Origin of the sequence: Saccharicrinis sp. GN24d3 (genome assembly GCF_052400645.1) — a bacterium.
Lineage (GTDB): Bacteria > Bacteroidota > Bacteroidia > Bacteroidales > Marinilabiliaceae > Saccharicrinis.
This window is the reverse complement of the sequence record NZ_JBQTGI010000003.1, coordinates 57,672-429,119: the sequence shown is the minus strand read 5'-3', so window position 1 is coordinate 429,119 and position 371,448 is coordinate 57,672. Positions and strand designations below refer to the sequence as shown.

General features: G+C 39.0%; 210 protein-coding genes and 1 pseudogene (1 of these 211 cut by a window edge). 39 read left to right on the top strand and 172 right to left on the bottom strand.

The genetic code is table 11. The annotated features are described in order from the left end of the window. Positions 1 to 627 precede the first annotated feature (627 nt). The 5 genes from ACT29I_RS06005 to ACT29I_RS05985 form a co-directional block, all read right to left on the bottom strand. Positions 628 to 3,579, bottom strand: coding sequence for a chemotaxis protein CheB (locus ACT29I_RS06005; protein ID WP_430931313.1), 2,952 nt, complete (start codon positions 3,577 to 3,579; stop codon positions 628 to 630). A gap of 217 nt (positions 3,580 to 3,796) precedes the next feature. Beyond that, entirely contained in the window at positions 3,797 to 4,495 is a 699-nt protein-coding gene (locus ACT29I_RS06000) for an aromatic aminobenezylarsenical efflux permease ArsG family transporter (RefSeq protein ID WP_430931312.1), read from the bottom strand. A 100-nt stretch (positions 4,496 to 4,595) separates the two neighbouring features. Further along, positions 4,596 to 5,114, bottom strand: coding sequence for a nitrophenyl compound nitroreductase subunit ArsF family protein (locus ACT29I_RS05995; protein WP_430931311.1), 519 nt, complete (start codon positions 5,112 to 5,114; stop codon positions 4,596 to 4,598). A gap of 109 nt (positions 5,115 to 5,223) precedes the next feature. Continuing rightward, entirely contained in the window at positions 5,224 to 5,454 is a 231-nt protein-coding gene (locus tag ACT29I_RS05990; protein ID WP_430931310.1) for a thioredoxin family protein, read from the bottom strand. A 102-nt stretch (positions 5,455 to 5,556) separates the two neighbouring features. Next, positions 5,557 to 5,859, bottom strand: coding sequence for an ArsR/SmtB family transcription factor (locus ACT29I_RS05985; protein ID WP_430931309.1), 303 nt, complete (start codon positions 5,857 to 5,859; stop codon positions 5,557 to 5,559). Positions 5,860 to 6,166: 307 nt separating this feature from the next. On the opposite strand from ACT29I_RS05985, the gene ACT29I_RS05980 reads away from it, so the two are divergent. The 4 genes from ACT29I_RS05980 (at position 6,167) to ACT29I_RS05965 (ending at position 10,784) form a co-directional block, all read left to right on the top strand. Then, positions 6,167 to 8,026 carry an amino acid permease gene (locus ACT29I_RS05980; protein ID WP_430931308.1) on the top strand — a complete coding sequence of 620 codons (1,860 nt, stop codon included), beginning with the start codon at positions 6,167 to 6,169 and terminating at the stop codon, positions 8,024 to 8,026. Between the two features lie 120 nt (positions 8,027 to 8,146). Continuing rightward, on the top strand, positions 8,147 to 9,946 hold the full coding sequence (locus ACT29I_RS05975) for an ATP-binding protein (RefSeq protein ID WP_444792930.1): 1,800 nt from the start codon (positions 8,147 to 8,149) through the stop codon (positions 9,944 to 9,946). 82 nt (positions 9,947 to 10,028) lie between these two features. Next, positions 10,029 to 10,655, top strand: a complete 627-nt coding sequence (locus tag ACT29I_RS05970) for a response regulator (protein WP_444792929.1) — start codon at positions 10,029 to 10,031, stop codon at positions 10,653 to 10,655. Positions 10,656 to 10,658: 3 nt separating this feature from the next. Further along, positions 10,659 to 10,784 (top strand): hypothetical protein, encoded by a 126-nt coding sequence (locus ACT29I_RS05965; protein WP_430931305.1) that lies wholly within the window; start codon positions 10,659 to 10,661, stop codon positions 10,782 to 10,784. 27 nt (positions 10,785 to 10,811) lie between these two features. On the opposite strand, the gene ACT29I_RS05960 is transcribed toward ACT29I_RS05965, so the two are convergent. The 8 genes from ACT29I_RS05960 to ACT29I_RS05925 all read right to left on the bottom strand — a co-directional run bounded on the left by ACT29I_RS05960 (position 10,812) and on the right by ACT29I_RS05925 (position 17,973). Beyond that, positions 10,812 to 11,219: an acyl-CoA thioesterase gene (locus ACT29I_RS05960; RefSeq protein ID WP_430931304.1), complete on the bottom strand. Its 408-nt coding sequence runs from the start codon at positions 11,217 to 11,219 to the stop codon at positions 10,812 to 10,814. A gap of 9 nt (positions 11,220 to 11,228) precedes the next feature. Then, a complete protein-coding gene (locus ACT29I_RS05955) occupies positions 11,229 to 12,266 on the bottom strand; it encodes a threonine aldolase family protein (protein WP_444792928.1) in 1,038 nt (345 codons plus the stop codon). A gap of 121 nt (positions 12,267 to 12,387) precedes the next feature. Beyond that, positions 12,388 to 12,942 carry a glutathione peroxidase gene (locus ACT29I_RS05950; RefSeq protein ID WP_444792927.1) on the bottom strand — a complete coding sequence of 185 codons (555 nt, stop codon included), beginning with the start codon at positions 12,940 to 12,942 and terminating at the stop codon, positions 12,388 to 12,390. A 113-nt stretch (positions 12,943 to 13,055) separates the two neighbouring features. Further along, a complete protein-coding gene (gene trpB, locus ACT29I_RS05945) occupies positions 13,056 to 14,285 on the bottom strand; it encodes a tryptophan synthase subunit beta (RefSeq protein WP_444792926.1) in 1,230 nt (409 codons plus the stop codon). 192 nt (positions 14,286 to 14,477) lie between these two features. Further along, entirely contained in the window at positions 14,478 to 15,050 is a 573-nt protein-coding gene (locus tag ACT29I_RS05940) for a hypothetical protein (RefSeq protein WP_444792925.1), read from the bottom strand. Positions 15,051 to 15,249: 199 nt separating this feature from the next. After that, entirely contained in the window at positions 15,250 to 16,224 is a 975-nt protein-coding gene (locus ACT29I_RS05935; RefSeq protein ID WP_444792924.1) for a M23 family metallopeptidase, read from the bottom strand. Positions 16,225 to 16,639: 415 nt separating this feature from the next. Continuing rightward, positions 16,640 to 17,122, bottom strand: a complete 483-nt coding sequence (locus ACT29I_RS05930) for a GNAT family N-acetyltransferase (protein ID WP_430931298.1) — start codon at positions 17,120 to 17,122, stop codon at positions 16,640 to 16,642. Then, positions 17,116 to 17,973: a histidinol-phosphatase gene (locus tag ACT29I_RS05925; protein WP_444792923.1), complete on the bottom strand. Its 858-nt coding sequence runs from the start codon at positions 17,971 to 17,973 to the stop codon at positions 17,116 to 17,118. Before ACT29I_RS05925 ends, ACT29I_RS05930 begins: the two co-directional genes overlap by 7 nt. A gap of 280 nt (positions 17,974 to 18,253) precedes the next feature. Here ACT29I_RS05925 and ACT29I_RS05920 point away from each other — a divergent pair, with 280 nt between their 5' ends. Continuing rightward, positions 18,254 to 19,831, top strand: a complete 1,578-nt coding sequence (locus ACT29I_RS05920) for a peptide chain release factor 3 (RefSeq protein ID WP_430931296.1) — start codon at positions 18,254 to 18,256, stop codon at positions 19,829 to 19,831. A gap of 389 nt (positions 19,832 to 20,220) precedes the next feature. After that, the gene (locus ACT29I_RS05915) at positions 20,221 to 20,592 is read left to right on the top strand and encodes a thioesterase family protein (RefSeq protein ID WP_444792922.1); all 372 of its coding nucleotides are present in this window, start codon (positions 20,221 to 20,223) and stop codon (positions 20,590 to 20,592) included. 8 nt (positions 20,593 to 20,600) lie between these two features. Here the strand turns inward: ACT29I_RS05915 and ACT29I_RS05910 are convergent, their stop codons facing one another. From ACT29I_RS05910 to ACT29I_RS05820, 19 genes are all read right to left on the bottom strand, one after another. Next, positions 20,601 to 21,968, bottom strand: a complete 1,368-nt coding sequence (locus ACT29I_RS05910; RefSeq protein WP_430931294.1) for an exonuclease domain-containing protein — start codon at positions 21,966 to 21,968, stop codon at positions 20,601 to 20,603. A 966-nt stretch (positions 21,969 to 22,934) separates the two neighbouring features. Further along, a complete protein-coding gene (locus ACT29I_RS05905) occupies positions 22,935 to 23,141 on the bottom strand; it encodes an alpha-L-fucosidase (RefSeq protein ID WP_444792921.1) in 207 nt (68 codons plus the stop codon). 389 nt (positions 23,142 to 23,530) lie between these two features. After that, a complete protein-coding gene (locus ACT29I_RS05900) occupies positions 23,531 to 26,206 on the bottom strand; it encodes a hypothetical protein (RefSeq protein ID WP_444792920.1) in 2,676 nt (891 codons plus the stop codon). A 265-nt stretch (positions 26,207 to 26,471) separates the two neighbouring features. After that, entirely contained in the window at positions 26,472 to 28,097 is a 1,626-nt protein-coding gene (locus ACT29I_RS05895) for a sulfatase family protein (RefSeq protein WP_430931290.1), read from the bottom strand. A 361-nt stretch (positions 28,098 to 28,458) separates the two neighbouring features. Continuing rightward, positions 28,459 to 30,393, bottom strand: coding sequence for a hypothetical protein (locus ACT29I_RS05890; protein WP_430931289.1), 1,935 nt, complete (start codon positions 30,391 to 30,393; stop codon positions 28,459 to 28,461). Positions 30,394 to 30,613: 220 nt separating this feature from the next. Further along, a complete protein-coding gene (locus ACT29I_RS05885; RefSeq protein ID WP_444792919.1) occupies positions 30,614 to 32,398 on the bottom strand; it encodes an arylsulfatase in 1,785 nt (594 codons plus the stop codon). A 390-nt stretch (positions 32,399 to 32,788) separates the two neighbouring features. Next, positions 32,789 to 35,266, bottom strand: coding sequence for a glycosyl hydrolase family 95 catalytic domain-containing protein (locus ACT29I_RS05880; RefSeq protein ID WP_444792918.1), 2,478 nt, complete (start codon positions 35,264 to 35,266; stop codon positions 32,789 to 32,791). Between the two features lie 185 nt (positions 35,267 to 35,451). Next, entirely contained in the window at positions 35,452 to 37,182 is a 1,731-nt protein-coding gene (locus tag ACT29I_RS05875) for an alpha-L-fucosidase (RefSeq protein ID WP_430931286.1), read from the bottom strand. A gap of 29 nt (positions 37,183 to 37,211) precedes the next feature. Further along, positions 37,212 to 39,590, bottom strand: coding sequence for a glycoside hydrolase family 3 N-terminal domain-containing protein (locus ACT29I_RS05870; RefSeq protein ID WP_430931285.1), 2,379 nt, complete (start codon positions 39,588 to 39,590; stop codon positions 37,212 to 37,214). 211 nt (positions 39,591 to 39,801) lie between these two features. Beyond that, positions 39,802 to 41,409, bottom strand: a complete 1,608-nt coding sequence (locus ACT29I_RS05865; RefSeq protein ID WP_444792917.1) for an alpha-L-fucosidase — start codon at positions 41,407 to 41,409, stop codon at positions 39,802 to 39,804. Between the two features lie 444 nt (positions 41,410 to 41,853). Then, entirely contained in the window at positions 41,854 to 43,365 is a 1,512-nt protein-coding gene (locus ACT29I_RS05860) for a glycosyl hydrolase family 28 protein (protein WP_430931283.1), read from the bottom strand. An 86-nt stretch (positions 43,366 to 43,451) separates the two neighbouring features. Further along, positions 43,452 to 45,092: a GH39 family glycosyl hydrolase gene (locus tag ACT29I_RS05855; protein ID WP_444792916.1), complete on the bottom strand. Its 1,641-nt coding sequence runs from the start codon at positions 45,090 to 45,092 to the stop codon at positions 43,452 to 43,454. Between the two features lie 104 nt (positions 45,093 to 45,196). Then, positions 45,197 to 47,800: a hypothetical protein gene (locus tag ACT29I_RS05850; protein WP_444792915.1), complete on the bottom strand. Its 2,604-nt coding sequence runs from the start codon at positions 47,798 to 47,800 to the stop codon at positions 45,197 to 45,199. A 139-nt stretch (positions 47,801 to 47,939) separates the two neighbouring features. After that, a complete protein-coding gene (locus tag ACT29I_RS05845; RefSeq protein WP_430931280.1) occupies positions 47,940 to 48,836 on the bottom strand; it encodes a hypothetical protein in 897 nt (298 codons plus the stop codon). Between the two features lie 338 nt (positions 48,837 to 49,174). Next, complete coding sequence (locus ACT29I_RS05840; RefSeq protein WP_444792914.1) at positions 49,175 to 53,173, bottom strand: hybrid sensor histidine kinase/response regulator transcription factor; 3,999 nt, start codon at positions 53,171 to 53,173, stop codon at positions 49,175 to 49,177. Positions 53,174 to 53,338: 165 nt separating this feature from the next. After that, complete coding sequence (locus ACT29I_RS05835; protein ID WP_444792913.1) at positions 53,339 to 55,180, bottom strand: metallophosphoesterase; 1,842 nt, start codon at positions 55,178 to 55,180, stop codon at positions 53,339 to 53,341. A gap of 409 nt (positions 55,181 to 55,589) precedes the next feature. Beyond that, positions 55,590 to 58,556: a glycosyl hydrolase 115 family protein gene (locus ACT29I_RS05830; protein WP_444792912.1), complete on the bottom strand. Its 2,967-nt coding sequence runs from the start codon at positions 58,554 to 58,556 to the stop codon at positions 55,590 to 55,592. A 6-nt stretch (positions 58,557 to 58,562) separates the two neighbouring features. Further along, positions 58,563 to 59,624, bottom strand: a complete 1,062-nt coding sequence (locus ACT29I_RS05825; protein WP_444792911.1) for a phosphatidylinositol-specific phospholipase C1-like protein — start codon at positions 59,622 to 59,624, stop codon at positions 58,563 to 58,565. A 161-nt stretch (positions 59,625 to 59,785) separates the two neighbouring features. After that, complete coding sequence (locus ACT29I_RS05820) at positions 59,786 to 60,679, bottom strand: helix-turn-helix domain-containing protein (protein WP_444792910.1); 894 nt, start codon at positions 60,677 to 60,679, stop codon at positions 59,786 to 59,788. A gap of 166 nt (positions 60,680 to 60,845) precedes the next feature. On the opposite strand from ACT29I_RS05820, the gene ACT29I_RS05815 reads away from it, so the two are divergent. The 6 genes from ACT29I_RS05815 to ACT29I_RS05790 all read left to right on the top strand — a co-directional run bounded on the left by ACT29I_RS05815 (position 60,846) and on the right by ACT29I_RS05790 (position 69,840). Next, positions 60,846 to 61,976 (top strand): efflux RND transporter periplasmic adaptor subunit, encoded by a 1,131-nt coding sequence (locus ACT29I_RS05815; protein WP_444792909.1) that lies wholly within the window; start codon positions 60,846 to 60,848, stop codon positions 61,974 to 61,976. A 3-nt stretch (positions 61,977 to 61,979) separates the two neighbouring features. Beyond that, a complete protein-coding gene (locus ACT29I_RS05810; protein WP_444792908.1) occupies positions 61,980 to 65,138 on the top strand; it encodes an efflux RND transporter permease subunit in 3,159 nt (1,052 codons plus the stop codon). A gap of 194 nt (positions 65,139 to 65,332) precedes the next feature. Continuing rightward, a complete protein-coding gene (locus ACT29I_RS05805) occupies positions 65,333 to 66,709 on the top strand; it encodes an efflux transporter outer membrane subunit (protein ID WP_430931272.1) in 1,377 nt (458 codons plus the stop codon). A gap of 26 nt (positions 66,710 to 66,735) precedes the next feature. Continuing rightward, positions 66,736 to 66,960, top strand: a complete 225-nt coding sequence (locus ACT29I_RS05800) for a hypothetical protein (protein ID WP_430931271.1) — start codon at positions 66,736 to 66,738, stop codon at positions 66,958 to 66,960. A gap of 105 nt (positions 66,961 to 67,065) precedes the next feature. Continuing rightward, a complete protein-coding gene (locus ACT29I_RS05795; protein ID WP_444792907.1) occupies positions 67,066 to 68,385 on the top strand; it encodes an MATE family efflux transporter in 1,320 nt (439 codons plus the stop codon). 459 nt (positions 68,386 to 68,844) lie between these two features. Continuing rightward, positions 68,845 to 69,840, top strand: coding sequence for an aldo/keto reductase (locus ACT29I_RS05790; protein WP_430931269.1), 996 nt, complete (start codon positions 68,845 to 68,847; stop codon positions 69,838 to 69,840). Positions 69,841 to 70,008: 168 nt separating this feature from the next. On the opposite strand, the gene ACT29I_RS05785 is transcribed toward ACT29I_RS05790, so the two are convergent. The 51 genes from ACT29I_RS05785 to ACT29I_RS05535 all read right to left on the bottom strand — a co-directional run bounded on the left by ACT29I_RS05785 (position 70,009) and on the right by ACT29I_RS05535 (position 170,193). Further along, a complete protein-coding gene (locus ACT29I_RS05785; protein WP_430931268.1) occupies positions 70,009 to 71,628 on the bottom strand; it encodes a sialate O-acetylesterase in 1,620 nt (539 codons plus the stop codon). A 393-nt stretch (positions 71,629 to 72,021) separates the two neighbouring features. Further along, positions 72,022 to 73,884, bottom strand: a complete 1,863-nt coding sequence (locus tag ACT29I_RS05780; protein WP_444792906.1) for an alpha-L-rhamnosidase-related protein — start codon at positions 73,882 to 73,884, stop codon at positions 72,022 to 72,024. A 25-nt stretch (positions 73,885 to 73,909) separates the two neighbouring features. Further along, positions 73,910 to 76,498 carry a glycoside hydrolase family 3 C-terminal domain-containing protein gene (locus ACT29I_RS05775; RefSeq protein WP_444792905.1) on the bottom strand — a complete coding sequence of 863 codons (2,589 nt, stop codon included), beginning with the start codon at positions 76,496 to 76,498 and terminating at the stop codon, positions 73,910 to 73,912. Between the two features lie 46 nt (positions 76,499 to 76,544). Continuing rightward, positions 76,545 to 77,852 (bottom strand): alpha-L-fucosidase, encoded by a 1,308-nt coding sequence (locus ACT29I_RS05770; RefSeq protein WP_444792904.1) that lies wholly within the window; start codon positions 77,850 to 77,852, stop codon positions 76,545 to 76,547. A gap of 239 nt (positions 77,853 to 78,091) precedes the next feature. After that, on the bottom strand, positions 78,092 to 80,428 hold the full coding sequence (locus ACT29I_RS05765; protein WP_444792903.1) for a GH92 family glycosyl hydrolase: 2,337 nt from the start codon (positions 80,426 to 80,428) through the stop codon (positions 78,092 to 78,094). A gap of 37 nt (positions 80,429 to 80,465) precedes the next feature. Further along, positions 80,466 to 82,466 carry a glycosyl hydrolase 115 family protein gene (locus ACT29I_RS05760; protein WP_444792902.1) on the bottom strand — a complete coding sequence of 667 codons (2,001 nt, stop codon included), beginning with the start codon at positions 82,464 to 82,466 and terminating at the stop codon, positions 80,466 to 80,468. Positions 82,467 to 82,727: 261 nt separating this feature from the next. Beyond that, a complete protein-coding gene (locus ACT29I_RS05755; RefSeq protein ID WP_444792901.1) occupies positions 82,728 to 85,166 on the bottom strand; it encodes a glycoside hydrolase family 3 N-terminal domain-containing protein in 2,439 nt (812 codons plus the stop codon). A gap of 46 nt (positions 85,167 to 85,212) precedes the next feature. After that, the gene (locus tag ACT29I_RS05750) at positions 85,213 to 86,787 is read right to left on the bottom strand and encodes a glycoside hydrolase family 28 protein (protein WP_444792900.1); all 1,575 of its coding nucleotides are present in this window, start codon (positions 86,785 to 86,787) and stop codon (positions 85,213 to 85,215) included. A gap of 281 nt (positions 86,788 to 87,068) precedes the next feature. Further along, positions 87,069 to 88,892, bottom strand: a complete 1,824-nt coding sequence (locus ACT29I_RS05745) for a RagB/SusD family nutrient uptake outer membrane protein (protein ID WP_430931260.1) — start codon at positions 88,890 to 88,892, stop codon at positions 87,069 to 87,071. A gap of 25 nt (positions 88,893 to 88,917) precedes the next feature. After that, positions 88,918 to 91,917 (bottom strand): SusC/RagA family TonB-linked outer membrane protein, encoded by a 3,000-nt coding sequence (locus ACT29I_RS05740; RefSeq protein WP_430931259.1) that lies wholly within the window; start codon positions 91,915 to 91,917, stop codon positions 88,918 to 88,920. Positions 91,918 to 92,540: 623 nt separating this feature from the next. Continuing rightward, positions 92,541 to 95,351, bottom strand: coding sequence for a heparinase II/III domain-containing protein (locus tag ACT29I_RS05735; RefSeq protein WP_430931258.1), 2,811 nt, complete (start codon positions 95,349 to 95,351; stop codon positions 92,541 to 92,543). Between the two features lie 953 nt (positions 95,352 to 96,304). Further along, complete coding sequence (locus ACT29I_RS05730; RefSeq protein WP_430931257.1) at positions 96,305 to 98,737, bottom strand: glycoside hydrolase family 3 N-terminal domain-containing protein; 2,433 nt, start codon at positions 98,735 to 98,737, stop codon at positions 96,305 to 96,307. Between the two features lie 1,200 nt (positions 98,738 to 99,937). Beyond that, entirely contained in the window at positions 99,938 to 102,442 is a 2,505-nt protein-coding gene (locus tag ACT29I_RS05725; RefSeq protein WP_444792899.1) for a hypothetical protein, read from the bottom strand. Positions 102,443 to 103,820: 1,378 nt separating this feature from the next. Then, positions 103,821 to 104,699, bottom strand: coding sequence for an alpha/beta hydrolase (locus ACT29I_RS05720; protein WP_444792898.1), 879 nt, complete (start codon positions 104,697 to 104,699; stop codon positions 103,821 to 103,823). Between the two features lie 20 nt (positions 104,700 to 104,719). Further along, a complete protein-coding gene (locus ACT29I_RS05715; RefSeq protein ID WP_444792897.1) occupies positions 104,720 to 106,000 on the bottom strand; it encodes a bile acid:sodium symporter family protein in 1,281 nt (426 codons plus the stop codon). 16 nt (positions 106,001 to 106,016) lie between these two features. Beyond that, on the bottom strand, positions 106,017 to 107,621 hold the full coding sequence (locus ACT29I_RS05710; RefSeq protein WP_444792896.1) for a sulfatase family protein: 1,605 nt from the start codon (positions 107,619 to 107,621) through the stop codon (positions 106,017 to 106,019). Between the two features lie 105 nt (positions 107,622 to 107,726). After that, positions 107,727 to 109,268 carry a sulfatase-like hydrolase/transferase gene (locus ACT29I_RS05705; protein ID WP_444792895.1) on the bottom strand — a complete coding sequence of 514 codons (1,542 nt, stop codon included), beginning with the start codon at positions 109,266 to 109,268 and terminating at the stop codon, positions 107,727 to 107,729. A gap of 3 nt (positions 109,269 to 109,271) precedes the next feature. Continuing rightward, complete coding sequence (locus tag ACT29I_RS05700; RefSeq protein WP_430933428.1) at positions 109,272 to 110,072, bottom strand: SGNH/GDSL hydrolase family protein; 801 nt, start codon at positions 110,070 to 110,072, stop codon at positions 109,272 to 109,274. A 74-nt stretch (positions 110,073 to 110,146) separates the two neighbouring features. Next, positions 110,147 to 110,641, bottom strand: a complete 495-nt coding sequence (locus tag ACT29I_RS05695; RefSeq protein WP_444792894.1) for a hypothetical protein — start codon at positions 110,639 to 110,641, stop codon at positions 110,147 to 110,149. A 57-nt stretch (positions 110,642 to 110,698) separates the two neighbouring features. Next, positions 110,699 to 112,696: a NosD domain-containing protein gene (locus tag ACT29I_RS05690; protein WP_444792893.1), complete on the bottom strand. Its 1,998-nt coding sequence runs from the start codon at positions 112,694 to 112,696 to the stop codon at positions 110,699 to 110,701. Between the two features lies 1 nt (position 112,697). Next, positions 112,698 to 114,506 carry an arylsulfatase gene (locus ACT29I_RS05685; RefSeq protein WP_430933431.1) on the bottom strand — a complete coding sequence of 603 codons (1,809 nt, stop codon included), beginning with the start codon at positions 114,504 to 114,506 and terminating at the stop codon, positions 112,698 to 112,700. 12 nt (positions 114,507 to 114,518) lie between these two features. Then, positions 114,519 to 115,649 (bottom strand): glycoside hydrolase family protein, encoded by a 1,131-nt coding sequence (locus ACT29I_RS05680; protein WP_430933432.1) that lies wholly within the window; start codon positions 115,647 to 115,649, stop codon positions 114,519 to 114,521. Between the two features lie 46 nt (positions 115,650 to 115,695). Beyond that, positions 115,696 to 117,138, bottom strand: coding sequence for a sulfatase-like hydrolase/transferase (locus ACT29I_RS05675; RefSeq protein ID WP_444792892.1), 1,443 nt, complete (start codon positions 117,136 to 117,138; stop codon positions 115,696 to 115,698). Positions 117,139 to 117,329: 191 nt separating this feature from the next. Then, positions 117,330 to 117,995, bottom strand: a complete 666-nt coding sequence (locus ACT29I_RS05670) for a DUF6250 domain-containing protein (RefSeq protein ID WP_444792891.1) — start codon at positions 117,993 to 117,995, stop codon at positions 117,330 to 117,332. Positions 117,996 to 118,043: 48 nt separating this feature from the next. Further along, positions 118,044 to 119,642, bottom strand: coding sequence for a sialate O-acetylesterase (locus tag ACT29I_RS05665; protein WP_444792890.1), 1,599 nt, complete (start codon positions 119,640 to 119,642; stop codon positions 118,044 to 118,046). Positions 119,643 to 119,695: 53 nt separating this feature from the next. Next, on the bottom strand, positions 119,696 to 121,156 hold the full coding sequence (locus ACT29I_RS05660) for a sulfatase-like hydrolase/transferase (RefSeq protein WP_430933436.1): 1,461 nt from the start codon (positions 121,154 to 121,156) through the stop codon (positions 119,696 to 119,698). A 74-nt stretch (positions 121,157 to 121,230) separates the two neighbouring features. Continuing rightward, positions 121,231 to 123,981 carry a hypothetical protein gene (locus ACT29I_RS05655; protein WP_444792889.1) on the bottom strand — a complete coding sequence of 917 codons (2,751 nt, stop codon included), beginning with the start codon at positions 123,979 to 123,981 and terminating at the stop codon, positions 121,231 to 121,233. A gap of 30 nt (positions 123,982 to 124,011) precedes the next feature. Further along, positions 124,012 to 125,364: a right-handed parallel beta-helix repeat-containing protein gene (locus ACT29I_RS05650; RefSeq protein WP_430933438.1), complete on the bottom strand. Its 1,353-nt coding sequence runs from the start codon at positions 125,362 to 125,364 to the stop codon at positions 124,012 to 124,014. A gap of 26 nt (positions 125,365 to 125,390) precedes the next feature. Beyond that, positions 125,391 to 127,379: a glycoside hydrolase family 97 N-terminal domain-containing protein gene (locus ACT29I_RS05645; RefSeq protein ID WP_444792888.1), complete on the bottom strand. Its 1,989-nt coding sequence runs from the start codon at positions 127,377 to 127,379 to the stop codon at positions 125,391 to 125,393. 258 nt (positions 127,380 to 127,637) lie between these two features. Then, positions 127,638 to 130,274, bottom strand: coding sequence for a TIM-barrel domain-containing protein (locus tag ACT29I_RS05640; protein WP_444792887.1), 2,637 nt, complete (start codon positions 130,272 to 130,274; stop codon positions 127,638 to 127,640). A 37-nt stretch (positions 130,275 to 130,311) separates the two neighbouring features. After that, a complete protein-coding gene (locus ACT29I_RS05635) occupies positions 130,312 to 131,409 on the bottom strand; it encodes a glycoside hydrolase family protein (RefSeq protein WP_444792886.1) in 1,098 nt (365 codons plus the stop codon). 10 nt (positions 131,410 to 131,419) lie between these two features. Further along, positions 131,420 to 132,844: a glycoside hydrolase family 30 protein gene (locus tag ACT29I_RS05630; protein ID WP_430933443.1), complete on the bottom strand. Its 1,425-nt coding sequence runs from the start codon at positions 132,842 to 132,844 to the stop codon at positions 131,420 to 131,422. A gap of 238 nt (positions 132,845 to 133,082) precedes the next feature. Continuing rightward, positions 133,083 to 135,794 (bottom strand): glycoside hydrolase family 3 C-terminal domain-containing protein, encoded by a 2,712-nt coding sequence (locus tag ACT29I_RS05625; RefSeq protein WP_444792885.1) that lies wholly within the window; start codon positions 135,792 to 135,794, stop codon positions 133,083 to 133,085. 263 nt (positions 135,795 to 136,057) lie between these two features. Continuing rightward, positions 136,058 to 136,189: a hypothetical protein gene (locus ACT29I_RS05620; protein ID WP_444792884.1), complete on the bottom strand. Its 132-nt coding sequence runs from the start codon at positions 136,187 to 136,189 to the stop codon at positions 136,058 to 136,060. Positions 136,190 to 136,291: 102 nt separating this feature from the next. Then, the gene (locus tag ACT29I_RS05615; RefSeq protein WP_444792883.1) at positions 136,292 to 139,771 is read right to left on the bottom strand and encodes a COG1470 family protein; all 3,480 of its coding nucleotides are present in this window, start codon (positions 139,769 to 139,771) and stop codon (positions 136,292 to 136,294) included. A 19-nt stretch (positions 139,772 to 139,790) separates the two neighbouring features. Further along, the gene (locus tag ACT29I_RS05610) at positions 139,791 to 140,744 is read right to left on the bottom strand and encodes a family 43 glycosylhydrolase (protein WP_444792882.1); all 954 of its coding nucleotides are present in this window, start codon (positions 140,742 to 140,744) and stop codon (positions 139,791 to 139,793) included. Between the two features lie 116 nt (positions 140,745 to 140,860). Next, the gene (locus ACT29I_RS05605; protein WP_444792881.1) at positions 140,861 to 142,435 is read right to left on the bottom strand and encodes a glycoside hydrolase family 43 protein; all 1,575 of its coding nucleotides are present in this window, start codon (positions 142,433 to 142,435) and stop codon (positions 140,861 to 140,863) included. A gap of 4 nt (positions 142,436 to 142,439) precedes the next feature. Continuing rightward, positions 142,440 to 143,192 carry an SGNH/GDSL hydrolase family protein gene (locus tag ACT29I_RS05600; RefSeq protein ID WP_444792880.1) on the bottom strand — a complete coding sequence of 251 codons (753 nt, stop codon included), beginning with the start codon at positions 143,190 to 143,192 and terminating at the stop codon, positions 142,440 to 142,442. A gap of 3 nt (positions 143,193 to 143,195) precedes the next feature. Beyond that, the gene (locus ACT29I_RS05595) at positions 143,196 to 144,848 is read right to left on the bottom strand and encodes an FAD-dependent oxidoreductase (protein WP_430933451.1); all 1,653 of its coding nucleotides are present in this window, start codon (positions 144,846 to 144,848) and stop codon (positions 143,196 to 143,198) included. Positions 144,849 to 144,851: 3 nt separating this feature from the next. Continuing rightward, on the bottom strand, positions 144,852 to 148,334 hold the full coding sequence (locus tag ACT29I_RS05590) for an alginate lyase family protein (RefSeq protein WP_430933452.1): 3,483 nt from the start codon (positions 148,332 to 148,334) through the stop codon (positions 144,852 to 144,854). Between the two features lie 226 nt (positions 148,335 to 148,560). Next, entirely contained in the window at positions 148,561 to 149,946 is a 1,386-nt protein-coding gene (locus tag ACT29I_RS05585) for an alpha-L-fucosidase (RefSeq protein WP_430933453.1), read from the bottom strand. Between the two features lie 192 nt (positions 149,947 to 150,138). After that, a complete protein-coding gene (locus tag ACT29I_RS05580) occupies positions 150,139 to 150,954 on the bottom strand; it encodes a DUF1961 family protein (protein ID WP_430933454.1) in 816 nt (271 codons plus the stop codon). Positions 150,955 to 150,971: 17 nt separating this feature from the next. Then, entirely contained in the window at positions 150,972 to 152,642 is a 1,671-nt protein-coding gene (locus ACT29I_RS05575; protein WP_430933455.1) for a GH39 family glycosyl hydrolase, read from the bottom strand. A gap of 36 nt (positions 152,643 to 152,678) precedes the next feature. Continuing rightward, positions 152,679 to 155,045 carry a right-handed parallel beta-helix repeat-containing protein gene (locus ACT29I_RS05570; protein ID WP_430933456.1) on the bottom strand — a complete coding sequence of 789 codons (2,367 nt, stop codon included), beginning with the start codon at positions 155,043 to 155,045 and terminating at the stop codon, positions 152,679 to 152,681. A gap of 95 nt (positions 155,046 to 155,140) precedes the next feature. Continuing rightward, positions 155,141 to 157,417: a T9SS type A sorting domain-containing protein gene (locus ACT29I_RS05565; RefSeq protein WP_430933457.1), complete on the bottom strand. Its 2,277-nt coding sequence runs from the start codon at positions 157,415 to 157,417 to the stop codon at positions 155,141 to 155,143. Between the two features lie 9 nt (positions 157,418 to 157,426). Next, entirely contained in the window at positions 157,427 to 159,700 is a 2,274-nt protein-coding gene (locus tag ACT29I_RS05560) for a T9SS type A sorting domain-containing protein (RefSeq protein ID WP_430933458.1), read from the bottom strand. A 10-nt stretch (positions 159,701 to 159,710) separates the two neighbouring features. Next, positions 159,711 to 161,993 carry a T9SS type A sorting domain-containing protein gene (locus ACT29I_RS05555; protein WP_430933459.1) on the bottom strand — a complete coding sequence of 761 codons (2,283 nt, stop codon included), beginning with the start codon at positions 161,991 to 161,993 and terminating at the stop codon, positions 159,711 to 159,713. Positions 161,994 to 162,200: 207 nt separating this feature from the next. Then, positions 162,201 to 163,880: a DUF4979 domain-containing protein gene (locus ACT29I_RS05550; protein WP_430933460.1), complete on the bottom strand. Its 1,680-nt coding sequence runs from the start codon at positions 163,878 to 163,880 to the stop codon at positions 162,201 to 162,203. A gap of 76 nt (positions 163,881 to 163,956) precedes the next feature. Continuing rightward, positions 163,957 to 165,765, bottom strand: coding sequence for a RagB/SusD family nutrient uptake outer membrane protein (locus ACT29I_RS05545; protein WP_430933461.1), 1,809 nt, complete (start codon positions 165,763 to 165,765; stop codon positions 163,957 to 163,959). A 13-nt stretch (positions 165,766 to 165,778) separates the two neighbouring features. Beyond that, positions 165,779 to 168,934, bottom strand: a complete 3,156-nt coding sequence (locus tag ACT29I_RS05540; RefSeq protein WP_430933462.1) for a SusC/RagA family TonB-linked outer membrane protein — start codon at positions 168,932 to 168,934, stop codon at positions 165,779 to 165,781. Positions 168,935 to 169,008: 74 nt separating this feature from the next. After that, positions 169,009 to 170,193: a glycoside hydrolase family 88 protein gene (locus ACT29I_RS05535; protein WP_444792879.1), complete on the bottom strand. Its 1,185-nt coding sequence runs from the start codon at positions 170,191 to 170,193 to the stop codon at positions 169,009 to 169,011. 274 nt (positions 170,194 to 170,467) lie between these two features. Here ACT29I_RS05535 and ACT29I_RS05530 point away from each other — a divergent pair, with 274 nt between their 5' ends. Next, the gene (locus ACT29I_RS05530; protein ID WP_444792878.1) at positions 170,468 to 174,508 is read left to right on the top strand and encodes a two-component regulator propeller domain-containing protein; all 4,041 of its coding nucleotides are present in this window, start codon (positions 170,468 to 170,470) and stop codon (positions 174,506 to 174,508) included. A 164-nt stretch (positions 174,509 to 174,672) separates the two neighbouring features. On the opposite strand, the gene ACT29I_RS05525 is transcribed toward ACT29I_RS05530, so the two are convergent. The 49 genes from ACT29I_RS05525 to ACT29I_RS05285 all read right to left on the bottom strand — a co-directional run bounded on the left by ACT29I_RS05525 (position 174,673) and on the right by ACT29I_RS05285 (position 258,850). Further along, on the bottom strand, positions 174,673 to 176,241 hold the full coding sequence (locus tag ACT29I_RS05525; RefSeq protein ID WP_444792877.1) for a sulfatase family protein: 1,569 nt from the start codon (positions 176,239 to 176,241) through the stop codon (positions 174,673 to 174,675). 164 nt (positions 176,242 to 176,405) lie between these two features. Further along, positions 176,406 to 178,226, bottom strand: a complete 1,821-nt coding sequence (locus ACT29I_RS05520) for an arylsulfatase (protein ID WP_430933466.1) — start codon at positions 178,224 to 178,226, stop codon at positions 176,406 to 176,408. Positions 178,227 to 178,362: 136 nt separating this feature from the next. After that, on the bottom strand, positions 178,363 to 180,993 hold the full coding sequence (locus ACT29I_RS05515; protein ID WP_430933467.1) for a transglutaminase-like domain-containing protein: 2,631 nt from the start codon (positions 180,991 to 180,993) through the stop codon (positions 178,363 to 178,365). 18 nt (positions 180,994 to 181,011) lie between these two features. After that, the gene (locus tag ACT29I_RS05510) at positions 181,012 to 183,309 is read right to left on the bottom strand and encodes a family 20 glycosylhydrolase (RefSeq protein WP_444792876.1); all 2,298 of its coding nucleotides are present in this window, start codon (positions 183,307 to 183,309) and stop codon (positions 181,012 to 181,014) included. Between the two features lie 212 nt (positions 183,310 to 183,521). After that, on the bottom strand, positions 183,522 to 184,958 hold the full coding sequence (locus ACT29I_RS05505; RefSeq protein ID WP_444792875.1) for a sulfatase-like hydrolase/transferase: 1,437 nt from the start codon (positions 184,956 to 184,958) through the stop codon (positions 183,522 to 183,524). A gap of 97 nt (positions 184,959 to 185,055) precedes the next feature. After that, the gene (locus ACT29I_RS05500; protein WP_444792874.1) at positions 185,056 to 186,558 is read right to left on the bottom strand and encodes a sulfatase-like hydrolase/transferase; all 1,503 of its coding nucleotides are present in this window, start codon (positions 186,556 to 186,558) and stop codon (positions 185,056 to 185,058) included. 12 nt (positions 186,559 to 186,570) lie between these two features. Further along, on the bottom strand, positions 186,571 to 189,033 hold the full coding sequence (locus tag ACT29I_RS05495) for an alpha/beta hydrolase-fold protein (protein WP_444792873.1): 2,463 nt from the start codon (positions 189,031 to 189,033) through the stop codon (positions 186,571 to 186,573). 258 nt (positions 189,034 to 189,291) lie between these two features. After that, positions 189,292 to 190,602 carry an alpha-L-fucosidase gene (locus tag ACT29I_RS05490; protein WP_444792872.1) on the bottom strand — a complete coding sequence of 437 codons (1,311 nt, stop codon included), beginning with the start codon at positions 190,600 to 190,602 and terminating at the stop codon, positions 189,292 to 189,294. A gap of 284 nt (positions 190,603 to 190,886) precedes the next feature. Further along, positions 190,887 to 193,187, bottom strand: coding sequence for a GH92 family glycosyl hydrolase (locus tag ACT29I_RS05485; RefSeq protein ID WP_444792871.1), 2,301 nt, complete (start codon positions 193,185 to 193,187; stop codon positions 190,887 to 190,889). Between the two features lie 12 nt (positions 193,188 to 193,199). Next, entirely contained in the window at positions 193,200 to 194,699 is a 1,500-nt protein-coding gene (locus tag ACT29I_RS05480) for a sulfatase-like hydrolase/transferase (RefSeq protein WP_444792870.1), read from the bottom strand. 229 nt (positions 194,700 to 194,928) lie between these two features. Beyond that, positions 194,929 to 196,770 carry a beta-N-acetylhexosaminidase gene (locus ACT29I_RS05475; RefSeq protein WP_444792869.1) on the bottom strand — a complete coding sequence of 614 codons (1,842 nt, stop codon included), beginning with the start codon at positions 196,768 to 196,770 and terminating at the stop codon, positions 194,929 to 194,931. Between the two features lie 151 nt (positions 196,771 to 196,921). Then, entirely contained in the window at positions 196,922 to 197,719 is a 798-nt protein-coding gene (locus ACT29I_RS05470) for an SGNH/GDSL hydrolase family protein (protein ID WP_444792868.1), read from the bottom strand. 13 nt (positions 197,720 to 197,732) lie between these two features. Further along, positions 197,733 to 199,160, bottom strand: a complete 1,428-nt coding sequence (locus ACT29I_RS05465; RefSeq protein ID WP_430933478.1) for a glycoside hydrolase family 30 protein — start codon at positions 199,158 to 199,160, stop codon at positions 197,733 to 197,735. Between the two features lie 372 nt (positions 199,161 to 199,532). Then, positions 199,533 to 200,438, bottom strand: a complete 906-nt coding sequence (locus ACT29I_RS05460) for a family 43 glycosylhydrolase (protein WP_444792867.1) — start codon at positions 200,436 to 200,438, stop codon at positions 199,533 to 199,535. A gap of 10 nt (positions 200,439 to 200,448) precedes the next feature. Continuing rightward, positions 200,449 to 203,133, bottom strand: coding sequence for a glycoside hydrolase family 3 N-terminal domain-containing protein (locus ACT29I_RS05455; protein WP_444792866.1), 2,685 nt, complete (start codon positions 203,131 to 203,133; stop codon positions 200,449 to 200,451). A gap of 225 nt (positions 203,134 to 203,358) precedes the next feature. Then, positions 203,359 to 204,927 carry a sulfatase family protein gene (locus ACT29I_RS05450; RefSeq protein WP_430933481.1) on the bottom strand — a complete coding sequence of 523 codons (1,569 nt, stop codon included), beginning with the start codon at positions 204,925 to 204,927 and terminating at the stop codon, positions 203,359 to 203,361. Positions 204,928 to 204,979: 52 nt separating this feature from the next. After that, complete coding sequence (locus ACT29I_RS05445) at positions 204,980 to 206,350, bottom strand: sulfatase family protein (RefSeq protein ID WP_430933482.1); 1,371 nt, start codon at positions 206,348 to 206,350, stop codon at positions 204,980 to 204,982. A 135-nt stretch (positions 206,351 to 206,485) separates the two neighbouring features. Continuing rightward, positions 206,486 to 208,795, bottom strand: a complete 2,310-nt coding sequence (locus ACT29I_RS05440; protein WP_444792865.1) for a glycoside hydrolase family 95 protein — start codon at positions 208,793 to 208,795, stop codon at positions 206,486 to 206,488. A 262-nt stretch (positions 208,796 to 209,057) separates the two neighbouring features. Continuing rightward, positions 209,058 to 210,839, bottom strand: coding sequence for an arylsulfatase (locus ACT29I_RS05435; RefSeq protein ID WP_430933484.1), 1,782 nt, complete (start codon positions 210,837 to 210,839; stop codon positions 209,058 to 209,060). 10 nt (positions 210,840 to 210,849) lie between these two features. Next, entirely contained in the window at positions 210,850 to 212,172 is a 1,323-nt protein-coding gene (locus ACT29I_RS05430) for a sulfatase (protein WP_444792864.1), read from the bottom strand. 170 nt (positions 212,173 to 212,342) lie between these two features. Continuing rightward, positions 212,343 to 213,932 carry a sulfatase family protein gene (locus ACT29I_RS05425; protein ID WP_444792863.1) on the bottom strand — a complete coding sequence of 530 codons (1,590 nt, stop codon included), beginning with the start codon at positions 213,930 to 213,932 and terminating at the stop codon, positions 212,343 to 212,345. Between the two features lie 211 nt (positions 213,933 to 214,143). Beyond that, on the bottom strand, positions 214,144 to 216,756 hold the full coding sequence (locus ACT29I_RS05420; RefSeq protein WP_444792862.1) for a glycoside hydrolase family 3 C-terminal domain-containing protein: 2,613 nt from the start codon (positions 216,754 to 216,756) through the stop codon (positions 214,144 to 214,146). 44 nt (positions 216,757 to 216,800) lie between these two features. Next, positions 216,801 to 218,195, bottom strand: a complete 1,395-nt coding sequence (locus tag ACT29I_RS05415) for a glycoside hydrolase family 30 protein (protein ID WP_444792861.1) — start codon at positions 218,193 to 218,195, stop codon at positions 216,801 to 216,803. 16 nt (positions 218,196 to 218,211) lie between these two features. Then, a complete protein-coding gene (locus tag ACT29I_RS05410) occupies positions 218,212 to 219,810 on the bottom strand; it encodes an alpha-L-fucosidase (protein ID WP_444792860.1) in 1,599 nt (532 codons plus the stop codon). A 7-nt stretch (positions 219,811 to 219,817) separates the two neighbouring features. Then, entirely contained in the window at positions 219,818 to 221,338 is a 1,521-nt protein-coding gene (locus tag ACT29I_RS05405) for a sulfatase-like hydrolase/transferase (protein WP_444792859.1), read from the bottom strand. Between the two features lie 153 nt (positions 221,339 to 221,491). After that, positions 221,492 to 223,156 carry a hypothetical protein gene (locus tag ACT29I_RS05400; protein ID WP_444792858.1) on the bottom strand — a complete coding sequence of 555 codons (1,665 nt, stop codon included), beginning with the start codon at positions 223,154 to 223,156 and terminating at the stop codon, positions 221,492 to 221,494. Between the two features lie 5 nt (positions 223,157 to 223,161). After that, positions 223,162 to 225,024 carry a family 78 glycoside hydrolase catalytic domain gene (locus ACT29I_RS05395; protein WP_444792857.1) on the bottom strand — a complete coding sequence of 621 codons (1,863 nt, stop codon included), beginning with the start codon at positions 225,022 to 225,024 and terminating at the stop codon, positions 223,162 to 223,164. A 288-nt stretch (positions 225,025 to 225,312) separates the two neighbouring features. Next, complete coding sequence (locus ACT29I_RS05390; protein WP_430933494.1) at positions 225,313 to 226,344, bottom strand: FecR family protein; 1,032 nt, start codon at positions 226,342 to 226,344, stop codon at positions 225,313 to 225,315. 971 nt (positions 226,345 to 227,315) lie between these two features. After that, positions 227,316 to 229,028: a RagB/SusD family nutrient uptake outer membrane protein gene (locus ACT29I_RS05385; protein WP_430933495.1), complete on the bottom strand. Its 1,713-nt coding sequence runs from the start codon at positions 229,026 to 229,028 to the stop codon at positions 227,316 to 227,318. A 20-nt stretch (positions 229,029 to 229,048) separates the two neighbouring features. Beyond that, complete coding sequence (locus ACT29I_RS05380) at positions 229,049 to 232,579, bottom strand: TonB-dependent receptor (RefSeq protein WP_430933496.1); 3,531 nt, start codon at positions 232,577 to 232,579, stop codon at positions 229,049 to 229,051. A 304-nt stretch (positions 232,580 to 232,883) separates the two neighbouring features. Further along, positions 232,884 to 233,300 carry a hypothetical protein gene (locus ACT29I_RS05375; RefSeq protein ID WP_444792856.1) on the bottom strand — a complete coding sequence of 139 codons (417 nt, stop codon included), beginning with the start codon at positions 233,298 to 233,300 and terminating at the stop codon, positions 232,884 to 232,886. Positions 233,301 to 233,642: 342 nt separating this feature from the next. Continuing rightward, positions 233,643 to 234,224: an RNA polymerase sigma-70 factor gene (locus ACT29I_RS05370; RefSeq protein WP_430933498.1), complete on the bottom strand. Its 582-nt coding sequence runs from the start codon at positions 234,222 to 234,224 to the stop codon at positions 233,643 to 233,645. Between the two features lie 198 nt (positions 234,225 to 234,422). Next, positions 234,423 to 236,741, bottom strand: a complete 2,319-nt coding sequence (locus ACT29I_RS05365; RefSeq protein ID WP_444792855.1) for a glucosamine-6-phosphate isomerase — start codon at positions 236,739 to 236,741, stop codon at positions 234,423 to 234,425. A 28-nt stretch (positions 236,742 to 236,769) separates the two neighbouring features. Further along, positions 236,770 to 237,396: a carbohydrate-binding family 9-like protein gene (locus ACT29I_RS05360; RefSeq protein ID WP_430933500.1), complete on the bottom strand. Its 627-nt coding sequence runs from the start codon at positions 237,394 to 237,396 to the stop codon at positions 236,770 to 236,772. Positions 237,397 to 237,803: 407 nt separating this feature from the next. Further along, a complete protein-coding gene (locus ACT29I_RS05355; protein WP_430933501.1) occupies positions 237,804 to 238,859 on the bottom strand; it encodes a LacI family DNA-binding transcriptional regulator in 1,056 nt (351 codons plus the stop codon). Between the two features lie 528 nt (positions 238,860 to 239,387). Then, positions 239,388 to 240,368 (bottom strand): mechanosensitive ion channel family protein, encoded by a 981-nt coding sequence (locus tag ACT29I_RS05350; RefSeq protein WP_444792854.1) that lies wholly within the window; start codon positions 240,366 to 240,368, stop codon positions 239,388 to 239,390. A 115-nt stretch (positions 240,369 to 240,483) separates the two neighbouring features. After that, positions 240,484 to 243,477 carry a hypothetical protein gene (locus ACT29I_RS05345; protein WP_430931087.1) on the bottom strand — a complete coding sequence of 998 codons (2,994 nt, stop codon included), beginning with the start codon at positions 243,475 to 243,477 and terminating at the stop codon, positions 240,484 to 240,486. A gap of 125 nt (positions 243,478 to 243,602) precedes the next feature. Continuing rightward, positions 243,603 to 244,610 (bottom strand): DUF21 domain-containing protein, encoded by a 1,008-nt coding sequence (locus ACT29I_RS05340; protein WP_430931088.1) that lies wholly within the window; start codon positions 244,608 to 244,610, stop codon positions 243,603 to 243,605. Position 244,611: 1 nt separating this feature from the next. Continuing rightward, the gene (gene corA, locus ACT29I_RS05335; RefSeq protein WP_444792853.1) at positions 244,612 to 245,673 is read right to left on the bottom strand and encodes a magnesium/cobalt transporter CorA; all 1,062 of its coding nucleotides are present in this window, start codon (positions 245,671 to 245,673) and stop codon (positions 244,612 to 244,614) included. Between the two features lie 12 nt (positions 245,674 to 245,685). Next, positions 245,686 to 246,615 carry a mechanosensitive ion channel family protein gene (locus tag ACT29I_RS05330; RefSeq protein ID WP_430931090.1) on the bottom strand — a complete coding sequence of 310 codons (930 nt, stop codon included), beginning with the start codon at positions 246,613 to 246,615 and terminating at the stop codon, positions 245,686 to 245,688. Between the two features lie 39 nt (positions 246,616 to 246,654). Continuing rightward, positions 246,655 to 247,503, bottom strand: a complete 849-nt coding sequence (locus tag ACT29I_RS05325; RefSeq protein ID WP_430931091.1) for a mechanosensitive ion channel family protein — start codon at positions 247,501 to 247,503, stop codon at positions 246,655 to 246,657. Positions 247,504 to 247,515: 12 nt separating this feature from the next. Further along, positions 247,516 to 249,075 carry a glycerol-3-phosphate dehydrogenase/oxidase gene (locus ACT29I_RS05320; protein ID WP_430931092.1) on the bottom strand — a complete coding sequence of 520 codons (1,560 nt, stop codon included), beginning with the start codon at positions 249,073 to 249,075 and terminating at the stop codon, positions 247,516 to 247,518. Continuing rightward, a complete protein-coding gene (locus ACT29I_RS05315) occupies positions 249,062 to 250,099 on the bottom strand; it encodes a PGAP1-like alpha/beta domain-containing protein (RefSeq protein WP_430931093.1) in 1,038 nt (345 codons plus the stop codon). The genes ACT29I_RS05320 and ACT29I_RS05315 overlap by 14 nt, the downstream gene beginning before the upstream one ends. Positions 250,100 to 250,200: 101 nt before the next feature. Further along, the gene (locus tag ACT29I_RS05310) at positions 250,201 to 250,956 is read right to left on the bottom strand and encodes a glycerophosphodiester phosphodiesterase family protein (protein WP_444792852.1); all 756 of its coding nucleotides are present in this window, start codon (positions 250,954 to 250,956) and stop codon (positions 250,201 to 250,203) included. A 119-nt stretch (positions 250,957 to 251,075) separates the two neighbouring features. Further along, positions 251,076 to 254,906, bottom strand: coding sequence for a translocation/assembly module TamB domain-containing protein (locus ACT29I_RS05305; protein WP_444792851.1), 3,831 nt, complete (start codon positions 254,904 to 254,906; stop codon positions 251,076 to 251,078). A gap of 10 nt (positions 254,907 to 254,916) precedes the next feature. After that, positions 254,917 to 256,722 carry an outer membrane protein assembly factor BamA gene (gene bamA / locus ACT29I_RS05300; protein WP_430931096.1) on the bottom strand — a complete coding sequence of 602 codons (1,806 nt, stop codon included), beginning with the start codon at positions 256,720 to 256,722 and terminating at the stop codon, positions 254,917 to 254,919. 278 nt (positions 256,723 to 257,000) lie between these two features. Then, the gene (locus ACT29I_RS05295; RefSeq protein ID WP_430931097.1) at positions 257,001 to 257,765 is read right to left on the bottom strand and encodes a peroxiredoxin-like family protein; all 765 of its coding nucleotides are present in this window, start codon (positions 257,763 to 257,765) and stop codon (positions 257,001 to 257,003) included. A 12-nt stretch (positions 257,766 to 257,777) separates the two neighbouring features. Next, positions 257,778 to 258,233, bottom strand: coding sequence for a hypothetical protein (locus ACT29I_RS05290; protein ID WP_430931098.1), 456 nt, complete (start codon positions 258,231 to 258,233; stop codon positions 257,778 to 257,780). A 53-nt stretch (positions 258,234 to 258,286) separates the two neighbouring features. Then, on the bottom strand, positions 258,287 to 258,850 hold the full coding sequence (locus tag ACT29I_RS05285) for a TetR/AcrR family transcriptional regulator (protein WP_444792850.1): 564 nt from the start codon (positions 258,848 to 258,850) through the stop codon (positions 258,287 to 258,289). Between the two features lie 203 nt (positions 258,851 to 259,053). On the opposite strand from ACT29I_RS05285, the gene ACT29I_RS05280 reads away from it, so the two are divergent. From ACT29I_RS05280 to corA (ACT29I_RS05250), 7 genes are read left to right on the top strand one after another with little or no spacing between them, the layout of a single operon-like run. Beyond that, positions 259,054 to 260,586, top strand: coding sequence for a carbon-nitrogen hydrolase family protein (locus tag ACT29I_RS05280; protein WP_430931100.1), 1,533 nt, complete (start codon positions 259,054 to 259,056; stop codon positions 260,584 to 260,586). Between the two features lie 15 nt (positions 260,587 to 260,601). Further along, positions 260,602 to 262,077 carry an arginine decarboxylase gene (locus ACT29I_RS05275; RefSeq protein WP_444792849.1) on the top strand — a complete coding sequence of 492 codons (1,476 nt, stop codon included), beginning with the start codon at positions 260,602 to 260,604 and terminating at the stop codon, positions 262,075 to 262,077. Continuing rightward, complete coding sequence (gene speB / locus ACT29I_RS05270; RefSeq protein WP_444792848.1) at positions 262,077 to 262,931, top strand: agmatinase; 855 nt, start codon at positions 262,077 to 262,079, stop codon at positions 262,929 to 262,931. Before ACT29I_RS05275 ends, speB begins: the two co-directional genes overlap by 1 nt. Beyond that, entirely contained in the window at positions 262,921 to 263,898 is a 978-nt protein-coding gene (locus ACT29I_RS05265; RefSeq protein WP_430931103.1) for a deoxyhypusine synthase family protein, read from the top strand. Before speB ends, ACT29I_RS05265 begins: the two co-directional genes overlap by 11 nt. Before the next feature lie 3 nt (positions 263,899 to 263,901). Further along, on the top strand, positions 263,902 to 264,243 hold the full coding sequence (locus ACT29I_RS05260; protein ID WP_430931104.1) for a hypothetical protein: 342 nt from the start codon (positions 263,902 to 263,904) through the stop codon (positions 264,241 to 264,243). Between the two features lie 15 nt (positions 264,244 to 264,258). Then, positions 264,259 to 264,840 (top strand): glutamine amidotransferase-related protein, encoded by a 582-nt coding sequence (locus ACT29I_RS05255; protein WP_444792847.1) that lies wholly within the window; start codon positions 264,259 to 264,261, stop codon positions 264,838 to 264,840. Positions 264,841 to 264,858: 18 nt separating this feature from the next. After that, complete coding sequence (gene corA / locus ACT29I_RS05250) at positions 264,859 to 265,926, top strand: magnesium/cobalt transporter CorA (RefSeq protein ID WP_430931106.1); 1,068 nt, start codon at positions 264,859 to 264,861, stop codon at positions 265,924 to 265,926. Here the strand turns inward: corA (ACT29I_RS05250) and ACT29I_RS05245 are convergent. After that, the gene (locus tag ACT29I_RS05245; protein WP_444792846.1) at positions 265,923 to 266,621 is read right to left on the bottom strand and encodes a hypothetical protein; all 699 of its coding nucleotides are present in this window, start codon (positions 266,619 to 266,621) and stop codon (positions 265,923 to 265,925) included. The genes corA (ACT29I_RS05250) and ACT29I_RS05245 overlap by 4 nt on opposite strands. Before the next feature lie 10 nt (positions 266,622 to 266,631). Beyond that, the gene (locus ACT29I_RS05240; protein ID WP_430931108.1) at positions 266,632 to 271,638 is read right to left on the bottom strand and encodes a hypothetical protein; all 5,007 of its coding nucleotides are present in this window, start codon (positions 271,636 to 271,638) and stop codon (positions 266,632 to 266,634) included. A gap of 569 nt (positions 271,639 to 272,207) precedes the next feature. On the opposite strand from ACT29I_RS05240, the gene ACT29I_RS05235 reads away from it, so the two are divergent. The 5 genes from ACT29I_RS05235 to ACT29I_RS05215 all read left to right on the top strand — a co-directional run bounded on the left by ACT29I_RS05235 (position 272,208) and on the right by ACT29I_RS05215 (position 276,056). Further along, a complete protein-coding gene (locus ACT29I_RS05235) occupies positions 272,208 to 273,083 on the top strand; it encodes a hypothetical protein (RefSeq protein WP_430931109.1) in 876 nt (291 codons plus the stop codon). 3 nt (positions 273,084 to 273,086) lie between these two features. Continuing rightward, a complete protein-coding gene (gene ppk2, locus ACT29I_RS05230) occupies positions 273,087 to 273,824 on the top strand; it encodes a polyphosphate kinase 2 (protein WP_430931110.1) in 738 nt (245 codons plus the stop codon). A gap of 521 nt (positions 273,825 to 274,345) precedes the next feature. Further along, positions 274,346 to 274,915, top strand: coding sequence for an RNA polymerase sigma factor (locus ACT29I_RS05225; RefSeq protein WP_444792845.1), 570 nt, complete (start codon positions 274,346 to 274,348; stop codon positions 274,913 to 274,915). A gap of 41 nt (positions 274,916 to 274,956) precedes the next feature. After that, on the top strand, positions 274,957 to 275,499 hold the full coding sequence (locus ACT29I_RS05220; RefSeq protein ID WP_430931112.1) for a hypothetical protein: 543 nt from the start codon (positions 274,957 to 274,959) through the stop codon (positions 275,497 to 275,499). Positions 275,500 to 275,627: 128 nt separating this feature from the next. Then, positions 275,628 to 276,056 carry an Hsp20/alpha crystallin family protein gene (locus ACT29I_RS05215; protein WP_430931113.1) on the top strand — a complete coding sequence of 143 codons (429 nt, stop codon included), beginning with the start codon at positions 275,628 to 275,630 and terminating at the stop codon, positions 276,054 to 276,056. 115 nt (positions 276,057 to 276,171) lie between these two features. Here ACT29I_RS05215 and ACT29I_RS05210 read toward each other — a convergent pair whose 3' ends face one another. The 5 genes from ACT29I_RS05210 to ACT29I_RS05190 all read right to left on the bottom strand — a co-directional run bounded on the left by ACT29I_RS05210 (position 276,172) and on the right by ACT29I_RS05190 (position 280,437). Then, a complete protein-coding gene (locus tag ACT29I_RS05210; RefSeq protein ID WP_430931114.1) occupies positions 276,172 to 276,819 on the bottom strand; it encodes a response regulator in 648 nt (215 codons plus the stop codon). Then, a complete protein-coding gene (locus tag ACT29I_RS05205; protein WP_444792844.1) occupies positions 276,819 to 277,544 on the bottom strand; it encodes a sensor histidine kinase in 726 nt (241 codons plus the stop codon). The genes ACT29I_RS05210 and ACT29I_RS05205 overlap by 1 nt, the downstream gene beginning before the upstream one ends. A 629-nt stretch (positions 277,545 to 278,173) precedes the next feature. Continuing rightward, positions 278,174 to 278,599: a phosphate-starvation-inducible PsiE family protein gene (locus tag ACT29I_RS05200; protein ID WP_444792956.1), complete on the bottom strand. Its 426-nt coding sequence runs from the start codon at positions 278,597 to 278,599 to the stop codon at positions 278,174 to 278,176. Between the two features lie 19 nt (positions 278,600 to 278,618). Next, positions 278,619 to 279,758, bottom strand: coding sequence for a universal stress protein (locus ACT29I_RS05195; RefSeq protein WP_444792843.1), 1,140 nt, complete (start codon positions 279,756 to 279,758; stop codon positions 278,619 to 278,621). Positions 279,759 to 280,032: 274 nt separating this feature from the next. Beyond that, on the bottom strand, positions 280,033 to 280,437 hold the full coding sequence (locus ACT29I_RS05190; RefSeq protein ID WP_430931118.1) for a hypothetical protein: 405 nt from the start codon (positions 280,435 to 280,437) through the stop codon (positions 280,033 to 280,035). 126 nt (positions 280,438 to 280,563) lie between these two features. Between ACT29I_RS05190 and ACT29I_RS05185 the strand changes: the two genes are divergently transcribed. Continuing rightward, entirely contained in the window at positions 280,564 to 280,989 is a 426-nt protein-coding gene (locus tag ACT29I_RS05185) for a PepSY-like domain-containing protein (RefSeq protein ID WP_430931119.1), read from the top strand. A gap of 268 nt (positions 280,990 to 281,257) precedes the next feature. Here ACT29I_RS05185 and ACT29I_RS05180 read toward each other — a convergent pair whose 3' ends face one another. Both ACT29I_RS05180 and ACT29I_RS05175 read right to left on the bottom strand, forming a co-directional pair. Continuing rightward, the gene (locus ACT29I_RS05180) at positions 281,258 to 284,971 is read right to left on the bottom strand and encodes a DEAD/DEAH box helicase (RefSeq protein WP_444792842.1); all 3,714 of its coding nucleotides are present in this window, start codon (positions 284,969 to 284,971) and stop codon (positions 281,258 to 281,260) included. 176 nt (positions 284,972 to 285,147) lie between these two features. Next, positions 285,148 to 286,242, bottom strand: coding sequence for a T9SS type A sorting domain-containing protein (locus tag ACT29I_RS05175; protein ID WP_444792841.1), 1,095 nt, complete (start codon positions 286,240 to 286,242; stop codon positions 285,148 to 285,150). Positions 286,243 to 286,508: 266 nt separating this feature from the next. Between ACT29I_RS05175 and ACT29I_RS05170 the strand changes: the two genes are divergently transcribed. Both ACT29I_RS05170 and ACT29I_RS05165 read left to right on the top strand, forming a co-directional pair. Next, entirely contained in the window at positions 286,509 to 287,723 is a 1,215-nt protein-coding gene (locus tag ACT29I_RS05170) for a 6-phosphofructokinase (protein WP_430931122.1), read from the top strand. A 177-nt stretch (positions 287,724 to 287,900) separates the two neighbouring features. Further along, positions 287,901 to 288,887, top strand: a complete 987-nt coding sequence (locus ACT29I_RS05165; protein WP_430931123.1) for a glycosyltransferase — start codon at positions 287,901 to 287,903, stop codon at positions 288,885 to 288,887. Here ACT29I_RS05165 and ACT29I_RS05160 read toward each other — a convergent pair. Next, on the bottom strand, positions 288,884 to 289,093 hold the full coding sequence (locus ACT29I_RS05160; protein WP_444792840.1) for a hypothetical protein: 210 nt from the start codon (positions 289,091 to 289,093) through the stop codon (positions 288,884 to 288,886). The genes ACT29I_RS05165 and ACT29I_RS05160 overlap by 4 nt on opposite strands. A 172-nt stretch (positions 289,094 to 289,265) precedes the next feature. Further along, positions 289,266 to 289,856 (bottom strand): RNA polymerase sigma factor, encoded by a 591-nt coding sequence (locus ACT29I_RS05155; protein ID WP_430931125.1) that lies wholly within the window; start codon positions 289,854 to 289,856, stop codon positions 289,266 to 289,268. 512 nt (positions 289,857 to 290,368) lie between these two features. Here ACT29I_RS05155 and asnB point away from each other — a divergent pair. Next, positions 290,369 to 291,955 (top strand): asparagine synthase B, encoded by a 1,587-nt coding sequence (gene asnB, locus ACT29I_RS05150; protein WP_430931126.1) that lies wholly within the window; start codon positions 290,369 to 290,371, stop codon positions 291,953 to 291,955. A gap of 216 nt (positions 291,956 to 292,171) precedes the next feature. Beyond that, positions 292,172 to 292,633 (top strand): hypothetical protein, encoded by a 462-nt coding sequence (locus tag ACT29I_RS05145; protein WP_444792839.1) that lies wholly within the window; start codon positions 292,172 to 292,174, stop codon positions 292,631 to 292,633. A gap of 381 nt (positions 292,634 to 293,014) precedes the next feature. Here the strand turns inward: ACT29I_RS05145 and ACT29I_RS05140 are convergent, their stop codons facing one another. The 12 genes from ACT29I_RS05140 to ACT29I_RS05085 all read right to left on the bottom strand — a co-directional run bounded on the left by ACT29I_RS05140 (position 293,015) and on the right by ACT29I_RS05085 (position 320,249). After that, positions 293,015 to 294,982: a sulfatase-like hydrolase/transferase gene (locus ACT29I_RS05140; RefSeq protein ID WP_444792838.1), complete on the bottom strand. Its 1,968-nt coding sequence runs from the start codon at positions 294,980 to 294,982 to the stop codon at positions 293,015 to 293,017. A 181-nt stretch (positions 294,983 to 295,163) separates the two neighbouring features. Then, positions 295,164 to 296,483 carry a sulfatase-like hydrolase/transferase gene (locus ACT29I_RS05135; protein WP_444792837.1) on the bottom strand — a complete coding sequence of 440 codons (1,320 nt, stop codon included), beginning with the start codon at positions 296,481 to 296,483 and terminating at the stop codon, positions 295,164 to 295,166. A gap of 219 nt (positions 296,484 to 296,702) precedes the next feature. Further along, positions 296,703 to 300,062 (bottom strand): glycoside hydrolase family 2 TIM barrel-domain containing protein, encoded by a 3,360-nt coding sequence (locus tag ACT29I_RS05130; protein WP_444792836.1) that lies wholly within the window; start codon positions 300,060 to 300,062, stop codon positions 296,703 to 296,705. After that, positions 300,016 to 301,452 (bottom strand): sulfatase, encoded by a 1,437-nt coding sequence (locus ACT29I_RS05125; RefSeq protein ID WP_430931131.1) that lies wholly within the window; start codon positions 301,450 to 301,452, stop codon positions 300,016 to 300,018. Before ACT29I_RS05125 ends, ACT29I_RS05130 begins: the two co-directional genes overlap by 47 nt. 121 nt (positions 301,453 to 301,573) lie before the next feature. Next, positions 301,574 to 303,055 carry an arylsulfatase gene (locus ACT29I_RS05120; RefSeq protein ID WP_444792835.1) on the bottom strand — a complete coding sequence of 494 codons (1,482 nt, stop codon included), beginning with the start codon at positions 303,053 to 303,055 and terminating at the stop codon, positions 301,574 to 301,576. Between the two features lie 56 nt (positions 303,056 to 303,111). After that, positions 303,112 to 304,020 carry a DUF1735 domain-containing protein gene (locus tag ACT29I_RS05115; protein ID WP_444792834.1) on the bottom strand — a complete coding sequence of 303 codons (909 nt, stop codon included), beginning with the start codon at positions 304,018 to 304,020 and terminating at the stop codon, positions 303,112 to 303,114. Positions 304,021 to 304,063: 43 nt separating this feature from the next. Further along, positions 304,064 to 305,956 (bottom strand): RagB/SusD family nutrient uptake outer membrane protein, encoded by a 1,893-nt coding sequence (locus tag ACT29I_RS05110; RefSeq protein ID WP_444792833.1) that lies wholly within the window; start codon positions 305,954 to 305,956, stop codon positions 304,064 to 304,066. 10 nt (positions 305,957 to 305,966) lie between these two features. Continuing rightward, a complete protein-coding gene (locus tag ACT29I_RS05105) occupies positions 305,967 to 309,029 on the bottom strand; it encodes a SusC/RagA family TonB-linked outer membrane protein (protein WP_444792832.1) in 3,063 nt (1,020 codons plus the stop codon). A gap of 49 nt (positions 309,030 to 309,078) precedes the next feature. Continuing rightward, positions 309,079 to 311,025, bottom strand: coding sequence for a RagB/SusD family nutrient uptake outer membrane protein (locus tag ACT29I_RS05100; RefSeq protein ID WP_430931136.1), 1,947 nt, complete (start codon positions 311,023 to 311,025; stop codon positions 309,079 to 309,081). A 35-nt stretch (positions 311,026 to 311,060) separates the two neighbouring features. Continuing rightward, complete coding sequence (locus tag ACT29I_RS05095) at positions 311,061 to 314,222, bottom strand: SusC/RagA family TonB-linked outer membrane protein (protein WP_430931137.1); 3,162 nt, start codon at positions 314,220 to 314,222, stop codon at positions 311,061 to 311,063. Between the two features lie 775 nt (positions 314,223 to 314,997). Next, the gene (locus ACT29I_RS05090) at positions 314,998 to 315,999 is read right to left on the bottom strand and encodes a LamG-like jellyroll fold domain-containing protein (RefSeq protein WP_444792831.1); all 1,002 of its coding nucleotides are present in this window, start codon (positions 315,997 to 315,999) and stop codon (positions 314,998 to 315,000) included. A gap of 164 nt (positions 316,000 to 316,163) precedes the next feature. Continuing rightward, entirely contained in the window at positions 316,164 to 320,249 is a 4,086-nt protein-coding gene (locus tag ACT29I_RS05085) for a two-component regulator propeller domain-containing protein (RefSeq protein WP_444792830.1), read from the bottom strand. Positions 320,250 to 320,738: 489 nt separating this feature from the next. Between ACT29I_RS05085 and ACT29I_RS05080 the strand changes: the two genes are divergently transcribed. The 7 genes from ACT29I_RS05080 to ACT29I_RS05050 all read left to right on the top strand — a co-directional run bounded on the left by ACT29I_RS05080 (position 320,739) and on the right by ACT29I_RS05050 (position 335,693). Then, on the top strand, positions 320,739 to 323,798 hold the full coding sequence (locus ACT29I_RS05080; protein ID WP_444792829.1) for a glycoside hydrolase family 2 TIM barrel-domain containing protein: 3,060 nt from the start codon (positions 320,739 to 320,741) through the stop codon (positions 323,796 to 323,798). Between the two features lie 49 nt (positions 323,799 to 323,847). Then, positions 323,848 to 326,913, top strand: a complete 3,066-nt coding sequence (locus ACT29I_RS05075; RefSeq protein WP_430931140.1) for a glycoside hydrolase family 2 TIM barrel-domain containing protein — start codon at positions 323,848 to 323,850, stop codon at positions 326,911 to 326,913. 4 nt (positions 326,914 to 326,917) lie between these two features. Next, the gene (locus ACT29I_RS05070; RefSeq protein ID WP_444792828.1) at positions 326,918 to 329,080 is read left to right on the top strand and encodes a glycosyl hydrolase; all 2,163 of its coding nucleotides are present in this window, start codon (positions 326,918 to 326,920) and stop codon (positions 329,078 to 329,080) included. A 54-nt stretch (positions 329,081 to 329,134) separates the two neighbouring features. Beyond that, positions 329,135 to 331,300, top strand: a complete 2,166-nt coding sequence (locus ACT29I_RS05065; RefSeq protein WP_430931142.1) for a glycosyl hydrolase — start codon at positions 329,135 to 329,137, stop codon at positions 331,298 to 331,300. A gap of 92 nt (positions 331,301 to 331,392) precedes the next feature. Then, positions 331,393 to 332,937 (top strand): sulfatase-like hydrolase/transferase, encoded by a 1,545-nt coding sequence (locus tag ACT29I_RS05060; protein WP_444792827.1) that lies wholly within the window; start codon positions 331,393 to 331,395, stop codon positions 332,935 to 332,937. An 18-nt stretch (positions 332,938 to 332,955) separates the two neighbouring features. Next, a complete protein-coding gene (locus tag ACT29I_RS05055) occupies positions 332,956 to 334,077 on the top strand; it encodes an alpha-L-fucosidase (protein WP_430931144.1) in 1,122 nt (373 codons plus the stop codon). A 104-nt stretch (positions 334,078 to 334,181) separates the two neighbouring features. Next, a complete protein-coding gene (locus tag ACT29I_RS05050; protein WP_444792826.1) occupies positions 334,182 to 335,693 on the top strand; it encodes a sialate O-acetylesterase in 1,512 nt (503 codons plus the stop codon). A 205-nt stretch (positions 335,694 to 335,898) separates the two neighbouring features. Here the strand turns inward: ACT29I_RS05050 and ACT29I_RS05045 are convergent, their stop codons facing one another. Then, positions 335,899 to 339,249: an NPCBM/NEW2 domain-containing protein gene (locus ACT29I_RS05045; protein ID WP_430931146.1), complete on the bottom strand. Its 3,351-nt coding sequence runs from the start codon at positions 339,247 to 339,249 to the stop codon at positions 335,899 to 335,901. 520 nt (positions 339,250 to 339,769) lie between these two features. On the opposite strand from ACT29I_RS05045, the gene ACT29I_RS05040 reads away from it, so the two are divergent. Both ACT29I_RS05040 and ACT29I_RS05035 read left to right on the top strand, forming a co-directional pair. Next, positions 339,770 to 342,478 carry a hypothetical protein gene (locus ACT29I_RS05040; RefSeq protein ID WP_444792825.1) on the top strand — a complete coding sequence of 903 codons (2,709 nt, stop codon included), beginning with the start codon at positions 339,770 to 339,772 and terminating at the stop codon, positions 342,476 to 342,478. A gap of 78 nt (positions 342,479 to 342,556) precedes the next feature. After that, positions 342,557 to 344,113: a hypothetical protein gene (locus ACT29I_RS05035; RefSeq protein ID WP_430931148.1), complete on the top strand. Its 1,557-nt coding sequence runs from the start codon at positions 342,557 to 342,559 to the stop codon at positions 344,111 to 344,113. Between the two features lie 101 nt (positions 344,114 to 344,214). Here ACT29I_RS05035 and ACT29I_RS05030 read toward each other — a convergent pair whose 3' ends face one another. From ACT29I_RS05030 to ACT29I_RS04955, 16 genes and pseudogenes are all read right to left on the bottom strand, one after another. Beyond that, on the bottom strand, positions 344,215 to 345,792 hold the full coding sequence (locus ACT29I_RS05030; RefSeq protein WP_430931149.1) for a hypothetical protein: 1,578 nt from the start codon (positions 345,790 to 345,792) through the stop codon (positions 344,215 to 344,217). 55 nt (positions 345,793 to 345,847) lie between these two features. Further along, positions 345,848 to 347,401 carry an arylsulfatase gene (locus ACT29I_RS05025; RefSeq protein ID WP_444792824.1) on the bottom strand — a complete coding sequence of 518 codons (1,554 nt, stop codon included), beginning with the start codon at positions 347,399 to 347,401 and terminating at the stop codon, positions 345,848 to 345,850. A gap of 21 nt (positions 347,402 to 347,422) precedes the next feature. Next, on the bottom strand, positions 347,423 to 349,819 hold the full coding sequence (locus ACT29I_RS05020) for a right-handed parallel beta-helix repeat-containing protein (RefSeq protein WP_430931151.1): 2,397 nt from the start codon (positions 349,817 to 349,819) through the stop codon (positions 347,423 to 347,425). A gap of 328 nt (positions 349,820 to 350,147) precedes the next feature. Continuing rightward, a complete protein-coding gene (locus ACT29I_RS05015) occupies positions 350,148 to 351,740 on the bottom strand; it encodes an alpha-L-fucosidase (protein ID WP_430931152.1) in 1,593 nt (530 codons plus the stop codon). A gap of 113 nt (positions 351,741 to 351,853) precedes the next feature. Next, a complete protein-coding gene (locus ACT29I_RS05010) occupies positions 351,854 to 354,409 on the bottom strand; it encodes a right-handed parallel beta-helix repeat-containing protein (protein WP_430931153.1) in 2,556 nt (851 codons plus the stop codon). Positions 354,410 to 354,412: 3 nt separating this feature from the next. Then, complete coding sequence (locus ACT29I_RS05005) at positions 354,413 to 355,918, bottom strand: sulfatase-like hydrolase/transferase (RefSeq protein WP_444792823.1); 1,506 nt, start codon at positions 355,916 to 355,918, stop codon at positions 354,413 to 354,415. 308 nt (positions 355,919 to 356,226) lie between these two features. After that, positions 356,227 to 357,729 carry a sulfatase family protein gene (locus ACT29I_RS05000; protein ID WP_444792822.1) on the bottom strand — a complete coding sequence of 501 codons (1,503 nt, stop codon included), beginning with the start codon at positions 357,727 to 357,729 and terminating at the stop codon, positions 356,227 to 356,229. Between the two features lie 28 nt (positions 357,730 to 357,757). After that, on the bottom strand, positions 357,758 to 359,245 hold the full coding sequence (locus tag ACT29I_RS04995) for a sulfatase-like hydrolase/transferase (RefSeq protein WP_444792821.1): 1,488 nt from the start codon (positions 359,243 to 359,245) through the stop codon (positions 357,758 to 357,760). Positions 359,246 to 359,249: 4 nt separating this feature from the next. Then, positions 359,250 to 362,042, bottom strand: a complete 2,793-nt coding sequence (locus ACT29I_RS04990; RefSeq protein WP_444792820.1) for a chitobiase/beta-hexosaminidase C-terminal domain-containing protein — start codon at positions 362,040 to 362,042, stop codon at positions 359,250 to 359,252. A gap of 151 nt (positions 362,043 to 362,193) precedes the next feature. Continuing rightward, positions 362,194 to 363,651: an alpha-L-fucosidase gene (locus ACT29I_RS04985; protein ID WP_444792819.1), complete on the bottom strand. Its 1,458-nt coding sequence runs from the start codon at positions 363,649 to 363,651 to the stop codon at positions 362,194 to 362,196. A gap of 155 nt (positions 363,652 to 363,806) precedes the next feature. Next, entirely contained in the window at positions 363,807 to 365,222 is a 1,416-nt protein-coding gene (locus ACT29I_RS04980; protein WP_444792818.1) for a sulfatase-like hydrolase/transferase, read from the bottom strand. 196 nt (positions 365,223 to 365,418) lie between these two features. Continuing rightward, complete coding sequence (locus ACT29I_RS04975) at positions 365,419 to 368,130, bottom strand: two-component regulator propeller domain-containing protein (RefSeq protein ID WP_444792817.1); 2,712 nt, start codon at positions 368,128 to 368,130, stop codon at positions 365,419 to 365,421. A 663-nt stretch (positions 368,131 to 368,793) separates the two neighbouring features. Next, positions 368,794 to 369,080, bottom strand: a pseudogene (locus ACT29I_RS04970) (alpha-L-fucosidase). Positions 369,081 to 369,137: 57 nt separating this feature from the next. Further along, a complete protein-coding gene (locus tag ACT29I_RS04965) occupies positions 369,138 to 369,482 on the bottom strand; it encodes an alpha-L-fucosidase (protein WP_444792816.1) in 345 nt (114 codons plus the stop codon). Positions 369,483 to 369,818: 336 nt separating this feature from the next. After that, positions 369,819 to 371,372, bottom strand: a complete 1,554-nt coding sequence (locus ACT29I_RS04960) for a galactose-binding domain-containing protein (RefSeq protein WP_444792815.1) — start codon at positions 371,370 to 371,372, stop codon at positions 369,819 to 369,821. 33 nt (positions 371,373 to 371,405) lie between these two features. Beyond that, positions 371,406 to 371,448, bottom strand: partial view of an alpha-L-fucosidase gene (locus ACT29I_RS04955; protein WP_430931163.1) — the end only. 1,334 nt of this gene lie beyond the right edge of the window; only the last 43 of its 1,377 coding nucleotides appear in the window; the start codon falls outside the window, past its right edge; its stop codon occupies positions 371,406 to 371,408.

The following is a 371,448-nucleotide window of genomic DNA, read 5'->3' as shown; positions in this document are numbered from 1 at the left end:
CGTAACCGCCACGCGGTATCGTTTTAAAACGTAACATTTTTCTACAATGCCATAACCGCCACGCGGTATGGTTTCAAAACATGAACATTTTTTTTACAAATCCGTAACCCTACAATGCCGTAACCGCCACGCGGTATCGTTTTAAAACGTAACATTTTTCTACAATGCCATAACCGCCACGCGGTATGGTTTCAAAACGTAACATTGTTCTACAATGCCGTAACCGCTACGCGGTATGGTTTCAAAACGTAACATTGTTCTATAATGCCATAACCGCCACGCGGTATGGTTTCAAAACATGAACATTTTTTTACAAATCCGTAACCCTACAATGCCGTAACCGCCACGCGGTATGGTTTCAAAACGTAACATTGTTCTACAATGCCATAACCGCCACGCGGTATGGTTTTAACACATGAACGTTTTTTTACAAATCCGTAACCCTACAATGCCTTAACCGCTACGCGGTATCGTTTCAAAACGTAACATTGTTCTACAATGCCGTAACCTACAATGCCATAACCGCTACGCGGTATGGTTTTAACATATGAACACCTTGGGTTTTCCGGCATTGTAGGTTACGGTGTGTTCAGGATTATTGGTTTTGTTCCGGTTTTTTTATGATCGTTATTCTTGCCGTATAAATCGCAATAGGATTCGATAAGGGAAATCAGGTTCCACATTTATTGTACTGGCCTCAAGGATGTAATGTTGTTTTTCTTTTTGATTGGCGAACACGAAATCTCCGATTGAAAATCCCTCTGCTTTCTTGAGTGCATTATCCAGTTTTGATTTCAATTCAGAATCACCTGTTTTGATACCCAAGGCGGAAAAAATATTCGTTCCGGTAACGGTTTTTTGAATCACTTCAATTGCGGACGACATGGCGGTATTGGCAATAACCATATTGCCATCTTTATCAAGAACGGCCATGGGCTCATTGTTCATATCGAAAATTAAACGCGTTAAATCCATCGCATGGGTAATAATCACTTCCTGGGCTTTTTTCTGAAGATCGATGGATGAAAAAGTTAAAACCAGGCCATCAATCCGGTCATCAATAGTGCGAAAGGGCAATATGCGCATTTTATACCATTCCCCATTATTGGTTTGTACCTCAACATCTTTAGGGATTAAGCTTTTTAAAACATCCTCGCAGTCTGTTATTAGTTTATCGTAAACCAGGTTGCTTACAACATGATTTAAAGGCCGCCCATTATCTGTCGGGATTAGGTTGATAATGGATCTGGCCTCCGAAGTAAATCGCCGCAGGTTCAATTGGTTGTCTACAAAAATGGTAGCAATTTTAGTACTGTTTAACAGGTTGTGCATATCATCGTGCGCTGCCGATAGTTCCTCTAATTTGCCTTGAAGTTCGCTGTTGACCGTCTGCAATTCTTCATTTAAGGATTGAAGCTCTTCCTTGGACGATTCCAGTTCCTCATTGGTGGATTGCAGTTCCTCATTGGTCGACTGCAGCTCTTCGTTGGTGGATTTTAATTCTTCGTTGGAAGACTCTAACTCTTCAATGGTGGCTTGGTGGTTTTCACGGGTATTTAGCAGTTCTGCCTCTAGTTCCGCGATCCTTGATGAATCTTTTGAAGAAAATTCCTTTGAATCTTTTTTTGAATCAACAGGAGTTGACTTGATTTCGATATCATTTAAAACCACCAGGAAATATCCGGTTAATTCATTGGGTGCCTTCATCGGACATATATGCAAATCAATGATCTGCACGCCGCCGTCGGTTTTAACCGGAATCCGTTTTCTGGTTTCCTGTTTCCCCGAGGTTTTAGAAGCGCGCAGGGCGGTGAAAAGCTCAATTTTCAACCCTTCCCTTGCTAAATTCAGGATATTATGAGTAGGTGGCCCGCCGGGTGTTTCAAGATATTTACCTGTCCGACCCTGAACATGTATTATTTCACCTTTATCATCAATAAGAATTGCGGTGGGGGAAAATTGGTCCAAAAGAAGTTTTTTGGTCAACTGGCTATAGTTTATGTTGGGTTTCACCCGGGTCGAAGAGACTTTCCTTTGAATAGCCCCATCTGAAATGCCTCCACTCGGAAAATCTATAATCTGACGTTGTGCGCTTGATATTTCCTTTCTTTTGAATATCTTCCATTTTTTATCCATTACCTTAAATAGATAACCAAACCCCCCAATAGTTTCTGACGACCCCAGCATCAAAATCCCATTTGGATTAAGCGTGTGGTGGAATAAAGGCATCAGCTTTTTTTGCGTCTCGGTGTTCAGGTAGATAAGCAGGTTACGGCAGCAAAGCATATTCAAGTGTGAGAATGGCGGATCCTTGATGATATTCTGGACCGAGAAAATAGTGCACTCTCTGATCACCTTACCGATGCGATAATATTCCCCTTCCTTAATAAAATATTGGTCCAGGCGTTCCTTACTCATTTCCGTGGCGATGCTTAGCGGGTATGTGCCTTCCCTGGCTTTTTTGATGGCAAATTCATCGATATCGGTACCAAACAATTGCAATTCTATATTTTTGGGGATATTCTCCAGGAATTCGTGCAAAATAATGGCCAGCGAATAGACTTCTTCGCCGGTGGAGCATCCGGGAATCCATACCCTGAAAGTTGCATCATTTCCAATCCCGCCAATAATATCGGGCAATACTTTGTCCTTAAGGGCATCATAACTCCCGGCATCACGGAAAAAGCTGGTTACCCCAATTAACAGTTCACGGAACAGGGCATCTATTTCGGTTGAATTCTCGCGCAGGAAGCGAACATAGTTTTCGTGCGACCTTATTTGGTTTAAGCTCATACGCCGGTTAATGCGCCTGATTAAAGTGTTTTGTTTGTAGGTTGAAAAATCCATTCCAACCCGGGTCCGTAAAATAGAGAAGATCTTGTCCAGCCATTTTTGATGGACCTTATCCATTGGTTCTATTGATCCAGTGCTTTCTTGAGGTTTTGAAAAATATTCGACGAGTTTGCCCGGCATTTCTTCAGGCTTCAGCACCATGTCGGTTATACCGGTGTCGAAGGCACTCACGGGCATCCCATCGTGTTCGGCCGATTCCCTGTTCTGCACCAATACCAGTCCTTCATTGGCTTTTATTTCTTTCAGTCCGAGTGTTCCGTCTGTGCCTGTGCCCGATAAAACAACGGCAGCCGAATAACACCCCTTGTCCAGGGCAAGGGATTTGAAAAAATGGTCAATAGGGTGAATAATATGTTTACTCACGATATCGAGCAAGTGAATCTTATTGTTAAATAATGAGATATCCTTGCCGGGTGAGATCACATAAATATGGTTTGGTTCAACTAATAGCCCGTCCCGGGCTTCTTGTACCGGAACCGGGGTTACATATTGCAACAGACCGGACAGCATGCTGGGTTTCGTCGGGGACATGTGCACCACAACGATATATGCCATACCGCTTTTTTCGGAAACATTGGAGAAAAAGGATTTTAAAGCGTTAAGCCCACCTGCCGATGCCCCTAACCCAACTACGGGAAAGGGTTTCTCGTCTACGGTTTTTGATTTGGAGCCAGCTTTTTTATTTGCCTGCCCTTTTTGCTGTTGATTTGTTGTTTTCTTAGTCATGTTAATCACCTTAGTTCCAGGTGGTCTATACAAACGATACACCACTGTTTATAACTGTTCAATATGCATACTTTGCGATGCAGGTACACTTCCTGCTCCATTAAGCATGTATGAATGGAACGAGCATTAACAAATTTAAGAAAAAAGTGACGGGGTGAATATTTTCAATGCCTAAATAGTTCACCCCGTCCTTAAAATATCCTTACTTCAACACCTATTACAGAAAATACAAAACGGAGTAATACGCTCCCACTCCAATAAACACAACAGAAACCACTCTGCGGAACCAGACTTCGAAGTTTTTCATTCCGTTATAGAGTCTGCCCACCGAACCCACGCTAAAGGCCAATATCCAGGCAAATAGGATCACGGGGATACCGGTGGCCAGAGCAAACACCACCGGCAAATAGAGGCCGCTTACACTGCTTATGGTCATAGGAATGAGCATCCCAAAAAACAGCACTCCGCTGTATGGGCAAAAAGCCAATGCAAAAACGATTCCCAACAGTAAGACACTCCAAAAACCGTTATTGGAATTCTCTTCCATTTTATTGGTTAAGCCTGTGATACCCGGGATTTTTATTTTGATAAGCCCCAACATAAACAACCCGATGATAATTAATAACGGTCCCAGAATTTTTTCGCCCCATTCCTGCAGCAAGCCTGTTAGGTTAAATTGTCCGGCACCCAGAAAAAACAATAGTCCCAGCAAGGTATATGTGATTCCGCGACCCAGCGTATAAATCACCCCGTTAAAGAATACTCTTCTTTTATCCTCGATGTCTTTGCCGATAAAACCAATAGCCGTAATATTTGTAGCCATAGGACAAGGGCTAATGGCTGTCATTAACCCGAGTATAAAAGCGGATACCATCGGAATTTGGGCGTTCTCTAGTATGTTGTTTAATATCTCCATTTAAATGTCTTTGTAATATTAAACATAACTTACTCCTTTACGCCTTGTCTTTGACGCTTTCTTGTCAAAAACATTACCGTAATCGAGTATTATGTTGGTATCAATTCAGCAATCTTTCTATGGTAGAAACCAATTTGGCTTGCAATTTTTCAGGGTTTGTACGGGCATTCATAAATGCCTCGTTGGTAAGATTTACCACCTCATCCCCTTTAACCAAAATCAAGGTTTGTCCATTCACTTTGTATTTGGCCAGTAAAGGGTTATCTTTTTCCTCTTCCCTGTTGATGGACGCAAAAGAAACTTTACCTTCGTATTTTGCCTTCAGTGTTTCGGCAGTTACTTTTTCCACCGCTTGGCAAGTGGCACAGCGACGTGTGGCATGAAAATAGTAGGCCTGAACATCAGCTTTTGCAACCTGTGTGGAAGATGAACAACAGCTTTTAGTCTGAGTATTTTCAGCGCTGCAACAAGATGCCTGGTCAGCTTTTGCTGTTTGCTCACAACATGATTTAGTCTCTGTTTGTGCAGTTTGCTTTGCAGAACTTGAAGTACAGCTTTGAATACCGAAAGTTAAAACTGCCATCGATAATAGTTGTAATAAATTTTTTGTTGTCATCATTTTGTTAAAATATTATTAAATTATAAACTAAGACTGTCCAAAATATTTTTAAAAGAAACCTTTTTATTTTATCAGTTTATCAGATCCTTGTTTTCGAACTATTCCAATTCTATTGCAAAAGTTCTTTCAGCTTATCAACCTTTGGAACACTGCCTTTTAAAACAACCTTACCATCCACCACTAAAGCAGGGGTGGTCATCACGCCAAACTCCATGATTTTAACGATGTCCTCCACTTTCGTCACGGTTGCATCAATCCCTAATTGTTCAACGGCTTCTCTTGTTACCTTTTCCAGACTTTTACACTTTGCACATCCTGTGCCCAATACTTGAATATCCATAATTACTGTTTATTTGTTGAGTTATTTATTTGTTGAGTTGTTGAGTTGGTTCATTTTAATTTTATTATTCGTAAAACAACGAACATGTGTTTCAAATTTTTTTTAAATCCTTAAAAATTCCTTGAATAATAGCTGTGCTTCCGCCCAGTTTTCCTTGTTGATACAATATTTAATTCTGGGCGTTTCTATCTCCCCCTGTATCAAACCTGCATCCTTCAGCTCTTTTAGATGCTGCGAAAGAGTTGACTTGGCAATAGTCAATTCCTCGCTTAAATCGCCACTGTAACAACAAGCCTGTTTCGATAACAATTCCAGCACGTACACCCTTACCGGATGTCCCAGTGCTTTGGCATATCTGGCAATTTTCTGCTGTTTTACCGTTTCTATCTCTAATTTAAAACTCATTTCTTAATTTACGTTCGTATTTTAACGAACAAAATTAAGTACATTTTATTAATGTGCAAGAATTAAATGAAAAAAAAACAGAATTTGATTTTTTTTACTACGAGTTAGGGGCTACGTATAAATCAGTTTTTTTTTGCAAGCGTATTGAATTATGGCTGCGCAGATTGCACCTACTAATTTGTATACGACACCGCCGTAACCAACAACATACCGGAGCGCATCGCCATTCAATAAAATTAGCTTATTATCACATGTTTTAGTATCTTATAAAAGTGCGGAAAATGACAGCTCGATTAAGGAATACATCATGGCAGAGAAAAAGCTAAAAAAGGAACTGGGTCTGTTAGATTTGATCTGCATCTCCTCCGGGGTTATGATCAGTTCGGGACTCTTTGTGCTGCCTGCACTCGCCTATGCCAAGACAGGGGCTTCCATAATATTATCATACGCCATTGGCAGTTTAATTTTAATTCCAACCATATTGTCTAAATCAGAACTTGTTTCGGCCATGCCCAAAACAGGTGGCATATTCTTTTTTGTAGATAGAAGCATGGGTCCGGCAGTGGGTACCCTGGCCGGAATTATTGCCTGGTTATCATTGGCCTTCAAATCGGCTTTTTCACTAATTGCCATTGGCATATTTGTAATTCTGTTTAAACCCGATATCAGCTTAACAGAAATTAAGACCATCGGTGTGGCCTGTTGCTTATTTTTTATGGTCATTAATCTGAATGGCGTTAAAATGGCCGGTAAATTTCAGCGAATTATTGTTTTATTCTTGATTGGGCTACTTATTGCTTATGTCACCATAGGAGCCTTTTCAGTTGATCTTACCCGGTTTATACCTTTTACACCCATGGGTATTGTTCCTGTTTTCACAACGGCAGGCTTTATCGTTATATCCTTTTCGGGCACATCAAAAATTGCAGCCATTGCCGGTGAGGTGAAGAATCCCAGTAAAAACATCCCGCTAGGTATGTTTTATTCCTGGGCTATTGTTTCTGCTCTTTATATATTGGTTGTTTTTGTGACCGTCGGCATACTCGATCCGGATGAACTAAAAACTTCCCTTATGCCCATATCTCTGGGCGGAGACTATATAATGGGTACACTGGGACTGGTAATTATGAGTATCGCAGCTATTTTGGCATTTGTTTCCACAGGTAATGCAGGTTTAATGTCAGCTTCCCGAAACCCTTTGGCAATGGGAAAGGACAACCTTTTGCCTAAAACATTCAGTATAATTTCTAAAAATGGCGCCCCTTGGGTCTCTATTGTAGTTACCACAATATTTATGATTACGGTCATCCTGTTTTTGGACCTGGACAGTTTTGTAAAAACAGCTTCAGCTTTAGAGCTCTTTTTGTTTATCCTATCCAATATGGCCGTTATTTTTATGCGCGAAGGCAACATTAGTCATTACCGTCCAAAGTATATCGCCCCTTTGTATCCATGGATACAGATATTCGGGATTATATGTTATAGCCTGTTATTTATTAAGATGGGAACAACGCCTATCTTATTTGTGAGTATCCTTGTTGCTTTGTCCCTTATTTGGTACTTTTTTTTCACCCGAGGAAAAATTAAACGCGAATATGCGATATTACACATCGTTGAACGCTTAACCGGTATTCAACAAACCGACCGGTATTTGGACGAAGAATTACGCAAGATACTTATTGAGAGAGACGACATTACACATAACCGGTTTATCCGGATGATAAGGGACTGCCCTTTGATAGATATCGAAAAATCAACCTCATTAAAGAAAGTAACCGAGACCGTTGCCGAATTGCTATCGGAAAAACTGAAAATTAGTCCGGTAAAATTACTGGCACAGTTAAAAAAACACGAAAAAGTACCCGAAACTATTATCCGCTCAGGTATTGCCTGCGTTACATTGAATATTAAAGGAAGGAACAATATACTGATATTATTGGTAAGAGACAGGGAAGGAATCACGTTTCAAAAATCCGACGCTCCCATACATACGGGTTTTGTTATTGTCAAAACCAAAGATGAATGGCATTATCATTTGCACGTAGTTTCGTGGATTGTTGAAATAGCCACCAGTAAAAATTTTGAACGGAATTGGTTAAATGCTAAATCCGACGATGAGTTGAGAAAGGTTTTAATCAATGCTTTGAAAAACCCGGCATCCAAATGATGGTATTATTTCTTTCATTACAACATTATTATACATCTAACATATAAAAAATACTTGAATCGTAATTAAAAATAACTTATCTTTAGTTTTGATGTATGATAACGGTTTAATTTCATCTCCATGACTTTCGTAAAAAAGCCTTTCAAATCCAATAATTCTTCGATTTATTTATCGTGGCTATTGCTATTTTTGGGGTTCGCTTTTCTTATAAATACACACCTGCCGGCGCAAAATATAACCAATGACACGAAACAAGACTCTATCCGTTACATTCAACATGCAACGTTGGCTCAATCTTATTTAAACCGGCATCAATACGACAGCACTTTTAAACATGGCCAATTGGCATTGGAATTATCGGAAAATATATGGCCTGCTGAAAAGGTTCATCTTTATGGTATCTTGGGGCAAGCCCATTATTTCACGGGCGATCATCAAAAAGCCATCGACGGGCATCTCAAGGCGCTTAAACTATGCGATGATTTTAGTTTAGATAGCCTAAAACCAAAGATCTTTATCGACTTAAGTAATGTACATATCCGTTTGGGCAATTGGGGCACAGTGCAGAAATATCTTCATCAAGCCATCCACCAATCAAAAGAGTTTGGTCAAACGGAGTTTTTTACAAAAGCCTCTTCAAACCTGGGAATGGTTTATGGAATGCAAAACAAAACAGACAGTGCCCTCATTATGTTTGAAAGCGCTTTGGATGCCTATGGAAAAGATTCATCCATATTGTCAGTCTCAAAAATATATAATAACCTTGGCGTGGTATATGAGAGAAAGCTGGACAACACCAATGCCTATATCCATTATAAAAAAGCATTGGAGATTGCTCAAGCTGTCAACGACAAAGCATCTGTGGCCATAGGCTATCAAAATGTCGGTCATGCCTTATCAAAACTGGAAAGGTACCATGATGCCATGGAATATTTTCAAAAAGGTCTACAACTATCCAGGGAGTTAAATTACCGCGATATAGAAAGAGATGGATTATACAACTTATCTGTACTCTATGAGAACATGGGCAACTATAAAAAAGCGTTGGAAGTACGAACCCAATTTATCAACCTACACGATAGTTTGGTGAACGATAAAAATTTAAAAGCCGTCTCAGAACTGGAAATCAAATACCGTTCGGAGAAAAAAGGAAACGAGATACTGGCCCTCAAAAACGCCAACCTCGAACACGAAGCCAAAATTCAAGCACAAAAGAAATTAATTCGTATTGTAATGGGAATTGTTTTGTTGTTGGTTGTACTTTCCATTTTCGTTTTTGTTATCTACAGACAACATCAACAGAATAAACTGCAACAAGATGCCATACGCTTAATTACCGAAACGCAGGAGGAGGAACGACAACGCATCGCATCCGATCTTCATGATAGTGTGGGGAGCTTAATCGCATCCTTAAAAATTAACCTGACCAATACAACGGCAATAACCGAAGAACGTGATTTACATCTTTTGGATGAACTAAGCCGGGAAGTAAGAAGCATAGCACATAACATTATGCCTGGTACGCTTAAAAAGATGGGACTGGTTGCCGCCATCAAAAGCGAGCTAAAAAGAGTGGAAGAAGTATATTCGCACCATACTATATTTACCGAGTTTGGGTATGAAAACAGACAAAACTTAATGCGCGAGATACAGATATTCAGAATTTTTCAGGAGGTGCTGCAAAACGCAATTAAACATGCCAATGCGCAAAACATCAATATTCAGCTGACCAACAATAAAAAGAACATCAATCTGATAGTGGAAGATGACGGAATAGGTTTTGATTCGAAAAATATGGAATTAAAAAATGGACTGAGTAGCATTTCGTACCGGATAAAAATATTAAACGGCAAATTTAATATCGATTCCTTTCTGGGAAGAGGTACATTGGTGAACATCTCAATTCCAATTCAGGGGTAGATTGCACAAGATGGATGAGGGATAGATCAAAGATTGATTCAGCTTTATGGCGTTCATACATGTGTGACAACTAACATAAAACATGAAAAACAGGACTGTAATATTCGCCGACGACCACCATATACTTTTGGAAGGATTGGTATCCATGGCCGAATCCAATGGCATGGAAGTGCTGGGAACTGCGCCCAACGGCGAGGAGGTATTAAAACTGATCCATAGTAAAGGGGCACCTGATTATCTGGTTCTGGACATTGAAATGCCGGGTGGAAAAGATGGCATCACGACTGCGGCGATATTGAAAAAAAAATATCCCCATTTAAAAATTGTGATATTATCGATGCACAAAGAAAAAGAGTTTATCAGAAAAACTTTACAAACAGGTGTCAATGCCTATGTATTAAAAGATTCGGGCAGTCACGAAATTTTACAGGCCTTTGAAGCACTGGAGGCAGGTAAATCATATATAGATGCAAAGATGTCGGCCAGTCTTTTACAGGAAGATAATGACGCTGCTCACCCTCTCCTATCACCAAGAGAAATTGAAATTATTAGGCTGATCGCTGAACAGCAAACCACCTCCCAAATAGCAACCCAACTGCACCTGAGCAAGCACACCGTTGAAACTCACCGTAAAAATATCCTTTTTAAACTGGAACTGAAAAACAGTGCCGGTTTGGTAAAATATGCCATCAAAAACGGGATTATATAACCTATGGCCGAAAGCGGGCCACTATGCAAGTCGCCCAGAGAGATTCATGGCCCTTATGCGGAAGGTGAAGTTATCGTGTTAGAAATGTCGTATCCCGGACAAGCGATTGATTTGCATTACATACGATAGGTCAGGATAGTCGTCTTTGCCATTGATCTATTTACAACTGTTTGTTGCCAATGCTTCTACAACCTCATTGCAAATTCCCAATTTACCGTCGATTAACGTAGTGGTCGTTATGGTTCCTTTCAAACACAGTTTATTATCGGGTAACCTACATATATTTTGGTAGAACATAATCCTTACCCCTTTTTGCTCACATTTTAATTTGACCACAAACCTGTCGTTACTTTTCAACGGATATTTATATTGAAGATCGGCCCTGGCCACCACTGCCTTGATTCCACGGTCGTTCAAATCCGTAAAATTTAAACCTACAGTCTCCAGGAACTCATGTCGCGTATGTTCAAGATAGTTCTGATAAACCGAATTGTTTACTATCCCCTGCAGGTCACACTCATAATCCCTTACCTTGAATTCCAGTTCGAAGTCGTATTTATCCATGGCGATATTTTAGGCCAAGACAGCCAGTTTTTCTTTAATCAAATCAACAAAATCATCAATATCCTCCTCCTGCGTGTCAAAAGAGGTCATCCACCTGACCTCCGACCTTTCGGCATCCCACACGTAAAAGAAAAACTCTTGCTGTAACGGTTCAATTATTTCATCAGGCACAATGGCAAAAACACCGTTACTTTGAACTTTTTGGGTAATCTTTATTTGCGGAATATCTCGCAGTTTACTGGCTAATTTCGAGGCCATTTTATTGGCATGACTTGCATTTTTATACCACAAATCATTTTCGAGTAACGCTTCAAACTGCGCCGCAGTATATCGCATTTTTGAATGTAGCTGTGCGGTTTGTTTGCGAATATACTTAACGGCTCCTGTGTTTTGATTAAAAAACAGCACCGCTTCGCCAAACATCAATCCGTTTTTGGTTCCACCAAGGGACAAAACGTCCACCCCGGCATCCACCGTCATTTCCTTAAACGTACATCCTAAAGAAGCCGCTGCATTCGAAATTCTGGCTCCATCCATATGCAGATACATATTGTTTTGGTGAACATAACCGGAAATTTCCTTTATCTCTTCAATAGTATATAGGGTGCCCAGCTCCGTTGCCTGCGTGATGCTTACTATTTTAGGTTGAGAATGATGCTCAAAACCAATTCCATGCATGTACGACTTTATACCTTCCACCGTTAGCTTTCCCGTATCCGTTTTTATGGATAAGAGCTTACATCCTGAATGCTTTTCCGGCGCCCCGCACTCATCCACATTAACATGTGCCGTTTCGGGACAGATAACTGCATGATACGGGCTAGCCAAGGCCTGGATAGCAATAACATTGGCCCCCGTTCCATTGTAAACAAAAAAAACTTCGGTTTCCTGCCCAAATATATCCTTAAATTTAACAATGGTTCTCCGGGTAACTTCATCATCACCATAACCAACCGAGTGGCCGCTGTTTACTTTTTCTATCGCTTGCAGTATATCCGGATGAACCCCCGAATTATTATCGCTGGCAAAACCTCTTAATCTTGACATAAACTAATTTTTAATGCCCGAATTTGCGAATAATTATCGAAATCGAATATACTTTTGCACAAAAAAAGCCGGTAGCCATGCGCACCGACCTTCTCACTCAATAGTAGAACCAGTAAATAACTTAACTTCTCCCTTCAATCCAATTTAAAATCTCTTCATCATCGGGCTTCGTCCTGGGTGATATTACTTTTACCAAATTCCCTTCTTCGTCAATTAAATACTTTTGAAAGTTCCATTTTACACTGCTGTCTTCTAGGCCATTTTTTTCTTTTTGCGTTAACCACTGATAAACGGGAGCCATATCGTCGCCTTTAACAGATATTTTTGCCATCATAGGAAAAGTAACCCCGTAATTTTTTGTACAAAAAGCTCTGATTTCTTCCGCAGTTCCGGGTTCTTGTTTCATAAAATTATTGGCGGGGAATCCAATAATCACAAAATCATCCCCCCCGTATTTTTTATAAACAGCTTCCAGTTGCTCATATTGTCCAGTCAACCCACATTTAGAAGCGGTATTCACCACCAACACTTTTTTACCTTTCAATTGAGACAATGAAAATTCTTCCCCTTCCAGGGTTTTGACTTTGAAGTCATAAAAGGAAGTCTGGGCATTAACCCCTAGCGTTAATACGGCAATTACAATAGCAGATAGTAATGTTCTATAGGTGTTGTTCATGGTGTTCAATTTAATAGTTACTTACAAGTAACCTTTAGTCCATAACTTTTGTTTCAACAGCAATAAAAAATCCGATACAAAAAGCATCGGATTTTTTAGGGGACACACGACTTTTACAAGCCATATTCCTTTCCAAATTTTTCAACCACATAATCAATATCCTTATCCCCTCTTCCGGACAGGTTTACCAATATGGTTTTTTCTTTTGACAGTTGTGGTGCTAATTTCATGGCTTGCGCCACGGCATGTGAGCTTTCCAATGCCGGAATTATTCCTTCCAGGCGGGATAACGCAAAAAAGGCATCAATAGCCTCTTTGTCTGTTATGCTTTCGTACTTAACACGGTTGATATCTTTCAAATAACTATGCTGAGGTCCGACACCGGGATAATCCAGTCCACTGGCCACGGTATTTACCGGGGCAGGTTCTCCCTTATCGTCCTGCAACAAATAACATTTAAACCCATGGATCATTCCCGGCTTACCTAGTGTTAAAGTAGCCGCATGATCGCCTGTTTTAAAGCTAGTCCCTGCCGGTTCCACCCCATAAATATTAACTTCCTGATCCTCAAGAAAAGCAGAAAAAAGACCTATCGCATTGGAGCCACCGCCCACACAAGCAATTAAGTTATCTGGCAGTTTCCCTGCTTCTTCCATCATTTGTTCTTTGGCCTCAACGCCAACTATCGACTGGAAATCGCGAACCATCATGGGGAATGGATGCGGGCCTACGACCGAACCGATAGCATACAACTGGTTAACAGGATCTTTTAAATAAGCTTCGAAAGCAGCATCAACAGCCTCTTTTAATGTTTTTAACCCATGTGTCGCGGGAATAACTTTAGCCCCTAATATGCCCATTCGTACCACATTAGGATGCTCCTTTTCTATATCCACCTCTCCCATGTAAATATCACACTCTAAACCAACGAGGGCCGCTGCCGTTGCCAGGGCAACACCATGCTGTCCAGCACCAGTTTCGGCAATGATCTTTTTTTTGCCCATTCTTTTGGCCAAAAGTGCTTCTCCTAAACAATGGTTAATTTTATGCGCCCCTGTGTGGTTTAGGTCTTCCCTTTTAAGATAGATTTGTGCCCCCCCTAACTTATCGGAAAGGTTTTTGGCGTGAAATAACGGGGACGGACGACCTGTGTAATGTTTTTGTAAATATCGAAGTTCTTCAATAAAAATGGTGTCATCTTTAATTTTTTCGTAAGCTTCGGTTATTTCCTGCATAATCGGCTCCAGCATAGGTGGCACAAAACGGCCTCCGAACTCACCAAAAAAGCCATTTTTATCAGGCATTACCGAAGCTGTCAGTAAGGAGTTGTCAACTTTTTCCATAAACTCATGAATGATTTAAACGAGATATAATAAGATAAACACAATAATAAATTAATTATTTGACAACTCAAAAGATGATGCAAGCCAAAATAGATTTAATTATCCAAGCTGCCTCTCCATTGTTTTGATAGCAAAAGCTAAAATTGAGGACATTGGTTTTTCCGTGTTTTGACTGAATTTGATTGTGTTTATCTAATAGCCTATTTCCGTAAAAACGCCATCAGTTATTTGAAAAGAAACAGTGTTATCTGAAATATCGATTGATTTAAAGGAGAATGTCCCAGAGATTAATCTATTATCAAAGTCTATTTTCGTAACGGTTGCCATAGAAGCGGGCCCCTGTTCCGAATCACTGATAATGTCGGTATCATCGCCCTCGGTTCTGCTTATTCGGAAAAAATCGCCATCGAAGCGTTTAAGCCCCATATTTAAATCAGCGCCGCCCACAAACACGTCCCCAGCTTTTATGGAGCTGAAATCGGTTCCGAACAAAGAAATAATGATCCGTTCTTCAAATCCGTTCAATTCTCTTTCTCCTTCAATCTGAAGATCATATTGGTTATAATCCTCATCGATATGCAAATCAACCGTGATGGGGAATACACCGGCCGACTTAAAATTTTCGCCATCAATTTTTGCGGTTATTGTGCCGGGTTCGTTGGTCATAAATTCCTCCAATGAACCTTCTTCTTCATCACATGAGCCCAACATAAAAAGGAGCGATAAAAATATTATACCAATATGATATTTCCTTAACTTCTTCATAAACCTATATTTATAAGTACTGATCAATTAAAAAGTATTATAGTATTTATTTGCGTTAATTTAAGCAAAGTTTATCGCCAAGTCAATACCGTTTCTATTTTAGCCTTTTGTATAGCTTGATACGTGCCTAACTCAAAAAAAAGAAGGAACCCGATACGGGTTCCTTCCTTCTAATTGTAACTAAAGCTAAGTATCTAATTTACTCCATTGTATTCTCCACGCTTTGTGCCTGAGCCACTACAGCCTTATATTCATCCGGTGTAAGGTCGCTGAAAAAATATTTAACGGGATCCACTTCTTTTCCTTTAAGGTGCACCTCGTAATGCAGATGCGGGCCTCCTGAAAGGCCGGTACTTCCCACTTTACCGATTACCTCTCCCCTTTTAACCTTTTGGCCTCTCTTCACCTTCTGTTTGCTCATATGCGCATACAAGGTCTCCAGGCCATACCCATGATCAATTACGACCATCTTTCCGAAACTATCCGAAAAACGAACTGTTTTGACTTTGCCATCGGCTGACGCATAAATATCAGTGCCACTATTGGCAATCAGGTCGATTCCCTCGTGAGGACGCCATCTTTTTAAAATAGGATGATATCTATGCGGCGAGAACCCTGAACCTATCCTTTTTAAATCCCAGTTGGCAACCGGTATGATGGCAGGCAGGCGTTGCAACCTATCCATATTCACCAGGCTCTTTTTGAACAGGTCTTTATACGATCCTTCCTGGACATTCATCTTTGCCACTATATCATCTAATTTTTTAAACGACGCGATCACCTCTTCAGGTGTGCTGGTATTCTCTAGATCCGCATATTTGTTTGTACCTCCAGTACCGGCTTGCCTCACCTGGCTATCCAAAGCGTGTTCGCCAAGCATCGTCCTGTACAAACTGTCGTCCAAGGCAGCCAAACGCTGCAAAGTTTCGTTGGCTTCGTCTATTCTTCCATACAACAGTTCATATTTGTTCTGCATACTCTCTATTTGCCGAGCCTGCAACTTTTCAACAGGTGTTGCATAACCCCCAAAAGCCATGACCCCAAAAACTATGATACCAATCAAGGCACCTGACAAAACATAGGGTAAATATTTCTTCATTTTAGCCCTTAACGAAACATCTACTGCGATGTAGGTCAAGGACTCCGGATCAAATATGTACTTTTTGTTAGCCATATTTCTATTTTTTGTTATAACTCAATGCTTTTCGAGCTAATTATTGATAATAGGTATTGATTAACCAGTTAGATCCATATTATGCAATTCTTTCAAAACCGAATGACATGCGCATAACACTTTGTCAAAACTTGTTTTTATTACGAAGGCTAACATAAATTGTTACAACAACAATTAGCAAACCATAAGATTTGCCTTGCTGCAATTGACTTTCAGAACCTAACTCATTAAATATAGAATATGGAATTACCTGCCCACCTAAGAAAAAGTGACGTAACATTTTTGGCTATTAACCTCAAACAATGAGGGTTTTATCAAATAGACCCGTTATAAATTAATAAGAATTGAAACTTTTTTATTGATCGTAATTTCGATGATATGGTCGTTTGAAAAAAAAATATAATTTTATTTACCATCACAGGTCTTTTTGCCAAAAATACATGGGTGGAAGGCATTCCTCAAAGCCCTTTTTTTTGTACAATCGTTGTGCTTTGGGATTATCGTGACGGACTTCAAGGGTTATTTTACAGTAATTATGTTCAATTCCGAAGTTACTGATCAGGTCCAAAAATGCATTTCCTGCACCTATATTTCTGCATTCAGGAGCAACCACAAAATCGTGTATGTTAATTAATTGTTTGGCTTTAAACGTAGAAAAGCCGACAAAGCAATTGGCCAATGCGATATACTTACCCTGATATTTCAGCATGAAACCAAGATAGTTGTTTTGCGACATTAAGCCCTCAATAATTCTATGCCCTAATTCTAAAGGCAACGGGGAATTCAATCCCATATCATCCAACATATAATCATTCATCAGTTTCAATAATGCATGCTGATGATCTTTCTGTTTTATATCGATAATTACTAATACAAAAGGGTTAACTTTTTCTACCATAGTAAACCATACTTATTAAATTCTACATCGGTCCAATTTCCATTGACGAATTCTTTAAGCGTTTTAAATCCCGCCTTACGTAATTCTCCGGCTACATATTCATAACCTATTTCTAATTTATCAGGATAATGGGCGTCGCTATTAATAGTGACCGAAATCTCTTTTTCCAATAGTTTTGGAAAAAGTTCTACCCCCGGAAACAACAAACCGTTTCGTTCGTACGATTTGGTATTGATTTCAACAATAATATTTCTTGATGCAATACAGTCTAACGTATCATTTACTTCCCTTAAATACCAATCGGCATTTTCATCAAACAACGGTTTTGTAACATTGTGCATTTTAATTTTGTCGAAATGCCCTATAATATCAAAACTTTGTGTATTAATCATTTCCCTGTTAAGCTGGAAGAAGCGCTGCACGACAGTTTTAATATCTCCATTATATATTTCATCCAACCCTTTTGTAAACTCATCGAAACTGCCATCTATAGGCCATGGGGTTCCATTCTTAAATTTGTCGACAAAATGAATCGAACCTATTTTATAATCCAGGTTAATATCGCTCAGAATTGGATGGTCGGGGCCGGTTATACCAGGTATATAATCTATTTCCAAAGAAGTATAAACATGTATATTGGATTGATATTTTAGCTTTAATTCCTGTATCTGCTGCAGATAGTCATCCACATCATCTGGCTTCATTGTCCAAAAACAATCAAAAGGTACGGGGGCATGGCATGATATGCCAATCGCCTTCATATTGTTTTTAATAGCTTGCTGTATATACTCTTCTATTTGCCCGTGACCGTCGCAGAATTTGCAATGACCGTGATAATTCGTCCAACTCATTATTCAAAGCATTTATTATTTGCAATAAAAATCAAATATTTTTTACGGAATTCAAACTTTAATCTCAATATTTATTGAAAAATAACATAAATCATCCTTTCCCAATAACAAACGCAATATCCGCAAAGGATTTCTAATGCATATGGCGGGAATAAGGCAGGAAAATGTACCATGCTCGAGAAATTGAGGACAAATTTGTCTTTGTAAAAAAGATCGGTCGAATGAATCGATATTAACTATACATTGATTAACTTTGCGCTCGTTTTTACAAAAGGAAATTATGGGCTTTATTGAAGAGATACAACGAAGAAGAACATTTGCTATTATCAGTCACCCCGATGCGGGTAAAACCACTTTAACCGAGAAGTTACTTCTTTTTGGTGGTGCCATTCATGTGGCTGGTGCGGTAAAATCCAATAAAATCAAGAAAACAGCGACTTCCGATTTTATGGAGATTGAAAAGCAACGAGGTATCTCCGTAGCAACTTCGGTAATGGGTTTTGAATATAAAGACCATAAGGTAAACATTCTGGATACGCCAGGCCACCAAGACTTTGCAGAAGACACCTTTAGAACGTTAACTGCGGTTGACAGTGTTATTATTGTTGTTGATGCAGCAAAAGGGGTCGAGAACCAAACCCGCAAGTTGATGGAGGTTTGTAGGATGAGAAATACTCCTGTTATGGTTTTCATCAATAAAATGGACCGCCCCAGTAAAGACCCTTTTGATTTGCTGGATGAAGTAGAAGAGGAACTAAAGATAAAAGTACGTCCATTAAGTTGGCCTATTGGAAACGGGCCCTCTTTTCAAGGTGTATATAACCTTTTTGAACATAACCTAAACCTTTTTGAAGCCAGTAAACAAAGGGTTGAAGATAGCATTGCCTTTGACGATATCAATAATCCTGAGCTGGAAAATATCATTGGAGACCAACCTGCTGAGGTATTGCGTGAAGAACTGGAATTGATAGAAGGAGTTTATCCGGAATTTGAGGTTAATGATTACCTGAATGGCGAGCTGGCCCCTGTGTTTTTTGGTAGTGCGCTCAACAATTTTGGTGTAAATGAGCTATTAAACTGTTTTATACAAATAGCACCCAAACCGCAACCTTCAACCACCGATTCCAGAACAGTTGAACCGGACGAAAAAAGGTTTACCGGCTTTGTATTTAAAATCCATGCCAACATGGACCCCAACCACCGTAACAGAATCGCATTTGTAAAAATTTGCTCCGGTACTTTTGAAAGAAACAAGAACTACCTGCATGTTCGTCAAGGCAAAAACTTTAAATTTTCGAGCCCTACCGCTTTTATGGCTGAAAAAAAATCTATTATTGACAAAGCCTATCCCGGGGACATCGTGGGATTGCCCGATTCAGGAAACTTTATTATTGGCGACACAATTACGGAAGGCGAAAAGGTAAACTTTAAAGGACTGCCAAGTTTCTCTCCTGAATTATTCCGTTATATTGAGAACGATGACCCGATGAAATCGAAGCAGCTTGCCAAAGGAATTGACCAGTTGATGGACGAAGGTGTGGCCCAGCTGTTTACCAGCCAGTTTAACGGTCGTAAAATTATTGGCACCGTTGGAGCTCTTCAGTTTGAAGTGATTGAACACCGTTTGAACCACGAGTACAACGCCAAATGCCGATACGAGCCTATCAGTCTTTTCAAGGCTTGCTGGATACGTTCCGAAAATGATGCACAGTTAGCTGATTTTAAGAAAAGGAAAAACCAGTATATGGCCAAGGATAAACAAGGCAGAGACGTGTTTTTGGCCGATTCCTCGTATATGCTGCAACTCGCCCAGCAGAATTTCAAAGACATCGAATTCCATTTTACCAGCGAATTTTAGATGGGTCATTCGAAAATCAGGCATTGGGTTTTCGTGAACGGATCATTGGTTATTGGAAATACAGAAATTAAATTTTCAGATAAGAAACAACATATTTACATATAGATATTCAACTTAATTGACAATCCTAATACCAATGTAAAAACAAACCAACTATCATTTTTGTAGGATAATAAGAATTGGTTGTCCGTATATTTCTTAAGTCTGTTTTATGTAAGTACTTAAACCATTGAATCTATAAAAATATAAGCAGGCGATTTACCGTGATTACCGCCAACCATGGTGCTATCGCCAAATTATATATGAAGAAATTGTAAAATCGTGTGTTAATTGCTAACTTTTTTGTCAAATTGAAGTACAAGAAATAAGTGAACTGAAAACACACGGCCATGAAGATTGATTTAAAGCCCGGACTACATCACTCCAAAAACTTCCATATATCTGAGCACGACTTGGCTTCCACGCTGCAAACAGGTGATGTGCCATACGCGGCTACCCCTTCCTTGATCATTTTGATGGAGCGGGTAATCTGCGAAATGATTGCTGGTCGAATTCCGGAAAATTACACTTGTGTAAGTGCCGAAATAAATGTTAAACATTTAATGCCGGTGTCTGCGGGTGATGAGATATTGTGTTCTGTACATCTTAAATTTTCGGAAGAATCCAAGCTTTTTTTTGATTTTGCCATCTTTAATTTAAATGACGATATCATAGCCATTGGAGCGCATGAAAGAGTATTGGTGAAAAAAGATGAATACTGATTCACTAACTAAAACTGATGAATTTTTGCAGTCTTATTTTCCTTTAGAAACCGATTAATTATTATTCTTGCATCCTGATTATCATCACACAATGTAATTGAAGAAATCGCTTCGTCCAACGAACTGAAACCGGCATTTTTCTCCACCCATCCAAATCCCATGAACCTGCCACCTTTAACTACCACAACGGAGTGCTCGTCCAAATCACGTCCTTTATCTACCACCAGAAAATTTTCGAATTTGTAGGCCAATTTTTCAATCAACTCTTCTGCCCTTTTGTTGTATTCTTCCGCAGCTTCCCTTTCGACACATGCTCCGTTACAAATTTTTATTTGATATTGAAAACACGCCCCCATTGAGTCGGATAAACCGCTCAGTTTCTGACAAAGATTATATTCTTCCACTTTTTGAAAAAGAAAATTCTTTGCTGCTTTAGCAGATTCAAATGACGCAATTGGGGTAATTCTACCTTCGTTCGGTGCAATATTAAACCGCACATATCCTTTCCTATCTTTAAAGCTAAATAGCCCAAAATAAAATCGGTTTCTACGCTGGGCTTTATTATAAATGGGCTTGTTCTGTTTTATTTCGGACGATTCCTTCAATAAAGCAACCAATTCGCTTCCCGTCAACTCGAAATCCACGTCGGCTACTTCCTGTTTCATCCGTACGGCTTTTTGCGCTTTAGGGTTTCCCAAGTGGGTTAACACCCTATTTTTTATATCCTTACTCTTTCCAACATAAATTAAATCTGCCTTATCGTTATAAAAATAATACACACCGGCTTTGTTTGGCAATTGCTTTACTTTATCCATATTAAGCTGAGGGTGAAGACCTTTTACGGAAAAAAAATTATTTCCTTCCATGGGTAAAATAACGCCCCCATTCCTTTCCAGTAAAATCTCAAACAACTCTACGGTCGCCAAAGCATCACCGGCAGCCCTATGCCTGGCATCATTTGATATTCCAAACTCATGGCAAATGTTTCCCAAACTATAGGATTTATAACCTGGCAACAATTTCCGGCTTAGCTTAACGGTACAAAGTGTTTCCCTATTAAACGAATAGCCCAGCGCTTCAAATTCAGCCTTTATAAAACCATAGTCGAATGCAGCATTGTGCGCAACAAAAACATTTCCTTCGGTAATATCAACAATTTGCCGGGCAACTTCGTAAAACTTGGGCGCATTCTCCACCATTTGGTTGGTAATACCCGTAAGCTGGGTTATGTACGGCGGGATAAACTGTTCGGGATTAACCAATGAAACAAACTCCCCCACTACTTTATTTCCGTCATGCAGATAAATGGCTACTTCCGTAATTTTACCTTCTCTAAAATTTCCTCCCGTCGTTTCAATATCAATGATGGTATACATATATTGTTCGTATATTTCTGATAATCTGTAAAGAAAGGAATTGATCATTTGTACTGCAAAAATATATCCAAAAATATTTTCATTTTTTCAGCTTTAAAAATGCTAAAACCCTTGTTAATTCTTGGATAGAAGAAAAAAAAAAATTACATTTGTATTAAGGTTATTACAAAGGTAAACCGCATCAGTTTTATTTAGATTGTTAAACTCAACACTACATTAAAACCGAGTTAAGTTGTTTGTTCTAAAGGCGGGCCTCACCTTCGGGTTATCGTTTACGATACGGAGGATTACTGCGGATCATATACACTCAAATCCTGTATACAGGAGTTTACATAGTCCATTAATTGATGCGGCCGGCATACAAAAAGGTTGTCTTACATAATTGTTAAGACAGCCTTTTTTTTATTCCATCGCAAATTTATATATCGTAGTCAGATCGTTTAAATCCTGTCCTGGCATTGTCAGATAAAACTCACCAGAAGTCAATTCCCATTAAACATGGACATCGGAACCCAACATGGTTACAATTTTTATGGGTGATGGAGGAATATTCCGGTGATAACCACCATCGCTCTCATAGAAATACGTTTGCCGGCTACAGGCCTACCCTAAAAGATAGCATACATCGCCTTTTTATCTTGGCAACGATAAACCGAACATCCTTTTTTGTGTAGTTGACAGTTGCGGACTGCCTGCCATGCGGTCCGTATCCCGTACTGGCATTGCCCTATCCGAAAATAGTATATGGTCGGGTACCATACTCCGCCTCACCGTGAACTTTTAGCCAAGCTTTTATTTGCTTTAACCCGGATTATGTATTGGAGGTCCGTCATCAGCATTGCAAGTAAAATAAAACAAGGCATTACTGAAACGAGGCATCACTTGTCTTGATTACTTTCGGGAGCATCGTTCTGGTGAGTTGAAGTGATGCAACGAAGTGTCTTGTTTTAAAGTAATTTCAATGTGTCATAGAATTTCTAATGCATATTGCGGGTTAAATATATCACGCTGTTCCTGGTTGATTACCCCATTGGCACGAGGAAAAACGTTGAGTAAAACGATACCATTTTTTCTCCAGACATCAATCATATTGCAAACCACTAAAGCCGCATCCTTGTATTGATGTCCTTTCACATACATACAACGGCTTTCTCCCGTTGTAATATCAGTCAACCATGGCAACTTTGGAATATTTTACCAACCATGATGCTCTAAAAAACATTCTCAAAAAGACACCAGAACGATTTACCTTATTTTACAGCTATCTTTAAGGCAAAAGGTAAAGAAAGGATCAACCTTACTTTAGAAACTATTATGGTAGTGCCTTTTTGATCAGTTTTTAACTTTCACCAATAATCCACAAATAATTTGCCACCGCGAATTATACTAATTTCGCCAATTAAATTGCTTGCGTAGATTGTAAATTATTGTTGTTTTGGATATCTGAAAACTGCTCGGTGACAACGCGTTTGTTGTCAAAACTCTTTATTCAAATCAAACTTAGCAATATGAGAAAGATACACCATACCGACCGTGTAATTCTTGTGGTATTTGTAATACCTTTATTCAACAACCATATTATACCCCGCAGGATAGACTTTCGTTTTTCCTTTTGGAAAGCCAATTTTCACCTGTTTATCCGCCGTATAAAATAATTTTCCATCCACCAATCGTAACTCCGCCGACACTTCACCCTCTAACGATTGGATGCTGTATTTACCTTTTTTAATCATTTTTCCTTTGCCCAGATACAAGTAATCAAAAACTCCGTTCTTTTCGGATACAATTCCGAACACACCTTGAAAGCTTGTTTTCTTTTCAGGTTCATAAACCTGATTATCAATAGAATTTACTATGAGCTGTTGTGTATTTTTATTAGATGTCACGGAAAGAGCGATAAAGCCGTCTGATTCTGCCACTTTGTAAATTTGATTGACAGATTTTTCCCCTTTGTTATACGACTCAAAAACGGCTACAAAAGGATGCAGTTTTGCGTTGTTTCCGGTCTGACGAATTATGGTGGCCGGCGTTAATTGCGGGCTTCTGTTTACCATGCCAGGCGTCACGTCCATCCGCAACGTCGTTGGCGGTGCATCCATCAAATAAATTTCACGGTTATCCTGCCCCATCATCCACATATCCACAATTAAGGCCGGTGAAACTTTGTCAACTGTCCAGGTGATGTTAAAATCCTGACCGTAGCTTGTTTTTCGAACATTCTTAAAGAATTGATATCCCTGCTGATAATGATTGCTGATACTGTCGACTCTATCTGTTTTAACTGCTTCTCCATTGGTACTTTTAAGCCACATCTTATCTCCTAAATTATGATGCAGATAATCATTGTCTTCTTGATCCGAGCGAAAAACATCTACATAATAACCCGTTGTTTCAGAGGTACGCACCATGGCAACCAATCGTCGCTTTTCTTCTGCCGACACATCCGCAAATGAACAGTATGGCGATGTAGCGGTTCTGCTATTCAATTCCTTTGATCCATCAACATAAGGATCCATCGCATTAATGGTGATATCACCCATTGTATAACCCGGGAGTATTGTATTTGAACCCGTAATGCTCCGGTGGTATTTTGCGTCAGAAGACCAATAAGACTCGTAAGCCGAAGCATCAGGTGCTAAAGCCCATCCATTACCATAAAACTGCATGGCCAAACCGTTATCAGTTAGATGCCCGCCTTTTTTTCCACCATATAGGGTAAACATCATCCCATTTTCTTCACTATTGCCATTTTTCATAATCAGGTGCCGGTGAAACCTGGAATAGGCAGCACGGTGAAATGGCAGCTCGCTTCCCGACTCCGGCAAAGGCTGGTACAAGCAAAGGCCTTTCCAATCGGTATTGCTGCGGTTATATTGTCCCGACTTCAAACCTTTACGAATTACCGTGGCCATTTTTCTGGCATTTTCAGGATCATTCTCCCAGGTATAATACGTTAACATACGGTCAAACACGGAGAATTCGGTAGGGCCACCGCGCATATCTCCGAACACCACTAAATTGCCCCGTGCATCTAACCAGGATAAATTGGCCATTGCAGCTTTTTGTAGAATCGGATTATCCCCGATAGTATTAATCCCCGCGTTGTACAATGGCATTCCAATATCCAACACGGCAGAGATCATTCCCGATGCATAACCCGGCGACTCCGGCCATAACCCAGTTACCTCACTAAAGTTCTTTAAAAAATCAGGCAATGCTTCATGGTAATCGGTTGTTATCCGAGTGTAATACGGTACATAATGCTCCTTGCCTTTTCCGTCCTGGTAATATTCATCAGACTCGAGCACCAGCATCGAAGGCACAATGTTTTTAAATCCATTCACATTCCAGTTACCGCGCTTTCCGCCTCGCACAAGTCCCAATTCAATAAAACGTTTAAACACAACACCGGCTACTTCCGTCACATCCTTATCCGTGACTGATAAATGTTCGGCTTGATTTGTTTTCAGATAATCAAAAATAAAATCGTAGGTTATAGCTGCGTGTATTTGAAGGAAATCATGAATCTGTTCATAGTCGTAATATCCCATGATCCCCCCGGGCTTATAACCACCCTGGCCTCCCGTAGATTCTTCGGGGTCGAGTGGTGGCTGCATGTAGTAGGTCCCTAACAGCCAGGCGTTGAATATATCAGCTGAGAATTTCGCATATTTCTCGTCCTGAGTCAGCCAATAGGCAAATGCCGATTTCTCTGCTAGCTGCAATATCTCCCTGTTGTTCTTGGTTATCATGTGCCCCGATTTTTTATATGGGACTTTAACCGGCGTTTTGTCATCGCTGGAACGGTCTATACCCAGCATATCACCTGATTCATTATAGGGGATACGGTCTTCAAGCGGTACATTGACGTAATTGTTCCAGGTTCTCATTCCCGGGAGGCGCATCGTTGGCACAGGTGCATTTCCCTCACCATAATCCCAGTTTTGTTTTTTGATATAACATTGCGTATATCGTTCTCCATCTTTCCAATACATGGCCAGACGAGACACGATCCACTCCGGATCGGTTTGATGTCGATCGACATATCCATCGATACTTTTCTTTAAATTTTGCCAGGACATTTTGGCCCATTCTTCATTCTCTATTTTAGCCAGAACCGTTTCTCTATCCTGATTTTTAACAAATAAAGATGGGTGATCCTGCGCTTTTATGAAGTGCCCATGCAGCAACAAGACAGCAACTAACATTAGGCTTTTAATTACAATATTTGATCTCATTTTTGTAATATATTTTTTGAAAGTTCTTTTTCTTCCATCATCCATGATGCCATATTTAAGGATAGCATCCTGAAATTAATAGGTTGTTAGAATTTAGACAATTGTCATGAGACAGTTTAACAGTACGCTAAATATCTGCACATTACAACATAAACCTAGCTATTTAACAACTTGGTGATATGGAACGTAAAAAATATTCACGAACCATTGTGTTTAAATTAAGCGAATTAGGGATAGCATCCCTTTTCGCCATTACTTTCTGCGATTAATGACTTGGTGTATCACGATTTAAGAAATCATGAATGTAAGTGCTGTCCAGCTCAGCTGAATCTTTATACTTAATGCGTAAATCCTTCAGTTGCTGTGTAAGTTCGATTACCACATCGGCATAAGCAGGATCGTCGTATACATTGGTCAGTTCGTTTATGTCCTTCTTTCTATCATATAATTCCCATTCGTCCACATCGTAATAAAAGTGGACCAATTTGTATTCCTCGGTTACTATTCCATAGTGTCTTTTTACCATGTGTACCGATGGGTATTCGTAATAGTGATAATACGCTGCTTTTCTAAAATTATCTGTATCTCCTTTAAATAGGGGAACCAGACTTTCACCCTGCATGTCGGATGGAGCCTTAACGCCTGCTGCCTCTAAAAAAGTTTGAGCAAAGTCAAGATTCTGAACCATTTGTGTATTCACCGTCTTCGGTTCAATTACTTCTGGCCAACGAACTAGCAGAGGCGTCTTAAACGATTCGTTATAAATAAATCGTTTATCAAACCAACCGTGCTCACCCAGATAAAATCCCTGATCTGACGTATAGACCACAATCGTATTTTCCGCCAAACCTTTTTCATCCAGATAGTCCAAAACAGTTCCTACACCTTCGTCAACAGCGGCAATGGTGCCCAGATAATCCTGCATATACCGTTGATATCTCCATTTCATCAACTCCTTTTTCGACATGTTTTTATAGTTTTTCCTAAATGCCTCGTTGATTGGTCCATAAACGGCATCCCATTTGGCTCGTTGTTCCGGATTTTGACGTCCCACTTCCCTGGCAAAGGCAGATTTATCCCAGTCGCAAGTTTCCGGAATTCCCAATTCGTCCATTAAAGCAGGTTCAATCTTAGAATCTCCGGCCCAATTCATATGTGTAAGCAGGTTCATCTCTGCTGTTTTTGCGGCCGTGCCCCTGCCTTCGTAATTATCAAATAGAGTTTCCGGTTCGGGAAAGGTTTTCCGGGTAAAGGTTTTATAATGCCTCTCGGCCGGCAGCCACTCGCGGTGCGGTGCTTTGTGCAAATAAAATAACATAAACGGTTTTTCTTCATCCCGTTCGTTATCCAGCCAGTTTAGGGTCATATCGGTAATAATATCGGTTACGTATCCATCTACCCTGACCGTACCTTCATTTTTTGTAATAAAATCAGGATTATAATATGCGCCCTGCCCAGGTAATATTTTAAATTCATCAAATCCTTTGGGGCTATTCCCAAAATGCAGTTTACCAAACATAGCGGTTTGATATCCTGCACCCTGCAATAACTGAGGGAAGGTTACCTGTGTGGTATCGAATGGAAAATAATTATCCGTTTTTCCATTGAGGTGACTGTGTTTACCAGTTAAAATTACCGCCCGTGACGGAGCACATATTGAGTTGGTAACACAGGCATTCTTAAAAATCATCCCTTCATTAGCTATCCGGTCGATGTTGGGTGTTTGCGTAAGCTTTTTCGAATAAGCGCTAATGGCCTGATAAGCATGATCATCCGACATCATAAAAATGATATTAGGTCGCTTACCTTTACTTTGCTTGCTCTTTTGTTTGGTTTGCTGACAACTTGCCAGTGCAATAAACAGAACTATTCCTACTACTAGATTTCTCAAAACGTTTATTTTAAAATTTTTCACAATTTTCTCACTATTCATCGTATCTTATTTATATTTTTAGGTTTTTATGGCACATACATCATCGTTATAAAACCGGGATGATGCATCGGCAGACTCGATCTTATAACCATCCATTTATTATGTGCTTCAAGTCATAACTACCACACCGTTGTATGGAATAATTTCTCACCATGACCACCAAACCTATGGTTTAATATCCCTTTGATAACGTTAACTGTATTCCATCCCTCCAAGTGGAATCCAGCTTCTTTACGATTCACTCTTTTAATAAAGTATGTAATTCTATCATAAAGCATATCAAGTGTTGAACACACTAAAGCCTATCTAAATTAACTCTTTATTCCCTTTTTACAGGAAGATACTTAACGGTAATAGAACCCGCACTAAGTTTATTATCAAAGTCGATTCCTATTCTGTATGAAGTTTTTCCGCTCCGGAGATGTTTTACGGGAACCACTTCATCTTTGATTTTAACGGCACCTCCTACCGAAGAAACTTCTACTTTTACTTTTTGGTGTTCTGATGTCATGACGACCGTATTGTTGTTGACCACCTCGTAAGCAACATTCACCATAATAGCCGTACCAAAAGTAACCGGAGCTGATGCTGAAAACTCGTCGGTAACCGTGATTGTACCTTTTCCGGTTTTATCGTTAACCATTGTCCTGATTAGGGTTTCCAACACTGGAATTTCATAAGCGGCCTTTAGGTCCAGGGTGATCTTGTCCTTGTTGTCTTCGAAACTAACTTGGGTTATTTTTCCGTTAAACTCGATACCCTTGGATTGCAAGGTATTGTTGATTCTAGGTACCGGATGCCCCCATGAGCTGCGTGCCGGGTTATTATCCGAAAAAGCACCTGCAATATAAGATGGTGCACCAATATCTCCCGAAATGTAATCCTCTCCCAATACCAATACATAACTTCCCACATCCATATGATTATGGTTTTCGGCGTTGTGCCCTGCTTTCATCGAAATAGAAAAAGGAACCTCCTGTTGTCCGCGGGAAATGACGATTCCCATATCGTCAAAATAGGTATAATCAGGCAGTGTTGCCTTGGTGTAGGGTGCGGTGTAGTCTTCTCCATCTTTCCAGATAATTAAATTTTGGACGCTTTCGTCCGGATAAAATTTAACCGGCTTTTTAGCACCATAATGTTTTGCAGCCATCACATAGGCAAAGTTGTCGTTATCCGCTTTTACCCTGGTTACCCCATCGGAAAATGGAGAATACATACCTTCATGTATTTGGAATCTCTCAGGAAAATTGGCCACGTTATTTAATTTTTCAGGTTCGTTGAAATGAATAAGGTCCACTTTTCCATCTGTATAGTCATCCAATATCTCTGCCAGATACAGGTAATGGCCAAAACCATAATTCCAGTAACCCGTTCCTTCCGAGCAATAACCATCCGCACCAAAACCAGAAAGATAGTAAACCATACTGTTTAAAGCACATCCAATAGCAGCAATGCGCTCTTTGTTACTTTTGGAAGCCACCATTGTTGTAAAAATCGTTCCGCTAGTACAAACCGAATTCCAGTTACTGGTGCTTCTTATCCAGCTATTGCTTTTGGTATCTTCTCCTCTACAGCTTCTTAAATAAGAATCAGTAATGCGCCATTGTAAATGCTCTGCGATTTTTGCATTTAACTCAGTAGGTAGTTTATCTTCCAATAAAGCATTGGCCATAGCTAAAACCAAGCCAAATTTTCGTGCTCCCAGGTCAATGGAAACGCGCTTGCCTTCCAACACACTGTTGTCGCGGTCGTCATGATTTGGGTGCATCCATGATTTCATGGCCAAGATGGAATCGGCATATACGCCAATCTGAGATAGAAAGCGTCCCCGGTTCTCTATACACTCGGCAATAATGTACCTCTCCAGCCTATCCATCGTTCTATAATATCTCGGCTTATAAATACCTCGGTTTCCTTCTTTATTGGCCCGACGGTAAATCTCGTCCGTTATAGGTACTTCAGGGGCTTTATCCAACTGCGACAGTGCTTCTTTCAGGTACTCCTTACCTTGTTCTCCCGCAGCCACCTTGTCCCAGTGGGCACGGTTGGAAATGGGAGGAGCTGGTTGGAATGCCCTATTGGGGATAACTTTTTCAAGCATTTCAATTTGTGCTGCTGTTGGATAAATAAGATCCGGGTTGGCAGCTTCCAGATAGGCATTGATGTCCAGTTTATCTGTCGGCGACTTTGGCGTGGTGCATCCGAATAATATACCGAACAGTACCATATATGTTAATAATTTGAATTTCATGCGTTTATATTTATTCACTTGTAGCATTGAACTCTCAAGATAATTTATTAATCACCAAATCTTTTGTATCCTAAAATGTTCATGCATACTTCGTATTTCATTCTCCAGTATGGAACATTAAATATTTCAATATTATATGGTCGTTTCATATATTAAAATGTTTCTCGCAAATCCGCAAAAAAACAAATTAATCCATGCGTGATATACACCTTATCACTGATTATAGTTTCTCAATATAAACGTAATACGCAGGATGAACACGTTTAGCTGAATCGATGAGCTGAGCTTCCATATCATATTTACCGGCTGGCACATTCACTTTAAATGTCACTTCGCTTTGCTCTTCTTCTATCTCAGCATTCTTGCTAATTCCAGCCACATAAAAACGTGCCTGGGTATAATCGTTTTTTACACTAGCCGGAGCCGTCCTATCCAGTTCAATCCTTTCAACCTGTGCGGGGAAGGTTGCGTTAATGGCATGGCTGCTCTCCCGCGGAAAACGGCGAAGCGTAATGTTGTATTCACCTCCCGTCACAAATTCTATTTTCCAGCTACCACCGGCTTGCTCTCCTTGAATAGCTCCGTTTTGATGCCACACGCCTTTGTAAGCCCCGATGATTAAATCGTGAGCGCTTATTTTTGTTGGATTTTCATGTGGTGTACCTACTTTGATGTAAGCATATTTTTCGTCAGCCCCCTCGTCAATAAACGATTGCCACCAGCGTTCATAACCCTCGGCCAAACGCCCGGCCACTTCGGGGTATTGCTCGATAACGTTGTTATCCTGACCTAAGTCATCTGTTATATAATAAAGTTCGTTCCCATCCACCAAACGCCAGTTGTCGTCCATAACCGTATACTTTTTATACTTAATCAGGTTTTGCTCGCGTTGGGTATCGATGTATAAAATCCGATTAGGCCATTCCGGATTTTCCCGGGTCATTAAGGGAGCCAGACTTTTACCATCCAAAGGTTTTACCGGATTGAAATCCAGGTCAAGCAGATCCACAAAGGTAGGAAGCAAATCGTAGCTGGCAGCCAGTTTTTCAATATCCTTTCCTCCCGTAAGCTCACCGTTTGGCCAACGGATAAAAAGCGGTACGCGATGGCCGCCATCGTACTGACTGCCTTTTCCTCCTTTTAGTCCGGCGTTGTAGGTTGAGCGGCCGGCAGATGTTCCATTATCTGTGGTGAAAATTAAGATGGTGTTATCAGTTAATTCCAGCTCGTCCAGTTTTTTCTCCAATCTTTTAAAGTTATCATCAACATTTGTAATCATACCATAAAAGCGAAGCAAACGCGAGTTTAATCCTTCGAACTTTTTGCCCCGATACATATCGTAATATTCTTTGGGCAGGTTATAAGGCCCATGAGGCGCATTGGTTGCAATGTAACAGAAAAACGGATTATCCTTATTCTTTTCGATAAAATTCAGTGCTTCATCAAAAAACACATCGGTACAGTAGCCTTCATATTTTTGCTCCTCGCCATTGTGCCAGTAGGTATCGTCAAAATAGTCATTCATCCAATAGTCAGGTCCCTGACCGATACCTCCGGCTCCATGGCGCACTACCTCATGAAAACCGCGGTCTTCGGGACGGTATGGATAGTTATCACCCAAATGCCATTTCCCGTACATGGCGTTGGTGTAGCCGTTACGTGCCAGCACCTGTGGGAGAATCACTTCGTCTTCCAGCAAAATGGATCGCCCCATAATGGTGTGGTAAACATTCACACGGTTGCAGTGGCGTCCTGACATAATTCCCGAACGGGTAGGAGCACAAGTAGTGCCAACGTGGTAGTTGGTAAACCGAATGGCATCATCGTAAAACTTATCAATGTTTGGGGTTTTAACGTAAGGGTTGCCCGTACAGGCTAAATCGCCCATGCCCTGATCGTCCGTCATGACAAAGATGATGTTTGGCTTTTGTTTGTCTTGTGCATCTAACATCAGTGGGGTTATCATGCATAAAACGAGAAGTAAAAATTGTATAGTCTTATTCATTGTCCGTATGTATTTGATTTCTTGTAAACTTAATTGCTATTAACCTGACCTTAACCGGGAAGTATTTGTCCATAAAACATATCCGTTTTTGTACGGTTATATAGTTTTGTTAAAATTATTAATATATCCCGCCCAATGTTAATTCAAATGTTGTGATTTTTAGTTAGAATGGTGCATAACAACACATTTGTTGCATGGATGCAACATTTATCCTAAAATTGACAATGGATCTTGCAAAATGTCAATTCGACGATGGATCCTGCTTGTTGCAGGAACCTCTGACACCTGTTAACAATGGGGATTTTTTTAAAATTTCTATTGCCGGATCTCTGCTTTTTATATTCTTAGAATATCTTTTTTACAGTGCCAATAATATTTTATCCGCCAGTATCACTTCCCTCCAAATGTCAACACGTACGTTTTCCCTTTTTCACTCAAAAAGGAAAGGGAGTCGGCCGCACTGCTTTGAAACTTTACAGCCTTACCCAATATGCTTTTCAAAGCAGCATCCGCAATGCCCTTATACTTGAGCCTGCATATTCCGCCACTTTTTGAAAAAACCTCAATGGATGTGGCCTTTCCATCCTTCCATATAACGGATGTCTCAAAATTACCCCTGGCCACTAAGCCCCTGTATTCACCACTGCTCCATGCTTTTGGAAGAGCTGCCAACGGTTCAATATATCCCTCGTGACTTTGGAGCAACATTTCTGCCACACCAGCCATGCATCCGAAATTGCCATCAATCTGAAAAGGTGGGTGTGTCGTCCAGAGGTTGGGCAAGGTTCTTTCCTTTATAAACTTTGAATAAACTTCGTGTGCTTTTTCTCCATGCCCAGTTCTGGCCCGTGCATTCATTCTGTGTGCCATTGCCCAGCCGGTTGTATTATTTCCTCTTAAATCCAGCGTCAGGATGGAAGCATCCATCCATTCCTTTGTGGAGGAGTTGATGAGTGTACCCGGATATAGTGCACAAAGATGAGAGATGTGCCGGTGTTGTTTCTGGCCAATTTCACCATAATACTGTTCTTCTCTAAATTCTTTTATCTGTCCGGATTGGCCAATGATGATCGGATCAAGTTTTGTAATTTGATCTTGTACAAGATCAGTGAATTCATCCTCGATATTTAGAATTTCAGCGACTTTCAACAAATCATTGTGGTTCTCCCAAACCAGTGCCTGGTCAAAGGTTGTGCCTGCTGTAATGTAATTATTTCCCTCCTGTTTTTGTTCCGGAGATGCAGATGGATACACCAGTAGCAGACTATCTCCATAGGGAATCAGCGTCTTAGATAAAAATCTGCTCATTCCCTTAATTGCCGGATAGGCCGTTTTTAACAGAAAAGCGGTATCCATTGTAAATTCATAATAATCCCAAAACATTTTAGTGGTCAGAGCGCCCGTTCCCGGACCGGAGTGACCACCTGGCCCTACAATTTTATGAGGTGTTGTTCCTGTACCAATTGTCCAGCCATTATCCAGGCTGTCTGTTATCAAAGCCTGGGGATTATTTTTCCTCAGGTATTCGGTAGCCAAACTTTTGGCTTTAGGAAGATAAGCTTCAAAAAATTCCACGTATGGTGTAAATGTTTCAGCCAGATTGGTATTAAAGGCACCCCAATAATTCATCTGTACATTGATATTGTGCCAAAAACCGCCCGTAAAAGGGGTCACCTCATATTGGCTCCATACGCCTTGCAAGCCACATGGCAGGGCTCCCTTGCGGGAAGTAGAGATCAATAAATACCTTCCATAATGAAACATCAGCTCTTCCAAATAAGGATGGTTTGTCCCTGATTGATAGTTTTGCAACAATTTTCGGGTCGTTACTTTGGGCGTTTCTGTATAAAATGACAGTTGCACCCTTGAAAACAAAGATTTGTAATCCTTCAAGTGTGTAGCTTTCAGTTGCTCAAATCCCTTTTCCGCTGCAAACTTGATCCGATTAGATACCTTGTTATGAGGCAGATTTTCCGGATTCAGTTTTTTATGGTGTACATCTTCTAAAAAAAGTGTCTCACTCAATTCATAATTCGTAGCAGCTGCTACTAACAATACCACACTATTGGCCTTGGAAACAGATATTTCTGATTTATCTCCATTCTGAGAAGCTGTCAGTGTCCCTCCTTGGTTAATGACTTTGATCTGTCCCTCATAGTTCTCGCTGAAATGATCAATAAAACCCGACAGGGTGATAAGATTGTTATTAACATCCATCTGACCGGTCCTTGAATTTTTCTGCGTGGAATCTCTCAGGTACGGTATTTCCGGTTTGAGGGTAAATGAAATTTTGCCTTTTTTGCTGGCACTCAACCTGATGACCAATATATTATCCGGATAACTTATAAAATGTTCCCTTTTATATGCAACCCCATCATGGGTATAGTGCACATAAGCAATAGCTTCGTTGATATTGACGGACCGACTGTATTTTGAAGGGTTTTCATGATTGAATTCAAGGTTAATTTCGGCGAAACTGGTTAATCCTCCAATACCATAGAGCCCCTCATTGGCCAGGGTTTTCTCCGTAAGCTGTATTCTTTCCATATCTGTTCGCCCAAATATATTGGCGCCCATAAAGCCATTACCTATGGGGTATGAATGAAGTTCCCAATCCTCGTCGTAAGGATATCCCCGGGCTTTCTTAATATTAAAATCGGCGCCCCTGTTTGGCGCAGGCCGGTCATCCCATATTTTATAAATTCTTGCAGATGGAATATTCCTTTGCAGTATTTCTCCAGATTCATTCACCACATCAACGGAACTACTGTTAGAGTTGCTTTGCTCTTGCCCCTTAACGGGTTGTGTAGTATTTAGTGCAATACTGACAAATAAACCGACAATGTAAATGGATTTGAGTAGACTCATCTTTATTTATACCTTTATTTTTCTATTAAATATACCGCTGCAACGGATTTACCCATATGAGCATTATATATGTTTTCCCGATGAAATTCAACTAAGTAAGTTTGTGTATTTTTCATTTATTTACAGCTATATTTTCTTCGTTTACACGAAACGCAAGAAAAACACACATGTATTCTAAATCATTTCTATTTAATTGGTGTCATTACAACATCCTTTAAATTAATGGCATGCCAGTTTCCAAGCACAGGCTTAAAGCTTATTTTATACGACCCGGGTTCTTTAATTTTAAAGTTTCCAATGTCCAGTGTTTTAAAAGTATCGTAGGCACCAGTTGCTGGTATCTTAACGGTTCGGGTTTGTCCATTAATATCAATAGTGAATTCAGAATCCTCTAAACCGGCAGTTTTTACCGTTACTTGGAAAGTTGCCGGGTTGATAATATCAAAAGTCCAATACACCCTTTCGTGTTCGTTATTCCAACTTCCAATACAATCTTTCGAGCTATTGTATTTAATACCCATCCCTTGCATATTCTCAAACTCCGCACTTTCGGTCATAAAAGCAACGATGCCGTCTTTATCTTGTCCAAAAGGTTTTGGAGGGATAGCATTAGGTGCCTCCGCCAACTCCAATACTACAACGGAATTAATATCATCGGGTGCATTTCCCGTAAGTGTAACACTTAATCCATCTTCGACCGATTTTATTTCAAATTTCTTTGAGCTGTCGGTTAACAAATAGGCTTTTGCTCCTATATTTCTTACCGGCACTATTATTTTTCCGGCTTCCCAATCGAAAACGTGCAAATACAATTTTGTTTTAGCCTTTTCACTTTTCATGGTAATATACCCCCATTCCACTTTACTGCAGGGGCTAGCCTGGGTTTGGTAAATGGCTTCGCTGTTCTTGTCCATCCAGGCCCCCATTCCTTTCAATCGCTCAACAGCTTTGGGAGACAAGGTACCCAAACAAGTTGGACTTACATTTAACAAGTAGTTACCTCCCATACTAGCAGCATTTGCCAGGTGACCTATTAGCGTTTCCAGCGATTTAAAGTTCTGGTCGTCGCTACGATAACCCCAACTCCCGCTAACCGGCTGACAAAGCTCCCAGTATTTATCTTCTGGTTTTTTCTTTGGCATGTGTCGCTCAAAGGTTTTATGGTCGCCAGGGTATTCATCACCTAAACGGTCGTTGGTGATAATGGCTGGCTGCAAATCAGTAGTTACCCGATACAGACTATCCACCACCTCTTTGCTCATTTTACGTGGGGTATCCCACCAAAAAATGGCAATGTCACCATATTGGGTTAAAAGCTGGTTTACTTCCGGAAGTGCTTTTTCAAGCACATAAGTCTCACTACTTACCCGTTGCATGGTTTTATCCCAATGATTGCCCATGCCACCCGGATGACTCCAGTCTTGCGCCTGCGAATAATAAAAACCAAATTTAATACCCTGTTTGGCACATTCATCGGCCAGTTCTTTCATCACATCGCGCCCAAAAGGGGTTGCATCAACCACATTAAATGGGTTACACTCAGAATCGAACATGGCAAAACCATCGTGGTGTTTGGCGGTAATTACCATGTACTTCATTCCGGCTTCTTTCGCCAGGCCGACAAAGGCTTTTGCATCGAACAAAGTTGGGTTAAACAATTCGGCAAATTTCGCATATTCAGCCACTGGAATTTCCCCACGGTTCATTATCCACTCTGCAGAGTTTTTTTGTGGTTCCCCTTTGTAAAACCCAGCCGGAACCGAATAAATTCCCCAATGGATAAACATTCCAAAACGGGCATCAGTCCACCACTCCATTCGTGCTTCATCGGTAATTTGTTGGGCTTTCACTTGGTTTATATGTCCAGTATTCAGAAGTAAAACCAGAATTGTTAGTGTTGTAATTGTTTGTTTCATTTTCAAAATATTATTTTGTGTTTCTATTGTTAATTTATGATACTACACTTCGAAAAGAAAATGTTCCTTTCTTTCAACATCATATCTTCTCCTTGCAACGTGATGGTTCCACTTAATGGAATATCCACGCAGGATTTACCTATCTTAAACGTGTAATTCCCAGCAACGACTTTCCAGCTATCGCCCACATATTGTACCAATTGTTCCGGTGATATCTTAAAAACAACCGTTTTCTTCTCACCAGCCTTCAAGTCGACTCGTTTAAATCCCTTTAATTGAATGGGATCCATGGTAGATAATTCATCCACAGGAGATACATAAAGCTGAACAATCTCAGCGCCATCCGCCGAACCCGTATTTTCAACGTTACATGAGATGCTGAAATATGGATCCTTTATACTGGCCTTTGATGGCATTTTGAAATCAGAATACGCATATGTTGTGAACGATAAACCAAATCCAAAGGGGTATTGTGGCTGTACCCCCTTATATCCATGCTGATAATTGAGTTCCTTTTCGTCCTCATCCTTTGGGTAACTCACACACAATTTGGCCGTCGGGTTAACATTACCAATCAGGATATCGGCCAGTGCATTGCCGGCTTCCTCTCCCGGGAACCAAGCCTGAACAATGGCAGCACATTTATCTTTAAACTTGTCGACCAGCTGCTGTCTTCCACCTGTAATGACTAAAATGACCGGCTTTCCGGTTTCAAGAAGTTTTTCCACAAAAAGTTCCTGTTCACCTGGTAATCGAATGCCTTCACGTTCTCGGTTTTCTCCACACAGGTAGGTGTTCTCGCCCATGGCAGCTATGATCACATCGCTGTTGCTGGCGAAAGAAAGTGCTCTTTCCAGATCGGGCTGTGCCACCCTGCTCAAGATATTCTTTTTTGCTGTTCCCAGCTCACCGTCTCCATAACTATCGGGGTCAATTTTGGTTCCCAAAGGTTCCGTCCAGTCACAGCCCCGTTCATTATGGATATTCACTTTATCTCCCAGCTTATTTTCCAAACCTTCAATAATGCTAACAATTTTAGGTGAAGTCGGATCAAAGGTTTGCCCCCAAAAATAGGTAATCATTGACTGGTAGGTGTAATCTCCCAACAAACAAAACACATTATCCGAATTTGGTCCAAGCAATGCGATATCGTCTATTTCATCCACTTTTAGCGGCAGGATGCCATTGTTTTTCAATAATACGATGGATTGGCAAGCAGCTTCGTAAGCCAGTTTCCTATTGACCGGCGGATCAAAATCAAGATCACCATCCACACCAAATACAGGGTTCTTATCCAGTAAACCCAGTTTTATTTTCATGATCAAAGAACGCTTCACGGCAGCATCAATCACTTCCATATTAATCATTCCTTCCTCCAGGGCTTCCGGTAAAAACTCATACGTTTTGGGGAGGGGAAACTCCATGTCGTTACCAGCTTTTAAAGCCATTGCGCCAGCTTCTTTAAATGAGCTTGTCTGCCCATATTTACCATACACGTAATCAATGGAATGGTAATCGCTTACCACTAACCCATCAAAACCTAATTTGCCTCTCAAAATTCCGTTCAGCAGCTCAGGATTGGCTACATCAGCTACCCCTCTATAGGCAGCATATGAAGGCATTACACTTTTTACATTGGCTGCTTTAATGAGGGCTTCATGTGGCATCAGGTAATCCTCAAAAAAATCTTTTTCGTTGGTCGTTTTGGCCCCATAACCTGCAAAGTGCTTGGTTGTGGCGACTATTCCGGTTTTAAAATCATCGCCCTGTAATCCCTTTACAAAGGCCACGCCCATGGTAGAGGTAAGGTATGAATCCTCACCATAGCTTTCTTCTATTCTTGGCCAATGGGCTGTACGAATGACGTCCATCATAGGAGATAAAGCATAATGGGCGCCGGCTGCTTTCATGTTTTTACGGGTTGATAAAGCATTACGGGTCACCAACGCAGGATTCCAGGAACAGGCCACTCCAATTTGCTGGGGAAAGGTGGTTGCTCCCTTGGTAGAAAATCCGGTGATTGCTTCTTCGTGGAAAACAGCCGGGATTTTCAAGCGCGTATTGTTCATCAAAAAATACTGAACCTCGCGCACAAAATCGCGCAATTCTTCCGGTTCCATGGTAAAAGATGAAGAGAACTGGCACATATGTCCAATGCCATTGGGAATTTTTTTGCGGCAACTATCCAACGAGAGTTTGCCATCTTCCAAAAGCTCGGTAGGCCGGATGCCCTGTATTTGAGCAATTTTTTCTTCGAGTGTCATGCCAGCCATCATCACCTCAATTCTCGCATTGATCTGCGGATTAGAGAAAGCTTCGGGTGCAACCTTAAAGGTCTCATTATTTTGATGTGGGCTACACGAAAAGAACAATACAGCAAAGCTGGCCATTAATAATATCTTCATCATTCCTAATTATTTTAACAATACGATTACTTAGTCAATATCCCCATCTTTATTCACATCAATTGGTAGACAATCACTATCCATATCACCCTCAAAACTACTGTATATAAAATCATCATCATAATTCAAAGGACTGTCGTATTGAGAATGGTTACAGAGCGGATAATGTCAGGATCTCCATCATTCGTTTGATATAATCATCAACGATTGAAGATCAAAGCGCTCCTTGTACTTCAAATACAGTCGCATATTGGTTGGGCCTGTGCACAGGTACATTTAATAAGAGATTATCAGTGGTTTGATTAAACTCGATATCCTCATCACTTCCAATCATTTTGATAGATTGAATCTCCTTTGGTTGGTGTTTCGATGCTATTCCCAACGAAGGTAGTTCAATTTTTCCTTCGGCAGGATTCATCACCACCACATATAGTACATCACCCTTGGTTGTGAACCGAACCTCATTGTGCCCATAAGGCTGGCTGTCTTTTGTTCGGTTGTTGAACTGTTTGCTTTTCCTTTTCTTAAGTGCATCCAGGTCGGCATTAGCTAAATTAGATTCATTCGAGCGCTCATCAATAAGCCCTGTGTAAAAATTATCGCCATGCACTTTCCACGGTTTACTGGCGTATATGGCCTCACCATTTAACTTTAACCAGGACCCAAAATCATCTAAAATAACTTTATGCTCCGGAGGAATAGATCCATCCGGTAAAAGTTCAACATTCAACATAAAATTGCCGTTTTTACTCACCACATCAACTAATAATTCAATGGTACTTCTTGCATCATGCCGGGAGGGATCATCTTTTTTGTAAAACCAGTGGGTGAATGAGCAGATACTTTGCCAGGGTTCGGGGTAGATCTCCAGCTCTACGCCTTGCTCAATGTCATTCACGACTCCCGGGTCACCTCCCGGTATTTTTCCTGCGATAACTGCATTTATTTCACCATTTTTTTTCAGGTTATGATTATAAAATGTTCGAAAGGCTTCCTTTCCATAGTCTCCGTAGGGATATCCCCTTCCATCGAACCACATAAAATCCACATCATATTTTGTAAGCAAGTCCTTCATCCTAAGCAGCCAGTTTTGCTTCCAAGCTTTTTCCCATTCGGAAGTTCTCTTTTCCGGAGGCAGGCCATATAAGATCGAAGGATCCATACCTTCCCACCACGTACCTTTGCCGTCTTCTTTTGTCAGATACCCATCGTAAGGAACGCCTTTATATTTGCCTGTTGAATCTGCGCCAAAAGCAGACAGGCCCCACTCAAAAAAGCGTTCGTTGTGTGTGCTTACCCCAAAGGGAACATTGTATTTTTTAGCCGACTTGCAAAACTCACCAACAATATCTCGTTTGGGACCAACATTTACCGAATTCCATTCATGATATGTTGAATTCCAATTGTCGAAATTATCGTGATGATGAGCCAGGGCCATGAAATATTTAGCGCCCAATTCTTCCGTAAAATATTGCAAAAGGCTATCTGTTTCCAGCTTTCCGGCTTTCCAGGCATTGGCCACCTCTTTATAACCTGCTTCTGATGGGTGACCGAATCTTTTCAGGTGATACGAATAGGCATTTTTCCCAAAGGTTTCCCGGCCCACATCCTGCATGTACATGTGCCGTGCATACCAGCCACCTCCATATTCAGGAACAGCTTGAGGCCCCCAATGCACCCATACTCCAAACCGGGCTTTGGCAAACCATTCCGGTATTTGGTACTGCTTACCCAACGCTTCCCATGTAAGTTCTTTCTCTTGCGAGAAACAGGTTACACTTAGCATTATTATAACAAACAAAAACGGAATAGATTTCATCATCAAATTTTAAGCTTAAACTCATTTTACAGTTCCAAACAGATACTGGTTTCGCCCTTTTTAAAGTTATTGTTACACCCGGTTTGCTCTGCGTTGCAATTCGGAAGGTCGCATTTCGGTATGCACAGTTTCCGGCTTCCACAGTCTTTCCATCATTCCATCCTATCAACCTCAAATACGTCAAGCACACGCAATACTTTTACCGATCCGCTAGTCCATACATTTGGGAATGCCGGTCACCAATGAATATTCTTGTAGTTGCTTTGTAGCAATATTTCAGCCACTCCGGCCGCAGTACCATAATTGGCATCAATTCGAAATACCATTCTGACCTTAAACCCGATTGCCGCAAGCCTGTGCAATACAATTATTCTGTATTGAAAATAAACAAAGCCCCCATAACACATCTAATATTTTCCTGTTTTCATATATGTACGTTTTTAAATTTTATTTAAAACTTACATTCTTCACAAACTCGTTCATTGTAACCTGTCCCTTTGTTACTTTTTTTCCGTCAAGAACAACATTATCGAACACAACACCATCTACAATATGTTTTTCGTCGTAACCAATTAGTTCCATACTCGCATGGTCTTTTATAATATAGGGCTTCCAGTCTGAGCCATCCTGAAAACCTTTTAAAGTGGTATCAATTGGGGCAGAAGTAGCGATAATATCTTTAAACAGTACGTTTTTGATATGTCCCCGCTCTTTGGTTTTAGTCCATCGGGTTGACCCAATCCAACAGGAAATCAATCTGCGTGCTTCCTCAACTCTAATGTTTTGAAAGGTAACATCGCTAACCGTAGCAGAGTCGCAATGGTAAATACGCATTGCGGTTTCACGACCTACATCATGAATCACATCCATATCTTCGAAAAGTACATTACTGACGTTTTGGCGCAGTTCAGCCCCGATACTAACGGCATGCGCCAGTTCGTTCCATAACACGCAATTCCGTGCATGGATATTTTTGGCTTCTCCCTGACCGGTTCTCGATTTAACAACAATCAGGTCGTCAAGCGTGCGCAAAAAACAGTTTTCTACCAACACATCCCGGCTGCTGGAAATATCCACACCATCGGCATTTCCTCTCCAGCCAATTATCTTGATATTATCCACGTGAACATTTTTTGATCTCTTGATCGGAATGGTCCAGCGGCTGGGATCAAGAAATGTGACGCCTTCTATCGTTACATCGTCGCATTCTTCGGCTAAAAGCGTGTATCTTCTTTTTGCTCTGGGAATGGTTTCCTGTTCCACAATACCCCTTCCGCGAAATGATATATTATTTCCATTTAGCCTAAACGTTGGCAAATACCTCTGTTGGTTGGTGGACATGACCTGCTTCTCGTTTGGATCCATGCTACACCGCACATAAGCCCCTCCGGCGAGGTATACCGTTTGCTTATCGCCAACACTCAGATGAACGATTTCATGAATACCCGGTCCAAAATAAATCACGTTTGGATCGTTAGGATCAGGGATATTCTCTTCCATTGGATTCGCAAAGATGTGAAGTGATTCCTGCCAGTCGCCATTCACCTCAACGGTAACATGCTTGGGATTGTCGATCGAGAATGATATTTTATTTCCCTTAACTTTGGGGATAACACCATAAGATGTTGGCAGTATCTTTACAGAAGTAACTTTTTCTGGATACGTAACAGTAATACCAACTTCCGAATTCATATCAAAGGAAGCCAAAGAGGCATAACCAAACTCCGAACGTGAATGGTTCAAACGGGGAATTGGTTCTTTGGGAGGTACCTTGGTTTTATATACGGGTACGCCTTTCCCTTCAACAGTTACATTGAAAGCACTTGAAAGCTCAATGCCTTCAGGAGCAGGATAGATTTTTACCCGTTGTGTACAAGATGAGGTAAAAAAAATAGCAATAGTAGTGAAGACTACAATTGAAACCCTCTGAAACAATAAGCTGGCTTTACATTTATACATTAAATACATATTCACGAAATTGTACCTGCAGGTAATTAAATAACCGCTATCAAACCGCATATTTTAACCTACAATCAATGAAACTTTTAATTAATCTGTTTTATTAATACCACATTCCAGGGAAACAGTTCCCGTTTAACACTTACAACTCCATTTTCATCTGCGGTAATCAGTTCTGTTTTTAGGTTTTCAGCCATTCCTTTTAATACTTTCACTTGCTCACGTGTTGGAGGTTCTGGCTTACCCATTTTTTCCCAGGAATGACACACGTTACCATGATCTTTATCTAAAACCTCAATCTTAAACATCGCACCCGGTTTTAAATCGGTCAAAGTCAGATCGAGTTGCTTGGGTGAACCCTTACTTAGGTATTCGTAGCTTTTGTATCCGGCAGGAACTGATCCTTCGTTCTCTTTGGGATAGTTGTACGCCAAAGCAACTACTTTACCATTACCCGAATTGCGACTAACAAACAGGTAATCATCCTTATATAATTTTTCTTCGCCCAATTGATGCAACATGCGATAAGCATGATACGAAGGCTTCACTAAACCCTGAAAGTTGATCATCCCAAAACCGCCATGAAAAATACTAGCAGCCCCACCTTTTTCTTCAAAAATATCGGTGAAAGTCCAAAAAGCCAATGAGTTGGTTAAGCCAATACAATCCAGGTTCGATTTAACGATATAAGCTGCTCCCGGCAATAAATCGTGCATACGGTCTCTGCTGCTCGGGCTAGTATTCCACTCTGTTAAATGAATTTCCGCATCAGGATAGGCACTGTTTTCAACCGTGGACTTCAACCACTTTAAATCTTCAATTACCGATTGGGCATAACGAGTCAACCCTCGTCCTTTCCCGGTTTCAGGATTAAAGGCGTAGTCTGTTGGGTATGGGTGCGTGGTAATAAAATCAACAGGTAGTTTTTCCTTTTCACAGTACTTTAAAAAGTCCTCAATCCACACACCATGCCACTCCAACACGTTGATATCTTCAACCTCAAAAATTGCTTCAGATACATTGTTATCAATAATTTCAGCATCAAAACGAGCATCCGGCACAAAGTTACTGGTTGATGGGCCTCCAATTTTCAATCGTTCATCCACCGATTTAACAGCCAATGCCGATTGCTTATACAATTCGAAATACTGTGATTTTTTTCCATGGAAAAAGAAGGGATAAAGATTAGGTTCGTTCCATACCTCGAAATACCAGGTTAGTACTTCGTCCATTCCGTAGCGGTCAACCACATGTTGCGTAAAAGCCTTTATCAGGTCGTGCCATTGTTGTGCATAATCCGGCCCTGGAGTTACCTTTGCTTTCCACCAGAATACCGTTTTAGAATCTTCGGCAGCAAACTGTTTTGGAAAAAAGGCCAGTTCCACAAATGGACGGACATTCATATCCAACAAACGATCGAACACATCATCGATGTATTGCCAATTATAAACAAGTATGTCGTTTTGCGTTAATACCGGAAACATATCTTCATGAAACAGCGCGTGAAAACGGACATATTCAAACCCACAATTCAGATGTACTTTTTCCATTTGCTCGAGCCATCCTGCCCGTAAGGCTTCGTTGGCACGTCCTGCACCAACACATTTACTCCAAAGGTGATCGAATTTTTCGCCCTGGGATGTGGCATTTACGGATACTGTATTTTGTGCACTTACCCATTGGGCAAACACTATAACTGCCAGTATAAAGCTATTCTTCAGTTGCATATGTTATTTTTTAAATGTTTTTTTACTAAAGCTAAGATAGGCACATTGAAGAACTTAAAATAAGGCATCAATCTCAAAGAATAGTATATGGGTTGCATAAACTCTTACCGTAACGTAATAACAGCTTCTTTAAAAATTAGACCATCTTTCTTTGATATACCCTGAATATTTACCAAATAATTTCCTTTCACATCACCATTGTAAAATTCAATGGTAGCTCTACCTAATGAGTCTGTCTTTACAGTATTATCCCATAGTACAGTTATTCTATTGTCAGGCACCGGGCTATATTTTTGTTTATTATTAGAATACTTGGGGCTATAGTATTTGCATACCCTACCGTAACGGCCCGAAGTAAACTTGTTCCTCTTTTCCTTGTCTGCCACTTTTACGTTTTTCCCTTTTAGCGTCCATAACATTAAGGCACCATCCTGCCCGCCACTATCTAATTCGGCTGATACCACGCTACCTTTAACGAAGGCTATCCCTTCAATCATATCACTTGATAGGTAGGCAATCTCAGTAAAAGTGGCATCTCTCAGTTGGACCCCGTTCAAGACGATCGGAATAGAAGCTAACTGCCCCCCGGAAGTATTCACCACCTGATCATTTTCGACCATGAGGCCGGCTCCCAATTGATAAATCATACTTTCCATGTCAAGGATTTCGTCTCCGAAATCTTCTTCTGTAAGCAAATGTGTACTTCCAGCACTGTATCTTTTAAGTGTTTCGGTAATCCTATTTCCAGTTTGAGAACCTACTACAAAAATTTCAGCTATGTATTTGGTATCCCAGAGCTTAAATAATGTATCAATCTCTCCCGGTTTTTTATACAAATCCACATTGCGGTGGTGCACATGCGGCAAGAGCTCATCATAGAATAATTGTACCACGCTATCCCGTATTTCCAGTTCCCGGTCTTCCATGGTAAGCTTCACTCTTGAGAATTCGTTTTTCCTTGCCGCAGAGATTATTAAAGTGGGACTCACTTTCTCAGAAAATTGCGGATTAACATAAAATCTACCATTCTCATCTGCTTTAGACTCAGACATGGTTATTCCTTTTCCAAAGCTAAGCACTTCAACCGGTGCATGTGGCACCACAGATTTGCCTTTGGTTACCACACCCCGGTAAAAATCATAATTATAATACTCATACTGAGGTTCAAGCTTGTGACACAATTCGTAGTACCAATTGTATTTTCTCCACCCATGGGTCAGCATCACCAAATCTGCTCTATATTCAATAAGTTTAGCATCAGTTTCCTTATCAAAGTATTGTGCTGGCCGATACACCTGACCGGACAACTCTGACTTAAACAAGGTGTAATCCCTAATATCAGGAATCGGGGTCAAAGGATTAATCCCCTTGTCAATATGAGTGACTAAAACAGATAAGTTCGCATCTACTGGAAGGCTATCAGCTGTTAAGGTTTCCAATTTTATAACACCTTTGCTTCGGGTATGATAATTTTTATGATTCAGCTTAATATCAACAATTGGTTTTTGAGATGCTTCTATAAAAATTAACCGCTCTGCAAAAGGCGCTCCCCCTTTGTCAAACAAGGTAATCTTGGCAATGCCGTTCGGCAAATCTTTTTTCGCAAAAGAAAATGTATTCTCGTTTTCCAAATAAATAGATTTAGTACCTAATACAAATCCGTCCATCTGCCACACGGCCGTTACTTCCTCACTTCCTTTAAAATTTTTTGCCACTTTAAAAAAGGCATGCCCCCCTCTAGATCCCATATACGATAAGGCAAAACCTTTTCCCATAACTTCAGGAAACTCTATTTCGTGAGCATAATCAAGGGGCGACTTAATGATAAACTTGTATTTCTCACCTTTTTGCGGAATCATCATAAATTTGCCCATTCCCTGATGGGATGTGCTGAATTCAGTTACAGATTTACCTTTAGCATCTGTTATCTCACCCGAAATTTCAATAGGCCTGCCACGATCGTCAACACTTCTAAATGCCACTATTTGCATTAATCCGTCCACCAAATTACCTCCTTCGGGCAACAACTGTACATCAATAGCCTGGTGAACCGATAAAACATATGTATTTTCTCTAAATGGCGATTCAATGCTTCCTGTCTCGAAATTAATCTTTAAAGGCAAATTTTCGCTATTGGCCGATTCATACGGGAAGTTAAGATAAGCGATCCCTTCATTATTTGATTTTACCTTTCCTCTATCTATCTTTTTATCTCCGTCCAGGATATTATAGCTTAATTCCTGATTAGCGCAGGGCTTATAATACTTATCATAAGTTAGCACCTGCATTTCAACTTTTTCGTTAGGTCTATAGAACGTACGGTTAAAACCAAAAGAATAATTATAACTATTTTTTTTGTTGGGGATTATTTCTATTGTTGTACGAAAAATACAATCCAGATTCTGATTAAGCATATTGGAACTATAGGCAACTATTTCGAAGTTGCCCACCCCAATTGATTTAGTTATTGGAATTTGTCCCTCGGCAGTACCATCAAATATTAAAAACTGGGCAGACTCAACCACTTCTTTCTGGCTATTTAACAAAGCAACAATCATTGTCTGAGAAATATTACTTGCCTGTTGCAATGGCCCTTGAACGCTATACCCCTTAAACCAAATAGTATCCAAATCGCTATAAATGGTTTTATTAATATGCAGAAACAAACGCTGGCTTACAGGAAACGAATTAAGTTTTTTACTATGCAAATTACTAAACACTTTGTTTTCTTGAGCCTGCAGAAGAATACTAAAAAAGACAAAAAATAAAATTGATATGGTTATTGGGCGCATTGCTGTTTTGGGGTTGGTCAAATTGTAGAGTTGCTGAACTGCACTGGCAATAAAATCATTTTGAACCTTTGGGATCGGTGACGTAACCTACTCCTTCTTCATCTATCGGATCGAGGTATAGTACTTTCTTTTTAAAATCGAATGTGCTACGAAAATGCTTTAAAAAACTATTACCGATCATGGATTGGAGCCCACTGGAAATATACAGTACAGGGTTGTAAATAGGGATATCGTGATTGATATATACCTGATCCTCTTCCACAGCCAGAATTTCAATAATATCTTTCCCATCAAGCGATATCTTTTGGGGCTTAATCCCTTTCTCTCTTCTATACCTCAGGTGTCTGGCATCGGAATAATTAGCCTCGTATCGGGAAATAAAAACCGGTGAAGATATTTCAATAACGGTTTCATTTACTCCTCCAAAATCATCTTTCACATCAACGCTTGGTATCTTATTCATGAAACTTTGAGTAAAATGGACAGAAGGCGTATTCTCCGGTATTTTAAATTCATGAAGATCATCCGCTACTTTGATGACCTTTTCATCATAATTAATCTGTACAATCTTATTTTTAAATATTTGGGGTCCCAATGTGCCCAATACAGGTTCAGGAAAAGCGTGTTCACCACGTTTCCCTATACTTTTATTCACCACAATTTTTTTCTTGTTGTGAATTAAAAAATCCCCTATTTTCAACATATTAAAATTATGAAACTTTTTTGCGGTGTCCATTCCCAGATCGTTTAACCGATACATCATATCTCCCCTTAAACAGTGACAACCGGATGTTTCAATAATAAAGAGCTGTTCATTTTCAATTCCACTCAATTCCACTTTAACCACCAGCTGTCCGGTAGGTAACTGAACAAAAGGTATTTCCAACACTTTTGAGAACAAACTGGATGAACCCACCCATAAGAAAATAAAAAATAATACTATTTGCTTCATCTTTGCCAAAATTGTTATCCCGACGAAAAGTATCTTTCCTAAATATCATATCGTATACTGCTGATAGTTTTAAGATTTAGATATCACTTTTTTACATCGATTTTTTTATACTAACTAAGATAAATAAAACTGAAGCGCTATAGTATAAAGACAATCTCAAAGAATAGTATAAATGTTGCAAGCCTTGAAAGATGACCGCTTATCTTTTAATATAAACTTCACGATAAAAAAACTCACGGACAAATTTGATTCCCGCATTTGGGTTTAACCATATAGGGATAACCGCATTTACATTCACCTTCATGAACTATTGTGGATAAAGGGGGGGGGAGTAAGTGCTAGTGAGTCTTATTATTTTCATCTAAGACTTTGCTGGGAGGATAACCAAACTGTTTTCTGAAACATCTACTAAAATAAAATGGGTCGCTAAAACCAACTTCATATGCCACCTCTGAAACATTATTATCCTTATTTTTTAACAAAATAAAAGCTTTCTTTAATCGTACCGTTCTAATCATTTCATTCGGTGACAGGTCAGTGAGTTCCTTTATTTTTCGATAAAGTTTTGAAGAACTAATGCCAAACTCTGAACAGAGAAGTTCTTTATTCAATTTCGAACTCATTATATTTTCTTCAATAAATGAGTTAATTTTTTGTATAAACTCATCATCGGCCTGGGAGTAAGAGAGCTGATCAAGATTCAAATCAGGCTCTGTTAAGTACCGTTCTTTTAACTTCCTTCTATTTTCCAATATATTTAATATACGAATCTTTAATAAGGAAGGATCAAACGGTTTAGAAATATAAGCATCTGCTCCTATTTTAAATCCTTTCTTCTGGTTTTCAATTTCAGCTAAAGCAGTCAGTAGAATTACCGGTATATGACTTATTTCATCATCATTCTTTAACTGATTGCAAAACCCAAAACCATCCATTCGCTCCATCATAACATCAGAAACAACGATAGCCGGTTTTATTTTCTTTGCAACAACCAAGCCCTCTACCCCATCACAAGCTTCAAAAGTATGGTACTCATCCGCCAATATATCTACAATATATTTACGCAATTCCTCATTATCTTCAATAATCAAAACTTGCACTTTATTTTCTAGAGGCAGTTCATCATTTTTCTTTAGTTCTTCACTTGATATTTTTGGAATTGAAGCATTCACCTTATATTCAAATATCTCATCACTTTGATAAAACTTTTTATTTATTGGCAGTTGAATATGAAATACAGAACCTTTATCAGCTTCACTTTCGAACCATATTTTTCCATGATGAATAGTGACCAAAGATTTTACGAATGAAAGACCAATTCCGGAACCCGTATTGTATTTTAATTGCTCCTCAACCTGGTAAAAACGATTAAATATTTTTTCATGTCTATCTTTAGGTATACCTACTCCAGTATCTGAGATAGATATATTTAGATAATGCGTTTCATTATCTTCATTTATATCTAAATACACCGTCACCTCGCCCTGTTGTGTATACTTAAAAGCATTCGAAAGCAAATTAAATATCATTCTTTCGTACTGATTGGCATCGATCCAGGCATTCATCCTTTCATGTTTACATTCAAAGGAATACTTGAGTTGTTTATTACTAGCCATTAACTGAAAAGACTCAAATAACTCATACGTATAATGTACTATCTCAATCTCTGAGACTTTTAGTTTAATCTTACCCTGTTCTGCTTTTCTAAAATCAATAATCTGATTTACAAGTTCTAATAAACGTGAGGCATTAGCATAAATAAGGTTATATTTCTTCAAAATTCCTATTTCAACATTTTTAAGCTCCCTTAACTGTTGTGCAGGCCCCAATATAAGGGTAAGTGGTGTTTTGAGTTCATGTGATATATTGGTGAAAAACCTGAGTTTTTCTTCATTTAACTTCTCATCCTTTTCTCGCTTAACTTTCTCAAAAAGCAAGTCCTGCTTCATCTTCACCCTGAAAATGATGATTCTCCTAATTTGGTAGAATAGAACGAAAAATAGCAAAAAGTAGATGATAAAAGCTTTGTACGTGTACCAAAAAGGTGGCAAAATTTTTATTTTATACTCTGACTCTTTACTCCAGTATCCATTATTATTTCTGGCTTTTATACTAAACTCATAATTTCCGGGCCTAAGGTTGGCATATTGTACACTACGCTGGCCTCCACCTGCACTAACCCACTCTTTATCACAGCCCTTAAGCTTGTATTGATATTGATTAAGTTTTTCGTTTACATAGGAAGGAGATGAAAAGAAAATTGAAAAATCGCGATTTTCATATTCTAGCTCAACCTGCTTTGAATAGTTGAAATTTTTATTCAGAATTACTTGTCCATTTATTTTTTCTCCTATAATTACTTCTTTATTATGAACTATAAATTTATCGATGATGGGTTCAGGCGCATAGGTATTTTCATAGATACCCGCAGGCGAAAAATAGACAATCCCGTTTTCGCCACCTAGATAAATCCTGGAATGATTAAAATACAAGAAACCTCTTTTATTATATATCGTGGATCTCATACCCGTTTTCACCAAAAAGAACTTCAGCTCTTTGTTCCATGGATTGAAACTAGCAATTTGGTTATAATTAATATTTAACCATATTTTACCCAACGAATCAACAGCCATATCTGTAATCCAAATATCCTTTAATTCTGCAGGTTGATCCATTTTTACAAAATCATCTATCTCCGGATCGTAATAATTAAGTCCTCGACGTGTAGCAGCCCATAATTTTCCTTCGTCATCAATGATCACATCTTTTATTTCACTATTCGACAATCCGATATTACTACCCTCAATGTATGCATAGTTTTTAAGTTCATTACTATCTCTTTTATATCTAAAAGCGCCAAAAGGAGTCGCAAACCATATGATACCTGAATCATCCTGAATAATTTTATTAATTCCTTGCAGATTTATAACATCAGGTTTTATTGTCACATGTTTTTTAGATAATAAATCATATTCCACCACACCTTTAAAATGTGATCCAATAATTAACTTCGAAGAAGAAATCTTCAACATTGAAAATACGGGCGAATCGTCAATTCCAACATCAATAATTTCCTTACCTGAAGTTAAATAATCGTATTTTAAAACTTTACCATCCCACAAACCACAATAAAACTCAATTCCATCCGGCGAATAAATACTGGCAACCCGTTTTTCTTTTGATGATACTTGAATTAACGCTTTGTTTTTAAGTAGCCACAAGCCATTGGAGTGTGTTCCAATTAGCAAATGGTTGTCGCAGGTTTTTCCATAACTACTTACATCAAGTGACAAATCCTTTGCAAAATTCTGGCTTCTGATGCTCTTAAATTGGTTCCTAAAGGGATCGTATTTATCCAAACCATTCTCTGTTCCTATCCAAAGCACTCCAGATTTATCGAAAAACAAGGAGGTGACATAATTATTAACCAAGGATACTGGGTTTGACAGATCGTTAAGATGCCTCTCAAATTTATTTATTGAAATATCTTCTAACAAGTCACATACCAACAAACCATTTAATGTCCCCAACCAATATCTCCCATTAGGTCCTTGGGTGATACATCGAAAAAAATCAGGAGATGTATTCTTTTGCACCAGTGGTTCAAACTCATCTTTAAATTTGTTCTTTTTGAATAGCCCTTCACGTGTACCAGCAAATACATCAAACTTATGATCTTCATAGATAAAAAACACATCAGGATCTATGCTACCTCGATTAAGCGTAACGTTAAGATTATAATGCTTCAGGTTTTTGACATCATCATTTTCATCTAACTGAAAGGCATATACTCCCTGTTTAAAAGTTCCTACCCAAATAGTTTTATCCTGGGTTTGAATGATAGATCTCACATATTGTACACCTTCAATTTTAACAGGTACAAATATATCTTTACGTTGATTATAATAGCAGATACCATTTTCCTTGGTTCCAATCCAAATCCGGTTCTGATCATCAATACATAAGGATCTGATTTTATTACCAACAAGCTGATCGTTGCTTGAACCTGGATGAAAGGTTGTAAATGTTGAGGTAGGGATATGATATTTTGTTAATCCGTTACTTGTGCCTATCCATAAATCATGATCGTCATCAATTACCAATTGTGTAATGTCATCATCTTGCAAATAATTGGGATTATCAATTTCACCTGAAAATCCTTCGAAATCATAACCATTAAAGCGATTTACACCTCCAAAGGTACCAAGCCAAATATAACCCGTGCTATCCTGCAGAATGGCACGTATGGAATTATGAAAAAGTCCCTGCTCGTCATTATAATGCTCAAAACGAAGCTCTTCTGATTTTGTCGTCCATGAACAAAATAAAAATATCATTATTAGAAAAATTCTCCCCATAAATTTAAACAGTAAACTTCTTACAAGATAGGTAAAATCATATATTTAAAACTTCTTACCCATTTTAATATGCCTCAATTAATCCATCCACTTTGTGAAACCTTGATATTTCTTAATGGTTTTTGTTGTTCGAGGATAATTCAACTAATCTATAAGATCTGTAATCTCTCCTTTTTCCAAATCAACTAAAAAATGATCAGCAGGTGCGCCATTTAAAAAGTGATGCAATACGGTCGCAAAATTTTGAAAATCAACAAACATGGGACTTCGCTCGTTTATTTGTTTAAGAATAGCACTGTTTATAAGTTGATACTGCTGAATTCTATTCCAGCCAATATCTTTTATCGCCAGTTTATCGGCACTGCGGAGTCTATAAAAATCATAAATCATATCAAAACCCGTCCAGCTATCATATTCTTTTAATATTTTCTCTGATTCATTTAAGGTAGCTTTTGAATACATTAATAGATCTCTTCCCGATGACTTCAATAGGAAATCCTTAAAATCTTCAGGCCAATCACTTTTCAGAAAACGCAAGCGTACTAATTCACGTAAGTGCCAGCTGGTAAACTCATGATAAGTAGAGACTGTCAGAATATCTTTGTTCCAAATGTTGCCTGCTTTTATGCTATTTAAGTAGTCATGTTCTTTTTCGTACAACGGAAACAGCTCTTTAAAGCGAGGCACGGAATCTAACACAATAGTCTCGACCTCCATTAAATCTTTACTTTTAACCGTAAGCAATTTGTACGCAGGAACATACGCCGCCAAAGATGGAACTTGCACATTAATTAAACAATTCCCTTTCTCTGATTTACGAATGCCAGTGTCATTAATATGCATATGCCCTCCAAAATGAAGTTTTATACCTGCATTGGCAAAAATACGGGCTACATTTTCTTCGGGAACTCTGTGCATTTGCATTTTTCCTTCACCCATCAACTTTTTAATATGGGAGGTCGCATCATCGTTAAAATCAACCATGGGGTAATGACTAAATACAATTAGGGTTTTACCATATTTTTCGGCTCGTTGCGTTACTTCTTTTACCCATTCTATTAAATGCTTTTTATGGGTAAGGACGTTTTTATAACCAATGCTGGCACTTTTATAATTAGCCGGCACTTCCGGATTACCTTTTACTTTTTCGCTAGGCACGTACACATTGGCATCAATGGCCAAAAACCACACATCTTTCTCAGGTTCTACCAGATAGCTCACATCAGGGATAGGTGTATAATAAGGAGAAATTAAATACTTACGATGTTCAAACACGGCTTGCCGCTGTGCTTCCAGAAAATCATAATCATCATAAGCGTATTTAGTAAAAGGCGTTTCCCAATAGAGGTCTGTTTTTTTTGGAAAAAACCCAAAATCGTGTAAGCTTGCTATTATTTCCTTATACCCCATCTTACGAATATCCTGCGTAATGACCACTGGATGCTCATCCTTATTTTTTGAGATATACAGGCCTTCTTTACTCATTACAGTTTGTGATTTGCCTCCTTCTCCCATAAAATTTGTTTTCCCTGCATCAGTAGCATACGGACGAACAGGATCATGATTTCCTGTGGTTGCTAAAAAATGAATCCCATGTTTTTGAGTATACGTATCCAGAATACGCTGCAAACCACGAACGTTTATTGGCTGTCCATCGTCACTAAAATCACCGGGAAGCACCACGTACTTGACACCACGTTGCGCCACATCATCCAATGCTGCCAAAAAAGCGAAGTAATTTTCGTTGAAAATTCGGGTAGAATGCAACTGTGCCTGCATAGTACGCGCCATCACGTATTTTCCATTTCCGGGATTTAAAACACCTTTATAATCCGTATCATTAAAAGTTCCATAAACATCTTGCAGATGAACATCTGCCATAAAAGCAATTTGTAGTTGAGCACTTTGCTTTTCGTCATTGTTGTGACATCCTAAAACGACACAAAAGAGAAGACTTATTAATATATATTTTACGATATGGATCATATAGCTTATATTTTCAATTACTATTGTCTGGTAAGTATTTCTAAAGGATTAATCAAGCTCCTTTAGTCTCTAGCCGACGGGCTTTTACTTTTTTTAGTTCACGATAGGTTTAATTTTTATTGGCGTTCATGATTTCCGTTTCTCTCCAATTCTCCAGGAAAAAAAAGTAAACAAAAAATCCCGCCGCTGACATGAAAAAGCTAAAAACCAGCGCTCTTCACTAAAAGAAAAGAACTCACTACGTTCAAACAGCTTTTCTTTCTTAACGTTACGTTTGCTGATTTTTTTAACGCTTTTACATGAAGGCGGATTAGTTACCCCTACACGCTGCTCAATACAATTACTACCTACATTAATGTACATTATAAATTATCTTGAGATTTTTTTATCAGACACCAATGATTTTCAATCAACAATTTGATTCTGGAGGAAAGGCATAGCTCTTTTTCCAACCACCTAAATCAATTAATATCTGATCAATCATCACACCTGGATCAACCATCCATATTTTAAGGGTGTGTTTACCTGCTTTGTTCACAATTTGAGACACCGATTTCACCGAAGCATTTTTTAATACATTTTGCATCCACTCTTCGCTTCTTCCAAAGGTTTGAAAATCCACCACCACTGGATCAGCATCGTCAATTGAGACGGCACAACGCACCCCACTTTCGTGGTTGAATGCATGGGTAGGAATAGCTTGTAAGTGAACAGTAGCTTTACCAAAATTAAAGGTATAAAAGTCGTATTCCAATGCCGGACTGTTATTCTTGATAGATTGAATACTTGTTTGTGAATCGGCTGAATAAGGTAAGGCACTTACTACTTTGCCAGTATACCCCACTCCGTCATAAGTTTTCCATGTTGCCTGTTTACCAGCTATTTTAGCTGAATAATTTTCGGCATAAATGGAAACAAAACCTTTATCCTCAACCTTACCTTTATAATTCTCTAGGGCCTTAAGCTTTGGATTAAAAACGGAAACCCCAATGCTAATAGTGGTATCACCAGCAGCAAAAACGATGGCAGAATTCACCTTGTAACTTGGAGGAATCAACTGGTAATCGTGTCCTAAAGGCGCTTCTTTTTTATTTACTCCTACAGGAACCTTATCCCAATCGATGCTTACCCAAACACGTTGTTCCTGATTCTCATTATTTAAACTTCCTTCGTCTTTCGAAATATGTATCCAATCGGCTTTTGCAGATGCCTTCCAGGTGAGTTCTCCTTTTCCCTTTAAAAACACATCTACAAAATATTTACTTTGGGTATAAGCATTAAAAACGGGCAAAACATCGGCATAGGAGTTAATGATTTCCGTATTCACTTCCATCTCATAACTCTCTAAAGCCAAACCCAGTTGAGGTTTATTGCCTCGTACACAAATAGTAGTTGTTGGCTTAGAAAACACAGGCAGATGACGAGGTGACATACTCATGATATGATTCCACTTCCCGTTTTGTAGAATATTATTGAAGTAATCGGTTTCTTCTTGTATCTGATGGTATGCGTCTGTCGCTTTTTGTCCAAAATATGATGCGCTACTACGCCCTTGTTGAGCGGCAAATTTATTTTTATAAGCATATAGCCATTTATGATTTAAGTGAGCAGCTCCCATTACCGGATAATATACCAACTCATAGAATGCATCTTTTCTGTTATCTGCAATTTTTGGTTTCAACTTTTGGGTAGCATCCATTAATTTCTGATAAGCATTTATTCTTAAGCTCACTTCATCATTATAATGAATCTGGTTTAATTCAGTTTCGCCTGCTTTCGTTACAGGCTCAACCCTGCCCCAATCCATAAATTCAGGACGACGTTGAAAGGCCAATCGATAATATTCATACATCAAATCAGTAACTGGATTTGCATTATATTTACCAAACTCACGAGCCGCCCATTTTTCCATATGATTTCTCACGCCTTGGCTTTGTGAGAACGAACGCATGTTCCATGCCATATCTAAAAATAGCTCTATATTATATTCATGCGGTTTAATATCGCCACAATTCAGAATCCATAAATCACGCGATTGAAATTCATATGCTTTTTGCATCTCCTCCCACATTAACACTGGATTGGTAGAGTTAAGCCACAAATAATCGTGCGGACGTCCCCAATACGAAGTATGGTAATAAACCCCAGCTCCCCCCGAACGCTTTTGTTCTTCAGCATTGCTTAACTGACGGATATATCCATAATTATCATCGGTCCAAACCAACGTGATATCCTCAGGCAGTTCCATGTCGTTTTGATAATAGTTTAACACTTCTTTGTAAGGAATAAAGATCTGAGGCAAATGATGAGCGGCCTTGCCTGTTTTCTTTTGCAGAATCTCTCGTTGATCAGTGACTACATCCTCCAATAATTGAACCTGAGCCTCTGTATCATCCTCACCTACAATCATAGGCGAATCGTGCTCTCCGCGCATTCCCATGGTATAGATACTTTCAAAATCGGAACTTTCTTTAGTCCTCGTTTCAAACATTTTTTTTATGGTTTCTGCATTCTTATCGTAACGCCACTCGCCCATGGTTTTACTATCCCATTCAGCATTGATATTACAAAGCATAGGTTCACAATGTGAAGTTCCCACAACAATGGCATAATCATCAGCTACTTGTTTATTTTCAGGATAAGAATAAAACGGTTTGGTACATGAATGCATAGCCGGCCAAATTGTATTTGCCCGTAAACGCAACAATAGTTCAAACACTTTAGCATAGGTTTTGGGGCCAATATCTCCTGTTTCAGGTTCGTAATTTAACGCTGCCCATCGCTGCAATCCCCAATCTTCATCATTCAAAAAAATTCCTCGAAATTTAACCGATGGAGAACCGTATATCCTATTCTCCATAGAAATATTCAATTCACTTTTTTTATTGGGAGTTACATCTGCCCACCATTCCCAGGGAGAAACACCGATCATTCTGGAAATTTCCAACAAACCAAAAGCAGTTGCCCGTCGATCACTTCCTATAACTACCAGCGCTTTTTCAATTCCTTTAACTGGATTTTTAACAATCTCAATAAAGTAGGTCTCCCAATGAGATTTCACTTTGCTAACATCAATTTTCATTTCGGAGATTAATTGATCGACAAGTCTACTTTCACCAATGGTCCCTGCAATAATTCCTGCTTTATCTATGTTCGAAGTAACTCCTACTCGCTTTCCGCTCACTTTAAATATATCACTGGCTAAAAGATCAGCCGCTATCTGAACCACCTTGGCATCTTTTTTATCAACCACGATATCTATAACCTGATTTCCATTCACCAATGGAAAGATATCACTCTTCTGTCCTTGCACACCTGTAGCAACAATGCTAAACAATACCACTATTGCTAAAATCTTACATTTATATCTATACATGATGTATTACTTTTTAATTCTTTCGTATGTATTGTCCTCAAACACTACTTTAAAAGATGAATTATATAATGTTGAGGGGATATAATAATCCGTTGAAATTACCTGAGCTCCCGATTCTTTTGCTTTTTCAAACCTGGTATAATCCAACGTCCTGGATTCCTTTGTGGCTGCATCGGCGCGCGTTCTGACCAGATAACCTTTTTCAACCAAACTTTTTATATAATCGAAATCTCTAATCGGGTTATTAATGATTCTAAAAGCAGCTTCCGGATTTCCTTCAGGACTGTTCACAAAAAGCACTCTTCCTTTTAAACCAGCATGTCCTTTCAGGTAACGGTCTATTTTTTCTTCATTCTCGTCCAGCACAAACAAAAACCTACCTTTAACCTCTTCTAAATCAGGCCAACCTAGGGTTAATACAGCTTCTTCCAAGCTTTCATAATCTCCCCGAACAAAGTCTGGTGTAATCAAGTCCTCATCCGCAAAAACAGATCGAATTTCCTGATCTAAACTGTCAAAAGCTTCCTTAGTAAAAAGAAGCGGATCGCGAGTCCCCTCAACTTTTTGATCTTTGGTATTCATCAATACAAAAACCGGGGTATGGTTTCGATTTTTATCCGACCACCTTTTCATCACCTTGAGACAGTCCTTAAATAAAAGGTGATGACTTCTGAAATCGACATCCTGAATATGAAACATCTTTAAACCTGGTTCTGACAACTTATTTTCCTCATCATATGCTAGAGGCGTGTCTCCATTCGCGCGAATCACATCCAAACCTTTGGGATTTGAAAAATGACCACCATTAGGATCAAAAAAAACATCCAACTCTACGTTTCTCAATCCCAAATTCAATTGTTCCAAAATTGGAATATGTGCGTATTGTAAAGATATTGCCTTGGCAGAATCCATTTGAAACAAATAATCCCAAACTGGTTTTTCAATGGCAATTTTGTATGAATTATGGCTACCGATGACTTGCACATCGTTCAAACCAGTTTTCGGTTTGCAACATGAAAGCATGGATAGTGTAATTATAAAAGTTATTAACAGAACTTGCTTCTTCATTTTAATCCTTTTAGAACTTCACAGCATTTGCGTTAGTAATGCTTTAACCCTTTTCTTAGGTTGTGAAATTACATTTGCATGGCAATAATGGCATGAATAAAACGATCACAGGTATGGACAAATCGTTCAAGGTGATTAAATACCTGGAAATAGATACATTTTTACTTCTTTCTAAACTGACTTGCTGTGATTCCGGTATTGCGTTTAAAAAATTGATTGAAGTTAGCCGCTTCATTAAACCCTAAAATATCAGCTACTTCTGTTATCGATCTATTTTTCTGGTGTAACAATGATTTGGCCGACATTATTTTATATTCAATAATTACTTTTTGCGCACTTTTGCCCGACGCTTTCTTGACACATTCACTCAAATAAATAGGACTAATATTCATCATTGACGCATATTCTTTGACTGCCATAAATGTGTTGTTACTAGCATGAATGAGCTGTTCGAATTTAGCCATAATTGCATCATAGCGGTTCATACTGATGATGCCATCATCATTTTGCGTGATTCGTTTTATTTTATACAATAGAATCTGTAGTAGAGATCGAACGATTTCAAGATGATGCATTTTATCAGCTCTTGATTCTTGGTAAATCTCTTTGACAATACTTAAAATTTCAGTAAAATCATCATCTGCCAATTGGTATAAGGGCAAAGTATGAATCTTAAAGAAAGGGAATTCATTTTGTACATCGAAGGAGTTATTTAGTGTTTCAAATAGCGTAGCTTTAAAGTGAATTATATATCCTTCGTCATCATCTTTTTGAGGTTTCTTTCCGTAGTTAATGGTTTGATAAGGAGAGACAATAGCCAAACTATTGTCTCTTTTTTGCAAGGTTTGTTCCCCAATTTTTATCTCCACAGTATTATGAAGTAAAACGCCTATTTCAAAAAAATCTCTTTTATGAGGTTCTAAATAGATTTCATCAGGTTCTATGTCTTTACTACTATCTTCTTTTATGGATCGAATATAAAAGCGATTCGAATAATCGTTACATCTTTTCTCCTTATTTAAAAAGTAGTCCTTTATGTTGTTGTATATCTTCATTCTCTTTCCAATTTATTTTCAAAGGTAATGTAAAAACCTAAATAGTAATCTATTTTACCCAAATTACAATTCATAATTAACTATTAAAACACACTACTTTTGCTTCCAACAAATAAAAAAGTCAAGCTATATCAAGCTTGGTTATATGACGAATAAAATAATAGCTATGAATTCACAAATTAGAAAATTAAGAGGTATCATCTCATTGTGTTTAGGCATAATTATACTCGCTTCGTGCAATCAAAAGCAAGATGATAGAAAGACGCAGACTCCTGAGCTATCGGTAATGGAAGTAAAGCCAAGTACAGAGGAGTTCTACGAATCATATTCGGCTACCATAAAAGGGAAACAAGACATTGATATTCGCCCGCAAATAACGGGGTTTATCACTAAAGTAAATGTGGATGAAGGATCAATCGTAAAAAAAGGTCAGGTGTTGTTTCAAATCGATGAAGTGCAATATGAAGAGGCTGTAAACGTAGCGAAAGCCAATGTTGCAGTTGCTGAAGCTAATGTTGCTACAGCTAAACTAACAGCTCAAAACAAAAAATCTTTAGCAGAACGAAATATTATAAGCGCTTATGAACTTGAACTTGCACAAAACGAATTGGGTAGTTGTAATGCTCAACTTGCCGTGGTAAAAGCGGAATTAGTGAGTGCTCAAAAAGATTTATCCTACACACGCATAACGAGCCCTACTGATGGTGTTATCGGGAAGATATCATATCGTGTTGGAGCTTTGGTAAGTCCTACAATGTCTGATGCTATCACTACGGTTTCAGAATTCACAACAATGTATGCCAACTTTTCACTTACAGAGAAAAAACTTCTTACCCTGGCTAAGGATAATAATTTAACAGTAGACATCATCAAAAGTCTTCCTAAGGTACAATTGAAGATGAGCGATGGAGTTATTTACAGATATTTAGGAACGATTGAAACCATTAGTGGAACCATTGATGAGACGACAGGTGCTGCCAGTATTCGGGCAGCCTTTCCCAACGAAGATGGAATTTTACGTAGCGGTGGTACAGCTTCTGTTATTCTGCCTTATGCTCTCGATAGCTGCTTGTTAATTCCACAAAATGCCACTTATGAGATTCAGGACAAAATATTCGTGTACACCGTAGATGAGAACTCAACAGTATTAAGTACCGAAATTGAAATCTATCCACTTAACAACGGTAGTCAGTATGCTGTAACAAAAGGATTATCAGCAGGAGATAAAATCGTAATTGAAGGTATCAATTCCTTAAGCAGTGGTTCAACTATTCAAGTAAAATCTGATACATTATAAATCATGAAATTTGATAAATTTATAACTCGGCCTGTTTTATCCTCAGCAATATCTGTTTTTATTGTCATTTTAGGGGTACTGGGATTATTCTCCCTACCTATTACCCAATATCCCAGTATTGCACCACCAACTATACAGGTATCGGCCACTTATACAGGAGCCAATGCGCAAACCGTGCTCAATAGCGTGGTTGCTCCTTTAGAGGAGGAAATCAATGGTGTTGAGAATATGTCCTATATGACTTCTACGGCAACCAATAGCGGAACTGCCTCAATATTGGTCTATTTTGAGCTGGGCACCGATCCGGATATGGCCGCTATAAATGTGCAAAATAAGGTAAGCCAGGCTGAAGGATCATTACCTTCTGAAGTCACCAAAATTGGGGTGACTACCAGCAAACGTCAATCGAGTATGTTGATGGGTTTTGGTCTTTATAGCGAAAATGATCAATATGATTATTCGTTTTTAGAGAACTATGCCGATATCAATTTAATTCCACAAATCAAACGGATTAGTGGCGTTAGTGATGTTTTCATTACAGGATCAAACTACGCCATGCGTATCTGGTTGAAGCCCGATGTAATGGCACAATATCACCTTATGCCCAGCGACATAACAACAGCACTCGACGAGCAAAACATCGAAGCAGCTCCCGGACAATTGGGCGAACAGGGGAATCAAACATTTCAGTATGTGTTAAAGTACAAAGGTCGTTTGCAAAGTGAAGAAGATTTCGAAAATATTGTTATTTCGGCTACCAAAGATGGGGAGGTACTACATCTAAAAGATGTTGCCAACATAGAACTGGGACGTTTATCAAGTAGTGTTACGTCAAATATAAACGGACATCCTGGCGTCACTGGTATGGTTTTCCAAACATCGGGTTCCAATGCGATGGATATTAACAATAGTATTGCAAGTTTCTTAGAAGAAGCAGAAGCAGATTTTCCCGATGGTGTAAAATCGGCTATCATGCTGAATACCAACGACTTTTTATACGCTTCGATTTGGGAAGTAGTAAAAACACTGCTCGAAGCTTTTCTATTGGTTATCCTGGTCACGTATGTCTTCCTGCAAAATACCCGTTCCACACTTATTCCTACCATTGCCATACCTGTTGCCTTAGTGGGTTCGTTTTTTCTGATGTGGGTATTCGGCTTTAGTGTTAACTTGCTTACCTTATGTGCCATGGTACTTGCCATTGGTACGGTGGTTGATGATGCCATTATTGTGGTGGAAGCGGTTCAGGCGAAAATAGATGCCGGCTACACCTCGGCGCGTCAGGCTTCTATAGATGCAATGGGTGAGATATCCGGTGCTGTTGTTACATCCACTTTGGTGATGATGGCTATTTTTATCCCCGTTAGCTTTACGGGTGGAACAACAGGTATTTTCTTTAAGCAGATGGGATTAACCATGGCATTTGCTATTGGTATTTCGGGGATCAATGCACTTACCTTAAGTCCTGCGTTGTGTGCCCTATTGCTAAAACCTTCGGGTAAACATGGCGAAAAGAAGACTTCTTTTGCACAACGCTTTCACACCGCTTTTAACGATAACTTTAAACGTTTAACGAATAAATATAAAAAAGGAGTAGGCTTCTTTACCGCTCACAAACTGATGAGTGGCTCGCTTGTTGGCATCGTAATTATTGCTTTTGTGGTTTTATTGCGTATCACTCCCACTGGCTTAATTCCCAACGAAGATCAGGGAACTATTTTTGGTGCTCTTGCTATGCCCGTGGGAACGTCATTGGAAGAGACTACAAAAGAAATGGCCAAGATATCGGAGATAGTACAAGGCATTCCTGCCATCGAATCGTATTCCATAAGTAATGGTTATAGTCTTCTTGATGGTTCCGGTAATACCTATGGAAATCTAATGTGTAAACTAAAAGACTGGGACTTGCGAGGCGATGGAGAAAGTGTAGATGAGATTATTGCTCAGCTAAACAGAGAAACAGCCAAAGTCGTTAAAAATGGGAACATGATGTATTTAGCGCCTCCTATGGTCGCAGGATATAGCGTAACCAATGGCTTTGAATTGAAGTTACAGGATAAAACAGGTGGTGATCTAAATGATTTCGAAACGGTCGCTAAGGATTTTATACAGCAACTTAATGAGCGACCCGAAATAGAGAGTGCACGTACTTCTTTTAGTGCATCGACACCGCAGTATATGGTCGATGTGGATGTGGAAAAATGTAAAATCGCCGGAATCAGTCCTGATGTCATTTTATCTACATTGGAAGGTTATTATGGTGGTATTTATGCTTCTAATTTCAACCGATTTGGTAAACTATACCGTGTGATGATTCAGGCAAGTCCGGATTATCGTACCAATACCGAAAGTTTGAATAACATTATGGTGCGTAACGGAACGGAAATGGCACCCATATCGCAATTTGTAACGCTTCGAAAAGCGTATGGTCCTGACAACATTAACCGCTTTAATATGTACACCTCAATTGGTATAACAGGTTCGCCTGACGGTGACTACAGCTCTGGAGAAGCCATTAATGCGATCAAAGAACTGGCAAAAGAGCTACCCACTGGTTACAGCTATGAATTTTCAGGAATGACACGTGAAGAAAGTAGTACCGGTGCAAATTCTACTGCCTATGTTTTGGCTATTGTATTTGTGTTTATCTACTTATTGTTGAGTATGCAATACGAAAGTTACATACTCCCCATCACTATCGTGCTTTCAATTCCAATGGGATTAGCAGGTAGTTTATTGTTTGCCAATATTATGGGAGTTGACAATAACATTTATCTGCAAGTAGCGCTCATCATGTTGATTGGATTAATTGCTAAAAACTCCATCTTAATTGTGGAATATGCCATAGAACGCCGTCAACAGGGTTTATCGATTATGCAAGCCGCTATTGAAGCAGCAGCAGCACGTCTTCGTCCTATTATGATGACTTCGCTTACGCTGATTGTTGGGTTAATGCCCATGATGTTTGCAAGTGGAGTAGGCGCCAACGGGAATAGTTCTTTAGGTACAGGTGTTATTGGAGGAATGCTTATTGGAATGATTTGCCAGATATTTATTACACCTGCTTTGTTTGTCATCTTCCAAAAATTTCAGGAAAAATTTAAACCCTTGAATGAGGATTTTAGCCAAACTACTACAGGTAACGCAAGTATCACACAATAAAAAAATCAAACAACCATGACTTGAGAGTTAAAACACAAAGGGGAATGATTAAAGTTCTTTGTCTTGTGTCTTGATTCTTGTGTCTTGGTTCTAATTATAATAAGATGAAACGAGCATCACAAAATTTGCCACACAGGAGGATGATTAAAAGCGAGTTCCATGAGTTACCACTGAAAACAAACAATTTTAAACGAATGAAAAAGATAATCATATATTTTATCGGCATAGTACTGCTAAGCAGTTGTTCGGTATATAAAACCTTCGAAACACCAGAAGTCACAACAGAAAATCTCTATCGCGACACAAGTTCGGTTGATGCTGTAATGCCTGAGGATAGTGTGAATTTAGGAAATCTTCCCTGGAGAGAACTATTCACTGACCCACAATTACAGGCGCTTATTGAACAGGGACTGGAAGCCAATGTAGATTTACAAACGGCATTGCTTCGTATAGAGCAAGCAGAGGCATCACTTTCATCGGCGCGTTTAGCTTACACACCCGATTTGTCCTTTTCGTCAACGGGTACACTATCCGACTACGATGGGTCAACTACAAAATCATATGAATCAGGGCTTTCATCAAGCTGGCAGATTCCCTTGTTTGGCGGTTTACGCAATACAAAAAAAGGAGCTGAAACGACATTGGAACAAAGCCAGGCGTACAAACAAGCCGTCCAAACTCAGTTGATTGCCACCATCGCAGATAATTACTATTATTTATTGATGCTCGACAAGCAACTGGACATTACCGTTAAAACAATCTTAAGCTGGGAAGACCGAATCGAAAGCATGCGGGCTTTAAAAGGAGTAGGTATGACCAATGAAGCTTCCATTACGCAAAGTGAAGCAAGTTATTATGCGCTAAAGACCTCCTATTCCGACTTACAACAGTCGATACGTGAAACGGAGAATGCGCTTTCGATCACCTTAGGGCAAGCACCTCAGGCCATAAAACGGGGCGAGTGGCAAACAATTAAGCTTCCAGAGCAGATATCGGTTGGTGTCCCTTTACAAATGTTAGCGAATCGCCCGGATATAAAACAGTACGAAATGGCCTTGGCCACAGCTTTCTATAACACCAACGTAGCGCGATCTGCCTTTTACCCCAATGTTACGATAAGTGCTTCTGCAGGGTGGACCAATAGCAATGGCGGAATCATTGCCAATCCCGGGGAACTTTTATCCAGTGCCATCGGTTCGTTAACGGCTCCAATTCTTAATCAAGGGGTAAATAAGGCAAATTTAAAAATAGCAAAGTCTCTTCAGGAGGAAGCTTTACTTGATTTTAAACAGAGCCTGTTGAATGCCGGCAGCGAAGTGAGCAACGCTCTGTTTCAATATTCTACAGCCATACAGAAACAAGAGGATCGTAGCAAACAACTGGAGGCTCTAGAACGTTCGGTGCTCTATACACGTGAGTTATTTCAATTGGCATCATCAACTTATTTGGAAGTTCTGACAGCTCAGGAGGATTTACTGGATGCACAACTATCTGAAACGAACGATTGGTACGATCAGGTGCAATCGGTCATCAATTTGTATCAGGCCTTAGGTGGAGGACGAGAAAAATAATATTTGCCTCATAATTTTGTTTTAAGATGAACGATGCAGGTTTTAAAATAAACATTGATGAAATAGAGTTTGTTTCCTTGCATTTCTCCAATGGCGAGTCAATAAGCTATCGTACTAAAGAGTTCAAAAGAATATCTTTAGATCTTGCATTAGATTTAACGTTTTGCTTTGCTGTTATTAATGTTGCAAACATATCACGACATTTAATAATTAAGGATATTGAAAAGCTGATTAAACTTTTAGATGTGTAAAATATTATACCATGAAGTCAATTATATCTTTTTGTATACCAATTAGCATGTCGCACCTATTAACCTACCTATCAATTACATAGTTATTATTTGAATTAATCAATTATGAGTACCAAACAATATTCACTAAAAGAGAGCCCAATATTTAAGCTACTCTTGGTTTATGCAGGTCCTGCTGTTTTAGGTCTTTTAATAAATGCGCTTTATAATATTGTTGACCGTATTTTTGTGGGGCAGTTTGTGGGGGCTGAGGGTCTGGCGGCAGTGACTTTAGCCTTCCCGGTCTCTCTTTTTCAATTTGATTTTGTCCTTTTGTTCGGCAGCGGAACGGGAGTTTTAATCTCAAAATATTTAGGTGAATCACGTCCCAAAAAAGCAGAAAAAGCACTTGGAACGATGATGGCTGGTCTGTTAATCACCATTATTTTGTTTACTTCTGCCGGATTATTATTTTACAAACCTTTGCTACAGGCCTTTGGTGCTCAGGGACAGCTTTCCGAATTAGCGGGCGAATATCTGCAGATAATCATCTTTGGGTTTCCCTTTGCCTTTTTTATTGCGCTGGAGTTCACTTGCCGTGCCGAAGGAAACCCACGCTTACCCGCTTTCTTAATTTTAATTTCATCGCTTATAAACGTTTCCCTGGATCTTGTATTTATGAAATATCTCCATATGGGGATTCGTGGAGCCGCTCTGGCAACAGTTATTGCACAGAGTGTAAATGCCATCCTTTTGCTCCGATACTACGTTGGTGGTAAAAGCCTGATTAAAATAGAATGGAAAAATATTAGGTTGCAAAAAAACATGATTCTTTCTATTTTTTCCCTGGGTTTAGCTCCCTTTATTATGGATGTTTCCGGAAGCATCCAAAATATATTCGCCAACAATTTGCTGCTTCAGTCGGGTGGAACTTTTGCCGTTACAGCCATGGGAATTATTTTTAGTGTAAATGTTGTTTTTATGATGATTGCTCTGGGAACCGGCGATGGTATGCAGCCCATTGTAAGCTTTAACTTTGGTGCGAAACGCCCCGAACGCAGTCGTAAAACCTTATTTTATTCCATGGGCTTAGTCGGTCTAACCGGAATTATAGGATTGATTGTACTGGAACTGTTTCCCAATTTAATCATCGGGATTTTTATCGATGGTAATGAGAATGTTATTAATGTTGCCCGAATAGCTTTACGCATTTTCGCTCTATCCATTCCTTTTTACATGGTTCAAATAGTGGCTACGCGTTATTTTCAAGCGCTACACAAAAAAAAGATTGCTGTCTTCTTCGCCATTCTAAGACCTGTTCTTCTGTTTATTCCCATCCTGTATAGCTTAAACTGGCTTTGGGGCTTAAACGGTATTTGGATTTCTTTTGTGATAAGCGATAGTTTGGCTTCTTTAATTTCCTTGCAATTTATCCGGAAATATTGAAATCTATTCGAATAATCAATAACCTCTTTGTTCTTTATACTCACATTTTTTCATACAATCAAGAATTACAATAAAACACCTGTTTCTCAATCACTAAATTTTCATATAGCTTTTTTTGTTCTTAAAAGCTGATAATGGTTCGTTTACAACCGATAAATTATTCATATTTACTTCCAAATTATATGCCGCCTAACATATTTTATACGTAAATTTGCCCAGTGAAAAATTTAAAACAAATCCATTTGCCGATTGACAAATAGATAAACACCACAAAATCGGGTTCGTAGCAGACATTCTTCTGCCTATGCATAAGTATCTAATAATGTATGAACAGAGTATGGATTAAGAAACACAGAATAAAAACTGTGATTTTTTCAATCTTCTTCTGCGACCACAAGTCAACACGTAAAATAGTGATAATACAAATTTGCTCGTAAAAATTTATAAATAATTATACATATGAAATACAGAAAATTAGGGAATACTGATCTTACTCTTTCAGCCATCACATTTGGTTCTTTTGCTGCTGGTGGCTGGTTGTGGGGAGGCACGGAACAAAATGAATCCGTAAAAGCGATAAAATCCTCTTTTGATTTAGGAGTAACCTCTATTGATACAGCTCCGGTATATGGACAAGGATTCAGTGAACAAATTGTTGGTCAGGCAATAAAAGACATTCCCCGAGATAAAGTACAAATTCTCACTAAATTTGGAATGCGTTGGGACTTAGCAAAAGGCACACACGTTTTCAAAACAGAAGATAACAATGGCAAAGCTATCGATATTTACAAATATGCCGGTAGAGAAAGTATCATACAAGAGTGCGAAGCTAGTTTAAAGCGCTTAGGTACCGATTATATTGACCTTTACCAACTACACTGGCCCGATGTTACCACTCCTATTGAGGAAACAATGGATGCACTTAACCAACTGATCAAAGAAGGAAAGATTCGTTATGCTGGTGTTTGTAACTACAATACAGAACAGTTTGCCGAAGCAGAAAGATACATCAATCTGGCTTCGAACCAAGTTCCTTACAGTATGGTATTGCGCGATATCGAGAAAGAAATCGTTCCCTATTCTCTTGAAAACGGGAAAGGAATTATTGCTTACAGTCCGCTTGAAAGAGGATTACTAACCGGAAAAATGAAACCAGGTTATAAATTTGGAGAAGGCGATCAACGTGCAACAAGAGCTTTTTATAAAGATGAGAACCTTCGACGCACCAATGAATTTCTAGACAAAATCAAACCCATTGCCAATGATAAAGGATTGAGTCTGGGTCAGCTGGTTATTTTATGGACGCTGGAACAACCTGCCATTTCGATTGCTTTGGTTGGAGCCAGAAATGCGGAACAAGCTATTCAGAATGCAAAAGCTGCTCAATCAAGTTTAACAAAAGAAGAAGTTGAAATTATCAACGGACATTTGAATCAATTGGTTTTGGTCCCATAATTACAAAAATGAAAAGACTTTTGTTGTGTGAGCGGATCCGCTCATTCATCGTGCTAAAGTTTTGTATTTTTTACAACTAAAAAAAAGGATGTATTCAAGCAATACATCCTTTTTTGGTTACAACTTAACTTCCTAATTCAATACCAATGGTAAAAATTGAGGGTTGGGTTATTTACAACTTTTCAGATATTCCTCCGCAAATCGTTTACCCAATATTCTCTGGCTTTCAGCATTAAAATGAGTATTATCTCCCCTGTGTTTTAAATCAGAGCTATGAATGATAAAAGCATGACGATCTCTGGCAACGTATTTTTTAATCTGTTTATTAACCTGCATCCTTCCTTCATGCTTCTTTAAATATATTCCAAGCTCACCAATAAATATAGGTAAAGACTTATTATCGGCATATCTTCTGAACTGCTGAAATAATTGAGTCATACGCTTTTTGTGAAGCGGAATGCGATCTTCTTTTGCATCACTCTCTCCCTGATGCCATAAAATTCCTTTTAGTGTTCCATACTGCTTTGCGAACTCCACTTTATTCCGAAAATTGGTAAGTAATTGTACATCCCGATGTATTGAATCTCCTAACCACTGACCAATAGAACTGCCTCCAACAGCTGTGTGAATAAGTAATATCGAAACACTATCAGGTACACTTTTTAGTAACTCTTTTCCAAACGACAAACCACAATCTAATCCTTTCATAGTAGGCTCATGCATGTTTAAAGGTTCTTTAGCCAGTATTAATTTATTGTTTTTGTTAATGGTAAAAACTCTATCCGAAGCAATGGTATCTTGTGGTTCAACCTGACCACGACCAGCCATATTAGATTGACCAGCCATCATAAACACCCATACATTTTCTTTTTTAGGTACGTTTTCTACAAACTCTGTGGTACGCGGAAAGTTTCGCACTCTGGCATAATTTTTCAACTCATTAGAATTAACCATCCGCTTCATCCAATCTTCTGCCAAGCCTGGCCACCTTTCCGCAGCTTCGTTGCCCGGACGCAATCCATAACCATGTCCTCCTTTATATTGATAATGCAACTCAACTGGCACATGATAATCTCGAAGTGCTCCAGCCATTACCAAAGAACTGTTTCCATATTTATCATCTGCTGTTCCGAAGATAAAACAAGGAGGAGTATCACTGCTTACTTTCAATTCAGGAGTAATACTTCTTTTTTCCCCTTTATCTAGATAAGCAGGATAAATCAACAAAGAAAAATCAGGTCGACTCGACAACTGATCAATAGAATCTACTTTGGAATATGTATCTTGATTAAATAATGTAGATGCTCGAGCACACAAACTTCCTCCTGCTGAAAACCCCATCACACCAATCTTATTCTGATTCAGATTGTAGATATCAGCCTTGCTGCGCACGTACCTAATCGCTCTTTGAATATCGTTTAATGCGCCTAGCTGTTTTTGGGGTACGCGATATTGCAAAACAAAAGCCGTATACCCAAGTGTGTTTAACCATTCTGCCACTTCGTACCCTTCTTTATCAACCGCTAGGATATTATAGCCCCCACCTGGGCATACAATAATACTCGCACCTGTCTTGTTTGGTTTTTCCGGCTTATAAACTATTATTGCAGGATTGGTTACCTCGGCCAGGCGAATTACATTGCCACTCGAATTATTCGACACAACTGCAGCTTGTTTTTCTTTCAGTTCACCAGGTACTTTGTTTGGCCATAGGTAGAGTGTGTCTCTTGTTTGAGCCTGGGTGAATGATATATAGAAAACTGCAAGTACTAAAAAAGTTAATCTCATTTTTAAAAATTATAATCTTTGATTAATGATTCGTTCGGCCGCAAGTTACGGAAACCTTGAATTTATATTTCGGTTAAAACCGATTCCCAATACGTAAATCTGCATGGCATAAATCCCATGCCTGGTTATAAAAACATTCATTCAAACATCCATAACCAGCCTAACCATGTACTCAATATCCTAATATAGGATAACGGACAACAGAAAAACATCAGGGCAAACGCATTTAAAGATTCTTCTTAAATTTTTGTCTCCCCACACCCTTTTATTCCCTGAAGGGACCCGAGCGCAAGGACTCCTTTAGGAGATTAAGAGGTGTGCGATGGGAATATTTGTTTAAATGTAATCACCCTCAGAAAAACATACCAAAGTTACTTTAATTCAAAACCGATATTAACGCTTAGTTATTACCATATTTACACCTTCTTTAAGCCTTACAATTTTACTATTCTTACGAACTTTGCGATCGTTAAGCAAAACTTTCATCTTACTGTCTGGTAGTATAAATTCCCCGCTCATACCTTTGGGTAACTTAATTTCGTAGATCTGCTCATTCCTATCCGATTTAATGTACTTAGCCTCAATACTTCCTTTTATGGTAGGAACTTTTATTTCTGAAAATTGTAGGTTCGTCAATTGAGGCTTAATTTGCATACTGGCAAAACCTGGTGTTTTGGGAGTTATTCCCCATAATTGTCGTGTAATAACATTTAAAGGAGCAGTTCCCCATGCATGATTCCAATCCGAATTGGGTTTGTATTTCATATCCCAGGCTTCCAGCGCCATGGTAGAACCAATTTCAATCATGTTCCACCAGGTACGGTCATGTGTCGTATCGGTGATTAATTTCAAAGCATACGCTGGTTCATTGGCATTAAACAAGCCATCCAACAAATACTGAGCACCATAAACACTGCAGGCCATTCCTCTGGTTTTGATAAAATCAATAACAGATTCCTTATACTCTTCGGGTACAAGATTAAATGCTAATGGAAACATATTGGCATGTAATGATGCATGCTTAGAACCTTCCCCATCAATATAAACCCCTCGCGATTTATCGAATAGTTTCGTATTGATGACCTTCTTAATTTTTTCTGATTTTTGCTCAAAAAAAGCAGCATCCTCAGTCTTCCCAAGACGGTCCGCTATCTCTGACATCAAAACCAGATTGTAATAGTAAAATGAATTGACTACCGTATTGATGGCCACCATTTCATAACCATCCCGTTCCCCTTCTTTGGTCGCCAACTTCCATCCGGTATCCTTTTGTCCTGCAGGCCAATCAACAATATCCCTTACCCTCGTTTTAGGATTCTTAAACCCTAATTTTGTTTTGAATTCGCTATTTAGCTTATCTGATTTAGAACTAATTAATCCATCCTTCCGTTCCAAATCCATTAAAGTTCTTATTTTGAGCACATCATAATATTTCTCCAGCATCTCTGTTTCTCCAGTGTACATATAATCCTGATAGTACAGTAATACAGTATGCAAAAGCCATTCTGTAGGCCAGGTAGGGTGCTCTATAAAATATTCGTTGGTTCTGCGCGCTATTGAATAAACACTGTCCACCACATAATGACTCAACTGATTGATATAGGCATCGGCTTCGTAAGGAATGCGTTCCCGGTCACCATCTACGTAGTAACCTGCAAAACTGGTTGCTTTAATAGTGTGTTTACACAAATCCCAAATGGCATTCAATGTTGTATCCGATGAAGTAAAAGTTCCTGCCTCATCATTAAAATGATAATAAAATGCATTTTGACTGATTTCAATTTCTTCAATCGGGACCTGAAGATTCTCCAGTTCGCAATACCTGAACGGCATGATTACACCAAATGATTCCGGAAGATGAATTGCACCAGGTTTCGTATTTCTTTTATCCGCCTGCAAACTAACCACCACATCTTGATTGGCTTTAAGTTGATCGAGCTTCACTTGTTGATAACGAATGGTACCTCCTGGATTTCTATCAATCTGATTTGCATCAGCTAATTTTTCACCTAATCGAACAATCAAACTATCCTTCTGTAACTGTTTAGAATGCAGAACAACTGTTCCAAAATAGGCTTTCCCAAAATCAATAAAATAGTGACCTTCGCCTAGTTTTACAACTCGCTCTGCTTTATTATATTTTATTTCAAAATCATTTTCGGTTGGCACATCTGTTATTTGAGCCTGTCCCAAAGTACAAAAAGCCAAAAACAGACATAACAACAGGTACATTTTTCTATTCGATAATATCTTCATACTTCCTAACTATTAATCATTTAATTTATTTCACCTTACAGGTTTTCTTTAGTCGGATATCGCTTGATGATGCACCGACCATAAACTCAAATGCTCCTTTTTCAAAATGCCAATCCTCACATTTATCGTCCCAGTATTTCAGTTTCTCCACTGGCACTTTAAATGTAATTGTTTTTGTTTCACCAATAGCTAAAGAAGTCCTTTCAAAGCCAAGCAATTGTTTTAATGGTCTTTGTACGGATGATTTCACATCCTTCACATACAGCTGAACAACTTCATCTCCTTTATAGTCTCCTGAGTTTTTTACCTTTACTGCAATCGTTACGCTTTCCTTATTTTTTACAATTGTCATATCACTGTAATCAAAAGAAGTATAGCTTAAGCCATATCCAAAAGAATAAAGAGGCTCACCCTCAAAATATTGGTAGGTTCTGCCCTTGTTTACTTCGTAATCATTCATCGGAGGAAGGTCTTCGGCCGATTTATAGAAAGTAAATGGTAAACGGCCAGCCGGATTGTAATCACCAAAGAGTACATCGGCAATGGCGGCACCTCCACTTTCGCCCGGATACCATGCATCCACAATTGCTGGAACTGTTTCATCCATCCAATTAATAGCTAAGGAACTACCCGCTACCAGGACAACGATCATATTATTATTTTCCTGATAGATATCTTTTAAATAGTTAATTTGGTCATCAGGAAGCCCTAATTCAACTCTATCTCTACCTTCTTTTTCTATGGATTTATTGATTCCCATTACTGCAATCACATAATCACTCGATCTGGCAACTTGTTTGTCTTCTGCGTATAAATCATCACCCATAGTATTAGGCACTTCCCAAAGCAATTGACAAATTGCATCGCCACCATTATCAAAATATTCCAACTTAATGGCATATTTTTTACCTGCTTCCATTTTAAGGGCCACCTGATCAGTAGTTGTGCCACGATTGTGCCATTCATCAACAACTAGTTCATCATTTAACCATAAACGAATGCCATCATCAGAATTTACACCTATTTTATACTCGCCCGAAATATTAGGAGCAATATAACCTGTCCATCTTACTGATTTATGTTTGTAATTGGTATAAGGATCCGGCGGTTGATTTACCGGGTCAAAATTCACTACTTTATCGGTGCGTGTTTGTGGTGTTCCTTCCAAAAACTTATCGTCGTAATATTCAGCGAACAAACCTTTTTCGTTGTTTTTATCATTACGTAAATATTCTGATTCAAGCAGGTTAAGGTTTCTGGCTGCCGTTTTCCATTTCACATGCCTTACTTCTATTTTATCGCCCACTTTATTTTGAATACCTTGAAGGGGAGATATTGGAGAAATAGCTGGCAATCCGCTATAATCCCCAAAAACGACTTGATCGGCATTAAAACCTACTACCGCAATTTTCTTAATCTTACCGGCTTTTAAGGGCAATATTCTATCCTGATTCTTAAGCAATACAATAGATTGTCTGGAGGTTTCCAGCGCCAGGTCTTGATGTTTTTGCGAACTAATCACATCAGGTGAAATCTTTGTATAAGGGTTACCTTCTGCCGGATCGAATATACCAAGTTTAAATCGAGCTTCTAATACACGACGAGCTGCTTTATCAATCGTTGCTTCATCCACTAAACCATCCTGATAAGCAGGATATAGATGATTGGTATATATATTGTGACCACATTCTAAATCCAATCCTGCTTCAATAGCCACTTTAGCTGCTTTTTTCTTCGTATCTACAAAATGATGCGACTTCTCCAAATAAGTAGGTGCCCCACAGTCGCTTACCACATAACCGGTAAAACCCCATTCATCTCGTAAGACAGTGTTCAACAACCAATTGTTTGCGGTACACGGTATACCGTTAATAGCGTTATAAGCACTCATTATCGCTTGTGCTTTTCCTTCCTGAATACAGGCTTTAAAAGCAGGCAAATAATATTCGCGCAAGGCTCTTTCTGATATTTCAGCATTGCATGCGAATCGATTTTCCTCTTCGTTATTGGCTACAAAATGTTTGGGTGTAGCTACTACTTTCAAATATTTATCGTCGTCCCCCTGTAATCCTTTTACAAACGAAACACCTATTTTACTGGTTAAAAACGGATCTTCACCATACGTTTCAGGCGTACGGCCCCAGCGTGGATCTCTTGCCATATTTATTGTTGGCGACCACATGGTTAGCATATCACTATATCCTGATGTTTGGTCTTTTCCTTGATTCAGAAAATTCCATTTGGCACGGGCTTCGTCTGAAATAGCCGTAGCTACATTGTAAATCAAATTTGGATTCCAGGTTGCAGAAAGGGCAATGGCCTGAGGAAACACGGTAAAACGTCCTCCTTTAACCACTCCATGTAAACCTTCGTTTCCATGATAGTATTTATCCACACCCAGGCGAGAAATCTCTTTGGCCGAGGCTTGTAATAAAAACACCTTCTCCTCCACCGTTAAGCGGCTCATTAAATCATCCACTCGCTCATCGATAGATAGACTACAATCTTTAAAAGGATAATTTGTTTGCGCGTTTAAAAACATAGGTAGAATACACAAACCTAACACCAACAACAACTTCGCTTTCATATGTTTATATTTTTCAATTTTCTTCAATACTTCTCTATTTATAATAGAAACTCGCAGATAACTACTAGATCGTTTATTTTATAATCTCAACGTTGGTTAATTTCACCACGACCGGATTAGGCCATATTTTATCGTTATAAAGGCGTTGCGCTTTTGAAACTGATATCTCTAATAGATCTTTATGCTGAATAAATCTGGATTCAGGAATATTTTCGGGCCAATATTCCACCACTAAATCATTCTGCCCCAAAACCGAAATTTCAGTTTTATCGGTAGCTTTTAAGTTTTTCATTAAAAAGTTTCTTCGTCGCCCTTTAAACCATTCTTTTTGTCCGGTGATAAAGGCATATACGGCATTCTCCTTTTCGTTTTGTGTAAACCACACATATCCATCCTTAACAATACCCGGTAATGGACGAATATTTTTAATGGCCTCATCATTCACAAACATCCAAAGACCAAGCTCACGCAGACGTTCCTCTTGCTCAATGGCAATTTCACCATTGGGTTTAGGACCAACATTCATTAAAAAGTTACCACCTTTGGCTCTAATTTCTATCAATTTATTAATAATATCCGTTCCGCTTTTATAGGTTTCGTTAGTAGGCTTATATTGCCACTGGGTACCCATAGTCATACAAGTTTCCCAAGGACCAGGCATAGAACCACCAGGAATCTTCTGCTCAGGCGTCTTCATCTCACCACGAGTAACCACCACATCGGGATATTTTGAATGAACATATTGTACAAGAGGACCTGTATGAAAAGCATCAAAGAAAACCATATCAATATTTCCATAATTCGTCATGAGCTCATCCACTTGCTTTTTATCATATTCGAATAGCTCTTTATTCTCGGTAATCTGGCTCATTGCACGATTACGAGAGATCAAAGTTCCTTGTTCGTGAAGAAAATGAAAATCCTCAGGTGAGAAATACACCCCCACTTTTAAGCCTTGTTTGCTCAAAGCTGTAAAAAGCAAAGCTGTAATATCCTTGCCATAAGGAGTATTCATAATGTTAAAATTGGTTGTTTTAGTATCCCACATACAGAATCCATTGTGATGCTTTGTAGTAAACACTACATACTCTGCCCCAGCTACTTTAAACAAACGTGCCCATTCATTAGCATTAAACTTATCAGGATAAAAAGTCTTTGGAAGTTCATTAAAATATTTATTTACATAATTTTCTGAAGCCCCTACCAAAGAATGGCTAATTACACTTCCTAATTGAGAATCCATGCTCCAATGAATAAATATACCTAACCCCATATCCATAAATTCTTCTTCGAGGGCAGATTTGTTTTTAAGTTGAGCGATAGCAGGAATGCAAAATATACTTAGTACAAGTATTAAGCAATTCGTTTTTAAAATCGTCATATAATAAATTTATTTTTTTCTATTCTAAAGCAATGTTACTCTGTATACTTAATCTGTTCGTGATGCGTCGATTTTTATTTATATTGGAATCCCGGGGTTACCCGCCTGTCGGCAGACAGGAACCCCCGGGCTAATAATACCTCACCCCTCTGGGGTATAACTGAAAGCGTATATATTTTAGCTAGATCAATGTGTATTCTCAAAAATAATACTCAGCTAATTCATCGGTACAAAAACAACTATTGACTCACCTCATCAGTAAGTTCAAGAACTAAGGTGCCACCTTGTACTAAATCCTTATGCGTAATACTAAAACCATCAACCGGTTGGTTATTTATCTTTATACTTTTCAAATAAGGATGATTCAAACTATTATTATTCGCTTCTATCACAAATGTTTTACCGGAATAGTAGTCCGGATTTAGCTGAATAGTTACCTTATCAAAGATGGGACTTCCAATCTGATATTCAGGATTTTCTTCGGTTCCGCCATTCATCTGAAACAGACCCATTTTTAGCAAAACGGATAAACTACCCATTAATCCCTGATCTTCATCTCCGTTAAAACCGGTAGCGGGACTTAAACCAGAAAACACACTTTTTACTACTTTCCGAGTCCAGAATTGAGATAAGTCGGGGCGATTCAATTGATTAAATATTTGTGCTGTTTGAATTGAGGGTTGATTACCATAGTTAATTGGCACACGTCTGTATTCCGGATGTAATTCCCTGTCATGAGAATCACCTGAAGTAAACCCTATTTTCTCAGCTGTTTCAAACTGTTGATTCAATTTTTCAACCGCCTTTGCATTTCCACCCATTAACTCAGCCAGGCCTGTAATATCATGAGGAACAAACCAAGTGGACTGCGCACCATTGGATTCATTAAATCCCGTTTCGTATAAATAAGGATCTAATTCGCCATGCCATTGACCATTCACCTCTCTAGGTCGCATCCAGCCACTTTCCTTATCAAAAGTATTTTTGTAATTGTTAGATCGATTTAAAAAATAATGATAATCTTCCTCGTACCCAAGCTTTTTTGCCAATTGCGCCAAAGTCCAATCCTGATAAGCATATTCCATGGTCAGGCTTGCTCCATCCTGATGAAAACCAAATTTACCTTCAGGGATAGGATATGGAACATATCCTTTATCTAAATAATATTTAAAACCTCCTCCAATAGAAGTATGATGCTCATATCCGGCTTTTTCCATTATTCCACCAGACATATGTGTCAGTTTTAAAGCCTGATAAATTTCTTCTAGTTTAACTTTAACAATACCTTTTTGAATGGCACTAACTATAAATGGCGTTGAAGAAGCCCCGGACATTACGTAGGTATAATTCCCTCCTGATGGACCACGAGGAACGATGCCTCCATCTTTGTAATATTGCATTAATGAATGGGTGAAATCATCCATAACTTCCGGGTAAACTAATCCCCAAAGGGTATTGATAGTCCATTGTGCACCCCAAAAAGCATCTGAATTATAATGATTAAAAGCAGGCTTACCCTCATCATTTAACGGCAATTGCCCTACTCTAAATGTATCGCCCGTATTATCCGGGTAAGCCCCATTAACATCACTTATCGTTCTGCGACCTTGTAATGCATGCCATAAGTCGGTATAAAATCTTCTTTGAGCCTTTTCAGTATTTCCTTCAACCTTAATTCTACTTAAAAGCCCATTCCATTCTTCTTTAGATTCAGTGACCACCTGATCAAAATTCCAATGTGCTAACTCTGATTTTATATTAACATCGGCATTTTCAACTGAAGTATAAGAAATTCCGATTTTCATCAATACATCTTGACTGTTATTAGAAAGATACACCAGGTAATTTCCAGTTTCATCATCCCTAATAACCGACTCTACGTCTGCATCCAACTCTACTTTAAAAAATACTTTGGTAGGTTTTGGACGCCGTATGGTTGGTGCGTTAACTAACTCACCCGTTAATTCTTTACGTCCTGTCTTTATCAGGTTTCCATCTACAATATCACAAGGGCCTAGTTTCCCGTTTAAATTAAATAAGATACCTGCTTGTTGTTGGTTAGGGAAACTATAATGGTGAAATCCCACCCGTTTGGTACTGGTTAACTCAACATTTGTCTGATACCTTTCTAATTCCAGGTAATGATAACCAGGTGTTACCTTTTCGGTTTCATGACTGAACTTTGAATAAAAATCCTTAAAGACCGTATTTTCCTTGCCCTTAGATAGGGTAATTGGCATAACAGAAAGGCCAGATAACTGCCAGGCATGAATATGGCTAAATCCTTTTACGGTATCTGTTTTATATCTATAACCACTTCCCCAGGCTCCACCGACCTGGGTATCGGGACTTAGGTTAACCATACCAAAAGGGCGACAAGCTGATGAGAAAAAGAACCAGCGGGAATTTTCGGTATCGAGCAAGGGATAAACCATATCTACAGGATCTTGCTGAACCACTTTAACATCTTTACCCAAAGAGTTACAACTCCCCAATAAGGTCAAACCTATGACACCTAAAGCAAGTAACATCCTTCTTAAGTGCCTTGAATACTTTACTATAATTTCATTCATCATATCTCTAATTTTATGTGGTAGGTAGCAACAAGTGTTTTTACCAAGTTTCTATAGAATTCATTATTAGCGTCATCTCTTCCATTTGAGGAAAACCATTGTTTGGTCTCCTAATAGCTGGATCATAGAAGTTCGCCCATTTAGGGTTCTTATCTCCCTCTATAGTGGTCTTATGAACAGTCTCAAGCTGATCCATAGCCTTTTGAACTAGCACTCTTGCCTGAACAAGCAGATCCATATTACGTGTCTCTTCAAACTCTTTTTTCAGTAATGCTATCTGATGCAATGAACGTTCAAACACGATCAATTCACCGTAAAGCTTTACAGGCAAAAGCACATAAGAATAATAAAAGGCCTCATTCTTTGTATTCAGCTCAGCTCCTTTCTCGGCTGCATCGACAGCTCCTTGGAAATTATCAAGCTCACGCTTCAGGTTATCAATATCTTTATAAACCCTATCATACCTGTGAGGTATTGGTGTTTTCCCTGGGCGCTGAAGTAAGGAATTAGAATTGTACGAAATAGCTTTTCGAATCTCCCATAAGTGCTCTACATAACCATTTCTACCGGTTTGTACATCATGCAATATTTTCATTGATTCAACAGCTAGCTTAGCGGCTTCAGGAGAAAAATAACGTTCGGTCCATGTGCGATAGAAATCTTCACCATCGAAGCTTTCAGGCCGATTACATACATCGCTATAAGCCTCGAGATTCAACAAAAAAGGTCTAAAATTCTGCCCATTGACCTGACAATACTTACTAGCATCATACTCACGAAACATTTTTTTCATAATTGTATCCACAACCATTGGGTAGGGATTATGAACGGTATGATTCTTCCAGAAACCGGCGTGCATATAGGTTCCAAACTCGTATCCCTTATTACTATCTGGCATATGAAGAAACTCGCCAAAGCCATTGTCACACCAAACAGCGATCCAATCTTTAGGAGGATTAAAGCCTTTATTGAACATTTCCATACCATCGTGATAACAGAATGCAATTTTTGTTGCTTCAGGCTTATAATAATCAATCAATTTTCCTAATTCCGCATACACTTCATTAAAGACTTCCGTTTTATCCTCACCACAATCGCTCACATATTCCCAATCCCACACCTGATGACGGGGACGTAATGAAAAGATATCCGCTTTAGCGATAGGCGTATTCTCAAAATAATATTTCCAGCCTTTTATCCATTTATCCTTATAGGTAGACCAACAATACGATTCTTCAACAGGTAGAGGATGTAATTGATAACCTAAGGACAAATCAACTTGAACTTCCATTCCTTTAAGATGAGCATAATCAATCATCTTATCAAGATACTCCTCATCAATCTGATAATCGGGTTTTAGTTTTTTATATTCCGGACGAATAAAAAATTCTGGTCGCCCTAACATATCAAAAAACTGAATGGCATTGTAACGAATTCGCACCAATGAATTGATCATTTCGGTATAACTTTCCCAATCGTATTCTAACAATTTACCACGATAGTTTGCCAACTCATCCACATCGTTTTCAAAATAGCATAAAATAGGTACTTCAGGAGGCGCAATTTGACGGTTTTGAAAAGCATATAAATCCATATCCGGATTTTTCGCAGGCATCTTTCCTGTCCAATATTCAAAAGGATCTATGCCTAAAACCTCATGGGTATAATCGTAAACAGCATATTGAAATCCCTGAACATCTGATCCGGCTAAGACAATGGCTTTTTGGTCATTTTTAAGCGACACATGTGCCCAAACACCACCTCGAGGGCCCGGTTTTTGGGCAGATAAAGTTATATCGTTACTTTGAACAAGTTCTGCAATTTCATTATTGGTCTCTATCGTTCCTAATAAAAAGACAGTACCACCTTTTACTTGTTCATCGATCTGGCTAACAATGGCTATTTCACCATCGATGACTTTTTGTAAATCATCTTTAAAATCTTGAACAGTACTTTTTTCAACTTCACTTGCATGCTCACCAATTACCACATAAACCTTATCTACAGAAGGTGCACAAGAGTATAAAATAACTATTCCCATTAGAAAGAATAATAATTTTAATGCTATATTTTTTAGTTTACAAACCATTTTTCGTTTAGATTAATTAATTACACCACCTCATCTATTCCTCAGGTAATTTTTTATCAATAAGTCGGGAATTATTTATTTTATCCTTGCTTATTACTCAAATATATGTTTTTATTAAAATTTAGCTATGGATAATAAGACCCCAATCATGGACAAATAGTTATTGCTTAATTTTCAAACACTTGAAGCTGTATTCTTCATAAAAAACTCTTATTATTTGGCACCACTTACCTCAAAACTTTCATTCAATTGTATATCAACTGAGGAACTACCAATCATAACTTTGAAAGTACCCGGCTCAACCTTCCAATTCATATCTTTATCGAGCAATGCTAAATCGTCGGGATGTAAGGTGAAATTTATTGTTTTACTTTCTCCGGGTAGTAGATGTACCCGCTCAAATCCTCGTAGTTGAGATTCGTAAGTGGTTACACTACTCACTTCGTCTTTCAGGTAAAGTTGTACTACCTCATCCCCTTCTCGCTTACCTGTATTTTTTATTTTAAAAGACACCTGAATATCCCCTTGTACCTGGGCAAGCTTAGGGCTAATCTGCAAATCGCTATATTCAAAAGTGGTATAACTTAAGCCATAGCCAAAAGGATATAGCGGTCCCAGCACGCGCGTATTGCCATAGCCATTAGGCCCTTCGCCCGGCTGACTAGCCTGTGATCCCGGTTTACATGGAAAATTAAGGGGTATCTGACCTTCAGCTTTTGGGAATGTTACCGATAACTTCCCGCCAGGATTATAGGCGCCAAAGAGTGTTTCTGCAATTACATCTCCCGCAGACGGTCCTGGGAACCATGCTTCTATAATGGCTGGGATAAATTTATTTTCCCAATTGATAGTTAGGGGGTGACCATTAACAAGCACCAATACAACAGGTTTCCCGGTAGCATATAAGGCTTGAATCAGTTGAAATTGTCTACCTGGCAAACCAAGTGCTGTGCGTGAGCGTGATTCTCCCACACGTTTCTCATCTTCTCCGAGTACCGCAATAATAACATCCGACTCTTGAGCTTTTTTCACTGCTGCATCAATCCCTGATTGTTCTTTTGGGGTCAGTGGTGTTGGAATAATTTCGCTTCCAGGCCAGTCGGCATCAATCACATCACAACCTTTTTCATAATCCACATTTACCTTGTCTCCACCATAGTTCTTGATCCCCTGGTAAACAGATACTGCAGGATTATTTGCAGGACCATAGCGACTGTATGTGTAACGAACTTCATCGGCTAAAGGGCCCGTTACAAGTATGTTTTTAACTTTATTTACGTTAAGGGGCAGAAGGTTATTTTTCTGCCCTGGCAGACAAGTATTTTTTAACAGCACCAATGACTCCCTACTTATTTGTTTGGCGAATTCTTCGTCTTTTTCTGTGTGAACTAATTTATCAGAAGTCTTTGGGTTCTCAACATAGGGTTGATCAAACAATCCTACTTTAAATTTCACCGATAAAACATCAGCTACACGAGCGTCGATTGTTTTCATAGAAAGTTTACCTTCCTGAATTAATTCTCGAAGAGGTTCAAGGTAAGATTCAGGCGTCTTAAAATTGGTGCGTACATTTAATCCCGCTTCCACCACCTGCCTTACTGCTTCTTTATAATCCTCGGCAACATGATGTTTTGTAGAAAGAAATTTAACCGCATCACTATCAGATACGACATAACCTTTAAATCCAAATTGCTGTCTTAATAGCTCTGTTAAGAAATAATAACTACCAGTTATGGGTTCACCATCATAATCGTTATAACTACTCATAATACCTAGTGGCGAAGCATTTTCAATCACTTTACGGAATGGGTACAAGTGAAGTTGATGCATTTCGCGGGGCGCCACATGCGGATCAGTACGTGCATTTCCTTCTCGGGCTCCCTTAGGAATGCTGTAAACTGCATAATGTTTTAAGGTAGATGACACGCCCTGAGACTGTATTCCTAATGTCATTTGCGTGCCCAACTCTGCAATAAGAAATGGATCTTCACTAAAGCATTCTAATATTCTTCCCCAACGCTGATCTCTGGCAACATCAAGTATAGGAGCATAAACATTGGTATATCCCAATGCTTTGGCTTCACGACCAATTATATCTCCGGCTTGATGAACCAATTCCTTATTCCAGGTACATCCTATACCGATGGGAGCTGGCAGCGGGGTTGCTCTATCATGGCACAATCCATGTGTACCTTCATTGGTAAAATCCGCAGGTATTCCCATGCGGGTTTCCTCAATAAACCATTTTTGAATGGTATTGATAGCCTCGGCATGTTTACTATAAGGAAACGAATATTGCGTTTCTGTTTTGGGTCTGAAAGCAATGCTATTAAGATGCTCGTCGATATTGGCAATGCCATCTTTCCAGGCACTATTTTTCCATTCAGGAGTAGGCAATTCATCTTTCAAAATTCGGGAATAACCATATAGGGTTACCATTTGACAAGTCTTCTCTTCCATCGTCATCTGCGATAAAAGATCTGCTACACGAGCATCAATGGTTTGCATAGGATCTTCAAATATATCCTTTACCCCATTTTTATTAAAATCAATCCACCCTTTGTGATAGATGTTTTGCTTATTGGCTTTCTTTCCTGCTGATGTTAAGAAGAAAAAACAGGAAACGAAAAAAAACAACTTATATAATCTCATGATAATCGAAATTTCAAATTCAATAACCCTTTAACTGGTACTATTCTTACAATTCCCGCTTCGTACACTCTAGTTGTGAACTTAGCTTTACTGATTTTGTATCTTTTAGGATAAGCTGCTTGTGTTGGCTATCAGGAAGTTCTACTTGATCCATCCTAATACCTTCAACTTGATCGAAAACAAAAGCAGGACGATAATCTTCCTTTTCCAAAACCATTTTTACATTCCTAAGTGTAATTCCCTTTGCATGACGCACATATAATCCCCAGGCTGGTAATTCTCCAAACATGGTAAATTCAGGATAACTTTTTATTCCCTCAGGAATCATATTTAAACGACTAAGAGGAACATAAGCCATGCCTTTCGAGGCTCTTCCGGGACATGTAATTTCCACATTTTCAATCACAATATCTTCCACATTATGTCCTGGTATTCCAGTAATAGATGATGGTAATGGATTGTGAAAAAAGCTAACAGCCGGTCCGCGCATATCGTAATCTACATCAGGCCTGCCAAAAGGTACTTGTACCTTAATGTCGTGAATGTGTACATTTTTAACAACCCCTGGCTTCTCACCTCCACGATGACCTAAGCGGATGAAAATCGCATTTCCTGTATTTTCTGCTACAATATTAGAGACTTCTATATTCTCAATGATACCTCCATCAACCGATTCGATGGCAATTGCCGAACGAAAAGTATCGTAAACCTGAATGTTTTTGATGTTTACATTTTTAAAACCACCAAAGGATGCTGTTCCAAATTTAATGGCACTTGCGCTGGAGCGAATCACACAATTTTCAATTAAAATCGTATCATTACAAAAACCTGGATAATATGATTTAAGACAAATACCATCGTCAGCAGAATTTACATCGCAATTACTTATTTTTACATTCGTACAATCCGTAATATCCATCCCATCGTTGTTCCAATAGGCTCTATTTACTACTTTAAGATGATCGAGATTTAAGTTTTCACAAAGTTCAAATGAAAGTCCCCAACAAGCCCCATTGTATAAGTTTAAATCAGTAATGAAGACATTTTTACATTGCGAGAAACGGAATAATTTAGGTCGAGCCGTTTCGTGCGGTCGGTTTCTGCGTGTACTGTACTTAGGATCAATAATAACCCCGGCATGATGCAAACTATCAATCGTTAAAGCCAAGGCTCTGCCTTGTCCGTCGATTTTCCCCTCGCCCGAAATCGTAAAATCATTTGCTTTATGAGCGACCAATAATGCCATCTGAGAGTTATCATCTCTATTAGCCAATTTCGGTCTTCCCGGCATTTCTATCTGTGGATAATCCAATGGGTTTGTACTTCCTAAAAGAACAGCATGACTTTGCAGATGCAAGTTCACATTCGATTTCATCTGCAAACTTCCCGACAAGTACTTTCCGGCTGGAAATACAATGGTTCCTCCTCCTTTTCTGTTTACTTTATCAATTAAGGATTGGATAGCTACTGTATTCAGGGTTTCCCCATCATTAATAGCTCCAAAATCAGTCATTGTATATTTTTTAGGTTTGGCCGAAGCATCAAATCCTGCAATAACTCCAAAAATGATTATTAGCGTAAAAATGCCTCTCCACATCTTATATACTGATCTATTTCCCATAGTCTATTGCTTTACCTCATTCTTATTGAAATCCATCCACCCTTTGTGACAGATAATTTACTTATTCTTTAATCCTGCTGAACCTAGAAAAAACAAACATAAAACGGGAACTAATTTATAGATTCTCATGCTTACTATCTTTTTCATAGATTTTGATATCGCGACTTATGATGCGATTTTTATTGAGTACATGTGAAAATCAAAAAAAGGCAGGCAACAAATGGCCTGCCTTTTTTTAATCATTAATTGTTTAAGCTATATTATTAATAACCTCAACACCTTTAGTATCCATCATTTTGAGAAATAGTTGGTATGGCTCTATCTATCTCGGCTTGTGGTATAGGACGCAGATAATGGTGTTCTTGGATTTCTCCAATTGCCGATGTCCATGGATTCATTGCACTGGCTCTTTCAATCCATTTACCTGTACGTTTCAAATCGTACCAACGGCAAAACTCACCCATTAATTCCCTTGCTCTTTCATCCAAAATCATGTCAATATCCAGATTACCATTCGCACGGTACGAAACTATTTCGAAAGAACTTAAGTTACCTGGTTCCGCAGCACATTGAGGATCTGAACCAATATTAGCTCCAAGCGCCCTGTCTACTATTGTGTTATAATATGATTCTGCGTCACCTAAATTCCCATTGGATGCTCCTTTCAATATGGCTTCTGCTGCAATTAAATAAGCTTCCGATGAGCGAAACAGGACGTAATCTAATGTACCCATTGCATCATCATATTCAATTCCAGGTTGCCAGAATTTCCACATCAATGGTGTTTTATAGTTTTCTTGATGAAAAGGTGTTCCATCCATTATTCCAATCTCATCAATATTAAGCACTCCGTAATGCTTCGTACCACCTACGTCCATGCCTTTTTCTAAATCACTGGCCGGTTTGTTCCAATCAGGAAAAAACAGGACAGTATCCCCAACGGCTATATCTATAGTTGTAGTTGGATCATCAAGATTAGGTACAAAACCATTAACATCAGCTAAGGCATACATTGCTTCTACAAAGTTGTGCTTATAACGAACATCTAATTCTGGGTCAAATAAACGATACATAGCTGGTGTAGTAATGTAATTTCCAACAGCATGTCGATTATAATCGCTTGTTCTACCTAAGGAACCAGGAATATCTTCAGCACTGCCTCCAAAAATAGAGTGGTAGTCATTACCGCCACCATATGACAATACATCATCACTATATTGAACAGCAAATATAATCTCATCATTTCTATCATTTTGCACAGGAAATGTTTCTAACAGTGGATTTTCAGCGTGCAAAGGAAATAGGTTTTTATATTCCGCCTCCAAAGGATAAGCACTAATTACCTTATCGGCATACTCAACAGCTTTATCAAAATCCGAAGCACTTCCTCCGATGCTTTCACCTACCGTATTGGTATAATTCCATCCCCGGGTTAAATACACTCGTGCCAATAAAAATTGTGCAGCACCCTTGGTAGCTCTACCATAATCTGTATTTCCACTCGTTGGAAGCACAGCTTCAGCTTCGGTTAAGTCCTTAATAATTTGCGTATAAACTTCTGCTGCTGTAAATTTAATAACCTCACGTGAACCTGTCGTAGTTTCCTCAAGCGGCATAGGTATATCGCCAAATTGTTGAACTAAATAAAAATAACAGAAAGCCCTAAGGAATTTTGCTTCACCTGCCCGTGCGGCCAGCAAATTTTCATCCATACCAACAATATCGCTTTGACGTGTAATAGCAGTATTGGTTCTTCCTATTTCTTTGTATAATAAATTCCACAAAGTGGATACGGAACCGTTTGATGAATTAAAACGAACATCATATACATTCAATACACCACCATCATTACCACCACCTGCTTCATTCCATCCTTTACTGGTAAAAACATCAGTTCCAAAAAACACCAATTCACGCTCTTGATGAATATCTCTCAATAAGGAATAAGTTGATTCAATCAAATCATTATAACCTGTTTCATCCACATAATAACTCTCTGTAGTTTGAATTGATATTGAATTCTCTTCCAGATACTCTTCGCAACTTGTACTTGCTAAAAATATTAGTACAATCATTACGAAATATCTTATATCATATTTTTTCATTTTTATAATTTTTAAGTATTACAGATTAAAATGATACATTAACACCAAACAAGTAAGTTGCTGACGATACGTCGTCATTATAAAGACCTGTATTGTATTCAGGATCGATTCCATCAAAATCGTGAAACACAAAAGGATTGGTTACCTGAGCATACATTCTAAGTGAATTGAATCCTAGTCGTTTTAAAATTGGCGAAGGCACATTGTATCCAACGGTTATATCTGAGATACGAATAAAACTTGCATCTTGATATTGAATTGCTGATCGGTAAGGATTAGATACGCCCGGTGCATAATATTCGTTAGATGGATTATCTACAGTCCAGTAATTCAAATTAAGCACATTATATCTTCCCCCATTAACATCACCCATCGTGCCCGACAACATTGAGTTTCGGTAAATTGCTCCCTGACTAGTATAGATTAAAAAGGATAAGTCAAAATTATCGAATGTAAATTTATTGGTCATACCACCAATCCATTTAGCTTGCTCCGAACCTATAATTTTCCTATCATCCTCGCCTGTTCCTGTTGAAATTTTATCATCGTTATTTTGATCTACTACTCTAACAGCACCAGGGACCTGACCGTAAACTGCTGCTTCGTCAGCTTCATCCAATTGCCAAATACCATCAAATTCATATGTATAATGAGAATCAAGTGCTTCTCCTACAAAAAGTCCAGAACTTATATCTTGTTGAATTCCATCACTACCAATAGATACTACCTCGTTTTTATTAGTAGAAAAGTTCAGGTTTGTAGACCATGAAAACCTATCGGTTTTAACATTAACGGTATTCAATGATATTTCGATACCTTTATTGGCTACTTCTCCTATATTTGTTGTAACAGAACTAAACCCTGTTGAGTTTGGTATTTGTTCGGCATAAATTAAGTCAACTGTGTTTCTATCGTATAATTCAATTGAAGTTGTAATCCGGTTATTAAATAAACCAACATCAATACCTAAGTTTATTTCCTTACTCTTTTCCCAACTTAATTCTTTATCCGCTAAATTTGAAGGAGCAAACCCATATGCTGCAGAACCATCAAAATCGTATGCGGTATTTGTTAAACGTGATTGCGTGCTATAAGGACTGACCGAACTGTTTCCAACCAGTCCATAACTCACTCTCATTTTCATAGAAGAAATAGCTTCAATGCCCTGCATAAATTCTTCCTCACTGACTCTCCACGCAACAGCCGCCGATGGAAAGAAATCCCATTTATTTTCAGCACCTAATTGAGATGCACCATCCCATCTATTGGTTAAAGTAACCATATACTTATCTTTATACCCATAAATGAAACGGCCCATAAATGAAAGCAATGATTTTTCGCTTAAGTTCGTTTCTAATTTCGAAATCGTTTCAGCAGTTCCAAACGCATACCAAAGTGAATTGTATGGAAGATCTTGTACTTGACTTTCTAATGTTTCGGTTCTGGTTTGAAAAGCACTCTGCACACCAGTAAACGTAAAATCATGTACCCCAGTTGATTTCTTGTATGTAATAATATTATCCAAAGTATAATTGGAAACATTCTCTGTATTGTAATAAGCTTTTGGTGCCCTCGTCGTTTTCTGAGATTTTGTATACGTTCCTCTATATTGTCCAAACCTTTCTTTATAAACATTTGCCGACAATTGTGACTTAATAGTAAGTCCTTTCAACGGCGTTAACTCAACGTAAGCGTTACCAAAAAAAGTACTTGATAATGTTTCATCCTGAAAGTTCTCGGGATCCGCCTCAACCAATGGATTTAATACTTGCTTGTCATTAATTCCCATCCATGATGCATAACCATTCCAATTGTCATCTTGATTTTCGTCAGGGTTAAGAATGTCATCATACATAATAACGCCTGTCGGCCTGGCTCTAAAAGCACTACGGATTGCTTCATTTGATCCAAGATTTAGTTTGCCATAACTGTAATTTGCGTTAAAACCTACTTTAACAATATCATTCAGCTTACTATCCAAACTACCTTTAATATTGTAACGTTCATATTTTGTTTCTAATAAACTACCCCCTTCATTCAAATATCCGGTTGAGAAATGATAGTTACTATTGTCATTTCCTCCCGCTACAGAAATAGAATGATTGGTTTGCAAACTAGGGTTAGTAACTTCATCAATCCAGTCGGTACTGTTTCCTGAATCCACCATATCAATTTCAGTTGACGTAAAAGACCTGGCCGTTCCACCATTTAGCTCTTTGTCAATTTTAGCCATTTGATAATATTCCTGAGCATTCATCATATCTGGCAGGTGTGCAGGAGTCTTAACACCAACGTAACCATTATAAGTAACTTGCGGAGCACCTTTAGATCCTCTTTTGGTAGTAACAATGACTACTCCATTAGCACCACGAGAACCATAAATTGCAGTTGCAGATGCATCTTTTAGTATATCCATCGATTCAATATCGGTAGGGTTTAATACATTAATATCACCTCCCATCACTCCGTCAATAACAACCAATGGCGCATTGCTATAATCAATTGAGTTTAGCCCTCTAATGTTTAGGTCATATCCAGCACCTGGTCTACTACTTGTTTTTTTAACCGACACCCCAGCCACTTGACCTTGAATGGCCTTTGCAGCCTTAACCGGAGTTACACGAGTGATGTCTTTCGAATCCACTGAACCAACTGCTCCTGTTAAATCACTTTTTTTCATAGAACCATATCCAATGGCAACTACTTCATCAAGGCCAATAGCATCAGCAATCAATTGCACATTTATAGCCGTTTGGTTGCCAACCGTTATTTCCTGATTTGTAAATCCTACAAAAGAAAAAACAAGTGTTGCGGTCGATGAATCCGCTATCTTCAGCGAATATCTACCATCAATATCAGTAATAGTACCTATTGTTGTTCCTTTAACCAATATACTTACACCTGGCAATGTTTCATTGCCTTCATCTGTAACAGTACCGGTTATTGTTCTTTGTTGAGCCCAACCAAATGAAGTCATCAAGCAAGCAATAGCCAGTAACAAGAATCTAGATTTAATTTTTTTCATATACTTTTAATTTTAATTAACATCTCAAATGTATGCTTTCGCCTTTATTCTCGCCTGTATTATTAGATCATTGGCATGGACAAATTATCACCCCTTGATTATGTGCACCTTACAACCCTTTATTCTACATTTGTTAAATTTTATTTAATAATGAATCCAAACCATAATTGAGTTTATGCAACACATATGAACGTTTTTTAAATTAATCTAGATATTTAATTCACGCATATGGACATTCTATTCAAGCATACTATGTTCAATTGAGTTTATTACAACTTTTTGCATTTTATGCGAATCAAGGGCAGAGCCACTTATTTTTTCATTGAGGAAACTCTATATATTGCAAGCTGTAAATCAGCTCTCCTTCTTGTTAAGGAGAGCTGGTTCACGTAATGCACAATGATTTACAGATTAAAACCTTAACCGAACAGCTATATTCCCAAAGGGTTGAACTCATGTTTTAACTCTTGATTGGCATGTTTTATTAAAGTTGATGGAATTCAAGACTTGATGAAAATAAAAAAGCCCGGTTCTTTTCAGAGCCGAGCTTATGTATAGCATATATTAAAATGTTTCGGGATTATACAGAACTTAATTAATCCCATTAAAAAGTTTAGTTCACATTATTTATCCAATACAACAACAACCTTTTGATACGCTTTTTCCAAACGAAAGTCTACTTGGTTAGGATTGTTACGATTTACAAATATATCTTTTTGTGCCATGATTTTTCCGTTTTCATACAATAGCAATTGACTTGGCTTATGTCCTTCGTAAGAAGGTATTTTAACCGCCACAGGGTTATCGTTCTGTATCACATAACCTTCTTCAGTTCGTTCAATACTTATGCAAACAGCTTCGGCATAGGATAGTATACCCCAGTCCTTATAATCAAACTTATACATCCCGGATAAGAATAAAAACGTGGGCATTTTTTCTGAGTCCAATTGTCGAATGACCGAAAGTAGTCCTTTCTGATAAAATCCCTCATCCAATGCAATATCATTTTGCGAAGCATTGGCCACAATCATATCCTTCGTTTTCCCATCCTTATGCGTAATCCTTATTTTTTCCGCATCCGGGCTTTCCTTTAGTTCTAGATAATTAACGGCTAAAACGGAATTAAATTCTCCATGCATATGCGGGTTGAATACAACCGCAAAAGGATTTCTCCACGCTTCTGTTTCTCTCCTTAATATAAGCGTTGGAATTTTCTGCCCTAACATTTCTACAGGAGCTGTGCCTTTTGTTAATGCATTCGATTTTGGGGAAAGAGCGGTAAAAACAGTCTGTTCTTTAGCGCCCTTTATCCACATCTTCATTAAGTTATCCGCCTGACCTTTACTTTTTAACGTAAACAGCGCATTGATATTTTCAGGAGTAACCACTTCCTTTTTATCGGTTAAATAATCGTAAGCTATCATATCACCATGAGATGTCCCTAATTCATCAGTTGCATGTAATGTTAAAGGTTGATCATTGCCGTCGAATAACACAAGTGACTGCCCCAGGTTATGATAAAAATATTCATGTTTTTGATTGGAATTATCCTTTTTCCGCGACCTGAAGACATCTACGATATATCCTTTGCCTGCAGGTGATTTTATCATGGCAGTTAATCGCTGTTGATCGGATAGTGTTTGCGGTTCCATAAAGGATACATTCGAAAAAGATACTTTATCAAAGTCAACCTTACTTTCTCCTGCAATTGGAAAATGATTATCCAATGTAAAAGGATGATAACCACGCATTCTTCCATAGCTAGAAACGCCATCAACAACTACCGTATTATGAGCAGGAAATTGTGAATAATATTCACGATGATCGGTATGCCAATAGCTTGGTCCTTTTGACATGTCGGGCCCCAAAACATAGTTATTGGCATATAACTCCATAGATATACCATTTACATGGGAGTGATTACCAAAAGTTCCAACCGTGGAAACCATCATAGCCTGATCATCTTCTCCCATTCGTTGGATAAACATACTCACATTGGGTGCATAAAAGGTGGGTGTGATTAATTTCTTACTTAATTCCTTTGTTTTTGCAGCATCGGTTTCAAGTAATTGATCGGTATAGAAGAATAAATCAAAAAGGTCTTTGCCCTTTCGTATATATTCACCCTTTTCTATCAATTGTTTCAACAAGCCTGTTATGACTAACTCTTTATCTTTATTATTATATTTTCTATAGTTGGAGATTAATAGTTCGAAATTTTCAGGAGGAATGACTCCATGATGCGCATCCCCGAAAGCCACTGTGTATCCACTGGGAAAAAGATACTGAAAGGCAGCTAATGCAGCTTTTTCGAGGATAGGAAAATTAGCCAGCTCATTTTTATTGGTCGAGTTATCAAGCAAAGTTAATATATGAAGTAAAGAAGAAGTTACATGCAATGAATACGAAGAAGATTCCGGCCATATACCTGTTTTCTGATCATATCCATTAACCGCTTCCTTAATAGACCATTGCCGCTCTGTTGATTGATCAAAAGTATATTTCAGATAATATTCTTGTCCTTTACCGTTGGCATAATTTTTATTTTCGTCAAGTGCTAAAGCAATATGAGTCAAGATATTTGCCTGAAACAAATTCCAATTATTATCCGGGATGCCATTTTTTATGATTTGATCGCCCCATTTCTGAAAAACAGCATAAGTATGGTCAAGGTCTCTGTTATTCTTTAATAAATAGGGATGCAGAAAATCGTATACAAGACTAAGAGATACAACTATTTTATCATGAATCACCTCAAAAGTAGACAAGCCGGATATCCTTTGTTGATTGGAATTATCCAAATCAACAGGGGCATCTCTGTAATACATTCCTTCTATATATTTTAAAAAGACGGGTTCGGCAAATTGGGCGTATTTTTTTTCTCCTGTCAACCAATATAAAAAGGCAGCATCCTCCACCAAAGCCATTATTTTCCGGTTCACACCTTCAATTGCAAACCCAACTTTAGAAGGGTGAACCCACTCTTTTTTATCTGTTTTCTTATGCTTCAGGTACATTCCCCTTTCGTCGTCGAAATAAGGCTCAACCTCTTCAATAGAAGGCGTTCTATAATCAGTTGCCCAATCCCGTGTTCCTGAAAATCGAACAGTTGGTACTGGCGCTTTACCTGATGAGTGAGAAAATTTACCTCCATGTAAAAATACCTTACTATGTTTTGTTTTCCAATTCATCTGTAATCGGGAAACCAACCACTCAGGTTCGTCTTTACATTTCTCGATGTATTTCTCTAAATTTTCTTTTTTCCTCTGTATTAACTGTTTCTTCCACTCTACATTATTGGCAGCCTTTAAAAAGTCAACATTACTTGTGTTCCCTGAATAAATGCGAGGATGATTTTCATTTTTTGCATAGCAATTAGCATTTGTAAAAAACAATATGAGTAATGCTATGAAAATAATCGATTTGATATTCATTGATTTTAATTTATAAATTTGAAATGACGAAGCCAATGTCGTGCATAAAATAAATATTGTTTGAGTTAAAAAATAAAACCCAAGGTAACACGAAGTTATGCCATGGGCTAAATCATAGCAGGCCCAGCATAATGAAATTAATTTTTCAACATATAGCTATCTATGTTTATCTCCATACAAAAATACCTCTGCAAGTCTGCGGAGCATGTTTTTCGCACAAAGCCTATGTCGTACAAGTTAACAATCTTCAACATGAAACATTTTCACTCAGTTGAAACATCTATGCTCTCCTCTAGCCAGAGCACTGTCATTATAATTAGGAAATTCACAAAGTTAATTTCTTAATATCGTGACGTCGTCCCAAACCTACTTACTTTTTTTCATTGCCAAAAAAAGTAAGCTAAAAAGTCTAGACCAATAGAATCCTTCCTCCCGCACCGGCCTTCAATTCCTGCCGTCACACATCCATTCCGAATCAAGTTCGGAACAGGCTCTCAAGTGCATCCTCGAAGACCTCTCGCTAACTCGGGCTCGGTCTATTGCTCTGGTCAACCCTGCTCTTATTTACAGCTCCAAAATCATTCTTAAATCTTAACTTAATGACATTGTATAGCCGGAGGTGCTTTTACTTTTTTTCTGCAGGCAAAAAAAGCCTGCCTGTTGGCAGCAGACAGGTAAACAAAAAAGCCCGCCGACTGCACCACTTACTTACCCAATAATGCAACGCTCCGGGAAAAATTCAAAGATTTACAACTTTGGTTCTAAATTTATCTTTCCTACACCCTTGCAGTGGGTCCCAAGCTTTGTACTGAGGTCGGAGCCTAACTTGAAACTTCGCATAGTTGAAGTCGACAAAAATTATCTTTGATAACCTGTCCCTAACTTATATTTGGGAGCCTATCCCGTTTCTTTTTATGGCTTTATCAATAGTTGCCCTAAAAACCTAACACAAGCTAATAGCTCAATATTTCAAAACTTCCGTTTAGTTTTATATCAGTAGATGAACTACCTACCTTTATGTTAAACATACCTGATTCAACGGTCCAGTTCATATTCTTATCCAACAATTGCAAATCCTCAGGGTGTAATGTAATTTCAACAGTCTTTGTTTCGCCTGGCAATAAATGTACACGTTCAAATCCTCTGAGTTGAGTTTCGTATGTTGTTACACTACTAACCACATCTTCAAGATACAATTGTACAACTTCATCCCCTTCACGTTCTCCTGTATTCGTTACTTTGAAGGAAACATGAATATCGGACTGGAAAAGTGAGCTTGTTGGATCAATCTTTAAATCGGCATACTCAAAGGTTGTATAACTTAATCCGTATCCAAAAGGATATAAAGGTTCCGTAACACGTGTTGTTCCATAACCGTTTCCAACATTTTCAATCTGACCACCATGAGAGCCTCTTTTAAATGGGAAATTTAAAGGTATTTGTCCTGTTGATTTTGGAAATGTAACGGACAATTTACCTCCCGGATTATTATCTCCAAACAAGGTTTCTGCAATAATATCTCCTGAAGAAGTACCAGGAAACCAAGCTTCTAATATGGCAGGAATGTATTTATTCTCCCAATTAATGGTAAGCGGCTGCCCGTTAATTAACACCAATACTACAGGTTTTCCGGTGGCATAAAGTGCTTTCACCAGTTGCAATTGTCTGCCTGGCAGTTGCAAACTAGTACGAGACTTGCTTTCACCTACTCTTTTTTCATCTTCTCCAACAACTGCAATGATAATATCTGATTTTTTAGCCTGTTCAACAGCTTCGTCAATACCAGCTTGCTCCTCGCTTGTTAGCGCAACATCCATCAATTCACTTTCGGGCCAGCTGGCATCTATCACCTCACAGCCCTTTACGTAGTTGACATTAAGCTTTTCTGCTCCGTATTTTTTAATACCCTGATATACCGAGACTGAAGCATTTGCTGCAGGACCATATCGACTAAAGGTATAGCTTGTTTCATCCGCCAACGGCCCCGTTACTAATACATTTTGCAATTGATTAATATCCAATGGGAGCAGATTATTCTCATTCTTCAACAAGACCATCGACTCACGTGTAATCTGCCTTGAGATTTCTTCGTTTTCATCGGTATGAACCACTTTATTGGCAAGTTCTGTATCTTTAATAATAGGACTGTCGAATAATCCCAGTCGCATTTTCACTTTTAGCACGTCAGCAACACGCGCATCAATCGTCTGCATCGAAACTTTTCCCTCTTTAATAATCTCTCTTAAAGGTTCAATAAAGGTTTCGGGAGTTCTAAAAGTTGTTCGCACATTTAAGCCCGCTTCCACCACTTGTCGAACTGCTTCTTTATAATCTTCGGCTACATTGTGCTTATCAGAAAGATACTCTACCGCCTCGCTATCCGAGACCACATAACCATCAAAGCCCATTTGTTGACGTAATAACTCAGTTAAAAAATAATAACTTCCCGTTACAGGTTCTCCATCATAATCGTTATAACTACTCATTACACCCATTGGCTTAGCCTCTTGTATCACCTTTTTAAAAGGATAAAGATATAGTTGGTGCATTTCGCGTGGTGCCACATGTGGATCAGTTCTAGCCTCTCCATCACGAGCTCCTTTAGGTACACTATAAACAGCAAAATGCTTTATCGTAGCAGCTACACCAGCTGATTGAACCCCTTGTGTCATCTGAACCCCCAACTCTGCAATATGAAAAGGATCTTCTCCATAGCATTCTATTACTCTCCCCCATCGAGGATCGCGAGCAACATCCAGTATGGGTGCATAAATATTGGTATACCCTAAAACCTTAGCTTCACGGCCAACCATCTGTCCTGCTTTATAAACCAAATCTTTATTCCACGTTGAACCTATACCAATTGGAGCAGGAAGAGGAGTGGCTTTTTTATGACACAAACCATGCACGCCTTCGTTGGTAAAATCAACTGGAATACCCATTCTGGTTTCTTCAATAAACCATTTTTGTATAATATTTATAGCCTCTGCATGATTGCTAAAAGGATAAGCATGCTCGGTATGGGTATAAGCCCGATTTTGAATGGTATTCAAATGTTCATCAATATTAGCAATACCATCTTTCCACACGCGGCTTTTCCATTTTTCGTTGGGCAATTCATCTTCCAACACTCTTGAAAAACCATAAAGCGTAGCCATCTGGCAGGTTTTCTCCTCCATGGTCATCTGCGATAAAAGATCCGTTACCCTGTCGTCGATATTTTGCGTAGGATCTTCAAAAATATCTTTTACCCCATTTTTATTAAAGTCAATCCACCCTTTATGATAGATTTTCTGTTTATCTTTTTTTACGCCAGCGGATGTCAATAGTACTAGACATAAAGTAGGTAAAAACAACTTGTAAAATTTTATTCCAGATAGATTCATAGTATTTTGTTTAATAATAATCAAAGCCTTACTCTTCGCGTGTATATACATTACAATAATAAAAATCAAAGTTATAAGCTATGCGGTACTTAGGCATGGATTTTATACCCGCAGGCATGGACATATGATTCAATACATTAATTTTAGCCATTTCTATTAAAAAAATCACCTACAAAATTTTGATAAAGCTCAGCGCTCCATGAACATTTTCAACTACAGCCAATGCTCTATCTATTTCTTTTTTTGTCCCTCTTAACAAAAGAGAAACCGCGCCTTCGGCACCTTCCATCCTCCAGAACCATAACGAATGACTTCTTGGTTCGCAAATTGCTTAATGGCTTCTCCTTCTGTGAACAATTCTCACTTAACACATCAGAGCCATGGTGTTTTCCAATCCATATTTTCACTTTCAATTTAGCTATACTCTCCAATAAAATCCAGATTCTGAAAAAATTCTTTTTCTACACCTACAAGCATAATCAAGCGTAGTTTTTTTTCTGAATAACGAGATATAAATTCGCGACTATTCCTGTAATTAATACCCCATCCACATTGTCCTCATCCACGCATGGTAAAAAATTCTGCCAGAGAATTAACTTTAACCAAGAGAACGCTGAATGGACAAAAAACAGGGCAATTCAAAGTAGGAAAAGTTTATTGGAATGCAGTATAGCACTTGACATTGATCTTTTAATAAAATTATCATGGCTTTTATTTATAACTTTATTGCTAAAGACTAAAGTAATGTAATATATGGACCATAAATATAATACACATCCCAAAGAATATTAAACTTGTTGCACATCTTAGTACCTTTCAATATAAACGATATATGAAGCTTCTCAAATAGAGAACCTCCAAGGCACCGAGCACAGTAGGTTCACGAATATTTTTTATTATATAGTTAGGTTCTGGCATATAGTTTAAAGTAAATTAGTGACCTTTGTGCCTTTGTGCCTTTGTGCCTTTGTGGTAAAAAACAAATGGATTTGTTGCACTCCTGGTTAATCCCCATCTCCAAACCTTTAGCGTGGAACTTCCTCCTGAATACGAGTTTGTTACAGGCTCTTGCGTTCAGGAGCAGACGGAAGAGCCATTTGCACTTTACTTACGATTTTCTAATTGGCATTGAAAAATTTCAACTTTTGGAACAACCCCAAATTCGTTTTAATATATAAATATACCATCAGACACTCATGCCTAATTTGTTTTCTCTATGATAACAGAACTACCAAAAGCTTCACCCAGCTTAACTTTAATATCACTTCCGTTTCCTTTCAGGTTTGATATGATCAAGGTTTGCTTCCTACCGTCTTTTAAATAAACAGTAAGTTCTTCTGAAGATTTTGATTCTATTTTTTCGATAGCTGATTCTCCTTTATATGGCTCCAGAACAGTTAGGTAAACGGCTTCTTTTTGATTTACCCTAATAGCTATGGCTTTGCGATTAGGGTTGTTTTTCACCCACTTTTGTTTGCCTCCGTTAGGATATTTAGCGATTAGCAACTCCGCTTTTCGCGGCCATATGTGATGAACATCCAGCTTTGCTCCTCCATCATCAAATTCAACCTTGCTGCCCTTGTTGGTCAAATACCACTGTCCTTGCGTAAAATATTTGTATGGGGATTCATAGTCTGTGTTTACCGTATCCAACACTTCACCATGCTTTTTAGCCCCTTCTATATTTTTAAACCCAACTGGATGGAGCATCCAATCGTAAGTGTGTTTTTGGGGTGCTTTCATATAATCGGCCAAAACCACATAATCGTCGGTAACAACAGCTAACCGACGTTGAAGGACTGGCTTAAATTCCGGGTCAAATTCTTTATCATCCCATGGCGGAAACTTCTCAATGTTAAATGTCGGAATCTTTCGCCAACGGGCGATAGTTTGCGTAACGCTCACTTGCATCTTATCTCCGGCATAAAACAGGAGTTGCTCTGACGGAAGGGCTTCCTGCTGCAATTCATCGACCACCACCATATTATGAGTTAAGGATGTTTGCACACATTCTTTATATCCTGGTTTACCATATCCAAACCAGGCCATTTCGGTACCAAAGTATTTGTATCCATAACGATCTAAGGCCAGCATTCCTGTTCTATCGAACTGTCCGTGCCAGCCTCCATGCGTACCATATTTAAAATAAGCCTGAATCTGCTCCTCTCCATTTTGCCCTTCTTTTTGCGATCGAAGAGCTGAAATACCTACATTCGGCGCGAAAGCTGATTCTGTACGTGGATCTTTTACATCAGGCAATTCGGTAACTCCATACATTAAAGAAACCCATGAACTACGATTTGTTTTACCCAACACCCATGCCAATTCTTCCATACCATATTCACGATAAGACAGTTCATAGAATGGGTCGGGGTATGTTGCCTGCGAATCGTTGCTTGAAACCACGGCTGCATTTTCATCCATAAACGGGACGTAAGGACTTACCATATCTTCTAAACCTCTCGTACTTTTCCCGGCAGGTCCCCAATTATCGAATTTCATGCCCGTGAAACCTTCCTTGGCATTTTCAAAATCCTTGCTTTTATATTTCGCCGGAAAGCGTTTGTGATACAAGTCCCAGCCGTAATTTTCAAAAGCCTGGGCAACCAAACAATAACGTTGTGCTACCAGGTAACAGTAATTTACCGTACTTTCGAACCACCAACCATCAGCCATTACTCCTTTGCCTATTTGATCGGCCATACCACCATCAGCATAGGTCAGGTGCTCCACCTCGGCCAAATCCTGCAAGTAGATAGCCACCAAAATAGCCCCTGCATTGGCACTGGCCTGATGGTTCATAATACCAATGGAAGTCATATGATGGCGATTTTGTTTCAGGTAATGACGGAAGATATCTACAATGTTTTTATGTTCCGTTTCCGAAAGTTCACTGTAGATAATGTCGCACGCTGCTGCCAGATGCAGAAAGAAATTGCCTTCATGAACCATAACACCTGTTGTGGCCGCGCCAACCGAAAGATAACCATTTTTCGGATCGGTAAGTTCTTGAATAAAAGCTATGAGCTTATTGTAATATCGTTTCTCTCCGGTCAATCGATATGCAATGGCCAGTTTAAAAGCTTTTTCACCATCACTTGCCACATAATTAAGGCTACTCCAAACTTGGGTTGGCCGAGGTTTTGTAATCACCGTTTGGGCCGGGAATTCAAAACTATCCAGCTCCTTTAGCATGTTATTGAAGTTATCTTTAGCCCAATCGTATTTTTTAACTTTATTAGCTACTTCTTTAAACAATTTATTGGTTGTCAGTAAAAATGGATGAGCTTTAGCATGAGTCGTACTGAACTTTAAACAAGCCAGTTCTTCTCCTTTTTCGTTTTTTGCGATCAACATGGCGTTTTCGTATCCGCCCACCGGAATAAGGTCATTCATGATCACGGATATACCGGCGGTCTGTTCAGTTCCCGGCTTTAGGATAAACTTCTCTTCTGAAAGAATAGTTTCGCAAGCCAATTCCCTGGGTTTGCGTATATTTAAATGAATGGTTTGTGTTTTATCTGAGATATTTTTTACCTGGAATATATACGAAATAGTATCCCCGTTAAAGCCTGGTTTAGATTGGGCGTTGGTGCTCAGATAAGTATTTGGTTTATGGTTCGGTTTCTCATTTAGTGAAGCGTTACATACAAGGTTGCAACATAACCAGAACCCTATTAAGGTTAATCCTCGGCTTAATTTCATTATTGATGGCATTTAAATGAGCAGAATTTTATTGTTAATTTTTTAGATTAGATATAAGAGATAAAAGTCTTACTTACAAGATACTTAATTTCAACCCATTACCAAAATGGGTGTTGATTCCCCAAACAAATGTTCCACAGGGCGAATAGTAATAATTACATAACAAAAATAAGCTATAGCTAATTCAGTCAATAGTATCATGATCCTAATAAATGCAATAAATGATGCACAGAAGGTTTATGGAAACCTAAAGTTGGTAATATTACTGTTATCTCAATAAATAAAGTAATACCAGGTAAAGTTTATAATGCGCTTAAATATTAATGTCTTTGATGCATGGCAAGACAATCTGGACTAAAGGTTTTAGAAAGTATAGAATACTTAAAAAAATACATTTCAAAGAGAAAAATCACCGTATACGTGCAAGACTTATGAGCTTAATTCTAATAAAAGAATCAAAGTTTAAGGGTCAATTAGAGGTAGCTATGCATCTTTGGGTAGACCATGCGACAATTAAACGATAGCTTAAGCAATATAAGGACGAAGGGCTTAATGCATTACTAAAGTTAAAAAGTGGAGGTAGGCGCAAAAGTGTTATTCCTTCTGATATTCATCAGAGTATGAAGAAAAATTAAACGACTCAAAAGAACCTCTATTAGGCTACTGGGACGCTGTTCTGTGGATTAAGGAAAAACATAGTTTAGACATAAATTACCACACTTTAAGAGATTACTTAATAAGGCACTTTAAAACAAAAAATTAAATCCCCACGAAAATCTCATTATAAAAAAGACGAACAGGCTATTGAAGCCTTTTTAAAAACTCATTAATGAAGTGAGACAATTAGAATAGGTCTAAATAAAAGTATGTACAAGTCATTGAATTTATACTTTCAAGATGAAAGTAGATTTGGCTTAACGACTCATATAGGAAGGTGCCTAACAACAAAGGGAGTTAAGCCTAATGTAACGTATCAACATGCATTCAAGAATACCTATTTGTATGGAGCATTTTCACCCATAGACGGAGATTCTTTCATATACGAAATAGAAGGGAGTACCAGTAAAATATTCTTTATAATCTGGGGTAATAATAATTAAATAACTCTTACAGCGAAGCTTCATTATCAAGGGCAAGCTCATTAATTATTATTTCCAGATTTATTTTATTGTTCATTTTAAATTGAGGTTTAAACAAACATACAAAATAAACGATAGCCTTTAAGTGATTTATACCGCCAAAACACCGAAACACCTAAATATGATAAACTTATTTATGGTGTCTCCAAGTGTTATTGATGACCTAACGGATTAGTATTTATGAATAATTACTACTTCCGGCAGCTATTGATTATTTTCTCACGAAATTTACGAACTTGTTAAAGTTCAGGAGCCCCTTTAATGTATTTGAGAGACTTTAAAAACTGATCAGCTTCCCGAACTGTTAATGTATAAAACTTCCCATCGTACTTGTAGTTGTTAAAAAAACCATGACCGGCACCATCGTACAAATGCAGGTCGCACCTTCTGTTAAAAGCCTCCATTTTTGCTTTATAGTTTTCAGCAGATGAAACCGGTATCAAGTGGTCTTCTTTACCTAGAAACACGATAGTAGGTGGTGCTTTTTCAGTAATATTGTGAGCAGGTGATATTTGCTGCCAGCGTTCTCCCATTCTTTTATGCTCAAAACCTTCGGGGCCGTTGTCGAAAACAGGATTAAAGAGTATTAGGGCATTGGGCTTTGAACTGATGTTTAAGTCTTCGTCGGGTTCGTCCAAACCGGGCAAGGTGCCACAAGCGGCAGCCAAATGTCCACCTGCAGAGCCTCCCGAAGCCACAATTTTTTTAGGATGAATATTTAACTCCTTTGCATGTTTGCGTAAAAACCGCACGGCCGACTTAGCATCTGCAACGGATGCATAGGGCGTGGTTTTATGCCTGCTTCTCACACGGTAGTCGGCCAACACAGTGATCATACCTCTGGAAGCAAAATACTCGGCCTGAGGTTCAAACTGCTTTACTGTTCCTCCATTCCAACCTCCTCCAAAAAAGAAAACAATGGTAGGATATTTCTTCGATTTTTTAAATTCAGGTGGATACCTAAAAGTTAAGTCAAGTTTTACGGTGTCAATAGTTTTATAGGTCAGGGTAATAGGTTGGTTTTTATCTGCATCTTTAATTTCGGCGATACTATTTTGCCCGATAATATTTACGGAAATAACAAATAATAATAATAATAAGTAATTGAATTGTTTCATTGTCATATATTTATGTGTTTTTATTTACTCTGTTTTAAAGATCTCCCTCGCCACCAAGTGGCCAGTGATGATCCGGTTATATTCATTAGCGGCCCAAAGATGGCAGGTGCCAGACCCACTGTTGCCACTTTACCCATTTGAAGTGCCAGGCCGGAAGCCAGGCCTCCATTTTGCATGCCTACCTCAAGCGCAATTGTTCTACAATCCTGCTCCTTTAATTTGAGCAGCTTACTTACGCCATACCCCAAGGAGTATCCAAAAATATTATGCAGAAAGCAGGCTGCAATGAGCAATAGGCCCACTTCCAAAAGACTGTCTCTTCCTGCGGCGGTGATTATAGTGATAATTAAACCAATGCCCGTCATCGAAACAAATGACAATATATTATCCAGAAGTTCTTTGTTTCCTTTTGCTAGAATTTTAAAAACAAAAGCCATCATTACCGGAGCAACCGCGAACAATAGAATATCCCATAAATAGTTGTTTAGTAATACGGAGATAACATGTGCAGCCGTAAAATAATTGATAACACTTTTCAGGAATATTACACCTAAAAAACTAGCCAGCTGAATTACCTGAGTCTTTTTATAGCTAAATCCCTGAGAAAACAAGTTAAAAATTAATCCAGCACATATTGGAAGAATCACCATATTAAAGATTCCCGTCATCATATTCCAGAAATCAATCTCGATAAGTTGACCGGCAAAAACTTTCATTAAGAAAGGCGTCATAAGGGGTGACAATAAAGTAGCAAATGCTGTTAGTGTGACGGATAATGCGAGATTTGCTTTGGCGATAAACGACATCACATTTGATGCCATCCCGCTTGGTGAGGAGCCCACCAGCACAATTCCGGCCGCTATTTCTGGAGCAAACTTAAATAAAGTAGCCACTGAAATACCAATTATCGGCATAATACTAAACTGGCAAATGACACCGGCGATTACTCCTTTGGGCATTTTAATAATCCCTACGAAATCGCTTAAACTCATCTGCGAGCCCATTCCAAACATAATGATTTGCAGTAAGGGCACGATAAGCAGTTTAAACTGAAAACCACCTATGCCAATAAAATACTGAGGATAATACAATGAAATAGTAACGGCCGATAGAATCATTATGGAATAAGAAAAGCCTTTAAACCTATGGTAACCTCTCACTGCTATAGCCAAACCAACCAATGCACTTATTAAAAAAGGGCCTGTAAATTGATTTTGCTCCATTAAATAAGCACCAGCAAAAAGACAAAAAGAGATTGCCGCAAATAGCAAAAGGATTTTATAGACTTTCATATTCTGCATAACATATTAATTTAAATTAGAGTTTCATCCATGTTACCTGCTCCCAGTTTTCCTTGACAAATTCTTGAGGTTCACCGGTTGTGGATCTACCTTCTATTATGATTTTAGATATCTTATTTTTTAATCTCTCCACTACATCAGGATGTTCGAAAAATAAATTGGTTGTTTCTCCCGGATCATTTTCTATATTGTACAACTCATATGAGGCCTCACCTTCGCCAGGTTCAACAAAAGTAGGCTGAAAGGAACCTCCTGAACCACGTAACATATTTAGTTTCCATTTTCCCTGACGGATAGCAAAATGACCTGAGGCAGCATGATGTATTACTGCCCGTTCCGATTTGTATTTAGATGCTTCGTTTGTGATAAACGGGTACAAACTATAACTGTCTTCTCCTGCATTATCAGGAACAGAAGCACCTACAATATCGGCTATTGTTGCCAAAAAATCAACCTGACACACCGGTTCGTTCACTTTGGAACCCGCCTTTATACCTTTAGGCCAACGCATTATAAAAGGCACACGGTGTCCTCCTTCGTAGATATCCCTTTTACCTCCTTTAAAATGTAAATTGCTATAATGTCCGTAAGTGTCGCGATGATAAGTATAATTGGTTTCCGCACCGTTATCAGAAGAAAATATTACCAACGTATTTTCCGTAAGCCCATTTGCCTCTAAAGCATCTAACACCTGCCCTACCCTGTAATCGGTCTCTTCCATAAAATCGCCATAATTACCACATTCTGTTCTACCCTGAAAGTCGGGATGTGTACAATGTGGCAAATGTGGGCTGGTTAAGGGCACATACAAGAAGAATGGGGTTCCTTTTTTCGCATCCTGCGCCAACCTATTTATACGTTCAACCGCTTTATTCGCAAAAGTTTCCAACACCAGTTCGTCATTAAACGAAGACGCCACCTCGACACCACCTCTCATTTTTTCGTCCTGATAAGGCGGAGTCATTCTATAATCTGCAGGGCTGGCATCTTTATAGGTTCGCGGGTTTGTATTCTTTTTCTTTTTGGTCCAAAGTACAGGAGGATCCAGCACCCTATCATTTTCCAGGAAAGTCAGCACCCCAAAGTTCATCGAGGCAGGGAGACCGAAAAAGTAGTCAAAGCCTTTCTCAATAGGCCCATCCGTAAAAGGTTGCGACCAATCACGGTCTTTTCCCGGTTGGCCGGCAAAATCCATTTGCAAATGCCATTTACCCACCATGGCGGTATTGTAACCTTTCGTTTTTAACATGGATGCGATGGTCATACGTCCTTTTTCAATCAAACAGGGTCCATCAGCTCTTAAAACACCTTTCTTTAAAGAAGTTCTCCAACTGTAACGTCCCGTCAAAAGCGAATACCGGGAAGGCGTACAGACCGCATCGCTGCTGTGTCCATCCGTGAAAACTACCCCTTCGTTAGCCAGTTTATCCATATTTGGGGTTTTAAACTTGGCCTCAGGGTTTAGCGCACTTACGTCACCATAGCCCTGGTCATCAGTGTAAATAATTAGTATATTTGGTTTTTGAGTAATTTTAGATTCCTTTTTATCCTTAGGTTGATTGCAACCAACGAAAGTTATTATAAAAAGGCTTAATACTGTAAGCAGACCGTATTTTCTCATTTGTATTAAATTTTTATTTTTATAGCGCGATATAGGAAAGTCTAAGTCAACTTTGGATACTTTTCTAATCGTAACCACACTGTTAATAACTATATTTTACTAATATTATTTTTGCTTCGTAACCTCCCTGTACATTTCCCCGGTTTGTTTTCGCAACTTCTTTAAAAGTTCGGCATGTTCCGGACTATACGCCAGGTTGTTTTGTTCCAATGGATCATTATCCAGATCATACAATTCCTCTATTTTTGGTGTATGTTCGTAATAAACAAAATACTTGTAACGATCTGTCCGAATGCCATGGCTGCGATACGATTTATTGGCCTTTATCAGGTTCTCGTTAATCTCGTCCACATTTTCCTTAGTCCGGGCGCCGAACATAGCAGCAAGAAATAAGTCTTCCATAAATACGGCATCCCGCCATTTTTTCATGTTCTGTGTTTTGTTCAGGATTCCACTAAAATCCTTTCCCTGCATACTTTTGGGTGCTTTGAGTCCCGCGAGCGAAAGAATAGTAGGCGCCATATCCACCGATGAAATCAGTGCATCCACCCGAAACCCTCGTTTGGCTTCGGATGCCCTTCCATCAAATACAATTAACGGTGCTTTCACTGATTCTTCGTAAAGCAGACATTTGTCATAAAGTCCGTGCGAACCCTGAAAACGCCCGTTATCGCTGGTGTAAATGATGATGGTATTATCAAGTATTCCTTTCTCTTTCAACTTCTCCACCAAAAGCCCCACCTGCTGATCGACGCTATAACCCTGTGTAGCGAAACGACGCACCAGTTTCTGATACAGCTCGGGCGTTGATGATCGTTGACGATGCAGGCGTACGCCGCGTGCATGTTCGGTTACAACCTTTGGTAGTTGATCGTTTTCTTTCACCCAGTTCCCCGGTACGGACAGATCGTAATCCTTAAACTGCTCAAAATGGGGTGCATACATATCCCTGTTTTGATCGTGCTTTACTGCGTAGAAGCTGACCGATAAGCAGAACGGCTTACCTGTAGGCTGGGTTTCAATAAAACGTAACATCGCTTCCCCAGTTCTCAGGGTTCTCCCTGAATTTTGTCGGCCGGCCTTATAGATCTCCTGTAGTTTAGGATCGTCTTCAGGCCACATGACAATACCATTTCTGTCATGCGTTTCGCTACCGGCAAAAAAATCAAAGATATCGCCCATATGTTTTTTATAGTAATGCTCCTTAGGTGTACTAGGCCTTGTCGCTTCCTCGGTAACCGTAAATCCGACTTTGCCAATAAAGCCGGTACGATATCCTGCATTCTTAAGTATAGCAGGGTAACCTTTGGCAAAATCAGCGCGCGATAAGGTATAATCATCCGGGGCAACAAAACCCACCCGGTGGTTGGAATTGTACCGGCCTGTCATCATGGTTACCCGGCTGGGCATGCAAATGGCAACCGCATAATAGGCTTTATCAAAAGTAACACCCTGCTCCGAAAGTTTGTCGATATTCGGGGTGTTAAACTCAGGTCTTCCATAACATCCTAAATTATCCCAACGTTGGTCATCGATCATAAGAAAGATGATATTGGGTTGTTTATGATCTTTAGCCTTGGCGTAACCACTGCAACAAAAATTAGCAGCTACAATCGCTATGCATAAATGCTTAAACAATATGCTCATATCTTATAAATATTTACGAATCACCCGGGCAACCTCTATCCCCTGGTTGGTGAATCCCAATTCGTTATAATGTACATTACCGGGTTCTTGTGCCCATTCTTCCATATGTGGAAATGTATATGCATAAAGATCGTTAATAACAATCTCAGGATGGTTTCTCAAGACCTCCAGGGCAGCCATATTAAATTTTATACTGTCTCCTTTGAAGCGTCCTTTTGCGTTAGCAGGAACAGGGGTTGTTGTTGCAAAAATCAATTTCGCTTTCGGATAATTTGATTTCAGGTACCTACAAATTCCATCCAGGTTCTTTTGATAAATATCGATGGTAGAAACTTGTGTTCCAGCTTTATTCAGGTGTTTGCCTTTGAGGTATTTTAGGTCATGTAAACCCACATTAAAATGAATTAAATCCCAATTGAACTTCCATCCTTTTTTTAAATGAGGTTGAAACATGGTTTCATTCATTTTATTCATATTAGGAATAAAATCATGGCTCGACCCACCATTTTTAAACAAACGAATTACGTTTGCCTTTCCATCGAGCTCTTCCCTTACTTTATAACCATATTTAATAGAAATAGAATCGCCATAGATAAGAACATTAGTTGTTTTGCTGAAGGGATGAACGTAAGTAAAACAATCCGTTTTATAGGTCTTACCAATATTGCCGCACAAACTATCCCATGCTTCCTTGCACGTTTTATAATCGCTTCTTTTTTTGAAACCTCGTGCATAGGCCGCTGGGGCTACAGTCATACCTAGAACACCAATTCCAACAACTTTTATAAATTCTTTTCTTTCCATTTATTACAATAAATTTATCAAATCAGAGTATATCTTTCGAACATTTCACAGCGCAATACTTTCTTTTAATCCACTTATTTATAACCGATTTTTGTGCAGGCAATAAAACTGTTCCATCTTCTTTTTGCTTGATTTATTCCATCTTGTGCAATGGTTTCCGCGCGGGATAGTCCAGCATACATTGTTCCTATTGCATCAGCACCAATGGCTAAAATGGTAAGGTGATTGTTGGTTTGAGTCAATCCAATGGCATAGCCTTCTATCACAAGCTCTCCCGAATTTTTACCTCCAGCAACCTGCAACTGCTTCAATAAGGTTTCGTCGGTTTGAAGGCCGATCACAATTTGAACTTTATCTTGCTTTGCACTTAACTTTGAGATCGGAGCTATTTTACTTTTTAACCCTTTACCTTTTAAGGACTGCTGGAGATCGACCGCTGTAATATGAACAGCAGGAATATCTGATGAACAATATATTAAAACCTTTTGTCCCAAAGTATTACTGGAGCATGTCAAGGACGCAAAAATCAGTATTAATATATAAATGCCGTGTTTAATCCTGCTCATCATTATCTTGAAATTCGATTTGAATACTTCAGCAAGTTATGATCACGCTCACAACTCTTATTACTTGCCCCAGACCTTAATCTTATTTTTTCCAACTTTCAGGTTTTGAAGTGGACCTACCAGAGGTGAATCTGTATTTCTTGCGTTTCCAAAATAATCAGTATCAATGGTCACGGGAGATCCATCAGGATTCTCGAAAGGTGTTTCCGACTGAAATGCGTAACCAAGCAATTCAGTATTTACAACTTTCGTTTCTACGCTTTCTAAACTTTCATCAATGGTAATATTCAAATAATAAGCATCATCCTCCTGAGAAATACTGATCTCTGGTTTTAATGTTCTATTCTCAACAAAATTGGTTTCAATGGTTGATGGCAGGGCTTTATTTAAATACAGATTGGCATCGATAAACATTGGAAATTTCTGCGCATTATAGGCATTTAAATTACCAGGAGATTTCCATTTGTATTCGGCAGGTGGAAAATCGTTATACCCATCTAAACCGTAAAATTGACTTTTATCTAGCGTTTCGTTATTGGCAGCAAAAATATTATTATAAAATCGGTCATCACCAAGAATGACGGTCATCATCCCCAGAACCTTCGTAGAGTGTGGGAAATGGTAATGTGTAAATCGATTACTTGCCGCACGGGTTTGCACATATCCCGCAACTAAGTTATTCACAAAAGCTGTTCCTTGCGAAGCATTCAGAATTCCTTTTTCAGAGAGCAAAATATTATTATCAATAATCATTGGCCCATGATTTACCTCAACAAATACGTCCTCGTTGTCTGTATGATTGAAAAATAGATTCCCGGTTACACGTGCGCCTTGCGCCTGCCAATCGAGCCATAGCCCACGATGGTTATCATGTATGCAGTTGTCTTTAATTAAAACATCGATGGCAGCATGTAGTTTAATGCCACTTACCTCCCATCCACCAAACTGGCTTTTTACATTTATATTATAAATATGATTATTGCTTATCTCGCTAAATACACATCCTAAGTGCCCAATAACACCTCCCTGTTCGCAATCTTTAATGGTGTTGTTACGTATGATATGAGATCCGATGGTTTCTTTAGACCAACCCAATTGTAAGGCTTTAAAAACAACCTCACGCTCATACTGAGTTCCCTGCTTCCGCTTATCACGTTTCCACTGGTTCTGCCCCGAAGACCTTTCTTTACCGATCACAATGCCTGAACATTTTGAATCACTAATAAGGTTATCTTCAATGATCCATCCTTTACTCCAGTTTGGGCCAATTAAACCAATCTGTTCTGCTGTTGGAGGTGCCCATTGCGTAGCCGCATGACACATCTTAAATCCGCGTACCGTAATAAAATTAATGCCTGTTTTTTTGGGCCAAAACACGGTTGGACGAACATTTATTTCAACCAGTTCTTTATTGGGGTTTAAGCCCTTAAAATTGGCATAAATAGTTGTTGTCTCCTGGTTACTTTCGCAATACCACTTGTACTTAGAACCTTCGGTATCCGTCGCATTTTTCAGTGGAGTCTCCGTTAGCACATCAGACAACTTATTGATTTCGTAGAGTGCTTTTCCATTTAAGTAGACTTCGCCCAAATGATGATCTCTTCCTGATGTACTTGTTAACCAATCGCCATATATAACTTCTTGGTAAGGATTAAAATCACCAAACAATGCGTTTTCTATTTCTACTTTCCAAACATGACCTTTATGTTTCTTCCAGGAATTTATTTCTTCCGATCCCTTAATCCAGACCTCTTCATTTGCTGCAGCCTGATATATAATTCTGTCCCGATTGTTCCTTCCTTCGTAATAGGGATTGACCCATTCTCTGTAAGTTCCTTCATGAACCGTAATTACATCTCCCGGCTGCGCTATTCTTGCTGCTTTTGAGATTGAATTGAATGGGGCATCTTTGCTACCATTATTAAAATCGTTTCCATCTTTAGCAACGTGATATTCTGTTGCATTTGTGGCGATGGCTATAAAAACGAATAATACAATTAAAATTTGCGCTTTAATTCTCATCCAATACAATCCATTAATGCGTATCGTTGAGCTCATGTTATAACTTTTCTATTTTCACATAATAAGCCCCAAATTCAGTGCCGTCATCCAATGTAAACCAAGTTTGCAGGTGATTTTCTCCCTTGTTTAGCTCTAGGGTAAATTCCACATATTCAGCGTCCAAGTCTACATTCTCCGACAAGTCATGGTTCTGCACCTTTACACGTGCTGTTTTTATATTTAAAGCCTTCCCTTTTTTGCTTGCCGTAACACTTGTTCCTTCCAGAGCCGGACGAGCAGGAGCCTCTGCGCCTAAGGCCAAATGCGATTCTTCAGGCCAACGGCGAAGTTTTAAACTGTATGTCCCTGCTTGAGCAACCTTAACTCTAAAAAAGCCATTATTAACCATTCCCATCCGAATATGGTTCTGCTGCCAAGGTGTAAATTTCTCAGAATGCCAGTCGTGGCAAAATAATGTTGTTGGATTTTCTGCTTCATCACCAATAATAAAGAATGGTTTTTCAACAAAAGTTGGTGAAATCTCGTTCCACCAAGCATCATATTTAGCAAGCAAGTTCTTCATTAATTCGGGATGTTTCTCTGCAATATTCGTCCGTTGTTCAGGATCGGTATTTAAATCATAGAGTTCGGTTCCTTCAACCAAGCGCCAGTTTTTGTGCAGTAACGCAGTTCTAAGCCATGGAACCGGGTCGGTAGAAAATTGTGTATTTACAAAAACTGTTCTGTCTTCAAACTTAGATTTGTCACCATTTATCAAAGGCACAAGACTCTGACCATCAAATTTTAAATCGGCACTCAATTCAAGCTTGCACAAATCTATCAGGGTTGGTAATATATCGTAATGAGCGGTTAGCTGGTCAATATCTTTCCCTACTTTTATGCCACCATCTTTCCAATGAATAAAGAAGGGAACACGATGACCTCCTTCATACATACTGGCCTTTATTCCGCGCATTCCGGCATTATTTCCTTTTATCACAAAACCATCTAAACGGTCACCTTTGGGATCAACTTTTGCACCCGCAGCCGATCCATTGTCAGCTGTGAAAATTAAGATGGTATTATCCATCAAATCGATGGACTTTAAGTATTCAACCAACTTCCCAACGTTTTCATCAATATTGGCAATCATGCCATAAAACGACGCATTTGGGATATTTTCATTGTCGTTATAAGGATCGGAATATTTATCGGCAACCCAATACGGCGAGTGTGCAGCGTTGGTAGACAGGTAACAAAAGAATGGCTCATCTTTCTTTTGATCAATGTATTTTTTAGCTTTCTCGAACCAGATGTCTGTGCAATAACCTTCGAACTGTTCAGGTTTGCCATTGTGCATATATATATCGTCGAAATAGTCATTGTTCCAATGATCCATGGTTTGCCCAACACCTCCACCATTATTCATCAAAACCTCATCAAAGCCTTTGTCCTGGGGGCGGAACGGGTAATTGTCGCCCAAATGCCATTTACCGAACATAGCTGTATTATACCCGTTATCTTTAAAGATTTGAGCCATGGTAGTTTCTCTTTCCAGAATTAGAGATCGGCCTTTAATGGTAAAAAACACCCCGGTTCTGTAGTTATGGTGCCCTGTCATAATTGCGGCACGCGTAGGTGCACAGGTTGGGCTCACATGATAATCGGTTAACCGTGTGCTTTTTGCATGCAGCGCGTCAATATTGGGCGTTTGAATATATTGATTTCCATGGCACGCCAAATCTCCATATCCCACATCATCCACCATAATAAGGATTACATTGGGCTTTTTACTTTCTGGTTGATTACACGATAACATTATTAAAGCAGAAACAATGATCGTATATATGTATTTTGATCTTATCATTATACTAAAAATTTACAAATCTGTTTTTAAAGGTATGACCATATTCCAGGTCTTATCAAAACTCCAAGCTTTTTCGCCATTTCCTGTGGCGGCAAAAAAATGTGTAGGCACCCCGTCCTCAATCAACAGAAAAGGTCGTTCGAAGTGATTCTGATACGAAGTGGTGCCATCATCCCATTTAATACTTCTGCTATAGGCTTTAGGATTTTCAAACAATTGCCATTTCACCCCATCATCAGACCAGGCATGGACGCCCCCCCCTTCTTCTCCGCACAATACCCCGGTTCGGTCTTTTATGATAGCTTCGTATTTATCGCCATTCCACCAAACATAAGGATCTTCCAGATCGATTCTTTCGTTATCTTTTGATTTGAATCTCAATATAGGTTCTTCGCTCAACCTTTCGTAAGGTCCTTGAGGATTACTGGCTTTGGCGACCCCCAACAACAAAGGTGGTTTATTGGCATCGGCCGATGATTTATACATGAGTAATATTTCACCTGTTTTTTCATTTACCACCGGAGCAGGATTGGAAGTGATGGAGGCATCCCAATGTCCTTTTTCCCTTGGTTCAATAACAGGTTTATCCAGTCTTTTCCATGGTCCATAAACACTATTGCTAATGGCTACTCCAATCCTTTTATTCTGCCATGCTCTGCTCCAGTTATCCCGCTCTACTTTTGGGTTCTCCGGAGTAGGGCGCTCAAAATCGTAGGTGGTTCCAAAATAATATAACAAATACTGATCTTTATATTTCACTATTCTTGGATTATGTGTGCACATTCCATCCCAATATTCTTTACCTCGCGGAGGCAGCACAGCACCGACTGTTTCGTACGGACCTATTGGCGTATCTGCTACGGCATGAACCACTTCAGAGTTTGTCACCCAATTTCCGAAGTTTACATTTCGTGGCCAACGACTGGCAAACATATGGTACCGTCCGTCTTCACCTTTAATTACGGAAGAACCCCAAATCCAGTATGCCGAATCCTGATAGCCTCCATTCTTTGGTGCAGGTAAGATGCGGTCGACAAACGCAATGTCCTTCACTTTTTCCTTACATGAAATACATAAAGTCGACAACAAAGTAAAAACAACACTTACACCAACTGACTTTATCACAAAATCCCTTCTCTTCATTTTTATCCTCTTTTTTTTATGAATGATACAAATCTACAACTAACTATTACTCCTCTCTTTTCCAGACAAAACTTTCATCCAATAAGTCGGCATACTCCTTTTCCAATTGCTTTTTCATGCGATTGAATACTTCGGGATATTCCATAGCTTTGTTTTCGGATTCCCCAATATCATCTTTCATATTATACAACTCAAAATCTGTCATGATTGCATTTTTCACTGACGTTGCATTGCCTTCATAAATATTATTGAGTTGTGGCATATAAGAAGTATCGTTTTTAAGCCGGCATAAGATTTTCCAGTCACCTGAACGCATGGCCACCCTGTGTTCGTTCAGCGCATTATAAAATGCCCAAATCAAAGGTTTTGCCCTTTCCTGTTTACCTGTTTTAATAAGGGTTGCAATTGACTCTCCATCCAGTTTTCTATCAGGAAGCGTTGCCCCGGCCAGTTCAGCGAATGTCGGCATCAAATCCAGTGATGAAACCACTGCATCTGTAGTTCCTTTAAACGTATTTTGCCCCATCCAATGTAAAATTCCCGGTACACGAAATCCGGCTTCACTTGTCCACAGTTTCATCCCTTTTAGATCTCCCGGTGAACCATAAGATCTGGTGGCACGGTAGTATCTATTCAATGTCTCAGGTCCATTGTCGGAGGTGAAGAAGATGAGTGTATTATCATCATTGCCACTATATTTTAGATATTGAACCAGGCGACCTACAGCTTGATCCATATTGGCTACGTTGGCAAAATACTGCGCCTGGTTTTCATTTTCAGAATCAGGAAGATATTTATCTACTAAGTTTTGCGGTGATGCAATTGGTTCATGTGGTTCGTGAAAACATACCTGCAGATAAAACGGTTTATCTTTTTCTTTCTTCTTCAGCCATTGAATTGCCTCTTCCACCACAATCTGACAACTGAAACCTGCTATTTCCCCAACCTCTTCACCGTTTCTTATAAAATTTTTAGGGTTTTGATGGGTAGGCGCTGCATTATTATGGGTGGCAAACCAATGGTCGAAACCAAAATAATCAGGTTTGGGTTGCACATTGCTGTTAAACCTTGAGCTACAATGCCACTTTCCTGACAAGCAAGTTGTATATCCCGCATTTTTCAACATGGCCGGAATGGTTTGTTCGTGCTTTTGCAGATGAACCAAGTCCCTGCAATCCTTACTTTTTCTGGTGCCGGGGATAAAATCATATATCCCTGCCTTATTGGGACTGCGACCAGTGAGCAACCCTGCTCTGGAAGGAGAACAAACAGGAGCAGCAGAATAGCAATTGGTCAATTTTATACCATCTTCCGCTAGTTGATCCAGGTTCGGTGTTTGAATAATCGGGTGCCCAAAGGATGACAAATCGCCATAACCTAAATCGTCGCACAAAACAACCACAATATTGGGTTGTGAGATTTCTTGATTACAAGCTGTAAAGTGTAGGGCCAGCGCCCATACGGATAGTAAAAAAATGTAATTCTTCATGATTTAAAATTAAAGGAAGCTAAAATTGGCCAATTACAGGAATTTATGAAATGTTCAGTTTCATTATTTTTATATCTATTTTAAACATTATATCATTTTTTCTTGAACCAACACAGGAATAAATCCGCATTACAACACACTGACAATCATCACAATCATATCTATTCCTATAACATTTCTTCCAGATTCAACTATTCGCGAACAACCTCCACATTCCGAATCAGACAAGCCGCATACTCGCCAGCAGTTCCTCTAATTCTGAATGCAAAATGACCGCCACCATAAGCTTTTTTATCGGTTGTCTCCAGTATTTTTTCGCCATCTACCTTTAGCCAGATGACATCTTTTTTTCGGCCTATCTCAATAGAATAGAAAACACCGGGATGCATAATGTTTTTTTCGTACGAAACCAGGGCAGGATCTTGTCCTTTAGGTGCCGGATATTTTCTGATAAACGGGGTGTAATTATGTGGGCCATTTCTAAAGGCATAGAAATAGCTTTCCACATCTTCGATCCATAATTTCATGGAACCATCATAATTTTCCGGAATAGATAGGCTGGCATCCTTACCCGGATTTGAAGCTGACAATATAGCTACTAAAACAGATGCCGGTGTCAAGGTCATTATATCGTACTTTACCACCACATCTGCCCCATAACTTTCAGGACTAACAATCATCACGCCATTGCTTTCTTTGGCCTCCTTCATAAAAAACATATTATGACTCTCCACCAACTTTGTTCCTTGCCCGTAAAACGGCCAGCTGTTTAGTTCTTCGGGCGTTATGACCTGCCCATTCAAACATGTTGGCAGTATGGTTACAACGAGTGTAAGTATTGTTTTTATTGCCTTCATTTTTATCATATTTTTAGTTATTACAATAATAATATCTGTATCCTTTTATCATTGATCACTTGTAAAAATAGCAGCCGGTAACCCGTTCTTATTGTATAAATTAGCACCTTCGGGGTTGGATGACCATGCATAACGTACTTTAATCGGTTTTAGAACATCCGGATGGGAAACCTCCACCATATTTTTGGAAATAATTTGAGCATTCGCTGTCTTCCATACTCCATCCTGGCCAGCTACCTCGAACCATTTTAAAGATTCACTTACCGGGACTGCATCATCCATAAGCTGTTTATGTCCAACCATTAGTCCGGAACCCACATGAATGAATTTAACTATTATTTTATTGTTGCTTTTTTTAATACGCTTAAAAAGCGGACCGCTAACTGCCTGCACTTTTTTATTGTAATCCTTTTTCAAGGCCCATTTAGACAATCGCTTACCGACATCCTTTTTATTGTGGGGATGTACATCTATGGCCTCACCTATATCATGTAACACCGCCATTCCTGTTTTAGGCAAAGTGGTACATACCGTTCTAATTTGGTCCGAGACAGCGGCCCATCCTACATTAGAACGCTCATCGGTTACTTTAAATGCCGCTAATTGTGTACAGTAAAACGGAAAATTACCTTGCCCCCACTCTTCGCGCCAGCTGGTTACCAACTCCTTCAGATAAAATCCATAACTTTCCTCCATATAATGGGAGTTAGATTCACCTTGATACCAAATCACACCCTTTATGGCATAGGGCTTAATCGCTGAAATCATTCCATTATGCAGCGTTGCAGGAATTTGCTTACTTTTTTCGGGGTGAACTGTTGGCCATGGCCTTGGAATTGTTTTACCACTTTGAATCCACTCATTATACTTATTTTGAAACACGGTATCTTCATAACCTTCCTGAGCCATTTCAACGATTTTTCCCTTCGCGTTCTTCATCTCATGTTCGTAATAGGCTTTCATGGTTTCATGCTTCATGTATGTATCAACAGAAATCCAAGGCTGGATGCGCGTGCCTCCCCATGAGCATTCGATAATACCGATAGGGACATTCAGGTTTTTTCGCAATTCTTTAGCAAAAAAATAGCCTGTGGCCGTAATATTTCCGGTATTATCGGGTGTGGCACTTCCCCAATTAGCTTTAAAATTATGCTTCTTATTGTATAGTGATGGTGTTTGAGGTATTTCAATGTGCCGTAATAAAGAATCATCAGCTGTCGCTATTTCATTTCGGATAAATTCTACCAATGGCTGATATTCTTTTTCTCTGGCATCATTCACAAACTTGTTTAACGCAAAATCCATATTTGACTGCCCTGAACATAACCATACTTCGCCGGAAAGAACATCACTGATTTTAAGCGTATCTTTACCATAAATACTTATATTGAATGGTCCTCCTGCCTTAGGCGTTTTAATTTCCACTTTCCAGGTGCCATCCGAAGAGGTAACAACTTCAGCCTTTTGCCCCCAACCTGCTACCACAGTTATCTTTTCCATTGGATCTGCCCATCCCCACACAGGAATTTTGGTTTTTTGCTGTACCACCATGTGATTAGAAAAAAGAGCATTTACAGAAACATTTGCATTCATTATCTGTGCACAAAACACGAGGAAGGCAATTAGTATTTTATATGGGTACATCATATATTTATTTTTTACTAATATTGTTATTTACCGAGCGTATCTACTAATTTTATTCATTGTTGCTTTTGATCCCAAAAACGATATGGATCGTCATGTTGAACCATTTGTTCCAATAACAGCGTTTCCATCTCTTTTCGTTTATCTGCGTACATTGGGTTCTCTGCTAAATCGGTTAAGAACACTCCTTCTTTACCATGTTCTGGCAGATATTCGTGTGGATTTCTGGCCAGATTAAAAAGCTGTGTTTCTCTGACTGCCCCATCCATCATATCATATTTAATCAGTTTCCAGTCACCTTTCGTAACACTACGCATGCCCGGTTTGGTCCCTCCGCAATACACACCGTACATCACATCACGGGCTGTTGTTTGTTCACCAGTTAAGATTGGTTTGAGACTTTTTCCTTCAACCGTTTCAGGTATTTCTATTTCGGCCAGATCGCATAGGGTTGGCAAAACATCCAACAGATATGCATTCCCTTCAACCCGTGTACCGGCTTTAACTCCTGGTCCATTAACAATAAAAGGAACCCGCCAGCTATGTTCGTATAAATTTTGTTTACCTTGCAACCCATGGCGTCCAATTGCTATTCCATGGTCCGCAGTATAAATAACATACGTATTGTCCAATTCGCCCATTTCCTCCAGTTTCTTCAATACTTTTCCTATCTGAATATCAATATTCTCGGAACAAGCAAATTCGCGTCCCAGCTCGTTGCGGATAGTTCGTTCGTCGCGATTTTTCCACACGCCACTAACACGCTCTTCGTCCCTCAAACCCGGGTGGCCATGAAAAAACGGGTGAGCAGACAGATAATTTTCGGGTAATTGGGGTTGTTTAGGATTTTCGGGAGGCAAACTGTTTTCATCTTTATGGTTTACCGCTCCATACTTTTCAAGCAGTTCCGGCGTACCATTGCGGACATCGTGCGGGTGCGAGAAACCGAAATAAATAAAAAATGGGTCGGTCTCCTTGTCACTTTCTCTCCCAGCTAAATATTCCAACACTTGCTTGGCGTGCCAGGCACTGCCTGTTTCCTCAGTACCTCCCCGTTTCGTTTTATCTTTTACTATTGAAAATTGTTTGTTTGCGCCGGGATACGAGTTTCCCTTCTTACAGGTACGCATGGTTTTATAACCGGCCCGGTTAAAAACAGCACCGATAGTCATCGTATCAATGGGGTTCGGATCGGTTTGTTTTTGAAATTCCGCACTTGGAGGCAAGTGCCAGACGGTGCGGCCACTCATAATCATATGGCGCGAAGGGGTGCACACTGCACCGTTCATGGAACCCATATGACGGGCATTTTCGAAAATCATCCCGCCCTTTGCCAGTTTATCAATATTAGGGGTTTCTAAAATGGAATTGGGGTTGTACAATTTTATATCAAATGCTGATTGGTCATCTACCAGAACAAAAAGGAAGTTGGGCTTATTTTTGGTTTCTTTAGCACAAGATCCCAGAAAGACAGAGGCACTTAATACAATAACCGAAATTTTAAAAAATAACTTCATATACTAATTTTTAAATTATTATTTGCGCTTTCCGCAAACACACATACCAACAGATCGAACTATTTAACGCAAGATTACTTTAATTTTATAACTCTTAAGTTGCCTGCTGCAAAAGTTCCTTTTTGGGTACCTTTTTGAATGATAACCGGCACTTCGTTATGCAACCATAAACTACCTTCTTTATTCTCCAGTACCACATTTCCTTTTTCGGCAGTGGTAATTATCGTGCCAATGGCTTCAAGCTTGGTTCCGTTACCCATATACAACACAAAATCCCCATTCTTCTCATTTCCTACCAGCGCATAGCCGGCATTGGTATTCATATCCTCATAAATGGCCATTCTCATTTCATAGGATGACAAAACAAAATCTTCGCGACCCGATTTATGTGTGATGTGTAAACCTGCAAAATCTTTATTGCCATTCTCATCCTCAAAACTTTGTATGGACGATATGCTTCTTCCTTCCTTTGAAGTGTAGGGTTCATAGACCGATACAAACGGATGTTCCCATGCTTCTCCGTGCTGACGGGCCACCATGGTCAGATATGGAGCATGGTCTATATCGTAAGGTATACCTGTTTTATCTTTGAATGATTTGCAAGGAGGTGATTTAACGGTAAATACCTCGCGCCCTTCGGTTCCTTTCATCCAAAGGTTCATCAATACATCCTCCTCTCCCTCGGGTCTGTCAATCTTCCATTCTGCCATATAATCATCAGAGGTTCGTACAGATTTTTTATCCCACATATAATCCAGTGCATAAAGATGTCCGCCTGCAAAGCCCATTTCATCGCTTGGCTTTACTTCCAAAGGCGTGCCATCCGTTCCTGACAAGCGCATACTTTGTCCCAGGTTATGGTAGTAATAATCGTGGAACTTATCGCCTTTGCGTTGTTTCTTCGAACGGAAAACGTCGACATAATATCCGGTGGTTTCGCCAGTTTTCACAATGCTAACCGTCCGGTTTTGGTCGCTTTGGGTTTCGGGTTCCAGAAAATAAACATCGGAATAGGTAACATCTGGATAATAGCCTTCTTTTTGTTCCGATTTCGGGTATTCGCCCATTAAATCAAAAGCATGATAACTTAACATTTCGGTGTAGGAAGAAACGCCATCTACCATTACCGTATTGTGTGCCGGGAACTGCGAATAATACTCCAAATAAATGGGTTGAAGATAACCGGCACCTTTACCCGGATCTGCTCCCTGCACGAGTCCTTTTCCGTACAGTTCCATGTTAATTCCGTTGGCGTGCATATGGTTACCTAATGATGCATTCAAAGAAACCATCATTCCGTTGGTCCCCCAGCCCATGCGCTGCACGTGCCAGCTTACGTTGGGTGCGTAAAAAGTTTGGGTCACATAATCGTTCAATTTACCTTTTTTGTATTCAGCATTCAGCTCCAAAGGCTTGCTGGTAAAAAAAGATGAAATATACGCTCGTGGCTTACGGTTTTTATCCGAAACTTTCGAATCATTTTCAAACAATCGGTACATGGCCGTAAATTCTTCTTCCAGTCTTTTATCGCCGCTTTTTTGTGCGATGCGTACCATGTCGCTCATGGGTTCCGTATACAGAGGTCCGTAATAGGTATCGCCAAAAGCCACTATCCGGTCATTCGGTAAAAGATATTGCGGCAACATTTTTACGGCTTTTTCCATTACCGGGGTGTAGGGCAAAATATTGTGATCAAAGGCATTGTAGAAATCCCGAATAAAGTTGGTGAGGTCTTTGGTAACGCCTTGCGAGTAACCCGGGCATTCAGCCCAAACGCCATTGTTTTTGTCGTACCCATAATCCATAAATTTGGTTAGCGACCACTGGCGCGCTGAGGTTACGTTTAGAATATAATCGATGTAATACCCGCGTCCTTTTTTGTCGTTATAGTCGGCATTATTTTGCAAAACCATGGCGGCTTTTAATATCGTTTTTGCCTGGTGCAGGTTCCAGTTGTTTTGCGGCACCCCGTTTTTAATTATCACGTCGATCCATTTCTTTATGGTGGCATCGTAAATATCAATTTTATCCCTGTTGTTAACTTCAATATATTGATGCAGAAAATCGTATAGTTCGGCCGCCTCGATTAAAGTACTTTCATGTATCACCTGAAAACAGGACAAGCCCACCAAAGTTTGTATATGACCGTTTAACAAATCGATGGGTTCGTTACGATAATACATTCCCATCATGTAAGTGTCGAAAATATCGAAAGCAAACTTGGCAAAGCTTTCATCTCCCTGGAGCCAATACACGAATGCTGCATCACGGGCAAATCCAATAATTTTTTGATTGTGTCGGTGAATGACTCCCCCGGTTTTCGACTGTTCAACCCACTCCAAAGGTCTCCCCTCCTTGTTTTTGTTGCGAAGATACAGCCCCCGCTCGTCGTCCATGTATGGTATAATATCTTCCAGATCGGGCATGGCATAATTGGTGGTATAGTCGCGCGAACCGGTAAAACGAACGGTTGGCACCGGAGCTTCCCCATCGGCATGCGAGTAATAAATACCGTTCACATATACGTTTGTCGCTTTGGTTTTCCAATACATTTGCAGGCGCGACGGCATCCATTCAGGATCCTTTACATGACGCTCTACATATGAATCGATTCGTTCATGAATGCCACTTAATACATCCTTGGCCCACGCTTCATTTTCAATGGTAGATTCTAACACAGCCTTCTCTTCCTGCGTTATATAAATACGAGGAAACCCCTGTTCCAATGAATTCGGAACAGGGATAACATTATTCACCTGTGAATCTGCCCTATTCAGCAGGCAAGCAATAAGAATCACAATCGTTAATAATCTATGTATCATCATATTTTTTAAATTTATCTTGCACAACCAAGGTTATTTATAATTGTGAAATACAGGACCTTTGCTTTCCACATCAGCATTCTCAGTTCCCGGCAGAAGCAATACGCTTGTTTCTGTTTGGTTTTCCAGCTTAATATCGGTGGCCACTATACCAGAACGTTGATAGTATGCATACCCATTACTGGTTGACAGTTCTATCTTAAAAGATTTTGGAATAAAAGAAAGATTGGAAGTTTTAATAATCACATTATGGCCTGTTCCGTTTATAGCCGCCAACAAATTGTTTGCAACACCGTTTCTGGAATCCAGAATTTCCATTTCAATAAATGCGTTTTTTGCTTTTGCATATGGTAAACAAAAAGCTTCGGCATATTTGGCATCGGCACTGCAATTCATTAGGGTATCGTTGTTACCTACGTTAAATCCAGCTGCTACACAATTTTTCACCTGGCAATTAATTACTTTATCGCCCGAAGTACTGAGACCAGTGCAAATTCCCCGACGCATTTGAAAAACCGTACAGTTTTTCACAGTCGTGTTTTTTGTTTTGTGCCCTTTATATTCAGGGTACATGCGTATTCCATCTTCGCTTAAGGAGATGATTTCTCCGGGCAATATTTTTCCGTCATCAGCCACAGTCGTTCCTTCGATATAGCCGCCTTTACCGGCATAAAAATTTTTATCAAAACAATAGCCCGAAGTTTCTGCAAGAATGGCATCGGTGGTTCGCAGCAATCCATCCACATGGCAATCTTCGATTAAGGTGTTATCGGCCCCTTGCAAAAATATGGCATGTCCCATGGCGCGCATATGAACCTTACATCCGATTAGTTTTACATTCTTTGCAGGATACCCCACACGAATCCCATTCATTTTTCGCACATCGCCACCCCCCAAACCATAAAGGTAGCCATAACCCCACGGACTTGAGCCGGCAGTTCGTACCTCTACGTTTTTAACCGTAACGTCTTGTCCAACAATATTGAACATTTTGTTTTTGCTTTGGCGGCCCGGTTGATCGCCGTAGGTTTCCATGTATAAACCTTCCAGCACTACATTGGTCCCCGATATTTCGATGGCACAATACATGCTGTTTCCGTCGTCGCTCTTTTTTAGGTCGGTTCTGTTAAACAACCGGGTATCAACCATAAAACGACAGCCCGTTAAATCGAAGTGGGAATTGTTTCCGGTAAATTGTATGAAACGAATACTTTCGGCATCGTTTATTTGGTAGTTGCCCGGTAAGAGTTTGACTTTTATGTTGTCTCTTTTTGAAAATGATTGAAGCTCGGCAAGGTTATCGATTTCGAAAACATTCTTATCCCTGGCCTGACACATAGTTACCAAACTAATTAGAACAATGAGTATTTTGAATTTTACTATCATGTTGAATCCTTTCTGTACTAATTAAGCTATAATTGAATGTGCATGGTAAAACCATTATTGGCTTTCAAATCAAATGTCAATGAAGAATCAGCATTTAATTCCTTTTCCTCAATTCGAACGTGAGTTCTTGTTTTTACCGTTTCATCGTCGGTGTAGATTTTAGCTTTGTAGTTTGCTCCTTGTTTCAGGAAAGAAAAGTCAACATCAACCTTACGAGCAGTTTCACCATTTATTCCGCCAATCCACCAATCGTTTCCTTTGCGACGGGCAATTACCCCAATTTCACCAATTTCTGCTGTAAGCACTTTTGTTTCGTCCCAAACGGTTGGCACATTGTTAAAGAATTCCAATTCAGGTTCGTTTCCAATGGTATTGGTGTTGCCCCAAAGTGCATCGTCTTTTACCGGAGCTGCCGGTGCTTTATCGTACCAATATAAAAACTGCAGAGGACTGAAAATACAGACTGTTTTTGCCAGTTGCGAGGCATGCGAGCCCATTATTTCAACACGTTTGTTATAGTAGCAAACCGTGTTATCAGAAGCTCCGGCAAGCGTACGGGTAAACATCGAAATTAAGGTGTGACTATTGGGTACCGTTTCCTCATCGCCACGAATTCCTTCCTGGGTAAGCAAGTTTTGATAAGTTCTTGAAAAACCTGTTGGGCGGTATTCGTCATGAACGTCAATAACCATTTTGTATTCGGCAGTTTTCTTCACCGCTTCGTGCATCCAGGCAGTTGCATGTTGGTCGCCCACCCGCACAAAGCCGTACTTAATACCGGCAATGCCCCATTCCTGGAACAAAGGCAAAATATCATCTAACTGCTTTTCGAGGGCACGGCGATTGACATACAACATAACCTTTACCCCTTTTTCTTTGGCATAGGCTGTAATTGCTTCTATATCAAAAGGACCTTTAGAGCGTTTGGGGTCCAGGGTAACGGTGGTTGCATCAGACTCGTTATCCATTTCGTTGCCATACCAACCTGCGTCGAAGTGCACGTACTGCATGTTATGACTGGCTACAAAATCGATGGCTGCCATACCGCCTTTTGTGGTTAATGTGCCTTCGCGCAACACCTTTCCGGGTGTAATCCACGATTCGTCCTCAATGACACTTGGGTCGTTCAAGTTTTGAATGATGTAGTTGTTTTCCAGCAGTTCGCCATAGCTTTTGGCCATCATAACCACGCGCCATGGCGACTGAAAAGGCAATTTTATTTCCACCTTTGCTACCTCACTTCGCACATTTTCAACAGCACCGCTTACCAGGTCTTGTTTGGTGTCTTCAATTTTTCCATCGAGGCTGGAAACGATGCTGTTTTTTACCTGATCGTTTGCGTCGAAACTTAAACGGGCATAATCTACCAATCGGGCCTCAGCCAAAGCTATTTTTATATCGTCCGCTACTTCCACCAGCAATGGACGTTCGCAGCCTTCCTTTAATTCCGACAAAGGAATCTTACGGATTTCGCCCTGGGCAGTTAATCTTCTGGGTTTTCGCTCAGGAGTTGACCAAACAGGATAGTCTTCGGCAAACCGATAACTTATTAGTTCATCGTCGATTTTTATTTCTGAAAGGTTGTTTTGAGCCGGTATTTCGTAGGCAAAAGCTACACCTTCGTTGTAAGCACGGCAAATCAGATTGAGTTTTGCCGTTGAACTCTCCAGGTAAATTTTTACTTCCTTATAGTGGTCGGGAACAATGCTGCGCTCACCTAAATTTGTTGTCCACTCGTTTTGAACCGATTTCTCTTCCACATTTTTTACGGCAAAGGCTTGGCTAAAGTCGATATCGTGAGATTTAATTTCGAGCACGGAAGGCAGGATAATTTCACGATCATTGTATTTTATATAAAATGAGACTTGCCCAGTTTCGGTTGGTTCGGATATTGGAAAAACAGTTAACGTCTTTTGTCCGTCGGGAGATTGTATTAGAATTTCTGCTTGCTTATTGCAAGCAGAAAATAATACCAATAAAATACTCAAGTAGATTATCTTTTCTTTTAAAATCATCTGTTAATTATATTAAGTTGTTTTATATTATTTGTTTTCATCTCATTATAATATTAACTTTCAAATTTATCGATCTCATTCTATTATTAGTTTGATTTGCATTCGATAGAATTCGCAAGTCCATTTCAATGGTATTCCCCAACAATGCTTCTTTTCCCGATTCATCGGGACTACTTGTCCCGAACTCAATTTGGAAAGTGGTGAGAGAAACTTATCTCATGGGTCTTTTCATCGATCTTCCGGTTTAAATTTCAGCAACTACAATTTAACCACCTTATCAACACCGCTATACGTCAGTTTATTTTCTTTTTCGTAACCAATCACTTCAACGATTAAATCTATTGGCGTTTCTTTAAAATTGATGAAATCCCCTTCTCCATTTTTGATGCTTAGTTCTTTGCTTTCTTCTGAATAAGAGAGAACAAGCTCTGAATACTCCCCTTTTTCATAATCGTAGCTTTCACTGTCGTCCATATAAAGTGTGTACGCTGCATCATTTCCGGGATACACCTTAATTCGGATAGGCTCATTGGTAGGCTGTGTTGCATACTGCACCTTGGGCCCCATTGGGATAATCGATCCCGCCTTCACAAACACCGGTGTTTCATGGAGTGGCGCATCAACCGTTACGGTTTGGCCTCCTTGCAATTGCTCCCCCGTCCAGAAGTTGAACCAATCACCTTGGGGAAGGTAAATGTCTTTTTCACGTTGCTTATACTCCGTCACCAACCCAACCATGATCGATTCGCCAAAAAACAACTGATCTTTGATTTCCCAGGTATTTTTATCTTTCGGGTAGTGATAAACAAGCGGGCTCATTAATTGTCGGCTGTTACGGGTAATTTGCCAGGCCTGGGAATAGATGTAAGGCATGAGCTGATAACGCAGGTCAATGAATTTTCGGGCCGTGTTTTCAAAAGCCTCATCATAACGCCAGATCTCAGTCTGCGAAACATAGCCGTGGATTCGAAAAACAGGGCAGAAAGCACCGAACTGAAACCAGCGGGTCAACAACTCAATAAATTCTGGATTGGTATATTGACTGTCAAACTGCGGGTTTATTGATTTTGAATCTCTAAAGAAGCCTCCGATATCATGTGTCCAGTAAGGTACGCCTGCCATCGTAAAATTGAGGCCTGCAACAATTTGTTCCGAAAATTGTTCCCAGCTAGCTTCTGTATCTCCGGACCACGAGGTGGCTCCGTATCGCTGTTGTCCGGAATATGCCGAACGGGTAAGGTTGAAAACCCGCTCGTCGGGGAATTCTTTGCGCCGGCCCTCGTACATGGCCCTGGTAACCTCCAGCGAATAGGTGTTATGCACTACCTCGAAGGGGCCAACAGCTGTTTTGGCTTTTGTGTTTTTGACGCCTTCAGGTTCCGTTCCGTCCAGCCAAATAGAACTTACGCCCAGGTGATACATGGAATCGCTCAACATGCGATAAAAGCGTTTGCTAACTCCCGAATCGTATATATCCACGTAATTGCTGGTAGGGATTATTGCAAGGTCATATTTATCTACCAAAGGATCGTTTTTTATCTCGGGCCATACAGAAACCATCAGCTTCATATTCAAATCACTTAACTCATCTACCATCGCTTTAGCATCCGGAAACTTATTCCGGTCCCATTCGGGCCCCTTTGTTCCCTTAGGCCAATAAAACCAATCCTGCACGATATAATCTACTGGAATTTTTCTTTCCCTCATTTCCCTGGCATTCTCCAATAACTCTGCCTGGTTGTGATACCTTTCGCGGCACTGCCAGAATCCGTAGGCGGCTTTGGAGAACATTGGCGCCATTCCGGTGAGCTTTTGGTTTTGGGCAATCACTTCTCCCGGGTTTTCGCCATGGACAAAATAGTAATCAATGTTATTTCCTATTTGGCTGCTAAAAACTGTCAGGTTGAAATCGGGCTCATTGTAGAACAATCGCCCCGGAATTCGTGCTCCGGTGTTCTGGAAGGTCACCTTGTAGGTCTTGCCGGCTTGCAAATACTTTTTACCCGAATACCTTCTGGGCATCCATATCGTGGAGTAGTTGATGATATCATCCCCATCTATGGTTACCTTAATCTCCCCGCGCATGCGTCCTGTATGGTCACTTAGTGCCATAAAAGTGTATTCCCCGGATTTGCCCGGCGTGAAGGTGGTTTCACGAATATTTTTTTCTATCGCCTCTTTGGAAGCATAGGCAGCCACGTTTTCTTTTTCGCCATCGCTTGGCACCAACTGCTTTTCTACCTTGTTTTCAACAGCCACTTCCATAGCAAACTGTATTTCATTTTGTGGCTCGTTAAAATCAGTAAGACTATAATTGTGCCAGTAAATACCGTAGCCTTTTGTAGAGACCAAAAATGGGATGGCAATTTCCTGGTTGTACTGCTGTAGGCGAATGGGGACATTTTTCCAGTTCATCACGCCACTTTGGAACTGTCCCAGACCGTACAGCGCCTCCTCACCTGCCACAAAGGCTTGCGAAACCATGTTTCCGTCTTCAGAGGCTGGAAGTATATAAGTTAGCTGCTTGCTTTCAGATAGTAACTGCTTCCCATCGGCATCCTGGTACTCTATAGTACCATCGCTGTTTACCAGAACCTTTACTGCATCTGTACTAATGGCCACCTGATCATTGGTTTCCGTCAATTCCCAGTCAACATTTTGAGGTTCAAGAACGGTCACATAATCCGGGAGTTCCTGAACTTCAACTCCGGACAAGCTTTTTTGAACATGAATGATGGACTCATCTATCATTTGGATATGAATGTGCAGGCTATCCATCTGAATGCTAACTGTATGATCCTTGGTTTCTAAGGCATATTTAAATTTACCACACGAGGAAGACACAAGCAGCAAACCAAAAAGAAAATATGTTGATAATTTATATGGTCGAGACATAACGATATATTTTTTATATAAATTGTCTTTGACGAATCTATTGGTTCTTATTTAACGGAATTACGATATTCCACGTTTTGGTTCCGTTACCAAATCCTCCCGGGCCATCCATGGCAGCAAAAAATATGTGGGTGGGCTTACCATCCTCAACAAACACAAATGGACGTTCAAGCTGCCCTTGCTTAATTGTTTTACCATTGCTCCAGGTCACTTCGCGCGTGTAGGCTAAAGGACTTTTATCCAAGACCCAATCAATACCATCTTTTGAGTGAGCCAAAATCCCTCCATGATGGCTACCTCCAATTTTACCAGACATATCCTTGGCAATCATATGATACCCCTCGTCATCGCTCCATAAGTGCGGATCTTCAACCACACCAAATTTTTCTTCAGAGAACAACGGTTCAGCTCCCTTAACTGCATATGGTCCTTTATAGGAAGGTGCTGTAGCAACCCCAATAAACATATTGCTATGCCTTATTTCATCCTCCTGGTAGCTGCGACCTTTAAAAAGTAACACCACCGATCCATCTTCTTTAATCAGAGGTGATGGATTGGAGGTCAGATAACTGTAGAAAGAATTGGGTTTTACATCCAGGATGGGCGCATCCAAACGTTTCCATGGTCCATACGGACTTTTGGATGTTGCCACACCCACACGTTTACCCCAACGACCTATAATACACCATTTGCTGGATAAGGTGAGTTCATTTGCATTTTCCCGGGTAACTTCTTCAAATGGATGTGTTGAGCCCATATAATAGAGAATATACTCATCTTTATGCTTTACGATTTTAGGATTATGACATGAGCGACCATCCCAAAACTGAGCTCCGCGATCACCAAGTGCAACATCACTAAATTTGTAAGGCCCCTCTGGTGTATTTGAAACAGCATGTGCAATTTCGGAAGCTATCATCCATCCCGGATGAAATCTCAAATATTTTGGCCAACGTGAAGCATACATATGGTACTTGCCGTCTTCTCCTTTAATTACCGAACTACCCCAAACCCAGTAGTCTTCCATTTGAAGCCCGCCATCAACGGGGGCTTCACCCAAATTGTTGTAAATTTTATTTTGAGCACCTGCTGTTACAGCAAGAACAAACAAAAGTATACTGACTTTAATTTTCATAAACTTAGTTTTACTGTACAATTACCGAATTTATCGAAGTAGATTGTAATTCAACCGAGATATCTATTTCTCCAACTTTAACCTTAACTGTTTTTGTTGTTTCTTCAGGATTGTAAATCATCAGCACAATTCTTCCATCACCCAAGTCAAAGGCCAGGTGATTCTCACCTTCCGACTTCAGCATATAATCACCTGGCTGCACAAAATGAGACAGGTGCTTAAATAAGTAAAACTCGTCGGTATAGATAACTTCCTGTGCATCCTGGTCTACAACCACCATTGAGTTTTGCGGCCAGCCCCAGGCACTTTTCCCTGATTCATCGAGAACCATATTCCAATACATATATGAGCCTGCCCCATTGCGGAAATAATGCATCATATCTTTCCACGACCGTTCCACAGAAGTCCAATCATTTTCGTGCTCACCACACTTATTTTCGGTTTGCATAAGTTTAAGGTTCTTGAATTCTTTATTGATGGTAGGTATTGATCGAGCACCCCCCCATTGAAAACCAACACCTGCAATATACTTTGGAGCCGTCTTGTGTTCAAGAATCGTGCGCACATACTGTGGATCCCCGGCATTGATGGTACCCAGCCAAATCTCAGCATTCAAATTATCTTTTTCAAATTGTGGCCCTAAAAATTCGCCAATAAAATAGGCCATATCTTCTGGTCTCCAGGTACAGCTTGGCCAGTTGGGTTGAAAAGCCACTTCATTTTGAGGTTGAATGGCAAACAGCGATACGCCTTCGTTTTCGCACGCCTGAACAAATTTCGAGAAATAAAGAGCATAAGCTTTTAAATATCTCTCCTGCATTTTAAAAGCCGTAGCATTGTTGAAAATTTGAGCTCCCTCCACCATTTTATTTCCTGCAATAGCATTTCCAAATTCCCCGCTAGTCATGGCATAATGTTCATTCACTTTCATCCAGGCCGGAGGCGACCACGGAGAAGCCCAAACCAATAGATCGGGACGAACTTTTAAGGCTTCTTTGATGTATGGAATCAGGATAAATTTGTCGCGATCGATATTAAAATCCCGCATTTCAAAATCTTCCGGGACATCGTTGCTGGAATAATAACTCAGGGCATAATCGCTGGCTCCTAACGGCATACGGCACATCGAAAAGTTACAACCCCTTTCAGAAAACAAGGCATTGAATATTTCTTTTTGGTTATCTTTTGGAAGTGCCTGAATAGCCGTCCATCCCAACTCGTTAAAAGCGCCCCCGATACCATCCATCACCTGAAGTTTTTCATTGGTAAAAACAGTGATATCTGCTTCTTCAACAGCTTTGTTAATTTTGACTGCTTTTTTTGCTTCCACCCAGCGCTCACCCGGCGTGGTGTAGATTAGGGTTGCTTTTTGTGCGTAAACAAAATTTGCAGCCATCAGTATGGTGCTCAACAGAATGATTTGTACTTTTTTCATTTTAGTATTTATAGTTGGCATATTTCTTTTCGTATTATTTTTTCCTCCCCACCAGGTTCGTTGGTATCCTTTTCCTCAAAAAGGAGGGGAAAGGCTCATGCTCCAAATTTCAATTCGTCCTAACCTTAAAATTCTTATAGCGTGCAGAACGGTGTACATATGCAGCAAACCAATTCTCCCTTCAGTTGATAATTGACCTCTATTTAACGGGAGTATCAGATTATTGCAATCAAGATTTTTACTCCTCAACAGTAATAATTTCTTTCAATCGGATATCTTCGCTGGATGCACCCACCTGAATTTCAAACTCTCCGGGTTCCACCATATATTCGCGACACATGGAATCGTAATACCGAAAATCTTCGTTCACATTTAATTCAAAATTAACTGTTTTTGTTTCTCCTTTTTTAAGAGATATCCGTTCAAATTTTCGCATTTGTTTTACCGGCATCCATGTATCCGATTTTACATCTTTTATATAAAGCTGCACCACTTCTTCCCCATCCAAGTTTCCTGTATTTTTAACCTTTATCGATACCGACAGCATATCGGAACTGCTTAGGGTCGTTTTATCTACACTTAGATCGGAATATTGATAACTGGTATAACTCAGACCATGCCCAAATGGATATAATGCTTCTCCAGTGTAATACCTATAAGTAAAACCTTTACCGGCACGCATGTTATAATCCTTAAAATCTGCCAATTCATCGGTTGAGGAGTAAAAGGTAATGGGCAAGCGACCTGCTGGATTGTAATCACCAAATAACACATCTGCCACAGCATCCCCGCCTCGTTGACCGGGATACCAGGCCATTAGGATCGCATTTAATTCTTCTTCCAATCCATCGAAAGACATAGCGCTGCCTGACATTAAGACGAAAATGACAGGAGTTCCGGTTTCCTTCATCGCTTTTAAAGCTTTCATCTGGGTTTGTGGCAGTTCAATTTTAGTACGATCACCCCGATTAAAACCATCAATATTGTCTCGTCCTCTCATCTCTTCACCCTCCCATGTAGCATCTAATCCTCCAACAAATATGGCAACATCTGCATTTTTAACTTCCGCTAAAGTTTCTTTAGATAAGACGGTAGGATCAATCGTAGTTTTAGCAAGATGTTCTGGTGTTTCCCAAATAAGGTTCACCTCACCACCACCTGTATTTTCGTAATAGTCTACCTTAATATCATAAGAGCGTCCTTTTTCCAAATGAATCTCTCCTACAAATGGCTCCATAGCATGATTAGACCAACCATCAGCCATCTTTTTACCATCAATCCAAAGACGACATCCATCATCTGAGGCTACCCCCAGTTTATACATACCTGTCATTGGCGCTTGCAATTTACCCGTCCAGCTAACAGAAAAGGCATCATCCGCTATCGCTTTATCCGGACTGATAATCCCCTGAGCGACTTCCGTACTTGTTGGTGATACTTCACCGGTCCATTTAAATTTTATTTGAGGATCTACTCGCATAAAATCGGCTTCTCCTTCCAGGTTCATGTTATTAAAATAATACCCGGTCAAGCCTTCTACCATTTCCCCGTTCTCATCAACTGTAGATAGGTACTTAGCATCAATTACCGGAAACTTTTTATTAGAGATATCATATATTACCAGTGGAACTCCTTCTGCATAACTCACTTTTACATCTGCGCCAACAGCTTTCTTTATACCATCAATCACGGTAACCGGGTTAGATGCTGTTCCAAAATAGTTGCCCCGTAACGCCCTAATATTATCTGCATTTGGACCTACTACTGCCATTCTTTTTAACTTACGCTTATTCAAAGGAAGGATTCCATCATTCTTCAATAAAGTCATCGATTTATGCGCCATGGCTAAGGCCATTTCATCATGGGGTTTACTGTCATTAACCGCCATAGGGATTTTGGCATACGGCACACTTTCTGCCGGATCAAACATACCCAATTTCATTTTTGCCAATACCAAACGATAAACAGACAAATCGATCTCACCTTCATCGATCAAACCCAATTCAACCGCATTTTTCAGATACTTTTGATACACTGATCCACAGTTTAAATCGCAGCCTTTGCGTACGCCAATTGCAGCGGCTTCTTCGGGCGTATTTACAATTTTATGGAAGGCATGAATATCTCTAATCGCCCCACAATCGGAAACCACATAGCCTTCGAAGCCCCATTTATTACGCAAAATATCTTCGAGAAGCAACCAGCTTGCACAAGACGATTCCCCATCCACACGATTGTAAGCCCCCATAATAGAATATGCTTTGGCATCTACAATCAGATCCTCGAATGCAGGTAAATACGTTTCCCATAAATCGCGCGAATTGGGTGTAGCGTTAAAAACATGTCTCTCCGGTTCCGGCCCATTGTGTACCGCAAAGTGTTTAGGCGTAGCAACGAGTTTCATATATTTTGAATCATTGCCCTGTAAACCTTTCACAAACTGTATGCCCATTTGTCCGGTAAGGTAAGGGTCTTCACCATAAGTTTCATGACCCCGCCCCCAGCGAGGATCTCTGAATATATTAATATTAGGCGACCAATAGGTTAAGCCATAATATCTATTGAAATTCCCTTTACGAACAGCGTCGTGATGTTTTGCACGTGCTTCATCGCTAATCACATCGGCTACTTTCTTCATCATGTCGGTATCGAAAGTAGCAGCCATACCAATGGCCTGGGGAAACATGGTGGCTATTCCTGAACGTGCCACCCCATGTAAACATTCATTCCACCAGTTATATTCCGGCACACCTAATCGAGGAATGGCTGGAGCATGGTCTCCTAATTGAGCAATCTTTTCATCCAGAGTCATTAGGCTAACCAAATCTTTTGCCCTTGTTTCAAAATCAATGGTAACATCTTGATATTTAAATTTTCCATTCGATTCTGTCTGAGCACTGACTGAAAGTGCCATTAAAATAATTATTACAGGAGTTAAGTTGTGTATCATATTAATATTGTATTTTATCACCAATGTTTTCTATGTTGTATGTTAATGCATCACATATTCAAACATATTGTTGTGTGCAAGTAATTTTATTTTCATCTGCATTCAAATTCCTTAATCTTTTTACTTGTGTCTACTGAAATATTTGTTATATACAATATAAACAATGCGTAAGCAGGTATACATGTTGCAATCATGTTCGTATTAAACCCACTTTGCCAAAGGCACTAATTATTTTGATATGCTTCGCTTTCATTACTTATCTCTCAATCCTTTTTTTCAAAAGGAATAGGCTCTAACTTTATTTTATCCGCACCAACAATAATGTTGATAATGGAGTACCCATTTTCTTCCAAATCGGGAAATTCTTTGTTTTTGTCAATTACCAGATTATTCAAAAACAACTGAACTTAGCATGCACAAAAGGTTTGATTACACTCAATAAAAACATTCTGAATAATAACATACTTTTTCATTTTATCATTAGTCACCCCAGATGATTAATTAGATTCTTCTTCTCTTATTACTTCACCATTCAACAATTCTTTTGTGGAAATTTTTATATTTTTCCCATCACCTTCAAGACCCCAAATGGTAATTTCCTGAACTCGTCCATCATTTAATTCAACCACCAGCTCATTTTCGCTTTTTGCTGTCACAGATTTCACCAAAGCTTCAGTTTCGTAGGGTTCAATCACGGCCAGGTAGCGCGCCTTTTTGCCGTAGGTACGCACTGCCATATTTTTAAGTCTGGCTGCTTCGTTTCCTAATGGATAGTCTCCCCCTACTTTAGCTTTAAAAGCGACTACATCCAATCCAGTAAGATCAACCACTACTTTTGCGGCTTGTTTTAAATCCTCTGGCATAGCCGGGGTGGAGTTGCTCATCAACTCGCCCTGTATTTTTATAGGGCCACCGTAATAATCTAAGCCTTCTGCGTCAGGCAACAATACATTCTCGTACTTCACAGGAAGCGAGGATACAAAAACTTCAGATCCATCTTTGAGTATCAGTTTCGCATCCCCCCAGAAAAGGGTATTGTTATTTATCTTTTTCTCTGTTTTTGTTATAAGCTCCAGTCGCTTTTTCCCAATAAGGTTCAGTTCAATTGCCTGGCTGCCCAAAATCCAGGCACCGGTGCTGTCGTTAAGCAGTTCTTCTCCATCGGCAGCTACAGTATACCACATTTTTTTATTGACATTAATACTTTGGGTAGATGTCCCTACCATCACTTCCTTTTTTAAAGGCCATGCATTGTGAACATCAATTTTCAGAGGCCCTTCCAGTCCGTGTGGGTAACGAAGTCCTTTGTTATCACATCCTTCGCCCCAACACATTTCATACATCGCTTTTGAAGTTCCTTCTGTTTTCCACCAATGGCAATCGGTGATGAATTGGGCACTACCAAGCGGATCGGTATTCATTTGGCTGGTGTGGCGTGCGTATTCTATTTTCTCGGCTGTGATGTCCTTGAATCCTTTAATTTGTAACATCCAGTCGAACTGATGTTCTTCTTCTCCTTCCAGGTAATCGGCCAATACAATATAATCGTCCATGACCACCAAAGCACGTCGTTGCATCACAGGTTCGGTGTACCCGCTAACCTCACCGAAGCCGGGCGCATTTTCGGGCATGGCAATGGTACGGCTTTCGTCCCACATTTTTTGAGCGAAAGTACGGTCTGGGGAAGGAATACCACCGTAAGGAGGATAACTCCACCTGGAATTGGTTTCAATTGCAGTGGCTTGCATCATGTCGCCCGAATGGAACAAAGTTCTTGCGTTTTGCACAGGGAGCTGCATTTTCTCATCCACCACCACCATATTTTTATTGACAGACGTTTGCTTCCAGAATTTGTACAAGTAACTTTGGTAACGAAACCAGTAGGCCAATGTTCCGTAAAAGCTACGTCCATAACGGGTCATGTTTACCAAACTGGTACGGTCGAAATGACCATGGTAACCACCATGCGAACCGTAATGAAGTGCTGCCTGTATTTGTTCGCGCTGTTCGCGGTCTTTGGTTTGTGAACGCAACATAACAACACCCATGTTATCCGCATAAGCCGATTGTTTCATTTTTTCGGATGTCACATCTGGTAAATCAGTTACACCATACAACAAGTCACGACCATTGCCTCTATTTATTATGGCGGCGTATTCAGGATCGCGATAGAGGTAATAGGCCAATTCATAAGACTTTCCCGATACTTTGTCTTCCACCGCATCGTTGATCGCAGGTAGTACTCCCCTAAAATCAATATACGGGATGGATGCATCCCACATATCTTTTATGCGCACATAATTGCGTTCCATATTTCCCCACTTTTCAAACTCCATCCCCATGATGCCACCTTGTCGGCGGCTGGCCAAGAGCGAGAAATGTTTTGAGGTTCCCAAAGGAAATTGCATGTCTTTAAAGTTGATTCCCCAGGGTTGTAGGGCGATGGCAATTTCCGAAAATTCGGAAGCCACCCAGGTATTATAGCCTACAGCACATTCATACCACCAACCGTCGTTCATAATACCATGTTCCAGATGCTTATAAATTCCAGTTGGGCCGGAAAGCAGTTGCTCTATCAAATGCCAATCCTGCAGGTTCATGGCACAATAAAAAGCAGCGGTCAGTTCGGCCACGTTCCAGTTACTGATCGCCCCTTTGCTGTTTCCTTTAATGGTTTGTGTGGCAAATAATCTGAAGGTTGCCAATATCTGTTTATGATCTTGTTCAGTGAATTGCTTGCTATCCCTTACCAGATCGTACATGCGACCTACGGCCTGCCAGAATTTCCCTTCTCCAACAAATGAGTTGCTGCCACCTACCAATGTGGCGGGATAACCAGTCTCTGGATCTGATAATCGACGTAGGAGCTTCAAACATTTAGCAGCATATTCTTCGTTTTTTGTCAACTGATAGGCGATACCACAATCGTAAAATTCCGCCCCATTCGTGTTAAATATCGATTTTCCCAGCGGTCTTCCTTCAATCTTAGAAAAATCGTTCCCATCAGGTACCCTCCATCCTTCAGCTTTTCTTATATAGTTTTCATAACCTTTTCTGGCCCAGTCGTATTTCGCTACTTTGTCGTTTACCTCCTGCCAACCTTCGGCAGTAAAAACAATATTGGGTGTTGGGACGCGCACAGCTGTTATGAATTCCAGTTTCACATCGCTAGCACCAAAACCATTGGACATGGCTCTTACCACTTGTTTTTCGCGGATTCCTGTTGGCAGATTTTCAGGGATAGTCACCTCAAGTTGCAGCTTTTTAATCTCGCCTGGCACTAAATCGAAAGCCTCTTCGCTTAGTTTAGCCTCCATGGATTCCCAGCCCTGCGTTTGCAACATCAACTGCACACCTTGTTTGTAATCGGTGGTGTTACCCACATCAAATTCGTATATTACCTTTTTTCCGGCATCGGAGGATTTGCCTTGAATATCAGATTTTAATGAAGTAGTAAGTCCCCTTGTAACTCTTACATTGCGCACCTGCCAGTCTTTATTTGTTGCAGCCGTAAGCAACACATGTTTTACAGCGAAAAGCGTTCCCCTTCTTTGTCCTACATCCACATCAAACCGGTCCCAGGGAAGATAAACTGTATGCCAGCCTTTGCCTGTTAAACGAAAATTAGCCGTACTCACTGGATTTAACTCGCTATAATCAAGCTCATCGACTTTTAGAATTGCAGCCAACTGTGTTGCTGTTTCAGAATTTAAATAAATGTCAAAAGCCAGACCTGTGAACTCTGTCCAATCAGCAGCATCTCCATTGAAAGGCCGGCTAATTCCCGGGAAATAAACCCTATTCTGATTGGCATAAGTGTAGGAAATGGTATCTCCACCGGCAACTATGGCGGCCCCTTTTTTTACTTTTTCTATTCCGGACCAATCGGAAAAGTCGTATCCGCCAATATTTTGCCTGAATTGTGCCTGAGCTGCAGCAACTACCAAAAGTAATATAACTGATATCCAAATTCGCATCGGTTTCATTTTTATCATTTTATTTAATGGGTGTTACAGGTTCATTTACTACGACACCTTTCCCTAAGGTGTATTTTACAGGTTTAATCGTCCCATCTTCATTAAATTTCATTTCATCAAAACAAGCTGAACGACGGTGGAAGGTACCATTATTCACATCGCCACGTTGGTAAAAAAAGTACCATTGCCCTTTAAATTCAATGGCTGACATATGTGCCGGTGCATCTTTTTGTGTTGGTGTGATGTAGCCTTTAAATTCGGCATAAGGCTTTGTTGGCAGCGGTGAGTCGGCCATCCAGTAACCTGTTCTCCAACCTTTCCGACCCATGAAGTAATATTTGCCGTTTCGCTTAAAACAGTGAACTGCTTCACTCACCTGTTCTTCACTCAGCCTATGCCAGGGACCATCCAGCTCAATCATATTGTCCTTGAGTTTGGCGCCCATAACATGGCGCCCTTTGTCCCCAATATTGATTTTGTTATCACTTCCGTATATGTAAGCCTGTCCATCATCATCCACAAAAACGGTGGGATCGAAAATAGAAGAAATTTTATCCGTAACGGCTTCTTCCCAGGGTCCTTGGGGATTGCGGCTTTTGGCCACCCCAATGTGTGTTTTGTCGTACGGGAAATAGAAATAATACCAACCATCCTTGTAAGCCACATCAGGCGCATTCATTTGTCCATGTGCCCAGGAATATTCACGGGGTTTTAGTACCACGCCATGATTGGTCCAGTTTTTCAAATCAGTCGATTCCAGCACCACATAATCCTGCATGCTACTGTAATTTACAGCCGTATCCTGATCGTGTGAACAGTATACATACACTTTGCCATTGTACACTTCGGCTGCAGGATCGGCTACATATAAAAATCCGGGTTCTCCTTTTTTTACGATGGGATTGTTTTGAGCCAGGCCTATCTGCAAAGACATTACAAAAACAACAATACCAACTAACGTATTCGTTATCATTTCAATATATTTTTTACACACGTATTAGTTTTTCATTTCCGGTGTTCACTTTTCCTGCTCCAGTGCCACCTTATCAAATACTCGATTTTCAATATCGCACACTGACATACTGATAATTACTCCACTCTAAACCAATCAAAAACGGCATAGCCAGCGCTTTCGTACATATTTGGATTCACACAGAACACGCCCACTTTTGCACCAATCCATACCCCTTCCTTGGCTCTGAAGCCCTCACCAATTTCCTCGTAATCCTTACCGTCGTAACTGTATTGATATTTACCCAGATAATCATCGCCAATGACAACTCTCAGATATACAGTCTGCGTTTCAATATCCACACTCTCGGCAACACTGGCAATTCCATCACACTTATCGTTATCGCCCTTCACCATCTCCAGGCTCAGACCGTCATCTGTTTTGACAATTTGCAAAGCTGTCCATTTTCTGCCCATCACAACCAGGCCACTTTTATCTCCAACTAAATCACCATTAAAGCTCAGTTTGGTGGTGGCCTTAAATCTTGGTGAAGGGAATTTTTGCAATAATAAATTGGGGGCGTACCACAAATTCCCTGCTTTTGTGATGTTCTGCACCGCATTTAACCTTAAACTACCTTTGCTATCACGCATTGAGTACCAATCGTCCCGGGGATTGGCATGCCATTGCCATTGCAGTCCGATTTTTTTAGCGTTAAACTCATCGGTGGTTTGTGGAATTTTCACGGGATACTTTTTGCCCACATCCGGCATATTATAAGTTGTTAAAGGCTCGCCAATACCATCGTTATTAAGGTCCTTCCCCATCATTGGCCAACCATCAACCCATTCCACTTTATTCAGGTGTACAATTCTACCATTCGGCTTAAGTTCCTGAAAATGGGCGAACCACGACTCGCCGGATTCCAAATCAACCAGACCGCCCTGATGTGGGCCGTTAATTTCGGTATCGCCCTGATGCAATACGGTTTTACGCTCGTAGGGGCCGTAAATATTTTTTGAACGAAGAACGGTTTGCCAACCCGGACCTACACCGCCAGCCGGAGCCAAAATATAATAATAACCATTCTTTTTTAAGAATTTAGGCCCCTCAATGGTCGGATCATTTTCTCTGTCCCGATAAATTAAAGCACCATTGTCTAATAGCGATTTGCCATCCGTACTCATTTTGTGAAGAATAAGATCATTTCCGCATAATTGGCTTCTTACCAGATAGGCATTGCCATCATCATCCCAAAGTGGACATGGATCTTCCCACAATTCGGTTTTAACCACATGTGTCAATTCCCATGCATTTCTCGGGTCATCGGTTGTTGCCATGAATAACCCATCGTAAGGGGTACAAAAGTAGACGTAAAATTTTCCCTTATGATAACGGATGGATGGCGCCCAACAACCCTGTCCATGAACTGGTTTATCATATTTTTCCAATGGCAATTTCTGATATACGTGATTGATGATTTCCCAGTTTACCAAATCCATGGAATGCAGGATGGGTATGCCCGGCATGCAGTTAAAACTGGAAGACACCATATAAAAGTCGTCGCCTACTTTTATTAGATCAGGATCAGAGTAATCCGCATAAATAATGGGATTTTTAAAATTCCCGTTTCCCAAGTCGGGTATCCACTGCTGCGCAGAAACCAACCCAACAACAAACTGTAAAAGAATAATTTTTGTCCACTTTTTCATTATATCAATTTTGTTTGTCTTTTACTGTTATTTTCTCAGAAGCTACGTAATCCATAATACTCTTTTGCAAATACGCCGGATAAGTTTCCCCTTCGGAAGTAACGCTTCCTTTCACTTTTGAGCCTTTGGTTATCGAATCGCCAAAACAAACCACCCTATCTCCTTTTTTTATCAAATCATTTTTCTTCAAAAAATTGAAAACATTTTCAGCAACAAAAAAATTTCCCAGACGCGTAGGATGAACGCCATCGCGATAAGCACTATTATTCGGATTCATGATAAAGACATCTTCATTGTGCTTTGGTAAATTAAGATCCTGAAATTTTTGGAATATGTCGATAAAATAAACTTGGTTCTTTCTTGCAGTTCGTGCAACAATATGTCGTACTGAATCCAATTTTACATTGGGCAGTTCCTTAAATTCAGTCCGGTCGTGTCGTTCAAAAAGGTAGATAGAATCTACAGGTGGAGGAGCGAGTAAAACCACTTGAGCATTGTTTTGCTTTAATTTATTTACAATTTCTGAAAGGTTGGATGAATATTGTTTATAAGTATTCATCCTTCTCGAATTTAGCATATCGTTGGTGCCCACCATTACGATTACCAAATCAGGTTTATGTTTTAACACATCGTTTTCAATACGGGCCAGCAATTGAGTTGATGTATTACCTGCAATTCCGGCATTAATGACCTGTGCGTCGATATGTATCAACCCTAATAACAACCATACTACCAACTGAAAAGCCCTATGCATCATATATTATTTATCTGAAATATCTAATATCTGTCCTACATGGTGAAGCTCATCAGCTAATTCACCATAAGCAACCTCATGTAAATCCACGCCTTTTTCTACTGCCATACCGGCTAAAACCCCGGCACTTTGTCCTAAAATCATAAACACAGGCTCCATTCTGATTGAACCAAATGCAATATGAGAGCTGGAAACGGCTGTTAGCACCAACAAGTTTTTACATTCCTCTCGTTTAGGAACTATTGTTCCCAAATGAATTTGATAGGGTTGGTCGGCATCCACACCTAAATCTCCCTCGTTTTGTACATACCCTTGTTCGGTGATGTAACGCTGTGTATTATGCGAGTCCATAGTATAAGAGCCCATTCCTATAGGTTTGTCCACTTTGTGGCGTCCCATTATTTCGTTCTCGGTCATTACAAAATCGCCAAGCATACGGCGGGCTTCGCGCACATAAATTTGGTAGGGCCAATGACCGTTATCCACGAATTCATCTTTTGCCAAGCCCCATTTTCTCATTTTAAGCCTTAAGCTTTCAGGAACGCTTTCATCGTAACACCAGAAATACAGTAATCCTTTGTGATAATCGATATGTTCCTGGAGAATTACCTTTCTTTCTTCGTACGAAGCTTCGGGATAATCGTAATTCATTCCAATGTTATCGGAACTAAATGGCCCTACATTGTTCACATCACGTTTTGCATTAGGAATTATGCCTCCTCCAAACATGGAAGTACGTCCACCCCTAAAAACACGACGCAACAACTCATATTGCGCAGGATCGTAGTTTTCCGGTTTCTCAAAAGGAACGACATTACCCTCGGCGCTGGTGGTACACAATCTGTAATTATAAGCCTGAATACGTTTGTCGCCGGAACCATTTTCGCCCGGAGGTTCGGTTGAAATACGTGGTAAGACGCCGCTTGTTGGGTCGTCGGGAATTATATAAGGACTAATATTTAATTGCTGGAAATTATGACTGTGGTGATAATGCCCGCACTGAACACCATTCCAAGTTTCGTTATAAACACTATTGGCCTCACGACCAACGTGGTAACTTACACCAGCCGCAGCCATTAGGTCGCCCTCGTAAGTGGCATCCAAAAATATTTCTGCTTTGAATTTTTTACCGCTTAGCATGGTGATGGAATTAATTTTACCATCTTCCACCACTACACCGTTTTCACGATCGAGCCATTCGTCGCGTAAAATTGTAATATTATTTTCCGCCACCAACGCTTCAAAAATATTTTCTGCTACGTGAGGCTCAAAAGTCCACATCGTTTGCATACTATCGTTGATGGCAGTAGTTCCCTGGCCAACATTTCCATATTCATTACGTGGTTGCCACTTCCAGGCTTCAGGATTTTGATAGTGCATGTAAACGCGGTGGTAAAACTCTCGCGACAAACCGCCAATTACACTTTTATCGCCTACATCGGTAAAACCCAGACCACTGGCGGATAAGCCTCCGATGTGCTTTTCGGGACACACGATTAGCACGTCTTTATCCATTTGTGCCAGTTGCACAGCAGCAGTAATGGCTGCTGATGTTCCTCCATATATTAGGACGTCCTGCTGTTTTGTGTTTTTTGAATCAGTGCAAGCCAGCGTTAACAGTGTAATAATTAGTATTGCTGCAAGTTTTATCTTTTTCATTTTTTATTTATTTGATTCCTCACGAATAAGCTCTCCATTCAAAAATTCTTTTGAAGAAACTTGAATATCCTTTCCATCTCCATTTAAACCTGTGATAACAATTTCTTGCGTTCTTCCATCTAATAATTCTACTATTAATACATCAGCGCTTTTAGCTGTTACCGATTTAATGACCGATGTTGTTTCGTAGGGTTCAATCACCGATAGGTATCTTGTATCTTGTCCCTGTGTTCGCACAGCCATCGTTTTTCTTCGTGAAGATTCATCACCCAGCGGGAAATCACCGCCAATTTTTGCTTCTAGTCTTACCGCATCCATTCCTGATAAATCGATCGTAATTTCACCCGATTCACTATGCTTTTTGGGCATACCCGGGGTGGAGTTAGGCATTGGTTCCCCCCCAACTTTAATTGGTCCGCCATAGTAATCCAGACCTTTTTCCGGTTGGATTATATTGTTGTATTTAGCATCTAGAGAAGAAATGGATACCTCAGAACCGTCCTTCAGGACCAACCTGGCATTTCCCCAAAAAATGGTATTGTTTTTGGTTTTGCTTTTTAATTGAGTAGATAGTACAAGTTGTTTTTTGCCTTCAATATTTAATTCTATATTTTTGCTGCCCAATATCCATGCACCGGTACTATCATTTAACAGTGTTTCATCATCCGCTTTTACGGAATACCAAAGTTGTTTATTCACCCCAAAGGATTCGGGGGCGGTACCAATCATGACTTCATTTTTTTGGGGCCATGCGGTAAACACGTCTATTTTCAGAGGGCCATCTTCGCTGTGTTCCATTCGTGCGCCGTCATTATCGCACCCGTCGCCAAAACACATCTCGAACACAGCACGGGAGGTTCCTTCGGTAGCGTACCAGTTGCAATCGGTGGTAAACTGAGCACTGCTTAACGGGTCAAAGCTCATCTGATTTTCGTGCTTTTTGATTTCGACTTTATCCGCAATAATCTCTTTAAATCCTTTCATCTGAAATAGCCAATCGTATGTATGTTCTTCCCCGGCTTTTATATAATCTGCCAATACTACGTAATCGTCCATCATGACCATTAAACGACGCTGAAGAACAGGCTTAGTAAAGTCAGTGAGTTTGCTATATTCAGGTGCATTGTCAGGTACCGGTATCGAACGGCCTTCTTCCCATGCCTTTTGTGCAAAGGTATAATCTGCTTTGTCTCCATAAATCATTCCTCCATAGGGAGGGTTGCTCCACCGTGCTTGGGTTTCAACTGCGGTAGCCTGCATCATATCGCCAGTATAGAACAGCGTACGAAAACTCTCTTTGGGCTCCTGCATTTTCTGGTCAACCGCCACCATATTTTTATTGATAGATGTTTGCACCAAAAATTTATATAAATACGACTTATACCCATACCAATACATTTCCGGGTTATAGAAACTGCGGCCATAGCGCATCATGCTTAAGAAGTTGGTTCTATCGAAGTGACCGTGATAACCACCGAATGTCCCGTAGTGTAAGGCGGCCTGTATTTGTTCCCGCTGCTCACGGCCTTGGGTTTGCGAACGTAACTGCACAATCCCCATATTATCGGCGAAGGCCGATTTTTTTATCTTTTCAGACTCAACCATAGGCACTTCGGGTACTCCGTACAACAGGTTTCTTGTTGTACTGCGCTGTATAACCGCTGCATATTCAGGGTCGCGATATAAGTAATAAGCCAGCTCATATGGTTCTCCCACCACCAAACTTTCTTTGGCATCGTTAACAGCAAACATTACTCCGCGATAATCCAGAAATGGAATCAGTGCATCCCACATATCTTTAATACCTACACTTGGTTTATGTATGGCACCCCATTTATCGAAGTTCATACCGTACAAGCCCGGTTTCATGCGTTCGGGTAACAATGAATAATATGGCGTAGTACCAATAGGCAATTGTGCATCCACAAAATTCTCGCCCCAGGGGCGCATGGCAATGGCCATTTCAGAGAACATGGTAGAACACCAAAGGTTATAACCTACGGCACACTCGTACCACCAACCATCACTCATTACCCCTTGTGTAAACTGGCGATAAATACCGGATGGTGAATTTAAGCACCCATCTACCAAGTGCCAATCCTGGATGACCAGTGCAGCATAAAACGCACCTGCCAATTCACTTAAATCCCAATTGTTAATTCCGCCATTGTCATTGCCCAACATGGCTGTTTCGATATATAAGCGTAAAGTTTTCTCCATTTTTTTGTGGTCTTCATTAGTTAACAAGCCACAGTCCATTATCATATCATACCCTCGGGCAATATCCTGAAATACACCACCCTCTTTCACAAAGTTGTTTTGGTTTACACGATAGGTTACAGGATACCCTTTTTCCTCGTCAGAAAGTTTTCGCAAAAATTCGACACATTTTCGCGCATATTCCATATTTCCTGTCAGTCGATAGGCGATGGCACAATTCATCATGTTGCCAGCCTCGTTATTATGAAAAAGGTATGGTCCGCGGAAGGCATCAATTGGCGGTGTAGCAGTAGTATATTCAGGCACGTTCCACTTTTGGGCTTTTGCCTCATATTCAGCTAACCCTTCTTTGGCCCAATCATATTTACCTATTTTATCGATTACTTTATCCCAATTTTCGAGCGTATGCACCATGAACGGTGACGGGACTTTAACTGCCGTGGTAAACGCCAAGGTAGCAGATGCGCTTCCGTTCCCGTTGGGTACAACTTTCAACACCTGTTTTTCACGAACTCCTTGCGGTAAAGAAGCCGGAACACTTACTTCCACCATGCATTTTTTTGTTTCTCCAGGTTTTAGTTCAATGGTTGATGGGTTTGCAACAGCTTCCATCGCCTCCCATCCCACTCTCGGAATTAAGAGTTGTATTCTTTGTGTTTTGTTTGTCGCATTTCCTATTTCAACTTCATATTGCACTTTTCCACCCGCTTCAGTAGAAAGTCCCTGTAATGGAGCCTCTAACGAGATCACATCACCTTTGGTTAAAACGACATTACGGATTTGCAGTTGCGTGTTTTTATCTGATTTAGGAATCAGTTTAATTTCTTTTACACCTTGCAGTGTTCCTCTTCGACCTTCCTCCAAATTGAACATTTTCCAAGGTACATAAACATTGTGCCAGCCACTACCAAAAAACTGCACTGTTGCTTTAGTTTCCCATTGGAGCTTTCCTGTATTTTCTTTGGCAACATTAAATGTGATATCTATTTCCGCAGATGATTCGTTTTTTTGGTAAACCTCTAATGATAAACCTTTATATATGCTCCAATCGTAGCCGTGGTAAAAATCCCGGTAGCCTTTAGACCAGTTTTCTCCATCCGGATAACGATAGGATATTACAGCACCAGACTTAATTACAGCAGTGTTGTTTTTTATTTCCAAAGCTCCTGACCAGTCCGAAAAATCAGGTTTCCCGATAGAAGTCTTTAATTGCCCCTGCACGCTAAAGGCAAAAAATAACAATAATACAATAGATATACTTTTCATTATAACATAAAGGTTTACCCAAAAGTCCCTATATACAGCACATGTACACCTGTACATAAGCAGGGTACCTTGCACTCGGACAATGAGGAGACATTTGATTGACCTGGACAAGCCAATACCAAATATGGTTTTAGCTTGTCCAGGTCAGGAAGGTATACATCCAATTCGCACATGTTATTAAAACCTTAATAAGCGGAATTGTCTATCGTCCTTACAATATTTTCATTTATTGTTCCACTATAATTTTGATAACACTTGCCTTTTCATCAGGTGCATCTTTCGGTAATTCCAATGAAACACCTTCCGCAGTGCTTTTTGCAACCAGCTTCATTGAAGGATTTACCAACATACTGGCGCTTTTCAACTTAAGGTTAGGATCTAGAATCAGTTTCCCATCTTCAGGCCAATCAAAAACATGGGCATAAACAACACCTGGCTTGCTTGTATATCTTCCCCACTCAGGTCGTTCGAACGGACTTGCCTTAGCACCATAGATAGCTTCACCGTTAGTCCTTGTCCATTTTCCCATGGATTTTAAACGGTCGATGCTTGGCTGCGGGAATAATCCTTGCGCATCAGGACCAATGTTTAACAGGAAGTTTCCCCCTTTAGAAACGATATCCACCAGATTTTGAATTAACACGGTATCACTCTTCCAGTTGGTATCCGAAGGCTTATAACCCCAAGAACCGTTCATAGTCATGCAAGACTCCCAGTCCGAATCAATACCGGTTGCCGGTATTTCTTGCTCCGGTGTTCCAAAATCGCCGGCAAAGTTACCTTCTTTATCCATTCCTTCCATTCCCATGCGGCCTTTGTCTACGCGATTATTCACGATAACATTAGGTTTGATACCACGGATATATGCATAAAAATCCTTACCCATCTCGGTGGTATAATCTGCAATCCAATCACCATCAAACCAAACCACATCCACATTATCATATTTGGTTAATAACTCTCCCACCATTGGTTTCAGGTAGTTTTCATAGTATTTTGGAAACTCTGGATTCACTACCGTCTGGTCTTTTTGTCCGGCATTGTAATTGGGGTACAGAGGTGCTTGAGCCTGAGGATGATGCCAATCCACGATAGAATGGTACAAACAAAAATGGATACCCGCTTTCTTACAGGCTTCAGATAATTCTTTCACCACGTCGCGCTTAAAAGGACAAGCTTCCATGATGTCATAATCCGTAATTTCCGAATCCCACATACAGAAGCCATCATGATGCTTAGATGTAAGTACCAAATATTTCATGCCTGCATCTTTTGCCATGGCTACCCATGCAACGGCATCAAATTTAACCGGATTGAATTGTGAAGAGACTTGTTCCTCATAATCTTCAATGGTATAATCCAGCTTATCCATGATCCATTCGGCACCACCTTTACATATCTCACCGTTACGTTCGCCTCCCGGGATAGCATAAGGCCCCCAGTGAATAAACATACCAAAGCGGGCATCGCGCCACCATGCCATACGTTCATCGTCCGACAACTTCACAACTTCCTTTTTATCTGATGATTCCGATTTCTGTTTGGATTTAAAGGCACATCCTATGTTGATTAAAAGGAGTGCAACCATAATTACCTGTGCTAATTTGTTCATCTCTATATGTTTTATATGTTTTACTTGTTCGTATGTTATTATCCTGTATTTTATATCTAGTTTCCGACGCAAAGTCACTGCACATACAATCTTAATTGGCGATGCTTCGGTTTGTTTTTTACATCTATGCGCAGGGCTTAAACCTTGGAGTAAAAATCTTTAACCCGTTGGGCTTATGTGCTAGAATTTTAATCATTTAACGGATACTTTAAAATTCTTGTACCTGGCGGAACGGGTGAACATATGTCGTAAACCTACCCTACCTTCAATTGATGGTTCCTTATCTGACATATCCCACTCGTACAATTTGTTTTTGCCGTCGCCAACAACCTGCATGTAAAGCTTTTTATTGGCTTTTATCACTGTTATTTTATAGGTTATATTAGGTAAAAACAAACCCATATTATAATATGATGGCTCAGCTTCCATTTGGTGAAATGTTCTGTCTTTGGTAACCGGATATTTTCTTACTCTTATATAGTCCTTCGTTGGGTCATTGTTTTCCATGGGAAAAGCTGCATAACTGATATGAATAGGATTCATGTAATTATAATAAATACCCATTTCCGGAACCTCTCTCAGTTTATTCCATTTTGCAATATCCTTATCGTACGGCCCTTCTCCAATCCCTTGTGCCTGGATATAAAGAATATTTACATTAATCAACTGGCTGTCAGTACGTGTATAATCATATTCTATTTTAATGTCTCCCTTAAAAGACTGCTTAGTCCACAAAACCGCATGGTGTGCATTATTTCTATGTTCAGGACCCGCAGAAAAGTTCATTCCTAAGTCACTGTTTTCAACCGTTGCGATTAACCCATCCAGCATCCAGTTATCTTTCCAGTTACCGGTACACTCGTCCAATAACTTCACTTCCCAATCATTACATTCCTTTAACTCTTTATAATTGCCAGTACAATTCCTATTACAGGAACAGAACCCGATTATAAATAACACTACCAGGAATAGATAAGCTACGTGTTTAGTTAAAACTTTAGTCGACATAAGTTGCAATTTTATGGTTAGTTTACTTGTTCAATTAACACCAAACTCCATGGTGATATTTCTCGTGTAATGTTTAAGTTTCCGTCATTATCTACTGTAACCAATTCCGTTTTCAGGTGATGCGCTGCTTTCTTCATTACTTTAATTTGCTCGCGCGAAGGAGGTTCTGGCTTACCCATTTTCTCCCAGTAGTTATAAATATTACCATGGTCTTTATCTAAAACCTCAATCTTAAACATAGTGCCTGGTTTTAAAGCTGTTAAGCTTAAGTTCAACTCCTTGGCTTCACCATCTTCTATTTTATTAAAACGTTGAATACTCGATGGTACCGCATCTAAATAATCATCTGGATAGTTATAAACCAGGGCTACTACTTTTCCATTACCTGACTTTTTAGTGACCATCAAATAGTCGTTCTTAAATAACTTCTCTTCTCCCAAGTGATGCAACATTCTATAGGCATGATAACTGGGTTTTACCAAACCCTGGTAGTTAATCATGCCAAATCCGCCATGAAAAATACTGGCTCCACCGCCTTTTTCTTCAAAAATATCTGTGAAGGTCCAAAAAGCTAAAGAGTGGGTCAGGCCAATACAATCGAGATTAGTCTTTACGATATAAGCAGCCGGTGGCAGAAAATCGTGCATTTTATCCCGACTGTTGGGACTGGTATTCCACTCTGTTAAATGGATTTCAGCATTTGGATAAGCACTTTCTTTAATAATTTTATATAACCATTCAATGTCATTTTTGGTAGAAGGTACGAAACGAGTTAGACCTCTTCCTTTTCCTGTTTCGGGGTTAAATGCATAATCGGTTGGATAAGGGTGGGTGGATACAAAGTCAACCGGCAATTTTTCTTTCTCACAAAACTTTAAAAAGTCTTCAATCCACACGCCATTCCATTCCAGTGTGTTGATATCTTCAACTTTAAACACTTCCATGGATACCTCGTTATTGATGATTTCGCCATCAAAACGTTTATCAGGCACATAGTTACTGGTGGAAGGTCCGCCAATTTTAAGCCGTTCATCTACTGATTTAACCGCCAGCGCGGATTGCTTATATAGCTCAAAATATTGCGATTTAGTTCCATGAAAGAAAAATGGATAAAGGTTAGGCTCGTTCCATACCTCAAAATACCAGTTTAGCACTTCGTCCATTCCATAACGATCGACCACGTGCTGCGTGAAGGCGTTGATTAAATCATGCCATTGCTTCGCAAAATCAGGTCCAGGAGTCACTTTAGCTTTCCACCAAAAAACGGTTTTAGAATTCTCAGCGGCAAACTGCTTTGGGAAAAAGGCAAGCTCCACAAAGGGGCGTACATTCATAGCTAACAAACGATCGAATACATCATCGATATATTGCCAGTTGTAGACCATTTCACCATCCTTTTCAAAAACAGGAAACATATCCTCGTGGAAAAGGCCGTGAAAGCGAACATACTCAAAACCACACTCTTTATGCACCTTATCCATCTGCTCCAGCCAACCAGCACGTAAAGCCTCGTTGGCACGACCAGCCCCCACACACTTGCTCCAAAAATGGTCGAATTGTTCGCCATTGGTATTAACATCAACGACTATGTTTTCTTGTGCGGTAATTGTTCCTGAAAACAGGAAGATGGCACAAATTAGAATAGTTGTTGTTTTTAGTAGTTGGTTCATGTCTATTTTATTTCGCATGAATTTTGCTGATTTTCGCAGATGTTTTTATTATTATTACTTCACCCGCACCGTAAGTTTCTTTTCTGCTTGATTTCTCATTACTAACATTTGCACTGTTTCGGTGTAATTATATTTTTTTAGTGCTCCAAAGAACTCTTTGACATTGTTCACTTTTTCGCCTTCAACGGCAAGGATTACATCTTTGCTTTTTAAACCATCGCCCTTGTAAGCCAAGCTTCCTTTCCACATTTTTAAAATTATTACCCCTTCGGCGGAGTTTAAGCCGTAAGCTGATTGCTCTTCCATTGAGTCAACTCCTTTGATTTCGTTGCGCAACCATGAAACCGTTGCGCTAGTATTTCCTGCCATTTCTTCTGCCGTCTTTATAACAGGAACAGGAGGTGTTTTTGCCAGTTTTTTCAAATCGGGGCTTACCACACCAAATTCATCCATTGGGAAGTTTTTAAACCCGAGTTTTAATGCCGGTGAACTTTCTGCCACACTAAAATCAAGATTTTTCGGATTTACAAACATAGGATCGCCAAAACCACTATTGGCATCAATATTATAAACCTGTGCTTTCATCATCGATTCCTCATTGGGAAAGAGGTTGTAATCCATTTCTTTTCCCCAACTTAAAACATTCACATCTTTATAAGAATCGCGCACGATATTGCGGCTAAAAACATCATCGCAGTTGGCAAACCACACATGTGGGTGAAGCGTGTTGTTAACGGTCACATTATTTTCAACCACACGATAGAATCCTTCGCGAAGTTTAATTCCACCGTTTAAACACAGGTTATTATAAATATGGTAATTGGTGGAGCCGTCATCTAAATCAATGTCCCAACCATGGTCGCAACGAAAACGGTTATTGCGAATAACGGTTGTGTGTACCGCATCCCACAAAGGCATTTCCGGGTTAGCCATGGTTATGCTGTCCATTATGTTGCGATTTGGGTGCCAGAAACGGTCGCGGCCCCATGAATTGAACGAGCCATGGTCGCCGGTTTCGAGCACAGTGTTGAATACATCGTTGTATTCCAGGATATGTCCACCCCAGGTTCCGTCGCCAATGTTGATACCTGCGCGCGGCACATTGTAAATGCTGTTGTGGCTAACAGTTATGGCCATGGCCATGGCAATCTGCACCCCTGCTACTTGTTTTTCAACACGACCGATGCGATGGATCAGATTATCTTTGGCAATACAGTCTTTCGGATACAAATCGTTTTTTGGGCCAGCTATGGTGTCCATGTCATTTAATTGAACAAACTGACCATAGATAAACGAAGGAGAACGAACGGCAGAAGCTTCGCCTACAAAACAGATGGCACTGGCTCCGCAATCGTGAATATGGTTACCTGCAATTTCAATATTCCGGTTGTATGAACTTACGTAAATTACGTTTCCGCCGAGGTTGGTGAATTCGCAGTTTTTAATTTGACAGTTTTCAGCGCCTTCTATAAAAAGTGCTGCTCCACGGTACATGGTCCAGTCGCTACGAAGCAAAGGCTCATATTCTTCAAACAAAGTACGTTGTGTGTGTTCGAATTTGATTCCTTCAATGGAAATATCTTGAACCGGTTCTGCCTTTGTTCCTTTTAATTCAATCAAGCTTTTTAAAACAACTCCTTCACAAGTAGCCGTTTCAACATTTACATTTTCTTTTGGCCAATAATATATTTTATCGGTCTCTTCATCGAGGTACCATTCGCCTGGCGTATCCAGCTCCTCCAACACGTTTTCCACCATGCGGTATTCCGGGTGTGGGTTCGAAGGGCGGTTGTTTTGGAATCCTCCTTCAAGAATAGCTTCACCGCTTTCATCAACACCCGTTATTTTATAATGCATCCCTCCCCATTTTCCGCGGTGCATGGCATGAAAGATGGCGCCTTCGGGATGTTTCCAGTTTTTAATTCTTTCAGCAGAGATGGCATCGGCAGCATATCCTTGCCAATACCCCCCTTTTTCATGGTAGTTGGGGTAACGTGCCAATATTTGAGGTTGACCGTTTACTACCAATTGATCAAAATTTACGTCATCTTTTATAGTAGCCTCATATATACCGCTCTTTTGCTTTTCCCATTTTAGTCTTAACGGTACAGAACCTTTTAAGGTAACTTTATTATTACCTAATCCTTGTATGCTTATACCACTTAAGTTAGGATCTATTATTATGCTTTCTTTTAAATAGTATTCCCCGGGTTGTATTTTAATAGCTATCGTACCCTTTATCCCCGACTCCTTAAGTTTATAAGCTTGGCTTACAGCCTCATGGATTGAAGTGAATTTATACTTAGATTTACATGTGTTTAAGTCATCTATTTTACTAAATACGTAAATATTGGTATCCTTAGCAGAAGTTACAAAAACATTTACGAGTAAACAGATTACTATCAGAAATATCTTGTTCATATAATCTTTAATTTTCAATATGTATATTCCATTTATTATTTTTGATATATCCTATCCATTAACAGACAATTGATATATCTCTAATAAAACTTAAACTATAAACTCTTCAAAATTTTAGTATTAAATAAGTTATTCCCTATACTAATTTTAATAATATACTGACCATTAGGCAAATCACTTATATCAAAAGAACCTAAGTTGTTTACATCTACACCTGATTTAATAAGTTGGCCCAATAAGTTAAATACATCCAACTGAGTAATTTCTCCAATATTATTATTCAAATCAACCCTAAAAATGCCATTAGTTGGGTTGGGATAAACTTTTACCTGGTTAGAAGACAATATATTTTTAACGCTTACATCTTTTTTAGCCATATTAGCTTTACGGCGATTTTCAATCAAATAATCTACTGTAGAACTAGGAGTACCGTTACGAACAACTATAATATCGCCGATTTTTAACGAACTTTCGCCTTCAACAATATGCAATCTCATGGCCTGCACTAATCCTTCCAAAGTTAATCCATTTGTTATCTGAACAGTTTGCCAGGTTTCCGATTCTCCATAAGTAGTCTCAGAAAGCACAATATCTCCCGTTCCCATCTCCTCATTGAACTCCAATTTTAATTTTGAAGAGCTGTTTGCCTGGTAATGCAAGTAGATATCATAATCTCCGGTTTCAGGTAAAGAGATGGTATAGTTATACCAATCTCCTGTGCTTACCCCTGAAATATAATAACCTTCATCTTGATCGCTATACTCAATATTTACATCTTCTTCAGGCCGGTAAGAATTGGTTTTATTCGTTTCTGTATTAAAATAAGTTTTACCATTTCCTCCACCCGCATTCACCGGAAAATAATCGAAGTTTTCGGCACTTACCAATCCTGGCAATTCAGGTAAACTAAAATCGGGTGTAACCCCATTTTTAAAATCCCGAACCGGATCGCCGGGACAATGAGCGATACGACGAGAGGTTAATACCCCCCACCCCAGAAAAGCAACTCCGTCTCCACCACTTGTTTCATATGTTCCTGTTTCTTCAATAACATAATCTCTTGAACGTTCGAGCCAAAGATATTTTTCACTTGGAAGCGATTGGCGTGTTTTATAATGCGCCAGCGGAGTCTCGAAAACATTCATAAAAAGCATGTCTTTCCGTTGGATTTCAGATAAATCCTGATCCACATATGGATTAATTTTATGTGCCAGATTACGCCCTGTACGATCCAGTTTTTCCATATACAAACCATTCTCCACAGTCGGTTCCCATGGGGTAGGCTGGTCATCGAAAGCCTTGTTATACGATAATATATATTTTAATGAAAACTCATATCCTAACAAGATTCGGTTATCCAAGAAACCATACATATCATCTCCCTGGCTCCAAGCTATTTCGGCCGCATTGGTTAAAAGTCCAATTCCTAAAACGGTATGGGTTTGGTCTCTGGAACTTTCCTGACACTGTCCATTTTCATAGATATAGTGTTCAATGGCACCATTGTAACCATAATCCTTAATTTGATTTAATTGCGTACCATATTCAAATGCCGTTTTGTAAATGGTAGAGCTTTCCTCTATTTTAGGACCAGAAGGTGTTGGTCCAGGTGCATTTGGCAAATCGTCATCTCTGGTAGGCTGACTAGTCAGATAATTAAATCCCCTATCATATATCTTTTCATTATCAAGAAATATACCCATGGCCATTTGTGTTTGCCAACACGATGCATCCTGATTTCCAGCACGGGCAGGATCACCATAATAGGTTTTCCAATAAAAAGATACATCTGCTTTTCCGGATGAAGAAGTACCTTCTGCCCCATAAGCAGCATCCGTAGCAGAGTAACCTGGATATACGAGCATATCTTCAAATTTCTTGATACTCTCCTCTGACCATCCGTCATAAGTATGCCGGATTATCTCAGCTGCTCTTATTATAGGCGCACCATATAAACCTGCAGAAAGAGGTATTCCACTGGTATGTTTCAGGTTACTCCAAGTTTCAATAATTTCAATCGCTTTTTCCGCATGACGGGTATCTTCGGTAATATACCACATCAGCGCATTTTGGTAGGCAGCCTGAATATCTGCCTCATACTCGTGTTTATGCACTGCATTGGGAATGGTCTTTTTAACTTCTGTCCAGGAGGGATCTCCTTGTGTAGCATATTTAAAACTCGACTTGGTATCAGCCATTAGATTTTGGTAAGATGAATACCATGGCTCCATCTTGTTCTTAACGGCATATTTCATTCTATCCAGATCGGAACGGGTAACAAAAACACCTGGGTGAACGAACTCACGAGCAATCACCTCAGATGTTAAGGATATTAATATGATCGATATTAATACAGTAAGAAACTTATTCATCCTATTTTCTTATAACTTGGTAATTCTATTTACATAATCGTAAGTACCGTCATTTACTTTAATTACATAAATACCCTTTGGTAACTCACTAATATCGACATTATCAAGGTCAGAATAATTCACTACCTTTTTTACACACCTACCTATCAGGTTATATACACCTATTTCAAGGTCTTTTGCCCCATTAGTTTCCGGCAATTGAATCCTAAAAGATCCTTGCGTTGGATTAGGGTATACCTTTACTTTCTTTCTTATACTTGGGGTAAAAATTCCAACATCATCATTCGTTTCATAAGCTTCCCTTCGTTGGTTTAGCAAGTAGTTTACAGTAGATTCAGATGTACCTTCACGTACAATAATAATATCACCTAACTTTAACGTATTATCTCCATTAACAATATGCAGGCGCATAGATTGCACCAATGGTTTAAGCGCTACAGCTTCAGCTACTTTTTCCGTACTCCAAATAACAGTATCTGCTTCTTCCTGTATACTTTCAGGCAGAGCATAAGCGGATATCACTTCCTCCCCATTAAAATCAATCTTAACCGATGCATTGCTATTATTTGCCAGATAATGCACGTAGATGTCATAGTTTTCCTGTTCAGGCACCGATATTGTATAGTTGTACCAATCTCCGCTATTTAAATCAGCCAGGTAATAACCTTTATCATTTGTACTAAAATCGGCATACACATCTTCTTCTGGACGGTAAGTATTCACAACCGTATTCGAAGAAGCTTTATAATAACTTTTCCCATTACCACCTCCGGCACTTAAAGGCAGATAATCGTAATTTTCTAAATCAATTAATTGAGGAACTTCAGTAATTCCATAAACAGGTGTAACAGCTTCCTCAAATCCTTGAATGGCATCTCCAGGACAGTAATCAACTCTAACATCAGTTAAACTTCCCCAGCCAATAAATCCATCTTCCTCCCATGATTCGTAACCTTCTTCTTCAAAAGCATAATCCCTGGTTCTTTGCAACCATTTATAATCCTCACTATCCACTTGCATTCTTTGTTTGTAATGTGCCAACGTTGCTTCCATAACATTCATGGTCAATGGACCATTTCTCGACCAACGATCATAATTGGTACTTACATAGGGATTAATTTTATGTGTTCTGAAACGACCCGTTCTGGCGTCCATCTCCTCGTACAATCCATTTTCCAGCGTTGGTTCCCAAGGTGTTAGTTGATCATCAAAAGATTTATAATACGACAAACAATACTTAAGTGTAAATTCGTAACCTTTTAATATACGGTTATCTAAATGACCATACATATTATCTCCCTGACTCCAGGCTATTTCGGCGGCATTGGCCAATAAACCAATACCCAAAATACTATGCACTTGATCCCTTGAGCTTTCTAAACATTGTCCGCTAGGGCGGATATAGTGCTCTATGGCACCATCGTAACCATAGTCTTGTATTTGATTTGAAGAACCTAATGAATTATATTGGGTTAAATAAGAATGTGTTCCTGATTCAATAATATCACCTTGTGCCTTTGGTCCGGATTCGTTAGCCACATCGTCTGATCGGGTAGGTTGTCGCGTAAGATAATTCAAACCTCTATCATAAATGGTATCATTATTTACAAACACACCAATTGCCATCACAGTTCGCCAACATGAAGCATCCTGATTTCCTGCTCTACCCGGGTCCCCAAAATAGGTACGCCAATAAAAAGAGGAACCATTACCCGAGTTATTAGCATTATAGGCTCCTGCAGGAACGGTAGTTGATGAATATCCTGGATAAAGCAACATATCCTCGAACTTCTTAATATCTTCCTCTTCCCAACCATCATAAGTATGCCGAATAATCTCTGCTGCATCCAATAGTTTACCACCATATAAACCAGGTCCTAATGGTATACCATCTACTTGTTGCAGGTTGCTCCATGTTTTAAATATTTCGACTGCTTTTTCAGCATAGCGACTATCTTCGGTAATGTACCACATTAAAGCCAAATGATAGGCAGCTTGGGTATCGTTTTGAAACTCGTTACCATGAACCCTTGGGTTTTCCCTGTTTAAATAAGTCCAGCTAGGATCTCCCTGTATCGTATAATTAAAATTAGACTTACCATCAGCCATTAACTTACGGTATGCCGAATACCACGGTTCCATTTTATTTTTAACTGCATATTTCACCCGATCCAAATCAGATCTGGTATTTGAAATACCCGGGTGAACAAATCCTTGTGCAATCACTCCCAATACTCCAACAACCAACAAGGTTGAAATCAAAAATATCCGTATTTTTTTCATTTTAGCTTATTTAAAACTTGGTGATTTTATTTACATAGTTATAAACACCATCATTCACTTTGATGATATAAACTCCTTTGGGCAACTCACTAATATCAATATTATCAAACTCAATATATTCCTGCTCTTTTTTCACACATATTCCTGTTAGATTATATACACATAACTCTAAATCCTTTGCTCGGTTATTTTCAGGCAATTGAATTCTAAAGTTACCTTGTGTTGGGTTAGGAAAAACCTTAACTTCTTTTTTTATGCTTGGGGAAAATATTCCAACATCTTCTTTAAGTTCATAGGCTTCTCTACGTTGATTAAGAAGGTAGTTGATGGTTGTTGCGGATGTTCCTTCACGCACAACAATAATATCTCCAACCTTAAGTTCATTATCTCCCTCAACAATATGCAAACGCATGGATTGAACCAACCCGTTTAACTGAATAGCATCACCAATTTTTGCAGTGCTCCATATGGTGGTGTCTGCCAGGTCTTGTACACTCTCTGCTAAAGTAAAAGCAGAAACTACCTCTTCTCCGTTAAAATCCATTTTAACAGATGCATTACTGTTATCGGCTAAATAATGCACATAAATATCGTAAGCTCCATCTTCAGGTAAGGATATGCTGTAGTTATACCAGTCTCCACTGTTTAAATCAGCCAGGTAATATCCTTTGTCGTTCTCACTAAAATCGGCATACACATCACTTTCGGGTCGGTAAGTATTTGTTATTTCGTTGTTTGTGTTTTTGTAATAACATTTACCATGACCTCCTCCTCCGTTCATCACAAAGTAGTCGAAGTTTTCGGCACCCACTAATCCTGGCAATTCAGGCAAATTATAATCCGGTAAACCATTCTCATCAAATCCTTTTATCGGATCTCCCGGACAAAGAGGAATGCGGCGGTCAGTCAAAGCACCCCATCCGTTAAAATCAACACCAGTCCTATTTTCAAGACCTATTTGTTCATGGGCATAATCCCTTGTTCTTTCCAACCACAGATAATCATTAGCTTCGGCTTGTTGACGTCCCTTGTAATGCGCCAAAGGAGCTTCTATAGTTTTCATGAAAATAGGCTCTTTTCTCGACCATCGTTCATAATTGTTACTTACATAAGGATTAATTTTATGAGCTGTTGACCTTCCTGTGCGGTCGTCCTTTTCCATGTATAGACCATTTTCCTGAGTTGGTTCCCATGGTGTTAACTGATCAGGGTAAGAATTATAATAAGACAAACAATATTTTAAAGTAAACTCAAGTCCCAATAAAATACGGTTATCCAAATAACCATACATATCATCCCCTTGGTTCCATGCTATTTCGGCAGCATTGGCCAACAATCCTGTTCCTAATAAACTATGTACCTGGTCACGAGAGCTTTCCTGAATCTGACCATTTTCGTAAATATAATTTTGAATGGCACCGTTGTAACCATAATCCTGTATTTGGTTTTGTGGTCCCACATAGGCATATTCTGTTTTATGTTGATCTGAGGAATCCAATACATCACCTTGCGGAGAGGGACCGGATTCGTTATCTACATCATCGGAACGTGTAGGTTGGCTAATAAGGTAATTATAACCTCTGTCGTAAATGGTGTCGTTATCTAAAAACACCCCTATGGCCATCACTGTTCGCCAACATGATGCATCCTGGTTGCCGGCACGGGCAGGGTCGCCGTAATAGGTCCGCCAGTAAAAAGAGGAACCGGAACCACTGTTTGTTGCATTATATGCTCCTGCAGGAACAACTTTAGAAGAGTAGCCGGGATATACCAGCATATCCTCAAATTTCTTTATATCTTCTTCTGCCCATCCTTCATAGGTGTGACGGATGATTTCGGCAGCATCAACTAAGGGGCCTCCAAATAATCCTGGCCCTAACGGAATACCATCTACTTGTTGCAGGTTACTCCATGTATTTAAAATTTCAACCGCCTTATCGGCATGGCGGGTATCTTCGGTGATATACCACATTAAAGCATTGGCATAGGCAGCCTGTATATCACTTTCATATTCGTTACCGTTAACTTTTGGGTTTTCTCGGTTCAGATAAGTCCACTCCGGATTACCTTGTATCGTGTAGTTAAAATTTGATTTTGTATCGGCCATTAAAAGCAAATACGAGGAGTACCACGGATCCATTTTATTTTTGACCGCATACTTCATTCTGTCCAGGTCGGCTTTGTTGTTGGAAACACCCGGGTGCACAAAACTCTGTGCAAAGGAAACATTACAAACTATTGTAAGAAGTATTGTGATTACCAGGTTATTAATTCGAAAGGTAAAAATGTTCATAACTAATGTTTTAATACAACAATTTGCCATGCTAATAACGTTTAAGGATTGGGTATTCTTAAAAATGAACTTATATTCATTTTAGTATCTTCAGCAAAGCCATGCTATGATAGGTATAATAAAACACCTATTTATTCGTAGATTTTTGTTTAACGAAAAGTATTGCCTGCATAATTACAGGCAATACTCTCCAATATTGGAAATAGACTATTTTTGCGTTTCTAAGAAAGCTTCTAATTCGCCAGTATTCTTGAATGTTCTAATCCAGTCAACTTCAATATGTCCATGTGGAATATGTGTTGGATCTGAATCCTGATACGGGTGACCTAAACTACTTGGAATACGTATATACCAACTATCATTTTCTCCTTCAACTGGAGCGTTACCTCCCAAGTTTGCATTCGGGAAATCCCAGTAAAGAACTCCATCATACTCTTCAGCATAGGTATCTTTAGGTCCACGGTTATTTGTATTTCGGAACTTGATATTATTCCTTTTTGTCGTTGCAGTTTTTTCCCAAGGCAAATAACCAATATCATTACCCTGTGTATCAAATATTTTTAGTTTAAATGCAAATATTGGATACTCCGATGAATACACAAATTTTTCTCCACTAAATGGCGTATAAGTAAAACGGCTTACCCAATAAGTTGAGTTATCATCAACAGGTACAATTAATTTACCGTTTTCAATTGCCTGATAGTTATAATTCTTATCACCTACAGCCCACTCGGTTTGATTTTCATCATCAAACTCAAATACATAATATCCGGCAGGCGTTTCTTCTTTAACCAGGTTTCTAAGGTCATCAACAGATTGGAAAGACTTCACCCAATCAACGCTATATCCTGTTTGTGCACCATCAGCTCCACTGATAGTCCATTTGAAAGTACTCAAGGCACTTGCAACGTCAGGGTCAATCGTTTGACCAAACTCAAAGCTCTTACGTAAATCGTAGTAAAACACATCATCGTTCATTTTACCGTCCCAGTTATTACTGATATTCTGGTATTTACCAAGCTCAGTTTCGAAAGTAAACTCAGCATTATCACCATATGGCGCACCGTCAATACGAATCGCCAAAATTGGAAACTCTGCAGCCAATACTTTAATATCTTCCGACAATTCAAAATCAGCTCCCTGAGCAGATCCATAAGTCACATTAAACTTACCATTGCTTACTTCGTAAGTTGCACCATCCGCATCATCAGCCATCCAACCTTCTGCATCTCCATCTGTATCAAAAGCAAATTTCGCTCCAATTACAGGGATATTAAATTTAGGACATTCAATTTTCTGACCATCAACAATTAAAGTTGGATTTCCACTACGAATACCTTCCGGCACCGTAACTATTATTTCCGTATCGCTTACACTAACAACCTCAGCTTCAACATCTTCATAAAAGATAAACTGAACACTTTCTTTGTTCGTACCAAAGCGCTCACCGTAAATAGTAATCGTTTCTCCAAATTCGGCAGTTGCCGGTGCCAAATCATTCACAACAGCGCCTTCTAAATAAGTGAAGGCATCAGCGGCCACTGCTGTTTGAGTATATACTCTAACGACTAGCTCTCCGGAAACCGAACCTTCAGGAACCTTTACAACAATTTGGTTTTCCGAGTAACTTAAAATATCATCCTGATCTATACTCACCCCACCAAAAGAAACACTGGCACCATCCTTAACACCCAGGAAGTTAGTTCCTTCAATAGTTACCTCAGCTGTTGGACGTGCCGTCTTCGGATTAAAGTCGGTAATGGTAATTGCCGGGTACTCAATAATATAATCCTCCTTTTCAAAATCTCTATCGAAGCAGGAATACAGCATCACTGTAAGCAACACAAAAGATGCCAATATATACTTGTTTTTTATAATATTTTTCATACGTTGAAATATTTATTAGTTAAATACACACTAAGAATACCATCTGCGTATTCTTAGTGATATCGTATTAAGCTTCTTAATATCCTGGATTTTGTAACAGGTTATTATTAAGTAAGATCTGACCTGATGGAACAGGGTACAAATAATGCTTTAATGCAAAATTACGCTGATCTTCACGTACCAACTGTACAGCATCCCTTGTTTCTCCGTTCGGTAAAGTAATGGCCAATGGATCGTTAGAATAATCAGCAGGATCGTAAACAGCCGTGTTGTTTTCAATAGCTGTACCTCCTACAACCATACCACAAGTAGCTTCACCCAAAGCATCTACTGCAATATTCCAACGACGAAGATCGATAAAGCGGTTCGCCTCGGCATAGAATTCAACCGCACGTTCGCGACGAATTTCTTCCAATAAATCTAAACCGTTTGTTGTAATAAAGCTGTTTGTCAATGCAGGCAAACCAGCTCTTGAACGTGTTTTATTAATAGAAGCGTTTAATTGGGCATCTGTTAATGTTCCGTTTAATTCATATAACGCCTCTGCATAAGTTAAATAAACCTCAGCCAAACGGATGATTGGGAAATCTACACCACCATTGTCTGGTATGTCAAAACTTGAATCGTCTTTACCCCATCTTTCCCATTTCTGACACTTATAACCTGATCCTGCATCGGCATTTGAATAACCCGGTAACAATACTGTTTCGTTGGTAGGAACTCCACTTGTTAAGTCATTATAGTCTCCATAGCTACGGAATGATCCAAAATAGGCTCTCATACGATAATCACGGTTTAGGTATTCATCACCTATATTATCATATCCTTGGAATACACTACTTTTTTCGATAGGTAAACCATCCGAGCACAGAATCATATCAATCATCTTTCTGTTAGGAGCTGCACGACCTGACTGCGCAGGATTTGTTGAGTGGAATAAATCAAGATCATGTTTGCGATATAAAATAAACTCCTTATTTGAAGTTTTATCCAAACCAAGTGGATTAGAATTTGAAGCTTCAATATTTACCATAAAATAATGACTCATACCGCTTAACTCACTGCTATAATCCCACAGTTCATATGATCCTTCGTTCATTACATCTTCACACATCTCTGCTGCCTCTGCCAAATAAACATCGATATTAGCGGCATCGTAACCGGCAGATCCGGCTCCTGTGCTTGTTCCATCACCATCAGTAGTTGTACCTACATATTTCATCCATGTAGCTTCGTGCAACAATACCCTTGCTTTAAAAGCTTTGGCAGCTCCCTGACTTACTAAACCTTTATTATCTGCAGCAATAGCACCTTCCAATGGAAGATCAGGAATAGCCTCATTTAAGTCTTTAATAATTTGTTCTGTTACCTCGTAACGGCTGTTACGTTTAGCCCAAAGCTCTTCCGAATCTGTTTCTAAAGAACGTAGTACAATAGGTACTCCACCAAAATATTGCATTAATTTATAGTGGAACCAAGCCCTGAAAAATTTAGCTTCTGCTACTTCTTGTGCAATTTCAGCTTTATCTCCACCATACTCTTCGGCAAACTCAATTAATTTATTGGCTGTACGCAAGTTTGTATAACTTCCGCCCCAGTTACTGTCATCGATAGGTATACTTATGTTGCCAAAACCATAATCAGTTTCAGAAATAGCTGCTGTAGATAAATCCGAAGCATAATCCAGTAAGTTTTCACCTAAACTTCCCATTCTAAAACTAGGAAGTCTGGTGTAGAGATAATTTGCAGCTTCTCTAAAATGCTCCGGTTCTGTAAAGTAAACCTCCTCAGTAAGCTGATCAGGATCTTCTAACTCAAGAAAGTAATCCATGCAACTACTTAATAGTAGCATGACAAAAATTGAACTGATATATATAATTTTCATAATACTTACTTATTTAAAATGTTAAATTAACTCCCATTGCCCAGGTTCTCATAAATGGATATGAAGAATCCGCAGAACTACCAAACTCAGGATCCCATCCGGAATCAAGGTTTGTAAACTCAAATAAATCATTACCCGAAAAATATACTCTTAACTTGTTGATGTCAAAATCCCTGATTTTAATTTTGGGGAAAGTATATCCTAATGTTAAGGTTTTACATCGCATATAACGTCCCTTCATCAACATAAAGTCGTTGTATTCGTAATTCCATTTTGCAATAGAATTGTACGATGACATACGTGGATATGCTGCACCAGTGTTATCAGGTGTCCATGTCTTATCGTTATAAGAAATATTTTGGTTGGTAAAGTGAGCATCTCTTGGATATGCTGCCTGACCTGCCCTAAGTACGTTATCTTGTAATACTCCCTGGAAGAACGTACTAAAGTCCCAGTTACGCCATTTGAACCCAAGGTTAATACCATATACATAGTGAGGATCTGCATCACCACTGTCAACCACATCACCTATATCATTAACGCCATCACCAATGGCATCGATTTTTCCATTACCATCTACATCTACAATTCTAACATCTCCAGCTCTTAGGTTAACATCCTGAGGAACCTCTCCTCCTCCTGCACTATACATAGCATAATATTCGTCGGCTTCTTCTTGTGTAGCAAAGAAACCATCCGTTTTGTATAGGAAATAAGTATTTAAAGCATAGCCTTCTCTTCGACTTACCAATCCTTCTTTCCAGGTATCTGCACCTTCCATGCTTACCAGCTCGTTACGAGAATCACTCATATTAACAGATACATTGTACTGTAGCTCGCCAATTCTATCGCGCCATCCCAACTGGAATTCCCAACCATTCGTTTCAAGAGTACCACTGTTGGTTGTTTTAGGATTACCTCCCAATACATCTGGATAAGTAATAGAGATTAACATATCCTCATTTTTGGAAACGTAGTAATCAAAGGCTCCACTTAACCTGCTGTCCAACATGCGAAAGTCAACACCAAAGTTGGTGGTTTTAATGGTTTCCCAGGTTCTTTCGTTAGTAGTAATGGTATTTGCAGTTGCAGTTGTATACAAGTTTAGGCTTTGCTGACCAAAATAGGTTGTACCATAACTAAGTAAAGAAGCGTAATCGTGATTACCAATACCCCCTTGGTTACCTAACTCACCATAACTTGCACGAAGCTTTAAGAAGTTAACTATTTCATTGTCTTTTAAGAAGCTTTCTTCGGTAAGAATCCAACCTAATGAACCTCCAAAGAAGTTTTTCCACTTATAACCTTCATCAAATTTAGAAGAACCATCGCGTCTTCCCTGAAGTTCAACCAAATACTTATTCTTGTATCCATAGTTAAATCTACCCAAATAGGATGCTAAACCCCAGTTAGATGCACCACCGTCTGCTTCAATCTTGGTTTCCTCACTACCTAAATTCAAATCGTAAATCCCATAGTCATCAAAATCCTGTCTGTAACCTGACAACGTTTTACGTGTTCTCTTTTCAGCAGACATACCTACCATAGCTCCAATGCTATGCGCACCTATCAGCTTATTATAATCGAAAAATCCCTGATAGGTCTCATGTTGATCTTCGTTACTTGATTCTTGGATGTAACTAGTTTTATTTACTGTGGAATTCGCTTTTTCGCCAGCCCACGAGTAGGTAGGTACAATTAACTGGTATGATTGGCCTCTTTGCCAAGCTCTGTCCATTGCCACATCACCACGGAATTTTAGATCCTGAGTTAATTTTAAAATAGTACTTACTTTTAAACGGAACTCTTCACGTTTACTTAATTCCTGACCACCATCAACCATACGGGCAATTGGGTTAATACCACCCCCCTTTTGTCCAAAGTTGGATCCCCATTGACCAAATGAGTTTACCACAGGCCATAGAGGTGGATCTTGTGTAAAGGCTCTGGATCCATCATATAAAGGACCTTCAATGTTTCTTTTATAATAAGAAGTACTGGTTTGGAAACTTAACCATTTATTTACATCAAAATTATAGTTGGCACGCAAGTTAAATTGCTTTTTACCATCATAAGTAGGTTTAATAGCCCCCATATCTTCAATATAACCGGTAGACACACGGAAATCGGAACTCTCTGAACCACCGGAAACACTAGCATTATGCGCTTGAGAATATGAGGTATCATATAAATCATCATAATTGTAGTTATTACCGATATAGGTATCACCCCAATAAGGTGTATTGATATAACCTGTGTTCCCGTCGGCCATCCACTGAAATTGCTCAAGGGTAAATGCCCATGGTGAAGGCGTTAAGCCAGCTAATTCATCTTGCTCACAGTAATCTAACCAAGCTTGTCCATACTCCTGAGGAGTAGATGCCAATTGAGGTTTGATACCTACTGTGTTAATCTTCATCTGGCTAGATACATTTACTTTAACTTTACCTTTACCTTTTTTGGTTGTTACAATGATTACACCGTTAGAGGCACGAGAACCATAAATAGCGGCAGAACCATCTTTTAACACACTGATACTTTCAATATCATCAGGGTTTAAAGAAGTAAAAGCACTGTTTCCCATAGTTGAAATACCGTCAATAATAATTAACGGAGACTGTTCGTTAATCGAGTTTGTACCACGAATACTAAAATCGATACCCTCATCACCCGGTTTTGAAGAAGAACGTGTGATCACAAGTCCTGGCGACTGTCCTTGTAGTGCCAAAGCTGGGTTAGATACGGCTCTGTCTTCGAAAACCTCAGCTTTAACCTGTTCAATAGAACCCGTTAATGTTTCTTTTTTCTGCGTACCGTAACCTACCACAATTACCTCATCAAGGTCGGCAATATCAGAAGTCATTTTTACATCAATTTTAGTTTTGCTTCCAACTTTAACTTCCTCGTTTGTCATTCCAATAAATGAAAATACAAGTACTGTTTCTGCATTTACACCTGCTATTGAATAAACACCATCAATATCGGTAATTGTACCATCGGTAGTTCCTTTTTTCATAATTGCTACCCCCGGTAGTGGCTGACCTGTTTCGTCAACAACTGTTCCTGTAACCGTCTTTTGTTGTGCAAAAGCACTAAAAGAAGTTACCATAATAAAGAGACAAAGCATCAATATACCCTTCCCTTTCAAGTCTAATTTGTTGTTTTTCATAAAAAAAAGATTTTATCAAATTTCTAAAATTGCTTTACTGATTTGAAAGTATTACCAGTATTTTTTTCATTTAACTAAATTTTGTGCATAGCTTTATATTTTATTAGTGATTCCAAAAAGTAATAGTCCGCATACACCAGTGGCACATCAATTTCCGAGTTATAAGGTTTAGAGCCTGTTGAGTGCTTCAAAAGGAATCCTCCATTCTCTCCTGTTTTAGCAAAAAAATCATCTGAACTCATGGTGTCCAGTAGTTTTTTAGCCACATCATAATGTTCCTGGTCTTTCGAATATTGATATAGTTCAAATAACGCCGAAGAAATAACCGCGGCTGCCGAAGCATCTTTGGGTTCATTTGGAATATTGGGAGCATCAAAATCCCAGTACGGCACATCTCCGTTTTTTATATCCGCTTCATTTATTAAATACTGCGCCACATGAATTGCCTGATTTAAAAATTCTTCCATTCCGGTTTCGCGATACATCATGGTATACCCGTATAATGCCCAGCCCTGTCCTCTTGTCCAATCGCTTTCGTCGGCATATCCCTGGTGCGTATTTTTCTTTTCTGCCGCACCGGTTTCAGGGTTATAACCCACCACGTGATAACACGAATAATCATCGCGAAAATGGTTTTTCATGGTGGTTTGTGCATGCTTAATCGCTATTTCCCTGAATCCTTCGTTACCGGTTTCTTTTGCCGCCCACATCAACAGTTCCAAATTCATCATATTGTCGATAATTACCGGATAAGCCCATTGTTCTGTAAGTGAGTTCCAGGAGCGAATACATCCCACAACAGGATTATACCGGGTAGACAAAGTTTTAGCAGACTGTATCAATATCTCCTTAAGTTTTGGGTCGTCGCTATATTTAATGGCATGCCCAAAACTGCAATACATTTTAAAACCGATATCATGATTATCATCGTTCCATTTTTCGGGTTCAAGCGGCAAGGTATAATCCATGGCCAGTTCTTTCCATTTATCGTTCTGCGTTAATTCATAAAGCATCCATAGGTTTCCGGGAAAGAAGCCACTCGTCCAGTCCTTGGACGGAACCATGGTTATTGCTCCCTTTTCTACAGAACGGGGCCACAGAAGACTATCCGTTTTAACTTTTTCAATTTCTCCGAGAGCGTAATCAAATTGAGCCTCTACGTTATCTACAATGTTTTGCACCCCATTGGATGCCGGATTGTTACATCCAATTAACATAACCACGATGAACAAAAAAAGGCTTGCGAGTTTAATTTTCATAGGACAATTATTTTATGTTTTTAAGGTTTTAAATTGAGATACACTATTATTAATTATATGCATCGGGTTTCAATTTTCACACTCGTTATTATTAATACTTTTTATCTAAATTTCTTCCATCACTAAAATAATGTTAACAACCGGCACTCAGCTTGTTAAAATGTTGTAATCTTTTGAATATTTGTTGCATGCTACAACATATGATGCGTCCATGCAACATGATTATTAGTATTAGGTTGATGAAAACTCTATTTTTGTAAAAATTCATTAACAAATGAGAACAGTTATTGCAATCGCACTGGCATTACTATTAAATGCCATTCATATATGGTCACAGATGGATGATATAACCTTCAGGCATCTTTCACCACCCGGAGGGTATAGTTTTCAGGCCATCCATTCATTCAACCAGGATGTATATGGCTATATGTGGATAGGGGGATTTAACGGTATCATCCGATATAACTCAAAAGAAACCACCCGTTTTTTTTACGATCCCGACCAGCCTAACGGACTCCCCAGTAATATAATTACAGGAATAGTTAACGATGGCGACAATAATATTTGCGTCAGTACTGACAAAGGACTGTGCATTTTTAATAGGGAAAAACAGGAATTTGAAAAGATTGTGTATACCTACGAAGATGGCAGTAACGCCAATATGAACATACGTTCTCTGCAATTGGATGGTTTTGGGAAATTATGGATTGCAGATGACAATTTCGTTGGGTATTTGGATTATAATAAGAAATATTTGATCAGAATAAAAAATAGTATTGTTTCTTCTCCTTGCATCTTGTATAACGACCAAGCAAACCGACTTTGGTTAGGGACCCTTAACGGCTCCGTGTACAAAATCAACCATGAACAAAACAAGTTAATTCACATAGTAGATGGTACCGGATCCCGTGTTCGAACAATATGCACCAGTTCTGATAACATATGGGTGGGTTACCAGGAGCATGGAGCCAGGTTATATGATTTTAACGGAAACCTTAAAAAAGTATACCGTGATACTTCCGGTTCGGAAGTAGATTTACAATCGGCCAGTATCCGCAAAATTATAAGAGATACACGGGGGAATATATGGATAGGGTCGTATTATGGGTTGTTTGTAAGTGTTGGAGACAAAATTGCACATTTTACCACAGATAATTCAGAAGGATTACCACACAATTCTATTTTTGATATTTACGAAGATAAACAGGGAGGTATCTGGATAGGTACCTGGTCGGGAGGAATTGCCTATGTCCACCATTCCGACAATAAATTTATAAATTTCAGGCACACCAGTGAACCATTCTCCATTTCCGATAACATGGTCAGTTCCTTTGCACAAACACCCAACGGAGATATTTATGTGGGGACAGAGCTTAGCGGGCTTAATCAATTCGATCCGGAAACGTCTCGTTTCAAGCAAATCCACCTCCTGGAAAACAAAGGCGTTATCGACATAAAAGATTTAGAAGTGGACAATCAAGGAGGACTGTGGATTGGAACGGCATTCAACGGCGTTTTTTATCGGCCTGCCAATGAGAGTAAATTTAAACATTTTAATGAAGGACCCGAAGATGGCTTTCATGTTTCTTCCAAAGAAGCATATGCTTTATGTAAATCAGACTCGGGAATGTGGATTGGGACCATTTTTGGGGGACTAAACTTCTATCACTCCAAATCCGGAAAAATCCAATTCACCTCAAAAGAAGCGCCGTATAGTCAAACTATTGGGCTTTCTATTTCTTCACTTCATATTGACACAGAAAAGAACTTATGGGTCACGACGACATCAAACGGCATTTACAAGATACATTTACCTACACGTAAATCGGCACATTTCACTTCTAACGCTATTCCAAAACACAGAACAAAGTCTCCATCATTTTATTGTGTGGAGCAACTCTCTGACGGGAATATCTGGATAGGCTCAAAAGGAGGAGGTATTCAAATCTATCATCCCAAAAATGATATTCTTACTTTTTTTGATGCCAATAACCTTTTAAAGGGCAAGGAAGTATACGGAATCGTTGAAGGCAGCCGGAATAATATATGGATTACCACCAATGATGGTTTAATTATCTACAATAAGAAGGAACAAAACCCGAGAAGATTTGTAATTCAGGATGGTATCCAAGGAAACCTATTCAATCCTAATGCGATTTTTAAAGACCGTGAGCAGAATCTATATTTTGGGGGCACCAATGGTTTTAGCCTGCTCGAGCCAAAAAAGATTAAAATAAACAGAAGAAAACCCAATGTTCTTATCAATAAAATAACCGTTAACAACCGTGATGTGATACCCATCCAATCAGGAATTAACAGATACGAGAAGCTTGTTTTAAACCCCGAAGAAACAAATTTGAGTTTTCATTTCTCAGCCGACAATTACCTGTTACCGGATAAAAACAAATATCAATATCGCCTTTCCAACTATGTCGATCAATGGGTTGAAACCGACAATCGCGGCGTGGCCTCTTATGTAAATGTTCCTGCAGGAGAATATATTTTTGAAACACTAGCCAGCAATAACGATGGCATCTGGAACCAAACACCTGCAACCATTTCTATCGTCATAAAACAGTTCTGGTATAAATCGAATATAGCCGTTTCGTTTTATACCTTATTATTGTTAACGATAGCCTTTTTAATTTTTAGATTTTATCGCGAAAGTTTGAATTTAAAAAAAGCCTTATTAATAGAAAAGATAAAACATGAACAGGAAGAAGAACTAACAGAATTAAAATTGAAATTCTTTACAAACATTTCGCATGAGTTCAGAACTCCATTGACATTGATAAACGGGCCTGTTAACAATTTACTGAAATCGAAAAACCTGGAAGATGATCAACTTGATCAATTGGACACCGTAAAAAGAAACACCAACAGATTGTTACAGTTAATCAATCAGATTATGGATTTGAGAAAGATGGAGAAAGGTTTATCCAAGTTAAATATCTCAGAAATAGAACTGGTTGATTTTATAGATAGGAGAATCCTCAATTTTGCTCATGAAGCCAGGTCAAAAGGTATCAGCTTCTCATTTGAATATGGTAACCGGGATTGGCGTATTGAAATAGATGAAGAAAAATTGGACAAGATTATTTTCAATCTCCTGTCCAATGCCTTTAAATACACACCCGCAAAAGGCACAATTACCGTTTCTATCAACGACAGTCAGCAAACCCACAATAAGTACTCCAACCAATTAAGTTTTGGAACAATTGGTCATGACGATTACCTTGAAATAGCCGTAATAGATAATGGCCCGGGCATTAGCTCCCAGGACTTACCTAAAATATTTGACCGTTTTGAAAGAGCCGATAAAAACACATCCAAAGAATACAGTACAGGTATTGGACTAAACTTATGTAAAGACTACACATTGATGCACCATGGTGCCATCATTGTTCAAAGCACACCCAACGAAGGCACTTGTTTTACGGTTCAATTACCTATTCATCAAAAGGCCCGTAAAATGCTTTACACCGTCGACAATGAAGCTGAAAACATGGAATCGATGGAAACACCTACAAGCACCAAGCAGCAACCCGAAGGCGTAAAAAAGGATATAGAGATACTGGTAGTTGAAGATAATGACGACTTGCGAAAATTCATTATTGGCCTGTTAAAAGATTTTTATACTGTTTATAGTGCCGTAAATGGGACAAAGGGACTTGATTCTTTAAAAGCCCATAATATCCAACTGGTAATATCGGATGTGAAGATGCCTGAAATGGACGGTTTTGAGTTTTGCCAAACCATTAAATCGCAAATTGAAACCAGTCATATTCCCGTCATTTTATTAACGGCACTGTCATCTGTTGAAAATACCTCAACCGGACTGGAAAAAGGAGCGGATGCGTACATTTCGAAACCGTTTAATGAACAGTTATTAAAATCGCAAATTGAAAACCTACTCACGCAACGAAAAAGGTTACAAGTGAGTTACGCCCAAAAATATATTTCAAAACAACCTATTGATGTGGGAAGTTTGGATAACTACTTCTTAAACAAACTAAACTCAATTATCGAAGACAATATTAGTAATGAAAACTTCTCCGTTGATTTTTTAGCCTCCGAAATGGGTTTGAGCAGAAGCCAACTCCACAGGAAATTAAAGCAAATATCCAATCATTCCACCTCGGAGTATATTAATATGGTTAAGATTAAAAAAGCAACTACCATGCTATCGTCAGGTAATTATACCATCGACGAAATAGCATTTAAATCAGGGTTTAACAGTCACTCTTATTTTACTAAATGTTTTAAAAGGATACATAATCAATCGCCTAAGGAGTACTTGAACAATCATGGCTAGAATCTTCTCAAAGGAGGTCTGGTTAGAATTTTATATTAAAAACAAATCCCTGAGTATTGTAATGTGAATCAATAACTCAGGGACTAATAAGAAAAACTATCATGCTAAAATGGTCATTAGACTTTATCTAAACACCAATTCGAATAGGAAAATCTAATCCTTATTTAAAACGTGGACTTATCAGTATCCTGATATAATGTTTGCAATTCTTTAAGTTCTTTTTTCAGTTGTTCGGTAATATCCTTATAACCTTCTTTCCCGTACAGATTGTTCATCTCATGGGGGTCATTTTCCAGGTCATATAATTCCCATACATCAATATCATGGTAGAAGTGAATCAATTTATATCGATCAGTTCTGATACCGTAATGGCGCTTTACCATATGCTCGTTAGGGAATTCATAGTAATGGTAGTACAATCCTTTACGCCAATTTTCAGGCTTTTCCGAGCTGAATAAAGATTTTAATGATACCCCCTGGATATCTTCGGGAACAGCTACACCTGCCACATCCAGAAAAGTTGGGGCATAATCAATATTTTGAACTAACTCGGTTATGTCACCTCTTTTGCTATACGATTTTGGCAAATGCATCAATAAGGGGGTTCTGAATGATTCCTCGTACATAAATCTTTTGTCGAACCAACCATGCTCGCCCATGTAAAACCCTTGATCTGAAGTATAAACAACTAACGTATTTTCCAATTGTCCTGTTTCTTCCAAATAATCCAATACACGGCCCACATTTTCATCAACAGATTTAATACAGCTCAGGTAATCCTTCATGTAACGTTGATACTTCCATTTGTAAAGCTCATCTCCTGACAGGTTTTGCCTTTTGAAATCGGCCATGATTGGGGTATAGTGCTTTTCCCACGCTACTTTTTGAGCTTCGTTCATTCTTGAGGTATGCCCCGGATACCATTTCATACGGGTTTCTATCTCACCCTTAGGGTCTTCCATTTTTAAATCGTATATTAAATCCATATCCCCAGATCGGATACTCAACTTTTGCTCAGCAGCTGCCTTGCGACCTTCATAGGTATCGAAGAAGTTATCCGGTAAAGGAAACGTTTGGTCTTCAAAATCATCTAAGTACATCGTATCAGGCTCCCAAACACGATGTGGGGCTTTATGATGAAGTAGCATGCAAAATGGTTTTTTCTGATCCCTGCTGTTTTCAAGCCAGTTTAAAGCTAAATCGGTAGTCACCGTAGTCACATATCCCTCATATTGTTTTTGCTCGCCCATCTCTATAAAATCAGGGTTATAATAGTGCCCCTGTCCGGGCAGTACATTCCAGTAATCGAAACCCGTTGGGTCGCTTTTGAGATGCCATTTACCCACCAAAGCGGTTTGATATCCGGCCTGTTGCAATAACTTAGGGAATGTCTGCTGGCTCCCGTCAAAAACAACATCATTATTAATTTGCCCGTTTATATGCGTATGTTTTCCCGTGAGCATGGTGGCACGGCTGGGCCCACAGATCGAGTTCCCGACAAAACTATTTCTAAATATCACCCCATCCCTGGCAATCCTATCAATGTTTGGCGTTTCGGTAAATCTGTTGTCATAAGCACTTAAAGTTTGCAGAGAGTGATCATCAGTCATTATAAATAATACATTTGGTCTCTGTGTTGAGCTCTCGTTAGTCGTTTTGCATGACGTCTGCAATGCGAATAATCCACAAAATACAAATGGGAGAATTGACCATTTATTAACTTTATTTCTCATGTGTTTTAATTTTGAATTCATTTTCTATTCGTAATACTGTTTTATCTTTTTGCTGATTATCTATTCTAATGTTTCCCCTGAACAATAATTCAAATCTGGCAGAGGAGCAATGATTATCCTGTCTTTTTTTGTCAAACAATAACGGCCAGATTCCAACACCTCTCTTATAATGAAGTTCCTGAACTGTTACCTTCTGTTAATCTCTCAATATAAATATAATAAGCAGGATGCACCCTTCCTTGTTTATCGATCAGCTGAGCCTCCATATCGTATTTGCCTGCAGGTATTCTTCCGGTAACAGATACTTCCGCTTGCCCATTTTCAATTTTCAGTGTTTTTGTAAGATTAGCCACGTATAAATAAGCCTCTACAAAATCATTTTTTGTACTGGCAGGCATTACAGCCTCCAGCTCAATCGTTTTTTCCTGGGCCGCGAAGGTCTCATTAATCGCCAGTCCGCTTTCACGGGGGAATCTGCGAAGGCTAATTTTATATTCTCCATCCTCTACAAATTCAATTTTCCATTTTCCAGAAGCCTGTGCTCCGGAAGCAGCGCCATACTGGTGCCACATATGCCCAAACTTACCTGTAAACATATCATGCGACGAAATGCGACTTGGGTTCTCTTTGCACGAACCTACCTTTATATACGCATATTTTTCATTAGGGCCTTCACTCATAATCGATTGCCACCACCTCTCATAACCTTCAGATAGTCGCTCTGCTACTTTAGGATATTGATCAATCACATTATTGTTCTGTTTTCGATCATCCGCCATTTTGTATAGTTCGCTGCCATTCACCAAACGCCAATCCTGATCCATGACCGAATAATTACGATATTTAATCAGATTCTGACGTCTTTGGGTATCTACATATAAAATACGGTTTTCCCATTTACTCCCCTCATTATACAGAAGGGGCTTAAGACTTTTTCCGTCAAGGGGTTTTGCCGGATTAAAATCCAGGTCAAGCATATCCACAAACGTTGGTAATAAGTCGTAATGCGCAACTAACTTATCAATATCTTTACCGCCGGTAAGTTGACCATTAGGCCAACGGATAAATAAGGGCACTCTATGCCCACCTTCTAGCACACTGCCTTTTTGTCCCCGTAAACCAGCATTATGGACTTTTTGTCCGGCGGCAGTACCATTGTCGGTTGTGAAAATAAGAATGGTATTTTCAGTCAGATCCCAGTCATCCAGTTTTTCTTCCAACAATTTAAAATTGTCATCGATATTGGTAATCATACCATAAAAACGTTGCTCTTTCTCAGAAAGGTTTTTATTTTCAATATACCTATCAAAATATTCTCCAGGGACATTACGAGGGCCATGTGGTGCATTGGTTGAAATGTAACAAAAAAAAGGATTCTCCTTATTTTTTTGGATAAAGCTTAAGGCTTCTTCAAAAAATACATCAGTACAGTAGCCTTCATACTTTTGAGGTTGTCCATTATGCCAATAAGTGTCATCAAAATAATCGTTCCCCCAGTAATCAGGTCCTTGGGTAATGCCCCCGCCTCCGTGCCGTACTACTTCATGAAAGCCTCTGTCCTCAGGACGATTAGGGTAATTATCTCCCAGATGCCATTTTCCGAACATTCCGTTTGTATACCCATTTTCAGCAAAAACCTGAGGAAGCGTGATTTCATCTTCAAAGAGAATTGATCGCCCTGTAATCGTATGAAACACATTTAAGCGGTTGGTATGCCTTCCTGTCATTAATGCACCGCGTGTAGGAGCACATGTGGTAGATACATGATAATTGGTAAACCTGACTGCGTCGGAGTAAAATTGATCGATATTAGGTGTTTGGATATAAGGATTCCCCATACATCCCAGATCTCCCATCCCCTGGTCATCGGTTATCACGACAATAATGTTAGGCTTTTCCCTGGTAATATCTTTAGCCCCACTGGCGTACAAAGGCACGACTGCAAATAACAACGTGAACAACAAGGCTATTTTTATATTTTTCATATCTTAAAAGTTTAAATATCAAGATAAACCGAAAGACACAGACCTGTATGGCAAAGGTTGGGACATCGCGGTTTCAGTGATCATCTTATGTTTTTAACATTTAATCATAAAATTTTAATTTATTGCAATGTCCATTTTATTCCTGGTATTTGTTTATGACTTTTAAAAGTTGGTCGCCGGCACCAATCTTATATCCCGAAGACAAATAGAATATATCATTGTTGGCAGACAACAACGTTAACACGGGTAATTGGTCGTCGAAATTACTATTTGTTGCCGATTCAAAATCTTTTAACAAAACATCATCGTTCACAAAAACAGCATTTGCGGGCAGTTGATATTCTGCCGGATTAAATACTTTAGCCCTGTCATCGTTGGGCAAAATAAAAATGAATGGGATGTTCAACACGTCAAAAGTCGGTTTCAGTCCTTCAAAATCCTTCAATACATGTTTGGTAGGTTCCTTATCCGGGTCGAGCCAAACCAATACCGTTCCGTTGTTTATTGAACAATCCCGGAGTTTTTCCTTTTGTTGGTCTGAAAGGATTAAATCTGCGGGGAAATAAAACTTACCTAATGATTCTATGGGTTTGGTATCATTTCTTAACGTAAGCTCCACTATTTTGTGCTCGTCTTTTTTAATGGTAAAGAACGACAAACGAGAAAGAAGGGTACCATTCTTCTCTCTTTCTGCCGTGAATAACAGATAATTACCGACCGCTAAATCAAGTTTCTCCGGGAACTCGGTCAACATCCTTTTAAAATCGAACTCAAGTGTTTTATAGCTTCCATTCTCAAACTTGGCTAGTGTAAACTGCTTGAAGTAGCTGCAAGTTTGCCCCTTCAATCCAACACCCACCAAGTGAATGCTTCCAAACGCTTCCGCTTTTTCAGGTTGTGATTCTCCTAAATGCACATTCACCCACTTATCACGGGTTTTGTATTGGGCTATCCCTGTAACCCCATCTATTCGGGCCGCTAATCCAGCAGTACGGCACATGGCTATAAAAAGAATTTTTGCACTACCAAGGTCGCATGTTCTCATTTCGAAAACACCTTGTGGAATGGAAGGAACCCAAATATAATTTTCAGATTTATCAATGTTGATATTTTCTAGAATCCACTCTTCCGCTTTCCCGGGGTCTTCTTTGACACCAGACCAAAAATCATTATTGAACCGGGATTTTAAAAAAGCTTTGTAGGTTGATAGCTGCTCTAAAGCTATCCTTGGATTTAAGATATACTCTGCATAATCTTCTTCACTATATCGATGGTCGTAAGCCGGCGAATGCTGCAGGTGACTCAACAACACCGGGGCAGGCGCGTCCCTTAAATCTTTCTCAGATATCTTATCCAATAAGGGTAATACCCATTTTTTACGTTCAGCAGTGGTTTGTTTAACAACTTGCTGAATATTTCTCCAGTTCCCCCTGGCTTTTTTCATCTTTTCCCAAACCTTTGTGCTATCCAAACCTTCTTTTGAAGCCAGTGCAAAGGCATGTTCTTTTGTCATAAAGGTTTTTTCATAAGCTATTCGCACCGAATCTTCATATGCCAAGCGAATTTTATTTAAAGCCTTACCTTCAGGCGATACCTCTAAGGGTATTTTTTTGGCAGGAGGAACCAGGTCTATGTCCATCACTCTTTCAGAAAAATCACTTCCATTAAGAACGATTATTGCGGTATCGGTTTCTGCAACCGATACTTTTTTAAAGTCAAACTCATCCTCTTTCCAAACCCATACGATTACATCTCCCAAACCCAGTTTTAGTTTGCAGATACCCTTTTTATCCGTTTTTAAGGATGCGAGGTTATACAATTCGGCATAGTTACAAACCAGGAATCCAACTTCGACTTTTTCCAAAGCCTTATCCTCTTTGTCCACCACCTTTACAAAAAGATCTTTTGCGGTTGCATAATTTGAAATCTGGTTCAGGCGCGTATAGTTCTCACGCCTATAAATAATATCGGATGCGGCATAGTGACCTGGTGTTTGCGCAGCCGTTAAAATTGCCCTGCGGCTTGGTTCAACAAACCATCCCTGATTCACATCGGCCTCCGGTTCACAGGCGCCCATAAAATACCAATGTCCATCGGCCCAAAATTCAACCCAGGCATGGTTATCATCTTGGTGTACCCAACGAGGTGTATAAATCTGACGGGCAGGAATCCCTACTGCTCTTAAAGCAGTTACTGTTAGCACAGATTCCTCGCCACAACGTCCCTTGGCATTTTTGATTGTTGCCAGGGGCGCTGAGGTTCGGGCATCGGTACCCGTGTAGGTTACTTTTTCGTGACACCAATGATTCACCTCCAGCGCAGCATCTTTCATGCTTAAACCTTTAACCCGGTCTTTGAGCGCATTAAAAATGACTGCCCTGGCGGAATCCATGTTTTCGGTTCCTGCCCGCGGTGGCAATACAAAATGTAGGAAATCATCATTGCTTACTTTTTTGCCCCACGAAAATGTTTCCCGCGCTTTAAATGCATAGCGAATTTGTTGCAAATAGTAATCCGAATCGTAATTGCTTAAATCACTCAACGTTTCGTAGGCATACAGAAACTCAAGGGCTTCTCTTTCTGTAACGCTTAAATCCGCATCGAAAACATGCAGCAATTGCGATTGCCTATTATGTAATAACTGCTCGCAACGCTGCTCAAACTTCTTTTGGATTTGGTTTCTTTTACTTGTATCCGTAACCAAATGCTTCGAACAACTTGCTAGCATCCATACACTTACTAAACACCAAAGTAGCTGGTTCTTCATTTTATAGAATTTTGATATTTAATAGGCACAAACCGCAGTATTAAACCCTTGCAACTTCTCTCCTTGCAAGGCATATCTTACTTCAATGGCCTTGGGCTTTGTACTTGGCAAGTATTTCACGGTAAAAGCATGCCACCCTTTTTTAAGCGCCACCTTCTCATACTTCTTATAGGGATTTCGCTCTTCAGTTGCTTTATCGATAACCAACTCATTCCCCAAATATAAAAGACTTTCTCCATCGGATTTCATTTCAAACTCATAGATACCATCCTTATCAGCATTTAAGAATCCTTTGTACACGATTGCGAAATCGGTTCCTTCGCCATATTGTCCCAATTGAATTGTATCTGCTTGTATATAAGGACTCGAATCCGACACGTGGATGTCATCCATCGATTTATACTTACCTTTTAAAAAGTATTTTTTGATACCCTTATTACCGGGAATATAATCAGAGGCTTCCTGATAGCTTTGCCGCTCTATTTTTGCTGTTATTAGATCATTAAATATTTCCCCTTTGTAGGTTCTGGCTTTTATTTCTCCTTCACTGCTTACAACAATCGGTTCGGTATATCGCAAAGCGTTCCTGGTGGGGACCGTACCATCCAGGGTATAATAGATCTCGGCTCCATTGTGCGGATACGCCAGGTTTAGCTCCACCAAAACACTATCCACAAATACGATATCTTTGTCCAGTCCCTTAACCGCAGGAATGTAATAATAAACGCCCATTTCGTCTAAACGACTATAATGATGCTGAATACGTGCATTGAAGTCATCAAAATCCTTTAATTCTTTTGCAGTCCATGCTGTTTCGGCCATAGGAATTAAACGAGGAAAAGCTTGATATTGCAATCTTTTAAAACTCGGGATCCACTCTGACCAAAGGTTGGCCTGAATACCTAACACATGCTTGGTTTGCTCGGGCGTAAAGTCATCCGGAACAGGTTCGTAAGCATAAGTCCTGTCAATTGGGTTGTGGTCGTTCAAGTAATCGTAATAGTATGCTGCTGTTGGTGTGATCACCATATCGTTTCCATTTTCGGCCGCAATTCTAGGTGCTTTGGGAACCCAGTTACGCCACCACATCATAGTGGCTCCTTCACTTAATCCACCTTCAACAATCTCGTCCCAACCCATCAATTGCTTACCTTTTGACTGCAGGAACTTTTCTATTCTTCGGTTAAAATGAGACTGCAACTCATGCTCATCGGCCAAATGGTGCTTTTTAATTTCTTTTTGGCACTTAGGACACTCTTCCCAGGACTCAATTCTCACCTCGTCACCACCAATATGAACATATTTGCATGGAAACAATTCAACCACCTCAGCCAATATATTCTCCATAAATTCATAAGTCGTTTCCTTCCCCAGGCAAGCAGGCGTAGAAAAAACTCTACCCCACCCTGCTTCTCCGGTACACGATAAAAACAGATAGTTATCGATAGCTGCTTTAAAGTGTCCCGGCATATCTATTTCCGGAACTACTGTAATACATCGTTCATCGGCATATGTTATAATTTCTTTTATCTGCTCCTGGGTAAAAAATCCACCATATTCCTTTTTGCCATCCTTTTCGCGATAGTTTTTAGGATCAATAGTGTACAACTCATTCTCAACCGCGCGCTCATTACAAATGGTGTCCTGGTTATTTTCAATTCTCCAGGCACCTTTTTCTGTTAGCAATGGATATTTCTTAATTTCAATTCTCCATCCCTGGTCATCCGTAAGGTGCATATGATAGGTGTTTAACTTATACAATGACATGTAGTCCAGAAACTCTTTGACCTCTTCCACATCAAAAAAATGACGACTGAAGTCCATGTGCATGCCCCTCCATGAGAAACGGGGAGCATCCTCAACCACACAACATGGAACCAGCCAATCTGCTTTGGTTTTTTCCATGCTCTCTATTTGTGAAGGTAATAATTGTCGAATGGTTTGAACCCCATTAAAAAATCCGGATTCGTCAGATGCTGTTATAACAATTTGCTCCGGAGTAACCTCCAGCTGATATGCTTCAGGCTCCATATCTACCTTTTTAAATACAACTCCATTGACAGCCGCATCAGTTTCAATATCCAAATTGTAACCTGCTGCCATTTTTAATTTTCCAACCAAATAGTTTGCAGCTTTTTGGGCGCTTATATCAAGAATGGTTACTGAAGTGTTTGACTCAAACCTAAATGAACTCTCTTTTAGTTCAAAAGATACAGGCTTAGGTATAATCGAAATTTCTTCCTGCTTGAAGGTTGGGTTCGAGCAGGATGCCAGCAGGGAGGCAACCATAAACAGAAGTAATGTAAATTTCTTCATAATATTTATAAATAAACGTTTTGTTACTTTATGTTATTAATAATAAATATTTTAGGAATATAGCAACCTAAAATACTCAAGTCGTACTGATCCCGAAGCAAGTTCGGTATCTTTGGTTCTTATTATCCGCCCCCTGGGCCGAATAAAACAAATAATTTCTTAGCCATTGTACCGTCCGCTTCCGACAGGGTAAATTATTAGAAGAGTTCATGTTACAATGCCGTAAATACCTCTTCTAAATCAAGCGAATCACTCATGCTTTTTTGCAATTCTACCAATTCTAAAAAGAGTTCTTTTACTTTGGTTTGATATTCCTCTTTCTCTGCCAGGTTTTCCATTTCCAAAGGATCATTCTCCAAATCGAACAGTAATAGTTTATTGGCTTTTGGATATGCAATCAGCTTATAGCCATCTTTTTTGATCATACGCTGGAGATTCTTGTAGCATCCATATATGGCTTGATAAGCACTTTCGTTATTTTTCTGACGCGCCAGATCCATCAAGCTACTGAATTCAACACACGCTGGTTTTTCAACTCCTGCCAACTCTAGTGACGATGGCATAATATCTTGCAAATAGACATCCATATCTACTTTTTCGCCTTTAGGCAAATCAGGGCCAATTACCATTAAAGGAGGGCGCATGCTGTGCTCGTACATATTTTGTTTGCCCATTAAACCATGGTTACCACAAGCTAATCCATGATCGGCAGTATAAAATATATACGTATTATCTTTTTTACCCGACTTTTCGAGGGCATCCCATATTCTTCCAATCTGTTGGTCTAAATGCGTAATAATAGCATAGTACTCCTGACGGTTAACTTTTACCGAATATTCGGTTCTTGGGAAGGGAGCCAAGCGCTCATCACGAAGTCCCTTTCCACATCCTATTTGATCTTCATAAGGATATTTGTCCATGTAAGTTTCAGGCGTTGAGATATTTTCCAGAGGGTACATATCCACAAATTCCCGGGGCGATTGGCGAGGATCATGTGCCGCATTAAAGGCGATGTACATAAAAAACGGGTTCTCTTTTTCTTTAGCCTGGTCAATAAATCCGATGGCTTCGTCGCCCAGCACCTCACTCCAGTGCTTACCGCCTTCCCAAAACCCGCCAAAGGCAGTATCATAAGGTTTCCAGGTAGTATCTTCGGGACTTAATGGACGGTTGTATCCTTCTTTGGTCTGCTTGGGCATTCCTCCCCTTACTGTCCCCAAAGTCTCGAAACAGCTATCGGCTATAGCTTTTACGTGCCATTTTCCGGCCATATACGTATCGTAACCCGCCTCTTTCATTAAATTGCCCCAAAGTTGCGATTGTACCTCCGGTTCTTTCAGTTGCTTTTCGATGGTCATTGCGTTCCAAACGAAGCGCCCACTATTGATCATGGTCCTTGAGGCTACACAGACTGCACCATGCCAAGCCCCCATATTGTAAGCCTGGGTAAATGTTACCCCTTCACCCGCCAGTTTATCTAAGTTGGGCGTAATCACTTCTTTATTGCCCAATGCATTGATAGTGTTATAGCACTGATCATCGGCAAAAAGGAAAATAATATTCGGTTTTTCTGTTTTTTTTGTTTTCGAATCCGAACATGAATTGAATAGCAGGACAAACAATATACCTATTGCAACTTTTATTTTCATATACTCTAATTTATTTTCATTTGTTAGATTTAACTCCAGATGAATTTTAATACCCGAGAGCTATCGGGACAGCAATTCATTGGAAGTTACTAACAAATTATTTACGATTTTCCTTCATTTTTTTAAATGCTTCGTGATTGGATAAAGGAAGCATATTCCCCCTTTTTCTTGTTCTTTTAGCTCCATTTTGCAGCATTTCTATTGAAACATCGCTCCCATTGGATTCTAACCTTTTATAGGTCGGATTATTATCAACAGATGGAATATCCTTTAGTATCTCATTAAACTGACCAACAACTGACTCTAATTCTTCTTGATCGATCAAATTAGTCGTTTCATAAGGATCTTTTTCCATATCAAAAAGTCGCACCACCTGCTTTACGGTATCAACATAGGCCTTATACTTTGGGGTTCTGATTACGCGATCTCTAAACTCAAACCTATTCTGTACCAGACTGTCCTCGGTAATCACTGCAGGTAGTCCTCCCATAGCCAATGCCCAATTACGGCTTCCTTCATACGTTCTGTCCGTTAAAACATTTGCAAACGACACCCCATCCGTTATAAACCCGGAATTATTTTCAATATTTGCTAAATCAAGCAAGGTTGGGTAAAAATCGGTAAAATCGACCAATGCATTTGATTCTTTTTTTAACTTTTTGGGTGTAACTGCAATCAAAGGTGCATTTACACCATTTTCTGTTAAGAATGCTTTACCGCCTCTAACATAAACCGAATCGCGTTTGCCAATAATTTTATTGGTTGTTCCATTATCGGTTGTAAATATCAGGTAGGTGTTATCTGAAATTTGTAATTCCTCAAGAGCATCAACAATCTTACCGATAATAAAATCGGTATATCGAACCATGGCCAGATGCTTCTCATAGAATGTTTTTGCATTTGGTTCGAGTGGGGTATGTACAAATGGGGTATGTGTTAACACCATAGGGTAATACACACACATTGGGTTCGCTTTGTTTTCGCGTAAAAAATCGATAATGAAATCAGAAAAAACATCGGGGCCAAACTGGCCTGTATATGTTTTACTCCCTTTTTTTGTATGGATGTATGGATCCCAGTATCGCTTTTCACTTGGTGGATTATTGCTTTCATAACCTGTCCACATACAATATTCATCGAAGCCCGCCTTGGTCATGGCATCCGGTTCAATCCTAAAATCATTGACCTGCCATTTCCCTGCAACACAAGTTTTATAGCCAGCTTCGCGAAGCACCTTTGCAAAACCAGGATTTTTCTGCGCATCGAAGTTTGCACCATGTCCCCAGCGTGGCACATCGTAATGATTAACCCATCCACTGGTATACGGATACTGCCCGGTCATTAGTGCTATTCGACTTGGCGTACATTGCGGCATCGAATATGCTTTATTGAACTTTATTCCATTGGCTGCCAATTTATCGATATTGGGAGTTTCAATCTCGGTTGCTCCATAGCTGGGAATCCATTCTTTCCCTAAGTCATCAACCAGAATAAAGATTAAATTGGGTTTTTGATTTTGATTTTCGCTATTACATCCCGATAATACTAAAAATAGCCATCCAACGAATAATCGAGTAATATTGTTAAAGCTTACCATCATTTTTCAATTCCATTATTTCCAAACAATATCCCCTTTTTCAACACTCCAATCATTTCCAAAATAACCGGCAGCTTTCACACCTTTAATTCCGTTGTTATAAAGTGATGGAGTAAAAACCATCAGGTCGGGAATGCCCACTCCTGAAACAAAGTACCTATTTGGCGATGCTGCCTTAAACCCTTCCATTCCCGTACCGGAAATTGCTACTACCGAGGCTTTTTCACTATCCATTCGCGGATAAATAAAATAAGCACTCAAGCTATTTCCTTTCAATAACTTATCGCCCACTATCACCTCTCCGTTTTTTACTTGTACCGGGCAGTCTTTTAATAGCGTTTTCCATGCAGCATTGGTAGACGCATTTCCATAAAGAATTACTGAACGGTCTTTATATTTGGATGCTTTAAATTCTTTATCGGAAATAATATCAATAGAACCATTACCACGGTAATAAAAAGTTTCAGCATCGAAACGGGCTTTATTAAACGACCACTTGTTTTCAGCTTCTGTACCTTTGGTTGAATACACAAATATCATATTATTACGGAAGCCATCCTTAAAATTCCCGTAACGAACCGGGTTCTTTTCAAAGGTGTTCGTTGGTGCCTGGCGTATTCTCCAGTTATCATTCTCTTTTTCAAACCAAACAACCTCGCCCACATCAGCAACAGCATGCTCAAAGCTTGTTTGGTCAATTCTAATTTCAACTGTATCCGATGGGGCACAATGTGTAATATCGAGCTTGAACTTGGATAGATTTTCTGTTTCAATATCAATCCAACGAGTCTTAAGAACAATGCCCTGTTTGATTTCTTTTTCGGTCGGGATTCTTTGAGACACTTTTACCCCACAAAACTCAAAGGGTTTATCCTGTTGGTACAGCGTGATAAAACGGCTACTTGCAGAAACCCCGGGGCTTGCCGTTCTGAATTCAAATGTTTTTACCTTTTCATTTTCAGGGATACTGTGCCACTTAAAATAATCGAATATCATAGGAAAATCTATCCCAAACCAATGTTTTCTTCCGGGATGTTCGTAGTAGGCAAAATCAGGATGAAAGGCACTTAGGTGCTCCCTCATAAAGCGAGCCTGACCCACCGGGACTACGTGGTCTGAATCCCCATGCTGAATGTAAATCCCATGATGCAGATAGTTTCTGGACAATTCCAGCGTATGGCTTGAATGGCTTGCTCTTTCAAACATTTTCTGTAAAGGATCTGGCTCTTCCAGTTTTTCCTTATTTGAATACGAAAAAAATGAATACCAGCCCGACATTGGTGAAAGGGCAGCCCATTTTCCAGGAAAGGTAGCTCCAATTTGCCAGGTTCCATGACCACCCATTGAATGTCCGGTTAAATATGTTTTTTCGGGATCCGTGCCATACATGTTTTCCGCAATCTTTTGCACTTCCATGGCATCCCAACGTCCCCAGTCTTCCCAATCGAATCCGTAATCTCTGCGGTTGGTTGGACAAATTATATGTCCCCATTCTTTTGGCTGGTATGCTGCCGATTGACCGCGTGCCTCCACCGCAGCACCGTGCAAGGATAGGAACATGGCCGGATTTGTCAATGTATCAACATTACTTTCGCGAACAGCAAAATACTGCACACTGCCATCCATATCCGAAATAAACGTTCGCACATAAAACTGATCCTTGGCTCTAACTTTATAGCGAACTGTTGTTTCATCCAGCAGCTCATTTCCGTCGTACAGCTTCAGATTTACATCCACTGTATCTTTCCGGGTATAAGCATCCTTAACCCAGTAAGCTACTTTTCGCATGGTCAATGGAACGATTGTTGACACATTCGTCTCTATTTTAATTCCATTACTCTCGGCAACAATCTTTAAACTTTTTTGGGTCTGGGAAGAGGCATTTAAAATTCGAACAGCCCCCACTTTCTCATTGTCTTCCGTAGTGATAAAATCCGGCGTAGTTAAGTCCCTTTGCATAAAGGAGATGTTTTTTTCGACCGGAAATAATTGAATTTTGACCTGACCCCTGGAGCCTTTTACCAGGAAAGTATTTTTGCCTTTTTTCAGTTGAACCGGATGAAAAGTCAGGTGCTTATTGTATATATCGCCACCTCGGGGACTCCCGTTTACAAATACCTCTCTGTGGCCTGAAATCTCAAGAATACGGATACATTCTTCAGGAGAGTTATAGGTCTGGAATAAATAACCTCCCCTCAGTTTAGGTGTTTTAAACAATCCTTCTGCGTTTGCAGAAATTGTGTCCCAACGTTCAGTATCTCCGTGACGGTTAACACCAACAGAATCGTTTAACTGTGGCTTAAAATCGTTATTGGTAATCAATTGATAAAAAACGGGATCGGTATTTACTACTGAGCGCGAACTTATATCAACGGCTCCCACAACCAATCCTTTTTTTAAAGATATTGTATCCTGTGCAAAGCTGTTATGCAAGATCATAAAGGTTAATACACAGAGTAAAAGTTTAAACTTCAGCATTTCTATCAATTTTGGTATCTTTCTATTTGAGTAATTCAGAGCGTATATTGCTTAGTATATAAATAATACCACAGTTTTTTACTCTATGCCCCCAGCAAGGGTAAAAGTATTAAATAAACAAACACTTCATTTTTCCTTATTAACCACTTAATCTACTGAAACAAATAGGCGTGTCCATTTCATTTTTCAGTGCTTGATGCGATTTAAGGTGAAATATTCTGTAAATGCGGTTGTTTTGTGCACGCTGCCCTTTGCTCTTTATTTTACTTTAAGCTTGATAATTGTATCAAGAGCATCTGCATCAATCTCTCCCGGATAAAGGAATACACCTTCCTTAATTTGCTTGAACCTGATTTTTTGCCCATCGAAAGTTTGTGCAGATAACACTTTTAGATCCAGATTTTTAATAAAGATATAGTCGTTATATGTTGGATTTAGAATATGGACGTACAGATCCTTATCTTTAGCCGTGATGGTTCCCCATTCCTGAGCTCCTGTTACTTTGCCTCGTGTTCCGTAAATGGTTTCACCATATTTTGAGGTCCACTCACCAATTTCTTTTAAGGTCTCCACAAATTCGGGCTGAATTTCGCCGTTTGGCATAGGTCCAACATTCAACAACAGGTTTCCGTTTTTACCGGCTGCTTTTACTAAGAAGTGGATGATTTGTTTCGTGGATTTAAAGTTCTTGTCGTTTAACCCAAAACCCCAGAATTTAGCCATAGTGGCGCAAGATTCTAAAGGAAGTTCACTCACCTTTACACCTGCACTGTAGCCACCTTTGTTCTCACCAGGAAGGTCCCTTTCAAATGTTTGAATATCTTCTCCCGGGATCGGTGTCAAGTGATGGTTGTTGGCAATTAAGGTATTTGGACTTAACTGATGAATATGTTGATAGATTTCGTTATATCTCCAATCCACGGTTTTACGTTCCCAGTGGCCATCGAACCAGATACAGCCTACCTCGCCATAATTGGTCAGCAACTCCGTCAACTGCTTCTTCATAAACTCGATGTAACTGTCCCAATCCGTATCAACAGGTTTGCCATCAACAATCTTCTTCCCGAAACCATAATCGTCACGAGCCCAATCCAAAAGCGAGTAGTAAAAGTTTAGTTTAATGCCTTCTTTTTTACATTCTTCGGCCAACTCTTTTAACGGATCCTTACCATAAGGCGTTGCATCCACAATGTTGTAATCCGAAGCTTCGGTATCGAACATACTAAAACTATCGTGGTGGCGGGATGTAATAGTGATGTACTTCATTCCGGCCGACTTGGCAATCTCTACCCACTCCTTGGCATCAAAATCAATAGGGTTAAAGAACGAGGCCAAACGACTGTATTTGTCGTAAGGTATTTTCTGGTTCAACATTACCCACTCGCCATCGCCAAGGATGCTGTAGATACCCCAGTGGATAAACATGCCAAATCGCATGTCCTGAAATTCTTTACGGGCTTCCAGATTCCCCTCTGTTGGCGTATATTCATCCATTGGAAATGAATACTGCTGTGCTTGTGCAGTAAATCCCAATACCAAGAATACCGCAATTAAAATTAAATTCTTCATTTCTTTATAATGTTATAGTTGTTTTATCATTTAATCTAAAAATTCCTATGAAAAATAGAGCCATAGTCTATGTGTAAGAATAAAATGCCGGTTTTTCATAGCCATTTAATATTTTTTTCACCACACCAATAAATGCTAAATTGACATTATTTATATACACTCCTATCAGACTTGGCTATGAGACTACGCTCTGTTGGAGCTTGTATTATTCTTTGATTCACATGTTGATACCCTTCTCCCCGTTCCTTACACCATTCTCCCGTACAGAGTGACATCTCTATTTTTTAAATTTTTGGTTCTGGTCCCATCTCCATTTCCAATACTCCACCTGAAACAATTTCTTCATGTGTTATCCAGAAACGATTTAACAGCTCACCGTTTAATTTCATGGATTGGATATAGATATTTTCTGGTGAATTATTTTTCGCTTCAATAGTAAAAGTTTCACCTGAATAATATTTTTCATCCAACTGTACTTCAATCTTATTAAATACAGGACTGGTTATCTGATAAATATTATCTCCCGGACAAATAGGGTGAATACCCATGGCTGCTAACACATACCAGGCAGACATCTGACCTACATCTTCATTTCCACAAAGTCCATAAGCATCTGTTCCATAGGCAGCACTGCATATTCTGCGTGTCCATTTCTGTGTAAGATATGGCACTCCAGCTGTATTCAGCATAAAAGGCACATGATGCACAGGTTCATTGGGATGATTATAATAGTTATTCCACAAGAAATCGCCCGGTGTCTTTTCAAAGAAAGAAATCAACGAATCCCTGTAAGCCGCTTCCCCACCCATAAGAGTTTTTAAACCTTCAATATCATGAGGAACAAACCATCCCTGCTGATAAGGATTACTCTCGATACATCCTTGTCCGTGAGTAGTTTTCCCTTTCCATTCGGTCCACCCTCCATCAGCAGTTCTTGCTCTGAACCATTTTACCTCGTCGCTCCATAAATTCTTATAATCTTCAGATCGATTATAATATTCTTCAGCAATTTCTGGTTTATTCAACGATTCGGCAAACTTACCCATACACCAGTCAGAATACGCGTATTCCATAGTCATAGATACTTTTTTAGGAATAAATCCAAGAGGTTCATTTGTAAATGTATCTACGGAATTTTTACAATATTCAAAAGCCTTGTCGATATCATAATTTCTGATTCCTTTTTCGTACGCATCCACAATAACAGAAACCGCAGGGTTACCCAACATACAACCTGAATAGGAATTGAGCATTTCCCAGCGGGGCAGATACGCTCTGCCGCTCAGTTCGGCCATTTGCAATAAGGAGTTGATTTCATCATTCACCATGGAAGGGTTGATGACGGTTTGAAGCGGAAACTGAGATCGGAACACGTCCCAACCGCTAAAAATGGTACGATAGGTAAAATCATTGGTTTGATGTACCTGTTTATCTGCACCTATATATTTTCCGTTTACATCGGAGAAAGTCCGAGGATCGATCATGGTATGGTAAAGCGCCGTGTAGAAAATGGTTTTTTCATCTTCACTGCCGCCTGAAACTTTCACATTTTTAAGCGCATCGCTCCATAAATTCCTTGCTTGCTGACGTACCTTATCAAAATTCCAGTGGTTGATGTCGTGTTCCAGGTTTTCTTTGGCACCTTCAACACTCACAAAGGATATTCCACTTCTTACAAGAACCTGTTCCCCTTCGGTGGTTTTAAAGTTGGAGTAAAAGCCAAGGTGTTTTCCCTGCATTTCTTTTGCGTTTTCAAAACGGGGAGCATTTTTAACCGCATTTTGATAGGCTTCTTTGCGAATATGTCGCATTTTCCTTCCTTCGTCAGGAATATCTGCGCTCCAGATGCCATAATCTTCAAGAGGTTTGCTAAACTGGCACCAGAAATATACGACATAATCAGCTTTACCGGCTCCGGCACCCCAACCGCCTCCTTCAGGTGGACATTTCATCCAACCGGAAATTGTATTTTCGTTCTCAACCTTAACATATTGTTCTGTGGATGTACCGCCAACCCTGCGCGACAAATCTATTTGAATTCGCGAACTGTCGCTTTCGGGATAGGTAAAACGGATGATTCCGGCACGTGGAGCCGCGGTGAGTTCGGCTCTAACCTTATAATCATCCATGGTTACAGCGTAATATCCTGCTTCCGTTACTTCCGTATCGTGAGTATATCTGGAACGATATCCTCCTTCTGGCTCGGCGGGAATTCCCCGGTTGGTAATCAGTTCTCCCACCGTTGGTGTAACCAAAAAGTTACCCAGATCGCCAAACCAGCCCACACCGCTCATGTGAGTAAAGCTAAAACCTTCCATGGTTGGGTGTTCGTACGAATAACCACTTCCATTATCTCCACCTGTATATGTATCCGGACTTAGCTGAACCAATCCAAATGGTGTAGCTGCCCCCGGGAAGGTCTTACCGAAACCGTGTGCATCCTTTGTTTTTTTTCCGTAAGTAATGGCCCCGATAATCGGGTCGATATAATCAACAGCTTCTTTATCCGGTTTTGGTGAACAACTCAACACCATCACCCATAAAAAGCCCACACTTATAAATTTGCTCATTCTTACCGCTACCATAATCTTAGGATATTATTTATCTGACTTATAGATATCTACTTCAACATCATTTTGTTTCACGGCTCCTTTGGTGGTTCGTCCATTTTCTACCAGGCTAACAAGTTCCGCTTTTAATTCCTCTACAACTTCAGGATAATCCTGGAATACATTGTTTTGTTCTGCCTCATCATTTTCCAGGTTGTAGAGCTGTATCTCAGGTAACCCCTGCTTTCTGGCTTGTTTATCGTTAGGTCCCGACCAACCGCCAGAACCAGGGCACAATTCCAGTTTCCATTTTCCTCTGCGTATGGAGAACTTTCCTTGAATGGAATGATGGATTACTGCCTCATAAGGACTTGCTACCTCCTTATCCTTCAGCATTGAAAGTATACTGTAGGAGTCTTCTCCTGCGTCTTCCGGAATTTGTATTCCTGTTATTTCAGCACAAGTGCCCAACAAACTGGTTAGACAGATCAAATGGTCATTTTTAGATCCTGCTTCAATTTTACCGGTCCACTTTGCGATAAAAGGAACTCGGTGCCCACCTTCCCAGATATCCGATTTAGAACCTCGGTATTGGGCACTTGGATAGTGACCAAATTCTTTCTCCAGTTTACCTCCCCTTGCTGCAGGATAGGAGCATCCGTTATCGCTGGTAAAGAATACAAGGGTATTCTCGTCAACACCATTTTCTTTTAGGGCATCAATAACTTGTCCTACCACGTCATCCGTTTCCATTACAAAGTCGCAATAAGGACTCATTCCACTTTTACCCTGCCATGCTTCTGATGGAACAATAGGTGTATGAGGTGAATTCAGTGCCAGGTATAAAAAAAATGGATTGTCTTCTTTTGCTTTTTCGGCTATATATTGACTGGCGTTTTTACCCAGGAATTGCAACATTTTAATGGTTGGCATGTTTTTAATGACTTTACCATCTTTAATCACCGTTTCCATGGATGCCGAGTGATGAAATCCAAGATAAGTATCGAATCCGCGGGTAATTGGCCCATTAGGAACTATTGAACCAACAGGCGCCGGACCCGGTCTCCTTTTACCCTGATATACATCGACCGGATTACCCTCTGCATCATTCACCGCGAAACCCAAATGCCATTTTCCCATGGCAGCGGTTTGGTAACCTGCTTTTTTTAGTAATGCCGGTACAGTTAACTGGTCATCTGCAATTAAGGGCTCAAACTCCTGACCTCCGCCAAGTACACCATCTTGCAATCTCGAGCGCCAGGCGTAACGTCCTGTAAGCACACCATAGCGAGTTGGCGTACATACAGATGAACCAGAATGCGCATCTGTAAATGTCATCGACTCAGCTGATAACGCATCAATTTGTGGCGTCTTAATTTTTCCTTTTTCAGGATTTAAGCATTGCACATCGCCATAACCTAAGTCATCGCAAATGATGTAAACAATGTTTGGCAACTTGTTTTCCGGCTCCTGGCTACAACTTGCCAAACTTGCTATCAGTAGTATTAGAAGTATTCCCTGAAGACTTTTATTTATTTTACTAAGCATATCACTAGTTCTCTTCTTTAATTTATCTATTTTCCGATGTAAAATCACGTTGCCTGTTAAATAAGACTATGATGCGTCAGTTTGGTTTTCTTATTCTTACCGGGAATAAAACCCCGTGCTATTCATCTTAACCCCTCAGGGGTTGATTTGCATCTCTATTAAATGTACGCTTGTGAACTTTTCAAGTAAATTATAAATGTTCTCACCTGGTACTTCCCTGCGTTCTTTTCTACTTCAACCTAACTTCTGTTACTTTTCCTAACAGGTTGCCTTTCTTATCAAACAGTCCGGCTTTAAGTAATGTTCTTGGCTTTGTTTTGAACACACCTTCATATTTGCTGGCATCCGTTGTAGGTTCATCTCCATTCAACGTGTAATAAATATCGTAACCCACCATCTCGGTTTCGAGATAAACTATGGCCTCATTTTTAAGTTGATTGATTGCAAAAGGAGCATACACTGTGTACATGCTTGTCGAATAATTGATTTTATCGCGATCGAGACGTGGAAAATGTGCCTCTAGAGCACCCTGGAACCTCGCCCAATCTTTTAACTCTGGCTGACTCCAGGCCACTTCAGCATTGGCAAATGAGCGCGGGTATAACATGTACTCACTGTGCGATTCGGTGGGCGTAAACTCGCCCCATAGACAAGCCTCGGTACCTTTTACCAATTTCGCTTCTGCGGCAGTCAACTCTTCCGGTATAGGCTCATAACTGTATACCTTCCATAGAGGCAACACTACTTTAGGCCCTTCGGGTTCCATATCGGTTGGCCCTTGAACCTGGGCGATATAGGAATGATTGTATGATGCCTGAATGGTTGGATAACCTCCCTTAGGCGCATCAATATGTGGCGTGTATTTATTTCTTCTCCAGGCCATAATGGTGGCTCCCTGGGCTCCTTTGCCACTCAAGATCTCGTCCCAGCCAATCATGGTTTTCCCTTTGGAAGTTACCAGCTTATTTATGCGCTGGATAAAATAACTTTGCAGTTCTTCTTCGTCTTTCAAATCATTGTCCTTCATTACCTGCTGACAAAGCGGGCATTTTTTCCAGTTCGTCTTGTTACACTCATCCCCACCAATATGAAGATATTCTGATGGAAATAATTCCGCGACTTCCGTAAGTACATTGTCCAAAAATTCGTAAGTAGTCTCTTTACCTGCACATAAGGCGTTGTCAGGTGCTTTTCCTCCGGTAGCCACTTCAAAATTCGCGGAATCCACGCAACATAAATGTGGGTAGGAGGCAATCAGCGCCTTACTATGTCCGGGCACATCAATCTCAGGAATGATTTCAACATTTCGAACACGTGCATACTCAATGACTTCTTTAATATCTTCTTTGGTGTAAAAACCACCTATTGTTTTGGGCTCTTCAGGTGAGGCTAATTCTCTACTCCACCAGGCAATACCACTTCTATCAGCACGCCAGGCTCCTTTTTTAGTTAAGTTCGGGTACTTATCAATTTCTATTCTCCACCCCTGGTCATCGGTTAAATGCCAGTGCATTTTATTCATTTTGTAGGCAGCAAAAATGTCAATCTGTTTCTTCACCCATTCTTTGGATTGAAAATGGCGCGATACATCCAACATCATTCCCCGCCATTCGAAACGAGGATGGTCTTTAACTACCAAACATGGAAGCTCAAAACTTTCAGTGTTAACCGGGATAGTTTGCCTTAAAGTTTGAAAACCATAAAACAAACCGGCATAAGTATTTGCCTTTATAATGATTGATTGAGAAGAAACATCTAATTGATATCCTTCCTTGGCAATTGATTTGTCTTTGGTTAAATCAAATAGAATATAATTGGATGCAGGTGTTCGCGTTCCTGACTTAACCTGAAACTTTATTCCAGTGTCATTCAATAACTTTTCACCAATATAGGGCTGAAAATCACTTTTAAACTTTGTTGGCACATACACCGTGGTATTTGAGGATAGCAAAAAACTGCCCTCCTTCGTCACCACTGATTCCGGTTGAGGAATAAAGGCTGGTGACTTCTCCTGAGCCTTCACCGCCAAAGCGATTAATGCAATTGCTAATATGGATAGTATCTTTTTCATTCTAATTAAATTTATTAAAGATGTATCAACTCTTGGAATAGTATATACAGCTAATTAATATCCCACATCTTACAGCGACGGCCGTATCCTATGGTAAAGGCATTGGCATGGTACTTCCCCCAGCCCATGCAAACTGAGGGAAGAAGATATTTTAGTTGTATAAATTTTCTGCGATGATTCGTGCTACTTCCTTTCCTTGAGCCTTTTTCCCCGTTTCATTATAATGCACATTGCCTGGTTCAATGCACCATTCATTAAAATTGGGTTTGGTAAAGGCATATAAATCGTTGATCATAATAGAAGGGTATTTGGCCAATACATCTAACGCGGCTTTATTGTACTTTACACTGTCGCCTGCCAACCTACCTGCTGCGCCTTGGGGAACCGGAGTTGTTGTGGCAAATATCAGTGTTGCTGTAGGAAATTCTTTCATTAGATATGTACAAATTTTATCGAGTTTTTCCTTGTAGCCTTCGATGGATGATACCTGTTTACCATTCTCTTTATCCAATTTGCCTTTCGACATATATTTTAAGTCGTGCAAGCCAACATTAAAATGAATCACATCCCATTTAAAATCCCAACCATTTTTAAGGTAAGGCTGAAACATGGCTTTTTTCATCTTTTCCATTCCAGGAATAAAATTTTGAGTGGCACCTCCATTGCGGTAAGTTCGAAATACATTGGCTTTTCCTTGTAACTGTTCACGTACCTTTAACGTGTAACCAATTGAAATGGAATCGCCATATAAAAAAACATTCGGCAATCGTTTTTGTGGATGTACATATGCATATGCTGCCTCTTTGATTCTATAATCACATAATTTTGTCCATGCCTCACGACAAACCTCCTCTTTGCACCTTTTACTCCCTCCTGCCCATAAATTAGAAGTTAATCCAAGTACTACTGAGGACGCACCCATATATTTTAAAAACTCTCGTCTTTCCATTTCTTACAACAAATTACAATCCGACCACAAAAGTGTTAAATGATTTAGCATCTACTTCAGCCTTCACAACTTTATCGTTAACATTAAGTTGCAACAAGCTCTTTTCTTTGTTAGGATTGTATGCCAACACTTTAACTTCGTTTGTTTGTGAGCTATAAAATGCCAGTGTGTTTTGGTCGTTACCGTCAGTATCTATTTTCACATCACCGGGCATCACAAAAGCGCTTAGGTGTTTCATCAAATAAAACTCAGGATTATAAGTGATTGATTTTGTTTGGCTATCAATAGAAATCATCGAATTTTGTTTCCAACCCCACTGGCTTTTTCCCGTTTCATCCAAGATCATATTCCAATACATATAAGCATTGGTACCATTTTCGAAGTAATGTTTCATCAGGTTGAAGGTGTACTCTGCTGCTTTCCAATCGTTAGAACCATCTCCACATTCGGTTTCCGTTTGCATTAAACTCATTTGAGGATATTTGGCATGAACTTTTTCAATAGCTCCTTTCCCGGCCCACTGAAAACCAACTCCTTTTACGATATCCAGTGCATTTTTATAGAGAAGTACACTGTCTACTCTTTCTATATGCGGACGCTCAATTGTACCTAACCAGATATCAGATTCAATGTTATCCTCATTGAATTGTGGGGCTAAATAGTCCGCTATAAAAATCCCCAGGTCTTTGGGTTTCCATACACAAGAAGGGAAGTTTTGAGCCGAGTTAGGTTCGTTCTGAACATGTACTGCCTCAATTGGAATTCCTTCCTTTGCGTAGGCTTTTATAAATTTGGAGAAGTAAAGTGCATATGCTCTAAAATACTCCGGCTCAGTAATAAACCTGGAAACTAATTCTTCTGTTGAACTTAATTTAGGATCCAAATCGTTTACATTAGGATTTGCTTTACAAGCATAGTGCTTGTTATGTTTCATCCAGGATGGCGGACACCATGGAGAAGCCCAAACTCTGACCTGCGAATTCAGTTTCTGAGCCTCATGGATGTAAGGTATCAGACGTTGCTTATCGCGTTCGATGGAAAAGTTCTCCATTGCAAAATCTTCAGGTGTTTCGTTATGACTATACCAATTCACTGCATAATCATTAGCACCGATAGGCATACGACACAAGTTAAATTTACACCCTGTTTCCGTGTTAAACAAGTCGTTTAATAGCTGTTGTTTTTCGCTAGGCGTAACCATATTCAACGCTTCCCAACCCATTTCGTTAAAACAACCGCCAAAACCTTCTATTTCTTGTTGCTGCTTTTCCGTATCTATATTTACAACTACATGTTGCAATCCTTCTTTCGATGGGGAAGAAATTTCATTTGTTACCCAACGGTCTTGATCTGTTGTACTTACCCATTTTACATCTGGGGTTGTTGTGCAGGCCAGGCAAGAAAAGATGACCGCTAGCAGACTTAATTTGATAGTTTTCATATGTATTTTTTATTATAGAAACAATGCTGATTTAAACCCGCAATATGCATTAGAAAATCTATTACACATTGAAATTGTTTCAAAACAAGACACTCCGCTGCTTCACTTCAACTCACCATAACGATGCTCCCGAAAGTAATCGGGACAAGTTATGCCTGGTTTCAGTAAAGCCTTGTTTTATTGCATTTTCAATGTTCACGACGAAGTTCTAATGCCTAATCCGGGTTAAACAGAGACTCGAACAATCCGCGCTTACATAATATAATATCCACAACTTCGACTAAACTCACGAAAAAAAACAACATTCACTAATTTATTTTTAAAGTGTGAATGTTGTTTTTGTTATTACGTAGATCTATTTCAGTACAAATATTACCTATTTAATATATACTTTATGGTTTGGATGGTAGCATCTTCATTAAAATACATTTCTTCAAAACAGGCTGATCGTTTATGAAAAGAACCTTGGTTTACATCTCCCCTATGATAGAAGAAATACCACTTGCCATTACATTCAATAACAGATGCATGATTAGGGGCCTGGGGAGCATCCGGCGCCAATACCCCCTTTAAAGTCGCATATTGAGGTAAAGGTTCATCTGCCATCCAATATTTGGTTACTTTACCAACCCTGGCATGAAAATAATAAATGCCATTGCGTTTAAATACGTGCACAGCTTCACTAACTGTTTCTTTACTTAAACGAACCCATGGTCCATCCAGCTCAACCATATTATCTTTGAGTTTTGCTCCCATTATATGTGCTCCTTTATCGCCTATATTTACTTTATGGTCATTGCCATAAATATAGGCTTGTCCATCTTCATCCACTATTACGGTTGGATCAAAAATGGTGGTGATTTTATCACATACTGCTTCTTCCCAAGGACCTACAGGTGTTCTACTCTTTGCTACACCAATGTGTGTTTTATCGTATGGAAAATAAAAATAATACCAGCCATCTTTATAGGCCACATCCGGTGCATTCATCTGTCCTTGTGCCCAGGCATATTCACGAGGTTTTAAAACCACACCATGGTTTTTCCAGTTGACCATATCTGCCGATTCCAACACCAGATAGTCTTGCATCGTGCTGAAATTTACAGCCGTATCCTGATCGTGTGAACAATACACATATACCTTCCCGTTAAATACTTCTGCTGCAGGATCAGCTGCATACAAGAAACCTGGATCGCTTTTATTCAATATTGGATTCTGAGATTTAACGATTTGTGCGCAAATAACCAGAAATATAATTAATACAGTTCTTCTAATCATGATGAATCAATTATTTTACGTTCAGTATACCTCTTAATCTAATGTCTTTAGAAGAAGCCCCAATCATAATTCTAAAGTCTCCCGGTTCAACAACTCTTTCCATATCAATATTTAACATTGAAAGGTCATCGGGAGTCAGTGTAAATGATAATTGCTTTTGCTGTCCGGCATCTAATGTAACTCTTTTAAAGCCTTTTAGTTCTTTAATAGGTCGTGAAACCGAAGCCAATTCATCGCGAATATAAAGTTGAATCACTTCATCTCCTTTTACTTTACCCGTGTTTTTTACATTGCAGGTTATGGTAACTGATTCATTGGTGTGGATACCGTTTTTACTAAAACCTAGATCAGAATATTCAAATGACGTATAGCTTAAGCCATAACCAAATGGGAACAATGGCTGCCCAGTCAGGTTATGGTAGTTATCACCCCTACCTGTTGGTTTATTGTTGTAATACAACGGGCACTGCGCTTCATCCACAGGAAAAGTTATCGGTAACCTACCAGCGGGATTTTCTTCGCCAAATAAGACGTCTGCTAAACCATTACCTCCATTTTCACCCGGATACCAGGCCATGATGATGCCATCTACCTGATTCATCCAGTTACTCATGGTTATGGCACTTCCACCAACCAGAACAACAACGGTAGGTTTTCCTGTTGCAGCTACTGCTTTGATCATATCCTCCTGATGACCCGGTAACGCCAATAGGGCACGATCCTGAAATTCTCCTTCGTGAATACCGGCAACAACGACAGCCACATCGCTTTTCTGTGCAGCTTCAACTGCGCCGGCAATTTGTTGTTCCCACTCCTGCACTACATTGGCATCCCACACTAGCTTAAACCTGGCATTTCCGGCCGACTCAAAAAACTCTATTTTTATATCATACTCTGTACCTTCCTCAAAATAAAAATCTTTAAGAATGGTTTGGTACGATCGTTTTTTCCAGTTATCAATCAACAACTTACCATCAATATATAAACGGTATCCATCGTTGCCTTCAATACCAACTTTGAAAGCACCTGTTTCAGGCCCCTTGATCTTTCCTGTCCAACGCACTGAATACCAATCATAGGCCAAGTCCTTATGGGGAGAGAACAGCGTCCAGCCAAATTGAATTTTCTTGTCGTTACGACTTACTTGAGGTTCACCTTCCAATTTTATGTTATTGAAATATTCTCCTGTCAATCCGTTGACTTTGTCGCCATTTTTTACTGTGGATAAAAACCCGGAAGGAACCACTTGATATGTTCTGCTATTGAGTGGAACACCGCTTGCATAATGAATATTATCCTCACTTATTACATTTTTTACACCATCATAGATGTTCACAATATTGTTGCCCGGTCCACTGTAACCACCCAAACGGCCCGCTTTAACATCATAGCCTATAAGAGCAATCTTATTAATGTTTGACTTTTTTAAGGGAAGAACTTGATTGTTGTTTTGCAATAACACCATCGATTTGGCAGCTGATTTACGTGCCAATTCCCAGTGTGTTTGGTGTCCGTTCCAATGAGCTGCCTTTTCAGGATCTACATAAGGGTTTTCGAACAGACCCAATTCAAACTTCGCCTTAAGGATTCTACTTACTGCTTCATCAATTGCTTCTTCGTTAATTATTCCCTCTTTAAAGGCTTTATAAAACAATGGATAGTGATCGTAGTTGGTTTGAAACATCACATCTAACCCGGCCTCCACTGCTTCTTTAGTTGATTCCGCATTGTTTTTTGCGGTAAAGTGCAATACATTAGATCCACCTGTTGCTCCTGCATCCGAGATTACAAATCCCTTGAAACCCCATTCTTTCTTAAGCTTATCACGCAGTAGCCACTCACTGGCCGTACATGGACTGCCATCAACCGAATTATAAGCAGTCATCACAGATCTTGCCCCTGCTTTTTGAAATACCGATTTAAAGGCCGGGAAATAAATCTCCTCCAACAAGCGTTCGCTAAAACTAATGGGATAACTGTCGCGTCCTCCTGCTCCCACATTGGCCACGAAGTGTTTTGGCGTAGTTATTACTCCTTGGTTTTCGAACTGGCTGATAAAAGCCATAGCCATTTGCGTGGTCAAATAAGGATCTTCTCCATAAGTTTCTTCAACCCTTCCCCATCGAACATCACGTGCGATATTTAAAACGGGAGATAAGATTTGCCTGATGCCTCGTGTTTTTGTTTCCCGTGTGATAGCCCTGGCTACATCGCCCACCAAAGTGGTATCCCAGGTAGCAGCTAATGCTATGGCCTGCGGAAAGGCCGTAGCTCCATCGCGCGTTAAACCATGTAACGCTTCATTAAAAGGGATTAAAGGAATACCTAAACGAGTGTCCTCCACAAAAAAACGTTGAATCTTGTTCATTTTCTGGGTCATTTCAAACGCTGTACCTGAGGAACCATAATCCATCATCTGCTCGGCGGCATTGCCCTGTTTCCCTTTACTGGCTACCTGAAAACCAAAGCAACCATTTTTGTATTTGCTCATATCGTCGCTCAAATCACCCGGAATCATGAACATTTGCCAGAATTTTTCTTCCAGGGTCATCCTGCTCAATAGATCCTCCACCCTTTCTTCCAAGGGTAATTTAGGAGTTTGATATGGATGTTTCTTCTTAGCTGATGCAGTAAGTGCGCTTAATATCAATCCGCAAATTAGCAGGCCTTTCAATATTCTTTTAAGATTCTTCATATTTCTTTTTTCTATCATTTCAACAAATCATTCTTAAGTCATGTAAATCAGTTCTCCTCCTTAACAAGAGGAGTCTGGTGAGGTACGAACCGAGAGGTGGTATAAATACTTATTTTCCATCATATAAGAATATACTTAATAAAGGTACTAAAACCACCTCCCCTCTCCTGCGTCGAGGTACTTTCCGTTTGAGCGGAACAGGCCCTCCTGTGCAAGAAGGAGAACCTACTCCCGTATCTTGTCTTTTTTAACATTCTCTAATTGCTGCCATTCTTCTACCCCGTCATTGCTTAGTATTTTTCCTTTGGTGCTTCTGCCGAATTCGATAATTTGTAATAAATCATTGCGATATACTTCAAGTAATTCAGGATGTTCGGCTTCTAAATTATTTACTTCTTCAACATCGTCTTTCAGATTGTAAAGTTGCACTTTGGGCATGGTATCCGTTACAGCTTTATTTCTACTTACATTAGGATAACTCCATCCTCCTGAACCTGGACATAATATTAGCTTCCAATCTCCTTTGCGATAAGCAAAATCGCCTCTTACGGAGTGATGAATTATACTTTTTCGAAGTGGAGCTGTACTTGAAATTCCTGTAGCTCCTAAATGACTGTAACTGTCCTCGGCGGTATTATCCTCATATTTTTCTCCCAGTAAATCAGCTACCGTTGCAAAAAAATCGGTAGTACAAACCAGTTGTTCAGATTTACCTGGTTTGATATTTCCTTTCCAAGTCATGATATAAGGCACACGATGACCGCCCTCGAAAATATCGGATTTATAACCTCTGAACACATAACTTGGGTCATGTCCTTTTGAAAGCAATTGTTTAAAATTAGCTTGCGGAGAACAGCCATTATCACTGGTAAAAACAATTAGTGTATTTTCGGAGATGCCATTTTCGTTTATAGCATTCATCACTTCACCAACCACCCAATCCACCATTAAAACAAAATCGCCATAAGGATTATCCAAACCACTTTTACCTTGAAACTCTTTGGTCGGTAAAATTGGTGTATGGGGTGCCGGCAGCGGCATATAGATAAAAAATGGATTATCCCGACTGGCATGAGCGCCAATGTAATCAACTGTTCTCTTTGTTATTTCGGGAAGTGCCTGTTCGTGCGAAAAATCATCAGATGTTAAGCCTTTTCGCCAGGTAGCTTGTTTAACCTTTCCTACGGTGATGTGGGTGGGCACCATTGTTGGCTTATCGTTTTCCACCCATACATAAGGAGGCATATCTAAAGATCCGCAAAAACCGTAACTATAGTCGAAGCCGTGAGTATTCGGGCCATTTTTAACTGGTTTGGTGAAGTCCACTTCCGGACGGGCGTTCAGTTTGTCAATGTCAATAGAGTCACTGTTGTTTAAAGTCCAATCCCAACCCAGATGCCATTTGCCAATAAAGGCTGTGTTATATCCATTTTTTTTAACAAGATCAGCAACCGTTGTACGGTCCTGTTTTATAAGCGACTTTGAATAACCGCTTAATACCCCTTGTTTTAATTTACTTCGCCAGTTATATCGCCCCGTTAAAATACCATACCTGGTAGGGGTACATACCGATGAACTGGTATGTGCATCTGTAAACATAACTCCTTCCGAAGCCAGTTTATCCAAATTGGGAGTAGATATTTTTGACGCATTGTTGTAACAAGAGACATCTCCATAACCTAAATCATCTGCTAATATGTAAATGATATTAGGTTTGTATTTCTCTCCTCTATTAGCACATATATTATAGCAAGTAGTAACGCATAAAAAAATTATAAATAAAATCCGTATCATGGTTATTCTATTGACGCTGTTATACATTTTTCCAGATGATTAAGTTCTTCTATTAATGCAGATTATTCTTCAGATCATTATCGTAATCTTCCATCATCTTCTGCAATCTTTGAACCACCTCAGGATTCTCATCGGCCCTATTGGTCGTTTCTGAAATATCATTTTTCAGATTATACAATTCCACATTTTCGTTTACAACCCTTAGCTTCCATTCCGCATTACGAATAGCCTCCAATACGGTGTCCTTATAAAAATAAAAAGCCTCGTGGGGCGTTTTCGCACCTTTCTGGCCTGATAAAAGCGGCCAGATATCTTTACCATCCAGCGATTTTTCCGTCAGGGAGGATCCGGTTAGATTAGCGATAGTTGGCATTAGATCAATGGTTGAAGCTATTTCGGAACAGACGGTACCAGCCGGTATTTTTCCTTTCCATTGCGCGATCATTGGCTCGCGCATACCTCCTTCGTAGGTTTGAAACTTAAATCCCCGCAAAGGCAACGCGCTTCCTCCGTGACCATTCTTTAAATTCCAGGGTCCGTTATCTGAGGTAAACACTACCAAGGTATTTTTATCTAAACCAAGGTCTTCAAGCGATTTTAGGATTTGCCCCATACTCCAATCCAGTTCCTCAATGACATCACCATATAATCCTCTTTCACTTCTCCCTTTAAAATCAGGAGATGGATATAATGGAATGTGTGGCATGGTATGAGCCAGATATAAGAAAAATGGCTTATCACGTTTATCCTGAATAAATTTTATCGCTTCTTCGGTATATCGTTTGGTTAAATAGGTTTGATCGACAGGATATTCAATTACCTCATCATTTTCCATTAACGGAACTTTACCCCCCCGCCATTTTTCTTCCCGAAGGCTATCCAAGGTCATTCCTTCCCTTAAAACAATATCTGAAGCCACTTTGAAATTACGGTTGACCGACATATCATTGCTAAAGGGAATTCCAAAATATCGATCAAACCCCTGTGAAACAGGCAAGTGTTCAGGCTTATCGCCCAAATGCCATTTTCCAATACAGGCAGTTTCATAACCTCGTTGTTTAAGCAAATCTGCAATGGTTACCTCTTTGGTGTCAAGTCCAGTCTCGCTATAAGGCCAAAGAACTCTTGGCACCCCTACTCTTGGAGGATAACAACCTGTTAATAAAGCTGCTCTGGAAGGAGAACACACTGACGATGCGGAATAAAAATCTGTAAAACGCATACCATCCTCGGCCATTTGATCAAGATTAGGCGTTTTGATCAACGGTGAGCCAAAACATCCCACATCCTGATAGCCCTGGTCATCGGTAAAAAAAATGATTACATTGGGTGGTTGAGGCGTTTGTGTACACCCCATCATCATTAAACTAATACAAAACAATAATCCTTTTATTATTCCGCTACCCCTTGATAAAATATTCATACTTAATTATTTTTTAATACTACCCACGGCAAACGATTATAAAAATAAATCGTTGTGGTTCCCTGTGTTTTTTTTGATTCTCAGTGGTTAGTATTTTTTTTCTTAAAAAAACCTTATAATATTTACTCCTATAACTTACAAAGCCTCTAAACTGCCATTTAAGGAATACGTCTTTCCCATTTCGGTATTCAATTCTATTTGCTTGTCTTTATATTTTAACTTGCAGACTTTTCCTGCTTTAGACAGCACATTCAGCTTTTCAAGCTTACCGTCGTTCCAGCTAAAAGTTAGTTCAAAACCTCCTCGTACGCATACTCCTGAAATATTACCCTGTTGCAATGCATCCGGTAAAGCCGGCAGCAAATCAATATGATCTAAATGACTTTGAACCAATAATTCGATAATACCTGATGTTCCTCCGAAATTACCATCAATCTGAAATGGCGGGTGTGCATCAAACAAGTTTGTATACGACCCTCCTCCCACTTTCCCATCCGGCCTTTCCGCAGGACTTAACAGTTTATGGATCATTTTATAAGATCTGTTCCCATCTAGAAACCGGGCCCAATAATTAATTTTCCAGGCCAGACTCCAACCGGTTCCGCCATCGCCCCTGAATTCAAGAGACTGTTTTGCCGCTTTCATGAATTCTGGTGTTTCAACCGGATTAATTTCCTTACCGGGGTATACAGCCCATAAATGAGATACATGCCTATGTTTTATTTTAGGATCATCTTTATCTTCCAACCACTCTTGCAACTGACCATATTGTCCAATTTTATTTGGTGCGATTCTCGGAATCAAGGCCGCTAACTTATTTGAAAAGTCTTTATCCACGCCTAAGATTTCGGAAGCTTCTATACATATTTCAAACAATGCTCTTATAATCTGATGATCCATAGTTGGTCCGGCCACCAATCCTCCAATTTCAGGCGAGTTAGAAGGGGAACTAATCAAATAACCTGTGTTGGGGTCTTCATACAGAAACTCCGTGAAAAATTGTGCAGCCCCTTTCATCAGGTGGTACTTTTCTTCTAAGAAATCTTTATCCTGCGTAAACAAATAATGCTCCCATATGTGTGTGGATAACCACGCCCCTCCTGTTACCCAAATCCCGTGATTGGAAGCATTAATAGGTGCAGCTCCCCGCCAAATATCTGTATTGTGATGTAGGACCCAGCCGTTACAATCGTAATGTTCTTTAGCCACAATTTTTCCTGATTGAGCTACCTCTTCAAGCATAGTAAATAAAGGCTCATGACACTCCGACAGGTTAGTCAGTTCGACAGGCCAGTAGTTCATTTCGGTATTGATATTTACCGTATACTTACTTTCCCAGGGTGGCCTTATGTTATCATTCCAGATCCCCTGAAGGGTTCCGGGACGAGTTCCCTGCCTGCTGCTCGCTAGCATCAGATAACGACCGTACTGAACATATAAAGCAAGCAGTTGAGGATCATCAGGATTTAATGCAAAAGCTTCAATTCTCTTTTCGGTGGTTATTTTAGATTTACCGTTATCACCAAAATCGAGATTAAAGCGTTTGTACAGTTTTTGATAATCTTCAATATGAGCCGTTTTTACATCTTCAAATTTTTTATCCTCTACTTGTTGCATTGCTGAGTTTGCCAAATCCTTAGCAATCCCACTAACATCCTTGAAATTAATGTAATTAGTAGCTGCTGTAAGATATATGGTGGCATATCTGGCTTTACTTACCCGTATTTTCCCATCTTCAACCGACAGTTTACCATTGGTTTTTACTTTCAAGCTGGCGATCCCGTTCAGGGCACCATCTTTTACTTGTACCTCCAACATCATTGCATTTTCAGCAATACTCACTGATTTCTGCTCATGCAGCGCATCAAAAAATAATTTAAAGTCGAGGGCTTTTTTCTTATCAGCCGATAATTGAATGGCAATGACCTGATCGGGAAAGCTGGCCAATACTTCTCGCTTAAAGTTGGTTTTACCCACTTTATACGAAACGCTTGAAATGGCCTTTTCAATATCCAGAGTACGGGAATAATTTGTGTAGTTTTCGTGCCCCGGAAATTCGATAAATACATCACCAAAAGGTTGATAAGCTTTTTGTTTGAGTGGCACACTCATAAATTCATCCGAAGCCAGATGTGTAGCTTCCAATTGTTTTCCTTCTGAAAGCAACTGTCTTATTTGAGCCAGATATTTATGTGCTCCTTTATGGGCATAATCATGAGGTTGCCCGGTCCATAAGGTTTCTTCGTTAAACTGGATATGTTCCTTTTCAACTCCTCCGTATATCATGGCTCCCATGCGACCGTTTCCAATGGGCAAGGCATCAGTCCATTTATCGGCAGGCTGATTGTAGAACAAACGAAAAGCAGTTTGGTTTTCAGTTGCACCGCCGGATATTACACCTGCAAAACCCAACATAAATGCAATTATTAACTTACTTTTTATCATGATTTTCAAATTTAGTATCAAACTAATTAATTCTAAAAGATATATTTTCCTCATCACAAAAACAGACTAAAGGAAAAACTATGATGCTTTATTTTTTTTATAATGGAACATCCTCATTGTTTATTGACCCTCTCTATTCTATTAAAGCCGGAGACGCTCTCCATTTTTTCTTTCAAGATTATTGCTACCTTCAGCAGGTTCAAGCAAGCCTGGTACTGCACTCCCTTATTACCCTAATTTAAGGCTGCCTGAAACTTTGATTTTATTCCTTACTCTTTTTTACCTCTACGTAAAAAGGCATGAGGTACTTTATTTTATCCTTTTCTTTTATCAATACTACCGGAATAATATCTGCTTCCCCTTTACCTAGGTCAAACTGACCCAACGAAAGCTTTCGATCCAAAACATGCTCAAAAGAAAAGTTTTGTTCCTCTTTTCCAATTTTTAGCTGAACCTCGCCATTACCTTCAATCACCTTCTTAAAATAAAGGTTAATTTCATATTTGCCGGCTTGTGCTATTTCCGTTTCCCAATATACAACTTCCTTTTCTGCATCCTTGTGAGCTGTGAAGTGCACATCGTTTAAATTAAGATAGACTGGATTTTCGAACTCAGTTCCAATCACCATTCGTGGTGAATGCACAATGTTTGGAGAAGCCTGCATGTCTGTAAGCCAGGTATCCAGTTCTTCTTTCAATTGTATAGCTACCTTTGTATTGCTGTTTACAATATTGTTCTGCTCGTAAGGATCGTTAGCTAAGTTATACAATTCAAACTCCTCTATTCCTGACGACTGGTCACAATTCCCAACAAACTTATGTTCCCCCCTGCGAACCATCATGTTTTTATATCGTTGAGGTTCTCTTCGCGTCCAGTAGCGACAAATGGAACGTTCGGGCAAATCGCTTTGTTCCTCTTTTAACAATGGCAATAAACTTACACCGTCAATCTTTCTATCATCTGGAATTTTCGCTCCACACAAGGCTGCAATAGTTGGAAAAATATCGAAATGCGATGCTGTTACCTCAATATCCCTGTTTCCTTTAAATGCTGCCGGATATCGCCAAAAACATGGCACATGAATCCCGCCTTCGTACACCGATGATTTACGACCTCGCATTCCGGCCAGATATCGATAAGGTATGGGTCCATTGTCGGTCATGAAAATCATCAAAGTATTTTCTTTTAGATTTAGTTGATCAATTTTAGCAAACAATCTACCCAGGTTATCATCAATATTGCTTACCATAGCATATACCTTTCTGGCCTTTTCCTTCATTGGTTCTGTCATTTCAGGAAAAGGTCTGCCATCATTCTCAAAGCCCGATGCCGGATCAATATCTTGATACCTATTGTAATACTCCTGCGGAACCTGCAGTGGATCATGCGGTGCATTAAATGCCAGGTAAAGGAAAAAAGGTTCTTCCTTATTTTCTTCAACGAAATCGATAGCGGCATTTGTGAACACATCGGAACAATATCCTTCACGCTCTACTATTTTACCGTTACTCCATAAGGTAGGACTAAAATAGCTCTTATTAAATTTTAAATGGTTAGGCCAATCTCCCCATTGTCCAATTCCACCCGACAAATGACGCAAGGTATAGCCAAACCCCTGGTCTTCCGGACGAAATGGGTAGTTATCACCTAAATGCCATTTACCAATCATACCCGTTTTATATCCTGCATCTTTTAATACTTCGGCAAGGGTTATTTCACTGGTTGCCATGATAGCTCCACCTTGATAGGTATCGTGTACTCCTGTTCGTAAAGAATAACGCCCCGTTAATAAAGAAGCGCGTGTTGGAGCACAAACCGGAGATACCAGGAATTCGCTGAATCGGGCACTCTCTCCGGCAAATTTATCCAGAACAGGTGTTTTTATATGCGGGTTTCCATAATAACCCAAATCGCCAAAGCCCTGATCATCCGTCATGATTAAAATGACATTAGGTTTTGAAGACTTGCCAGTTTCATTAACATGAGTGCAACCTCCCAAAACTAATATCAGAAATATACCCAGATAATCGATGGATTTTCTCATCACAGTTTCGTTAGTAAATATTGTTTTTTATAGCCCTCTCCCACAAATCTATTTTTTCAACCATCTCTTTAACCAATTCCGGATTTTCATTGGCCACATTGTTGGTTTCTCCAATATCCGATTTCAGATTAAACAACATAGGTTCAGCTTCCTTATTTGGCAACATCAATTTCCAGTCACCCTTGCGCATTGCTCTTCTTTTAACATACCCCCAGAATAGTTCACGTTGTGGCAAATCTTCTCCTTTGAATAAAAGATTTTTAATACTAATCCCATCAATTTCCTTAGGCATTTCTGCACCTATCATATCCACGATGGTAGGATAAAGATCCATGGTTAAAATAGTCTGGTCATTTACCTGGTTGGGGGCAATTTTACCCGGAAACCATGCCATGGCCGAAACTCTATGCCCACCTTCCCAAAGATTTGACTTATATCCTTTTAGAGGTCCATTACTTCCTACTTTTTTAATTCCGCCATTATCGGAACAAAAGAATACAAAGGTGTTCTTATGCAGGTTTAAGTCTTTCAAGGTACTCATAACTTTGCCAATACCTTCATCCATCACCTCTACCATTTCTTTGTAAATCAAGTCTAGTTCTTCTTGCGGTATATTAACCTTTAATTTCGGATCGTTTTTCCAGCCAATAGACCTTTCTGCTTTTGAGTTTCGACCTTGAAAAGGACCGTGTGGAGCCTCGTGCGGGATATACAGTAAAAAAGGTTTGTCTTTATGACGTTTAATAAAATCAACGGAATGTTTTGTAATTAAATCGGTTGAATACCCCGATTCTTTCTTTAGTGTATCGTCATACCACCAATCCTCATAACCTTCCTGATCGATATGCGAGTGATAATCCACATTACCTGAAACGTAACCTATATATTCATCGAATCCCTGATGAACAGGATTAAATTTTGTTTGGTAACCTACATGCCATTTCCCAAACATTCCGGTTACATACCCGGCCTCTTTAAAACTTTCTGCAAATGTTTTTTCGCTTGTTTCCAAACCATGATGTCGGTGATGCTTTGCCGTTACCACACCGTCAATACCCACACGTTGCTGATATTTACCCGTTAACAATGCTGCCCGTGTGGGGCTGCAAACCGGTCCGTTAGAGTGGAAGTCAGTAAACCGAATTCCTTCATGAGCCATTTTATCCAGATTTGGCGTATTAATGTACTTATTTCCGTAACAAGATAAATCACCGTAACCAAGGTCATCGGCCATGATAATAATAATATTTGGCTGCTCTGTTTTTTTAGGCGAACAATTGACAAAAATTACCCCTAAAAACACACAAAATAATATAAAATGACATTTTATCATTGATCCACTTTATTAAACAGTTTTATTCACAGTTTTTTAACATCCCCATCCCCGCACTTTTGGTGCGTCAGTTCCCTTAGCATCTAGGCTAAGGGGAAGGGCCTTTAGATTATTGGAAAAATACACATTTCCTAAAATTATTTTTTCAACATGTTAATCATGTCAAATTTTTAATCATCCCAATGCCTGGCAATAATATCAAGTATCTCAGGGTTTTCGGCATCTGTATCGCCCAGAGCGATTCTTTGCCTTAAGATTTCCTCCTTCATTTCCTTGATGATTTCCTGATATTCGGGATCATCGTAGGCGTTATGCAATTCGTTCGGATCTTTTTCTAAGTCAAAGAAATCCCAGTATTTACCTGTATTTGCACCTTCCTCATACTCATTATCTTTAAACCCATGACCGTAGAAAAAAGCCAGCTTAAAGCGTTCGCCCCGGATACCAAAATGTCCCGGACGGTTGGTCTGGTGCTCCCAATAGCGGTAATAGCCGTATTCTCTCCAATCTTTTGGCGTTTTCCCTCGTAAGTTCGAACGGAAACTATGCCCCTGCATTTCCGAAGGATACTTCGCTTTTGCATAATCTGCAAATAAGGCTGAAAAATCCACGTTTTCAATAATATCTGTATTACGGGTTCCTGCCGGAATCTCTTTAGGATATCGAATAACAAACGGCATATGAATGGATTCTTCATAAATCATTCGTTTATCGAACCAACCATGTTCTCCCAGAAAGTATCCCTGATCCGCTGTATAAATAACGATTGTGTTTTCTGCCAGTCCTGATTCATCCAGATACTTTAAAAGTTTACCTATGTTATCGTCGATAGCTGCCCCGCAGCGCATAAAATCTTTTACAAATTTCTGATAGGTCTTCATGCGGGCTTCTTCGTGCGTTAATCCATCGACCGAAAAAGGCAGCTCGGGATAAAACATATAATCTGCTTTCTCATCAGGGTGTTCTGTAGCAAAAAGGTAACGTTTTTTTAAATTATCAATAGACTGACCTTTGAAAGAGCGACCTGTTTCTTCCGCACCTCTGTCCCAAAATGAGTCTGGTACCGGTATTTCCTCATTACAATATAAGTGACTGAAGCGTTTGGGATAATCATATGGTTCATGCGTCGCTTTAAAGTGACACATGGCCATAAATGGTTTGGACTGGTCGCGATGCTCAATCCAGTCGATGGTCATATCCGCGATTACATCTGTACTAAAGCCCTCATAAGGGATACCCCCTTCATGTCCATCGCCCCAGTTTTCTTTTGTTTTTAATATTGGATCCCAATATCTTCCTTGTCCTGGCAAAACACAGTAATAATCGAAACCGGTTGGCTCTTTTTTAAGATGCCACTTTCCAATAATCGAAGTTTGGTAACCAGATGCTGTTAGGACTTTGGCAATGTTATTTTGCTTTGGGAAAAGTGAACCGCTCAGTGTTTTAACTCCGTTACGATGACTGTATTGTCCTGTTAAAATAGTTGCTCTACTGGGGGTGCAAATAGAATTAGACACCAAACAGTTTTCCAACACACAGCCTTCATCCGCCAACCGGCTGATATTGGGCGTGTGCACATAATCTTTAAGAATACCGCCATAAATACCCCATGCCTGTCCAGTATGGTCATCGGCCATGATATAAAGAATATTTGGACGTTTAGGTATTGTTTTGTTGTCGGTCTTTTTAGCATTTGTACAACTAGCTAATCCTGAAACGATAATAGCTAGTGATAGGACCCATTTAATTTGTTTATTCATTGTTAATTATATTAATTCTAATTTTTAGGGCTTTTTTATAACACAAAACATCGAAACCAGGTGCTTTGCTGATTATTATCTCCATTCCGATACATTCAACTTTGTATTCCAAAGTATCCCTAACATAAGGAGATGCATCGGTTTTACTCATATTATATACCTGGGGCTCCGCTGGGCTGCACTAGGCTATTACTCTACATTCCTATGGGGTTTAGTCCATAACTTCAACCTGTGCTTTAATCATTTTTGCGGATGATGAACCTATGCCTAATTCAAACTCTCCCGGTTCTACTATTATTTTCTGTTGCGCTACATCAAAAAATGAAAGGTCATCCGGTGAAACCGTAAATGTAACTTGGGTTGATTTTCCAGGATCAAGAAATATTCTTTTAATGCCTCTAAGACTTTTTAATGGTCTTACTTCTTTGCTTTCCTTATCGGTTACATATAACTGTACTACTTCCTCTCCGGCTACTCTTCCAGTATTGGTTATTGTAACACTTACTTCTACAGATTCATCCGCATTTATTTTAGATTCCGAAACACTTATATCCTTATAATCAAAATCCGTATAACTTAAACCATAACCAAATGGATAAAGTGCTTCACCTTCAAAATATCGGTAGGTTCTGCCTCTCATGTGATAACTGACAAATTGTGGCAGGTCTTTCACTGATTTATAGAAAGTCACCGGAAGTCTTCCTGAAGGATTATAATCTCCGAACAACACATCGGCAATGGCAGTTCCGCCCAACTCTCCGGGATACCAGGCTTCCAGTATAGCCGGCAGGTTTTCGTCTTCCCAATTAATAGCCAGAGCACTGCCGTTTAACATGACAAAAACGACTGGTTTGCCTGTGGCGTGTAAATCTTTGATTAATTGCTTTTGAATGGCAGGCAATTGAAGGTTGGTTTTATCACCTCCATCAAAACCATCATATGGAACCCGCATTTGCTCACCTTCAACAGCAGCTGAGATACCCCCCACAAAAATTACTGCTTCCGATTTTTTTGCTATTTCGATAGCCCTATCGTAAGAACTTGTCTCAGGTTTAATCCATTCCAGAATCATCTTTGTTGGGTAACCAATATGTTTACAATCGATATTGATGGCGTATTTTTTTCCTTTCTTCAAGAAAACTTTTGCTGTTTGTCTTCTGCGTTTGACTTCCTCCCAATTATTAATCAATATTTCGTCATTGATTGAAAGTCTGCTTGCATTACCTGCCGTTAACGACAACGTATACTCACCCGACACATCTACTTTTAAAATACCTTTAACATTTGCTGAGAACTCTCCATCTTTCTCCAGACCTTCGACTTCAGTGGTATTCCAGTTAGAGTTAATCACCTTCTCCATCCTTGATATTAGCGCTGTCCCCGTTAAATCTCCACTGTTATAGTATGTAGTCTGCAAACCTGGTTTACCGTCATAACTTAAAAAATAGGAAGGGATAAGCGTAAATGCTTGTTTTGTATCAATCAGGTTACATCCTGTTTCGAAATAAACTTTTGTATTCTCAGCAACTTTTTCTTCAATTCCCTGAAGTGGAGTAATGTAATTTTCAGGAAAACCGTTGTAATTACCTAATAACACTTCCAGGTGATTGGCATTAGGACCAACAACTGCTATGGATCCGATCTCTTTTTTCAATGGTAAGGTGTTATTTTCATTTTTAAGCAATACCATTGATTTGTGGGCAGTTTCCAACGATAACGCACGATGCTTTGGAGAACTCACCAAATCCATCGGAATTTGAGCATAGGGTACATTCTCCGGCGAGTCGAACATACCTAATTTAAAACGTGCCATAAAAATTCGTTTCAAAGACACATCAATTTCCTCCTCGGTAATCAATCCTTGTTCAACTGCCCCTTCAAGGTAAGCATATCTAAAACCACAATTTAAGTCACATCCTGCCTGAACAGAAACCGCTGCCGCTTCTTCTTCAGAGTCGGTAAAGTTATGGTAGTCATATACATCCCGAATAGCGTTACAATCCGAAACGATATACCCTTCAAATCCCCAATCTTTACGCAGGATATCGGTCAATAAACGAGGACTTGCACAACAAGGCTCGCCATTGGTACGGTTATATGCTCCCATGACTGAATAAGCTTTACCCTCTTTGATACAAGCTTCGAAAGCAGGCAAATAGGTATCATGAAAATCACGTTCGTTTACGGCAGCATCAAAGAAGTGTCTTTCAGGCTCAGGACCACTATGTACCGCAAAGTGTTTAGGTGTAGCCACCAGTTTCAGGTATTTCTCATCATCTCCCTGCAAGCCTTTTACAAAGCTCACACCCATGCGACCGGTCAGGTATGGATCTTCTCCGTAGGTCTCCTGTCCGCGACCCCAGCGTGGATCACGAAAAATATTAACATTGGGCGTCCAGTAGGTAAGCCCCTCGTATCTTTTAAATGAGTTGTTTCTTAATGCCTCATGATGTTTGGCTCTAGCCTCGTCGGAAATAGCCATTGCCGAACGATAAATCAAATCGCTATCAAATGTAGCAGCCAAACCAATAGCCTGCGGGAAAACAGTTGCTTTACCTGCCCGGGCAACACCGTGCAAACATTCGTTCCAATACTCATGAGCAGGAACTTCTAATCGCGGAATAGCAGGCGCATCGTTCATCATTTGCCCCACCTTTTCCTTCAAGGTCATTCGGGAAACAAGGTCATCAACACGTTCCTCAAAACTCAAACATTCGTTTAAATAGGCAGGTTTACCTTCTTCCTGAGCATGGCTTGCAACACATATAAACACCCAAAGGAACAAGGCGAATAATTTTGAAATATTTGCTTTTAGACTTAACATGATTATTTTCTTATTAGATTTATTATTGGCTTTTTTAAATGGTTTTAATCTTTATTTACCACTACAACCGATATGGACTGAGCGGGTATATCCACTACATTTGCCTGCTCATCTTTTAGCCAAATATCAAATGTCTTTGGTTTGTCAGACTCATTTTTTATAAAGAGATATACGTTCTTTTCATCTGCCAGCGTTATCGTTTCGTTATACCATGAGGCGGACGCAATTCTTTTCATTCCCGGACGCATGAACTTACCGAAAAGAGACATCGCAGCATAATCGGGGTTGTAGGTCACCGTTTTATTTTCACGGTCGATATTGATCAGGCTGTTTTGTTTCCATCCCCAACCACTTGTTTTTGTTTCATTTAAGATCATATTCCAATAGCAGAAGTTTGGCACCCCGTGATTGATGTATGAAGATACTTCGTCAAAGCGGGAGAATGCTTGCTTGACACTATTTTTTCCGCCAAAACAAATACCTTCCGTATGCAGAAATTTTATTTCAGGGAAAACGGCTTGCATATTTTCAATTTGTCTTGAGTTAATATACTGAATCCCGATGCCATCAACTGCTTCTCTCCAGCTCTTATTTGAAACAAACTCCAATCCGTCTAGTCTTTTAGCCGTGCGAAAAGATCCTGCCCAAATTTCAGCTTCAATGTTATCCTGTTGAAATTGAGGACGCAGATAATTAATAATAAATTCGCCCATTTGCTTTGGTGGCATATTACATGAAGGATATTTGGTAGTGATGTCCTGTTCGTTTTGAATCACGATTTTATCAACCTTGATACCCTCTTTTGCATAGGCTTTTACATATTTAGAAAAATACAGGGCGTATGCTTTGTAAATTTCAGGGTCGTCCTTTAAAACGTTTTTTGATGGGTTTTCCGTACCCCTATCCATTAAGCCCGACTCTTTCATCCAACCCGGAGGACTCCATGGCGAGGCAAACAAGGCCATATCGGGGTTATATTTATAAGCCAGCTGAATGTACGGTATGACCGTATTTTCTTCTCTCTTGATAGAAAACTTTTTCATTTTATAGTCATCCGGTGTTTCACTATAGCTATAAGCATCAATCCCAAAATCACTAGCGCCAACTGCGGTACGGCATACTGAAAAGTTAGAAGCATTTGGGTCAAACAAATTTTTCATGACATCCTTTCTTTCCGCATCATTTAAGGACATCAGTGCTTCCCCACCAATTTCATTAAACGCACCTCCAATTCCTTCAATGGTTTGAAAAGTAATATCCGGATAAACCCGTACCGATATTCCATCGTTGGTTGACATTCCCGCAATTACTTTGATAGGATTTGATGCAATCTCCTTCCCTTCAGTCAGCTCAATATAATATACCTTTGCATCGTTTTGAGCGCCTACAGATATTGCCATTGCCAAAACAGCAACTATTGAATATATAAACTTTCGCATATCGTTTTTTTATTGTTTACTTTACAAAATTGGCTTTAAGCACAAACGGAAAACTTTTCCCGTTCACCGCAGGTATCTTAATTGTCAGTTTTTCTTTGCTTTGTTTAAACCTGATTGATCTACCATCGTATAATTGCGCCAGGCTTTTCAATTTACCAGGATTTACCTCGCTAGAAACACCCAAAGAAGGAATTAAGATTTCTCCTTTTGCAGGATTCATAACAACAATATAAAAATCATCTCCCTGGGTGGTATAACGTACCTCGTCGTGAGCAAAGGCCGGAGTAGCTGTGGTTCGCTGGTTAAAATGCTCGCCTTTCTTTTGGGCTGCTACGGCATTTCTTAACTCAGCATCAACTGTTTCTACTTGCTCCCCACGTACGCTTTTGCCATCACCATACACTTTCCACGGACGTGTTCCGTAAATGGCTTCACCATTTACCTTCAACCAGTCACCAACCGTTTTAACCGTTTTCTTTATTTCATGAGGTATTGTTCCATCCGGATTCAATTCCATACTTAAAAGCAGGTTACCGTTTTTGCTCACTGCATCAACCAACATTTCCAAAATAGTTGTGGCATCATGTGTTAAATGACGGTCTTTCTTGTAAAACCAATCCGTAAAAGTAATTTCAGATTGCCAAGGATATTCGCGCAAGGTATTGCTACCTCCTGATTCCACTTCCTCAACAGTACCTTTCTCCTTCCTTTTAAGAAGCATTACAGCATCAATCTGTCCAGTTTTATTTAGGCTGTTATTGTACATTCTGCGGCATACTTCTTTGCCGTGGTCACCATAAGTAAATTTTAATCCATCGTTATACAATAAGTCTGGCTCGTATTTATCTACTAATTCAAGATGTCTCCTTTCCCAGTTTTCTTTAATGGAATCAATCATCTCCGGAGTGCGATCTTCTGGAGCAGGACCGTATAAATCTTTTGGATCTAAACCTTCCCACCAAAGACCTTTACCGTCTTCTTTAGTTAATCGTCCATCGTAAGGAACACCGGCTTTATCACCTGTTTTATCAGCACCAAAAGCTGGTTTCCACCAGTTTAAAAAGCGATCGTCGTGACTGGTAACACCAAATTTCAAATCTGCTTTTTGAGTTGCTGCTTTAAATTCTCCAATAATATCTTTTTTAGGCCCTACATTTACCGAATTCCAATCATGGTAAGTAGAGTTCCATAAATCGAAATGATCATGATGGTTGGCCAATGCCACAATATATTTAGCCCCGTTTTTTTTTGAGAAGTTAACTAAGTATTCTGCATCGAAGTTTTCGGCTTTCCAGGAGTTGATCACATCTTTAAAGCCAAACTCCGATGGATGTCCATAGGTCATTTCATGATATGCTCTTGCCATTTTACCGAACTTTTGCCTACCCACATCTTCCATGTACATATGGCGGGCATACCACCCCCCTCCTTGCTCTGGTGCGGCTTGTGGTCCCCAGTGAAACCAGATTCCAAATTTTGCATCTCGAAACCATTCAGGGCATTCGTATTCCTTGACGATTTCATCCCATGTTAAATCCTTCTTTTGCGCATTAACAACTATAGCAAAAAAAACTACAAATGCTAATAACTTATACCGTAGATTCACTCTCATCATATCTTATTTATTTTTCTTTAAAATTATAGTCTTCCGGATTATCGTATAACCCAAATTCTTTTTTGCTTAAATCGGCAGGATCGCCGGTTTCCTCAATTAACTCTTGTAATTCTTTTAACAGATCCTCTTTAATTGAGCCATATTTTTCGTCCTCAACTAAGTTGGCCAGCTCTAAAGGATCGTTCTTCAAATTAAATAATTGATACGTAAACACATCGTGTTTTGCACTCACAATTAATTTATAATCACCTTTGCGAACTGCCCTATGCCCACCTCCCGGATTATGTTTAAGGCTGTGTCCGTGCAAAAGATCACCAGGCCATGAGTTGTAAGCAAAAAGCATGCTGTTTCTTACAGACTTGCTTTCGCCTTTTATTACCGGCGTTAAATCTTTTGTTTGAACGGATTCAGGGATTTCTAATCCTGTTAAACCACAAAGTGTCGGGAAAACATCATGCAAATAAGCTAAAGCATCCACCTTTGTGTTTTCAGGAATATTTGGACCACAAAAGATTAATGGAACGCCAACACTATGCTCATATACATTTTGCTTGCCCAACAACCCATGCTGACCCAGTGCTAAACCATTATCTCCGGAAAAAACAATGATGGTATTATCGACTTTTCCGGCTTCTTCCAACGCTTTTAATACTCGTCCTATTTGAGTATCTGTTGCAGTTATCATGGCATAATAATCAGAAATTTCCTGCTGAATTATTTTTTCCGTTCTAGGAAACGCTACTAACACTTCATCTCTAATTCTATCGTCTGCAATTTCAAAAGGATGCTCTGGCATAAAGTTTTTTGGTAATTCAATAGCATTAGCAGGATATAGTTCTTGGTATTCTTTCGGAGCTGTTCTTGGATCATGCGGTGCTGTAAAAGCAACATACATTAAAAAAGGATTATCTTGATTATAATTCTCAAGGAAACCAACGGCTGCATCAGCAAAAACCTCACTACTAAATTTCTCTTTTTGCTGATAAGGTTCAGACCAACCCGCTTCTGGCGTATAGTCCTTAACTTTGGTTCCGAAGTGTGTTGTCATCCCGCCTAAAAAGGCAGACTTAATTTGACTGAATCCACGTTCTAACCAAATAGAACCATTATGTTGCTTTCCGGTAGCAAAGGTGGTATAACCATTGGCTTTAAAATACTCCGGAAAAGTTAACAAATCACTTTTCCCCCTTTCCTCCTTTGGAAAGGCAAATTGCGCATATACGTTTGGCTCTATGTTAAAATAGTGTCTTCCGGTCATTAACATAGCTCTGCTAGGAGAGCATACCGCAGCAGTTGCAGCCCCTAAAATATATGAATTGGTAAAACTGGTTCCCTGTTTAACCAACTTATCCATATTTGGCGTTTTTACCTTATCGTGATCATAGGCTCCAATCGTTCCCTGACGCTGATCATCTGTAAAAAGAAATAATATATTTGGCTTTTCAACCTTTTTTTTATCTACCTCATTACAGCCAAATAAAACTATGGCAATAATAAGTATTGCAATGTTTTTAAAATTCCCCATCATTTTTTTTTATTAAGCACCTTACCGATAAAAACGGCCAAGGATGCCAGTCTATTAAAATCCTATTCATTAATTTTGTCCCCATACAGGTCGATCAGAACTGTAGGTACGACATAATAACAGTAAATCAAGAAGCGTCTTTCTGTTAAAATAATTTTAATATTTACTTCTTAATTCATTCACCTTATCATCTGCACAATTTCTGGTGTGACGCTTGTATTCTTTGGTATATAAAGTGGCCAGTGAACTATATTTTTTCGGTAATGCGTTATACTTAGCCCAGGCTTTATCATATGCTTTAATCCACTTTTCAACTCCTTTTCCATCCCCTTTACTGTCCGCATAAGCCATGTAAATTAAAGAACGATATATTTTAAACAGATACAAACCATATTCAGCAGATCCAACAGCATGGTTAGCCGCTTCGTCATTTTCCCAATGGATCGCTTTTGCCAGCTTAACGATCTCTTTCCACTGAACTATAGACTCATTTTTTTGATGTAAGTTTCGTTGCTGAGCAACAGCATCTTTAGGAGTTCCAGGCCAGGCCATTCCCTGATCACGGGTCCAGGAAGGCATCATGTCTCGATAGGTAGAATTCCTGCCTCTTACTACTGCTTCTGCAGAAAGCAAACACAACTTTCTAAATTTTGCCACATCACCACCTTTTAAATGAATACGTTCGCTGGCATATCTATTTAAGATGCTTTCTTCTGTTTGTTTAGGATCTTTGGCCCATTGTGCCATTACCCAGGCATTTACATCGCACCACATTTCATCCTTTATATATGGTCCATCCCATCCTCCACCTCTTGTCCAGGTCCAAACACCGGCATATAAATCAGGTCGCTTCTCAACAAATTCCGAAAGGCTGTTTATCTTTTCTTCCGGCATGCGCATGTGCTCTTCAAAACCATTTATTACCCCATTAGCAATGTAATTTGGATAAGCTCCCTTTCCTTCGTATTCGCGAGCGCACTGCACTTCGATGATTTGCTTATGACGACCTTGCCCAATTACCTTACTAAAAGCATTCGCTCTATGAAAATCGCCTTCACAATGCTTAATACTTATTGTTAGATTAGGGTGTGGCTCAATGGCATCATTCACTTTAATATACGTATTTAATTTCACATCAAAAGATCTCCAGGTACGAAAAATCAGTTTCTTATTTCTCTTAACACAAATTTCTTCGCGTAAGATTTGGATTAGAGGTATAATCGTATTATCAGCATCCTGTCGATCAAGAATAGAACCTTTATGGTAGGGAGCATCGTGCAAATAGGTTTCTCCAATACGAACAACTAAGCCATCCATAGCAGGAAACTGAGTAAATATTTCATCTATTTGAGCTCTAATAAACTTAACTGTTTGCGGATTATTTGGATCTCCAAATGTTTCCTCCATATTGTATTTTTGTATCAGTCTCTTTGGAAACAAAACCAGATCGGACATAGCATATATATCCATATCCTGCGCTTTACAAGCTGCATGCATCTTTTTAATTTGTGCTGCTTTTGCATCTACCCATTTGCGATCATCTGAACCTTTTGGTAAGATATCTTTATCTACCGATTCCCAATTAATAGCTAAGGCAGGCGATTCAAAAAGGAAATACACTTTACCATTATAGCCCATCTCTTTCATCACTGCCGGGTCGTTATAGGCTGAATTATAGGGTTCCTCACCTGGATTGTGGTGAACCATATCTAATATTAATGTTTCAGCAGAATTAATTTGTCCAAACAAATTATGAACTAAGAATCCAGAAGACATTAAAATTATAAGTGCGAATATTTTCATTTTATTTATTTTCTTCATTATTACTATTTTCTTACTAATTTTAATTTAATCAGATTACTACCTCCTTTTAATTCAACCACATTACCGGAGTTACCGGAACGCTTAACTTGGTTCCATTTAGGAGGTAAGATAAATTCACCCACCATATTATTGGGTAGTTCAATTTGAAATACAGCCACTTTATTTTTGCTTTTATATTTGGCGTATATACACCCTTTAGGCGTAGGAACCTTAATTTCTGAAGACAATAAATCAGCCATTTGAGGTTTTACCAGTACACTATTAAATCCCGGAGTTGATGGTTTTATTCCCCACATATAACGGGTAATCACATTTAAAGGTGCTGTTCCCCAGGCATGGTTCCAATCTAAATTGGGTTTATACTTTTTGTCCCAGGCCTCCCAAGTCATGGTTGATCCTGATTTTATCATGTTCCACCAGGTTCTGTCATGGGATATATCTGTAATTAAATCCAGAGCATATTGGGCTTCTTCGGCCTTAAAAAGACCCTCTAATAAATATTGAGCACCATATACACTACAAGCCATTCCTCTGCCTTTAATAAAATCAACCACCGATGCAACATGCTCTTCAGGCACTAAACCAAAGGCCAAAGGAAACATATTAGCATGTAATGCAGCGTGTTTGGAACCTTCACCATCAATATACACTCCTCGAGACTTATCAAATAGTTTTGTATTGATTGCTTTCTTAACAATTTCAGAATTTTTCTCAAACATAGCAGCATCCACCGAGTTACCTACCACTTTAGCAATTTGTGACATCAACACCATGTTGTAGTAATAAAACGAGTTTACCACGGTGTTTACATCCACCATATCATACTTATCGCGTTCACCTTTTTCCGGTAACCACTTCTTACCAGTATTCCCTCTTGCCGGTGGCCAGTCAACAATGTCTTTAACCTGTGTTTGGGGATTTTTATAACCCAGTTGCATTTTTAATTCCGGGGTTAACTTCTCCGATTTTACGCTAATTAATCCATCTTCACGCGCTAAATCATGTAGTGTTTTAAGCTTTAGTTTGTCGTAATGTTTTTTGAGTGGTTCTACATCGCCGGTATACATATAGTCCTGATAGAATACCATTACTGTGTGTAACAACCATTCGGTTGGCCAGGTGGCATGACCTAAAAAATATTCGTTGGTTCTACGTGCAATAGCATAAACACTATCTACACTATAATGACTTAGCTGGTTGATATACGCATCTGCCTCATAAGGTATGCGCTCTCTATCGCCATCCACATAATAACCTGTAAATGTAGTTGCTTTGATGGTATGTTTACATAAATCCCACACTTGGTTTAGTATGGTATCAGAGGATGCAAAATAACTTGCATCATCATTAAACTTGTAGTGATATGCTTTTTGGTATATTTCGACATCCTCAATAGGTATCTGAAGGTTTTCCAATTCGCAATATCTGAATGGCATTACTACGCCAAAGGAATCGGGTAATAGAATTGCCGGAGGGTTTGAATTTCTTTTGTAAGGAATAAGTTTTATAATTTCCTTTTGATCGGCTTGTAGCTGAGGAAGCTTAATTTTTTGGTATCGGATTGTTCCTCCCGGGTTTTGATCTATAGAGTTTAGATCGGATAATTTTTCCCCAACATGAACAGTTATTGTATCGTTTTGGCTTTTATTGGCTTTGAGAACAGCCGTGCCGAAATAAGCTTTACCAAAATCTATGAGATAATGATTTTTCCCAAGCTTCTTAATCTTTTGAGGATAATTTACTGTGCTTGAATATTGATATGTTGTTGAAGTATTTACAATTTGAGCATTTGCCGAATAACAATTTGTGCCAAATAACAGCACGATACAATACCAATTTAAAATATGTAGCTTTATTAATTTCATAGAAAGAGAATTAATTAGAATCAAGAATCATATTTTAAGCCCTTAATACCGCTATTGCATTCAAACATTAAAAACTCCAGCCTGACAAAACAGGCAGCTATAACCCATTAAAACTACTTCAAAACAAGACAATTTGTTACTTAACCTCAGCTTATAATAATATAGTTTCAGGCCTACGCATTATATATGAGTATCACGGAAAAGATTACTTCTTAATACATTTTCAGCGTTTCACATATCATCACACCAATGATCTGCTAAACCAGGCCATGCGCATACAAAGGGATACTAACTTTTATTATAAATAATCACTTTCTTTTTGCTGAAGCTTCCATCCGTTAGTTTTTTCCGTGCCACTATTTTGTAATCGATCGGCGAACTCAGCTTCAGTAGGCGTAATACTTCTTCCAAAGAATCGTTTTGAAATGTCGCCCTAAACGAATACATCGACAGTTCTGCCCCTTTAATTTCTACCTCCACATTATACCAACGGGAAATCCTTCTGGCCACTTCATCCATGGAATCACCACGAAAAACCAATTTACCGTCTTTCCATGCGATATATTTACTCGCATTTACCTCTTTTTTTGAATATTTTGTTCCTTTCAAACTCACCATTTCGTTAGGACTCATCATGATTTCATACCCTCCAATGAAGCATTCCACCTTACCCTGTTCCAGGATAACTTCCGTTAAATCTTCGTCGGCGTAAGCATGTACATTAAACCTGGTACCCAACACCTTAACCTTAATTTTTTGTGTTGATACAAAAAATGGGTGTTCTTCGTCGTGCTTGATATCAAAGTAAGCCTCGCCGGTTAATCTAACATCACGTTTATTGGAAAAAGGCACCGCGTACTCCATCGATGAACCTCCGTTTAACACCACATCGGAACCATCAGGCATTTTAAAAGCTATTTTTGCTCCTTTGGGTGCTTCAACAAATACGGTTGAAGCATTTTCCGACAACAATTTATTCGTTTCTTTAAGTTTTATTAAAGTAAAAACACCTGTCACTATTAATGGTACAATGACAATAGCAGCCGCTGCGGAAAACCACTTGTATAAGCTATGCGATAAATTACGTTTATTTTTATTTTGACGTAAACGAATAGCGTGGTGAACTTTATCTAAAACAGAGCTTAAATCTTTGTTAAGATTCTCATCATTTTCGATACGTTGCTTCCAATCTGACTTCATGAATTCTTTAATCCCGATAGTACTGTTGGAGCTTAGCAACTTTTCCGCCCGGGCCTGTTCATCCACACCAGCCTGACTGTTAATATACTTGCTTAATATTTCTTTATCCTTTTGTTGCATTCTATTGTTATATTTTACTTGCTTGTCATGTTCGCAAACAACCAATGATCTTACTATTTTTTATCAATGAGTTTACGGAACATCCATATAATATATCCACAGCTATGATAAATCTCACGATGAAATATTACATTTTTTTTTACAGTCTTTTATGCATCCATTAGGGCATCACTCATATCAAACTGGATACACGCAGATTATGAACTCATTTTATATCAAAACTACTATTTAATTTTGTTAAATAACCATACCTCGCCAAAGGTATCCGACAATAGAATGGCAGTTAGGTTGGAGTTTCATTTATTGGGAATTGGTTTTATCCCAAAATCGTCATTAGACTTTATCGAAAATACCCATTCGATGAACAAAAACTAAACATTACTTAAACCCGCAATACGCATTACAAATCCTGTTAGGTAATCGGGGCGGCTGATACCTGCTGACATTAAAATATTTTTCAAATTTCTAACTACAGATCTTGGTTTATATTATCCGTTTGATCGGCTTTTAAACCCGAAACTTAACCCTTTTGTATCTGATTGTTCCTCCCGGAATTGATCAATAGAATCTTGATTACAGTCGATTCTCACAGGTTTGGATAGAATATCTTTTTGCTGTTGGTACAGAACGATACTGAATGTTTTTTGAAAACTGAATTTTCAGGCTCGTTCTATTATTAGATACCTACTTAGTGCATCTATGAAAACTCTCTATTTTATAAATTCTCCTTTGTGAATACCTCTAGCCCCTATAGGGGAATTAGCTCTCTACGGGGAGTTATGGCTCTCCCTTTAGAGCCTGTCCCGAACTCGTATTCGGGAGCGTTAGAGGGTTTTTAAAAGAGAATTGTTGCCTTTTCTTATAGCCACTACTTATGGAAATTGTGATATCTTAATTTTAATAAAGAAAGGCTACCCAATAAGTAACTTATTAAGCAGCCTTTCACACTCTAACCTATCACCCTATAAAGACTACCAACCTGGGTTTTGCTCCAAGTTTTCGTTAAGTACTAATTCATCCAATGGTATTGGTTGCAAATATGCTTTTGATTCATCAAAATTATAGTTACCTGAATCGTAAAACGGTAAAAGATAACCATCAGCATCCAGATTTGCATCACTTGCAGCCAGTTCTACACTTATAATTCCATCATCATAATAAGCTCCTCTAGGCTGATCCCCATCGAATAACTCATGCGCTCTCCATCTGTATATGTCATCGTCTCTAAAACCTTCCGCTATTAATTCCACGGAACGCTCTCTGCGTATTTCATATAATATGGGGGTTAACGTATAGCCATAATTTGGCCAATCGGGATCTACAGTAATAGCTCCTAATGTAATTCCAGGCATACTTACACGAGCTCTTAACAAGTTAATGGACTTATCTAAATCTGCCTGTGATATTGTACCTAATTCAGCTTTTGCTTCGGCAAAAATTAGCAATGCTTCTGCATAACGCATAATAATCTTAGAAGTACTTTTCGTAAACACACCAGGGGTATTTGGATCTATATTTGGATCTCTATATTTTTGCGAGGCATAACCAGTATTTCCAGTGCCGAACACAGAGAATGCCGGATGAGAATAGAGAACTTCTGAACCATCCGTATCTTTTAAAAGTAAATCTCCAGGCACCATTATTGTTGCTGCTAATCTTGGGTCTCTATTGGTTTCAATGGTAGATAAATCTTTATCACCTACATATAGAGGACTTACGGATATAGGATCGCCATCGGTACACAAATAGCTACGAACAGCAAATCTGGTATAAGCAGAACTGTTCGGCCAGGAAATCTGCAATGGATTACCAATTCCTAAAACGAAATTATCATAATCTCTCCAAAGCATGACTTCGCTATTCCCTTTTAATCCAATCTGATTAAACAAAGAACCATAATCGCTATGTAATGAAAATACGCCTCCATCAATTACAGCCTCCGCAGCATCTGCTGCAATTTGCAAGTAAGCAGACCCATCAGATCCATCCACGCCAAAATCGGTACCTGCATGATACTTTTCCCAGGTTCCTTCATAAAGCGCCACCCTGGCTTTAAATAATTGGGCAACCTCCTTATTAATTCTTGGTTGAATAGAGATATCTGCCGAAGATTTTAATTTAGCAATGGCAGTATCCAAATCGGCAATCATAAAGTCAACTACCTCATTTCTTGGATCCCTGGCTTTATAGATATATTCTTCATCAAGATTATCAAAATATTTATCAAGTATAGGTAAGTCACCATATTTTTTCAATAACTCGAAGTAATAATAAGCTCTAAAAAAGTAACCTTCACCAATATAGTGGTTAATTTCTGTTTCATCGCCAGAAGCCTGATCCACATGGTCTAAAAACCAATTCATTTCTCTTACTTCGTCAAAACTCCAAACAGAAGCACTAGCTGAAGTAGGAACCTCATAACTTAAACCACTTAGCCTATTACTTGGGCTTTGTGATGTTCCCATATCGGTATAGCTATCCGGTAACACACTGCTACCAACAGCCAGAGCTGCCCAACCAGGCAGGTCTTGATAATTATTATTAAGAGCAGTTCTTAAATCAGTCGCTGTTTTATAAAAATCAGCTTCAGATATCGTATCTAAAGGTGTTTTATCCAAAAAATCCTCACAAGACGATAAAAATATCGCAAAGCTTAAAATGAATAACTTTAATATATTCTTCATAATTCTTTAATTTTTTAAAATTAAAATGACACGTTTAATCCTGTTGAAATCATTTTAGATAATGGATAAGACTGTGCACTACCAGTCACTCCGGATGTTACAACCTCTGGATCAAAGAACATCATATCACTTACAGTAAATAAATTTTCTCCCGAAACAAATATCCTACATTTACTTACCTTGATTTTACTTGTTAAATGTTTAGGTATAGTATAACCAATTTGGATACTCTTAAGTCTCATATATGCGCCATTTTGGATATATCGATCAACCGCATAACGGTAGTTTCTGTTATTTCTTCCTGCACCATTCATATATGGAGCCGGGAAATAAGCATCGACATTTGGTCCAAGTGGGCTTGTGGTGTCCTCAGGTCGGAAGTAATCTAAATGTTCTTGCCAAACATTAACATGGAACGGACCAGATGCAGGACCTCTAAAACGTATGTGATTGGACATTAATACGTCTCTTTTACCAACTCCCTGGATAAATGCGTTAAAATCAAAATTTTTGTAATTACAACCTAGGTTAATTGCAAATTGATATCGAGGTGTGGTATTACCGATAACACTAAAATCCCCTGTGTTTCCAACTACCCAATCTCCTCTGTCAATTTCATTGTCACCGTTTAAATCTTTGTATTTTGTATCACCAGCTTCAAAATCACTATGAATAAAAGATTGGTCAATTGCATATGAATCATACTCATCATCGGTCATAAACCAACCATCCCATTGAAGTCCCCAAATCTCTCCCAGATCTTTTCCCGGGTAATGAGCTTGACTTAAGGACAAGGCATCATTAGGATATTCAACTATAGTTCTCTTATAGTCAGACAATACAGCCCTTACGCTATAACCAAAATCTCCAAGCTTTTGTTTCCAGGTAGCTTCAATCTCCCACCCTTGAACTCTGGAGGTTCCAATATTTGTTAGCGGGGCATTTGTACCCAATTGTGCTGGCAGATCTAAGCCCTGGGCAGCCATACCTTCAATATCTGTACGGTACCAGGAAAAAGCCGTACTTAACTTGTTGTTAAAAGCATTTACATCCAAACCAATATCTGTGGTTTTTACTGTTTCCCAAGTTAAACTTTCACTACCTAAACCAGGTGTTAAGGCACGATTTTCTGTGGCTCCATCGAATAAAAAGCTGGTAGTAGCCAGGTCAATATTTGAAAGATATAAGTAATTAGAAACATTTTGATTACCTAAAGTACCATAGGATGCCCTTAACTTAGCCGTACTGATCCAGTCTTTCAAAGGCCAGAAATCTTCTTTCGCCACGTTATAACCTGCTGAGAACGAAGGAAACCCAGCCCATCTATCATCCGGGGCAAATCTCGAAGAACCATCTCTTCGGTAACTAAATTCAAATAAATACTTTTCTTGATAATTATACCTAAACCTACTAAACAAACTTTGCGTTGCCCAATGTGTTATCGCTTCTGACACTAGTTGATCATCATCTAATGAAGCATTTAATGAAACTACGTTGTTGGTTACTAAATAGTCTGTGGTAGCCCCTAAGGAACGGTAATCATTTTCCTCACTTTGATATCCTACAGTCGCGTGAAAGTTATGATTCCCGATAGACTTATCATAAGTTGCATAAATGTTTGGAGAAAAATACTCATTGGTAATCATGGTTGGACTATAAGATGTATTTTCCTGAGATACTTTGTCAATTAAACCTGTTGGTTTTATTTGTTCACTTGCCAGAATAATTATTTCCTGTAAATTATTATTTCTTCTGTAATTGAACTGTCCTGTTAACTTTAAGTTTTCAATAGGCTCAATAACAAACTTAGGTTGTAACACTAACTGATTATTTTCTGTTTGTGCACGTTGGTAATCCCAAAATGGATAATATTTATGCGATATCAATTCTGAACCATAAATAGGGTCTACCACAGGCAATGTTGGTTTTAGTTTGGAAATTAAATCCAATACTCTTGACTTGTTCCAGGCTACAGTTCTTCCGCTGGTAGCTTCCGTTGGAAAATCGGATTTACTTTTTAATAATTTAGTTGCTAACTCCAGTGTTAACCATTCATTGGCCTTTGTTGAAATTTTTGCATCCAGATTATATCTTTGAAAAGATTCGTTTCCAACCGCTAATAAACCACCTTCATCATAAGCACCAGCAGAAAGATAAAAATTCAATTTTTCATCACCACCAGATACATTTACATTATGTTTCTGTCTACTTGCCCAATCTTTAAGAATAATATCATCCCAATTGGTAGCAGCAGTTCCTTGAATACCCAGCGTACCATAAGCCCAATCTGTTCCTGCATTATTTGCAGAAATTGTTGGTGCACTACCCGGATTTTCCATGTTTGCCATAATGTTAGCCAAATCTGTTTCGTCATGCCAGGCGGATTGGTTATTGTTAATGCGAGAATCATTTATGGCATAAGCAAAGTCTATGGCACTGGCACTTTCGGGCCATGTAGTTGGCTTTGTAAATGAAAAGTTATTACTGTACGAAACTTTAATTTTTCCTTTCATATTTTTACCACTCTTAGTGGTTACTATAACAGCACCACCTGCAGCTTGCGACCCATAAATAGACGCCGCAGCAGCATCTTTAAGAACAGAAACTGATTCTATATCTTCCGGGTCAATATCACTTAAACTCATCTGAATTCCATCAACAAGTACCAATGGATCAGCATCACTAATACTACCACTACCACCACTTGTTATAAAACCACGTATATTAATATTAGGAGCAGCTCCAGGTTCACCACCACTGGCTGAGTTTGAAACTACTAAACCAGGTAAAGAACCTTGTAATGATTCCACGGCGTTACCTGTTGCTCTGTTTTCAAAGATCTCCGATCCAATTTGAGAAACGGCAGCAGTCATTGTTAATTTTTTCTGGGTACCATATCCCACAACGACCACTTCATCGAGTCCCTCCATCATATCCTGCATAACTACATTAAATACCGAACGACCCGCCAAGGCAAATTCCTGTGTTTCCATACCCAGGAAGGATACAGCAATTGTAGCGGCATTAGCCGGTACTTTCAAAGAAAATTCACCATCGATATTCGAAATAGTACCGATAGATGTTCCTTTAACAATTATACTTACACCTGGTAAGGGTTCTCCCGCGGCATCGGTTACCTTACCCTTAATAGTCTTTCCTTCCTGCTGAACTGTTTGTTCGTTCATATACCCGGGTGAAAGGATGATCTTCCTGTCCACTACGTGATAATCAACATCCTCACCCTTAAAAACGATATCCAATACCTCGTGGATTGGCTTCTCCTTTACTTTGACATCTACCGTGCGTTCAACATCGATTAACTTTTCATTATAAAGAAAAAAGAACTCGCTCTTTTCTTCAATCCTGTCCAACACTTCTTCAACACTAATTTCGCTTAGGTCTAAAGAAACTTTGGTTGTTTGCGAATATGTGGAAGCTGCAAAAATCTGAAGCGTTCCAACCATCATCAAGAATATGGAAATACGCATAATTCTGAGAGTTTTTGTTAGGGCATGGTTATCCCATGTCCATAAAAAATTAATTTTTTTCATAAATTTGTAATGTTTAAATGACTATTAAAAAAATTTACTTTTCAGGGGGCCGTTGGCGCGACTCCCTGTTTTTTCACATAACAATAGATTTTTAATATTCGTTTGATGTACTATACATAGATCCGTTGACCTAAATTTACTGGTTTTTCTGTTTAAAACCTTAGCGTTTATAATAATTAAGCACTTTCTTTTGGTAAAGATTCCATCGGTTTGCGTTTTACGTGCTAATATTCTGTAATCAATTGAAGAGCTATACTTAAGCAGGCTTAATACTTCTTCCAGAGAATCATTCTGGAAAGTCGCCTCAAAAGACGAATAGTCCTCCTCGGTTGGGTGCCTCAATAAATACGACCGAAGCGCTTTTCGAAAACATTTTATTTGTTTCTTTAAGTTTTATTAAGGAAAACACACCTGTTACTATTAACGCTACAATAGTAATAGCAGAAGCTGCGTAAAAACACTTGTATATGCTATACGCCAAATTAGTTTTATTGTCTTTTGGCCACAAATGTACATTATGTCGAACCTTATTTAATATAAAATTTAAAACCTTTGTATTACCGCCAATCAAATTAACAATGTTATCACAGTCATTGTTCATAGATTCCTTAATCCCAATAGTTTTGTTCGAACTTAGCCACTTTTCAGCCCTAATCTGTTCAATCGCACCGTCCAGATCGTTCATATAATTGTTTAATACTTCTTTATCCTTTTGTTGCATGCTGTTCTTATATAATTGCTTGTAATATTCCGAACATCAATTGATTTTCCATCATTTGATCCATGAATTTACAATAACTTCTACTTACTATATCCATAGTTAAAACAAATCTCATGATGATTTTATATATTTTTTTGCATTTCTTTAAGGTTTAACAGAAACTACACTCCTACATAGCTTATTACAAGCTTTTTACGTAAATTTAAATAGATTATTTTTATTTTTTTTGGGGGGAGGACAATCAAATAATAAGCTGCTGTCAAAATAGGATCTTATTATACACTACCCAATAGTGTCAGAATATTAGGGTCTGGATACGTAAACAAAGCGTTTACTTCATGTTTATTGCAGGAAAAGTGAAAAGTACAAAGTAAGGGCCAATGCTTCGTTTTTCAATCTGCTCTTCAAAAACTTTAAGGCCTCAGAGATATTGTTATCCACCGTTCCGGGAGAAATACCTAATTCTTCGGCTATTTCTTTGGCACTTAATCCTTCCTTTCTGCTCTTGACAAAGATGGTTTTACGACGTTGCGGCAATTTTTCGATCAATTCATTAACGTGTTCCAGTACAGAAGCGTAGTACAATCTTTCATCAGATTTATCTTCAACATCGCTTATCGCAATAGCCTCGCGCACATAAGCCCGGTGATAAGACTTGCTTCTAAAGTATTTTAGTATATCGTTATACGCAATTGTAAAAAGGTACGATTTAAAAGATGTATTAATTTTTAACGTCTTTCTTTTTTCCCATACTTTAATAAAAACTTCTTGAACCAACTCTTCAGCCTCAGTTTCCGACTTCAGGTACCTAAAAGAGAAAGCAAACAGTTTTTTCGCATAAATTTCGAAAAGTTTATCAAAAGCATACACGTCATCTTTTAACAGCTTCTCTATTAAAATATTATCCCGGGAACTATTTGGCATATATCAGAATACTTGTTTTTTAATCGTTTTTATAAAAAAGTGCACAGGGATATTTGCAACATTTTTAGCACTTCACTTTACAATGATTTTGCAATTATAAATATATTTTTTCATTTTTTAAGTGCTGAATTAAATTATATAGTTGGCATAAACCAATACAGGGGCTGTCTGCAACGCTGAAGGCAGCCCCTGTTAATTTTATCCCTCCATTGATTTTTCCAGTTCGCGAGCTTGATCCAGGAATTCCTCCACATTCATCTCTTTAATGAAGATAAGTCCGTGACTGGCTCGTATATTCGGATTTTCATTGGTATAGAAATAATCTTTACCCAGCAAATACTGAACATTATCCAACTGCTCCACCCAAATATTCTTGGCTAAGGTACTGAATTTGCCATCGTGTTCATAACTTGGGAATGATGCATTAACCTGGCTCAGGTAACAATCTGAGAACGACTTATCCAATACGTCTAAACCATTGATACTTACCGGCACCATTACGTTAACATCCGAAGGCGCAAATTTGAACCAAACGTTTCTGTATCCCCAGATTCTAAGTTGGCTTAAATCTTCTTCCTTGCTCCATAAACGCACTGCATCGGCTATTGCCTGCAGTACTTTATAGTGTGTATCGGGTCCGCTCCCCTCAGGATCCAGGGCCAGTGAAATAACGGTAGGTTTTTCTTTCCTGAACTCCTCCAGGATAGGCAGCACATCGCGTTCGCGGTTAGGTTGCTCCGTAAAGATATCGCCGGTATAAAAGCCCAGGCGCAAATGACGGACATTTTTCACCTGAACACCGGAGTGAGCCCACACCAGCTCTTCTTCAAATTCACGTATCATCCCCTTCAGTTTTTGAATCTTAGGTGGGTTCTTTTGTCCGTCGTAACTTTCTCTAATATTAGCCAGGATAGCATTGATCGTATTACGCAAGTCATCATAAGACTTTACTTCCCAAATAGATACTATAGCTCTGATTACACGGTGACATAAGCCCCTGACTCTTTCCAATGGCTCATCCGATGCTACATTCAGCAAGAAGTGATAAACATCCTTGTCCCATTTATATTTGTATCCTGACTCAAAAAAGTCGGGAAAATTAATCATCTGAATACGACCCTCATCTAACAGTTTTTTGGTACTATTTAAGGTATCTGTAACAAAATGATTAGTTACAGCAGTAAAACCGGAGGTGAGTACCGAAAAAATAGATTTGTTCGATTTTTCGAGCAAGGTACTATTTACATGAGGCTGTATTCCCAGTTGGATATCATCGTGGTGAGGGCCTGTGTGATAAAACACCTGGTCTTTTTCGGTTCTTAATCCTGTTTCAATCTTAGCAATTACCGAATTAATAACCTCCTTCACTGTATCCAGAGAAAGATTCGGAATCTGCCTACAATAAGGATCCGCCATTAAGTCGGATAGTTCTAGCTTAGGGCCATACTTATTAATACGCTTACAGAGATCAATAATTGCCCGCTCCGTCTTTTCGTGTGTCCATTCACCATTGCTATAATAGGCACTCACACTGTCGTTGAGCTTAACCCCTGCGCTTTTAGTCAGGTAAAAACGGCTGTTTTTAAGACTTTGCAGAACTGATGCAGGATACAATACCGACGCATCACTTTCCAAGGCATTTTTAACCACTGTTGCTTTTGCCTCTCCCGCCGCAAAAATGATGGCTACGGCCTCTTTGTTATAGGTTATCGATTCAAGGCCAATAGTTATGACCAACCTGTTTTTGGAAATCTCAATGCCTCCCAGGTCACCTGCGGCCTGCGCCTGTGTCTCGAAGTTGGTTTTGGTTAAACGTGTTGTTGAGAAATGATCGGCACCCCGGGTGTTAAAAGCTATGTGACCATCCGGGCCAATACCTCCAAGAAAGAAACCAATACCTCCCTTCTCCCTAATTTTACGCTCGTATTCAACACACCAGTCATCAATCATAAAGATTGATTTTTGCTGCTCTTTTTCTTTTGCTGTTTTAGCTTCGCGATATCTTAAAGACAAATCAACGGTACTGTCCGGGAATACTTCTGAAAAGTGTTTTCCATCAACCAATGGGATTTCATCGGAATTGATTAGTAGCGCATTTTCGGGCTTCAAGCCAAATCCTTTAATATAGTATTCGTTCACATAGTGATAAAAACTGTTTTTTTGACTTGATCGAATGGGATAGAACTCGTCAATCTGTACAAAATGCAACTTGCTCAAATCAGGCTTTTTATTCACTTTCAGACCGTTTTCTTCCCTTACTTTTTTACCTTTGGCATTGTCCCAGTTTTCTAAAAGATATTGCGTCCAGCGAATAAAATATTCCGGAGTTTTTCCTGTAGGAAGGCTAATGACTCCTTCGGGGTTTTCTGCCACCCATTCCAGAAACCGAAATGCGGTAAACATACCCAATTTCGGAAAATTGTCTACCGGGATATAAGGTATTTTTGTGGTAGTTTTACTAACCCCGGATTTTTGTAAGTAATTCTTTTCTACTTCTGAAAAATTTATTGCATCCATTATTATTGGTTTTATTGGTTTTTCTGTATTAATTGTTGAAAATAATCTCCCCAAAAAATTGAGGTAAATGAAAATCCGGTTTCCTTGCCGTAATAGGATTCCAGGAAAGATAATGGGGAAACACCTGTTTATCTCCGCATTTGTAGAAGTTACAACTGGCTTGTACTCCATTCAATTTCTCTATCTTATCGTGAATAAAAACGGAAATTGGTATTTTTACGCCCAAGGTCCAGTCGGTTTTCCTGTCGATTATTTCAATCCGATTGGAACCAAGCGATGGCTTCGTTACAATCTGTTGAAGGACAGAGGCTGGTATAACCTCCCTATTATTTCTTTCCGAACCGTAACCTCCCAAAATATTTCCGATACAATTGAACTCGAGATTATAGTAGTTCTCCCCATCCAAGGATATAAAAAACTCGACGCAACTGTCTTCATATACAGGTTCGTTAAACGCTCTGTATACTGCTTTGGTGTTTGATTCTTCTACGAAAAATTTTAAATAAATATTTCCGCTGTCATAACCGATATTAAAACCCACGCGGACGTCGCTGGCATAATTCCAATTATTATTTTCAATACGATGCTCGTTTTTTAATGAATGTGGCCAATTATTTTCCGCGTTAGTTATTTCTGCGATTACAATCCTATTCATGTGAACTATTTTTGATTAAGAACAGCACAAAATTAGTAAAAAACATAGATGTGCACGTGCACTTTTATGTTTTTTACTAATTATTAACATGAAAATATGGTTAAACAACTATATCCTTGGTGGCAAATACAATCTTATATCATTCAATATGTGTCTTTTAACACAATATAAAAATCATAATGGCACTCTTTTGCTAAAATATTTTTTCTAGAAACCTCTATACTCAATTGGCTCGAGCACATAATGGTATTCATTATAATATGCGCTTAGAATATAATGGAATGGGGCTAAAATAGAAAGTAAAAAGTATAAAACAGAACTTGGTCAGCAGTAAAAAGACGCAGTATAAATTTATTAAGATATATAAAATAACGCTTTCGTATTAATTACTCCAGAAATTTACCACATTATACCCATGCGGTATAATCTTTATAGTTTTCCTTAATCACAATTTCAATAGGTAACAGTTTCTGTTTGGGCACGTCTTTTTTAAAAGCCAGGTAGTCCACCAAAAGTGATAAGGCAGAACTGGCTTGAAGACCAGGGTTCTGATATATCAGGAATTCTATGTTCCCTTTCTTCAGGTGACTTCTGTTTTCATCAATCAAATCATAGCCTATGAGTTTCAGGTCTAGAGAATATGCTTCAATTATATCGGCAATGTAATAAACTTTAGAGGTGGTAACATATACTCCCTTAATTTTCGGGAATTTATCCAACAAAGCCATCAACTCTTTTTCCATGACTTTGGGATTGTTAATTGTAAGCTTCTTTATCTTATCTGCCCCAATGTTATTCTGGGCCATAAAATTGACGAATCCATTCTCTTTTTCCTGAATATGTCGTGCATTCGAAATATCCACATCAATATGAACAATCAAATACTCATCCGCTTTACCTACTACTTTCTTTAGGAGACTGGCAGCGGTTTCTCCACTTTTCACCAAATCCTGGCCAACATGACAAAGTGCGTTAATTTCTTTTATATCCGTATTAAATGTTGCATATGAAATACCTCTTTCCTCACACTTTTTGAAAAACTCAATTGCTTCATTATAAAAAATAGGCGCAACCAAAACTCCGTCGCATCCTTCCTTTAAAACTTGGTTTGCATTATAAGTAAAGCTTACCTCTTTTAAAGAATTAAACAAATGCATACTTACGTTTACACCAACAAAAGAGAGTTCTTTAATGGCTTTTTCAATGCCAGTCATTGCGCGCTTCCAGTAACTATCCAAATCTCCATCAGGAACCAAAACCGCTATTTTAAACAATGCACCTTTACGCAACGACTGTGCTGCTAAATTTGGTTGGTAATCAATTCTATCTAAAATCAGTTTAATTTTATTATATGTATCTTTTGATACAATACCCCTTCCATGTATTACCCTGTCGACTGTGCCTCTGGAAACACCTGCCATTTGTGCAATATCTTTAATCGTATAATTGGGATTAGATTTCATTCCATCGATTTACCTTACTGAAATATAATTTGAGAATTACAAAAATGAACAAAATTCATAAGATTGGCAAAAAAAGAAATAAAGCAGTAGTTTAAACCCGCAATATGCATTAGAATTTCTATTACACATTGAAATTATTTTAAAACAAGACACTTCGTTGCATCACTTTCAACTCACCATAACGATGCTCCCGAAAGTAATCGGGACAAGTTATGCCTCGTTTCAGTAATGCCTTGTTTTATTGCACTTTCAATGTCCACGACGAGGTTCTATCGCATAATCCGGGTTTAAAAACGAGGAACGTACTTATTGAACTTTAAAACACCTTGTTCTCCCTTTCCTGCTTTTACTTTGTTGGGTAAACCTTTTACTATAAGGTTGGAAATGGAAAAATCGTGATTTAAAAAGAGACTAGTTTATCTTCAGTGGAACTGTTAGTAAAAAAACAGACTTAAATAAGTTTGGTGCGATACTAAAAAACTATAAAACATCCAATTGATTCTTTCCCTCGCGCTTATCCGTGTAAATTTATTGATAATATTCTTTATTGATCACCTTTTCTTTTATCAATTCCCGTAAGGTAATTTCAGTCATATCACTTTTAAAAATAAACTCGTTTTGTATATCAGAGACATATGCTTTTAAGCGCATCTTAATGATACTACGCCTATCTTTCATTTCATTAAAAAAGAGCACTGCCACAGGTTTGTTCAAATAAATATATTTCGAAACCATGGCTGCTTCCAAGGCAATCCTCCTTACTTTTTGTGTATCTACGTCCAAAGGTAAAAAAAACTCCGCCACTACCTGACAATTGGTTTCACCACTGTTTGAGTTAGAGATGGATTGGTTCATCATTTCTCCATTGGGAATAGTCACTACAGAGTCATCCGCAGTAACAATGCGCGTAGAGCGCAATCCTATTTTTATCACTTCTCCATACGCACTTGCAGCTTCTATTTTATCACCGATCTGAAAAGGCCTGTCAAAAAGTATCATTAGACCTCCAAAAATGTTTTTTAGCAAGTCCTGGGCTGCGAAACCTATTGCCACGCCTATTGAAGTAAAAAAGGCTATCACTGTGGCTAAAGGTGGCCTTATAACACCTTGAATAATAATGTAGATCACAAAGGTCCAACCTAGAATTTTAATGATAGGTATCAATCGTTTAACTACAATTCTGTATTGAGCACTTTTTCTGCCAAACCTGTTCAGTAACAACTCAATTATCTTGATAACTAAAACCCCGATTAAAATGATGATCATTGACCACACTATTTTTCCCGTTGTAATAATTTTATTTACAGGAGGCGCGCCTAATTGATTTATTTTTTCCTGCAAACTTGTATTTTTTACTTTTTCTTCGGCTATGGGTTGTTCTTTTGTCTGTTCTTGAATAATTAAAGTATCAGGCTTGCTGGTGCTTATGGTATCTTGAACAGACAAATTACCAATGGCATATATGCTATTGATAAACAAAAAAATAGTTAGTATAATGAATTTTTTCATGCTTTTATGCTTTTTCTCAATTTGCCACATGGAACTTTTAAATGAATTTTAAGAATACTTTTCTACGAATAAATGAATTGTTTCGGTTAAGCGGGTTATACTATTCGTTTAAAATTTAATGTAACAGGTTTCTCGCTTTCAATGCCTCTATTGTAGGTCGGTACAATAATAAATTAATCACATATCTTTTATTGATCTCCATTAATAGGCCGTCATCAACCATTTGAAATAGTTTCATTCTTCCTTGTTCAGGTGGGTATCTCATCACCTTACAAAAGCCATTCAGATTTAAACCGTCGTGCAATAAAATGGCATACAGGCAAAAAAGTTTCTCCTGACTTAAACCTCTAATAAAAGAAATATTGAAATCGTTCATAGAACTTATATATAAGGTATTGTTTTCGATGCGCTTAATGGATTTCAACCAAAAAATAAAGGCTACGCTCAGGTTACCTTTCGCCAGCGAATTGAGTACCTGAAAGTATTGTTTTTCCAATAGGGGCTGTACCTCTACGGGACTTAATTTTGACATTTTTTTGTTCTGAACATCTGCTTTGCTTTTTAAGTAAACCAGATCGTAGCCGCTTACTGTATGTCTTTTTTTAACAATATCAACCATGTCGTCTTTCGAAAATTCACCCAACTTAATGACGTGCCCAAAGTATTCTTCTATAAAAATGGCTTTGTTTAAATAGTTCCAGGCGTGTAAAGTGCACGTACAAATCCAGAAAATGGACTTGTTGGTTTTAGACATAATTTCAAAAAGAAGTTTTAAGGTTTCAAAACCATCTACTTTTTTGAGGTAAGCAAACTGCAAGCCTTCTAAAACAATAATTCCTTTGGTATTATTAAGTTCATCAATAAATAAATCAATTTCATTTAATGGCGTTAAATCTAATATTTCAGAAAGCGTAAAAATGAATTCTTCCTTTTGATATATATTATTGTATTGCTGAAAATTTATAATGGTTGTAGGTAGGTTTTTATTTTTAAGCACATAGTTTATTATAGATGTGATACCTGCCCCTTTTTCTGCGGTAATGGCCAGTGTGGCAAATCGACCTTTCAGCCAATTCAGGTAAATATATTCGAAATCGCCAATCTCCTTAGCTCTTTTGAAATACAAATAACCACCTTCAATGGCTTCCAGTTTAAAAAGCCGTTGGTATAAAAAGGGAAGTTTTTCTGTAGAGCTTTCAATATCGCTTAAAAAAACAGAGATCTCATTGTTAATTTGCGCCTGTACTTCCTCTTGTGAATATATTTTTGTTAACTGCTTCGTAATTATAAATCCTTTTGTTTGAAGAACTGACCATTGCGATAACCCTTTGGTAAGCATTTTATTTAAATGTTCCAGTGCAAGGGTTTTAAAATGTGTTGTTTTGCGGATGGCCTTGGCTTTGAGTAATCTGATGTTTAACTCTCCAACCTTTTCATTTTCTGTCAACTCGATTAATGCATTCAATAATGTTTCTATGATTTGGTCAATTCCTTTTTTAATTAAATGTTGTAAATTCTCCAATTGACCAGTGATTACCTCCAGTTTCTTAGTCACCTTTACACTTCCCTCGTCAAATAACGTTGCAACATTATCTTTACTTTGGGATGACTCCGGATTATCCAGAATTGATGTGATGGTTTCGAAATTATATTCCGATATTTGTATCAGGTTCAAAATTTCGGTTTCATAACCTGCAATTTGCAGTAAAACTTTTTGCTTTAAAGTGTCCAATTCAGCAGAAAATAAAGGGAGAATTTCAAATTGAATTAACTCTCTGAGATATACAGCGGATAGATCAGAAAGCTCCATTTGGTTCCATTCCACCTTTTTGCTGGTAATCATTCGTTTGTCATTGGTATTGTCAATCTCGGTAATGATAACCTGCTGTAATTCATTTAAGGCATAAAGAATGGTTTGTGATTGATTCACTTTTGACAAGTAAAATTCATCGGCCGATAGTGCTTCCGTTATTTTTTTGCTTTGCAGCAGTAGCGATTCCTTATTCTTTTTGTTGAAGCCTAAATTACTCTTTGTATGGTTGTAGATGGCAATAATCTTTTCTTTAGCCTGTTGTAATTGCGCAATTGTGGTACCAATTCTTCCCGAACTTGATTTAATTGCGTTAGATTGATAAGCCATTAAGGCTTTGTTTTTTACGATATACAAATCGGCATTAAAACACCAATCCTCCGATATACTAAATAAAGAAATTTCCCATGCCAGTATCTGTTTTTGTTGCTTTGAGGATATTTTTTTTAAGGCCTTGGTGGTATACCATTTGCTGTTTTTAAGACTTTTTGCTTCGAGTGTTCCCAATTGATTATATTGGGTGGTAATATGATTTGTTTTGGCAGTAATAACTTTAATGATGGATTGTTTGGTGTTATCAAGAAAACCCTTTAAGGTAGATTGGGTATCAGAACATTTTTGTAAAATTTCAACGAGTAACCTTTTAATGTCTTCAAGGTTAACGGGTTGATTAAATTGAATACAGTTGTTGATACGTGTAAATGACTGACTATAATATTCCAATAATTCAATTTCGATACTAACTACTTGTTGGTAGTGCAGCCACAATTGAGGAAAGGTGCTTATATACAACTCATTGGTTAGGTAATGACGTATCGGTATCCATTTTTTAATTTGGATATTTGTTTTGTCTTTTTTGAACAATGATTTTGTCCAATATCTGAATTGCTTTAATTTCTTAACACTCTTGATTATTGGGCTATTATCTGTTTGAGGTATTCTGTTTTCTTCCGGTTCATTGTCGCGGATCTTTTTATCCAATTTTGAAATTAATTGATCTCGTTCTGAATAAAATTGTTTTATCTCGTTTTTACTATTTAATTCAGACCCTAAAGGATATGATTTTTTGTTGTATGCCAGAACACTATTAAGATATTGATTGTGCAACTTTAAAAAATGCTGCATATCCATATTGGCGGCATCTATTTTTTCAACCTGATGATGATAATCGGCATGGATAAGACTTATTTGTTCCAACAGGCTCGTAACATCGCTAATTCTATTTTCAATAAAAGACATAAATCTGTCATTGTACAGATTTTCAAAATCGACTATTGCTGATGTAAATAAATGTTGCATAAATCAAGATAATTATATGTGCCTATTTAATAAACTATTATAGCTGGTAATCATACATTAGATTAAAGCCTAAGGTAATATACCATAAAAATTAGAAAGTTTTAAATATTCATATAAATTCAATTTCAAATCCCTTTAAGCAAACGCCCCAGGACATCGGCACCTGTTATGATTATTTTTTGATCATTGGTCCAGAATAACACCATGTCTTTTTCAATTGGGTTATCCATGTTTTTATCCATCTCTCCGCGCATTTTTTTTATGATAACTCCTAAGTTGGTATCTTTTTGTCGGATAATGATTGGAATATGGCAGTATTCTTTGATGTCGGTAGGTTTTTTACTGAACACGGCCGAACGTAAAAAACCATCTGCATCCAGCACCCCTATGGGCATTTCTTGTTTATTGGTTAAAATGATCCACTTTTCTCCCGAGTCATTTATTTTCTGTATGAAATGGTCCTCGGTGTTTTGAACGAAAGTAGGAAATATTAGCTGATCATTTTCCGAATCCAGCTGGACAATGCTTTTGGGGTTTACCCGTTCCCCTTCTTCAGCAACAAGCATGTCATCCAACGAAAGGAAATTAATGGCACCTATACCTTCAATAAGGTCAATTTCGTTTTCTCCCCCATACACATGTTTCTTCAGGAAAACCTTGACATTCTTCTCTTTAAAAAACTCGATAGACTCTTTACCTAACCAGGCATCCAGCAACAAAGCGCTAGGTTTGGCAACCGGGTACAGCAAGAACTGGTACAATTTAAGTACCGGGGCTAATAATGAGGCCATTTTTAAGGAATGGCGCGAAAAATAAGCTTGAGGTATAATTTCACCAAACATGGTAATGATGACAGTGGAAAACAGAAATGATGCAACACCGGCCATTACAGAATCAGATAACAAAGTCAACAACACATTGATTCCCACATTCCCCCACAAGATGGTGGTGAGCAAAAAGTTAGAATCTTTTCTCATCTTCAGAACTTTCTGTGCTCCAATGGATGTTAAACTATCTGCCTCAATTTCAAGTCGGAGCCGTGTAAAACTGAAGAAAGCCAGGTTTAGCCCAGAAAACATGGCGGACTGTGTGATACAGAATAGTATTCCAATCCAAATTATCATATCATCCATATTAAAACCATTTATGCCTTTTGAAGAAATACAACATCACCCCGGCTACAGAAAACATAACTCCCCACATTACAAAATAGGCATTTTTAAATTGCAGCTCCGGAACGTATTCAAAGTTGGTACCGTAAATGCCTGCAATAAATGTTAGCGGAATAAAAATGGAAGCGAAAATAGTCAATACTTTCATCACCTCATTGGCCTTATTACTTACATTGGTGTTATATAAGTTTAGCAGGTCGTTTGTCATGCCAAAATAATTTTCCACTGCATCTATAGATTGTTCCACCAGGTCATATAACTCTTGATAATACGGGATGCTTTCAGGGTGGATCATTTCGGTCTTAGAACGTAATAAGCGTATAAGGACCTCTTTCAACGGCCGTATCGTTTTACGGAAATAAGAAATTTCCGTTTTATAATGAAACAACAGGTTACTGAGTTCTTTCTGCGGATTAGAAAGCTTGTCTTCAACACTCTCGATCTGATTCCCCAGCTGTTCCAGGTTAATCAAGTAATTATCAACCAATGTATCCATCAGGGCATATAATAAATAGTCAGCCTGTGACTTTCTTATTTTACCCACATTATTTCTGATTCGGGAACGGACAGGATTAAAATGGTCACCGGTCTTTTCCTGAAAACTTATCACCACCTTGTCCAGAAGAATAAAGGAAATCTGTTCCACGGATATTTTGCATTCTTCTTTGTGATAATATACCGCTTTGGAAATAACAATAATAGCCTCCTCATCTTCAAAATATTTAGACCTTTGACCTGTATTTAAAACACTTTCCAATCCCAGAAAGGATATATTAAAGTGGTTGCCTACCTGCTTTATAATTTCCGCCTCATGAATGCCATCAATATTCAACCAGTTAATTTGTTTTTTGTCAATGGCCTTAAGTGCCTCCCCGATATCGGAGAATTCATGTTCAGATGATTGGTCTGTATTAAATTTGATCAAATGTATCTTGGTGGCCTCCATTTTTTGATAACCCATAAATATTAGGCTACCGGGTGCGGCTCCTTTAGCTTTAGCCCTACTTTTAAGAAATCGTGCCATGTTCTTATTAATTTACAAATTATTTTTTTGGTCTTTGTCCAGATGAAGCTGAAGCGGAGCAATTTCCTCGCCCCAATAAACTGTGGTATGTGGGAACGGAATTTCAATATTGTTTTCATCGAAAGCAATTTTTAGCCTTTTTCTGTATTCCCTGCCTATCGCCCATTGCATAATCGGTTTTGTTTTAAACCTTGCCTTGATAACCAAAGCACTGTCGGCAAAATCATCCAGGCCCATAATTTCAATAGGCTCAATAATCTTTTCCTTAAATTCCGGGTCGTCCTGTAATTCTTTTCCGGTTTGCTTCATGATTTCCATCACCTGGTTGACATCTTCCTTGTAAGCTACCCCAATATTAAATACCATGGCCGACCATTCTTTGGTCATGTTTGATAAGGTGTTAATTTTTCCGTTCTGGAATACATGAACCACTCCGGAGAAATCGCGCAAGGTGATAGTCCGCAACTCAATTTTTTCAACCAGACCACCCGTACCGTTAATGATGCCTACATCACCTGTTCTAATCTGGTTTTCAAGCAGTATAAAGAACCCTGATATTACGTCACGGACCAGTTCCTGCGCGCCGAAACCAACCGCCAAGCCAATAATACCGGCACTAGCTAATATTGGCGCTATATTGACACCAATTTTTTGGAGGATAATCATAATAACTATCGTGATTAACACAACCTTTGTGACCCCGTATATAATTCCGACGAGGGTATTGATTCTCTTTTCAGCTTCGTTTGAATCAATATGCTTGTTTTTTTCTGCACGATGAATTAATGTCCTCTTTAAACGTTTGAAGGTAAACTTAATGATTTTGATGGCCACAAAAAGAGCAATCAATAAGACAATGATGACAGGGAGTTCCATGATCAACCATTTTTGAATTTTCGAAGCCTGTTCGGCGAGCAATTGATTATCAATTAAATCAAACATTGGATTTATTATTTTAAAGTTATTTTTTTTCTTGTTATGTTACCTGGCAACAAAAGCGTTATCCTTATAGTTTTTTATTTCAACAATATCTGCTGGCAAATAGATACCGTTTTTATTTAAATCTTCCATCATTTTTATAATAACTTTGGATTTTATGTTTAGATGAAATGCCCTTGATTTTGACTCGAAGGTATCTATCCAGTACTGAACCCTGACATTAATGGTACTGGCGGCTAACTCATCCACTACTACCACCGGTTTTTTTTCTCCTTGCAACACTTCTGTAATATCACCAAGGGTATCTTTAATTATTTTTATAATCCCTGTTAAGTCCGTGGAATAATCAATGCCCAATACCACCTCATAACGCATGAAGCCATCAATGGTATAATTAAAAAGGGGAGCCTTGATGATTTGCGAATTAGGGATGTAGACATCCTTGCCATCAAGGGTTTTCACAATGCTCTCGCGCATGTTTAGTTCATTTACATACCCTACCGTACCAACCGTTTCAATTAAATCGCCTATTTTGAACGGACTTTTAAACGCCATCAAAATTCCGGCGAGAAAATTCTCGCCAATATCCTTAAAAGCAAATCCTATAACAAAGGTGGTGATGCCTGCTCCAGCCATTATATGCGCTGCGATACCGCCCAGTCCGACAGTATTCAGGAATAGGACAAAACCTATAATGGTTATAATTAAAGCAACGATTTTACCTAAGAAATCTGCCAACAAGGGGTTTTTGGTTTTTGGCTTAACACGTTTGGTAACTAACTTCTTAATCATCCAGGATATAAACATGAAAATCAGTAATATCAATATTCCGATGCCAATTTTAGGAATCACCTCAATGAATTTTCCGATCATATAATTAAAATCAGTCATACGTGTTAATTTTTAAATAGGTAAATAATTATGGGCTATTTTATTAAATTCAATCAATTGCGTTTGCTCCCATGTTTTATCGTATGCCAGTTCTTGCGCCAGCAATTGAGCTACTCTTGGGGCAATGATCATGGCTGCTTCGGTATCCAGGAACAAGAGCCGTATTCGTCGGGCAATAAAATCCTCAATGCACCTTACCATCTCATGCCTAACCGACCACACCACTTCCCCTTCCAAATAAGGGTAATCAAGGTGCAGTTGATTCCTGTAACTTGTTTTTTCTTCTAACAAAACCTGAAGCCTCGGGGCGTCCGAGCCATAGTAATGCAAAGACCCGAATATTTCTGCATGCTGATGGTATCCATGCATTTGCAAATGTTCCGTTACCGAGGGCTTCGGATTTAAGTCTCCGATTAAAATGGCTTGATCAACAACATCCTGTGCCATCTTTCTGTAAGTAGTCCATTTTCCGCCAGCAATGGACAATAAGCCGCTGCGTGAAATATTGATGGTATGCTCCCTTGAAATGGAAGCCGTATTGGTTTCTCCGCTATCCTTCACCAAAGGCCGAAGACCAACAAAAACACACTTGATATCACTCTGCATAAGGTCTTTGGTAAGATATCGAGCGGCATGTGTGATTAAAAAATCAATTTCCTCAGCCTTGGCAACAGGCTCCAAAGGGAATTCATCCACTGGTGTATCGGTAGTTCCAACAATTATTTTATCGTACCAGGGCACGGCAAACAAAACCCTGCCATCATCGGTATGGGGGACCATAATTGCACTGTCGCCCGGCAAAAAACTTCTGTCCAATACAATGTGTACCCCCTGACTACTTGTCATTATGGGAATAGCATTTTCATCATCTAATGTTCTTATTGAGTCGGTAAACACACCTGTTGCGTTAATAACCACTTTTGAACGAACAGCGTACTTTTCAAATGTTTCCTGATCCTCAAGAACAACACCGCCAACTATATTCTCCGATTTTCTCAGGGAAACCACCTTCATGTAATTCATGACCGTGGCACCTTGCTCCTGTGCCGTTTGCGCTAAATTTATAAGAAAACGGGCATCATCAAACTGTCCATCATGATATTTGACACCTCCCCTCAGATCTATAGCTTCCACGGTAGGAATATGCGCAATGGTTTCTTCTCTCGAAAGAAATTCCGAAGCACCCAAACCTTCTTTCCCGGCCAACATATCGTACAACTTTAACCCTATCCCGTAGAATGGACCTTCCCACCAGTCGTAAATGGGTACCACAAATTCTAAATCGCTTACCAGATGTGGGGCATTACGCCGCATGATTCCTCGTTCTTTTAATGCTTCTAAAACCAATGAGAGATTACCTTGCTGCAAATAACGCACCCCCCCATGAGCAAGCTTTGTGCTTCTGCTGGATGTTCCTTTTCCAAAATCCGACTGTTCAACCAGTAAAACCTTATAACCCCGGGAGGCGGCATCAACGGCCGTACCTACCCCTGTCGCACCTCCGCCAATGACCACAATATCCCAAACTATTGAACCGTCCTTTATTTTGGATAATTGGTTATCTCTTGCCATTGATTCTTGTTTTTATAATGGTCATCACATTTTTATATTTTACCCGGGTATTATAAACCATCGATTGAACACTATATAATGTTTTATTCCATATGTTTCGTTTTTCTTCACCAATAAAATCAGCTATTATTTTAGACACCTCCACCGTCCTTAGGTAACCAAAAGACTTATGCGGATTTTTTTTCCCATTGATTTCATAATCATTGCTGACGATAAAATCAACCGGAAGAACTCCCCATTTATTGGTCGTAAAATTATCGTATAACTTATTGTCCAAGGCTACCTTATCAAACACATCTGCTATATTAAACCAACTTTTGGTGATGCTTGATGGGGATGTTATTGCAGCCGTGTAGTTCAATGTTTTTTTTTGTTCGGCTGCTATTTTACCGACAACAACAGGTAAACCAAGGGGGGAACCCATAGTGATTAATGTGTTTATTTTCATTTCGGGAATGACAAAGCTTAATACATCGAAGGCAACAATAGATCCCATAGAATGGGCTATGATTAATATCTCGTGGTCGGGATATTTTTTTATACAGTCAACTAATCTTTTCCTAATCAAATTGCGGGCTTTACATGTAATGTCATTTGAATCCTTACACTCCACAGTATAATAAGCATCCAAATCTTTAAAAAACGATTTAAGTATTACGTCATATATAAAGCTATAATTTAAGGTATTATCATCATTTAAAAAAACTTTATTCAACTGTTCTGTGACAAAATCGAGAAATGATTCCCGAAATGAATTGTCTTCTTTATTATAATTGTTATTTCCTACTAATGATTTTTGATAAGGTTCATTTAAGAAACATGGGCTTTCATCATCTTTTTCCCATTTGTTTAGTGGTTTTTCATACAAAATATCAGCCCAGTAAACCAATTCGAAAACGGGAAGGCTTTTGGAAATATGATTCCTTTTTAATCCTTCGTTAATGGCATCCTTCCACCATTTCTGAAGCAAATATTTAGGTGGTTTATTACCCAGACCATGAATGCCGATGATTACTTTCTTCATTTGATTACTAATATAGAAATACTTATTATTTGTACCATTAGCAACTTATCTGCTAGAGTCCACGCTTTTGGTTAAGGTATAATTGTTGTTTACGATAATTATTAAAGCTGATCAATGAGCCAGCCCGCCTTATCGGAAGTTATAGCATCCACTTGCATAGCAAGCAGGTTCCTGGCAGATTTTATATCATTCGTGGTCCAAGTATAAACCAATAATTTACATCTTTTAACCTGTTCCACAAAAAGCGCATTTATTTTTTTACCAGCCCAAACATCCACTCCGTCCAGCTTATGTTGTTGGAGTTTGCGAATAATTTTTTGTGTATTCACGTATAACATCCAGGCCGGCAGATAATAGTCTAAATCCAATAACCATAGCACTTTATTCTGAGGCAATAGCTTTTTAACTTTTGGCAATATCTTAATGTTAAACGATATGATTTCGATTTGGTGAGCAGCCAATCCAGAACTTTTAATGACATCCACCAATGGTCCAATAATTTCAGAATCACTTTTAATTTCGATTATTAATTTACCGTTTACAGGAACAGTTTTCAATACTTCTGATAGCTTGGGGATTTGCTCTCCTCGCCATTTTTTTCCTTTGTAAACTCCTATATCCACTTTTCTCAATTCATCAAGTGTCGACTTGGCTATTACATTATTGATGTCACCTGTCCGTTTTGTGGTTTTGTCGTGCATTAGTATTACTTGATTATCCAGCGTTAATCGAACATCCACTTCAACAGCTTTTACTCCTTTGTTCCAGGCAAGTTGGACAGAAGCTAAAGTATTTTCCGGAGCTATAAATGATTCCCCCCTATGGGCAATTATCATTTTATCCTTTTCAGTATCCATCGGTATCGAATGATTATATTAGGTGTAAAAATGGTTGTTTATGCATACTACCTTCGATATATTCTTGGTTAAATATTTCTTTCAGTTTCCGCTATAGTGTAAATTGATGAACCAGCCCCCTATTTCCATTTTCGTTTAAAGATCAAATCAAAGCCGGAATTGCTGTTTTGGTTGGTGGCCTTTAAAACTATGTTTCTAAGGAATTCATATTCCAACATCATTTTTTCGGTATTTACTGTTTTTGTTTTTTTGTCCAAAAGGAAAGCTTGTTCATAACTTAAATAAAGCTTGTTGGTGATATATTTACCCAAGGTCACATTGCTTGTTTTCCAATTGTTCTCGCCGGTTATTTCAATCACGTCTAATCCGGTTGATTGCTTCAACGATTCCTTAACGACAAATGATAGTTGGTCCAGGACAAGGCCCATAGCCAATTCTTCACCGCTGAAAACCTTACTTTTTTGGTTGCTGCTTAACTGATCTGAGCTCTTTTTAAAAACAATATAAGCGATGGCATCCTTTTCAGCTATCTCGTCATCATCCAATACGAATTCCATGTCTGGTTGCAACATTCTTCCGGTAATATGAATTTTCAGTGTGCGCAGTTCCATTTCTATATCCCTGAATTTATAAAGGATGGTGAAGTCCACATATGGATTTAGCTCTTTCCCTCCGGTAAAAGTCAATTCACCTTCCTTGATATTGAAGTTTCTTCCGTACATTTTGTAGGATCCTTTCCTTACTATCATATTCCCCACAATATCTATATCTTCTGTGGTTTTTAGGAACCGCAGCGAACCGTTCATTTCAAAATTCATATTTTTTCCGCGAACCCAGGTGTTGGAAGGTATCTTTAAATCTATCGTACCCCGCAAGTTTTTGAATATGGTGGAGGATGAAATCATAAAATCAGATTTAATGGAGTCGGGCATTCCGGTATCGTTTTGTTCTTCACCCATCGCCTCCAGCAGTAACGGTGGGTTGGGATCGTCGGTTTTTTGATTAGCATATTGCGTTAAATAATCGGCGTTTATTCGCGAACGGTTAAGTGTTACCTGACCATTCAGGATAGGGTGTTGACTGGAACCCACGATCACCATATCGGCATCCATGTTCATATCCATCCTATTGGATCTTAAGGCCTGAAAGCTAGTAGTTTTTAATTTTATAAAAATATTGCTAGAATCGGTAGACAACCCATTTTCCAGGTTAAGGTACCCGTTCAAATCAAGCTTGCCTTTTTTATTGGTCTTGGCACTCAATCCGTTTAGTGTAACCAAACTCTTATAAACACTGGCGTTTAGGTGAATATCCTTATAGTAGGCACCCAACTCACTATCTTCAAATAGTCCTTTCGTTAATTTAAATTCCCCATTAATCATGGGATTAGCGATAGTATTAGAAACCTTGATGTTGGCAAATGCAAAACCTTTAATAATGACATTTTCTAAAGGATTAATACGGTACATGGCATTCACGTCAAGGCTGTCTACATGCAGGGATGCCGAAAACAAAGGGGTATCACGTAATAAATAGATACTATCGCTGAGTGACAAGTGCAGTGGAATGCTAAAAGATGTTCGGATAGGTTGACCGTCTTTTTTGTTAAATATACCGGTATGCGTCAGCAGCTGGTTTTCATAATGCTGGTTGGTGGTGATTTTATCAATACTATATTCGTTAATATTAAGTTGCTCGATAGAGGTTTGATTGTGGATGATAGGATAATGAGCGGTTCCGGTAAGATGGGAATAGGAAGATAAGCTTCCTGATAACCGGAAGGGTACATGGCTTTGCAGCGGCACATGGCTTAAATCAAAGTCTTGAATATCGATTTTCAGGTTTTGTGCTCCATCAAAAGAGAAAACGCCGTGTACGCCAATATTTTGAATTCCTGAATTTAAATTGAATTGATGTACATAAATGTTTTTGGGATTAAGATTGATATAGGTAGAATCCTGGTTGTTGGCCCATTGTACCCCGTTATAATTAATGTCTAATTGATCCACCTGAAGTGTGGGGCTTTGAAAATTCACCAAACCTCCACGAAATGATGCGTTTAACGAATCGTTTACTTCCAGTGTAAGTTGGGTATTTATTATATCCTTGGTAAAATCACCGGTTAAATCCAATGCTTGAAGGTGATAGGAAGTATGGCTTAAATCTGTTGATTTAAGGGTTACTTCACCCTGATATATTTTATCCGAAACATTTAACAGGATATGCGCATTACTGTTGCCTATCCGCAAAGAATCGTATTTAGCCCGATCCAGTGCCAGGTTAATATCAACGTTAAAATCTTCTGCTTTTCCGTTTATCTGACCATTCAGTGTTCCCTGCAATTCAATACCTGGAAGATTAAACTCGGACAACAATGGGCTTATGTTTCTGGCCTCAAAACCAAAACTGATATGATTGCTTTTTTTCAAGTTACCTTTACCTTGGGCCGTTAAGCCAAAATAAGGCGTATCAAAATTTAAGCCAGTGAAACGATAATCACCTTGTTTATAATTGGCCTGAATTTTGAAATCATCGATGGGATAATCCAACAGCATGGAGTTATTGGAATTAACTACCACATCAGCCATTAAATTATCTAATGATGTACCTGTACCAACAACTGAAATGGTACCGTTTAAAAGGGTGTAGATGGAATCAATGCCCGGCAAATGCTGTACGTTTAAGTTGCGGTACCTGGCTTTAACATTATATTTAGGCTGGCTAAAAATTGTAGTGAGACGATAATTGAGCTGAATATCCCCAAAGGAAGCCAACGTGCTTAATTCACCCTTTAAATCCCCTCTGTTTTTCGTACTATTTACTTTTAGATTACGGAAACTGTAATTATCATACATGATCTCTTTAAAACTGCCTTCCAAAGTTATTACACTCTCATGCATATCAAATCCTTTACCCTGCACCTGCATTTTACCGGTAACATGGGATTTTAAGGTGGGATCGTTCGTCCAATAAGCACCGTTAATCCCTTCTAGCAAAAGATTGCCTGAATATGTTGGTTCGCCGTGCCAATCGGATAAAACACCTTTAAGTCGAATTGTTTGCATCGCCTGTTTAATGCTGGCCTCCAGTGTATACTTATCCGAATTACCCTCTAACAAAAAATAAAGGGTTGGGCTACCGTATAATTTTAATCCCGGCAACAAGGCATTAAAATCCGAGAAATCCAACGGGGCAATATTGATATGGGCAGTAATTTTATTCTTCTCATTAAATTCAATATCTCCATCGGTTTTAGCCAATGTGCTGTTTAACTGCACCACTATATCAGTCCAATTCAGTTTATCCAATGTTCTATAGAATTTTCCGGACAACTTAACCACCTTAAAATCCGGATTTTGTGTAGCCAAGTCGAATGCTTTAAGATCTACTTCAAACTGATCACCGGAAAGTTGCAAGGAGGTCTGCAGATTAGATTCAATATAATCCGGAACAGATTGGTTTTTCTCCAGCATATTAATGTTGGAAGTAAGTTGGGACAAGGTGAATTCTTTAATATTCAGATCAAATGTCGAGCCATTGGTCTCCGAACCTTTTTTATCACTTGCTACAAAAACATTAGCCAAATTGAAAGTTGAATCTTGTTCCTGGACCACATTAAGATGCAGCCTGATTATTTTTAAGTGGTTAACCTCAACTTTATTTTGCAGCAAACTCCAAATCCGGTAGTCAATATGCATCGTCTGACAGCTTAATAAGGTATCGCCACCTTGACTAAGATGGATGTTCTCAAGGCTAAAATCAGAAAATATATTTCCCTGTAATGATTCAATGATTAATTCACCATGCATATTTTTGCTGGCCTGGCTGGATACTATATTGACAATAGTGGTATTTAAATACCCAAACCTAACTAGCATTAACAGCAACAGTAAAAGGCCGATTATACCTCCCAACACATATGACGCTATTTTTATTATTCTGATGATCATTATTTGATACTTAAAAGGTTTGTCCGATTGAAATAAAAAATTGGAAATCAAAAGCGTCTTTAATAACCGGAGATGCCATGTCCAAACGGATGGGGCCTATAGGTGATTTAATCCTAAAACCCAAACCGGCATTATAGTGTAACGAGGCCATGGAATACTGGTAAGAATCTGACCAAACATTTCCAACATCCATAAAAACAACGCCTCCAAAAATATCGTAAATAGGAAACCTCAGCTCAGCGCTTGCTTCCATAAGCGTATTTCCCCCAATGGCAAAACCTTCCTGGTCCACCGGTGAAATACCATGTCTGGTCCAGCCTCTTAACGAGGAGGCCCCTCCGGCATAAAACCTTTCTTCAATAGGTGTTTCGTCCGAGTTTTGGATGTTTTGAATCACACCTGTTTTAAAACGTAAAGCAAGGATTAAATTTTCGGTTAATGCCGAATAATTACGTAGCGACAATTGAAACTGGTAATATTGAATATCATGGCCAAATCCCAGACCTGCATAAGATAATGTACCATCCATTTTATATCCCTGTCTAGGATAAAACCTGTTGTTGGTAGAATTGTACACACTACCAACAGTGAGGATAGATTTGTCATGTTTCAGTTCGCTTTCATCCAATTGCAAATCATTAAGTTCAGTCAGGTTGTCGCGCTCAATGGCATAAGTTAAGTTCACTTTTATTTTTTTATTCAGAGGATACAGGAAATTTATTCCACCGCCCACGCGGTCTATCTGATAGCTTTGTTCCCTTTCTCTTATGAAAAAAGGATTAAAAGAAAAATCCAGGTTATTCAGGAACAAGTCTGGTTGAATAAAATTGAGGTCAATGCTTAAGGGAACAAAATAGGAAGTTTTGCCTTTCAATATCAGCCTTCTAGCGCCGCCCAAAAAACTTAATCGTTTCATCTCTCCCGATAATCTTAACCTGTCTTCGGTGCCGTACCCCACCCCCCCCTCAAAAGCGTAACGCGGAAGTTCTTTTACAATGACTTCAATAGGTATGTTATTCTCGACAACACTGTCTTTCATCGCATTGATAATCACATACTGAAAAAGATCTGTATCAAATATATTTTCCTGTGTCTTGTTTATTTTTTCCTGGCTGTACAAATCAGACTTTGATAATAAGATGCGTTTTCTGATAAATGTCTCTGGTATCAGGGTATCGCCTGTAATGTTTATATCACCAAAAAAACTCCGATTACCGGGATCAACCTTAAAGTAGACATTTACAGCCTTTTTCTGTTTGTCAAATAGGATTTGATAGGTAGTTTGCAGTAAAGGGTAACCTTCATTTGAAAAATTCTGCCGGAGTATGTTCTCTGTTTTAAAAACATCAACATCCTTAAATCGTTGTTTTTGCTTTAATGGGATTTTGGTTTGTGAGTAAGCAATTATCGCCTGTGCCAGGCTATCCGTTGAACCCTTAAAATGTATGGAATCAACAGTTACATATTCATTTTCAAGAATGGACACAAGGATGTTAATATGCTTTTTATGCTTTATGGTATCGAGCGAATAGCTGATTTCAGGATGTATAAAGCCATTGCGGATGTAGTAACTTTTTAACCGGTCAATATCGTTTTTTAGAACAGTCAAAGCAAACTCCGGTTTTTTCTTCCAAAATAACAACCTATTCAATTTTTGGCGCGGAACGGTATTAAACTGTTCCAGAAGCACTTCTTCTGATAAGATACTATTCCCGGTAAAATCCAGGCCTCTAATACGATACAGCTTCTGCGAGTAGGCGGAAAGAGCTGGGATCAGCAAGGTGATAAAAAATATAAATTTCAGTGCATTACGCATTATTACTACCGTTTCTATTCATCTGTGTTAACATCATTCATCTATCTCCCCTGGAAAATGAACAGTAGTAATATAATAAATTTTAGAACATAGTTTTATAAAAGTTGATCGAAAGTATTTTACCGGGGGATACCGCCAATAATGACTGGGTATATTTGTTAGCGTAGTTTTACAGATAGCAAATTGATTATGCCATGATCAGGTAGTCAAACATTTAATACTATGATATTTATCCCTTAGGTATTATGGTACACCTAAGGGATTATTTATGGCCTATATTACTTCTGCTTCATTTTCTTTAAAAAAGCAGTGATTTCCGCAGGCTCTGCACGATTTCTGTAATCGCTGTCTAAAAATGCATATACTATTTCCCCATCGGTATTAATAATATAAGTGGCCGCTAATGGTAGTTCGTTTGAATCATCCCCATTGTATGCGTTTAGATCAAATTTTTCATTATATATTTTGGCTACATCATCGGTTAATTTAAAAACCACACCATAGTCTTTTGCTACTTTATTACCCATGTCACTCAACACCTCAAAAGCTAAATCATGTTTTTCGCTAGTGCTAATAGATTGGTCAGGAATTTCTGGCGTTAGCGCAACTAAATTAGCGCCTTGCGCTTTAATATTGGGTAATTCTTGCTGTAAAAACTGTAAATTGATATTGCAGTAAGGACACCACCCCCCTCTGTACCAAACCAAAACAACAGGTCCTTTTTGCAAATAATCCTGCAATGACACTGCTTTTCCCAGTGCATTTTTTAAGGTAAAACCTGGGGCTGAATCTCCTACATTTTTAGCAGATTTTAATATGCCACTTTCCTTTACTGCTTCTAATCCTTCTTTATAAATTTGTTTCGTTTTTTCGTCGGCCTTTTTACCAAAACTTATTTTACGCTCTTCCAATACTTGGGATTGTGCAATGCTTACTTCCATAGGTTCTTCTTTAATTATAGATGATTTTTTGCCGTTTTTTACATCACAGGCATTCATTACGCTTAATAACATACAAATACTTAAAATATTTATAATCTTCATAATTCATGTGTTTTATTGAGTGACTACTATTGATTGATTTGCTTTTCTATTAATAATATATGCATTGAGAATTGAAAAGAATATGATACCTATGGCAATATATACCAAAGGCCATTTAGGCTGAATACGCAAAAAGAATTCTGCCAACAAAGCACCTACCATGGTAATAAAACCAAATGTATTGGCAAAGACACTCAATTTATAGTAACTCAATGGCGAGAAAAAATATTTCTTACCCATAAATAAAGTATAAAGAGCAGTGGCCATGTATGATAAGCACAAAATTGAAATTTGGACGCCTGTAATTAACCTAAAAAAAGTAGGATTTATGCTTAATGGTTTTGCCATTTCGATAAACGCATTGACTGAAACTTCCCAACCTGCTAATTTGGAAATGGAAAATCGAATTAATACAATACTCATTAGTAAACTACTTACTCCAACTACTATTTTTTCTATTTTATTCATGGTATTACATTTTATTGTTTCTAAACGATTAGTTAGTTATTGTTTAAATTTTTTTAAATATTCTTAAATATGTGACTTATATAGTTCTTTAATTGTGTGTAAGTAAATATTTTGGTAGCCGAAGAAAATCCGAACATGGCGATAAATAAATAATCTGCTTTTTCTTGCACTTCTTCTTCGCTATAAGTAATATTTTCCCTTAATTTTTCGGCAAAAACATCTCTTATTCCAGTGGTATAATAATTTAATAACTGTTGAATTTCCATATTGTTTTCTACTATACATTCATTGGCCGTATTAGTAATAAGACAACCTTTTTGCGAATCACTTTCTTTCGAGAAATTGATAAAATCGTAAAAATATTGTTGTATAGCTTTCACACCACCTGGTGTGTTTTGTAATTTTTCTACAATGGAATTTAGTTTTTGGGCATAACATTTTATGCTTTCTTGCAATAAGCCACTTTTACTACCAAAACTAGAATAAATAGAAAATTTGTTAATCCCCATTTCTTTCTCTAATTGTTGCATAGAAGTAGCTTCATAACCATTTTTCCAGAAAAGATTCATAGCCCTTTCCAGCACCTCTTGTTCGTTATATGCTTTATATCTTGGCATTTGCTTCAAATTATTTGACAAATCTAAACATTTGGTTAGATATAAACTGTTAATAAATTGTTAATGTTTACAAACAAACCTCATGGAGTCAATAATCATTATATTTGAATTGTTTGAAAAAAGATAATTTATTGTGTTACCATTTTTTTTTTTCTAGTCTAAAAAATAAAATTTTAATTTAGAATTTGTTTGGATTTGAGAAAATGGAAAATGAAATAAGCAATGTTCAGCTTAGTTACTTAAATATTAATGATTACGCCGAACTCAAAGAGGTCATGATTAGTTCGTATCATGCCTTAGATAACGCGTATTGGGCGCCGGAAAAAATTGAAAAACTTATCGATATATTTCCGGAGGGACAAGTAGTCATTAAGGTAAACGAAGAAATTGCAGGTTGTGCACTAAGCATAATTGTAAACTCTTCCGATTTAGAAGGCCACCATACCTATGGTGAAATAACCAGTAATTACACTTTTGATACGCATTCGGATGATGGAGATATTCTGTATGGAATTGATGTATTTGTAAAGCCCGAATTCAGAGGTTTAAGGTTAGGCAGAAGATTATATGATTATAGAAAAGAACTTTGCGAAAGGCTCAATCTTAGAGGTATTTTGTTTGGAGGCAGAATTCCAAATTACCATAAATATTCAAAGGAAATTACGCCCCGGCAATATATTGAAAAAGTAAAGGCAAAGGAGATAAACGATCCGGTTTTGAACTTTCAAATATCAAACGATTTTCATCCCGTAAGAATTTTAAAAAACTATTTGGAAGGCGATGTTGAATCGGAGGAGTATGCAGTGCTATTGAGGTGGGATAACGTGTTTTTTGAAAAACCGAAAACCAAAGCAGCATCTATTAAAAAGATAGTGCGGATTGGAGTTGTTCAATGGCAAATGAGGCCCTATAAAACATCACAGGAGTTGTTGCAACAGGTTGAATATTTTGTAGATGCTTTAAGCGGTTACAAAAGTGACTTTGCCTTGTTTCCCGAGTTTTTTAATGCACCTCTTATGGCTGCATATAATCATCTCAGCGAACCGGATGCCATTAGGGAATTGTCTAAATATACCGAAGAAGTTATACAAGCTATGTCCAAACTGGCCATCAGTTATAACATCAACATTATTACTGGAAGCATGCCCGAACTGGTGGACAACAGCCTTTTTAATGTAGGTTATTTGTGCAGAAGAGATGGTAGCATTGAGCGATTTGAAAAACTACATGTCACACCCGACGAAAGAAAAGTATGGGCATTACAAGGGGGCAGTGAAGTAAAAACGTTCAATACGGATTGCGGTAAAATAGGAATTCTTATTTGCTATGACATAGAGTTTCCCGAACTATCGAGATTGCTGGCAGATGACGGAATGGAAGTTTTGTTTGTGCCCTTTTTAACAGATACACAAAACGGATACTCCAGGGTAAGAAATTGCGCCCAGGCCAGGGCCATAGAAAATGAGTGTTATGTGGTTATTGCAGGTAGTGTGGGTAACCTGCCTAATGTTCACAACATGGATATTCAGTATGCACAGTCAATGGTATTTACGCCATGTGATTTTCAGTTTCCAACCAACGGAATTAAAGCGGAAGCAACACCAAATACCGAAATGATATTAATTGCGGATGTAGACCTGGATTTATTAAGAGATTTAAGAAACCATGGAAGTGTTAAAAACATGGCGGATAGAAGAAAAGACATATATAATTTAAAACGAATTAATCAACATTGATGCTATTTACGTAAAATGAAAAATTCATACTTCGACCTAATTGAGCAAAGCTATTACTTTCCGCAAGAAGGATTTGACCTAAGAAATGATTACCTGACTTTTCATGGGGTATCGCTTAAATATCTAATTGAGCAATATGGCACACCTTTTAGGTTTATTTATTTACCCAAAATTGGAGACCAAATTAAAAAGGCCAGAAACCTCTTTAACAGGGCCATAAAAAACAACGGATATAAAGGCTCTTATAACTATTGTTATTGTACCAAGTGCAATCACTTTTATCATGTGGTAAATGAAGCATTAAAGCACAATGTAAACCTTGAAACCTCATCTTCTTATGACATTGATTTGATTTTACATCTATATAAGGAAAAGAAAATTGATAAGAATCGCACCATCGTTCACAACGGTTACAAAACGGAAGAATATTTAACCAAGATTATCCAACTTCAGCAAGCTGGCTTTCACAATTCAATTTTAATACTGGATAGCGAAAGAGAATTGCATAGGTTGAAAATGTTTAACCTTAACCATAAGGTTAAAATTGGTATGCGAATGGCTATCAATGAGGAAATACAGTCGGCATACTATACCTCCAGGTTGGGCATACCAAGTGGTGAGTTTAAAAAATTTTACAAGAAACATATTCATAACAATGCTAAAGTTGAACTGAAGATGCTCCATTTTTTCGTGGATTCAGGCATCAAAGATACGCTGTATTACTGGGGCGAATTTCAAAGAGCTTTAGGTGTGTATTCCGAGTTAAAAAAGGAGTGCGAAACATTAAATTCAATCAATCTGGGAGGAGGATTTCCAATTCGCAACCATCTGGGCTTTGAGTATAATTATGAGTACATGATTAACGAAATTATTAAAAACATTAAAGAAGCTTGTATTAAGGATAATATACCGGAACCGGATATTTATACCGAATTTGGCAAATATACGGTGGGAGAATCAGGAGCGATCATATTTGAGGTTCTGGAGCAAAAACAACAAAATGATACGGAAATCTGGTATATCATCAATAACAGCCTGATGAACACTATACCGGATGCCTGGTCAATCCACGAAAAATTCATTTTGCTTCCCTTAAATAAGTGGGATAATGAATATCAGCGGATAAATATTGGCGGTATTAGTTGCGACCATTCAGATTATTACAATTCGGAAGATTTGAACCAGGAGATATTGCTTCCTAAGTATAAGGAAACCGATAAGGAACCTCTTTACCTTGGTTTTTTTCACACAGGTGCTTATCAGGATTCAATTAGTGGATATGGAGGTATAAAACATTGTCTAATCCCTTCACCTAAACATGTCATCATCGACAGGGATGAAAAGGGTAACTTTAAGCACTATGTTTACAGAGAAGAACAGTCTGCTGATGAAATGTTTAAAATACTGGGATACAACACAAAAGAACATTCAACAAATCCGGTGCCCAATGTAGAAATAAATAATAAGCGATTGCAAAAGGAGGTGAATTAATGAAACCGTTTGGAGGTATTGAACAAGAGTACACACTGTTTTCTAAAGCCAATATACTGCTACAGTCAATCCCATATGATGGAACAAGTACCTGGGGAAAAGGAGCGGATAAAGGTTTTGAAGCTTTCATGGAGGCATGCGAAAACATGGAACTTTATGATATAGAGACAAACTCTGAAGTATTCAAAAAAGGGATTCATATCCTACCTGGGATTGTAGCAGAAGAGACACCAGAAAAGATGTTTGATGGCATTTATAGATCCACAAAAAAGTTATTGGAACTTAACAAATTCTTGACCTTTTTTGGAGGCGAGCACTCTATTAGTATTGGAATAATTAAAGCATTTACAGAGGCTTATTCAGATTTAACCGTAGTGCAACTGGACGCCCATGCCGATTTGCGCGATCGGTACGAAGGCTCAAAATATAATCATGCCTGTGCATTACACCAAGCCTCGTTAAACACAAATCTGATTCAAATAGGCATCAGAAGTATGGATGTTTCTGAAACGAAATATTTTAAAAAAGATAACGCATTCCTGGCTCAGGATATCGCGGGAAAGAATGATTGGATTAAGCAAGCCATTGATAAGATGACAGATAAAGTCTATCTAACCATTGACCTGGATGTTTTTGACCCATCCATCATGCCATCAACAGGAACTCCGGAACCCGGTGGTTTAGGATGGTATGAAACCTTAACATTTTTAAAAGAATTATTTAAAGCCAAAAAAGTATTGGGGTTTGATATTGTAGAGTTAGCACCTATAACGGATTTAAAAGCCCCAAACTTTTTGGCTGCCAAATTATATTACAAACTCCTGTCATATAAATTCAAATACAATGAACAATAAAGGGCCCATATCAAATTTTATGCTTGAGCACTATAAGCATTTCAATGCTGCCAGCATAGTTGATGCGGCACAAGAATATGAAAAACAATTGGCCCAAGGAAATAAAATGATGATTACCCTGGCCGGCGCTATGAGTACAGCCGAGATGGGAAAATCTTTGGCCGAAATGATCAGGCAGGATAAAGTGCATATCATATCATGCACGGGTGCCAACCTCGAAGAGGATATCATGAATCTGGTAGCCCATAAATCATATAAAAGGATTCCCGGATACAGAGATTTATCCCCCGAGGATGAGTGGGGGTTATTGGAAGATGGATTCAATCGGGTTACGGATACCTGTATTCCCGAAGAGGAGGCTTTCAGACGATTACAACAACATATTTATGAACTTTGGGATAAAGCACAAAACAATGAGAAAAGATATTTCCCGCATGAGTATATGTACCAATTGCTATTGTCCGGCGTGCTGGAAAATTACTACGAAATAGACCCCAAGCATAGTTGGATGCTTGCCGCGGCAGAAAAAAACCTTCCGATAGTGGTTCCCGGGTGGGAAGATTCTACCATGGGCAATATTTTCGCTTCGTATTGCATTAAGGGAGTTCTTCATCCATCTATAGTTAAGTCAGGAATAGAATATATGACATGGCTGGCTAATTGGTACAAGGAGAATACAATAAAAGGTAAAATAGGCTTTTTTCAAATTGGCGGTGGCATAGCAGGTGATTTTCCAATATGCGTGGTGCCCATGTTATCGCAAGATCTGAACGAAACCAGTATACCTTTTTGGGGCTATTTCTGTCAGATTTCAGATTCAACCACGAGTTATGGATCATATTCCGGTGCAATCCCCAACGAAAAAATAACCTGGGGGAAGCTTAGTACTGATACTCCCAAATTTATCATCGAATCGGATGCAACCATTGTTGCTCCTTTAGTGTTTGCATACTTATTAAACTGGTAAGCCATGAACAAATTCAATGCACAAAACAAAAAAAGAACTATTGTCGATTACCACAAGTTGCCAGTGGACTTGAAAGAACAACTCAAACTGGTAAACAGCGATGGGCTTCATGACGACATAATCACCTATAAGGATTCAAAGGGCCATCAAATATCGGCCCTTAGGTTGGAAACAGACGATGTTGTTTATATGGTACGAATGTCGAAAGAACTTGCTTTCCAGATCATGGACGAAGATGATGATTTTAATGATGATTACAGCTTAAAATCGGGCAAAATGAAGAAATACATAGACAAACATGGTGATATTGACTATATTAGTGAAGACAAGAACAACTCAAAATAAAAATAACCAATTGCGATGTTATTAATTATCGATAATCAAAGTGCATTTATTAAAAAGTTTAAAAGGCAATATTTGTCGGAGCAGGATTTTGATTATGTGTTTTTTGATCATAATCAACCGATCACCTTGTCTGCAAAAAGCAAGATAAAGGGAATCATTTTATCCGGAGGTAAGGGAAACCCGTACGAACCTTTAAACCTGACCTCTAACTTTGTGGCCATGCTTAATTTTAATGTCCCTATCCTGGGGTTTTGTTTAGGGCATGAAATAATTGCGGTAGCCAACAGAGGCCGGATAAAAAAACTACCTGATTATCATGCCAGAAAGGAGATAATCACCATCACTAAACCGGAAGACCCAATTTTTGAAGGTTTAGATAAAACAGAAGTGTCTTTGGTCAAAAGACATTCTTTTTACGTGTCTGAATTGCCGGATTCTTTCGAAAGCCTGGGCACCTCAGATACTTGTACAACCGAAATCATAAAGCATATAAATAAACCGGTTTATGGTTTTCAGTCACACCCCGAAGTTTCAGGCGAAGATGGATTATTGATGGTGCGTAATTTCCTGAAAATATGTGGTGTCATTCAACAGTAACTTTTAAATACTGATCAAATGGCTCGTTTTCTAAAAAGTAACAAAGAACATATTGGCCTTTCTCCTGATCGCATTATGTTTAGGGGCGAGAAAAAGATAGACGATACGGTCATTCATTTAATCAGCTATGATGAAAAATCATTAATAGAAATTGAGGTGGATGACTTGGCAGATCTATACAGGTATGATTTAGAAAACGTTAATTCCTGGATTAATATTTACGGTCTTCACAATGAACAGATCATGCAAAACGTTTCTAACTATCTGAATATTGATCCCGTAATTATATCTGAAGTTTTAAATACACATAGCAGGCCAAGGGTCATTGAATATGAAGACTGTTTGTATGTCTCCGCCAAGATGGCTAGCCTGGCAAATAACGAAGCCGATAAAGTAAGCACCGAGAATATCGTATTTCTACTTAAAAACAAGCAATTAATCACGTTTCAGGAACGAAAAGGCGACGTGTTTACTCCTGTTCGGGAACGATTAAAAAACACCAGGAAAAAGTTACGGCTATTGGGTTCTGATTATTTAATGTATGCACTTATTGACATTATTATTGATAATTACACCTACATTATCAGTAAAATTGGCGAAAAAGTGGAAAACCTGGATGAAAAACTATTACATGTTACGGATAAATCCATCCTGATGGAAATCAATTTCTACAAAAGCGAAATGATTTACTTACATAAGTCCATTGCACCCTGTAAAGAAATGATATTTAACCTTATAAAACTGGAGTGCGAATATATTAACGATAATAATATAATGTTTTTCAAGGAATTACAGAGCAATATTAACCATGCGGTAGATTCGCTCAACAACTACAAGGAAATTCTTAGTAACCAATTGAATATATACCATACCCAGGTAAGCAGCAGGTTAAATGATATCATGAAATTTCTGACTATTTTTTCCGTTATTTTTATTCCGCTCACGTTTATTGCCGGTATCTATGGAACTAATTTTGAATTTATTCCGGAATTAAAGTTTAAGTATGGATATCCGATGATGTTATTGGTGATGCTTTTAATTGTTGGGGGAATGTTGATTTATTTTAAAAAAAGAAAATGGATTTAAAGCCCGAAATATTTATCCAGCATTTTTTTTATGTTTTCCGCATAAGACTCGCTTATAGTAAATATGTCGGCCTTTAGGTCGACTTTTCCATTCTCTATCTTCTCTATTTCAACGATTGGTTCATATCCAGCGGCAACCCAAGCCGTATTTAATATCTGTAATCTTAAATCAGAAACTATATCATTTATATTTTCGCTTTCTTCAAACGAAAATGACAGTTTTACTTTGGTAAGCCTTTGGTGGGTGCTTTGTGATTTAATTACATGGGAGCGAATTGCACTGTATGAAATGGAATTGGCATCTCCCTGTTTGTCCACAACATCTAACCTAAAATGTCCTGCTCTGATAATATTACCCTTAACATCCTCTAAATCAATATAATCTCCTTCGTTAATCTTATTTTGCGATTTAAGATTAATGCCGACAATAAAATCCTTTAGTAAAGCGATAGAGGGGATAGTAAATATAACAAGTAGAACAGAAACCGCTATCAGCATAAAGTTGTTACCTGAAGAGTAAACCTCGGCAAAAAACCATAAAACAAGGCCGATCCAGCTTAATAACTCTGCGATGGGCAAAACATAAAATAGGAAATGCCTAAAACGGCTTGTCAATGGCAGTTTGCTTTTTATATAGTTTATTAACCTGAAAACAAAAAATAGAAATATTGCAATCGCAACAATGGTAAGTATCATGATTCTGATTTTAAATTAATTCAAAAGTTTTACAACAATAAACCAAATAGGGCTCAATATTTCGGTCTAGCATAAATATTTGCGAGTCTTTTTCAACGATAACACCTGCGTTTTTCATCCCATGTATTAAATTGTTGGCCACCTCCATTTTGTAATTCGTTAAACGGACAAGTTTTTTTATATCAATATGTTTATGTTGAATAAACAAGGAAATTACCAGAAGCCACTCCTTCTGCAAATAACATAAAGGATCGGAATTATATTTCGCCGGTTTCCTGATAGAAATCGTGTCCTTCTCAAACTTGACAATATTTGCTTTCCAAATATTCATCGCAATGCCAGGTATTCCGCCCGATAAATAAAAGTATTGGTTAAACAATAAGGAAAACTTTAATTGCGAAATGGCATCTTCGGTTTTACCTTGATAACTTAAAGTTATTCCACTTGATTTGTGTCTGTTTAAAATAAGATGTTGCAGTTCTTTCGCATTAAAAGGTTCACAATCTACCAATTCAAGCACATGGTTTGAAATATGGTAAATGCTATTGATTACCTTGAATGAATTTGAATCGCAATTCAAAATAAAAAATATTCTATTGCCGTACCACTTGATCAATTCTATTAACTTTAAAATAACATCTCCTCCACCGGGTCGCCGTTCCCACCATAAATCGAGATTGTTAATGACGACTGCGCTTTCGTAAGGCATATTCCTGCAGATACTATCCAAATCGCTTAAATTCGCGATTTCCTTTTGAAACTTTTTCAGCAAGTCATTTGGATCTGCGGAGCCGGAAACGGGCGGATCAATCCAGAATCCATTGTTCTTTTTGAATAAAACTCTCAACGCATGCCTAGACAAGGTGGTTTTTCCAGCACCATGCACTCCTTTAATAACCAAAGCACCTCCTATCCCGTTTTTATGACGTAGTAAAGCATTTTTTACAATTTTAATTTCCCGATCCCTTGGAATCCAAAAATCATTGTTAATAGTTGAGCCACTGCTCATCAGGTTTCTATAAAATACCGGAACCGAGTTATAAATATTTTTAATGGGACTGATATCTTCGATAAAATCAAGAAGCTGTCCGTTGCTAATTTCAGCCGCTTTTTGTTCTTCTATGTATTTTTTAGAAATAAGCAGGCTGGCATTAGTACTATTTATTACATAAATGATGGCATTGTTAATATTTTCCTTAAATTTTGTAAGTTGCCCCCGCAAACTTGAAACAATCTTTTTACTTGGCCTTTGTTCCTTCTTCTCCCCTTTTCCTTCCTCGATAATGGCATGGTAAAATAGCTTGGAGAACGAGTTGTGCAGATAGTTGATGGATTTACCGTTTATCTTGTTCAGCTCCAACTCAATTTTTTTCTTTTCTCCTTCTACCTGCGATATCACCTTTTTATAAAAGGCCTTGTCTATTGTATCATTCGGTGCTCCTTCGGTTTCTGTATTCTCAATGTTATTAATATGAAAGACGAATAAACTGCATGCTTCTTTAATTTCGATAATGGCATAATCCACCACTTTGTTCAGTTTTTCGACATCCCGGTAGTAAGGTTCGCGGAACAACGTGTCCGTGTAGTTTGCAGCCAATTTGTTTGGGTACACCACGCGTTCCGTATAAGCCAACAAACGTATCGGTTCCGAATCTTTGGAAATATGTTCGGGAACACTCATTTCTTCCGGCAATTTCTCAATATTTCCGATTACCTTTTGAATCAGCTCATTTACAATTGCGATGAGTTCAATTTTATCCTCCAGATCTGGCAACTTAACCTTAAGAGACTGATTCACACTAAATTGATTCACAATATCCAAAATATCTTGTGCCGGTTTCAAAATAATATCAGAAACATGATTATAGATTTTGTCATTCCCTGCTGTTATGATATTGTCGGCTATGTCCTTTTGAGCTAAGATATTCATATCCAACAAAAGCGTATTGTTTAATAAATTTGCACCTTTACCCCACTCCTCTGAAAAGGACTTTAACAGCTCAATATTGACAGGATTCTTTACGCTCTTGTGTTTATTGGATTGAGCGATACGTTCAATATGTTGTGTGTCGCTTGCCAAACTACAAGTCACCTCTCGAAAGGCAACCATCAGACTATTTCTTGAGTTATTTTTTAACGCATTTAATTTTTGTGCAATCTCGCTTGTTTTTTCTATTTGTAAGTCAATGTCCACAAATATATTATCCTTGTCAATGTTATTTACAAAAGTGAGTTTCTGATAGGAATCATTAATACCCATAATGCTTTTTCGGATATCCATTAAAAAGCCCAACGTCCCTTCTTCAATATTTTCAACCAATGATTTTAAATTAACAAACACGTGTTTGTCAATATGGTAATTCAGGTTTTTGCGAAATTGATATTTTATATTTTTCTCTTTGTTTTTCTTTTCTAAAAAGAATGGGATCAAAATGGTTTCCGGTGATTCAAAAACATGGTTGCCTAATTCGGAAATCAAAAGTTGAATGCCATTTTGTAATATTTTTCCGGCTTCACTTAAATACTCCTTATTTTGTGTATCAACAATTGAAGTCATTTTCCTAAGGTATTGTTGATGATTTCTGGCAACAGCCTTTTGGAATTCGATTTTACTATACTGAAATACCTCTTTTTTGAGCATGGCAATATTTTGCACGGAAACTTCTTGAATTTTACCCAGAATTAATGCCAACTGTTCTACGGTTGAATCAAAAGCGGTGTCCACAAATTTTTCCCCCATCGAGCACAATTTATGATCAAGCTTTTCAAGTCGGCTTCTAACAACAGCGTTCTCCATTGAGGGAAGTGCAGGCAAAGGCACCAGTTCTGATTTCGTTTCGGCAGTTTTAACCTTAACGACCTTTTTATCGATTAAATTTAACTCTTCAAACTCAAGCGATGGAAGAATTAACAGTGTACTTGCTGTCAGCTGGGTTATTCTGTTTATTTTATCAATGTACTCTTTAGATAAGTTAACATTGGAAGAAATGCCCAACATCAGCAAATCCGCAGCATTCGATTCCGAATGGATAATATCTTCCGTCGTTCTTGAACCAAAATCATCCGACAATATTTTAATATCGGCTTTTATACGTTTCTCGGATAGTAATGCCGATGTTTCTCTGAATATATTGTCGTGGATAGATGAGTCGCTGTTAATAATCAACAGCCTAACACCAGAGTCACGCCATTCAGCGGACGTTTGCAGGAATTTCAATAAATTTAACGCCAAACTTAAAAATCGCCCTTTGCCGTTCCACCATATATCTATGTTTTCCTTTTTCCCAAATCCGTTGTTCCTGTCATAATCTAAAAAAACGGTATTCATTTTTTTAGCTTTCAAGTTGTTCAAAACCCTCACTAAAAATTCTTTGTTTTCAACTTGTTTGCTCCAGCCCATTAGAACTGTATTGGGTTCGAAACCGCTAAATCCATATACGTTGGTCACTGTGCTTATCCCTTCCTCAATAGAACTGCAAGGTAAATCTCTGCGAAAATATTTTAGATTTTGATCTTTTTTCTCGTTTCCCCGTGTTAATGTGCGTACCGCATTAACATCCAGTCTCAAGTTGAAATCGGTCAGTGCTCCAAGCTTTCCGGAAAGATCCAGTCCTAACTCAACCAAATGCGGTCTGACTTTTTCTCCTCCACTGAACAATACAATATTGGGTCGCCAATTACGCGAATTATCTTTTTTTGCACTTAGTTTGAGTAGGGCCTGTTTTGCCATATTCGTCCAAAAACTGCTCCAGGCGTCGCCGCTTTCTAATATCAGCTCTTTCCGCTGCAGGTAGAAATAAAGTAGTCCTAATACGATAGTTGCGCCTGCCAAGGCCAAAAAATCGAGCAGAATCATAACAATAAAAGCGGCCAATGCCCCTATCACACTTACAAACCTTGGAATTTTAAATGCAGGCCTAAAATCTGAACTCGACCAGCTTTCAATGGCTGAGGCTAAATTCAGAAACGCATAGGTGGTAATAAAAAACATGGAAACAATACGGGCGATAACATCAAGTTCACCAATCAAAATACCTGCTTCCGCAATAACAAATGCCAGCAATAACGCATTGCGTGGCTCATTTGTTTTCCCGGTTCCTTTTGCTAAAAACCCGGGTGCTATTTTATCCATCGCAATTGCCTGAAGTATCCTGGGCGCCCCAAGAATGCTTCCCAATGCGGAAGAGAGCGTTGCCCCCCATATGCCCGCTATGACCAATGCCGGAACAAGTGATATTTTAAATAATATTTGAGGATCGTTAACCAGGGCATTTGCATCGACCGTAAAGGCATAAAAAAAGGCCAAGCCAATGTATACAATAAAACCAATACCAACGGCCATCATTGCACCAACAGGCAGTGATTTGCTGGGGTTTTTAAGGTCTCCCGACATGGAAACACCAGCCTCAAAACCTGTTACCGCCGGAAAAAATATTCCAAACAAAACCATAAAAGGGGCAGCAGTGGCCAACGGCGCTATATTTATTTCGCTCGGGGCAAAATCGTGTTTCCCCAAAAATATAGACAGCAACGATAAACCGATTGCCGCCATAATGAAATACTGGGATTTAATAGCAAGCGATGTGCTGATAAATGTGATGGTTGTAACCGCAATCAAAACAATCGTTCCTGTTATTCTGATTGTTTGGATATTGTTGGTTAAACCCCAATATTGCAAGAAGCTTTCTGAAAAACCGATTAAGTAAAGACTAACACTAAAAGATAACCCAACAAACAAGGCCAAACCCAACGTGCCTCCAATCGGAAGCCCCAGGCTTCTGGAGATCATGAAATAAGTACCTCCGTTTTGAACTGGTTTATCCGTTGACAAGGAGGCTACACTTAAACTAGTGGTGATAGAAATAATGTGCGCCACAACAACAATTCCGATCGTATTTATTAAACCAGCCTGACCAATAATTGCAGGAAAGCGTAAATACATGATTACTCCAAGAATTGTTAAAATAGAGGGTGAAAATACTCCACCGAAAGTTCCAAACTTTTTAATTTTTCCCACAATCAGGTATGTTTTGTTAATCAATAAATCTAAAAAAGACCACTAAGTTAATATCTTAAAGGTACTATTTCTGAATCTTATTTCATTATTTCATTTGGCAATATCAAATTGATCGCCATTAAAATTTAATATATTGATATTGTCATGCCACACCCGTACCCTTCAATTTCCTATAGGGATCTGCGCCGATGGGCTCTTTTAGGAAAATAAGAGGTATGTGAGGTGTAATATTTTTAAATGCGTGCCCTACTTACAGTAGGTAAAACTATACTTAATTTCAAGCAACTATTCATGAATAAGTTAACCGAATTTATCAAACTTAAGTGGCACTGGTCCTATAATTTATAAATATTTATTTATAGTTAAAAAATTATTCTGTATCTTGAATACCACGACATTCATGATACTGTTAAATGTTGCTCTAATCTCTAGTAATTATGACTGGCACTCTAAATTTGGTCACAATACTTATTTATTGAGAACTACATTCTGATATTTTGAAAAAATGACCATTGGGATGTTACGTGACCTGCATAAGACATTTAGTCATAATATTAAAAAATGTTTATATGAAAATATTATTTCCTTTTGAACTAGATAACCCATTATACACCGATTGTTATGTGTATGCGGTTAAATTTGCGCGAAATTTAAATGCCGAACTGATATTGCTAAATGTTTTTGATATCGAATTGGACAATAATATCACCAAGGAAAAATATAACTCTTTAGTTAAAAACAATTGGCTTTGTGCTTATAACCAAATTACCAGGTTCAATAAATATTATATCGAACACCATGCTAAAACCGATAACGACCTAAAAATAAGGTTTGACCACAGATACGTTCACGGTGAATGGTTAAGTGAAATCAGAAAAATACTTAAGGAGGAAACCATTGACTTAGTGGCGTTACCTATATCAGAAGATGAGAAACAAAACAAGAAGCAATTTAAAATAATCAATGATGACATCTTTGAAAGAAACAATGCCTCGGTATTAGTTGTTCCGCAAAACTGTCCTTTTAAACCAATAGGTGAAATTGTATATGCAACCGATTTAAAAAAGTTAAATTATAACGAGCTATACATAAAAGATGTTTTATCGTATGCAAAAGCTTTCGATTCAAACATTCATTTTATACATATTACAAAATCGGAAACCGCTTTTTTCCCTCAAAGTATAGACGGGTATAAAACGATTATGAATGCGATTAAAAAAAACAGGAAACATGTATTTAAAAGTTTTCAGGGAAAAAATGTGATTGATGCAATAGAGGATTATATTTTAAAGAGCCAGGCGGGCTTGTTGGTAACCATAAAACATGAACGATTTTTTCTGGACACTATTTTCCACAAAAGTATAAGCGATGAATTATTGCTTAAGTCAACGATTCCTGTTTTAGTAATGCGAGAAAAGGACGATTTGCAAGATTTGAAAATATAAATTATGGTACACTACCACTCAATAGAAAACGATCCGGAATATATCAATCTGCAAACAGAATTGATTAAACTCCAGTATGATATTGTTGAAAATAGAAAACGATTACTCATCATATTCGAAGGGAGAGACAGTGCTGGAAAAGGAGGAGCCATTATGCGATTCATACGTTTCCTTAACCCCAGGTTTTACAGGGTAGTTGCGCTTAATAAACCAACTGAGATAGAAAGCGGGCAATGGTATTTCCAACGCTACATTGAAAAGTTACCTAACCCCGGAGAAATAGTTTTTTTCGATCGTAGCTGGTATAACAGAGCTGTTGTTGAACCGGTTATGGGTTTTTGTTCCGATGATCAGTATCAATTATTTTTAAAACAGGTTGTGATGCTCGAAAATATGTTGGTGGAAGATGGCTTGGCAATAGTAAAACTTTGGTTCTCCATCAATCCCGAAGAACAAAAAAAACGCCTCGACGAACGCAAGGTAAACCCGCTGATTCAATGGAAACTAAGCACGGTTGATATGCAGGCACAACTGAAATGGAATGATTATACGCACTATAAAAAAGAAATGTTTAAGCACACCAGCACCGTTGAATCGCCCTGGGTAATCATAAAAGGCAATGATAAAGACGATGCAAGAAAGGAAGCCATAAGGCACGTATTAAATACAATGTCGTATAAAGAGAAAGGAATAACAAGTGAAAGGCTAACCCCGGACGATTCTATTGTATCTATCGTTTAATATGTCCAATATTCATATAATCCATAAACCGTTTTGTCATCCCAATAAAGTATAAACTTTATTTTAAGGATATATTAATTGGTGGAACCATAGGGGAATTGCTATTAATATTTACTTTTTTTTGTATGCCTTTCCCCATCCATAAATTACCTATTGTGAACCGTGTGCAGGGTTTCCTTAAGGCAGAAAAATAAGTGTGCTGCGGGAATAATGTTTTAAATACGAATTCACAGCAGATCTATTCTTTCTGCCAACTTTATTAAAAAGCGGCCAAAGAAATAAGCATGATAGATGGGAAGCATGTATCTTATAGGTCGTATGGACTACTCTTAACTATAGTTTATCTAACTATTACACTATCCCTTAAGCAAAAACTACGAGTTTCTCTTAGTTACTTATTCATAAATCTCTTAGATATTAAGAAATACAATGACCTAAAAATTACGCTTTTTGTCTCTATTATGCGCCTTGCAATACATATAAATTTACATAAACAATTTAACAGATTAATAAAGTAAAAAATGAAGAGGTCAGAGTATTCAAAACAATCAGATGAAGTATTAATCCAGGCTTACTATACCGGAGATAATAGCTGTATGGAACTTTTATATCATCGATATTATTTAAAAGTGTTTAACAAATGTTTATCATTTACCCAAAATACCGACGACGCTTTTGATTTGACACAAGATATTTTCATGAAGGCCTTTGCAAAAAAAAGTGCTTTTAAGGGAAACTCAAAATTCTCCACCTGGCTTTATGCCATAACATTTAATCATTGCGTTACAGCGCAAAAAAAACAGCAGAAAAGCAAAGTGGAACCTTTTGATTTAGTTACCCACTATATTCCCGATGATAGCGACCTGTTCTCCATTGAGGAGCGAAAAGAAAGAGAAGAAAGAGAGGCGGAATTATACAAGGCTTTGGATGAAATACCGGAGCAGGACAAAAAGTTGTTGGAATTAAAATACAGAAATAATTACTCTGTAAAAGATATCCAGACTGAATTAAATATTTCAAAAAGTGCTATTAAAATGAGGTTGATGAGAGCACGCCAGAAAGTTGGTAAATACTACAGCAAGGCAATTTAATATATTTTTATATTGTCGTTAATACATTAATACGCAATGTCATGAAATCGAACATTTTATTTCCATTTAATCTGGAGAATTCAAATCTAGAATCACAAGGTATTGTAGTTGAATTAGCGAAAAATTTAAACGTTGACTTACGGCTGTTGGTTATTTTTCAAAACAATGACTTTCTCTACAACGAATACCTGAAACGCCCTAATTCGAAGGATGAATCTGCTAAAGCACTATTTAACAATCTAAAAAAGAAGTATCCCGATATCATTTTAGGTAACGAGAAACAAATTGGCTTTAAAAAAGGAACCGTAATAGATATTACCTTTGAAAATTTTGCAGAACAGCCAATGTTGAATAGATTAAATGAAGACTATTTGTGGGTTTTTGATTTTCATGATTTTATTTCAAATATAATACCCACCGGATTCATAAACCAGCTAAATAAACATAACCGCAAAGTGTGGGTTGTTACAAAAAACCGAAGTGGAATTTTAACCCAAACAAAACAAATTGTTGATCAATATAATGAAGATAACAGCACATTCGACCAAATGTATTGGGATGCTCTTCCATTAGATTTATTGTAATGAAGGAATGATAAGCAATCGTTAAAATAACTCATTTTAGTATTAAAAAACAGGTGACCAATTGATTTTCTCATGTCTTAATTACGTAGCTTATTAAAAGATTTGTCTAACTCTTAATTTCAATGAAAATGATACCAAAACTTAGAGGCTCATCTATTTACCCTAGTTGGGTGGATGATTTATTTACCGGTTCTGTGTGGCAAAATCTTGATTCAAAAATGAATACTTCCATGCCCGCCGTGAACATCAAAGAGGATGATAACCAGTTTATTATTGAAGTAGCTGCTCCTGGCATGGACAAAAGTAATTTTAATGTAGATTTAAACCACAATGTTCTTACTATTTCAGCTAAGAAAGAAGAAGAAAGGGAGGATAAGCACACAAAAGTAACAAGAAGAGAGTTTAATTTTTCTTCTTTTCAGCGCTCTTTTACCTTACCAAATTTTGTGGTTGGCGAAAAAATTAAAGCAGCATATCACGATGGGATTTTAAATATCTCTATTCCTAAAAAAGAAGAAGTTAAAGCTAAACCTCCTAAAAAAATAGAAATCAATTGATTAAACCATCTGAAGCGCTGATGCTTCTGCTGCTTTAACAAAGGCATGTATTTACAATACATGAATGATTTGAGATTAGGTTTAAATGACCGGGAACAGAGGTTTTGTTTCCGGTTTAGTCTATTAATCCTTTGCTCAGTGCATATTTAACCAACCCCACATTATTCTTTATACCCAGCTTCTCAAGCAAGTTTCTTCTGTGTGTGTCCACAGTCCTAATGCTGATAAATAATTTATCAGCGATCTCCTGGTTAGAATATTCCTGGCTAATTAGTTTTAGTATTTCGATCTCCCTTTTCGATAGCGGGATATTTGTTTTTTTTAGTTTCTCGCTAAACGGATTCTGAATCTGTTTCATCAGGCTTAGAGAAACCTCTTTACTAAAATAACTATCACCTTTAGCCACACATTTTATCGCGGTTAGCAATTCGTCTTTACCTGCATTCTTTAAAATGTAACCTTTAGCTCCAGCCTCGAATGCCTGCATAATAAATTCAGGTAATCCTAACATTGATAATATTAAGATATTACTATTGGGGTTTTCCCGGGTTAGCTTTTCCGTCACTTCAATTCCGTTTGGGGTACCCATATCTATGTCCAGAACAATGACATCGAATTGGTTGGTAGCGGTTAAACTTAAAACTTCTTTCCCCGTAGATGCTTCTGCAATGGAATCTATCTCTTTTTCTTTACAAAGCAGGGATTTAATACCTTCCCTGAAAATCTTGTGATCGTCAGCGAGTAACATTTTTAGTTTCTCCATTATGAATTGCTTTTTACAGGAATTTCTATACTAACTACCGTGCCCTCCCCAATTTCCGAATCAAGGTTAAATTCTCCTTCCAGAAGTTTAACGCGGGTTTCTACATTGGTTAAGCCAATTCCGTGATGATCCGGTCTTAGCTTCATCTTATCGAATCCAACCCCATCATCTTCCACCATTAAAATAATACTGTCACTATGAAGAATAATTTGCACCAATATATGGCTTGCTTTAGCATACTTCATTGCATTATTCAATAGTTCTTGCGCACACCTAAAAATATTTAGTTCAATTTCGTCATCAAACCTTAATTCACTACCCATATTGGTATAAAACTCCACATTTACCTTTTTGGATTCATTAAGCTTAAAAATAAGGTTATGAAACGCAGAATATAGCCCGAATTCATCTAAAGTTCGCGGAACCAATTTATGCGATAACGAACGCAAGTCTTCTGATACTATGTCAATGGTTTCGTTAATGTTTTTTAATAACTCAGGCTGAGAAATGCTTTGGCTATCTATCTCCTCAACAATGGCATCAAAGCTAAATTTGATATAGGACATCAGTGGCCCTAAACCATCGTGAATCTCCCTTCCTATTCTTCTCCTCTCATTTTCCTGTCCCTCCAGAATGGCCTGGACGGATTCAACTTCAACATCTTCCGTTATATTAGTCCGCTCCGCAATAATGATGACCTCTTCATGTGATACAGATGCCTTCATAGTATCTTTAACATTTGGGGAAACATCAAACGAAAATGAAAATGATTTTAAACTTTTGGATCTGTATGTATTAACCTCATTTATTAGCTTTTGCAAGTAGACATTTGGGGGTGATATTTCATTGTTTTTACACTTAGCCCCTGTCATACGAAAAAAAGTTTCATTATAAAAAATCACCTTGTGATCCAACCCCAAAACTAAAACGCCTATAGGTAAAGAGTTTGCTAACCTATATTGCTGGTCAATCGTTAATGAGTGCCTGGTTGTATTCATTATTGTGCAAGAACTAAATTAATATAAAAATACAGTAAAAGAATGTGACCTACTGCATTTAATTGAGTCTAATTAATAAAAGTTTATTCTATTACATTTGGTATTTAACTTATAGCAATGTCGAAAACCATAAAACGCGAAATTATAAAGAAAAAGGTGAAGAACCCTCCCAGAAAGGAAAAAGGTTCGAAAACAAACCTCCGTTTTCACCTATTAAAAGAAGTTGAAGAGCAGTAGACTTCTTGTGTAGCCTATTTTCAGGCCAGTCCGGCATTAACGTGCATTATCTAGCCAGCAATATGGAGTTCCTTTCATAAAGCTGGCTTTTTATTTAACTTGTATTTCGGACAAACTATTTAAGCATCATTTTCTATGGATTTTCTATTTAATTTTATTTTAATTAGATAATAGCCAAATGATAGGGAACCAAGTAATATGCCTAGTGCGATAATTAAAATAGGGTCTTGTTTGGTAAAGTCAAGCACTATAATTTTTCTGGATACGGCTACGATCCCGATCATAAGCATTATTTCACCGTGAAATGTCCCGTCATCTAAATAAAGCTCAATAGTTTCAAATAATTCGAATGCTATTAGTACATTAAAAAAGAACCCAAAAAGTGTCACTAATCCAGTCGATCCAATAATAATACCTGATTCAGGAACAGGCTTAATTATTTCTTTAATTAGGACCACTATTAAATCGTAGGTGGATACAAGGATCAATACTGCCATAAAAAAAAGTAACGCTATAATCGTACCTTTTTGAAATAGTTTGAACATCTTATGCATACTATATTGGTTATTTAGTATAAAACTTTTTTATTTCATCCTCGATTTTCCTGTCCCATATTCGATCCATTAGATCCGATGCTAATTTTTCATAATAATTAGCTTTATCTATTTTATTAATTTTCTTATACAACTTTGCGATACTGTAATGTGCCGGAATATGCATACTATTTATTTTTAAGCAAGTTTCATATTGAGTTATTGCCTCTTCATATAAACCACTTTCTTCCATTTTTTTTGCAATCTCCACATGGGTTTCAATACTTTTAATTTCATTATCAAGTTTAAGATTTATGATATCTATCGACTTTGTGGTTATAAATGAACAATTAACATGGCGAACAACTTCTTGAGTAACACTTCCAATTAGTGCCTTACCTATACTATTTCTACCTGTTGTACCCATTATTAAAAGGTCAATATCGTTTTTTTCTGTATAATTCAAGATTTCCTCCACAGGATCTCCATCAATAATATCTAAAGAATAGTTTAAGTCATTAAGTTTTTGCTTGGATATAAATTCATTCACTCTACCAATATATTCATCTTTACTTTTTTTGTTCTCATCTTCTAGATCCGCTTCTATCCATATAGATAAACTTCTTATTGGCGTAAATACACTTATGATGGATAATTTAGCTTTAAAAATGCGCGTAAGTATTATTGCATTGTTCAACGCCCTTTCTGATGCACTTGAAAAATCAATAGGGCATAGTATATTTAAATTATCTATCTTCTTTCCTTTTTTAATAACCCAAACTGGTTTTTCTGCCCGTCTAATTATTTTTTCGGTGTAAACACCAAGTTTTTCTTTATTATGATTGCATAAATGAGAAGGAAGAATGATGACATTTACATTATGTACCCTGGCGGTTTTAAGTACGTTTTCTACAGGTTCACCATACACAATTGAAGGTTCAGAGGTCTTGATGTTTTCAGCGTTCAACTTTTGATTAATTTGATTTATCTTCGTCGTCACTGATTCTTTAATCAGATTAAAAACAGATTTTATTTTGGCATCCTCGGGCAATAAGGCCAATATAATTACTTCTGATTCATATATTTTTGCAATTGGTATAATGTTATCAACTTGTAAATCTGTAGATTCGCTAAAATCTATAGGTAGTAAAATTTTTTCTAATAGTTTCATACGTATTTTATTAAATTAACAAAACAAATCATAGGATCACATAGCATGTAATGCATGATATAAATTAACTTATTTTTCTGGAATTTAAAGATAAAAAAAACAAGAAATACAATAGAACAACATCTTTTCTATGTACTCAAAGGCAACATATGTTGGTTACAAAGGGCTGTTGCCGGTTTTATTTGCGTGATTTTAACCACTTAACCACCAAAATTATATCTTCGTTGTTTTTAATGGAATTAATAATTGGGTCGATTCCATCATTTGTTTGTTTCTATTTCTTTGAGTTCTTAAATAATATCACAGGAGTCTTGGTGTTTTTTATCGAATGAAACAAGTTTTCTAAATCTGAGATCTCAATTATTATAAGATAAGGAGTGTTGAAAGAAGTAAAGTTTTCCAAGCTTCCGGATATGCCGTTTTTAGTTATAATAACTTCATATGGTATTTTTGTTTCACTTAATATTCCGTTGATAACTTTAACAAAGTCAAGCTTTAAAAAGTTATCCTTCCTTAATACACTATTTTTGTGGTTGTTAGATTTAGTATTTTCTTCACCCGAATGACAAATACAGCTTAATTTAGAATTAGAAGCAAATGCCAATTTGTAAGCATATTCTAATATATACTTGGGTTCACCGCTTAAATTTACCGGAACTATTATCTTTTTTAAAGGCATACAAAGTCTTTTGCTATTTAGACTTAAAGGAAATATTAGGTCACACATTATAAGCCATATAAACAACAGGTGACCAAATCGAAGTATACAGTCTTAATAATATATTATAATTTTAAAAAAGACAAAATGAAAAGAAAATCGCTTGTTTTTATTTCGATGTTATTTTTAACTGTAACATTTGTTTATGCCCAAAATGTTATGGTTCCTAAAGCAGTTAAAGCTGCTTTTGGCGAAAAATTTCCAGGAGCAGAAAACCCTGTTTGGAAAAAAGCAAATGATAATTATCAGGTGCATTTTTTATATGACACAGAACATCATGCTCTTTTTGCAATTGATGGGAAATGGTTGAAAACGGTGGCCATCATTTCTGAAGACGATTTGCCTGAAGCAGCATCTGAATATATTTCAGAAACCTACGAAGAGTTTGAAATTAAACAAGCTCAGCAAATCGTTACTAACAAAGGAAAAACAAGTTACCAGGTAATTCTATTAGTTGATGAAGATAAGGTGAAACTTGATTTTGATGCATTAGGTGATTATGTTGAAAAATAGAAAAAGATAATAGATCAGGGTGCTACATTAGCACCCTTTTTTAATAAAGTTTAAAATTCTTTCAGTCCCACTAATCTCCAATGTACTTATTAAAAGTGAAAGGCCTATTGTGTCTATTATGATTTGACAAGCATAATCTTGTATTATAAACCATTGAACCAAGCACAAGGCTAAACTCTCCAATTTGATAGCGTATTGCTCCGGCATATAAAATTTGGATTCCAAACTTCACAAAATATCCTCAATACTGCAACATTTATACTGCTGATCATGAAAATAAATCATTGATATCCTCAGCTTGCAGTGTTTTCATAATATTTTCTTCTGTTTGCACAATATCCCCTGCTATTTTTTTCTTTTTGTTTTGTAGTTGAAGGATCTTCTCCTCTACCGTGTCCTTACAAATCATGCGATAAGCAAAAACCTTTTTGTCTTGTCCAATTCTATAACAACGGTCGATGGCCTGATTTTCCACTGCCGGATTCCACCAGGGGTCAACAATATAAACGTAATCGGCCGCCGTTAGGTTTAATCCCGTGCCCCCAGCTTTTAAACTGATTAGGAACACCCGCAAATCCTCGTTTTCCTGGAAATAATTAACCGATTTTTCGCGCTGAACGGTGGTACTTTGCCCATCCAGATATTCATAGTCAATATTTCTCCTGTTCAGTTCAGTTTTTATCAATCCTAACATCTTTACAAACTGGGAGAATATCAATATTTTATGATTGGCTGTTTTATCGGTGATATGCTGCACAATCTCTTTTATTTTAACCGATTCTGTTGTTGCTATACTATCATCGTTTAACAAAGCAGGCGAGTCACAGATTTGGCGCATTCGCGTTAAAGCTTCCAGCACCATCAGTTTCGATTTCTCGACACCCTTGTTTTCAACTTGTTGGAGCAACTTATTCTTAAATTCGTTTCGATAGGCATCGTATACCTTGCGTTGCTCGCTCTCCATCTCGCAATAAATCACATCTTCGGTTTTTCGGGGGAGTTCGGAAGCTACTTTTTCCTTGGTCCTGCGAAGTACAAAGGGATTGATCAATCGCTGAAGTTCAGCTGCAATATTATCATCACCTTCTTTGTCGATGGCATTTGAAAACTGGGACCTGAAGCCAGTAGCTCCGCCAAAGAAACCTTTGTTCACAAAGCTCATTTGCGCATATAGGTCGAAGGTACTGTTTTCGATAGGCGTACCGGAAAGTGCAATTCTATTGTTGGCTTGAATTAAATTAGCCGCCTTAAATCGACGCGAAGCAGGGTTTTTGATAGCCTGCGATTCGTCCAGAACCGCGTAATTAAACCTATACTTGCACAGCATTTCAATATCGCGCAGCAATATGCCATAGGTCGTAAAAACCAAATCAAAATCGGTGAATTCATTTACATCTTTGGTACGGTTGATCCCATAATGATAATACGCTTTTAAATTGGGTGCAAACTTCGCAATCTCGTTTTCCCAGTTAAAAAGCAGCGAGGTTGGAACAATAATAATATTGGGTGTTTTATCCCTGATGACCACATGCTGCAAAAATGTGAGTACCTGCAGCGTTTTACCCAAGCCCATATCATCGGCCAGGATACCACCCCAACCCATTTCATCCAGAAAATTAAGCCAGTTTAACCCCTCTTTTTGGTAGGCACGTAAATCAGCGTTAATCTCCTGGGGCACCCGGGTATTGCTGATCTCCTTAAAATTGGCCAGCCGTTGTCGCTTTTCAGCAATATCGCTTAGTATTTGCGCATCGTCCAGGTCCTCGAACAATTCGTCGATAATTGCGAAGCGCATTTTTGAAACAGAAAGTTTGTCATCCTTCACTTCACCATGCCTGAAGAACTTTTCGAGCTTATGCAGCCATTCATTGGGTAACATCCCCACACTGCCATCTTTTAGCTGAATGTATTTTTGTTGGTTGAGTACGGCTTGTTTTATGTCTTTCAGATTCACCCGGGTATCGCCAAAACTGACTTTCACATCCACCTCGAACCAATCTTGTCCGCTACTGATTGTGGTTGACACCTTTCCTGCAAACGGGGAATATTTAAAATTCTTCAGTTCCTTGAGTCCGAATACTTCCACTTCTATTTTCTGCATCTGCTCAAAGAAACGGTAGAACCACATATCCTCCGTAAAGGTATCGTAATGCAGGTAAAAACGTTTGTCTTCAATTTGTTCTTCAAAATAGGGATGAAGTTCGGCAATGGTCTTAATAAAGTCTTCTTCCAGTTCAATATTTCTTTTATATTCGGTTACTTCTCCGTTTTCATCTACCAATACGTTGCCCGACTGGTTCAGCATGACGGAAACGCCATTGTGATATTCTACCTGAGGCGTGATAATCAGAAAATCGTGCAGTTCGGAAAGAAACACCTGTTTTTTCCTGAAATCCAGTTCTACCGATTCGATATCAAAACCAGAGTTACCAAAATCTATTTCGAAGTTTTTAGAGAGTGGCATCACTATTTCGTTAAAAAAGTGTTGTCTATGCGATTTCACCATTTTTAAATCCTGCTGCCAGGTTTCTATATGCCGGGCCACGTTATAACTCACCGGCACACTAATTTTCCCTTGATATAAATAGGCTTGTGCCTTACGAAAAAACAAATCAATTTCGTTGGCGTTGATTGTTTCCCCGTCAATAGTTAACATGAGCCTCAAGCCCACAAAGGTATCATCTTTAAAGGCCACATACTTTGCGGTAACCGGTTGCTTTAATACTTGTACGCTTCTTAATTCCGATTTTTTGACCTTAAACTCACTCACCGTTCTGTAATGAACAATCTTTTCCTTTGCCAACAAATGAATCATTTGGCGTTTTATCGAGAACCTGGTTTTTGCGGAGCGCGTATCTTCAAACCTTTCCAAACACCTGATGATCTCCTGTGCGTTTTTCGAAACCTTTACCTTATCCATATCCTCATATTCATCCCACCGTTCAATATGGCTGGTTAATTGCGTTCTTTCTTTATTTGGTTTGCCTACAACCGGAATAACAGTAAAGTTTGCTTCCCCGTCATAGTCCTCAAAATCGTCCTGGTTAAACTGAAGAATAAAACCCAACAACCTTTCCTCATTTTTCCTGGGGATGTCATCCAACATCAGGTCATCTTTGTTTAGCTCGTCTACCAAGCGACGGAAGCTGGTTTTAACATGCGGATTGATGGGCAACAGGCCTGTTTGATCGGGACGGAACTTAATGACCAAACCACTATCGGGATGAAACATATAAGAAAAATATTTTCCGAAATCTTCGGTTTCAGGCAAACCGTAGTTTTCCAGAGTCTCCCTTTTTTTGTCTTCCAGTTTCGATGTAAAAAGAATATCCAACAAATCGGGGTTGGCCGATCGCGCAATCAGCAACAAAGTATGTGCTTCAACCTTATTTAACTTAGGAATGGGTTTTTTGCTGCTACTCGAAATATAAACCCTTCCATTAATAAATTTAATGGTCGCATTTTGCCTATCATAATAGCTGGTATACTCAAAAGTAATTTCATCATCCCCGAATATAACATCTTCCAGTAAAAGATTGTTATAACCGTGCAATATATCGTTGATGACGCTTACCGAGGTGTTGTCTTCGATATCATCTATGGACACAAAGCGGAACTTCTCATACATATAGCCATGAACAGTTCTCAGAGAGGATATAGTGGCACTGCTATCCTTTACTGGCTTATGTTCTCCCCCATCTTTTATATACATTAATGCAGCCACCGTGTGTTCGCAAATACTACCCCAGGTGGTGGCACAAGAACATGTCGTTTTTAGGTCCTGTCTGTTTAAATCCTTAATGTTTACAGTATATAATTGCGCACCCTGCACCTGGAAGTGCCAGGTATCCGAAGCATTGTTGGCATATTTAAGCGCCACTTCTCCATTGTTATATATTTGCTTTCCGCTTTCAATAACCTGAGGAGAAGCTTTAATGCTTACAATCCGGTCGATGTAATCTTGAGAATCTGATAGAGACATATGGTTTCCATGAAAAAAATGAAGCAGTAAAGATAGTAAGAGCAATTGGCATAGAAAACTTTCTTTTTGAACAAGAAATGCAACTTCCTTAAACCATATACATTACGAAGCAAAAAAAAAGCACCCTCAAATGAGAATGCTTCTATTACGAATTAAACTTATTAATAAATACGGTATTATTGAATCATTATTTTGGTTGCTTTTGAACCAATTTTAACCATATAAACTCCTTTATCAAGGTTTAATGTTTCACTGTATGATGAGCCCGAAAATTCACCTTCAGCTACGGCAACTCCACTTAGGTTATAAACTTTAAATTGAGTCATCGTAGATTCAACATCTTTTACGTATAAAGTATTTCCAACTAAAAATATCTTACTCTCACCCGATTTTATATCATCACCAAGCGCCAAAGGAATTCCTTTTTCAAGCTTTACATTATCCATAAAAACAAACGGACCTCCATTTTGGGTACTTGCCGTAAAATAAACATCTGTTGCGTTATAAATTTCTGTATTTAAAACTGTAAATGGACCTTTTGCCTGGCTTATTGAAGTCGTTAAATTTTCCACTACAACGTCAACTGTAAATTCCCCTGCTGTAGCTTCCTTCACTACATAATAACTCACTCTGATTACATCACTAACCAAGTCGTTAGAGGCTGGAATATCAGCAGTTGCTACTCCGTCTGCAGTTAAACCTTGTATGTTAGCTCCCATATCTTCAATACCCGGAATATAGGCATCTGTATTATTTGTTGATCCAAAATATGGGAAAAACTTTAAAGACCCACTGGGAATCGAACCAACCGGGTTTCCGGTCCATTGATTTTGTTCAAATCTAAAACCTAATGTACTTTCAACGTAAGTTGATGCTGTTGTTCCATTTTGACCTCCTGTGACATCGACATTAGTAGTTAAACCAAAATTGCCAAAAATTCTAGTCTTCAGTCTTTTTTCAATCGGATCACCTACTTCTGCTGAAAAATCAACACCTAAATCAACAGTTATACGCACCTTCTCTCCAGGTACCCAACCACTTAACGGATTACCGGATTGTGTACCACCTCGCCATCCAGCAGGAGGGATCACTAATCCATTTCCATTTGCAATCCAACCATTTGTATTTCCTACACCAATCCAGTTCTCATCATTTTGGATTCCGACACCATCAGCCCAATCATCAAACGTTTCTTCAAAAACAAGAGTTTGAGCATTAGTAACAACAATCGTTAATAAGAAGGCAATAAACAACAAGTAAACTTTTTTCATATTCAATAAATTTAAGGGTGATAATAATTTTTACATTCGCATTTAGCCAAATTTAAAAGACAAACCCTATTTTAAGTGGAAATATTTCCTTCTTAAAAAGGGGGTATTCTCAAGTTTTGTAGAGGAGACAAATTATGTACCCCACAGTTTTGTAGCAATCACAGGGTATTTGCGTGTCATATTACTGATTTTAATTATCTAAATATTTTTATAACTTTAAAAAACACAGAGTTACAATCCCTTATTTTTAATTAAAACGGATAGACATGAAAAAAAACGGACTTACTATTGGTATTCTTACCGGAGGAGGTGATGTGCCCGGACTTAACCCTGCTATCAGAGCGGTCACATTACGGGCGATCCGCGAAGGTTACAATGTAATCGGTATTAAAAACGGATGGAAAGGTGTTATTAGCATCAACCGTTCCAAATCATTAGATGAGCAGCCTTATTGTATCCCACTATCCGAATTAACCGTAAACAAAATTGGACGAACCGGAGGTACTTTTCTACATTCCAGCAGAACCAAAGCTACGAAAGTTGCATATAAAAATTTGCCTGAACACCTAAAGGGTACTTATAAAGAAGAATATAACGACCTTACAAATGAAGCCGTAGCCAATTTAAAGCACATTGGCATCGACTACCTGATTCCAATTGGAGGAGACGACACGTTAAGTTACGCGGTTAGGCTGCACAAGGAAGGAATTAAGGTGGTTGGTATCCCGAAAACCATGGACGGAGATGTTCCCGGAACGGAATATTGTATTGGTTTTAGTACTTGTATCACCAGAACCATTGAGTTGACCCATGAGTTACGCACCTGCGCCGGGTCGCACGAGCGTTTTCTGGTTTTGGAGGTGTTTGGCCGGAATGCGGGTTTTTCAGCTTTGCTCCCTACCATTGGTGGCGCGGCCGACCGCTGTGTAATACCGGAATATGCTATTAACACGGAACACTTAACCGCCCTGATGGTGGAGGACCGCAAAAACAATCCTAGCAATTATTCGGTAGTTTTGGTATCCGAAGGGGCTACCTATGATGGATCGGACATTATTTATGCAGATGCAGAAACAGATGCCTTTGGACATAAAAAGTTGGGTGGTATTGGTGAACAAATTGGCAAAGAACTTAAAAAGCATTCGGCAAAGTATAATAACGGACAGGAAATCAATATTATCAATCAAAAATTAGGATACCTTGTTCGCTCGGGGCAACCAGACGCGCTGGATTCAATTATTCCAACCACATACGGCAACATGGCACTTGACCTGATTAAAAAAGGAAAATCAGGATACATGGTTTGTGTAAAGGACGGGAAATTTGATTATGTGTCTATTGAAGCTGTTCAGAAAGATTCCAAAGGAGAAAGTGTAAAAAAGGTAAATGTGGCCAAATTCTACGATACCGATAGGTACAGACCCATCTACCAGGATATCATAGGTTCCCCCATGATGTTTTTAACAACCGATTTAACCTAGCATTTGCAATAAAACAACTAAAGCAGGAACAATGTAAATATGAATAACGAGGGTTTCTCAATTCGGTGAAACCCTCTTCTATTTCCGGAAGATCTATTTATCAAGATTAGGTCTTTCTTTTTTTGCGAATAACTGTGGTTAGCTTACATTTGTTGTTGAATCAGCAAAAATACGCCAATGCCCAAGTATTCTGTTATTATACCGGTTTATAACCGTCCCCAGGAAATAGATGAATTACTGCATAGTCTAACGCTTGTTAATTATTCCGATTTTGAAGTTATTGTTATTGAAGATGGCTCGAATCTTTCCGCCGAACATATTTGCATTCAGTACAAGGACCAATTTGACCTCAAATATCAATTTCAGGAAAACACTGGTCCGGGACCCGCCAGGAACAAAGGTGCCGAACTCGCGACAGGCGAGTATTTTTTATTCTTCGATTCGGATTGCCTCATTCCCCCGGAATATTTTAACTATGTAGATAATAAATTGAATAACACAGACTGTTTTGGAGGCCCGGACATGGCTCACGAAACTTTTAACACTATTCAAAAAGCGATCAGTTATTCTATGACCTCTACCCTAACCACAGGTGGAATTAGAGGTGGCAAAAAGAAATTGGATAAATTTTATCCGCGTAGTTTTAATATGGGAATTAAAAAAGAGGTTTTCAGAAGTCTAAAAGGTTTCGAAAAACTTCGCTTTGGCGAAGATCTTGATTTTAGCATGCGTATCCTTGAAGCAGGATACTCGACTAAACTAATTGAGGAAGCTGCTGTATTTCATAAGCGCCGTAATAATTTCCGTTCTTTTTTTAAGCAGGTTTATAATTCGGGAATCGCACGTATTAACTTAAACTATCGCCATCCGGGATCATTGAAGTTAGTTCATGCTTTACCCGCGATATTTACTTTCGGTTATGCGGCATACCTTCTTGCTTGCATCTTTTTACCTATTTTATTACCGCTCGCATTGTTGCCCTGGCTTGTTTTTTTTACAGACGCTACAATTCAAACACGAAGTTTAAAGGTTGGTATTGCCTCCAGCATGGCAGCTATGGTACAAATTATAGCTTATGGATCAGGATTCCTGACCGCCACATTAAAACGCAAGATCTTTAAAAGAAAAGAATTTACTGCTTACGAGAAAAATTTTTACAACTAATTTATGCCATACCTAAACAGTTTAGATCCGTTTTGCAATGGTGACGTATGGTCTTTGGAGTACCGGAGGATATTGTCTACTACTCTTTTGGGTGGCTCCAGATTTTCATCTTCGAAAAAACTATCCGGTAATTTGTCGAAAAAATCAATCATAGCTAAACTATACGCTTCTAGTTTAGCCAAATCTTGGGTAAAACTTGAATTCATAGGCGTTCTTTTTCTCATTTTTATTACAACCAACATTGTCAATTGCACCACAACACACAATTGTGCAACTAACATCTTAAAGTCTTAATTCACTAAAACTTTAAAGCAATATCGGTATCAAACTTAACACACAGTTAAAAAACGCCGTTTATTATATATTATTGCGAGAAAATTACATCGTAAGTGAAATATTTTTTTCTTCTACTATTGCACGCATATTAATCAACGCATAGCGCATCCTCCCAAGCGCAGTATTTATGCTTACTCCAGTCTCTTCTGCAATATCCTTAAAACTAAGCCCCATAAAGTGTCGCAGGCGCACAACCTCTTTCTGATTATCGGGCAGTTGTTCCAGCAATTCAACCACTTCGGTTAATATTTGCGTATGCACCATTTTATCTTCAACGTTAGCCTCGGAATATTTGGTAGAGTTTAACAAATCGTAATCGTTGGCATCATTGCTCACCACTTGCATATGCTTTTGCTTACGATAATAATCAATGATCAAATTGTGTGCAATCCTCATAACCCAGGAAGGAAACCTGCCGTTTTCGACATACTTACCCCTTTTCAGGTTTTGAATTACCTTAATAAAGGTATCCTGAAAAACGTCTTCGGCCAACTCCTGCTGTTTGACCATCATTAAAATATACGAATAGATTTTGTTCTTATGCCTATCGATTAGAACTTGCAAACAATGCTCTTTGCCTGACATGAACGATTTTACCAATTCATCATCCGACATACCTTGTATGTACTTCATGCTTAAGTATTTTATAAATTAAGCGTAAATGTTTGCAATAGGCATATATTTTTTGCGTTTAGGATTCTATTTGGAAGGTGCAAAAAACTAAAAAAAAGATTAAAATCCAATTCTTTCCTATAAAATCTTTTCTAACTTTTTAATTGTTGAACCATGTTAAATATTTAAAATTTAAAATATACGGCCTATTCAACCTTTTATTTTTTAATTTTACATTATAGTTTTGAAAGAGTGAAATTTCTAAATATTTTCCATACCCCCAATTTAAAGAAAGCGTACATTCAGCAAAGTCAATAATAGATTCAATAACCCCAATAAACGTTATCCAAATATTTAATAACATACTTTTTTCAGAACAATACCCCGGCTTTTCTAATTCTACCACATTGATAGTATTATGAACTTTTAGGTGATAATTCGACATTATTTATTGTACATTTATTATAAATAGTTACTTTTATACCCACATTAACAAAATACGATATCCAAATAAATTAAAATTATCAAGCTACATGTGCGGATTTGCAGTTTACACGGGAAGTGATATGATGGACAAACTATTGTTTGCCAGTGAATTTAACAGAATTAAATACAGAGGTCCGGATAATTCTTTTGTTAGGGACTTCGGAAAGGAAGGCTGGATGGGCTTTCACCGTTTGAGTATTATGGATGTTTCAAGCAACGGTAATCAGCCTCTTGTTTATAACAATATTAATTTAGTTTGTAACGGTGAGGTATACAATTTTCAGCAACTCCGTAAAAAATACGAACATGAATATGAATTCAAATCTACGAGCGATTGTGAAGTAATTATTCCTTTATTTTTGGATAAAGGTATTGAAGAAACGGCCAAAGCTTTAGACGCTGAGTTTGTATTTGTTATTTACGACTCTGTGGCCAAAAAATATTTTGCAGCAAGGGATCCAATCGGAATTCGTCCATTATTTTATGGCTATACTGCCGAAGCTGAGATTATGTTCGCCAGTGAAATGAAAACATTACATCCCATCTGCGATGTAGTAAAACCATTCCCTCCGGGACACTACTATGCCAATGGCGAATTTGTTTGTTACAAGGATATTTCCAAAGTAGAAAAATTCGTAGATCACGATTTGGGTGAAATCTTTAAAAATATCAACGAAAAACTTACGACCGGAATTGAAAAAAGACTGCAAGCAGATGTTCCTGTGGGATTCCTTTGCAGTGGCGGGTTAGATTCCAGTTTAGTTTGTGCCGTTGCAGCCAAAATGTTGGATAAGCCTATAAAAACTTTTGCCGTAGGTATCGAGGACGATCCTATTGATACCAAATACGCCAGAATAGTTGCCGATTACCTGGGAGCGGACCATACGGAAGTATTATTTACACGACAACAAATTTTTGATACCCTAAGTACTTTAATATATAATACAGAGACCTGGGATATTACCACTATCAGGGCTTCAATGGGCATGTACCTTATATGCAAATACATTAGGGAGAACACGGATGTAAAAGTGTTGATGACAGGTGAAATTGCCGACGAGATTCTGGGATATAAATATACGGACTTCGCTCCCACCCCTGAAGCTTTCCAGGAGGAAGCCGAAAAGCGAATCCGGGAAATCCACATGTACGATGTGCTACGTGCGGACAGATGTATTTCATCCTGCGGGCTTGAGGCGCGAGTGCCATTTGGGGATCTTGATTTTGTGGACTACATCATGAGTATTGATCCGGCAAAAAAGATGAATACGTACGGTGAAGGCAAATACTTGTTGCGAGCCGCGTTTGAAGGAGATTACTTACCCCAGGAAATTTTACATCGTGATAAAGCAGCTTTCTCCGATGCGGTGGGGCATAGCTCCGTTGATTACTTAAAAGCCTACGCCGAAGAAATGTATTCGGATGAAGACTTGTCAAATGCTAAGATAAAGTATCCCAGCAACACCCCGTTTACAAAGGAATCGTTGATGTATCGCGATATTTTTGAAAAGCATTTCCCCGGAAGAGACAAAGTTATTAAATCGTTCTGGATGCCAAATAAAGAATGGGAAAACTGTGACGTGGACGATCCTAGTGCACGTGTACTTCCTAACTATGGTAAAAGTGGAGAATAATTCGAATAATTGATATTGAGGTAAGAGAGGTGGCTTAAAATGGGCCACCCCTTTTGGGTTATATGAAGCTTGCTATTTAAAAATTAGCAAGTCGATTTCAGAAATAAGATTAGATTACAATAAATTTCAAAAGCCGGGAGAATCTTTCCTGCTTTTTTATTTACATATGTTTAAGAATGGTTGTTTGATGATACCAAAGCGATTAGATCGCACTTTTTGAGTATTCCGTTCCCACCCGGATACCCGTTCCTTTGTGATCGTTTTAGCGATCTGTTTACGTTCAGCCTCGTGCTTACCGGGTCTTCCTTTTCAAGTAAAAACGGTTTTGATGTTATTTTTCATGGCAACCTCCGTTTTTTTTGTGGCATTAATGGCACCGGCAAGCCCGCGCTTGGTTTTGGTGAGGAGCAGGGTGTAGCACACGGTGTAATGAAAACGGGTGCCTTCGTTGAAAGCGTTCAAACCCAGGTGTCGGATAAAGCTTATACCGTTTATCTGCAACTTGTTGAACCTGGCCATGAACTCGACCTTCGTGATTTCCTTTCCCAAGACATTGGGACGTATATCGCTTTTCGAAAGCCTCACTATACGGTCTTTGATTTTTCGCCGGTACCGGAGAGTTGCTGCTGGAGCAATTCAACCCGGAATATGGATTTTAGGTTCGTCATGAGCATTTAAAATACCATAAAACAAGAAGCTGCTGAAACGTTGCATAACACCGCTCTGGATATTTAAAACAACTCCGTGAAACGCCTTGTTTTGAAGTCGTAGGATTGCGTAACAGGATTTCTGATGCATATGGTGGGTTCAACCATATCTAGTATGCAAATCAGGTAAATCCCTGTCAAGAAGGCCACTACTTAAAAAGCCTTCTTGGTTTGGTCTATCTTTTTAATAACAGCCATAAACAGTTGTGCCATCCGCAGAGAAATGTTATTAGGCATCTGAAAATTCCTAATGACACCACGTATGAGTCAATATAGGTAATGGATAAAAGTATGGGCTTCCTTAAAAAGTTAGTTCATCCTAAATTGGGCAAGTAAAAACCAAATAAATAAACTAAGGTCTGGTAGGAGCCCATTCCCTAATTCTTTTCTTATGATTTTTAATAAACGAGTTTACCTGTTCTTCTTCGAATAACTCTTTATGGGTCAACCTTCCAAAATTCATTAATATACCCCTGGCCATAAAGCGTATGTCACTACGTGCAGAATTCCGGGCTAATCTCTCAATTTCCGGCAAATATGGCTCTATGCTATCCCCCAACTCTTCGAGAGCCGACATCGACATTGTATTTCCCTTTTGTGCTTGCGCTATCAGTATCCCAACACCTTTCTTTTTCATTCCTGCATATACCAATGCTTCGGCTGCAGTAACCCGAACACATTTCCCTTGGTCTGTTGCAGCCAATATTAGCTCATCCGGAACATCCTGCAAGATTCCATTAAACGCAAGGTTGGCTAATCCGGATGCAGCCCAAAACCTGAATTCTACTTTTTCATGTGCAAGCATCTTTACAAAGAATTCCTTGTTGCTGGCATCTGCCATCGAAGCTTTTTCAACCAAAAGATGAAGAGTCTCAATTGGATAATTATTTTGTCTGACCCAGTCGTACAAAGCAATATTTTGTTTTTTCAACTCGTCTCTAACTTCCTTAGGCAAAAAACCAATATCCCAGCTACTCCTGATATGTGACGCAACTTTTTTGCGCATTTTTATTAATACATCTTGATATTCAGGATTATTTGCCAAATTATGCAACCCGAATGGGTCTTCCTCCGAATCAAACAATTGTTCCATTGGTTTATCCTGATAATATGTTTGATGTTCAGAATTGCACCCTCCAGCATAATACAAACTGTCCCAAGCGGTCTGTGCCGGCATTCCCCATTGAAAAGATTGCTTTAAAGCATGAACTTTATATGGGGTATAATTTCTTATATACTGATATTTACCATCCAAAGCCGATCGCGATGGATCGAAGTGTGGTCCTGTGTTGGTTCTGAAACAATAAGCATGTTCGCGTTGCCCTTCCCCATATTTTCCCATGAAAGCTTTCCCTTGCATATGCTCAGGAGGTAATGCGCCTGCGATGCTTAATAATGTTGGGCCAAAATCGGCAAACTGAACCAAACGATCTGTCCTACTTCCGACCTTCCCTGGCAATAAATGTTGCCATTTTTCGGGAGCATACACCATCAATGCCGCCCTGAATCCTGTTTCGTATGGAAAAGCCTTACCTCTAGGCAAACATCCTCCATGATCGGAAAAGAAGAAGATAATGGTGTTATCAATTAAATCCTTCTCTCTTAAATCATCCAAAAACAAACCTACCCAATTATCTGCAGAAACCACACCGTCCATATGCAATGCAAAATCAGACCGTATAGCAGGTAAGTCAGGCACATGGGGAGGTAATTCAATGCTATTGGGATCTACCTTGGTTGGCTTTCTGTAATCCACACTTACCGTTGTCATTCTACTCATATGGGTAGTGGCATTGTTAAACTGGGCAAAAAATGGTTTGTCCCCTCGTAAGGTATCGTTATAACTCACATTCTTTTTATCCCCATTTATATTTCCGCTATTAAGGTCCCATGCTACTTTATAATATTTTTTTTGAGCCTCTTTGGTAATATTATAGTCTGTTTTCCCTGCATTCACACAAAAGTATCCTGCTTTGCGCAAATACTGAGGAAAGAAATATTGCTGCGGAACCACGTTACCATTACGATGCCAGTCGCACCCGTACGTGGTGGCGTAAGAACCACTGATAAGCGATGATCTTGCCGGTGAACATTGTGGCCCGTTGGAAAATGCATTGTTGAAAACCACACCATTTTGTGCAATAAAATCAAGATTTGGCGTTTTTATCGACTTGTTTCCATAGGCCGGGAACAGATAGGGCGAAGAATCTTCTACAACCAGAAATAAAACATTAGGTCTATCCTGGTTATTGCCTACTTGTGAACCAAAACATTGAATAGAAACCAGAAAGGCAAACAACAAACTAATCGAATAATTCATATTTTTATTTTTTTATGATTTTTTACCTGGTGACATAACCGTCAAGGTAACGATTCATGTCGCTACGTATTAGGTAATATCGCTCCCTTCGTCATCCTGCAGATCAGACTCTCCATTATACAGGGAGCTTATTCCTATTATTAGGACGATATTTGTGCACCGGAGGGAAGAAATTTGAAAACTAATTACTTGAGGATGCTTTTATAAATCGATTAAGTTGCCCCGGATTTTTCACCCTTACCTCTCTGTTCAAAAACAAATCTTCATGAATCATCCAGGTAATGGTATCCCATATTTGGCCTTCGGTCCATAATGGGGAATCCAATTCTTCTTCCCAGCATTCCAGGTTGTTCATCAAACTTTTATATTGTTCCGGGTTCTGACTTGACAAATCATTATTTTCTTGCAAATCAGCTTTTAAATTATATACTCTTTCACCTAAATCTTCTACCCTTATCAATTTATAGTCACCTTTTCGTACAGCAGCCATTTTGTCTTTTCTCCAAAATAGTTTATTATGAGGTTCTTCTTTCGATTTCCCCTTTAAGTAAGGTATTAAATTGACTCCGTCCAACGGGGATTGAGTGTTAACTTTTTCTCCGGCAACAGATATGGATGTAGCAAAAACATCAAGCGCAGATGTAAGTCCATCGTACATACCCGAAGCTATTTTATCAGGCCAATGTATAAAAAAAGGTACTCTGTGGCCTCCTTCGAACTTGTTGCCCTTAAATCCCTTTAATGGTTTGTTGCTCGATTGGTTATTATGTGCTCCGCCGTTATCACTCAAAAAGAATATCAATGTATTGTCCAACAAACCTTCATCTTCAAGTTTTGAAACCATACTACCTACTGCCCTATCCAAAGCCCAGGTCATGGCGGCCAGTGTCTGACGAGGGTGGTCTTTGAACAAAGCTAAATCTTCTTTAGTGGCTTCCATAGGTGTATGCACTGCATTGGGCGCCCAGTACATAAAAAAAGGTTTATCCTTGTTGTTGTCGATAAACTCAACGGCTTTATCACCAAGTCTATCCGTCAGGTAACCTTCAAAAGTGGCAAAAGTGTCATTTTCCCGAATAGAATGCGTTTCCCCCTCCGTATCGTCTTTATCGTTGCTGAAATAGCTCCGGCCGCCGGCAAGAAAACCCCAGAAATAATCAAAACCGCGGGCATTAGGACGGTATTCGGGCAAGTCGCCCAGGTGCCATTTACCAAAGGCGGCGGTTTTATAGCCTGCCTGTTTCATAGCTTCTCCGAGCGTTGTTTCATTCAGGCTAACGCCCGTAAAGTCGCGGGGAGGATTACATTCGAAACCAAACCGTTGTTGATAGCGACCTGTCATAATACCCGCACGGCTGGGCCCGCAGACCGAGGCCGACACATGTGCATCGGTAAAAACAACACCATTGGATGCGAGTTTATCGATATTGGGAGTTTTAAGGTCTTTGCAGCCTGCAAAACCAAAATCGGCATAACCTGCATCGTCGATTAGCAAAACCATTACATTCGGTTTTGATGATATTTTTTGTTGATTACTACATGCTGCGACAAACAGCAGTGAAATTGCTACTAAGATATTTATTCGTGTTATTTTCATAATTGACTCAAGTTATCCGAAGGTTACACGTTAATCCCAATAATTAAATCAAAATCCCCGGTGGGGATAAACATATAAGTTTAGTAATTTCCCTACCTTCAACAATACGGTATATTTAAATTCCTACTTTATAAACTTTCTTAAAGTGACATTTCCCAAGTTATCCTGAATATGGATGATATACATACCTTGCGCGAATATCGAAACATCCATCTCATTTCCGCTGCCTGACATCAACACTTTTCCTGCCATGTTATAAACACTCCAATTTGGATTTTCAACACCCTTAATCGTTAATATATCTTTTACGGGAACCGGAAGTACACATACTTCTGACGTTTTATTCTGTTCAACAGCTGTTGCATTTTCCAAGGATATTTGGTCGAGGTATGCACCCCCGCTACCAGGGTTTTGAAGTCGGATGGTATTGGCACCACGCTCTATCTGAATTTCGATGGATACTTCACCCCAATGATTACCCCAGGAACCTGTATTGGGCAAGAGTAGATTCTCTTGTATTATCACATCATTGACGACAACATTGATGTAACGACCGCCTGCTGTACCTCCAGCCTGACAGCCGTAGCGGATATTCAGCGTTTCGGTCATGGTATCTCCATCATTTTCACGGTACCATTCCACATATCCATTTGTATTTTGACCAAAATTGAGAAAACCGGTGCCATTATACCCCGAGCCAGATGTTGAAATATTTGCACCACTAAACACTGCATCTTCCGCCTGGTTGCTATTGATATCTGATGGTATTTCACCCGCAGCCGGATCATTCCACACAAAACCTTCGTCTTCGGAGAAGCGTTCCATTAAAGTATAAGCTATTTCTCCATCCACCATCACCAATGCCTTAACTGTTGTTTCCAAAGGCACAGCAAAACTCTCCGTATACAATGTTGAACCAGTTGAAGGTGTACTACCATCAATGGTGTAATACATCTTAATATCAGGAGAAACAGTATTTCCTCTTAAATTTAAAATTTGGGTATCGATGGAAACCCAATTGGAGGTTAACTGCTTTTTTTCACCTAGTATAGCACTGGCCAATAGATTGATATCTCCACTTTCTCCGGTAGATTCGATATAAGCCCGTGTTAAACCGTAAAATGCGATTCTGTTATCAACACCAAAGTGTTTTTCCACATCAATAGGGCTCCCATTATCCAAAGCACGAATTCTACCGGGCCCGAACACTTTAAAATAGGTGCGGTTTTCACCGTGCGGATAAAAGTTTCCTATTGAATCCTTCGTTTCTACCCGTACCTGAACAATATCTTTTCCTGTTTCATTCAGTTCCACTCCATCAATGGATAAACTGTTTTGGGTTGGTCGAAAAGCAGATGCAACTGTTTTTTCAACTGCAACCGAACCATTTACATAGCCCACAGCTTTCAGATCGCCTGGCTGCCAAGGCACCAACCATTCACATTGCATATCGAACCTTGTTTCGCCAGGTGTTTGTTTTCCCAGGGGTATATCATTCAAAAACAATTCTACTTCGTCACAATTAGAATATACCCAAACCGGTATTTCTGTATCCAGCTCCATTTTCGGGTGTGTCCAGTGCGGTAAAATATGCGCCATGGGTTCATCAGTCCACTGACTCTGATACAAATAGTATAAATCTTTTTCGAAGTTGGCTAAATCGATAGCTCCCCCGTTAAATGCTTTAAAAGGCCATCCTCCGTGAACATAGCTGGCTTCGCCAATATAATCATACCCGGTCCAACGGAAACCACCGGCATAATGGGTAATATCTCTTACTTGCTCTATATGCCCCCTTGAGTTCAACCGCACATAAGCATTATCATAACCCGAATTAAATACTTTTTTAGCCACTGTACGATCTTCGTTGTACATAAAATCATTGTAAAAGATTTCATGATCCGTAAGGTTTTCTGTTGCATAAACCGAACTGCTATTGCCATCGCGGTACCAGGTTTTTGTACGATAATAACCACGAACCTGCCAGGTGTGGGTATTTTCGGTACCTACAATTGGTTTTGTGTTTCCGGCCAGATCATTTAAGTAATCAACCCGCTCGCTGGCTCCATTATAACCTAACACATCCATATACGCACTGCCAGAATGACCCGAAGTAACCAGGCGTGTAGGATCCAATCCCTTGCACTTAGCCACCAAATCTTGTGCTTCTGTTCCTCCGGAAGTATTACTGGTTTCATTGCCCACGCTCCAAATGATTATACTTGGGTGATTACGATCTCGTTTAATCCAGGAAGTAACATCGGCCTCCCAACAATCAGCAAAGTGATGTGCTCCATAATCATTTTTAGCTTTCTTTTTCCATCCATCGAATATTTCATCCATTACGAGCATTCCAATCTCGTCGCACATCTCGTAAAATTTAGGGGTCTGCGGATTGTGTGTTGTACGTATGGCATTACAGCCCATGTCTTTGAGCTGTTGGATACGATATCGAAGTATTTTATCCGGAACAGCAGCCCCTAATGCTCCGGCATCCTGGTGGTTACATACCCCCTGCAGTTTTACATTCTCACCATTAAGCCACATGCCGGATTCCGGTATCCATTGCACATCACGAACCCCGAATCGAGTAACTACGTTATCCAGCAATTCACTTCCCTGCCAAACCTCACTAACAGCCGTATACAAATAAGGGTTTTCGACCGACCAACGGTGAGCATTGGCAATTGTAATCTCCTGACTTAACGTTTTGTTTTCCGCGGTGCTTAAAATTAAGCTGCTGGTCACATTTTCAACCTCCATACCCAGATCGTTTAAAATACGGGTCTTTAGCGATAGGGAAACACTGCTTTCTGTGCGGTTTACCACTTCGGTATCAATGGACAAGACATTATCATCTGTTTTAATAAAAACACCTCCCTCACGCACCACATGAACAGGATTCATCACTTCAATCCAGGTATCGGCATAAATACCACTTCCCGTGTACCATCTGGCAGAGGGTTGTAATTCATTATCCGCCCTAACGGCAAAAGTAATTTGGTCCGCAGAACTTACTATATCGCTAATATCGTAGGTAAAGGAGATCCATCCATAAGGTCGTTCTCCCAGCTTTTGACCGTTTGCCCATACCGTACTGTTCATAAACACGCCATCAAAAGCTATATTCACCTTATTTCCTTTCCATTCCGATGGCACATCGATGGTTTTACGGTAGAAACCAATACCGGCAGGCAAATACCCGCATGTTCCTCCCATGGGGTTAAATTTATCGTATTCACCTTCAATAGACCAGTCGTGCGGTAAATCTAATTTACGCCATCCACTATGGTCATAACTTTCTGAACTATAAGCTGCATTATCTTGCTGGAGAAAATACCAGTCTTCGTTGAAGTTAATTTTTTCTTGTAGGGATTGAGCGACAACAAGGTTAAAGGTGAATAGAAGTAACAAACCCGATACCGCTTTCATAGGTTTAAATTGCATGTTGGGATAACATTTCCCTATTCCAGTTCTCATCATAATCAGGATTCATTTGTGCGGGCACAAGGGCATTTGTATTTTTTAGCCAGTTATCCATCAGCTTTTTAAGTTCCTGCACTTTATCCGGGAATTTACCGGCAACATTTGTCGTCTCTCCCAGGTCATTCTTTAAGTTGAACAGCTCTGTTTGTTGATCTTCGTAATAATAAAGCATCTTCCAATCTCCAAGCCTGATGGCGGTACCGGGACGTGTTCGAAACAAGGGGTCACGGTTGACTCCTGACTTTTTGGAATAGGCTTGCAGGTATATGGGAAAATGGAAAAAGAAAGGACGCTCTTCCATTTTCCTGTTTTCGAGTAACAGGCTTTTTAAACTAACACCATCTAAAATTTTATTTTGTGGTACATTTGCGCCAATTATTTCTTTAAAAGTAGGATAAAAATCTAAATTAGATACTGGTATATCTGTTTTCCCGGGTTTCACATTTCCTGGCCATTTGATGACCAACGGAACCCGTATTCCCCCTTCATAATAAGCTCCTTTTCCGGCTCTGAGCGGTAATTGTTTGCTGATGGCATAAATCCCTCCGTTATCTGAGGTAAATACAATTATGGTATTTTCTAGTTTTAAATGGTCTATTTTTTCCAGAACGCGGCCTACACTATAATCCATACTCTCCACCATGGCCGCGTAATCAGCACGAAAGTGACTTTCTGTTGTTTTTTTAGATTTGTATTTCTTAATAATAGCTTCTTTACCCTGAATAGGGGTATGAACTGTATAAAAGGGCAAATACAAAAAGAATGGGTTTTTCTGGTTATTCTCAATAAAAGTGAGTGCTTCTTTGGTTAAACGATCGGTGAGATATTCACCTTCGGGAGCCTCTAAGTCAGGGTATTGATAGGGAGCAAAGTAACTTTTGGGATGACCTCCGTGTCCGCCACCTACATTTACATCGAAGCCTTGTGTACATGGATCTTCACCCAGGTGCCATTTACCAAAATGCCCGGTCACATAACCAGCATCCTTAAACATCTCGGCCATGGTGTATACGCTATCTCCCAAAAAGTTGGTGTTTTTGACAGGGATCAGCTTCCTGCTTTTTTTGTTTCCCCTCTCAGATGGCGAAACCGTATAAATTCCGGTTCTTGGCGAGTTCATACCCGACATCAAGGTAGCACGACTGGGAGCACAATTGGCAGCACCTGCGTAAGCGTTGGTAAACACCATACTCTCCCGGGCCAGCTTATCCAGGTTAGGCGTTTCATAGTAGGTACTCCCCATAAAACCACAATCGGTCCAACCCAGATCGTCTACCACAATCAGCACTACATTTGGCGAACCTTTTGTATTTTTATCGTCTTCCATTTTAGCATAACAACCTACCAATAACAAGGTAAGTGTTAAATATAAAAATCTCTTGATCATATTTTGTTATTAAAATACCACAAAGGCCCTAAGATCACATAGAAACACCTATTATTCCTTTGTGTACCCTAGAGCCTTTGTGTCTTTGTGGAATTGAATTGGTTCTGTAACTCAATTATTTTTAATGCCCACTCAGGGTACCCGCTTTAAATTTAAAAACATCAGATTCAGTGCGAGCTACCTTCAATATATCCTTGATTTTATTAACCACTTCAGGGTTCTTCTTCGAAACATCCGTTTGTTCAGAAACATCGTTATCTAAATCAAACAATTCAAAAGTAGTTTTATTGGGTTTGGCTACATTGTATACCACTCCCTTCCAGTTATCCATTCTTACCGCTAAACGACCTCCTTTTTCATGAAATTCCCAATACAAATATTCATGTTTTGCTTGTTCTTTACCAAGCAATTCAGGAACAAACGAAATACCATCGTTTTCAACTGTTTCTTGAACACCTGCCAACTCCGCACACGTTGGTAATACATCCCAGAAAGCGGATATATGGTTTGAAACAGAACCAGCTTTAACAGTACCCGGCCACGAAACGATAAATGGAGATCGGATACCACCTTCGTACAAATCGCGCTTATACCCTCTTAAGCCTCCATTGCTATTAAAAAAGTCAGGATCGGCTCCTCCTTCCTGGTGAGGCCCATTATCACTGGCAAACATAACGATTGTGTTTTCTTCAATACCCAGTTCTTTTAGCTTAGTAACAATCTGACCCACATAAACATCCATGCGATACATCATGGCTGCAAAAGTTGCCCTTGGTTTTTCTTGCGGACAATATTTATGGATGACAAAATCATCTCCATACGCAGCCCCTTCCGTGCCTTCATAAGCTGTTTCATTAAACTTACCATCGTATTTGGCGAGAATGGAATCGTCAGGTGCGATTAGTTCTGCGTGTGGTATTACTATTGGAACAAAGGCGAAGAAAGATTCATCCTTGTTATTCTCAATAAATTTCAAGGTTTCTTTTTGGATCTCATCCTGCGCATAGGTTACTGTTTTTGTCCAATCGTTACCCGGCATATCTATTTTTTCCTGATTATGCCATAAGTAAGGAGGATAGTAACGGTGTGCCATACGTTGGCAGTTATAGCCGTAAAACTCGTCGAACCCCTGCATGTTCGGATCACCTTCGGACCCCGGGAAACCTAAGCCCCATTTTCCGAATGCTCCGGTCACATAACCTGCCCGTTTCATTACCTCGGCAATAGTAACGGAAGATGAAGGCATAGGGTGTTGCCCTTCGGGCTTAACTTCTTTATTTCCGCGCACGGGCGTGTGCCCGGTATGTTGTCCTGTCAACAATGACGAACGACTTGGCGCACAAACCGTTGATCCTGAATAATGCTGCGTAAATCGCATACCTCTTTCGGCCAGTTTATCCAGATTGGGTGTTTCAAACCTGGTTTGTCCGTAACATCCCAAATCGCCATATCCGGCATCATCGGCAAGTATGTATATGATGTTAGGTTTAACATTCTCCTTTACTCCTTCAGTCTTTTTATTAGTCTGTGAAGAATTACAGGAAAACAAACCCAAAGCCATCAGGCCAATAATTCCTTGTAATATGTATTTATTTATTTTCATTTTATACACGTTCTATTGAAGGGAAAGCACTATGACTTTCCCTTATATTTTAAGAATTACCACTCTTCGAACCTTAAATCCAATTCAGGAGCTTGTCGAAGGATTAGTGTATCCAGCGTATGATACATTGTACCTGACTTCTCAAATTTATAATCCATATAGATGGTTTTATCATCAGCATTATAAACAGAGTTGTTATCAGAAACCGCTACAACACTAGTAGCTATTTCTACTGCATTGTCATCACCAATAGTCAGATCAATCTGACCATTGGTATTGGCTGAAATGGTATTCGTACTTATGGTATTTAAAGCAAGTGTAGTAAACTCTTTGGTCATGTTCTGACTTAAATTTTCATTGGTAAAAGTTACCGTATCAACATGAGCTCCTGTTCCATCTAATTCATACTGTACCCCTTTAGAATAATAAGTACCATGATAAGGGCTAATATATTTAACAACTACAATCGTAATATCTCTTGAATCAATAGTTGCTGTCTCCAACTCACTTCCCGGGATACTATCTACTGAAGCACTGGTAATACGCAATGGAAGTGCATAAGTATTGGTAACTGATAACGGATCAGCCGTAAACGCTTCTTTGTTTAACGAAACATTAACCGTACGCATATGATCCTTTATAATATTGAAGTTGCTTTCGTCACCTAAGGTATAATATTCCTCTGGCAATAGTTGAAATCCTGCTGCTTCCGGAATATCAACTAAAAGATTTTCATCTACTTCAAAACTAACCGAGTGTGTTCCATTGTCGTCTCTCATACCTCCTAATGCAACCCCAACTTCAAATTCCATTTCGTCGTACGCAACAATGGTACGCAATGGTTTTTGAGTTCCGAAGTATACAGTGGTATAATCAAAGTCATTCACATAATCCTCGTATTTTTCGCAAGAAGCCATCAGGCTCAGCACAAGAAAAGATGCAAATATCAATTTATATATCTTCATAACTTTCTATTTTAATTGCTTTATATATCTGTCTGAAACTATTTTACCAGCCTTTGTTATTTTCCAGATTTGGATTTTTAGCCAGCTCATCATATGGTAATGGATGGTAGTAGTAACGATCGGAATCAAAGCTACGTTCTTCCACTTCTATAAAACTGCCGGTATCTGTCGGGTCGGTACCTTCATAGGTGTATGCACCTGTTTCATCCCGGGTTACATTCATGCCGCGAACAGTTTCATCTAAAGGCAACATCCAGCGACGTAGATCAAAGTAACGGTGATTTTCAAACGCAAACTCTAAACGGCGTTCGTTTTGAATCAATGCTCTAAAATCATCAACACTTGCCATTTGAGCATCCAGGTAAGGATCTGTTGAACCTAAACCAATTGACGCGCTTCTGGTATATTTGATAAGATCATAAGCTGACAAGCTACATCCAGGAACAATTCCTGTTGGACCAACAGCTTCGTTTGAAGCTTCTGCTAGATTGTAAATGGCTTCAGCTCCACGAATAATGGGGTACATATGCTCTGAGTTCAATTTCTGATTGACATTGGTAAGCATATCAGCTTTGTCAGAAATCCATTTACGCAGGTAATAACCTGTGCGTGAGCCGCGGTAATCATATCCTTCAGAGTCTATTCCTTTGCGATAAATTACAGTATCGGAAATAATATTAATCACCTCTACCATATTACCGGCACCATCATCTTCTTCCGTGGTATCTGCTTCCAAAACAATATATTCAGCTACTGTTTCAGCCACTTCTAATCCTCTGCCGCCTGTTTCTACATTTGTTCCGTTATAAATCACGGTATTTCGCAGACGCGGATCACGGCCTGAAAAAGGATCCTGAGGATCATAACCTGAAGCTGGATCGGTAATCGGATAACCGTTGTCCATTGGAAATGCATCCACCAGGTTTTGCGATGGATTGGTACGACCATTCCCCCAGAATGCAGGTGGCAAGTTGCGATTTTCTAAAGAGTTATTGTTGTGATACCTGCGGAACAAGTAGTCTTTAGGCGTTGTTGCTAAATTAGGTGTTGTAACCGCAGTATAGGTTAGTGCAGTATAACTTATATTAGCCTGATCAATAGCTTCCTGGCTTAATACAGCAGCACGTTCCCATTTAGTCAGATCATTGGTAGTGTTGTACGCCGGACTGGCCGCAATGGTAGCAACACGACTTTTCAACACGTAAGCAGCTGCAGCCGTGGCTCGGCCTATATGCGCTTTACCTAAAATTACATCATCTCCACTATATGCCATAGGAAGAATAGAAATAGCGCTGTCACAGTCTTCCAGAATTTGCAGCACACACTCTTCGTAGGTATTACGCGGCATATTCAAAACTTCTTCTTTCTGGTCTTCCGTAACAAATTTGGTAACTATTGGATATCCAAGTACCTCTCCTGATTCGGCAACACCACCATACACTCTTAGCAATTCCATTCCCCAGTATGCACGTAGGAAATAAGACTCACCCAATAATCTTGTACGTTCGGTGGCATCTTTAACATCATCCGAAATCCACCATTTCACAGTAGCTGTGTCTGCCGATTTTTCCTGAAATAAATGTATCCATTGAAAACTGGAATAAGCAGCATCCCAAATCCCGATCGGATTGCTTACGCTTGACATTTTCCCACCCCCAAGGGCATAAACACCCGAACCATATTGGTTAGTAACTGCATCGCCCGTAGCGGCGTCTAAGAAGTCACCACTATAGTGGTCTATCTGACCGGGAATAGCGCCATAAGCATTCGTTAAAAATCCTTCAACCGGTCCTGGCAGCGTGTAAGCAAATTCATCACCATAAGGTGTGGTCACTTTAGGATCCAGATAATCATCCCCGCATGAGGACAGTATGCTCACCAGGGTAAGCAGTCCAAGTATATATCTAATCGTTTTCATTTTATATTCTTTTTTCATTATTCATCCATTAAAAAGAAACAGACACTCCACCTGTTACCATACGTATTACAGGATAATTAGTCACTCCACCATTAGGTGCTTCCGGGTCTAAGTCTTCAATATCAGAAAGTACCAACAGGTTGTTACCGCGCACAAAAAATTTGGATTTCTTCACCACACTGCCTGGTGCAAAATCAAGCGTATAGCTCAGTTCCACATTTTTCAAGCGGAAAAAGTCACCACTTTGCGTCCAGAAATCAGAAGTCTCCGTATTGTTAGCCCCAGCGGTAGTCGTCAAACTAGGTTGAGTTCCGTTAGGGTTACGGGTAGGATGATAAGCATCATACGCTAATGTAGAGTACTTGCTTTCACCATTGTTGCGGTAGTAGGTATTACTTAAGGTCTTCATTCCACCCAAAGAGGCCGTACCCAAAGCATATAATCCCCAGTTTTTATAGTTCAGTTCTACATCTATACCAATAAAGGTAGTTGGTGTATTTAAACCAAGTTCTACTTGATCCAGACCATCAATCATACCATCTCCATTCTGATCTTTATAAGCTATATCACCTTCGCCATATGGGCCAAATAATTGTTTGGGTGCACCTTCCAAAGCCACATCCTTACCAAATAAGCCAAGAGACTCATAACCCATTATTACGCTTGTTGGACGACCTTCAGTAGTGCGGTCATCTGAGTAGGCCACCTCATCTTTTACTGTAAACTTGTTTTTTGAATAAGTAAGATTAGCGCCAACACGGTAAGAAAAATCCCCAACCGTATTCATAAAATCAATATCCAACTCTACCCCATTATTGGTCACTTCTTGATAATTTGTATAATATTTAAAAGGCCCAAACATAGCAGCATATTGCTCATCTACCTGATCGATCATATCGTAACGGTACTCGTTAAAGTAGTTTACTTCAAAAGACAAGTGGCGGTTAAAAGCCAAACCTTCTATACCCACGTTAATTTCGCGAGACTTTTCCCATTCCAAATCCGGGTTACCCCATGAATTAAGTGATACCTTACCCGGTGAATCCCCGGAATTCTTCTCACCAAAAGAATGCGAACCATTACCACTCCATCGGTTTTCATATAGATAGTGTGCAGTAGCCAGGTCGTAACCCAATATACCAAAACTGGCTTTTACTTTTAAATAATCGATAGCGTCCACGTCCATAAACGATTCTTCCGACAATATCCAGGCAGCACCGATCGCTTGTGATAAGTAATTACGTTTACTCTCAATAAAACGGTTACTTCCCATATACGAAAGGGATCCCTCAATAACATATTTGTTATTGATACTGTAATTTGCTCTTAAAAATAAATTGTCATTCTCAATGTTTTGAGATGAACCGGCCACTTCAGCTAAGTAATAAAAGAAACCTGCAGAAGCGTTCAGCATACCTACTCCCAACTCTTTCTCGTACCCCACTTTAGCATTCATAGCTGTCGTTCTAAGGGTGCTCTTGCTATTCAGGTTGTAATTCGTATCGGTGACTCCGGCTCTTGCCAATTGAAAACCCACTACCGGAGCGCCATCTTCTGCAAGCGTTCCATAGTCCACCACAGGTATATAAGTGGCCGCTTTGGGAGCTATCACCTGCTTACCGTAAAAATAATTATCAAACGCTATCGATACACTAGCTTCCAGTCCTTCGGTAATATCAGCCAAATCAAAATTAAAACCGGTTGTCATTTGCTGGTTGATAAACTGGTCATTACCATTACCCTGATTTTCCATGCTTGCCAATAAATTACCCGCGTATTGATAACTGGCACCATAGGCAGGCACACCATCATCCGTAGCCTTAATGTACTCTTCACCGATAACAAATGGGTATTCATTGGGGCGATGTGAGCTCAATGCGTCGAAAGTAGATGAATGATCCAAACCACCATATTTCCAGGAGTCGATAATGGCTGACATATTAATAAAAGCTGAAATGTCACTTGTAATATCCATATCCAAATTCATACGGATATTAAATCGATCTTGTCGAGGCTCAGGTCCTAATTTCTGTAGACCTCCATATCCCATATAACCTGCCATAAAAGCATATTGGGCATTTTTATTGCCACCAGACACATTCAAAGTAGCTTTGCTATACGTATTATAATCGCGCAAAAAATAATCGTAATAATCAGCATTCGGATACAATAAATCATTTTCTCCGGTACTGTTTTTATAATTGGCAATATCCTGGCTTGAATATAGAGGTGTCAAGCCATCATTGGCACGGGCTTCGTTATACAAGGTGGCATAGTCAGCTGAATTAATAAACTCAGGCATACGTGTTGTTAGCCCTGCTCCAAAATCCACCTTAGCATCAATAACGCGTTTGTGGGCTTCTCCGCGGCGTGTGGTTAATAGTATTACCCCATTAGCAGCACGGGAACCATAAAGAATCTTGGCGGTCGCATCTTTTAAAATTTCAATGGTTTCTACCTCTTCTGCGTTAATATCATCAAAACTCCTTTCGATTCCATCTACGATATAGATGGGTCCGTTTGTTCCGTTACGCGATAATCCCCGCACATATACACTGGCAGGGTTATTGGCCATACCTCCGGACGTCATAATAACATTAAGGCCGGCTGCCATCCCCTGAAGCGAATTCCTCAATAAAGGATCCGCATAACTTTCCAGGTCGCGACCTTCAATCTTAGATACCGCTCCCACCAGGTTGCGCTGGCTCACCTGATGCTCCAAAGGCAGATTCACCATATCTTTGACACCCATTTTTAAAGGAATATCCTTCAATACGATCTTGGCCATTGTAGGATCTTTTGATAAATCCCAGCTAGCAGCTGCATAACCTGTTGCCTCTATAAGTATTACAGTACCTTGTACGGCTTTTGTAGTAAATTTACCTTCCGTATCCGACTTTACTATCACAGCTCCTTCGCTCGCGTAAATTGTAGCACCACTAATGGCATTTCCGGAGGCGTCTTCCACTCTGGAACTCACTTCTGTAAGTTTGGTTTTCTTTTTCTGGGCTGTTATTTCGCCAAATGGAAACACAAGCACCAGAGCTAACAAAACCACCGTTAAATATCTTAAAAATCTTTTTGTTTTCATATTATTTCATATTGCGTTTTTAGTAAAGCAATCATTAAAAAATGATGTTTTACCATCCCGGATTTTGTTGAATATTATATAAACGATCCAAATGCGATTGAGGAATAGGGTACCAGTAGTTTCTTAAAGTATAACCACGTAACGAATTCTGGATATCTTTTACCTCGTATTCGTATGTCCAGTTTTCCTGATTTTTTGTACCGTCAGTCGCAATAAGCGTTGTACTCATACCCTTAATTGGATAGGTTTCATTAAATAAATCGTCAAACAACATCCAACGACGAATATCGAACCAACGGTGATATTCATAACTCAATTCAATACGACGTTCATTTCTTATCCTATCGCGGAATTCTTCCTTAGATCCCGGAGTTGTAATCTCCGGCATACCCGCTTTAGCTCTCACTTTGTTAATACAATCCAATGCTGTATAACCTGTTGCTCCATTAACAGCTCCAGTAGGGCCTGCTACTTCGTTTAAGGCTTCTGCTAAATCTAACCATACACCCGTAGTTCGAATAAATTCTGCATTATAATGATAAGTACCAAAACCATCAGGGTTCTGGCCTACCTGCCCATAAGCTTCTTTCCACCAAAATTTCTTAAACATATAACCGCTTGGAATGGTCTTATTATAAGAAGAATAGGCATTATCCATTCCCCATCCGCCACCTAAATCATCACTGGCTTTCCAGGGTTCAAAATAGTAATCACCATGTCTTGGTACTTTGGCATTAAAAGCAGTTAAATCATGTGTTCCCGGATGACCTACTTTCCCCCACTGACGACCAGCGTAAATAATGAAATTATAAAAGCGAGGATCACGATTCTTATAAGGATTAGCCACATGTTCCGGGTTGTTCCAATCGAATGCAGTACCATCAGCCATTTCGAATGCATCCACAAAATTTTGAGTAGGCATACTACATAAGAAACCCCAGGAACCTGAACGACCGGATACACGAAGACTTTGGTATAGCATAGAAAGGTCAGCCTCACGGTCGCGGGCATTACCACCGGCTGTAAGCCCATTACTGCTACGACAGAAAAGTGACTCTTTACCAATGTAGTTCAGGTGATAAAATATTTCTGTATATAAGCTATCTCTTTCCTCTTCAGACAAACCAGTAGGATCAAACATCATTTTAGATGGACGATTCGTTTGTAAATAATCTAAAGCGGTAGCAGAATACTGCGCTGCACGGGTAGCCCAATCCAGGTCATAATCATCTCTTTCTACAAGCTCATCCACACTATTCTGCATCAAAGGACTGGCGGCATAGAGTGCCACCATACCTTTAAGGGCGTGCGCCGAACATTTTTCCAGACGTCCCTGATCCACATCCGGCCATTCGTGGGGTAACAAACCAATTGCCATATCCAGGTCTGCAATAATATCTTCTGAACATTTCTTATACGATTGACGTGGTAAGTCAAGATCGTCACCACCTGCATACACTTTATTTACCGCCGGCATCCCCCCTAATCGACGAATCCACTCAAAGTAATACCAGGCGCGGAAAAAATAAGCCTGTCCCATTAACCAGTCTTTCTGGTCTTGGGTGGCACCCACAGCAGGTATCGACTCAATATTGTCAATCAGGTTGTTGGCAATACGCAAACAGAAAGAAGCATTGTAAATAGGTAAACCAGAACCCGTGGCATTATCGCCATTTTGCTTGGTCAAGTTCCAACCCACTTCCTGCATACCACTCTTATTGTACCAATCTCCCAGATTAAAAGCAGCGTTGGGGCTTTGCGTACAGGCATTATCGGTAATGGTTTCAATTTGCTTTACTCCCATTCCACCGGCCGTAGCTCCGGAAAAATCATATAAAGCCCGGTAGCAGTTATCTAAATAACTCTGAGCCGTATAGTACGTTTCGTACACATCTTCTTCACTAAAATCCTGAGATGGTACCATGTCCAGATAATCTTCACATGCGGTAAGTGAAGCTATTAAAAGGACAAACATTATTTTATATATTCGTTTCATCTTTTAAATTTTAAAAGTTAACCAACAACTTTCGTTTAAAACGAAGCTCTAATACCCAGGTTATAACGTTTTACCATTGGGAATACACCTAATGCAGACGCCTCCGGATCTAAGCGATCATCCAGGTCTGTAAATGTCATTAAGTTATTACCATTCACATATAGCTGTAGTTTACTCATTTTATATTTTTTCAACGCTTTTTTATTAAAGCTATAACTCAACTCAACATTCTTCAAACGCCAGTAGGAAGCATCGCGAAAAGAATAAGTACTTTCTTTTTGACTGTAACCGCGGTATTGGGCAGTATGGAAGGCAGGCTTAACGGCATTATCCTGATTATCCACCGTCCAACGTCCGGTCACATCAGGGCTTGCCGAGTAAACGCCACCATCACCACCTAAGTTATCGTAGAGGATATAATTCGGAACGACCTTGCTTACATTAGATACGCCATAGAAACGGATACTACATGCCCATCCTTTGTAGGATAAACCACCTGAAATCGTATACGTGTTCAAAGGGTATTTCACATCTTCGGTCACCACCTTATCATCACCGGTAATTACACCGTCGCCATTGTAATCCACATAGAGCTGATCGCCCGGAACTAACTTGGACTGTTCGGCATAGCTGGTTGCTGTTGTATAATTATAAATATCATCCAGACTGGAATAATAACCATTATTCATATAAGTAGAAGTCCAATTAATAGGTTTACCCGCTTGTCGTAGGTGGTCAGCCGTATTTACACCATCATTACGATATACAATGCGGTTTTCGTTAATGGAAGTATTTCCGCTAATCCAATAGTTCAGGTTCTCACTTATTCTATCGTTCCATTTCAATTCAACCTCGAGCCCATGGTTCTTGGTTTCTCCAATATTTCCGGTAGCCGTGCTGCCTGTAGGCAAATACCATAGTGGCGCCCAAACGTCCATTAAAATATCTTCACGTTTTTCGTTGTATAGATCCAATGTACCCGATAACTTATTTATGACACCAAATTCGAAACCTAAATTCTGTTTGATGGAAGTTTCCCAGGTGGCCAAATCGTTGGCTGCATCGCCCTCGCGATAAAGAGGGGATTGTAGATTGGTTTCTGTATTTCCAAAATATACACCACCGCGCCAATAGTTACTGCTTCTAGCTGTGCTATAATCTTGTAAGTATAAGAAACGGCTACTACCATCTAAACCTGAAGTACCATAAGAGTAACGTACTTTTAGGTTGTCTAACCAATTACCGGCAATATTCTTCACAAAAGGTTCTTCGGATATACGCCATCCCAGTGACCCGGAATAAAAGAAACCAAAGCGAAGTCCGGGAGCAAAAGCCTCTGATCCATTATAGGATCCATTTGCCTCTAACAAGTAACGATCTTTAAAACCATAAGTTACACGACCTACCCAGTCCTCCTGACGATACTGCACCTCATAAGACCCCGGCTTGCGTTCGCGACGACTAAACAGCGCCAAACCAGTTACTTTGTGATTACCAAAAGTACGGTTATAGTTCAAGGCCATTTCATAATAAATTTTCTTATTATAACTTTTAAAGTTGTCATAACTAGCAGACACTGGTCCAAGACGCGACTCTTCACCAGGCCAACGCGACTCTAATATCAACGGCAGCGTACCATCTTCGTTAGGGTTCGCATAGTCGTAAGAGCGGCTATATAAGATCGCGTTAGAAGAGAATGACCAACCACCTGCGGTTATGGAAGACTCCCAGTCGGAACTACTGGTATACGAAAAGGAAGCTTTTGCGCTCAAACCTTTGGTAATGAAATCCAGCTTCTGTTTTAATTTAAAATCCAAAAATCCCTGGAAATATTTGTATTCACGTTCTCCACCTGTGTTAAGTGCAACAATTGGGTTACCACCTCCTCCTTGGTCGGCAGCATAGGTGCCGTTTGACCATGTGGCAGGATATTGGTTACGGCTCGCAGTGTATAGCGCATTAAAGAACTGCTCTTGCCCATAACCATCTTCACCACCACCATCGATACGGTAACCCGGCTGATGACGGTAGCCTAGTTTTCCGGCCATATTAGCAGAGAAAACGGTTGTCTTGGTTAAATTAAGGTCGAGGTTTACACGCCAGTTATAACGTTTGTAACTAAATGAGGGGTCAAAATCGGCATTCTCCTGACCTTTATAAACATCACCATCATGCAAGTAGCCTAATGACGCAAAGTATTTCATAAAGTTAGTACCTCCACGCACGTTTACGTTGTATTGTTGTTGGTAACCCACTTTCTTGATAATCTGGTCCCACCAGTCCACATCTGGGAAGTAATCATTGTTAGGGCCATAATTGCCGGTGGCATAGGCGTTCTTCCAGGCATCAATCTTATACTCCGGAATAAGCTCATCCCACAACTGGTCATTGGCTACAGCCTCATTCCACATCTCCATAGATGTGATATAATCGGCATATTCAGGGGAAGCCGTAGGTTGTTTTAATCCAAAATTGGCAGAAAAACCTACTTGGGGCTTAGAAATAGTACCACGTTTTGTGGTGATCAAAATAACGCCGTTAGCTCCTTTAACACCGAATACAGCAGTAGCCGATGCATCTTTTAATACAGATACACTTTCGATCTCATTAGGATCCACATCATTCATATCTCGTTCTACTCCATCCACTAATACTAACGGAGTATTCCCCTGCCAGGAGGCCACACCACGAATAAGAATACTACCTGCATCAGCTCCCGGCTTACCGGTACCGCTTGAGATAGAAGTTACACCAGGCATCATACCTTGTAGGGCTTCTGTTACCGTGTTTACATTTCCCACCTTTAAAAGCTCTTCGCCTTTTGCCTGAGAAATAGCACCCACCATAGAGGCTTTCTGCTGTACACCATAACCTACTACCACCACATCCTCCAGTTGTGTAGTTTCACTCTTTAACGCAATATTCAGCGTCATTTGTTCCCCAACTGCGATTTCTTGCGTTATATACCCAATAAAAGATATAACCAAAACATCATCAGGATTCACCCTAATTGAAAAGTTACCATCAAAGTCTGTAATAGTACCCACCAACTGAGTGCTTTCAGAACCCTTTACCACAACAGAAGCACCTGGCACCGGCCCTTCGTCATCATAAACCTGTCCTGTTACCAGTTTTTTTTGCGCCCAACCCATTGTTGTTAACAAGCACAAAAAAATAATTATTCCAATTTTTTGCATAGACGATTTTGATTTGTCGTTAATATAAATAAAACATCTTTTAACAAAAGTATACACAAGTGGCAAACTTTATTCTCTGTCAAAATGCAATTGCTAAGAGACATACTTCAAAGTTATAAAACACTGATTTAATGATGTTTTATTCTATACATGAATAATATTTTATAATGTGATGAATGATATTTTATACTATTATTTTTGTTTGCAGATAAAAGAATTGTATTTTTTTCACAACAAGGACATTCAAGGTGCGGTAACCAGGAGTCTGGATATTATAAATGAGACTACTTGAGAAGGGGACGGACACAATATTATTAATTTTGCTTACGTACCATATCTTTTATTTAAGGATATTTTAGTTTCGTTTGTTATTTTTATTCCGTCTAAGGGGTAAAATTAATTCTTCAAGGGTATTATTGTTCTTTACGTTCGCATAAGGTGTAGAATTCGTTTTTCTTAGTGTAAATATCATCCTTACTAACCCACCCGGTTTTGGTAATATACATTTCCCTATATTCCGACGCCTCCTTGTATGCAACGAATGTGGGTGATCAATATGTTTCAGGAATGATATTCTTGAAATAGCATGAATTACTTGTCACAGGATATATTTGAGCGTTGAGATAAGGTTAAAAAAAAGCCCCACAATAATGCGGGGCTCCTTTCCAAGCTTTAATATTTTATATATAGTAACGCGAATCAAGAGTTGTACTATGCTTCCACAAACATACAGCCTTGATTCGAATTAGTAATAATTATTTACAACATTGGTATTTTACTTTCTTACAACCTTGCTTACCGCAATTACCTCTCCTTGTTTGTTAAGCATTTTAACCATATAAACACCAGTTACAATTGCCGTCATATCAACCACACCGTTAACATCGCGAACTGCTAACAACTTGCTGCCTGCCATATTGTAAACCTCAACCGATACTACTTCTGACGAAGCTATATGTAAAACATCAGTACATGGGTTTGGATATAGCTTCACGGTATTATTATTAACCTCTTCCACATCTGTTGGCACTGAAGTTTTATTAGCGATTGCAGCAACTTCCTGAGCTGTTAATGCTCTATTAAACAAACCAACATTATCTGCATTAGCTTTTACACTTTTACAATTGCTTGAACCGTCCAAACTAGGAGAAACCTCACCTGTTGCTCCGTCAACATTCATTTTTATACCAAAATATAGTTCTGGGTTTTGAAGAGAATGGAGGGTTTGGTCTGTATTATTCGCTGCCTCAACTCCATCTATATACAACTTAATAATTCCCATATCATAAGTCAAAGCAAAATGATGATAAGTGTCCTTGGTAAAAAGCGCACTTGTTGACACTCCCCATCCGTCAACATTACCCGCCGGCTGCTTAATCTGCAATTGCTTTGATACATATCCTGGAGTTTCTGCCTCAGCATCATAACCAATAATAGTATGAAGCCCTAACCACCATATATTGTTTCCATACCATTTATAATCGGCAATAATTGTAAATGCATCTTTATTAAATATAGTATTATCAAACTTCAAATAACCATGATAATCCATAAACAGTACATTTTCCCCTCCATCATCAATTATAGTATTATCACTTTGAGCATAAGTTCCGTCATTTTTTATAACCACATCACCAGAGCCATTAACATTAGTAACACCTGTAACTCCTTCAGGAATAATTTCATCATTTTCAAATGTTAAATAAACTTGTGCATCCTGAGCCTGAATAGCCACATAAGCAAAACTTGCTAACAATAGAGTAAAGATTTTTTTCATAACAATTAAATTTTAAATTAATAACCTCTAAGTTAACAGCTACCCTCCAAATGCAATACGATGTAAAAATCAATATATGTGACACAAAATTCCTGAATAATAATTTATAACGATTGCAATATGGACAAGAATAGTTTTTGGAGATTGGAGATTTTTTGACCCTCTCAGGACTCATCTTTCCTCTCCCCTTCCTGATATTGGGTTGGAGTGACCCCGAACATCTTTTTAAAACAGACCCCAAAATAACTTGAATCGTTAAAACCGCATTTATAAGCTACTTCCGAAATATGGAATGCTTTATTTTCGAACAACTGCGCAGCACGACGCAACCTTATGTTTCGAACAAATTCACTCGGGGAACAACTGGCCAGGTTTTTCATTTTTCGGTACAACATGGAATTACTTACTCCCAGCTCCTCGGCAAAATCTTTAATTGAATATTCTGCATCTGAAATATTATCCTCCACAATCTTTTTTGCCTTATTGAAAAAATCTTCATCCAACGGAGTTATACTCACATTTTCGGGTTCCAGACTTAAACTCACTCCTGTTTTTTCGCGTTGATTTTGAAAATTCATTAATAAGGCCTGAATACGAACCAACAACAGTTTCATGTTCACCGGTTTTTCGAGGTAAGAATTAGCACCTGACTGATAACCTGCCAACCTGTTCTCATCGCCTACTTTAGCCGTTAATAATATAACCGGAATATGGCTGGTATTGATATTGGTTTTTAACGCCTGGCATAACTCATGCCCGTTCATATTGGGCATCATTACATCCGATATAACCAGATCGATTTCTTCTTTTTCAGCAATCTGAATACCTTTCTTTCCGTCTTCGGCTTCCAGTATTTTATACTTTGACGCCAATGCCCCCTTAAGCGATTGCCTGAATTCATCATTGTCCTCCACCAAAAGAATGGTTTTACCTGTCAGGTCAACTTTCCGTTCTTCGTATATACTGTCCTGTTCATTTTCAAAATCAGTATCTACTACTGTGCTAACTTCATCACCTTTTATTTTTTCAACATCATTATTGGCAAAGTCCTTTTCATAGCTACCGTCAATAGGCAAAACAACTGTAAATAAAGCGCCTTGCCCTTCTTTACTTTCAACATCTATGGTTCCTTTTAAAATGTCGATCAAACTCTTGGTCAGGTTCAAACCGATCCCTATACCTTCGGACTTAGTACTTGCTTTACTTTTGACCCTATAAAAACGATCAAATAAGTACGGCAAGGCATCTTGCGGTATACCACAACCCGAATCTTTAACTATAATGTTTACATTGGCCGCATCTGATTTTGACAGCGTAAGCCATATATTACCTTTTTGCGGGGTATATTTAATGGCATTTGAAAGTAAGTTACGAATAATCAATTCCCATTTTTCTTTATCTATTTTACCTTCAATCCCATCTTCAATTTTTATGGCAATACTTATATTTTTTTTATCCGCAACTGGCTTAAAGTCATTAACACAATTGTTAACTATCTCGCTAACGTTTTCATGGGCCATACTTACTTTCATACTGTTGGTTTCCACCTTTCTAAAGGTAAGCAACTGTTTGATTAACCTTTCCAAACCGGCTATACTTCGCTCCATTACCGAAACAGTATCTTCCCTATATTCTTTTTGCTCTTTTATATTATATAACGATGTAGCTAATATGGAAATAGGTGTTAATAACTCGTGCGATATATTGGTAAAGAAACTTAACTTATACTGATTTAATTTTTCCGATTTGATCCTGGCCACTTGCTCCAACTCCATATTTTGTTTAGCTCGTTCAATACGTAACCTCTGTCGGAAAATAAATAAGGCTAACAACCCAATAAATACAACATACAAACTTATAGCCCACCATGATTTATAAGGAGCCCTGTCTACTGAAATGCTTAATTTCACCGCATCTTCATTCCATACGCCCTGACTATTGGATCCTTTTAAAACAAAAGTGTATTCTCCTGCCGGGATGTTGCTGTAATTCGCACTGCGCATTTTTGAATTTGCATATTTCCAATCCTTATCCAGTCCTTTAATTTTATAAGCATATTGATTTGCCTCCGGGAAAGTATAACTCAATGATGAAAAAGAAATGGATAAATCATTTCGTAAATGATCCATATGCAATACACTATCTTTTAAGCCGGATAGGCTTAATTGTTCACCCTCTATCAATATATCGGTGATGGCCACAGGTGCCTTAACATTATCCGACTTTATTCGGTGTGGCTCAAAAATATTGAAACCATTATATCCCCCAACGTAAAACCTTCCTTCCTTATCTTTATAAAAAGAACGTGGCAAAAATACATTGCCCTGCAACCCATCCCGGTAAAAATAACTTTCAGACGACAATTCTGGTTGTTGTGTCCAGATTTTCGAAACACCCTGATTCGTTGTCACCCAAATATTATCGTATTTATCCTGGTTGACCCCGTATATCACATCTCCAATAATATTGGTTTCAGGGTTCGGACTTAAGATTTCAGTACTGTTCGGGTTGATATATTTTAGACCGCTGCCTTTTGTACCAATCCAAATTTTACCGCGGTTATCTTTAAACAAGGTTACTATCTTATCTTCGAACTGGCCCCATTTTTTCACATCAACCTTACCCTTATTAAAAGAGAGTTTATATAAGCCATACAACTCAGAAGCGACCAATACATTTTTACCGTCAATGGAGACTATCCCCGAAATAGAAAAACTAGCCGAACTAACACCTGCTGCCTCTCTTAAGTCAATATATCTGCTATTCCAATTATTGTTTTTCCCTTTTATTAATAAGTTTAAACAATCCTCGGTCCCTACCAATACCGATCCGTTTTGTAAAGGATGTAACACATTCACCTTTCTTCCCCTATACTGTTGTCTTTTTAGTCTATTACGGAGAACCTGAACTGTTTTTTTCTTCACATCCAATAAAACCAACCCATTATACCTGGTACCAATCCATAATAAAGAATCTCTGTCCCACATAAAATCCTTGACTGTATTTAGGTTGATATAATCATCCAATATTTTGTATTCAGGAATATCCTGATAATGCTTAAACTCTTTCTTGTTCATGTCGTAAACAACAAAACCTATGCTCAGCACTCCTGCCAATAACCTTCCTTTATGATCGATTTCAAAGGTGTGCACCGCTTGATTTCTTCTTTGAGGAAATAAATTAGGTATTTTCAAATGCTCAAACTTATTCCTCTCAATTATTAGCTTTTCAACTCCACCTCCTTTAGTGGCTACCCACAAGATGTTGGAGTTATCATTAAAAACAGAATTGATTATAGTGCTGGAAACAGATCCATTTTTATCTTCAGGGGTATAGTTTACAATTTTATGGCTTTTGCTTAAAGGATATTGAATTATTGATAAGCCATAGGGAGTGCCAATCCATATATTGTTATAACTATCTTCACATATGGTTAAAATAATATCACCCGGGATAGAATTAGGATTATTTCCATCGTGCTCAAATGTTTTAATCACATTAACACTGTCACCAGAAATATCTAACACAAATAATCCTCTATCCCAACTCCCGACCCACAAATAACCTCTGTTATCTATAAATAAGGCATTGGTAGCCAAATCATAACCAGCCTTTTCTGAAGGATTGAACAATGGAAAATTGGTGAAAGATTTTTTATCCTTATTTAGTTTCAATAAGTTATTACTCCATGATGTTACCCATATTTGCCCTTTATGATCTTCAACTATTTGTTTTGTGTTGTTATTGCTAATATTCATAGTCTTTGAGGGTCGTACAACAGATACTGAGTTACTTTCCTCATCGATAATATAAAATCCTGTTTGCGAGCACATATAAATTGTACCATCAGATGCTTTGATAACGTTATTGAGTTTCACTCCCTTAAAATACTTTTCTGCAAACTGCAATATGGGCTCAAAAAACCTGTTAAAAGCATAAAACCCATCGTCTGTCGTAACCAGATAATTTCCCTGCTTGTCAACATGAATGGATGTAATAACTATTCCATACAATTTACCCAGATGATAGTGGTTTTTAAACGATTCGAATTCGTACCCGTCAAACCTAACAATTCCTTCTGCAGTGCCAAACCAGATAAATCCATTTTTATCCTGTACCGTGGTGTATACCTCATCAGACAGCAAACCGTGTGTATTATTAATATGCTCGAAATATAGGTTATTATAATCCTGCCCATACATAGCATTAAATAATAATAACTGTAGAAATAGTAGTATTTTTACTTTCATCTGTTAAAATTTTCTTTAGTTCACGGAAGTTGCATTCCTAAAGGTGTTCATCCTTTTCCGTTGGTCAATTCAACGGCCACCTACCCATTTGCAATGCTACGGAACGCCTCAGCAAACAATCACCCTAAACGACAAACCGGGAAAAACAATGTGCGAAAAATTTTTCTCTTGCTCGTTTCTATAGCGTCTTAAATCAAATCTTTTTTTTATCTGGAAAACCTATCAATCCCCGAAATGATAAATGTACAAATATCCATTATTTATCCCAAAACTTAGGCAAGTAGTTTATTGAACATCCTTCAATTGTTATTAATTATTATTCAAACACAGTAAACCATCTTTAAATAAACGATTAGTTATAATCAAAGAGATATCTTTAATAAACTAATTGGTTTGTAATTATAATATTTGAAAACGAATTTATTACTATTCAACAACTTACTTATGATACGTTTTTTGAGAATACTGACAACTGTAGTATTAATGTGTATGTCAATACATATGAATGGCCAAGATTGGAAAAACATTCAAGTTTTGCAGAAAAACCGACTAAAGGCTTCATCCATTATTGTCCCTGCATCATCTATTGAAGAAGCGACTAAAACCAGTTTAACAAACTCACCTTTTTATAAATCCTTAAACGGAAAATGGGCTTTCAAATATTCAGAAGGCCCGTCCAGCAGACCAATTGATTTCTATAAAACAGAATTTGATGTTACCGGATGGGATAAAATCAACGTACCCGGCAATTGGGAATTACAGGGATATGGAATGCCCATGTACCTCAATCACCCTTTTGACTTTTCCCCTAATAAAAAACCTACGCCCCCGGTAATTGATTTTATTCCCGAGGATAAAAATCCGGTTGGCTCCTACCGAAGAGATTTTGAAATTCCTGAAAACTGGGATGGAAAAGATCTGATTCTGCATTTTGGAGCTGTAAAGTCCGCCATGTACGTGTGGGTAAATGGTAAAAAAGTAGGTTATAGCCAGGGATCTAAGACACCGGCCGAATTTGATATTACCTCACTTGTTCAAAAAGGCGGAAACACCTTAGCCGTTGAGGTATACAGGTGGAGTGACGGCTCGTTTTTGGAATGTCAGGATTTTTGGCGTATCAGTGGTATTGAACGTGATGTTTATGTTTATGCCACGCCTAAAACGAGAGTTAAAGATTTTAAAGTTTCTGCAGGTTTAGACCAGAACTACGTCAATGGTATATTTTCCTTAGATTTAGATGTTCAATCTCAAGAAAAAAACACCCTGGTTAAAGCTGAATTTCAATTAATGGATGGAGATAAAACCATTGCCAATTCATCCATCACTATAAAGACTAAAGGTTATCAAGCAAAGGCCGTTTTCAACAATAATATCAACAATGTAAAAAAATGGTCGGCAGAAAGTCCTTATTTATATCGCCTAATTATTTCATTAAAAGACGAGAACGATAAGTTGATTGAAACTTTCGGAAAAAACATTGGCTTTAGAACGGTAGAAATTAAAAACAGCCAACTTTTAGTGAACGGGCAACCTGTTTTGGTTAAAGGCGTTAACCGCCATGAACACGACCCGGTAACCGGCCATTATATCAGCAAGGAACTAATGGAACAGGATATTCGTTTGATGAAAGAATTTAACATCAACACGGTCAGAACCTGCCATTACCCTACCGATCCTTATTGGTACGACTTGTGCGACAGATATGGTTTATACGTGATTAACGAAGCCAACATAGAATCGCATGGTTTAGGTGCTGCGCTGCAAGCTCCTTACGATTATCATATTGCAGATGATCCAGCCTGGGAAAAACCACACCTGGACAGAATAGAGCGTATGTACAAACGCGACAAGAACCACCCTTCCATCATTATTTGGTCGTTAGGAAACGAAGCAGGTGATGGTGTTAACTTCGTAAAAGCATACCAATGGTTAAAGGAACATGACAGCCGTCCCGTGCAATTTGAGCAAGCCGATAATAAAGCGCATACCGATATTGTATGCCCGATGTATGCAACAATGGACGAAATAGAAAATTACGCACGCCAAATTGACATTTACCGTCCACTGATACAATGCGAATATGCGCATGCCATGGGCAACAGCGTGGGTAACCTGCAGGATTACTGGGACTTGATTGAAGAGTATCCTTCATTGCAGGGGGGGTGTATCTGGGACTGGGTGGATCAGGGTATACTGGCGAAGGATAAAAATGGCAACGATTATTTTGCTTATGGTGGCGACCTTGAAAAACCGGGAACTCGTAATGACAACAATTTCTGCTTAAACGGTTTGGTTTCTCCTGTTCGTAAACCTAATCCACATATTAACGAGGTTAAAAAAGTATACCAAAACATCTCTGTTCTTAAAGGCCACAAAAGAGGTGAGTTTTTTGTAAAAAACAAATTTTTCTTTTCGAACCTGAACAAGTACAACTTGAATATTTCTGTTTTAATTGATGGTAAAATTGCGGAATCGACAACGATTACCGACCTAGATATTGCCCCACAATCGGCAAAAGCAGTTGCTGTTGAATTGCCAAAAACGGAAAACAAAGATGTACATATCAACTTTTCTTTTGTATTAAAAAAGGATGATGGTTTATTGAAAAAAGGACATGAGGTGGCCAAAGAGCAAATACAAATAGCCAAAGCCTCTTCTTCTGAAGACATGGCGGCCAGCGGCAAACTAAAAGTTAAAGAAACAGAAGAGGGATGGAATATCTCCACTGAATCCTCATCCCTTATTTTTGATAAAGCAAAAGGAACATTTATAAACCTTACCGTAAACGGAAAAGAATATATTAAAGAAGGTCCTCAACCCGATTTTTGGCGCGTACCGGTTGACAACGACTATGGTTTTGGCATGGTGAAAAAGCTGGGCATATGGAAAGAACAAGGCGCTAAAGCTAACGTGAGTCATATCGATGTAAAAGAAGAAAAAGGGCTAATTACATTTATTGTTACCAAACGTATGGACGATGTTTTTGGCGATTTTATCTCCACCTACAAAATAAATGGAGAAGGCATTATCCAGGTTGATCATTATATTCTTTTTGATCCTAACAGAAAAACGGTTAGTATTCCTCGCGTTGGATCTCAATTAAGGCTCAACAAAGAATTTGCGCAAACAGAATGGTATGGTCGTGGCCCTCACGAAAATTATGCCGACCGTTATACCAGTGCTTTTATGGGGACATACCAATCAACTATTGATGAAATGTATTATCCATACATCCGCCCGCAATCAAATGGTTATAGAATGGGAGTTAAATGGATGACCTTAAGCGATGGCAATCATGGCTTAAAAATCCGGGCCAAAAACCAGTTCTGTATACAAGCTCAATATTACGAGCATGATGACTATGGTAATGAAGTTAAAAAGCAACCCCGTCATCAGTTTGACATGAAAAAACGAGATTACATCATATTAAACCTGGATTACGGTATGGCCGGTATTGGTGGAGACACCAGTTGGGGAGCAACGCCTCATTTAATCTATCAATTGCTAAGGAGGGAATATAGCTGGGGTTATGTGATTACTCCGTTTTAGGATGAAGTTTGAAATGTATAAACGGGAAATCATTTTAATTAACAACTCTATGAAAATAAATATTTGTTTTTTCTTGGTCCTTCTTGCACCACTTGTTGGTTATAGCCAACCCAATCAAAAGAAAATGAATTTCAACGATGATTGGTATTTTATTCAAGATGATATTTCAGCATACAAAACAGCTGAATACGACCATAGTAATTGGCGAAAATTAGATTTACCACACGATTGGTCCATCGAAGGAGAATACGATGAATCTAATCCTATGGGAGGTACATGTGGCTATCTGCCAGCCGGAACCGGATACTATCGTAAAACAATAGATATTCCTTCGCACTGGAAAGGAAAAGTAATTAAAATATTGTTTGACGGGGTTTTTATGAACAGCTCGGTATGGGCTAATGGTCAAAAACTAGGCACTCGTCCTTACGGATGGAGTTCCTTTTCTTATGACATTAGTGATATTGTTAACACTTCGAAACAAATAAATTTTGCAGTTCGGGTGGATAATAGTCTGCAACCCTCGGCAAGGTGGTATACCGGAAGCGGCATTTATACCGATACCTGGATTGAAGTGATGGAACCTGTTCATATTGAACGTGAAGGCGGAATATTTATCAAAACACAAAATAACCAGGTTCATATCTCCACCGAAATAGTCAATCAATCAGAAAAAGCCGCTAAAGTCATCTTAAAAACACGCATTCTGAATGCGCAGGGACTCGAAGTTTTAAGTGTTTCTGATAAAGTGAAGATCGCCACAGAAAAAAAATCGCAACTAAGTCAGGATATTCAAATCAAGGATGCAAACCGGTGGTCTCCCAAAAATCCATATTTATATACAGCGGTCAGTGAAGTTTGGAAGGGCAGCCAGCTGATTGATATCATAGAAACCCGCTTTGGAGTTCGTGATATTGAATGGGTTCCTGAAACCGGGATGTGGCTGAACGGTGAGAATATTAAACTGCAAGGGGTTTGCAACCACCAGGATGCCGGTGCATTAGGAACAGCAGTTCCGGATAAAATACTTCGTTTTAGAATTGAGCAATTGAAAGGCATGGGTTGTAATGCGATTCGAACCGCACATAATCCTCAAACACCAAAGTTTTATGACATGTGTGATGAAATTGGAATGCTCGTGATGGATGAAATATTCGATGGATGGAAAAAGAAAGCTAAAAATGATTATGGGGCTCACCATTTTTTCGAATGGTGGAAAAAAGATTTAACGGATTGGATGAAACGCGACCGCAATCACCCCTCTGTGGTCATTTATAGTGTAGGCAACGAAACGGGAGGACCTGTTGGTAAAGATATTGTGGAACTGTGCCACCAGATTGACCCAACTCGTCCGGTAACATCAGGTCATTCCGGATCACAATTTATGGATGTACACGGTGTAAATGGTGCCAGCGAGAGAATCGGTTTTATTGATAACCTTCACAAGGATCGTGTATTTATCGGAACGGAAAACACACACACCTGGCAAGTTCGTGGTTATTACCGAAGTAAAACCTGGTATCGTGACGGTGCACACAAAGCTGGTGTGAGTTTAACCGAGGACTTAACACAAGAAGAAGTCTTTACGCATGATTGGATTTTAAACGCTGACCGTAACAAAGCGAAGCAAATTTTTAACTCTAGTTACGATAATGCTTATGTACGTTTAAATTCCAGGGGTAATATTGAGCAAATCAGGGATATACCACACTATGCCGGTTCATTCCGCTGGACAGGTTACGATTATATAGGGGAAGCCAGTTACGTGCATGGCGGATGGCCCTTTAGAGCTTTTATGGGTGGAGCTATTGACCTGGCAAACTTTGAAAAAGATCTGTATTACTTGTATCAAAGCCAATGGACTACAGAACCTATGGCTCATATCCTGCCTCACTGGACCCATCCTACAATAAAAGCGGGAACCGAAATACCGGTTTGGGTCTACTCCAATTGCGATGAAGTAGAACTATTCCTAAATGGGGAATCGCTGGGACGAAGAAAGCCGGGAAAAACAAGACATGACATGCAATGCGAATGGTTGGTACCCTGGCAACCGGGACAATTAAAAGCTATTGCATATAAAAATGGCCAAGTTAAAGTTGAAAAAACAGTTAACACGGCTTACCGCCCATATCAAAACAGTCTTTCAATAGATGGGAAAGCACTAAAACCAGTGGGTAAAGACATTGTTCAGGTACGCGTAACCGCCCAGGATTCTTTACATCATTTTTACCCTTATGGTGAAAACCGTACCTTTTTTAATGTAATTGGACCAGGTAAAATTCGTGCTTTGGATAATGGGAGCCCTATCGATGTTGAAAAACACTTTGGTGTAGACAACCGCATTGCATTTTATGGGCTTACACGTGCTTATATTGAATCTACAGGTGAACCTGGCGATATCAACCTATTAGCCTCTGCCATTATGGGAGAAAAAAAGCAGATTACCTCCAATATGGTATCCATCGATACGCAAATTTTAAATTTACGAGGCAAGGCCATTTCTCCGGAAATAAAGATTTATTATACCACTGACGGAAGTACGCCTACAGAAAACAGCCCTGTTTATACCCAAAGCTTCCCTGTCGAGTTAGGCACAACAGTGCAAGCCTTAGTTGTGGCAGACGGTCAACCTCATCAACTATTGTCGGAACGATTTGCCAACGACGAAGGATTTGTTTGGAACGACCTAAAGGAAAATATTGAAAAAACCCCGGGGGGGGATCAGGCCGAAGAAGCCGTATTTGATGGAGCTTCTATATCTAAAAACGGAGCTGGTTTTAATGGTTCCGGATTTTTAGATTTTGGTAACAACAAAGATGGATTTGTGGAATGGTACCGCGAAAATGATGGTGATGCAGGAATTGAGATTTTAAATATCAGATATAGCTGCAATACTTCAAACAGCAAAGGTAGAAAGGTCAAGTTGATCGTCAATGGAAAAACGATACAACCTGAATTGCTATTACCGAATACCGAATCCTGGGGCCAACATTGGGGCACTGTCTCTGTGAAAATAGATATAAAAAGGGGAGCCAATACCATTCGTCTGGTCAATCCCGGAATTGGAGGAGCATATATCGATGAAATATCTTTTGGAAAATCTGTAAAATAAGAAAATGAGACTTACGACTATTTTTATTACACTGTTTCTTCTTATTGCCTCTAATCTACTGGCGCAGACCGTATCATGCGAAAGCGTATTTTACGATTCTTTTAGCGAAGATGGTGCTTTGCCTGCAGCATGGACCGAATATAACACCAATGGACAGGTGACTGTAGTAGACGGCAGTCTGGAATTTGATTATACTGCTTCCCTACCGTCAGCTTATCGTACATTTGATGCAGAGACACAAAACTTATCTATTTCATTTGATGTATCCAGTACAAGAAACTGGGCGAAGTGTAAGTTAAACATACGCTCATCATTTGGCCAATACATAACAGGTTTGATAATTGGGAACGATGGAATAAAAAACATTCAGTATGCCACGGCCCTTGATGCTTCAAACAATCCAACATCTTATGCCGGATCGTTGCTAGATGGAGTTTACAGTAAAAACACGATTTACTCTGTTAGCATTGTTATAAATTTTGAAACAAAAACATTGTCCTTTTACCAGGGGGATGTAATCAAAGCTGCAAATGTTGCTTTCCTGGAAGATGCGACAGATGTCGCCAAAATTGACATCTCGCAATTATCGATGTACAGTAACGAAGGTCGTTTTTACTTCGATAATATTGAACTGGCTTATCAAGGTATTGATCGTTCCGGTTTGGCTACGGTTATTTCTGAGGCACAGGATGCGATAAGTGAAGTCATTTTAAGCCCCCAGTATGGCTATACAAAAGAAACCTATCTGGCATTAAAGGAAAGCATTGAGGATGCGACCCCGTTATTGACAATTTGCGAGGTAACCGAAGTGGAGCTCGCTCAGGCCGAAAATGATGTATTGGCAGCACAAGCAGCCTTTGATGCATCTTTCATGGATGAACCTGTATTAACACTTTATGCTGATAGTGATTTTTCTGGTATTGAGCGTGAATACAAATGCGGATACTACAACGGTAACCTCGGTGATTTCGAAGACATTCCTGTGTCTTTTAAACTGGACAGAGGCTATATGGCCACATTTGCCCAAGATGCAGACGGGAAAGGTTTTAGTAAGGTATATATCGCTCAGGATGATGACCTGGAAATAATTTTCCCGGAGGAGTTACAGCACAGTATTTCTTTTATGCGCATTAGTCCGTGGTTCGAAAAGCAGAAAAAAGGAAGTTGTGGTAAAGGGGTGGATGTTCAGGATGCCCTGGGTTCGGAATGGTACTACGCCTGGGGAATGACCAATGGATACAGTACCGCCGAGCGTGAATTTGTTCCCATGTCCTGGAGCGGTGGTGATGGCTTTAGCGGCCTATCGGCTACCCGAGCGGCAGGTCAGAATATGGCTTTTAACCACCATTTGGGATTTAATGAACCTGACCTGGAAGACCAGTCCAACATGTCAGTAGAACGTGCGCTTGAGGTATATCCAAACTTATTTGCATCAGGACTAAGACTGGGTTCCCCTGCTGTGTCTCATGGCGGATTGACCTGGATCAATGAATTTATGGATTCCTGTGTGGCAAAAGGTTACCGGGTCGATTTTATTGCTATACACGATTATGTGCGCCGTTCACCCAAAGGGTACTATGATAGATATAAAGCTCTGCACGATAAATATAATGTGCCTATTTGGGTGACAGAATACAATTACGGTAACCCTGGAATGGGCTCGCCGGTGATTACAGATGAAGTAGCGTTAGCGAAATTACAAAGCATCAATAACATGATGGACACCTGTTCTTTTATTGAGCGTTATTCCATGTTCTACTTTCAACCAAGTGCGGGGCAATTATCTATTTTTGAAACAAGGACGCCCATTGTTTTCAACATAATTGGAGAATATTACAAAGCTCATGAATCTCCATATCCTTCCTATACTCAGGAAGTATATGAACAAGGTCCCAATATTGGAACCGGTATAGAGACGCAATTAGCTTCAGATGCGAATATTTCCGTGTTTCCTAACCCTGTAACCAATGGGATAATCAACCTGATGTTCCCGAAGGCCGCACCGAAGGAATTTACGTTGCATCTTTATGATGTTAGTGGCAACGAAGTAATGCTAGTGCATAATAAAACCCAACTTGATGTCGCTAATTTTAAAAGCGGCTTCTATATGCTTCGTATTGAAAATGCAGAAATAAATGCGGTGCAAAAAATTATGATTCGGAACTAATTGAAATAGCTAATCCTTAATAGCTATTACGAACATGAAATTAAAGATTAATCTATGAAATCAAAATCTATTTTAATTCTCACAATACTGATTAGCATTCTGTCTATGGCAGATGCCCAAACATGTGGCACTAACATCTTTATCGATGAGTTTAGTACCGATGGAAGCCTTCCGTCAGAATGGACTGAGTTTAATACATCAGGTCAGGTAACCGTTGATGGTGCCCAATTAAAGTTTGACTACACCGCCGATCAGCCAGGTGCCTATCGTACTTTTACACCGGTGAGTGAGGAGGTGACCGTATCTTTCGATGTTGAAAGCACCCGTAATTGGGTAAAATGTCGGTTTGATATTTTATCATCGGATGATAAGTATGTAACCAGTATTATGATTGGAAATGATGGTGTAGGTAATATCCAGTATGCTACCTCACTGGATGCTTCCCATAGCCCAACTTCCTTTTCCGGATCTTTGGTGGATGGTAGTTATGCTAAGAACTATACTTATACTATGGCAGCCACCATTGACTTTGAAAATAAAACCATTGATTTTTATGAAGATGGTGCAAAAAAAGCAGGGGCTATATCATTTATAGAAACGGCCGGCGACATTGCCAAAGTACGCATCACGCAAATATCTATGTATAGCAGTGAAGGACGCTTCTTTTTTGATAATATAGCTTTGGCTTATCCGGGGGCTGATCGTTCTGTTCTTTCGGCAGGTATCAATAGCGCTGAAGACCTGACTATTTCAGCGGTAATAAGTCCGCTTTATGGCTACTCGTCTGAATCTTATGAGGCATTGAAGCTAGCTAAAGAGCAGAGTGAAACAATCCTGAACAATTGCGATGCCATACAGGTGGAAATTGATGCAGCCTCGGCGAACTTGCAAACAGCCATTGCGGACTTTGAGAATTCTTTCATAGATGAAAATGTGCTCACGCTTTATTCATCTTCAAGTTCCCAGGGTGATGAAATTTCCTACAGATGTGGCTACTACAATGGAAACCTGGGTGATTTCGAGGACAAAGCAGTATCTTTTAAACTAGAAAAAGGTTATATGTTAACCGTGGCACAAAATGTAAATGGTAGTGGTGTAAGCAAGGTGTATGTTGCTGCGGATCATTCATTGGAATTAAATTTCCCTGCAGAACTTCAGCAAAGTATTTCATTTATGAGAGTTGGACCATGGCGGGATACGAAGAAACGTGGTTCCAGCGGAAAAAGTGATAACAATGATGTGGTACTTGCTTTAAAGTCTGACTGGTTTTACGACTGGGGCAGTGCAGATGTAAGTATGACAGAATGCGAATATGTAATTATGGACTGGAGTGGTGGTGCCGGCATTGATAAAATGACTACCATGGGAAATAATATGGCCATCACCCATCATTTAGCATTTAACGAACCCGATGGTGAGAATCAAGCCAATATGACAGTAGATAAGGCTATTGAGAAATACGAAATTCTGCAAGCTTCAGGCTTACGATTGGGAGCCCCAGCGGTAACTGATGGCGCAAAAGGCAGGGCATGGCTTGATGAATTTATGCCGAAAGCAATCGCAGCCGGTTACCGTATCGACTTTATCCCGGTACACTATTATAAAATTATGTCGGCAGAAAACTTTTACAACTGGCTGAAAGATTTCTACGATCAGTATCAAGTGCCCATTTGGGTAACCGAATGGAATTATGGGGATATCTGGGCTGCCAATGAAAAAGACAAAACCGAAGCCCAGGTACTCACCAATGTTCAGGCATACTGCGAGATGATGGATAATGCTGACTTTGTGGAACGATACTGCATCTTTACCTGGCAACCTTCACAAACTTCAGCCCAAACCGTAATGTCGGTGCGTTATCCGGTAACGCTTAATTCGGTTGGGGAATATTATGCCAACCACGAGTCTCCGGTGGCTTATATACAAGAAAATTATGAAAACGGGCCTGATCTGGACACAAGCAATGGTATAAATGAGCTAATGTCTGAGTTTTCCATTTACCCCAATCCCGTAATAAACGGAATTATTCATTTAGAGATAAGTGATGAATATTATTCGGAAGAATACAATATAAGTATCTGTGATTTATCGGGGAATGTTCTTTTGAACAAGGTCGTAAAAGAAAAAACAATTGATGTAACCGGATTATCAAAAGGTTTTTATCTGATTAAATTGTATTCGGACAATCAAATAACAACCAGAAAGATATTGATAGAATAATGAAAGGAATTAGTGTATTATGTCTTGGATTTATTTCTTTTGTAATTTCTGTTGTGGTACAAAGCATCAAACCCCAAAATTTAAGATATAAAATGCAAAAAACATATTTCATACTTGTTGCCTTACTTACTTTCATGGGCAGTTATGCTCAGGATAAGCATCCCAACATTATTTTTCTGCTGGCTGATGACCAGCGCGATAATACTTTTGGGGCCATGGGGCATCCACATATCCAAACGCCCCATGTAGATAAACTGATCAATAATGGAGTTCGTTTCTCAAATACTTATATTGCCGAACCTATTTGTGCACCTAGCAGGGTGGCTTTATTCACAGGGTTAAACGAACGCATGAGCGGAGTCGGTTTTACATCTTCCTATAAACTCACCGAAGATCAGTGGGCCCACTCCTATCCTGAAATGCTACGAAAAAATGGTTATTATACCGGATTTATTGGTAAGTTTGGTATGGAATATTATACTTTTAAAGGTAAGGCCAAAGCAAAGTTTGATTACTGGAGAGCACATGACGGTTGGGCTAAGTTCTGGCCCAAGACAGCCAGGAATTGTGCTGAATATTTCGATTCCGGCGAAGATATCATCACCCCTGTGATGGGCGAAAGCATTGTGGAATTTCTGGATGATGTACCCAGTGAAAAACCCTTCTGTTTGTCTGTTAGTTTCTCGGTTCCTCATGGTAGCCAGATAAAATCCATGTACCCGGGAAATAAAGAGGCGGAGGATTGCATGATTCCGGCCAACGAATACGAAAAGCTCAAAGGTCACCCATTTTACGATACGCTTTACCGAAACATGAACATTCAAATACCGGAAGAAACGGCTACAGATCCTTATGTTCATATCCCTTACCAGGTGCTGGATCAGAACAAGGGAAGAGCAACCAAAGTATACAAATACGATTATGATACCATCTCATGTTACGAGCACCATATCCGATACTACCAGCAGATATCAGCCATGGACAAGGTAATAGGAGATATGGTGAAAGCTTTGAACGAAAAAGGACTTAGTAAAAACACAGTGATAATTTTTGCCAGTGACCATGGTTTATTAATGGGTGAATATGGCATGGGTGGCAAAGCGTTATTATATGATTTAACCACTAAAATACCTTGCTTTATATATGACCCGAGATTACCTGCGAAATCAAAAGGTAAGACAGAAAACAAATTGGTATCAAGCCTTGATATTCCCTCCACCATATTGGATTATGCGGGAATTACCCCTCCCGCTTACATGCAGGGAGAAAGTCTGGTTCCTTTGATAAAAGGAAGGAACCGCAAATGGAGAAAAGAGTTGTTTCTGGAAAGTTTATACACAGGACGAGGTAATCCTGTTTGCGAAGGTATTAGGTTGGGTGATTGGAAATATATACGTATGTTCCAAATTAAAAAAGGAAAATATACTGAAGAAGATTTGAACTTTACCTCAAGGAAGCCGGATTATGAACAACTCTTTAATTTAAAAGATGACCCCAATGAGATGAATAACCTGGTAGAAAAATATGATGGGTCCGAAATTCTGGCTAAGTTGAGAAACAAAACCAGCGATCATTTTAACAAACAAAATATGGCCCGGGAAAAATATAAGACAAACACCCTAATTATTGAAAGATAATATATAACAAAACACAATATGAACAGAAGAAAGTTTATTGAATTATCAGCGCTTGCAGGAACAGCTGCCATGTTTTTTCCTAGTTGTGTAGGACAAAAAGAAGAATCCTTGCCTCCTTTTTTAAAAGGTAAAAAGGATTTATATGCTACCGATCCGCGTAAGGCAGCCATTGAATGGTTTCGGGAAGCCCGCTACGGTATGTTTATCCACTATGGTTTGTATTCGTTATTGGGACGAGGCGAATGGGTCCAGTTGTCTGATAAAATACATGTGGCTGAATATGCAAAATTGGCCGACCGTTTTACAGCCGATAAGTTCGATGCCGATTTCATTACTGACCTGGCATTGGAGGCTGAAATGAAATACATCAATATCACTACCCGCCACCACGATTGCTTTTGCTTGTGGGATACAAAATATACCGACTTTAAAAGCACCAACTCACCTGCTAAAAGAGATTTAATAGCTGAGCTTTATGAGCAGTGTAACAAAAAAGGGCTTGCCTTTTACCTTTATTATTCACATGGGCGCGACTGGCGTCATCCCCATGCGCCTAACAATGATAATTGGGGAGGCAATGCACGACCTAAATACGAAACACAGGAACCTTTATATAAATATGGCGATGAGCACGATTTGAGCATTTATGTGGACTTCCTTTATAATCAGGTAGATGAATTGCTCACTATGTTCCCCAATGTGGGCGGTATTTGGCTTGATGGCCATGGAGTTCCGGCTTCCGGAGACTTTGCCCAATTTAAACTGCAAGAGCTATATGACATGATCCACGCTAAACAACCGCACATGTTGGTTTCATACAAGCAAGGTGTATTGGGCACCGAAGACTTTTTGGCTCCGGAACGCAAATACAAAGCTGACGGAACTCCTCCAAAACCATTGGAGATATGCGATCACCTGCAGCGCAATAAATGGGGATATGCCCAAAGCCAGGATGGCAAGCACAAAACCAAAGATGAAGTGATAGCCATGCTTCAGCGTGCTGACAAATATCCGGCAAATCTGCTGCTGAACACTGGCCCGCTGCCTTCCGGAGAGATGCATCCCGAAGATGTAAAAGTTCTTCGTGAAGTGGGGAAAATGATCCGAACTCAAGGCTGGGAAAATGTATTGAAAGGATAACTTACTTATAAAAAACAATTAGATCATTTTGGAGGTTTGAATGGTTGGCTTAATTACCGTAAAAGTCTCCCATCAAACCTCTTTCTCATTTAAATAAATTATATATGCTTACAACTTTTCGTATCTTATCATGCACACTATTTATCTCCCTTCTTGCCCATGGCAATTTAGTTTCACAAAAACTCAAACTGGGCTCTCTTTTTAAAGAGCATATGGTATTACAACGAGAGATGCCGGTTAAAGTATGGGGCGAAGCTATTCCTCATAGCCATGTTATAGTTATACTCAACGGCGACAGTGCAAGTGTAAAAGTAAATATGGATGGTACATGGGAAACCACTTTACCCAAGCAAAAAGCCGGAGGCCCGTATACATTTAAAATAAAATCCGGTTCAGAAACGATTCAGTTCAATGATGTTTTAATTGGTGAGGTTTGGGTTTGTTCTGGTCAGTCGAATATGTTTATGGGATACCATCAAATTCCCGAAATAAAAGCATTGGATTCAATATTGAACAACATAAGAACCTTTAAAGTAGAAAATACAGTGGCCTTTAAAGAACAAAAATATGTGGGTGGAAAATGGGAAATCAAAAATCCGCCAAGTGCAGTTGCTTTTACCTTTGCTTATTTCCTGCAAAAATCTATCCATATGCCGGTTGGTATTATACTGACTTCGTGGGGAAGTTCATCCATTGAAGGCTGGATGCCAAGGGATATGACAGAAAAACTCCCTCATTTTAAAAACATCATGAAAAAGTTTGATGCGGATGGCAATAAAAAAGTCCGCATTGACAGCATATTATCTATCTCCGGTGCAAGAAACAGAAAAGACGACATCTTTCTCCGCACCCAGCCTAACATTATATACAATGCCATGATGAAACCGCTGGCCCCTTATGCTTGCCGCGGCCTGGTATGGTACCAGGGTGAGGCCAATAGCAATGGCATGAACAATATGATACAGTACGGAACAACGCTGCCGATGTGGGTAGAAAGAATCAGGCATGAGTGGCAAAAAGATGACCTCCAGTTTATGGCAGTTATGTTGCCAGGATTCGGTTCTAAATTGCATAAAAAATCTAAATCGGATGAGATTTTGGAAAGTCCCACTGCACCATCCTGGGCTTGGATAAGGGAATCGCAATGCCAGGTTTTAATATTGCCCCATACTGCAGTAGCCACTACCATTGATTTGGGAGATAAAAACAACATCCACCCCAGTGACAAGTTGCCCATTGGACAGAGGCTGGCGCTTTTAGCTCAAAAGAACACCTTCAACAAATCAATTATGGCAGAAGGACCGATACTAAAAAAGACCTTGGTAAAGAAAAATAGAATAGTCATCCATTACACCAATGCCAAAGGTTTAAAAACTACCGATGGAGAAGATCCCAGCGCTTTTTGGCTATCTGACGATACAAACACATGGTATAGAGCGAGTGCCAAAATTAAAGGCAAAACCGTTGTTTTAACCTGCGATAAAATCAGCAAACCCTTGTATGTACGGTATGCTTTTGCAGCAATGCCAAAAGTAAATCTAATAAATGATACCAACCTGCCTGCACGTCCTTTCAGGACGGATGTTTTTGAACCAGTTACTGTAAACTACAAATAAATTAAATTAAACAAGGGTGTTGAAAAACAACACCCTTGTATATAATTCACAACTAATCTGTCTTACCTTAATCTCCAATTTGTCAATACAAAATGTCCAATCTGCCCGAAGGGTAACAGAAACTTTGTTTCCCGAAACTTTGTCTGGTGGTGACAAAGCGGAAGCTTGTCACGCGCCAACTATAAACATTGAAGATAAACAACCATTATCTTTTCACCACTTTGGTTGAGTAAATAACACCATCTGCATAAACCAATAATGCATAAGTTCCTGCAGGTACAGAAATATGATCGACATATATCTGATCTGATTCATTAAATACCGCACTATACTGAATATTACCTGCCATATCCAGCAATATAACTTTACCTGATTCTATTTTAGGTAATTCAATTTTCATATTAGAATCAAAAGGGTTAGGAGCTACTTGAATATTATGGCTTACATTTAAGCCTGAACCGATACTATTGTCCTCATCACCATTAATCAAGCGGGCATTCCCAAAAATGATGAACTCTTCGCCGTCGGAACTTAAGGTTGAATATGTTTCGATTCTTAATTTATCCGCATCGCTAACATCAATATTTAACACAGGAGTCGGAGAGTTTGAATTGATATCAGCACTTTGATATGCCAACTCATCATCAACGTAAACTGCCATATTAAATTCACCTCCGGTATAGCTGTCATCTAAGCCAAACTCAGTTAAAAAAGTCAGGTAATTACCATTCAAATTATAAGTAACAGAAGTTCCTGCCTCAACACCAATACCTTTTTCATAGGTAATTCCATTTACGGTCATATTTCCCTCACTGCCAAAACCTTCGTCCTTATTAATATCCTCACCATCAACCACCTCGCTTAAATCACTTAAAAAGTCGCGTTCTTCAACAATCCACTGATATATAGCAACAGAGAATGGCTGAACAGTATCCGTGAGCGATTGACCTAATTCAATGTCGAACGGTCCTTCAACACTTACATTATAAGGTGACGCAGAAGTGTTTTCGGTATAAATATCATACGCTGTGGCCACCCATTTTTTACCTATCACTTCAGAAAAACCAAAACCATAATTTGAAATATTAATGCTGGCCCTTAATTCGTCTTCATCCAGCGTATTAGGTACAACCAGTGTTAATACATTTCCTTCCTCATTTATACTGGCCGTTGGATAACTATTTTGAATACTGGTATTGCTGTATGTATAAGAACCACCCTGATATTCAGCTTCTACAAACTTATCCTGATGTAAATGTGTAAATATGTGATAAGGAAGTCCTTTTGCCGAGACAAAGTTTCCACCTGTATTTACCATTGGGGTATTATCATTTTTAAAGTACGAGTGTGCCATCATATTTCCCATATCATCAGAATATGAATTGATAATATCATGCCACATTACACACAGCTGAGTAACCACACCAATCGTTTTTCCTCCGAAAAATTCGGTTAAATGTTGTTGTACATTCTTACCGGACAGTGATGAATTGCTGTGATCCGATAAATGATTCAGGTGACTTTGAATTTTGCTTTTATAACTCACCGACTTTTTCATCACCATTTTGTATTCATCACCTGCTTCTACTGTTCCACTTGGATAATAATGCTTGGTTACACCATCGAATGGAGCATTGATCTCGGCCATCTCTCGGTAAAACTCTTCCTCTTCCCAACAGCTGATTACTTCAATACTTGGATCAACAGCTTTCATCGCTTCGTAGTATTCCGGGAACCCGTCCAGTTCATCGGTGGAGTAATTCAGCATTACATTATATCCTCCTGAAGGCACACTTCCATTAGTGCCATCTCCAAAAGAAATTTTACCTGTTTCGGCATCTACAGTATAATGCAAGTCATTTGACCCGGAACTTGAAAGGTCAGCAACCCTGTTCCATGTTACCCCATTAATAGTAAGGGTAAAACTTTTGCTTAAGTCAACCGGGCAAAACTTGGTATAAAATTCCTGATTGGCCGAACCGTCTACCACACAAACAGATTGTACCCACGATGTTTGTTTAGCAGCCCTTTGGTTGGTAAAGGAACGAGGATCCCCATGTACATATACTCCCACTTTTCCATTTAAAATTTCGTCTCCACCCCTGTTGGCATCACCACTTGCCGGATAGTTACAAACGCTTAGCTCCCAAGTACCATTAAGTTCGTTTCCTATCTCCCAATATTTAACATTGTACGGTTCAGGATGGCCATTGTCTGCACGAACCTGAGCCCAATCGGTACCTCCATTTGGGTTCTCTCCCACCTCAGCGTTCATATACTCTACATAATCAGCTGCGTCCTGTACTGTTTCCCAATTAAAAGCTACCACGATCACACCTTTATTTAAATGCGTATTTTCTAACATATGCCCAAATTCATCAGGGCCAAACTCGTTACTTAAGGGGCCTGCCGATCCGTGACTATTTAGGTTATCAATACGTTGATCTACTGGTCCTATAGCTCTCTTCCATCGGTACAAATTGGCCATGGTTCCTCCCGGAAAACGATAACCTGGCGCTCCCGTATAATTGGCCAAATCAATCACATTATAATGACACCTTTCATTACTACTGTCCCAAAGACCTTGTCCGCTTCCATTATAAGTATTGTTCCCGCCAAACCATATAGGATTTCTTTCACAAAGTACATTTGTTGGATCTATGGTAATAGAAATATCCTGCATGCCCCAATTACGCGAATCGTCAAAACTGCTCCATGCTGTTTCCAAAAACACTACAGCACTGTCTACCTCATCTTGAGATGCTTCACAATTTGCATAAACCGATGATGCCTCATCAATTTTGGACTGAAAAACGTCTACAACACCCTGTGAATATTCACCATTTCCTGTTCCGATGTTGATTTCGTCAAGGTGTTCCCGGGCATTAGCAATGGCCGCTTCCAGGTTAACACGAATAACGTTATCCTGAGTTATCTGAACATTATCGAAATATACCTTGCCACTACCTCCATACATGGAAATTTGCTGAATATCAATCTTTCCAAAACCAGTAGCATTCTCCAAAAATGCTACACCAGAAACTTTTAACTCCCCATCTATATAAAAGTCGAAGGTTTTATTCTCTGTATCAACAATCAGCAAAACCAGATATTCTGTATTGGAACTAAAAGAAGCATCCAGCGCTCCGACATACGAAGTGGGGTTATTTGATGCATCCAGGTCGGTGGCATACAGAATATCCTTCTTACCATCATTGCCAAAAAGAATACTGGTTATCAAATCACCGTTACCTGCTTCAAGATTCATTTTTGCCTTAAACCAGTTTCTCTGACTTTTTATCTTAAAGGAATAGTAACACTTACCGTTAACTGCGTTAAATGTTCGATATGCAGATGGTTTGGCCGAGGTATAATCGAAAACCATTTCTGCCCCGCTCACCGTCACCTGACCGGATGTATTATACTCGGTCCATTGAGTGGGCAATGTCCCATCGTTATCGAAAGTGTCATTAATAATATCTCCACAATTCTGCGCCTGAGTAAATGATAAACCCGTTATAAAGGCTATTATTAAAATTAAGAATATTTTTTTCATCTATTTGATAATGGATTATTAGTTTATAACATGCTTCATTAAATTGTCTTTATCGTTCATAAATTTACTCATATTAGATATAGAGAAGTATTATTGACGATTCAAAAACTATAAGTGCCTATTCAAAGTCACTTTCTGAATGAAATTTTTGATTATACCCGCAATATGCATTAGAAATCCGGTTACGCATTTCAATTAACTCAAAACAAGGCGTTTCGTTAACTGGTCTCAACTCCTTGTTTTATGGTAAATAAAAGCGCCTTACATATCTCCATTAAATAATCCGGGGTAAGTCACTATAAGATTTCAGTCGACTTATATGACATATAGTTCATATTCCCACTCATTCTTCTCATTACCTGATCATTAAGTACAGCACTTCACAAAGCATTATGCTTTATAATAAAAAACAATTGAATTATATACTTACATCGCAAATTAAACTATATCATATATTTGAAACATAGCTATTAATTCAAGAACACTAACCACAGCTACTAATATTCAAATTAAATAAAATATGAATAAGAAAAATCTACTTCTTCTGATTTCCTGTATACTTTCGGGTTGGATCTCCATTTCAGCACAATCAATAACAGTTGATTATGCTGCCCAACACCAAACCATAACCATGATTGGTGCAGATATGGAGCGCAGTGCTTCATTTTTACAGAGTGCAGCTAACCCTCAGGAAATTGCCAACTGGTGTTATCAGGACATCGAAAATATGGTTTGCCGTGTTTCCTACGACAAAAAACAGGAACTTATAGAAGGGACTACTAACTTTGCATTTTACGATAATGCCATTGCAAGTATGAAGATGGTAAAAATCGCGAATCCCGATGTGAAATTTTGGGCGACGATGAAAAGTGATTACAATGGCTATAACGGTCAAAATAACCTGCCCGACTGGATTTGTGATTACAAACCAACCACCCGGTTCGATACGGACAAGTACGGTGTTTTCCTAGCCGATTATTTGGAACTGATGCACGACAATGGTGTTACTATTAGCTACATATCCGTTTCTAAAGAATGGAGCGTTATTACCGTTGATCGAGCGCACCAAATCATACAAAAAGTAAATTCGGAGTGTAGCTCACGTGGCGTACCACAACCCATGTATGCTAGTCCTGCCTCTTGGGCGGTTTCCCAGGGAGTTTCGTATGTTGAAAGTGTTGGCAGCAAAAGTGGCTATGCGGATATGTACACCGCATTTTCGAGCCACAACCTAAATAAACAGTCGCACCTTTGGGACGAATTTGTGGATGCCTGCACAATTGTGGGCAAACCTGCCTATTGCGACGAAAGTGGCAATGCCGGAGGTGGCAGAACCAATGGCGAAGAACCTGAAACTATTGGAACTATCTTGGGAGTATATTCGGAAAAAGCAACTATGTATGCCGCCGGATTACAAGGCGAACTTATATTTGAAGTGTGGTCGAGAGGGGTAAGTTCAGAAACACGTAATATTTATTTCACTTCAGGTACAGAAGGCAAAAGAATGCGTTCGTACTATGTAATGAAAAATTTTGCCAACCATATTTACCAACGCAAATATTTATCTTCCTCAACCACTAGCATTTCCGATGTGGAAACAATGGCCTTTGGTAACGACAATGAAATTGCATTATGGGTTATCAACAGTTCTACAAGCGATTATGCGGGACTGGATTTAAATATAAACAACGCAAGCGTAAATGGAAAAGTGTATCAATATGCATGGGATATCGACACTAAAATATACGGTGAAGCAAGCATTCTTACCCCCGATATTTTTAAAAACTACTCTTGTGATATCAAAGCACAAAGCATTAACTTATTTGTTATTCAGCTAACAGAACCAACTACATTGGATGAAATTTCTGCGGACACTGACAATTTAGATTTTGGAACCGTTAATATTGGTGGTTCAGAACCCACCTCAAAAACACTTTATGTAACGGTTGATGAACCTTCTACAGATGTCTCTCTTGCTATTTCCGGATTTAGTGCAAATCAATTCTCCATAAATGGAAATACAAGCTATAGCAGTGAATCCGCTACTTATGCAATCCCTGTAGAAGTTATTTTTACACCTAATTCTGATGGCGAATATTCAGCAAACTTAACCATTACCTCCGGGTCAAAATCAAAAACAATCGCTTTATCCGGCGAAGGCTACGAATCCGAAATTGTAGATATACCGTTCTCGGACTACTTTAGTACCCTAGTGCCAGGCAGCACCTTAACAACTTCCGACATTAACTCTTTTTCTGATTATAAAGGATGGCAGGTACATAATGGTTTGAGCAGTGGCGCAACAAGAATGAATGTGACAACTGTTGTTGGAGATGACGATATTGGTTACTTTTTAACGCCGGAGATCAATTTCGATGGTCCTTTTGAATTGTCTTTTTATGCCAGAATGAAACTGAACAATGTGAGTACAACATTAACGCAAAACGAAAATAACCAGTTCAGAAACTTTTATGCTGTCATTGGTAACGATACCATTTACGACCATCATAAAAACGGCAGTACCCTTTTTCAAAACTATAATAAGTGGAAATGCAGGTATTCGTACGAGGGTAAAGCACGCATTAAGTTCTTTGCCATTACACAAGAAGCGGGAGATTGGATTGGAAAAACAGATGGTCTGACTTTCGGTGCCAATAACGAGAGTGTTTCGGTGCTTGAAACTTCCTCTCCTACTGTAAATATGGCATTTGGTGAAAGCATTGATTTGGGTGAAGTGACAAAGGGATCAACAGGTAGCAGTTCTTTTAATCTAAAAGGTTGGAACTTAAGCAGTGGATTAACTTTTACTCAGAGTAGCAGTAATAAAGCCACTATTTCCTCTTTAAGCTATTCTCCCGATTTCTTTAATGAGATAAACGAAACGATATCTGTAAGTATTGATGCATCAGAACTGGAGTTGGGCACCTATGCCGAAAAGGTTTTCTTAAACAGTAGCAATAGCGAAATTAAACAGCGTACTATCTGGTTAAACTACGAAGTGACCTCTGCAACCAGCATTAAACAAATAGAATACAAACACAACGTATATGTTCAATTTAACCATGTTATAGTCGATGCTGCATATATAACAGATGTGGAGGTATTTTCTATTGGTGGGCAAAAAATAAAAGATGCTAAGCATATTGATCATGCTTCATTTAACCTAAACAATGGTATCTATCTAATTAAAGTGGATCATGAAGTACACAAAATAGTTGTGTCTAATTAAAACATACAGATTAACCTAACTTTTAATTCAAAAGTTCACTCCTATTAAAACCGTTTAATTCTTAAATAAATTCAAATTATGAAAAAACTTTTATCTATTATGGCTGCATGTTTATTCACGGCAGCATTCAATGCACAAGTAAATTATTATGTTTCCGCAACAGGTAGCGATACAAACGATGGCCTAAGCGAAGCTGCCCCAATGGCAAGTGTAGGTGCAGCGTATGCTGCAGCTACGGCAAGTTATACCGCTGACCAAACTGAAACTGTATACAATGTTAATGTAGGTGCCGGTACTTTTGAAACCAGCAATCTTGCAATAGCGTCTCTAGGTGGATTATCTATTACCATAAAAGGTGAAGGCGCTAATTTAACCACCTTACAAGGAGGTGCCACCATGCCAACTGAGGTTCAATTATTTACAAACCCTACAGGCAATACGGCTAATCAACAATTAAAAATTTACCTGGAAGATCTAAAGATTAACAATTATGGTTTTTCAGGTACAACAGCCGGTTCAATTATTTTCCTGAATGCAGGAGCTGCAAAAAACATTTATTTTAGCGCTGCCCGATGTGCATTCAGCAACCTACAATCAAAAGATGGTGCCGTAATTAAGTCTAACCACCTTACATTTATGACCTTCTCTGAATGTTCATTTGTCGACATCAAAGCTATTAATAACGATGGAGTTTGGCCAATATTTAATATTGTGCGGGGTAATCTTACAATGGAAAACTGTTTTTTTGCGCGTTGTACTAGAGATTACACCATTGTAGATGGCACCACTACCGAAAGTAACGAAGAAGGTTTTTTAATTAAATCCAAACCACTTTATAACTGGGTGGCCAATGATATAAACCTTATCAACAATACTTTCGTGGATTGTGGTTTGGTTAAAGGCGACGATGTTACCGTTAGCCATACGCAAAGCTTAATTCATTTACATAACCCACACGAAGGAACAAAGGGTAGTGGAGGTACTATTAATGCAGTAATAGCTAATAACCTCATCATAGGTACAACCTTAGAGGGTATAGATGCTTCTTCATACGTGGATATTTATGTTAACAATACCGACCCATCTCCTGGTGATGGATCTAACGATATTGTATTAACCAATTGCACCAATAATGTAATGCAAACTCAAAGTGGATTTGGCACAACAGGTAATAATATAGATCCTGCTTTCACTTATACATCAACTGAAATTGATTTCACAATGGATGGTAATGTTCCTCAGGAAATGACAACTGCAAATGGTATTAGTTATGCTGTAGCTAATGGAACGGCTATTAAACAACAAGGTGCGACCGGCGATTTTGTTCCAGTAACAGACATTACGGGCGCAGATCGCCTATCGCCTACTACCATTGGAGCATACGAGGCGGGTACAGCTACAGCCATTCCCACAACAAACATCTCACCCCTAGCTATTTACAGCACTTCAGGACAAATAATTGTTGAAGGTGAAACATCAAGTATTAAGGTATATAATACGATTGGTATTCTGCAAAGTCAACAAACTGCCAAACAAGGTTTAACATCTATTCCGGTTGAGAATCAAGGAATTTATATTGTGGTTGCTTCTACGCTTAAAGGAGAAACGGTAAGCAAAAAAGTAAGGGTAAAATAAGCTATTACAAATTGCAAAAAGAACGCAAATTAACTAATTAAAAAGGGGAGACTAATTGATTTAGTCTCCCCTTCTTATAATATTCAATTCCAAACTATTTATCAGTCAAAAGCCACCAATACCTTATCAATAACAGGCTGCGCCACATTATCCGGGTTATTATTGATTCTGATTTCAAACTGAAAACCATAAGCATCAGGTAACTCAGAAAGGTCCAGTTGTGCAGGAGTTTTCTTAACCTGCTTGGCAAAACCTTCTATGTAATCATACCTTTCCGTCACTACCTGCCAGTTGCTCCATTGGTTAATGTTGCTATCATTTGTTGTATCCACTCCCACGCGAACTTCAACAGTTTCTACCCAAGGTCCCGGACTGATATAATCGAAGTTTGTCTGTGTCATTAAATAAAATTGTCCTTCGGCAAACATCACATCCGGATCGGGATGTCCTTGACCGATATTTCCACAAAATGTAAATTGTTTATTGATGTCGTTAGAAGTAAACCAGGCAACACTCATGTTCTGTCGGCCATGCTTCCCGGCAGGATCGTAATCGCAAAACAAATAGTATTGTCCACCAATTGAAATGGAAGCCCAATCGCCAAAAGCATTTTGTTCCGGCTCGTGGATTTCGTATTTCGCAAAAGCGCGCGTTTCTCCAGCTTTCACTCTATGTTGTGGCACATCTTCGCTTGCAGTTTTTCCAGGATAGTTTTTAGGATCTTCTTTGTGCCAGTGCGGGTGGACATATTCGGCAAATTTGCCTGTAGGTTTGGTTCTTTCATCCACCGGAGGGGCAACAATTTTAAAATCGTTGAATCCATCGGGGCTAACAGCATGTGTTGCCAAAGGCGAATCCCAGGCATGGGTCGATGCGTCGATGGGTGACCAATCTTCGGCTATAATATGGAAGTTACCATCCAGGTCGCGGATAACGGCACAGTCCGAACCATGCGATGGATCTTTAAAGGCCATTCCCATATTTTTACCAGGTTCGCCATCGGTCAAATCTTCATCGATGTAAAGGTGCGGATCCTGGTCGTTCGGGAAGTCGTAATACAGATAAACCTTACCATCCACATATTCGGCTGTGGTCATCCAACGCGAAAACGTTTCGGAAACAGAACCATGGTGTACCCAGTTAATCATATCTTTACTTTGCCAGGCGTGGTAACCACCTTTATCGGGTTTTAATCCACCGGGAGCATCAAACTGATTTTTAAACGGCGTAGTTTTTAAGGCAATATCAAAACCTTCTAGGCTTGTATCTTCAGCTTTAAAACTTCCCTCATTCTGACTTTTACTCATTACATAACGACCGAACATCCAATAATTGCCTTCCCCCATTTGTAAAGCAACCGGAGCATCGCCCAAATTTGAAGGGCCAATATTTTCAACCGGGTTCCAGTTTAACCAATCGGGCGACTGCGAAAGGGTGATAGATTTTAGACCTCGTTTTTTAGCATATTTTTTAATTGTACTTTGGAAAGTAGCTTCTGTAGTCGTAGGAATTACTTTGCCATCTGTTATTTCCAAATTTGATGTTTTGTCCATATTCATCTGCCAGTCTTCCTGAGAGTCGACAGTCCAGGCTTCCTCAGAATGCTGAGCTTGATTTGTACACGACATTCCAATTATCAGTATTGGAAGCGTAAGTAAGATTAGTATTCGAGTTTTCATGTTTTTATTGATTTCTACATTAAAATATCGTATTAATTCTTCTTTTTTTTATCCCTTAATTCTCAAGGCCGGTTGGTCCTCCGGTATATGATTCTTCCCAAAGTAAATCAGGTTCATTCCAATCAGGAATACCAATACTATCCTTTTGCGCAAAATAATCAACATGAAATGGTTTTTCTTCTGCCAATGGTACCCCGTCATTTATCATCAATGGCCGAGCTTCATCCCAGAATTTCTCGTAGGCATTCTTCATCGAATCAACAAGCTCAGGGTATTCAGCGGCTACATCGATGTTTTGTTGTGGATCGTTTTCCATATCGAAAAGTTCGCCATGAACAAGCCTAAATCGCTGGTTTCGTACCGAATATTGTCCCCACTTAAAGTCATCAGGATTCGCCTCGTGTTTCCAACGTGTTACATGCTGAAAAAGAAAACGGTCATCCCACTTTGGCTCTTTCTCCAAAATTAAAGGTTTTAAACTCCGGCCCTCAAATACTTGAGTGTCGGGAAGCTTTGCTCCGGCAAAATCGGCCAGTGTTGGTAAAATATCCAGGTAGCTGGCTACTGTATTCCGAGTTCTACCTTCTTTTATCACACCATCCCAGCGCACATAGAATGGAACGCGCACGCCACCTTCGTTTACCGTGCCTTTAAGTCCTTTCATATCGGCATTATATGACATCATCGTTTTTCCATCTTTACCGATTCCCAATTCCACTTGTGGACGTCCGTCAAAGCCTCTTAGCCCACAACCAATTCGGGTCATCCCATTGTCAGAAGTAAAAATGATGATCGTGTTCTCTAACAAACCCCACTCCTCCAACTGCTCGAACATTTGCCCCATACAGTGGTCTATATGCTCTATCATCCCATAAAAACCTGCAGCTTTACTATCGAAGCCCAAGGACTCAAAATACTTCTGATATCTCGGAGGAGCCACGAAAGGACCGTGCGGAGCATTGGTCGATAAATAGGCAAAAAACGGCTTATCTGAATCCTTAAGGGATTGAATCCAGCCCAACGTTGCTTTAAACAGAATATCCGTGCAATAGCCCTTGGTTTTAACAAATGTGCCATTGTGTTTGAACACCGGATTAAAGTAGGTATTGCCAGGAACATCGGCACAAGATCCGGCATAAGTTTGGCCAATACCACCTGCGCCATGAATAAATGTCTCTTCGAATCCCCGGTTTTCAGGTTGATAAGGCTTCTCATCTCCCAAGTGCCATTTGCCAAAGTACCCCGATGTGTAACCCGCCGTTTTTAAAACTTCGGGGATGGTGATAGCCGCCAGGTTGAGTCGTTCGCGTTCAAGAATGGTATGCGTAACCCCATTTTTTATTGAATGCACCCCAGCCATAATACCAGCACGACTTGGTGCGCAAGTAGAGCCCATCATAAAGCGGTCGAAACGTACCGACTGGGTATACATTTGATCCAATTCCGGTGTCTTAATCCAGGGATGGCCATGCGCACCCACAACCGGATACCCCTGGTCGTCGGTCATTATAAAAATGATATTTGGTTTTACGCTTTCTTCTTTGTGTGTACAGCCGGTAATACAACATAAAAACCAGCCAATAATAAGGACTATTCTAAATGTGTTCATATTCATTATCAATAATATATACTATGGCTGAACCGTTATGCTTTTGTTTGCCTGATCCCTAACTATAGTAATCTTTACTGCACTTTCTATTTTATTTGGTGCCACACGCAGGAACATTTTCCGATTCCTTGTTGGCTGATCGTTAATTGCCAAAATCAAATCGCCTTCTTTTATTCCCGCTTTGTCCAATATGGAACCCTTTTGAACTTCTTGAACAGCCAGACCTCCATCACTCTCCGCTACTCCATAAGCAGAAAATTCTTCCCCTTGCAAGGCTTTCAGTTTCGCACCAAACCAATCGATGGGTAGAAAGTCTCTTTTTGTCCTTTGACCGAATGAGAGCGCACCTCCATCGTATTTTATTTCTGGTATTACCGGAGTTTCTGCTATAGCTCGCAAGCTGGCTTTTTTAACACCAAATTGATCCATCGGAAAATTCTTAAAACCTATCTCAAAAGCAGGAGATCCTTCTTTTACGCTGAAATCACCATTTTCAGGATCTACAAATAAAGGATCTCCGGTTATTGAATTCGCATCCCAGTTAAAATCGCTATAAGCATATTTTGCCGCTGTAACGTTCCCATAAAATAGGTTATTATCTACACGTTTGCCACTTCCTGACTTCTTAACACCTATTGCCCTGTGCTCGCCAGTAAGAATGTTGCAATAAAACTCGTCTCCACTATTTTTATACCACACATGAGGATGAAATCCGTTATTAAGAATAACATTATTCCAGGCCTTCCTGTTAAAACCTTCCCTAAACTTTAACCCACCATTTAACAGCAGGTTATTGTATATTTCATAGTTGCTGGATCCATCGTCTAAATCAATGTCCCACCCGTGTTCGCATTTCCATCTACTATCCCGAATGGTTGTCGTTTCCATCGCATCCAAAAAAGGCAACTCCGGATTTTTATCGATAAATTCCTGGGAAACAGACCTGTCACTTCTCCAAAACCTATCCCTACCCCATGAGTTAAAAGAGCCGTGATCGTGCGTTTCCAAAACGGTATTAAACACATCACATCGCTCAATTAGGTGGCCACCCCAGGCACCATCACCAATATTGATACCTGCACGTGCACAATCGTAAACGGAAACATCTCTTACAGTGATGAATTGTGCCATTTCTATCTGCACTCCAGCAGGTTGTCTTTCGGTACGGCCTATTCCATGTATCAAACAATCCTCCACGCTTGAGTTGGCCGGGTAATTATTTGTTTTGGGACCTACCGTTAGGTCAATTTTAGCGAGGTCATTCTTTTCATGGTATTCAAAAAGCGGATCTCTTACGGCATTGGGGTCTCCTACAAAACATACTCCACTTGCCCCCGTGTCGTGAATGTGACATCCTTTTACCAACCCGTATCGGTTGTAATTGTTGAAGAAAATAGCATTCCCGCCTAACTGATCAAACTCAGAATCCAAAATACTCACATATTCTGTACCGGTTAATTTAATGGCTCCTCCCCTGTAAATCGCCCAATCGGAACGAAGCATGGGTTCTTTGGTATCCATAAAGGTTCGGGCTGCATGTTTGAAAACAAAACCTTTGAGTTTGATGTGGGATACCGGGCTCTTTTCACTTCCATTAAATTCCACTAAGTGTCGAAGGCGAACAACTTCTACTTTAGCATCTTTAACATCCACTTCTTTTTCAGGATAATAATAAAGCCGGTTGGTTTTGGCATTGTGGTACCACTCTCCCGGAGCATCGAGTTCCTCAAAAATATTTTCTACCATGCGGAATTCGTCGTGCATACCCATCTGTCGATTGTTTTGCCACCCTCCTTCGTATGTCACCTCTCCGTGTTCATCTTTTCCGGTAATACGGTAATGATAGCCTCCCCATCTGCTTCGGTGCATTGCATGAATGTACCCACCAGTCGGATCGCCCCAGCCCGCCACTTTTTCCATAGAAAAAGCGTCAGCGGCAAAACCCTGATAAGCTGCTGTTTTCTTGCTCGCATCGTAATTGGGATAACGTGCCATACGTTGGTTTTTCCCATTTATAAACACCTGATCAATATTGAGCCCTGCAGGTGTTTCTGCCTGATAAATGCCATCTTTGTACTCCTCCCACTTGAGGTCGAGTAACAATCCTCCGCTAATGATTGCTTTTCCTTCGTTTATAGATTGATAAGTGATTTCCCTTCCTTCAACCCCGGAGTCATCCGCTCCAAAAACCAAGGTATTTGGCAAGTAATAAATGCCATCTTCAATATAGATATTGATTGTTTTCTTTCCCGCATCCTGTCTGGCAAGTTCTTGCGCTTTTTGCAAAGTAGCTACCGGATTGCTTTCCGAGCCATTGTTTTGATCATTACCGTTCTTGCTCACGTAGATGTTCGATTCAGAACAGGAAAACAGCAGGAAGCCCTGAAGGATTATTAGTAGTAATGTTACGTTTTTCATTCGTTTTAAATTGTTTATTGATTAAGGTAACTCATGGAACTCGCTATTAATCATACTCCGGTGTGAAAAATAATTTACATGCTCGTTTCATCTTATTAAAATTGTTTGTTTTTCTAAAGTATAAGATGGAACTCGCATGTTTTTTATTATTCGCCTATGTGTGACGATTTGCACATGCTCGTTTCATTTGTTTAAAATTAGAACCAAGACACAAGAGCGAGACACAAGACAAGAATTTTTCATTTTCTTGTATGTCTAAGATCTATGATCATGGTTGTTTCATTTATCAGTTATTATTTGTGTTAATCTTATTAGGGATTCTAAGTACTCAATGATGATTTCCATCCAAATCCACCTTTTTTGTTCCCTTAAAAGCTTTATCGGCATCGCTTTGAATGGCAGTAGGATGATGCTGCTCTTCGTTGGTGGCAATCTCAAAAGTCCATGCATATTTACTTTTACCAAGTTCAGATGGTGGGATTATTTTTAATCCATCGGCAGTCATTTCCCATTCAACTTCTGAATCAGAACCTAGTAAACTTACCGATTTCACCTGTTCGTTATCCCATCCTGCAGTTGCTTCAATAACAAAAGGAGCAAGAGGTTTGTCACATTTAATGGCATATAATTTTTTCCCCTTGGTGGTAAACGACAAGTGTTCGTTTTCCTGCTGATTTACGCTCCAATAACGCGAACCATAGATGGCTTCTCCGTTTATTTTCAGCCAATCGCCCATCGCTTTTAAGCGCTCAACTTGCTCGGGCACCAATGTTCCATCCGCTTTAGGACCAATGTTGATCAGGAAGTTTCCATTTCGGCTTACCACTTCAATCATTTCATGGATTACGCCTTCTACGCTCTTGTATGTGTCTCCCTCGAGGTAGCCAAAAGAAGTACCAAAGGTAGTACAACTCTGCCATTTAGGTCCTATAACTTTCAGCTTTAAGTTATCTTTTTCTAAACAGCCTACACCGTCGGGCCAATTACGGTTTGCCCCTTTGTTATTTACATAAACTGCCTGCTTATTGGCAGCGCCGTTGTTCATAAAATGGGTGATCATGCCACGTACCTGATCGTCGAAATATTTGATAACCGGTTTTGCCTGCCCTTTGCGCACATTATTACCGTCGCGGGTATATATGGGGAAATCATCCATCCACAGCATATCGGGCTGGTATTTATCCTGAATCTCTTTCCAACGCGCAACATACTCATCCACAGCTTGATTACTAAAACCAAAAGGACCATAGAGTAATTCCGCCTCCGGAACGCGTTTTATTTCTTCGAGAATGTCGGGGCGAGCCGTTGCGTTGACTACGTATTTTTTTGTGGTAAAAAAACTGGTATGTCTTTCCCTATGATAAGATGGGGCATATTTTAACCCTTTGGCACGTACTGCTTTCCCCAGGTCACCCACCAAATCGCGTTTGGGACCCATATCAACAGCATTCCAGGGTGTAAGATCAGAGTCCCAGTTGGCCCAGCCATCGTGGTGCTCTGCTGTCAAAACCACATACCTAGCCCCAACCTCGGCAAATAAATCAGCCCATTCGTCCGGGTTCCAATTTTCGGCCTTAAACTCCGGTATAATGTCTTTGTAACCAAACTCCGGAGGTGTAGCCCCCCAGCGCTCTTTCAAGTAGTTGTAATAATACGCCGAATCTTCATAGATTAGTTTAGGTACGTGCTCGGCGTAGCCACGACCTCCCTTGCGGTGACCAATGACACTATAAGGCCCCCAGTGAATAAAGATGCCTATTTTTCCATCGTCGAACCAGGCAGGTACCGGCATTTTTTGTAGTGACTCCCAGCTGCCATCGTAAAGGGGTTTTGCTTCCCTCGTTTTTTCTTCTCCGGAATTACATGCCCCAAAGGACAAAACAACAAGAGTCATAATTCCTAAAAATATTTTCATATTCATTTTTTGATTATTTAACTTAAGGTTCTTTACTTACTGCTACCTTATTAGCTATAGCTAATTGATTTTTATATTTCAGCTTTCGACTTTTTACCAGACGTTATACATAACCTGGATTAATAAACAAACTCAATGGTTATTTCCTCTTGTCCTCTCAGCACTTCAACAGTATATGTTTTCCCTGCACTAAATAAGCTTGAAGCTTTTGCAAAATCACGGGCGTTATATATCTTGGCTTTTCCTACTTTTAATACAACATCGTCGAGCTTAAATCCTAATTTATATAGTTTGGAATGCTCAGGTAGTTTCAGAATAATTGCACCTCCAATTGACCGGGCCCCATAGGCCGTTAGCTTCGATTCTGTATCTAAAGACGTAAGTGATGCATTTAAAACGCTTACTGCTTTCTCTTCTGTACGAACATTGTTAAAATATTTTGCAGGCATAATAATTTCAGGTTCCGGTGCCATTTCCTTAAGGTGTTCACTTATGACACCATATCCTTTAAAAGGAAAATTTCGAAACCCTAAACCAATAGCCGGCGAATTAATTTCCACATTAAAATTTCCATTTTCAGCATCGATAAATTTAGCATCGGCAACAATACTCTGTTGGTCATCTTGAGTCCAGTCGCTTATGGCTGTTGCTTTCACCGACATTTTCATTTCCGGATTATGGAATAAATTATAATCGCGTAGGCCACTCCATAGTGTTGCAATCGTTGACCTATAAGTCCCGCCCAAAATAATGTTTGCAAAAAATCTATCGTAGCTTGGTTTTGGATAAGGTACATTACAGGTATAATGTTTAAAAATTATATTATTATACACGTTACGGTGATAACCTTCCCTGGTTTTAAGACCTCCCCTCAAACACAGGTTATTGTAGATATCGTAGTTCGTCGATCCATCATCCAGATCAATATCCCAGCCATTATCGCACATCATAAAGTTATTACGTATGGTGCTTGTTTGATAAGCGTCCCACAACATAATATTCGGAAACCGTTTTATAACAGAAGTGATTACCGGAACGCCGTCCGCGTCAACGTCCCTTGGGCCATTGGGGCTTGCTGAATACCAAAACCTGTCGCGGCCCCAGGAGTTAAAAGCACCATGGTCGCTTGTTTCCAATACGGTTTCAAAACACTTATTCCATTCGATAAGATGCCCTCCCCAGGTACCATCGCAAATGTTTATGGCAGCACGAGGAACGTGATAAATTGTATTGTGCCGAACGGTAATACGGGAACTCATGGAAATATTAACACCTGCCGTTTGTTTTTCAACCCTCCCACATTTTGTCATTAAACAATCTTCCACACGGCAATCGGCAGGATAATCATTTGTTTTTGGCCCCACAATGGTATCTAACTCATTTAAACCGGGTCTTTTTTGATCGTAAGCAAATAAGGGGTTTCTAACAGCTGCAATTGATCCTACAAAACAAACATCGCTAGCTCCATTTCCTTCGAATACAGATGAGCTTATAGCCACATTCCGATTATAGCCATCCACAAAGACGGCGTTGCCTCCTAAACCCTGAAACCGACAGTTGTTAATGGAAATATCTTCGGCCCCTTTAATATGAATGGCCCCTCCTCTAAAAATAGTCCAGTCGGAACGCAAAAGCGATTCTTTCGTTTCCATAAAAGTACGGGCTGTTCCTGTAAACGCTATTCCCTGAAACTTTATGTACTGAACGGGTTGAACAATAGCTGAGCACTCGATTTTCTGCGTAAGACCATTGCCGCCTTCAACGGTAAACTGAGTTACCCGGCTTTCGTGTTCGCCATAAATTGAAATTATATTCTGAACATCAAAAACGGCCTCTATCGCTGGGTTCTGATCTAAACTTACCTTTTCAGGAGGGTAAAAATAAAGTTCTCCCCTTTTCTGATCGAAAAACCATTCACCCGGAGCATCCAGCTCTTCAAATATATTCTCAATCATTCGGAACTCTTTATGAACAGCACTAAAATCATCAACCCTGTTATTCTGCCAGCCCCCTATAAAATCAAGGTCGCCATTCTCCTTCTTACCTGTTACTCTGTAATGAATTCCACCCCACCGTGCTTTATGGATGCCATGCATATATGCCCCTGACGGGTCGTTCCAATCTTTTGATTTTTCAGCGCTCCATGCATCGGCTGCTATGCCATTGAAAGGTATGGTTTTATGATCCTCTGTATTCTCCGACAAAGAGTTAATTTTTGCTTGAATAAAGTTTGGATAGCGGGCCATTTGTTGTAACACGCCATTAACAAAAATCTGATCTATCGCTTTTTCTTTATTAAGTTTTACTTTATAAATATCCCCTTTCCATTTTTTCCATGTCAAGTCTAGTTTTTCGGCCGTTGTAAACACAACATTTTCATCTTTGGCAGCGCAATAACTTACTTCTGCTCCTTTTTTACCCGAATCTTCCGGCTTAAGAACAAAAGGTCTGGAAAAACGATAAATCCCCTGATGAATAATAACCTTTATCGGTTCCTTTCCTAAAAGTCCGCTTTCGCGGATTGTATTACGTGCCTTCTCAAGGGTTCGAAACGGTGCTTCCTTACTTCCACTATTTTTGTCGTTTCCATTTATGGCTACATGGTAATCTTTGCTACTCACTGTTCCTGTCGAAAAAAAGGAAATAAGCAATGTGAACACGATAAAATTTTTCATTCTTTATCTTTTTACATACATGCTAGCTTGCTTCTTATTTCTGGCAACCCTAGTATCACACAGCTTGCGCATTTTGCTAAGCACTTTAGAATAGTCAGGATTATCTACCAGATTATTTGTTTCCATGGGATCAGCTTCTATATTCCACAATTCCTCAACCATTGGTTCTGTTTCAAAATAACGAATATACTTATATTCTTTTGTACGGATTACTTTTGAGCGAACCGTTCCTTTTGCTTTCAAGCCTTTTGTTCCCTCCTCGTCTAATTCCCCATTCACAGAAGACGGTTTGTACATATCAAAATTATTTTCCGCAAAAACAAAGTCTCTGAATGGTTTTTCTCCACCATAAATCATTGATTTAAAACTTTTACCCTGGATAATAGCCGGAACTTTTACGTCGCACAAATCCAATATCGTTGGAGCAAAGTCAACAACACTCACCAGCTCGTCGATGGTTTTACCGCGAGACTCATTTTTTAAGGCGGGATTAAATACGATTAAAGGTGCCCGCATTGATTCTTCGTATAACAAATCTTTTCCTGACAAGCCTTTTGAGCCGCAGAAATATCCATTGTCGGCCGTGTAAATGATAATTGTATTTTCGTCCAGTCCCTGTCTTTTCAGTTCTTCCCGAATACGTCCAACCACATCGTCAACACCCGAAATTAAGCCATAATAGGCTTTTATAAATTTTTGATAGTTTTCATCATTTTTATATCCGTTCCTTCCACGGTATTCTTTTTTAACTACGTCAGGAAGTAAATCGTGAAATTTCTGACTATCATTTTCCATGCGGGAAATTTCAATATCGTCGTACCACTTTTTAAAACGGGCATCTACATCATTAAACGGGCTATGTGGTGCTTTAAAACTTACGGACAAACAGAATGGTCTATCTTGCTTTTTGGCTGTCTGAATAAAATCAATTGCCCTATCACCATTCACTTTGGTTAAGTGGCCTTCATCGCCATACATATTGTAATTTCCCTGTCCCGAGAAACCGTTCCAGACATCGAAATATGCAGCAGGCATATATTCATCAATCTTCCATTTTTGTGAATCTGTTATCCGTTTTCCATCCACATAGTCCACATTCTTTTCTTTGTTTTTGGAAACTGGAAATCCAAATTTACCGACAAAACCTGTAAAATAGCCAGCCTCGCGCAACAATGCAGGATAGCTGTTTTTATATTCATCTTCAGAAATAGTATAATCGGAAGGCTTTGAAAAAGAACATAAATGCGCTCCTACATAACGCCCTAATTGAATAGAAGCCCGGCTGGGCTGGCAAATAGGGACAGCATGGTGTGTGTTGCTAAAAACGATTCCCTCCTGAGCCATCTTATCGCAGTTTGGGGTCTTTACATCCGGGTTATTAAAACCAAAACAATCCCAACGCTGGTCATCGGTTAGTAGGAAAATGATATTGGGTTTTTCCTGAGTGTATCCCTTGCTGAAGGACATTATGCATAGTGCAATTAATAATAACTGTTTAAAATAATTCATTGATTTTATGTTGATTCGGTTATAAAGTGCATCTAAGAAAACTCTCTGTTTTTGAATATTTCTTCATCATTACCCCTAATCCCTAAAGGGGAATTGGCTCTCTTCGGGGGTTCTGGTTCTCCCTTTGGGGAGTTACCTGTCTGCCACAACTTGTCCCGAACTCGTTTCGGGAGGCAGGGAGGGTATTTAAAGGAATAATGTTGCATGTTCTTATAGCCACTAGATAGTTGTTAATGTATATTTTTAATTCTTTTAAATACTCTAAAGCATCCTGGCTTAGGTGTATAACATTATAATTATTCAGTCTGTTAATTCTTCCAAATTTCGATATTTTCGATATCGTTGCTGACTTTCGTACCTTCTGTACTTCTTCCCCGGGTGACATCGGATTGCAATTGTTGCAATAGTTGATTAACAATTTTGGGATGTGAATCGTAAAGGTTATTCATTTCTTCAGGATCCTTCTCCATATCGTATAATTGAGCCTCCAGGCTACCTTCCGGCACTTCTTTTTCCCTTGGCGATGTCCATCCTCCGGAACCTTTAGCAAGTACCAGTTTCCATTTGCCTTGCCGGTAGGCAAAATACCCATCAATGGAATGATCAACCACACTTTCTCGCTCAGAACCGTTCTTTTTCCCCTTTAAAGCCGGTAAAAAACTAAAGCTGTCTTCCCCTGCATTATCAGGAAGTTTGCTACCGGTGATGTCGGCGCACGTCGCCATTAAATCGGTCAGGCAAAGAAGTTGATTGCTGGATGACCCAGCCTTCACATTTGCCGGCCAGCGAACAATAAAAGGAATCCGGTGGCCTCCATCCCAGATATCGGCTTTTGAACCGCGATATTGAGCACTTGGATAATGCCCTTGTTCTTGCAGCCCTTTAATATTTGCAGCTTTAGAACACCCGTTATCGCTGGTAACTATTACCAATGTGTTTTCTCCCAAACCTGCATCATCAACAGCTTTCAATATCTGGCCAACTACCCAGTCGGTTTGCATTACAAAATCGCCATATTTCCCGAGTCCGCTTTTGCCCTGCCATTCAGCTCCCGGCAGTATTGGTGTATGCGGCGAAGTAAGAGCCACATAAGCAAAGAAAGGTTTATCCTGTTTTTGTTTTCGAATATAATCTACTGTTTTTCTACAAATTTCAGGAAGTACCTCCACTCGTTTAAAATCCTTTTCTGTAATGGTTTTGTCATCCTCTTCAATTTTCCCAACAAAGCGATTGTTCTCAATATAGATATAGGGAGCCATGTCTAAAGAAGCTGAAATACCATGGAAATAGTCGAATCCCCTATCTACTGGTCCATCTTTAATTTCTTCATCCCATACAATATTTAATTTCTTTGGTTTTCTTCCTTGCGGTAAAATACCGTTTGTTGTAGGCATTGTCATTCCCAAATGCCATTTACCAAAACATGCCGTGGTATAGCCATTTTGTTTCATCACGTTGGCCACAGTTATCCGATCCGAATCTATCAAAGGTTCGCTAAATCCCCAAAGTACTCCTCTTTGTAAATTGGTTCGCCAGTTGTAGCGTCCTGTTAAAATCCCATACCGTGTTGGTGTACATACCGATGAACTGGAATGAGCATCTGTAAAAAACATGCCCTCCTCTGCCATTTTATCAATGTGTGGAGTCGCTATTTTTCCTCGCTCAGGGTTCAAATGGTGTACGTCGCCATATCCCAAATCATCGGCCAAAATATAAATGATGTTTGGCTTTTGAATCGTTTGGGACATTGAAAACATAGGGATAAAACCCAAAAGAAATAGTGCTGTTGCGGTTAGTATTAGTTGTTTCATTTCTGATATAAAATTACTACTTGAAAAATTAATTTCTGCTAAAGAAATTTACATAATATTCTGTTACGTCCAGCGGATCTTCCACTTCCTTCTGCAATTCTTTAAACTGTTTAAAAAGCTTATCCATTACTTTTTTGTATTTCATATTTCCAGCTAAATCGTTTATTTCATCGGGATCGTTTTTTATATCGTATAAACGAACCATATTGGCAAGTGGATAGATGATCATTTTATACCGATCGGTGCGAATCATTCTTTGATTACCCACATAGGCTCCATAAATCGCATCGTATCCTTTTTTTGTTTTTCCCTGAGAAAGGGGTAATAGTGATTTAAAATCGACCTCATCAATGGCTTTACTTCCGGCAATATCAAGCGATGTAGCCATGGCATCCTGCAAGTAAACTTTCTCATCAATTACCTTCCCGCCTTCAATACCTGGTCCTGCTACAAACATCGGAACCCGGATACTTCGATCGTACATATTTTGTTTTCCGACAAAACCGTGGTCGCCCAAAGCCAAACCATGGTCGGCGGTAAAAATAACATAGGTATTTTTGGCTTTACCACTTGCTTCGAGCGCATCTAAAATACGTCCAATTTGATCATCCATGTGCGTAATTATGGCATAATATTCCTGGCGGTTTACCTGTATCGAATATTCGGTTCGTGGATAAGGTGCCAATTTCTCGTCGCGAAGTTTATGACCAGAACCAGCTTCTTCGCAATATGGATATTCCGGCAAAAAGTTTTCCGGTATCGAAATATTTTCAACAGGATACATATCGACATACTTTTTAGGCGACTGACGTGGATCGTGAGGCGCATTAAAGGCCACGTACATAAAAAACGGATCGTTATCGTTTTTTGCCGTTTCCAAAAATCCTAAAGCTTCATCTCCCAAAACCTCACTCCAGTGTTTTCCGCCTTTCCAGAAGCCATTTTTCGACTTATCATAAGGGCTCCATGTGTCGGTTTCTCCTTCGATAAACTTTCTGTCGTAGCGTTCCCGGGTTTGATTGGGCATGCCGCCCCTAACGGTTCCTGTAACATCAAAAATTTCACTTGCCTTACGTTCCACATGCCATTTTCCTGCAAAATAGGTATCGTAGCCTTCGGCCTTCATAAATTCCGACCAATACCCTTTTGGCGTTTTCATTTCAACTGTATATTTGGGCATATTCTCTGGTAAATTCTTGTCTTCGCGTGGCTGGGCATTTTTACTGTATTGGGCAGCCCGCCACACAAATTTCCCCGTATTTAACATGCATCGGCTGGCAACACAAACGGCAGGACACCACGAGCCCTGATTAAAAGTGTGTGTGAAAGTTGCACCCATATCTTTTAGTCGATCAAGGTTGGGGGTTTTTATTTCGTTGTTATTGAGCGAGCCAATACTTTCAAAAGTCTGGTCGTCAGCAAAAATAAACAGCACGTTTGGTTTTTTTTGGTTTTGTGCATTTAAGCTTATTGTAAGGATTAACCCAAGTAAACCTGTAATTAAAAACTTCTTCATTTTATTATAGCTTGATTTTAAATTCTTTACTTCCATAATTTCGAACAGCGATAACTTTCACTGTTTGTCCTCTGTATTTTTTCAGTTGTTGCTTTAGCTCTTGAATATTCGTTACTTTATTTCCATTAAGCTGCTGAATAATCCAGGTTTCTGCCAGGCCGGCTTTCAACCACATTTGTCCATTTTCAGCATCGATTGAACGAATAAAACAACCCGAATTATACCCCCCCGATGCATCAATTAAATCCGGATCGTCGCCAATATTAACGAATAAAGCTCCCATTATCGTTTCTTGCAGCGCCTCTTCAGTTTTCTCAATAATTTCATCATCATATTTTCCAGCCAGCAATGTTTTTAACCAACTGGGGTAAGTTAACACATCAACCTTGTTAAATTGGGCCTCGTTTACAAAACCAATTGCATTTCCTCTAATATCAAACGACTGTGCTTTTACTAAAGCGGATGCGTTTAAAACGATTTCTTTGTTGTAAATTGGCGATTGATTATCAGGTTCAGAACCATCTGTTGTATAACGTATTGTTCCGTTGGGTTTCATGCGCGAATCTGCCCGGAGCGTTAGCCTTAGTTCCTCGGCGAAGTCTCCGCCAAAGGGAAGTATACGTGTCATTTCGTGACCAAACTCATCCATGGGAAAGTTTTTAAAACCCAGTTGTAAAGCCGGTGAATTTTTGCTTAATGAATAATCCCCATTTTGTGGATCGACAAATAATGGATCAGCGATTATTGCGTTAAGATCATAACCTTCCACTTGCCACTGTTTCAACGATTTATCTTTAATTATTTCCGGAGTTTCGGGGAAGTTTACATTCCAATACAAATTGTAGTCGTAATTACTGCTCCATTTTGCAGTTGAGGGTAAACGAATAGGGCGGGCAAACTGTTTGGTAGGCTCTCCTTTTCCCGGAACGGCTCCCGAAATCACAAAAACATTTTGGTAAACATCATCTTCCGAATTCTCGGGCCATACATGCCAGCCCAATGGAACGGCACTAACCGTGATGTTATTGTACACTTTCCGTAGCACTCCATCGCGTAACTTTATGGTCGATCCCAGATTTAGGTTGTTGTAAATTTCAAAATTACTCGATCCGTCGTCTAAATCGATGGTCCAGTTTCCTGCACTAATCGATTTTCGGTAATTGGCAATTCTGTTGTTTCGTATAATTACTTTATCAATCGCATCGAGTAAGGTTAGTTCCTTTTTAAAATCCTTATTCGAGCCGCTTCCACTCAGCCATTGTCTTTCGCGCCCCCACGAATTAAAAGGGCCATGCTCCCCGGTTTCGCGAACGGTTTCCCAAATATCACAATTTTCAATAATGTGTCCTCCCCAGGTTCCATCGTTAATACAAATTCCGGCACGCGGACAGTTGTAAATGGTATTGTGCGAAACCCTGATTTTATGGCTCATTGAAATATACACTCCGGCAACCTGTTTCCCAACATTGCCAAAATCGTGCATCACACAGTTCTCTACCTCACAGTTTTTCGGATAATCGGGCGTTTTGGGGCCAGGTTCCAAGTCCATGTTTTTACGCATTTCATTCCAATCTTTGCCATCGATTTCTTTGTCGTCCCAGGTTTGATAAAAACGTACTGCTTTGGGAGAACCAACAAAACAAACTCCACTTTCGCCCAAACTTACAAACGCACAATTTTTCACCTGGTTGTTGCGATTGTAAGCGCTCATAAAAACACCGTTTCCACCTAGTTCGTTAAAACTACAATCTTCAACTGAACAGTTTTCTGCACCTTCCATAAATACGGCACCACCACGATGAATGGCCCAATCTCCACGGGCAACCGGCTCGTATTCTTCCATAAAAGTAAATCGGCTATGGGTAAATGTAAATCCCCTAAAGTGGATATTCGAAACTGGATTTTCTTTGGTTCCTTTTAATTGAATTAAATCTTTTACAACGGGGACTTCAATAATCAGGTCATTTATAGCCACATCTGCATTGGGATAATAATAAAGTTGGTTTGTTTCGGTATCTAAAAACCACTCTTCGGCCACATCCAATTCCTCAAAAATATTATCGATAAAAAACCACGACGATTTTTCACCCTTTCCGCCAATACCATGAATACGTTGTAACTGCCAGCCCCCTTCGTCAAGAAGTACTTTATTCTCCTTGCGGTCGATACCTTTTATCCGATACTGCATATTTCCCCAGTTGTGGCTCTGAAACGCATGTACTATTCCTGTTTCCGGGTTTTCCCATTCCTTTTTGGTAAACTGTTCAGGATCGAAAGAAAACCATTCGTCGTAGCGGTGATTGGTACCATCGGTGACCTGTTGATAACCGTCCCCTCCACGTAATGGATTATTGTAGTCGTAATTCGGAAAGCGCGCCCTGATTTGTTTTTGCCCATTTACATATAACTGGTCGAAACTCAGACCCGCAGGAACGTCAGTTACATAAATTCCATTTTTGTATTTCTCCCATTTAAGCTCGTCTAAAACTTTCGATCCTTTTACCGTAACTTTTGTACCCGCCATTGCCGAAAATACAACTGGTTTTTCAAGCGTTCCCGAATATTTATTATCGAAAAGTAAGGTTTCATTTAAATAATAGCTTCCTTCCGTGAACCAAAAGGTAACCGCCTCTTTGCCGGCATGTCGGGCAGTTTCAGTTAATGCTCTCTCAAACGATAAGAATGGTAGTTCTTTACTGCCCGGATTTTTATCGTTTCCTTCGGGCGAAACAAAAAAGTCTTTAGCAAATACAACGTTTGCTATTAGTAAAAAAGTGATTAGTGTTTTAAGTTTCATCGGTTTAAAAATGTTTATTGAAAAAGGTATCTTATTAAGTCTTATTCATTCTTCATATTAAGAAGACAAACATAAAAGACGAATTAGCAAACTGGTATTTTTGAGCTAATTTCTTGGTTTCACTAAATTTAGAAGGAGAAATTAAGTGGGATTACTTCCCTTTCACTCTTATTCTAACCTGTTCCAACAAATCAACAGATTTTTGAGAAACAGTCCCATCCTCATACATTTCAAGATTTATAGAAAGAGGGTACCTATTTTTTTGCGCATTTTGAATAAATCCCACTAACTGATCAACAGAATATTTAGGTGAAGTAATCTCTTTATTCCAATCGATATGCCCCCATCTTTCTTCAAGAATGAAACAAGAATGTGCCATTAATCCTTTGTGTTTTCCATTCCTGAAAACACCATCATCAAGATCCTTAAATTGTTTTAATCCCTCGCCTCCGAAATAATCCTGATATTCTGTTAATCGAGGTAATATCCATGAATTGTAGGCTATGATGCGCTCACCATTACCACTGCGAGCTGCCTGGCTTATCGTCCTAAATGGTGCACTTAATATCCCACCGGTTGAACCATCAAAATGACAATCGTAATAACGTTGGCCTCCATCAAACCACCAGCCATTCAGCTTATCTTTATACCGGTCGCCAATCTCTGCCAAAATAGTTGATATATTCTGAAATAATTCTGTTTTATCTGCTTTGTAGCCGCCTGCAGCTTGTAACCAGGCGGAGTCTTTTGAATGGTAGCAATCGTATCCGTAGTGGTAATAGAAAATGAGTTTTATCCCTTTTTTATGTAACAGAATGGCCATTTCGCCCAACAAATCACGCTTTGTAGTACGTCCTTCAATAATTTTGTCCAACGATTTTATTGGTGCTGAAATATACTGCTGCCCCCAGGTAATCGACCAAAGCACATAAGCTGCTCCTGTTTGCTCAACCATATTGGCAAAACGTTCAACGTCAAAATCGTTTACTTTATCTTCCCAGTTTTTTATCGTATCACCCTTTTGAGGTGTTGCCCTATTAGTCCATTGAAACATTAATCCATATCCGGCATCACGAAACCAATCATTATATTGCCTGTTAGCTAAAGCTTCTTCGTTCATATTTTGCTGTACTCCTGACTGGGTTAGTTCGATACTGGAAAGGTTGAATTTGTTATCAGTCTTAACAAACATTCTAATTGAGTTTTCCCCCTTTTTCAATTTTACTTTTCCCAGATTAAGCCTCGTCCACTCCGATTCTTTGTTTACTACCTCCAATTTTTGTCTGTTACAACTCAATTCAATGCTAGCCTCCTTTCCTAAAACCAAGGTAGTTGCTTCGTAATTACCAGCTTTAGGTAGGTTTACTTTCCACTCCAGGCAATAAAGTTCCGGTGCTACCGACTCCACCCACAAGAACATGTAGTTTTTAACTATGGGGTTCAAATTTGGGCTAATGCGCGCATAACGGGCGGTAAGAACATTTATTTGATTGGGATTAATGTCTATTGTGGTAATTTCTTCCCCCGTTAAATGAGCTTCTGTTTCGGCATAGGGATCAATGGTATTTTGGGAATAAGCACTCAATGTAGATATTAGAGTGAACAACATAAAAGAGGATATAATTCGACACATACAAGATAACTTTCTGATTATTTTAACTTTAATACAATTGGTTTTGCAGATAACCTACATGAACACCATCCATAACAAACAAAATGAATGATATAATTAATAATATACGCTTCATTTTTCAGTGTTTATAATTAATAGTCATTTCCTTCGTCGCTTCTTTTGCACGACTCTACCCACTCTTCCAGTTGCAATTTCATCTCTTCTACTACTTTAGGATGAGTTGCGGCAATGTTATTGGTTTCCTTGGGGTCGTTCAACAAATCGTATAACTCAAACTTTTCACCATCGATTGTTATTAACTTATATTGCTGCGTTACCAGCGACTTTTGCGTTTTACTTTGAAAACCAATAAATCCATCTCGTTCCTTTTTATCTGCCTTTATAGCCTTTATTAAATCAATGCCATCATACGGTCTGTCATCGGGAATATTTATTCCTACTAAACCTAAAACAGTGGAAAAATAGTCGTTGGTTACACCCGGGAAATCAATGCGCTCATTGGGTTGAATTTGGTTCGGCCATACAATAAAAGCGGGAACACGAACACCACCTTCGTATAAGGAACCTTTTCGCCCCCGAAAACCACCGGAAGTACCTTGCTGACGTTTCCCCGGATGTTGTCGAATCCCTCCGCCTTCGCCTGCAGGACCATTATCGGAACAGAAAGTAATTACCGTATTTTTATCAACGCCCAATACTTTTAACTCGCTTTGCAAACGTGCCATTTGCGCGTCCATTGCAGTAATACAACCATAATAATGTTGTTTGTTTTCATCGTATTCTTTATACATATCCAGGTATTTTGGACCCGCAACAACGGGCGAGTGTGGTGTATGAAACCAAATAACGGTAAAAAATGGTTTTTCATCGGCTACCGCTTTTTGCATAAACGGAAGGGCTCTATCCATAATTACACGCGAGTCATCACCTTTAAGGTTCTCTGTTTCGTATACACCCGGTGCAGTCCAGTAGCGTGTTGGATTTTTCAGCGATTGATTCTCCATTGGATTCCAGGTTGGAACAGCCTGTTCGGTCGAGAAACATTCATCGAAACCATTGTCCCAGGGTGTGCTCAGATATTTTGTTTCAGCACCTCCCCGACGGCCATCAAGAATCGTATTTGAAATTGCTCCCAAGTGCCATTTTCCAAAATGCCCGGTTGTATAACCTTCCTTTTTCAAAACCTCAGCCAGGGTAATTTCTTCTTTTTTCATGAATCCTACATTGGCAAAATATATCCCGTAGCGGAAAGGATGCCTTCCGGTTAAACAGCTTCCCCGGGTAGGCGAACAAACAGGTGCTGCCGAATAAAAACGGTCGAGAACAACGCCGGATGACGCCAATTTATCCAGGCCGGGAGTTTTTATGATTTTATTGCCGTTAAAACCAACATCGCCCCAACCCAAATCATCGGCCATTACTATAACTATATTTGGTTTTTGTTTTTTTAATTGACTTGAAAGTACCTGAGAAAAAGATGTGGCTAGAATAAGCGAGACCAACATTAGTTTTAGCAACTTTTTCGAAACTGATTTTTGATTTAGCATAGATTTAAGATTTTAAAAGTGATTTCAAAAATAAGATACAGGATTCTAAACCGCTACTCTTTAAGGCAATTTGAGGTGTCACTAAATTTAGATGGAGAAATTTCTGTAAAAAACTGATATATTGAATTAACCAGCTGCGCACATTATTCACTAATTAACAAACACTTACACACCAACAATTAAAACTCAACCGATTCTAGCTTTTTTCTTTTAACGACTTTGCAAATTGTGCCGGGGTGATACCTTTTTCGTTTTTAAATGCACGGTAAAAAGTAGATTTTGATGTAAAACCGCACTTTTCGGACAGGGCAGTTAGGGTCAATTTTTCGGCTTCGGGAGTTTGCAGCAGGCAAATAAATTCTTTTACCCGGTGTTTGTTTACGTATTCGTAAAAACGGGTTTGCAAATATTCGTTTAAAATTTGTGACAGTTCGCCCACACTTATATCCACCATTTTTGCCAATTTATCAGCGGTTAAATCGGCTTGTAAAAATGGTTTATCATCCCGCATAATTTCCGAAAGACGTTTAGCAGTTTGAGCTGATTTATCGTCGGTTAATTTCGAAAACTCGTATTTTTTTTCTTTGGGTTTTGGTTCTATTTCATGTTTGTTATTTCTAAGAGACAAGACCAAACCAAGCGTTAGAATTATTAAAAGGCCAAATATAACATACCACCGAAAGTTTGATCGAACCACAACTGGAATAAACACCGGAGCACCTAGGTTTCCTTCTTTTGAAGCCGCACGTATTTTCAGTGTATACGCTCCCGGAGTTATATCTTTTATCACCAACTCTCTATTTCGCGTAAATGTCCATTTTTTATCCTGTCCTTCCAATTTCCATGCAAAAACCTGTTTGTTGGGCGACAACAAACTGGAAGAACCAAATTCCACTTTAAGCTGATCAATTATTCTCCTTTTACGAATAGTGGCAACAATTTCAGATTCATTGTTATTTACCTCCACAAGGTCGCCATTTAATACTACCCTATTAATTAGAACATGAGGTAAAACCATGGTTTTAAACTCCTTCAACGGATTAAAATAATTTACTCCATTTACACTTCCAAAATAATAAGTATTGGTCTTTTTATCGCGGTAAATAGCGTTGCGATTGTATTTCTCGTCGATTAAACCATCTGAAAAAGTAAAGGGAATAAAGCGGCATAAGCGAATACATTCGGGATCGTATTTCATAATTCCCTTCCACGAACTCAACCAAAGCGCACCTTTTTCCCCGGGCAATATTCCCGACACATAATTATGTGTTAAACCATTTTCCTCAAAAAATCCTTGAAACTTGATTTTTTCGAGAGCATTTTGAAAAATACTGTCGTTGGCCACCTTATAGAGTCCATCCACCGAACCCAACCAAAGGTTTCCATTAGAATCCTGGTTTATTGCCTGAATTTGGTTTGTTCGAAAGGCGGGCTGATTATTTGTATCAAACTTTAAAAAAGTGCCTTTTTCTGGCTTAATCAAAAGGAGTCCTTTATTCGTTCCTCCCCAGATTCGCCCAAAACTATCAACAAAAAAACGAATAACATAGCCTATGTCTTCCGTATAAACATGAAGTACCTGAAATCCTCTTTCCGAAATCCTTTCCAATTCTACGATATCCTCTCCGATTCCCATCCAATAATTCCCGTCAGGATGTTGAACAATTGCAGTAATAAATCCATGCGGGTAGTTTTCACCTGCTTTATCAATAATATTTACTGACGACAAATCGGTATTACCTGTCAAAAAAAGTTTGTTGTCAGCGACTATCCAGATTGAATTTTTATTATCGGTATATATGTATCGAACATGTTTAATATCAACACCAGTTTTACTGTTAAAAGCGGTGAAAATATTTGTTCGTGTATTTAGCTTTGCCAAGCCATTTCGATAACTTCCAAACCACACATTTCCGAGTGTATCCCCATCAATAGGAAAAATATTATTATCGTGTAATGAATTAGGGTCTTCCGGATTGTAACGATAACTACTAAACCAAAGGTGTTGTGGATCGATTTTATTTAATCCACCATAAGTCGATAACCAAATAATACCTTCGCTGTCGGTATAAATATCGTTAATTTGATTGTTTGATAAAGAATAGGGATCGTTGGGTTGATTGTACAAATGTAGGATTTCGGAAATTTGCCCGTTTTTATTGAGCTGTAACAAATTTAAACCCACTCTTGTTCCTACCCATAACTGCCCTTGGTAATATTCAACTGTAGTTACATCGTTATTGGTGAGCTTATATTTTTCGCCCGACTCGGTAATACGTTTCAGCGCTTTGTTTTCCTTCCCCAATTCCGACTGAGGAACAATAATTAATCCGTTGCTGGTACCCACATACAAATCGCCGTTTGGCGTAAAACAAATATCGCTTACAGCAGTTTCGAAATCAAGCACGGTATCCTGGTCATCATAGATAATCAGACCATCGGAAGTCGATTTCCAAACAGACCCCGAATTATCGACAATTACGGAAGTTATTCTTGCACCCTCACTGGTTTCAACAAAAGAATTTGTAGTACAATTTATCTCGTAATTTCGTTTATTTCCACACGAAACACCCAAGGTACTATCGTTTAACAAATGTAAAAGTTGAACATTTTTTATCGTATTTGGAGCAACTTGTTTAAAGGTATTCTCTGAAGCATCGAGTTTATGTAATCCTGAACTTCCACCCACCCAAATATGGTTTGATTTATCCTGAATAACATCGTAAAACCTGTTGCCTCGAATATACCGGTTTAAGGAATCGGAATGTTCGGTATAATTCACCACATGAAAACCATCGTATTTTGCAACACCGTTTATTCCGGCTATCCACAAATAACCGGAATTGTCGCGGTATGTTTTAAATAAACGATTGCTATAAAGCCCATCCTGAGCGGTAAGTTTTTCCATCCTTATGCTTTGGCCTTGTACCAAGTCATAACATAAAACAATGGCTAAAAGAAATAATAGGCTATATACCGGTTTCATTTGTCTCAAATCAATAAGCCGTAAAAATATGTAAGATTCGATTAATCTTGTTTATAAAAGTATTTTTTTTGAAAAGGTTTTTGTGCAAAAAAAAGAAGACTCCAATCAACGGGTTTTCTTTGTAAAAACATCTACCCAACTTTGTACTGCAAACGAAACAAAATAAACTCCTTCTGGATTATGAAATTTATATTTTCTGCTCATAAAAATTATTCTGGATGAACTGTTTATAAAAAAAATAAGTCCGTTACGCTGGTGTCAATTAGTTATTGGTGCGATTGCTGCAAACAATAAAATACTTTTAACCCGGATTATGTATTGGAGGTTCGTCATGAGCATTGCAAGTACAATAAAACAAGGCATTACTGAAACGAGGCATAACTTGTCCCGATTACTTTCGGGAGCATCGTTCTGGTGAGTTGAAGTGATGCAACGAAGTGTCTTGTTTTAAAGTAATTTCAATGTGTAATAGAATTTCTAATGCATATTGCGGGTTTAACAACTTAAACCACATGACTACTTTTTTTTTACAAAACAATACACTGATCACAGATCAGCGCCAACTGGGCAACTGGGGGCACTATTTCAGGTCGCCGATTGCAAATCGGCGCCAGCGAGTGGAATATCGCGGCGAGCTTTTGCATCAACTACATACTTTTTTGTGGTAAAAAAGCTGGTATGCCTCTCACGGTGATAAGATGGGGCATATTTTAATCCTTTCGCGCGCACTGCTTTACCAAGGTCGCCTACCAAGTCGCGTTTAGGTCCCATATCGACCACATTCCACGGCGTAAGGTCCGAGTCCCAGTTGCCCACCCATCGTGGTGTTCTGGGGTAAGCACCACATACTTTGCTCCAACATTTGCAAACAGTTCCGCCCATTCATTGGGATTCCAGTTTTCAGCCTTAAACTCAGGGATGATATCTTTTTAACCGAATTCCAGAGGCTTAGCACCCCAGCGTTCTTCAACATAAGGATAATAATACTCCGGATCCTCATACATCATTTTGGGAACATGTTCGGCATATCCCCTGCCTCCCTTTCCATGCCCGATTACACTATAGGATCCCCAATGGATAAAAATACCGATTTTTCCATCGTCGAACCAATCAGGAACAGGCATCTTTTGCAAAGATGCCCAGCTTCCATCATAGGGTTTAATATCATTACTTTTTTCCTGCTTATGGTTATTACATGCAACAAGTGCCAATACAACCAGAACCAGGAAAGGTAGATTTTTAATTATTTTTATGCCTTTATCATTTATTTTCATTTATCAAATGGAACTCCCGAATAGCTTTAATCATACGCTGTTAATTAAAGAAATCCTGATCGTAATAAGCACTTTAATAAACCAGCCTGTAACTTTACGGGTGACATAGCCTCTTTGACCAGGGCTTTGGCCTATACATAGCAAGTTTATATTTCTCCGTCTAATAATTCCACCCCACACCTTCGTTCCAAAACCTTTAGTATCGGGCAATTTATTATTTTCGAAACAAAGAATCCCGTCTTTCCAGGATTTGTAGTACGCCACATTGATTTTGTTTTTTCTTAATTTATCAGATATGATATCATAGATATCCTTGATATCAGAAATAGTTCTAACTTATTGTTTAATTACCTTGTGATTTGAAACCTCTCCTCTGTTATTTATTTTTACTAAATATATTCCTGAAGTTAAATCCTGGATATCAACCCTATATTGATTGCTTTCAACAGCATTACCAAGCACTAATCTGCCCAGGCTATTGTATACTTCAAATGTGGCACCAATATTATCTTTGATAGTGAAAAAACTAGATGCTGGATTTGGATAAATCATTATTTCCGGTACTGACTTAAGAGGTGAAGATATATTGTTGCTTACGTCTCCTTGATAAACTTCAACTTCTGCCAATGTCAGCGCATTGGTAACGTTAAGTTTAACTTTTATAATCTGTCCTTGTACATTACCAGCATTGGTTGTAACCGCAAAATCAGGGTAATCAGTAAATGTTTCAGTATGGGTGGTTGTGCCGCTACTATTGATAACAGATACCGTAAAATTGGACATTCTGTCTTTGCAGCAAGCATCGGTTCTATTATATATCCTAATATCACCAATTGTTTTGTCTGCCCCAAGATCAACCTGCCACCAAGCATTAGCCTCACTGTTTGTAACGGTTACCGAACCACTTCCCCAATTCCCATTGGTATTCCCGTCAATGGCCCGAGAAGCAGGAGAACTGTAGTTTGTGGATGACTGTGTGGCGGTGCCGTTAAGCGCAAGATTAACACCCTTAGTGTAATTCTTTAAACATAAAGTCATAATTTCATCACCTGCCCTATTAATGGACCCATCCGTTAAACTGACTGTATTCCATATATTGTATAAAACCAAACCATCCACCTCATATTGTAAAGCTTTTTCTAAACGCGTACCATTACCTTTAGCATCATTGTGGTTCACTTCGGAATCCCAGACTGGTAAATTCTTAGCATCAGCTGCAGAAATAAAGGAAGGCCAGGATGAGTGATTGAAACCCAAATTATGAGTAGCAGCAACAGTAATATAATTGCTTATAGTCGTATTATTAAAAACATCAATACTGGCCGGTATACCCCATACACAAGGACCTATTAATTCCGCTCCGTTCACATTATTATAAAGAGAGGCGTAGATGGTATTCATTTGACTCGTACTCCAGGCAGCATCAGGCCTTCCATCTTCATTAAATGGATTGATCCATTTGCAAGGGTATTCAGCGGCAAAATCCTTAATTCTATTGATCAGGGTGTTGGTAGCAGTTGCATCGTTAAGAACAGAGGTCAAATCGCCGTTAAGAATTCCATTGGCTATTCGGTGGCCGCCACTTGATTGCGCCGGGTTAGCAAAAATTGGAAAGCCTTCGGCTACTGCTTTGTTATAAAAATAGTCGAACATGGTTTTGTTGGGATTAAGTCCTGCTGCATAAATAGGAATACGTATCCCATTTACGCCCAGGTTTTTCATCCCCTTAATTAGATTATCAGCCTGCGCCTCTGTTGTAATACTATTTGTGATAAAAGCTTGCTTTACATCCCCCAATACATAATCCATATCGTTGGTATAAACGGTACTTTGTGCATATATGCTAGTAAATGATACTAACACAAAAATCATTGAGATCAACTGCTTCATTTTAAATTCTTTAAAGTTTTACCAGAATGGGAATTATTGTTTGTCATTTAGAATTATTTCAATCACGGGAATCTCC

Coding starts and splice junctions, on each gene's coding strand:
- ACT29I_RS05975 (WP_444792930.1), top strand. CDS start 8,147: ATGACTTTCGTAAAAAAGCCTTTCAAATCCAATAATTCTTCGATTTAT.
- ACT29I_RS06005 (WP_430931313.1), bottom strand. CDS start 3,579: ATGACTAAGAAAACAACAAATCAACAGCAAAAAGGGCAGGCAAATAAA.
- ACT29I_RS05450 (WP_430933481.1), bottom strand. CDS start 204,927: ATGATACGGATTTTATTTATAATTTTTTTATGCGTTACTACTTGCTAT.
- ACT29I_RS05585 (WP_430933453.1), bottom strand. CDS start 149,946: ATGAACAAATTAGCACAGGTAATTATGGTTGCACTCCTTTTAATCAAC.
- trpB (WP_444792926.1), bottom strand. CDS start 14,285: ATGGAAAAAGTTGACAACTCCTTACTGACAGCTTCGGTAATGCCTGAT.
- ACT29I_RS05915 (WP_444792922.1), top strand. CDS start 20,221: ATGAAGATTGATTTAAAGCCCGGACTACATCACTCCAAAAACTTCCAT.
- ACT29I_RS05550 (WP_430933460.1), bottom strand. CDS start 163,880: ATGAAAAATATTATAAAAAACAAGTATATATTGGCATCTTTTGTGTTG.
- ACT29I_RS05640 (WP_444792887.1), bottom strand. CDS start 130,274: ATGTCTCGACCATATAAATTATCAACATATTTTCTTTTTGGTTTGCTG.
- ACT29I_RS05040 (WP_444792825.1), top strand. CDS start 339,770: ATGAATAAGAAAAATCTACTTCTTCTGATTTCCTGTATACTTTCGGGT.
- ACT29I_RS05430 (WP_444792864.1), bottom strand. CDS start 212,172: ATGATAAAATGTCATTTTATATTATTTTGTGTGTTTTTAGGGGTAATT.
- ACT29I_RS05200 (WP_444792956.1), bottom strand. CDS start 278,599: ATGTTCAAACTATTTCAAAAAGGTACGATTATAGCGTTACTTTTTTTT.
- ACT29I_RS05680 (WP_430933432.1), bottom strand. CDS start 115,649: ATGAAGAGAAGGGATTTTGTGATAAAGTCAGTTGGTGTAAGTGTTGTT.
- ACT29I_RS05405 (WP_444792859.1), bottom strand. CDS start 221,338: ATGATGGGGAATTTTAAAAACATTGCAATACTTATTATTGCCATAGTT.
- ACT29I_RS05170 (WP_430931122.1), top strand. CDS start 286,509: ATGAAAAAAAACGGACTTACTATTGGTATTCTTACCGGAGGAGGTGAT.
- ACT29I_RS05130 (WP_444792836.1), bottom strand. CDS start 300,062: ATGATGAGAACTGGAATAGGGAAATGTTATCCCAACATGCAATTTAAA.
- ACT29I_RS05185 (WP_430931119.1), top strand. CDS start 280,564: ATGAAAAGAAAATCGCTTGTTTTTATTTCGATGTTATTTTTAACTGTA.
- ACT29I_RS05475 (WP_444792869.1), bottom strand. CDS start 196,770: ATGAAAAAGATACTATCCATATTAGCAATTGCATTAATCGCTTTGGCG.
- ACT29I_RS05510 (WP_444792876.1), bottom strand. CDS start 183,309: ATGAAGAAATTTACATTACTTCTGTTTATGGTTGCCTCCCTGCTGGCA.
- ACT29I_RS05655 (WP_444792889.1), bottom strand. CDS start 123,981: ATGATGATACATAGATTATTAACGATTGTGATTCTTATTGCTTGCCTG.
- ACT29I_RS05215 (WP_430931113.1), top strand. CDS start 275,628: ATGATACCAAAACTTAGAGGCTCATCTATTTACCCTAGTTGGGTGGAT.
- ACT29I_RS05260 (WP_430931104.1), top strand. CDS start 263,902: ATGAACAAATTCAATGCACAAAACAAAAAAAGAACTATTGTCGATTAC.
- ACT29I_RS05010 (WP_430931153.1), bottom strand. CDS start 354,409: ATGAAAAATTTTATCGTGTTCACATTGCTTATTTCCTTTTTTTCGACA.
- ACT29I_RS05480 (WP_444792870.1), bottom strand. CDS start 194,699: ATGCTTAGTAAAATAAATAAAAGTCTTCAGGGAATACTTCTAATACTA.
- ACT29I_RS05560 (WP_430933458.1), bottom strand. CDS start 159,700: ATGAAAAAAATACGGATATTTTTGATTTCAACCTTGTTGGTTGTTGGA.
- ACT29I_RS05755 (WP_444792901.1), bottom strand. CDS start 85,166: ATGAGATTATATAAGTTGTTTTTTTTCGTTTCCTGTTTTTTCTTCTTA.
- ACT29I_RS04985 (WP_444792819.1), bottom strand. CDS start 363,651: ATGTTGTTCACTCTAATATCTACATTGAGTGCTTATTCCCAAAATACC.
- ACT29I_RS05095 (WP_430931137.1), bottom strand. CDS start 314,222: ATGCAAAAAATTGGAATAATTATTTTTTTGTGCTTGTTAACAACAATG.
- ACT29I_RS05465 (WP_430933478.1), bottom strand. CDS start 199,160: ATGAAAACTATCAAATTAAGTCTGCTAGCGGTCATCTTTTCTTGCCTG.
- ACT29I_RS05015 (WP_430931152.1), bottom strand. CDS start 351,740: ATGAATATGAAAATATTTTTAGGAATTATGACTCTTGTTGTTTTGTCC.
- ACT29I_RS05055 (WP_430931144.1), top strand. CDS start 332,956: ATGAACAGAAGAAAGTTTATTGAATTATCAGCGCTTGCAGGAACAGCT.
- ACT29I_RS05830 (WP_444792912.1), bottom strand. CDS start 58,556: ATGTATAGATATAAATGTAAGATTTTAGCAATAGTGGTATTGTTTAGC.
- ACT29I_RS05570 (WP_430933456.1), bottom strand. CDS start 155,045: ATGAACAAGATATTTCTGATAGTAATCTGTTTACTCGTAAATGTTTTT.
- ACT29I_RS05000 (WP_444792822.1), bottom strand. CDS start 357,729: ATGAAACAACTAATACTAACCGCAACAGCACTATTTCTTTTGGGTTTT.
- ACT29I_RS05470 (WP_444792868.1), bottom strand. CDS start 197,719: ATGGAAAGACGAGAGTTTTTAAAATATATGGGTGCGTCCTCAGTAGTA.
- ACT29I_RS05490 (WP_444792872.1), bottom strand. CDS start 190,602: ATGAAGAATTTAATTTTAATTGCGGTATTCTTGGTATTGGGATTTACT.
- ACT29I_RS05725 (WP_444792899.1), bottom strand. CDS start 102,442: ATGAAATTAAGCCGAGGATTAACCTTAATAGGGTTCTGGTTATGTTGC.
- ACT29I_RS05590 (WP_430933452.1), bottom strand. CDS start 148,334: ATGAAAAGTATATCTATTGTATTATTGTTATTTTTTGCCTTTAGCGTG.
- ACT29I_RS05645 (WP_444792888.1), bottom strand. CDS start 127,379: ATGATTTTAAAAGAAAAGATAATCTACTTGAGTATTTTATTGGTATTA.
- ACT29I_RS05060 (WP_444792827.1), top strand. CDS start 331,393: ATGCAAAAAACATATTTCATACTTGTTGCCTTACTTACTTTCATGGGC.
- ACT29I_RS05730 (WP_430931257.1), bottom strand. CDS start 98,737: ATGAATCTATCTGGAATAAAATTTTACAAGTTGTTTTTACCTACTTTA.
- ACT29I_RS05285 (WP_444792850.1), bottom strand. CDS start 258,850: ATGCCAAGATATAAAGCATATAACGAACAAGAGGTGCTGGAAAGGGCT.
- ACT29I_RS05350 (WP_444792854.1), bottom strand. CDS start 240,368: ATGAAAAAATTCATTATACTAACTATTTTTTTGTTTATCAATAGCATA.
- ACT29I_RS05225 (WP_444792845.1), top strand. CDS start 274,346: ATGAAGAGGTCAGAGTATTCAAAACAATCAGATGAAGTATTAATCCAG.
- ACT29I_RS05195 (WP_444792843.1), bottom strand. CDS start 279,758: ATGAAACTATTAGAAAAAATTTTACTACCTATAGATTTTAGCGAATCT.
- ACT29I_RS05030 (WP_430931149.1), bottom strand. CDS start 345,792: ATGAAAACTCGAATACTAATCTTACTTACGCTTCCAATACTGATAATT.
- ACT29I_RS05360 (WP_430933500.1), bottom strand. CDS start 237,396: ATGAATAGGATTGTAATCGCAGAAATAACTAACGCGGAAAATAATTGG.
- ACT29I_RS05115 (WP_444792834.1), bottom strand. CDS start 304,020: ATGAAGATATATAAATTGATATTTGCATCTTTTCTTGTGCTGAGCCTG.
- ACT29I_RS05410 (WP_444792860.1), bottom strand. CDS start 219,810: ATGATGAGAGTGAATCTACGGTATAAGTTATTAGCATTTGTAGTTTTT.
- ACT29I_RS05665 (WP_444792890.1), bottom strand. CDS start 119,642: ATGATGTACCCATATAAAATACTAATTGCCTTCCTCGTGTTTTGTGCA.
- ppk2 (WP_430931110.1), top strand. CDS start 273,087: ATGGTACACTACCACTCAATAGAAAACGATCCGGAATATATCAATCTG.
- ACT29I_RS05925 (WP_444792923.1), bottom strand. CDS start 17,973: ATGAGTTGGACGAATTATCACGGTCATTGCAAATTCTGCGACGGTCAC.
- ACT29I_RS05770 (WP_444792904.1), bottom strand. CDS start 77,852: ATGACGATTTTAAAAACGAATTGCTTAATACTTGTACTAAGTATATTT.
- ACT29I_RS05520 (WP_430933466.1), bottom strand. CDS start 178,226: ATGAAAAATATAAAAATAGCCTTGTTGTTCACGTTGTTATTTGCAGTC.
- ACT29I_RS05525 (WP_444792877.1), bottom strand. CDS start 176,241: ATGAGAAATAAAGTTAATAAATGGTCAATTCTCCCATTTGTATTTTGT.
- ACT29I_RS05370 (WP_430933498.1), bottom strand. CDS start 234,224: ATGCCAAATAGTTCCCGGGATAATATTTTAATAGAGAAGCTGTTAAAA.
- ACT29I_RS05795 (WP_444792907.1), top strand. CDS start 67,066: ATGAGTACCAAACAATATTCACTAAAAGAGAGCCCAATATTTAAGCTA.
- ACT29I_RS05020 (WP_430931151.1), bottom strand. CDS start 349,819: ATGAAAAACGTAACATTACTACTAATAATCCTTCAGGGCTTCCTGCTG.
- ACT29I_RS05720 (WP_444792898.1), bottom strand. CDS start 104,699: ATGAAACAATTCAATTACTTATTATTATTATTATTTGTTATTTCCGTA.
- ACT29I_RS05160 (WP_444792840.1), bottom strand. CDS start 289,093: ATGAATTCAAGTTTTACCCAAGATTTGGCTAAACTAGAAGCGTATAGT.
- ACT29I_RS05820 (WP_444792910.1), bottom strand. CDS start 60,679: ATGAAGATATACAACAACATAAAGGACTACTTTTTAAATAAGGAGAAA.
- ACT29I_RS05280 (WP_430931100.1), top strand. CDS start 259,054: ATGGAAAATGAAATAAGCAATGTTCAGCTTAGTTACTTAAATATTAAT.
- ACT29I_RS05685 (WP_430933431.1), bottom strand. CDS start 114,506: ATGATAAGATCAAAATACATATATACGATCATTGTTTCTGCTTTAATA.
- asnB (WP_430931126.1), top strand. CDS start 290,369: ATGTGCGGATTTGCAGTTTACACGGGAAGTGATATGATGGACAAACTA.
- ACT29I_RS05400 (WP_444792858.1), bottom strand. CDS start 223,156: ATGAAGAAAATAAATAAAATGAAAATATTCGCACTTATAATTTTAATG.
- ACT29I_RS05005 (WP_444792823.1), bottom strand. CDS start 355,918: ATGAATTATTTTAAACAGTTATTATTAATTGCACTATGCATAATGTCC.
- ACT29I_RS05275 (WP_444792849.1), top strand. CDS start 260,602: ATGAAAAATTCATACTTCGACCTAATTGAGCAAAGCTATTACTTTCCG.
- ACT29I_RS05485 (WP_444792871.1), bottom strand. CDS start 193,187: ATGGTAGCGGTAAGAATGAGCAAATTTATAAGTGTGGGCTTTTTATGG.
- ACT29I_RS05080 (WP_444792829.1), top strand. CDS start 320,739: ATGTCAATACATATGAATGGCCAAGATTGGAAAAACATTCAAGTTTTG.
- ACT29I_RS05675 (WP_444792892.1), bottom strand. CDS start 117,138: ATGAAGAATTACATTTTTTTACTATCCGTATGGGCGCTGGCCCTACAC.
- ACT29I_RS05950 (WP_444792927.1), bottom strand. CDS start 12,942: ATGAACAACACCTATAGAACATTACTATCTGCTATTGTAATTGCCGTA.
- ACT29I_RS05345 (WP_430931087.1), bottom strand. CDS start 243,477: ATGCAACATTTATTTACATCAGCAATAGTCGATTTTGAAAATCTGTAC.
- ACT29I_RS05420 (WP_444792862.1), bottom strand. CDS start 216,756: ATGTTAAGTCTAAAAGCAAATATTTCAAAATTATTCGCCTTGTTCCTT.
- ACT29I_RS05635 (WP_444792886.1), bottom strand. CDS start 131,409: ATGAAAATTAAAGTCAGTATACTTTTGTTTGTTCTTGCTGTAACAGCA.
- ACT29I_RS05070 (WP_444792828.1), top strand. CDS start 326,918: ATGAGACTTACGACTATTTTTATTACACTGTTTCTTCTTATTGCCTCT.
- ACT29I_RS05660 (WP_430933436.1), bottom strand. CDS start 121,156: ATGAAGTTATTTTTTAAAATTTCGGTTATTGTATTAAGTGCCTCTGTC.
- ACT29I_RS05800 (WP_430931271.1), top strand. CDS start 66,736: ATGAACGATGCAGGTTTTAAAATAAACATTGATGAAATAGAGTTTGTT.
- ACT29I_RS05960 (WP_430931304.1), bottom strand. CDS start 11,219: ATGGATAAATACGACTTCGAACTGGAATTCAAGGTAAGGGATTATGAG.
- ACT29I_RS05605 (WP_444792881.1), bottom strand. CDS start 142,435: ATGAAAAAGTGGACAAAAATTATTCTTTTACAGTTTGTTGTTGGGTTG.
- ACT29I_RS05460 (WP_444792867.1), bottom strand. CDS start 200,438: ATGATTAGAAGAACTGTATTAATTATATTTCTGGTTATTTGCGCACAA.
- ACT29I_RS05970 (WP_444792929.1), top strand. CDS start 10,029: ATGAAAAACAGGACTGTAATATTCGCCGACGACCACCATATACTTTTG.
- ACT29I_RS05740 (WP_430931259.1), bottom strand. CDS start 91,917: ATGAAAAAAATTAAATCTAGATTCTTGTTACTGGCTATTGCTTGCTTG.
- ACT29I_RS04990 (WP_444792820.1), bottom strand. CDS start 362,042: ATGAAACTTAAAACACTAATCACTTTTTTACTAATAGCAAACGTTGTA.
- ACT29I_RS05435 (WP_430933484.1), bottom strand. CDS start 210,839: ATGAGAAAATCCATCGATTATCTGGGTATATTTCTGATATTAGTTTTG.
- ACT29I_RS05780 (WP_444792906.1), bottom strand. CDS start 73,884: ATGAAGATATTATCGAATAGAAAAATGTACCTGTTGTTATGTCTGTTT.
- ACT29I_RS05205 (WP_444792844.1), bottom strand. CDS start 277,544: ATGAAGGCATCTGTATCACATGAAGAGGTCATCATTATTGCGGAGCGG.
- ACT29I_RS05495 (WP_444792873.1), bottom strand. CDS start 189,033: ATGCTGAAGTTTAAACTTTTACTCTGTGTATTAACCTTTATGATCTTG.
- ACT29I_RS05930 (WP_430931298.1), bottom strand. CDS start 17,122: ATGGTAGAAAAAGTTAACCCTTTTGTATTAGTAATTATCGATATAAAA.
- ACT29I_RS05845 (WP_430931280.1), bottom strand. CDS start 48,836: ATGAAGCAAATAGTATTATTTTTTATTTTCTTATGGGTGGGTTCATCC.
- ACT29I_RS05650 (WP_430933438.1), bottom strand. CDS start 125,364: ATGATAGTAAAATTCAAAATACTCATTGTTCTAATTAGTTTGGTAACT.
- ACT29I_RS05980 (WP_430931308.1), top strand. CDS start 6,167: ATGGCAGAGAAAAAGCTAAAAAAGGAACTGGGTCTGTTAGATTTGATC.
- ACT29I_RS05210 (WP_430931114.1), bottom strand. CDS start 276,819: ATGGAGAAACTAAAAATGTTACTCGCTGACGATCACAAGATTTTCAGG.
- ACT29I_RS05600 (WP_444792880.1), bottom strand. CDS start 143,192: ATGATGCATAGGGCTTTTCAGTTGGTAGTATGGTTGTTATTAGGGTTG.
- ACT29I_RS05710 (WP_444792896.1), bottom strand. CDS start 107,621: ATGAGAAAATACGGTCTGCTTACAGTATTAAGCCTTTTTATAATAACT.
- ACT29I_RS05190 (WP_430931118.1), bottom strand. CDS start 280,437: ATGCCTTTAAAAAAGATAATAGTTCCGGTAAATTTAAGCGGTGAACCC.
- ACT29I_RS05075 (WP_430931140.1), top strand. CDS start 323,848: ATGAAAATAAATATTTGTTTTTTCTTGGTCCTTCTTGCACCACTTGTT.
- ACT29I_RS05745 (WP_430931260.1), bottom strand. CDS start 88,892: ATGAAAAAATATGATATAAGATATTTCGTAATGATTGTACTAATATTT.
- ACT29I_RS05810 (WP_444792908.1), top strand. CDS start 61,980: ATGAAATTTGATAAATTTATAACTCGGCCTGTTTTATCCTCAGCAATA.
- ACT29I_RS05565 (WP_430933457.1), bottom strand. CDS start 157,417: ATGAATAAGTTTCTTACTGTATTAATATCGATCATATTAATATCCTTA.
- ACT29I_RS05325 (WP_430931091.1), bottom strand. CDS start 247,503: ATGACTGATTTTAATTATATGATCGGAAAATTCATTGAGGTGATTCCT.
- ACT29I_RS05610 (WP_444792882.1), bottom strand. CDS start 140,744: ATGATAACGAATACGTTAGTTGGTATTGTTGTTTTTGTAATGTCTTTG.
- ACT29I_RS05855 (WP_444792916.1), bottom strand. CDS start 45,092: ATGCAACTGAAGAATAGCTTTATACTGGCAGTTATAGTGTTTGCCCAA.
- ACT29I_RS05175 (WP_444792841.1), bottom strand. CDS start 286,242: ATGAAAAAAGTTTACTTGTTGTTTATTGCCTTCTTATTAACGATTGTT.
- ACT29I_RS04965 (WP_444792816.1), bottom strand. CDS start 369,482: ATGAAAATAAATGATAAAGGCATAAAAATAATTAAAAATCTACCTTTC.
- ACT29I_RS05815 (WP_444792909.1), top strand. CDS start 60,846: ATGAATTCACAAATTAGAAAATTAAGAGGTATCATCTCATTGTGTTTA.
- ACT29I_RS05165 (WP_430931123.1), top strand. CDS start 287,901: ATGCCCAAGTATTCTGTTATTATACCGGTTTATAACCGTCCCCAGGAA.
- ACT29I_RS05580 (WP_430933454.1), bottom strand. CDS start 150,954: ATGTCGACTAAAGTTTTAACTAAACACGTAGCTTATCTATTCCTGGTA.
- ACT29I_RS05415 (WP_444792861.1), bottom strand. CDS start 218,195: ATGCGAAAGTTTATATATTCAATAGTTGCTGTTTTGGCAATGGCAATA.
- ACT29I_RS05870 (WP_430931285.1), bottom strand. CDS start 39,590: ATGATGAAGATATTATTAATGGCCAGCTTTGCTGTATTGTTCTTTTCG.
- ACT29I_RS05995 (WP_430931311.1), bottom strand. CDS start 5,114: ATGATGACAACAAAAAATTTATTACAACTATTATCGATGGCAGTTTTA.
- ACT29I_RS06000 (WP_430931312.1), bottom strand. CDS start 4,495: ATGGAGATATTAAACAACATACTAGAGAACGCCCAAATTCCGATGGTA.
- ACT29I_RS05140 (WP_444792838.1), bottom strand. CDS start 294,982: ATGAATTATTCGATTAGTTTGTTGTTTGCCTTTCTGGTTTCTATTCAA.
- corA (WP_430931106.1), top strand. CDS start 264,859: ATGGCTCGTTTTCTAAAAAGTAACAAAGAACATATTGGCCTTTCTCCT.
- ACT29I_RS05700 (WP_430933428.1), bottom strand. CDS start 110,072: ATGGAAAGAAAAGAATTTATAAAAGTTGTTGGAATTGGTGTTCTAGGT.
- ACT29I_RS05935 (WP_444792924.1), bottom strand. CDS start 16,224: ATGGCTAACAAAAAGTACATATTTGATCCGGAGTCCTTGACCTACATC.
- ACT29I_RS05835 (WP_444792913.1), bottom strand. CDS start 55,180: ATGATCCATATCGTAAAATATATATTAATAAGTCTTCTCTTTTGTGTC.
- ACT29I_RS05875 (WP_430931286.1), bottom strand. CDS start 37,182: ATGAAACAAACAATTACAACACTAACAATTCTGGTTTTACTTCTGAAT.
- ACT29I_RS05425 (WP_444792863.1), bottom strand. CDS start 213,932: ATGAATAAACAAATTAAATGGGTCCTATCACTAGCTATTATCGTTTCA.
- ACT29I_RS05865 (WP_444792917.1), bottom strand. CDS start 41,409: ATGATGAAATCTATTCCGTTTTTGTTTGTTATAATAATGCTAAGTGTA.
- ACT29I_RS05440 (WP_444792865.1), bottom strand. CDS start 208,795: ATGATAAAAAGTAAGTTAATAATTGCATTTATGTTGGGTTTTGCAGGT.
- ACT29I_RS05790 (WP_430931269.1), top strand. CDS start 68,845: ATGAAATACAGAAAATTAGGGAATACTGATCTTACTCTTTCAGCCATC.
- ACT29I_RS05085 (WP_444792830.1), bottom strand. CDS start 320,249: ATGAAAGTAAAAATACTACTATTTCTACAGTTATTATTATTTAATGCT.
- ACT29I_RS05295 (WP_430931097.1), bottom strand. CDS start 257,765: ATGAAGATTATAAATATTTTAAGTATTTGTATGTTATTAAGCGTAATG.
- ACT29I_RS05615 (WP_444792883.1), bottom strand. CDS start 139,771: ATGCGAATTTGGATATCAGTTATATTACTTTTGGTAGTTGCTGCAGCT.
- ACT29I_RS05050 (WP_444792826.1), top strand. CDS start 334,182: ATGCTTACAACTTTTCGTATCTTATCATGCACACTATTTATCTCCCTT.
- ACT29I_RS05630 (WP_430933443.1), bottom strand. CDS start 132,844: ATGAAAAAAGTACAAATCATTCTGTTGAGCACCATACTGATGGCTGCA.
- ACT29I_RS05535 (WP_444792879.1), bottom strand. CDS start 170,193: ATGAAAATTAAACTCGCAAGCCTTTTTTTGTTCATCGTGGTTATGTTA.
- ACT29I_RS05245 (WP_444792846.1), bottom strand. CDS start 266,621: ATGATACTTACCATTGTTGCGATTGCAATATTTCTATTTTTTGTTTTC.
- ACT29I_RS05955 (WP_444792928.1), bottom strand. CDS start 12,266: ATGTCAAGATTAAGAGGTTTTGCCAGCGATAATAATTCGGGGGTTCAT.
- ACT29I_RS05990 (WP_430931310.1), bottom strand. CDS start 5,454: ATGGATATTCAAGTATTGGGCACAGGATGTGCAAAGTGTAAAAGTCTG.
- bamA (WP_430931096.1), bottom strand. CDS start 256,722: ATGCGTAATGCACTGAAATTTATATTTTTTATCACCTTGCTGATCCCA.
- ACT29I_RS05445 (WP_430933482.1), bottom strand. CDS start 206,350: ATGAATATTTTATCAAGGGGTAGCGGAATAATAAAAGGATTATTGTTT.
- speB (WP_444792848.1), top strand. CDS start 262,077: ATGAAACCGTTTGGAGGTATTGAACAAGAGTACACACTGTTTTCTAAA.
- ACT29I_RS05885 (WP_444792919.1), bottom strand. CDS start 32,398: ATGAATAAGACTATACAATTTTTACTTCTCGTTTTATGCATGATAACC.
- ACT29I_RS05375 (WP_444792856.1), bottom strand. CDS start 233,300: ATGCAACAAAAGGATAAAGAAGTATTAAACAATTATATGAACGATCTG.
- ACT29I_RS05920 (WP_430931296.1), top strand. CDS start 18,254: ATGGGCTTTATTGAAGAGATACAACGAAGAAGAACATTTGCTATTATC.
- ACT29I_RS05455 (WP_444792866.1), bottom strand. CDS start 203,133: ATGAAGAATCTTAAAAGAATATTGAAAGGCCTGCTAATTTGCGGATTG.
- ACT29I_RS05540 (WP_430933462.1), bottom strand. CDS start 168,934: ATGAAAAACAACAAATTAGACTTGAAAGGGAAGGGTATATTGATGCTT.
- ACT29I_RS05380 (WP_430933496.1), bottom strand. CDS start 232,579: ATGAAAAAAATTAATTTTTTATGGACATGGGATAACCATGCCCTAACA.
- ACT29I_RS05750 (WP_444792900.1), bottom strand. CDS start 86,787: ATGGGAAATAGATCAGTATATAAGATGTGGAGAGGCATTTTTACGCTA.
- ACT29I_RS05695 (WP_444792894.1), bottom strand. CDS start 110,641: ATGATGAGCAGGATTAAACACGGCATTTATATATTAATACTGATTTTT.
- ACT29I_RS05840 (WP_444792914.1), bottom strand. CDS start 53,173: ATGATATTTTTATTTTGTTCATGGACGACAAAATCAGAAGAGCTTCGT.
- ACT29I_RS05690 (WP_444792893.1), bottom strand. CDS start 112,696: ATGAGCTCAACGATACGCATTAATGGATTGTATTGGATGAGAATTAAA.
- ACT29I_RS05365 (WP_444792855.1), bottom strand. CDS start 236,741: ATGGATGCAATAAATTTTTCAGAAGTAGAAAAGAATTACTTACAAAAA.
- ACT29I_RS05090 (WP_444792831.1), bottom strand. CDS start 315,999: ATGAAAAAAATCTTTACTCTATTGTTAGCAAGTTTTGCTTATGTGGCT.
- ACT29I_RS05135 (WP_444792837.1), bottom strand. CDS start 296,483: ATGGTTTTGCTAATCGACGATGCAGGTTATGCCGATTTTGGTTTTGCA.
- ACT29I_RS05500 (WP_444792874.1), bottom strand. CDS start 186,558: ATGATGGTAAGCTTTAACAATATTACTCGATTATTCGTTGGATGGCTA.
- ACT29I_RS05715 (WP_444792897.1), bottom strand. CDS start 106,000: ATGCAGAATATGAAAGTCTATAAAATCCTTTTGCTATTTGCGGCAATC.
- ACT29I_RS05100 (WP_430931136.1), bottom strand. CDS start 311,025: ATGAAACGAATATATAAAATAATGTTTGTCCTTTTAATAGCTTCACTT.
- ACT29I_RS05765 (WP_444792903.1), bottom strand. CDS start 80,428: ATGATGAATGAAATTATAGTAAAGTATTCAAGGCACTTAAGAAGGATG.
- ACT29I_RS05625 (WP_444792885.1), bottom strand. CDS start 135,794: ATGATACACAACTTAACTCCTGTAATAATTATTTTAATGGCACTTTCA.
- ACT29I_RS05965 (WP_430931305.1), top strand. CDS start 10,659: ATGGCCGAAAGCGGGCCACTATGCAAGTCGCCCAGAGAGATTCATGGC.
- ACT29I_RS05785 (WP_430931268.1), bottom strand. CDS start 71,628: ATGAGATTAACTTTTTTAGTACTTGCAGTTTTCTATATATCATTCACC.
- ACT29I_RS04995 (WP_444792821.1), bottom strand. CDS start 359,245: ATGAAGAAGTTTTTAATTACAGGTTTACTTGGGTTAATCCTTACAATA.
- ACT29I_RS04980 (WP_444792818.1), bottom strand. CDS start 365,222: ATGCTAAATCAAAAATCAGTTTCGAAAAAGTTGCTAAAACTAATGTTG.
- ACT29I_RS05290 (WP_430931098.1), bottom strand. CDS start 258,233: ATGAATAAAATAGAAAAAATAGTAGTTGGAGTAAGTAGTTTACTAATG.
- ACT29I_RS05575 (WP_430933455.1), bottom strand. CDS start 152,642: ATGCGAAATAAAATAGACATGAACCAACTACTAAAAACAACAACTATT.
- ACT29I_RS05530 (WP_444792878.1), top strand. CDS start 170,468: ATGAGAACAGTTATTGCAATCGCACTGGCATTACTATTAAATGCCATT.
- ACT29I_RS05180 (WP_444792842.1), bottom strand. CDS start 284,971: ATGTCTCTATCAGATTCTCAAGATTACATCGACCGGATTGTAAGCATT.
- ACT29I_RS05595 (WP_430933451.1), bottom strand. CDS start 144,848: ATGAAAAAGATAAAACTTGCAGCAATACTAATTATTACACTGTTAACG.
- ACT29I_RS05555 (WP_430933459.1), bottom strand. CDS start 161,993: ATGAACATTTTTACCTTTCGAATTAATAACCTGGTAATCACAATACTT.
- ACT29I_RS05760 (WP_444792902.1), bottom strand. CDS start 82,466: ATGGGAATAGTTATTTTATACTCTTGTGCACCTTCTGTAGATAAGGTT.
- ACT29I_RS05355 (WP_430933501.1), bottom strand. CDS start 238,859: ATGAAATCTAATCCCAATTATACGATTAAAGATATTGCACAAATGGCA.
- ACT29I_RS05890 (WP_430931289.1), bottom strand. CDS start 30,393: ATGAAATTCAAATTATTAACATATATGGTACTGTTCGGTATATTATTC.
- ACT29I_RS05305 (WP_444792851.1), bottom strand. CDS start 254,906: ATGATCATCAGAATAATAAAAATAGCGTCATATGTGTTGGGAGGTATA.
- ACT29I_RS05705 (WP_444792895.1), bottom strand. CDS start 109,268: ATGAGCATATTGTTTAAGCATTTATGCATAGCGATTGTAGCTGCTAAT.
- ACT29I_RS05385 (WP_430933495.1), bottom strand. CDS start 229,028: ATGAAGAATATATTAAAGTTATTCATTTTAAGCTTTGCGATATTTTTA.
- ACT29I_RS05125 (WP_430931131.1), bottom strand. CDS start 301,452: ATGATCAAGAGATTTTTATATTTAACACTTACCTTGTTATTGGTAGGT.
- ACT29I_RS05340 (WP_430931088.1), bottom strand. CDS start 244,610: ATGGATGATATGATAATTTGGATTGGAATACTATTCTGTATCACACAG.
- ACT29I_RS05235 (WP_430931109.1), top strand. CDS start 272,208: ATGAAAATATTATTTCCTTTTGAACTAGATAACCCATTATACACCGAT.
- ACT29I_RS05120 (WP_444792835.1), bottom strand. CDS start 303,055: ATGAAAATAAATAAATACATATTACAAGGAATTATTGGCCTGATGGCT.
- ACT29I_RS05265 (WP_430931103.1), top strand. CDS start 262,921: ATGAACAATAAAGGGCCCATATCAAATTTTATGCTTGAGCACTATAAG.
- ACT29I_RS05310 (WP_444792852.1), bottom strand. CDS start 250,956: ATGGATACTGAAAAGGATAAAATGATAATTGCCCATAGGGGGGAATCA.
- ACT29I_RS05505 (WP_444792875.1), bottom strand. CDS start 184,958: ATGAAAATAAAAGTTGCAATAGGTATATTGTTTGTCCTGCTATTCAAT.
- ACT29I_RS05880 (WP_444792918.1), bottom strand. CDS start 35,266: ATGAGTCTACTCAAATCCATTTACATTGTCGGTTTATTTGTCAGTATT.
- ACT29I_RS05025 (WP_444792824.1), bottom strand. CDS start 347,401: ATGAACACATTTAGAATAGTCCTTATTATTGGCTGGTTTTTATGTTGT.
- ACT29I_RS05045 (WP_430931146.1), bottom strand. CDS start 339,249: ATGAAAAAAATATTCTTAATTTTAATAATAGCCTTTATAACGGGTTTA.
- ACT29I_RS05900 (WP_444792920.1), bottom strand. CDS start 26,206: ATGAGATCAAATATTGTAATTAAAAGCCTAATGTTAGTTGCTGTCTTG.
- ACT29I_RS04960 (WP_444792815.1), bottom strand. CDS start 371,372: ATGAAGCAGTTGATCTCAATGATTTTTGTGTTAGTATCATTTACTAGC.
- ACT29I_RS05065 (WP_430931142.1), top strand. CDS start 329,135: ATGAAATCAAAATCTATTTTAATTCTCACAATACTGATTAGCATTCTG.
- ACT29I_RS05825 (WP_444792911.1), bottom strand. CDS start 59,624: ATGAAGAAGCAAGTTCTGTTAATAACTTTTATAATTACACTATCCATG.
- ACT29I_RS05805 (WP_430931272.1), top strand. CDS start 65,333: ATGAAAAAGATAATCATATATTTTATCGGCATAGTACTGCTAAGCAGT.
- ACT29I_RS05105 (WP_444792832.1), bottom strand. CDS start 309,029: ATGAAAACAAAAAGATTTTTAAGATATTTAACGGTGGTTTTGTTAGCT.
- ACT29I_RS05390 (WP_430933494.1), bottom strand. CDS start 226,344: ATGCAACAAAAGGATAAAGAAATATTAAGCAAGTATATTAACAGTCAG.
- ACT29I_RS05395 (WP_444792857.1), bottom strand. CDS start 225,024: ATGAAATTAATAAAGCTACATATTTTAAATTGGTATTGTATCGTGCTG.
- ACT29I_RS05985 (WP_430931309.1), bottom strand. CDS start 5,859: ATGAGTTTTAAATTAGAGATAGAAACGGTAAAACAGCAGAAAATTGCC.
- ACT29I_RS05315 (WP_430931093.1), bottom strand. CDS start 250,099: ATGAAGAAAGTAATCATCGGCATTCATGGTCTGGGTAATAAACCACCT.
- ACT29I_RS05330 (WP_430931090.1), bottom strand. CDS start 246,615: ATGTTTGATTTAATTGATAATCAATTGCTCGCCGAACAGGCTTCGAAA.
- ACT29I_RS05735 (WP_430931258.1), bottom strand. CDS start 95,351: ATGAATATCAAATCGATTATTTTCATAGCATTACTCATATTGTTTTTT.
- ACT29I_RS05940 (WP_444792925.1), bottom strand. CDS start 15,050: ATGAAGAAGTTAAGGAAATATCATATTGGTATAATATTTTTATCGCTC.
- ACT29I_RS05670 (WP_444792891.1), bottom strand. CDS start 117,995: ATGAAGGCAATAAAAACAATACTTACACTCGTTGTAACCATACTGCCA.
- corA (WP_444792853.1), bottom strand. CDS start 245,673: ATGGCACGATTTCTTAAAAGTAGGGCTAAAGCTAAAGGAGCCGCACCC.
- ACT29I_RS05110 (WP_444792833.1), bottom strand. CDS start 305,956: ATGAAAAAAGAATATAAAATGAAAACGATTAGATATATACTTGGACTG.
- ACT29I_RS05515 (WP_430933467.1), bottom strand. CDS start 180,993: ATGAAGAACCAGCTACTTTGGTGTTTAGTAAGTGTATGGATGCTAGCA.
- ACT29I_RS05545 (WP_430933461.1), bottom strand. CDS start 165,765: ATGAAAATTATATATATCAGTTCAATTTTTGTCATGCTACTATTAAGT.
- ACT29I_RS05255 (WP_444792847.1), top strand. CDS start 264,259: ATGTTATTAATTATCGATAATCAAAGTGCATTTATTAAAAAGTTTAAA.
- ACT29I_RS05910 (WP_430931294.1), bottom strand. CDS start 21,968: ATGTATACCATCATTGATATTGAAACGACGGGAGGAAATTTTAGAGAA.
- ACT29I_RS05155 (WP_430931125.1), bottom strand. CDS start 289,856: ATGAAGTACATACAAGGTATGTCGGATGATGAATTGGTAAAATCGTTC.
- ACT29I_RS05220 (WP_430931112.1), top strand. CDS start 274,957: ATGAAATCGAACATTTTATTTCCATTTAATCTGGAGAATTCAAATCTA.
- ACT29I_RS05320 (WP_430931092.1), bottom strand. CDS start 249,075: ATGGCAAGAGATAACCAATTATCCAAAATAAAGGACGGTTCAATAGTT.
- ACT29I_RS05860 (WP_430931283.1), bottom strand. CDS start 43,365: ATGTATAAATGTAAAGCCAGCTTATTGTTTCAGAGGGTTTCAATTGTA.
- ACT29I_RS04975 (WP_444792817.1), bottom strand. CDS start 368,130: ATGGAAAAACTTACCGCTCAGGATGGGCTTTATAGCAATCGTTTATTT.
- ACT29I_RS05035 (WP_430931148.1), top strand. CDS start 342,557: ATGAAAAAACTTTTATCTATTATGGCTGCATGTTTATTCACGGCAGCA.